The 461,373-nt window shown below is 63.9% G+C and carries 403 protein-coding genes, 1 tRNA gene, 1 rRNA gene, 13 pseudogenes and 1 riboswitch (1 of these 419 only partly in view); of the genes and pseudogenes, 233 read left to right on the top strand and 185 right to left on the bottom strand.

Going from position 1 to position 461,373, the window contains the following annotated elements:
• On the bottom strand, positions 1-715 hold the 5' portion of the coding sequence (locus HDG34_RS04360) for a YncE family protein (protein ID WP_260321023.1). 302 nt of this gene lie to the left of the window's left edge; the window shows 715 of its 1,017 coding nt (coding positions 1-715); its start codon is at positions 713-715; its stop codon lies off the left edge, out of view.
• 317 nt (positions 716-1,032) lie between these two features.
• Here HDG34_RS04360 and HDG34_RS04355 point away from each other — a divergent pair, with 317 nt between their 5' ends.
• Positions 1,033-2,343: an Nramp family divalent metal transporter gene (locus HDG34_RS04355; protein ID WP_184057990.1), complete on the top strand. Its 1,311-nt coding sequence runs from the start codon at positions 1,033-1,035 to the stop codon at positions 2,341-2,343.
• 377 nt (positions 2,344-2,720) lie between these two features.
• Here the strand turns inward: HDG34_RS04355 and HDG34_RS04350 are convergent.
• Positions 2,721-3,359, bottom strand: a pseudogene (locus HDG34_RS04350) (alkene reductase); the annotation flags it as partial.
• Positions 3,360-4,010: 651 nt separating this feature from the next.
• Between HDG34_RS04350 and HDG34_RS38885 the strand changes: the two are divergent.
• From HDG34_RS38885 to HDG34_RS04325, 5 genes are read left to right on the top strand one after another with little or no spacing between them, the layout of a single operon-like run.
• Complete coding sequence (locus HDG34_RS38885; protein ID WP_260321022.1) at positions 4,011-4,370, top strand: hypothetical protein; 360 nt, start codon at positions 4,011-4,013, stop codon at positions 4,368-4,370.
• Positions 4,370-4,873, top strand: a complete 504-nt coding sequence (locus HDG34_RS04340) for a DUF4123 domain-containing protein (RefSeq protein ID WP_184057988.1) — start codon at positions 4,370-4,372, stop codon at positions 4,871-4,873. The genes HDG34_RS38885 and HDG34_RS04340 overlap by 1 nt, the downstream gene beginning before the upstream one ends.
• Positions 4,860-5,204: a hypothetical protein gene (locus HDG34_RS04335; RefSeq protein WP_184057986.1), complete on the top strand. Its 345-nt coding sequence runs from the start codon at positions 4,860-4,862 to the stop codon at positions 5,202-5,204. Before HDG34_RS04340 ends, HDG34_RS04335 begins: the two co-directional genes overlap by 14 nt.
• Positions 5,204-5,824 (top strand): restriction endonuclease fold toxin 5 domain-containing protein, encoded by a 621-nt coding sequence (locus HDG34_RS04330; protein ID WP_184057984.1) that lies wholly within the window; start codon positions 5,204-5,206, stop codon positions 5,822-5,824. Before HDG34_RS04335 ends, HDG34_RS04330 begins: the two co-directional genes overlap by 1 nt.
• A gap of 9 nt (positions 5,825-5,833) precedes the next feature.
• Positions 5,834-6,568 (top strand): immunity 52 family protein, encoded by a 735-nt coding sequence (locus tag HDG34_RS04325; protein WP_184057983.1) that lies wholly within the window; start codon positions 5,834-5,836, stop codon positions 6,566-6,568.
• Positions 6,569-6,642: 74 nt separating this feature from the next.
• Here HDG34_RS04325 and HDG34_RS04320 read toward each other — a convergent pair whose 3' ends face one another.
• Both HDG34_RS04320 and HDG34_RS04315 read right to left on the bottom strand, forming a co-directional pair.
• The gene (locus tag HDG34_RS04320; protein WP_184057981.1) at positions 6,643-7,128 is read right to left on the bottom strand and encodes a hypothetical protein; all 486 of its coding nucleotides are present in this window, start codon (positions 7,126-7,128) and stop codon (positions 6,643-6,645) included.
• A 392-nt stretch (positions 7,129-7,520) separates the two neighbouring features.
• Positions 7,521-8,852, bottom strand: a complete 1,332-nt coding sequence (locus HDG34_RS04315) for a PLP-dependent aminotransferase family protein (RefSeq protein WP_184057979.1) — start codon at positions 8,850-8,852, stop codon at positions 7,521-7,523.
• A 90-nt stretch (positions 8,853-8,942) separates the two neighbouring features.
• Here HDG34_RS04315 and HDG34_RS04310 point away from each other — a divergent pair, with 90 nt between their 5' ends.
• Positions 8,943-9,539: a DJ-1/PfpI family protein gene (locus HDG34_RS04310; protein ID WP_090807823.1), complete on the top strand. Its 597-nt coding sequence runs from the start codon at positions 8,943-8,945 to the stop codon at positions 9,537-9,539.
• A gap of 57 nt (positions 9,540-9,596) precedes the next feature.
• Complete coding sequence (locus HDG34_RS04305) at positions 9,597-9,941, top strand: hypothetical protein (RefSeq protein WP_260321021.1); 345 nt, start codon at positions 9,597-9,599, stop codon at positions 9,939-9,941.
• Positions 9,942-10,010: 69 nt separating this feature from the next.
• Here HDG34_RS04305 and HDG34_RS39800 read toward each other — a convergent pair whose 3' ends face one another.
• Together HDG34_RS39800 and HDG34_RS04295 are read right to left on the bottom strand one after the other, a co-directional pair.
• Positions 10,011-12,062 carry an FUSC family protein gene (locus HDG34_RS39800; protein WP_184057977.1) on the bottom strand — a complete coding sequence of 684 codons (2,052 nt, stop codon included), beginning with the start codon at positions 12,060-12,062 and terminating at the stop codon, positions 10,011-10,013.
• A 370-nt stretch (positions 12,063-12,432) separates the two neighbouring features.
• Positions 12,433-13,338 carry a LysR substrate-binding domain-containing protein gene (locus HDG34_RS04295; protein ID WP_260321020.1) on the bottom strand — a complete coding sequence of 302 codons (906 nt, stop codon included), beginning with the start codon at positions 13,336-13,338 and terminating at the stop codon, positions 12,433-12,435.
• A gap of 142 nt (positions 13,339-13,480) precedes the next feature.
• Between HDG34_RS04295 and HDG34_RS04290 the strand changes: the two genes are divergently transcribed.
• Both HDG34_RS04290 and HDG34_RS04285 read left to right on the top strand, forming a co-directional pair.
• Complete coding sequence (locus HDG34_RS04290) at positions 13,481-14,323, top strand: class II aldolase/adducin family protein (RefSeq protein ID WP_090807829.1); 843 nt, start codon at positions 13,481-13,483, stop codon at positions 14,321-14,323.
• A gap of 93 nt (positions 14,324-14,416) precedes the next feature.
• The gene (locus HDG34_RS04285) at positions 14,417-15,730 is read left to right on the top strand and encodes an MFS transporter (protein WP_184057975.1); all 1,314 of its coding nucleotides are present in this window, start codon (positions 14,417-14,419) and stop codon (positions 15,728-15,730) included.
• Positions 15,731-15,778: 48 nt separating this feature from the next.
• Here the strand turns inward: HDG34_RS04285 and HDG34_RS04280 are convergent, their stop codons facing one another.
• Complete coding sequence (locus tag HDG34_RS04280; RefSeq protein ID WP_090807832.1) at positions 15,779-16,465, bottom strand: GntR family transcriptional regulator; 687 nt, start codon at positions 16,463-16,465, stop codon at positions 15,779-15,781.
• A gap of 227 nt (positions 16,466-16,692) precedes the next feature.
• Here HDG34_RS04280 and HDG34_RS04275 point away from each other — a divergent pair, with 227 nt between their 5' ends.
• The gene (locus tag HDG34_RS04275; RefSeq protein WP_090807834.1) at positions 16,693-18,234 is read left to right on the top strand and encodes a Rieske 2Fe-2S domain-containing protein; all 1,542 of its coding nucleotides are present in this window, start codon (positions 16,693-16,695) and stop codon (positions 18,232-18,234) included.
• An 81-nt stretch (positions 18,235-18,315) separates the two neighbouring features.
• Positions 18,316-19,311, top strand: coding sequence for a PDR/VanB family oxidoreductase (locus HDG34_RS04270; RefSeq protein WP_184057973.1), 996 nt, complete (start codon positions 18,316-18,318; stop codon positions 19,309-19,311).
• Between the two features lie 150 nt (positions 19,312-19,461).
• Here HDG34_RS04270 and HDG34_RS04265 read toward each other — a convergent pair whose 3' ends face one another.
• Entirely contained in the window at positions 19,462-20,088 is a 627-nt protein-coding gene (locus HDG34_RS04265; protein WP_184057971.1) for a bifunctional 2-polyprenyl-6-hydroxyphenol methylase/3-demethylubiquinol 3-O-methyltransferase UbiG, read from the bottom strand.
• Between the two features lie 149 nt (positions 20,089-20,237).
• Positions 20,238-20,825 carry a DUF4865 family protein gene (locus tag HDG34_RS04260; protein ID WP_184057969.1) on the bottom strand — a complete coding sequence of 196 codons (588 nt, stop codon included), beginning with the start codon at positions 20,823-20,825 and terminating at the stop codon, positions 20,238-20,240.
• A gap of 290 nt (positions 20,826-21,115) precedes the next feature.
• Between HDG34_RS04260 and HDG34_RS04255 the strand changes: the two genes are divergently transcribed.
• The gene (locus tag HDG34_RS04255; protein WP_090805057.1) at positions 21,116-21,862 is read left to right on the top strand and encodes an SDR family NAD(P)-dependent oxidoreductase; all 747 of its coding nucleotides are present in this window, start codon (positions 21,116-21,118) and stop codon (positions 21,860-21,862) included.
• A gap of 462 nt (positions 21,863-22,324) precedes the next feature.
• On the opposite strand, the gene HDG34_RS04250 is transcribed toward HDG34_RS04255, so the two are convergent.
• The 14 genes from HDG34_RS04250 to tssB form a co-directional block, all read right to left on the bottom strand.
• Entirely contained in the window at positions 22,325-22,465 is a 141-nt protein-coding gene (locus HDG34_RS04250; RefSeq protein ID WP_184057967.1) for a hypothetical protein, read from the bottom strand.
• A gap of 109 nt (positions 22,466-22,574) precedes the next feature.
• Positions 22,575-23,594, bottom strand: coding sequence for a zinc-ribbon domain-containing protein (locus HDG34_RS04245; RefSeq protein WP_184057965.1), 1,020 nt, complete (start codon positions 23,592-23,594; stop codon positions 22,575-22,577).
• Between the two features lie 62 nt (positions 23,595-23,656).
• The gene (gene tssJ, locus HDG34_RS04240; RefSeq protein ID WP_184057963.1) at positions 23,657-24,178 is read right to left on the bottom strand and encodes a type VI secretion system lipoprotein TssJ; all 522 of its coding nucleotides are present in this window, start codon (positions 24,176-24,178) and stop codon (positions 23,657-23,659) included.
• A gap of 13 nt (positions 24,179-24,191) precedes the next feature.
• Positions 24,192-25,289, bottom strand: coding sequence for a type VI secretion system baseplate subunit TssG (tssG, locus tag HDG34_RS04235; RefSeq protein ID WP_184057961.1), 1,098 nt, complete (start codon positions 25,287-25,289; stop codon positions 24,192-24,194).
• Positions 25,286-27,100, bottom strand: coding sequence for a type VI secretion system baseplate subunit TssF (gene tssF, locus HDG34_RS04230; RefSeq protein WP_184057959.1), 1,815 nt, complete (start codon positions 27,098-27,100; stop codon positions 25,286-25,288). The genes tssG and tssF overlap by 4 nt, the downstream gene beginning before the upstream one ends.
• 24 nt (positions 27,101-27,124) lie before the next feature.
• A complete protein-coding gene (gene tssA / locus HDG34_RS04225; protein ID WP_184057957.1) occupies positions 27,125-28,705 on the bottom strand; it encodes a type VI secretion system protein TssA in 1,581 nt (526 codons plus the stop codon).
• A complete protein-coding gene (locus HDG34_RS04220; protein ID WP_260331785.1) occupies positions 28,706-32,266 on the bottom strand; it encodes an ImcF-related family protein in 3,561 nt (1,186 codons plus the stop codon).
• Positions 32,263-33,459, bottom strand: coding sequence for a hypothetical protein (locus tag HDG34_RS04215; protein ID WP_184057953.1), 1,197 nt, complete (start codon positions 33,457-33,459; stop codon positions 32,263-32,265). The genes HDG34_RS04220 and HDG34_RS04215 overlap by 4 nt, the downstream gene beginning before the upstream one ends.
• A complete protein-coding gene (locus tag HDG34_RS04210; protein ID WP_184057951.1) occupies positions 33,459-33,716 on the bottom strand; it encodes a PAAR domain-containing protein in 258 nt (85 codons plus the stop codon). Before HDG34_RS04210 ends, HDG34_RS04215 begins: the two co-directional genes overlap by 1 nt.
• 8 nt (positions 33,717-33,724) lie before the next feature.
• Complete coding sequence (locus HDG34_RS04205) at positions 33,725-34,747, bottom strand: hypothetical protein (protein WP_184057949.1); 1,023 nt, start codon at positions 34,745-34,747, stop codon at positions 33,725-33,727.
• 24 nt (positions 34,748-34,771) lie between these two features.
• Complete coding sequence (locus tag HDG34_RS04200) at positions 34,772-37,249, bottom strand: glycoside hydrolase family 19 protein (protein ID WP_184057947.1); 2,478 nt, start codon at positions 37,247-37,249, stop codon at positions 34,772-34,774.
• Positions 37,250-37,261: 12 nt separating this feature from the next.
• Positions 37,262-39,601, bottom strand: coding sequence for a type VI secretion system Vgr family protein (locus tag HDG34_RS04195; protein ID WP_184057945.1), 2,340 nt, complete (start codon positions 39,599-39,601; stop codon positions 37,262-37,264).
• Positions 39,602-39,696: 95 nt separating this feature from the next.
• Entirely contained in the window at positions 39,697-41,247 is a 1,551-nt protein-coding gene (tssC, locus tag HDG34_RS04190; protein ID WP_184057943.1) for a type VI secretion system contractile sheath large subunit, read from the bottom strand.
• An 85-nt stretch (positions 41,248-41,332) separates the two neighbouring features.
• Positions 41,333-41,845, bottom strand: coding sequence for a type VI secretion system contractile sheath small subunit (gene tssB / locus HDG34_RS04185; RefSeq protein WP_090807869.1), 513 nt, complete (start codon positions 41,843-41,845; stop codon positions 41,333-41,335).
• 598 nt (positions 41,846-42,443) lie between these two features.
• Between tssB and tssK the strand changes: the two genes are divergently transcribed.
• The 15 genes from tssK (at position 42,444) to HDG34_RS04110 (ending at position 60,304) form a co-directional block, all read left to right on the top strand.
• Complete coding sequence (gene tssK / locus HDG34_RS04180; RefSeq protein WP_090807871.1) at positions 42,444-43,796, top strand: type VI secretion system baseplate subunit TssK; 1,353 nt, start codon at positions 42,444-42,446, stop codon at positions 43,794-43,796.
• Entirely contained in the window at positions 43,793-44,569 is a 777-nt protein-coding gene (locus HDG34_RS04175; protein ID WP_409259240.1) for a DotU family type IV/VI secretion system protein, read from the top strand. Before tssK ends, HDG34_RS04175 begins: the two co-directional genes overlap by 4 nt.
• 143 nt (positions 44,570-44,712) lie before the next feature.
• A complete protein-coding gene (locus tag HDG34_RS04170; RefSeq protein WP_409259242.1) occupies positions 44,713-46,416 on the top strand; it encodes an OmpA family protein in 1,704 nt (567 codons plus the stop codon).
• Positions 46,417-46,514: 98 nt separating this feature from the next.
• On the top strand, positions 46,515-47,000 hold the full coding sequence (locus HDG34_RS04165; RefSeq protein ID WP_090807873.1) for an Hcp family type VI secretion system effector: 486 nt from the start codon (positions 46,515-46,517) through the stop codon (positions 46,998-47,000).
• A 142-nt stretch (positions 47,001-47,142) separates the two neighbouring features.
• Positions 47,143-49,890 (top strand): type VI secretion system ATPase TssH, encoded by a 2,748-nt coding sequence (gene tssH, locus HDG34_RS04160; RefSeq protein ID WP_184057941.1) that lies wholly within the window; start codon positions 47,143-47,145, stop codon positions 49,888-49,890.
• An 11-nt stretch (positions 49,891-49,901) separates the two neighbouring features.
• Positions 49,902-50,324, top strand: coding sequence for a type VI secretion system baseplate subunit TssE (gene tssE / locus HDG34_RS04155; protein ID WP_184057939.1), 423 nt, complete (start codon positions 49,902-49,904; stop codon positions 50,322-50,324).
• Positions 50,325-50,694: 370 nt separating this feature from the next.
• Positions 50,695-53,079 (top strand): bifunctional salicylyl-CoA 5-hydroxylase/oxidoreductase, encoded by a 2,385-nt coding sequence (locus HDG34_RS04150; RefSeq protein ID WP_184057937.1) that lies wholly within the window; start codon positions 50,695-50,697, stop codon positions 53,077-53,079.
• A complete protein-coding gene (locus tag HDG34_RS04145; RefSeq protein ID WP_184057935.1) occupies positions 53,076-53,849 on the top strand; it encodes an SDR family NAD(P)-dependent oxidoreductase in 774 nt (257 codons plus the stop codon). The genes HDG34_RS04150 and HDG34_RS04145 overlap by 4 nt, the downstream gene beginning before the upstream one ends.
• Entirely contained in the window at positions 53,846-54,406 is a 561-nt protein-coding gene (locus HDG34_RS04140) for a MarR family winged helix-turn-helix transcriptional regulator (protein ID WP_184030378.1), read from the top strand. The genes HDG34_RS04145 and HDG34_RS04140 overlap by 4 nt, the downstream gene beginning before the upstream one ends.
• A 19-nt stretch (positions 54,407-54,425) precedes the next feature.
• Positions 54,426-55,277 (top strand): enoyl-CoA hydratase family protein, encoded by an 852-nt coding sequence (locus HDG34_RS04135; protein ID WP_184057933.1) that lies wholly within the window; start codon positions 54,426-54,428, stop codon positions 55,275-55,277.
• A gap of 1 nt (position 55,278) precedes the next feature.
• Positions 55,279-56,490, top strand: coding sequence for an acyl-CoA dehydrogenase family protein (locus tag HDG34_RS04130; protein ID WP_184057931.1), 1,212 nt, complete (start codon positions 55,279-55,281; stop codon positions 56,488-56,490).
• On the top strand, positions 56,487-56,930 hold the full coding sequence (locus HDG34_RS04125; protein WP_090807889.1) for a thioesterase family protein: 444 nt from the start codon (positions 56,487-56,489) through the stop codon (positions 56,928-56,930). Before HDG34_RS04130 ends, HDG34_RS04125 begins: the two co-directional genes overlap by 4 nt.
• On the top strand, positions 56,927-57,322 hold the full coding sequence (locus HDG34_RS04120) for a RidA family protein (RefSeq protein ID WP_018423881.1): 396 nt from the start codon (positions 56,927-56,929) through the stop codon (positions 57,320-57,322). Before HDG34_RS04125 ends, HDG34_RS04120 begins: the two co-directional genes overlap by 4 nt.
• Before the next feature lie 84 nt (positions 57,323-57,406).
• On the top strand, positions 57,407-59,047 hold the full coding sequence (locus HDG34_RS04115) for an AMP-binding protein (RefSeq protein ID WP_184057930.1): 1,641 nt from the start codon (positions 57,407-57,409) through the stop codon (positions 59,045-59,047).
• 33 nt (positions 59,048-59,080) lie between these two features.
• Positions 59,081-60,304: a dienelactone hydrolase family protein gene (locus HDG34_RS04110; RefSeq protein ID WP_184057928.1), complete on the top strand. Its 1,224-nt coding sequence runs from the start codon at positions 59,081-59,083 to the stop codon at positions 60,302-60,304.
• A gap of 88 nt (positions 60,305-60,392) precedes the next feature.
• Here the strand turns inward: HDG34_RS04110 and HDG34_RS04105 are convergent, their stop codons facing one another.
• Positions 60,393-60,770, bottom strand: a complete 378-nt coding sequence (locus tag HDG34_RS04105) for a hypothetical protein (RefSeq protein ID WP_184057926.1) — start codon at positions 60,768-60,770, stop codon at positions 60,393-60,395.
• Entirely contained in the window at positions 60,767-61,138 is a 372-nt protein-coding gene (locus HDG34_RS04100) for a DUF6402 family protein (RefSeq protein WP_184057924.1), read from the bottom strand. The genes HDG34_RS04105 and HDG34_RS04100 overlap by 4 nt, the downstream gene beginning before the upstream one ends.
• Positions 61,139-61,259: 121 nt before the next feature.
• Here HDG34_RS04100 and HDG34_RS04095 point away from each other — a divergent pair, with 121 nt between their 5' ends.
• Complete coding sequence (locus HDG34_RS04095) at positions 61,260-62,753, top strand: DHA2 family efflux MFS transporter permease subunit (protein ID WP_184030402.1); 1,494 nt, start codon at positions 61,260-61,262, stop codon at positions 62,751-62,753.
• 45 nt (positions 62,754-62,798) lie between these two features.
• The gene (locus tag HDG34_RS04090) at positions 62,799-63,632 is read left to right on the top strand and encodes an AraC family transcriptional regulator (RefSeq protein ID WP_184057922.1); all 834 of its coding nucleotides are present in this window, start codon (positions 62,799-62,801) and stop codon (positions 63,630-63,632) included.
• Between the two features lie 61 nt (positions 63,633-63,693).
• On the opposite strand, the gene HDG34_RS04085 is transcribed toward HDG34_RS04090, so the two are convergent.
• Positions 63,694-65,058: an MFS transporter gene (locus HDG34_RS04085; protein WP_184057920.1), complete on the bottom strand. Its 1,365-nt coding sequence runs from the start codon at positions 65,056-65,058 to the stop codon at positions 63,694-63,696.
• 373 nt (positions 65,059-65,431) lie between these two features.
• On the bottom strand, positions 65,432-66,304 hold the full coding sequence (locus tag HDG34_RS04080; RefSeq protein WP_184057918.1) for a GyrI-like domain-containing protein: 873 nt from the start codon (positions 66,302-66,304) through the stop codon (positions 65,432-65,434).
• 149 nt (positions 66,305-66,453) lie between these two features.
• Between HDG34_RS04080 and HDG34_RS04075 the strand changes: the two genes are divergently transcribed.
• The 3 genes from HDG34_RS04075 to HDG34_RS04065 all read left to right on the top strand — a co-directional run bounded on the left by HDG34_RS04075 (position 66,454) and on the right by HDG34_RS04065 (position 68,138).
• Positions 66,454-66,837 carry a hypothetical protein gene (locus tag HDG34_RS04075; protein WP_184057915.1) on the top strand — a complete coding sequence of 128 codons (384 nt, stop codon included), beginning with the start codon at positions 66,454-66,456 and terminating at the stop codon, positions 66,835-66,837.
• Between the two features lie 251 nt (positions 66,838-67,088).
• On the top strand, positions 67,089-67,502 hold the full coding sequence (locus HDG34_RS04070) for a PQQ-binding-like beta-propeller repeat protein (protein ID WP_184057913.1): 414 nt from the start codon (positions 67,089-67,091) through the stop codon (positions 67,500-67,502).
• A gap of 138 nt (positions 67,503-67,640) precedes the next feature.
• A complete protein-coding gene (locus tag HDG34_RS04065; RefSeq protein WP_184057911.1) occupies positions 67,641-68,138 on the top strand; it encodes a GNAT family N-acetyltransferase in 498 nt (165 codons plus the stop codon).
• A gap of 6 nt (positions 68,139-68,144) precedes the next feature.
• Here the strand turns inward: HDG34_RS04065 and HDG34_RS04060 are convergent, their stop codons facing one another.
• From HDG34_RS04060 to HDG34_RS04050, 3 genes are all read right to left on the bottom strand, one after another.
• The gene (locus HDG34_RS04060) at positions 68,145-68,537 is read right to left on the bottom strand and encodes a flavin reductase family protein (RefSeq protein ID WP_184057909.1); all 393 of its coding nucleotides are present in this window, start codon (positions 68,535-68,537) and stop codon (positions 68,145-68,147) included.
• A 183-nt stretch (positions 68,538-68,720) separates the two neighbouring features.
• Complete coding sequence (locus HDG34_RS04055; protein WP_090810299.1) at positions 68,721-69,053, bottom strand: hypothetical protein; 333 nt, start codon at positions 69,051-69,053, stop codon at positions 68,721-68,723.
• Between the two features lie 195 nt (positions 69,054-69,248).
• Entirely contained in the window at positions 69,249-70,841 is a 1,593-nt protein-coding gene (locus HDG34_RS04050) for a PLP-dependent aminotransferase family protein (protein ID WP_184057907.1), read from the bottom strand.
• A gap of 126 nt (positions 70,842-70,967) precedes the next feature.
• Here HDG34_RS04050 and HDG34_RS04045 point away from each other — a divergent pair, with 126 nt between their 5' ends.
• From HDG34_RS04045 to HDG34_RS04010, 8 genes are all read left to right on the top strand, one after another.
• Entirely contained in the window at positions 70,968-71,702 is a 735-nt protein-coding gene (locus HDG34_RS04045; RefSeq protein WP_184057905.1) for a GNAT family N-acetyltransferase, read from the top strand.
• A 312-nt stretch (positions 71,703-72,014) separates the two neighbouring features.
• On the top strand, positions 72,015-73,586 hold the full coding sequence (locus tag HDG34_RS04040) for an efflux transporter outer membrane subunit (protein WP_184057902.1): 1,572 nt from the start codon (positions 72,015-72,017) through the stop codon (positions 73,584-73,586).
• 53 nt (positions 73,587-73,639) lie between these two features.
• Positions 73,640-74,791, top strand: a complete 1,152-nt coding sequence (locus HDG34_RS04035; RefSeq protein ID WP_184057900.1) for an efflux RND transporter periplasmic adaptor subunit — start codon at positions 73,640-73,642, stop codon at positions 74,789-74,791.
• A 16-nt stretch (positions 74,792-74,807) separates the two neighbouring features.
• The gene (locus tag HDG34_RS04030) at positions 74,808-77,876 is read left to right on the top strand and encodes an efflux RND transporter permease subunit (RefSeq protein WP_221309023.1); all 3,069 of its coding nucleotides are present in this window, start codon (positions 74,808-74,810) and stop codon (positions 77,874-77,876) included.
• A 51-nt stretch (positions 77,877-77,927) separates the two neighbouring features.
• Positions 77,928-78,905, top strand: coding sequence for an IS5 family transposase (locus tag HDG34_RS04025; RefSeq protein ID WP_184057898.1), 978 nt, complete (start codon positions 77,928-77,930; stop codon positions 78,903-78,905).
• Between the two features lie 280 nt (positions 78,906-79,185).
• Positions 79,186-80,154: a zinc-binding alcohol dehydrogenase family protein gene (locus HDG34_RS04020; protein ID WP_184057896.1), complete on the top strand. Its 969-nt coding sequence runs from the start codon at positions 79,186-79,188 to the stop codon at positions 80,152-80,154.
• Between the two features lie 124 nt (positions 80,155-80,278).
• Positions 80,279-80,866, top strand: a complete 588-nt coding sequence (locus HDG34_RS04015; protein WP_184057894.1) for a DUF4337 domain-containing protein — start codon at positions 80,279-80,281, stop codon at positions 80,864-80,866.
• 52 nt (positions 80,867-80,918) lie between these two features.
• Positions 80,919-81,536 (top strand): LysE family translocator, encoded by a 618-nt coding sequence (locus tag HDG34_RS04010; RefSeq protein ID WP_184057892.1) that lies wholly within the window; start codon positions 80,919-80,921, stop codon positions 81,534-81,536.
• 39 nt (positions 81,537-81,575) lie between these two features.
• Here the strand turns inward: HDG34_RS04010 and HDG34_RS04005 are convergent, their stop codons facing one another.
• The 5 genes from HDG34_RS04005 to HDG34_RS03985 all read right to left on the bottom strand — a co-directional run bounded on the left by HDG34_RS04005 (position 81,576) and on the right by HDG34_RS03985 (position 85,910).
• Positions 81,576-82,850: an RNA polymerase sigma factor gene (locus HDG34_RS04005; protein WP_184057890.1), complete on the bottom strand. Its 1,275-nt coding sequence runs from the start codon at positions 82,848-82,850 to the stop codon at positions 81,576-81,578.
• An 80-nt stretch (positions 82,851-82,930) separates the two neighbouring features.
• On the bottom strand, positions 82,931-83,344 hold the full coding sequence (locus tag HDG34_RS04000) for a YciI family protein (RefSeq protein ID WP_184057888.1): 414 nt from the start codon (positions 83,342-83,344) through the stop codon (positions 82,931-82,933).
• A 179-nt stretch (positions 83,345-83,523) separates the two neighbouring features.
• The gene (locus HDG34_RS03995; protein WP_090807928.1) at positions 83,524-83,877 is read right to left on the bottom strand and encodes a YciI family protein; all 354 of its coding nucleotides are present in this window, start codon (positions 83,875-83,877) and stop codon (positions 83,524-83,526) included.
• Between the two features lie 401 nt (positions 83,878-84,278).
• Positions 84,279-84,752 carry a hypothetical protein gene (locus HDG34_RS03990; protein WP_184057886.1) on the bottom strand — a complete coding sequence of 158 codons (474 nt, stop codon included), beginning with the start codon at positions 84,750-84,752 and terminating at the stop codon, positions 84,279-84,281.
• An 885-nt stretch (positions 84,753-85,637) separates the two neighbouring features.
• Complete coding sequence (locus tag HDG34_RS03985; protein ID WP_090807933.1) at positions 85,638-85,910, bottom strand: DUF1488 domain-containing protein; 273 nt, start codon at positions 85,908-85,910, stop codon at positions 85,638-85,640.
• A 391-nt stretch (positions 85,911-86,301) separates the two neighbouring features.
• Here HDG34_RS03985 and HDG34_RS03980 point away from each other — a divergent pair, with 391 nt between their 5' ends.
• Together HDG34_RS03980 and HDG34_RS03975 are read left to right on the top strand one after the other, a co-directional pair.
• On the top strand, positions 86,302-86,805 hold the full coding sequence (locus tag HDG34_RS03980) for a GNAT family N-acetyltransferase (protein WP_184058029.1): 504 nt from the start codon (positions 86,302-86,304) through the stop codon (positions 86,803-86,805).
• Positions 86,806-86,835: 30 nt separating this feature from the next.
• Positions 86,836-87,186 (top strand): DOPA 4,5-dioxygenase family protein, encoded by a 351-nt coding sequence (locus HDG34_RS03975; protein ID WP_090810310.1) that lies wholly within the window; start codon positions 86,836-86,838, stop codon positions 87,184-87,186.
• Positions 87,187-87,214: 28 nt separating this feature from the next.
• Here HDG34_RS03975 and HDG34_RS03970 read toward each other — a convergent pair whose 3' ends face one another.
• The 5 genes from HDG34_RS03970 to HDG34_RS03950 form a co-directional block, all read right to left on the bottom strand.
• Positions 87,215-87,529 (bottom strand): high-potential iron-sulfur protein, encoded by a 315-nt coding sequence (locus HDG34_RS03970; protein WP_090807936.1) that lies wholly within the window; start codon positions 87,527-87,529, stop codon positions 87,215-87,217.
• Positions 87,530-87,565: 36 nt separating this feature from the next.
• A complete protein-coding gene (locus HDG34_RS03965) occupies positions 87,566-88,255 on the bottom strand; it encodes a nitroreductase (protein WP_184057884.1) in 690 nt (229 codons plus the stop codon).
• 110 nt (positions 88,256-88,365) lie between these two features.
• Positions 88,366-89,088 carry a PepSY-associated TM helix domain-containing protein gene (locus tag HDG34_RS03960; RefSeq protein ID WP_184057882.1) on the bottom strand — a complete coding sequence of 241 codons (723 nt, stop codon included), beginning with the start codon at positions 89,086-89,088 and terminating at the stop codon, positions 88,366-88,368.
• Positions 89,085-89,768, bottom strand: coding sequence for a Fe2+-dependent dioxygenase (locus HDG34_RS03955; protein ID WP_184030542.1), 684 nt, complete (start codon positions 89,766-89,768; stop codon positions 89,085-89,087). The genes HDG34_RS03960 and HDG34_RS03955 overlap by 4 nt, the downstream gene beginning before the upstream one ends.
• Before the next feature lie 80 nt (positions 89,769-89,848).
• The gene (locus HDG34_RS03950) at positions 89,849-92,029 is read right to left on the bottom strand and encodes a TonB-dependent siderophore receptor (RefSeq protein ID WP_184057880.1); all 2,181 of its coding nucleotides are present in this window, start codon (positions 92,027-92,029) and stop codon (positions 89,849-89,851) included.
• Positions 92,030-92,306: 277 nt separating this feature from the next.
• On the opposite strand from HDG34_RS03950, the gene HDG34_RS03945 reads away from it, so the two are divergent.
• On the top strand, positions 92,307-93,302 hold the full coding sequence (locus tag HDG34_RS03945) for an aldo/keto reductase (RefSeq protein ID WP_184057878.1): 996 nt from the start codon (positions 92,307-92,309) through the stop codon (positions 93,300-93,302).
• 47 nt (positions 93,303-93,349) lie between these two features.
• Here HDG34_RS03945 and HDG34_RS03940 read toward each other — a convergent pair whose 3' ends face one another.
• Positions 93,350-93,916, bottom strand: a complete 567-nt coding sequence (locus HDG34_RS03940; protein ID WP_184057876.1) for a YbhB/YbcL family Raf kinase inhibitor-like protein — start codon at positions 93,914-93,916, stop codon at positions 93,350-93,352.
• A 200-nt stretch (positions 93,917-94,116) separates the two neighbouring features.
• Here HDG34_RS03940 and HDG34_RS03935 point away from each other — a divergent pair, with 200 nt between their 5' ends.
• The 3 genes from HDG34_RS03935 (at position 94,117) to HDG34_RS03925 (ending at position 95,590) form a co-directional block, all read left to right on the top strand.
• Positions 94,117-94,503, top strand: coding sequence for a hypothetical protein (locus HDG34_RS03935; RefSeq protein WP_184057874.1), 387 nt, complete (start codon positions 94,117-94,119; stop codon positions 94,501-94,503).
• Between the two features lie 4 nt (positions 94,504-94,507).
• Positions 94,508-94,987 carry a hypothetical protein gene (locus HDG34_RS03930; protein WP_143037232.1) on the top strand — a complete coding sequence of 160 codons (480 nt, stop codon included), beginning with the start codon at positions 94,508-94,510 and terminating at the stop codon, positions 94,985-94,987.
• A gap of 192 nt (positions 94,988-95,179) precedes the next feature.
• Positions 95,180-95,590 carry a type VI secretion system amidase immunity protein Tai4 gene (locus tag HDG34_RS03925; RefSeq protein ID WP_184058027.1) on the top strand — a complete coding sequence of 137 codons (411 nt, stop codon included), beginning with the start codon at positions 95,180-95,182 and terminating at the stop codon, positions 95,588-95,590.
• A gap of 137 nt (positions 95,591-95,727) precedes the next feature.
• On the opposite strand, the gene HDG34_RS03920 is transcribed toward HDG34_RS03925, so the two are convergent.
• The 4 genes from HDG34_RS03920 to HDG34_RS03905 all read right to left on the bottom strand — a co-directional run bounded on the left by HDG34_RS03920 (position 95,728) and on the right by HDG34_RS03905 (position 103,177).
• Complete coding sequence (locus HDG34_RS03920; protein WP_184057872.1) at positions 95,728-96,552, bottom strand: ROK family protein; 825 nt, start codon at positions 96,550-96,552, stop codon at positions 95,728-95,730.
• A 63-nt stretch (positions 96,553-96,615) separates the two neighbouring features.
• Positions 96,616-98,235, bottom strand: a complete 1,620-nt coding sequence (gene zwf / locus HDG34_RS03915) for a glucose-6-phosphate dehydrogenase (RefSeq protein WP_184058025.1) — start codon at positions 98,233-98,235, stop codon at positions 96,616-96,618.
• Positions 98,236-98,345: 110 nt separating this feature from the next.
• A complete protein-coding gene (locus tag HDG34_RS03910; RefSeq protein ID WP_184057870.1) occupies positions 98,346-101,156 on the bottom strand; it encodes an MGH1-like glycoside hydrolase domain-containing protein in 2,811 nt (936 codons plus the stop codon).
• A gap of 50 nt (positions 101,157-101,206) precedes the next feature.
• Positions 101,207-103,177 (bottom strand): amylo-alpha-1,6-glucosidase, encoded by a 1,971-nt coding sequence (locus HDG34_RS03905; protein ID WP_184057868.1) that lies wholly within the window; start codon positions 103,175-103,177, stop codon positions 101,207-101,209.
• A 200-nt stretch (positions 103,178-103,377) separates the two neighbouring features.
• Here HDG34_RS03905 and HDG34_RS03900 point away from each other — a divergent pair, with 200 nt between their 5' ends.
• Both HDG34_RS03900 and HDG34_RS03895 read left to right on the top strand, forming a co-directional pair.
• On the top strand, positions 103,378-103,725 hold the full coding sequence (locus HDG34_RS03900; protein ID WP_184057866.1) for a hypothetical protein: 348 nt from the start codon (positions 103,378-103,380) through the stop codon (positions 103,723-103,725).
• A 99-nt stretch (positions 103,726-103,824) separates the two neighbouring features.
• Positions 103,825-105,981, top strand: a complete 2,157-nt coding sequence (locus HDG34_RS03895; protein ID WP_184057864.1) for a phosphocholine-specific phospholipase C — start codon at positions 103,825-103,827, stop codon at positions 105,979-105,981.
• Between the two features lie 109 nt (positions 105,982-106,090).
• Here HDG34_RS03895 and HDG34_RS03890 read toward each other — a convergent pair whose 3' ends face one another.
• The 3 genes from HDG34_RS03890 to HDG34_RS03880 all read right to left on the bottom strand — a co-directional run bounded on the left by HDG34_RS03890 (position 106,091) and on the right by HDG34_RS03880 (position 109,186).
• Positions 106,091-107,008, bottom strand: coding sequence for a dihydrodipicolinate synthase family protein (locus tag HDG34_RS03890; protein WP_184057862.1), 918 nt, complete (start codon positions 107,006-107,008; stop codon positions 106,091-106,093).
• Positions 107,009-107,265: 257 nt separating this feature from the next.
• Positions 107,266-108,381 (bottom strand): succinylglutamate desuccinylase/aspartoacylase family protein, encoded by a 1,116-nt coding sequence (locus HDG34_RS03885; RefSeq protein WP_184057860.1) that lies wholly within the window; start codon positions 108,379-108,381, stop codon positions 107,266-107,268.
• 37 nt (positions 108,382-108,418) lie between these two features.
• Positions 108,419-109,186 carry a transporter substrate-binding domain-containing protein gene (locus HDG34_RS03880; RefSeq protein WP_184057858.1) on the bottom strand — a complete coding sequence of 256 codons (768 nt, stop codon included), beginning with the start codon at positions 109,184-109,186 and terminating at the stop codon, positions 108,419-108,421.
• Positions 109,187-109,300: 114 nt separating this feature from the next.
• Here HDG34_RS03880 and HDG34_RS03875 point away from each other — a divergent pair, with 114 nt between their 5' ends.
• Positions 109,301-110,221 carry a LysR substrate-binding domain-containing protein gene (locus HDG34_RS03875; protein WP_184057856.1) on the top strand — a complete coding sequence of 307 codons (921 nt, stop codon included), beginning with the start codon at positions 109,301-109,303 and terminating at the stop codon, positions 110,219-110,221.
• Between the two features lie 50 nt (positions 110,222-110,271).
• Here HDG34_RS03875 and lysA read toward each other — a convergent pair whose 3' ends face one another.
• Entirely contained in the window at positions 110,272-111,528 is a 1,257-nt protein-coding gene (gene lysA / locus HDG34_RS03870) for a diaminopimelate decarboxylase (protein WP_260321016.1), read from the bottom strand.
• Between the two features lie 120 nt (positions 111,529-111,648).
• On the opposite strand from lysA, the gene HDG34_RS03865 reads away from it, so the two are divergent.
• Positions 111,649-112,587, top strand: coding sequence for a LysR family transcriptional regulator (locus HDG34_RS03865; RefSeq protein ID WP_184057852.1), 939 nt, complete (start codon positions 111,649-111,651; stop codon positions 112,585-112,587).
• Between the two features lie 132 nt (positions 112,588-112,719).
• Here HDG34_RS03865 and HDG34_RS03860 read toward each other — a convergent pair whose 3' ends face one another.
• The 6 genes from HDG34_RS03860 to HDG34_RS03835 all read right to left on the bottom strand — a co-directional run bounded on the left by HDG34_RS03860 (position 112,720) and on the right by HDG34_RS03835 (position 119,010).
• A complete protein-coding gene (locus tag HDG34_RS03860) occupies positions 112,720-113,010 on the bottom strand; it encodes an H-NS family nucleoid-associated regulatory protein (protein ID WP_184057850.1) in 291 nt (96 codons plus the stop codon).
• 131 nt (positions 113,011-113,141) lie between these two features.
• The gene (locus HDG34_RS03855; protein ID WP_184057848.1) at positions 113,142-113,435 is read right to left on the bottom strand and encodes a hypothetical protein; all 294 of its coding nucleotides are present in this window, start codon (positions 113,433-113,435) and stop codon (positions 113,142-113,144) included.
• Between the two features lie 62 nt (positions 113,436-113,497).
• Positions 113,498-113,854 (bottom strand): hypothetical protein, encoded by a 357-nt coding sequence (locus tag HDG34_RS03850; RefSeq protein WP_184057846.1) that lies wholly within the window; start codon positions 113,852-113,854, stop codon positions 113,498-113,500.
• 448 nt (positions 113,855-114,302) lie between these two features.
• A complete protein-coding gene (locus tag HDG34_RS03845) occupies positions 114,303-115,115 on the bottom strand; it encodes a peptidyl-prolyl cis-trans isomerase (protein WP_260321032.1) in 813 nt (270 codons plus the stop codon).
• Between the two features lie 89 nt (positions 115,116-115,204).
• A complete protein-coding gene (locus HDG34_RS03840; RefSeq protein ID WP_184058021.1) occupies positions 115,205-116,929 on the bottom strand; it encodes a ShlB/FhaC/HecB family hemolysin secretion/activation protein in 1,725 nt (574 codons plus the stop codon).
• Positions 116,930-117,042: 113 nt separating this feature from the next.
• On the bottom strand, positions 117,043-119,010 hold the full coding sequence (locus HDG34_RS03835; RefSeq protein WP_311734734.1) for a filamentous hemagglutinin N-terminal domain-containing protein: 1,968 nt from the start codon (positions 119,008-119,010) through the stop codon (positions 117,043-117,045).
• On the opposite strand from HDG34_RS03835, the gene HDG34_RS39795 reads away from it, so the two are divergent.
• Positions 118,910-119,446 carry a hypothetical protein gene (locus HDG34_RS39795; RefSeq protein WP_311734735.1) on the top strand — a complete coding sequence of 179 codons (537 nt, stop codon included), beginning with the start codon at positions 118,910-118,912 and terminating at the stop codon, positions 119,444-119,446. The two genes, HDG34_RS03835 and HDG34_RS39795, sit on opposite strands and share 101 nt — an antisense overlap.
• Before the next feature lie 11 nt (positions 119,447-119,457).
• Here HDG34_RS39795 and HDG34_RS03825 read toward each other — a convergent pair whose 3' ends face one another.
• The 4 genes from HDG34_RS03825 to HDG34_RS03810 form a co-directional block, all read right to left on the bottom strand.
• Complete coding sequence (locus HDG34_RS03825; protein WP_184057840.1) at positions 119,458-119,904, bottom strand: hypothetical protein; 447 nt, start codon at positions 119,902-119,904, stop codon at positions 119,458-119,460.
• Positions 119,905-119,964: 60 nt separating this feature from the next.
• A complete protein-coding gene (locus HDG34_RS03820) occupies positions 119,965-120,189 on the bottom strand; it encodes a hypothetical protein (RefSeq protein ID WP_184057838.1) in 225 nt (74 codons plus the stop codon).
• A 2-nt stretch (positions 120,190-120,191) separates the two neighbouring features.
• Positions 120,192-128,207, bottom strand: a complete 8,016-nt coding sequence (locus tag HDG34_RS03815; protein WP_260321014.1) for a filamentous hemagglutinin N-terminal domain-containing protein — start codon at positions 128,205-128,207, stop codon at positions 120,192-120,194.
• A 511-nt stretch (positions 128,208-128,718) separates the two neighbouring features.
• On the bottom strand, positions 128,719-129,150 hold the full coding sequence (locus tag HDG34_RS03810) for a hypothetical protein (protein ID WP_184057836.1): 432 nt from the start codon (positions 129,148-129,150) through the stop codon (positions 128,719-128,721).
• Here HDG34_RS03810 and HDG34_RS03805 point away from each other — a divergent pair.
• The 3 genes and pseudogenes from HDG34_RS03805 (at position 129,149) to HDG34_RS03795 (ending at position 132,163) form a co-directional block, all read left to right on the top strand.
• A pseudogene (locus HDG34_RS03805) lies at positions 129,149-130,397 on the top strand (ISL3 family transposase). The gene HDG34_RS03810 and the pseudogene HDG34_RS03805 sit on opposite strands and share 2 nt — an antisense overlap.
• A complete protein-coding gene (locus HDG34_RS03800; protein ID WP_260321013.1) occupies positions 130,348-131,079 on the top strand; it encodes a LysR family transcriptional regulator in 732 nt (243 codons plus the stop codon). Before HDG34_RS03805 ends, HDG34_RS03800 begins: the two are co-directional and overlap by 50 nt.
• A gap of 229 nt (positions 131,080-131,308) precedes the next feature.
• Positions 131,309-132,163 carry an oxidoreductase gene (locus tag HDG34_RS03795; protein WP_184057834.1) on the top strand — a complete coding sequence of 285 codons (855 nt, stop codon included), beginning with the start codon at positions 131,309-131,311 and terminating at the stop codon, positions 132,161-132,163.
• A 33-nt stretch (positions 132,164-132,196) separates the two neighbouring features.
• Here the strand turns inward: HDG34_RS03795 and HDG34_RS03790 are convergent, their stop codons facing one another.
• From HDG34_RS03790 to HDG34_RS03765, 6 genes are all read right to left on the bottom strand, one after another.
• A complete protein-coding gene (locus HDG34_RS03790; protein WP_184057832.1) occupies positions 132,197-132,631 on the bottom strand; it encodes a rubredoxin in 435 nt (144 codons plus the stop codon).
• Positions 132,632-132,703: 72 nt separating this feature from the next.
• Positions 132,704-132,829: a hypothetical protein gene (locus HDG34_RS38875; RefSeq protein ID WP_260321012.1), complete on the bottom strand. Its 126-nt coding sequence runs from the start codon at positions 132,827-132,829 to the stop codon at positions 132,704-132,706.
• Between the two features lie 225 nt (positions 132,830-133,054).
• Positions 133,055-134,245, bottom strand: a complete 1,191-nt coding sequence (locus HDG34_RS03780; RefSeq protein ID WP_184057830.1) for an aromatic ring-hydroxylating dioxygenase subunit alpha — start codon at positions 134,243-134,245, stop codon at positions 133,055-133,057.
• Positions 134,246-134,459: 214 nt separating this feature from the next.
• Positions 134,460-135,911: a glycosyltransferase family 2 protein gene (locus HDG34_RS03775; RefSeq protein ID WP_184057828.1), complete on the bottom strand. Its 1,452-nt coding sequence runs from the start codon at positions 135,909-135,911 to the stop codon at positions 134,460-134,462.
• Positions 135,912-136,004: 93 nt separating this feature from the next.
• On the bottom strand, positions 136,005-136,604 hold the full coding sequence (locus HDG34_RS03770; protein ID WP_184057826.1) for a cytochrome b: 600 nt from the start codon (positions 136,602-136,604) through the stop codon (positions 136,005-136,007).
• Positions 136,605-136,961: 357 nt separating this feature from the next.
• Positions 136,962-137,876: a LysR substrate-binding domain-containing protein gene (locus HDG34_RS03765; RefSeq protein ID WP_184057824.1), complete on the bottom strand. Its 915-nt coding sequence runs from the start codon at positions 137,874-137,876 to the stop codon at positions 136,962-136,964.
• Positions 137,877-137,976: 100 nt separating this feature from the next.
• On the opposite strand from HDG34_RS03765, the gene metC reads away from it, so the two are divergent.
• Genes metC through HDG34_RS03745 form a run of 4 tightly spaced genes read left to right on the top strand, consistent with a single transcriptional unit; the run spans position 137,977 to position 141,438 of the window.
• Positions 137,977-139,140 (top strand): cystathionine beta-lyase, encoded by a 1,164-nt coding sequence (gene metC, locus HDG34_RS03760; RefSeq protein ID WP_184057822.1) that lies wholly within the window; start codon positions 137,977-137,979, stop codon positions 139,138-139,140.
• Positions 139,141-139,178: 38 nt separating this feature from the next.
• On the top strand, positions 139,179-140,018 hold the full coding sequence (locus HDG34_RS03755) for an ABC transporter substrate-binding protein (RefSeq protein ID WP_260321011.1): 840 nt from the start codon (positions 139,179-139,181) through the stop codon (positions 140,016-140,018).
• Between the two features lie 2 nt (positions 140,019-140,020).
• A complete protein-coding gene (locus tag HDG34_RS03750) occupies positions 140,021-140,671 on the top strand; it encodes an amino acid ABC transporter permease (protein ID WP_184057818.1) in 651 nt (216 codons plus the stop codon).
• Positions 140,668-141,438 carry an amino acid ABC transporter ATP-binding protein gene (locus HDG34_RS03745; protein WP_184030627.1) on the top strand — a complete coding sequence of 257 codons (771 nt, stop codon included), beginning with the start codon at positions 140,668-140,670 and terminating at the stop codon, positions 141,436-141,438. The genes HDG34_RS03750 and HDG34_RS03745 overlap by 4 nt, the downstream gene beginning before the upstream one ends.
• A 131-nt stretch (positions 141,439-141,569) precedes the next feature.
• On the opposite strand, the gene HDG34_RS03740 is transcribed toward HDG34_RS03745, so the two are convergent.
• On the bottom strand, positions 141,570-142,454 hold the full coding sequence (locus tag HDG34_RS03740) for a LysR family transcriptional regulator (RefSeq protein ID WP_184057816.1): 885 nt from the start codon (positions 142,452-142,454) through the stop codon (positions 141,570-141,572).
• A 134-nt stretch (positions 142,455-142,588) separates the two neighbouring features.
• On the opposite strand from HDG34_RS03740, the gene HDG34_RS03735 reads away from it, so the two are divergent.
• The 3 genes from HDG34_RS03735 (at position 142,589) to HDG34_RS03725 (ending at position 145,776) form a co-directional block, all read left to right on the top strand.
• Positions 142,589-142,873 carry a hypothetical protein gene (locus HDG34_RS03735; RefSeq protein WP_184058042.1) on the top strand — a complete coding sequence of 95 codons (285 nt, stop codon included), beginning with the start codon at positions 142,589-142,591 and terminating at the stop codon, positions 142,871-142,873.
• Positions 142,874-143,060: 187 nt separating this feature from the next.
• Positions 143,061-144,323 (top strand): multidrug effflux MFS transporter, encoded by a 1,263-nt coding sequence (locus HDG34_RS03730; RefSeq protein ID WP_184057814.1) that lies wholly within the window; start codon positions 143,061-143,063, stop codon positions 144,321-144,323.
• Positions 144,324-144,378: 55 nt separating this feature from the next.
• Positions 144,379-145,776: a DHA2 family efflux MFS transporter permease subunit gene (locus HDG34_RS03725; protein ID WP_184057812.1), complete on the top strand. Its 1,398-nt coding sequence runs from the start codon at positions 144,379-144,381 to the stop codon at positions 145,774-145,776.
• A 23-nt stretch (positions 145,777-145,799) separates the two neighbouring features.
• Here HDG34_RS03725 and HDG34_RS03720 read toward each other — a convergent pair whose 3' ends face one another.
• Entirely contained in the window at positions 145,800-146,519 is a 720-nt protein-coding gene (locus HDG34_RS03720) for an SDR family oxidoreductase (RefSeq protein ID WP_184057810.1), read from the bottom strand.
• Positions 146,520-146,601: 82 nt separating this feature from the next.
• On the opposite strand from HDG34_RS03720, the gene HDG34_RS03715 reads away from it, so the two are divergent.
• Both HDG34_RS03715 and HDG34_RS03710 read left to right on the top strand, forming a co-directional pair.
• Entirely contained in the window at positions 146,602-147,552 is a 951-nt protein-coding gene (locus HDG34_RS03715; RefSeq protein WP_184057808.1) for a LysR family transcriptional regulator, read from the top strand.
• Between the two features lie 83 nt (positions 147,553-147,635).
• Complete coding sequence (locus HDG34_RS03710; protein ID WP_090808016.1) at positions 147,636-148,040, top strand: DUF3224 domain-containing protein; 405 nt, start codon at positions 147,636-147,638, stop codon at positions 148,038-148,040.
• Between the two features lie 88 nt (positions 148,041-148,128).
• On the opposite strand, the pseudogene HDG34_RS03705 reads toward HDG34_RS03710, so the two are convergent.
• The 4 genes and pseudogenes from HDG34_RS03705 to HDG34_RS03690 all read right to left on the bottom strand — a co-directional run.
• Positions 148,129-149,412: pseudogene (locus HDG34_RS03705) on the bottom strand (glycoside hydrolase family 3 C-terminal domain-containing protein); the annotation flags it as partial.
• 26 nt (positions 149,413-149,438) lie between these two features.
• The gene (locus HDG34_RS03700; RefSeq protein ID WP_184057806.1) at positions 149,439-149,993 is read right to left on the bottom strand and encodes a hypothetical protein; all 555 of its coding nucleotides are present in this window, start codon (positions 149,991-149,993) and stop codon (positions 149,439-149,441) included.
• Positions 149,994-150,489: 496 nt separating this feature from the next.
• Positions 150,490-151,815, bottom strand: coding sequence for an MFS transporter (locus tag HDG34_RS03695; protein ID WP_184057804.1), 1,326 nt, complete (start codon positions 151,813-151,815; stop codon positions 150,490-150,492).
• Between the two features lie 177 nt (positions 151,816-151,992).
• On the bottom strand, positions 151,993-153,087 hold the full coding sequence (locus tag HDG34_RS03690) for a tartrate dehydrogenase (RefSeq protein ID WP_184057802.1): 1,095 nt from the start codon (positions 153,085-153,087) through the stop codon (positions 151,993-151,995).
• A 124-nt stretch (positions 153,088-153,211) separates the two neighbouring features.
• On the opposite strand from HDG34_RS03690, the gene HDG34_RS03685 reads away from it, so the two are divergent.
• The 7 genes from HDG34_RS03685 (at position 153,212) to HDG34_RS03655 (ending at position 158,082) form a co-directional block, all read left to right on the top strand.
• Positions 153,212-154,138 (top strand): LysR substrate-binding domain-containing protein, encoded by a 927-nt coding sequence (locus HDG34_RS03685; protein ID WP_184057800.1) that lies wholly within the window; start codon positions 153,212-153,214, stop codon positions 154,136-154,138.
• Positions 154,139-154,343: 205 nt separating this feature from the next.
• A complete protein-coding gene (locus HDG34_RS03680) occupies positions 154,344-154,826 on the top strand; it encodes a DUF2778 domain-containing protein (protein ID WP_184057798.1) in 483 nt (160 codons plus the stop codon).
• Positions 154,823-155,101 (top strand): hypothetical protein, encoded by a 279-nt coding sequence (locus HDG34_RS03675; RefSeq protein ID WP_184057796.1) that lies wholly within the window; start codon positions 154,823-154,825, stop codon positions 155,099-155,101. The genes HDG34_RS03680 and HDG34_RS03675 overlap by 4 nt, the downstream gene beginning before the upstream one ends.
• A complete protein-coding gene (locus HDG34_RS03670; protein ID WP_184057793.1) occupies positions 155,091-155,561 on the top strand; it encodes a type VI secretion system tube protein Hcp in 471 nt (156 codons plus the stop codon). The genes HDG34_RS03675 and HDG34_RS03670 overlap by 11 nt, the downstream gene beginning before the upstream one ends.
• Before the next feature lie 179 nt (positions 155,562-155,740).
• Positions 155,741-157,039 carry a TAXI family TRAP transporter solute-binding subunit gene (locus HDG34_RS03665; protein WP_184057792.1) on the top strand — a complete coding sequence of 433 codons (1,299 nt, stop codon included), beginning with the start codon at positions 155,741-155,743 and terminating at the stop codon, positions 157,037-157,039.
• 235 nt (positions 157,040-157,274) lie between these two features.
• A complete protein-coding gene (locus HDG34_RS03660; protein WP_184030727.1) occupies positions 157,275-157,478 on the top strand; it encodes a DUF3562 domain-containing protein in 204 nt (67 codons plus the stop codon).
• Between the two features lie 142 nt (positions 157,479-157,620).
• Positions 157,621-158,082 carry a GNAT family N-acetyltransferase gene (locus HDG34_RS03655; RefSeq protein ID WP_184057790.1) on the top strand — a complete coding sequence of 154 codons (462 nt, stop codon included), beginning with the start codon at positions 157,621-157,623 and terminating at the stop codon, positions 158,080-158,082.
• 98 nt (positions 158,083-158,180) lie between these two features.
• Here HDG34_RS03655 and HDG34_RS03650 read toward each other — a convergent pair whose 3' ends face one another.
• The 14 genes from HDG34_RS03650 to HDG34_RS03585 are packed head-to-tail and all read right to left on the bottom strand — an operon-like array spanning position 158,181 to position 171,585.
• Positions 158,181-159,584 carry an MFS transporter gene (locus tag HDG34_RS03650; RefSeq protein WP_184057788.1) on the bottom strand — a complete coding sequence of 468 codons (1,404 nt, stop codon included), beginning with the start codon at positions 159,582-159,584 and terminating at the stop codon, positions 158,181-158,183.
• Positions 159,585-159,609: 25 nt separating this feature from the next.
• A complete protein-coding gene (locus HDG34_RS03645; RefSeq protein WP_184057786.1) occupies positions 159,610-160,875 on the bottom strand; it encodes an NAD(P)/FAD-dependent oxidoreductase in 1,266 nt (421 codons plus the stop codon).
• Positions 160,868-161,833, bottom strand: coding sequence for a VOC family protein (locus HDG34_RS03640; RefSeq protein ID WP_184057784.1), 966 nt, complete (start codon positions 161,831-161,833; stop codon positions 160,868-160,870). The genes HDG34_RS03645 and HDG34_RS03640 overlap by 8 nt, the downstream gene beginning before the upstream one ends.
• Positions 161,834-161,854: 21 nt before the next feature.
• Entirely contained in the window at positions 161,855-163,345 is a 1,491-nt protein-coding gene (locus tag HDG34_RS03635; RefSeq protein WP_184057782.1) for an aldehyde dehydrogenase, read from the bottom strand.
• A 42-nt stretch (positions 163,346-163,387) separates the two neighbouring features.
• Positions 163,388-164,218: an aspartate dehydrogenase gene (locus HDG34_RS03630; RefSeq protein WP_184057780.1), complete on the bottom strand. Its 831-nt coding sequence runs from the start codon at positions 164,216-164,218 to the stop codon at positions 163,388-163,390.
• The gene (locus HDG34_RS03625; protein ID WP_184057778.1) at positions 164,211-165,869 is read right to left on the bottom strand and encodes a thiamine pyrophosphate-binding protein; all 1,659 of its coding nucleotides are present in this window, start codon (positions 165,867-165,869) and stop codon (positions 164,211-164,213) included. Before HDG34_RS03625 ends, HDG34_RS03630 begins: the two co-directional genes overlap by 8 nt.
• Positions 165,862-166,671 carry an SDR family oxidoreductase gene (locus HDG34_RS03620; RefSeq protein ID WP_184057776.1) on the bottom strand — a complete coding sequence of 270 codons (810 nt, stop codon included), beginning with the start codon at positions 166,669-166,671 and terminating at the stop codon, positions 165,862-165,864. Before HDG34_RS03620 ends, HDG34_RS03625 begins: the two co-directional genes overlap by 8 nt.
• Positions 166,671-167,555, bottom strand: coding sequence for an IclR family transcriptional regulator (locus HDG34_RS03615; RefSeq protein ID WP_184057774.1), 885 nt, complete (start codon positions 167,553-167,555; stop codon positions 166,671-166,673). The genes HDG34_RS03620 and HDG34_RS03615 overlap by 1 nt, the downstream gene beginning before the upstream one ends.
• The gene (locus HDG34_RS03610; RefSeq protein ID WP_184057773.1) at positions 167,552-168,457 is read right to left on the bottom strand and encodes an alpha/beta fold hydrolase; all 906 of its coding nucleotides are present in this window, start codon (positions 168,455-168,457) and stop codon (positions 167,552-167,554) included. Before HDG34_RS03610 ends, HDG34_RS03615 begins: the two co-directional genes overlap by 4 nt.
• A 49-nt stretch (positions 168,458-168,506) precedes the next feature.
• Positions 168,507-169,037: a cupin domain-containing protein gene (locus HDG34_RS03605; protein ID WP_184057770.1), complete on the bottom strand. Its 531-nt coding sequence runs from the start codon at positions 169,035-169,037 to the stop codon at positions 168,507-168,509.
• A 26-nt stretch (positions 169,038-169,063) separates the two neighbouring features.
• A complete protein-coding gene (locus HDG34_RS03600; protein WP_184057768.1) occupies positions 169,064-169,831 on the bottom strand; it encodes an SDR family oxidoreductase in 768 nt (255 codons plus the stop codon).
• Positions 169,824-170,909, bottom strand: a complete 1,086-nt coding sequence (locus tag HDG34_RS03595) for an aromatic ring-hydroxylating dioxygenase subunit alpha (RefSeq protein WP_184057766.1) — start codon at positions 170,907-170,909, stop codon at positions 169,824-169,826. Before HDG34_RS03595 ends, HDG34_RS03600 begins: the two co-directional genes overlap by 8 nt.
• Before the next feature lie 48 nt (positions 170,910-170,957).
• Positions 170,958-171,269 (bottom strand): recombinase-like helix-turn-helix domain-containing protein, encoded by a 312-nt coding sequence (locus HDG34_RS03590; protein ID WP_184057764.1) that lies wholly within the window; start codon positions 171,267-171,269, stop codon positions 170,958-170,960.
• Position 171,270: 1 nt separating this feature from the next.
• A complete protein-coding gene (locus HDG34_RS03585; protein ID WP_090808057.1) occupies positions 171,271-171,585 on the bottom strand; it encodes a non-heme iron oxygenase ferredoxin subunit in 315 nt (104 codons plus the stop codon).
• A gap of 443 nt (positions 171,586-172,028) precedes the next feature.
• On the opposite strand from HDG34_RS03585, the gene HDG34_RS03580 reads away from it, so the two are divergent.
• Entirely contained in the window at positions 172,029-173,102 is a 1,074-nt protein-coding gene (locus HDG34_RS03580) for a porin (protein ID WP_184057762.1), read from the top strand.
• Between the two features lie 107 nt (positions 173,103-173,209).
• Here HDG34_RS03580 and HDG34_RS03575 read toward each other — a convergent pair whose 3' ends face one another.
• Entirely contained in the window at positions 173,210-174,184 is a 975-nt protein-coding gene (locus tag HDG34_RS03575) for an IclR family transcriptional regulator (RefSeq protein WP_184057760.1), read from the bottom strand.
• Between the two features lie 160 nt (positions 174,185-174,344).
• Here HDG34_RS03575 and HDG34_RS03570 point away from each other — a divergent pair, with 160 nt between their 5' ends.
• The 12 genes from HDG34_RS03570 to HDG34_RS03515 all read left to right on the top strand — a co-directional run bounded on the left by HDG34_RS03570 (position 174,345) and on the right by HDG34_RS03515 (position 184,700).
• The gene (locus HDG34_RS03570) at positions 174,345-174,641 is read left to right on the top strand and encodes a hypothetical protein (protein WP_184057758.1); all 297 of its coding nucleotides are present in this window, start codon (positions 174,345-174,347) and stop codon (positions 174,639-174,641) included.
• Positions 174,642-174,742: 101 nt separating this feature from the next.
• Positions 174,743-176,455, top strand: coding sequence for an acid phosphatase (locus HDG34_RS03565; protein ID WP_184057756.1), 1,713 nt, complete (start codon positions 174,743-174,745; stop codon positions 176,453-176,455).
• Positions 176,456-176,672: 217 nt separating this feature from the next.
• On the top strand, positions 176,673-177,032 hold the full coding sequence (locus HDG34_RS03560; RefSeq protein WP_129956126.1) for a DUF3564 domain-containing protein: 360 nt from the start codon (positions 176,673-176,675) through the stop codon (positions 177,030-177,032).
• A 321-nt stretch (positions 177,033-177,353) separates the two neighbouring features.
• Positions 177,354-178,103: a DNA/RNA non-specific endonuclease gene (locus HDG34_RS03555; protein ID WP_184057754.1), complete on the top strand. Its 750-nt coding sequence runs from the start codon at positions 177,354-177,356 to the stop codon at positions 178,101-178,103.
• The gene (locus HDG34_RS03550) at positions 178,096-178,356 is read left to right on the top strand and encodes a hypothetical protein (RefSeq protein WP_184057752.1); all 261 of its coding nucleotides are present in this window, start codon (positions 178,096-178,098) and stop codon (positions 178,354-178,356) included. Before HDG34_RS03555 ends, HDG34_RS03550 begins: the two co-directional genes overlap by 8 nt.
• Before the next feature lie 309 nt (positions 178,357-178,665).
• Complete coding sequence (locus tag HDG34_RS03545) at positions 178,666-179,781, top strand: SpoIIE family protein phosphatase (RefSeq protein WP_184057750.1); 1,116 nt, start codon at positions 178,666-178,668, stop codon at positions 179,779-179,781.
• A gap of 12 nt (positions 179,782-179,793) precedes the next feature.
• On the top strand, positions 179,794-180,357 hold the full coding sequence (locus HDG34_RS03540) for a SiaB family protein kinase (RefSeq protein ID WP_090808073.1): 564 nt from the start codon (positions 179,794-179,796) through the stop codon (positions 180,355-180,357).
• Positions 180,358-180,376: 19 nt separating this feature from the next.
• On the top strand, positions 180,377-180,772 hold the full coding sequence (locus tag HDG34_RS03535) for a DUF1987 domain-containing protein (RefSeq protein ID WP_184057748.1): 396 nt from the start codon (positions 180,377-180,379) through the stop codon (positions 180,770-180,772).
• A 1-nt stretch (position 180,773) separates the two neighbouring features.
• Positions 180,774-181,499, top strand: a complete 726-nt coding sequence (locus tag HDG34_RS03530; protein WP_184057746.1) for a GGDEF domain-containing protein — start codon at positions 180,774-180,776, stop codon at positions 181,497-181,499.
• Positions 181,426-183,630 (top strand): bifunctional diguanylate cyclase/phosphodiesterase, encoded by a 2,205-nt coding sequence (locus HDG34_RS03525; protein WP_260321007.1) that lies wholly within the window; start codon positions 181,426-181,428, stop codon positions 183,628-183,630. Before HDG34_RS03530 ends, HDG34_RS03525 begins: the two co-directional genes overlap by 74 nt.
• A gap of 148 nt (positions 183,631-183,778) precedes the next feature.
• On the top strand, positions 183,779-184,141 hold the full coding sequence (locus tag HDG34_RS03520; protein WP_184057745.1) for a hypothetical protein: 363 nt from the start codon (positions 183,779-183,781) through the stop codon (positions 184,139-184,141).
• Positions 184,142-184,382: 241 nt separating this feature from the next.
• The gene (locus tag HDG34_RS03515) at positions 184,383-184,700 is read left to right on the top strand and encodes a hypothetical protein (protein WP_184052781.1); all 318 of its coding nucleotides are present in this window, start codon (positions 184,383-184,385) and stop codon (positions 184,698-184,700) included.
• On the opposite strand, the gene HDG34_RS03510 is transcribed toward HDG34_RS03515, so the two are convergent.
• Entirely contained in the window at positions 184,697-185,404 is a 708-nt protein-coding gene (locus HDG34_RS03510; protein ID WP_184057743.1) for a Crp/Fnr family transcriptional regulator, read from the bottom strand. The two genes, HDG34_RS03515 and HDG34_RS03510, sit on opposite strands and share 4 nt — an antisense overlap.
• 100 nt (positions 185,405-185,504) lie before the next feature.
• Between HDG34_RS03510 and HDG34_RS03505 the strand changes: the two genes are divergently transcribed.
• Complete coding sequence (locus tag HDG34_RS03505) at positions 185,505-186,044, top strand: DUF962 domain-containing protein (RefSeq protein ID WP_184057742.1); 540 nt, start codon at positions 185,505-185,507, stop codon at positions 186,042-186,044.
• Positions 186,045-186,058: 14 nt separating this feature from the next.
• Here HDG34_RS03505 and rarD read toward each other — a convergent pair whose 3' ends face one another.
• Complete coding sequence (rarD, locus tag HDG34_RS03500; protein ID WP_184057740.1) at positions 186,059-186,955, bottom strand: EamA family transporter RarD; 897 nt, start codon at positions 186,953-186,955, stop codon at positions 186,059-186,061.
• Positions 186,956-187,515: 560 nt separating this feature from the next.
• On the opposite strand from rarD, the gene egtD reads away from it, so the two are divergent.
• Positions 187,516-188,499: an L-histidine N(alpha)-methyltransferase gene (gene egtD, locus HDG34_RS03495; protein ID WP_184057738.1), complete on the top strand. Its 984-nt coding sequence runs from the start codon at positions 187,516-187,518 to the stop codon at positions 188,497-188,499.
• A gap of 103 nt (positions 188,500-188,602) precedes the next feature.
• On the opposite strand, the gene HDG34_RS03490 is transcribed toward egtD, so the two are convergent.
• A complete protein-coding gene (locus HDG34_RS03490; RefSeq protein WP_184057736.1) occupies positions 188,603-188,896 on the bottom strand; it encodes an acylphosphatase in 294 nt (97 codons plus the stop codon).
• A gap of 138 nt (positions 188,897-189,034) precedes the next feature.
• Here HDG34_RS03490 and hpnA point away from each other — a divergent pair, with 138 nt between their 5' ends.
• Complete coding sequence (hpnA, locus tag HDG34_RS03485; protein ID WP_184057734.1) at positions 189,035-190,045, top strand: hopanoid-associated sugar epimerase; 1,011 nt, start codon at positions 189,035-189,037, stop codon at positions 190,043-190,045.
• Between the two features lie 134 nt (positions 190,046-190,179).
• Positions 190,180-190,746 carry a hypothetical protein gene (locus HDG34_RS03480; RefSeq protein WP_184057731.1) on the top strand — a complete coding sequence of 189 codons (567 nt, stop codon included), beginning with the start codon at positions 190,180-190,182 and terminating at the stop codon, positions 190,744-190,746.
• A gap of 90 nt (positions 190,747-190,836) precedes the next feature.
• On the opposite strand, the gene HDG34_RS03475 is transcribed toward HDG34_RS03480, so the two are convergent.
• Both HDG34_RS03475 and hpnC read right to left on the bottom strand, forming a co-directional pair.
• On the bottom strand, positions 190,837-192,009 hold the full coding sequence (locus HDG34_RS03475) for a glycosyltransferase (RefSeq protein ID WP_184057729.1): 1,173 nt from the start codon (positions 192,007-192,009) through the stop codon (positions 190,837-190,839).
• Positions 192,009-192,875 (bottom strand): squalene synthase HpnC, encoded by an 867-nt coding sequence (gene hpnC, locus HDG34_RS03470; RefSeq protein WP_184057727.1) that lies wholly within the window; start codon positions 192,873-192,875, stop codon positions 192,009-192,011. Before hpnC ends, HDG34_RS03475 begins: the two co-directional genes overlap by 1 nt.
• 376 nt (positions 192,876-193,251) lie before the next feature.
• Between hpnC and ispH the strand changes: the two genes are divergently transcribed.
• On the top strand, positions 193,252-194,196 hold the full coding sequence (gene ispH, locus HDG34_RS03465; RefSeq protein ID WP_090808097.1) for a 4-hydroxy-3-methylbut-2-enyl diphosphate reductase: 945 nt from the start codon (positions 193,252-193,254) through the stop codon (positions 194,194-194,196).
• Between the two features lie 10 nt (positions 194,197-194,206).
• Positions 194,207-195,361: an adenosyl-hopene transferase HpnH gene (gene hpnH, locus HDG34_RS03460; protein WP_018423996.1), complete on the top strand. Its 1,155-nt coding sequence runs from the start codon at positions 194,207-194,209 to the stop codon at positions 195,359-195,361.
• Between the two features lie 142 nt (positions 195,362-195,503).
• Here hpnH and HDG34_RS03455 read toward each other — a convergent pair whose 3' ends face one another.
• Complete coding sequence (locus HDG34_RS03455) at positions 195,504-196,106, bottom strand: phospholipid-binding protein MlaC (RefSeq protein WP_184057725.1); 603 nt, start codon at positions 196,104-196,106, stop codon at positions 195,504-195,506.
• Positions 196,107-196,317: 211 nt separating this feature from the next.
• On the opposite strand from HDG34_RS03455, the gene HDG34_RS03450 reads away from it, so the two are divergent.
• Positions 196,318-198,933 carry an MMPL family transporter gene (locus HDG34_RS03450; RefSeq protein ID WP_184057723.1) on the top strand — a complete coding sequence of 872 codons (2,616 nt, stop codon included), beginning with the start codon at positions 196,318-196,320 and terminating at the stop codon, positions 198,931-198,933.
• A 2-nt stretch (positions 198,934-198,935) separates the two neighbouring features.
• Positions 198,936-199,955: a VacJ family lipoprotein gene (locus tag HDG34_RS03445; protein WP_184057721.1), complete on the top strand. Its 1,020-nt coding sequence runs from the start codon at positions 198,936-198,938 to the stop codon at positions 199,953-199,955.
• 289 nt (positions 199,956-200,244) lie between these two features.
• Here the strand turns inward: HDG34_RS03445 and HDG34_RS03440 are convergent, their stop codons facing one another.
• The 8 genes from HDG34_RS03440 to HDG34_RS03405 all read right to left on the bottom strand — a co-directional run bounded on the left by HDG34_RS03440 (position 200,245) and on the right by HDG34_RS03405 (position 208,992).
• Positions 200,245-200,721, bottom strand: coding sequence for a DUF3828 domain-containing protein (locus HDG34_RS03440; RefSeq protein ID WP_184057719.1), 477 nt, complete (start codon positions 200,719-200,721; stop codon positions 200,245-200,247).
• A gap of 1,152 nt (positions 200,722-201,873) precedes the next feature.
• Complete coding sequence (locus tag HDG34_RS03435; protein WP_184057716.1) at positions 201,874-202,632, bottom strand: phosphorylase; 759 nt, start codon at positions 202,630-202,632, stop codon at positions 201,874-201,876.
• Positions 202,633-202,635: 3 nt separating this feature from the next.
• On the bottom strand, positions 202,636-204,714 hold the full coding sequence (shc, locus tag HDG34_RS03430; RefSeq protein ID WP_184057714.1) for a squalene--hopene cyclase: 2,079 nt from the start codon (positions 204,712-204,714) through the stop codon (positions 202,636-202,638).
• Positions 204,711-205,979, bottom strand: coding sequence for a hydroxysqualene dehydroxylase HpnE (gene hpnE / locus HDG34_RS03425; RefSeq protein ID WP_184057712.1), 1,269 nt, complete (start codon positions 205,977-205,979; stop codon positions 204,711-204,713). Before hpnE ends, shc begins: the two co-directional genes overlap by 4 nt.
• 4 nt (positions 205,980-205,983) lie before the next feature.
• Entirely contained in the window at positions 205,984-206,832 is an 849-nt protein-coding gene (hpnD, locus tag HDG34_RS03420) for a presqualene diphosphate synthase HpnD (RefSeq protein ID WP_184057710.1), read from the bottom strand.
• 231 nt (positions 206,833-207,063) lie between these two features.
• Complete coding sequence (locus tag HDG34_RS03415; RefSeq protein WP_184057708.1) at positions 207,064-208,014, bottom strand: diguanylate cyclase; 951 nt, start codon at positions 208,012-208,014, stop codon at positions 207,064-207,066.
• Complete coding sequence (locus HDG34_RS03410; protein ID WP_184031036.1) at positions 208,011-208,634, bottom strand: chemotaxis protein CheC; 624 nt, start codon at positions 208,632-208,634, stop codon at positions 208,011-208,013. The genes HDG34_RS03415 and HDG34_RS03410 overlap by 4 nt, the downstream gene beginning before the upstream one ends.
• The gene (locus HDG34_RS03405) at positions 208,627-208,992 is read right to left on the bottom strand and encodes a response regulator (RefSeq protein ID WP_184057706.1); all 366 of its coding nucleotides are present in this window, start codon (positions 208,990-208,992) and stop codon (positions 208,627-208,629) included. The genes HDG34_RS03410 and HDG34_RS03405 overlap by 8 nt, the downstream gene beginning before the upstream one ends.
• Before the next feature lie 605 nt (positions 208,993-209,597).
• Here HDG34_RS03405 and HDG34_RS03400 point away from each other — a divergent pair.
• Complete coding sequence (locus HDG34_RS03400; protein WP_184057704.1) at positions 209,598-211,892, top strand: hybrid sensor histidine kinase/response regulator; 2,295 nt, start codon at positions 209,598-209,600, stop codon at positions 211,890-211,892.
• 235 nt (positions 211,893-212,127) lie between these two features.
• Complete coding sequence (locus HDG34_RS03395) at positions 212,128-213,297, top strand: hypothetical protein (protein ID WP_184057702.1); 1,170 nt, start codon at positions 212,128-212,130, stop codon at positions 213,295-213,297.
• Positions 213,298-213,401: 104 nt separating this feature from the next.
• Here the strand turns inward: HDG34_RS03395 and HDG34_RS03390 are convergent, their stop codons facing one another.
• Positions 213,402-213,956 carry an NADPH-dependent FMN reductase gene (locus HDG34_RS03390; protein ID WP_090808128.1) on the bottom strand — a complete coding sequence of 185 codons (555 nt, stop codon included), beginning with the start codon at positions 213,954-213,956 and terminating at the stop codon, positions 213,402-213,404.
• A gap of 291 nt (positions 213,957-214,247) precedes the next feature.
• On the opposite strand from HDG34_RS03390, the gene HDG34_RS03385 reads away from it, so the two are divergent.
• On the top strand, positions 214,248-214,463 hold the full coding sequence (locus HDG34_RS03385) for a hypothetical protein (RefSeq protein ID WP_013092833.1): 216 nt from the start codon (positions 214,248-214,250) through the stop codon (positions 214,461-214,463).
• Positions 214,464-214,616: 153 nt separating this feature from the next.
• Here HDG34_RS03385 and HDG34_RS38870 read toward each other — a convergent pair whose 3' ends face one another.
• On the bottom strand, positions 214,617-214,751 hold the full coding sequence (locus tag HDG34_RS38870) for a hypothetical protein (RefSeq protein ID WP_260321005.1): 135 nt from the start codon (positions 214,749-214,751) through the stop codon (positions 214,617-214,619).
• Positions 214,752-215,216: 465 nt separating this feature from the next.
• On the opposite strand from HDG34_RS38870, the gene HDG34_RS03380 reads away from it, so the two are divergent.
• Both HDG34_RS03380 and HDG34_RS03375 read left to right on the top strand, forming a co-directional pair.
• Positions 215,217-215,825, top strand: a complete 609-nt coding sequence (locus HDG34_RS03380) for an RNA polymerase factor sigma-70 (RefSeq protein WP_184057700.1) — start codon at positions 215,217-215,219, stop codon at positions 215,823-215,825.
• Positions 215,806-216,018 (top strand): zf-HC2 domain-containing protein, encoded by a 213-nt coding sequence (locus tag HDG34_RS03375; RefSeq protein WP_184057698.1) that lies wholly within the window; start codon positions 215,806-215,808, stop codon positions 216,016-216,018. The genes HDG34_RS03380 and HDG34_RS03375 overlap by 20 nt, the downstream gene beginning before the upstream one ends.
• A 24-nt stretch (positions 216,019-216,042) precedes the next feature.
• Here the strand turns inward: HDG34_RS03375 and HDG34_RS40055 are convergent, their stop codons facing one another.
• Complete coding sequence (locus HDG34_RS40055; RefSeq protein WP_409259239.1) at positions 216,043-216,357, bottom strand: DUF1272 domain-containing protein; 315 nt, start codon at positions 216,355-216,357, stop codon at positions 216,043-216,045.
• 40 nt (positions 216,358-216,397) lie between these two features.
• The gene (locus HDG34_RS03365; RefSeq protein ID WP_184057696.1) at positions 216,398-217,774 is read right to left on the bottom strand and encodes a gluconate:H+ symporter; all 1,377 of its coding nucleotides are present in this window, start codon (positions 217,772-217,774) and stop codon (positions 216,398-216,400) included.
• Between the two features lie 247 nt (positions 217,775-218,021).
• On the opposite strand from HDG34_RS03365, the gene HDG34_RS03360 reads away from it, so the two are divergent.
• Positions 218,022-219,005 (top strand): sulfonate ABC transporter substrate-binding protein, encoded by a 984-nt coding sequence (locus HDG34_RS03360; RefSeq protein WP_184057694.1) that lies wholly within the window; start codon positions 218,022-218,024, stop codon positions 219,003-219,005.
• A 54-nt stretch (positions 219,006-219,059) separates the two neighbouring features.
• Here the strand turns inward: HDG34_RS03360 and arsC are convergent, their stop codons facing one another.
• Positions 219,060-219,419: an arsenate reductase (glutaredoxin) gene (gene arsC, locus HDG34_RS03355; protein ID WP_184057692.1), complete on the bottom strand. Its 360-nt coding sequence runs from the start codon at positions 219,417-219,419 to the stop codon at positions 219,060-219,062.
• Between the two features lie 719 nt (positions 219,420-220,138).
• On the opposite strand from arsC, the gene parA reads away from it, so the two are divergent.
• Positions 220,139-220,801, top strand: coding sequence for a ParA family partition ATPase (gene parA, locus HDG34_RS03350; protein ID WP_013092840.1), 663 nt, complete (start codon positions 220,139-220,141; stop codon positions 220,799-220,801).
• A gap of 24 nt (positions 220,802-220,825) precedes the next feature.
• Entirely contained in the window at positions 220,826-221,881 is a 1,056-nt protein-coding gene (locus HDG34_RS03345) for a ParB/RepB/Spo0J family partition protein (RefSeq protein WP_184057690.1), read from the top strand.
• Between the two features lie 58 nt (positions 221,882-221,939).
• On the opposite strand, the gene HDG34_RS03340 is transcribed toward HDG34_RS03345, so the two are convergent.
• On the bottom strand, positions 221,940-223,289 hold the full coding sequence (locus tag HDG34_RS03340) for a replication initiation protein (RefSeq protein WP_184057688.1): 1,350 nt from the start codon (positions 223,287-223,289) through the stop codon (positions 221,940-221,942).
• Between the two features lie 2,024 nt (positions 223,290-225,313).
• Between HDG34_RS03340 and HDG34_RS03335 the strand changes: the two genes are divergently transcribed.
• On the top strand, positions 225,314-226,543 hold the full coding sequence (locus HDG34_RS03335; RefSeq protein WP_184057686.1) for a DNA-binding protein: 1,230 nt from the start codon (positions 225,314-225,316) through the stop codon (positions 226,541-226,543).
• A 78-nt stretch (positions 226,544-226,621) separates the two neighbouring features.
• On the opposite strand, the gene HDG34_RS03330 is transcribed toward HDG34_RS03335, so the two are convergent.
• The 3 genes from HDG34_RS03330 to HDG34_RS03320 form a co-directional block, all read right to left on the bottom strand.
• Positions 226,622-227,704 carry a site-specific integrase gene (locus tag HDG34_RS03330; RefSeq protein WP_184031072.1) on the bottom strand — a complete coding sequence of 361 codons (1,083 nt, stop codon included), beginning with the start codon at positions 227,702-227,704 and terminating at the stop codon, positions 226,622-226,624.
• Between the two features lie 114 nt (positions 227,705-227,818).
• Positions 227,819-228,229 carry a DUF2471 family protein gene (locus tag HDG34_RS03325; protein ID WP_184057684.1) on the bottom strand — a complete coding sequence of 137 codons (411 nt, stop codon included), beginning with the start codon at positions 228,227-228,229 and terminating at the stop codon, positions 227,819-227,821.
• A gap of 67 nt (positions 228,230-228,296) precedes the next feature.
• On the bottom strand, positions 228,297-228,944 hold the full coding sequence (locus HDG34_RS03320) for a helix-turn-helix domain-containing protein (RefSeq protein ID WP_184057682.1): 648 nt from the start codon (positions 228,942-228,944) through the stop codon (positions 228,297-228,299).
• A gap of 137 nt (positions 228,945-229,081) precedes the next feature.
• On the opposite strand from HDG34_RS03320, the gene HDG34_RS03315 reads away from it, so the two are divergent.
• Both HDG34_RS03315 and tdh read left to right on the top strand, forming a co-directional pair.
• The gene (locus HDG34_RS03315; protein ID WP_184057680.1) at positions 229,082-230,287 is read left to right on the top strand and encodes a glycine C-acetyltransferase; all 1,206 of its coding nucleotides are present in this window, start codon (positions 229,082-229,084) and stop codon (positions 230,285-230,287) included.
• A 28-nt stretch (positions 230,288-230,315) separates the two neighbouring features.
• Positions 230,316-231,347: an L-threonine 3-dehydrogenase gene (gene tdh, locus HDG34_RS03310; RefSeq protein WP_090810329.1), complete on the top strand. Its 1,032-nt coding sequence runs from the start codon at positions 230,316-230,318 to the stop codon at positions 231,345-231,347.
• Between the two features lie 41 nt (positions 231,348-231,388).
• On the opposite strand, the gene HDG34_RS03305 is transcribed toward tdh, so the two are convergent.
• Positions 231,389-232,048, bottom strand: coding sequence for a YceI family protein (locus tag HDG34_RS03305; protein ID WP_184057678.1), 660 nt, complete (start codon positions 232,046-232,048; stop codon positions 231,389-231,391).
• 123 nt (positions 232,049-232,171) lie between these two features.
• On the opposite strand from HDG34_RS03305, the gene HDG34_RS03300 reads away from it, so the two are divergent.
• The 15 genes from HDG34_RS03300 (at position 232,172) to HDG34_RS03230 (ending at position 245,890) form a co-directional block, all read left to right on the top strand.
• Positions 232,172-232,837, top strand: a complete 666-nt coding sequence (locus HDG34_RS03300; protein ID WP_184057676.1) for a TetR/AcrR family transcriptional regulator — start codon at positions 232,172-232,174, stop codon at positions 232,835-232,837.
• Between the two features lie 13 nt (positions 232,838-232,850).
• The gene (locus HDG34_RS03295; protein ID WP_184057675.1) at positions 232,851-233,330 is read left to right on the top strand and encodes a nuclear transport factor 2 family protein; all 480 of its coding nucleotides are present in this window, start codon (positions 232,851-232,853) and stop codon (positions 233,328-233,330) included.
• 243 nt (positions 233,331-233,573) lie between these two features.
• Complete coding sequence (locus tag HDG34_RS03290) at positions 233,574-234,092, top strand: hypothetical protein (RefSeq protein WP_184057673.1); 519 nt, start codon at positions 233,574-233,576, stop codon at positions 234,090-234,092.
• Positions 234,093-234,228: 136 nt separating this feature from the next.
• Entirely contained in the window at positions 234,229-234,405 is a 177-nt protein-coding gene (locus HDG34_RS03285; protein ID WP_184057671.1) for a hypothetical protein, read from the top strand.
• A gap of 321 nt (positions 234,406-234,726) precedes the next feature.
• A complete protein-coding gene (locus HDG34_RS03280) occupies positions 234,727-236,082 on the top strand; it encodes an MFS transporter (RefSeq protein WP_184057669.1) in 1,356 nt (451 codons plus the stop codon).
• A 35-nt stretch (positions 236,083-236,117) separates the two neighbouring features.
• Positions 236,118-237,335, top strand: coding sequence for an acyl-CoA dehydrogenase family protein (locus HDG34_RS03275; protein ID WP_184057667.1), 1,218 nt, complete (start codon positions 236,118-236,120; stop codon positions 237,333-237,335).
• A 20-nt stretch (positions 237,336-237,355) separates the two neighbouring features.
• Positions 237,356-237,877: a 4-hydroxyphenylacetate 3-monooxygenase, reductase component gene (hpaC, locus tag HDG34_RS03270; protein WP_184057665.1), complete on the top strand. Its 522-nt coding sequence runs from the start codon at positions 237,356-237,358 to the stop codon at positions 237,875-237,877.
• Positions 237,878-237,879: 2 nt separating this feature from the next.
• A complete protein-coding gene (locus HDG34_RS03265) occupies positions 237,880-238,584 on the top strand; it encodes an EthD family reductase (protein ID WP_184058015.1) in 705 nt (234 codons plus the stop codon).
• A gap of 50 nt (positions 238,585-238,634) precedes the next feature.
• Positions 238,635-239,555, top strand: coding sequence for a LysR family transcriptional regulator (locus tag HDG34_RS03260; RefSeq protein WP_184057664.1), 921 nt, complete (start codon positions 238,635-238,637; stop codon positions 239,553-239,555).
• A 171-nt stretch (positions 239,556-239,726) separates the two neighbouring features.
• Positions 239,727-241,034 carry an MFS transporter gene (locus HDG34_RS03255; RefSeq protein ID WP_184057662.1) on the top strand — a complete coding sequence of 436 codons (1,308 nt, stop codon included), beginning with the start codon at positions 239,727-239,729 and terminating at the stop codon, positions 241,032-241,034.
• A 136-nt stretch (positions 241,035-241,170) separates the two neighbouring features.
• Positions 241,171-242,073 (top strand): LysR family transcriptional regulator, encoded by a 903-nt coding sequence (locus HDG34_RS03250; RefSeq protein WP_090808166.1) that lies wholly within the window; start codon positions 241,171-241,173, stop codon positions 242,071-242,073.
• Positions 242,074-242,278: 205 nt separating this feature from the next.
• Complete coding sequence (locus HDG34_RS03245; RefSeq protein ID WP_184057660.1) at positions 242,279-243,487, top strand: CaiB/BaiF CoA-transferase family protein; 1,209 nt, start codon at positions 242,279-242,281, stop codon at positions 243,485-243,487.
• On the top strand, positions 243,484-244,260 hold the full coding sequence (locus HDG34_RS03240; RefSeq protein WP_184004534.1) for an enoyl-CoA hydratase: 777 nt from the start codon (positions 243,484-243,486) through the stop codon (positions 244,258-244,260). The genes HDG34_RS03245 and HDG34_RS03240 overlap by 4 nt, the downstream gene beginning before the upstream one ends.
• Before the next feature lie 70 nt (positions 244,261-244,330).
• Positions 244,331-244,801 carry a hypothetical protein gene (locus HDG34_RS03235; RefSeq protein WP_260321002.1) on the top strand — a complete coding sequence of 157 codons (471 nt, stop codon included), beginning with the start codon at positions 244,331-244,333 and terminating at the stop codon, positions 244,799-244,801.
• Positions 244,802-244,921: 120 nt separating this feature from the next.
• Positions 244,922-245,890 carry a PDR/VanB family oxidoreductase gene (locus HDG34_RS03230; protein ID WP_184057658.1) on the top strand — a complete coding sequence of 323 codons (969 nt, stop codon included), beginning with the start codon at positions 244,922-244,924 and terminating at the stop codon, positions 245,888-245,890.
• Positions 245,891-245,905: 15 nt separating this feature from the next.
• Here the strand turns inward: HDG34_RS03230 and HDG34_RS03225 are convergent, their stop codons facing one another.
• Entirely contained in the window at positions 245,906-246,826 is a 921-nt protein-coding gene (locus tag HDG34_RS03225) for a LysR family transcriptional regulator (protein ID WP_184057656.1), read from the bottom strand.
• 174 nt (positions 246,827-247,000) lie between these two features.
• On the opposite strand from HDG34_RS03225, the gene HDG34_RS03220 reads away from it, so the two are divergent.
• Genes HDG34_RS03220 through HDG34_RS03195 form a run of 6 tightly spaced genes read left to right on the top strand, consistent with a single transcriptional unit; the run spans position 247,001 to position 251,639 of the window.
• Positions 247,001-248,284: a Rieske 2Fe-2S domain-containing protein gene (locus HDG34_RS03220; RefSeq protein WP_184058013.1), complete on the top strand. Its 1,284-nt coding sequence runs from the start codon at positions 247,001-247,003 to the stop codon at positions 248,282-248,284.
• The gene (locus HDG34_RS03215) at positions 248,281-248,781 is read left to right on the top strand and encodes an aromatic-ring-hydroxylating dioxygenase subunit beta (protein WP_026226450.1); all 501 of its coding nucleotides are present in this window, start codon (positions 248,281-248,283) and stop codon (positions 248,779-248,781) included. Before HDG34_RS03220 ends, HDG34_RS03215 begins: the two co-directional genes overlap by 4 nt.
• Positions 248,782-248,833: 52 nt before the next feature.
• A complete protein-coding gene (locus HDG34_RS03210) occupies positions 248,834-249,211 on the top strand; it encodes a hypothetical protein (RefSeq protein ID WP_184057654.1) in 378 nt (125 codons plus the stop codon).
• Positions 249,212-249,215: 4 nt separating this feature from the next.
• The gene (locus HDG34_RS03205) at positions 249,216-249,734 is read left to right on the top strand and encodes a nuclear transport factor 2 family protein (protein ID WP_184057652.1); all 519 of its coding nucleotides are present in this window, start codon (positions 249,216-249,218) and stop codon (positions 249,732-249,734) included.
• Positions 249,731-250,873: an amidase gene (locus HDG34_RS03200; protein WP_184057650.1), complete on the top strand. Its 1,143-nt coding sequence runs from the start codon at positions 249,731-249,733 to the stop codon at positions 250,871-250,873. Before HDG34_RS03205 ends, HDG34_RS03200 begins: the two co-directional genes overlap by 4 nt.
• 22 nt (positions 250,874-250,895) lie before the next feature.
• The gene (locus tag HDG34_RS03195; protein WP_184057648.1) at positions 250,896-251,639 is read left to right on the top strand and encodes an SDR family NAD(P)-dependent oxidoreductase; all 744 of its coding nucleotides are present in this window, start codon (positions 250,896-250,898) and stop codon (positions 251,637-251,639) included.
• 28 nt (positions 251,640-251,667) lie between these two features.
• Here HDG34_RS03195 and HDG34_RS03190 read toward each other — a convergent pair.
• Positions 251,668-252,000, bottom strand: a pseudogene (locus tag HDG34_RS03190) (response regulator transcription factor); the annotation flags it as partial.
• On the opposite strand from HDG34_RS03190, the pseudogene HDG34_RS38865 reads away from it, so the two are divergent.
• Positions 251,992-252,117: pseudogene (locus tag HDG34_RS38865) on the top strand (4-hydroxyphenylacetate 3-monooxygenase reductase subunit); the annotation flags it as partial. The pseudogenes HDG34_RS03190 and HDG34_RS38865 overlap by 9 nt on opposite strands.
• 119 nt (positions 252,118-252,236) lie before the next feature.
• On the opposite strand, the gene HDG34_RS03185 reads toward HDG34_RS38865, so the two are convergent.
• The 3 genes from HDG34_RS03185 to HDG34_RS03180 all read right to left on the bottom strand — a co-directional run bounded on the left by HDG34_RS03185 (position 252,237) and on the right by HDG34_RS03180 (position 255,165).
• Positions 252,237-253,883 (bottom strand): NRAMP family divalent metal transporter, encoded by a 1,647-nt coding sequence (locus HDG34_RS03185; RefSeq protein ID WP_184057646.1) that lies wholly within the window; start codon positions 253,881-253,883, stop codon positions 252,237-252,239.
• A 46-nt stretch (positions 253,884-253,929) separates the two neighbouring features.
• Entirely contained in the window at positions 253,930-254,064 is a 135-nt protein-coding gene (locus HDG34_RS38860) for a hypothetical protein (protein WP_018424053.1), read from the bottom strand.
• A gap of 720 nt (positions 254,065-254,784) precedes the next feature.
• Positions 254,785-255,165: a BON domain-containing protein gene (locus HDG34_RS03180; RefSeq protein WP_090808180.1), complete on the bottom strand. Its 381-nt coding sequence runs from the start codon at positions 255,163-255,165 to the stop codon at positions 254,785-254,787.
• A 353-nt stretch (positions 255,166-255,518) separates the two neighbouring features.
• Here HDG34_RS03180 and HDG34_RS03175 point away from each other — a divergent pair, with 353 nt between their 5' ends.
• Complete coding sequence (locus HDG34_RS03175; RefSeq protein ID WP_184057645.1) at positions 255,519-255,794, top strand: hypothetical protein; 276 nt, start codon at positions 255,519-255,521, stop codon at positions 255,792-255,794.
• A gap of 544 nt (positions 255,795-256,338) precedes the next feature.
• Here HDG34_RS03175 and HDG34_RS03170 read toward each other — a convergent pair.
• Together HDG34_RS03170 and HDG34_RS03165 are read right to left on the bottom strand one after the other, a co-directional pair.
• Positions 256,339-257,097: an SDR family oxidoreductase gene (locus HDG34_RS03170; RefSeq protein ID WP_184057643.1), complete on the bottom strand. Its 759-nt coding sequence runs from the start codon at positions 257,095-257,097 to the stop codon at positions 256,339-256,341.
• A 53-nt stretch (positions 257,098-257,150) separates the two neighbouring features.
• Positions 257,151-258,113: a GlxA family transcriptional regulator gene (locus HDG34_RS03165; protein WP_184057641.1), complete on the bottom strand. Its 963-nt coding sequence runs from the start codon at positions 258,111-258,113 to the stop codon at positions 257,151-257,153.
• A 263-nt stretch (positions 258,114-258,376) separates the two neighbouring features.
• Here HDG34_RS03165 and HDG34_RS03160 point away from each other — a divergent pair, with 263 nt between their 5' ends.
• From HDG34_RS03160 to HDG34_RS03140, 5 genes and pseudogenes are all read left to right on the top strand, one after another.
• Entirely contained in the window at positions 258,377-259,018 is a 642-nt protein-coding gene (locus HDG34_RS03160) for an HD domain-containing protein (RefSeq protein WP_184057639.1), read from the top strand.
• Positions 259,019-259,085: 67 nt separating this feature from the next.
• Positions 259,086-259,370, top strand: a complete 285-nt coding sequence (locus HDG34_RS03155) for a YlcI/YnfO family protein (protein ID WP_090808191.1) — start codon at positions 259,086-259,088, stop codon at positions 259,368-259,370.
• The gene (locus tag HDG34_RS03150) at positions 259,367-259,675 is read left to right on the top strand and encodes a type II toxin-antitoxin system RelE/ParE family toxin (RefSeq protein WP_184057637.1); all 309 of its coding nucleotides are present in this window, start codon (positions 259,367-259,369) and stop codon (positions 259,673-259,675) included. Before HDG34_RS03155 ends, HDG34_RS03150 begins: the two co-directional genes overlap by 4 nt.
• 21 nt (positions 259,676-259,696) lie before the next feature.
• Positions 259,697-260,620 (top strand): annotated as a pseudogene (locus tag HDG34_RS03145) (LysR family transcriptional regulator); the annotation flags it as partial.
• Positions 260,598-261,017, top strand: a pseudogene (locus HDG34_RS03140) (MFS transporter); the annotation flags it as partial. The pseudogenes HDG34_RS03145 and HDG34_RS03140, both read left to right, overlap by 23 nt.
• Positions 261,018-261,410: 393 nt before the next feature.
• Here HDG34_RS03140 and HDG34_RS03135 read toward each other — a convergent pair.
• Positions 261,411-262,142, bottom strand: coding sequence for a GntR family transcriptional regulator (locus tag HDG34_RS03135; RefSeq protein ID WP_184057635.1), 732 nt, complete (start codon positions 262,140-262,142; stop codon positions 261,411-261,413).
• A gap of 170 nt (positions 262,143-262,312) precedes the next feature.
• On the opposite strand from HDG34_RS03135, the gene HDG34_RS03130 reads away from it, so the two are divergent.
• From HDG34_RS03130 to HDG34_RS03115, 4 genes are all read left to right on the top strand, one after another.
• Positions 262,313-263,533 carry an alanine--glyoxylate aminotransferase family protein gene (locus HDG34_RS03130; RefSeq protein WP_184057634.1) on the top strand — a complete coding sequence of 407 codons (1,221 nt, stop codon included), beginning with the start codon at positions 262,313-262,315 and terminating at the stop codon, positions 263,531-263,533.
• A gap of 154 nt (positions 263,534-263,687) precedes the next feature.
• Complete coding sequence (locus tag HDG34_RS03125) at positions 263,688-264,974, top strand: MFS transporter (RefSeq protein WP_184057631.1); 1,287 nt, start codon at positions 263,688-263,690, stop codon at positions 264,972-264,974.
• Positions 264,975-264,977: 3 nt separating this feature from the next.
• Complete coding sequence (locus tag HDG34_RS03120) at positions 264,978-265,727, top strand: 2-keto-4-pentenoate hydratase (protein ID WP_184057629.1); 750 nt, start codon at positions 264,978-264,980, stop codon at positions 265,725-265,727.
• A 47-nt stretch (positions 265,728-265,774) separates the two neighbouring features.
• Positions 265,775-268,810, top strand: a complete 3,036-nt coding sequence (locus HDG34_RS03115) for an FAD-binding and (Fe-S)-binding domain-containing protein (protein ID WP_184057628.1) — start codon at positions 265,775-265,777, stop codon at positions 268,808-268,810.
• A gap of 39 nt (positions 268,811-268,849) precedes the next feature.
• Here HDG34_RS03115 and HDG34_RS03110 read toward each other — a convergent pair whose 3' ends face one another.
• Positions 268,850-269,725, bottom strand: coding sequence for a helix-turn-helix domain-containing protein (locus HDG34_RS03110; protein WP_184057626.1), 876 nt, complete (start codon positions 269,723-269,725; stop codon positions 268,850-268,852).
• A gap of 235 nt (positions 269,726-269,960) precedes the next feature.
• On the opposite strand from HDG34_RS03110, the gene HDG34_RS03105 reads away from it, so the two are divergent.
• From HDG34_RS03105 to HDG34_RS03095, 3 genes are all read left to right on the top strand, one after another.
• The gene (locus HDG34_RS03105) at positions 269,961-270,863 is read left to right on the top strand and encodes a DMT family transporter (protein WP_184057624.1); all 903 of its coding nucleotides are present in this window, start codon (positions 269,961-269,963) and stop codon (positions 270,861-270,863) included.
• A gap of 262 nt (positions 270,864-271,125) precedes the next feature.
• A complete protein-coding gene (locus HDG34_RS03100; RefSeq protein ID WP_184057622.1) occupies positions 271,126-273,309 on the top strand; it encodes a hypothetical protein in 2,184 nt (727 codons plus the stop codon).
• 94 nt (positions 273,310-273,403) lie between these two features.
• Positions 273,404-273,661, top strand: a complete 258-nt coding sequence (locus HDG34_RS03095; RefSeq protein WP_184057620.1) for a hypothetical protein — start codon at positions 273,404-273,406, stop codon at positions 273,659-273,661.
• A 108-nt stretch (positions 273,662-273,769) separates the two neighbouring features.
• Here the strand turns inward: HDG34_RS03095 and HDG34_RS03090 are convergent, their stop codons facing one another.
• The 4 genes from HDG34_RS03090 to HDG34_RS03075 form a co-directional block, all read right to left on the bottom strand.
• A complete protein-coding gene (locus tag HDG34_RS03090; RefSeq protein ID WP_184057618.1) occupies positions 273,770-275,500 on the bottom strand; it encodes a cyclic nucleotide-binding domain-containing thioredoxin-disulfide reductase in 1,731 nt (576 codons plus the stop codon).
• 118 nt (positions 275,501-275,618) lie between these two features.
• Positions 275,619-276,611 (bottom strand): DedA family protein/thiosulfate sulfurtransferase GlpE, encoded by a 993-nt coding sequence (locus HDG34_RS03085; RefSeq protein WP_184057616.1) that lies wholly within the window; start codon positions 276,609-276,611, stop codon positions 275,619-275,621.
• A gap of 398 nt (positions 276,612-277,009) precedes the next feature.
• Entirely contained in the window at positions 277,010-277,261 is a 252-nt protein-coding gene (locus HDG34_RS03080) for a hypothetical protein (RefSeq protein WP_008921056.1), read from the bottom strand.
• A 457-nt stretch (positions 277,262-277,718) separates the two neighbouring features.
• The gene (locus HDG34_RS03075) at positions 277,719-279,119 is read right to left on the bottom strand and encodes a GntP family permease (protein ID WP_018424071.1); all 1,401 of its coding nucleotides are present in this window, start codon (positions 279,117-279,119) and stop codon (positions 277,719-277,721) included.
• Positions 279,120-279,446: 327 nt separating this feature from the next.
• On the opposite strand from HDG34_RS03075, the gene HDG34_RS03070 reads away from it, so the two are divergent.
• The 7 genes from HDG34_RS03070 to HDG34_RS03040 all read left to right on the top strand — a co-directional run bounded on the left by HDG34_RS03070 (position 279,447) and on the right by HDG34_RS03040 (position 288,753).
• Positions 279,447-280,913: a sigma-54-dependent Fis family transcriptional regulator gene (locus HDG34_RS03070; RefSeq protein WP_184057614.1), complete on the top strand. Its 1,467-nt coding sequence runs from the start codon at positions 279,447-279,449 to the stop codon at positions 280,911-280,913.
• A 99-nt stretch (positions 280,914-281,012) separates the two neighbouring features.
• Complete coding sequence (locus HDG34_RS03065) at positions 281,013-281,276, top strand: hypothetical protein (RefSeq protein WP_184057612.1); 264 nt, start codon at positions 281,013-281,015, stop codon at positions 281,274-281,276.
• A gap of 539 nt (positions 281,277-281,815) precedes the next feature.
• Positions 281,816-282,019: a hypothetical protein gene (locus HDG34_RS03060; RefSeq protein WP_084754379.1), complete on the top strand. Its 204-nt coding sequence runs from the start codon at positions 281,816-281,818 to the stop codon at positions 282,017-282,019.
• A 144-nt stretch (positions 282,020-282,163) separates the two neighbouring features.
• Complete coding sequence (locus tag HDG34_RS03055) at positions 282,164-283,363, top strand: serine hydrolase (RefSeq protein WP_184057610.1); 1,200 nt, start codon at positions 282,164-282,166, stop codon at positions 283,361-283,363.
• A 125-nt stretch (positions 283,364-283,488) separates the two neighbouring features.
• Positions 283,489-283,791, top strand: coding sequence for an H-NS family nucleoid-associated regulatory protein (locus HDG34_RS03050; RefSeq protein ID WP_184057608.1), 303 nt, complete (start codon positions 283,489-283,491; stop codon positions 283,789-283,791).
• 753 nt (positions 283,792-284,544) lie between these two features.
• Positions 284,545-286,146, top strand: a complete 1,602-nt coding sequence (locus tag HDG34_RS03045; RefSeq protein ID WP_090808225.1) for a peptide chain release factor 3 — start codon at positions 284,545-284,547, stop codon at positions 286,144-286,146.
• Positions 286,147-286,317: 171 nt separating this feature from the next.
• Positions 286,318-288,753: a GNAT family N-acetyltransferase gene (locus tag HDG34_RS03040; protein ID WP_184057606.1), complete on the top strand. Its 2,436-nt coding sequence runs from the start codon at positions 286,318-286,320 to the stop codon at positions 288,751-288,753.
• Between the two features lie 42 nt (positions 288,754-288,795).
• Here the strand turns inward: HDG34_RS03040 and HDG34_RS03035 are convergent, their stop codons facing one another.
• Positions 288,796-289,341 carry a hypothetical protein gene (locus HDG34_RS03035; RefSeq protein WP_184057604.1) on the bottom strand — a complete coding sequence of 182 codons (546 nt, stop codon included), beginning with the start codon at positions 289,339-289,341 and terminating at the stop codon, positions 288,796-288,798.
• Between the two features lie 114 nt (positions 289,342-289,455).
• Positions 289,456-290,241 carry an IclR family transcriptional regulator gene (locus HDG34_RS03030; protein ID WP_090808230.1) on the bottom strand — a complete coding sequence of 262 codons (786 nt, stop codon included), beginning with the start codon at positions 290,239-290,241 and terminating at the stop codon, positions 289,456-289,458.
• A gap of 259 nt (positions 290,242-290,500) precedes the next feature.
• Between HDG34_RS03030 and HDG34_RS03025 the strand changes: the two genes are divergently transcribed.
• Genes HDG34_RS03025 through HDG34_RS03010 form a run of 4 tightly spaced genes read left to right on the top strand, consistent with a single transcriptional unit; the run spans position 290,501 to position 294,057 of the window.
• Positions 290,501-291,541, top strand: coding sequence for an aldo/keto reductase (locus tag HDG34_RS03025; protein WP_184057603.1), 1,041 nt, complete (start codon positions 290,501-290,503; stop codon positions 291,539-291,541).
• A 7-nt stretch (positions 291,542-291,548) separates the two neighbouring features.
• Positions 291,549-292,379, top strand: coding sequence for an amidohydrolase (locus tag HDG34_RS03020; protein ID WP_184057601.1), 831 nt, complete (start codon positions 291,549-291,551; stop codon positions 292,377-292,379).
• A gap of 33 nt (positions 292,380-292,412) precedes the next feature.
• Positions 292,413-293,156 (top strand): SDR family oxidoreductase, encoded by a 744-nt coding sequence (locus tag HDG34_RS03015; RefSeq protein WP_018424084.1) that lies wholly within the window; start codon positions 292,413-292,415, stop codon positions 293,154-293,156.
• A gap of 52 nt (positions 293,157-293,208) precedes the next feature.
• Positions 293,209-294,057: an ureidoglycolate lyase gene (locus HDG34_RS03010; protein WP_184057599.1), complete on the top strand. Its 849-nt coding sequence runs from the start codon at positions 293,209-293,211 to the stop codon at positions 294,055-294,057.
• A gap of 87 nt (positions 294,058-294,144) precedes the next feature.
• Here HDG34_RS03010 and HDG34_RS03005 read toward each other — a convergent pair whose 3' ends face one another.
• Entirely contained in the window at positions 294,145-294,579 is a 435-nt protein-coding gene (locus HDG34_RS03005; protein WP_184057596.1) for a PaaI family thioesterase, read from the bottom strand.
• A gap of 283 nt (positions 294,580-294,862) precedes the next feature.
• Between HDG34_RS03005 and HDG34_RS03000 the strand changes: the two genes are divergently transcribed.
• Positions 294,863-296,485: a methyl-accepting chemotaxis protein gene (locus HDG34_RS03000; protein WP_184057594.1), complete on the top strand. Its 1,623-nt coding sequence runs from the start codon at positions 294,863-294,865 to the stop codon at positions 296,483-296,485.
• 133 nt (positions 296,486-296,618) lie between these two features.
• On the opposite strand, the gene HDG34_RS02995 is transcribed toward HDG34_RS03000, so the two are convergent.
• Together HDG34_RS02995 and HDG34_RS02990 are read right to left on the bottom strand one after the other, a co-directional pair.
• Positions 296,619-296,822, bottom strand: coding sequence for a cold-shock protein (locus HDG34_RS02995; RefSeq protein WP_018424088.1), 204 nt, complete (start codon positions 296,820-296,822; stop codon positions 296,619-296,621).
• A gap of 303 nt (positions 296,823-297,125) precedes the next feature.
• On the bottom strand, positions 297,126-298,259 hold the full coding sequence (locus HDG34_RS02990; protein ID WP_184057592.1) for an AGE family epimerase/isomerase: 1,134 nt from the start codon (positions 298,257-298,259) through the stop codon (positions 297,126-297,128).
• A gap of 301 nt (positions 298,260-298,560) precedes the next feature.
• On the opposite strand from HDG34_RS02990, the pseudogene HDG34_RS38855 reads away from it, so the two are divergent.
• The 6 genes and pseudogenes from HDG34_RS38855 to HDG34_RS02960 all read left to right on the top strand — a co-directional run.
• Positions 298,561-298,671 (top strand): annotated as a pseudogene (locus HDG34_RS38855) (MgtC/SapB family protein); the annotation flags it as partial.
• 308 nt (positions 298,672-298,979) lie between these two features.
• On the top strand, positions 298,980-300,347 hold the full coding sequence (locus HDG34_RS02980) for a hypothetical protein (RefSeq protein ID WP_184057590.1): 1,368 nt from the start codon (positions 298,980-298,982) through the stop codon (positions 300,345-300,347).
• A 163-nt stretch (positions 300,348-300,510) separates the two neighbouring features.
• Positions 300,511-300,669: a hypothetical protein gene (locus HDG34_RS02975; RefSeq protein WP_018424094.1), complete on the top strand. Its 159-nt coding sequence runs from the start codon at positions 300,511-300,513 to the stop codon at positions 300,667-300,669.
• A gap of 497 nt (positions 300,670-301,166) precedes the next feature.
• Complete coding sequence (locus HDG34_RS02970; RefSeq protein ID WP_090808246.1) at positions 301,167-301,472, top strand: hypothetical protein; 306 nt, start codon at positions 301,167-301,169, stop codon at positions 301,470-301,472.
• Between the two features lie 213 nt (positions 301,473-301,685).
• Positions 301,686-302,561, top strand: coding sequence for a 3-hydroxyacyl-CoA dehydrogenase family protein (locus HDG34_RS02965; RefSeq protein WP_260321026.1), 876 nt, complete (start codon positions 301,686-301,688; stop codon positions 302,559-302,561).
• A 110-nt stretch (positions 302,562-302,671) separates the two neighbouring features.
• Positions 302,672-303,283: a flavin reductase family protein gene (locus tag HDG34_RS02960; RefSeq protein ID WP_184037964.1), complete on the top strand. Its 612-nt coding sequence runs from the start codon at positions 302,672-302,674 to the stop codon at positions 303,281-303,283.
• Positions 303,284-303,320: 37 nt separating this feature from the next.
• Here HDG34_RS02960 and HDG34_RS02955 read toward each other — a convergent pair whose 3' ends face one another.
• Positions 303,321-304,760: a polyhydroxyalkanoate depolymerase gene (locus HDG34_RS02955; protein WP_184057586.1), complete on the bottom strand. Its 1,440-nt coding sequence runs from the start codon at positions 304,758-304,760 to the stop codon at positions 303,321-303,323.
• Between the two features lie 228 nt (positions 304,761-304,988).
• Between HDG34_RS02955 and HDG34_RS02950 the strand changes: the two genes are divergently transcribed.
• Positions 304,989-305,642 (top strand): glutathione S-transferase family protein, encoded by a 654-nt coding sequence (locus HDG34_RS02950; RefSeq protein WP_184057584.1) that lies wholly within the window; start codon positions 304,989-304,991, stop codon positions 305,640-305,642.
• Positions 305,643-305,676: 34 nt separating this feature from the next.
• Here HDG34_RS02950 and HDG34_RS02945 read toward each other — a convergent pair whose 3' ends face one another.
• The 3 genes from HDG34_RS02945 to HDG34_RS02935 all read right to left on the bottom strand — a co-directional run bounded on the left by HDG34_RS02945 (position 305,677) and on the right by HDG34_RS02935 (position 311,224).
• The gene (locus HDG34_RS02945) at positions 305,677-307,650 is read right to left on the bottom strand and encodes a methyl-accepting chemotaxis protein (protein WP_184057582.1); all 1,974 of its coding nucleotides are present in this window, start codon (positions 307,648-307,650) and stop codon (positions 305,677-305,679) included.
• Between the two features lie 194 nt (positions 307,651-307,844).
• Positions 307,845-310,481 (bottom strand): heavy metal translocating P-type ATPase, encoded by a 2,637-nt coding sequence (locus tag HDG34_RS02940; RefSeq protein WP_184057580.1) that lies wholly within the window; start codon positions 310,479-310,481, stop codon positions 307,845-307,847.
• A 95-nt stretch (positions 310,482-310,576) separates the two neighbouring features.
• Complete coding sequence (locus tag HDG34_RS02935; RefSeq protein WP_090808258.1) at positions 310,577-311,224, bottom strand: FMN-binding negative transcriptional regulator; 648 nt, start codon at positions 311,222-311,224, stop codon at positions 310,577-310,579.
• Between the two features lie 323 nt (positions 311,225-311,547).
• Here HDG34_RS02935 and HDG34_RS02930 point away from each other — a divergent pair, with 323 nt between their 5' ends.
• On the top strand, positions 311,548-312,966 hold the full coding sequence (locus HDG34_RS02930) for a DUF1254 domain-containing protein (RefSeq protein WP_184057578.1): 1,419 nt from the start codon (positions 311,548-311,550) through the stop codon (positions 312,964-312,966).
• A gap of 213 nt (positions 312,967-313,179) precedes the next feature.
• Positions 313,180-316,950: a DUF748 domain-containing protein gene (locus HDG34_RS02925; RefSeq protein WP_184057576.1), complete on the top strand. Its 3,771-nt coding sequence runs from the start codon at positions 313,180-313,182 to the stop codon at positions 316,948-316,950.
• A 149-nt stretch (positions 316,951-317,099) separates the two neighbouring features.
• On the opposite strand, the gene acnA is transcribed toward HDG34_RS02925, so the two are convergent.
• The 6 genes from acnA to HDG34_RS02895 all read right to left on the bottom strand — a co-directional run bounded on the left by acnA (position 317,100) and on the right by HDG34_RS02895 (position 325,380).
• Positions 317,100-319,814 carry an aconitate hydratase AcnA gene (gene acnA, locus HDG34_RS02920; protein WP_184057573.1) on the bottom strand — a complete coding sequence of 905 codons (2,715 nt, stop codon included), beginning with the start codon at positions 319,812-319,814 and terminating at the stop codon, positions 317,100-317,102.
• Positions 319,815-319,856: 42 nt separating this feature from the next.
• Positions 319,857-321,308, bottom strand: coding sequence for a bifunctional 2-methylcitrate dehydratase/aconitate hydratase (locus HDG34_RS02915; RefSeq protein WP_184057571.1), 1,452 nt, complete (start codon positions 321,306-321,308; stop codon positions 319,857-319,859).
• Between the two features lie 24 nt (positions 321,309-321,332).
• Positions 321,333-321,845, bottom strand: coding sequence for a hypothetical protein (locus HDG34_RS02910; RefSeq protein ID WP_184057569.1), 513 nt, complete (start codon positions 321,843-321,845; stop codon positions 321,333-321,335).
• 101 nt (positions 321,846-321,946) lie between these two features.
• A complete protein-coding gene (gene prpC / locus HDG34_RS02905; protein ID WP_184057567.1) occupies positions 321,947-323,134 on the bottom strand; it encodes a 2-methylcitrate synthase in 1,188 nt (395 codons plus the stop codon).
• Between the two features lie 54 nt (positions 323,135-323,188).
• Positions 323,189-324,205, bottom strand: coding sequence for a CoA ester lyase (locus tag HDG34_RS02900; RefSeq protein WP_184057565.1), 1,017 nt, complete (start codon positions 324,203-324,205; stop codon positions 323,189-323,191).
• Positions 324,206-324,396: 191 nt separating this feature from the next.
• The gene (locus HDG34_RS02895; RefSeq protein WP_090808272.1) at positions 324,397-325,380 is read right to left on the bottom strand and encodes a malate dehydrogenase; all 984 of its coding nucleotides are present in this window, start codon (positions 325,378-325,380) and stop codon (positions 324,397-324,399) included.
• Positions 325,381-325,919: 539 nt separating this feature from the next.
• On the opposite strand from HDG34_RS02895, the gene HDG34_RS02890 reads away from it, so the two are divergent.
• The 24 genes from HDG34_RS02890 (at position 325,920) to HDG34_RS02775 (ending at position 351,783) form a co-directional block, all read left to right on the top strand.
• Positions 325,920-326,720, top strand: a complete 801-nt coding sequence (locus HDG34_RS02890; RefSeq protein WP_184057563.1) for a GntR family transcriptional regulator — start codon at positions 325,920-325,922, stop codon at positions 326,718-326,720.
• A gap of 157 nt (positions 326,721-326,877) precedes the next feature.
• Positions 326,878-327,294 carry a succinate dehydrogenase, cytochrome b556 subunit gene (gene sdhC / locus HDG34_RS02885; RefSeq protein ID WP_090808277.1) on the top strand — a complete coding sequence of 139 codons (417 nt, stop codon included), beginning with the start codon at positions 326,878-326,880 and terminating at the stop codon, positions 327,292-327,294.
• Between the two features lie 3 nt (positions 327,295-327,297).
• On the top strand, positions 327,298-327,666 hold the full coding sequence (sdhD, locus tag HDG34_RS02880) for a succinate dehydrogenase, hydrophobic membrane anchor protein (protein WP_184038008.1): 369 nt from the start codon (positions 327,298-327,300) through the stop codon (positions 327,664-327,666).
• A gap of 4 nt (positions 327,667-327,670) precedes the next feature.
• Entirely contained in the window at positions 327,671-329,446 is a 1,776-nt protein-coding gene (gene sdhA / locus HDG34_RS02875) for a succinate dehydrogenase flavoprotein subunit (RefSeq protein ID WP_184057561.1), read from the top strand.
• Between the two features lie 26 nt (positions 329,447-329,472).
• The gene (locus HDG34_RS02870; RefSeq protein ID WP_184057559.1) at positions 329,473-330,177 is read left to right on the top strand and encodes a succinate dehydrogenase iron-sulfur subunit; all 705 of its coding nucleotides are present in this window, start codon (positions 329,473-329,475) and stop codon (positions 330,175-330,177) included.
• Between the two features lie 84 nt (positions 330,178-330,261).
• Positions 330,262-330,534, top strand: coding sequence for a succinate dehydrogenase assembly factor 2 (locus HDG34_RS02865; RefSeq protein ID WP_018424116.1), 273 nt, complete (start codon positions 330,262-330,264; stop codon positions 330,532-330,534).
• Between the two features lie 72 nt (positions 330,535-330,606).
• The gene (gene gltA, locus HDG34_RS02860; protein WP_184057557.1) at positions 330,607-331,908 is read left to right on the top strand and encodes a citrate synthase; all 1,302 of its coding nucleotides are present in this window, start codon (positions 330,607-330,609) and stop codon (positions 331,906-331,908) included.
• A gap of 319 nt (positions 331,909-332,227) precedes the next feature.
• Entirely contained in the window at positions 332,228-333,637 is a 1,410-nt protein-coding gene (gene leuC, locus HDG34_RS02855; protein WP_090808290.1) for a 3-isopropylmalate dehydratase large subunit, read from the top strand.
• 5 nt (positions 333,638-333,642) lie between these two features.
• Complete coding sequence (locus HDG34_RS02850; protein ID WP_184057555.1) at positions 333,643-333,801, top strand: entericidin A/B family lipoprotein; 159 nt, start codon at positions 333,643-333,645, stop codon at positions 333,799-333,801.
• Positions 333,802-333,885: 84 nt separating this feature from the next.
• The gene (leuD, locus tag HDG34_RS02845; RefSeq protein WP_018424120.1) at positions 333,886-334,539 is read left to right on the top strand and encodes a 3-isopropylmalate dehydratase small subunit; all 654 of its coding nucleotides are present in this window, start codon (positions 333,886-333,888) and stop codon (positions 334,537-334,539) included.
• Positions 334,540-334,629: 90 nt separating this feature from the next.
• Entirely contained in the window at positions 334,630-335,697 is a 1,068-nt protein-coding gene (gene leuB, locus HDG34_RS02840) for a 3-isopropylmalate dehydrogenase (protein WP_018433950.1), read from the top strand.
• A 360-nt stretch (positions 335,698-336,057) separates the two neighbouring features.
• Positions 336,058-337,179 carry an aspartate-semialdehyde dehydrogenase gene (asd, locus tag HDG34_RS02835; protein WP_184057553.1) on the top strand — a complete coding sequence of 374 codons (1,122 nt, stop codon included), beginning with the start codon at positions 336,058-336,060 and terminating at the stop codon, positions 337,177-337,179.
• Positions 337,180-337,317: 138 nt separating this feature from the next.
• Positions 337,318-339,990, top strand: coding sequence for a FimV/HubP family polar landmark protein (locus tag HDG34_RS02830; protein ID WP_184057551.1), 2,673 nt, complete (start codon positions 337,318-337,320; stop codon positions 339,988-339,990).
• Positions 339,987-340,799, top strand: a complete 813-nt coding sequence (gene truA / locus HDG34_RS02825; protein WP_184057549.1) for a tRNA pseudouridine(38-40) synthase TruA — start codon at positions 339,987-339,989, stop codon at positions 340,797-340,799. Before HDG34_RS02830 ends, truA begins: the two co-directional genes overlap by 4 nt.
• Positions 340,796-341,506: a phosphoribosylanthranilate isomerase gene (locus tag HDG34_RS02820; protein ID WP_090808304.1), complete on the top strand. Its 711-nt coding sequence runs from the start codon at positions 340,796-340,798 to the stop codon at positions 341,504-341,506. The genes truA and HDG34_RS02820 overlap by 4 nt, the downstream gene beginning before the upstream one ends.
• A gap of 60 nt (positions 341,507-341,566) precedes the next feature.
• Complete coding sequence (gene trpB / locus HDG34_RS02815) at positions 341,567-342,760, top strand: tryptophan synthase subunit beta (protein WP_184036034.1); 1,194 nt, start codon at positions 341,567-341,569, stop codon at positions 342,758-342,760.
• A 9-nt stretch (positions 342,761-342,769) separates the two neighbouring features.
• Positions 342,770-343,684 carry a site-specific DNA-methyltransferase gene (locus tag HDG34_RS02810; RefSeq protein ID WP_184057547.1) on the top strand — a complete coding sequence of 305 codons (915 nt, stop codon included), beginning with the start codon at positions 342,770-342,772 and terminating at the stop codon, positions 343,682-343,684.
• A gap of 80 nt (positions 343,685-343,764) precedes the next feature.
• A complete protein-coding gene (trpA, locus tag HDG34_RS02805) occupies positions 343,765-344,577 on the top strand; it encodes a tryptophan synthase subunit alpha (protein ID WP_184036040.1) in 813 nt (270 codons plus the stop codon).
• Positions 344,578-344,656: 79 nt separating this feature from the next.
• A complete protein-coding gene (accD, locus tag HDG34_RS02800) occupies positions 344,657-345,529 on the top strand; it encodes an acetyl-CoA carboxylase, carboxyltransferase subunit beta (RefSeq protein ID WP_090808311.1) in 873 nt (290 codons plus the stop codon).
• Positions 345,530-345,850: 321 nt separating this feature from the next.
• Positions 345,851-347,161, top strand: a complete 1,311-nt coding sequence (folC, locus tag HDG34_RS02795; protein ID WP_184057545.1) for a bifunctional tetrahydrofolate synthase/dihydrofolate synthase — start codon at positions 345,851-345,853, stop codon at positions 347,159-347,161.
• A gap of 29 nt (positions 347,162-347,190) precedes the next feature.
• Positions 347,191-348,141, top strand: a complete 951-nt coding sequence (locus tag HDG34_RS02790) for an SPOR domain-containing protein (protein WP_184057543.1) — start codon at positions 347,191-347,193, stop codon at positions 348,139-348,141.
• Positions 348,142-348,148: 7 nt separating this feature from the next.
• The gene (locus HDG34_RS02785; protein ID WP_184057541.1) at positions 348,149-348,700 is read left to right on the top strand and encodes a CvpA family protein; all 552 of its coding nucleotides are present in this window, start codon (positions 348,149-348,151) and stop codon (positions 348,698-348,700) included.
• Between the two features lie 89 nt (positions 348,701-348,789).
• The gene (purF, locus tag HDG34_RS02780) at positions 348,790-350,340 is read left to right on the top strand and encodes an amidophosphoribosyltransferase (RefSeq protein WP_090810350.1); all 1,551 of its coding nucleotides are present in this window, start codon (positions 348,790-348,792) and stop codon (positions 350,338-350,340) included.
• A 246-nt stretch (positions 350,341-350,586) separates the two neighbouring features.
• Positions 350,587-351,783 (top strand): O-succinylhomoserine sulfhydrylase, encoded by a 1,197-nt coding sequence (locus HDG34_RS02775; protein WP_184057539.1) that lies wholly within the window; start codon positions 350,587-350,589, stop codon positions 351,781-351,783.
• Between the two features lie 84 nt (positions 351,784-351,867).
• On the opposite strand, the gene HDG34_RS02770 is transcribed toward HDG34_RS02775, so the two are convergent.
• Together HDG34_RS02770 and HDG34_RS02765 are read right to left on the bottom strand one after the other, a co-directional pair.
• Positions 351,868-352,656: a helix-turn-helix domain-containing protein gene (locus HDG34_RS02770; RefSeq protein WP_184057537.1), complete on the bottom strand. Its 789-nt coding sequence runs from the start codon at positions 352,654-352,656 to the stop codon at positions 351,868-351,870.
• Between the two features lie 19 nt (positions 352,657-352,675).
• Complete coding sequence (locus tag HDG34_RS02765; RefSeq protein ID WP_090808322.1) at positions 352,676-353,017, bottom strand: FKBP-type peptidyl-prolyl cis-trans isomerase; 342 nt, start codon at positions 353,015-353,017, stop codon at positions 352,676-352,678.
• Between the two features lie 195 nt (positions 353,018-353,212).
• Between HDG34_RS02765 and HDG34_RS02760 the strand changes: the two genes are divergently transcribed.
• Together HDG34_RS02760 and HDG34_RS02755 are read left to right on the top strand one after the other, a co-directional pair.
• Positions 353,213-354,034, top strand: a complete 822-nt coding sequence (locus HDG34_RS02760) for a sensor histidine kinase KdpD (protein WP_184057535.1) — start codon at positions 353,213-353,215, stop codon at positions 354,032-354,034.
• A 91-nt stretch (positions 354,035-354,125) separates the two neighbouring features.
• A complete protein-coding gene (locus HDG34_RS02755) occupies positions 354,126-355,469 on the top strand; it encodes a hemolysin family protein (RefSeq protein ID WP_184057533.1) in 1,344 nt (447 codons plus the stop codon).
• A 40-nt stretch (positions 355,470-355,509) separates the two neighbouring features.
• Here HDG34_RS02755 and treY read toward each other — a convergent pair whose 3' ends face one another.
• From treY to HDG34_RS02715, 8 genes are all read right to left on the bottom strand, one after another.
• On the bottom strand, positions 355,510-358,377 hold the full coding sequence (gene treY, locus HDG34_RS02750; RefSeq protein ID WP_184057531.1) for a malto-oligosyltrehalose synthase: 2,868 nt from the start codon (positions 358,375-358,377) through the stop codon (positions 355,510-355,512).
• A complete protein-coding gene (gene malQ, locus HDG34_RS02745; RefSeq protein WP_184057529.1) occupies positions 358,374-360,578 on the bottom strand; it encodes a 4-alpha-glucanotransferase in 2,205 nt (734 codons plus the stop codon). Before malQ ends, treY begins: the two co-directional genes overlap by 4 nt.
• Positions 360,575-362,479, bottom strand: coding sequence for a malto-oligosyltrehalose trehalohydrolase (gene treZ / locus HDG34_RS02740; RefSeq protein WP_184057527.1), 1,905 nt, complete (start codon positions 362,477-362,479; stop codon positions 360,575-360,577). Before treZ ends, malQ begins: the two co-directional genes overlap by 4 nt.
• Before the next feature lie 139 nt (positions 362,480-362,618).
• A complete protein-coding gene (gene glgX, locus HDG34_RS02735; RefSeq protein ID WP_184057525.1) occupies positions 362,619-364,832 on the bottom strand; it encodes a glycogen debranching protein GlgX in 2,214 nt (737 codons plus the stop codon).
• Between the two features lie 115 nt (positions 364,833-364,947).
• Complete coding sequence (gene glgB, locus HDG34_RS02730; protein ID WP_184057523.1) at positions 364,948-367,158, bottom strand: 1,4-alpha-glucan branching protein GlgB; 2,211 nt, start codon at positions 367,156-367,158, stop codon at positions 364,948-364,950.
• Entirely contained in the window at positions 367,151-370,618 is a 3,468-nt protein-coding gene (gene treS, locus HDG34_RS02725) for a maltose alpha-D-glucosyltransferase (protein WP_184057521.1), read from the bottom strand. The genes glgB and treS overlap by 8 nt, the downstream gene beginning before the upstream one ends.
• Positions 370,615-374,067 (bottom strand): maltotransferase domain-containing protein, encoded by a 3,453-nt coding sequence (locus tag HDG34_RS02720; protein WP_184057519.1) that lies wholly within the window; start codon positions 374,065-374,067, stop codon positions 370,615-370,617. The genes treS and HDG34_RS02720 overlap by 4 nt, the downstream gene beginning before the upstream one ends.
• A 529-nt stretch (positions 374,068-374,596) precedes the next feature.
• Complete coding sequence (locus HDG34_RS02715; RefSeq protein WP_184057517.1) at positions 374,597-375,259, bottom strand: DUF1345 domain-containing protein; 663 nt, start codon at positions 375,257-375,259, stop codon at positions 374,597-374,599.
• A gap of 336 nt (positions 375,260-375,595) precedes the next feature.
• Between HDG34_RS02715 and HDG34_RS02710 the strand changes: the two genes are divergently transcribed.
• The 4 genes from HDG34_RS02710 (at position 375,596) to HDG34_RS02695 (ending at position 380,310) form a co-directional block, all read left to right on the top strand.
• A complete protein-coding gene (locus HDG34_RS02710) occupies positions 375,596-376,222 on the top strand; it encodes a sugar dehydrogenase complex small subunit (protein ID WP_184057515.1) in 627 nt (208 codons plus the stop codon).
• A 109-nt stretch (positions 376,223-376,331) separates the two neighbouring features.
• A complete protein-coding gene (locus tag HDG34_RS02705; protein WP_184057513.1) occupies positions 376,332-377,933 on the top strand; it encodes a GMC family oxidoreductase in 1,602 nt (533 codons plus the stop codon).
• A gap of 20 nt (positions 377,934-377,953) precedes the next feature.
• On the top strand, positions 377,954-379,384 hold the full coding sequence (locus HDG34_RS02700; protein ID WP_184057511.1) for a cytochrome c: 1,431 nt from the start codon (positions 377,954-377,956) through the stop codon (positions 379,382-379,384).
• Between the two features lie 188 nt (positions 379,385-379,572).
• Entirely contained in the window at positions 379,573-380,310 is a 738-nt protein-coding gene (locus HDG34_RS02695; RefSeq protein WP_409259238.1) for a metallophosphoesterase, read from the top strand.
• A gap of 37 nt (positions 380,311-380,347) precedes the next feature.
• Here the strand turns inward: HDG34_RS02695 and HDG34_RS02690 are convergent, their stop codons facing one another.
• Together HDG34_RS02690 and HDG34_RS02685 are read right to left on the bottom strand one after the other, a co-directional pair.
• Complete coding sequence (locus tag HDG34_RS02690) at positions 380,348-381,049, bottom strand: RES family NAD+ phosphorylase (RefSeq protein WP_184057507.1); 702 nt, start codon at positions 381,047-381,049, stop codon at positions 380,348-380,350.
• Positions 381,046-381,408 carry an MbcA/ParS/Xre antitoxin family protein gene (locus HDG34_RS02685; protein ID WP_184058011.1) on the bottom strand — a complete coding sequence of 121 codons (363 nt, stop codon included), beginning with the start codon at positions 381,406-381,408 and terminating at the stop codon, positions 381,046-381,048. Before HDG34_RS02685 ends, HDG34_RS02690 begins: the two co-directional genes overlap by 4 nt.
• Before the next feature lie 187 nt (positions 381,409-381,595).
• Here HDG34_RS02685 and HDG34_RS02680 point away from each other — a divergent pair, with 187 nt between their 5' ends.
• On the top strand, positions 381,596-382,270 hold the full coding sequence (locus HDG34_RS02680) for a hypothetical protein (protein WP_184057505.1): 675 nt from the start codon (positions 381,596-381,598) through the stop codon (positions 382,268-382,270).
• 39 nt (positions 382,271-382,309) lie between these two features.
• Here HDG34_RS02680 and HDG34_RS02675 read toward each other — a convergent pair whose 3' ends face one another.
• Positions 382,310-383,161, bottom strand: a complete 852-nt coding sequence (locus tag HDG34_RS02675; RefSeq protein ID WP_184057502.1) for a LysR substrate-binding domain-containing protein — start codon at positions 383,159-383,161, stop codon at positions 382,310-382,312.
• Between the two features lie 99 nt (positions 383,162-383,260).
• Between HDG34_RS02675 and HDG34_RS02670 the strand changes: the two genes are divergently transcribed.
• The 6 genes and pseudogenes from HDG34_RS02670 (at position 383,261) to HDG34_RS02645 (ending at position 386,686) form a co-directional block, all read left to right on the top strand.
• Positions 383,261-383,653, top strand: a complete 393-nt coding sequence (locus HDG34_RS02670; protein ID WP_184057500.1) for a tautomerase family protein — start codon at positions 383,261-383,263, stop codon at positions 383,651-383,653.
• 91 nt (positions 383,654-383,744) lie between these two features.
• A complete protein-coding gene (locus HDG34_RS02665; RefSeq protein ID WP_184057498.1) occupies positions 383,745-384,077 on the top strand; it encodes a helix-turn-helix transcriptional regulator in 333 nt (110 codons plus the stop codon).
• Positions 384,074-384,544, top strand: a complete 471-nt coding sequence (locus HDG34_RS02660; RefSeq protein ID WP_184057496.1) for an ArsI/CadI family heavy metal resistance metalloenzyme — start codon at positions 384,074-384,076, stop codon at positions 384,542-384,544. Before HDG34_RS02665 ends, HDG34_RS02660 begins: the two co-directional genes overlap by 4 nt.
• Entirely contained in the window at positions 384,541-385,062 is a 522-nt protein-coding gene (locus HDG34_RS02655; RefSeq protein WP_184057494.1) for an arsenate reductase ArsC, read from the top strand. Before HDG34_RS02660 ends, HDG34_RS02655 begins: the two co-directional genes overlap by 4 nt.
• The gene (gene arsB / locus HDG34_RS02650) at positions 385,049-386,149 is read left to right on the top strand and encodes an ACR3 family arsenite efflux transporter (RefSeq protein ID WP_184057492.1); all 1,101 of its coding nucleotides are present in this window, start codon (positions 385,049-385,051) and stop codon (positions 386,147-386,149) included. Before HDG34_RS02655 ends, arsB begins: the two co-directional genes overlap by 14 nt.
• Positions 386,146-386,686 (top strand): annotated as a pseudogene (locus HDG34_RS02645) (NAD(P)H-dependent oxidoreductase). Before arsB ends, HDG34_RS02645 begins: the two are co-directional and overlap by 4 nt.
• Here the strand turns inward: HDG34_RS02645 and HDG34_RS02640 are convergent.
• A complete protein-coding gene (locus tag HDG34_RS02640; protein ID WP_184057490.1) occupies positions 386,569-386,829 on the bottom strand; it encodes a hypothetical protein in 261 nt (86 codons plus the stop codon). The pseudogene HDG34_RS02645 and the gene HDG34_RS02640 sit on opposite strands and share 118 nt — an antisense overlap.
• A gap of 144 nt (positions 386,830-386,973) precedes the next feature.
• Between HDG34_RS02640 and HDG34_RS02635 the strand changes: the two genes are divergently transcribed.
• Together HDG34_RS02635 and HDG34_RS02630 are read left to right on the top strand one after the other, a co-directional pair.
• A complete protein-coding gene (locus tag HDG34_RS02635; protein ID WP_184057488.1) occupies positions 386,974-387,678 on the top strand; it encodes an SDR family NAD(P)-dependent oxidoreductase in 705 nt (234 codons plus the stop codon).
• Positions 387,679-387,762: 84 nt separating this feature from the next.
• Positions 387,763-388,608 (top strand): TOBE domain-containing protein, encoded by an 846-nt coding sequence (locus HDG34_RS02630; RefSeq protein ID WP_184057486.1) that lies wholly within the window; start codon positions 387,763-387,765, stop codon positions 388,606-388,608.
• Positions 388,609-388,645: 37 nt separating this feature from the next.
• Here the strand turns inward: HDG34_RS02630 and HDG34_RS02625 are convergent, their stop codons facing one another.
• The 4 genes from HDG34_RS02625 to HDG34_RS02610 all read right to left on the bottom strand — a co-directional run bounded on the left by HDG34_RS02625 (position 388,646) and on the right by HDG34_RS02610 (position 391,720).
• Entirely contained in the window at positions 388,646-389,356 is a 711-nt protein-coding gene (locus tag HDG34_RS02625; RefSeq protein WP_184057485.1) for a sulfate/molybdate ABC transporter ATP-binding protein, read from the bottom strand.
• Position 389,357: 1 nt separating this feature from the next.
• Positions 389,358-390,032: a molybdate ABC transporter permease subunit gene (gene modB, locus HDG34_RS02620; protein ID WP_184036157.1), complete on the bottom strand. Its 675-nt coding sequence runs from the start codon at positions 390,030-390,032 to the stop codon at positions 389,358-389,360.
• A 22-nt stretch (positions 390,033-390,054) separates the two neighbouring features.
• Positions 390,055-390,828, bottom strand: a complete 774-nt coding sequence (gene modA, locus HDG34_RS02615; RefSeq protein ID WP_184057483.1) for a molybdate ABC transporter substrate-binding protein — start codon at positions 390,826-390,828, stop codon at positions 390,055-390,057.
• Positions 390,829-391,018: 190 nt separating this feature from the next.
• Positions 391,019-391,720 carry a phosphatase PAP2 family protein gene (locus HDG34_RS02610; RefSeq protein ID WP_184057481.1) on the bottom strand — a complete coding sequence of 234 codons (702 nt, stop codon included), beginning with the start codon at positions 391,718-391,720 and terminating at the stop codon, positions 391,019-391,021.
• A 358-nt stretch (positions 391,721-392,078) separates the two neighbouring features.
• Between HDG34_RS02610 and HDG34_RS02605 the strand changes: the two genes are divergently transcribed.
• Together HDG34_RS02605 and HDG34_RS02600 are read left to right on the top strand one after the other, a co-directional pair.
• Positions 392,079-393,257: a PHB depolymerase family esterase gene (locus tag HDG34_RS02605; protein ID WP_184057479.1), complete on the top strand. Its 1,179-nt coding sequence runs from the start codon at positions 392,079-392,081 to the stop codon at positions 393,255-393,257.
• A 109-nt stretch (positions 393,258-393,366) separates the two neighbouring features.
• Positions 393,367-393,546, top strand: coding sequence for a DUF3563 family protein (locus HDG34_RS02600; RefSeq protein WP_090808381.1), 180 nt, complete (start codon positions 393,367-393,369; stop codon positions 393,544-393,546).
• Positions 393,547-393,702: 156 nt separating this feature from the next.
• On the opposite strand, the gene HDG34_RS02595 is transcribed toward HDG34_RS02600, so the two are convergent.
• The 7 genes and pseudogenes from HDG34_RS02595 to HDG34_RS02565 all read right to left on the bottom strand — a co-directional run bounded on the left by HDG34_RS02595 (position 393,703) and on the right by HDG34_RS02565 (position 398,524).
• Positions 393,703-394,161 carry a TspO/MBR family protein gene (locus HDG34_RS02595; protein WP_090808383.1) on the bottom strand — a complete coding sequence of 153 codons (459 nt, stop codon included), beginning with the start codon at positions 394,159-394,161 and terminating at the stop codon, positions 393,703-393,705.
• Between the two features lie 57 nt (positions 394,162-394,218).
• Positions 394,219-394,694 (bottom strand): annotated as a pseudogene (locus HDG34_RS02590) (FAD-binding domain-containing protein); the annotation flags it as partial.
• Positions 394,695-394,902: 208 nt separating this feature from the next.
• The gene (locus HDG34_RS02585) at positions 394,903-395,322 is read right to left on the bottom strand and encodes an organic hydroperoxide resistance protein (RefSeq protein WP_184057477.1); all 420 of its coding nucleotides are present in this window, start codon (positions 395,320-395,322) and stop codon (positions 394,903-394,905) included.
• A gap of 171 nt (positions 395,323-395,493) precedes the next feature.
• Positions 395,494-395,946 carry a MarR family winged helix-turn-helix transcriptional regulator gene (locus HDG34_RS02580; protein WP_184057475.1) on the bottom strand — a complete coding sequence of 151 codons (453 nt, stop codon included), beginning with the start codon at positions 395,944-395,946 and terminating at the stop codon, positions 395,494-395,496.
• Between the two features lie 175 nt (positions 395,947-396,121).
• Positions 396,122-396,928 carry a BPSS1780 family membrane protein gene (locus HDG34_RS02575; protein WP_184057473.1) on the bottom strand — a complete coding sequence of 269 codons (807 nt, stop codon included), beginning with the start codon at positions 396,926-396,928 and terminating at the stop codon, positions 396,122-396,124.
• Positions 396,919-397,914 (bottom strand): homoserine kinase, encoded by a 996-nt coding sequence (locus tag HDG34_RS02570; protein ID WP_184057471.1) that lies wholly within the window; start codon positions 397,912-397,914, stop codon positions 396,919-396,921. Before HDG34_RS02570 ends, HDG34_RS02575 begins: the two co-directional genes overlap by 10 nt.
• A gap of 214 nt (positions 397,915-398,128) precedes the next feature.
• Positions 398,129-398,524, bottom strand: a complete 396-nt coding sequence (locus HDG34_RS02565; protein WP_090808396.1) for a hypothetical protein — start codon at positions 398,522-398,524, stop codon at positions 398,129-398,131.
• A 191-nt stretch (positions 398,525-398,715) separates the two neighbouring features.
• Here HDG34_RS02565 and HDG34_RS02560 point away from each other — a divergent pair, with 191 nt between their 5' ends.
• Positions 398,716-400,242 carry an AMP nucleosidase gene (locus HDG34_RS02560; protein ID WP_409259241.1) on the top strand — a complete coding sequence of 509 codons (1,527 nt, stop codon included), beginning with the start codon at positions 398,716-398,718 and terminating at the stop codon, positions 400,240-400,242.
• Between the two features lie 188 nt (positions 400,243-400,430).
• Here the strand turns inward: HDG34_RS02560 and HDG34_RS02555 are convergent, their stop codons facing one another.
• On the bottom strand, positions 400,431-401,174 hold the full coding sequence (locus HDG34_RS02555; RefSeq protein ID WP_035471771.1) for a TIGR00730 family Rossman fold protein: 744 nt from the start codon (positions 401,172-401,174) through the stop codon (positions 400,431-400,433).
• Between the two features lies 1 nt (position 401,175).
• Here HDG34_RS02555 and polA point away from each other — a divergent pair, with 1 nt between their 5' ends.
• From polA to HDG34_RS02540, 3 genes are all read left to right on the top strand, one after another.
• Positions 401,176-403,917, top strand: coding sequence for a DNA polymerase I (gene polA / locus HDG34_RS02550; RefSeq protein WP_184057469.1), 2,742 nt, complete (start codon positions 401,176-401,178; stop codon positions 403,915-403,917).
• 157 nt (positions 403,918-404,074) lie between these two features.
• A complete protein-coding gene (locus HDG34_RS02545; RefSeq protein WP_184057467.1) occupies positions 404,075-405,430 on the top strand; it encodes an NAD(P)/FAD-dependent oxidoreductase in 1,356 nt (451 codons plus the stop codon).
• Positions 405,431-405,520: 90 nt separating this feature from the next.
• Positions 405,521-406,393, top strand: coding sequence for a dienelactone hydrolase family protein (locus tag HDG34_RS02540; RefSeq protein ID WP_184057465.1), 873 nt, complete (start codon positions 405,521-405,523; stop codon positions 406,391-406,393).
• A 50-nt stretch (positions 406,394-406,443) separates the two neighbouring features.
• On the opposite strand, the gene HDG34_RS02535 is transcribed toward HDG34_RS02540, so the two are convergent.
• On the bottom strand, positions 406,444-407,313 hold the full coding sequence (locus HDG34_RS02535) for a sulfurtransferase (protein ID WP_090808405.1): 870 nt from the start codon (positions 407,311-407,313) through the stop codon (positions 406,444-406,446).
• Positions 407,314-407,462: 149 nt separating this feature from the next.
• The gene (locus tag HDG34_RS02530; RefSeq protein WP_184057463.1) at positions 407,463-408,569 is read right to left on the bottom strand and encodes an aromatic ring-hydroxylating dioxygenase subunit alpha; all 1,107 of its coding nucleotides are present in this window, start codon (positions 408,567-408,569) and stop codon (positions 407,463-407,465) included.
• A 320-nt stretch (positions 408,570-408,889) separates the two neighbouring features.
• Between HDG34_RS02530 and HDG34_RS02525 the strand changes: the two genes are divergently transcribed.
• The 4 genes from HDG34_RS02525 (at position 408,890) to folE2 (ending at position 413,123) form a co-directional block, all read left to right on the top strand.
• The gene (locus HDG34_RS02525; RefSeq protein WP_090808406.1) at positions 408,890-409,198 is read left to right on the top strand and encodes an exodeoxyribonuclease VII small subunit; all 309 of its coding nucleotides are present in this window, start codon (positions 408,890-408,892) and stop codon (positions 409,196-409,198) included.
• On the top strand, positions 409,195-410,076 hold the full coding sequence (locus HDG34_RS02520; protein WP_184057461.1) for a polyprenyl synthetase family protein: 882 nt from the start codon (positions 409,195-409,197) through the stop codon (positions 410,074-410,076). Before HDG34_RS02525 ends, HDG34_RS02520 begins: the two co-directional genes overlap by 4 nt.
• Before the next feature lie 87 nt (positions 410,077-410,163).
• Entirely contained in the window at positions 410,164-412,071 is a 1,908-nt protein-coding gene (gene dxs, locus HDG34_RS02515; RefSeq protein ID WP_184057459.1) for a 1-deoxy-D-xylulose-5-phosphate synthase, read from the top strand.
• 245 nt (positions 412,072-412,316) lie between these two features.
• On the top strand, positions 412,317-413,123 hold the full coding sequence (gene folE2 / locus HDG34_RS02510; protein ID WP_090808410.1) for a GTP cyclohydrolase FolE2: 807 nt from the start codon (positions 412,317-412,319) through the stop codon (positions 413,121-413,123).
• A gap of 94 nt (positions 413,124-413,217) precedes the next feature.
• Here folE2 and tsaD read toward each other — a convergent pair whose 3' ends face one another.
• Positions 413,218-414,246 carry a tRNA (adenosine(37)-N6)-threonylcarbamoyltransferase complex transferase subunit TsaD gene (gene tsaD, locus HDG34_RS02505; protein ID WP_184054832.1) on the bottom strand — a complete coding sequence of 343 codons (1,029 nt, stop codon included), beginning with the start codon at positions 414,244-414,246 and terminating at the stop codon, positions 413,218-413,220.
• A 145-nt stretch (positions 414,247-414,391) separates the two neighbouring features.
• Between tsaD and HDG34_RS02500 the strand changes: the two genes are divergently transcribed.
• The 7 genes from HDG34_RS02500 (at position 414,392) to HDG34_RS02470 (ending at position 423,540) form a co-directional block, all read left to right on the top strand.
• Complete coding sequence (locus tag HDG34_RS02500; RefSeq protein WP_184057457.1) at positions 414,392-415,609, top strand: NAD(P)/FAD-dependent oxidoreductase; 1,218 nt, start codon at positions 414,392-414,394, stop codon at positions 415,607-415,609.
• A gap of 68 nt (positions 415,610-415,677) precedes the next feature.
• The gene (rpsU, locus tag HDG34_RS02495) at positions 415,678-415,890 is read left to right on the top strand and encodes a 30S ribosomal protein S21 (protein WP_090808416.1); all 213 of its coding nucleotides are present in this window, start codon (positions 415,678-415,680) and stop codon (positions 415,888-415,890) included.
• 235 nt (positions 415,891-416,125) lie between these two features.
• A complete protein-coding gene (locus tag HDG34_RS02490) occupies positions 416,126-416,572 on the top strand; it encodes a GatB/YqeY domain-containing protein (RefSeq protein ID WP_184057455.1) in 447 nt (148 codons plus the stop codon).
• A 117-nt stretch (positions 416,573-416,689) separates the two neighbouring features.
• Entirely contained in the window at positions 416,690-418,570 is a 1,881-nt protein-coding gene (dnaG, locus tag HDG34_RS02485) for a DNA primase (protein WP_184057453.1), read from the top strand.
• Between the two features lie 91 nt (positions 418,571-418,661).
• Positions 418,662-421,052, top strand: coding sequence for an RNA polymerase sigma factor RpoD (rpoD, locus tag HDG34_RS02480; protein WP_184057451.1), 2,391 nt, complete (start codon positions 418,662-418,664; stop codon positions 421,050-421,052).
• A gap of 153 nt (positions 421,053-421,205) precedes the next feature.
• A tRNA-Ile gene (locus HDG34_RS02475) sits at positions 421,206-421,293 on the top strand.
• Positions 421,294-422,397: 1,104 nt separating this feature from the next.
• The gene (locus tag HDG34_RS02470; protein WP_184057449.1) at positions 422,398-423,540 is read left to right on the top strand and encodes a porin; all 1,143 of its coding nucleotides are present in this window, start codon (positions 422,398-422,400) and stop codon (positions 423,538-423,540) included.
• Between the two features lie 153 nt (positions 423,541-423,693).
• Here HDG34_RS02470 and HDG34_RS02465 read toward each other — a convergent pair.
• Positions 423,694-424,434, bottom strand: a pseudogene (locus HDG34_RS02465) (porin).
• A 55-nt stretch (positions 424,435-424,489) separates the two neighbouring features.
• On the opposite strand from HDG34_RS02465, the gene HDG34_RS02460 reads away from it, so the two are divergent.
• Entirely contained in the window at positions 424,490-424,756 is a 267-nt protein-coding gene (locus HDG34_RS02460) for a transposase (protein WP_184057447.1), read from the top strand.
• Between the two features lie 18 nt (positions 424,757-424,774).
• On the opposite strand, the pseudogene HDG34_RS02455 reads toward HDG34_RS02460, so the two are convergent.
• A pseudogene (locus tag HDG34_RS02455) lies at positions 424,775-425,449 on the bottom strand (Crp/Fnr family transcriptional regulator).
• A 115-nt stretch (positions 425,450-425,564) separates the two neighbouring features.
• On the opposite strand from HDG34_RS02455, the gene HDG34_RS02450 reads away from it, so the two are divergent.
• On the top strand, positions 425,565-427,199 hold the full coding sequence (locus HDG34_RS02450) for an acyl-CoA synthetase (protein WP_184057445.1): 1,635 nt from the start codon (positions 425,565-425,567) through the stop codon (positions 427,197-427,199).
• 81 nt (positions 427,200-427,280) lie between these two features.
• Here the strand turns inward: HDG34_RS02450 and HDG34_RS02445 are convergent, their stop codons facing one another.
• Positions 427,281-427,919, bottom strand: a complete 639-nt coding sequence (locus HDG34_RS02445) for a LysE family translocator (RefSeq protein ID WP_184057444.1) — start codon at positions 427,917-427,919, stop codon at positions 427,281-427,283.
• Positions 427,920-428,411: 492 nt separating this feature from the next.
• Here HDG34_RS02445 and HDG34_RS02440 point away from each other — a divergent pair, with 492 nt between their 5' ends.
• Positions 428,412-428,678, top strand: coding sequence for an H-NS histone family protein (locus HDG34_RS02440; protein ID WP_184057442.1), 267 nt, complete (start codon positions 428,412-428,414; stop codon positions 428,676-428,678).
• 96 nt (positions 428,679-428,774) lie between these two features.
• Here the strand turns inward: HDG34_RS02440 and pcaG are convergent, their stop codons facing one another.
• Complete coding sequence (gene pcaG / locus HDG34_RS02435; RefSeq protein ID WP_184036265.1) at positions 428,775-429,362, bottom strand: protocatechuate 3,4-dioxygenase subunit alpha; 588 nt, start codon at positions 429,360-429,362, stop codon at positions 428,775-428,777.
• Positions 429,363-429,365: 3 nt separating this feature from the next.
• Positions 429,366-430,070: a protocatechuate 3,4-dioxygenase subunit beta gene (gene pcaH / locus HDG34_RS02430; protein WP_184057440.1), complete on the bottom strand. Its 705-nt coding sequence runs from the start codon at positions 430,068-430,070 to the stop codon at positions 429,366-429,368.
• Between the two features lie 110 nt (positions 430,071-430,180).
• Between pcaH and pcaQ the strand changes: the two genes are divergently transcribed.
• Both pcaQ and HDG34_RS02420 read left to right on the top strand, forming a co-directional pair.
• Entirely contained in the window at positions 430,181-431,134 is a 954-nt protein-coding gene (gene pcaQ / locus HDG34_RS02425; RefSeq protein WP_184057438.1) for a pca operon transcription factor PcaQ, read from the top strand.
• Positions 431,135-431,296: 162 nt separating this feature from the next.
• On the top strand, positions 431,297-432,424 hold the full coding sequence (locus HDG34_RS02420; RefSeq protein WP_184057436.1) for a 4-hydroxyphenylpyruvate dioxygenase family protein: 1,128 nt from the start codon (positions 431,297-431,299) through the stop codon (positions 432,422-432,424).
• A gap of 57 nt (positions 432,425-432,481) precedes the next feature.
• Here the strand turns inward: HDG34_RS02420 and HDG34_RS02415 are convergent, their stop codons facing one another.
• The gene (locus tag HDG34_RS02415; RefSeq protein WP_184057434.1) at positions 432,482-433,414 is read right to left on the bottom strand and encodes a LysR substrate-binding domain-containing protein; all 933 of its coding nucleotides are present in this window, start codon (positions 433,412-433,414) and stop codon (positions 432,482-432,484) included.
• Positions 433,415-433,538: 124 nt separating this feature from the next.
• Here HDG34_RS02415 and HDG34_RS02410 point away from each other — a divergent pair, with 124 nt between their 5' ends.
• Together HDG34_RS02410 and HDG34_RS02405 are read left to right on the top strand one after the other, a co-directional pair.
• Complete coding sequence (locus HDG34_RS02410; RefSeq protein ID WP_184057432.1) at positions 433,539-434,576, top strand: DUF1338 domain-containing protein; 1,038 nt, start codon at positions 433,539-433,541, stop codon at positions 434,574-434,576.
• A 63-nt stretch (positions 434,577-434,639) separates the two neighbouring features.
• Positions 434,640-437,612, top strand: a complete 2,973-nt coding sequence (locus HDG34_RS02405) for an FAD-binding and (Fe-S)-binding domain-containing protein (protein WP_184058008.1) — start codon at positions 434,640-434,642, stop codon at positions 437,610-437,612.
• A 28-nt stretch (positions 437,613-437,640) separates the two neighbouring features.
• Here HDG34_RS02405 and HDG34_RS02400 read toward each other — a convergent pair whose 3' ends face one another.
• A complete protein-coding gene (locus tag HDG34_RS02400; RefSeq protein WP_090808454.1) occupies positions 437,641-438,276 on the bottom strand; it encodes a helix-turn-helix domain-containing protein in 636 nt (211 codons plus the stop codon).
• A gap of 196 nt (positions 438,277-438,472) precedes the next feature.
• Complete coding sequence (locus HDG34_RS02395) at positions 438,473-439,294, bottom strand: oxaloacetate decarboxylase (protein ID WP_184036292.1); 822 nt, start codon at positions 439,292-439,294, stop codon at positions 438,473-438,475.
• 261 nt (positions 439,295-439,555) lie between these two features.
• Between HDG34_RS02395 and HDG34_RS02390 the strand changes: the two genes are divergently transcribed.
• Positions 439,556-439,867, top strand: a complete 312-nt coding sequence (locus HDG34_RS02390; protein ID WP_184057430.1) for a hypothetical protein — start codon at positions 439,556-439,558, stop codon at positions 439,865-439,867.
• Positions 439,868-440,055: 188 nt separating this feature from the next.
• On the opposite strand, the gene HDG34_RS02385 is transcribed toward HDG34_RS02390, so the two are convergent.
• The 3 genes from HDG34_RS02385 to HDG34_RS02375 all read right to left on the bottom strand — a co-directional run bounded on the left by HDG34_RS02385 (position 440,056) and on the right by HDG34_RS02375 (position 442,905).
• Positions 440,056-440,364, bottom strand: a complete 309-nt coding sequence (locus HDG34_RS02385) for a DUF4148 domain-containing protein (protein ID WP_018424216.1) — start codon at positions 440,362-440,364, stop codon at positions 440,056-440,058.
• 192 nt (positions 440,365-440,556) lie between these two features.
• Positions 440,557-441,651 carry an aldose epimerase family protein gene (locus HDG34_RS02380; RefSeq protein WP_184057428.1) on the bottom strand — a complete coding sequence of 365 codons (1,095 nt, stop codon included), beginning with the start codon at positions 441,649-441,651 and terminating at the stop codon, positions 440,557-440,559.
• A gap of 33 nt (positions 441,652-441,684) precedes the next feature.
• Positions 441,685-442,905 carry a DNA-binding transcriptional regulator gene (locus tag HDG34_RS02375; RefSeq protein WP_090808461.1) on the bottom strand — a complete coding sequence of 407 codons (1,221 nt, stop codon included), beginning with the start codon at positions 442,903-442,905 and terminating at the stop codon, positions 441,685-441,687.
• A 270-nt stretch (positions 442,906-443,175) separates the two neighbouring features.
• On the opposite strand from HDG34_RS02375, the gene xylA reads away from it, so the two are divergent.
• From xylA to HDG34_RS02345, 6 genes are all read left to right on the top strand, one after another.
• Entirely contained in the window at positions 443,176-444,498 is a 1,323-nt protein-coding gene (xylA, locus tag HDG34_RS02370) for a xylose isomerase (protein ID WP_184057426.1), read from the top strand.
• Between the two features lie 132 nt (positions 444,499-444,630).
• Positions 444,631-445,659 (top strand): D-xylose ABC transporter substrate-binding protein, encoded by a 1,029-nt coding sequence (gene xylF / locus HDG34_RS02365; protein WP_184036310.1) that lies wholly within the window; start codon positions 444,631-444,633, stop codon positions 445,657-445,659.
• 93 nt (positions 445,660-445,752) lie between these two features.
• Positions 445,753-447,312: a D-xylose ABC transporter ATP-binding protein gene (gene xylG / locus HDG34_RS02360; RefSeq protein ID WP_184057424.1), complete on the top strand. Its 1,560-nt coding sequence runs from the start codon at positions 445,753-445,755 to the stop codon at positions 447,310-447,312.
• Positions 447,309-448,508: a sugar ABC transporter permease gene (locus tag HDG34_RS02355; RefSeq protein ID WP_184057422.1), complete on the top strand. Its 1,200-nt coding sequence runs from the start codon at positions 447,309-447,311 to the stop codon at positions 448,506-448,508. The genes xylG and HDG34_RS02355 overlap by 4 nt, the downstream gene beginning before the upstream one ends.
• Before the next feature lie 290 nt (positions 448,509-448,798).
• Entirely contained in the window at positions 448,799-451,069 is a 2,271-nt protein-coding gene (locus HDG34_RS02350) for a xanthine dehydrogenase family protein molybdopterin-binding subunit (protein WP_184057420.1), read from the top strand.
• A 55-nt stretch (positions 451,070-451,124) separates the two neighbouring features.
• Entirely contained in the window at positions 451,125-451,586 is a 462-nt protein-coding gene (locus HDG34_RS02345) for a (2Fe-2S)-binding protein (RefSeq protein ID WP_184036322.1), read from the top strand.
• Positions 451,587-451,801: 215 nt separating this feature from the next.
• Here HDG34_RS02345 and HDG34_RS02340 read toward each other — a convergent pair whose 3' ends face one another.
• The 6 genes and pseudogenes from HDG34_RS02340 to HDG34_RS02315 form a co-directional block, all read right to left on the bottom strand.
• Positions 451,802-453,406 (bottom strand): efflux transporter outer membrane subunit, encoded by a 1,605-nt coding sequence (locus tag HDG34_RS02340; protein WP_184057418.1) that lies wholly within the window; start codon positions 453,404-453,406, stop codon positions 451,802-451,804.
• Entirely contained in the window at positions 453,403-454,410 is a 1,008-nt protein-coding gene (locus HDG34_RS02335; RefSeq protein WP_184057416.1) for an HlyD family secretion protein, read from the bottom strand. The genes HDG34_RS02340 and HDG34_RS02335 overlap by 4 nt, the downstream gene beginning before the upstream one ends.
• Positions 454,407-454,616, bottom strand: coding sequence for a DUF1656 domain-containing protein (locus HDG34_RS02330; RefSeq protein ID WP_090808477.1), 210 nt, complete (start codon positions 454,614-454,616; stop codon positions 454,407-454,409). Before HDG34_RS02330 ends, HDG34_RS02335 begins: the two co-directional genes overlap by 4 nt.
• Before the next feature lie 69 nt (positions 454,617-454,685).
• Positions 454,686-456,788, bottom strand: coding sequence for an FUSC family protein (locus HDG34_RS02325; RefSeq protein ID WP_184057414.1), 2,103 nt, complete (start codon positions 456,786-456,788; stop codon positions 454,686-454,688).
• Between the two features lie 6 nt (positions 456,789-456,794).
• The gene (locus HDG34_RS02320) at positions 456,795-457,499 is read right to left on the bottom strand and encodes a MarR family winged helix-turn-helix transcriptional regulator (protein WP_090808481.1); all 705 of its coding nucleotides are present in this window, start codon (positions 457,497-457,499) and stop codon (positions 456,795-456,797) included.
• A 165-nt stretch (positions 457,500-457,664) separates the two neighbouring features.
• Positions 457,665-458,084, bottom strand: a pseudogene (locus tag HDG34_RS02315) (ATPase domain-containing protein); the annotation flags it as partial.
• A 197-nt stretch (positions 458,085-458,281) separates the two neighbouring features.
• Between HDG34_RS02315 and HDG34_RS02310 the strand changes: the two are divergent.
• Positions 458,282-458,722, top strand: a complete 441-nt coding sequence (locus HDG34_RS02310; protein WP_184057412.1) for a hypothetical protein — start codon at positions 458,282-458,284, stop codon at positions 458,720-458,722.
• Positions 458,723-458,735: 13 nt separating this feature from the next.
• Here the strand turns inward: HDG34_RS02310 and HDG34_RS02305 are convergent, their stop codons facing one another.
• A complete protein-coding gene (locus HDG34_RS02305; RefSeq protein ID WP_184057410.1) occupies positions 458,736-459,356 on the bottom strand; it encodes a histidine phosphatase family protein in 621 nt (206 codons plus the stop codon).
• Between the two features lie 128 nt (positions 459,357-459,484).
• Positions 459,485-459,558, top strand: a riboswitch (cobalamin riboswitch).
• A 64-nt stretch (positions 459,559-459,622) separates the two neighbouring features.
• Here HDG34_RS02305 and HDG34_RS02300 point away from each other — a divergent pair.
• The 3 genes from HDG34_RS02300 to HDG34_RS02290 all read left to right on the top strand — a co-directional run.
• On the top strand, positions 459,623-459,844 hold the full coding sequence (locus tag HDG34_RS02300; protein WP_184011521.1) for a CbtB-domain containing protein: 222 nt from the start codon (positions 459,623-459,625) through the stop codon (positions 459,842-459,844).
• A gap of 11 nt (positions 459,845-459,855) precedes the next feature.
• Positions 459,856-460,596 carry a CbtA family protein gene (locus HDG34_RS02295; RefSeq protein ID WP_184057409.1) on the top strand — a complete coding sequence of 247 codons (741 nt, stop codon included), beginning with the start codon at positions 459,856-459,858 and terminating at the stop codon, positions 460,594-460,596.
• A gap of 601 nt (positions 460,597-461,197) precedes the next feature.
• A 16S ribosomal RNA gene (locus HDG34_RS02290) occupies positions 461,198-461,373 on the top strand; the annotation flags it as partial.

The following is a 461,373-nucleotide window of genomic DNA, read 5'->3' as shown; positions in this document are numbered from 1 at the left end:
AGACATTGTGCGGGCCGACGCCGGTTTTCACCCGCCGCAGCACGTTACCCGTCACTGGATCGACTTCCGCCACATGGTCGCTGCCCATCACGCAGACCAGTACCTTGCCGTTGTGCCAGAGCACGCCGGCGGGGGTCGATCCGACGTTCGACTTCCAGCGGATCGTCAGGTTCGTCAGGTCGAATGAAACGAGCGTGCCGGACTCCTGCATCGAATTGAAGCTCCAGCGCGAGTCCGGCGAGAAGTCGAGGTGGCTCGGCATGCCGCCGGGCGAGAAGCGCTTGACGAGCGTCAGGTCGTCGGGGCGGTAGATGTCGACATAGTTGAGCCGCAGTGCATTGACGACGAGGTAGCGGAAATCCGGCGTGAAGCCAAGCTGGTACGGATCGGCGATCACCTTATGGCCAAGCGCCAAACCGGTGTGCGGGTCGACAATGAACAGTGCATTGCCGCTGGCGTCGGCAATATAGAGCTTGCTTCTGTCGCGCGAAAGCGCCCAGTGACTGGGTTCGCGCAACGTCGGCAATGTCCGGACGATCTTGTGCGACGCCATGTCGATGACCGAAACGCTGGCTTCGCCGGAATTCATTACGATAGCGAGATTGGGGGGCGCCGCGCTGGCGATACCTGAACGAAGGGCGAGGAAAGGCGACAGGCCGAGACTCAGGGGAATGGCCAGACTACGGCCAAGTACTTCGCGACGTGAAAGCTTCATGGAGGGCATGCATGAGAGAATTAACCACTCATTCTGCTGGATGGATTCACCGTCACGCAAGGACGAATTGCGAATGGCGCTGATATGGAGCGATGCTCAACCGCTTCCTGTCAGTAGCCTGACAAATTTCGGGCGAAGCTGACGATGCGCATGCGATTTCGCCGTATTTGACCGAGCTTCCCGCGGCCCCGGGCGCGCTTTGCGCAGCACCCGCCCCGATCATCCGCGGAGTTTGGCCGTTGTATATTGCCATCACGCGCTAAAGAACCTGGAGTAATAGCAGTGCCACGTTCGTCCAGAGAAGTCGGGAAGTGTCCATGAACAGCACTGCCGGCAAAAATACGCTCACAGATCGCACGACTGTTGCGATTCGCGATGTGCTGGCCGGCAAACGACGCGGCTTGCGCTCTGCGCTGCTGTTCGCCGGACCCGCGGTGATTGCCTCGATCGCCTACATGGACCCAGGCAATTTCGCGACCAACATCCAGGCCGGTTCCCAGTTTGGGTACACGCTGCTGTGGGTGGTACTGATGGCCAACGTGATCGCCATGCTGTTCCAGGCGCTCTCTGCCAAACTCGGCATCGTGACGGGCCGTAATCTGGCGGAAATGTGTCGCGAGCAACTGCCGCGCAAGGCCGTCTTAGTCATGTGGTGTGTCAGCGAAGTGGCTGCGATGGCAACCGACCTGGCCGAATTCCTCGGTGGCGCAATCGGCCTCGCGTTGCTGTTCAAAATGCCGTTGATGGCCGGCATGGCGGTGACCGCGGTGGTGACATACGGCATCCTCGTGTTTGAAAAAGGCGGCTACCGGCCAATGGAGATCATCATCGGCGCGCTCGTTGCTGTGATCGGTCTGTGTTACCTGATCGAATTGTTCATTGCGCCCGTCGCATGGGGACAGGCCGGATTGCACTCGATCTTGCCCTCAATGCCGAACCGGGAAGCGCTGACCGTTTCGGTCGGTATCGTGGGCGCCACCGTGATGCCACATGCGATCTATCTCCATTCCGGGCTGACTCAGGGCCGGACTCCGGCGAGCAACGCGAGCGAGCATCGCGCACTGCTGCGTTTTTCGAACCGGGAAGTCATCGTTGCGCTTTTCTTCGCAGGTCTCGTCAACATGGCCATGGTAATCATGGCCAGCGCGGCATTCCATGCCGGCCACCGCGACGTCGCGGAAATCGAAACTGCTTACCATACGCTCACGCCGTTGCTCGGTGCGGGCGCGGCGGCGGTTTTCCTGATTTCGCTCATCTGCTCGGGTATCTCCAGCTCCGTTGTCGGCACCATGGCTGGCCAGATGATCATGCAGGGCTTCGTCGGTTTCCGGATTCCCGTCTGGGTGCGACGTCTGGTGACCATGGTGCCGGCGTTCGTGGTGGTCGGCCTCGGCGTGAATGCCACCCAGGCGCTGGTGATCAGTCAGGTCGTTCTTTCGTTTGCGTTGCCGATCCCGATGGTGGCGCTGGTGCTCTTCACCCGCCGCAAAGACATCATGGGCGAGTTCGTCAATAGACGGCTAACGGACATTGCAGCGATTGCCGCGACGGTCGTCATCCTCGCGCTGAATGCGGTGCTATTGCTTCAGTCGTTCGGCGTCAGCATTCCGGGCATGCCTGCAAGCTGATGCAGCCCACCCGGACTCTTTGGGGATGGGCCGCACTCCCGGTGCGATGGACGGCGAAGTTTATTCGCCAGCCATCGACTGACCGCTGGGGGACCAGAGGTCCTGCTCCAAAAACGGCTTGTCGATTCGTTCGCTTTCGTCTGTGATGCCGGTGCATGCATAGGGACGATCGCTGCTTCCATGTTCGCCTTGAGTTGTGAAACATACGGTAAGAACGGCGTTGACCCATGGGCACCTGGCTGGCTATGCGGATGAGGTCCGAGGCGGCATCTCCTGGTGCAAGCGTACGTCGACCTGGCGGGCTTCTCCGTTGTCTGGGCTGATCGTCCCAAAGAAAGCCTCGCCGGTGCGAGGGCCGGGGGTGGCTATTTGTACGGTCAGGCAAGCGCCGGGTAATCCGTGTACCCTTCTGCCCCTGGGTGATAGAACATCTCGGGCCGCGGCTCATTGAGCGATGCGTCCAATCTAAGTCGGCGCGGCAGGTCCGGGTTGGCAATGAACATCTGCCCGAAAGCAACCGCGTCGGCGTCGCCGACCGCAAGCAAACGTTCGGCGGTGTGCTTGGTCATCTTTTCGTTGGCGATATAGATGCCACCGAATGCTGCCTTCAGTGCGGGTCCGAGCCGGTCGTCTCCCTGCGCTTCACGCGCGCAGATGAAGGCAATGCGGCGTTTGCCGAACTCGCCTGCGACATAGCCGAAGGTGGCCGCAGGGTCCGAATCGCCCATCGACTTCACGTCACCGCGCGCAGACAGATGCACGCCGACCCGGTTGGCGCCCCATATGGCGACGCACGCGTCCGTGACTTCGAGCAGCAGTCTCGCACGGTTCTCGATCGACCCACCATATGCGTCAGTGCGCTGATTGGTGGAGTCCTGCAGGAACTGGTCAAGCAGATAACCGTTGGCGCAGTGGACTTCCACGCCGTCGAACCCTGCCTTTCTGGCGTTTTCAGCGCCGTGCCGGTAGGCCGCAACCACGCCGGCGATCTCGTCGGTTTCCAGCGCGCGCGGGACCTCCCTATGTGTCCGGGCGATCTTTCACGATAACCGGGACCGCGCATGACCAAACCCACCAGGAAGCAGCAATCTCCCTCCCGTCCCCCTGTAGACGCTCTCCAGTATGAACGGCTCGCGCTGGCCGCCTTCCATCTTTGCGACCGGCAGGGGCAGCAACTCCGACATCTGATTACACTTGCGACCTCGATGTTCAGGAGTCCTGCTGTGACTGCCGAGGAAAGGCACGAACACCGGAACCTGCTGGAGGTGATGATCCAGGCTCGGCGAGGACTACCACGCCGCCAATCGCTGCGATCAGGAACTGTTCACGGTGCTTGCGCTCGACGCCAAGGGGCTTCCTAACCGCCAACTGACACCGGCGGACGCGGCAGCGATTCTAGCTGACGCTGCGCAGGGCGCGAACGGGAAACTGGCGGCTATGGACGCTTCGTGGACAAAGCACTAACCGGCGTCGATCACTTACGTGAAAAGCGGCTCAATGCCGCTTTTTTTGAATGGTGATATTGGAAAATTTATCTTAAATTGAGATAGGCAGAGCAATTGTGAATAGTTGTCAAAACGGTTTTATCTCGAATTAAAGTCATTGACCATATCGCGTTTTGGATGGTTAATTCGTCGGGTGTGTTCTGGAAAAACAGCAGAGGTCAGATGGAGCAACAGAAACAGGATGAAGCCATGGGCAAGGAAGAGTGCGACCTTTGCCGTATCACCTATTCAATCTACTCGAACTTCCCGCCAATGCCGTCGGCAATGGCGCTGAATGCCGAAACCGGCGAATGGTTTCCGTTCGACACGCTGAAGTCGTATGCAACTGGTTACGAGATGGCCGAAGCCCTGGGTTACGCGTGGGCGTGCGATTGTCGCGGACGCTCCCCTAATACCGTGCAGAAAAAAGGCCCGTTATCGCGCTACGGCGCAACGCCCTGGCCGGTGCTTCCGCAGTCGTCCATCTGTCTCGAATGCATGATTCACGCTGCCGGGCAAGGCGCGATGACCCTGGAGCGCTGATGATTCCCGCCTCTGTCAATGAACAGCTTCGACAGTATGGGGAACGGCACTACAGCGGCCACGTGCTGGCGCTAGTGGACGGTATCCAGTACCAGCAGCATACCGGCCAGCAACTCACGCCCGAAGACCACATGACGGTTTCGCTGTTCGCGGGCACGAACGACATGGCACTCGCACACGCGGGGCCGTGGCTGGTTGATCCGAAGACGGCGCGCGACCATCTTGCGGACCTGGGCGAACTCGAACAGGCCCGCCCTGGCGTGATCTGGCTGATTACCTCAGAAAGCCTGGAGAGGCAGGCCGCAAAGCTGCGCCCGCACCTGAATACCGGCATACCGAAAGGACGAGCCGCCCTGCTGCGCTTCTGGGACCCCAGGGTGCTGCATGCGCTCAATGCGGTATGCCACGGCAAGACCGAGCGCGAGCTTTTCAGGGCTGCCGACGCGTGGCACTACCTCAACGAACGACAACGGCTCACCATCAACGACAATGGAATTTACTGAAGGGCAATGGGCGCTTCTGAAAGCCTATGAAGACCGTAACTATGTGGACTTTATCCGTGGTCATATCGTGCGCGATTATCCCGCGCTGGCCAATGATCCGACTTTGCGCGACCGGCTTAATGCGGCCTTCGCGCGAACAAAGTTACTCCGCTTCACGCATGACGTGCCGATAGTCGATTTCCTGTATGTGGAAGCAACGACGCCGGAGTTTTACAGCGTTCCGGCGGTCATAGCATGGCTGTACAAATCAGGCGTTCCGGGTGAACAGCGATTCGAAATGTTGATGCAGGCAACGGGTAAAAGGCAACAGGAAATGAAGGAGAAACGGTGATGGGTATTCCATTCCCGGCGACGCTCGCACGCGCAGCAAACGCAATGACGCAGGCAATGCCTATGCCTGTTCCGGTCCCCACCGCCGCACCGTCTGCTGGTCCCGCAGGCAGCAGCGGCACTGGCGCGGGTGCAGACGGCGGATGGGACGAACTGCCGCGTGACCGGAGCCGCGAACGCGAAAGGCCGTGCAAGTGCCCCCCGGAGAAAGGCGCACTGGTGCGAAAGAACCACAGCATGAACCCTGAGCCGCGACGCTACCAGGCGCGCATTACCGGCTTCGAGTATGCGATAACAACGGACGGAAAAGGCCGTGAGACTGCCGAAGGCTGGAATATGGAATGGGACTGGCTTGACATAGACTTTGATGGGTTTCAGCATTCCCAATGTCTCTTGCAGGAAGCCAAGGGAAATTACGATCAATTTTTCAAAGAAAATAAGGAATTGAAATTTCCATTTAAAGGATTCACAAAAATGCAGGAGCAAATAGCAACTCAAGGAGAAGCTGTTCGCGCCAATCGGCCGAGCAGATTAATGTGGTACTTTGAGACACCGCAAACGCGAGCTTACATGATGAACACACTTCGCCAGTTTGGCGTGCCTTCGGTCCATCAACCGTGAGTGATTATCGTGAATTTACTTGAACAACATCGGGATCAAGCTGCCGGACCAAAAGGCGCATTCGAATTTCATCTTCAACGCATTAAAGCCATTGTCGACTTTATTGCAACCAAGGACGAAACCTTGGGTGGGAACTGGTATCTCGCAGGAGACACGCAACAAGATGCACTTCAATATGAGGTCTTCGCCAATGGAGCAGCGTCGAAGGCTGCTATAGATGTTTTGAAGGCAGAGTATGGACATGGGAAAAAAATTGATCGACCGAAAGTCATAGGCATATGGAACGGAAGACAAGCTGACGGCGCGACCGCCATCATGTCCTTAATGATCGACACGGGAGTTATTTCCAATAACATCGAATTGTCTCTGGATGAGAAAGCGAATGGTCTTTCGCGGCTAGGCAATTACAAATCCGTGGCCGAAGTTGTAGCCAAAGTGGCTGAGCTTTATCGCTCGCTGTATGTGACGTTCGGGCCGCGCGCTTATCAGGATCAACAGGTCTTTGATGACCGCTTAGGCGTAAGCTGGATGCTCTACCTACCGCACGCTCTCGCGCCGGCCCAGGTGCCGGAAGCGCGCGACTTAATCCCTGTCATGCGCGATGGCAAGCAGCAAGGCACGATCATCGTCAGCGTGACGGATGAAGTCTTTGATGTGAACAACCGGGAGCACGTCAAGGCGGCTAACGATATCGAAATCCGCCTCGCCGATCAGGACCTGTTGCCGCGTTTCGTTGATCTCTGAGTTCGGCTCGCTATCCCCGCTTCGGCGGGGCCTTTTTCTGCGAAGAGACCCGCTACTGCGCGGGCCTTTTGCCGTTACGCCTGATTCCAGCGATTGGGCCTCAGGGGCGATCCACCACGATGCCACTTGCGCCGTTCTGTTGCGATTTTCTCCAGCAACTGCAACACCTCTTCGCGGTTGCCGGCTTTATCCGCCTGTTCCATAGCGGCCCGGTATTCATCAGGCGTCGGCTCGACACCATCACAGCACCGGTTCACCACCACCGTAAGCGCATCCATCGGCGGGCCGACATACCGGGCACGCAACGATGACATCGCATCATGCGTGAGTTGGTTCAGATCGTCGGTCTGCAACACGGCGGCGCTGATTCTCAGCACGGGTTCCATCCACGCAAGCAATTCTGACGAATGCTGCTTTCGCACTTCGAGCGAACGAAGATTGTCGTAGCAGCGCTTCCTGTTGTTATGGTCGAACGTGGCGGGCGCGAAACGATACGTGAACTCGGTTCGCGTCCATCCGAGGTACTCACGCGCATAGGAGACATTTGCACCAGGCCTCATTTCCCTACCTCCAAAAGGCAAAAAAAAATCCGCACACGAAGGTGCGGGCACTACCACACACGTCGCAGTCCGGGGATGGGACCTCGACGCTTTACAACGCGATGCTATCCATCCAGGGTGGCTGCGGACGTGCGCGGGCGCTGCGCACCAGTCAGCACATTTCTCCCTTCCGTTTTGCACCGGTTTGTGCAGGAACGAAGCGGTCTTATGCTTGTGCTGGCAACTCGAAAGCGACGCATTCCATGTCGAGGGTCGTTTCGTGCGATGTCGTCGGGAAAGGGTTTGTCGCGGCGTGTTCTACGATTGCATCGCAACAGAAAGTACGTCGTAGTGAGACGACAGGTCCTGGCCGGACAATCCTGGTGGACAGACCGCGCCCTCGCGCTTGCCGGTCAGTAGGTCTGTTCGGTAATAACCCGGGCCACTGTTTCCAGCGACCGGCGCAGCGTGGCCAGATCGACGGACCCAATCGCGAGGCGGATGGCGTGAGGTACATGCGTCGATGTCGCGAACGGCAGGGCCGTCGACACTGAAATGCGCTCACGCATCAGCGCCATCGCAATCGCGTCGGCGCGGACTTCCTGCGTCAGGGGGATCCAGATGAAGTACGACGCTGGATGGCTCATCGTCTTAAGCTTGCCGAGCGCTTCGGCGGCAAGGATTTGGCGCGTCTTCGCATCCCGCCGCTTCTCGTCTTCGAGCCGGGCCACCGTGCCGTCGTTTATCCAGTTGCAGGCGATTGCCGTCATGGTTGCGGGAGTGTTCCACGTCGTGGCCCGGATTACCCGTTCAAGCCTGGGAATCCATTCGCGTGGTGCGCAGACGAAACCGACGCGCAGACCTGTCGCGACACTCTTCGACAAGCTCGAGACATAGATCGTCGTCTCCGGAGCAATCGATGCCAACGGCGGCGGAGCATCTTCTGCGAGGTATGCGTAGGCCCCGTCCTCGATGAGGATCAGTCCATGCTGTCGAGCGATACCGACAAGCTCGCGGCGCCGCCGCGCGCTCATTACCCAGCCAAGAGGGTTGTGCAGCGTCGGCATTGCGTAGACGGCGCGTACGCGTCGTCGCTTGCATAGGGCCGTCAACGCGTCCAGATCGGGGCCGCGCCCCGCGGCTGGGATCGGCACGAGTTCCAGTCGAACGGCCTCGGCGGCCAGCTTGAATCCCGGGTAAGTCAGCGCGTCCACGGCAACCACGTCGCCGGGTTCGAGCAGCGCCATAGCGGCCGTCGTCAGTCCGTGTTGCGCGCCGCTCACGAGCAACGTCGTTCCGGCTGTTGCTGCCAGACCTCGGTTCGCCAGGTGGCGTGCCGCAGTAGCGCGCTCGTGCTCGCGGCCACCGTGCGGCTGGTATCGAAGCAGCGACTCGAGGTCGCCGGCCGCCGCGAGCTGGCGCAGCGCTGCCCGTAGAAGGTCTGTCTGACCCGGTGCAGAGGGATAGTTGAAGCTCAGGTCGATCGTAATGGCGCTCCAGGCGTGCAAGTCAACGCCTTGGCCGCGAGGGAGTGGTTCCTTGACGAATGTGCCACGGCCAGCTTCGCCGCTCACCAGACCCATCGTATGAAGCTCGGCATAGACACGCGTCGCGGTGACCAGCGCCAGGCCCTCGCGAGCAGCCAGCTCGCGGTGCGTGGGCAGACGCGTCCCGGGGGGAAGGCGGCCGTCGCGGATGTCAGCCGCAAGGCGGTCAACCAATTGCTTGTAACGGGCCCCAGGCATGGCTCAATGTATCCATGACAATAATTTGATTGTATTGATTATCGGCCCTACCATGATCTTGCACAACCTCTCCATCTGCCCGAGGACGTCATGCACATCACCATTCTGACCTTTGAAGGCTTCAACGAACTGGACTCGCTAATCGCGCTGAATATCCTTAACCGGGTCAGAAAGCCGGGCTGGCAGGTATCGATTGCCAGCCCAGCGGCGAAGATCCGTTCGATGAACGGAGTGGTCCTGGAGGCGCAAGCGTCGCTGAAGGACGCTTGCGAGGCCGACGCGGTGCTGGTCGGCAGTGGAATACAGACACGTGGAGTGGCCGCCGATGCCGCGCTGATGTCGCAGTTGCGGCTCGATCCGACTCGCCAACTGCTGGGCGCGCAATGTTCGGGCACGCTGATACTCGCGAAACTGGGCCTGCTGGATGGCGTTCCGGCCTGCACGGATCTGACTACCAAACCGTGGGTCGAAGAGGCGGGCGTGCCGGTGCTCAATCAGCCGTTCGTGGCGAAGGGGAATGTCGCGACGGCAGGCGGGTGCCTGGCTTCGCAGTATCTGGCCGTGTGGGTGATCGCGCGTCTGGAGGGCGTCGAGGCTGCGCGCGCCGCGATGCAGCATGTCGCCCCAGTAGGCGAGAGGGAGATCTACGTGACGCGGGCGATGGCGAACATCGCGCCATTCATCTGACGCAAAACAGAGGCACTTCGCACGTCCTTCAAAGCCGACATTGCTGGAGTCCAGTCTGTGGTCATCGTTCTTGTTTTCAAGCTCCTCGTTACGCCGCTGTTGCTATTGACCGCAAGCCTTGCCGGTCGTCACTGGGGTGATGCGATCGGCGGTTTGCTGGTGGGAATGCCGCTCACGTCGGGGCCGATCTCAGTGTTTCCCGCACTGGAGCATGGACCCGCCTTTGCTGCGCAGGCGGCCTTTTGCATTGCCTATTGCAGGCTGGCGATCTTGGGATGGCCGACGGCTCTCGCGGGGGGCTTCGCGATATTTTCTGTCGTAGCGACCGTTCCGCAATGGAGTGCGCTGCCGCATACCGGCCTGTTTCTTTGTTGCTCATCGCAGGGCTCGTGGTCGGTGTGACGCTTTTTGCGGCTTATGTCGGGGCCAAAACGAGCGGAGTGTTAGCGTCGTTCCCCTTCATGGCGATCGTCACCGAGCGACAGAAACGGGTCGACGAACTACGGTTCCCACGTAACTATCAAATGCGCTCACGAGATGCTGGATCGCCTGTTCGAGGTCATCTGCCGGCGTTTCAAAAGACTGATTCAGTGGCATCGCTTCCCTCGACGTAAGGGCTTCCAGCAGTGTGGCGGTCATCTCATCGTAGCGATTGGCCCTTTCCCGGTCATGTGCGTCCGGTTCCCCGCTCCGAAGGACTTCGATCACCGCGGCGGCGCCGCAAACCACCCGCACCGCGACGGTCAGGTTCCGCAGTTGTTCGAGCCGCGCAGATCGCCGCTGGCCCTCCAGGAGCATACGTTCTCTCGCAACTTCAAGCCGTGAGCTGGCCAGACCGGCTTCGCGTTGGAGGCGATCGAGGGTGGCGGTCGATCCTCCAGCCATCCGAAGCGCGGCGGACGCGAATGCCATGTTGGCCGAAATCGCGGCTGAGATCACGGCATTCAGCGCGTTACTCTCCCTCGGCGGCCAGAGAAGAAAGCTCGCCGCCACGCCTACGCAGGCACCGACGAATTCATTGGTAAGACGAGCGACAATCAATCCCTCCGCCGGATGGATGAAATCCGACATCAGCATGAACATCGGCGTCAGGAAGACAACGAACAGACCGTAGTTGACCAACCTCAATGCGACGGTCACCGCGGCAAGCGGCAAGATTGCCAATGTCACCGCAACCGGACCGGACAGACTCGTCAGAAGAACAGCGGCGATCGTTGCGCCGATGAGGCTGCCGCATGCACGCTCCAGCACGCGCAACCATGTATTGGCGGAAACCGGTTGGGTCACGACGATTGCAGCGATCACGCCCCAGTATGCAAACGTGACACTCAGCGATGTGCCGATCATGAAAGCGAGCACCGATGCGACAGCCACCCTCAGCGCATGGTCCCAGACCAGCCTTTCAATCTTGACCGCGCGAGCGGCGGCAGGCGCGGGCGTCTCGGGGTCCATTGCGAGCGCATGTCGCCCGTCCGCGAGCCGAGCGATGGCCCTTGCCGCAAAGGCAACGGCGCTTGCCGTTTGGTCCGTCCGTTCAGCCGTCTGCCGCAACAATGCGTGTGCTTGCGCTACCAGCGTATCGGCAATGGGCAGTTCTTGCTGTGCCTGCGCGGCCACGCTTTGCAGCAACTGTCGCAGGCCCTGGAGCAATTGCCGCGATCCATCGTCGTCGGCAATCGCTGCGTTGCGTCGGGCATGACCGATTGCGATCAGCGTGGAAAACACCCTGCCCGCGGCATCGACGCCCGGCCCGAGATCAGGGCCGTTGCGAACATCATGCGCCGCCAATGCCCTGCCGCGCTCGATCGACATGCGCACCCCGCGGCGATAAACGGTATCGAACTCGGTCCAGCCCTGCACATCCATTCCAGGCCGCGAATCCAGCGACTCCAAAAAACCGGCCATGTCCTCGAGCCTGCCGAAGATCGTCGCGAGCGTGAAGCCCGCGGACTGTGGGAACGGGACGGGCCAGAGGAAGATGCAAAACAGCATGGTCCAGGCTGACCCGAGCAGAAAATAGCCACCATGAGCGAGTGCAACGGCAAGCGGCTCGGGCGACGCAATTCCGATCACGACCGCAAGCGAGGCAACCAACCCCGCCTGCGCCGGCATAGGCCCGAGCGAGGGCTTGTAGGACCGTGCCAGTCCACAAAGGAAGACCAGGACAAACAGGGTGACAATGCTGACGGCATAGCCCCAATGCGCGGCATAGGACGCCAGCGGCATGACGACAACGCCCATGGCCGTGAAGATGGCCATCGCCTTCAGGCGCTGTGACCTGGACCCTTGCGGATCGCAGAGACAGTTCCAGAACGCCGCGACGGCTCCGAAAGCGATATCCGAACGACCGAGAATCGCCGCGGCACAGAGCATCGGCGCCATCGCAAGCGCAGCGTGTATCCCTTCCGCAATCCCGATGCGCTCGGGCGTTATGGCGAAGACATGACCTTCAGCCCGCAAGGTCCGACGGCTTACCAGGGATACGAGCTTACCTATTATTGTCATCGCACCTTTGCTGCTCACGAACGTTGATTGCTGGAGGACAAGGCCCAGGAAATGGGCGCCCCCCGGATTCACGCTGCCAGCGCGCTGAGATAGCCGCCGACTCCGCGCTGTGAACGTCTGCTTTTCGCGTATGCGACCGGCGCCTCTGTTTCATTTGCAACACTCCCGCCGCTCATGCGACGTTCATTGTGTTGCATCGACCGGTTGAATCCGCCAATGCGGAGGAGACGTACACGCAATCAGCTTTGGGCGGCCGGGCGGCTAGCCCATTTAGAATCCACGCAGTCTTCCACTGCGGCGGGCTACGAGGATCGCCGCGCGTATGTTCATCGAATATGCGATCGCGGACCTCTCTAAAGAAGCCGGAGAAGGAGACTCGATCTCAGCATTAACCGATGCCCACAGCATCGAGTCCCACCTCCTCGCACAACCAGTCGCAGAAGCACTTCACCTTCTCCGTGTTGCGCTCGTTCACGCGATACGACAGAAAATGCGTCTCGCGGGAGACCGGCTCGAAGACATCCGCGCCCAGCTCAACCAGTTCGCCGCGCGACAACTCGCGCTCGGCGAGACGCGTGGTTTCGAGCGCGACGCCCATGCCATCGACAGCGGCGGAGATCGCGAGCGCCCCGCGATCGAACGAGGGCCGCGCCCGCGACGGGAACGGGAGTCCGTTGAGCGCGAACCAGTCGGACCACGTCACGCGGCTGAGCTGGGAATCGATCAGCGTCATTTCCCCGATCTGCTTCTCGATGGCAACGCCGCTTCGCACGAGCGCAGGCGAACACATCGGCACGATGCGTTCTGCGCCGAGCGCGCGTGTCACGATGCCCGCGCGCTCGTGTGCGACCGCGTATGAGATGGCGACATCGACTTCATGCACCCGGGTGAGGTCGATCGGCTCGGGACCGGACGACAGACGGATCGTCACGCCCGGATGCGCCTGCGTGAATTCAGGCAGGCGCGGACCGAGCCACTTGGCGGCGAAGCTCGGCGCGCTGTGCACCGCGAGCACTTGCGCATCGGGCGCGAGCGCGACCTCGCTGCATGCAGCCTCGATCACATCGAAAACGCGTCCGAGGCTCTCATAAAGGCGCCGTCCTTCCGATGTCGCTTCCACCCGCCGATTGCGCCGATGAAACAGCGGCCGGCCGAAATATTCTTCGAGCTCCTTGACCTGATGACTGATCGCGGACTGCGTCAGATGCAGCTCCTCGGCCGCCAGCGTGAAGCTCTCCAGCCGCGCGGCCGCTTCGAAGGCGCGCAGCAGCACGAAATTGGGAATTCGTCTCATGTCTTTCACCGAAACATGAATGTGGTTCATCTTTGTATGAACAGCCATCGTTTGTCAATGACGGCAGCGACCGCGACCATAGGACCCATCGAAGCAATCCGCTTCGACCGGTTCAAACCTCACTTCAAAAAGGAGTCGACCCATGGCAGCAGTGATGGAAACGCGGCCGCAGGCGCTGATCAAGGACGGCAAGGTTTCGATCTATCAGCCGGAACAGGAAGGACTCATCTTTCCGGAGCTTCCGTCATTTTCGAATCCCGCCGCGCAGCGGCAGCATGTGAAGGAACGGCTGGTCGGCGCCTGTCGCGCGTTCGCCCAGCAAGGATTCGACTACGGCTTCGCCGGACATCTGACCGTGCGCGATCCCGAGAATCCCGGCCTTTACTGGACCAATCCGATGGCCATCCACTTCTCGCAAGTGAAGGTCTCGAACCTGATCTGCGCGGACCATCAAGGGCACGTCGTCGAGGGGCGCCATGCAATCAACCGCGCTGGCTTCGTGCTGCATGCGGCCGTGCATGAGATGCACCAGGACATCGTCGCGATGTGCCATGCGCATACGGTCTACGGCACCGCGTTCGCGTCGCTCGGCAGGCAACTCGAGCCGATCACGCAGGACGCCGCGGCGTTCTACGAGGATCACGTCGTGATCGGCGACGAGGCAGGACAAGTAGCCGTCGAGGTGAAGGCGGGTCACAAGGTCGCGAACGCGTTCAGGGACGTGAAGGCCGCGATCCACCAGAATCACGGGCTTCTGACGGCAAGCCGGCACAGCATCGAATCGGCGGCGTTCTGGTTCATCGCGCTCGAACGGTGCTGCCAGCAGCAACTGCTGGTCGAGTCGACCGGCATCGCACCCAAGCTCGTCACCCCCGAGCGCGCGCGCTACAGCCGCGAGCACGTCGGCAGCGACTACATCGGCTGGCTGCACTTTCAGGCGATCTGGGACGACCTCGTCGCCACGCAGCCGGACATGTTCGACTGATTCCGTAGAAGCAGTCCGAGCACGGCGACAACGCGAGACGAGCGCTAAAAAACGCAACGTTGCGCCGCAACCTGAACACCAGGAGACACCACAATGAGTTCCCCCAGTCCGGTTGCGTATTACCAGGGCAGAGAGTCGTCCACCTATGCGAAGGTGACATGGCGGCTCTTGCCGTTTCTGTTCCTGTGCTATCTATGCGCGTATCTCGACCGAATCAACGTGAGCTTCGCGAAGCTGCAGATGCTGCAAGCGCTCAAGTTCAGCGACGCGGTCTATGGCGCGGGCGCCGGCGTCTTCTTCGTGGGCTATCTTCTCTTCGAAGTGCCCAGTAACCTGATCCTGCTGCGCGTCGGCGCGCGCCGCTGGATCGCCCGCATCATGATCACCTGGGGCATCGTCTCGGCGGGCATGATGTTCGTCAGAACGCCGATGAGCTTCTACATCATGCGCTTCCTGCTGGGCGTCGCCGAAGCGGGCTTTATCCCCGCGATCCTGCTCTATCTCACGTACTGGTTCCCGGCCTCGCGCCGCAGCAAGGTCACCGCGCTCTTCTTGACGGGCATTCCGATGTCGGGAGTCGTCGGCGGGCCGCTGTCAGGCTGGATCATGAATCATATGAATGCATCGCACGGGCTGGCGGGCTGGCAATGGCTGTTCCTGATAGAAGGCATTCCGACCGCGATCCTCGGGCTGGTCGCGTTCTTCTATCTCGACGACAAGCTCGCCGATGCGAAGTGGCTCACAGACTCGCAGAAAGCCATGCTCGAAGCCGGTCTGAAGGACGAAGAGCCGGCTCACGCGCTGCATTCGGTGAAGGACGGCCTGATGCACCCGAAGGTGCTGCTCCTGAGTGCGATCTACTTCTTCTTCACGATGGGCCTGTACGGCGTGAGCTTCTGGCTGCCCACGCTCGTCAAGGCGAGCGGCGTGGCCGATCCGCTCAATATCGGCCTGCTTTCCGCGATCCCTTACGCGGCGGCGGCCGTCTCCATGCTGCTCGTCGGTCAGAGCTCGGACGCCCGCGGCGAGCGGCGCTGGCATCTTGCGTTGCCCGGGGTGGTCGGAGCGGCCGGACTGTGCACGAGCGTCGCGTTCGCCCATTCGACGCCAATCGCGATGATCGCCCTCACGATCGGCACGATGGGCGTGATGACGACAATTTCGCAGTTCTGGGTGTTGCCGCCCGCTATCCTGGGCGGCGCCGCTGCGGCGGCGGGGCTTGCGCTGGCGAATTCGGTCGGCAGCGTATCGGGTGTCGTGAGCCCTTACGTGATCGGGCTGATTCAGACAGGCACGGGATCGACCGGCAACGGCGTACTTGGGCTGGCGGCGAGCCTGATCATCGGCAGCGTGCTCGTCTTCACCGTGCCGGCCGCACTCGTGAACGGCCGGCGCAAGCGGGCTTGAGCGAAGTCCCGCTCCACGCAAAGATCCCGCGATCGCGGGATCATCGCATCAGCTCACTTTTTCTTCCTGCCGATCGCTCAGCACCTGCCCGAGCCGCTCGACGAGATTCTGCCGCGCCCGAGTCGTATGAAGATCGGTCAGTTCCGTCGCGCGCTGCGGGTCGCCATCGGCGATGGCCGCGGCGATGGCTGCGTGCTCGTCCCAGATCGCCTGGCGCTGCCCCGACGACTGCAGCACCGCGCCCATCACCCGTCGCAGATGGACCCAGTGCATCTGCGCGGTCTCCACGATGAGCGGATTGCCCGACGCGGCATAGATCGCGGCGTGGAACGCCATGTCGGCATCGATCATCGCCTTCACGTCGTCGGCCTTCGACGCGCGGCGGCCGTTCGTGATCAATGCCTTGTCCAGCTTCGCGCCGCGACCGGCGGCAAGACGCGCGGCGAGCGAGTCGAGCGCGCCGCGGATTTCATAGAGATGGCTGATCCAGGCCGCGTCGAGCGGAGTCACGAGCAAACCCCGACCGGGCGCGTCCTGCACCAGTCCGTCCTTCTTGAGCAAGCGCAGCGCCTGCAACACCGGCGAGCGCGACACCGCAAGTTGCTCGGCGATTTCTTCCTGCGTGATGCGCGTCCCGGGCGCGAGCGTCCCAGAGCTAATGGCATCGAGCAGCACCTTGTAGACCTCGTCCACGTAGTCGGTGCGCGCCTGAAGCTTGAGCAGTTTCGTCGCCATGATCAAAGCTCGTTTATGGATACAGAATACGGCAAGGGTATAACCGCACCGCGGGAGCGTCAATGTCCGGCGCTGAAGCGAAAAGGTGAATCTCCGCGTTTACCCATAGAGACATCGCCGTATCACGCGACTAATCTTTGGATACAGAGTACGGTGTTCTGAATATCGAGTTCGGCGTTCAAAGTGCCGGCGACTGACAACTCCACCACCTCAAAATAGGATTTGCGATGACGATCAAGGAAGACAAGCTGGAAGGACAGAAGACGAGCGGCGGCAATGTCGTGTCGAAGAAGCTGATTCCGTACGGCGGTTACTACACAAGCAAGGTGCCGGGCCACGATCCCGAGCTCACCGAGACCGGCCCCGGCACACCGATGGGCGAGTTCATGCGCGCGTTCTGGCATCCCGTGTGCATGTCGATCGAACTGACGGACACACCGCGTTATCTCAAGATCCTCGGCGAGGAACTGGTGGCGTTTCGCGATGGCAGCGGGCGCGTGGGCGTGCTGCATGCGCATTGCGTGCACCGCGGCGCGTCGCTCGAATACGGCGCGATCCAGGAGCGCGGCATCCGGTGCTGCTATCACGGCATGGTGTTCGACGTGGACGGCACATGCCTGCATGTGCCGTTTCCGAAGGGCGAAGAGAAGGAAGCCGAGAAATTCGCGTGCTCGATCCAGCAGGGTGCGTACAAGGCGGTCGAGCGCAACGGCCTCGTGTTCGCGTACATGGGACCGCCCGATGCCGAGCCGCCCTTTCCCGAATGGGAAGGCGACTTCACGGTGTTGCCGGGCGACGAGCTTGTGCCGTACAGCAACTTCCAGCATTGCAATTGGCTGCAGGTGCAGGACAACGCCGCCGACAACTATCACCCCACCGCGCTGCATGCCGGCAAGAATGTCGTGAATGGGCAGTACCAGGGCACGACATTCGACGAGGTCGGCGCGGCATCGATGGAAGTCGCGCCCGACATGCACTTCGTGCCGGTGCAGCAGGGCCGCAGCCTCGCCTGCGCGGGCGCGCGTCGAGTCGATAAGGACCGGCTCTTCGTGCGCGTGCAACATCAGGTGCTGCCGAATCTGAGCCTGCATGCGTACACGTCGGAAGACGGATCGAAGAAGAAGCTGTTCAGCCGCTTTCACATCATCCGCTGGACCGTTCCCGTCGACGACGAGAACAGCAAGATGATCGGCTGGCGCGTGATGGGCCCGGGCATCGATACGCGCGGCGTCGGCAAGAAGGAACTCGTCGGCTATGAGTCGATCGACTTTCTCGAAGGACAGGTCGCGATGCGGCGCCCCGAGCGCTTCGGCGAATACAAGCTCGAGGATCTGCCGCCCATTCCGCCGAATCATCGCGAGCGCGAGAACTACAAGGCCGCGCAATACGCGCCCGGCGACTACGAAGCGATCATCAGCCAGCGACCGATCGCCGTGCACGCGCTCGAGAACCCGACGAAGTTCGACGCCGGCCTCTTCCTCTTTCGCAAGTTGCTACGCGATGCGCTGCGCGGCACGAATCCCGCGGCATCGGCGCAGAGCTTCGCCGAGTGGTTCCGTGCGAACGCGGGCGCACCCAACAGCTATTGCTCGGGCAACGTGTTCGAGATTCCCGAAGGCGACACGGTCGAAGAAGAAGTCGCGCGGCGCCGCAAGGTCACGAAGACGATCGTCTCGATCCTCAACGAGAGCGAGCGGCTAAAGGCGGATGAACGCGCAGTATTCGTGCGCGAGAAGTTCGAGGAACTCGAACAATCGATGAAGAACTGAAGCGCCACGACAAGCAAGGGGCGCGTCGCGCGCCTCGTGCGGCGAATCGGGATTCGGCAGCACATATGAGGGATCAGGAAAATGGCAAGCGAACAGACATCGAACTCCGACGGCAGCACGCTCCAGTTGCTCGTGCGACAGGTTCGTTTCGAAGGCAAAGGCATCAACTCTTACGAACTGGTCGATCCGTCCGGCGCCGAGTTGCCGGCCTTCACTGCCGGCGCTCATATCGACATCCATCTCGGCGACGGCCTCGTGCGCCAGTATTCGCTGTGCAACGCACCCAACGAGCGCCATCGCTATGTGATCGCCGTGCTGCGCGACGAGCGCGGCCGTGGCGGATCAAGAGCGCTGCACGAGCGCGTGCATGTGCAGGACATCGTGCGCGTGAGCCGTCCGCGCAACCAATTTCAGCTCGTCGACGATGCGCGCAGGGTGATCCTCATCGCGGGCGGCATCGGTGTGACGCCGCTCAAGTCGATGGCGCATTGGCTGGAAGACGCCGGCATCGAATACGAAATGCACTACTGCGCGAAAGATGCGGACTGTGCCGCGCTTTCCGGGGAACTCGAGCCGATGCGCGTGAACGGCCGCGTGCACTTTCACTTCGACGGCGGTGATCCGAAGGCGGGGCTCGACATCCGCCGCTTGCTGAGCGAGCCGTCGCACGGCGTGCACGTGTATTACTGCGGTCCAGCTGGTTTCATGCAGGCATGCGCGGATGCAAGCGCACACTGGCCCGCCGGCACCGTCCACTTCGAGCACTTCAAGGCGCCGGGGCGAAGCGAACCCGCGAGCGCGGCGAACGATGTGGCGGACACGTTCAGCGTGAAGATCGCGAGCACGGGACAGATGATCGAAGTCGCGAACGATCAGAGCATCGCGGACGCACTCGAACAAGCGGGCGTCACAATCGAAACATCGTGTCATGCGGGGTTGTGCGGGACATGCAAGGTGCGGTATCTGTCCGGGGAAGTTGAGCACAACGACTGCATTCTCAACGACGACGAGAAGGCCGAATTCCTGACGGCCTGCGTATCGCGCGCGAGAAGCAAGGTACTGGTGCTCGATCTTTAGCCGAGATGTTCGATTAGACTCGCGATGGAGCTGTAGCCTCTCGAGCGCAAGGGGCCGTTGTCGGATATGAAGCCGACCTTCGTATGTCTCTTCTCACGCACGGACGAAAGGCTGATGATGGCCGGACACCGCCGATGGAAGGGATCGAAGCTAATCTCGCCCACTACCTTTGACAAAGGCGAGCCGGCTCCAGGTCACACCCATCCGCTGATTTCCTCGTTGGGTGGATTCGGTCCGGACATTTAGCACAGTCCTGAAGCTATGGGCGCTTGCTAACCGAATGGTCTCTGCTGCCGAAACATCAAACATTCGGCGTCCTTCGGGGACTGGACCGTGACGTAAAGACATCACCACCATCGCACCTTCCCGCAGCAAGGAGCTGACCGTCGACATCGCCTGACAACGCTCGTCTTCGTCCAGATGCATCCAAACGGCGGAGAGCATCACCAAGTCGAATTCTCTTCGTCGCGAACGTACAGACATGAGATCCGGCAGACTGTCGTCCACCCATTCAATCCGGGAAGACGAATGCAGCCCAATTCCTGCGACGCGCAACGCGTCCACTGGTTCTACGGCCATCACTGTATGCCCCATAGCTCCTAACGCAGCTGCATCGGTTCCGATACCGGCGCCAACGTCAAGAATGTGGGCCGGGGGCATCGGCAAGAGATGCATGACGGGCCTGTGGCTGTTCTCAAATGAGATGTCCTGCCATTGCTCGATGAGCGATTGAGCGTTCTCAGCGTAGCCTTCCGTCCCGCTTACGTTGATGGACACCACCGACTCCACATGTCGCGTTCTCGCAAAGTTGCCCGATTGTCGCCAATCTAGCCCGCGACGTCCAACGTCCGTTCGTGGCCGACGACTGCCTGACGGCAATTGAATGCGGTCGCCGACTGGACGAAACGTTAGGCTGCTGGCGCTATCTATTCTGTTGACGGCGCCAGTTCATCGAAGCCTGGGCGCGACAAGTGCAGCACTTCGTAGCGTTCGCCTGGGACAACTGCTTCTGGTGTGTCGGCCCAAAGCGTGAAGGTGACACGCTCCCAGGAGCGCGGATCAATCGCACAGGCGCTGGCGATCACACTACTATGCCTTGCGATACGCTCGACTTCAGCGACCGCATCTCGCGCGGCCTGCGCGAGATCGGCTTCGCGAGGAACGACCACTCGCTCCCGCGTCGCCGCGCAAGGCAATACGCCGGACGCCGGTCCGCGCTGGCACAGGAGGCCCGACCATGTCAGCACGACGGGCCGTCCGAACGATTCGACGATGCCTTGGAAACCGCCTCCTTCCCACAGGAAACGGTTCATACCAACGGTGTCATTCCACAAGTAGAACGGCGAATACTGGTTGAGCGTCGCACCTGCCTTGTCGCGCTCGCGGATCAGGTAAGCCTTGAGACCAAGGCCAGCGAACGTGTCGGTCATGTGCCCGCGGTCCGCGACGCGATTTCGGATGATCTGCATATCGTAGTCGGCGGGCAAGGTGATTTCATAATGCATCGCATACATGATCGGGCTCCAGATTTTGCTACAACCAGGCGAGCGACATCCATTGCGAGGGTGCCGCCGCCCGCGATTGTCGCTGACCCTGAGCTGCCGTTCGGCCCAGTCTAGCTGCAACGGCTTCTTTGAAGCCAGAACGGCCGAAAGATCGATGAAAGCAGCAGGGCGACTTTCCGGCGAAGACGCTTTGGAGGGGGCAAACCAGGATGCTTTCCGGCAACGCCTCGCTCAACGACACCACGCCTCGCAGACGAGGCCACAACCGGTTCTGCCCCCCGCAACCGAGGAGTTCCACGATGCCAGCTCATTCGCTCAACTTAAACGATCGTGTCGCCTTGGTGACCGGCGGCTCGCGCGGAATCGGACGCGCCATTTCGATCGCGCTTGCCTCAGCCGGCGCAGCAGTCGCGGTCAACTATCGGCAACGCGAGAACGACGCGGCCGACGTCGTCGCGGAAATCGAACGCGCCGGAGGCCGCGCGATCGCGGTATGCGCCGACGTATCGGTCGGAGACGACGTCGAAGCGATGATCGCCGAGGTGGAAAACCGCCTCGGCCTGATCGACGTGCTCGTGAACAACGCGGGCACCGCGACGATCGTCGACATAGACGATCTCGTGGAAGCGGAGTTCGATCGAACGCTCGCCGTCAATCTGAAATCGGCGTTTCTCTGCACGCAGGCAGTGCTGCCCGGCATGCGCGCGAGGCGCTGGGGCCGCATCGTCAACGTCTCGTCGGCCGCCGCCCGCGGCCCCGGCTTGGTTGGCGTTCACTACAACGCATCGAAAGCCGGGCTCGAAGGCTTGACGCGCGGCTATGCGGCACGGCTCGCCCGCGAAGGGATCACCGTCAACGCCGTTGCACCGGGACCGATCGACACCGAAATGGCTGGACCGCTCAAGGCGTCCAACGTCGCAGAAAGGCTGCCCGTCGGGCGCTTGGGCGAAGCGAGCGAGGTCGCGGAGGTCGTGCTGATGGTCGTCGGCAACGCATTCATCACGGGCCAAACGATCCCCGTCAACGGAGGCGCAAGCTTCATATAGATCCTTGGCCGCATCGCGCGCGGGCAAGATCCGATGCGCGAGAGGCGTCCCGGTTAGGCGCGAGTAGGTCCGCTCGCACGCGCGGCACCGGAAAAACGGTAATGCATGATGGCGATTCGGCCGGTTCTGCACCCGCGTGTTGCCACTCTTGCAGGCCGGGCACGGTGGCACGGGCGTCGTCTCTCGCGAGTACAACTCGTCCCAGATTCCGGTTACGAACGTTGTCAACAACGGATCGTCCTCGTCGCTGTACGCGCGGCCCGCAGCATGCGTGACCGGTAGCGTCGCGTCGAACTCGGGGATCAACGTTTGCGTTGGACTGCACGCGGTCGAGCCGCGGTGGTCCTTGTGCTCCGTGTGCTTACGTTTATGCGTGCGCGTCATGTTCGCTGTTCAACGCAGCCGTTGGTGGCCGCGAAAGCTGAGGGTATCCGTATGTTGTTTCGTCTTCTCTGAGTCAGTCTAAAAGCGGGTGCCGGCGTGGCATCCGCCAAAGGCGCCGCCACTGGTTGCCGAGCCGTCGCAGCCCAACAGGGAACAGCCGCCGAGTAGCGACGACGCGGCGACAACCAGCGCGGCGACGATGAGTTTTCGTCGTTGCATGATTGCAATCAATGGTGAAGCGGATTGGTCGCGAAAATCAGCTTGAGCGCAACATGCAGAAATCCCCACGCGAACAGGATCGCGGCCAGCGTATCGTCCGCATGGCGCGTCATACCATGATCGGCACGGACCCCTTGCTCCGCCGGCGGTTACGCGCCAGACGGCGGCTTTCCCAGGCGCATTCCGGGCACCAGCTACCTCGCCAGACACTGTTGACCGAGGCGCGCCACAGGTGACCCTTGGCGCACTCCCAGTCGATCTTGCCGTGTGGTCCCGGGTAGACCGTCGACAGGCAGCGTCCGCCACGCGAATTCGCCACTTCCTGCATCTGTTCGATCGTGCGCGTTCTGGCCTTCACCGCGCAGCGGTGGCACCACTGGCCTTTCTTCACCCTGAACCACCGTGCTTTCCAGATGTGACCTTCGGCGCACTGCCACTCCAGCGGCGTTTCCTTGTCGACATATGCTGACAGGCACCGTCCACCCCGCTCGGCCGCAGCCCGTTCAAGAGCTTCCTGCGGGGGTTTGATACTCTGGTGATGGCAGCTCTGGCACCAGTCACCCGCCAGCACGCCCTCCAGGCTGGCGAGCCATGTATGACCGGCCGCGCAGCGCCACCGTAGTTTTTCCCTGGTGCTCTCGTATTGGGTCGACAGGCACTGGCCACCCTTTGCCGCCGCGAGCGCACGCGCCTCCTCGAGCGAGTGAATCGTCGCGCGCTCATAGGCGCAAGCCTGGCACCAGCTCCCCATGCGCAGCATGTGCATCAGCATCGGGAACCGGTGTCCCGCTGCGCACTCGAACTCGAGCGGCACCTTGTAGCCCTCGTACGCGGCCGACATGCATTGCCCACCCCACGCACGCGCGAGTTTGCGGATCGCGGCGAAGGCCCGCTCACGATAGTCGGGCGCGCTGCTTCCGCCCGGTCCGGGCAGGCCGTCCCGTGCACGTTGTACGCGCTGTCTCGTGCCTGCGGGTACCCGCTCTGACCATACCGCCGTCGCGATCGGTCGGGTCCGCCGGGCTGTCGACTTCGCCGGACCTCCCGATCCGGTTTCGTGTTCACGGGCGAGCCGGATGTCAACATCCAGCTGCTCGAGTTCCTGCTGCAGTTCGCGAAGCGTCTTCATCGGGCCGCCCCGTCATGCAAACACGTTGGGCACAGACACTTCCGGACGTCGTGTCATTCCGGCTAGTCCTTCTGGCGATCACCGGATGCGACCAGTTCCTGATCCATCAGCGTGAGCTTCAGCGGGGCATCGGCAGACAGCTTCTTCTTTATGATCACGTATTTCCAGCCATCGCCATTGCCGGGATTGCGATAGAACGCGACGATCGCCACGTACTTCGTGTCTGCCTGCATGGGCTGAGACAGGCTGACCGACGCGCCAGGATTGACGACGGCTGCCATACTGGCCTGAAGGTCCTGCGCGAGTACGGTCCTGTCGTTCTTCAGCAGATCGTCGTAGGACACGCCGTCAAACAGCTTTCGATCCTTGAGCTGATAGACGCGGACCGCGAGTGACGTCGAACGGCCCGCGTCATCCGGGTTCAGCTCGGCACGCGCGGTCAGGTCGACGTCAAGCACCTTGACCTGCCTGAAAAACACCGAGTGATACGCGCTGGAAGTCGTATCAGATACGGACTGCCAGGCGCCGCATGCGGAAAGCAGCAGACCTGACGCGAGGGCGGCCACGGTTAAACGTAAAGGCATGATTTCTCCAGATTCAGGCGGCACGTGGAACCAGATGCGGGTTCGGTCCGGGCGTGGGAAAGACTTCGTAGACGCCGAGCGCAATGGTGATGATGCGTTCCTCATCAGACGGCAACACGACGGTCCATCCCAGCCGCGGTGCCGGGCCGGTCGCAGCCGTGCCGACCGACGGCGCGGGCGCGAGACGCGACGACACCTCCATGCGCAGGTGTACGTCGGCCTTCGTGCCCACATACAGGCGGATGAACGCTATCAGCTCGCGATGCAGCCATGCGCCGGGCAGCAGGTCGTGCGCCTGCTGTCCGTCCGAAGGGCGCAGCGTCACCCGCACGGCGCGGCTGCGATATTCGAGGCGGTTGCCGAGCACGTAGCCCCCGCCAAGTCCGCGGCGCTTGCTGTCTTCCTGAGCGCCGGCGAGCCTGCCTGACGACGTGAGGGGCTGCGGCTGTCCGGCACGCTTGACCGTCGGCCAGAACTCGTCGACACGCACCTCGACACCGGGCACCGCCAGCGCCACCACACCAGCGAGTCCCTCGGGCGTGCGCGTGCGCTGGACCAGCAGACCCAGCAGCGCGAGCACGCGTGAATCCGGCAGACCCGACCGGGCCGGCTTCTCGCCCCACCCGAAGCCGGCGAGGCACAGGAGGTTGCGCGACTGCGCATCGGTGCCGCCCGCCTGGAAACTCTCCGGGTAGCGGTACTTCTTCCAGGCGCGGTACAGCAGCGCCACGTAGCGGTGGTTGAACTGGTCGAGAAACGCTTCGACGGCTTCATGTCCTTCCTCGCGCAGGACGATCTCATCGATCATGTGCGATGGCACCGCGGCGTCGACGCCATACAGGCCCAGGAAGGTCGTGCGCACGGTCGGCGGCGCATCGGGACGCTCGTCACTAAGTTCCACCGCGGCGATCTCACCGGCCGGGAACCCCAGCCGCGGCCTCGGCCGGAACCTCACCGGCTCGTGCTCCGGCGTGTCTCGCGTGCCGAAGCCGGGTTGATCGGGTACGCGCACTTCGAGCAGCCTGCATAGCTGCATGAAATTCATCTTCGGCGCGCGCGCAAGCAACGACGCCACGAGCGGTTCAAGATTCGGCAACTCGCGTGGTTTCATAGGGGAGCGCGCTGCGCCTTGCTGCGCGGCCAGTCGGTACGGGTTTGCGAAGGCAGGCTCACGATGGCGAGCTTCGTGAACAGGTTGATCTCCGCATACAGCCCGAAGAAACGGTGCAGCAGTTCGCCGAACAGCATCACGTCGCCCTCGCCCGCGAACGCGTGCGAATCGAGCGTGACTTCGATCAGTACGCCCCGCTCGACCGAGCCGCCCGACACCTCCTCGAGCAGTTCCTCCGACACATGCAGGATGCCGGCGAGGCGTCGGCGGTTCAGCTCGTCGTTGGTCCAGTCGTAGAGCGCCAGTGCGCCCCGCAGCACTTCCGCGTCCATCATCGACAGGAAGTTCGGCGCGAGGTGCGACAGGACTCTCCACTGGAAGCGGTCGCCGGTCGGCGGATAGAGCGGCAACGTCGGCGCCACGAGGTTGCGTACACCCGCGACATTGGGCGTGCTTGCGGCCAGTTCGTCAATGCTGGCCTCGCGCAGACCCTTGCGCGGCAGCATGCCGTTCGTGCCGGTTACGCGCAGCGATACGCTCTCCTCGGGCAGATCCTCCATCGTCTCCCACGCGTGGCCGCCGAGGATCACCCACGTTTCGTGCAGACCGGTCACGCCCGGCCGCACGCGGGTGTGGAAATACCGTTCGGGCGCTTCATGGCGCAGCATGCCGCCGCGATGCCGGAAGGTGGCGAACGGCACATACTCGTAACGCTCAGCCGTCACATGGTCGAACGATTCGATCGCGTCGACCGAATAGGTTTCGACATGTTCGCCCTGGTGCCCGGCCGGGACGACCCGGTATTCGGTCTCGTGGTGATCGATCACGATCGGCGCGGCATCAAGCTCGAACAGGTTAATGACCGGCGTGCAGAAGAGCCGCACGTTCTCCGCGCTGAAACGCTGGTCGGACGGATACGCCCGCTTGAGCACGATCTCCAGGTCGAAGCGCGTTGTGCTCGCCGGCAGCTTCGTAACATCGAGTCCGCACAGGTCGACAAAGAGGAATTTCTCGCGGAACGCGAAATATTCGAGGAGCATCTGGTAGCCGGAAAACGACGCCTCGGCTTTTGGCCATAACCGCTCTTCGGTTGAGAAGCCCGCCGGTTCGATCGTGACGCCAGCCAGCGGCAGCACCTCGCCATCACGCACTTCGGGGATCCGCCATGCAACCGAATCAACCTGGCGGGTCAGCGCAAGATGCATCGCGAATGCGGTCGGCAGATCGGCGTTCAGATAAAGGCGCACACGGGACAGGTCCGTCGCTTCGCGTCGCGCAGACTGGTCCAGATAGAATCCGAGGCGGATCACCGAGCGGCCGTCATGTCGCACGGTAGGGCCCGCATGCGTGAGGCGCAGCGGCTGCAACGTCACCTCCTGCGTGGTCCGGTAGAGGCACTGCACAGTCCTGGGCGTGGTGCCCTCGGCGCCCGCTGCCGGCGGCACGGCGATGGATGCGGAACGCACCGGCACGCCGGCAGGCACGTTTTCCGTCTTCTGCAGTGTCTCGGCGAGCGGGATCAGCTCGACGACCGACAGCGACGGCATCATGCGCAGGTAGTGTGGCCACAGCAGGCTCACGAGACCTTCCGTCAGTTCGGGCAGTTCGTCGTCGAGCTTCTCCTGCAGGCGCCCCGTCAGGAACGCGAAGCCTTCGTGCAGGCGCTCGACATAAGGATCGCGCTCGCCCACGCGATCGAGGTTGAGCATGCGCGCCCGGTCGGGATGCGCTTTCGCGAACTCCTTGCCGGACTCGCGCAGATAGCGCATCTCGGCTTCGTAGTAGCGCAGGATCGGATCTTCGTTTTCCATGGTGTTTCTCTTATTTTCGTTCTCTTATGACAGCGTCAGCGCACGGGACGGGTCGAGCACAGTCAGCTCGTCGCGCAACTGACCGATGCGGTGCGCGAGCGCCGGCTTGTCCGCGTCCTTGCGGCTGCTTGCCGCTTTCAGCGCACGCATCAACTGGTGCTTGACCTCGAAGATGAGCGCCGGCTCCCAGCGCATCAGCGGCAACGAGCGGGCAGCAGCATCGAGTTCGGTCAGCAGCGCCATCGCCGTCTCCGCACGGCCCGCGTGATCGGCGAGTCGCGCCATCACGAGCCGCTGCAGGTAGCGCTGGCGTTCCGTCCGGATGCCGGGCAGTGCGTCGAGCCATGCGAAGGCTGCCTCGATACCGTCGCCGGCCACCATGTCGCGTGCCTGCGCTTCGATCTCGGGCCAGTCACCGGCGGCGCCGTCGTCGCTGTCTGCCGAAACAGGCAGTGGCGCAACGCTCTCTCCCGCTTCGAGGTCGCGCACGACCGCGTGGCGGGCGATCCATTCGAGCGTCGCGTCGTCGGCGAACGGCGTGCCGTCGTTGAACGCGAGCCGCTCGATACCGGGCAACCTTTCGAGGAACAGCGCGAAGTCGGCGCGCAGCAGTTCCCGCCACGTGCTGTAGGGCGCACCGACGTGGTCGAGCGCGACGTGCTGGAAGTACTGCAGGTCGAACCAGAGGTGGTTCACGCCCTCCATGTACGCCCCTTCGACGCGTTCCAGCAGTTCGTGCCACTGCTTCTGCAGCACGAGCCGTTTCATCTGCTGGCGAAGCTCGCCGCGCGGCGGCACGAGGCGTGTACGTGCGCTCGCATCCGCTGGCGGCACCTCGTGCAGCGTGTCCCAGCGGATGCTGCGCACGAGCCGCACGGACGGCAGGTAGCCATTTTCCTGATCACGCAGCCACGTCGCCATCGTGCGCGCCTGGTCAAGCAGATCGCGTGTGGAGCCGATCGCGCTGGATGTTGAAGTGGAACCTGCCACAGCGGAGGGCGCGGTCGAGTCGGGTTCCGCGCTGCGTGCCGGATCGTCGCTGCGCTCGAAACGGGACACGAGGGGGCGCAGGTTCGGACGGGCCGCTTCCGGCCACACCCCGGTGCGGGTCACAAGCAGATCGAGCGCGGCGATCGCACGTTCGAGATCGGCCGGCGCGAACTCGCCGCGGCTCTCAAGCAGATCGATCATTCGGGTGGTGGCCAGCATATCGAGCGCGCCCTTCTTCGCCTCGGCGCGTGCGGGCAGCAGCGCCTCGCCGAACCGCTCCACCAGCGCGGCCGCAAGCTCCAGACCGTCCGCGAAGCCAGCCGTCCCATCCTGGCGCAGTCGCGCGAACGCGTAATGCCCCACCACCCGCAGATCCTTGCCGGTTTCCTTCGTGAGCTGCTCGCAGGAGCGCACGATCAGGCCGTCGTCAATGCCGGAGAGCCTGTTCGCCTCGTCCTTCAGTTCGAAGAACGCATCCTCGTAGCCCGGATCGCGGCCCACACCGTGGTCGCCTGGTAACGGGTGTAGCCAGGCGTCCCACGCATCGAGACGCGCGCGCACCAGTTGCTCCGCATCACGCGAAGGGAACAGGGTTTTGAGCAGACCGGAGAGCATTTATTCGACCTCCGGCATCGCGCCATGCGGCAGCGGCATCGCAGCGTGTTTCGCTGCTGCGATTGCCGACGGCGGCAGGGGCGGCGGATTGACGGCCGAGAGCTTCGGTCCGCCTTTCCCTGCGCTGGTCACGAAAATCCGCGGCGGCAGCGTGAAGTGGCGCAATTCGAGCACGTCGAGCGGCCCCGCTCCAGCCTCGCTGCGAAGCTGTACACGCAGCGGAATGCCCTGGCTCTGGTCCGGCGTCCATGTCAACAGATAGCGCGCGCTGTCCTGCGGCGACACCTTCGCGTGCTCAAGCAGCCGGATCAGCCCGAACCTGCCCTGAGCGTCGAGCCCCGAGCGCAACCCGCCCTGCTCGGTCTGCCACTCGATATGCGAGAGATTCTCCAGCGAGTCGCCGGGCCAGATAAACGGCGTCCACTCTTCCTTCTGGTTGAAGTAGTGCAGCTCGCGGCCCGACAGCACGAACTTCATGTCAGTCACGCCTGGTGTCGGCACCGCGCGTAGCTCATAGCGCACATGCGCGTCGCCCGATGGAAACAGCACGGTCGCCACGCGGGTGAGCCTGTTCAGGTCCGTGAGGAAGTCCGGATCGAGTGTGAGCGCGCCGTGGCTCGTGCCATGATCAGCCCCCTGGGCGGCGACCCATCGGTCGCCCTGACGCTCGACGATACCGGCCAGTTGCGTCGTGACGAACCCGGTGATGACGCCGCTGTCCGGGCGCATGAAGCGCGCCATCTCGGGCAGGGAAGCATCGTTATCCGAATCGGCGAACGGATAGCGGCCGCCGAACGTCCGGTTCCAGTCCGCGACAATCGCCGTGCGCCAGATGTCGTTCAGGCTCGCTGCGGCCGGCTGCACCACGACCTGCCAGGTCTGGTCGAGCGGTGCCTGAAAGAGATCGCCGAAGCCTGCCCATTGCTCGCCGAGGCTCGCAGCCAGACGGCCCGCGTAATCCCGGCTGTCGGCGATATCAGACGTCTTGCCCTGCAGCACGGATTGTGCGGCCGAGCGGGCCATCGCGTCCGTGTCGGCACTGTCGACCATCTGCTGCGCCTTCAGCCGCATCGCGCTCACCCGTTCGAGATAACGCGCGAGGCTCAGGTCGCCCGTGGCCGCCAGCCGGGTGGCGGCCTTCGTGTCTGCGGGCGCGCCCGAAGCCAGGGAAGCCAGGTCGCTGCCCGTCAGGCGCAGGACCGGTCCGAAGGCCGCGGCCAGCGGTGCCAGTTGCGGCTGGGTCTGCTTCGACGGATCTTTCTCGTCGGCGCCGACAAGTTGCTGCGCCTTGCTGATCAGCGTATCGGACAGCGATTGCGTCGCGGTGCCCGCGCCTGCCTGATAAACCACTGCGTTCATCAGGGCAACAAGCGGCGAGCGCTGCGGATCGCTAAGCAGCGTCAGCTGGTCAACCGTGCCTGACAACGTCGGGGCGGGTTGCCAGCGCAGGCTGTTGAGAAACAGCTCCCAGGCCCGCGCGTAGTCGTCAAAATAGCGCTGACGCAGTTCGGCTTTCAGCGAGCCGGTCGACGGCGCGCTCGCGTGGACGTCTGAGAGCACCCAGTCGCCGGTCACGTTGCGCTGCTCGCTCGCGTCGTCGATGGCTTTCGAGATCCGCTCGTCCCACGCAGTGCGCGTGAACACGCCCGGTACGGTCACCGCGGTATTGAAAAGCCCCTTGCTGCTCGTATCGCCGAGCAGCGTCGCGAGCGACACAGGCGGATATTTCGGCTTCGCGTCGTCGAGGATCTGCTGGTAGATCGCGTCAGTCGAGTTCTGGATGCCGCGCACGCCGATAATGGTCTGACGCGCCGTGGCCACCAGTGCGCCATCCGGAACGATCGCGAGCGACGAGTCCCCGGCGGATCCACGGCGCCCCAGGTGACTCGCAAAGAACGCGATTGCATGCTGGCGCAGGTCTTCCCACGTGCCGGGTGTCAGCGGGGAACTGGCCGGGCGCGCTGGCACGGCCGTGGCAATCAGCTGCGGCGTCAGGAATGAGGCAACCGCCCGATCCGGCCTCGCGAGCATCAGGTAGGTCTTGAGTGTGTCGTACGCGGCCTGGACCTGCGCGTTGCCGCCGCTGGCGATTTCCGCATCCGAGAGCGAGGCGAGCTGGTGCAGGCGCTCCTCCAGTTTCAGACGGATCGGTGCGACGAGGGTGCGGCTGACGGCGTTTTCGTAGCCGGGCCAGGCGGCGGTCAACAGTTCACCGTCGCGGTTCAGGCCGAAGCGTGTAGTCCAAGGTGCGCCATCGTGCTGACGGACTTCAAGCGTATCGAGCTGTTTGTCCAGGCTGTCGAGTGCGAGCGCCGCCTGCGCGTGGTCCTGTACGGTCGACAATTTTGTTATCGTGCCAGCCGCTGTCTGGATCGTCGACCGGTTGGTGAAGCCCGACAGCATCGTGCCAGCGATCCAGCATCCGATGAGCGCCGTCGTTACCCATGCCGCCATGGTCGACAGCGAGAAGCCGACGCGACGGCCGTGGATCTTGCGGCTATGGTCGGCGACCGTTTGCCAGATCGTGCGTTGCTGCGGAGGTAGTGGTTCGCCGTCTTCGGAGTCTGGAGCGGGGGCGGTCAGTTCCCGCTCCTTGAACAGTGGCGCAAACAGCAGGCCGTGGACCGCATTGCGCCACAGACGTGAGTGGCCGGTCTGCACGACCAGGTCCGACAATGCTGTGCGGAGTTCCGAAATGTGTCGCGACAGCTCGGCCGGGTACCGGTCGTTCGGATCCCGGCTCAGGCGCACGACGCCAGCATCGGCGAGATTGCCGGAGAGCCCCTCCAGTGAGGCGTCGATCTCGTCGGGACGGATGCGCCCGTTCGACCAGGTGAAGCCGATCGCTTCGTCGGGGCCAAACGGTTCGTTGCCAAAGTCGGTGACGTTCAGCAGATACGCGGGCGCCGCCCAGCGTAGCGCGCGCGCGTGACGTGCGAGCCGCTGTGCGGTGCCCTCCGCGTCGAACGGCGTGTTGGCTGAGCTCCGGTTGCGCGTCACGGCTACGATCGCGTCGGCAGGGCGTCGCCGGCGCAGACGGCGGATCTGGTCGAGCCATTCGGCATCGAGCTTGTCGGTGGTCTGCTTCGCGTACAGCAGCACGGTATCGCCGGTGATCGCGTAGCCGGTGTCCGCGAGCCCGGGCACAAGACGCCTGACGAGCGGTTCGTCGCCTGCGACGAGCAACCAGCGGTCGCGATAACGCCAGCACCAACCGTGACGTTCCCGAAGAAAGTCGCGAAGTTGCAAAACGGAGAATGCAAAGGAGTGTTGCCCGTCTGCGGGTCTGGCGGTTTGCTGTTTTTTCTGGCGGCTCTGCTCGAACGCCCGTGCGACGCGCGAATCCGCTGCCCACTGGCGAATGCCGCGCTCGTAGAGTGCGGCCATGAGCATGCACGCGAACCATCCGGCGACGAGCGTAACGCCTACAACGCTCCGGTTGTCGGCAAGCCAGCCTCGCTGCGGGCCTTCATTCAATAACCACAACCAGACGCCAGCAAACAGCGCTGCCAGCGCACATCCCAGATAGATCAGCACCCTTGCGGAAGCCTTTTCGTTCAAGTCTTCTTTCGACATATCATTGCGACTAATTCGCCGCCCTGTTGATCCAGAATCAGTTGTGGGCTCACGCTTTCCTGCGCGTTTGCAGCGGCAAGTGCCAGTGCAAGCCACGGGGTGGCAACACCCGCATCGCCGATGGTTCGAACCAGCTCTACGGCCGGCGCTTCATTCACGGAACCATCGAGACTCCTCAATGCGGCCGCGAGCGGCTCAACCAATCCCGGATTCCAGACGGTATCGATACCGCCTTCAGCGCAATGTCCCCAGCGCAATGCATTCGCAACCACTTCATCGAGTGATCCGGCAGTGCCCCTGGAGGGCCGGTGTACGCGGACTGGTACCCCCGAATCCGGTGATTCGGCCGACGTGCCGGTCAGCAGAACTGCCGCGCCGGCTTCCGCCTGTCCAGCCTGAATGCCGCCACTAATGGCGCCTCTCAGTTGCACCGCGATCGCAAGATGACGCGCATTGCGCGCTCCCATGTCGAACCAGGCATCAAGCGAATAAAGCGACATCGGCTCCAGCAACTGGACTTTCTCTGCGTACCTCAGCCCGAGCGTTGCCCACGCTCGGGTAATGACCGTCTTTGCAACATCCGCGGTCAGATCCGAATCGAGACACAACCAGACGGTGAGGCCGTGAGCGGCCTTCAGCGGGGCCATCAGCGGCCTGATCAGTTCAACGAGCAGCCATTCAAGCACGACTGCGTGCCGACGCAATTCGTCGGCCTCGTTGCCCCGGAAAAACGCTCGACCGGGAATGACAAGCCCGCCCGAGCCAGCCGGATTTTCTGTGGACTCGCGGGTCTTCATCGCGTCTTCGAGTCTGTTTTGGCCAGCGTCGCCCGAAAAGCGCCAGGACTGCGCCATGACCGCGAACGGCACGCTCGCATCGCCGTGCAGGCGCGCTTCCTTGCGATCAATGGCTGCATTGTCAGCCAAAGCATTGCGCAAGCGGTGAGCCCCCAGAAATCCCCAGCCGAAATACAGCCCCAACCAAACAAGCAGTGGCAGTCCGAACATGCGAATCCAGAACCACGGAGTCTGCGTAGGTCGTCCCGCCGGCCATGTCGCACTACTGGTTGCAGCCCCGGCCGCGACAATGATGACCACCGCGATCAGCCAGGGTACGACTGCCTGTCTCCCATCTGGAATGGCCCCCCGTGCTGGAAGTGCATCGAAGTCAACAGGCATCAGCGAATCCTCGCCGCCCCAGACGACGCGATCAGGACGCATCCGCACCGCGCGAGATGCCCGTCCAGGGCAAGCGGAACATCTCCATCTTTGATTCGATCACTGCCTTCGATGATTTCGTTGTCGCCATGCAGGGGGCACGACACGAGGTCGCCTTTTCGGGCCGCACGGCGACCACGAATCCGGATGCGGTCCGAGCCAGAGATGACCTTACCGCCGTGGCTGGTCGAATCACCTTCGAGTATCAAATTTGACATGATCTATTCTATTTTCTTGGTATGAGGTACGGTTCGATCATTTCAGGCTGGCATTTTTGGCTAGATACAATCGTTCCTTTTCTTTCAACAATGACACCAGTCGAGCTCGTGTCCCCGCCATTTCCAAATTTGACGGTGTATTTGTATCCACCGTTCTCAAACGATTCGGCCTCTTTGTTGGCAACATAGTTGCTATCTATCTGCTTGGACAAAGACAGTTCAATTTTCCGATTGGAGCCGGCACGATACTCAAGAACTGCAGCGCCGTTCATATTTCCGGAACAGACAGAGATGACCCTTTTGTCAAGTTTGCAGACAAACACATCGAACTGATCGTCGCCGCACAGACTAACGCTTTTCCCCAAGAACTTTCGACGTATCAGGTTCGCGATCGACGAATTGACTTCATTGCTTAGTTGGCTTGTATAGCTATGAGAAAATAGAGAATCCTGTTTGCGAATCTCGTTCATCAGATCGGGAATGGCGAAAAATATCATCGCGTTGTCAAGAGCTTGATTTCCATCTGAGCCAATGAAACCTGATCTATTTTTTGAGACTGATTGGATTAAATCCGCCATTTCAGTTTCACTGGATTTATTAATCCATTTCGGTGAAAACCGGTTTATCTCAATATATTTTCCGTTATCCAAATCAGACTCGACCCCGCCGATAGTTGTTAGGCCTTCGTCACCAGGATAAAGAAATGTCACATTATACGAGCCATTCATGCCGCCATTTTTCTCGGAAATTGCCAATAATCCGAATGCAATTTTTTTTATGACCGGTGGGGCCTGAACCGGAAATGTATATACTTCTGGAGTCGTCGTCTTTCCGGCCTTGTAGGTCACCGTTGCGAGTCCCCAAATCCCATCAGGACTAGAGGGCTTAGTAGCGCTACTTAATTCCAGAGTAAAATTGCCTCCGGACATGGTTTGCCCAATAAGCTCAGCGGATAGCGCGGGCAGGGACAGAAATGCAACCTGAGTAAAAATTAATATATAAAAGTAGCTGCGAAGATTGAATTTTAACATGCGACATCACTCATTAGTGGGTATCTATAGACCTGCTAAAGCACCTTCGACTTCTGTCGCCTTGGATATATGATTGTTGTACCAATTTGAGGTACCTACGGCGCTCTCAGCGAATACGAAGTGTTTAAGCTTGACATTCACCGCCTTACGGCACTCATCTAGCTTGAGGAGCGGAGCTAGCTTCAGAAGAAGCGAGTTTCTTTCAAACACGTGTCTATATCCTCCGTTAACTGCGATCGTTACATTTAGAAAATCGCTTCGTTCGGCCATTGGATTGATATCCCCCCAAGCGCTGCCCTTTCTCCAGTACCAGCATGCCGATTCCACGGTATGCGCTACTTGCTGGCTTACGATATCAGGATCTGTCGCAATCGAAGGATTGCCAACCGCGCTTCCGTATTTGGTGTAGTTATCGTCATGGGTTAGCTGAATCAACCCTCTGCCATGGAAGTTTGATCCGCCACGGTAATTACTCCATCCCGCAGGGGTGGATCCATCTCCATTTCGGTATTCTTCGTTTGTTCGTAGCTGATCGCATTCATGGGCAAATTGAGCAAGAAAATGGACCTTATGGATGCAATTCACGATCCCGTGCTTTTGAATATTTTCATTCAAAAGAGAGAGAAAGTTCTCAATGGAATAATTGCGAACGCCAGCAAAATTGGCTTTATAAAATAGCCCATGCTGAAGGACGTCGCTCGGCAATATGGCTCGGAGTTGTTCCATGGTTATGGCTTTTCCGCACGAGCACGCTCCAGATAAAAAATTCCCAACAAGTGAGATTGGGTGGACATGATAAACGTCCGAACTCGACGGAAACGGCCCCTTTACTGCATTCTTAACATCGTCCCACCAAACAAGTTTTTTAACGCGCTCGATCTCTGCGTCGTGATACGGTTCTTTCGCTACCCGTTTCAGTACCTTGTCGAAGAAGGTCTCGTATTCGCTTTGGCTGGCCCATTCGCTACGATGTTTCGGGATCAGACGCGACGCACGGAAGCGTAACCATTTGTCGTCCTTGTGCGCGCGCAACTCATCCGCTGCCTGCTGCTCGTTGCGCATCGGTGACAGTTCCCGATACACGCTGGACGCCACTGGCTTGAGCCTTGAGGCATCACCGGTCGCGGGCTTGTCCTCACGGAGCATATGATCCAGCCACGCATCGACCGTGCTGAACATCGTCGGATTGCCGGCGTCGGAACCTGTGACTGTCTCGAAGTCTTTCCATCCATGCGGTGATTCGCGCGTGACACCACCATTGGGTGGCATCTGACGATTGCGCACCCAGCCGCTGATATCAGCATGACGACTGTCGGCGCTTGTCACTTTCCACCACGGTTCGCCGTCTCCATACGCATCGTCCTTGGGTCCCTTGCTCTCGGCTGGCAGCGCATCGAGTGCGGCCTGACTGTAGATCTGGAGCACGGACGTTTCGGGGGCATCTGCGCCTTCTTCATTGATCGAATGACCCGCAAAGAGCTTCACACCCTTGCCGATCCGCAGCAGGGGAAGCCTGTCGAAATCGGTGATCTTCTTTGCGGCCTTGCGACTTCCCGACAGGAAGCTGCTTAGTTCGTCGCCGCAGAACACCTCAATGTGGACCATCCTGTTGTCCCGTGCCGGATCGTCCGGCAGCCAGTACTGCCCGAGGTGGCCGATCAGATCGCCAGCGTTGACGGGGATCGGTTTCCCCGGTATCACCACCTGGTCGCACTGCGCGTCCGACACGATCTCGGCAAGCAGCACATGCCCACGCTCCTTGCTGAGGTAAAGCCAGCCCTTATCGGCACCTGGCTGCACAACACTGGCCACGCGCGGCGGTATCGGCGTGCCTGATTCGATCGCTTCGATTCTTCCCCATTTGCCGGTACGGTCGCGCTCACCGATACGAACCCGCGCCCCTCGGGGCAGGATCCCAAGGATTGTGCGGCTTCCCGCCTCGGCATGAATATTCAGCCCCACCTGCCCAGTCGGGGCTGGGCCCAGGTGCGGGTCAGTTTTGGGTCTGTCCGAGGCGTACTGCGTCACCTCGCAGGACCGTGCCCAGTAGGCCGGTGCCGGCATCGAGTTCTGCTGATAGTCGGCCAGGCTTTGCAGATGCATGTACAGGCTGAAGAAAGTCAGCCGGTTGTTCGCGGGATATTCGAGCGTATGCCGCACCAGCGTGAAAGCCGAGCTGTAGTGGCCGGTCTGGGCAGGCTTGCCGTTGCCGGCCGCAATCTGGCTGGCCAGCGCAATGCGATTCATCCGATAGGCCACCACTTCGCCGACCGCAATGCACCGCGCACCGTGCCTGAGGTCGATCTGTTTCCCGGCGCCGTCCGCCGATACATGAATTCCGCCGTGCCACATGCCAGAACCGGTGATCGCGAAACTGCCACTTCCCTCGCTGGCAAGCCAGTCGTAGAACACGTGTTCGTCAACGATCTCCTTTCCCTTCGCGTCGCGGAACGGAAAGGAGAAGCTGATTATCGGGGGTTCAGGATTTGATTGTGTCGTCATGTCAGTTTCCAGTTAGCCTGAAAATCCCGGTTTGATATGTTGCTGGACATCTTTGAGCGGCGCATCAGACCACTGAGGAAATGCAAAACTGCTACCGTCTGGACCATTGATAGTCAGATTGCCCCTCAACTCGATTTCACCCGCCGGACTGCCAAGGGTGATCTTGCCGCCTGCCAGCTTGATATAGGCCCCCGATCCATCGCCGAGCGTCACTCCCTTGCGCCCGGTGATCATGACTTCTCCGTCGGAGGAGCTCACCACCATGTCCTTGAGCGACATCAACTCCATTGCATCCCCCTGGGCCTGAAACTGCACCTTGCCTTTTACCGAGAACAGCCGAATGCCGAGTTTTGCCGCAAAGAACGAAATCGCGTCGCCGGCCGCAACCGTGATGCGCTTGAGCACGCCAATGTCGAGTCCTGCCCCGGCCGTGACGAACATCTGCTTTGCGGCTGCCAGCTGCATGTGCTGACCGCTCGCCAGTCCAATACCCTCAGGAGCGCTCGCGACGATCACCGGCTTCTGGAGTTTCGCGAGCTTCTGTTCGACAAGCGTACGTTGCTGTTCGACCTCAGCCAGCCACGCATTCGCGGCGCTCGCTGATTCATTGAGCGAGCGCAGTATGTCCTCGCCCTGCTGGAAGGTGGTATCCGCGTTGGGCATTGCGAGCTGCTGGCCCGATGCACCAGGCTGCGCTTCGGCACTGAGCAGCATGCCTTTGGCCGTCCTGGCCGCCAGATGTCCGTCAGTGGTGAGTTCTGCGCCCTGTCCCCGTTCCTTGCCGTCGGTATCGACCATGTGCCCGAGGTTCAGCTGGCTGGACTGGAACGGCGTCATCACGTGGATGTGCTCTATCCCTTCCTTGTCCTCCATCCGCTGCGTATTGCCCGCGGCGGTCACGATGAGGTTCCGGGTGTTGTTGAGGTTATTGACGAGGTCGGGATGGAGACTGTCGTGCATCGAACCAATGATGACGGGCCGATTTGGATCGCCCGCCGTATGGATGATGGCTACCTCCACCCCATCGATCAGCGGAAAATGGTGGCCGTAATTGTCGCCGCTGTATGGCTTCGCGAGGCGCACCGGCCGGCTTGTGCCACCTGGGCTCCAATCGTCGAGATCAAACGGCAGCTTGATCACGTACCAGCCTTGCTCGGTCAGGTACGCGTATTTGTAGTTCCCCGGCGACGTAATACGCGCCGGCAGGATACCGTCGATCACCGGTCTTTTGATCGTATCGAGCGACGTGCGCCACACCCGGTCGGCCGGGATCGCCGTGAGCGTATTGGTGTAGGACTGGCTGCGGCCACCGCTGGATTCCACCGACGTGATAAAAAGCCCATGCGGCGCATCGACCGGATTCTGGTCGAGCCGTACGACCTCGCCAGCCTCGATGGCGAATGCGTTACCCGTTGCCTTGTAGGTGACCTGTGTTGCGAGATAGGCTTCGTGCCGCAGCCGTGCAATGCGCCGCCCTTCTTCAGGCGTCTCGTAATGTTCGCCCCAGCGATAGTCAACCGCGTTGGTCGTCTTGTCGCCGCGTGCGGCGTTTTCCTCGACGAGCAACGACACGTCGGCCTGCCGGTGGTTATAGTCGTGCAGGCGGACAGCTTCCGGGACACGCTGCGTATATCGCTCAAGTGTCTTGATCGCATCTACGCCGACGCTTTCGAGTCCCGAGTGTAGCCGGAACGGCACAACGCGCTGATTGCGGGCATACGCGTCCAGATCGTCGCCGAAGACAATCACGGCGTGATCGCGCTTCTGCTCGAAGCGGAACCAGATGCCTTCCTCCGCGCAGATCCGCTGGATGAAGGCAAACGTCGTTTCCTCGCACTGTGTGATGTACTCGTGCCGCTTGTATTTCGCACGCAGCTTGAACTCGAAATCGACGCCCGCGCGGAAACCATAGTGGCGCAGCGTATCGGTAATGATTTCTTCGACCGACTGCTTCTGGAACAGCCGGCTCGTGACACCGCGATCGAGGTCGGCGAGCTTCGGCTCCATCACGACCTTGTAGCGCGTCTCGTCAGCCGAAGTCCCGAGTTCATCGAACTTCGTGATAATGCCGTGGACTGTGTGTGCAGGCGGCATCTTGCTGAACTGCCCAGCGTTCTCGCCGAACATCTTGCGCAGATAGTCCATGTTTGGGTCGATCGGGTCGATGATGAACTTCGCGGGGCGCCCCAGCACCTGATCCATCGGAATTCCGGCCATCGGGCTCGTGAATTCGATCTCGTACCGGTAAAGCTCGCTGAGCGCGTCGCGCCCGCTGAACTTCAGGATCGAGAACGGCGCCGGGTGCGGCGCCAGTTTCAACTCATAGGCCTGGGAAGGCAAAACCATCGACATTTTCTAAAGACCCCTTGAACACACGTCATATCGCAAAGGACAACGCCGGGGCGCATGTTTCAGCGCCCCGGCGGGGTTACATCAGATAATGCGGATCAGCTCTTGGCTTTCGGCATCTGCGATACCAGCGACAGGCCGATGTCCATGCCTTCCACCTGGAAGTGCGGAATGATGAAGAGCTTGATGCGGAAGAAGCCCGGGTTGTCCTCGATGTCCTCGACCGTGACCTTCGCCTCACGCAGCGGGTGCGACGACTGCAACTCGTCACCCGGATCCTTCATCTCGGTCACGAGGCCCTTGATCCAGCTGTTCAGCTCAAGTTCGAGCAGACGCCGGTCCTTGGTCGTGCCGATGTTCTCGCGCTGGATCAGCTTCAGGTAGTGCGCAATGCGCGAGAGCAGGAAGATGTACGGCAGGCGCGCATTGATACGGCTGTTCGCGGTCGCCTCCTTAGTCTCGTACAGCGCCGGTTTCTGCGCCGAGCTGGCCGAGAAGAAGCACGCGAAGTCGTGGTTCTTGTAGAACGAGAGCGGAATGAAGCCGAGGTTGGCGAACTCGAATTCGCGGGTTTCGGGAATCAGCACTTCGGTCGGAATTTTCGGCTGCGCGCCGGTGCCCAGGTCGTACAGATGAACCGGCAGGTCCTCGACCTTGCCGCCCGCCTGCGGGCCGCGGATCTGCACGCACCAGCCGTTGTTGACAAAGCTGCGCGTCATGTTGGCCGCGAAGGCGAACGACGCGTTGACCCACAGGTATTTGTCGTGGTCCGGACCCTTGACCGCTTCCTCATAGTTGAACGAACGCACCGGCGTCGTATCCTTGCCGTACGGCAGGCGACCGAGCACACGCGGCATTGTCAGGCCCACGTAGCGGGCGTCATCGGTGTCACGGAAGCTCTTCCACTTGATGTACTCGGCGCGATCAAAGTAGTTGCCGATATCCTGGATCGCGGCCACTTCTTCCATCGATTGCTTGCCGAAGAACGCGGCGCCAACTGAGCCGACGAACGGCATGTGCGCGGCTGCGGCCACCTTGGAGACGTTACGCAGCAGCGCCACGTCCTGCGGCGAGTTGGTGAACTCGTAGTCGCTGATCATCGCGCTGATCGGCTGACCACCCGGCGTATCGTATTCCTCGATATAGGTCAGACGGTACAGGCCGCTCTGGATGATCTCGGGCGTATCCTCGAAATCGCGCTGCAGCGCTTCCTTCGACACGTCGAGCACTTCGACGCGCGCGTTCCGACGGAAGTCCGTCCGGCTCACGAGCATCTTGAGGCCACGCCAGCGGCCTTCGAGCGCCTGGAATTCCGGTGTATGCATCACTGCGTCGAGCTGCCGGCTGATCTGGCGGTCGATCTGGCCGATATGGAAATCGAGCAGCGACTTGTCGAGCCGGTCGACCGGCTTGCTGCCCTTGCTGATCAGATCGAGAAACGCACCCATGCCGCGCGCGATACGCTCGTCGGCTGAGGCCTCGGACAGCATGTCGCTGTCGCGGAAGGCGACCAGCGGCCGTGCCTCGGCGACGGGCTTCAGGTTGATCTTGCTGCACAGCGACGCATAGACGCTGTCATTGCCCCCCTGGGGGGCGTCCAGCACGACGGTTTCGGTCGTGCCGCCTTGCTGCGATTCAGTGGGATTCATTTCGTGTCCTGTCTGCGATACTATCGCTACCTGCATATCTGTCCGGTTATGGAACGCGGTGAAGGCCGTCCTGGGCCGACGCCGTTCAGGCATGGCCTTCAGGCTGGGTGGCCGCCGTCGCGATCTGTGCGAGTTCGCCGCGCAGCTTGTCAGAGAGCGGCTTATCCTTCAGAATCTTCTCGAACTCACGGCGGAACGTGCCGTTATCGAGCAGATTCGATTTCAGGTCACGCAGCAGATTGCGCACCGCCAGCAGCGCCTGCATCTCCGGGATCTGACGTGCCACCTGTTCCGGCTCGAAGTCTTTCAGCGAGCGAAACGAGAGGTTCACCGGCAGTTCCGAGCCGTCGCCAGCCAGGGTGTTTTCCGCAGCGACCTTGAGGTCCGGCGCGTAGTCAGCGAGAACAGAATCAAAATTATTCTTGTTGATGTCCGTTTTCTTGCGCTCGGCGAGCGGCGCCTGTTCCTTGCCCGCGCTGAAGTCACCGGCGACGAGCAGCTTCAACGGCAGCTCGACCTTCTTCTGGGCACCGCCCGTATGCAAATCTAACGTGATCGAAACCCGACTTTTCGGAATTTCGCGCTGGAAGCTGTCCATTTGTATTCCTTATTGAACGACGTTCAGGATCCCCGCAGAACTCGCCCGGTGCGATGCGGTGACCTCTTTCAATCGGGCGCACACGCATATGCGTGTTTCGCTCGCGAAGGACTCCTTGTGGTACCCCATAGCGCGGCCTCCATTCATGCGATCATTATTGCCACGCGCTATTAAACAGGTTTACCCGCGCCGAGTCAAAGTACGTCGGCGTTGTGAAAACGATACGGATTATAAAGACGTCGTAAATAATTGTTAATTATCGTCAATTCAATACGCATTCAGACTCGTCAATATGAATAATTTGATAAACGAGGTATGCGAATGCGTGACAATTTTCACGAAACCGTTGCTGGCATGGGCTCACAAGGGCGTGACATTCTCTGACAATCTTTCAATGATGAAGACGGTACGATGGCAACATCGCGCTAACCATGCATCGAGAATATTGCCTATTCTGGCACGGACAATATCTCAAAAATAACCATCCTCTATTTCATGTAGTTCGCATGCTTAACTATTCGCAACTGTATACGGATCACAAGTCACGCGTATAGAATCGCCACTCACCATAATCCAAGATAACGGCACAACCACACCCATGCGGATCGATAAACCGCTCTTTCACGAAGGGCTGATCCTGACCCAACAGCACTTCCAGCAGCTGGGCCGAAACGTCGACTTCACGTTGAACCAGATCGCTGCCGCCTGCGTCGCCGAGCCGTGGGGCACGCAGGGCATCGATATCGACGAGGAAGTGCTTGCAGCTGGGCGTCTGAAGCTCACCCGACTGAAGCTGCGTTTTCCGGACGGCACACTGATCGACTCCACGGTGACCGATGCGTTACCGCCTGCACGTGATCTGACGCAGGGACTGCCAGCCGATGTGCAGAGCGTGGTCGTGCTGGCCGCCCTGCCGCTGTTCAATGCCACGGGCAGCAACTGCCGGTTCGACGAAGCGACGCTGGCGCGGCCGCGGCGCTCATACCGGGAGTTCGTCAAGGTCATCGACCTCAACGGTACCGGCGAGGCCGAGATTGCCGCCGAACGCCATGCGGTGCGACTGCTGTTCGACTTCGAGTCGCATGCCGACGACACGGTGTGTGCGATTGCCCGGTTGACGCGTACCACGAGCGGGCAATTTCAGGTCGACCACCGATACGTGCCACCGTGCCTGACGCTTGGCAGTCATGCGCTGCACGTCGAACGGATCAATCGTCTTGCCGACATCCTACAGGCGAAGAGCACGGCGCTGGGTTCGCGCAGAAGCGAACGGATCGAGCAGGTTGCCGAATACGGCGTGGCCGACGTGCAGCTGTTCTGGTTGCTCCACTGCATCCATACGGTCTGGCCGCAACTGCGGTTCTTCTCGACGCATCCGGGCCAGCCTCCCGAGCGGCTGTACTCGACGCTTGCCCAGCTGGCGAGCGTCCTCATGACGTTCTCGACCGGCTCGCAGCTCGGCGACATTCCGGCGTATGACCACGTACGTGCCGATGAAGTATTCGCCAGGCTCGAGACGCAGATCCGTGATCTGCTCGACGCGATCATTCCGTCGCGTGTGGTGTCGATTGGGCTCACGCACAGGAATCCGACGACATGGGCGGGCCAGTTCCTCGACGAGCGCATCGTGGCGAGTTCCGCCGACTGGTACCTGTCGGTCCACGCCGCGTCGCCTGCATTCGAACTCGTCGAGCAGTTCCCGAGGCTCTGCAAGATAGGTGCGCCGGACGATATCGAGCACATCGTCAATTCGGCGCTCCCAGGCATTCCACTCAAGGCCGTGCAGCGTGTGCCGGCCGCCATCCCGGTGCGGCTGGACAACCAGTACTTCGCGCTCGACGCGAGCGATCCCGCGCACGCGCGGATGCTGGCCGCCCGCGCCTGCCAGATCTACCTGCCGACGTCGGTTCCCGACGCGTCGCTTGAACTTTACGCGGTGTTGCGCTCATGAGCACGCTGACGAACACGCTCACCCCTGCCCGCGGCGAAACCGCCCTGATGGGTGGATCGGCCTCTGCGAACCGTACTTCCGCCGGTGGTATCCGGGACCTGTTGCGCGACACGGCCCTGCTCGTGACGCGATTGTCTGAGGGGGGCCACACGGACGACCCTGCTACCCTGCGTCAACGTTGCAAGCAGCTGATGGCGGCTTTCTCAACCGCGCTCAATCAGCGCGGTTTTGCCGCGGACGTCCGCGAAGACGCGGAGGTTGCCCAATGCGGCCTGCTCGACGAGGCCGTACTGCGCAACCTGAGTGCGGAGAACAAGCCGGTCTGGGATGCGCAGCCGTTGCAGGTCGAGCGGTTTGGCAAGCATGACGCGGGCGAACGCGTGTTCGAACGGCTCGAGCAGCGGATGCGTGAAGCGTCGCCGCACATTGCCCTACTCGAATGCTACGCGGCGGTCCTCGGGATGGGGTTCATGGGCCGCTACGCCCGTGAAGGCGAAGCGAAGCGTTCCGTGCTGATCGCCTCACTCAGTACGCAACTCGAAAAACTACGCCCCGAAGGAAGTCCCCTTGGGGGGCGCCCGGTCGCTGCCCGCCCTTTCTTTGCCGATCGTACCGGCAGGCGCTTCTCGGACTGGTTCTACCGCCTCTCGCCCTGGGCGATTGCCGGCCTCGCGTGCGTGGCGGCCGCGGTGATCTGGCTGATATGGGCACAGGTGCTCGATGCGCAGCTCGCCCACCTCGTACCAGCTGTACCGACGGCGCCGCGGCCGTGAAGTCCGATCTGCACGAACCGTCCGGACCGGCGCTCGGGGACACGAGCCGCACACTGGACCCCGGGTCGGGTCAGATGCGGGGCCAGGCGCAGAGCCGCGCGCTGGAGGGCCTGGGTTACCCGTTCCGCGCCATCGTGACACTGATGGCCGCGCTCGCGCTCGCCGTTATCTGGCTGGTGTTGCCTGTCCCCCAGGGCGGCTTCCTTCGACCAACGGAAGTCCCTGTGGGACGGGGCGCCGGACAGGGTCTCGCATGGACGCTCACTGTCCCCATCGTCCTGTCCTGGCTGGTACTGATCTGGCTGCGCACCCGTCAGCTCTCACGCGCGCGCAAACAGAACGTACACGTACTGACTGCACTCGGCGCCGCTACGTCGAATATCCCGGTCAACCTGCGCACCCGCATGCCGCTCGTGCTCGTGACCGGCGACGCCCTGGGGAACCTGTTCGACCGGATTGCCGGAGAGCGGCGTCTCGCACACGTTGGCGACGGCGCAATATGGCTACGGGCCGACCGGCTGCAGGATCTGCCCCGCCTTGCGGTGGCCGTGAAGCAGTGGCGCGATGGGCGCGCACCCGATGGTGTCGTGCTGTCGGTTGCGCCGGCATTGCACGCGGGTGAAGACGTCCTGACGCAGAATCTGCGCGTCGTGCGGCAGTCCGTCGCTGACGCCTCGCGCATGCTCGGCGTGCGCCTGCCAGGCTTTGTTGCCGTCTACCAGCGGCTCACCAATGCGCCGGCCACACTCGCGATGCCACAGTGGTATGGCGTGTCATCGGCTACGCGCCTGGCTGACGCAAGCCGTTTTGAAGCCGTGGTCCAGGCGGCCGAAACTGAAGTTGAGCGGGCTGGAGGCGACCGTGCCGTGGCGGCACGCGCGGCGAGCCTGGCTTCGATCGTCGGATGGACCCAGCGCGTTGTGATCGGCGTGCTAAGCGACCGCCGGCAGCCGGCCACGCCGTGGGCACTGTTCGGCGCGGGCTGGATCGATTGCGGGCCGGCGAGTGGTCCGGGCAGGCCCTGGGAGCGCGACGTCGAAATGCAGACCCGGGTCGTACCGCCTGCACTGCCGGCGTCCCCGCTGCCGTGGCCGCTGCCCCAGCCGTTGATCGAGGCCATGCCGCGGCGGTCGTGGATGTCGCCGCGCCTGGCGGCTCTCGCCCACGCCGTTGCTCTGGTTGCCTGCGCGATCGCGGTGGCGTTTTGGGGCGCCGCCAGGAACAATCAGGCGCTGATCACCCGTATCGGCGCGGATCTCGGAAGATATTCGATGATTCCTGCTGCACACGACGCCGCGAAGCGCAATGCGCTGCAGGCTCTCGTGGCCGATCGCGACCAGCTCGACCGCTATTCACGCACAGGGGTGCCGCTCGGACTTTCCTTCGGCATGTACCGCGGTGCGCAGTTGATGCCGGCGCTCAACCAGGCGATCGCAACCTACCAGCCGCCGCCGCCTCCACCTGCGGTGGTCACGCTTGACAGCATGTCGCTGTTCGACAGCGGCCGCGCGCAACTGAAGCCCGGCTCGACGCGCGCGATGGTCGGCGCACTCGAGATGATCAAGGCGCATCCGGACAAACGGATTCTCGTGGCCGGTTATACCGACAACGTTGGCAGTCCGGACAGCAACCTGACGCTGTCGGTCGCACGCGCGGGCGCGGTGCGCGACTGGCTCATCGAGGTGTCGGGCATTGCCGCCACGCAGTTCGCGATCCAGGGCTACGGCGATACGCGGCCGATCGCGAGCAACGATACGCAGGAGGGGCGAGCCAGGAACCGGCGCGTCGAAATCACGCTGGTGCCGGACGCCCCCAAAGAAATCCCGTTGGGGGATTCGACCAGATAGCAGGACCATTTTTAGCCCTCGAAGCGAACGCTTCGGGTTTCAGAGGCTCGGGGGCTGGCTCCGGGCGATTGTCGTAGTACCAGAAAAGGGAGTGAAAGATGGCAATTCCGGCTTACATGTGGGTCAAGGACGACGGTGGTGCGGACATCAAGGGTTCGGTGACGGTCCAGGGTCGCGAAGGCAGCGTCGAGCTCGTCGCGTTCGACCATGGCGTGAACATCCCGACCGACGGCAACACGGGCAAGCTGACCGGTACGCGCGTGCACAAGCCGATCAAGCTGACCAAGGAAACCGATGCGTCGACGCCGTACCTGTACAAGGCGGTGACGAGCGGTCAGACGCTGAAGTCGGTCGAGATCAAGTGGTACAAGATCGACGACGCGGGCAAGGAGAAAGAGTACTTCAACACCAGGCTCGACAATGTGAAGATCGTGGCCGTCAACCCGAAGATGCTCGATATCAAGAATCCGGACTACGAGAAGCACAACCACATCGAAGAGGTCGAGTTGCGCTACGAGACGATCACGTGGTCGTACAAGGACGGCAACATCATCCACAAGGATACCTGGAACGAGCGTTCCTGATCCTGGCCACAAGCCATGTTGTGCCGGAACCGGTACTGCACCCCGCAGCCGGTTCCTTTTTTGCCAGCCCCGTACGTGGGCTGGCACTTTTTTGATACGGGTAGAGCGGCGTTTCTGCCCCGTTCCGTGATACGGCATTGATATGACACTGCGCGACTCTACCCACCTGCTTCGCCGGCTCAACCCGCACTGCGCGAGAGCGCTCGAGGCGGCTGCGAGCCTCTGCCAGACGCGCCTCGCGGACGAGATCACCGTCGAGCACTGGCTGCTCAAGCTTATCGAGGCAGACGACGGCGACATTCCTGCGATCCTGTGCCACTACGGAATCGACATCAATGCCGTCTGGGACGCGCTGATCGCGGCGATCGATCACCTGCCCCGCAACCTGCGCGGCAAACCCGCCCTTTCCCTGCAGCTGGCGACCGTGCTGCAGGATGCCTGGAACTGGGCATCATCGCAGGAGGCTGACCAGCCCATCCGTTCCGGTCATCTGTTGCAGGCGATTGTTGACGCGCCGCACGTGCTGCGTGCGCAAAACGCGTGGCCGCTGCTGTCGGTCAGTAGCGCGCAGATCCAGCGCCTGATCCCGCGACTCGGCCACCAGTCCTGCGAAAACCAGCCCGACGAAGCAGAGCCGGCGATAGCGCCAGCATCCGGAGTCGAAGCAACCCAACCGCCGGCGGCCACCAGTGCCCCTACGAAACATGCGCCGCAACGCCCGATCGAGGGCGAGGCACTTGCCCGGTTCGCCATCGACCTAACCGACAAGGCCCGTCGCGGCGAGATTGACCCCGTGTTCGGGCGCGAACGCGAAATCCAGCAGATGGTCGACGTGCTCGCGCGGCGACGCAAGAACAATCCGATCCTCGTCGGCGAGCCGGGTGTTGGCAAGACCGCGCTGGTCGAAGGCCTCGCGCTACGCGTCGCTGAAGGCAGCGTGCCCAATGTGATCCGCGACGTACGCATTCTGACGCTCGACCTGGGCCTGCTGCAGGCAGGCGCCGGTGTGAAGGGCGAATTCGAGCAGCGCCTGAAGAACGTGATCGATGAGGTGCAGGCTTCGCCCGTGCCAATCCTGCTCTTCATCGACGAAGCCCACACGCTGATCGGCGCGGGCAACGCCGCCGGCGGCGCCGACGCGGCAAACCTGCTGAAACCCGCGCTCGCGCGTGGTGAACTGCGCACGATCGCGGCCACCACCTGGTCGGAATACAAGGAATATTTTGAGCGCGACGCGGCACTCGAGCGACGCTTCCAGATCGTCAAGGTCGACGAGCCCGATGACGAAGCAGCGTGCCTGATGCTGCGGGGGCTCGCGAGCCGCTACGCGAAACACCATAACGTGCACATCCGCGACGAAGCGCTCGTCGCGGCCGTGAAACTCTCGCGCCGCTATATCCCGGCCCGGCAGTTGCCCGACAAGGCGGTCGACCTGATCGACACGGCCGCGGCGCGCGTGCGCATGGGGCTGGAATCGCCGCCGTCCGAGCTGCAGCGTGCCCGCGCAGCAGTCGCCGCGATCGAAATTGAACGCTCGACGCTCGACGCGGACGAACGGGCCGGCGCTAGCAATGTCACTGCGGACGTCACGCCGCGACGTGATGCGCTCATTGCTGCTCTTGCTGATGCGAACAGTGAACTGATGGCTTTGCAGGCGCGCTACGAGCATGAGTTGGGGCTTGTCCAGGCGTTGCATGTACAGCGGGACACGAAAGATTCAAAACCGGATGCCGGAGCGCTTGCGAGCGCGAAGCGGACACTGGCCGATGCACAGGGCAGGACAGCGCTGGTTTTTGCGGACGTTGATGCGCAGGCGATCGCACGCGTAGTCGCTGAGTGGACCGGCGTGCCGGTCGGCGATCTTGTCGAGGACGAACTCAGGAGCCTGCTGACGATCGAGGACAGTCTCGCGAAGCGGGTCGTCGCACAGGACGATGCGCTGGCCGCGCTCGCGGAGAGCCTGCGCACCGCCAAGGCGGGGCTGAAGAGCGAGCGCACGCCGCTCGGCGTGTTCCTGCTGGCTGGTCCCTCGGGTGTCGGCAAGACCGAGACAGCGCTTACGCTTGCCGATGTGCTATTCGGCGGTGAGGCGGCGCTCACGACCATCAACATGTCGGAGTACCAGGAAGCGCACACGGTGTCGCAACTGAAAGGCTCGCCGCCTGGCTACGTCGGCTATGGCCGCGGCGGCATCCTGACCGAAGCGGTGCGGCAACGCCCGTACAGCGTCGTGCTGCTCGATGAGATCGAGAAGGCTCATCGCGATGTGCTCGACATCTTCTATCAGGTGTTCGATCGCGGCATGATGCGCGACGGCGAAGGCCGCGAAATCGACTTCCGCAACTGCGTGATCCTGATGACCTCCAACCTCGGCAGCGCGCAGATCGACGAGGCGACAGCGGAGAACCCGGCCATCTCGCAGGCCGAACTGCTCGAGGCGATCCATCCGCAGCTCGTTGCGCACTTCCAGCCCGCGCTGCTCGCGCGCTTCCAGACGCTGGCGTATCGCCCTCTGGACGCAGGTGCGCTCGCTTCGATCGTGCGGCACAAGCTCGCGAAAATCGCCGACCGTCTGCGCAGGCAGCACGACGTTGCATTGACCGCCGATGACGCCCTGACCGATTCACTCGCGCAGCTTTGCCTCGCGCGTGAATCGGGTGCGCGCAACGTCGATGCGTTCCTCAATCAGCGGATCCTGCCCGCCGTGTCTCGCGAACTGCTCACGCGGATGGCGAACGGCGCGGCGCCGGCGGAAATCCGGCTGTCGAGTTCGCCTGACGGGAATCTCACGATCGACTTTGTTGAGCACGATGATGTGCCGGCAGCCGGGGCGAACGCACCAGCAGTGGAACAAACGGGCGAACGTGTGCCGGTCGACGCCGGCATCTAGGAGAGCGCACGATGCCAGCAGGCCCGTCCCTTTACGACATGCTGCTCGGCCAGATCGGCGGGGAGCCACTCGATGCCTACGACGACAGAACGCTCGAAATCATGAGCGTGCAGCAGAATGTGCGGCGCATCCTCAACACGCGCGCGGGCGCGCTCAAGCACCTGCCCGATTATGGCCTGCCGGACCTCACGAACATCTACAAGGCACTGCCCGCTTCGTCCCACCTGCTCAGGCAGCAGATGGAGGCAACGCTTTTGAAGTACGAACCCCGGATTCGCGCAATCGACGTCGAGATCATCGACAATCAGGACCCCGGCGTGCTCGTGAGCTTCGAGATGACGTGCCACATGAAGAAGGCCGGCCTGGTGCGGTTCGGCACGTACTTCGAGCCACCGGGACGGATGCGACTTGAGCGGAAGACTGAAGCCAAGTAGCCCTTCGATGAGTGAAGAACCCGATAGCCAGAAACCTTTGCGGTGCGCAAAAAAAGTCCGTCGCGGATTTTTGCTGCAAGTCGAATGCGCTTTTCTCCGGGCGTAGCCCAAGCCCTGCTAGTTCTCGCCTGCTTCGATGCAGGCTTTGTTGCGCGTCCCCGAAGGGGCTCCCGCCCTGCTTTCGCATACTGAAACGTCAGTCCGATATTCCGCATTGTGAGAGACGCGTGACACTCTTTATTTTTCACTGACGCTTTTTATTTCCAGGATCAAGAACACGACTCGATACCCGTCCCCGAAATTTACTTGACATCTAAATTATCAAAACCTAAATTAATCTCACCGCAGAGTTCATTTTGGGGAACCCAGCATGCGCATAGTCTGTATCGGCGGCGGTCCGGCCGGTTTGTACTTCGGTCTGTTGATGAAACAACGTAACCCCGGCCATGAAGTCATGGTAATCGAGCGCAACCGCCCCTACGACACCTTCGGCTGGGGCGTCGTGTTCTCCGACCAGACGCTCGGCAATCTGCGCGCCGCCGACGCCCCGAGCGCCGAGGCGATTCTCGACGCGTTCAATCACTGGGACGACATCGAGATTCATTTTCGCGGCCGCAGCGTGCGCTCATCGGGCCACGGTTTTTGCGGCATCGGTCGCAAACGTCTGCTGAATATCCTGCAAGCGCGCTGCGAAGAACTCGGCGTGAAGCTCGTGTTCGAAACCCAGGTCGTGGACGACAGCGCGTACGACGCGGACCTGATCATCGCGAGCGACGGCCTGAACAGCCTCGTGCGCCAGAAATACGCGGACACCTACCAGCCGGACATCGACATGCGCGACTGCCGCTTCGTGTGGCTCGGTACGAAGAAGCTGTTCGACGCGTTCACGTTCGCGTTCGAGCAAACCGAATTCGGCTGGTTCCAGGCGCACGCCTACCGCTTCGACGATCAAACCTCGACGTTCATCGTCGAAACACCGGAACGCGTGTGGCGCGCCGCCGGTCTCGACGAAATGAGCAAGGAAGACAGCATCGCGTTCTGCGAGAAGCTGTTCGCGAAGTACCTCGACGGCAACGCGCTGATGTCGAACGCGGCGCATCTGCGCGGCTCGTCGCAATGGATCCGTTTTCCGCGCGTCGTCAACAAGGAATGGGTGCATTGGCGCAGCAACGCAAACGGCACACGAACGCCGATCGTGCTGATGGGCGACGCCGCGCACACCGCGCACTTCTCGATCGGCTCGGGCACCAAGCTCGCGCTCGAAGACGCGATCGAACTCGCGAACAGCATCAGCGCGCACCCGGGTTCGCACCTGGACGATCTGGCCGCCGCATTGAAGCACTACACCGAAGTACGCAGCGTCGACGTGCTGCGCATCCAGAACGCCGCGCGCAATTCGACCGAATGGTTCGAGCACGTCGATCGTTATACGTCGTTCGAGCCGGAACAGTTCGCGTATTCGTTGCTCACGCGCTCGCAGCGCATCTCGCACGAGAACCTGCGCGAGCGCGATGCGCAGTATCTGTCCGGTTTCGAGGACTGGCTCGCGAAGCGCGCGGGTGTGGAGCGCGCCGCTGACAGGCATTCGATTCCGCCGATGTTCACCCCCTTGAAGGTGCGCGGCGTCACGCTGAAAAATCGCGTGATGGTGTCGCCGATGGCGCAGTACTCGGCGGTAAACGGCGTGGCCGGCGACTATCACCTGATGCATCTCGGCGCGCGCGCGATGGGCGGCGCCGCGCTCGTGATGACCGAGATGACCTGCGTGTCGCCCGAAGCGCGCATCACGCCCGGATGCCCGGGCATGTACGCGCCCGAGCATCTGGTCGCGTGGAAACGCATCGTCGATCTGGTCCATCTGCAATCGGATGCGAAGATCGGCATCCAGCTCGGCCACTCGGGCGCGAAAGGTTCGACGCGCGTCGCGTGGGAAGGCATCGATCAGCCGCTCGACGAAGGCAACTGGCCACTCGTTTCGGCGTCGCCGCAGCAGTATTTGCGCGGCATCAGCCAGCATTCGCGCGAAGCCACACACGAGGAGCTGCGCGCCATCGAGCAGCAGTTCGTCGAGGCGACGCGCATGTCGATCGAAGCGGGTTTCGACTGGCTCGAACTGCACTGCGCGCATGGCTATTTCCTGTCGAGCTTCCTGTCGCCGCTCACGAATCACCGTACCGACACATACGGCGGTCCGCTCGAAAACCGTCTGCGTTATCCGCTGCAGGTATTCAGCGCGATCCGCGCGGTGTGGCCGCAAGACAAGCCGATCTCGGTGCGGATTTCGGCGCACGACTGGGTCGAGGGCGGCAACACGCCCGACGACGCCGTGAAGATCGCTCAAGCGTTCAAGGCGGCCGGCGCGGACATGATCGACGTGTCGTCGGGCCAGGTCAGCAAGGAAGAAAAGCCCGTGTTTGGCCGCATGTTCCAGACGCCGTTCGCCGATCGCGTGCGCAACGAAGCCGGCATCGCGACGATCGCGGTCGGCGCGATTTCGGAAGCCGACCACGTGAACAGCATCATCGCGGCGGGTCGCGCCGATCTGTGCGCGATCGCGCGGCCGCATCTCGCGAATCCGTCGTGGACGTTGAACGAAGCGGCAAAGATCGGCTATCTCGACGTCGCGTGGCCGAAACCCTATACCGCCGCGAAAATGCAGCTCGAACGCAACCTCGAACGCGAGCGTGCGCAGGCCATCGCCAATGTCGGCCTCACGGCGCAACAACGCGCGCAACGCGCCGAAGGAACCGTGTGAACACCTCAGACACTCCTCTCGCCGGACAACACGCGGTCGTCACCGGCGGCGGCAGCGGCATCGGCGCGGCCATCGCGCAGGCGCTGCTGCGCGCCGGCGCGCGCGTCACGCTGATGGGCCGCAACGCGCAACGCCTCGACACGCAGCGCGAGCAATGCGCGGCGCTCGGCGACGTCGCGTGTATCAGCGTGGACGTCACGCAAGAAGATTCGGTGGTGCGCGCATTCGAGCAGGCGGGCACCGTCGATATCCTCGTGAACAACGCGGGCCAGGCGCAGGCCGCGCCGTTCACGCACACCGATATCGCGCTGTGGCAACGCATGCTCGACGTGAATCTGACCGGCGTGTTTCTCGGCACGCGCGCCGTCCTGCCCGGCATGCTCGAGCGTGGCTATGGCCGCATCGTCAACGTCGCGAGCACCGCGGGGCAGATCGGCTATGCGTACGTCGCCGCGTATTGCGCCGCGAAGCACGGCGTGATCGGTCTCACGCGCTCGCTCGCGCTCGAAACCGCGACGCGCGGCATCACGGTCAATGCAGTGTGCCCCGGCTACACCGAAACCGAACTGCTGCATGCCTCGCTCGAACAGATCACGAGCAAGACCTCGCGCACCGAAGCACAGGCGCGCGAAACGCTGCTGCGCTCGAATCCGCAGCGCCGCTTCGTGAATCCGGAGCAGGTCGCGAACGCGGTGTTGTGGCTGTGCCGCCCCGGCTCGGATGCGATCACGGGGCAATCCATTTCCATTTCGGGTGGAGAAGTGATGTGAGCAAATCAACCCAAGCAAAAAAGTCGGCGGCGGCATCGGATGCGAAGCTGTCGCGCAAAGGCGTGGCTCAACCCGCGGAGAACGTCGTGGACCTCGAAATGAGCACCGGTGCGGACAGCCACATGGGCCTGCGTTTGTGGCTGCGCATGCTGACCACCACCAACCTCGTCCAGGCCGAATTGCGCAAACGTCTGCGCACCGAATTCGACACCACGCTGCCGCGATTCGATCTGATGGCGCAGCTCGAACGACATCCCGATGGCCTGAAGATGACCGAGCTATCGCGCCGTTTGATGGTGACGGGCGGCAACGTCACTGGCATCACCGATCAGCTCGAAAAAGAAGGGCTCGTCACGCGCGACACCGATCCCAACGACCGCCGCTCGATCAGCGTGTGCCTGACGCCCGCTGGCCGCAAGGCGTTCGACAAAATGGCCGTCGCGCACGAGCAATGGGTCGTCGAACTGTTCGGTGGTCTGAGCCTCGACGAAAAGATGAAGACGCATCAGGACCTCGGCAAGCTCAAGCAGCATCTGCTCGACAGCCTGAGAGGCTGACTTCGCACTGGAGGAATACATGACACGATCCAACGCCGACGCACTGTTGTCCGGCAACCGCCTGACCCTGGCAGGCCACGAGGCGAAGCATGTCGGCTGGTCGGTGACCGACAAGGTCGCGACGATCACGCTGAACCGTCCCGAGCGCAAGAACCCGCTGACCTTCGAATCGTATGCGGAGCTGCGCAACCTGTTCCGCGATCTCGCGTACGCGACCGACGTGAAAGCCGTCGTGCTGCACGGCGCGGGCGAAAACTTCTGCTCGGGCGGCGACGTGCACGACATCATCGCCCCGCTGATCGATCTGCCGATGCCCGAGTTGTTGATGTTCACGCGCATGACCGGCGACCTCGTCAAGGCAATGCGCCATTGCCCGCAGCCGATCATCGCAGCCGTCGACGGCGTCTGCGCGGGTGCCGGCGCGATCCTCGCGATGGCTTCCGATCTGCGCCTCGGCACCGCGCGCAGCAAGCTCGCGTTCCTGTTTACGCGCGTCGGCCTCGCCGGCTGCGACATGGGCGCGTGCGCGATGCTGCCGCGCATCATCGGCCAGGGACGCGCCGCCGAACTGCTGTTCACCGGCCGCTCGGCAAGCGGCGACGAAGCTCACGCCTGGGGCTTCTACAACCGCCTGTGCGACCCGGCCGCGCTCATCGAAGAAACACAGAAGCTCGCCGCCGATCTCGCGGCCGGCCCAAGCTTCGCGCACGGCATGACGAAGAAGATGCTGCACCAGGAATGGAGTATGAGCATCGACGAAGCGATCGAATCCGAAGCGCAGGCGCAGGCGATCTGCATGGGCACGCGCGATTTCGAGCGCGCATACAACGCGTTCGCGGCGAAGACGCGTCCGGTGTTCGAAGGAGACTGAGTTGAGCGCCGATCATCAGAACATCCCGATCGATTTGCACAGCCCGCTCGCGTGGCCGTTTTTCGAGCCGCGTCATCGCGAACTCGCGGCAGGCATCGACGCATGGTGCCGCGCGCATCTCACGCATGACGAGCATGGCGACACCGATGCGACCTGCCGTGTGCTGGTGCGCGAACTCGGCCATGCCGGCTGGCTGAAATACGGCGTCGGCGGCGTCGCCTATGGCGGCCACGGCGACACGATCGATACGCGCGCCGTATGCCTGCTGCGCGAAACGCTCGCGCGCTATTCGGGCCTCGCCGATTTCGCACTGGCGATGCAAGGCCTCGGCTCGGGCGCGATCTCGCTCGCGGGCACGCATGAGCAGAAATCGCGTTATCTGCCGCGCGTCGCGAGCGGCACGGCGATCGCCGCGTTCGCGCTGTCGGAGCCGCAAGCGGGCTCGGACGTCGCCGCGATGGCGCTCGCGGCTCGCGAAGAGGGTGAGCACTACGTGCTCGACGGCGAAAAGACGTGGATTTCGAACGGCGGCATCGCGGACTTCTACGTGGTGTTCGCGCGCACCGGCGAAGCGCCGGGCGCGCGCGGCATCAGCGCGTTCATCGTGGATGCGCAGACACCGGGCCTCGACATCGCCGAGCGCATCGACGTAATCGCGCCGCATCCGCTCGCGCGCCTGCGCTTCACGAACGCGCGCGTGCCGAAGAGCCAGATGCTAGGTGCGCCCGGCGAAGGTTTCAAGATCGCCATGCGCACGCTCGATATTTTCCGCACGTCGGTGGCGGCCGCATCGCTTGGCTTTGCCCGTCATGCGATGGCCGAGGGCCTCGCGCGCGCGGCGTCGCGCAAGATGTTCGGCCAGACGCTCGGCGACTTCCAGTTGACCCAGGCGAAGCTCGCGCAGATGGCGTTGACGATCGACAGCAGCGCGCTGCTCGTCTATCGCGCCGCGTGGCTGCGCGACCAGGGCGAAAGCGTCACGCGCGAAGCCGCGATGGCGAAGTGGCACGCGAGCGAAGGCGCGCAGCAGGTGATCGACGCGGCAGTGCAGCTTTACGGCGGCATGGGTGTGCAAAGCGGCAGCGCGGTCGAGATGCTGTACCGCGAGATCCGCGCGCTGCGCATCTACGAAGGCGCGACCGAGGTGCAGCAGCTGATCGTCGGCCGCGATCTGTTGAAGGCGCATGCCGCCGCGAACGGGAATGCGCAATGAGCACTTCGTTCGAGCGGCCCATACGCATCCGCTTTTCGCACTGCGATCCCGCGGGCATCGTGTTCTTTCCGCAGTACCTCGTGATGACCAACGTGCTCGTCGAAGACTGGTTCAACGAGGGCTTGCGCATCGACTACGCGCACATGATCGCGCGGCGCCGCATCGGCCTGCCGATCGTCAAGCTCGACTGCGAGTTCTCGCGGCCGAGCCAGATGGGCGAAACGATCCTGCTCACGCTCAAGGTCCGAACCATCGGCCGCAGTTCGATCGGCATCGAGATTCACGGCCATTGCAACGGCGAGACGCGTTTCCGCTCTAAACAGGTGCTCGTGTTCATATCGTTCGACAGCGGCAAATCCATCGATATTCCCGGCGATGTCGCGAGCGCGCTCGCGGCGTACGCTCCATCGGCCCCCTCCATCGAGGCGCATCGCTCATGAAACAGGCTCTCCTTCCCGCCGGCTGGGTCAAGCCGCGCGGCTATGCGAACGGCGTCGCTGCGAGCGGCACGCAGGTGTTCATCGCCGGCCAGATCGGCTGGGACGAACAGGCGCAGTTCCAGTCCGATGACTTCGCGCAGCAGTCCGAGCAGGCGCTGAAGAATCTGCTCGCCGTGCTGCGCGAAGCGGGCGGCAAGCCCGAACACCTCGTGCGCCTCACGTGGTACGTGACCGACAAGCGCGAGTATCTCGCATCGCTGAAGGACATCGGCCGGGCGTTTCGCGAGCTGATCGGCGACTACGACATCGCGATGAGCGCGGTGCAGGTCGTCGCGCTGATGGAAGACCGCGCGAAGGTCGAGATCGAAGCCACCGCGGTGATTCCGCACTGAACGTCGTACAGGTACCGAACGCACAGGCAAGCCCTTCACACCGAACGAAGCGCATTTTCCGGCTCAACGCCTCGGGAGACCATGATGGAACCGTCAGCACACGTCGATACTTTCGCGCGCGACAATCTTCCGCCGCAGGATCAATGGCCCGTCTTGCTGCTCGACAATCCGGACGTCGCCTATCCGCCGAGGCTGAACTGCGCGACCGAACTGCTGGAGCGGACCATCGAGGCGGGGCGTCGCGACCGGCCGGCGATCTGGTCCGACGTGGACGGCAAGCCGCAAGCCACCACGTACGGCGAACTGCTCGCGATGGTCAACCGCAGCGCGCATGTGCTCGTCGATGAAATGGGCTTGCGCCCCGGCAACCGCGTGCTGCTGCGCGGACCGAACACATTGCAGATGGCCGTCGCCACACTCGCGGCGCTGAAGGCCGGGCTCGTCGTCGTGCCGACCATGCCGCTGCTGCGCGCGAAGGAGCTCAAGCAGATCATCGAGAAGGCGCAGGTCAGCGCCGCGCTTTGCGACGCGCGCCTGAGCGCGGAACTCGAGCGCTGCACGAATCCGCGGGACGAGTTCTACTGCGCGGTGCTGAAACAGACCCGCCGCTTTCACGACGACTCCGCCGATTCGCTCGACACGCTCGCCGTCAACAAGCCCGAATACTTCACCGCCACCGACACCGCCGCGGACGACATCTGCCTGATCGCGTTCACGAGCGGCACGACCGGTGCGCCGAAAGGCTGCATGCATTTCCATCGCGACATGATCGCGATGTGCGACCTGTTCCCGCGTCATGTGCTGAAGCCTTGCGCGAACGACATCTTCTGCGGCACACCGCCGCTCGCGTTCACGTTCGGGCTCGGCGGGCTGCTGTGCTTTCCGCTGCGCGTCGGTGCCTCGACGGTGTTGGTCGAAAAGCTGACGCCGCAGACCTTGCTCGAGGTGGTCGAACGATTTCATGCGACCGTGATGTTCACCGCGCCGACGTTCTATCGGCAGATGGCGCCGCTCGTCGCGCAACATGACCTTTCGTCGCTGCAGAAGACCGTGTCGGCCGGCGAGGCGCTGCCCGATTCGACGCGGCGCCTGTGGCGCGAGGCGACCGGCATCGACATGATCGACGGTATCGGCGGCACCGAGCTGATCCACATCTTCGTTTCGTCGCAAGGCGCGGAGATCCGGCCGAACGCGATCGGCCGCGCGGTGCCGGGCTACGTCGTGCAAGCCGTCGACGACGACATGCAACCCGTGCCGCCCGGCACGATCGGCAAACTCGCGGTGCGCGGCCCCACCGGCTGCCGCTATCTGGCCGACGAACGGCAGTCGCGCTTCGTGCGCGACGGCTGGAACCTGCCGGGCGATTCGGTCTATCTCGACGCGGACGGCTACGTGTTCTACCAGGCGCGCGCCGACGACATGATCGTGTCGGCCGGCTACAACATCTCCGGTCCTGAGGTGGAAAGCGTGCTGATGCAGCACGAGGCGGTGGCCGAATGCGGCGTGATCGGCGTGCCCGACGAAACGCGTGGGCAAATCGTGCGAGCCTTCGTCGTGGTGAACCCGGGCTACACCGCCGACGATAAACTGGTCGCGCAGCTGCAGGATTTCGTTAAGAATAACGTCGCGCCGTATAAATATCCCCGCGTCATCACGTTCGTCGGCGCGCTGCCGCGCACCGAAACCGGCAAGCTCAAACGTTTCGAGTTGCGCATGATGACGTAACCCCTATCTTTCGTGAGACTGGAGGCAGACTGCATGGCCGGCTCTTTCATCGAAGTCGTCGCCCACGATGGCGGCCGTTTCAACGCATACGTCGCGCGGCCCGCGCAGGGCTCGGGCCCAGGGCTCGTGCTGCTGCAGGAAATCTTCGGCGTCAACGACACGATGAAAGCGAGCGCCGATCGCTACGCCGAAGAAGGCTACGTCGTGCTCGTGCCCGATCTGTTCTGGCGCATCAAGCCGAGCATTGCGCTTGGCTACGGCGACGCCGACATGAAAGAGGCGCTCGGCTATCTGGGTCAGTTCGACGCCGACGTCGCGGTCAAGGACATCGCCGCCACCGTCGCCGCGTTGCGCGAACTGCCCGAGCAGGCCGGCAAGGTGGGCGTGGTCGGCTACTGCCTCGGCGGCAAGCTCGCGTTTCTGAGCGCGGCGCGCACCGACGTCGATTGCGCCGTCAGCTATTACGGCGTGGGCCTCGAAGCGCATCTCGACGAAGTATCGGCAATCAACTGCCCGATGGTGTTCCACTTCCCTGAAAACGACGCGCACTGCCCACCCGAAACGCGCGAGCGCATCAGCGCCGCGCTGCGCACGCGAGCGCAAATCGAGCAATACGTGTATCCCGGCTGCGATCACGCGTTCGCCGCGCAGCAGCGCAAACAGTACGACAAGCCCGCCGCGATGATGGCGTACTCGCGCACGCTCGCGCTGCTGCGCAAGGTGCTCGGTCCGGTCTACGATCTGAACGCGCTGTGGGAAGCGCATTGCTATCACGAGTTCGCGACACGCGACGTCGACGCAGTGATGCCGACGATGGTCGCGCAACCCTACGTCAATCACGTGCCGACGATGACTGGCGGCGTCGGCCATGACAATCTGAAGCGCTTTTACACGCATCACTTCGTCAACTCGAATCCGCCCGACACGAAGCTGATTCCGATTTCGCGCACGATCGGCTCGGATCGCGTCGTCGATGAATTCATTTTCAGCTGCACGCATAGCTGCGAAATCGACTGGCTGCTGCCGGGCGTCGCGCCGACCGGCAAGTACTTCGAGGTGCCGATGCTCGCCGTCGTGTGCTTCCGCGGTGACAAGCTTTATAACGAGCATATCTATTGGGATCAGGCTTCGGTGCTCGTGCAGGTCGGGCTGCTCGATCCGGAGGGCTTGCCGGCGGCGGGGATTGAAAGTGCGAGGAAGTTGCTCGATGAGACGTTGCCGTCGAATGGGTTGATGGGGGGTAAGTCGAAGGTTTAAGGAAGTGGTGCTGCCGTCGCTGTGCATCATCCGAATGACTCGCGCCGGCAGCGCGTATTAATCGCGGCGCGCAAGACCGAAAAACTCATCATCCAATCGACGAAAATCTGGCGATCATGCGGTCATAGAATGACGGCGGCAGCTTTATAAACGACGCGTCGTCGCCGCCGCGGGAAAATGAAACGCCTTCGTCGTCCACCCAAATCAATTCAGGAACCGGTGTGCTGAAGGTTCTGCGCACTAGCAGTTTGCCTGACGCGGCGTCGTAGACCTGACCGAGATAAGCCGGGTCGTTGCCGCCTCTCCATTGGAGCAGGCACCGCTCTGCAGTGTAGCGGCCGTTTTTTGACGTGCTTTTGATGCATTCGCTCGCATTCCTGTGATCGGTGTGCGTCGCGACGAGAAGCACGGCAAACGCGACTGTGAGCACTACAGCGCCCCATCCGATCGATCGCCCCGGTTTCATAAATACACCTTGATCGGTGGGTCAATTCGAACAAGCTTTCGATCCGAATAGATCACGAAGTCACCTCCTCGCTGGTGTTTTATTGCCCACTCTCTAAAGTCCTTATTGTGAACCGGGTAGTACACGTTGCCCCTGACCTTCGGATTCCCCAGTGCAACGGGATAGGAAAAATACAATCGCGGTTCGTTCAGATATGACATCGCGCCGTTGTACGCCAGAACGATCACCCCGTTTTTGCTCCAATGGCCAAGATATTGCGACGCCTCGCCAAGCTTGTCGGTGAAGTCGTAACTATCCTTAATATAAACGTAGATACCTGAGATTTCTGCAACCCTGGTACGGCCTTCCTTCCCGTTCGAAGCCGCCACCGCGCGCGGCTTCGCGCAACGCCGCCGCCCAGGATTTCGTAGTTGGACGCTAAATGTGCGGGTGCTAGACTCGAAAACCCATCGTCGGTGATCGACCGAATCCGCGTAAAGGGGCGTCCGCATGACCCATTCCCTCCACGGCAAGCAACGCTGGCTCGCGCTAATCGTGCTCTGCCTCGGCGTACTGATGATCGTGCTCGACACGACCATCGTGAACGTCGCGCTGCCGTCCATCGCAGCCGATCTCGGCTTTAGCGAAACTTCGCTCGTGTGGGTCGTCAACGCCTACATGCTGACGTTCGGCGGCTGTCTGCTGCTCGGCGGACGGCTTGGCGATCTGTACGGACACCGCAAGCTGTTTCTCAGCGGCATTACCCTCTTCACGCTCGCTTCGCTCGCCTGCGGCCTCGCGAATTCGCAGGTGCTGCTGGTCGCCGCGCGCGCCGTGCAGGGCCTGGGCGGTGCGATCGTCTCGGCGGTATCGTTGTCGCTGATCATGAATCTGTTCACCGAAGCCGGCGAACGCGCGAAGGCGATGGGCGTGTATGGCTTTGTCTGCGCGGGCGGCGGCAGCATCGGCGTGCTGCTCGGCGGACTGCTCACCAACCTGCTGAGCTGGCACTGGATCTTCCTGGTCAATCTGCCGATCGGCATTGCGGTGTACGCGCTGTGCCTCGCGCTACTGCCCGCCGCGCGCGGCCACGCGCACGGCGAACGGCTCGACGTGGCCGGGGCGCTCAGCGTGACCGCATCGCTGATGCTGGCGGTCTATGCGATCGTCAACGGCAACGAAGCGGGCTGGACTTCGGCGCAAACGCTCGGCCTGCTGTTCGTCGGGCTCGCGCTGCTTGCCGTGTTCCTCGCAATCGAGGCGAGAATCGAACACCCGTTGATGCCGCTCGCTCTGCTGCGTTTGCGCAATGTCGCGACCGCAAACCTGGTCGGCGTGTTGTGGGCGGCGGCGATGTTCGCGTGGTTCTTTATTTCGGCGCTGTATCTGCAGCGCGTGCTCGGCTATCGGCCATTGCAGGTGGGACTCGCGTTTCTGCCCGCGAACCTGATCATGGGACTCTTTTCGCTGGGATTGTCGGCGCGCGTGGTGATGCGCTTCGGGCTGCGTCGTCCGCTCGCGGCCGGCCTGCTGATCGCGGCATGCGGGCTTGCGCTGTTCGCGCGCGCGCCCGTCGACGGCAGCTTCGTACCCGACGTGTTGCCCGGCATGTTGCTGCTCGGCTTTGGCGCGGGCATCGCCTTCAATCCGCTGCTGCTCGCCGCGATGAGCGACGTCGATCCCGCCGATTCGGGCCTCGCGTCGGGCATCGTCAATACATCGTTCATGATGGGCGGGGCGCTCGGGCTTGCGGTGCTCGCGAGTCTTGCCGCCGCGCGTAGCGAGGCGATGCAGGCGTCGTCGAGTGCGGCGGCTGCGCTGAACAGCGGGTATCACGTCGCGTTTCTGTTTGGGGCGGTTTTTGCGGCGGCGGCCGGCGTGCTGGGTGGGCTGTTGCTGAGGCCGGGGCAGGCGGGTGGCGCCGCGGGCGTGCATGGTGACGCGGCGGAATCGTCTCGGCCCTCCGCCGCGACCGCAAAACCGCAAGCGCGATCAAATGCGTGAGTTCGCCGCTGACTATGCTGGCTTCATGCTGACATGAGAGCCGAGATGAACCCGGTTGGAAAAGCGCTTTGGTATATCGAAAGCCACTTCGCCGGCGAGTTGACGCTCGACGACATCGCCCGCTGTGGCTGCGTATCGCGCTTTCACCTCGCGCGCGCGTTCGAAGCGGCCACCGGGATGCCGGTGATGCGCTACGTTCGCGCACGGCGTTTGAGCGAGGCCGCACGACGTCTGGCCGATGGTGCGCCCGACATCCTCGCGGTCGCTCTCGACGCCGGCTACGGCTCTCACGAAGCATTCACGCGCGCGTTTCGCGAACAGTTCGGGCTCACGCCCGACGCGCTGCGCGCGCGGGGTCATCTCGACAACCTGACCATCGTGGAGCCGATCAAAATGGACGAAACCCTGCTCACCCATCTGGACCCGCCGCGCTTCGAAGACGCGCGAGCGTTTCTCGTCGCTGGACTGAGCGAGCGCTATACGTGCGACAGCAGCAAGGCGATCCCCTCCCAATGGCATCGCTTTGGCGCCTGGTACGGCAGGGTGCCGGGACAGGTCGGCAAGGTGGCTTATGGCGTGGGCTATAACGCCGATGAACTGGGTAACTTCGACTACATGTGCGGCGTCGAAGTCAGCGATTTTTCCGCATTGCCGCCAGAGTTAAGTCGTGTGCGCATCGCCGCGCAACGGTATGCGGTGTTCGCTCATCGCGAGCACATCTCAGGCATTCGTCGCACGATGAATACGATCTGGAATCAGTGGTTGCCCGCGTCAGGGCACGTGCCTGCCGATGCGCCGCATTTCGAACGGTATGGCGAGCAGTTCGACCCGGTGACGGGGATGGGTGGAGTCGAAGTCTGGTTGCCGCTGAAAAGTTGATGGTCGATTTGGCGGATGGCCGTTGTGGATGGCCGTTGTGGCCGGCCATCCGCCTGATCGTTCACGGAGTGGCATGTCTGCTGTCATGCAATGCATGCACGTCGTCGTATTCCCGCGAAATGTCCTTATTCGTGTAATCGCCCAATCGCATGGCGGCGGCCACGCTAATCACCGCGCACGCGAAGACATACCACGCCACCGCAAATCCCGAATGGAAGTAAGCATAAAGCGCCGTCGCAATCAACGGAGCCGGACCGCCAGCGATGACGGAAGCCAACTGATAGCCCATCGACGCACCGCTGTAGCGCAAGCGCCCCGTGAACGATTCGGCGATCAACGCGGCTTGGGGACCATACATCATCGCATGCGGCACCAGCGAAAGTACGATGGCCGCGAAGATCCATATCGGGTTATGGGTTCCAACCATGAAAAAGTACAGGAAGCCGAATAGCCCGACAGCAGCGGCACCGATCACATACATGCGTCGACGTCCGATCAGATCAGACACGTGACCAAACAGCGGAATCGTGAAGAATTCCAGCACCGAAGCGGCCAGCACTGCCGTGAGCAACAGATCGCGTGTGACGCCCAGACTCATCACACCATAGGTGAATATAAAGGCCGTGAAAATATAGAATGGCGCCTGTTCCGCCATACGCGCAAGAGCCGACAGAAGAATGTCTTTCGGCTGCCGGCGCAATACTTCACGCATCGGCGCCTTTTCGATTCTGCGCTCAGCGAGCAGCTTCGCGAAGATAGGCGTCTCGAGGATACTCAAGCGGATATAAAGGCCGATCGCGACCAGCACGATACTGAGGAAAAACGGCACCCGCCAGCCCCAGGTGAGAAATGCGCTGCCGGAGATCTGACTGATGGCAAGCACCACCAGATTCGCGACGAACAATCCCGCCGGTACGCCGAACTGCGGCCAGGACGCGATGAAACCGCGATGCTTGTTGGTACGTGCCCACTCCATCGACATCAACACCGAACCGCCCCACTCGCCTCCAACGCCCACACCTTGAATGAAGCGCAGCGCCGTGAGCAGGATTGCCCCCCAGATACCGATCGTCGCATAGGTTGGAACAAAGCCCACGGCAAACGTCGCGAGGCCCATCAGCAATAGCGTCACGATTAACGTGGCTTTACGTCCGATACGATCGCCATAGTGGCCGAAAATCGCCGCGCCCACCGGCCGCGCGATAAAGCCGACAGCGTAAATCAGAAAAGCCTGGAGTGTGCCGACGAGCGGGTCCGACTGAGGAAAAAACAGTTTCGCGAATACAAGACCCGTGACAATGCTGTACAGGAAGAAGTCATACCATTCGATTGTGGTACCAATCGTGCTGGCGATGACAGCACGGCGCAACTGGCGCCGAGCCTCCTCCTCCGAGAGGGGCACCGCCCCTGATTGCGTGGCAGCCATTTGATATCTCCCCAAAATGGAAGGGTGACATCTTTGACATTTGAGGTATTGCGTGGTTCCCGTGAGGACGCGAGGTACGTGCAGCGAAAACCGGCTTTGCGGCTATTGTTGTGGCTGGGCGGCCGGGTCGAGAAAAACCGGCTCCGAACCACTATTCGCAGAGACCGGGGCTTTATTCCAGAGAGACATTTCGAAATTGCATTTTTTGCCGAATTAGCAATCGGCAATGCTCGCTGAATGCAATTGATACCGATGCCGAAATCGAATTGAAATTCGAGCGAACCGCGGCTTCGGACATGAGCATTCGCGAAGAATTGGGAGCGACTTGCTTCGCACTAGCAGGCATCTCACATGCTCATCACACCCATCCCAATCACACCAACGGAATGTAGATATCCGTCTGCCACTGATCCAGCGGCGTCTCAGGATAGACGCTGAGGTAGTGGAAAAACAGCGGATGGTCCCGCAACTCTTCCCCACTCGAAGGCAACCAGTCGCGATAGACCGGGTAGATCGTCTCGCCGATGTGGTCGGTCGATCCCGTGTGCCGAACCACCGCGCACCGTCCACCCTGCATCACGATCTCGCGCACGCCATAGAGATTCGGCGCGACCGGCTCGTCGATCTCTCCGCAGATATCGAAACGGAATTCATCCGCTGGCGCCGTGTCTGGATTGCCGTGCGGGACGCCGAAGGTCCGGCTCGACGCTACCGGTGATTGTCCGCTTTGAATACGCCAATCGATGAACTTGCGCGCACTTTCATTGACGAGTCCGGGCGAACCACAATGTTCGAGCGCGGCAACGCGGGTCTCCGAAAAATCGACGATTTTCACTTGCATGGTCAGTTTCCTCGAAACATAGGGAACAACAAAACTCGCACTCCAGAATTGCCATGTTGGATGTCGTCTAAACGCGCTCGGCGCCAAGCCGAACGCACGCTTGAACGCACGGCTGAAGGCTTCGGGACTGTCGAAGCCGGCGTCGAGCGCGGCATCGAGAACCGGGCACGACGCCTGCGACGCGAGGCGGCGGCCCGCGCGACGCAAGCGCATCAACTGCACGTAGCGTGCGACGGGCACACCGACATACGCGACAAACTGTCGATGAAAATGGAACATCGAGAAGTTTGCGATGCGGCTTAGCGCGTCGACCGACAGATCGCCCTCGAGGTTTGCATCGATATAGGCGAGAACGGCTTCGAAGCGCTTCGTGTAGGCAGCGGTGGCGTCTGTGTGAGCTAACATGGTCTGGATCGTGCGAGTTCCGATATGGTCGCCGAGGTTGGACACATCTTACCTAGCCGGACTTGCTCGATCTTCAATTGGCTTGCTGCCGAGCCTGGAGAATTTACGTAAACTTATCGTTCACCCGCGCTTCCTGAGATTGTCCGCCGATGCCCTCTTCGATCAGCAATTCGCTCCTGTGGATCTTCGACGCGTTCGAACGCGATCCGACGTATATGCGTCGGCGGATGTTTGGTAGCGACGCTGCGTATATCGATGGGCTGTTGTGCCTGGTTGCCGCCGATCGCGATAAGCCGTGGAATGGGCTGCTCGTCTGTACGTCGCGGGAACGCCATGCTGCTCTGATTACCGATATGCCTGCGTTGCAGCCTCACCCGGTGCTTGGGAAATGGCTTTACGTGCCGCAGGAGGATCCTGCGTTTGAAGACACTGTCGAGCAGTTGACGGCACTCGTGCTGGAGCGGGACCCGCGAGTGGGTGTCGAGCCTAAGCCGAAAAAGCGGCGCGATAAGTCGGTGTTGCCGGAGAGTTGAAGCGCGGCAGTGCCGTTTCGGTCTCTCTTCCTGTCCGAACGCGCGCTCAAGCCGGGCAATCATCCAATCAGCCGCGAATCGCACCACCCCGTCATACTCTCACCGACGAACCCGGCGGGGATGTAGAAGGGCATTCGATTGAAGGGGAGTTGCCGCGCTTTCATTGGTGACTACGCAAATTGCGGTCGGGCTTAAAGACCGCAAATAAGATTCGGCTTTGGCACACGCAAGTCGATTCAACCACCTATTCAATGGTCACGCAGTCTGCCGTCATCGCGAACGGTACGGCTTTCGTAGGAACCACATCGAACGAAGAACTGATGGCCGCCTATGTCCCTCCGCCTGCCAGGCAGTGGAGTTTCCGCGGCAGCGTCGTCGCACTCGATGTCGCGACCGGCGCAGTGAAGTGGACCACGCCGGACCCGCTCGGAAGCCGCGCGCAGGCAGCCGTCAGTGTCGCCAATGGCGTGGTCTTCGGATGCAATCTCGACTACACGAATGGCACGATGTACGCGCTCGATTCTTCCAATGGAAAAGTCCTGTGGTCATTCAATAGCGGGGGTGCATGCAATGCCGGGCCGGCCATTGCGGACGGCGTGGTGTTCTGGGGCTCTGGCTCGACGAGTGGACCGGGGCCGCTGAAATTGTTCGCCTTCGGTCTGTAGGAAACGCCCGAGGCCCCGTCCGTTCGCGGCGGGGCCTTTGGCTCTTTGCTACGATGTGAGTCTGTTCCGAAGCCGGCGCATTTGGCGCCTAGCGCCCGCCGGCCGGCAGTCATCACCGAACTCACCGAGCACTAGACCTTGACGATCCACATCCGCCCCGCCACCGCTTCCGACGCCCCCCTGATCCTGCGCTTCATCGCCGAACTCGCGATCTACGAAAAAGCCGAGCACGAAGTCGTCGCCGGCGTCGAAGACATCGAGAAGAGCCTGTTTTCCGAGGGCGCGCCCGCGAAAGCACTGATCTGCGAAATGAACGGCGAGCCAGTCGGTTTTTGCGTGTACTTCTTTTCGTATTCGACGTGGCTCGGCAAACAGGGGCTTTATCTGGAAGACCTGTACGTATCGCCCGCATCGCGTGGCAGCGGCGCGGGCAAACAGATGCTGCGCCATCTCGCGCAAATCGCCTGCGAAACGGGCTGCGGCCGATTCGAATGGAGCGTGCTCGACTGGAACGAGCCGGCCATCGGCTTCTACAAGTCGATCGGCGCGAATCCGCAAAGCGAATGGGTACGTTATCGTCTCGCCGGCGACGCGCTCAAAGCATTCGCCGAAGGCGAAACCGAACGGAGCACCTAAGCCCGGTCACTGCGCGGACGCCGCGACGGGCACCAACTCGAATGCATCGCCCGTCGCGAAGAAGGTACCGCCGGCCACGTAATGGCATGTGCGCAGGTCGGGATCGTCGTTGTCGAGTTCGACGCTCGCGTGCGTGCCGACCGCGAGCGTTTGCGCGGCGAAACCGCGGCTCGGCAACTGCAGCCCGAACACGCCGCTCGCTTCGATCAGGCGACGCGTCAGCGTGCGGCTATCCACGACCACCACCACCTTCGGCGGATTGAAGTCGAGCGGCATCGCCCATGACGCGGCCATCACGTTCGATCGACCATCGTGTGCGCTCGTGATCAGCGTGACGGGTCCGTGATTGAGCAGTTGAGTCGCGCGCGACAATTCCACGGTTTCTCGGGTGGCGTTCATAGCATCGTGATGGCGTCGAAAGGATGACGCTGATTGTAGCGGGCGGGACAAATGCGGTGCGGCGCAGGGCCGAGCGATACGAGAGCGATTCGAACCACGCGCGGATGGCGGCCGAATCGAGTTGCCGGGCGGCGGCCCACAAGCCGCCACCCGACCGGACTTCAAACGAATTTCAAGGGACCCTCAATGCGGCGCCTTGCCGTTCGGCACCGCATTGAGCGGCTTGTGCTGCTCTTCGCCGAGTCCCGGGAAGAACGCGTTCCAGGCGGCGCGCACGCCTTGCGCCGCGGTGGCTTCGGCGCCGACCGACTCGGCCGCGCCGTCCGCGGCTTTCGAGGGATCGGCGCACAGGCCGCGCCAGTGCGTGAATACGAGCAACGGCTTTTCGGTCCACACGCCGTCGCCAAATTTCGCAAACGCCGTGTCCCCGCTCGCCAACTGCACTTCGTACCAGCCTTCGCGTACGGGCGTATGGATGGCAAGGTCAAACCACGGGGTCGGTTCGATTTCCTTCATGTCGTCTCCGGTCGGATAGATCGTCATCGATAACCACACTGAACGCATTGTTCGTGCCCATCGCCGGCGCCACACCCGCCGCGCGACGGGACGGGCAACCGCGGCACATGCGGGCAAACCAGCACGTCGGAACTGCGAAGTCGCCGCGCATACGACACGATAGCGCGACATGGGCCAGGCGGACAAACGTAAAACTTACATGCCCGGAGTGGCGGGCGGGCGGCGTGGCGGGGTGGGTTTTTTGCGGGACCGGACGACGGTTTTTCCGCCCCGTTTTGACGCGCGCTTCGCAGCCGGTCGCGCCTCGCCCTCCATCTCCCGCACCACCTCCGCCAGCGCTTTCACCGCGGGTCCCAAGCGCTCCGCCTCGGTATTGCCATACCCGATCACGAGCCCGTTCGTCTGCTCCGACGCCCCGATCGAAAACCCCGACAGCGCGCGCGGACTCAACCCCAACGCCTGCGCCCGCGCCGTGAGCGCGCGATCGTCGAGCGACGCCGGCAGCCGCAGCGTCAGATGCATGCCGCAATCGCCGCCAAGAATCGTCGCCGCCGGAAAATGCTCGGCCAGCGCGTCGCGCAGCGCCTGCTGCCGCTCGCGGTACAGCCGCCGCATCCGCCCGAGATGCCGCCCGAATTCGCCGCTTTCGATGAAATGCGCGAGCGCCAGCTGCTCCAGCCGATGCCCGCCGCGCAGCATCTCTTGCAGCGCAACAGCGGCGTGCGCGGCGATCGCGCGAGGCAGCACGACGAAGCCGATGCGCAGCGCCGGAAACATCGTCTTGCTGAACGAGCCGACGTACAGCACGGGCGCCGCGTCGACGAGCCCCTGCATGCTCGCGATCGGCTCGCCGGTGTGACGCACCTCGCCGTCGTAATCGTCCTCGATCAGCCATGCGCCGCAGCGCCGCGCCTCGGCAATCAGCGCAAGCCGCCGCGCCACCGACAGCACCGCGCCGGTCGGATACTGATGCGCGGGAGACGTGTAGATCAGTTTCGGCGGATGCGTGTGCCACGCGTCGGCCGGCACGGCCATGCCTTCGGCGTCGACGGGAATCGGCAGCATGCGCAAGTCGCCCGCGTTGAAAGCGGCCTTCGCGCCGCGATAGCCGGGGTCCTCGATCCATGCGATATCGCCGGGATTGGTCAGCAGTCGCACGCACAGGTTCAGCGCCTCCTGCGCGCCCTCGGTGATCACGACCTGCGAGCCATCGCAGCGCACGCCGCGCGCCATCCGCAGATGCGCGGCGATCGCGTCGCGCAGCGCGGGCTCGCCGGCCGGCGTGCCGTAGCCGAGCGCGCGTGGTAGTGCGCGCTCCATCGCACGTTCGAGCGCGCGCCGCCACGCGGCAAGCGGGAAACGGTCGAGCGCGGGCGTGCCGGGGGTCAGCGCGTACCCGTTGTCGGCGTGATTGTGCGACGCCGCGAACTGCTCGACGCGCGCCGCATATACGACCTCCGGCGCGGCCGACGCCGCCGCCCGCTCGCCGCGCGCGGCGGGGCTCGACAGCGGGCTCACGCGCGTGCCCTGGCGATCGGCGATGACGTAGCCGACCGCGGCGAGATGCTCGTAAGCGATCACGACCGTGTTACGCGACACGCCCATTTCGGCGGCGAGCAGCCGCGACGACGGTAGCAGCGACCCGGCCGGCAGACGACCGGCGAGAATCGCCTGCTGCAGACGTTCGATCAGTTGCTTTTGCAGCGGCGCGGGCCGCTTGGCCCCGCTGGCGCCGCGCGCGGCGAACGCGTCGTCCGCATGGACGAGCGGTCCGATGATTTCGATCATGGTGGCTGGATCTATCGAATAAGTATGTCGTGGATCTTTTGAACATACCACGTTTGCCGTATCGTTCCTGCATCGACACGCATCGGCATCCTCCGGCATCGCTCATTCATCGACGGGAGAACAGACATGGAACCCACACGTAACGCCTACGGCCAGCCAATCGGCGCACCCCTGCCCGGCTGGCACGGCGCGCAGCCGCCGGGCCGCGAGCCGCTGAGCGGCCGCTATTGCCGGCTCGAAGCAGTCGACGTCGAGCGCCACGCGGCCGACCTCTTCGACGCGTACGGCTCGGCCACCGACGGCCGCGACTGGACCTATCTGGCGGTCGGCCCGTTCGACAGTCTCGCGGCCTATCGTGAGCGTCTGACGCAGATGGCGGCATCGAAAGATCCGCTGCACTACGCGGTCATCGACCTGGCGACGGGCAAGCCGGTCGGCACGCTCTCGCTGATGCGGATCGATCCGGCCAACGGCGTGATCGAAGTCGGCCACGTCACGTATTCGCCGCGGCTCAAGCGCACGCGCATCGCGACCGATGCGATGTACCTGCTGCTAGGCGAAGTGTTCGACAAGCTCGGTTATCGGCGCTTCGAATGGAAATGCGATTCGCTGAACGAGCCGTCGCGCAAGGCCGCGTTGCGCTATGGATTTACGTTCGAGGGGATCTTCCGGCAGGCGATCGTCTATCGCGAGCGCAATCGCGACACGGCGTGGTTTTCGATCATCGACAGCGAGTGGCCGGCATTGCGCTCGTGCTATGAGCGCTGGCTCGACGCCGGCAATTTCGATGCGCAAGGGCAGCAGGTCGAGCGGCTCGCCGATCTGATCGCGCAGCGCCGAGCGGCGGACGAGGCCCGGTAAAACCAGACGATCGATAACCAGGCAACAGCTCGACCAGTTCGCCAAGCGCGATGCCGAGCCAACCGCGTGCCCGAATCCGTGAAATTGTCGTGAATACCGCTCCGGGCGTGGCAGACAGCGGCAGCACCGCCTGCCATCACCGCCCTCCTACGTGATCTCGTATCCACCTTCGTCCGCCAGCGAACGCGAGGCCAAGCGCGGTTCGCGCCGTGCATGGTAAATTCCAGCGTCGGCAAGACAACTCCAAGAACGTTCGGGTGCCCTGAACATCTTCGTCCGGTCCACCCGCCATTGGCGATACAAGGTAGATCGATGATCGACTTGAGTCAGCGTATTGTCTGGCGGCGCCTCTACGTTGCGCTGTGCAGCTGCGTCGCGCTGGCCGGCTGCATGGTCGGCCCCGACTACCACGCGCCGCCCGCGCCGGCCACCGACACCTTCACCACCACGCCGCTGCCCGACCAGACCGCCTCCGCGCCCGGCCCCGCAGGCCTGCCGCAGCGTTTCGCGCCGGCCCAGGACATTCCCGCCGCGTGGTGGACGCTGTTTCATTGCGAGCCGCTCGACGCGCTGATCCGCGAGGCGATCGCCAACAGTCCGAACATGGCCGCCGCGCAGGCGGCGTTGCGACAGGCTCGCGAGAATTACACGGCGCAAGCCGGCGGCACCTTGCTGCCGAGCGTCGACGCGCAACTGAGCGCCACGCGCGAAAAGATCAACGGCATCGCGTTCGGCGAGCCCGGCCTCGTCGAGGAATTCAATCTCTACAACGCGTCGGTCAACGTCTCGTACAAGCTGGACGTGTTCGGCGGCGCGCGGCGCGAACTCGAAGCGCTGCATGCGCAGATCGACTATCAGCGCTTCCAGCTGCAGGCCGCCTATCTCACGATATCGGCCAACATCGTGACCGCGGCGGTCAAGGAAGCGTCGGTGCGCGCGCAGATCGACGCGACCGAGCGGATCGCTACCGAGGAAGAGCAGCAGCTGAACGTGCTCGACCAGCAATTCTCACTCGGCGGCGTGAGCCGCACGGCCGTGCTCGCGCAGGAAACGCTGCTCGCGCAGACCCGCGCGACGCTGCCGCCGCTGCAACAGCAGCTCGATCAGGCGCGCCATCAGCTTGCGGTACTCGCCGGCAAGCTGCCGAGCGATACCTCGGTGCCCGACTTCACGCTCGACATGTTCTCGCTGCCCGACACGCTGCCCGTGAGCCTGCCGTCGTCGCTGGTGCACCAGCGCCCCGACATCCTTGCCGCCGACGCCACGCTGCATCAGGCGAGCGCGCAGGTCGGCGTCGCGACCGCGGCGATGTATCCGCAGATCACGCTGTCCGCGAGCTACGGCGCCGAAGCGTTGACGCCCGCGCAGGTGCTCAGGGCCGGCAGCACGATCTGGAGCATCGGCGCGGGCTTGCTGCAACCGGTCTTTCACGGCGGCCAGCTGAGCGCGCAGAAGCGCGCGGCCGAGGCCGCCTACGAGCAGGCCGGCGCGCAATACCGCGAGACGGTGCTGCTCGCGTTCCAGAACGTTGCGGACACGCTGCGCGCGCTCGAACACGACGCAACCGGCCTCAAGGCGCAGACCGACGCGTCGCGCGCCGCGAGCGATTCGCTCGAACTGACGCGCGGACAGTATCACGTCGGCGGTGTCAGCTACCTCGCGCTGCTCGACGCGCAACGCCAGTATCAGCAAACGGTCGTGAGTCTCGCGCAGGCACAGGCCGCGCGTTACGCCGATACGGCGGCGCTGTTCCAGGCGCTCGGCGGCGGCTGGTGGAATGCCGCCGCGCCCGAGTCCGCGGCTGCGCCGGCCGCCGCGTCGGCGAGCGCGTCGAACACGTCGTCGCCATCAGCAACGACGGCAACCGCCACAACGCCACATTGACCGTGCCCTGACGCAACCCCAGCCCTCGCCCCAAGCCGAGCAAGGACATCACGATGGCCGAAAGAAAACCGATGACAAAGCGGATGGTGATCATGTTGATCAGCGTCGGCCTGCTGCTCGCCGCGCTGGTCGGCTTCAACCTGTTCCGCGCGCACATGTTCGCGAAGTTCATGACGGCCAACACCGCGCCGCCCGCCACGGTCTCGGCGGTGGTGGTCCACTATCAGTCGTGGCAGCCGCAGCTCGCGGCGGTCGGCAGCCTGCGCGCGGTGCGCGGCGTAGACGTGACGACCGAAGTCGCCGGCCTCGTGCGCGAGGTCGCGTTCGTGTCGGGACAGGAAGCGAAAGCCGGACAGATCCTCGTGCGACTCAACGCCGACAGCGACGTCGCACTGCTGCAATCGCTGCAGGCCGCGGCCCAACTCGCGCAGACGGTCTACGAGCGCGACCGCGCGCAGTACGACATCAAGGCGATCGCGAAGGCGCAGCTCGACGCCGATGCGGCCGACCTCAAGGGCAAGAAGGCGCAGGTCGCGCAACAGCAGGCGCTCGTCGACAAGAAGACGATTCGCGCGCCGTTCGCGGGGCGCCTCGGCATCACGACGATCAATCCGGGGCAATACCTGAATCCCGGCGACGCGATCGTCACGCTGCAAGCCATCGATCCGATCTACGCCGACTTCTCGGTACCGCAACAACAGCTCGGCCAGCTCGCGATCGGCGCGACCGTCAGCGTCGACACCAACGCGTACAGCGGGAAAACCTTCACCGGCAAGATCCAGTCGGTGAACCCGAAAATCGACAGCGCGACGCGCAACGTACAGATCGAGGCGAGCGTCGACAATCGCGAGCGCAAGCTGCTGCCCGGCATGTACGCGAACGTGAAGATCGACTCGGGCGCCGAACAGCGCTACCTGACCCTGCCGCAAACGGCGATCACCTACAACCCGTACGGCGCGACCGTGTTCGTCGTGAAGCCCGGCACGCAGCCCAACGCGCAGGGCAAGACGCTGCCCGTCGCGCAGCAGGTGTTCGTAACGCCGGGGCCGACGCGCGGCGACCAGGTGGCGATTCTGAAGGGCATCGACGACGGCACGCAGGTCGTGACGAGCGGCCAGATCAAGCTCAAGAACGGCACGCCGCTGATCATCGACAACCGCGTGAAGCCGTCGGACAGTCCGAATCCGACGCCGCAGGAACAATAAGCGAGGCCGCCCGATCATGTTCACGGACATCTTCATTCGCCGGCCGGTACTCGCCTCGGTCGTGAGCCTGCTGATCCTCGTGCTCGGGTTGCGCGCGCTCGCGGTGCTGAAGGTCAGCCAGTATCCGCAGACCGAGAACGCGGTCGTCACGATCACGACGGCCTACTATGGCGCGAACTCGGACACCATCGCCGGCTTCATCACGCAGCCGCTCGAAGCGGCGATCGCGCAGGCACAGGGCATCGACTACATGTCGTCGACGAGCATCACGGGCGTGTCGACGATCATCGCGACGCTACGTCTGAACTACGATGCGAACCGCGCGCTGACCGAGATCAACACGCAGATCGGCTCGGTGCGCAACCAGTTGCCGCCGCAGGCGCAGCAGCCGGTGCTGACGGTGCAGACCGGGCAGACCACCGACGCGATGTACATGGGCTTCTACAGCAGCGTGCTGCCGAGCAACAACGTCACCGATTACCTGCTGCGCGTGGTCAAGCCCAAGCTCGATTCGATCCAGGGCGTGCAGACCGCGGAAGTGCTGGGCGGCCGGCAGTTCGCGATGCGCGCGTGGCTCGACTCGGCGCGGCTCGCCGCGCACGGCGTGAGCGCGAGCGACGTGTACACCGCGCTCGGCAACAACAACTATCTCGCCACGCTCGGCACGACGAAGGGGCAAATGGTCAGCGTCGACCTGGAAGCGGGCACGGACCTGCATACCGTCGACGACTTCAAGCAGCTCGTCGTCAAGCAGAAGAACGGCTCGATCGTGCGTCTCGAGGATGTCGCGAACGTCGTGCTCGGCGCCGACAGCTACGACTTCAACGTCGCGTTCAGCGGCAAGCGGTCGGTGTTCATCGGCATCAAGGTCGCGCCGGACGCGAACATTCTCGACGTAGCCAAGCGCGTGAAAACCGTGTTTCCCGATCTGCAGAAGCAGTTTCCGACCGGCATGACGGGCGACATCGTTTATGACGCGACCGACTTCGTCAACACCGCGATCAGGGAAGTGATCAAAACGCTCGTCGAAGCGCTCGTGATCGTGACCGTCGTGATCTTCCTGTTTCTCGGCAGCTTCCGCGCGGTGATCGTGCCGTTGATCGCGATGCCGTTGTCGCTGATCGGCACGTTCTTCGTGATGCAGGTGCTCGGCTATTCGATCAATCTGCTCACGCTGCTGGCACTCGTGCTCGCGATCGGGCTCGTCGTGGACGACGCGATCATCGTCGTCGAGAACGTCGATCGGCACATGAAGCACGAAGGCAGGACACCGTTCGACGCCGCGCTGATCGCCGCTCGCGAACTGGGCGGCCCGATCGTCGCGATGACCGTCGTGCTGATCGCCGTGTACGCGCCGATCGGCTTCCAGGGCGGGCTGACGGGCGCGCTCTTCACCGAATTCGCGTTCACGCTCGCGGGCGCGGTGACGGTATCGGGCGTAATCGCACTCACGCTGTCGCCGATGATGTGCTCGCGCTTCTTCCGCGCCGCGCAGGAGTCGGGCCGCTTCGCGCGTTTCGTCGACCGCCAGTTCGAGCGCGTGCATCGCGGCTACGGCCGCCTGTTGCATGCGACGCTCGATACCTGGCCCGTGTTCGTGATCATGGGCGCGCTACTGCTGTGCGGCACGGTGTATCTGTTCATGACCTCGAAGTCGGAACTCGCGCCGCAGGAAGACCAGGGCATCGTGCTCTCGCAGATCATCGGGCCGCCCAACGCGACGATCCAGCAGATGCAGACCTACGCGGACCAGGTGTTCGATGCTTCGAAGACACTGCCCGAATATTCGCAGATGTTCCAGCTCACGGGCTCGCCGACTGTCAACCGGGGCATCGGCGGCGTGCTGTTCAAGACCTGGGATCAGCGCGGCAAGAACGCGACCGTGCTGCAGCAGGAGTTGCAGCAGAAGTGGAATCAGATCGCGGGCGCGCGCGTCGCGGCGTTCCAGTTTCCGCCGCTGCCGGGCGCGCAGGGCTTGCCGGTGCAGTTCGTGATCAGCACGACCGAGCCGTTCGAAAACCTCAACGAGGTGTCGCAAGCAGTGCTGGAAAAAGCGCGCGAGAGCGGCATGTTCTTCTTCGTCGATAGCGACCTGAAAATCGACAAGCCGGAAGTGACGCTCGTCGTCGATCGCGACAAGGTGGCCTCGCTCGGGCTGTCGCAAAGCGACGTCGGACAGGCGCTCGGGTCGGCGCTGGGCGGCGGCTACGTCAACTACTTCTCGATTGCGGGACGCTCGTACAAGGTGATTCCGCAGGTGTTGCAGATCGACCGGCTCAATCCGTCGCAAGTGCTCGACTACTATCTGCGTACGCCGGACGGCAACGTGATTCCGGCGTCGACGATCGCGCATCTGCGGCACAGCGTCGTGCCCGAATCGATCAACCACTTCCAGCAGTTGAACTCGGCGACGATCTCCGGCGTGATCGTGCCGGGCGTATCGCAAGGCCAGGTGCTCGATTTTCTGCGCAAGGCGACCGCGCAGGTCGCGCCGGCCGGCTATTCAGCCGATTACTCGGGAGAGTCGCGCCAGTTCGTGCAGGAGTCGGGCGGCTTCGTCATCACACTGCTGCTCGCGACGATCATCGTGTTCCTCGCGCTCGCGGCGCAATTTGAAAGTTTCCGTGATCCGATCGTGATCCTGATCTCGGTGCCGATGGCGCTGTTCGGCGCGCTGATCTTCATCAACATCGGCCTGACGACGCTGAACATCTACACGCAGGTCGGCCTCGTCACGCTGATGGGGCTCGTCAGCAAGCACGGCATTCTGATCGTGCAGTTCGCGAACGAATTGCAGCGCGCGGGCCGCGCGAAGCGCGAAGCGGTCGAGGAAGCGGCGGGCGTGCGGCTGCGCCCGATCCTGATGACGACCGCGGCGATGGTGCTCGGTGTGGTGCCGCTCGTGATCGCGTCGGGCGCGGGCGCGGCGGGCCGCAACGCAATGGGGCTCGTGATCTTCACCGGGATGTCGATCGGCACGCTGTTCACGTTGTTCGTCGTGCCGGCGATGTACATGTTTCTGGCCGCCGAACACCAGCGGCATGCTCAGGCGCCGAAGGCCGACGAGGCGGGTCAGGCGGGTTAGGGCTACGCTGAAAAAGGTCAACGCCGTTGGGCGGTAAGACGTTAAATGCGGATGAAACAACAGACCCTTGCGATGGCGGCCGATCAAGGCGCCGGATTCGAACAGTACCGTCGGCCAACCAAACGTGATGTGTTCCTTGAGACGATGGAGCAGATCGTACCGTGGACGCAGTTGTGCGAGGTTGTCGAGCCGCACTATCCGAAGGGGCAAGGCGGGCGCCCGCCAGTTGGGCTGGAGCGCATGCTGCGCATGCACTTTGTGCAGCACTGGTTCAACCTGGCGGATGAAGCCTGCGAGGAAGCGCTGCTGGACAGCACCGCATTGCGGCGATTCGTTGGGATTGACCTGGGGCGCGAGCGCGTTCCCGATGGCACGACGCTGTTGAAGTTTCGCCGGCTGCTGGAGCGCAACAAGCTCGGCGAGCAGTTGTTCGCCGAGGTCGGCGAGGTACTGCAAGGGCACGGCCTGAAGGTTGGCACCGGCACCATCGTGGATGCCACCATCATCGGTGCGCCCAGTTCCACGAAGAACGCGGACAAGGCGCGAGACCCCGAAATGCATCAGACGAGGAAGGGCCAGCAGTGGTACTTCGGCATGAAGCTGCACATCGGCGTGGATAGTCAGACGGGGCTGGCACACAGCGCGGTAGTGACGGCTGCGAACGTGCATGACAAGCATCCGCTGCCGGCTCTGCTGCATGGCGCCGAGCGGCGTGTGTACGGTGACAGCGCGTATGCGAGCCAGAAGGAACTCATCGCCAGCAAGGCACCGCAAGCGAAGGACTTTACCAACCAGCGTGTGCGCAGGCGAAGTGGTGAGGTCGATGACACCAGACGCTCGAAGAACCGCAACAAGTCGAAGATACGTGCGCGGGTCGAGCACGTCTTTGCGGTGGTCAAGCGGCTGTGGGGTTTCGTCAAGGTGCGCTATCGCGGCCTGGCGAAGAACGCCACGCGCGCCTTCACCGCACTGGCGTTGAGCAACATCTACATGAGCCGCGAGCGGCTCATGGCACAGGTGCGTCCATGATGGGCCAAAGTGGGTCGAGAGACCCGCTTGCAAGGCCCTTCAGGGCAAGAAAATCGAACCAATCGCGTCGCTGATCTCGCATTCCGACATTCAGCAGCAAACCGTCGCCGAAAACGGCGGCTTCTTCAGCGTAGCCTTAGAGCCTGGGTGATCGCGTACCCGGCGCGCGGGTTGTTGTCCGAAATCTGAAAGCCGTCGTCCTGATGCCTTTACTCGCATCACTTAGACTACGGTGCATTCGCTGCGCAACGCGGCGCAAGACCAACCGGAGCCACGCACGATGAAAGCGATCCAGTTCAAATCTTTTGGCAACCCCGAAGTGCTCGAATACGTCGATCTGCCGACGCCGCAGGCCGACGCGGAGCGTGCGGTCGTGCGGGTCATGGCGGCCTCGGTCAATCCGAGCGACGTGAAGAACGTGTCCGGCCATTTCGAACATACGGTGCTGCCGCGCACGCCGGGGCGCGACTTCAGCGGCGTGGTGGTGGACGGCCCGGCCGCGTGGCTCGACGCCGAGGTGTGGGGGACCGGCGGCGACATCGGCTTCACGCGCGACGGCACGCACGCCGAGTACCTCAGCATTCCGGTCGCGGCGCTGTCGCGCAAGCCCGTGGCGTTGAGCCACGTCGAGGCGGCGGCCATCGGCGTGAACTTCGTGGTCGCATGGCTCGGCAGCGTCGAATACGCAAAGTTGCAGGCCGGCGAGACCGTTGCCGTGCTTGGCGCGAGCGGCGGTGTCGGTGGCGCGGTCGTGCAGATCGCGAAAGCGCGAGGCGCGCGCGTGATCGCCGTCGACCGCCGCCCGCTCGATCCCGCCACGCCCGCGGGCCGCCTGATCGACGCCTACGTGGCGTTCGACGAACACGCGGCCGCACGCGTGCGCGAGCTGACCGGCGGCGCGGGCGCGGAAGTCGTGTACGACACGGTAGGCGGTGTCGCGTTCGAGACCGCGCTGAGTCTCGCGAAGCGGCGCGGCCGCGTGCTCGAAATCAGCGGGACCGGCAAGCGCCGCGTCGAGTTCGATCTGATCGACTTCTATCACAACGAGACGCAATTGCTCGGCGTCGACAGCGCGAAGCTCGGCGTCGCGGAATCGGCGCCGCTGATGACGGCGCTCGTCGAGGGCTTCGACAACGGCAAGCTGAGCGGCCCGGCGATCGCGCAGGAATTCCCGCTCGCCCGCGCGCGCGAAGCCTACGAGGCGGTCGCTGCCGGCACGCGCGGGCGCGTCGTGATTCGCATGCAATAACCGTCCCTCTGGCACAGTGCATTGAAGCTGCGGCCTCCGGGCGTCCGCGACACGCTAAGATTGAGGCCGCCGGGCGCCCGCGCCGTCCGGGGAGAACGACAAAAGCATTGCCTCGGAGAATCTGATGTCTGAAGAATATGAAGTGCACGGTCCGCACGACCATGCCGTCGAACACGCCGGCCACGCCGCGCATCACGACGCCGATCCGTTCGCGAGCCGCATGGCCGTGATGACCGCGATCCTCGCGACGATCGGCGCGCTGTGCGCGTACCAGAGCGGCAACGCCGAAAACCTCGCGCTGTTCTTCAAGAACGAAGCCGCGATCAAGAAGACCGAAGCGTCGAACCAGTGGAGCTACTACCAGGCGAAGGGCGAAAAGGAAAACCTCGCGGAACTCGGCGCGGCGCTGTCGGCGCCCAATAGCGACGCGCACGCGAAGTTCGTCGCCGACGTCGAGAAATACAAGCAGCAGAAGGAGCCGATCCGCGCGAACGCAGAAGCGATCGAAAAACAGGTCGTCGCCGCCGATACGCGCAGCGAAACGCTGTTGCACGGCCATCATCGCTGGGCTCAGGCGACGCTGCTGATTCAGGTCGCGATTGCGCTGTGCGCGATCACGCTGCTCACGCGCAAGAACTGGCTGCGCAATCTGTCGTACCTCGTCGCGGGAGTGGGCGTCTTGACCGCGGGCACGGCGTTTTTCGGGCTATGAGCGGGATGCTCGCGTTACTTTTCACCCAGAGCTTTGCAATCGGGAGCGTGTCGTGATCGATGGGTCCGCCGTGGTCGGCGTGTTTTCCGTGTATGTCGCGGGCGTGGTGAGTCCAGGCCCGAACTTCGTCGCGGTCGCGCACAAGGCGGCTTCGGCGACGCGCATCGAAGCGCTCGCGATGGTCGCCGGCATCGTGCTCGTCAATCTGTTCTGGGCCAGCTGCGCGATTCTTGGCGTCGGCATCGTGTTCGCCGCGTTCCCGTGGCTCGCGCTCGTGGTCAGGATCGTGGGCGCGTGTTACCTGCTGTGGTTCGGCGGGCGGCTGATCTTCAATGCCTCGGCGGCGCGGCAAGCGGTGCTCGTCAAGGCACCGGCGGGCGGCTTCAGGCAGGCGTTCGCGCAGGGCTTCGCGACCAACATCGCGAATCCGAAGTCGATGGCGTTTTTTGCCGCGGTGTTTTCGTCGGCGGCGCCAGCGCATGTGAGCACCGGCACGTTCGCCGCGATGCTCGGCATGGTGTTCGTCGTCGCGAGCAGCTGGTATGGGTTCGTCGCGCTGGCGCTGTCGCATCAGCGCATCGCGTCGGCTTATCGGCGCGGCAAGATGTGGGTGGATCGTGTGTGCGGCGGCTTGATCGTTGCTTTGGGGGTGCGGCAACTGATTCGTTGAGGCGGCCCTGACGTGTGCGTGAGCACCAATGTGCCAGCCTCAATCCGCGAGCCCGCGCGCACGCTCCAGCAACAACTCGCGCTCGCGCGTATTGCGCGTCATCGCCGCGGCGCGCTCGAACTCCACGCGGGCTTCATCGGCGCGTCCAAGCTTGACCAGCAGATCGCCGCGCACGCTCGGCAGCCAGTGATAATTCGCGAGCGCCGAACCGGCAGCAAGCGCATCGACGATCTCGAGTCCGGCCGCCGGCCCGAACGCCATCCCCACCGCGACCGCGCGATTCAACTCCGCTACCGGCGACGGCGCGACCTGCGCCAGCGCATCGTAGAGCGCGACGATCTGCGCCCAGTCGGTGTCCTCGGCGCGGCGCGCTCGCGCATGGCACGCGGCGAGCGCCGCCTGCAACGCATACGGCCCGCTCTCGCCGCCGAGCGCATGCGCGTTGTCCAGCGCCGCGAGGCCGCGGCGAATCAGCAGCGGGTCCCAGCGGCTGCGATCCTGATCGAGCAGCAGTACCGGACGCCCCTGGGCGTCGGTGCGCGCGTGCGTACGCGACGCCTGAATCTCCATCAGCGCGACGAGACCTTGGACCTCGCTCTCGTCGGCGACGAGTCCGCTCAACACGCGCCCAAGCCGCAACGCCTCCTCACATAGCGTCGGGCGCATCCAGTCGTCGCCGGCCGTGGCCGAATAACCTTCGTTGAAAATCAGGTAGATCACCTGCAGCACCGACGCGAGCCGCGCCGCGCGCGCGTCCGCCTGCGGCACCTCGAACGGCACGCGCGCCGCCGACAGCGTGCGTTTCGCGCGCACGATCCGCTGCGCGATGGTCGGCTCCGGCACGAGAAACGCGCGCGCGATTTCGTCGGTGGTGAGGCCGCCGAGCAGGCGCAGCGTCAGCGCGACGCGCGCATCGGTCGACAGCACCGGATGGCACGCGGTGAAGATGAGCCGCAGCAGATCGTCGCCGATGTCGTCGGCGCGCGCGGCGTCGAGCGCATCGACGAAATCGGGCACCACGTGCGCTTCGATCGCGTCGAGATCGTGGCCGAGCTCCTCGCGCTTGCGCGCATGCAGCGCTTCCTGGCGCAGGCGATCGAGCGCGCGGTTCTTCGCGGCGGTCATCAGCCACGCTCCGGGGTTGTCGGGCACGCCCGCGTCCGGCCAATGCTCGAGCGCGGCCACCAGCGCGTCCTGCGCGAGTTCCTCGGCGAGTCCCACGTCGCGCACGATCCGCGCGACGTGAGCGATGACCTTCGCGGATTCGATCCGCCAGACAGCGTCGATCGCACGATGGGTGGCCTGTATCGTCACGGCGTCAGCCTTCACCTGCTGCCGGCGGTTGCGCGGTCAGGAACATGTACGCGGGCTCCCAGACATAGTCCATCAAAAAATCAGCGGCGATCTTCTTCGAGCTTGTGAAAGCGCTCGACTTCCGGCCCCGCCTCGAAGTCGTCGAGTTCGAACAGCTGCCGCACTTCGATTTCGCCATCGGCGTGCTCACCGAACGGCGCCGGAAAACGCCGCGCCCATTCCATCGCCTCGTCGCGCGAGCGCACCTGGATCAACGTGTAGCCCGCGATCAGCTCCTTGGTCTCCACGAACGGCCCGTCCACGATGCTCCGTTTGCCGCCGCTATAGCGCACGCGCCAGCCTTTCGAGCTCGGCTGCAGGCCCGTCGCGTCGAGCAGCACGCCGGCCTTTGCGAGTTCTTCGTGGTAGGCGCCCATGGCGGCGATCAGCGACGGTTCGGGCATCTCGCCGGCTTCGCTCGCGGCCGTGGCTTTGACGATGATCATGAATCGCATGTCGTTGCTCCTTGTTGTTAGTGGTTGGTCGTGAGTGGATTCTTGTGAATCGCCTGGCGGAGCCACGCCGGCTCGCCCCTTACTCACACGACGCGCGATGCACGGTCCGATCGACACGCGCGGCGGTCCCGACATCCCAGGGAAAACACCGAAGCTGGTGAAGTGGGAGTCACGCGTGCCTAGATGAAGCACGGTCCGAGCTTGCGCACCTCGACCGTGCACCACGACGCCGCCGGGCAGGTTTGCGCGATCGCCACGGCCTCTTCACGGCTGTCGCAGTTCAACAGAAAGAAGCCGCCGATCATCTCCTTCGCCTCGGCGAACGGCCCGTCGACGAGCTTCGATTGGCCATGGCGGACCTGCACGCGCACGGCGTCCTTCTGCGAAGTCAGTGACTCGACCGCGAGCAGCTTGCCGCGCGCTTTCAGGTTCTCGGAGAAACGCACCATCTGGTCGTAGAGGTCGCGGCCCGCGGCTTCGGCGCGCTCCTCGCGTTGGTCCGTTGGTTCGACGATCAGCAGCATGTAGGACATGATGTCTCCGATAGGGCTCGGTTGTATGCGCGCGTCGGCATCGCAACGACGCCAGCGACGCCTGGCCTCGGCGGTATGCAGGAGGTACGCAAGCAGTTGGCGGCAAGCAGGCGCAGCCAGTCTAGCAAGCGGGAATCGCAGCGGCAAACGCGCCCGGCGGGACTTCTACGGACACTCGTAACAAGCCGCGCCACGCGCATCAGCCGGCCTCGCGCGACACGTCGATGCCGCTTTCAATGTGTCCGGAATCCATTTACGTCCGCGCTGAAACGGTCGTATCAGCCGTTCGACGAAACGCAGCGCAGCGGGCAGCCACTCGCTCGGGCTCGCCGATAGCGCATTGAGCGCAGCGCCGGTGACCCGCGACGCTTTCGAAATGCCCGCCGCTAGATGCGTGCCGCTCAAACCGCCGCTTCCGCCAGCGCCCGCAGTCGCGCGGAACGCATCAAACCTTCGATCATTTTCGCTTCCGCGCTCGCCAGCTCGCTTAGCGACGCCGCCGACAACTGTCCGTCGAAAATCGCTAGCGCCGCGCACAGACGTGCGTAGTCGTCGTCTTCGAGCGACCAGCGGCCAGACTGGCGCTCGCGCACATCGAGCCGCACCATCGCCGCATGCGCGCTTTCGATGTCGGCGCGCGCGTCGGCGCCCCGTCCGGCATGCACAAGTTCCTGCGACACCAGCAAATGCCGGCTCAGCGTCGTGTGCAGAATGCGCGCGCCGTGGCCGCGGCGGAATGCATCGAGCGCGGCGTAGGCCTGCAACAGCATGGTCTGCGTGACCGGCGCGTGCGCGGTGCGGCTCTGGGTCAGAGAACGCAATAACGGGGACATGGCCGTGCGGCCGGGCTTGTGAACTCGCGACTTGCTGGGCATCGATTCAACCTCCTTCTTTCGGCAGCGCGCCCGGACTTCGGCACGCGACGGCGGCAAACGCCGCGCTCAAACGTCCGACGTATTTCGCGCCCGACAGTTCACCCCATGCGCACGCCATGCGACGCGCCCGTGCTTCGAACGTATCGAAGAACGCAATGTCCGCATATCGGTTCGACGCCGCCAGAAACAAGAAGCCCGCTTCGTTGCGACGAAAAAAAAGCCCTGTTCCGCTAGGAACAGGGCTGACAGGATGGAACGGCCGAGCAGGCGCGTGGATGCCTGCCAACCTATAACCACCTAACCTGCAAAGCTATTGCTTACGTGTACTGCACCGGCAATTACTACCGCTCGACAGCAAGCTTCAACTGCCGATTCAAACCACCACTTCAATTGCGACTGCATGTGGGCCGGTCCTCGCTATCTGCTACTTCTGGCCGCTACCCCTGTTGCTTCGCGCTCGTGCTCGATGCATTGCGCGCTTGTATTGCGTCAACTGCGGACTGCAAACCTGCCAGATACGCACTGCGAACTGCGAACTGCAGACTTCATCAACGGTACGGTTCAAATCCGACACGAGGGGAAGATCGCATCGATGGAGGGCGGTGATTCCTCGCTCCATGGAAAAGAGTGTATGCGCGCACGCGCGAAAGCAATTCAGCGAACCGAAGCGCTTTGGTGGGTTAATTTGGCGAATCGATGTAACAGCGGCCCCACGGAGCGCTCGATGTGAAATCAGCGATTGCACCGAAACGGTGCTGCGAAAGCCTGAGAGAAAAAACGCGAAGTGCGAAGCCGGCCGCATTCACGCCGAGCGGAGCCGGTGCCGTCGCGCCGGCGTCATCGCGTGTGCAGCTTCGAGCGATGACGCGCGCCACGCCACGCACGTCAACCGCGTGTGGAGAAATCGTCGATCGTCAGCAAGACCTTCTCACCGGGACGCGCGAGCATTTTTCGTTCGGCGATCGCCGTAATACGTTTACGCCCATCCGCGAACGTCTTCAGAACGCGCGCCTCACCCGCGCCGCGTTGCAGCCAGAAGTGCTGCTCGAGCGCCTCGCGCGTGACCGCGCATTCAAGGTCTCGTCCCTGCGACGAAAGCTGGAAAATCACCGCGCGTCCATCTGCCGAGACGCTGGGTACCACCTCGATCATCGTCATAGCCCACCTCGCAACGTTGATTACGACGTTCGCCGCATCACGCGAACCTCCCTGGATAACCATCTGGACGCTCGCCGCATCGGATGACGCGGCAAGCGGACGTTCGCGCGCCAATCGTCGGAGGCCTCGTCTTGTCGGTTCGTACGGTGGTGCGGATAGCGCGGCCGCGATGGGTCGACGACCGTGCCCGCGAATAGCGAATCAACCTTTAGCAATGCGCATGCCACACAACGCAGCAGGCGGCGCCTCGCCGCATCGAGCGTTCGCCTTGCATCGCAAAGTGAGAAGACTGCAACATAGCCGCGTGGTAAAAAAGCGCAGCCGGCGCGACAATCGACGACAATTCTTACTCGCGCTTCGCACGATCATCGCGCGCCGCTACCTTGCCGACATGTCCGCCCAACTGCCCGACCAACGATCCGGGTTGACCTTGCGCCCCGCGCAACCCGACGACGAAGCCTTCCTGCTCGAACTGCGCAAGACGACGATGACCGAACACCTGGCGCGCGCCGGCGAGTCGACCGACGACGACGCCCATCGCGCGCGCCTGTTGCATCGCTACGACGCGGCGCAGGTGGTCTGCATCGACGGCGCGCCAGCGGGCTTGTTGAAGGCGCATCGCAACGACGTCGAATGGTTCGTCGTGCAGTTGCAGATCGCGCCGGCGCTGCAGGGTCGCGGCATCGGCGAGCAAGCGCTGCGCACGATCCTGCGCGCCGCCGCGGCCGAAGCGTTGCCGGTCAGCTTGCAGGTGCTCAAGGGCAATCCCGCCAAACGGCTGTACGATCGTCTTGGCTTCGAGATCGTCGGCGAGGATCAGACACAGTTTCACATGCGCCTTGCAGCGCGCGCGCCAGCGGAAAGCGAAGCAGAACGAATGTCGGATAAAGACTGATACGGAACGAGCCTGGCAATGAACTCTGATATGACTTTTCGCGCTGCTTCAGCGATACAAAGCTGGCACGCGCACATCTACTTCGACCCGGCGAGCCGCGATGCCGCCTGGGCGTTTCGCGAGCAGATCGACGCGCATTGGGGCGACAAACTGCAGATCGGGCGCTTCCACGAACGGCCGGTCGGGCCGCATCCGATGTGGTCGTATCAGCTCGCCTTTGCGCACACGCAGTTCGCCGACGTGGTCGGCTGGCTCACGCTCAATCACGGCGCGCTCGATGTCTTTCTGCATCCGAACACCGGCGACGCGCTGCGCGATCATCGCGACGCCGCCGTGTGGATCGGGCACTCGCACGAACTCGTGCTGAAGGCGCTGCTATAGCACCGCTGCGAACGCTACGGCGGCGTGCTCACATATTCGTATACGCGCTGCACCAGCCGCGCGACGCGACCTGTTTAGTGCCGAACAGCGTGCAGCCGCCGTATGCGTCCGATGCCTTGCCCTGGAACAGCGAGCAGTTCGCGCACGATTGCCCGGCCGCGAAGTTCGGAAATCTGGCCTTGTCGACCTTCGACGCATCTTCGGTATAGCCGACCGCCTGCGCCTGCGGATCGCTCTCGCTGAGCGCATTGGGAACGGTCGCGGCGAACGCGACCCGAGACAGCGCGAGCGACGAGCCGACGCCCGCGCTGACCAACAGGAAATGGCGCCGCGATGTTTTCATTGTCGTTTGCCTCTGGGTGGGGACTGAGGGATGCGTTCAATCGAGAAAGCGCGCGAAGCGCTCGACCGGTTCGCGCTCGGGGCGCAGCGTATTGACCGGCGCGTTGGGGTCGCCGAAACCGAGCGACATGCCGCACACAAATTGCTCGTTTTTGGGCAGCCCGAGATGTCCGGCAATCAGTCGATGAAACTGCATGAACGCGGCCTGTGGACAGGTGTCGAGGCCGCGCCCGCGCGCGGCCGTCATGATCGCCTGCAGGAACATGCCGTAGTCGAGCCAGCTGCCGCGCTCGAGGCTGCGATCGATCGTGAACAGCAGGCCGACGGGTGCGTCGAAAAAACGGAAGTTGCGCGAGTGCTGTTCGTGCATGCGCGCCTTGTCGCCCTTCTCGATGCCGAGCAGGCTATACATGTCCCAGCCGATCTTGCGACGCCGGTCGATGAACGGCGACTGCCACTGGCGCGGATAGTACGCGTACTCCTCCTGGTACAGCTCGTCGCGCTGCGGATCGTCGTAGGCGGCGAGCAGATCGCGCGACAGACGCGCGAGCGATTCGCCCGTCAGCACGTACACCTTCCACGGCTGCGTGTTGGTGCCCGACGGTGCGTGGCTGGCGGCTTCGAGAATCGCTTCGATGTCGGCGCGCTGCACCGGTGTCGGCAGAAAGGCGCGCACCGAGCGCCGCGTGGTCAGCGCGGTGTCGACGGGGTTCGCGGGAGAGGTCATCGGCGGATGGCGGCAGAGCCTGCGGAGTAGGTCTGCGACGATTCTAGCGCGGACCGCTCAAAGCCTGCCCGCCAGCGCGCAGGCGTCGCCCGAAGCGTTGCGCTGCGCCCTTACATCGTCCCCAACACCACCGCCGCCGCAATCGATCCGACCACGAGCGCGAGCGCCACCGTCTTGCGCTTGTTCAACTCGGTCCACAACAGCACGCCCGTCAACGACAGCAGGATCAGGCTGCCCGCGAGCGTATCGATCAGCAGCACCCAACCGACGCTCAAGCCCACACCCTTGTGCATGTTCGTCAGCATCGCGAGAAAGGTGTTCGCGCTGCGCTTGACCGTGACGGTGTGGTTGCCGACCCAGTATTCGGCCGACGTGTTTTCCTTCGGCGACCCGAAACTCAGTTGCCAGTGCTCGGGCTGCACGACGCTGCGATCGCCCCACGCCACCGGATGCTCGGTTTCCTTCTGCACGCGCCCCGGATTGCCGGCGATCTTCAGCTCCTGCTTGAGCCACTTCGCGAGCTCGCGCGGCGTTTGCGGCGCCGGTTGCGGCAGCGGCACCTGCATCACCGACACCTGCGGCTCGCCGGTCGAGACGCGCAGCGGGCCGCCGCGATGATTCAGAAAGAAGCCCGTCGTGCCGAACAGCAGACCGAGCGCCGCGCCCCACAATCCGACCCAGCCATGCACCTTGCGCAGCCACTTGATGAAGGTCGCGCGACGCGAGCGCTGCTGGCGCGATTTCAGTTCATGGTCATCGAGCCGACGCGGCTCCTGCGCGTCATGTTCGCCGGCCGCGGGCGGTTGAATGTCGAGGGTGTCCGATACGCTCACGTTTCACTCCAGGTGCGCAGCAGATTGTGATAACAACCGACGAGGCTGCGTCGCGCAGCTTCGTCGGCATGGGTGGCATTGAGCCGTTGAATCGCGGTGTCCATGTCGAACAGCAGCGCGCGATGCGTGTCGCTGCGCACGAGGCTCTGCACCCAGAAGAAGCTCGCCACCCGCGCGCCGCGCGTGACTGGCGTCACCTGGTGCAGACTCGTCGCCGGATAGACGATCATGTCGCCGGCCGGCAGTTTCACCTGCTGCACGCCGTAGGTGTCCTCGATCACGAGTTCGCCGCCGTCGTATTCGTCGGGCGCGCTGAGAAACAGCGTCACCGACACGTCGGTGCGCAGCTTCACGCCGTTCGGCAGCACGCGCACCGCGCCGTCGACGTGGCTGCCGAACTGCATGCCGCCCTCGTAGCGGTTGAAGAGCGGCGGATAGACCTGGTTGGGCAGCACCGCGCTGATGAACAGCGGATTGCGTTCGATCGCCGCGAGAATCACATCGCCGAGTTCGCGCGCGAGCGTCGAGTGCTCGGCGATCTGCTGATTGCGCTTGACCGGCGCGCCCTGATAGCCCGCGGTCGCGCGGCCATCGACCCACGCGTCGCCGGCTCGATCGAGCCGCTCGCGCATGAAGCGCAACTGCCCGGCGTCCAGTACCTTCGGAATGTGCAGCAACATAGTGTGTCCTTCGCGTCGGCTTGCCGTTTGCAACAGCGGCAAGCCGGACGCATGCGCTCAGTGCGCATCAAAAGCGCGTATCAAAAGCGGTAGTTGAACGTCGCGAGCAGCGTGCGGCCGATGCCCGGCACCGAACGTCCGCCGTCCGACGGAATCAACGCGTCGTAGTAGTACTTGTTGGTGAGGTTCAGCAGGTTCAGGCGCACGTCGTACTTCTTCGCGTGATAGGCCGCGGTCGCGTCCCAACGCGTGTAGCCCGGCACCTTCACGTAGTTCGTATTCGACGCATAACGCGGCGACATGTAGATCGGACCGCCGCCGATTTCCCAATGCGGCGTGATTGCATACGTGGTCCAGAACGTCAGCGTGTTGCGCGGCGTGTTGGCCGGCGTGTGACCTTGCGTGCCGTCGGCCGCTTTCAGGATCGTCGCGTCCATGTACGTGTAGCCGCCGAAAATCTGCCACTTGTCGGTGATGTGCCCCGTCACGCCCGCCTGGAAGCCGTCGACGCGAATGTTGCCGGCCAGCTGGTACTCGGTCGGTGACACCTGCGTGCGCGCGTTGTCCTTTTCCTCGCGGAAGATCGCCGAGGTCACCGACATGTTGCCGCCGAACAGATCCCACTTGCCGCCGATTTCATACGACTTCGTCGATTCCGGCGCGAGGTTCTGAGTGAGGTTCGTGACCGTCAGGTTTTCGAGCGACGGGTTGAACGACGTGCCGTACGACACGTAGTACGACTGCCAGTCGGTCGGCTGGTAGATGACGCCCGCGCGCACGCTCGTGAAGTAGTTGGTCTGGCTCGCATAAGCCGGCGCGCTAATCGTATTGCGGATTCCCGCCGAGAAACGATCCCAGCGCACACCGCCGATCAGCTTCCAGTGCGGCGTCAGCGTGATCGTGTCGTTCAGGTAAGCGGCAATTTCGTTCGCGCTCGAATCGGCGTAGTTGCCGACCGTCGTCGTCACGTTCGACGGCGTGCCCATGATCGGCGGATTGAGCATCGGCACGATCGGCAGGTTGTTGCGCGTGTACGCCTGGTTCGAATAGCTGTCGTGGCCCACTTCGACACCGGCGATCAGGTCGTGCCTGATCGGTCCGGTGTCGAATTTGTATTCGAGCATCGTGTCGTTGTAGATCGCATGATTCTGGATCACGCGGTCATGACTCTGCAGCTTGATGAACAGCTGCGACGGCGACAGCGTCGTGAAGTTGCCGTTGGTCAACGCTGTGCTGGACGACAGCGGTCCGGTCAGCACCGCTTGCGGCGCGGTTTCGCGCGCGTCGGTCATGGAGTGCGAGATCTGCGTCTGGTTCGTCAGCGTCAGGGCGTCGGAGAACTTGTGCTTGATCGCCGCGGTGAAGATCTGCACGTCCTGGATCGTGCGGTCGCTGGTCAAACCGTAGAACGTGTTCTTCGGTACCGGCGACGGGCGGCCGTTCAGCGCCTGGATGCCGTAGTCGGGCATGTCGTGGTTGTGCTGGATCAGCGCGGACAGCGTGATCTCGGTCGGCGTGCCGATGCCGAAGCGCAGTTCCGGCGCGACGCCGAAGTCCTCGTTCTTCATCACGTCGCGCGTCGAGCCGAGGCTCTGGCCGAATGCATTTAGGCGGATCGCCGAGGTGTCGGTGAGCTTGTGGTTCACGTCGACGGTGGAGCGGTAGCGGTCGTCGGTGCCGATCATGCCGGAGACTTCCGCCGAGTCCGTCAGGTTCGCCTTCTTGCTGACCTGGTTGATCACGCCGCCGGTCGAGCCGCGGCCGAACAGCATCGACGACGGACCGTACAGCACTTCGAGCGATTCAAGATTGAACGTGTCGCGGTAGTACTGGTTGCGGTCCCGAAAGCCGTCCAGATAGATGTCGTTCTGCGCGGTGAAGCCGCGCAGGTTGATGTTGTTGCCGATCTGGCCGCCTTCGGCCGCGCCGATCGTCACGCCGGGCGCGTTGCGCAGCGCGTCCGCAAACGACGTCGCGCCCTGCGAGGCGAGCAGGTCGCGATTGATCACGGTGACGGTCTGCGGAATGTCGCGCAGCGCGGTCGGCGTCTTCGCGCCGACGGTCGCCCGGTCGGCCTGGAAGTCCTGCTGAACGGCCTGAGCCTGCACGCCGATGGTCGGCAGCGTCTGCGCGGCGGCGGGTGTGTCGTTCTGTGCATTGGTTTGTACGTTCTGCGGCGCGCTTTGCGCGAGCGCCGGGGTCGTCAAAGGAATGGCAAAAGCGAGCGCTAGCGCTGTCGCGAGCGGCGTGTGATTGAGCATGGAAATCCCGTCAGAAATGCGTTTGTCAGATTCGCATCACTGACGTCGAATTCATGACAAAGCCGCAAATGGCTGGCTGCCGCTCTCCGTAGTGTGAGATGGAGATGACGGGATGGCTGGCTAGGTTTAAATGAGAATCGATATCATTTCACATCTACTGGATGTCAGCAATCCCGGCGTGCGTCAGGCACATCGAATCGCGACTCGGTTTATCCTTTTTACAACAATGTAGTTTCATCGCTTCGGCAGCGCTTTCCTTCCCTCTGGAGTCGACTTTATGCAATATCGCCAATTCGGCCGCACCGGCCTGACCGTTTCTCGCCTGTGTCTCGGCACCATGACCTTCGGGCTGCAAACCGAAGAAGCCGCATCGCACCGCATCCTCGACACGGCCGCGGACGCCGGTGTCAATTTCATCGATACCGCGAACGTCTATCCGCTCGGCGGCGACGAAAATCTGGCCGGACGCACCGAGGAAATCGTCGGACGCTGGCTGAAGGGCAAACGCGAGCGCTTCATCGTCGCGACCAAGGCGGTCGGCAAGATGGGGCCCGCCGCGTGGGACCAGGGCGCGTCGCGCAAGCACCTGCTCGATGCGATCGACGCGTCCTTGCAGCGCCTCGGCACCGACTACGTCGACCTGTACCAGCTCCATTCCGACGACGCGAAGACCCCGCTCGACGAGACGCTCGAAGCGCTCGATGCGATCGTGCGCTCGGGCAAGGCGCGCTATATCGGCGTGTCGAACTTTCTCGCCTACCGGCTCGCGCGCGCACTGGGGCGCGCGGACGTGCTCCGTGTCGCGCGCTTCGTGTCGGTCCAGCCGCGCTACAACCTGCTGTTTCGCCAGATCGAGCGCGAGCTGCTGCCGCTGGCCGCCGAGGAGCAGCTGGCCGTGATGCCGTATAACCCGCTCGCGGGCGGACTGCTGAGCGGCAAGCACCGGCTCGACGCGACGCCCGCCGAAGGGCGCTTCACCGAAAGCGTCGGCAAGGCTGGCGCGATGTATCAGGAGCGCTACTGGCATGAGCGCGAGTTCGACACGATCGAAAGGCTGAAGGCGATCGTCGCGCCGACCGGCGAATCGCTGGCGAAGGTGTCGCTTGCGTGGGTGCTCGCGAATCCGCTGATTACGTCGGCGATCATTGGTGCGAGCCGCGCGGAGCAGTTGAGCGATACGCTCGCGGCGGCCGGGCTCACGCTCGACGCCGCGATCAAGACCCAGCTCGATGAAGCGAGCGTGCAGTATCGCTGGGGGGACGCGGCGCGCTAGCCGCCCGCCGGCAGATCAGGCGCGGCCCGGCGTTCGGCCGCGCGTCTTCATCGTCCGTAGCGCAGCACGGTGCTCGTCGCGGCGAGCACGTGATCCTTGATCGCGGCGTGGAACGCGTCGCGCGTCAAGCCGGCCGGCAATGCGTCGGGCGGCAGATCGAGCGCATAGACCTGCGCCACGTAGTGATGCGGTACCTCGCCGACGGGCGGACACGGGCCGTAATAGCCGGGGCCGCCGGTGCGATTCGTGCCGGCGACGCTGCCCGCCGGCGCGGCTTCGCCTTCGGCGAGTCCGGTCGTGGTAGGCGCGATGCCATAGACGATCCAGTGCACGAGGCCGAGGCCTTTCGCGCCGTCGGGATCGAAGATCGTCACCGCGAAACTTTTCGTCCCGGCCGGCGCGTTATGCCATTGCAGCGCCGGCGACACGTTGCCGCCGCCGCAATTGTTCGCGCTCGCCGCGTGGCTTGCGTTGAGCGTGCCGCCATCGGCCAGTCCCGGCGACGACACCGCGAAGGCCTGTGCCGCATACGCATGCGCGCTCGCGTAAGCGAGCAGCGCGCACGCGCCGACGGAGAGGAGGCGCCGCGCGAGGGTCAGGTGGATGCGAGTCATTGGGAGTCTCCGGGGTTGGACGTGCCGTTGAGAGCTTTGCAGTTCAGAGAGCAACTATAACGAGAATGTTGTTTTGAGATGGAAGAGGCGGCATATTGCGCATGGGGCTACGCGAATCAAACAGATAGCGATCCTACGTGATCGATTGATTAATTCGTTCTCGCCCTTTGTCGTACAAAGAAAGAAATGGAGTTGCCTGAATGTCTACAAAACACGCCCACTCGCATCGCCCGACGAAAACTGCGCCGCCGCAATGGAAAGAGAAGCCGGCAAGCATTGTGCCGCTCACGGTTCAGAATGCGCTGAAAGACGCCATGCGCACCGAGCGCATTCCAGACACGGATTTCAGCGATCTGCTATGGATCATGGCTCAGGAATCCGCCGGTGTCGTCGATGCGCGCAACGGGACTTCAACAGCACGTGGCCTGTTTCAACTGCTGCGCGCGCAATACAGCTTGAACCCGCGCGGAGAGGCATCATTCGGTAATGCGAAGGAGGAGTGCCAAGGCGGCATCCGTTACATTTATGGCCGCTACCATTCCGCAAATATGGCCAGAGGATTCTGGCAACAACACCACTGGTATTAAAACGATGCGTCTTTCGTCCTGGCTTATTGCCACATTGATGTTCGGCGCAGTATCCGGTTTGGCCCTTGCGGAATCGGTCCTCAGGTTTGAGGATTGTCCCGCCACTGTCGAGTCCAGGCACGCTGCGATGCCACGCATGATATTCACGGACGCGACGGCACGTCATTACCGCAGCATTCTTCGTGAAGCCGCAAAGGAGCCGATTAACTTCGCGGGCCACTACGTTCTCGCTACGTGGGGATGCGGTGCTGGCTGCGTGATGGCGGCGGCAATCGATACGAACTCGGGCCGCGTCACTTCGCTCCCGTTCACGGTTTCCGATTGGCCGCTGGACATCACGGATCCGCTTGCGTATCGCGCAGACAGTTGCCTGCTGATCGCTCACGGTAGCCGCAATGAAAACGCCGAGCACGGAACCTACTACTACGCGTTCGACGGCAAAACATTTACCTTGCGCGCGAGTACGACAAACGTCGGGCGTTAGACAAACCGCGGAAGCAGTGAACGAGACCGTCACCCCGTGATGGACAACTGGATTGCGCGAAAACTACTGTTACGACCACTGCTATTTCAACGAACCTGAGGCGAAGTATCGCACTGACCGCGCGAACTTCTGGAGTTTGCCGTGAAGAAGGTCGGGGTTGGCATCCTAACTGGTTTTGCCCTCATCTTCGGCATGTCTGCTTGCTATGCAAAAGGCGATCAACGTGCGACTCCACAAGCTGGAGCACGTACTTATGCACAGAATTACAAAGACATGGTTCTGGCTACTTGCATAGCGACCGCCTACAGGAACGACAAAGATGCTGCTATGGATGCGGGAAGCAGCGTCAGTGCATTGCGAGACTGGACTTACTTTGACTTGGAGAAGGCTCCAGACGCGATCAAAACCTTGGTGGACAATTATTTGGCGCGAAATTATCAAAACCCGCTGGTTGAATCGGAAACTGAAGGTGTCCGTTTCGATTTCCTGAAGTGTCTGGACCTGTATCACAGTAAGGAATTGGACGCACAGGTCAAGCGTTTGGTCATTAACCCCAGGCGCACTTACCGGCAAGATAATCCGTTGCCAGCAAAGCCGAAGTAGTTATGAGCACGTCCAGCGTCGAAGCGCTGACCAGTGCTCGGGCACGGATCGCCTTGGCAATCGTTGAGGGGTTGATATGAACCGTTGGACGTCGAGCCGCGGCACTGGATACGTGATGGCGGCGGCAATCCACCGCCTCACTTCGGCTTGAACCGCCCCGTCTTCTGCGTCGCCTCCGGATACTGTCGCGTCTCGCGCACCGACAGCGGATGCCACAATTTCGCGCCGCCCTCGATCCCCGCGTCGTTCGATACGGTCGCCACGTTCGCCGGCAGCGAAAACTTGATGCGCGCCGCGTTGCCGCCGCCGATCCACAGCTTGTCGTAATTGACCAGTGACTCGAGAATGCCGATCACCTTCTCGACACGCCGGCTCCAACGCTTGTTGCCGATCTGCTCGCGCGCGGCCTCGCCGATGTATTCGTCGTACGCCACGCCCTTCTTGCTGACCGGATGATGCGCGAGCTCCAGATGCGGCATCAGTTCGCCATCGCGAAACATCGCGGTGCCGGCGCCGGTGCCGAGCGTCAGCACGAATTCGAGGCCGTGGCCTTCGATCGCCGCGAAGCCTTGCATTTCGGCGTCGTTGATCATCCGCACCGGCAGTCCGCCCAGGCGCTGCGCGAGCGAATCCGCGAGCGCAATGTCGTGCCATCCTTCGATGCCGAAGTGCGGCGCGGTCAGAATGCGGTTGTTGCGCACGACACCCGGAAACCCGATCGAGATACGGACGGGCCGCACCTGCTCGATGAGCGGAGCCACGAGTTGCGCGAGCGCGTCCACCAGTTGATCCGGCGTGCACGGATGCGGCGTCGCAACGCGCACGCGTTCGGTTTTCATCTGCCCGTCGGCGTCGATGATCGCGGCCTTCAGGCCGGTGCCGCCGACATCGATCGCGAGGATGTGCTCGCTGCCGCTTGTCGGCGCATTCCGTTTCACTGCGTTCTTGTTGCGTGTTGCCACGATGTCTCCCGATTGTGTTGAGGCGGTTGTGATGCGGGTCTGCGGGTTGGTTCAAAGGTGCCGCTACGACTTGCCACCGGGCGCTTTCTGCTGCAACGGGCGCCACGCGTGGCCATCGCGCGCGAGCAGCGCGTCGGCCTCGGCCGGCCCGTCGCTGCCGGCCGCATAGCCGCGCACGGCAACCGCGCCGCCACTCCTCGGATGCAGCACGTCGTCGACCGCGCACCAGCTCGTCTCGATGCTGTCGGCGCGCTGAAACAACGTCGCGTCGCCAAACATGCAGTCGTACAGCAGCGTCTCGTAGCCGACGTTCGCGCTTTCCGCAAAGAAGTCGCCATAGTTGAACGACGACTGTACCGGACCGACCTGCATCACCGGCCCCGGCACCTTCACATTGAAATCGAAGCTCGAGCCGTGCTCGGGATCGATGCGAATGGTCAGCACGTTCGGCGTCAATGCGTTGACCGGCGTATCGCGGAACAGGCGGAACGGCACCGGCTTCAGCTGCACCGAAACCTCGGTGCGGCGCACCGCGAGCCGCTTGCCGGTACGCAGATAGAACGGCACGCCGGCCCAGCGCCAGTTCTCGACGAACACGCGCGCCGCCGCGTAGGTTTCCGTCGTGCTGCCGGGCGCGACGTCGGGCTCCTCGCAATAGCCGACTCCGGCTGGCCCTTTTTCGTACTGGCCGAAGACGACGTCGGCGGACGTCAGCGGCTGGATTGCGTCGAACAGCTCGGCCTTCTTGTTTCGCACGGCTTCGGCCTCGAACGAATTCGGCGGCTCCATCGCGACGATGCCGAGCAGCTGGAACAGGTGGTTCGGCACCATGTCGCGAAACGCGCCGGTCTGCTCGTAGAACCTGCCGCGCCCCTCGACGCCGATCGTTTCCGCCGCCGTGATCTGCACGCAATCGATGTACTCGCGCCGCCAGATCGGCTCGAACATCGCATTCGCGAAGCGCACCGCGAGGATGCTCTGCACGGTGTCCTTGCCGAGAAAATGATCGATGCGGTACACCTGCGACTCCCGCGCATACGACAGGATGTGCGCGTTCAGATCGCGCGCCGACGCGAGATCGGTGCCGAACGGCTTCTCGATCACGAGACGCCGAAAGCCGCCGTTCGCGCCGTCGCCTTCCTTCAGCAGGCCGGCTTTGCCGAGCCGGTCGGTGATCGGTTTGAAAAAACGCGCGCCGACAGCGAGGTAGAAGATCGCGTTACCGCCTTTCGACTGATCGAGCTTCTGCTTCAGCTTCGCGAACGTATCGTCGGATTCGAACTCGCCCGCCATGTATTCGAGGCGCTGCGCGACCCAGTTCCACGCGTTGTCGTCGAGCTTGCCGGCGTGAAAGGTGCTGGCCTTGTCGGCGGCGAACTTCTGCAGCGAGGTATGCAGTTCGTCGCACCATTCGCGCGTTTCGCGCTCGCCGTGATTGACGCCGATGATCTTCATGCTGTCGTCGAGCAGGCCATCGACCGCGAGGTTGTAGAGCGCCGGCATCAACAGACGTTTGGTCAGATCGCCGCCCGCGCCGAAGATCACGAGCGTGCATGGCGGCGCGGACTTCTTGCCGGCCGGCGACGACAGGGCGTCGTACCGGTTCGCGCTGAGCTTGCAGCTCAGCGCGGGCGTTGCGTTGGGTTGATCGGGAGAAGCGGAAGGGTTCGGTGTGCTCGACATGGGATTCACTTGGACCTCGGTAAGCCGATAGAACGAACGCGGCGATACATGAAAGACCACGGGCGCTGCCGCACAGTTCAATCGCGTTCGCGCGTGAGCGCGCGGCGTGCTTACTTCGTCGTCGTGGCCGCGAGCGACGGTACCGGTTCTTTCGCCACCGCCGGCGTTACCGCGGATGCAGAAGCCGCCGGCACCGGAATCGGCGCGGGCGCCAGCGCCGGTTCCCCCGCCAGCGGCACGTTGCCCGATGCCGCCATGGCGCGCGGCTGCAACAGCAACGCGACGAGCCCGGTCCAGCCGGTCTGATGCGAAGCCCCGACGCCACGACCGTTATCGCCATGAAAATACTCATGGAACAGGATCAGATCCTGCGAACGCGGGTCCGCCTGCAGCAGCGGATACGCACCCATCACCGGCCGCTCGCCGTTTTTGTCCTTCAGGAACAGCGTGGTCGCGCGGCGCGCGAGTTCGTCGGCGATTTCGCTCAACGAGAACTTCTGGCCCGACCCGGTCGGATACTCGACGCGGAAATCATCGCCGTAATAGCGATGAAACTCGTACAGCGATTCGATCAGCAGATAGTTGACCGGCATCCACACCGGCCCGCGCCAGTTCGAATTGCCGCCGAACACACGGGTATCGGATTCGGCCGGCAGATACTTGACGCAGAAGCTGTTGCCGTTGTGCTGGTACACGAACGGATGATCGCGATGGCAACGCGACAACGCCCGCACGCCGTGATCGGAAAGAAATTCACTTTCGTCGAGCGCGCGCCGTAACAACGCCTTCATCCGATGCCCGCGCAGCAGCGACAGCAAAAGCGCGTTGCCCTTGCCGGGCTCGTTCCAGCGCGACACCAGCTTCGCGAGATCGGGCCGATGCTCGAGAAACCACACGAGGCGCTCGCGCAAGCCCGGCAAGCCGCCGTGCAGACGCTCCTCGAGCACGTGCACGGCGAACAGCGGTATCAGTCCGACGATCGAGCGAACGCGCATCGGCATGCTGCTGCCGTCGGGCAGGCGCAGCTTGTCGTAGAAGAATTCGTCCTCGCTATCCCACAGGCCCGTGTCGCAGCCGTCGTCGCAACTGACCGCTTCCGCGATGTACAGGAAGTGCTCGAAGAACTTCACACCAATATCGACGAACACATGGTTCGCGTAGGCGAGTTCGAGCGCGATACGCATCAGGTCGAGCGCATACGCGGCCATCCACGCGGTGCCGTCGGCCTGGTCGATGTGGCCGCCGGTGGGCAGCGGCGAGGAGCGGTCGAAGATGCCGACGTTGTCGAGTCCGAGAAAACCGCCCTGAAAAATATTGTGGCCGTCGGCGTCCTTGCGATTCACCCACCACGAGAAATTCAGCAGCAGCTTGTGAAACATGAGCTCCAGAAAATCGCGGTCCGCCTTGCCGGTCAGCGCGCGGTCGATCTCGTACACGCGCCACGCGGCCCATGCATGGACCGGCGGGTTCGCGTCGCTCAAGGCCCATTCGTAAGCGGGCAACTGGCCGTTCGGGTGCTGATAGCGGTCCTTCACGAGCAGCAGCAACTGCTTCTTGGCGAACGCCGGATCGATCAGCGCGAACGCGGCCGCATGAAACGCGAGGTCCCACGACGCGTACCACGGGTACTCCCACTTGTCCGGCATCGACACGATGTCCGCGTTGCACAGATGCCGCCAGTCGGTGTTGCGGCCGTGCTTGCGCGCGGCGGGCGGGCTCGGTTGCAGCGGATCGCCGTCGAGCCAGCGCTGCACGTCGTACTGGTAGTACTGCTTCGACCACAGCATGCCGGCGAGCGCCTGACGTTGCACGAGACGCGCATCGGGGTCGGTGATCTCGTGTTGCAACGCGCCATAGAATTCGTCGGCTTCGGCGCGGCGGCGCGCGATCAACGCGTCGGCATCGAATGGCGCTTCATCGGTCGCCGATTGCGGGTGCCAGCGCAGATACACGACCGCGCGTCCGTGCGGCCCGAACTCGAGCGCCGCATGCGCGGCGGCCCGGGTGCCCGCGTCGTGACGGATCGCGTTCGCGTCGCCGTGCACGAGGTAGTCGTTGAAGCCGTCCTTGAACGGGCCCGCGCCGTCCATGCCGAACAGCCGCTTCACGTTGGTCTCGTTCTCGCAGAACAGCCATGCGAGTTGCGGCGCGTCCTTCGACCACGCGGTCACGACGATCGGTTCGTGCACATGGTGATGGCCAAGCAGACGTACCGCGCCGTCATGACCGGTACCGGCGACGAGCTTCGGCTTGTCCTTGTTCTCTTTCCACGACCACGAGTTGCGCGCCCAGATCTGCGGCAGCACATCGAGCGACGCCGCTTCGTCCGCGCGATTTTCGATCGTCACACGCATCACGATGTCGTCGGGCGTGTGCTTCGCGTATTCGATCTGGACGTCGAAATAGCGCTGATCGTCGAACACGCCGGTATCGAGTACTTCGTACTCTGGCATATCGCCGCCGCGGCGCGCGTTTTCGTCGATCAGGTCCTGGTAGGGATAGGCCGCATGCGGGTACTTGTACAGCATGCGCATGTAGGAATGCGTGGGCGTGCCGTCGAGATAGAAGTACAGCTCCTTGACGTCCTCGCCGTGATTGCCCTGCGAGTTGGTCAGGCCGAACAGGCGCTCCTTGATGATCGGGTCCTTGCGGTTCCACAGCGCGAGCGACACGCACCAGCTGAGCCGGTCGTCGCCGAAACCGGCGATGCCGTCTTCGCCCCAGCGGTAGGCGCGGCTGCGCGCATGGTCGTGCGGAAACGAGTCCCAGGCGGTGCCGTTCGCGCTGTAGTCCTCGCGCACCGTGCCCCACTGGCGCTCGCTCAGATACGGCCCCCAGCGCTGCCAGTGGCCGCATTCGGGCGAATGCAGCCGGGAACCTTCGATCGTGGCGAGCAGATTGGCAGCGCGCAGCGGTGGCATGAAACGTCCTTGCAACAGGCCTGGCGGTGGGACCCACATCGTAGCGCGGTTTACGCGCCGTCGTGCTCGAGTCGGGCAAGCAGACTTTCGACGCGCAGCAATTCGCCGAGCGACCAGGCCTGGAACGGCGTGCCGGCGGGCGCGTGCGGCACGTCGCCGGCGGCGATCTCGGACAGGTGATCGAGGCCCGCGCGATCGAGATGCGCGTACAGCGGGGCGAGAAAGCGCGCCCTCGCCTGCGCGAGATTATCGGCACTCGCGCCATTCACTCGCAGCCATGCTTCGACGAACGGGCCGATCAGCCACAACCACGCGGTGCCCTGATGATAGGCGCCGTCGCGTTCGCGCGGCGCGCCGCCGTAGCGGCCGCGATAGGCGGGATCGGACGGCGCGAGCGTGCGCAGGCCGAGCGGCGTCAGCAATTGCGCTTCGACCTGACCCACCACCGCGCGCGCCGCCGCGCCTTCGAGCAGCGGAAACGGCAGGCCACCGACCGCGAAGATCTGATTCGGCCGGATCGAGCGGTCGACCGTGCCCGGCACATGATCGACGTCGACGTTATCGAACAGCGCCTGGGTGGCCGGATCGACGAAGCGCCGGCGAAACGCGAGCGTTGCACGCTCGGCAGCTTGCCGCCACTGCGGGTTCCATGCTGACGCGATTCGCAGCGCGTTGATCCACAGCGCCTGCACTTCGACCGGCTTGCCGATGCGCGGTGTGACGACCCAGTCGCCGACTTTCGCATCCATCCACGTCAGTTGCACGCCGGGGATGCCGGCGCGCAGCAGGCCGTCGTCCGCGCACACGCCGATGTTGAAGCGCGTGCCGTTCGTGTAGCCGGTCAGGATCGTTTCGGCGGCCTGCTGCAGATGCGCGCGCGTTTGCGCGCCCGCATGCGGCGTCGCCAGATAGTCGTGAACCGCGACGATGAACCATAGCGACGCGTCGACCGAGTTGTATTCGGGCGCGTCGCCGTAGTCTGGGAAGCGGTTCGGCAGCATGCCTTCGGACAGCGTGCCCGACCATTCGAGCAGGATCGCTTCGGCATCGTCGAGACGGTTCGACTCGATCAGCAGGCCGCGCATCGCGATGAACGTGTCGCGGCCCCAGTCGGTGAACCACGGAAAGCCCGCGAGGATCGTGCGGCCTTCGTTGCGCGTGACGACGTAGGCGTCGGCCGAACGTTGCAGGCGCGAGCCGAGTGCGGCGCGGCGTTGTTGTTCGGTGTGGGCGAGTTGGGCGGCGTGGGCGGTGGTTTGGGCTTTGTCGTTCGCGCATTCGGTGGCGGACGTGCTCGACGCGCTCAGAATCATCACCGCGTCGCCCTCCGCGAGATCGAAGCTGAACACGCCGGGCGTCGCGAGATCTTCGCTGCAATCGAGACCGCGCTCCTGCTCGCGCACGTAGCAGAAGTTGCGATACCAGTCGGGTGCATGCGTATAGGCGCCGTTCGTCGCCGCTCGCACGACCGGCAGTCCGCCATACGGTTGCCAGCTCGCGCACGATTGATCGGCGCTGACTTGCGCGCCGAAGTTGAAGGCCGGATTCTCGTGATGCAGCGCATGATAGTCACGGCCCGACAGCAAGAGTCTGATCTTCAGCACGGGCGCATCGAGTTCGCCGCCTTCGAGCCGCCAGCGCAATACCGTTTCGCACGTCGCTTTGCTGAGGAACACGTCGGCGATCATCGCCGCGTGCGCACCGAGTTGAATGCGCCACGTCGGCCACGGCGCGGTGTCGAAGCTGGCAAGGCGGCCGCGCAGATCCGGATAGATCACGTCAGGCTCATAGCGCTGCATGGTCAACGCGAAGCGCTCGCCGCCCGCTTCGACCCACGCCTCGATGCCGTTGACGAGCACCATGCGCCCGCCCGGCGCGCGCGTCGCGGCCAGCAGCAGCGCATGGTAGCGGCGCGTGCGCAACATACCGAGCGTGCCCGAAGCAAAGCCGCCGAAGCCGTCGGCTTCGAGCCATTCGTTTTCGAGTTGCGAGATGTCGATGGGTGAATCGATGCGAGTCATTGAATCGTGCCCATGCGCGAACGATAAAGCAGCAAACATAGCGCAGATGGCAGTGCCATGAACATTGACCTTCCCGATACTTTCCATTTTCTTTCGATCAACCGACGATTTATCGAAAGTTATGCCGGGCGCAAACGTTTCACAATTATTTCTTGAAAGGAATGGAGACTGCACCCGCTTTCATCGAACCGGATGCAGACATGAGAAAAATCAGTTGCATCGCGAGCGCCGCATTGCTGGCGCTTGCCACGATAGCGTTGAACGGTTGCGGCGCGGACGACTCCTCTTCCACGAGCAACGCGACGACCACGAGCCTTGCGCCGAACGACGCGGCGCAACGACCCGCAATGGCGGCAGCGGCAGTGGCGACTCCCAACGCCTCAGCGCCATTCGCGAACAACACGGCGAACAACGCGGCAAGCAACGCGGCAAGTGGCGCAGCCGCCACCGACGCGATCACGCAAAACATGCAGGCCAGTCTCGCGGCCGACAGCCAGCAGGTCGCGCCGGTCATGCGCTACGCGCCCGGCGACAGCGCGAACAAGTAGTTCGCAACTGATCAGCAAGAGCAACGCGTAACCGACAACGAAACACCCCCAGGCACGCTCACGCGCGCCATTCTTCCCCTACGCAGAAGGTGATATTCGATGACATCAACTAGCCGTCGCCGTTTCCTGCAAACCGTGGCTTCATCCGCGGGCGCCGCCGCCGCGATGACCGCATTGCCCGAGTCGATCCGCAACGCGCTCGCCGTGCCTGCGTTTTCGCGCACGGGCACGATTCGCGATGTCGAGCACATCGTCGTGTTCATGCAGGAGAACCGCTCGTTCGACCACTACTTCGGCCATCTGCGCGGCGTGCGCGGCTATAACGACCGCTTCCCGATTCCGCTGCCGAGCGGCCTGCCGGTGTGGAATCAGCCGTCGAAGGAAGACCCGACCAAGCCGGTGCTGCCGTTCCATCTGGACACCGCGACGACGAGCGCGCAATGCGTCGGCGATCTCGATCACTCGTGGTACAAGACCCAGTACGCGATCGACGGCGGCCGCTACGACCAGTGGCCCGCCAACAAGACCGACATGACGATGGGCTACCATCTGCGTAGCGACATCCCGTTCCACTACGCGCTCGCCGACGCCTTCACGATCTGCGATGCGTACTTCTGCTCGCTGCCGGGACCGACGCACCCGAACCGCGCGTATCTGATGACCGGCATGGTCGACCCGACCGGCACGATGGGCGGCCCGCTGCTCGACAACAACGACTGGGTCGACGGCGATGGTCCGCCGAACTATCAGCTGCTGTCGTGGACCACGTACCCGGAGCGTCTGCAGGCCGCGGGCATTTCGTGGCAGATCTATCAGCAGGGCACGTCGGGCGCCGATCCGCTGAATGGTAATTACGGCACCAACATCCTGCAGAACTTCACGAACTTCATCAACGCGCAGCCGGGTTCGCCGCTCTACGAGCGCGCGCAAACCGTGCGCACGATCGACGACCTGAAAGCCGACGTGCTCGCGAACCAGCTGCCGCAGGTGTCGTGGCTGTGCCCGCCGGCCGCCTACTCGGAGCATCCGAGCTACACGCCCGCGTACGGCGCCGAATACACGTCGCAGATTCTCGACGCGCTGACGTCGAACCCCGAGGTGTGGAGCAAGACCGTGCTCTTCATCATGTACGACGAGAACGACGGCTTCTTCGATCACCTCGTGCCGCCGCAGCCGCCGACGACCTCCACCCAGGGCAAGTCGACGGTCACGACCGACGGCGAGATCCACAATGTCGTCAATCCGCTGCGCGGCGGCAGCTACACCGCCGACGGCTATCCGTACGGCCTCGGCCCGCGCGTGCCGATGACGATCGTGTCGCCGTGGACCAAGGGTGGCTTCGTGTGCTCGCAGGTGTTCGATCACACGTCGGTGATCCGCTTCATCGAAACGCGCTTCGGCGTGCATGAGCCGAACATCACGGCATGGCGTCGCGCGGTGTGCGGCGACCTGACCACCGCGTTCGACTTCCGCACGCCGGATGCGAAGATGCCGTCGCTGCCGGACACCAGCAACTACATCAGCATGGCCGACAACCAGTGCAAGACGCAACCGAAGCCGACCGTGCCGACGACTCCGACTCCGGTCGATGCGCAGGAAGCGGGCATCCGTTTCGCGCGTGCGTTGCCGTACGAACTGCATGTGAACGGCGCGGCGAACGCGGGCAACGACACGTTCGAAATCACGATCGGCAACACCGGCGACCAGGGCGCGCACTTCTACGTGTACGCGACGAATCGCACCGACGGTCCGTGGCGCTACACGGTCGAAGCGGGCAAGTCGCTCAGCGACACGTTCGACCTGAGCACGACGAACGGCGTGTATGCATTCGACGTGTTCGGCCCGAACGGCTTCGTGCGCAAGTTCGCGGGCAACACCCAGGCGAGCAAGCAAAGCACGCAGAATGGCCATGGCAACGGTCATGCCGACAACCAGCCGGCTCAGCCTGAAGTGACCGCGCAATACGACGTCGCGAATGGCAACGTGTTCCTGAAGTTCACCAACAGCGGCGGCGGCATCGCGCATCTGACGGTGATCGACAACGCGTACGGCGCGCGCCCGCGCACCGTGGTCGTGCCGGCCAATGCGCGTATCGACGAAGGCTGGGTGCTTGCGTCGAGCCATCACTGGTACGACCTGACGGTGACGAGCAGTGACGACGCGAGCTTCTCGCGCCGCTTTGCCGGTCACGTCGAGAACGGCCGGCCGAGTATCAGCGATCCGGCTGCGGTTGCGCCGGTGCTGAGCGCGAGTTGAGGCAACCACCGCCAGCCCCGCTTACTTGCGGCCTGATTCGGCTTCCTGTCCCGCCTACGTGGCGGACAGGGTGCCGATGTTTTTTAAGGCTCGTATTGAAACGCGGTGCTTAGAGACCGACGTCCGGCAGCGCCGGACGCGTGGCGAGCGCCTTGGCGACGATGTCTTTGACTTCGGCGAGCGCGTCGCCTTGCAGCGCGAGGCGCGGCGGACGCGTGACGGCGCTGCCGCGGCCGAGCAGTTCCTCGCACAGCTTGATGCATTGCACGAGGTCGGGGCGCGCGTCGAGGTGCAACAGCGGCATGAACCAGCGGTACAGCGACAGCGCTTCATCGAAACGCTTCTGCGTGGCGAGGCGGAACAGCGTCTCGCCCTCCTTCGGGAGCGCGTTCGACATGCCCGACACCCACCCTTCTGCACCGACCGCGATGCTTTCGACGACGACGTCGTCGAGGCCGGCGAACAGCACGAAGCGGTCGCCCACCGCGTTGCGCAGATCGATGAAGCGTCGCGTATCGCCCGACGAATCCTTGAAGCAGACGATGTTCTCGCAGTCCTGCAGTGCGATCAGCACGTCCGGCGTGACGTCGTTCTTGTAGATGGGCGGGTTGTTGTAGATCATCACCGGCAGATCGGTGCTGGTCGCGACCGAGCGGAAATGCGCGGCAGTTTCGTGCGGCTTCGCGGAATAGACGAGCGCCGGCATGACCATCACGCCGTCGACGCCGACACGCGCGGCTTCACGCACCGTCTGCCGCGCGAACTCGGTCGTGAACTCGGCGACACCCGCGACGACCGGCACCTTGCCGCCAGCCGCGTCGCGCGCCGCCTCGATCACCTGCAGTTTTTCCGACGTGCTCAGCGAGGTGTTTTCGCCAACCGTGCCGCAGACCACCAGACCCGACACCCCGTCCTTGACGAGATTGCTGACCACGCGGTGCGTCGCGTCGATGTCGAGCGAAAAATCCGGCTTGAACTGGGTGCTGACGGCGGGAAACACCCCGCTCCATTGGATAGCCTTGCTCACTTTGTCCGTCTCCTTCAAAAAGCCGGCCGCGCCGACACACGTTGAGTATGACGACGAGTATCGGCCTTTATCCGGAGGCGGGCTTGGGCTTTTTCGTGGCTGAAAGAGATTAAATCCGCACAACAGGCGAGGCGCCGGATCGCCGGCCGGGCGGCGCCGGCTACTTCGCAGCAAGGCGGCTGAGGCGCACGTCGGCACCGTCGCGTGAGGCGCCGAGACGGCCCCTGGATGCCGAGTCCGGCATAGCCGCTACGCGCTCAGGCGCCCAGCAACACGCCCGTTCGGATCGGCCGCGTGCCGGTCACGCGACCGAGCGGCGCACCGGCCGTCACGAAACGGATCGCGCGCCGCATGTACAGCACCCCTTCGGTCTGGCTCGCGATCGTGGTCGTCTCGTCGGTCAGCGGATCGACGATATCGAACAGCGGTTGGCCGACGCGGATCTTGTCGCCGATCTTCGCGCGGTGCACGAGAATGCCGCTCACCGGCGCATAGAACTGCTCGCTGCCCGCGAGCGGCGTCGCCGGCGACAGCAGCGGCGGCAACGGCTTGGCCTCGCCCCGAATCGCGCCGCGCCACACCAGATAGTCGACGAGCGCGTCGGCATCCTGCTGCGCGACTTCATACGACACGTCGCGCTGGCCGCGGCATTCGACCGTCACCGCGATCGAGCCGGTCGGCACCGGCTTGCTCGCCGGCATCTGCTGCTGCAACGTCCACCACAGCAGGCTGTGGGTTTCGTCGAATGCGCCGCCGCCCGAATCGGTCGCGAGCAACGACGCCTCTGCACCGAGATAGCGCGACAGCGGCTCGAACTCGGCCCAAGCGGATTCGCTCGTGTACACATGCATCGCCGCTTCGAGCGAGCAATGCAGATCGATCACGACGTCCGCGTCGCACGACAACTTCAAGAGCGCCAGTTGCAGCGACTCGAATTCGGTCAGCGGCTTCTGTTGCGCGAGTTCGACCGCGAGCAGCTCGCGCACGATGCGGCGGTTCTCGTTCGCGTCGGCGCCGAGCGCCTCTTTCGCATTCGCGACGAGCTTTGCGAACTGCACGAAATGCCGGTTGAAGTTCTTGCCACTGCCGAGATCGAAGCGGCCGATGAACTGCCCGAGCACGTATTGACTGAGCCCGACCGGATTCGACACCGGCACGAGCACGATTTGAGCGCTCAGCGCGCCGGCTTCCTCGAGCTCACGCAGACGCCGCTTCAGCAGCACCGTGGTCAGCATCGCGGGCGTTTCGTCGGCATGCAGCGACGCCTGGATGTAGATCTTCTGCCCGCTATTGGCCGGGCCGAAATGAAACGACACCAGTTCGCGGTGCGTGCCGATGGCTGGCGACACAAGCGGAATCGATTGCCTGTTCATGAATGGAAAGCCGTGAAGATAATGTTGGAAATCTGCATCAATTGCCGTACGGATCGAAGTCGAAGTACTTCTTCGCGATCTGCGCATAGGTGCCGTCTTTGCGCATCGACGCGATCGCCGCGTTGATCGATGCCTGCACCGCGGTTTCGTCCTTGCGCAAGCCGATGCCGACGCCGCGATCTCCCATCGAAAGCGGCTCGCCGACAAACGCGAAGCCCTTGCCCGCGGGCGTGCGCAGGAAGCCGTAATCGGCCTCGACGGTGCCGAGCAACGCGCCGTCGAGCCGGCCGTTCTGCAGATCGGCGAACACCTCGTCCTGGCTCTTGTAGGCGACCACGTTCGCGCCGAGCGGCGTCCAGTTCTTCAGCGCGTAGCTCTCGAACTGGGTGCCCGACTGCACGCCGATCTGCTTGCCGGCAAGTCCGCTCGCCGTAGGCGCGAGCGACGAGCCTTGCCGCGCGATCAGCCGCGACTTGAACTGGAACAGCTTCGACGAAAACAGAATCTGCTGCTCGCGCTTCTCGGTGATCGCCATCGACGACAGCACCGCGTCGATCTTGCGCGCCTGCAGCGCCGGAATCATGCCCGAAAACTCGAGTTCGACCCACTGACAATGCGCGTGGATGCGCCGGCAAATCTCGTTGCCGAGATCGACGTCGAATCCCTTCAGGCTGCCATCGGGCGCCTTCGAGTCCATCGGCGGATAGGTCGGATCGATGCCGAGGCGCAACGTGGTGGCGTCAGCGGCGAACGCGCCGCTGCTGAAAGCCAGCGCGGCGCAGAGAGTCATCAGTGGAGTTTTCATGGAAGGCGACGATGAGCGGATCAGGACAGCGTGATCGTAAGCCGCTGTGGCGCCTCAAAGAAGTCCCGTTCGGACTATCATGATCACTTTTACCGATCATCAAACCCTGACGCCATGGCATTGACGATTTCCCAGCTGCGCGCGTTCACGGCAGTCGCCGAGCATGGCAGCATCCGCGCGGCCTCGCGCGCGCTCGGCATCGCGCAAAGCGGCATCACGCAGCAGTTGCAGAACCTCGAATCGATGCTCGGCGCGACGCTGTTCACGCGCACGAATCGCGGCATTGCGCTGACCGCGCTGGGCCAGCGGCTGCTGCAGCGGGCCGGCGCGATCCTCGGTGAATGCGAGCGTGCCGAGGAGGACGTGCGGCAACTGCGCGGCGACTACGTGGGCGAGGTCACGTTCGGCATGACGACAGAGCCGCTCGTCGACGCGTTCGCGCCCGTGCTGATGGAATTTCGTGCGCGCTTCGAGCGCGTCGCCGTGCATCTGCGCACGGGCACGTCGCGCATGATGATTTCGTGGATCCGCGAAGGCACGCTGGATTTCGCTGTCGCGCTCGTATCGAAGCAGACCGACACCGCCGATCTGTCGGTCACGCCGCTCTATCCGTCCGACCCGGTGATCGTGTGCCGGCGCGGTCATCCGAAGGCGCGCGCGAAGTCGCTCGCCGAACTCGTCGATTGCACGTGGGTGACGACGCGCTCGCCGAATCTGACCGAGGAGCCGCACGTCAACCGGTTGAGCCATCTGTTCGATAGCTACGGCTTGCCGCCGCCGAAGATCGTCGCGACCGTCGAGGGCTTGTACGAGACGCTGCACCTGGTAGCCGCGACTGATTGCCTGTCGCTCGAATCATCGGTCATCGCGAAGCGCGGGCCGTTCGCGGACGTGCTGACGACGATCCCCGTGCGCGAGCGCGCGTTGCAGCAGAACGTCTGTCTGCTGCAACGCGCCGCGATTCCGCTGACCCCAGCCGCGCAGGAGTTCGCGACGATGATCGCGTCGTACACGCGCGCGGTGCGGGCGCATTGAGCGTTGAGCATTGAGCGTTGAGTGTTGAGTGTTGAGCTCCAATGCGCCGCTCAAGCCGCCGTTGCTTCGAGCGCTATCAATTCTTCGATGCGCTGCCTGCGCCGGATCAGCCGCGCGTTGCCGCGCTCGATCAGCACCTCGGGCGCGAGCGGCCGGCTGTTGTAGTTCGATGACATCGACGCGCCGTACGCGCCTGTGTCATGGAACACGAGCAGGTCGCCCACTCGAGGCGCGGGCATCGACCGGCTCGTGACGACACCGCCTTGCGCCTGCGTGAACACGTCGCCGGCTTCGCACAGTGGCCCCGCCACGCTGAACGAGCCGGCCGGCGCATCGCTCGGCGTGCCGTTGCGCCGAAGCACGCTGATCTCGTGATAACTGCCGTAGTACGACGGCCGCACCAGGTCGTTGAAGCCCGCATCGAGCAACGCGAATTGCCGCGACGGCCGCCGGTTCAGCGCGTGCACTTCGGCGACGAGTATACCTGCCTGCGCGACCAGAAAGCGCCCCGGTTCGATTTCGAGTCGCACGCGATGCCCGACGCGTGCTTCGATGCGGCGCCGCGCGTCGTCCCACAGCCGGAAATAATGCGCGGTATCGACACTCAGCTCACCATCGCGATACGGCACCGACAAACCACCACCCGCGGAAATCGCCTCGATATCCTGATCGAGTTGCGACACCGCATCGACCATCGCATCGCACACTTTCGCGAGATGCGCGTAATCGACACCCGAGCCGATATGCATATGCAGCCCGACGAGCTTCAGCCGATAGCGCCGCACCAGTTCGAGCGCGCGTGGCAGGTCATCGCGCCAGATGCCGTGCTTGCTGTGCTCGCCGCCTGTGTTGGTCTTGCTGCTGTGGCCGTGACCGAAGCCGGGATTGATCCGCAGCCACACGCGATGGCCTTCGCTCGCGTGTCTCCCGAGCCGTTCGAGCATATCGGGCGAGCCGGCGTTGACCGTGATTCGCTCGTCGAGCACGGTGGCCAGCGTCGCGTGGTCGAGCACGTCGGCGGTGAAGACGACGCCTTCGGGCCCACCGGTCGATGCGGGTTGAGCCGCATAACCCGCGGCAAAACTGCGCGCGAGTTCACCCAAGGAGACCGCATCGACCATCACGCCTTCGTCGCGCATCAGCTTCAGGATGTGCACGTTCGAACAGGCCTTCTGCGCGTAGCGGATCGTGTCGAAACTGCGCAACTGCGCGATGCGCTGGCGGATCGTGTCGGCGTCATAGACCCATAGCGGCGTGCCGTGCTGGCGCGCGAGGTCGGCGAGTTGACGGGAGTCGAATGGCGTCATGGTCGGTTGCATGTCGAAGCTTTGCGAAAGCGATAGCCGACATGATGATCCGTGGCGATCATTCAGTAAAATAGCAATCTATTGCTCGCCTATTCACTTTTGATATAGCACGGACCCACCATGGCGCTCACGCACCGGCACATCGAAATCTTCCGCGCGCTGATGACGGCCGGCAGCGTGACCAGGGCAGCCGAGATGCTGTTCACGTCGCAGCCCACCGTAAGCCGCGAACTTGCGCGCATGGAACAGAGCATCGGCTTCGCGTTGTTCGAGCGAGTGCAGGGCCGGCTGCGTCCCGCGCAATCCGCGCTGACGCTGTTCGACGAGATCAAGCGCGCGTATGTCGGGCTCGAACGCGTCGCGTCGACGGCGGCCGCGCTGCGCGAATTCAAGGGCGGCCAGCTGTCCGTGATGGCGCTGCCGGTGTTTTCGCATTCGATCCTGCCGGGCGCCGTCAAACGCTATCACGATGTGCAGCCGGGCGTCAGCGTATCGATCGCGACGCAGGAGTCGCCGTTTCTCGAAGAATGGCTGAGCGCGCAGCGCTACGACCTCGGCCTCACCGAGCACGACGCGCCGCCGCCCGGCACGCGGCTCACGCCGCTCATCGCCGTCGATGAAGTGTGTGTGCTGCCCGACGCTCACCCGCTGCTCGCGAAACGCGTGATCGCATTGAAAGATTTCGCCGATCAGGCGTTCATCAGCCTGTCCGCGAACGATCCATACCGGCTGCAAATCGACGAAGCGTTCGCGCGAGCCGGCATCGCGCGCCGCCTGCTGATCGAAACGCCGACCGCGGTGTCCGTGTGCAGCTTCGTGCGGCAAGGGCTCGGCATTGCGATCGTCAATCCGCTGACCGCGCTCGATTTCGCGGGCCACAATCTGCATATCCGGGCGCTCGCGTCGTCGCTGCCGTTTCGCGTCAGCGTGATCCGTCCCGAGCACCGGCCCGCGCATCCGCTCGCGGACGCGTTCGTCGGCGCGCTGCAAAGCGAAGCCGCCGCGCTGCGGCTACAATTGAAGCGCCACACCAGCCCCAAGCGGTCATCGCATTCATAGCAGTCACGGCGGCGTCCCCGCTTCATCGCCGGGCGAATCCGCGCAGCGCCACGCGCGTTCGCGCGGGGCCACCGCCGCCCGGTGGAGGCTCGGCAGGGGGCCACTGCGCCGCCGTGAGAATGGGGCTGGCGTTCAGCCTTTGATCTCGAAGCGCTCCCGCGTCTTCCCCCTGATCCACGCCGGCGGCCTGCCGCGGCCCGACCAGGTGGCACCGGTCTGCGGATCGCGGTATTTCGGAGGCCGAGGTTGATGTTTTCGCGGCCGGCCGCGGTGAGCGGGGAAGATGTCCTTCTCCGTGATGCCGTACTCGGCCACCATCGCCCGGATTTCATTCACGACACTCAGGAATTCCGTCGCGCGCACGGCGTTGGCCTGGTCTGTGAGTGCAGCAATCTGCTTCTTGAGTTCGCGATATGTTGTCATGATGTGCCCTCATCTAGCGTAATACGAGTCGCGGCCGCGCCGGGAGATCCCGTAGATGAACACGGCTATCAGGATCGACTCGACACTCCAATTCAGCCAGCCGCTGGCGATGAACGTATTCTCGTATGGCATCAACGGCCAGTCTTCTCCCTCGTGGCCGCCTGCGGCGATGCTGTCCAGCACCGGCCACACAACGCGCCGACCACCAGATAGAACGCCGCACCGATGAAGAAATAGTCCTTCAGCCACCACAGGGCACCGCCGACCACGACAGCCAGCCCGATCAGCCCAAAGGCGGACTTCATCACCGAGGCCAGACTGGCACCGGAAATCTGCGCGATCCAGAAGCAGAAACCAAGAAACGCGGCGGCACCTGCCAGCATCGGGACTTCAATTCCGATCGACGGCGAACGGTGAGACGACATATTTTGGTTTCCTCCTCTGGTTGGCATCCGGTTCTGCATCGGTGCTGGTCAGCAACGCGGTCTCAGGCGTCCGCCTCATCCGGACGGACCGGAGCCTTCTGCATCGGCCCGATCACAGACCGGATGGTCTGACCCGCCGGGCGCGGCGGCCGCGTCGCCATGCAGAGATCCTGAAACCGGCGCATCGTCGCCTCGTATCCTTGGAGGGTCGCCTGCGGCGACGCATACCGCTTCGCGTCCGGCTGTTCGTTCTGGATTTCCTCTTCCGTGGGAACCCAGTAGACGGCGCGCTTGCCGGACATCGCTTTCCTGAGTACTCCTCGCGCGACGCAATCTGCCAGTGCTGCCTGGACATTGGGAATACTGCCGTCGACGCGCTTCGTGATCTGGTGCCGCGCGTAGCGCGTGCCGGGCACCATGCTCCCGATTACGGCGGCCCGGCTCACTGCGGTTGGGCGACGTGCGTTTGTCATTTCATCTACCGTCTGGGCTGGCGATTCACGGCAAAAGCCGCAATCGGGTCGGACGAGGCTGATCGTGGCTGATGATTCGACCGCCCTGCCGCACTGACGGCGGTCGATCTGGACCGGCCCTGCACACCATGATTGGGCACCCGCGCGGCAGACCGCGCGTGGACTGCCGCCGCGTCGGTCTGAGCCAGTTGGCGTGCGTTCAGCCATTCTTCCCGGTAGACGGCGAGCGCAGCGGTGCCCGGGTCCAGCAGGACAATTGCGCCACAGATTGCCGGCAGGGTTCGTCGTATCAGCATGTTGTTCCAACGTTTCCTGAACGTTGATCGCGCTGCAGCGACGTGGAGGGAATTGTTCCCTCCCGACGCTGCATGACGCTTCTGGCGCTTACCGGACTTCACTGCTGGATCGTCGCGTTCTTCATCAGGCTACCGGTAAACTGCGCAGCGGCCTTTTCCAGCGCCAGCGCCTGCAGTTGCTGCCGGATCGTCTCTTTCGCCTGATCGAACGCGGGCACCTGGGTGGGCCGCTTCGCCTCAAGCTTCACGATCACACGCGCATTGCCTGCCGGGATCGCTGCCGGTGTGACGCCGCCCGCAGGCAACTGCGTGATCGCCTGCGCGACCGGCAGCGGCAGCCCCTGCGTGTTGCCCTCGGTCAGGGGTGTCTTGAAGCTGACCCACGGCAGCTCGCCGCCTGCCGCCTTGCTCGGTGCCACGCTGTACTGGCGCGCCAATGCGTCGAACGCTGTGCCGGACTTCAGCGCCGCCAGCACGGTTTTCGCGGTCGCGTCGTCCGCCACCGCGATGAGGCGCGGCTTGTATTCTTCCTTGCCGAGCGACGCGACGATCGCGTCATAGCGCGCTTTCACTTGCGCATCCGTGACGGGCTCGGGGTGAATGTTGTCCCTCAGATAAAGCTGCGTTTCCGCGTTGAGCTTCGCGGCACTCATCGCCTGCAGGACTTCCGGCTTCGTGTCGTAATGACCCTTCTCCGCGCCCTGGCGGAACAGTTCGCGCGTGACCAGTTGCGCCTTGAGCGCCTGCCGCAGTTGCAGCGTGTCCGGCTGCTTCGTGGCCTGCGTCGCCACGCGTACCGCGTCGTCGAGTTGCGCCTGCGGGATCGCCACGCCGTTGACGATCGCCACCGTGCCGGCGGGCAGGCTGCCCGTCGATGCGCTGGCGGCCTCGCCGGCAGCATGAGCGAGCATCGGGGTTGCCGCGTTCAGCGTCACGGAGGCGAAGGCGGTCACGCACAATGTGCGAACCGTGGTGGACATGTTGAACATACGGATTTTCATCAAAGATTCCAGTTGAATGTGGCTAGAACAAGGGTGGCTTTGGGCCCGAGAAACGCCGGTTGCGTCAGTGCGCGGCCGACCAGCACTTCGCCCGAAAATATTTGACTGCGCCATTGCCACTGGGCACGCAGCCCCGCGCCCGCGCCGGCCAGCGTCGGGAAACCCGGCACGGTAATCAGGCTTGCCTTGCCGGCGTCGAAAAACACATACGGCTCAATCCTGCCGTCGTGCCATACGGGCACATTGATCCAGGCAAGTTCGTTGCGGCTGTAGAGACCCCGGTCGCCCACCAGTTCGCCCGAGCGGAAGCCGCGCACCGTGTCCATGCCGCCGAGGTAAAGCTGTTCGGAGCCGAACAGCGCCACGTTCGTGAACTGGCCGCCGAGCGCGCCGCGGTAGGCGAGTGCAGCAGAGCCAATCTTCGGCAGCGGCACGGTGAAGGTCGCGGTGGCATCGAGCTTGGTGAACTGGCTATGTGCATCGTCCTGGCTGATGTCGTGCGCATCGTGATCCGCCTGAAGCCACGGTAGCCACGGCAGGCCCTCTGACAGGCCGGCGTTCAGGGTGACGTTGCCTGCCGCGTCGTTCAGCGCGAACCTGCGCAGCCAGGTGCCGCCCACGCGCAGCACCGCGATGCGCTGCGGATCCAGCCCGATGTCGTTGACCTCGCGGTCGGTACGTCGCCACGACAGCGTGGTATCGAGGCCCGCGCTGCCGGCGCTGGTATTCGCGAGCGCGTAGTTCCAGCCGAGGATATGGCTGAGCGTGCGGCCGTACACCAGCGCGCTCGTGCCTATCACTTCCTGATATTCGGAGTCCGACAGCGTGTAGCTGAACGTGTGGCGGCCATACGGCACGGCCATCGACCCGACCAGCGCATTGCTTTCGAGGCTGCCGACGTAGTTCAGGCTGATCGCCTCCTGCAGCCCGATCAGGTTGTCGGCTTCGACCCCAGCCCGGTAGCGCGTCACGCCGGTGACCGAACTGCCGTAGTTGTCGACCCCGAGGTTGTAGTACAGCCGGTCGCCGGGCTGGTTGCTGATCGCCACGATCGAGTCGCCCGGCCCCTGGCCCGGCAGGATCTGCACGGTGGCCTGGTTGCGCCGCAGCCGGTTGATCTGCGTCACACCCTGATTCAGGTCGTCGAACCGCAGCGGATCGCCGGGCGTGCCTGGAAAGGCGTTTTCGTAACCCGCGTCGGTCAGCCACCCGCCGCCGGCCGGGCGCTCATCCTTCCCGAGCCGCCGGATCGGCTGGCCGTTGACGGTGAAGCCCTCGACGTGCCCGACCTGGACCGTGATGGTGAGCCTGCCCGTGCCGAGATTCTGCTGACCGAGGAAGGCCCGTGTCGTCACGTATCCCGCCGACACGAACGCGTCGGTGAGCCGTTGCAGAAGCACATTCAGGCGCCGTGTGCCCACCTCATGATTCACGAACGGCGCGGTGATCGCGTCGATGCGTGAGGACGGCAACACCGTGTTGCCCGTGACCTTGATCTCGCGCACCCTGAAGGTCGGGCCGGTTTCGGTGATCTGGTCGACCGGCGTATCAGGCGGAATGTTCAGCGTGCTTTCCGGACCGGGAGAGGGCACGGCGATGGTGGCCGGCGGCTGGTTCAGTTGCCGCTGCTGGGCCTGCCGCTTCTGCTGGTCAATGAGTTGCTGGGCTGGGTCCTGCACGGGACGCGAGGCGGATAGCGCGCCTGAAGGAGGCATCGGAGGCATCGGCGGCGTCTGCGCGTGTGCGGGACTGTTCAGCAAGAAGAGGCCGCCGATGGCCGCCAGGGCCAGCAGACACGTCCACCATCCCTCCTTCAGGAATTCGTTCAACGCCCGCATCAATAGCCTACCCATGTGGTGAGGCCCAGATGCTCGCCAATCTGCACCAGCGTGGTCACCGGTGCGCGCAGCGTTGTGAAGCCGCCGGTCGTCGACACGCCCTTCGCGCCGCTGATAAAGCCACCGTCGATGATGGCGTCGCCCGTCAGCGTGACCGAGCCGTCCGCCGTGAACCCGCCGCCCACGTCGGTGGCGAGGATCTGTGCCCACGAGCTGCCGAAGAATGCCTTGAACCCGCGATCCTGGTTGATCGCCGAGTAATCGGTCACGCCGCGCGCGTACGTCACTGGCGCCGTCACGTGGATATCGCCTGCGGCGTAGACGTTGCCGCCGATGTTGCTGGCGCTCGTACCTGCCGTGATCGCGATGTTGCCGCCCGACTGGATCGTGCCGCCGTATGGCGTGACGTTGCTCGATGCGCTCGCGTGACAGACGATCCAGCAGCCGCGCGAATAGCTGGCCTGCCCGTCAAACACCGCCTCGTTGGTGAACGCGTCCTGCGCGGTGATCGAAATATCCGCGTCGTTTGACTGGATCAGGCCACCGCTATTGATGACGTTGCGTCCCGAGATGGTCACCGGGCCACCGGTCGACGCGATATACGCCAGCTGGCCGGGCTGACTCACCGCGCCGTAATCCACGTCGAAGCCGATGGTCGTGTGCGTGAAGAACAGGAAGCTGCCGCCGGTGGATGAGTAAGCAACCGGTGCACCGCCATTCGTGCCGCCGCCATGGTCGATGATGTTCTGCACGTCGCCCTGGGCCGCAAGGGTCACCGCGCCATTGGCGAGGATGCGTGCGTTCTCGTTGGTGATATCGCCCCGCGCGGTGAGTGTGGTCGAGCCGTTCGCCGCGAAGATAATGCCGAGGTTCGCGGGCTTTGAGCGGTTCGTGATACTGCCGGCCGCAGTCAGCGTTACGTCGCCGCCGCTGGGCGTTGTCCCGTCGGACGACACCGAGCCGGCCTGGATCAGGCTGCCGGTGTTCGACAGGTCGCCGCTGCTCGTGAGGTTCACCGAGCCGGTCTGCGCGGTGAGGACCGATGGGCCGGTTGCGTCGTCGGTCTGCGCGATGCCACTGGCGTTCACCGTCACGTCGTTGGCCGCCGTGATCTGCGCGCCCTGAAGCGACACCGCGCCGGGCGTCGTGATCTGCACGTCATGCGCCGCAGTCATCGTTCCGCCCGCGCTCCTGATATCGCCGTTTGCCGATACCACGACGTCGCCGGCGCTCGCATAAAGCGCGCCGAGGTTGCGCACGCCCGCGCCCCGGTCATTGACGATCAGCTGGATGCGGCCAGCGGTGAGGCTGCCCAGCGGCGAGAGATCCACGGCAAGGGCATTGCTCACGGTGCCGGACGAAATGGAACTGGCGAGCCAGTCGTGCGAGTTATCCGAAGGTGAAAAGCTGGTGTCCCAGGTAGTTGTGCTGTCGCCCGCAATCGCCCGGATGCCGCTGGTCGAACTGGTGAAGCTGTTCGTGACCGGCCCGTTGATCGCGAGCTGCTTGGCCACCAGATCGAGATTGATCAGCGTGCCGGTGAGACCGCCAGGGCCGATCGTGATCGTGCCCTGGCTGGTGGTCAGCACGACGTTGCGCTGGGTGTCGCCGGGCGCAAGCAGGATGTCGCTGAAGCTTACCTGTCCCGTCGAGAGCACGACATGGCCAGCGTTCACGAAGCTGCCGCCATCGACGGTGATGCCATTCGGGTTCGCAAGGATCACGTTCGCGCGCGGGCCAAGCACGTTGATTGCCCCCTGGATCACCGACGGGTTCGTGCTGGTGACCTGGTTGACGATCGTGCGGGCGTTGACGCCGGCGTTGTTCAGGTCCGCGCCCGCTGCCGAAACGTTGAACGAGCGGTACGTGTTGTTCGATACGCCGCCCACTGCCGGCGCGATGGCGACAGTCTGGTGGCCGTTCGCCGCCGTCGAGACGCCTGTTGTGGTTCCGCCGTCAGGAACAATGCCGGCAGCAAATACATTCCCACAAAAAACCGATAGAAACACTGTAACAATGCTCGTCGGTTTCCACGATATGGGTACTGCCGTTCTCACGGTTGCTTCTTTTAACATATGGACTACGAATTATAGAGGGAGGAGACCATTCTTCACGTTCGACGCGTTATGTCGTTATGTCGTGTTCCAGCCCAAGCCCCTGAGTGCCGAAATGTACGCTGGCGGCACCCAGCGAGAAACTGGTGAGTGCAGCACCGAATGCCAACCAGAAGTACGTGTTGACGTCGAACATCAGGAACGCATGCCGCAAGCTGAAAATGCCAAATGCAAAAAATACGTTGCCTGCATTAATCAACAAAACAGATATCGTTCGTCTATTCATATTTTTGGGCTGAAATACTTGTCTACTTATATCCCACATGCACGTGCGCACTGGATTCAGTAGTTGCGCATGGATCATGCGGGCAATGCGCGGGCAACTGCCCCGCCGTGATCCCGGTTCAATCCATCTGGCTGTGCAGGTGCCGCAACGAATACAAACTGGCACATCAGACAAAGCACGAAACCAAGCAATTGGGCCGTCCGCTTCGTAGAAAAAAAAGCGCTCTTTCCACGAACGCGTTGGGAATACTCCCCGACCCTTGCGATGTAGGTCGTGCCCCATACCGTACCCGGAACAGGCTCATTCATCGCTTCCCTGCTTCCCAAAATGAATCGCGCTAACAAGCCGGCTCCAAGAAATGCCGCCGCGACGTGCAGACCAATAACCAGATCTGGTTGCAAGACACCGTCATTATTTCTATAAATGACAAAATTAACGTAGGTGGACATTGCTGCTGCAACGAAACAGCATAGGACAGTAACTGCCCATGATTTTTTACTTTTTGTCATGAATTTATTCACATCCCCGCTCCAACACCCACATGAATAAGCCGGCTATCCCGCGCTGTTTGTGGCAACAAATCATCGCAATTTTAGTTCTGCATCACCTTTTCCAGCCAAGACTTTAGTGACGCAGCGCATCCAATCCTTCCAAACTGCCGGATCAGCTGTTTCACCATCGGCTAGATAGCTCATGCTGCCCAACAGCGAACCTAGCTCGTCTGACTTTGTCCGCTGATACAGCTCTACTAAAAACTCGTACATCGCTAGATACGCAAGTTCAGGCGTTAAATTTTCAGTGTTCATTGCTATTTCCCTTTCGACAATCCGGTAGCTGGGCTGAAGCTCCGTGGAGTTGTATTCAATCCGCCATTTTGCAGAACCCCGTTTCGTACACTTCCCCAAAGCTGGGTACCGTTTGGCTGCGTTTGAGCAAACCATTGATTACCAAACTGGTCCGTGCCCAAGCTATTCGCGGAGTTGTTGACCAGATTAACCAACGCTTGCTGATTCTGGGGAGTATCCGTCAGGTGTCCGGCGTCGTCACGGAAGATGTGAGACAGCTGAGATGCGTTGGTAGGCAAACTATTGTTTGTGGCTCCAGCCACCGCTCCAGCCACCGCTCCAGCCACCGTTCCCTTGCCAGCCACGGGCGCTTCCCCGGCCTGTTCTTCGTCGATCGCGCCACCGCTCGGAGGAACGATGGACAGCACATCCTTTTCGCCTTCATTCTGCGTGCCCGGTTTTGTGCCGCCAGCATCCGCGCCCGGGATATGGTGCAGCGTGTTATTCAGCGCCTCGTTTTCGGCCCACGTCGCCGCTGCCGTTGCATTCTGCCCCAGCAGCCCGGCGACGCTGCCGCCCGCGATCGATGCAAGCGCCGTGACTGCCGCCATCTGTCCGATATCCGGTGGCATGCCTGACGGATCCAATGCGCTCGCCACCGGTGGGCTGATCAGGGCGCTCATTGCCGCGCCGATGGCTCCCGATGCACAGCCGGTTCCCGTGGCCGCACTCGCCGCACAGCCGAGCACCGCATGACTTGCCACGCTCGCGGCCAGATCCGGATCGCTGCCCGTGACACCGAACTCATTGCCGATCGCATAGGCTCCAGCCGCCGCGACATCGGCGACGGCGCTGTTCCTCAGATTCGTCAGGAAGCTGCCGCCTTCGACCGCCGTCAGAACACCCGCCTTGATGGTCGCGTCCATGCCAAGCGCCAGCGCGGTACCACCCAGACTGCCGGCCGTCGAGCCCACCGCCTGCGGCACGATCGTGCCGCCCACGGTCTGCACGCCCGCGAGCGAGGCGAGGCTGGCCGGATTGTTCACCGCACCGTCGAGCCCCTGGAATCCGACATTGCCGTCGGCATAGGTAATGCCATTGGTCAGCCCGGCGGTGATTGCACCAACCAGCGCGCCGTCGAATGCCGACTGGAGACTGAACTGGCCGGTGCTGGCCTGTGACATGGCGCTGCCCGCGAATCCTGCCACGCCGGCCGAGATCATCGAGCCGCCTACCGTACCGGCCACGGCGGTGCCCGCCATCAGGGCCGTCGCCGCGCCCGCCGTCATGAACGACGTGATCGCCACCACGGCAAACATGCCAATCTGCTGGAACACACCCTCACTCTCGGCCAGCGACGTGAAGGTCGTCGTCAGGTTGTCCGAGACGCTGGTCTGCGTGAAGCTGCCGCCCAGTTGCGCCTTCAGCGCCGCCAGTTCCTGCTGGGTGCCGGCCGTGTCGACCGAGCCGTCGGCGTTGAGTATCTGCAACGCCCCGCCGATCTGGTTCAGGGCATCGACATTCATCTGGTAGCTGCCCGCCGACATGAAGCCGCCCGGCTGGACGAGCGTGCCGGTCGTCGTGAGCAGCCCCGCGATGTCCGACAGGAAGGTGTACTGCGTGCCGATATCCGTTGAGCGCTGTTCGTTGGTCAGCGACCCCGCGTTCACCGTCAGCGAATCCGTTGCCGTGATCGAACCGGTATTGAGAATCGAGCCGCCGTTCGTCGCAGTCAGCGATACGTCCTGTCCGCTGATCGTGCCGTCGTGCTGGACTACCGCATAGTTCTGCGGCAGATACACCTGCGGCATCAGCGCCGTTACTGTCGGGCACACGGCGTTGCCCGTTGCCGTGCAGCCTGGCTGGGGCACCGTTTCCTCGACGTACCACAGCATCGGCGCATCGAGCGCGGCGATCTGCGCGGGACTCAATGCGGTGCCCAGCGCGATGTTGTTCGCCTCCGCGTACTGGAGCGCATTGCCGTACAGGATCTGCTTTTCCTGATTCGCGACCGACGTCTGGTTCTGGTTGTCGAACGCCAGCCCGCTCACGAAACTCGCCTGACCGGTCTGCTGAAGCGCCGCCTGCTGCAGCAGCTGGTTTTCGGTGAACGGGTCGTAGTAGAACTGGGTGGTGTCGGGCTGGAGGCTGGCAGGCAGCGCGGCCAGCAACTGCTGCGGGCCGATATCGCCCATCACCAGCGAAGCCGGATTGTTGACCAGATAGGTCGGCGTCGAGGTCTGCCCGGCGATCGTGTGGACGCTGGCGCCCGATGGCGAGCCGGCCTGGCCCGCCGTGGGCGCTACGCTCTGCGAGCCGACCGGTGACCCCGCGCCGACTGTGGCGGTACCCGACACGCCAGCGGACTGCCCCTGCTGGCCGGTCACCTGTTGCGCGTTACCGAGCGCGCCGTTCGCGCCGGCCGGTATGCCCACCGGTCCGAGTGAGATCACCTGCTGCGAGCCCGTCGCCCGCGGCGTGTAGACCGCGGGTGACGTCAGGCCATTGACGATCGTCGCCCCGGTGAGCGCCACCTGCTGGCCCAGCACGTTACCCGAGTTCTGCAACTGACCGCCGGCGGTCACCGACAACGACGGCGCCTGGATCGTACCGGGCAGGCTCGCATAGGGCGTGGGCGGCTGGATGCCGTCGCCCGGGTTGTACGCGCTGCCAAAGAGCGCCGCGCAGTTCGCCGCGGTGCCGCAGCCGAAGTTACCCGGCGGCACCGACGAACCGATCACGCCGCCCCAGCGCGCATCGTGCCAGTAAGCGTTAAGTGTCTGGTCCTGGTTCGTGATCGTCGAGGCGGCCACGACCGACGCCTGGCTGCCGGCGGTGATCAGGCTACCGGTATTGACCACCGTCCCGGCATCGACCGACAGATTACGGTTCGCCGTAATGGTCGACGCATCGCCCGACTGGACGTCGACGAACGCGTCGCAGTAGTGCACGAATGCGCCGCTACAGCCGAACTGCGCGGTCTGACCGTAGTTCTGGTACACCTGCGCTGGCGCGGACAGCGTATTGGTGAGCGCGGCCGTGCTGATCGCGATGTCGCGCCCCGCCTGGATGTTGCCCGACGTGTTCGTGAGCGCAGATGACTGCGTGAGGTTCGTCTGCGGGTTCGCCGGATCGGTGTTATCGCGCGTGGTGCCCGCACCGCCGATCACGACGTCGCGCCCCGCGAGCAGGTTGCCGAAGGTGTTGTTCACGACTGGCGCGGCGATCACCAGATCCCGGCCCGCGAAGGCGGTGTTGTCCGTCTGGGTGTAGCTGTAGGTCTGCGTGCTGGTCTGGTCGCCGAAGATGTTCGCCGTGTCGTTGGTCGGGCCGAAGGTCGGCGTGTAGTAGCTGACGAGATACGCGGCCACCGCCGTGTTGGTCATCGCGTTCGTGAAATCCTGGCCCGGACGGTCGTACATGATCCCGTTGGGCCCCACATTGGTCCCGAAATAGCCGCACTGGGATGCCGTCACGCCGGCAGCGCAGCCGGTGGACGAGGTCAGGATGTCGGCGTGATAGCCCTGGTTGGTAAAGCTGCTGGCGGTGATGAGCAGATCCTGCCCGGCGTACAGGTTGCCGGCGTTCGTCAGACTTGCGCCGCTACCGGTGAGCGAGAGGTTGTTGCCCGCGACGATCTGCCCGGCGTTCTGGCTGGTGTAGGTCGTGAGCGTCGAGATCTGCAGTGTGGGCGCCGCGGTCGACGTGATGATGTTGGCCTGCCCGATGAACGGCGCGCCATAGCTGTTGCCAAGCGCATCGACGACATCGAGCCCCGCCACCAGCGTGCCTGCTGCATACGCCGCCTTCAGCTGCGTGAGGAAGCTCGCATACGAAGCGGCATCGATGCTGTCGGTGATCGTCGTGACAGTGGGGTCCCCGCCGTTATCGAGCGATGCGACGTTCAGCGTGACGTTGTTGCCCGCCGAAATCGTGCTGCCATGATTGTTCAACGCGCCCGTGGTGATCGACAGGTCGTGGCCGGCCGCGATGACGCCGGCCGCGCCCGTGGTGCTGACCGTCGTGGCGGTCTCGGTGACGGTGGGCAGCGCGATGCCGTTGAACGTGCCGCCGCTGAGATCCGCCGCGGGCTGGTCCGTCGCGCTGGTACTCGCGTCCAGCAGGTCCCCGACGCGGGCCGTGATGTTCGTCGTGAATGTCTGGGAGCCCGTGACACTACCGTCCGCGTACGATAACTCGGTCGTACTGAGGGTAAGCGCACCGATCGGCGCGGACAGCAGCGCGGACTCGAGACCGGCGGCGGCGATCATGGTGGTCGAGGTCGACGTGGTGGTGGTGTTCGCACCGGCCTGGCTGTTGTCGACATTGGCCGCGACGATCGCGATGTCGTTCTGCGCGGTGATCGTGCCGCCGACGTTGGTCAGATCGCCGGCGAGGTTCGCATTGAGGTCGCGGCCCGCCGCGGTCGTCGCCCCGCTGTTGTCGTAAGCCGTGCCATTCAGGTTCACGTCACGCACCGCGCTGACCGTACCGGCATTGGTCGTCACGCCGGTGAGGTTGACGTCCTCGTTGGCCTGGATGACACCGCCCGCCTGGTTGACGATGGTCCCGGACAGGTTGACGTCGTTGCCGGCAGAGATCGTGCCGCTATTAGTCAGCGTGCCGGTGCTCGACAGCGTGATGTCGCCCGTCTTGCTGATCGTGCCGCTGTTGCTGAAGCCCTGGGTCGTGCTGATCGACACGCTGTTGCCCGGCATGGCCCACACGCCGGTATTGGTCAGCTGCAACGCATTGATCGTCAGCGCATTGCCCAGATTGAGCGTACCGCTGGAGGCCGCCGACGGATCGAACGCCAGGTTGGGCAGGTTCAGCGTCAGGTCATGCTGCGCGAGGATCTGGCCGTTCGTGTTATCGAAACTGCCGTTGCCCCCGGAGACGTTCAGCGTGACGTCGCCCACAAGCGCGGCGGGATTGTTCACGTCGCCCGCAAAGACCAGTCCGTTGCCGTTGCTGAACGCGCCGGCGGTGAGCGTGAGCGCATCGGTGGCGAACAGGCCGCCCGAATTCGTCACGCTGTTCGCGACGTTCACGCTGTTCGTGACGCCGTAGATCGTGCCAGTGTTCGCCAGGTTCGCCGCGTTGAGGCCCATTGCCTGCAGCGACGAAAGGGCGCCCTGGTTCGTCACGTCCGACCCCGAGACCGTGAGATTGCCGGCCGCCATCTGCGTGCCAACGTTGGTCACCGTGCCGCCGGCGAGCGTCGCATCGCCCTGGTAGGCGGCGGTGCCGCCCGTGGTGAGGCTGTTGGTCCCGGTCGCGCGGTAGGCGCCGCCGACGTACGCGTTGGCGGTCGTGACGTTCGCCCCGCTCAGGGTCGCGTTGCCACCGACGCTGAACGCCGGTGCGCTCGCGCTGAACGCGGCATTAAGCTGTCCCGCCGACGTGTCGAGGTTATTCGTTGCGCTGGCGACCAGATTGCCGCCGACCGCGAGACCCTGAGTGGTGATGTTCGCCGCGGTGAGCGTCGCATCCTGCGACACGGTCGTCTGACCGTTCAGCACCATCGTCTCGCCCGCGTTCAGCGTTGCGCTGCCCGCTGTCGAAAGGGGCCCATTCGCAGTGAGGTTGCCGCCCTGGGCATTCAGGCCCAGCGCGTTCGAACCCAGCCCCAAGGCGGTCACGCTACCGAGGGTCGCGACATCCGTGCCGGCGGTGACCTGCAGGTTGCCGCCGGTGAGCACGTCGGACGCGAGCGTCGCGCTGCCGCCGGTTGCCGTCAGGGTGGCGTTGCCCACGGCCGTGATCGCGCCGGTGGACAGGTTGCCGGCCGCGCTCGCGGCCAGATCGTTACCGGTCAGGATCGCGCCGGCGATCGCCAGATCGCGACCGGCCGTCAGCGACGCGTCGTTCGCCACGCTGATCGTGGTCCCCGACGCGCCATTGCCGGTCAGATCACGCCCCGCGCTGATCGTCGCATTGCCGGTACCGTCGACCTGGACGCCGCCGTCCAGCGTCACGTCGCGGGCGGCGGCGATCGCCGTGCTCTGGCCACTGTGCACGGTTCCGGAGACGATGGCGTCCTGGGCGGACACGATGGTGAGCGCACCCGGCGTCGAGAGGGTGCCGGCCACGGTCACGCTGCCCGCGCCAGAGCTGATCTGCGCATTGCCCTGGCTATATACCGAACCGCCCGAGCTCTCGCCAAGACTGACGCCCTGCAGGCCATTTGCGGTCAAGGTGCCCAGCGTCACGACATCGCCGGCGGTGGACAGCGTGCCGTCCGTGGCCGACAGGCTCATGTCGCCGATCGATGCGATGGTTCCCTGAATGGCGGCGTTGCCACCAGCGGTCATGGTGAGCGTTGAGCCGCCCGTGACGCTTCCGCCGATCGTGGCATCCTGCCCCGCCAGAATACTGATGGCGCCCGGTGCGGTGACGGCGCCGTCCAGCGTTGCGTTCTGAGCCGCGGCAATCGTGAGCGCGCCATTCGAGAGCACGTCGCCACCGACGGCAGCCGTGCCGCTGCCGGCGATCAGCGCGATATCGCCCACGCCCGACACAGCTCCGTTGACGGTCGCATTGCGTCCACCCGCCAGGACGACGGTGCTGCCTCCCTGTACGGCACCGTTGACCGTCAGGTCACGGCCCGCAGAGGCCCGGATCGTACCCGGCGCGGTGAGGGACGAACCGATGGTCAGATCGCCGCTGATGGCCTGCAGGGCAGCGCTCTGCGCGGACAGCGATCCGAGCGTCATCGAGCCGCCCGCGATCAGGTTCGCGCTGCCGTTGGCCGCGACCGACGCGGCCGACAGGTTACCGCCCGCAGTCAGTGCGACATCCTGGCCCGCCGACACCGGACCACTCGCATCGATGTCGCCGTTCGCGTTGATCGTGAAGTTCTGGTTAGCCAGACCGGTGCCGTAAACGGTCGTGGTTCCCGCGCTAGTGAGCGTGACGTTCTGGTTCGCGAACGTGTTGCCGGCGGTGATATCGCCATTGGCGGTTACGACCACATCGCCAGCAGTAGCAGCCAGCGGCCCGAGGCTCCTCACGCCGAGCCCGGCCGGCGTAGCCACAAAATAGATCTGCCCCGCAGTGACCGGCGCGAAGCTGGCCGCGTCGATCGCATACCCGTTGGGGGTAGCAATCGCGGCAATGGTGTTCGGCGTACCGTTCGCGCTGGTGGCCCACGTGGTGCCGCCTGCGTCGGCGGCAGTGGGCGTGACCAGCTGGTTGCCGGCGATGGCATTGACGCGCTGGCTCGCATAGATAGGAGCATTGATCGCAATGACCTGTGCGATCACGTCCAGGTTACCAACGGTGCCCTCGATACCTGCGCCCGGTGTGCCGTTGTTGCCCGGTGGCCCGTTGATCTGGATGTCCCCCGAGGACACGGAAAACGCCACGGCGCCGGCATTGGCGAAACTGGTCGCGGTGCCGCCGACGCCGGTGAGGAACTGTGGCGTACCGGTGGTGAGCGTCAGATTGGTGACATTGGTCACGCTGAGCCCGTTCACGGTCACCCCGTTGGGATTGCTCAGGATGAATTGTGCGGGACTCCCGAAAATTTCCAGCGGGCCGGCGAGCGTACTTCGGTACGCCGCGCCGATTGAGGTCACCTGCGCGAGGATCACCGAGGCGGCGCGGCCCGCGAGGTTAGGATTCGCACCGAGCGTGCCGCCGAGCAGGGGCGTGCCGGCAACAAGGCTGTTGTTGAACACGAGGCCTGAGGCGGGCACGTCCAGCGACTGGAAGCTGTTCACGCTCAGACCGCTAGAATTCGGTGCCGCCACGTTCACTGCCTGGATTCCAGTGCTGGTCTGCGTCACGGTCGGCTGGAACTGGATCGGCGCGTGCGGGTCGACGATGAGCGCGGCATTGGCCGTCGCGTCGGCAAGAAACACCGCTGGCGCGATGTACATCACCATCGCCATCAGCACCGCCGTCGCGCGCATCCAGAAGGGCCGCGCAAGTCGATCGGTCAGGGACGAACTCAAAAAGCGGCGTTGATCAGGTGCGGGCAGCCGCGCCGCATCGCGCTGGGCAGCCTCGACCCAGATTTTGTTTCCCGTGCGCATGGTCGTTGGTACGTTCTTGTGTGGGACCACCGGGCTCCAGCTTCATTTGGAGCACATCACTATCTTTCGGAGGCTCAAAGTATCACCGATGGGACAGCAAATTCCGTCACTTGATAATTGTTGACAAAAATTGTTGTGATCCGGCGACGTCAGGCAAACAATTCGCTGTGTCTGATTGATATCGCCGAGCCATTCATGCCTGACGATACGTTTCATGGTCACATTTTTTCTCGCGTCTAAAACATGTAGTCCTTATCAATCTGAATGAAGATGTCGAATGAATCTGCACTGCGATTCCGCCCCTAGTGGATGGCGTCAGTGAAAGGCGCGTCTGTGCAAGCAGACGTGCGGGTTCTACGGTTTCAGGCTCTCGATATACAGAGAAAATTGACGGTGTGGCGGGCGGGCTGACGTCCGAAAATTTATACAGTTCTGTCGAACAACATTAAACCGGAGTTCTCTTCTTTTTTGAGATCGTCGGCGGAATCTGTGGGTGAATTAGTGTGCGCGGCTAGCCAAGTGAAGCCCGATTCAGATACTGATAGAGCTTGCGACACGTTGCATCAAAGGAATTTTGTGCGGGCTCGGAGATCGCTGGCCAGATGAGGGGGCCGCCGTCTTCCTCGATGAGTTTGTCCAGGAGGGTTGCCACGGGGAGAGTAAGGAGATTGGGATCTTCATGGCAGCGTCGGATTATTTCGCCGCCGAGCATCCAAATGTGATCGCGGTGCCGAAGCAATGTGTTGCGTGCGTATCCCAAGGTTAGGAGATGCTCAAGGAAAGGTGTGAGTATTGCCACGATTGCCTGTCCAGTCGGAATATCTTCGTCGTCGACTCGCCACGACGCAGGCCAGTTATGCAGATCAGGGACGAACTGCGCAAGCGCTTGCTGTTCGGGGACAATGGCGGCTTTGTCCTTGCCGGTTCTGGACTTGCTAACCATGTTGCTGACCCGTCTGCTTAACGCCTGTCATCATTTTCCCGGCTTTGTATATGAAGGGGCGCGGCTGTGCGAGGCAACTCAATCCATCGAGATCGACGTTCGGCCGCGCAAGGGTTCGAAGCCAATTTGCTCATGCTGCAACCAGCCTGCGCGGGGTTACGACTCGCTCACACAGCGCCGCTTCGAGTTTATCCCCGTCTGGGGCTTTGCCGTGTTTCTGCTCTATACCATGCGACGCGTCGATTGTCGTGCCTGTGGCGTGAAGGTCGAAGCGCTGCCGTGGGCCAACGGCAAGCACACGCTCACCCGCGCTTACATGATCTTCCTTGGCGCAATGGGCGCGTAAGCTGTCCTGGAAAGAAACAGCACTGAACTTCCGAACCAGTTGGGAGAAGGTCTTCAACGCAGTGGAATGGGTCGTCGACTGGGGGCTGAGCCATCGCGAGCTCGGCACGATCCGCGCTTTCGGCGTGGACGAGATCCAGTATGGCTGCGGACACCAATACCTCACGCTCGTCTACCAGATCGAGGCCGGCTATACGCGACTGCTGTGGGTCGGACAAGAGCGCACGAAAGAGAGTTTCGCGAAGTTCTTTGCCATGATCGGAAAGCCGCTATGTGAGAAGGTTGAATTCGTGTGCTCGGACATGGGGCAACCCTACCTGGAGATGATCGCGCGTCATTGCCCGAACGCCCTGAATATCCTCGACCGCTTTCATATCGTCGCCAAGATGAACAAGGCCATCGACGAAGTTCGTGCCGACAAGGCCCGGCGCATGACTCGCGACGGCTATGAGCCGGTGCTCAAGAAATCCCGCTGGTGCCTGCTCAAGCGGCGCGAGAATCTCACCGGCAAGCAACGCGTTCGCCTGCGTGATTTGCTTCGGTACAACCTGCGCAGCGTGCGCGCCTATCTGCTCAAAGAAGAGTTCCAGCAACTCTGGGATTACATCTCGCCCGTGTGGGCCGGCAAATTCCTCGACCAGTGGTGCACTCAGGTAATTCGCTCACGTATCGAGCCGATGAAGAAGTTCGCTCGGACGGTGCGTACACACCGAGAGCTGATCCTCAACTACTTCCGTGCACGAAAACAGTTCTCCAGCGGTGTCATCGAGGGGCTGAACAACAAAGCCAAAGTCACCATGAGAAAAGCGTACGGCTTCCGAACCTTCAGAGCCACGGAAATCGCGCTCTATCATGCACTTGGCAAGCTCCCCGAGCCTCCATCCACCCACACTTTTTACTGACCAACCCGAATTCAAGGGTGGCCAACTGTCCGTGATCGCGCTGCCGGTGTTTTCGCATTCGATCCTGCCGGGCGCCGTCAAACGCTATCACGATGTGCAGCCGGGCGTCAGCGTATCGATCGCGACGCAGGAGTCGCCGTTTCTCGAAGAATGGCTGAGCGCGCAGCGCTACGACCTCGGCCTCACCGAGCACGACGCGCCGCCGCCCGGCACGCGGCTCACGCCGCTCATCGCCGTCGATGAAGTGTGTGTGCTGCCCGACGCTCACCCGCTGCTCGCGAAACGCGTGATCGCATTGAAAGATTTCGCCGATCAGGCGTTCATCAGCCTGTCCGCGAACGATCCATACCGGCTGCAAATCGACGAAGCGTTCGCGCGAGCCGGCATCGCGCGCCGCCTGCTGATCGAAACGCCGACCGCGGTGTCCGTGTGCAGCTTCGTGCGGCAAGGGCTCGGCATTGCGATCGTCAATCCGCTGACCGCGCTCGATTTCGCGGGCCACAATCTGCATATCCGGGCGCTCGCGTCGTCGCTGCCGTTTCGCGTCAGCGTGATCCGTCCCGAGCACCGGCCCGCGCATCCGCTCGCGGACGCGTTCGTCGGCGCGCTGCAAAGCGAAGCCGCCGCGCTGCGGCTACAATTGAAGCGCCACACCAGCCCCAAGCGGTCATCGCATTCATAGCAGTCACGGCGGCGTCCCCGCTTCATCGCCGGGCGAATCCGCGCAGCGCCACGCGCGTTCGCGCGGGGCCACCGCCCGAACCGTTCGCCGCGCGAACCGGGCACGCTTCGAGCTGACATCACCCGCATACCGATTACCGACGCGCCGCGCGTCTGCGCCGCATCGGGGCGCCGTTGTTAGCGCCGTTTTCCAGTCTTCACGTCATAGACCCTCAACAGGAGTGTTCCAAATGATGAATCGAGACAATCCCGTCTGGCTGATCACAGGCTGTTCCACCGGCTTCGGCCGCGAGCTCGCGAAGCTCGTGCTCGAACGCGGCTGGCGCGCGGTCGTCACCGCGCGCGATGCATCGAAAGTGAAGGACATCGCAGAGGGGCACGGCGAGCGCGCGCTGGTGCTGCCGCTCGACGTGACCAATCGCGCGCAGATAGAAACCGTGGTCGCGCAGGCGAAGCGCCATTTCGGCCGCGTCGACGCGCTCGTCAACAACGCGGGCTACGGTTATCTGGCCGCGATCGAGGAAGGCGAGGACAGCGAAGTCCGCGCGATGTTCGAGACCAACGTGTTCGGCCTCGTCGACATCACGAAGGCCGTGCTGCCGATCATGCGTGAGCAGCGCAGCGGTTTGATCGTCAACGTGTCGTCGATTGGCGGGATTGCGAGTTTCGCGGCGACCGGCTACTACCATGCGACGAAGTACGCAGTGGAAGGGCTGTCGGAATCGCTCGCGCTGGAAGTGAAACCACTCGGCATCGGCGTGCTGATCGTCGAGCCTGGGCCGTTTCGCACCAACTGGGCGGGTCCGTCGATCAAGCAGTCGGCAACGTTGATCGACGACTATGCGTCGACCGCCGGCGAGCGCCGCAAACAGACCGAAGCGCGCAGCGGCAAGCAGGCCGGCGACCCGGTGCGAGCCGCGCAGGCGATCATCAATGCGGCGTTGTCGGACGCGCCGCCGCTGCGTCTGCTGCTCGGCAAGACCGCGCTCGATCTCGCGTACAGGAAGCTCGACTTTCTGCGCGGCGATTTCGACACCTGGCGAGCGACGAGCGAAGGGGCGGATTATCCGGAAGGGACGGTGTAGAGCGGGTTTATCAGGCGAGCCTCGGCCCGCCGCTTAAAACTCCACCAGCGCAAAATCTTCCTTGCCCACATCGCACAGCGGGCAGCGCCAGTCGGCCGGCACATCGGCCCAGCGCGTGCCCGGCGCGATGCCCTCTTCCGGCACGCCGGCGGCTTCGTCGTAGACCCAGCCGCAGATCACGCAGACCCATTGCTTGAAGTCGTCGGCTGTGGCGACGTTCGCGGCCGACCGCGCATCGGGCGTACCGGTCGCAGCGGCATCCGCCGCGCACGTGCGCGCCGTCGCATCGAGGCTCACGACGAGCGGCGCGACCGTGCCGCTACCGGTTCCCGCGAGCCGCGCCTTCAGGCTGTCGAGCAGGCGCTGCGCTTCGTCGCGGGTCAGATCGATCCAGTACGGATCGCCGGCGCCGTCGTTGAGCCGCTCGGGGGAAAACTGGATTTCTACGGCTACGCCCTTCTTGTACATGGCAATCAAAAATCTCGAGAAAGCCGGCGACGCGCGCCGGCACAAGGCCGCCCGCGCGACGCGGGCGCTGCTTCAGTGCGCGTGGACCAGCAGATTCAGCGCGATCGAGGCGATCAGGCCAGCGGCGCCGATCAGGCCAAGCAACTGCAGCAGAGTGAGGGATTTACGCGAATTGGTGGGGGTTTGTTGCGAGGTCACGAGCGAGTCTTGAAGTTCGGAAAAAGCGCAATGGTACACGGGTGCGGACGCGACGAATGTCGATTGGCGCAAACTCGCGCGCAATCAAAGTACCGGGCGATATTATCGCCGCTCGCGCGCCGCGCATTGTCTACCGTGGGGAGATGGATTAATTCCAGGCGAGGGGGAAAGCCGTGGCGGGACGGGGTGCGCGGCGCCGGTGAACACACCCGCGCCGCGCCGCGCTCAGGTCTTGGCGAGCGGATCGCCGTGACGCGAATCCCAGAAACGGATCACCGCCGTATCGCCGGTGCCCGCGCCGACCACCTGGTCCGGCGCGCCGCACTCGCGCAGCAGCGCGCGCAAGTCGTTGATGACCGGGAACACCTCGTGATTCCAGTCCGCTCCCTGCGAATCGTGGGCGCGCTGCTCCGCCTCGACGATCTCGCGATCCTCCTTGAAAATGCGCTCGGTGAACCACACCAGCAGCGGCCATGCGAGATTCATCACACCCGGAATGCCGGGCTTGCGGATCGACAGCAGCCCGAACGTTCGGTTGGTGCGCTGCTCGCGGTCGAGCGGCACATAGACGATCCACAGGTCCATCACCAGCGTCTGCTCGTCGTTGCGGATTTGCAGCGTCTGGAACGGGTATTCGGTGCGGATCGTCATGACGTCTTTGTCGCCGGAGCCACCGGTCTTGCGCCTCTCGCCGAACACCATCGCCTCGCCTAGCGGCTGCTGCCCCTCCATGCGCGCAAACGTGTAGTCGACCTCGACCCAGCCCTCACCGCGCCGCCGCCCGAGCGAACGCGCGCGCATGCGCCCCATCTGGCGGCGATGCAGGAACTGATGATTCATGTCCATCAGGTTCTCGTGCATGAACGAATAATGACACTTGACCGGACGGCCGAAACGACGCGTCTTGTACTTCGGGTCGGACACCGAGCGAAAGCCCGGCAACGGCCGCTCCTCCGCGAGCGCGGCGTCGCCGGGAAACACGAAGATCAGTCCCTCCACTTCCTGACACGGATACGAGCGCACACCGTTCGGTAGACGCTCGCGGCCGAGGTACGGCACGTCGATGCACTTGCCCGAGCAGTCGTAGGTCCAGCCGTGATAGCCGCAGCGAATCGATTCGCCGTCGACCACGCCCTGATGCAGCGGCACCTGCCGATGCGCGCAGCGATCTTCCAGCGCGAACACTTTGCCGCTCCCGGTGCGCGCGAGCACGATCGGATCGCCGGCGAAGGTCACGCCGAGCGTCTTGCCGCGCTTCACTTCATGCGACCACGCGAGTGGGTACCAGTAATCCGGATGAATGGCGACGCGGCGCAGATCGCGCACCGGCGCCTCGTGAGTGGCTTGAGCAGGCGCGGCAGCCAGCGTTGCGCCTGCGGATTCCTGGTCCTGTTCGAGCGGGGGAACTGCATGCATAGGTCAAGCCTCCGTGCACCAGCGGATGGAAGGTTGCCGCGCTGCATGGCAGTGCGGCATCTTCATCAGTCTACTTGATGCAGCCGTCGCATGGCACTTTCGCCGGCATGCGCGATGCATCGCAGCACACATTGCGCGGCAGCGCGCATCAGGATGAACGAGCTACCTTTACCACACCCGCCCTACAGAAACATTGACCTGCACTTCGAGCTGCTCAATCCTCGTCGACCGCGACGAGCCCGGAGCGCCGTTGCACGCCCCACGCGCGGCCGCCGCGCAGAAAATGCAGCCAGCCGAGCGCGGCGCCCAGATGACGCGCGAGCTGGAACGAGAACGGCTCCGCAACGGCCGCGAGCATCGCCATGCCGAGACTGTTGCCACTGCGCTCGCCGGTCCAGCGCCGGTAGAGATGGATGCTCCACAGGTAAAACGCCAGATCGATCGCCGTTTTCAGGCCGATCACGCTGAAGATCGACACGACGATCGCCCCGTGTCCGCCGAACAGAAAACCGAGTAGCAATGCGAATGCCGTGAGGCCGTAGATCGGCTGCATCGTGTCGACCGCCTTGACCGGCAGCATCAGCATGCCGAGCGTGCCGTAGCGCGGATTGCCGGTCATGTCGCGGTTCCAGTACTGCGTCTGCAGGAAGCCCGCGAACCAGCGGCGGCGCTGGCGCAGAAAGCTTGCGAGGGTGTCGGGCGCATCGGTGCGCGCATGCGCTTCGCCGACCACGCGCACGTCCCAGCCGAGCTCGTGATCCACCGAATAGCGGCGCAGCCGGTGAATCAGTTCGTAATCCTCGACCAGACACTGCGGATCGAAGCCGCCGACCGCGACGAGCGCATCGCGCCGGAACGACGCGAATGCGCCCGAGATCAGCAGCAGGCTGTCCGCGCGCATCCACGCGAAACGCGCGATGAAGTTGCGCATGTACTCGTAGGTCTGGAACCACTGGAACACGCGGCCCGACAGCGACTTGCCACAGACCGGCACGAGAATGCCCGCTGCCGCGACGAGCGACGGCTCGCTCGCGAACGCGGCGCGCATCGCGTAGGTGGCGTCGTCGTCGAGCAGCGTGTCGGCGTCGACGGTCATCACGGTGTCGGTCGTCATCACGGTGATCGCGGCGTTCAGCGCGCGGGCCTTGCCGCCGTGCGGCACGCGCAGCCAGAACAGGTTCGGATGCAGCGAGCTCGGCGCGCTCAGCACGCCATCGGCCGCGGGCGTGAGGCCGAAGCGTTGCGTGAGCAGCTCGGCGGTGGCGTCGGTGGAGCCGTCGTCGGCGATCACGATCTGCGCGGGGCCGTGCGTTTGCCGCAGCAGCGCGGCGAGCGTGACCGGCAACACGGCCGCCTCGTTACGCGACGCGACGATGACACCCATGCCCGGCAACTCGCGCCGTTCGTGGTCGGCTTCGAGCGGCGCCGCGCGGCGCGTGAGCGGCAACGACTTCCACGTGACGAACGCGAGCAGCAACGTGTCGTATGCGACATACGCAATACCGGTCGACCACGCGAGCGCGCCACGCAGAAAGAATGCTCGCGCGAACAGCAGTGCCCACAGCACGACGACGCTGGAATGGATCAGCGTGCTCGATAGCGTCGCGCGACGCGGCAGAATGCGCGGCGACGCGACAGCGAGTGCCTGTTCTAGGGTCTTCTTCAAGGTGAGTGTTTCAGGGTGAGTGTTTCAGGTTCAGCTGGGTTGCGGTTAGTTGGCGAAGCTGTGTTCGCGCGCCATCAAAAACACGCCGCGACTTCACGGCGTCATGCGCTTCAATACCGATTTGCGATCGAGCCACTCATGCTTGAGCGCGGCGCCGATGTGCATCGCCAGCAACGCATAGAGCGCATAACCGAGCCACGCATGCAGCGCGCCGAAGCGATCGTGCAACGTCTCTTTCAGTGTCGGGTCGAGATGCATCACATAGCCGAAGCGCGGCCATTGGAACAGGCCGAACCACTGCATCGGATGCGTGGCCGCGTCTTTCCACGCGGAATCGTGCAGCCAGCCGGACAGCGGCAACGCAATCATCAGCAAATACAGCGCGAAGTGCGCGAGGTGCGCGGCAATCTTTTCCCACGACGGAAACTCGCGCGGCAACGGCGGCGGCTTGTGCGACACGCGCCACAGGATGCGCAGCAGCGCGAGCCCGAGCACCGTGATGCCGATCGATTTGTGCGTGTCGATCACCGGACGCACCCAGTCGTCGGGCAGCGAATCGGCGGACAGAGCGAGCACGACATTGACGCACATCAGCAACGCGATCAGCCAGTGCAGCGTCATCGCGGTGCGCGTATAGCGCGGCGGGCGAGAGGCATCGGTCGAATCGGTCAGGGAATTCACTTGGGTGTTCATGGGGGTTCCGTTCGCGAGGGCGATGAATGCCGCGAAAGCTGTTTGAAAATCGACGCTACCGGTATCAGGCAAACGCCCAAGTGTGCCGTTTTATTCCGCAAAGCGCTTAACCTGCGTGTTTCAGTTTGTTTCGGGCTTCGGATGCACGACCCGCGCGCAAATCGCACTCGCATGGCTGCTTTTTAGCTGGTGTTTTGGCCCATGTTCTGGCTGGCGTCCCGCAGATCAGCGCGGGACTCGCGGCAGCATCGAGTTCACCTTGCGCTTGCGCGCGTTCGAGCCGTCGCTCGAACGCGGTGTCGAACGTGACCAGGCCAGGCGCGATGTAGCGATCAAGCGTGTCCGATTTCTATCCGATCAATTCGCCAGCGCCCTTTTGAGCGCCTTCTGGTCACGTTCGAGCTGCATTCTCATGTGCCGCATGAACTGCCTCGCGGTTTCCGTGAGTGGGGTACCAGGGCGAAACACCAGCACTCCTGTGAACATTACCTCGATGTCGATCGGCTTCACGACGAGTCCCCGCTCTGCGAAGTCCAACGTCACGAGCGGATGAGCGATTCCTATACCGACTCCCGCGAGCGCCAGTTCGCAGATCGTGTGCGAATACGGCGTCTCGACGACCGGTTTGAGACGGATTTCGCGTGCCGTGAGTTGCGTTTCCAGGCGTAGCCTGGTGCTGTCTTCGGGATTCAGCGCGATGAAAGGAAATTCAGGCAGGTCCGCAACAGCAATGACAGGACGCGTGGCCAAAGGATGATGCGAATTCATCACTGCGACAGCCCGCATACGCGCGAACACCGAGTGTTCGAGGCCGGCCATCGACATCTCGTCGGACATCAGGCCGAAATCCACCTGTCCAGCCGAGACCTTCTCATGCACTTCGCGCGAACTCATCACCTGCAGCGAAATTTGCACGTTTCTGGACGGGGCATCGAACGCCGCAATGACACGTGGCAGAAAGCCGGTGCCCAGTGCCGGCAGAGAGGCGATCGCCATGCGGCCCAATCCGTAGGACCGCAAACTACGGATTCGATGCTCGATGACCTCGAATCCGCGAAAGTACTGGTCAACCTCACGCATCAGGGCGACGGCTTCCTGGGTGGGAACGAGCCGGCTGCGTATCCGCTCGAACAGGCTGAAGTCCGCCATGGTTTCCAGACGCCTGATGGCCTGACTGACAGCCGGTTGCGAAATGCCGAGCAGGGCCGCCGCCTTGCTCGTGCTTCCTGCGTTCATGACCGCCCTGAACACTTCGATATCCCTGATCCGCATAACCTACACTTATTGAGCTAATTATTTCCGATGTTGATGCAATCCCGGGTAAAAGTAAACTTCGATCATCAATCCACCTTGAGGCATCGCCGGGAGCAAGATGACAAGCAATCCCCAGAAAGCGCCGCAGCCGTTCCGCAGCCTGTCCCCATCCGTCATGCGGGCATCGACAGTTGTATTCGATTCTCTGGCCGAGTTTTCGCGCCGCAAGGAGCGGCAACCGGACGGTTACAGCTATGGCATCACCGGAACGCCAACGGCTCGTGAACTGGAACACCGCATCGCCGAGCTCGAAGGTGGCGCGCATTGCGTGGTGACGCCTTCCGGTCAATCCGCGCTGATGACGACCGTGATGGGCTTCGTGCGCGGCGGCGATCATCTGCTGGTGTCCGCTGCCTGCTACGGCGCGCTCAAGACATTCGCGCATAAGTGGCTGGCGCACTTCGACGTCGAGGTCGAACTGTATCCGCCGGCAATCGGGGCTGCGATTCAAAAGTACATCAAGCCCAACACCCGCATGATCTGCATGGAGTCGCCGGGGACGGTGACGATGGAGATGCCCGACATTCCAGCGATCGTCGAAGTCGCGAAACGTCACGGCGTATTGACGATGATGGACAACACCTGGGCAAGCCCGCTCGCTTTCAAACCGCTCGAACATGGTGTGGATTTCAGCGTCGAAGCCGCGACGAAATTTTTTGGTGGTCATTCGGATCTACTGGCGGGCTGCATCAGCATGAACGACGCGGATTACTACGCGACCTTGCGCGAGACGCAGAGCGTTCTCGGCCAGCAGACCAGCCCTGATGACTGCTTCCTCGTCATGCGCGGCCTGCAAACCCTGAAGGTCCGCTTCGCTGCCCAGAGCGCCTCAACGCTGCAGATTGCGAGGGAACTCGAACGTCACCCGGAAGTGAGCAAGGTGCTGTTCCCGGCACTGCCGTCCGATGCCGGTCATGCCATCTGGAAGCGGGATTTTGCGAGCAGCGGGTGTCTCTTCTCCCTGATCCTCCAGCCCGCGGCGGAGGACGCGTTCAACGCATTCTTCGATACGCTCCAGTATTTCCCCATCGGGGCGAGCTGGGGAGGCGTGCATAGCCTCGCTGCCTACTACCCGGCCTCGTTGCAGGCCGAGCGTGCGTTCCCGCTTACCGACCAGCCTATCGTGCGCCTTTCGATCGGGTTGGAGGACCCGGCGATGCTGCTTGCGGATCTGAATGCCGGTCTTGACGCATTCGGACGCGCCCGGGCAACCGCTGCGTAGATTTTTTAATTCAACTTACCTGGATGAGTGAGTACGAGATGAAATCAATCAAGAGATGGAGACGCTTTGTCACGGTAGCGAGTTTCATGACGCTTTCCGCGGCATTCAGTTCACCCGCTACTGTGCAGGCAGCGGATCTTCTCGCGCAGGTGAAGGCGAATGGCACATTGCGCGTGGCCAACACCCAGAGTAGTCCCCCATGGAGCATGCTTGACGAAAACAATCAACCTGTCGGCTACGACGTTGCAATTGCAAAGGAAGTCGGCAAGCGCATTGGCGTGCCGAACGTAGTATTCGTCGCCGATTCGTTCAAGAACTTCGTGGAAGGGTTGAAGACGGGCAAGTACGACCTCGTGATGAACGATCTCACACCTACACCTGAACGGCAACAACAGGTTGATTTCGGCGATCCATACGGCGTGGAGGATTTCCGCATTTTCGTACCCGCCGGCAATACAGACATCAAGGGCAAGGAAACCCTTAAAGGCAAGCGAGTGGGAGTGGTCACTGGCTCGAGCAATGAAACATGGGCACGAGCACACCTGCATGACTCCGACATTCGTGCGTACGATAACGGGGGACTCGTCTTCAGCGATCTGGGCAATGGACGTATCGACGCGGTCATCATCTCGCACTTCGGCGGCATGAAGTACGCCAACGTCAACCATTTACCGGTCAAGGAAGTGGGCGAACCCTTGATCTACCAGCTATCAGCGCCGGCTTTGCAGAAAGGCCAACCGGCCCTGCTCGCAGCGGTCGATAAGGCGATTGCAGACATGATGGCTGACGGGACGATCGAGGCCATTGCCAGGAAGTGGGTCGGGCGGGATTACGATATGCCCGGCACGATCACCAAAGCGAAGGCACACAAGGAGTAGTCATGCTCGAGCTTTTCATGCGCTCGCTTCCGCTGTTAAAGAGTGCGGTGCTGATGACACTCTTTCTCGGTTTGTTGTCGTTTGTGCTCGGTTCGACGCTAGGGTTGCTGGTCGCCTTGGCTCGTATCTCCAGCATAGGTGCGCTACGCGCCTTCGCATTCGCATATGTATCCATCTTCCGTGGCACGCCGCTGCTCGTGCAGATACTGCTGATCTATTTCGGTTTGCCCCGGTACGGTCTGACACTTGACCCGGTTCCCGCCGCGCTCCTCGCGCTCACGCTGTTTTCGGCCGCGTATCTGAGCGAGAACTTCCGTTCCGGCATCAACGCGGTGGACAAGGGCCAGTGGGAAGCTGCGATGTCGCTGGGCATGGGTTACTGGAAAGCCATGTCGCGGGTTATTCTTCCCCAAGGACTACGCATCGCCATTCCGCCTGTCGGCAGCCGCATGATTGCACTCATCAAAGATACATCCCTCGCTTCGACAATTACGGTGGTAGAACTGACCCGCGTCGCCGACCAGGTCGGCGCCTCCACCTTCCGCTACATGGAAATGTTCCTGATGGTCGGCCTGATCTACTGGGGCATCAACCAGATTCTCACGATAGTCCAGACCGTCCTCGAGAATCGCATTTCGAGGCGTTTTGTATGAATACTGATATCAGGACGATTGAAGTCCGTGGACTTTCGAAGGCATTTGGCGACAACCAGGTCTTGCGCGGCGTCGATTTCAGCGTATCGAAAGGCGAGGTTGTCGTTGTAATGGGTCCCTCCGGGTCGGGCAAGACCACGCTGCTGCGCTCGCTGAACTTCCTCGAGGTACCGGATGCCGGCAGCGTGACAGTATGCGGCATTGATGTCGAATGCAACGGTTTGTCAAAACCGTCACGCCAGAATCAGAAGAAGATCCGCGCGATCCGCCAGCGCACCGCGATGGTGTTCCAGTCGTTCAACCTCTTTCCGCACAGGACAGCACTGGAAAATGTGATGGAAGGTCCGGTCAGCGTCAAGGGTGTCCCTCGTGCGCAAGCGTCGGAGCGCGCAATTCACCTGCTGACACAGGTTGGCCTGGCCGCAAAAGCCAACGAATATCCGGCACGGCTGTCCGGCGGTCAGAAGCAGCGCGTAGCGATCGCGCGGGCGCTCGCGATGGATCCAGAGGTCATCTTCTTCGACGAGCCCACGTCTGCTCTCGATCCAGCGCTGCGGGAGGATGTCCTGACCGTCATGCGCGACGTTGCCAAAGCGGGCATGACGATGCTGATCGTCACGCACGAAGTGCGGTTTGCGCGAGATGTAGCGGATCGGGTTGTTTTTATGGACGGCGGCGTGGTTGCCGAAGACACGACACCGCAAGCCTTCTTTGGTGAAGGCAGCAGTCCACGGGTAAGGCAGTTTCTGCATCTGATCGAGACCTGAGTATTGAGCACGCCGCGACACCGCCTTGAATCACGCGTAGGGCTTCCGTTGCAAAAGCGTTGGCGGAAGAGCTCGTGCTTTATCGCGAGGAGCAGGAGAGGCGGAAAGCGTCGGCGACGTAACACAGCCCGCTAGCTGAACCGCAAACTCCGCAATACGTCGAGCACATACTGAGTCGGACGCTCCACGGTACCCGCGCGAAAGGCCAGGCCCAGCTGTCGCCATAACGCAGGGCGCAGCGCACGTGTGACGATGCGCGCGTCGGCCGACGAGCGGCTCGGTTCCTGCGGCAGCAGCGCGGCGCCGTATCCCGCTGCGACGAGACTCTTGATCGCATCCGAGTAGTTGAGCTGGATGCGCGGCGTGGGGTGCTGCCCCGCCGCGCTGAACCATTCCGTCGTCAAACGCGAAAGCCGCGTGGTCGCGTCGTTCAGAATCAGCGGCTTCGCGGCGATCCATTGCGGCGTGATGCGAGCTGGACACGTCCACCCCGCCGGCATGAACGCGACCACCGGATCGCGGCGCCATGTTTCGATCGATAGCCCTCGTAGCGGCGCTTGCGGCAGCGCCACGATGCCCACGTCGAGCGACTCCTGGGCGAGTCGCGTCAGCGTTTCCTGCGAAGTCAGCACGGCGATTTGCACATCGATGCCGGGATGCCCGGCGGCCAGTCGTTCCAACGCCTGCGGCAGCAGATTCGCGATGGCCGCGGTGGAAGCGGCGAGCCGAACCCGTCCGCCGAGCCCTTCCACCTGTCGCCGCACGTCCTCCAGTGCCTGCTCGGCATTGGCCAGCATCTGACGCGCATAGGCCACCAGCGTCTCGCCGATCGCCGAGGCCCGCACCTGACCGCGTTTGCGCGACAACAGCGGCGCGCCGACGCGGCTTTCGAGATCCGCGATATGCAGACTGACCGTGGGCGGTGCGAGATGCAGAACGCGAGCGGCCTCGGCGAAAGAGCCGAGGTCGGCGACGACGACAAGGGTGCGCAGGCGGTCGAGACTGATTTCTCTCATCGGAATGGGAATCGGAATGGCATTGGTCAGAAAAGCTGAATCACGCGGTCAGTAAACTCAACTTTTCCAATCTTACGTGCAGATGGAAGATGGTGGCGCTGGTTTTTTCAACGCTCACCATCGGGGCCATTGGCATGAACTCACCTTCAACCAGAAGTTGCGAGCCGCAGGAGGCTTCGCATCGGCTAGACGCAATATCGGACGACGCCAGGTCGTTACTGCTCGGGCTCGTCTTTACAGGCGTCGTGCTGGCTTTCGCCGTGATGGCGATGATCTGGACGGCGTCTCGCCCCCCGCTCAAAGGCAAGGACTGCTCCGGCCGCCTCGCAAACGACGAGCATGCGAGCTTCGTCGCGTTCTTCCAGGACCCGGCAGACCAGGGCGCGTTGCTGCGGTCGATCGAGGACTGCGCGAAATGAGCCTCGTTGCGGCGGGATAGCGCGCCCGTCGACCGCGCCATCCCACACCCCCGCCAGGGACTATCCCACTTCCTGCCATACCACGGGCACAATACCCGGCGATAATGCCGGGGGCATTCGCGCCTTTTCCGTTCGATATCCGAACGCATCGATGCCCGCGCCGCCAGTGTTCCCTTTCGATGCACCCATGAGCCACGCCACCGCCGACCACCCCGCTTCCGCCGACTCCGCCCCGAACTCGCCGCGCTTCCTGCTATTCCTGATCTGCCTGTTCGCGTCCGCCGGACAGCTCGCCATCGACATCTACGTGCCCGCGCTGCCCGCGATGGCGCGCTACTTCGGCACCTCGCCGCAAGCGATCCAGATCAGCGTCACCGGCTACATGGTCGCCTACGCGTTCGGTCAGCTGATCTTCGGTCCGATCGCCGACGCGTATGGCCGCAAGCGCGTGCTCGCGTTCGGTCTGACGGTCTACACGGTCGGCTGCCTGCTGTCGCTCGCGGCGCCCAATCTCGAGACGTTCATCCTCGCCCGCGCACTGCAGGGCTTCGGCATCGCGAGCACGAACCTGCTGGCAAAAGCGATCATCACCGATTCGTTCGCGGGTCAGGCCTTGCTGCATGCATTCACGTACATGTCGATCGCGTGGGGGCTCGCGCCGATCGTCGCGCCGGTGATCGGCGCGCATCTGCAGACCGCGTTCGGCTGGCGCGCGTGCCTCGTGTTTTTGCTGATCTATTCGCTGGTGATGTGGGCGCTGCTGTGGCGTTATCGCGAGACCTTGCCGAAGCCCGTCCATCTCGAACCGCGCACGCTGACCGCGAACGCGCGCAAAGTGCTCGCGAGCCCCGTGTTCCAGAGCTGCTTCCTCGCGCAGGGCCTGTGCTACAGCATCCTGCTGGTGTTCAACATCGTCGGGCCGTTCATGGTGCAGACCACGCTGCACAAGCCGCCGACCTTCTTCGGCTACCTCGCGCTCGGCATCGGCATGATGTACTTCCTTGGCGGTCTGTCGAATCGCCTGCACGGTCCGGGCCTGCCGAGCGCCGAGCAGCGGCTGCGCATCGGCGCACGGCTGATGGCGGCCGCGTCGCTTGCGATGCTGCTGCTCGCGCTGACGGTCGGTCTGCGCGTGTGGACGCTCGCGACGCCTGTGCTCGTGATGGGCTTCTGCGCCGGCGCGATGTATCCGACGCTGATGGCGAAGGGCAACTCGCTGTTCCCGCACATCGCGGGTCTGACGAGCGCGATTCTCGGCTGCGCGCTGCTGCTGGTTTCATCGGCGATGATGGGGTTGGCCGGCTTCGTGTCGGTACAAGTGCTCACACCGCTCGCGCTGTTCTTCGTGGTCCTCGCGTTCGTCGTCGTCGTGATGGTGACGAAGCTGCTGCGCCATCTCGAGCAGGTACAGCCTGCGGCCGCGGCGAGCGCGAGCGGCAAGGCAGCGTGAGCCGGCACATGAACTCGACCGAACGCCAGACCTTCATCTGTACACGCGCGGACCGATGAGCGGCATGCGCGAGCGCGCCTGCGCATCCGCTTCCACGCGGATCGATCCGACCGTGTGGAAAGTCGCGGCGGTCGTGTCGATCGGCTCGTTCATGTCGCAGATGGACTCGACGCTGGTCAACGTGTCGCTGTCGGCGATCGGCCATACGCTCGATGCGTCGATCGCTACCGCGCAGTGGATCGTCAGCGGCTACCTGCTCGCGATGGCGTTGATGTTGCCGCTCAACGGCTGGCTGGTCGACCGCATCGGCGCGAAGCGGCTGTACCTGTTCTGCTTTTCGACGTTCACGATAGCGTCGATGCTGTGCGGCGCGGCGCAGACGATCGGCGCGCGCATTTTCCAGGGCCTCGTTGCCGGTGTGCTCGGGCCGATGGCACAAATGATGATCGGACGCGTGGCCGGCAAGAACCTCGAGCGGGTGATGGGCTACACCGCGCTACCCATTCTGCTCGGTCCGATCCTCGGCCCGGTGCTGGCCGGCCTCGTGCTCGCGCACGCGAGCTGGCCCTGGCTGTTCTTCGTCAATGTTCCGGTGGGCGCTTTCGGCGTCGCGATGGCGGTGTTGCTGCTGCCGCGCGATGCCGCCGAGTCGCAGAAGCGACCGTTCGATTTCACCGGCTTTGCGTTGATCTCCCCTGGGCTCGTCGCACTTGTCTATGGACTTCAGGACGCGTCGCGAGCGGTGGGCCTGGCGTGTCTGCTCGCGGGCGTCGCGTTTCTCGGCGGCTTCGTGCTGTACGCGGCGCGCAAAGGCCATACCGCGCTGATCGACGTGCGCATGTTTGCGACACGTACGTTCTCGGTCGCCGCACTCGCCCAGTTCTTCGCGAACGCGATCATGTATGGACGGCAGCTCGCCGTGCCGCTTTTTCTGATCGCGGGCTGCGGTTTGTCGGCCGCGCACGCGGGCGGCCTGCTCGCGGCAACCGGCGTCGGCATGATGTGCTCGTTTCCGCTGCTCGGATGGTTGACCGAGCGGCTCGGCTGCCGCGCGCTCGCGGCGGGCGGCGCACTGCTGGCGTTTCTGAGCACGCTCGTGTTTCTGTGGCTGAGCGTTGATTCGTTCTCCGCCGGATGGGCCGCGGTCGGTCTGTTCTTTGCGGGCGTCGGTCAGGGGACGATCAGCGTGCCGTCGATCTCGGCCGCGTATTCGTCGATCGGGAGAGAAAGGCTCGCGGTTGCGAATACTGCGTTGAACATCGCGCAGAGAGTGGGCGGTCCGTTCGCGACGACGCTGCTTTCGATGGTGATAGCGTCGACGTTGCACGGTGTTTCGGGTGCACAGCCCGGCCGCTTTCTGCCGACGTTCGTGCTGCTGGCCGGGCTGCATTTGTTGTGCTTCGCGGCGGCGATGTTTCTGCCGGTTCGCGTTCAGCGGGCGAAGAACGCCTGACCACGCATTCCCGCGCCCGTACTTCACAGTAGCCGCAAGCCGCCATCACACTCGATCACCGCCCCCGTCATAAACGTGTTCTCCAGCAGAAACTGCAGCGCGTGCGCGACATCGTCGGCCTGCCCGACGCGCCGCACCGGTAGCGTTTCGCTCTGCTGCCGAAACAGCTCACTCTTCACGCTCGCGGGAAATCTGTCCCACCAGGGCGTATCGATCACACCCGGCGACACCGCGTTCACGCGCAGCGGCGCAAGCTCGCGCGCCAGCGTGCCGATCATGCTTTCGAGCGCGCCGTTGATCGCACCCAGACCCGCCGTGCCCGGATTCGCGATGCGCGCCGAAATCGCGGTCAGAAACGTCAGGCTGCCGTCGCGACGCAGCGTGGGTAGCGCGGTCTGCGCGGCTTCGAGCTGCGGCCAGAACTTGGCCTCGAAGCCACGCCGCAGCGCGGCCAGATCCAGTTCGGCAAACGGCCCCGCGCCTTCGCCGCCCGACAGCGTCATGACCAGATGATCGATCCGGCCGAGGCCGCCGAAGAAGTGTCCGAGCGCCGCGCGATCGGCGCAATCGAGCGCCTCGCTCGTCACCTGTCCGCCGATGCCAAGCAGCGCATCGTCCAGTTTGGCGCGGTCGCGCCCCACCGCGACGACGCTCGCGCCAGCCGTCACGAGCCGCTTCACCAGCGCGAGCCCAATGCCCGACGAGCCACCTAGCACCACGACCTTCTGATTTTGCCAGTCCATGTCATTGCTCCTGAGTGTGAACGGAAGACCCCGTGGCAGTAGAATGCGCGGTGCGAGCCCATCACTCAAATCGTTTAATGTCATGGCCAACATCATTGAAAATGATTTTCGGCGCTTCGACCTGAACCTGCTGCTGACCTTCCGCGCGCTGCTGGAAGAGCGCAGCGTCACGCGTGCCGCGCAGCGGCTGTTTCTTGGGCAACCGGCCGTCAGCGGCGCGCTCAAGCGCTTGCGCGAAACGTTCGGCGACGAGTTGTTCGTGCGCACGCCGCAAGGCATGACGCCGACGCCGCGCGCGCTCGAACTCGCGCGGCAGATCGAGCCGTTCCTGCAATCGCTGCATCAGGCGCTCACGCAGCCGCCCGTCTTCGATCCGGCCCGCGCGCAGCGGGTGTTCCGCATCGGCCTCAGCGATTCGCTCGAACTGCTGCTGATGCCGGAGATCATCGCGCGCCTCGCCGACACCGCACCCGGCGTGAAGCTGATCGCGCGCTCCACAGATTCGACGCGCGCCGCCGCGATGCTCGACGATGGCGCGATCGAACTCGCGGTCGGCGTATTCCGCGAATGCGTGCCGTGGCAGCGACTCACGCCGCTGTTTTCATGGCGCTTCGTGAGCGTCTACAACCCCCGGCTCGTCAGAACGCGCCGCAAACAATTGTCGATGGACGAGTTTCTGCGCCACCGCCATGTGCTGACTTCGTTCAGCGCCGAGCTGCGCGGCTTCATCGATGAACGACTCGAGATGCAGGGACTGAAGCGCGACGTCGTGTTTTCGAGCTCGAACTTCGCGACCAGTCCGTTCATCGTGCAACGCACGGCGGCGATCGCGACGGTGCCGGAGTTCATCGGCCGCGTCTGGCGCGATACGCTCGGTCTCGCGCTGAGTCCGCTGCCATTCGAGGTGCCGGGCTACGAGGTTTCGCTGATGTGGGCCGCGGCGCACGACCAGGACCCGGCGCTCGCGTGGTTGAAGCGCGAGTTCGCGGACGCGTTCGGCACGAGCGACGGCACTGCGCGTGCAGCGCCCTGACAGCGACGTGTGCTACGGTTCGGAAGCGTCACGGTTCGTTTCGCCGCTTCGCCGTCGCCCGTTCAAGCTCGGAGGAAATCCCGATGACTCACCACGTCGCAAAAGGCACCTTCATCGTCTCCCTTCAACCGATGCCGTTTGAAAACGCGGAGGCCGAATCGAAGCTCGGCCGCATGTCGATCGACAAGCAGATCTCCGGCGATCTCGCCGCGACCACCCAAGGGCAAATGCTGAGCGCGATGACGAACGTCAAAGGCTCGGCCGGCTATGTCGCGCTCGAACAGGTCACTGGCACGCTGGCGGGCAAGCAGGGCACGTTCGTGCTGCAGCATATCGGCGTGATGAATCGCGGCGCAGCGGCGCTGGCGGTGACGGTCGTGCCGGATTCAGGCACGGGCGAGCTGAGCGGCATTGAAGGCGAGTTCAGGATCGACATCGTCGACGGCGCGCATTCGTACGAGTTCGCTTATCGTCTGCCCGGCGACTGACATGCCGAACGCGTGCCGGCGGGATACGGCGCTCGACCCCGTACCCCGCTACCCGGCTACCCGGCTTTCCAGTTCAAAACCTCAGCGCTCAATGCCCCGCGATCGTCACCGACGCCGTCAACGCATTCGGATCGCGCGAAGAAGCCCCCGCGATCATCTGATAGACGCCGCCGTTGAGCTTCCAAACGTGGTTGGTCGCGTCCCACGTCGACAGCAGCTTCGGCGCAATCGATACGCTGACCTGCTGCGACTGCCCCGCCTGCAGCGCGACCTTTTGCCAGCCGACCAGACGCTTCGGCGGTTCGCCCAGACCGCTCGGCAACGCGGCATAAACTTCGGCGATTTCCGCGCCTGCGCGCGAGCCCGTATTCTTGACGGTAAAGGTCACCTTCACGTTGCCACTCGCATCCACTTGCGCGTTGAGGCCCGAGTAGCTGTAGCTCGTGTAGGACAGCCCATAACCGAACGGGAACAGCGGCGCGATCTGCTTGCCGTCATACCAGCGATAACCCATGAAGAGTCCTTCGCTGTAGGAAACGGTGGTATCGGTGGCCGAGATCGTCGGTTGCGGAAGATCCGCGTCCTGCATCGGGAACGTGATCGGCAATTTGCCGGACGGGTTCACGGCGCCGAACAGCAGATCGGCAATCGCCTGACCGCCCTGCACGCCCGGATACCACGCTTCGAGCACGCCGTGCACGTTGGATAGCCACGGCATCAGGACCGGGCTGCCGTTCTCGAGCACGACGATCACGCGCTTCGCTTGCGCGGCGACCGCGCTGATCAGCGCGTTCTGATCGTAGCTCTGGTTATAGCTGTCAGTCGTATTGCTCGGCAGGCTCAGGCTCGGCAGATCCGCGCCCTCGCTTTCCCATTGCGTCGCGAACACGATCGCCACGTCCGCCTTCGCGGCGGCGGTCGCCGCTGCCGCCGCGTTCGTGCCGTCGACGAAGGTCACGCTCGCGCTCGGCGCCTTCGCCTGGATCGCGGCCAGCGGTGCCGACTTGTACCACGTCGCGCAGGTGCTCAACAGCGGCGACGGCGACACGCAACCGGACACCGCGTTGCCCGCGGCCGCCGGCACCGCGCCCGAGCCGCCGCCCGACAGCACGCCCGCATCCGCGTGAGCGCCGATCACCACGATCGACGACAGCCCCGCCGCGTTCAGTGGCAGCACCGGTTGCGAATCGCCGCTCGCCACCGCGTTCTTCAGCAAGACCGACGATTGCTGCGCGACCTGCAGCGCGAGCGCATTGCCCGCGGTTTGATCGACGCTGCCGCCGGTGGTGGGCGGCGAATCGAAGACGCCGTAGCGGATCATCGTTCGAAGCTTGCGCTGGAGCCTCCTTCTGCACGTGTCTGCCGACACCGAGTGAGACGTCACGCCCCTCCCGCAGACTAATGACGGAAGCCGAAGGCCTCTACCTTGCGCCCCTCAAGGCTGACCTGCACTGCTTCGCTACAAGAAGTCGTAGTACAGTTCACGGCATCGACGGTCGGGCCGACTGACGGCACCGTCTCGCTGATGATGATGGCCTTGATCAATCTGGCATCATCGGTCACAACTATTTCAAGGCCTAGCACCACCCCGCTGTCGTATTTGATAGTCATCGTTCCGGTGCAATCGGGGTTCACGGTGTAGGCGCCACTCTGGGCCCCGGTGAAACTGGTCACTCCGTTCTTCGGCGCACCATTGATCGTGCCGACGTCAATTCGCGTGAAATGTTTGGAACCGTCGAACGTCACCAGGGAGACATTGTTAAGCGCCAATTGGGTCACAAATTGATGCACCCCCGCTGAGTCGATCAGTCCGATGACCTGCCCCACGGCACTGAAACCGTATGCGCCGTTCAGCAGAGAGGCTGAACATGCGCTGCCGGCGTGAGCCGCACCATTGAGCGAAAGAAGGGCAATAGCCGTTGCCGACAACATGCTTAAACGCTGGCTATTCATGTTCGTCTCCTTGTAATCAAATGAGGTGCGCAGGTACGCACCGTCTTTCGACATCCTAAGTTAAGAGAAAACATCATTTACAGCGATCTGACAGATACAGGCATGCGTAAGCCATGCGTAGCCATTCCTGCTCATGCAACGAGCGGAGGACGGACGATAGGCCGGTTAGGACCAATCGTCCTTCGAAAAGGTGGCGGGCTGGCGTCGGTGTTCGATCAGCGCGCGGAGGTGGCACGCCGGAGACCGACATTCGCATTGAGAGTTGCTGCACCGGGCTGGATTTGCAGCGAGGTGTCGGCGGACACGCGCAAAGCGTTCGCGCGGAAATCCGCACAGAGGTGACTTTGTGAGTCAGCAGCGCGAATGGTGCGCCGCACGGTTCAGTATAGGCCGGGAGACCGGTAATGTCGGACAAAGGCGCGGCGGATTATCGCTAGCGTGTATTAGACCTCGAGCGTCGGCCCCATTACCTGCTGGACCTGACGCGCAAGCTCTGCTATCTGCGCGCGTTCGAATGCCCGTGCCGTTCGCCCACCGCGGCAGGTGCAGACTTCGTCTGCCGGCTCAACATCAGCGTCACGACCGCCGACACCGCCAACGTCGCCCCGACCACATAAAGCCCTGCCGTATAGCCGCCCGTCACGTGCTTGAGCCAGCCGATCGCAAACGGCCCGACGAAGCCGCCGAGATTGCCGATCGAGTTGATCATGGCAATGCCCGCCGCCGCTCCGGCGCCCGACAGGAACATGCTCGGCATCGCCCACAGCGGCGCCTTCGCGGCGCTGATTCCGACGTTCACGACGACGAGCGCAAGCACGATCATCAATGCGGTGGTCGCATTACCGGCGAACACGAAGCCGACGCACGCAAGCGCACACGGAATCACGACGTGCCACGTCCGCTCGTCGGTGCGATCCGAGTGCTTCGCCCATAGCACCATCGCGATCACTGCGAGCACGCTCGGCACGCCGGCGAGCAGCCCGGTTTCGAACGTGCCGAAACCGTATTGGCGGATGATCAGCGGGGCCCACAAGCCGAGCGTATAAAGTCCCGCCGAGGTGCCGAAGTAGATCAGCGCGAGCGCGAGCACGCGCGGATCGCGCAACGCGCTGAGCGCGCCGGCCGTGTGGCCCGCATGCGCGTGCCGCGCGTCGGCTTCGAGCTTCAGCCTCGCGATCAGCCAGTCGCGCTCTTCGGGCTGCAGCCACTCGGCTTGCGCGGGCTTGTCGGTCAGATACCTGAGCACGCAGAAGCCGAGGATGATCGCGGGCAATGCTTCGAGTATGTAGAGCATTTGCCAGTCGACGAGTCCGGCGATCGGCGGCAGTTTCATGATCGCGCCGGAAATCGGCGAGCCGATCGCAGTCGAGATCGGCGCGGCGGCCATGAACCATGCCGCCGCGACCGCACGCTGCCGCGCCGGAAACCACAGGCTCAGATACAGGATGATGCCGGGAAAGAAGCCCGCTTCCGCGACGCCGAGAATGAAGCGCAGCGCGTAGAAACTGGTCGGCCCGACGACGAACGCCGACGCGAGCGACACGAGCCCCCACGACACCATCACGCGAGCAATCCAGCGCCGCGCGCCGACCTTGTGCAGGATCAGGTTCGACGGCACTTCGAACAGAAAATAGCCGATGAAAAAGAGCCCGCCGCCGAGGCCGAACGCGGTCGGCGAAAGACCGATCGCCTTGTTCATCGACAACGCGGCAAAACCCACATTCACGCGATCGAGAAAGCTCACGAAGTACAACATCATGACGAACGGGATGATCCGCAGCATCAGCTTGCGGGACACCCGGCTTTCGAGTTCCGAAGTCATTGTCTCCTCCTGCGGCGCGCGGCTATTGACCGCGCGCGAACCTCGCGCCGGCCGACGTTGGGCCGAGCTAATCGAGTCAAGGTTGTGTGCCGGCCACGTCGTGGCCGGGGCGCAGACCGCGCGCCTGATTTGCGCGCGGTTCCGCTCAGTCCGGTTCAGTTCGCGCGAAGCCGGCGCTCAAGCCGCGTTCGCCGCGGGCGTCGCCGCCTGCTCGATGAACGCGCACACGGCCGCCGTCACCTGCGCGGTCGTGGCCGTGCCGCCGAGGTCGCGTGTATGCAACGCGTTGTTCGCGGTCACCGCTTCGACGGCCTGCATCACGCGCCTGGCCGCGTCGAATTCGCCGAGATGTTCGAGCAGCATCACGACCGACCAGAACGTGCCGACCGGATTCGCGAGCCCCTTGCCCATGATGTCGAACGCGGAGCCGTGGATCGGCTCGAACATCGACGGATAGCGGCGTTCCGGATCGATGTTGCCGGTCGGCGCGATGCCGAGGCTGCCGGCGAGCGCGGCCGCGAGGTCGCTGAGAATATCGGCGTGCAGATTGGTGGCGACGATCGTGTCGAGCGTCGCGGGACGGTTGACCATGCGCGCTGTCGCCGCGTCGACGAGTTCCTTGTCCCACGTGACGTCCGGAAACTCCTTCGAGATTTCGAGCGCGATCTCGTCCCACATCACCATCGCATGACGCTGCGCGTTGCTCTTCGTGATCACGGTCAACAGCTTGCGCGGACGCGACTGCGCGAGGCGGAACGCGAAGCGCATGATGCGCTCGACGCCGGCGCGCGTCATGATCGACACGTCGGTCGCGGCTTCGATCGGATGGCCCTGATGCACGCGGCCGCCGACGCCCGAATATTCACCCTCCGAATTTTCGCGGACGATCACCCAGTTCAGATCCTCGGGCTTGCAGTACTTCAGCGGTGCGTCGATGCCGGGCAGAATGCGCGTCGGGCGCACGTTCGCGTATTGGTCGAAGCCCTGGCAGATTTTCAGTCGCAGACCCCACAGCGTGATGTGATCGGGAATGTCCTTGTCGCCCGCCGAGCCGAACAGGATCGCATCTTTGTTGCGGATCGCGTCGAGCCCATTGGCCGGCATCATCACGCCGTGCTGGCGGTAGTAGTCGCCGCCCCAGTCGAAGTTCTCGAACTCGAACGTGAAGGCGCGCGTGGTCTTCGCGAGCGCCTCGAGCACCTGCGCGCCGGCCGGCACGACCTCCTTGCCGATGCCGTCGCCGGGGATGGTTGCGATGCGATAGGTCTTCATGTCTGCGTCCTGTGCTTGGTGAATGGCGTGAGTGGACTCTAGCGCGATCCCACGGGTAAAAACCGGTGCTAAACTCAAAGCATCTTTAACTTGCATTCACAAATGCGAAGGCGCGGAAAAGACGATGCGCGACACCGTCCAGCCAGCCGATCTGGGCTTTTTCTCGACGCTCGCCGCGAGCGGCAGCCTCAGCGCGGCCGCACGCGAACTGGGGCTGACCGCGGCGGCCGTCAGCAAGCGCCTCACGCAGATGGAGCAGCGCGCGGGCGTCGCGCTCGTGAACCGCACGACGCGCCGCATGATGCTGACGCCCGAAGGCGAGCTATACCTCGACCGCGCGCGGCGGATTCTCGACGAGATCGACGAACTGGCCGAACTGCTCGGCTCGGCGAAGAAGACACCGAAGGGCTTGCTGCGCGTGAACGCGACGCTCGGCTTCGGGCGCAGCCATGTCGGGCCGGCGATCTCGCGCTTCGTCGCGCGGTATCCGCAGGTGTCCGTTCAACTGCAGTTGTCGGTCACGCCCCCGCCGCTTACCGACGACAGCTTCGACGTCTGCATCCGCTTCGGCGAGCCGCCCGATACGCGCGTGGTCGCGCGCCGGCTTGCGCCGAACCGGCGTCTGCTGTGCGCGGCGCCGTCGTATCTCGCGGCGCACGGCATGCCGCTCACGGCGCACGATCTGACGCGCCACAACTGCATCGGCATTCGTCAGGGCGACGAAGCGTACGGCGTGTGGCGGCTGACCTCGGGACGCGGCGCCGCGCGCAAGACCGAGGCGGTGCGGATCAAGGGCACGCTGACCACCAACGACGGCGAGATCGCCGTCAAATGGGCGCTCGAAGGACACGGCATCCTGATGCGCGCGGAATGGGACATCCGGCAGTATCTGACGGAAGGATCGCTCGTCCAGTTGCTACCCGATCACGACACACCGAATGCGGATATCTTCGCGGTGTATTCGCCGCGGCATCAGATGTCGAATCGTATTCGCGCGTTTGTCGAGTTTATTGCGCGGGAGTTGGGGGGTGAGGTGGGGGCGGGGGCGTAGTGCAGCACAGCGATCGTGCGCATTCGTGATGTCATCAAAAGAGCGAGCAGCACATCGGCCCAATTTTGCCTCGCTTTCCGAGTCGTCTGATTGAGCATGGTTCCGTCTTCGCCGAAGCTGACGGTGTCACGAACGTTACCTTGAGCCACCCGTCTTCTCGCTTCCGTGGCCACCACGGAGTGAACGCCTTTTCGATATGTAAACCATGCCCGCAGAGTGCTATTTCACGCTTAACCGTCGACTCATCTCTGTATTGACCTGCAAAGGCTTTGGCAACATGTCTGCTTTTTCGGGCAAACCAGCCCATGTCAACAACCCCGCAGATACAGCGGTCGCCGAAAGCGGTCCGCTTCCGCAAGGCCTGTACTACATCGTAGACCGACAGAGTGGCGGTCATCTGGGATGGCTGTATGACCTTGTCAAGGACGCATGGTCCGATGTCGATCATTCGACCTGGTTCGCGCTTTATCGAAACGACGGCGTGATTGACGATTGGACATTTATCAATGGCGTGAAGCGAGGCAACTTCCGCCTGCATCCGACTGGTCGCTGGGGAGAAAGTGAGGGATGCATCACGGTCACGGACCAGTCCCAGTTCGATCGCTTACGCTCGTTCTTGCTGTCGCACCCAACCCGGAAGATACCCGGCACCACACTGCAGTACTACGGTACGGTACTTGTGCAATGAAAACTGCCCTGCGGATTTTTACGGCCTTCGTGCTGACTGTCCCAGTCTGCATTGCGTTGTCGACGATCGACCCGCTTGCGCGCTGGGTGGGCAGCGAATCCACGTTAGAAATGCTTCGCCCCCTCTTCAAGCTCGTTGGCGCCGTCGGTGTGGAGGGCGAAGAGGACGTGGTGGTTACGCTGCTGCTCGCAGTCAGTTTCCTACTATGCTGGGGGCTCTCGTGGGGCGGGTCCGTGCTTTTTGTTAGAAAGAGGTGTCGCCTTGATGTCAAATGACGTTTTCATAAAAATCGACGGGATTACGGGCGAGTCGCAGGACGCGACACACCCGGACGAAATCGAGGTGATCAACTGGACATGGAAGATGGCACAGCGGCTCTCCATGATGTCCGGACCAGGAAGCGGCGTCAGCAAAGCCTCGGTCGACGACCTCGTGTTCTTCCACAACGTGGACCGGGCGAGTCCGAGCCTGATGTCCTATTGCCTGACCGGCACCCACGTTTCGAAAGCGGTTCTTACCATGCGCAGGGCGGGTGGCAGCCCCCTCGATTTCCTCAGGCTCACAATGAACGATGTATTCATCACGGGCGTAGAGATGACCGCACAACACGAACAGGTTCGCCTCTCTTTTGCCAGGGTCAAGCAGGAATACATCGTTCAAAATGCCCAAGGCGGCAGCAACGGCGTAGTTACCGGAATCTTCGACATCAGGGCCAACCGACCTGTGCCCCGATGACAGTGTCAGCCAGACCTTTTCAATGCACATCACTGACTATCCAATAAAACCCCCTGATATCGTAAAGTTGAGGAAATAGAGACCGCCTCCATCCCATTAGTCACCAAGGCCGGACCTGACCAAACCGGGTAACGATGCCGAGACCAGACCCCGCGCTGTACCGCAGCCCGAGAACCCCGATGACGCGGCGGCGCCGGCGTCTTCTGATCGTCGGCGCGATCGTGCTCATCGCCGCATTCGGCTGGATGCTCGCGCTCGTGCTCGAGCCCGCGTTCCAGCGCACGATCGTCATCACCACCGGTGCGGACGGCGGCATCTATCGCGGCTTCGCCGATCGCTACGCGCCGCTGCTCAAGCGCGAAGGCGTCAAGCTCGACATCCGTAGCTCGTCAGGCTCGGTCGAAAACTACCAGCGGCTCGCGGACCCGAACAGCGCCTATCAGGTCGGCTTCATCCAGTCGGGCACGACCAGTCCGAATGACACCGACAATCTGGAAACCATCGCCGCCGTGTCGTACGAGCCGATCTGGGTGTTCTATCGCGGCGATGCGACGATCGACCGGCTGTCGCAACTGCGCGGCAAGCGCATTTCGATGGGCGTGCCAGGCAGCGGGTTGCTCAACGTCTCGCAGGTGCTGCTCGGCTATAGCGGCGTCACGAGTCAGAACTCGACGCTGCTGCAGATGGACGCGAACGCCGCATACCAGGGGCTCGAAAGCGGTCAGGTCGACGCGGCGTTCTTCATTGGCCGGCCCGACGCCGACATGCAGCACACGCTGCTCACCAGCAACCTGAAGCTGATGAGCTTCGCGCAGGCCGATGCACTGGCGCAAAAATTCCCGTCGCTGTCGAAGATCATCTTGCCGCGTGCCTCGACGAGCGTCGCCGACGATCTGCCGCGCCGCGACGTCACGCTGCTCGCGGCGACGGCGCTGCTCGTGTCGAAGGACACGCTGCATCCGGCGCTCGTCTATCTGCTGCTCGACGCGGCGCGCACGGTGCACGGCGGCGAGGACTACTTCACGCCGCTCGGCACGTTCCCCAACCTGAACACCGAAGAATTCCCGATCTCCGACGAAAGCGTGCGGTACTTCAAATCGGGCCGGCCGTTTCTGTATCGCTACCTGCCGTTCTGGCTCGCGAGTCTGATCGAACGGCGGCTGCTGATTCTGGTGCCGTTCCTCGCGCTGCTGATCGGCCTCGCGCAGGCGCTGCCGCGCATGCTCGAAGCGCGTATGAAGAAACGCCTGATCGTGTGGTACCGCGCGATCAAGGCGCTCGAGGACGAAGTGTGGAAGAACGCCGAGCCGTCTCGCGCGCAGATCGCGCAATGGAGTGAGGAGATTGAAAGCATCGACGCGAACGCTAGTCAGATCCGAATTCCGTACCGCTACTTTCAGGACGTTTACGCGCTGAAGCAGGCGATCGGCGTCGTGCGCGACCGGATCGCGCATGTAGCGCAGAAAGTGCAGAGGTAGAGACGGCGGTCGCTTAGCCCTGTGCGTTTGCCGGGTATTCACCACCGCGCAGCCGGTTGATTTTCCGCACGGCCTCACCGCGTGGGTGCTTGCCGCAGCGCAAGAAAAAAATCTCTGTGAAATCAGTCGAACGATAGGTCGATTCAATTGGCGCGCTCGCGATTCGCATCCTGTAATGGACTCCTGCCGTCCGCGTACCGTCCATCCAGCCTGCCGTCCTACCCGGAGAGAGACCATGTCCCAGCCTGAGCCGAATGTAGACGAAGTGGTCCGAAGCATCGCCGAGGAAACCGACACGCCGGCAGAAACGGTGTCGCGCATGTACGCCGATACGCTCGCCGAATTCCGGAACGAGGCGCGCGTGTTCGACTACGTGCCGCTGTTCGCCGCGAAGAAGGTCCGCAACGAGCTGCGTCACAAGCAACATCGCGAGCACTGACTCGCGGCATGCGGTGATGCATCGGCTCATCGCGCTGTCGCACGCGTCGTGGCTCCAGATTTTGCGAGCATGGTGGAGCTAACAATCGCGTCGCAAATTTTTTATGCTGGCGGTTCCACAGCTTTCCGAAGGAACCGTCCACATGTCCGCCCCGCTGCAGATTCGCGCCGTCACCCGTGACGATTTCGATGCATGGCTCCCGCTATGGGACGCCTACAACGCGTTTTATGGCCGCTCGGGCGAGACCGCGTTGCCGCGCGAGATCACGCAAATCACGTGGAATCGCTTTTTCGATGGCTACGAGCCGATGTATGCATTCGTCGCGGAACGCGCCGGGCAATTGCAGGGCATCGTGCATTTTCTCTATCACCGTCATACGACGATGGCGGGGCCGATCTGCTATCTGCAGGACCTGTACACGCTCGATAGCGAGCGCGGCAAGGGTGTCGGCCGAGCGCTGATCGAGGCCGTCTATGCGCGCGCAAAAGCCGACGGTGCGCAACGCGTCTACTGGCAGACGCATGAGACGAATCACACCGCGATGCAGCTCTATGACAAGGTCGCGGATAAGGGCGGCTTCGTGGTTTATCGCAAAGCGCTCTAACGCACAGCGCTTCATCAGAGAGGCCTATCAACGGCGAAAGGCGCACCACCCGGTGCGCCTTTCGTTTTACTGCTCAAGCGGTCATCACGCAGTCCCGGTCAAGCCTCGAGCTGCTCCAGCACCTTGCCCTTGGTTTCGATACCGAGGAAGTGCACCGCGACCGCCGCGATGAACGGCACGGCGGCGAGGATATAGAACGCCACTTCCAGGTTGCCGCCGATCATCGTCTTCGACACGATCGCCGGCGCGAAGATCGCCGCCACTTTCAGCCACGCGCCGCCGACACCGCAGCCCATCGCGCGGATACTGGTCGGGTACAGCTCCGGCGTGTACACATAGGCCGTGATGAAGCCGCTGGCGAGAAAGCCGAGCGCGAGCGCGCAGCAGGTTGCGACCACATACACCGACGAGCCGTGAAACACGCCCGCCATGGCCAGCGACAACGCGCACAGCACGAACGAGATGCTGATGATCGGCTTGCGTCCCACCTTGTCGACCAGCAACGCGCAGGCCAGCGATCCGAGCACGCCGAGCACCGACGCCGCGACCGCCAGGTTCAGCGCGAGTTGCAGCGGCGCGTGATAGATCGTGCGGTAGATTGTCGGCAGCCAGGTCGACAGACCATACTGGATGAAGCCGCAGGTGACCCACAGCATCGCCACGGCGAGCGTGCGCTTCAGATAGGCCGGGCCGAACAGGTCCGCGACGCGGCGCTTCGGATGGCGATTGATCATCTCGTCGAACTCCGACGCCTGCGCGACCGGCGGCAGCGGCACCTTGGCGGTACGTTCGAACGCGAGCACGGCGGAATCGGCTTCGGCCATCCGGTCGCGCACGGCGAGCCAGCGCGGCGATTCCGGCACGAGCTTGCGCAGCACGAAGAACAGGATCAACGGCATGCCGCCGATGAAGTACATCGCCTGCCAGCCGAAGCGCGGCACGATCCAGGCACCGAGCGCGCTCGACGCGAGCAGCCCGATCGGGAACACGATTTCGTACAGCAGAACGAAGCGTCCGCGGCCGTGCGCGCGGCTGATCTCGTTGATATAGGTCGCAGCCACCGGCAACTCACCGCCGAGGCCCAGGCCCTGGACGATACGCAGCGCGACGAACACCGCGAAGGTCGGCGCAAAGCCGCACGCGATACTGGTGATGCCGATAATGCCCGAGCTCAGCGCGATCGCCTTCACGCGTCCGCCGCGTTCCGCGTACCACGGAAACAGGAACGCGCCGATCAGTTGTCCCACGGAGCCCGAGCCAAGCAGGAAGCCGACGTCCCACGGCGTCAGATTCCATTTCGCGATCAGCAAGGGCAGCGTCGCCGCGATCGCGATGACGTCGAAGCCGTCGAAGAACGTCGCGAGACCGATCAGTATGCGCGCACGCACCTGCATCCGGTTCCTCGGCAAGCGCTCCAGACGCGCGATGATCGATCCTTGCGTCACAGCGCCTGAAACACCGGCGCTGCTGCGGTCTCCTGTTGTGTTTTCGATGGTTCTCATGCCGAGGTGCCGTCCGTAGAAATGATTAGGCAAGCGCCGTGGAGGCGTCAGTCAGGGTGACAAGGTCGATGGTCCGGCCCTGGTTCATCCACTTGCGCGAAAGCTTCAGCTCACGCGGGGTGTTGATCGCGATCACGCCACGAATCGTGTTGTCTTCCAGATAGAACAGCGTTGCGCGTTTGCCGGGCAAATCACCGCGCACCGCGAGTTCCGCGTTGGCCGGAATGTCGCCGAGAATCTGCAGGTTCACGTCGTACTGATCGGACCAGAACCACGGAATATCCGCGTACGGCTCGAACGTGCCGAGCAAGGCCTTCGCCGTGGAGATCGCCTGGTTCTGCGCGTTGGCCCACGATTCGAGCCGCACGCGGCGCTTCAGCCACGCGCTCGGATGATTCGCGACGTCGCCGCACGCGAAGATGCGCGGGTCGTCGGTGGCGCCGAAGTGATCGACGACGATGCCATCCTCGACCTTCACGCCCGCCGCTTGTGCAATCGCCGTATGCGGTGCGAGACCGATGCCGGCCACCGCGAAATCGGCGTCGAGCGTCGAGCCGTCCTTAAATGTCGCGCGCAGCCGGTTCGCGTCGTTCGGATGATCTTCGAGCTTGACCAACGCCGCGTTCAGACGCACGTCCACGCCGTTCGCGCGATGCAGCTCCAGCAGGAAATCGGACACCAGCGGCGGCAGCGAGCGCACGCACAGACGCGGCGCGCCTTCCACCACGCACGCCTCGACGCCTAGCTTGCGCGCGGTCGCCGCGACTTCGAGACCGATCCAGCCGCCGCCGATCACGAGCACGCGCTTGCTTGAGCGCAGCCGTTCGCCGAGCGCGACCGCTTCGTCGAGCGTGCGCAGATAGGCGATATGCGAGGTCTTCACGAGCGCGTCGGGCAGACGGCGAGCCGCGCCGCCGGTCGAGATCACGAGGCGGTCGTACCGCACTTCGCGGCCCGACTTCGTGCGTACGATGCGCTGCTCGCGATCGATCGACGTCGCGCGATCCGGTTGCCATGCCTCGACGTTCAAGGCGTCGAAATCGTCGGGCTTCACGAGCCGCACCGTGTCGATGTCCGCGTCGCCGGCCAGCACGGCCTTCGACAGCGGCGGACGCTCGTACGGCAGATGCACTTCGTCGGCGATCATCACGAGGCGGCCGTCGAAGCCTTCCCGGCGCAATGTCTTCACGACCCAGCCGGCCGCCTGGCCGCCGCCGATCACGACGATCGTGCGCGGCGCCTCGAGCCCCGCATGCGCGGTCTGGGCCTTTTCGGCGGCAACGTCAGTCATTCTTGCGCTCCGTCATGAACTTGCCTTCCGGCGCCTTCGCGTCTTTCTGGCGCCGCGTGTTGCCGTCGATGCCGCCGTCGATCGCCCATTCGGCGAACACGGTCGGGCCCGGCTCGAAATCGCGTGGCTGCCAATCGGGCGTCAGTTGATCTTCGTCGGCGTAGTACTCGATCAGGCCGCCGGCCGGATTCTTGAAGTACCAGAAGTACGCCGACGACACCGGATGACGTCCCGGGCCGAGTTGCGTTTCCCAACCGCAGCGGCTGATGTGCATGCCGCCGCCGAACACTTCGTGGATGTCGCGCACGGTGAACGCGACGTGGTTCAGGCCGCGTTTGCCGTTCGGCAGGGCCAGCAGGAACAGGTCGTGATGGCCGCCGTGCGGCGCGCAGCGCATGAACGCGCCGCGGCCCGGATAACGGTCCGAGGTCTCGAAGCCGAGCAGCTCGTGATAAAACTTTTCCTGCTCGGCGAGCCTGTTCGTGAAGAACACGACGTGGCCCACTTCGACCGGCTCCGCGCGCTCATAGACCGGCGACGGCTGATCGACGCGCAGCGTCTGGCCCCACACGTTCGACGGCGAACCGTGCACGTCGACCGCCCACTTACGCGTGACTTCGACGCGCACCGCCAGGCCGTTCGGGTCGATGCAGCCAACCGCCTCGTCGTTTTCGAAGTGGCCCGGCTGGCCGGCGAAGCGGCCACGCAGCGCGTCGAGCTCCGCCTTCGTCGCGACGCCCCACGTCACTTCGCGCAAGGTCGGGCCTTCTTCGAACGCGGGCGGCAGCGACGCATCGTTCGCCTCGACGACGAGCACCGTGCAGCCGTTCAGCGTTTCGAAGCGCGCGTGGGTTTCGTCGTGGGCGGTCTCTTTCATGCCCCAGTCCGCGAAAAATTGCCGACAGGTGGCGAGATCCGTCACGCCGTAAATAATCTGTTCAATGCCGAGAATCGTCATAACGTGCCTCTTCGTCCCGCTTCAGTTCGCCCACGCCAACGGCGCGTCGTTCAAGCCCCAGTAGAGGCTCTTCTGTTGCATGTATTCGCGAATGCCGACACGGCCTTTTTCGCGTCCCATGCCGCTCTCCTTCCAGCCGCTGAACGGCGTCGAGATCGAGAACAGCTTGTAGGTGTTGATCCAGATGGTGCCGGCTTCGAGCCCGCGCGCGATCCGGTAGGCACGCTTGTAGTCGCGCGTCCAGATGCCGGCGGCGAGGCCGAACACGCTGTCGTTCGCTTCCTTCAGCAGCGACGCTTCGTCGTCGAACGGCATCGCGACGAGCACCGGGCCGAAGATTTCTTCCTGGCAGATGCGCGCGTCGTTGGTCAGGCCTTCGAGAATGGTCGGCTGGAAGTAGGTGCCGGCTTCACGGTTATCGCCGACCGGACGTTCGCCGCCGCACAGCAGACACCCACCCTCTTCTAGACCGAGCGCGACATAGCGTTCGATCGTCTCGCGATGCGCCTGCGTGATCAGCGGACCCATCTGCGTGTTCTCGCGCGACGGATCGCCGACGCGCAGCTTGCGCGCGCCTTCGACCAGACGCTGCATGAACGTGTCGTAGATCGAGCGCTGCACGAACAGGCGCGAACCCGCGATGCACGCTTCGCCCGACGAGCTGAAAATGCCGTACAGCACGCCGTTCACCGCATGATCGAGATCGGCGTCGTCGAACACGATGGTCGGCGACTTGCCGCCGAGTTCGAGCGACACCGGCATCAGCTTGTCCGCCGCGATGCGCGCGATGCCGCGGCCCACTTCGGTGCCGCCCGTAAACGACACCTTCTTCACGAGCGGATGGCGCACCAGCACGTCGCCGATCACCGAGCCCTTGCCCGGCAGCACGCTGACCACACCCTTCGGCACGCCCGCTTCCTCGCAGATGCGCGCGAGCGCGAGCGACACCAGCGGCGTGACTTCGGCGGGCTTCAGCACCACCGCATTGCCGCCCGCGAGCGCCGGCGCGAGCTTCTGCGCGTCGGACGCGATCGGCGAATTCCACGGCGTGATCGCCGCGACCACACCGATCGGCTCGTAGATGCTCATCGTCAGATAGTCGCCGCGTGACGGCGTGACGTCTTCATCGAGCGTTTCGAGGCAGGCCGCGAAATAGCGGAACGTGTTCGCCGCGCTCGCGACCAGCACGCGCGTCTCGCCGATCGGCTTGCCGTTGTCGCGGCGCTGCAGATTCGCGAGCGCTTCGTGGCGCGCCATGATCAGATCGGCGATGCGATACAGGATCAATGCGCGTTGATGCGGCTTCAGACCCGACCAGTTGGACTTGCGCCACGCCGCGTCGGCGGCTTCGATGGCTTCGCGCGCGTCGTCGGCGCTGGCCGTCGAGATTTCCATGTTGACCGACTGATCCGCCGGATACAGGCTTTTGTACGGGTTGCCGCGCCCCTGCCGCCATTCGCCGCCGATGAAAATATCGCCGTTGGGCACGAGGCTGGTATCGAAGTGAGTCATGTCGGTCGTTCCGGTTCTTTCAAGCCAGGGGCTTAACGGGTCTTAGATCACGCAGCGCGCCGCGCGATTGCGCAGTGCGCGGATCGCGCTATAGGCGGTCAGCGCGGACGTCTTCGGGTTGTCCGGCAGCGGCTTGCCGCTCATTTCGAGCGCCATCTCGCCGAACGCGCCCCGCGCGACGATGCGATGCACGTTGCGCGTCACGTTCGGATCGGCGATCAATCGCACTGCCGTGTTGTCGAGGCCGAGGCCCGCGAGCGCGATCGTCGCGGCGACGTTCGCGTTCTTCGGATAGAGCCGCGCGGCTTCGCGCGCGCTGCCCTCGAAAATCACTTTCTCTTCGGCGAGCGTGGCCAGATCGCAAACCGCTTCGGCCGGCGTGCCGAGCCAGCCGACCGGCGGCTTGCGGCCCGTGTACAGCACTTCGTCGAGACCGCCGAAGCGCGCCGCCGAGATCGCGTCGACACCGCCGATCGCGCCCGACAGCAGCGTGACCGTCGCGTCGCCTTGATCGGCCGCGGCCGCGAGCGCATCGAGCAGCCCGACATCGGACAGCGCGCCGATCGACGCGACCGCACAATCGGTGCCCGCCTTCAGCAACGGCACGACGTGAGCGACGAGCGCGCTGTGGCCCGCGCATTCGAGCGCGAACTGCGGCTTCGTGCTCAGCGCCGCCACCGACGACACCACGTCGACGCTCGCGCCCACCACTTCACGCACCGACGCCACATGACTTTCAGGCACGATCACATGCGACACGCGCACCGCCGGATCGGCGGCGACCGAGCGGTACACCGCCTGGCCGATCGCGCCGAAGCCGATCATCGCGATGTCGATGGGCGCGTGATGTCCCGCGTAGCCGGCCTCATGCATGTTGCGGCTCCTCTTTCTTGACCGGCGGGCCCGCGAACGCGGTCGCGAACGATCCGACCGACAGCATGTCCACTTCGACCAGCACCGGCCCCGTCTTCGCCATGCCTTCGCGGATGATCGCGGCGGCGTCGTCGAGCGACTTGATGCGGTAGTGCGTGAGCTTCAGGCTTTCGCAGAACTGCGCGAAATCCGGCTGATGCAGTTGCACGTAGCAGCGGCGGCCGCCGTACTGCGCGTCCTGAATGTTGCGGATCACGCCGTAGCACTGGTCGTTCATCAGCACGATCATCACGTTGGCGTTTTCCTGCACGGCCGTCGCGAGTTCGCCGACGTTGACCATCAGGCCACCGTCGCCGCACAGGGCCACAGTTTTCGCAGCGTTGCCCGCGAGCGCCGCGCCGATACCCATTTGCATACCCTGGCCGATGCCGCCGCCGAGCGCGTGCACGCCAGCGCGCGGCGTGAAGATCTTCAGCAGGCGGTTGCCCCACGTGCTGTTCGAGATCGTGACGTCGCGCACCCAGTTGTAGTCGCGGCCCACGGCTTCCTGCAGCGCGTCGACGAGACGCTTGTAGGGCCCAAGACCCTTGCTGACGTCGGCGACCGCGCTTTCGCGCGCGGCGGCCAGGTCTTGCGCGAACGCCGGATCGATCTTCAGCTTGCCTTCGAGCAGCGTCGCGAGTTCGTCGAGCACCGCGGCGGCGTCGCCGTGGATGAACATGTCGTTGCGATAGCCGCGGTTGTCGGCGAGCGCGTCGGCGTCGATGCGATACAGCGGCTGCGGCAGCGCGAGCTTGTACTTCAGCGTTTCATTGCCACGCAGACGCGAGCCGACCACGACGAGCGCGTCGCAGGTCTTGTAGAAGCTTTCGACTGCCGGGTGCACGTTGAACGCGCCGAGCGTGGCCGGGTGATCTTCGGGCAGCACGCCGCGACCCTGCACGCTGGTCACGACGCCAAAGCCGAGCGCGACCAGACGTTCGACCGCCGCGCGCGCGTGGCGCGTGCCGCCGCCCAGCCACAACAGCGGGCGCTTCGCCTTCGTCAGGTGCTGCGCGAGTTGCGCGACGCGGTCCTTGCAATGCGTGAGCGTACTCACGTGCGGGGCGCCGAGATCGCTCGGCCATTCGACTTCGGCGGCCTGGATGTCGATCGGAATCTCGACGCTGACCGGGCCGCTCGGCGCGGCTTGCGCGACGCGCACGGCTTCGCGGATCGTCGGCAACGCGGTTTCGACCGAGCGCACGCGGAACGCGGCCTTCGAGATCGATTGCAGCATCGACAGCTGATCCGGTGCCTCGTGGATGTACGCGAGGTCCTGATCGAGATAATCGGTTTCGATCTGGCCGGTCACGTGCAGCAGTGCCGTGCCCGCCGTCAGCGCTTCGACCATCGCTCCCGCCGCGTTGCCCGCGGCGGTGCCGGTGCTCGTAAAAGCGACGCCGAGGCCGCCGGAGACGCGGGCGAGGCCGTCAGCCATGTTCACCGCGCCGGCTTCGCCACGCGCGCCGACATAACGGATCTTGCCGCGCGTGTTGATTGCGTCGAGGATCGGCATGTTGTGGATCGAGATCACGCCGAAGGCGGTTTTAACGCCGCATTGCTCGAGAAAGGCGGCGATCAGTTCGCCAACGGTGGTTTTGTTAGACATGTCGTGCAACGCCTCCAGAAACATCGATGTGACTGCCAGTCGTGTACGACGACAGCGGGGTAGCCAGATAAAAGAGCGCCTGTGCGGCTTCTTCGGGACGGCCGAAGCGGCCGAGCGGGATGTTTTTCTTGCGCGCGAGTTCGCCGGTCCAGTCTTCCCAGCTCTGTCCGAGCTCGGCCTGGGTGGCATAACGGCGGCGCCATTGACCCGATTCGACGATGCCGATCAGGATCGAATTGACGCGCACGCGCTGCGGCGCCAGTTCGACCGCGAGCGACTTCGTCAGGCTCAGCAGGCCCGCGCGCGCCGACGACGTCGCCACCATATGCGGCTCCGGCTGTAGCGCGAGCAGCGAGTTCACGTTGACGATCGCCGCGTTGCGGCCGGCGCCGGCCGTGTCGCGCAGCATCGGCAGGAACGCGCGGGTCGGGCGGATCACGCCGAAGTACTTGAGGTCGAGTTCCTCGCGCCAGGCCTCGTCGGTCGTATCGGCGAAGGTCGACACGCGGCCCTGGCCCGCGTTGTTCATCAGCATGTCGGTGCGGCCGAAGCGCTGCTGCACCGCCTGCGCGAACGCGTTGACTTCGTCGGCGTCGAGCACGTCGCAGCGCTGCGCGAGCAGTTGCGCGCCGGAATACTTCTTCGTGAGCGCGGCTTGCGCCTGGGCGAGCCGCTCGCTGTCACGGCCGCAGATCGCGACGGAAGCGCCGGCGCGCAAAAACAGTTCGGCGGTTGCGAGGCCGATGCCGGACGAACCGCCCGTCACCACCGCTACCTGTCCGGTCAAATCGATTTGGATCATCAGAGCCCCAGTGCCTTCATGTACTTGTTGCCGCTATTCGGCCCAGACTTCGGCCGGTAATTGAGCCGCTGCGACAGCTCGTCGGCCGCGCGGCGCACCTTGTCGACGAGACCGCCGTCGAGCAGCGATGCATCGATCTCGCGGCGCGGAATCGTCGTCGTGATCACCGCGACGATGCGGCGCGAGTCGTTACGCACCGGCGCGCTGACCACCGAAATGCCACGCTCGAACGAAGACTCGCTGATCGCGAAGCCGCGCCGCGCGTCGTCGCGAATCCGTTCGTACAGGTCGTCGACCGTGGCCGGCGTCTGCGTCGTGAAGCGCTCGAGTTCCGGCTCCGGATAGAGCTTCTTCAGTTCCTCGAACGTCAGATCGCCCATCAGCACCTGGCCATGGGTCGTCGCATGCGCGGGCAGGCGCGTGCCGACGTTGACCTTCACCGAACTGAAAATCGGCGCATGGCTTTGCGCCTTCGCGACGAACACGACGTCGCGTGCATCGCGAATCACGATGTGGCTCGTGAGGCCGGTCTCGTCGCGCAGCTTTTCGATGATCGGCAGACCGAGATCGGTCAGTTCGAGCGAGCTCAGATATTCGAAACCGAGCCGCAGCACCGCGACGCCGAGGCGATAGTTGCGGTCCTTGTCGGCGCGTTCGAGAAAGCCGAGGAATTCGAGCGTCTGCAGCAGACGGAACACCGTCGTGCGTGGAATGCTCAGGCGCCGCGACAGCTCCGGTGCGCCGAGCACCGGCTCGCGCGGCGAGAACTCCATCAGGATCTTCAAGCCGCGTTCGAGACCGGGCACACGGTAGCCCGAATCGCTGCTCGTTTCGTTGCCGTCGGCGGCGAGGTCGCGGTCGGCGTCAAGAGTGTCGGGCGTCATTGATTGGCTCCGCTTTGGCTCAATGGGCTGTCGCTTGCGCGGCAGAACGTATCGATGATCGTGGTGTACGCGGCGGGTGCTTCGATATAGCCGGCGTGGCCCGCGCGCGGCACGGTCTGCAGGCGGGTCCGCGCGGCCAGAGCGATCTTTTCGCAGGCCTCGGGCGTCGTGATCGTGTCTTCGGCGCCGACCGCGACGTTCACGCGACCGTCGTAGCGCGCGAGGTCGGCCGCGAGATCCGCGTTGGCGAGCAGATGCGTGGCCTGCGCGTAGCCATGCGGCATCACTCGTGACATGTTCCAGCGGACCCATGCGCGTGCGTCGTCGCTCGCGTGGACGGACAGCATGTTTGCGCTGCGCGTGTTGGCGAGACCCTGGGGCCCCAGTTCGTTCAGCATCGCGAGCCGTTGATCGCGTTTGGCGTCGCGCACCTCGGGCGCGGCCGCACCGTAGCCGCCCGCGGGCGACAGCAGCAACAGACCCGCCAGATAGCGGGGATGCGCGGCGGCAAACGCGCCGGCGACGATCGCGCCGAGCGAGTGCCCGACCAGCACGCAGCGTTCGATGCCGAGCGCGTCGAGCCATTCCTTCAGTACGACTGCGTAATCCTGCGCAACTGGCGAAGCTGCCGCGACCGGCGAGGAAGCGCCATACCCCGGCGCGTCCCAGGCCAGCACACGGCGCGTCGCGCCGAGCGCGTCGAACTGCTCCACCCACGAAGCCGCGCCCGAACCGATGCCGTGCAGCAACACGAGCGGCAGCGCGTCGTGGCCAGCGCGATCGACTTCGCGATAGCTGAGCACGCGTTGCACGGCGAGGCTGCCTTGCTGCGCCGGATAGCGTGTGAGACGCGCTTCGAGCGCGGCAAGCTGTTCGGCGTTGACGGACGGGACTGCGGACATGATTTCCTTCGCGGGTGAAGTGGAACGACGTGGACGGCGTGGCAGCGCGTTAGCCGCGCTTGATCTTCGCGAGCGGCGAATCCGGCGGATACGTCGGCGCGATCGGCTTCGGCGAACCGAGCATCACGCACATCAGCGCGTCTTCCTCGCCGATGTTGACTTCCGTGCGGTACACGCCGGGTGGCACCGAGATCAGGTCACGCTCGCCGAGCACCGCTTCCCACGTCTCGCCGTCACGCTCGCAGATCACTTTCATCTTGCCGCGCAGCACGAAAAATATTTCTTCGACATCCGTATGAATATGGCTCGGGCCGATGTTGCCGGCCGGGATCACCATCGTCGAGAACGTGAAGTTGCCTGCGGGCACCGTGTTCATGTCCTTCGCGACGCCGGTACCGCCGGTACCGACATAGCGCATCTGCGCACGGCGATACTTCGGGTCGTAGTCGGCCTGGAACTTCAGCGCGTCCCAGTCGTAGCGACGCGTCTCCAGGCGTGCGACGCGGCTGTCCAGCCATTGCTGGAAGCTTGCGTCCGCGGGTTGGTCCCAGGATTTGCGTTCGTTGTCGGCGTCCGCCATCTCTTTCTCCTTTCGATTCGACAAGATCAATTCATCACGAAGCCGCCGTTGACCGGCAGCAGCTGGCCGGTCACAAAGCGAGCGGCATCGGACAACAGAAACAGCACCGGCCCGGTCACATCGTCGGGCACTTGTGCGCGCGCGAGCGCGCGGCCTTGCAGGTAATACTGATGACGCTCGGCGGGCACGTACGCGGTTGCCTCCACTTCGGTCAAGCCCGGCGCGATCGCGTTGACGGTCACGCCGTACGCGCCGAATTCGCGCGCGAGCGAGCGGGTCATCGAGATCACGGCGCCCTTGCTCGCCACATACGCGAGCAGCTTCGGCGCGCCCCACATCGCCGTGTCCGACGCGATGTTGACGACGGCGCCGCGGCCCGATTCGCGCAGATACGGCAGCGCGGCGGTGCTCATCAGCCAGGTGCCGCGTACGTTGACGTTCATCACGGCGTCCCACGTTTGAACGGACAGCTCGTCCGCGAACTTGCCGCCGGAGTTCGTGATCGCCGCGTTGTTGATCAGCGCGTCGAGACCGCCGAGCTGGGCCGCGCCCTCTTGCGCGAACTGCTTGACGCTGGCCGGATCGGCGAGGTCGAGCGGCAGATAAGTTGCCGCGTGGCCCTGCTCGCGCAGCGATGCCGCGAGCGCGCGGCCTTCGTCGTGCAGCACGTCTCCGAACACGACCTGTGCACCAGCTTCGACGAGCGCACGGACGAACGCCGCGCCGAGACCGCGCGCGCCGCCCGTCACGAGGACGCGCCGGCCCTTGAGCGCTGCGAGTGCGTCGTTATGCATGGCTGTGACCGGCTTCGTTGGCGGCGGGCGTCGCGTTGGCCGCGCGATGCGCTTCGAGCGCGGCGAGATCCTGCTGCGCGCGTTGACGCAGCATGCGGCGCACACGCGTCATGCCGACGTCATGCTGATAGAGGAACTCGTGATCGCGCGCGTTCGGGGCGAGGCTTTCGAGGACGTAGCGGTCCTGCTCGAGCACGTCCCAGTGCAGACCTTCGAGGCGGTTGCGATACAGGAAGCGCCATGCGTCGCGCTGCCAGCCCTGCACCTTGCGGGTGCGCCAGAAGTAAACCTGGCAGTTGTCGCCATCGACCGGAACCGCGAAGCCGATGATGCCGAAGTTGCCGCCCGGTCCGAACTTCTTCTTGTACGGAATCGCGAGACGCATCCACAGCGCGCCGGTGTCACCGAGTTCGACCCAGTCGAAGTTCACGTCGCGCTGGCCGATCTTCTCGAAGATCAGACCGGTTTCGGTCTTGCGCACGCGCATCTCGGCCTGCTTGTCGCCTTCGGCCATCGAGTGCGACGTCGCGTGCAGATAGGCGCCGTGCATCGGGTCCATCACGTTGTCGATCGCGTACTGGTAATTGCACTTCCAGTTCGACATGCACAGGAAACTTGCGTATTCCTCGCCAACGAGTTCGTCAGGCAGCACTAGCGGCGCCGGTTCTTGGTGCGCGTCGTCCCCGAACCACAGGAAGATCGCGCCGGCGTGTTCTTCGGCCGGGTACGACTTCACGCAGGTCTTGCCTTCGAGCGGACAGCTCGACACGGCCGGCACGTTGATGACGGTGCCGCTGCCGTTTACTTCGACGCCGTGATACCAGCACGCGACGCGATCGCCGAGGTTCCAGCCGAGCGACAGACGCGCGCCGCGGTGCGGGCAGCGGTCTTCGAGTGCGTGGACTTTGCCCTCGCTATCGCGCCACAGCACGATCTGGTCGCCGAGACGCGTGACGCCGATCGGCGCGTTGCCGACCTGCCAGCTCGGCGCGACGGGATACCAGTAGTTGCGCAGGCCGCGGTCCAGATACGACTTGACCGGATCAGCCGTGCCTTCAGTTGTAGTGGGGGACGTCATGAGGAGACTCCAGTACGAATGCGATGAAACCTGTTCGGAAAAGCGCGCCTAGTCGGCGAGCTGACGGAATTCGGCGGCCAGGCGCTCGGCGTTCCACTGAGTGCCCTCCGGGGTGCGGAAACCGTCGCGGTTCAAGCCGTCGGCGACCTCCTGCAGTTCCGTCGCGCCGGCTTCGAAAACGCGCTCGAGCGCATCGCCAAAGTCGTTTTCGTACTGGGTCGGCTCGGCCTTGCGGTTCTGCCAGACCATGTTGCTGCTCTCGCCCGGCTTCTCGATCACGCCCTTGCCTGCGACGTTGTTCGGTTGCGGCGCGAGCCACGGCTTCAGGAAGGGATTGAAATTCACGGCTATCTCTCGCATGTCATTCCACCTTGATCTGGATTTCTTCGCCTGCGAGACGTACCGAGTACATCTTCAGGTCGCGGCCGCCCGGCTCTTTCAGGCACTTGCCGGTCGGGATATGGAACACGGCTTCGTGCAGCGGACATTCGACGGTGTCGCCGTCGACGAAGCCCTGCGTCAGCAACGCGTACGCGTGGGGGCAGACGTTTTCCATCGCGTAGATCTCGTCGCCCACCTTGTAGATGCCGATCTCCGTGCCGTCGAGCTTGAACTCGAGCGGGGAGTCTTCGGACAGGTCACCGGCATGTCCGGCACAGCGCCATGGTTCGGTCATTTCTCACGTTCTCCTTGGACCTTTATGTTCCATATAAGGAACAGCAGTTCGTGTATGGTCGATTATAGGAGTCGGTCTACGCCGAGAAAATAAAAAAATGAGCTCTTAGGGGAAAACACCGACTGTCGTTTTTGGCACACATCGGCATGCCATGCCGCGCGCACAGCCCCAATCCACGCGGGCCTTCGTCAAGCATGGCCTAGCCGGAATCCCAGACGGGGGACGATCGGCAACCACGGGTTTGTACCGATCTCAAAATCTATTTTGGATGATCTCAGCTTCACTATACTTTCCATAGGCGATACGTATGTCCATAGGTGGAACGAATAACGTAGGACCGATGTGGTTCTGGCGCAGAAACCAGAACGGAATTAACCCCAGAGAACAGATCAAGGACGGCGCATTCGGCGAGTGTCTACGTCGTTTGATCAGGAGGACCAACGGTGAAGCAAATCATTGCGGCCGGTTTGACGGCAGCTTGCATGACCACGGGCGCGTGGGCGCAGAGCAGCGTGACGCTATATGGCAGCCTCGATGCCGGTGTCGCGTACATCAGCAACGTGGGCGGCAGTTCGAAGTGGATTCAGGAACAGGGCAACATGCAGCCTGACCGTTGGGGCCTGAAGGGCGTCGAAGATCTGGGTAATGGCCTGAAGGCGGTGTTCCAGCTCGAAAACGGCTTCTATACGAACACGGGCGCGATGGCGAAAGCGGGCGTGCTGTTCAACCGTCAGGCTTACGTCGGTCTCGCTTCCGACCGGATCGGTACGCTGAGCTTCGGTCATCAGACGCCGTTCAGCTTCGACGTGCTCGGCCCGTTCAGCACCGGCTACCAGGCGGCGAGCTGGTACGCGTTCCACCCGGGCAACATCGACGCGCTCGCCAACACCGCGGTCGTGCCCTACGACAACTCGGCGAAATTCCGTTCGGCATCGTTCGACGGCTTCACCTTCGGCGCGATGATGGGCCTCGGCAATCAGACCAACTTCGCGATCGGCCGCTCGTATGGCTTTGCGGCGACGTACGCCAACGGCGGCTTCAAGGCAGGCGCAAGCTATTCGAACGAGAACAACCGCACGCCGTCTATCGTGACGACCGGCATCACGACCTTCCAGGGTCAGCCCGCCGCGACCTACACGGCCGACAACCTGCAGAACATGGGCCTGGGCCTGTCGTACCAGTTCGGCAGTGTGCTCGTACACGGCCTGTACACCCGCGTGAAGCTCGAAAGCGCCGGTCACTCGGACACCTATCAGAGCTACGACGCTGGCGCAAACTGGCAGGTCACGCCGTTCAACACGATCGCAGGCGGCGCCGCGACGACGACGCTGGCCGGCCATCGCTGGACGCAGTTCATGATCGGCAACATCTATGCGCTGTCGAAGTCGACGCAGGTGTATATCAACGCGCTGTATCAGCGCGCGGGTTCGAACACCGACGCGGCGTTCTTCACCGCGGGCGTATCGAGCGGCCGTAATCAGGCGATCGTCCTGAGCGGCATCCATCACTCGTTCTGATGATTTGACGACGTGACACGGCGAGTCCGGATGTGCAATGCAGCAGGACTCGCCGACAGATATGAAATAAGTATTGGAAGTAGTAGCACCGTGAAATCAGCGCGCACTCAATGCGCGGCAACCGATCTGCGGCGCGCCTGCATCGCGGTCGGATCGTCCGGCCTCGGGCGATAGCTCAGGCGCTCGGACAACTCCAGCGCCGCCTGGCATACGGCGATGATCAGCGGCTCGCGCTCGGCGGTCTCGCCAATATCCGAACGTGGGATCGTCACCGTCAACGCGGCAGCGATCTTACCGCTCTGGTCACGCACCGGCGCGCTCACCACCGAAATCCCCCGCTCGAACGACGCCTCGCTGACCGCATAGCCAAGCGCCGCGCTCTCGCGCACCCGTCCATACAGTTCTTCGACGGTCGCCGGCGTGCGCTCGGTGAAGCGTTCGAGCTGCGGCTCCGGATACAGCTGGCGCAACTCCTCGAAGCTCAGATCGCCCATCAGCACCTGGCCATGCACCGTTGCATGCGCGGGCAGGCGCGTGCCGACGTGCACCTTGACCGAGCTGTACATCGGCTCGTGCGTCTGCGCCTTCGCGACAAATACGACGTCGCGCTGATCGCGGATCAGCAGATGCGTGCTGAGCCCGGTCGCGTCGCGCAGGCGTTCGAGAATCGGCGTGCCGACGTCGGTCAGCTCGAGCGAACTCAGATACTCGAAGCCGAGCCGCAGCACCGCGACGCTGAGCCGGAAATAGCGGTCCCCGTTGACGCGTTCGAGGAAGCCGAGCGCTTCGAGCGTTTGTAGTAAACGAAACGTGGTGGTGCGCGGGATGCCGATCCGCTTCGATAACTCCGGCGCGCCGAGCACCGGCTCGCGCGCGCTGAATTCGGCGAGGATGCGCAGGCCGCGTTCGAGGCCCGGCACCAGATATGTGGAGCCGCCGGCGCTGTCGTCGTCGGCGGCGGAAGCGGGCATGTCCGCGCTTTGCGCGTGCGACTGCGCCGGTTCGTGTTGTGCCGCGGAGGCTGCCGCCGCACGCGGTTTGGCCTGCCTGCGTCCCACTCCTGTCTGCTCTTCTTTTGCCATCTTGGCTGCCGTCTCTATGCGGTTCATCGGGTTCAATTCAGGATGATAGCGCGAAGCATGCGGCGAATCGGCCATGCGCGGTGCTATGCTTTGATCCGGTCCGGCGGCGCGGTGTATTCCAGCCGCTCGCTCGCGCCGCCCAAGCGTAGGAGGCCACGTCATGTCCAGCGCGGTCCAGATTCAAGTTGCCGACTCGCATCTTTATCCGGGCTGCGCGGTGCGCATCGCGAATCTTCCCGAGCCGGCCTGCGCGTCAAACGTCGCCGAGGCGCGCGTCGAATTCGCGGACGGTTCCGGTGCGCACGCCACCTGCCATCGGCGCGCACATGACGAACTCGAATTGACCGTCGACCGTTATGCGACGCAAAAACGTCATCCGATCGACGCACGGCACTGGCTACTATTGGCCGTCGATGCCACGCATCACAGTTGGCGCGTCAAGCGTCGGCTGCCGTAAAGCCGCGAGGCCTGCCGCCCTCGGCGGACCCGTAACCGGTGTCGCGCGCGCCGCTTCGAGCGGCGCCGATGCGACCGTCACGTTTCCTTCGGAACTCACCGATGACCGACCACGATCCTCACCTGCCGCCGAAACTGGACAACCCCGATTCAATCGATCACACCAACGACGCCCCCGACGATCCCGAACGCCGGCGCGTACTGACCGGTCTCGCGGCGGTCGGCCTCGGCCTTGCGCTGACCGGCTGCAAAACAGGCGAGGGACTCGTGGGCAACGGGCCGCCGCGCAGCGCCGCCGACTTGCGGCTCGACGCTGCGCTGCACGATCAGGTGAAGAACATCGTGGTGATCTACGCGGAGAATCGCAGCTTCGCGAACCTGTACGGCAACTACCCGGGCGTCCAGCATCCGCTCGACGCGGTCACCGCCGAGCAATACGTCCAGCTCGACCGCGATGGCAAGACGCCGCTGCCGCGGCTGCCGGCGATCTGGGGCGGGCTCGTGCCGCAGGCGCAGGAAGTGGACGGCAAGCGCTACATGATCGGCGAAAAGGATCTCGATCATCTGCGCAACCGGCCATTCCGCATCGTCGATGCGCACGGCGCGCCGCTGCCGACCGGCGTGATCACGCGCGACCTCATCCATCGCTTCTATCAGAACCAGATGCAGATCAACGCGGGGCGCAACAACCAGTTCGCCGCGTGGGGCGATTCCGGCGGCCTTGTGATGGGGCACTACCGCAATTCCGCCGACACGCTGCGTCTGTGGAATCTCGCGCAGCAGTACACGCTGTGCGACAACTTCTTCATGGCCGCCTTCGGCGGCTCGTGGCTGAACCATATCTTCCTGATCTCGGCGCAGGCGCCCTACTATCCGGACATCCACAACAGTCCGGCGAAGAAGATGGTGTCGGTCGTGGAAGGCGACGATCCGACCGGCACCCGTTTGAAGCTCGCGCCCAATTCGCCTGCGTCGGCGCTCGACGGTCCGCCGAAGTTCGTCAATGACGGCGCTTTCACCGCCGACGGCTACGCAGTCAACACGATGGCGCCGCCGTATCAGCCGAGCAGCGTGCGTCCGGCCGAAGGCGGCGACCCGGCTTTCGCGGATCCGTCGAACCCGCGGGTGATGCCGCCGCAGAATTACGCGACGATCGGCGACCGGCTGACCGGCAAGGGCATCGACTGGGCGTGGTACAGCGGCGCGTGGCAATTCGCGCTCGATCATCGCGATACGGGGTCGATGCCCGACTTCCAGTACCACCATCAGCCGTTTAACTACTTCGCCAATTACGCGCCGGGCACCGCCGCGCGCCGCCGCTATCTGCGCGACGGCGGCTTGGGTAACGACGCGTCGACCAATCGCCTGATTGCCGACATCGACGCGGGACGTTTGCCGACCGTGACGTTCTATAAACCGCAGGGCGACCTGAACATGCACGCGGGCTATGCGGACGTCGCCTCGGGCGACCGTCACATCGCGACGCTGATCGAGCACATCCAGCGCGGCCCGCAATGGCAGAACACGGTCGTGATCGTCACCGTCGACGAGAACGGCGGTTGGTGGGACCACGTCGCGCCGCCGATCGGCGATCGCTGGGGTCCGGGTTCGCGCGTTCCCGCGCTCGTGATCTCGCCGCTGGCGAAGAAGGCTTATGTCGATCACACGGTGTACGACACGAACTCGATTCTGCGTTTCATTAACCGTGTGCATGGACTCGCGCCACTCGATGGCGTGGTCGCGCGCGACAAGGCATTCGCAAGCAACGGACTCGCGCCGCTCGGCGATCTGACCGCTTCGCTCGATCTCGCTTGAGCGCCTCTCGGCTGCGTTGATTTGTCGCGGCTCGCGGTCTGCATGTGGTCGTTACTGCATGCATATCGCGTGCGCCGCGGCGCAGTAAGGATTCACCGTACCTCGCCACACCTTTTGGCGACTTGATTTTCCATTCGAACATCATGCCTTTGTCTTGCATAAAGCGCCGCGCCGCCTAGACTGATAAGGCGCTTCGCAATTTATGAACGGAACTGATATGCGACTGACCATCCTGATTAACGGTTCCGATCCCACCGTAAGCCATGATTACGCTGTGCTCTGGCTCGATACCGATGAACATCGGTGGTCGAGAGAAGCGCATCAAGGGATCGACCTGCCCCCATGGGGTGAACTGCGCGACGAAAACGGCGTGACCACGTTGTGCGCACCGAGCGCCGACGCGCCGCTTTGTACGTTGCGCGGTCTGCACGTGGATCGCAAGGAGCGAGTGAGCGCCGCGCAAGGCGCCGCTGCATGGACCGCGCTGCAAACACGCAAGGCGACTAGCGGCTTCTGGCGTTTGCAGGCGGTGGATCGTCAAAAAGTGCACGCTGAAAACAGCGTGTTCGGTAATTAAGTTCTGGCGCGATTCGTCGCGCTTCTCTTTTCCGGTCGAAACTTCCGGCTCACTACGCCAGCACTGTTCGTACGCGTAAATCTGTTCGTGCGCAATCGAACATAACGTGCCGCGATATCGCAAAGCCTTAAGACATTCTTAAGATTGCGTGCGTAGATTCGGAAGTCCACGCATTCGGGTCGCTGCAAAGCGGCCCACTTTTTTGTCCGGCGCACGCCGCCTCTGCCGTTTCCAATTCCCTTCCTTCGATTCGCATTGTGCAGTCGCTCGATGCGGGCCACGACGCTATACTTGCGTCCCCGTTCATCGAACCACCGACCCATGAAGAAGTGGCTTGCCTGTCTGTTACTCGCCGTCGCCGCTCATGCGAGCGCGGCGCCTTCCTGCACCGGATTCACGCCGAATGCGCAATGGCCCGTCCTCACCAATCAGAAGATGGCGCCGAAAACGCGCCTGCTTTGTTATAGCGATTTCGCGGTGCTGCATTCGGGTATCACGCACGGTCCGCTGTGGTCTGCCGAGCATCTGACGCGTGAGCACATCGAAGAAGCGAAGGACATGGTGCGCACCAACAAGTTCTTCGAAGACGCGCGTCTGCCCGAAGGCGAAGGCGCGACACTCGCCGACTACAAACGCAGCGGCTTCGATCGCGGTCATATGAGTCCGGCGGGTAATCGGTGGAACGACGAGGCAATGGCGCAATCGTTCTCGCTCGCGAACATCGTGCCGCAAAATCGTCAGAACAACCAACGATTGTGGGCACGCATCGAAACTGCCGTGCGCAAGATCGCGCTCGCCTACGACAACACGTACGTCGTCACCGGGCCGCTGTTCACCGGCCAGCAATTGCAGACGATCGGACCGACGCGCGTGTTCGTGCCCACCCAGTTGTACAAGGTCGTCTACGTGCCGTCGCGTCAACTGGCCTTCGCAGTCGTGGTTGATAATGTAGCGACCAACCGCTACGACATCCGCACGATTCACGAACTCGAAGCGATGTCGGGCATCCGCTTTCCGGGCATTCCGGACAACCTCAAGGACCAGCGGCCAGGAGGACTGAAAGGTGTTTAAGCCCTATTCGAACGATGACGACGTGCTCAACATTCAAGGCGATGCGCTCACGCTCAGCAATGGCACGACGCGTGTCGTGCTGAACGGCACGCTCGAATTGACGCGCGATCAACGCGGACTGAAGGCGGCGCTCGCGCTGAAGGAAGCGCTCGATGCGATCGTCGCGAGCCTGCAGGCGCAGAAGGATTTACCGGCAAAGGTGCAGGACGAGCCGGATGCTAAACCGGGTATCGTGCAGAACCCGTTTCAATAACGGATTCGACGGCGTTGCATTTGCGCAACTTCGCAGACCGTAAGTTTTACTGATTTCGGTCACGCAAACCTTTGCGTGACCGCTAGTTTTCTAATCTCGCGCCAATAGAGCGGATCGCCTCCCCTCTGTCACATAATGTACATAGAGAAACCTTAGCGTGCGAGGTTTCTTCACACATCGACTGGCGTCGCCATGCATGCTGCGTTCTCGAGATTTCGCCGTTCTTCCGCACAGGGTAATCCGCGCACTGCCGGAGACTTGTGCCAGGAAGTTCCATCCGTAGACGTTGAAGATCCCAACTCCGTGGTCATGGAGATCTTCTCGGCGCGCCGCGACATGCAGAGTCTCGCTGTCATCGACGACCACCGTCCCATCGGCCTGATCAACCGCGATATCTTCATGTCGCAAATGAGCAAGCCGTTCCATCGAGAGCTTTACGACAAGAAGAGTTGCATCGCGTTCATGGACAAGGAACCGCTCATCGTCGACGCCGACGTGAGCATCGAAGCGCTGACGTTCAGGACCGTCGAGGCGGGAGAAAAAGCGCTGGTCGATGGTTTCATCGTGACACGTGACGGACTCTTCTCGGGTCTCGGCAGTGGTCTGCAGCTTATCAGTGCGGTCGCGGAAATGCAGGCGGAGAAGAACCGCCAGATCATGCAGAGTATCGAGTACGCCAGCGTGATACAGCGCGCCATGTTGCGTGCTTCCAGCGAGACCCTGTCGATAAAGCTGCGCGACGCGGCGATGGTCTGGGAACCTCGCGACGTCGTCGGCGGCGACTTCTATCATTTCGCGGCCTTTCCGAACGGCTGGTTTGGCGCTGTTGCCGATTGCACCGGACATGGCGTACCGGGCGCCTTCATGACCTTGCTTGCTTCGGCGTCGCTGTCGAAAGCGCTCGAACAGATCGGTCCGCGCGACCCCGCCGCGCTACTGGCGGCCGTCAATCAAAACGTCAAGGGCTTGCTTGGGCAAGTGAACAGTGCCGACGAAGGAACCCAATCCAACGACGGTCTGGATACCGCACTCTTCTGGTTCGACGCCACGGAGAGCGTGCTGCATTTTGCCGGCGCGAGGATCGCTCTGCACATCCTGTCACCCGATGCCGCGGAGTTCGAAACGATCGGCGCCGACCGCATGGGTGTCGGTTATGTGGACAGTCGCGCCGACTATGCGTGGAGCTTGCGCTCGATTCCGGTCACGGCGGGCAGCCTGCTGTTCATCTATACCGACGGCCTCGCCGATCAGATCGGCGGCCCGCGCAACATTTCTTTCGGCCGGCGCCGCGCGCTCGACCAGATTCTCGAAAACCGCGCCGAAACTCCGGCGACGATTTGCGAGCGCGTCCGGCTCGCGCTCGCGGAGTGGCAAGGCAAGCAACCACGCCGTGACGACGTCACGCTTTTCTGTGCCCGCATTTAGCGAATTCCCAGAATGTCCCAACTACTAGAACAAGACAGCGCCTTTTTCGAACTCGCGCAGCGGCGCAACGTGCTCTTCTATCACAAGGGCTACTTCTCCCATAACATCGTCGCGTCGATGGGCGAAGTCGTGAAACTGCAGCTCGAAGTCGCCGGCGTCAGCGGTCCTACTCGCCGCAAACTCTTCTCGTCCTTTATCGAGCTGGCACAGAACATCGTTCATTACTCGTCGAACGCGCTGGAGCCCGGTGGCGAACGGGCAGGCGAGATACGCGAGGGCGCGGTGTGCATCTCCAGGCACGGCGAACATCACGTAATGTTGTGCGTCAATCCCATTGCGACCGCCGAAGTCGAGGACCTGCGAAGCAGGTTGGAGCCTCTGCGTAATATGTCACTCGAAGAAATCAAGCAAGCGTACAAGGTTTCATTGCGCACCGATGCTCCGAAAGACAGCAAGGGCGCCGGGCTCGGCTTCCTGACGATGGCGCGCGATGCGAGCGCGCCGCTTGAATTCGCTTTTCATCCGCGTGCCGACGAACCGGGCACCACGCTGTTTTGCCTCATGGCCATCATCTGAGCAGGAAGGCACACGAACAATGGAAAACCTACACATCCCGGCGACGACGACGTCGCCCGAAGTCGATTTTCGCTTCGACCAACACGCGTTGTCGATCAGGGGAGAGTCTTACCCCGAAAACGCAGCCGCCTTTTACGCGCCGATCATCGAGCAGATGCGCAAATACCTCGCCGCGAACGCCGGGGCCGAGATCACCATCGACGTCGCGCTGACGTACTTCAATAGCTCGAGTACCAAAATGCTGTTCAGCATCTTCGACGCGCTCGATCAGGCGGCGGAATCGGGAAGCCGCGTGTCGATGAACTGGTATCGCGACGAGGAAGACGAGACCATTGCCGAATTCGGCGAAGAACTGAAAGCCGATTTCGGCGCGATCGAGTTCACCGATCGTCCCATTGCGCAGCAGGGAAAGTAAAGTGCGTTCGACCTCTTCCCTTGACGTGTCCTCGGGTGGCGCACCCGATCTGTTCCAGGACGAAAGCACCGCGCTGGCAAAGGCTCGGGCCATGCATTCGATCATCGATGCGGACCCCGCGGAGTATCGCCAGTCGTTGGGCGAACTGATCGAGCACTTCCAGCGCCTGATGCGCGAGACACGGCGCCTGATCGGCCGCAGCGACCGGGCCGAACGCGAGATGCAGGCGCTCGCCCAGCAGTTGGCGTATCGCGCATCGCACGACGCGTTGACGGGCGTACTGAACCGCAGTGCCGTGATCGAACGGACCACCAAGGTGTTGCGCATCAGCAGCGCGGTGATGATCATCCTCGACATCGACGAATTCAAGCGGATCAACGACGACTACGGCCACCCCACCGGAGACGCGGTCATTTCGGGGGTCGTCGATTGTCTGCGCAGAATCGTCGGGGAACAAGGCTTCATCGGGCGAGTGGGCGGTGAGGAGTTCACCGTCTTGCTGCCCGGTCATGAACCGGCCAGCGGTGCCATTCTTGCCGAGCGCATGCGAGAAGCCATCGGTGACTCGCTGGTCGTTCCACCCGTCGAGCGCCGCATCACGGCCAGCTTTGGCGTCAGCATCAACGAGGTCGGAACCTGTTTCGACACCGCATATGGCCTCGCCGATGCGGCTCTGTACCGCGCCAAGCGAAGCGGGCGCAACCGCGTGGAATTTGCCGATCGATAGGCGGATAAGCAGACCCATCGCGCGCCGTTACAGGCAGATCCGGAGCGCCCTAAGGCAAGTCATGCAGCCACCTAAACATTCACTATCCGGGCGGGTCGGTGTTCGCCCGCGCCGGGTTGACGGAAAGGGAAGGGCCTTGGGACAGGAAGCAACGCGCAAAGCCGGTACTGTCATAGCCGTACTTGCCATTCTCGCTGTCATTGCGACGAGTACCTTCCTCGCAATCCGCCAGAGCAGCGAGCAGGACAGTTCGCTTCGGACGATCCAGGCTTCCGGGCGGCTGCGCCACGACCTCGACCAGGTTCAGCAAGTCATGCTCGATGAGCATGCGACGCTCTACACCTCGATCGCAACGGTGCCGCTTTACAACCGCGCCGCTTATAGCTTTCCGATGCTGGAACTGCTCGCGTTGACGCGCGACGCGCGCGAGAGCTGCAGCGAGAATCAGGAATGCATATCGAGGCTGTCGGATCTGGACGACATGGTCGGCAGACTTAGCGAGCTGAGCTTTGGTCTTGCGCGCAAGATCGCGGAACATCCCGGCAGTGTGGCAGTGGGCGACCCCAGACTCGAACAAATCGACGCCTATTTCTATAGCGTTCTCGAGCGGGTCGTCGACGTACGACTCGCGGCCGACGCCAAGGTCGCTTCAGTCGTCAGCAAATCCTCATTGGATGGGAAGTGGTTTACGCGCATGCTGTTGAGCTGCGGCGTCGCTTCGGCCTTGTTGCTGCTTTCGCTGATTCACTGGAACGGGCGCATTGGAGCGCATCTTCGTCGTTCGCTCACAAGACTCGAGCATCAAGCCAGATACGACGCACTGACCGATCTGCCGAACCGGGTGCTGCTCGGCGAACATCTTTCAGAGTCGCTCGTCCGCGCGGCAGCGACAGGTCAGAACGTTTCCGTCCTGTTCCTCGATCTCGATCGTTTCAAGGACGTCAACGATTCGCTCGGACACCGCATTGGCGATTTGCTGCTACAGGCCGTGGCGCGAAGGCTTCAGCGTCTGCTGCGCGCGACGGATTTCGTCGCGCGTTACGGGGGCGATGAATTCGTCATCGTCGCGGAACGGGCCGACGCGAAGCAACTCACCGAAATGCTGGACACGCTGATTCACGAGATGAGCGAGCCGTATCGCATCGGCGAGCACGAGCTTTATCTCGAAGCAAGCATCGGCGTCAGTACTTTTCCACAAGACGGCGCCCAGCCGGAACTGCTCGCGCGAAATGCCGATGCCGCGTTGTACGTGGCTAAATCGCGCGGGAGAAACGGCTATCAATTCTACGAACCGGAGCTGAGCCGGGCGGCCGCCGAGAAGTTGCGGCTCACGACGCGACTGCGGCGCGCGGCGAAAGCCAATGAGTTGTATCTGGCGTATCAGCCGCAAATCGACATGAAAACCGGATGCATCGTCGGTGCCGAGGCACTTTTGCGGTGGCACGACGACGAACTCGGTGAAGTCTCGCCGGCCGTCTTCATCCCGCTTGCCGAAGAAACCGGTCTGATCCAGAACATCGGCACGTGGGTATTGCGGCAGGCGTGTCTGCAGGCGAGCGCATGGGTACGCTCGGGGCTTCCGCCCGTGCGCATATCGGTCAATGTTTCGCCACTTCAACTCGAACGGGCGGACCTTCCAGGCGTAGTGCACTCGGCACTCGACGATGCCCATTGGCCCGCCGAACTGCTGGAGCTCGAAGTCACCGAGGGCACGTTGATGCGCAACGCTGAAGAAGCGCAACGGGCTTTTCGCGAACTGCGCGAACTCGGTGTGTCCATCGCTATCGACGACTTCGGCACCGGTTATTCGAGCCTCAGCTATCTGAAACGCTTTAGCGTCGACCGCATCAAGATCGATCGCGCCTTCGTTTGCGAAATCGGCAGAGACAAGGAACTCGAAGCTCTGTCGCTTGCCATCATCGCGATTGCTGAAACGCTGAGCTTCGATGTCGTCGCTGAAGGGGTCGAGCTCAATGTCCAGCGCGAGTTTCTGGTCCGTCACGGATGCACGGTGGCCCAGGGTTTCCTGTTTAGCCCAGCGGTCTCGCCGGAGGCTTTAGCGCAATTGCTCGGCAAGACCGCGGTCGCGTCTTCATTGAGCGTGGCGCCTTTCCGGGGATTCGCTTTGTGAGTCGCAACATGTATCCGCGCTGACGCACTACTTACGTTTTGTCACCAGCGCGGCGTCAACTCCTGTATTCCGCCCTACGTTAAACCGGCAGCGCTGAAATGATTCAGCCGCGACAAACGAATCCACCGATTCAACCTGGAGTCACATCATGAAGACGCTGTTCGCCGCTGTTGCTTCCGCACTGCTCGTGTCGACCGCCTTTGCTCAAACGGCCGCACCGTCTGCCGCACAACCCGCGCAACCCACGCAGTTGCCAGCCACCGGCCAGGCGAATCTGAAGGCAAGCACCGCGGTACAAGCCGGCGCGACCGCAACGAAAGCGCCTGCCGAAGCCGCTACGCAAAAGCACGTGAAAAAGACTTCCGCCCATACGAAGAAGGCCCACAAGTCCACGGCCAAAAATGCCGTCGAAACGAGTGCCGCGAAGACTAAAACGGAGAGTGCGAAAGAGGCCAGCACTGCCCCGGCGAAAGCCGACGGCGCACAAGCCGACACGACCAAAACGCAATAACACGTGATCGGTTTCGGCGCTGACCGGCCATGCAGGTGCTGTTCAAATAGAAGTTGATCGAAGCCGGACTGTGCCGTTCAGGGAGGGCGAGTCTTATGACTCGCCTTTTTTTATGCCGCGTGTCATTCCCCGTCGTATCTTTTTGCCGACAAACGCGCGAATTTTTGCACCGTCTTTACTCGCGGACGACTACTCTCGAATTGTTCCAATTCACCATCGCGTCGCACCAACGCCGCATCACATGGCTCTTACCCAATCGCTCGACAAGCTCTCGCCGCAACCTGCCAGCAAGCAGGTTCAACACAGCAACGTCATTGCGTTTCCGTCGGCGCGCGCGGCTCTACTCGTGACGCTGCCGCACGCTCACTTGCGCGCACTGCTTCATTCACCGCTCGGCGTCTATGTAATCAACACGGAAACCGTGCGCGAAGAAGACCGCGTGCAACTCGACATCGCGCGCGAAGATCTCCACTTCACGTTGCACATGCTGCTCACCACGTTGCCCGCCGCGACGATCGGTCCATTGAAACGTCGCGTCAGCCACCCGAGCGCGCGTTAAATGCGCTCGACGAGAGACTGTTCACGCAGCTTGTCGGCATCGACGATTTCGATTTCCGCATAGCGCAGCTTCAACGCGCCCTGCGTCTCGAAGTGCTTGAGCACCTGATTGATCGTCTGCCGCGACAACGCGAGCATCATCGCCAGGTCTTCCTGCGGGACCTTCAGCACGTTGCGCAATGCGCCGGGTTCGCCATAGCCGCCCGCCATCAGCAACAGGCGCCGCGCGACACGCGGTGCGGCCGGCAATAGCGCGGCTTCCTCGATCGCCTCGAACGCCAGACGCAACTTGTGCGCGAGCAGCAGACCGAACGCATGCCAGTAAGCCGGCGTGCGCTCGAGCAACGCGGCGAGCGCCGCGCGCGGCACATGAAACAGCGCGGTATCGCGTTCGGCATAGGCGTCGTGGGTGCGCGATCGATCGTCGAACAGCGCGATCTCGCCAAACCAGTTCACCGGCTCGATCACCGCGAGCAACGCTTCCTTGCCGGTCGAACTCGCCGCGCCGATTCTGACGAGGCCGTCGAGCACGCAGTACAGGCCGTCGTCGGCAGCGCCGCGCGTGAAAAGCCGCTGACCTGCCGCGAGAGATTCGACGCGCCCCGCGTCGAGCAATTGCACCCGCAGCTCGGCTGGCGCGGCGCGAAACCACGCGCTGCGCTCGAGCAGCCCGGCAAGCTCCTTCGATGAAAAACGCGCTGTCATGGACGGTATCCGTGGACGGTCGTTGCTGATTGTCGGCTACCCGATGGTTTGAAAATTCGCTGCCCGCGATTATGCTGACTTTGACACAGGAGCGGCCCTGATGAGAACGCTGACGCAGCAACTGACGCAATACGCGGCCTACCATCGCGACCGGCGCAATATCGCCACGCACTTCGTCGGCATTCCGATGATCGTGCTCGCGCTCGCGGTGTTGCTGAGCCGCCCGTCGTTTGGCGCCGGGATGTTCCCGGTCACGTTGTCGCCGGCGTGGCTGCTGTTCGTGGCGGCGACCGTCTACTACCTCGCGCTCGACGTGCCGCTCGGCGTGCTGATGGCCTGCGTCTCGGCGCTCTGCGTCGGGTTCGGCGAGTGGATCGCCGCGCAAACGACGCTCGTGTGGCTCGCGACCGGCATTGGGCTGTTCGTGGTCGGCTGGGTGTTCCAGTTCGTCGGCCACGTGGCCTACGAACATCGCAAGCCGGCATTCGTCGACGACGTGATCGGCCTGTTGATCGGCCCGCTATTCGTGCTCGCCGAAGCGCTGTTCGGTGTCGGCTGGCGTCCCGAGCTGCGCGATGCGATCGAGGCTGAGGTAGGCCCGACGCGCATCGATCCGCAGCGGACCGACGCGCATCGCTGAGCGAGCGCCGTAGTTCAGTTCGACGCGAACCGAACGAAGCGCACGCTGTGCAGCGCGGTCAGCGCGACGGCGATCCAGATCGGCACATAGGTCGCGAGTTGCGCGACGCTCAGCGTTTCGCGCAGCAGCGTGATCGACACGAACACGAGCAGCACCGGCTCGACGTAGCCGAGAATGCCGAACAACGCGACCGGCAACAGTCGGCTCGCCTTCAGATACGAAGCGAGCGCGAGCGTGCTCAACGCACCGAGGCCCGGCAATAGCAGACACCACATTTCGGCGCGGCCGGCGATCGCTTGCAGCGAGCCGCCGCCGAGAATGCACACGGCAGCCACCGGCAGCAGCAACGCCATCTCGACGGTGAACATCGCAAGTGAATCCTGATTGATCTGACGACGCACCACGAAATAAGGCGGATAACCGAGCGCGACGACGAGCGTCGGCCACGAGAACGCACCCGTCACCCACAGTTCGTGAGCGACGCCAACCGCCGCGCACGCGACCGCGAGCCACTGCAACGCGTCGAGCCGCTCGCGATAGTGGAAGCGCCCGACCAGCACCATCACGAGCGGCAGCAGGAAATAGCCGAGCGACACTTCGAGCATGCGCCCATGCAGCGGCGCCCACAGAAACAGCCACAGCTGTACGCCGAGCAGGCCCGCAGCCACGGCCATCGCGGCACCGAGCTTCGGCTGCGTCATCATTTGGACAACGAGCGCGCGCAGAATCGGCAGGCGCTTGCGCACCGCGACGAGCAGCAGCGCGCCAGGCACGGTCCACACGATGCGCCACGCGAAGATGTCGAGGCCCGACAGCGGTTTGAGCAGCGTCGCGTAAGCGGACAATAATGCGAACATCGCCGACGCGCCGACCGACAATGCGATCCCGCGCCTGAAGTCGTTGTGATTCATTGCGCGGTCGGGGATCGATGTGACGCGTGGGCTTGCGGCGCGCGACGCAGGCTCGCGGCGTTCGTTGTCGTCATGAATATGATGTCTCGTGAGCAGACGGCCACGCGGGCAAAGCGGCAGACGCTGCGTTGTCGTTCTGAAGCGGCGGTGCAAAACCGTAGGAAAACGGGCATTCTAGACGGGTTATTCGCCAACGGGCTTGCGCTTTTTCGTCAGTCGGCTGCAATTAGTCGTGCGCGTCGCGCGTCGATGCACTAGAACATAACTTCGTGCGCCGCGGCCGGCGAAGCCATTTCCGGTTCGTCCTCGCCTCGCGCGAATCTTGCTACCCAAGTTTTGCACGCTGTGGCCGGACCACTCGCGACAACGACGTCCACAGCGGCACGCAACGAGCAGCACCCACGAGCCGGGTCGGCGAATGCAGCCTCGAGCGCAGTCTGTCAGGCCGCCACGAATCACCGCCCGCGCATCTCGCCCACGGCATGCCTCAACTGCGTTTCGTCGCGCATGCCACCGCCCGGCAGCAATCCCGCTCATCGAATGTGACTACTGGAGCCAGCATGACCCAGCCAGCCCTATCGCTCAGCAACTCGCCTTCCGAACTGCGTCGCGCCTTCGCCGCCGACGTGTACGCCGGCCTCACCCATACGCCGCAGAAAGAGCTGCCGTCGAAGTATCTGTACGACGAGGTCGGTTCCGCACTTTTTGAAGTGATTACCGTATTACCCGAATATGGCGTCACGCGCGCCGAAGAACGTCTGCTCGCGAAGCACGCGGCCGACATCGTCGAGCATTTGCCGCATGACGTCACGGTCGCCGAACTCGGCAGCGGCAGCGGCCGTAAAACGCGGCGCATTCTCGAGGCGCTGTGTAAAAAACGCCCTACTTCCTACTGCCCGATTGAAATTTCGCGCAGTGCGTTGCAGTTGTGCCGGCGCGAACTCGGTGACATCGAGCGGATTTCGATCGTCGGTTATGAGCGCGACTATCTGGCCGGTCTCGCCGAAGTGAGCCGGCAGCGCGCGCCCAGCGACCGCTTGCTCGTGCTGTTTCTCGGCAGCACGATCGGCAACTTCGGCAGGCTCGCGGCGACGCGTTTTCTGCGCGAGATCCGCAACATGCTCGCGCCCGGCGACGCGCTGCTGCTCGGCACCGATCTGATCAAACCGACGCCGGTGCTGGTCGCAGCCTACGACGACGCGATCGGCGTGACCGCGTCGTTCAATCTGAACCTGCTCGCGCGCGTCAACCGCGAACTCGACGGCGACTTTCCGCTCGATGAGTTCGAGCACGTCGCGCGCTTCAATCCGGACGCGCGCAGCATCGAGATGCATCTGCGCGCGAAGCGCGATATCACCGCTCACGTGCGCGCCGCAAAGCTGACGGTGTCGCTGAAGGAAGGCGAGACGATCTGGACCGAAAGCAGCCACAAGTATCGCGCGGAAGAATTGCCCGCGATCGCCGATGACGCCGGCTTCGTGTGCAGCCATCAATGGATCGAGGATGAGTGGGGATTCGCGGAGAGTTTGTTGGTGGCCCGGTAAGCGCTGACCACGCGGCAAATAACGGCCGACAAAGGCATAAACGAAAAAGCGGCGCGCCCTCCTCTGGACGGCGCGCCGCTTTTTTAACTCGCGCAGCTCGAGCTCAATGCTGCTCGAAGCGCTCGTAACGCCTGTCCGTCACGCGCTCCTCGCCGCTCACTTCGGTCACGCGCGCCGCCGGCGGTCCGTGACGCAGCCACGACAACATCCGGTCGATCTGATTGGCCGGTCCCTGCAACATCGCCTCGACCGAACCGTCGTCGAGATTCGCGACCCATCCCTTGATGCCGAGTGCGTGCGCCTGGCGCACCGTCGCAAGGCGAAAGCCAACGCCCTGCACGGTGCCGCGCACCCGCGCGTAATACGTTTCGATCCGCTCGTCCAGATCCGGGACCATGCCGCTACCTCCTTTTCATGCCAGACAGTCTTTCAAGCCGGCATTCTAGTCGCGTCGCGGCGAGCGCGCTCGGCAACGCCCATCCTTTGCGCGCGCCACGTACAATCCGTCGACCGTTACGCCGGAAATGGAAACAGAATGACCGAACAGAATCGCGATCTCGTGCTCGTGACCGGCGCGTCCGGCTTCGTCGGCTCGTCGGTGGCGCGCATCGCGCAGAGCAAGGGCTTTCGCGTACGCGTGCTGGTGCGCGCGACGAGTCCGCGCAAGAACGTCGAATCGCTCGACGCGGAAATCGTCGTCGGCGACATGCGCGACGAAGCATCGATGCGCAACGCGCTGCGCGGCGTGCGCTATCTGCTGCACGTGGCCGCCGATTATCGGCTGTGGGCGCCGGACCCCGGCGAGATCGAGCGCGCGAATCTCGAAGGCACCGAGGCGACGATGCGCGCGGCGTTGAAGGAAGGCGTGGAACGCATCGTATATACGAGCAGCGTCGCCACGCTGAAGGTGACGAGCTCCGGCCAGTCCGCCGACGAAACCTCGCCGCTTCGCGCCGACCAGGCGATCGGCGTCTACAAGCGCAGCAAGGTGCTCGCCGAGCGCGCGGTCGAGCGCATGATCGCCGAGGACGGTCTGCCCGCGGTGATCGTCAATCCATCGACGCCGATCGGCCCGCGCGACGTGAAACCGACGCCCACCGGGCGCATCATTCTGGAGGCGGCGCTCGGCAAGATTCCCGCATTCGTCGATACGGGGCTGAACCTCGTGCACGTCGACGACGTCGCCGCCGGTCATTTCCTTGCGCTCGAACGCGGCAAGATCGGCGAGCGCTATATTCTGGGCGGCGAAAATCTGCCGTTGCAGCAGATGCTCGCCGATATCGCGGCATTGACCGGCCGCAAGGCACCGACACTGAGCCTGCCGCGCTGGCCGTTGTATCCGCTCGCGATGGGCGCGGAAGCGGTCGCCAAATTCACGAAGCGCGAACCTTTCGTCACCGTCGACGGACTGAAGATGTCGAAGAACAAGATGTATTTCACGTCGGCGAAGGCGGAACGCGAGCTGGGGTATCGGGCGCGGCCTTATCGCGAGGGGCTCGCCGATGCGCTCGAATGGTTCCGGCAGGCGGGGTATCTGAAGCGGTGATCAAGGGATAAGTGAACGGTTAAGTGAAGGGCTGAACAGCGGCCGTAAGCATTTTGTTACAAGTCCCGCGCCGGCGACGGGTCCAAGCCCGCTCGCAGCGGGTAAAATCGCGGGTCCTACCTGAGAAACCTCGCATGAATCTTCACGAACAGCTCGGCGCGCTGGAAATGGGCGTCGACCAGCTCATTCAGGCTGTCGTGGCCACGCAGGCCGAGAACACTCCCGAGACAAGCGCTGACGCTGCGGCATCGCCCGCGGCGGTGGAGCATGCCGCGCACGAAGCAGCGGCGCAAGCAGCAGCGGAACAGCCCGCGAGCACCGAAGCAAACGCAGAAACGCACGCCGAAGCGATCGATAAGCCGGCCGCCCCGCAGTTCCAGCCGACGCTCGAAATCAACCGCCCCGCGCGCGACGAAATCACGATGACGATCGGCGACCAGACCGTCGCGCTACGCCCGGATCAGATCGGCCGGCTGATCGAGGAACTGTCGAACGCACGGGCCTCGATGACGCCGGAGCAGCCGCAAGGCATCCCGCCGGGCTGGCAATTTGTCTCGACGAAGAATCCGATGATGGCCGTGCAAAAGCAGTCGAACGGCGACCGCTTGCTCGTGATGCGCCACACCGGCCACGGCTGGGTGCCGTTCACGTTCTCGCCGGACATCGTGATCCAGATGTACATGATGCTGACGAACGCGTGATGAAACGCACTACGTAGAAAAAGCGGCCTGGAGCCGCTTTTTTTACGTCTGCCTTCTGCATCCGACGAGCGCATCGGCCATCGACAGACTTCAGCGCTCCTGCACTGGTGCCTGCACGCGCGCCTTCCACTGCCCACCCTTGCCACGCCAGTAGCGCACCGCCGATGCGAACGTTGCGCCGACATAGAACAGCGCCACGAGCGGCAGAAACGGCGCCCACAGCGGTGAGCGCCGGTAGTAGACGAGCATCGGCGCATAGGCGCAGCACATTGCCGCCCACGCGATCCAGGCCGGCCAGCCGAGCGGCCCGAGGATCAACGCCGCGACCGGCGGCAACAGATAGATGATCGCCATGCCGACGAGCGTGCCCGCGAGCAGCAGCGGCGAGTAGCGCAGCTGCGTGAACGCGGTGCGCGCGATCATGTTCCAGATGTCGCGCCAGCTATCGTAGGGACGCAGCGACACGCTCTTCGCCGCCAGATCGAGCCGGATCGGATGACGGCCGGTGCCACGATGCTTGATGCGCGCGGCAAGGCTGCAATCGTCGATCAGCTCGGCGCGAATCGACTCGATGCCGCCCGCTTCCTCGAGCGCCGCGCGGCGCACCAGCATGCAGCCGCCCGCCGCGGCCGCGGTGCGGTTGCGTGGATTGTTGACCCACGCGAACGGATACAGCTTCGCGAAGAAGAACACGAAGGCCGGAATCAGCGCCTTTTCCCAGAACGAATCGCAGCGCAGCCGGACCATCAGCGAGACGAGGTCGCGCTTTTCGGCATCCGCGCGCGCGACGAGCTGCGTCAACGCCTCGGCGGGGTGGCCGATGTCGGCATCGGTCAGCAACAGGAATTCGGCCGGCAGATCGAGCGTGCGCACCGCCTCGATGCCCTGCGACTGCGCCCACACCTTGCCGGACCAGCCCGGGGGCAACGGCTTCGCGCTCAGCACGGTGAGGCGCTCCGGACATTGCAGCCGCAGCGCTGCGGCACGCGCGGCGTCGGCGGTGCCGTCGGTGCTGTGATCGTCGACGACGATCACGTGGAACGCGCCTGCGTAGTCCTGCTCGAGCAGCGACGTGACCGCCTCGGCGATCACGTCGACTTCATTGCGCGCCGGTACGACGGCCGCGACGGCCGGCCATGCGTCGCGCGCCGCGATGGCCAGCGGCGCGGCGGGGCGCGCGCGCCAGAAGCCGCCACGCGCGAACAGCAGCACGCACCAGATCAGCAGGGAAACACACGAAAGAACGAACAGGACCGCCGCCATTAAGCATTACCCTCGATTGAGCGCGCCGCCATGCCGACGCGTCTGGATAGTCGCATTTTCAGGGTGCGCGCCGCCACCACGCACCAGTCGAACAGATTGAGGACCGGGCGCGCGCGGAACACATCGTAATCCGCGCGCTCGATGCGCTCGAGAAACCGAAAGCCTGCATGCACCGCGCCGCACAGCTCGATGCCGAGCCGCCCCGGCATGCGCAGCGCGAGCGGTGCGCCGCGGACCAGCGTGGCGCGCACGAACGCGATTTCATACGCCATCAGCGCGCGCCACGCATCGTCGACGACACCATCGGCAATCTGCGCCTCGGTCACGCCGAAGCGGCGCAAATCGGCTTGCGGCAGGTACACGTGCTGTCGTTGCCAGTCGGCGGCGACGTCGAGCCAGAAGCTGATCAGTTGCGACGCCGTGCAGATCGCGTCGGCATCGGCAAGATTGTGCGGCGTCGCCGCGCCAACCAGATGCAGTAGCAGATGCCCGACCGGATGCGCCGAGCGGCGGCAATAGTCAACGAGCGCGGCGCGATCCGCATAGCGATTCGTATCGATGCCCTGCGCGCAGCCCTCGAGCAGATCGTAGAACGGTTCGAGCGGCAGCTCGTATTGCGCGACCACGCCAGCGAGCTTGCCGAACAACAGCGCATGCACGGGCGCGGCGCGCCGTTGCGCGATCGCGTCAAGCCCGGCGCGGAAATCGGCCAGCCGGGCATGCCGCTCGGCGGCGCTCCACTGGCCTTCGGCGGAGATATCGGCCGCAGTGCGCACGACCTGATAGATAATACCGACAGGCGCGCGTAGGGCCTTAGGCAGCAACACGCTCGCGATCGGAAAGTTTTCGTGCTGATCGACGTCCATCCAGCGAGCCTCGAAACCATTCTGTAATACGGCGCGATGTCCGCGCGGCAAGGATCGGTAGTTTAAGGGTTCCGCCGTGACGGTGCAGTGTGCGGTCATGGTCGGGCGCGTTAAGAGGCAATCCCGCGCTGACTCCTTACATCTTTGTAACGCTCGCCGCCCCGGTCCTCCGCACGGCCCAGCGGGTGCGGCAAGCGGCCAACACACGGGCCGCAGCAAAAAGCAAAGTGGCCCCGATAGCGTTAGAATGCGCGTTTGGTTTTGCTGTACCGGCCGGTCGCCGGGGCTCAAGACGTCAACTAATCAAGATGGGCGCGGCGATAAAGTCAGTTTCACGACTTCTTCGAAACCCGCGTTAGTCGGAGTTCGCCAACTTATGCGAGTCATCCTTGCTCAGCCCCGCGGCTTTTGTGCGGGCGTTGTCCGCGCAATCGAAATCGTCGATCGTGCGTTACAGCAACACGGCGCGCCCGTGTATGTCCGGCACGAGATTGTCCATAACCGTCACGTGGTCGACAATCTGCGCCAGAAAGGCGCGCGTTTCGTCGAGGAACTCGATGAAGTGCCGCAAGGTGCCGTCGCGATATTCAGCGCGCATGGTGTTGCGCAAACCGTCGAACGTGATGCCGAAGCGCGCGGCCTCGACGTGCTCGACGCAACCTGCCCGCTCGTGACCAAGGTGCACGTACAAGGTCGTCAGTACGTGGCCGCCGGCCGCACGCTGATCCTGATCGGCCACGCCGGCCATCCCGAAGTGGAAGGCACGATCGGCCAGATCCCCGGCACGGTGCTGCTCGTGCAGAGCGAGGCAGAAGTCGCGAAACTCGAGTTGCCGGTCGATGCGCCGCTCGCCTACGTGACGCAAACCACGCTGTCGGTCGACGACACGCGCGGCATCATCGACGCGCTGCTGCGCCGCTTTACCGACATGGTGGGTCCCGACACGCGCGACATCTGCTATGCAACGCAGAACCGCCAGGCGGCGGTGCGCGAATTGAGCAAAGAGGTCGATGTACTGCTGGTGGTCGGCGCGACCAACAGCTCGAACTCGAACCGGCTGCGCGAAATCGGCAGCGAGAGCGGCGTGGCGAGCTACCTCGTCGCCGACGGCTCTGAAGTGAAGCCGGAATGGTTCGCCAACGTGCACACGGTCGGCATCACGGCCGGCGCGTCGGCGCCCGAAGAAATGGTCGAAAACGTAATCGATGCGCTACGCGCATTGGGGCCCGTCGATGTCACGACGATGGCGGGCCGTGAAGAAAAAGTCGAATTCAAGTTGCCATCGAAACTGATGCAACCACTCGCTGCACGCGAAGTTTAAGGAGGACGCCTTGTCTATTCCGCTGCTACAGAAAGTCCGCGTCGGCGCATACATCATGCGCCAGCATCTCTCCGGCAACAAACGCTATCCGCTCGCCCTGATGCTGGAGCCGCTGTTTCGCTGCAATCTCGCCTGCAATGGCTGCGGCAAGATCGACTATCCGGATCCGATTCTGAACCAGCGTCTGTCGCTGGAAGAATGCCTGCAGGCCGTCGACGAATGCGGTGCGCCGGTCGTGTCGATCGCGGGTGGCGAGCCGCTGCTGCACAAGGAAATGCCGCAGATCGTCAAGGGCATCATGGCGCGCAAGAAGTTCGTGTACCTGTGCACGAACGCGCTGCTGATGGAAAAGAAGATGGACGACTACGAGCCGAATCCGTACTTCGTGTGGTCGGTTCATCTTGACGGCGACAAGGAAGCGCACGATCACTCGGTGTCGCAGGAAGGCGTGTACGAGAAGGCCGTGGCCGCGATCCGCGAAGCGAAGCGCCGCGGCTTCCGCGTCAACATCAACTGCACGCTGTTCAACGACGCGCAGCCGGAACGCGTGGCGAAGTTCTTCGACACGTTGGGCCCGATGGGCGTCGACGGCATCACGGTATCGCCGGGTTATGCGTATGAGCGCGCGCCGGATCAGCAGCACTTCCTGAACCGCGACAAGACCAAGCAGCTGTTCCGCGAAATCTTCAAGCGCGGCAACAACGGCAAGAACTGGTCGTTCAGCCAGTCGGCGATGTTCCTCGACTTCCTCGCGGGCAACCAGACCTACGAATGCACGCCGTGGGGCAACCCGGCGCGTACCGTGTTCGGCTGGCAAAAACCGTGCTATCTGGTCGGCGAAGGCTACGTGAAGACCTTCAAGGAACTGATGGAAACCACGGACTGGGACAAGTACGGCACCGGCAACTACGAGAAGTGCGCGGACTGCATGGTCCACTGCGGTTTCGAAGCGACGGCCGTGATGGACACGGTTGCGCATCCGCTGAAGGCGCTGAAGGTCAGCATGCGCGGCCCGAAAACCACGGGCGCGTTCGCGCAGGACATTCCGCTCGACAAGCAGCGTCCCGCCGAGTACGTGTTCTCGCGTCACGTCGAGATCAAGCTCGAAGAAATCACGCGCGCCGGCAAGGGCAAGAAGGTGGAGACCGCGACGGCCGCGCACTGAGGCGTTCGACAGGAGAGCGGCCGCGCGCCGCCCCTGTATTGCGCCTGATCGTTAGCGCAAGCAACTCGAAAAAAAGCGCGGTGGCCAATCAAGGCCACCGCGCTTTGCTTTTACCGATTGAAACTTCTGTCGACCGACCCGCTTACGCGCCGCGCGCATTATGCGCGGTCAGGAATTTGATCAGCCCGTCGATGCCGCCTTTGGCAATCTGGTCGGCGAACTGCGTCTGATACACCTGGATCAGCCACGCGCCCATCATGTTGATGTCATAAATCTTCCAGCCCGACGGCCCCTTGGTGAGCCGGTAGTCGATCGCGTCATCGCCGCCGTTGCTGATCACGTGCGATTGCACGACGATGTCGGTCGCGCCGCCTTGCACGCTGACCGGCGCAAACTGGAACTTCACGTCCTGGTCGCGCAGTTGCGACAGCGATGCGGCATAGGTACGCGTGAGCAGCAGCGTAAACTGCTCGTACAGTTGCTTCTGCTGCTCCGGCGTCGCGGTCGCCCACGGCTTGCCTACCGCGATACGTGTGGTGCGCTGAAAGTCGGTGGCGGGCAGGAAGTGCGTCTGGACGACCTGGGTGATCTGCGCCATGTCGCCGCCGCGCGCCTGCGGGTCAGCCTTCATTGCAGCCACCGTGCCCTGGACTGCACTTTTTACCACCGCGTCGGGTGCGCTCTGCGCAAACGCCGCCGTGGATACCACGGCCGCAGCCACAAAAGCAGTCAGATATCGTTTCATACGCTTGTCATGACTCGAAAGAAGTAGCGCCGACGGGCCGCAGCCCCGCGGCTAAAGAGGGGTACACCAGTATAGCGGGGATTACGTTCCCATCCGGACGAAGCCGTCAGGAGCCGTACTTGCTACCGAAGTCGGGCTTGCTTGCCCGGGCTCTGTATACTTATGCACCTTCGTCAAAAACAACACCCGTGATAAGGCCACGTCCGCCTACATGCTGAAGTCATCTATCGTCCGTCTCGTCGCGTATTCGGTGCGTCATCCGCTGAGGATCATCGCGGTGTCGATCGTGCTCGCTGTCCTGAGCGGCATATACGTCGCGCATAACTTCAAGATCAACACGGACATCAGCCGTCTCATCGAGACCGACAAGCAATGGGCGGCAGTCCAGAACGCGCTCGACGCCGCCTTCCCCGACCGTGGCGACACCGTGCTGGTGGTGGTCGAGGCGCGCGCGCCCGAATTCGCCGACGCCGCCGCCAACGCGCTGACCGCCGCGCTCAGAGCCGATCCGAAGGAGTTCACGTCGGTCTCGCAGCCCGCCGGCGGCCCGTTCTTCGAACACAACGGCCTGCTGTTTCTGTCCACCGACGAGGTGATGTCCACCACCTCGCAACTCGTGCAGTCGCGCCCGCTCGTCAATCAACTTGCGCATGATCCGAGCCTGACCGGTCTCGCCGGCACGCTGACTACGACCCTGCTGCTGCCGCTGCAACTCGGCCAGGTCAAACTCCCTGACATGAGCCGGCTGCTTGCGCAAAGCGCGAACACGCTCGATCGCGTGCTGGCCGGCCAGCCCGCCGCGTTCTCGTGGCGCGCTCTCGTCGATAAAAGCGCCGCCACCAATCCGGCGCGTTCGTTTGTCGTCGTGCATCCGGTCGTCAACTACGACGCGCTGGAGCCGGGCGCGAGCGCGTCGAGGGCGATTCGCGCAACCGCGGTCTCGCTGCATCTCCAGCAGCGCTACGGTGCGACGATCCGCCTGACCGGCGAGCAGCCACTCGCCGACGAGGAGTTCGCGTCAGTGCAGGACGGTGCGGTGCTGAACGGCATCGGCACTTTCATCGTCGTCCTGATCATTCTGTGGCTCGCGCTGCGCTCGGGCCGCATGATCGCGGCCGTGTTCATCACGCTGTTCGTCGGCCTCGCGATCACGGCCGCGCTCGGCCTGTTGATGGTCGGCGCGCTCAACATGATTTCGGTCGCGTTCATGGTGCTGTTCGTCGGGCTCGGCGTCGATTTCGGCGTGCAGTTCGGCGTCAAGTATCGCGAGGAGCGCAACCGCGACGACCGGCTGTCGGCCGCGCTGATGCACACCGCGCACAGCATCGGCGTGCCGCTCACGCTCGCGGCCGTGGCAGTCGCGCTGAGCTTCTTCTCGTTCCTGCCGACCGCTTATCGCGGCGTGTCGGAGCTTGGCCAGATCGCGGGCGTCGGCATGTTCGTCGCGTACTTCACCAACATGACCTTGCTGCCAGCGCTGCTGAAGCTCTTCAATCCGCCGGGCGAAGTCGCCTCGCCCGGTTTCAAGCAGCTCGAGCCCGTCGACGACTTCCTCGACCGCCATCGCAAGCCGGTGTTGATCGGCACGCTGCTCGTCGTGATCGGCGCGACACCGCTGCTCACGCACCTGCGTTTCGACTTCAATCCGCTGCATCTGAAGGACCCGCATACCGAGTCGATGGCAACGTTGCTGTCGCTGAAGGATTCGCCCGAAGCCGCGGTGAACAACGTGCAGGCGCTGGCGCCGTCGCTTGCCGACGCCGACGCGATGGCCGAGCGACTGCGCAAGCTGCCGGAAGTGGGCCGCGTCAACACGCTGAGCACCTTCGTGCCGGCCGACCAGCAGCAGAAGATGATGCTGATCGCGAGCGCCGCGCAACAGCTGCTGCCGGCGCTGCAACAGCAGCCCGCGCCGCAAGCCACCGACGAGTTGCGCGTCGCCGCATTGAAGCGCGCGGCGAATCAGTTGTCGCTCGCGGCCGAGGACCATCCGGGCCCGGGCGCGGCGGATGCGCAGCACCTGTCCGCGACCTTGCAAAAGCTCGCCGCCGCCGACGCCGCCACGCGCGACCGCGCCGAAGTCGCGATGTCCGACACGCTGCGCATCGCCTTGAAGCAGCTTGAGAACCTTCTGCAGCCGACCGAAATAACCCAGCAGACCCTGCCGCCAGGCATCATCGCGATGTGGATCGGCAAGGGCGGTCATGCGCTCGTCGATATCGCGCCGAAGGTGCCGCCCGGCGTCGATCCAAACGACGACCAGATGCTCGCGCGCTTCGCGCATGCGGTGAAGAAGGCGGAGCCGGGCGCGATCGGCGGACCGATCTCGATCCTGCATTCGGCCAACACGATCATCAAGGCGTTCCTGGAGGCGGCCGTCTATGCGCTGCTGTCGATCGCCGTGCTGCTGTGGATCGCGCTGCGCCGTGTCGGCGACGTGCTGCGCACGCTGGTGCCGCTGCTGGTGTCCGCGATCGTCACGCTCGAACTGTGCGTGGTATTCGGCATGCCGCTGAACTTCGCGAACATCATCGCGCTGCCGCTGATGCTCGGCGTCGGCGTCGCGTTCAAGATCTACTTCGTGATGGCGTGGCGCCACGGCCAGACCGGCCTGTTGCAGTCGAGCCTCACGCATGCGGTGCTGTTCAGCGCCGCCACAACGGCCACCGCGTTTGGTAGCCTGTGGCTGTCGCACCATCCGGGCACGTCCAGCATGGGGAGGCTGCTCGTGCTTTCGCTGTTCTGCACGCTGATCGGAGCGGTGGTTTTCCAGCCGGTGCTGATGGGCAAGCCGCGTCAACGTCGCGGGAAGCAAAAAGGAATATAAGCATGAAGCTGCGTAACACCGCGCTGGCGCTCACCGCCGCGGGTCTCATTTCCGGCTGCGCGACCGCTCCGGATCGCAAGCCGGGCGATCCGTTCGAGCCGGTGAACCGGGTGATCTTCAATTTCAATGACGGCGTCGATCGCTATATCGCGGTGCCGGTCGCGAAGGGCTACCAGAAAGTGACGCCGCAGCCGCTGCGCACCGCCGTCAGCAATTTCTTCTCGAACCTCGGCGACCTCACCAACGCCGCAAACGCGCTGCTGCAACTGAAGATCACCGATGCGACCGAAGACATCATGCGCTTCGCGTTCAACTCGGTGTTTGGGATTGGCGGCCTGCTCGACTGGGCGACGCCGGCGGGTCTGCCCAAGCATCATCAGGACTTCGGTCTGACGCTCGGGCATTGGGGCATTCCGTCGGGTCCGTATCTGGTGCTGCCGCTGTTCGGGCCGAGCACGGTGCGCGACAGCATGGGGCTCGTCGTCGATGTGAAGTTCAATCCGCTGAACTATATCGAACCCGCGACCCGCAATCCGCTGTACGTGCTGCAGTTCGTGAGCACACGTGCGGATCTGCTCGGCGCGACCAGCCTTCTGGAGCAGGCTGCGCTCGACAAGTACTCGTTCGTGCGTGATGCCTATGTGCAGCAGCGCCTCGCGCGTCTGCGCGGCACGAGCAATAACCCTCCGCCGCTGCCGAACTACGACGATAACGGCAATACGAGCCCGGCTGCTGCCCCTGCGGCAGGCGCGCCGGCGGGCGGCCTGCCGAATTACTCCGATCCGGGCGATGTGGGCGAGACGCCCAATGGCGCTTCGGGAGCGGGCGGCGCGGCCAAGGGCGCGCCCGGCGCGCTGCCGAATTACAACGATCCGGGTGAGTCCTCGCCGGCGCCCAATGGGGCTTCCGGTGGAGCGACCAACGCGCCCGGCGGGGATCTGCCGAACTACACCGATCCGGGTGACAGTGGCGCGGGCGCTACGCCAGCCGTGCCTGCTGAGCCGGCGTCGGCCCCGCAATAGCGCTCCAGGGGATCTGGGAACCGGCCGCCGGGCCGGCCGCCGTGCCCTGGCGCTTCAGTCCAGCGCTACAAGGCACAGCGGGGCGCCCTGGATGGGCGCCCCACGCTGAAGTACAGCCAGACGTCACCCTTCCTCGACGGCCCTGACGGGTGCCGTTTGCGGTACCGGCTTGGAGTTCGCGCGATAGTGAGCGAACTGCTCGTCCGCGGAACGGATACTCGTGCGGCCATGCAGCGCCGACGGAAAAAAGCCCGCTCGACAGCGGGCGGGCAGGTTGGGAACGTATTCCCTAATCCATCGGGTCATACTGGTGGAATCCCTGATAGCCGGTTGTGTCCTCTACCTTTGTTATCCGCCAATGCCCGTTTTCCTTTGCGACGAACACGACGAGATTCTGTTTTTCCGTTAACCCGAACGTGACTGGAATTACCGCCGTCCCGCCGAGCGCGATTGCCGGATGCAAAGTCATCGTTGTGAGCCATATTTGCGGATCGAGGTCTTGCACCCGCGTGAAGTAGTCCGCTCCGCCCGGCAAGCGTTTGTGGCGATAGTCGTCCCGCAGATTATCGACCGTCGGTTTTGCCACATAGTTGTAAATGTGGCTATCCGTCAGTTGATAAACGCCGCCCTCCTGCTGCAAATACCAAGTGTAAAACGCCTTCACTGCGGCTTCTGGTGTATCCGGAGTCGCTGCGGTGGTTACACCCGGCTCGAGTACCAACGCAAGAGCCAGTGAGGCAAAAACGCGCAAAAGAAATTTACTCATTGTCAGTCGTGCCGGAATATTTTGTATGTAGGTTTCATGGTTCGATAGGCCTGACCCGGATAAAACCCATGCAATTGTCGAAAATCCGATATCCATATCTGGCCGTCAAATATCGCCATGTGGCCGTATGGATGACCCGTAATGGCCTGAATAACTACCACGTCGCCGCGCTGCGGAGTGCCATCCACCTCGTGAAACCCCGCTCCCACGAGCGACGAGCCGTAATCTTTCGCCTACGCCGTATGCGTAATCCGCAGTCCTCCCGCTTCAATCGCACGCCTGGTGTACTCCGCGCATCGGCTCTGGCTCGATAGCCTAGCGTTAGCTTGCAGGTATCGTACCGCGCCGGTTTTGTCCCATGCCATTTTTATCAGGCTCCTTAAGAAGAGGAGCCTGATAATTGCCGCCACTCGATGGGCGAGTCAATTATTAATATGGAATTTGACCAGAATTTACAATTAGATTCACCATTTTTATTACGGAGGATGCTATCCCAAAATAAAAACGGGCATTCATCGGCTAGAATTTTCTCTTTTTAACCGGTGAACATTGTGAGCAATAACCGGTATTCATTCGGCCGCCTGGTGCTACCCGAGGACAGGCTGCCGTGATTGACACCAATATCTGGGACCGCCGTGCAGGCGGACCTGGTGCCGCTGACCCTACGCATGCGGGCAGAAGACGTGCGACTCGGAACATGGGACACCAAAGCCATTGAATCAACGAACGCGCCGCCTCACTGCAATTGATCGCCTCGGATTGGTCGTTCCACAGACCATGCTGGCATTCATCCATCGCCATCCGGAAGTGCTGACAAACAGGCCAGCGCGCCGGCACTACGCCTGTCTGGCGCTCCATCGAGCGGAATTGGTATGAATTGGATCGTCGATAAAGTGGCGCTTCTGCTCGCCGCTATCGCCTGTGCGGCGATCGCATGGGCGCTGATTCGCTACAGCGGCCAGTGGTTTCCGCTGCTACTGTTCATACTGGCATTTGCGGGGCTTTACGCAGATAACCAGCGGCTGCGCAACCGCCTAAGGGACCTCCTGGGCGAAGACTCGAGTCGCCGCTCCAGGGGTAGGTCACGCCCACGCTAGCGACTTGCTGCCGGCCCCAGACGCAGTCGGGATGGCTAACCGCCATCCCCGTCGCTCAACTGCTGACGCCCGCGATCCGTAGCGCGCCGCCCTTTCCCAAGGCCTCCCGCGCCTCGACCAGCGTAGTCCGCGCGGCACGCGCATCGCCGGCGAGTCGCAGCAGCGCGCCGAGTTGCGACGGCTGCCGCAGCAATTCGCGCAGAATTGGCCCGAGGGCGGTGCTGCCGTCGTCGCGCAAACCAGCGGTCGCGGCCGGCGGCAGCGTGCGCCAGGCCGGATCGACGACCGCGCGACACACGGCGAACGGCAGACCGTGAGCGGCAGCGGTCGCGCCAGCGATGTGCGATTCCATATCCACCGCGAGCGCGCCGGTCGATTCGTGCAGCGCGCGTTTGTCTTCGGCGGTGATCAGCGGCGCGGCGACCGCCGCCATTGCGCCACGGCGCAGACGTCCCGCGAGCCCTTCGGCCGTCCTGACGTTGGTCACGGCGGCGGCAATCCGCTCCGCCCATTGCCGATCCGTGTCGATCCGCCCGAACGGCCCATGCACGGCATCCGCGACGATCAGCGCGCCCGGCTGCAGATCCGGCGCGAGCCCACCCGCCGTGCCGAAACTGACGATCCCCGCCGCGCCGCGAGCGACCGCGGCGTTCAGCGCGCGCTCGAGCAGATCGGCGCGCGCCGCGTACACGACTTCGACGCGCTCGCTGCCGTCGCCGCGCGCGATGCGCGCCTCGAACGCCATGCCCGTCACGACGATCACCGGCAAGCCGCTATCGCCCGTTCCCACGGACGGCGTCATCGACACGGACATCCGTCACATCCCGACCGTGACGCGCGTGAGCCCATTGCGCTTCAGATGACGGAAGCGCGCGAGCGCCCACAGCGGGAAGAACTTGCGATAGCCGTGGTAGCGCAGATAGAACACGCGCGGAAAGCCGGTCGCGGTAAACCGGGTTTCGTCCCACAGCCCATGCTCGCGCTGCTCACGCTGCAGATAGTCAATACCGCGCGCCACCGCCTCGTGATGGACCTCCCCCGCCGCCATCAGTCCGAGCAGCGCCCAGGCTGTCTGCGACGCGGTGCTCGGCGCACGCTCGTAGCCGCGATAGTCGAGCTTGTAGCTCTCGCCGCCCTCGCCCCAACCGCCGTCGTCGTTCTGGATCGACACGAGCCATTGCACCGCGCGCCGCATGCGCGGGTCGTCGTGTGGCATGCCGGCCGCGTTCAGCGAGCACAGCGCGGTCCATGTGCCGTAGATGTAGTTCAGGCCCCAGCGGCCGTACCAGCTGCCGTCCGACTCCTGCTCCTGCAGCATGTAGTCGAACGCGCGGCGCGCCGGCTCGCTGCTTTGCGGCAGCTCGCCGATCTGCGCGAACATCGACAGACAGCGGCCCGACACGTCCGCGGTCGGCGGATCGAGCAGCGCGCCGTGGTCCGAGAACGGAATGTTGTTCAGGTAGTACTGCGTGTTTTCCGGCTCGAACGCGCCCCAGCCGCCGTCGCTGCTCTGCATGCCGACCACCCATTCGCGCGCGCGGGCAATTGCTTCGCGATCGACATCGGATTGCGTGAGCGCCGCCGAGCGGTGCATCGCCATCGCGACCACCGCGGTATCGTCGACATCCGGGAAATGCGCGTTGTTGTACTGGAACGCCCAGCCGCCCGGCCGCACGTTGGGGCGGCGCGAAATCCAGTCGCCGCGCACGTCGAGAATCTGCAGCGGACGCAGCCACGCGAGCCCGCGTTCGGCCGCCTGTTCGGCGCGCGCTTCGCCGGTTTCGAGCAAAGCGTGCGCGGCGAGCGACGTATCCCACACCGGCGACAGACACGGCTGGCAATACGCTTCGTCGTCCTTGATGACGAGCAGCTTGTCGAGAGATTTGCGAGCGATCGCGCGATGCGGATGATCGGCCGGATAGCCGAGCACGTCGTACATCATCACCGAGTTGGCCATCGCCGGGAAAATCGCGCCGAGGCCGTCCTCGCCGTTCAGTCGTTCGTCGACGAACGCGACCGCCGCGCGGATCGCGCGCTCGCGGGTCGCCTTCGGCAACAGGCCATCGACCGCGCGCAGCACCGAATCGACACAACGGAACAGGCCGAACCAGCCCGCGTGCTGATGCGGTGCGCGCTCGTTCATGCCGGTGTTCACCGGCGCGCCGCGGAACAGCTCGTCGATGCGCACCTTGCGCGGATTACGCGCGAGCGGCCGCTTCGCGTTGAGCACCAGCAGCGGCACGATCACCGTGCGCGCCCAGTACGACACCTTCGACAGATGGAACGGGAACCACACCGGCAGCAGCATGATCTCGACCGGCATCATCGGCACCGCGCGCCACGACACCACGCCAAAGAGGGCGAGCAGGATTCGCGTGAACACGTTCGCGTGTTCCGCGCCGCCGTGCGCGAGGATCGCGTCGCGCGCGCGCACCATGTGCTCGGCATCGACCGGGTCGCCGATCATCTTCAGCGCGAAGTACGCCTTCACGCTCGCGCTAATGTCGAGCGCGCCGTCGGTGAAGAGCGGCCAGCCGCCGCTCGGCAACTGGATGCGGCGCAGATAACGCGCGATCTTCTGTTCGAGTTCGAGGTTCGGCGTTTCGCCGAGATAGTGGACCAGCAACACGTATTCGGCCGGAATCGTCGCGTCGGCTTCGAGTTCGTAGACCCAATGGCCGTCCGGCTGCTGCGCGGCCAGGATCGCATCGGTCGCGCGAGTGATCGATGCGTCGAGCGCGTTCGCGCCCTGCACGGGCGCCGGCGTTGCGGTTGCCAATGCGTCCGCCACGGCGGGCGCGTTGGCAACCACGGCAGCTTCGGCCAGGTCCGGCGCCGCATCGGCGGCTTCGGGCAGCGCCGCGTCGAGCGGCTGGGTGTGAGATAAGTCGTTCATCTGCGTTCCATCGGTTGATTCAGCAGCGTATCCGCGGCCTTCCGGCCGGAGCGGACCGCGCCTTCGAGCATCGCGGGCAGGCCGGTGGCCGTCCAGTCGCCCGCGAGCACCAAATTGTTCCAGCGAGTGCGCGTGCCCGCCCGCAATGTCTCCTGCGCGGGCAGCGCGGCAAACGTCGCGCGCGGTTCCATCACCACCTGCCAGCGCGGCAGCGGCGCGGCCGGCAGATCGACCGCCTGCGCGACCTCGGCCCAGACGGTCGCCGCCAGCACGTCATGCGGCGTGTCGACGAGCCGCTCGGCGCCGTTGAGCGTCACCGACAGACGGTCGTCGAACGCAAACAGCCATTCGGCCGTTCCGTTCAGCAGCGCGGTGATCTGCGGCAGGCCGAACGGCGGCTCGACCGCGAAATGCACGTTGAGCGCGGCCGCGAAACGCGTCGGCGCGCGCAGGCCCGGCACGAGAGCCACCGCGGCTTCGGGCGGCAGCGCGAGAATCACCGCCTCGTTCGCGCCGAGCGCGATGCTCTCATCGTCGAAATGCAGCGCCTGCACACGGGCCGGGTCGGCCGCGAACGTGATGTCGCGCAGACGCGAACCGAGCCGGATCGTCGCGCCGCCATGTTGCAGCAGACGCAGCGCCGGATCGACGAACGCGCTGCCAAGACCATTACGCGCGACCAGCGGCCGGCACGCGAGCCCGCCCGCGAGCAGCGTTTCGCGCACGAGCGCGCCGGTCAGTTCGGCTGAGGCGTCGCGCGGCTCCAGATTCAGCAGCACATGCAGCAGCGGCCGCAGCAGCCGTTCCCACAGCGGACCGTGACAGCGCATCGTCTGCGCGACGCTGCGGCCCGGTTTCGCAAACAGCAGCGGCACGAGCGACAGGTAATCGGTCGGGCCCGTGTTCGGCACGCGCGCGTGCGCATCGAAAATCCACCACGGCAAACTCCCCGGCGACAGACGCACGCTCCAGCGCGAACGCGTGGCCAGATCGACGAACGGATACTCGGGCTGCGCGGGGCCGACCAGTTCGTCGGCGGCGCCGATCGCGCGCACGTAGTTGAGCGTCGCGGCATTGGCCGACAGCACGATGTGATTGCCGCTGTCGAGCGTCGCACCAAGCTTCGCGTCGTAGTACGAACGGCAGCGGCCGCCCGCGTGATCCTGCGCTTCGTGCAGCACGACCCGCGCGCCGCGCCGCTGCAGTTGCACGGCGGCGGCGAGCCCGGCCACGCCCGCGCCGACCACGTGGACGAGCTTCGGCATCAGCTCAGAAAAGCGCGTAACGCGCGACGATCCACAGCAGGCGCAGCTTCGGCTTGCGGACCTTCGTGCGCGGAACGTCGAAGCCGCGCTCCAGCGCGCGCTCGAGCAGCACGCGATAGACGCCCGACATGATGCGCGGCGCGCGCACCTGAGCGCGCGGCTCGCGATCCATGATCGCGTCGGACTCGGCGAAGTGCTGCTTCGCGCGCTCGGCGAGCGTCGCGCAGACGCGCGGCAGCGTCGGATCGTCAGCGATCTGCCGCGGGTCCGTGGCCGCGATGCCTTCGCGCGCGAGCAGCTCGCGCGGTAGATAGCAGCGGTTGATGACGGCGTCTTCGTCGATATCGCGCAGGATGTTGGTGAGTTGCAGCGCGCGGCCGAGATGGTGCGCGAGCAGCCGGCCCGGCTCGTCACGCATCCCGAATATCCTCACCGACAGACGGCCGGCCGCGCTCGCGACCCGGTCGCAATAGAGGTCGAGCGTGGCGTCGTCGGGCGCGCAGATGTCGGCGGCGGCATCCATCGCCATGCCGTCGATCATTGCGTGAAAATCCTCGCGTTGCAGATGAAACGTGTGAATGTGCCGCGTCAGCGCGCGCAGCGACGCGCGCGGCTGGCCGGCGTAGCAAGCGTCGATCTCGGCGCGCCATTGCTCGAGCCCGGCCGCGCGCTCGGCGCGCGGCCGGTCGCTGTCGGCGATGTCGTCGACGGCGCGGCAGAAGGCGTAGACCTGGTACATCGCATCGCGCTGCGCCGCCGGCAAGATGCGCATCGCAAGATAAAACGAGCTGCCGGACGTGGCGGCAGCGGCGTCGGTTTCAGTATCGTCCACGACAAGATTGGAAACAGCCAAGACGATCTCCGCTGGAGGCGCCCGCTGAAAGGCGTTCAAAGAGGTTTTTATGCCGACCCGCAGGGCAGTGGGCCCGCGCGCGCGGACACGCGCGAAAATCCGGCTGGGCGGCCGGAAACGGCGAAAAGTATAGCAATCTTTGCCGGTGACCGCAGTTTCGCAGGTCAATAGGGGGACGGGAAGGAAGGCCGCCGGCGCGGCGGCCTCGACCGCGCCGCCTCCGCTAGCGAATCAGGCTCCCGCGAGCCGGAACGCGACCGCGCAGTTGCGGCCCTGACGCTTTGCGCTATAGAGCGCCGCGTCGGCCTCGTTGATCAGCACGTCGTAGGCGGGCACGCCGGCGCGCGCCGTCGCGCCGCCGAGGCTCGCCGTGACCGGCACGCTGGTGCCGATCAGCTCCACCGGCGTTTCCTCGATCACGCGACGGATCTTCTCCGCCACCAGCATCGCGTCGTCGAGCGGCGTGCACGGCAGCAGCAGCGCGAACTCTTCGCCGCCGAAGCGCCCGAACGTGTCCTGTGCGCGCACCACGCCGGCGACACGCTGCGCCATCACACGCAGCACCGTATCGCCGACGCCATGACCGAACTGGTCGTTGATCTTCTTGAAGTGATCGAGGTCGAACAGCAACATCGACATCTCGCCGCCGTAGCGCTGCCAGCGCGTGAACTCGTCGCGCAGCCGCGTTTCGAAAAAGCGCCGGTTCGCGATGCCGGTCAGTCCGTCGCGATTCGCGTACTCCTGCAGCTTCGCAACTGCCTCCTCGCGTTCGCGCTGCACGATGCTCACGTGCGTCACGTCGGAGATCGTCACGCACACGGCCACCACCTCGCGACCGCGCATCAGCGGCATGAACGTGCAGTCCTGCTGCATGAAGTCGACCCCACCGGTGATCGGCCGGTCGTGATCGAACTTGAACAGATACGGGCGCTGCTCCCACGAGCTGAACGCAAAGCTGCCGAGCTGAAACACGCTCTCGATCTTGCGCGACAGCCACACGCGCGGCAGCTCCGGAAAGTTCTGGTAGATCGAGTGGCCGACCACCTGCTCCGCCGACAGGCCGCTATGGTCCTGCATGAAGCGATTCCACATCAGCACCTTCAGTTCACGGTCGAGCACGAAGATGCCAAAACCGACCCGCTCGACCACGAGGTCGCTCAACGATTCCACGGAGACGTTCATATACTGGACAGCAGCGCATCGAGCGCTTCGTTCATGTGACGGATTGATTCTTCGGCCATCAGCATCACCAGATGCGCGCGAAAACTCTGATGTTCGAGCGCGAAATTCACTTCGACGAGCAGCGCCACCTGCCATTGCAGCACGCCGGGCTGGAACACTTCGTCGAGCGTCAGCGTGTCGCCGAGCATGCCCGGCGCAGAAAACACCGGCGTGCGGCCGAGCTGGTCGAGTATCGACGACACGCACGCGCCGGACAGCAGGTTCGCGACGTCGAGCATCAGTTCGCGCTCGCCGACCTCCTCGTAGCTCGAACGCGCGTACGGGTCGCGGACGAGCGAACACAGCTGCGCGATGCTGTCGCTGCGACAGATCACCAGCACCTCGCCCTTGATGTCCGAGCGAAAGCCCTGACGCACCGCGCTGACCGTGTCGTCGATATGGGTCATCTCGCGCAGCGTGCGCGCCGCGTCGCTCACCGCGACCATCCGCACGCGCGGCACCGACAGTTCGATGAACGAATCGAGCAGGCCCGCTAGCCGCGTCGCGGCCCGGCCCATCGCGAGATTCGCGATTTCCTGTAGCGCGTCGCGCTGGTCTTCGGTGAAGGCGGGCTCAGACATACAAGCCGTACTCCTTGAGGATGGGCAGGACCGCCTCCGGCGTCACCGGCTTGGCGATGAACGCGATCGCGCCGAGCTCGCGCACGCGCTGCTGGGCGAGCGGCTGCACGTCGGCGGAAACGACGATCACGAAGGTGTTGAGGTCCTCGTGCTGCAACGCTTCGAGGACCTGGTAGCCGGTCATGTCCGGCATCGTCAGGTCGAGGAACATCACCGATGCCCTGCCCTCGCGATACAGCGTGAGCGCCTCGTGCCCGTTCGTCGCGTAGGACACGTCGACTGCCCAGTCGGGCGGCAGTGCCTTCGTGAGCAACTTGCGGGCGAGCAGCGAATCGTCGGCGATCACAATGGGGAGCATGGCAACGGCGGGTCGGGCGGTTTGGGCGGGTCGGATAAAGGAATCGGCTGGTTCGTCTGCGCGCTTTCCGCGCCTGGTTGTGTGCGTATTTCGTTCGTCGCGACAGCGGAGGGTGGCACACCTTCGCGTGATGCCGACCGATGCGCGACCAGGTACAGTGGCGCCTGTCGAATTGCAATTGCCTTTGGCGAGAGGGGGTGCGAATGCAGCAGGACGCGTTTGGCGAACCTTGACGATCCGGCGCACGGAGGTGGCAACGGCCCTTTTATCGTGACGAGGATTGTCGAAGTAAAGTCGCGCAAAAGCAACTCGCCAGAATCGCTGACGGTAACGATCTGTTTCTCTGCTAGGCGAATTTCAGAAATAGATCTATCGTCGGGGCGGACATTCTTTTATCTTTATCCTTTTGTGTACGTTTGCGCTTCCCGATTCGTCGCTGTTTTAAAGCCGCTCTTAAAGAACGGCCGGCACGGCGGACGCCCATCTCCAACGCGTTGCGGCAAATTATTCCGTGCTGCGTCTATGCTTGTTCTGAAGGCGGCATGGTGCCGGCAACGGCCCGATACGGGGCTGCCACATCCGAACGACTTTTCGCGTCAACGACAATGACATCAGACCGGGTCGACTCCGCGCGCGCGGGCCGTCTTTCGCGTCGTCCTGCCCGCGAGCAGGACGACGCGTCGTTTCCCAGCGTGCCGGAACAGAATTTCCAGGTGCGTCGCATCACGCTGATCGCGCTGCTGGTCGCGGCGATCGTGCTGCCGTTCGTCTACGTCGCGGCGATGGCATTCGCCGATCTGCGCTCGCGCGAGGCCGACGCCACCGATCTGGCGCTGCGCACGGTGCGGGTCGCCGAAGAACATGCGTTGAAGGTGTTCGACATGAACGAGACGCTGAACTCGCGCATCGTCGAACTGACCGACGGCCTCGACGACGACGGCATTCGCGCGCGCGAACACACGATTCACGACAAGTTGCGCACGATGGGCGGCGGCTATCCGCAGGTAGCCTCGGTGTCGATCTTCGGCCAGCAGGGCGCGCTGCTCGTGAGCAGCCGCCTGTATCCGTCGCCGGAAAATTCGGTCGGCCAGCGCGACGATTTCGTCGGCATCCGCGACGGCAACGTGCTGGAACGCGTGTCGAAAGTGATGACGGGACATGTGAGCGGCGAGCAGGTGTTCAACATGGGCGTCGAGCGCCAGGCGCCCAATGGCTCGTTCGCGGGCGTCGTGTCGATCGCGCTGCGGCCCAGCTATTTCGACGCGTTCTATCGCGAGTTGCTCGGCAGCAGCGACTCTACGCCGATCATCATGAGCCTCGTGCGCACCGACGGCGCGGTGCTCGCGCATTACCCGCGCGGCCCACGCGAGCCGACCGCGCTCGCGTCAGATTCGCCGTTCGCCGAAGCGGTCAGGCAGGGGCAGCGCTCCGGCGTCGTGCGGATGCGCTCGAGCTTCGCCGGCGGCAACCTGATCGTCGCCTTCCGGCACGTCGGCTCGTATCCGGTCTACGTGCTGTGCGGCTATCGCACGTCGGCGATCTGGGCCGCCTGGTACAAGCACCTGAGCGTGCTGGTCCTGTCGATGTTCACGCCGTCGATCGCGCTGTGGTGCGTGATCTGGCTGTCGCTGCGCCGCCTCGGCGCCGAAGAGGAAGCGTGGCAGCGTTGGCAGGCCGAGGCATCGATGCGCCGCTCGATCGAATCCGCGTACCGCCAGTCGCGCAAGATGGAAGCGCTCGGCAGGCTGGTCGGCAGCGTCGCGCACGACTTCAACAACCTGCTGATGATCCTGTCGGCCAACGTGCAGATCGTGCGACGGCGCGGCGTCGGCGAACTGGAGCGCGAACTGTCGGCGATGGAGCGCGCGCTGAAGAGCGGCCAGTCGCTGACGCGGCAGCTGCTCGGCGTCGCGCGCAAGCAGCCGCTGCGCACCGAGACGCTGTCGCTCGAACGCTGGCTGCCGTCGTGCCGCGAACTGCTGCGCGCGTCGCTCGGCGCGAAGGTGTCGCTCGTGATCAATAGCGGCGTCGATACCTGGCCGGTGCGCGTCGACGTCGCCGAGCTCGAGCTCGCGCTGATCAACGTCGCCGTCAATGCCCGCGATGCGATGGCCAACGGCGGGCGCTTCACGGTGCGCGCGAGCAATGTCGTGTTCCGTCACGAGGACGGCTTTCCGCTGACCGGCGAGTTCGTGCAACTGTCGCTCGAGGACACCGGCGGCGGCATGGCGCCTGACGTGCTCGCGCGCGCGTTCGAGCCGCTTTTCACGACCAAGCCCAAAGGCATGGGCACGGGACTCGGGTTGCCGCAGGTCTTCGCGTTCTGCGAGGGCTCGGGCGGGCTCGCGGCAATCGACAGCGCGATCGGCGCGGGCACCTCGGTGCGGCTCTATCTGCCGCGCGCGTCGACCGAGCCGCACACGGCCGGGCCTGCAGAAGCGCTAGCGACCGAAAGCGGCGTGCCACAGGGCCTGCGCGTGCTGCTCGTCGAGGACAACGAAGAAGTCGCGGCCGGCACCGAGGCGCTGCTGCAGATGATGGGTCATCAGGTCACCTGCGTGTTCAACGCCGACACGGGCCTGCGTGTACTCGACGACGCCCGCGCGAAGCGCGCGAGCACCGGCGAGCCGCTGCCGTTCGATCTGGTGCTGTCGGACATCCACATGCCCGGCAAGATGAACGGCATCGATCTGGCCGAAGCGGTGCTCAGGTTCGACCCACAGCTGCCGGTCATCCTCGTCACCGGCTACGCGGAAGAGCTCGACCGCGCGCGGCACGCGAACGTGCGCGTGCTGTCCAAGCCGTTCGATATCGGACTGCTGGAGCAACTGCTCGAAACGATCCAGCACGACGCCGTGCAAACGAGCAACGATGCCGCCACGCATCCGGCCGATACCTGATGTCCGCGCCGTGCCGGCGTCATTTACCGGGCCTTGTAAAAAGCGCGGCGCTGACACGCCGCGCTTTTTTCATCGTGAGCCCGCGTCATGCGTAGCACGCCGGGCAGCGCGGCTGGGCATGGGACGCGGCGGCGCCGCGCGGCGGTGCGGGGCATGAAGGTTGCTTGCCTGCACACGGCAAGGGGACGACGCCGCGAGCGCCGCCCGTTCCAGCAGAACATGTCGGGAGACAACCATGCAACATACCGTGATTGGTTTATTCGACACTTACATGCAGGCCGAAACCGCCCGCGACACGCTCGTGCAAACCGGCTTTGCGCGCGAGAAGATCGAGTTGCAGGCGAACGCCGAACCTTCGGTTGGCTCGGCCACCAGCGAAGTCGCCAACGCGGGCGTGCTCGCGAATATCGAGCGCTTTCTCGCCAGCCTGTTCTCGACCGGGCCGCGCCCATCGGACACCGCGCGTTATGCCGAGGCGATGCGGCGCGGCGCTGTGCTCGTGTGCGTCCACGCGGCAAGCGAGTCGCATGCGGAGCTGGCGCGCAATACGCTCGTGCGGCTCGGCGCGACGGATATCGGCGACCGCCCGCCCGAGGCGGACACGCCGGCCGCCACCGACCGCGACCACTCGATACTCGATGAGCTGGGCATCGGCGCGGTGATGCCGGGAACGCCGCGCACGTCGAGCGTAACGACCGAGGCGGTTGCGACGCCCGGGATGCGCGACACCACTGCGACACCGGGAGCGGCGGGCGTGAGTTCGAGCAGCGGCGCAGCGGGTGCGGCGGCCATGACCGAATCGACCGGAATCGCCGGCGCGACGGGCGCCACTTCGGCGACCGGTACGACCGCACCCGACACCATGCCCCCTCCCGCCACCCCGCGCCCTGATCCGCTGACCGCCATGCCGCCGGCGGACATCGGCGCCGCCGACAAGCCGTTCGCGCCGCCGCCGATCAGCGAACGGCCGATGAGCGATCCGGTCAACGAACCCATCGTCGATCCGCTCGCCGGCGATGCGGGACGCCGCGCGATCGCCGCCGGCTCGGTACCGGGTTCGGGCGCGGTGATGCAGCCGTCCGACATCGTCCCCGAAGGCGGGCAGCCGGGCACCGGTCCCGGCGCGCAGATGCCGAACGAATATCTGGAGTACGAAGAAGATTTCCGCGCGCACTACGACGAGCAGTACGCCGCCGCGAACGCGCGCTACGAAGACTATGTGCCGGCCTATCGCTACGGCGCGGAGATCGCTCGCGACGCGCGATTCCGCAATCGTCCGTGGGATGAGATCGAGCCCCAGGCACGCCGCCATTGGGAAACCACGTCGCCGGACAGCACGTGGGAGCGCTTCAAGCTCGCGGTGCGTCACGGCTGGGAGCGGGCGACCGGCCATCACCACGTGTAGGCGATGCGCCGAGCGACACGAGCGCGGCCGCCTTACGCGGCGCGCGCTGTGTCGCGTTGCTTCGGCGGATGGTCAGGACGCGGTCAGCGGGCGCTGAGGCTCGGCTACACCGCCCCGTGCCGCTTGATCCACGTGACGTAGCGGTCCATGAACGTCTGCAGGAACTTGCGCGTGCCGTCGTTGACGATCTCGCCCTTTTCGTTGATCACCGCTGGATCGTGCTTGATGAACACCTCGGGCTGCCCCATCGCCGCGACGTCGAGATAGGCGAGCACGTTGCGCAGATGCTGCTGAGCGAGCGCGCTACCGGTCGCACCGACCGAGGTGCCGATCACCGCGGCGGGCTTGTTGGCCCACGAGTTGGTGCCCCACGGCCGCGAGCCCCAGTCGAGCGCGTTTTTCAGCACGCCCGGTATCGAGCGGTTGTATTCGGGCGTCACGAACAGCAGACCGTCCGCGGCTTGCACGCGCTCCTTGAGCTTCTTGCCGGCTTCGGGATAGTCGGCGTCGTAGTCCTGGGAGTACAGCGGCAAGGAGCCGATATCGATGTATTCGAAGGTGAAATCGGCAGGAGCGAGGGAAATCACCGCCTGAGCCAGCTGACGATTGAACGAATCCCGCCGCAGGCTGCCGACGACCACTGCAATGTGATAGGCCATGTTCGCTTCCTCAGGTAAGGCGCTCGACGCGCAGAGAGTACGAACTGTCCATCATAGGCAAAAGCCGCGCGAAACGCCCAGGCCCTGGCGGATGTGGCCAGCTCATAGCGGATCGGGAAGGATTCTTGCGGCACCTGACGGTGGATAACCTCGCGGCTCGAAAAGTTATCCACAGATTCGCTGAATAACCTTGTGGATAAGTGGAACTTTTGCCTTGCCAATCAAGCATGCCTTCGGGCCAGGGCGATCTGAGGCAAATGGGACACCATCGACATTCTGGAGGACCGGATCATGAGTCTCGACTACGCAGGAAAATCCCATGACGAAGCGGTCGCCGCGCGCAAGAAAGCGCGGCAGCGCGCGCAGGAGCCGGCGGGCGGCGAGATGGCCGTCGACGGCGTCGAAGCCGATGCCACGCATAGCTGCGGCGAGTTGTCGGAACAAGGCAAACAGGTGTGGCGCACGGGCGCCGGACTCGATGGCGGAGGGAAGGCGCCGAGCCGCTAGGACTCGCGGGTTGTCCGTCGGCCGTGGCTAGAAGGGGCCGCTTGACGCCGCCGTGTCCCCATGCAGGCCGAACGCTGAATACTGGAATACGAAAGGGCGCCGTTGCCGGCGCCCTTTTCTCATGCTTCCTTGCTGCGTATTTCGACGTGCCGGTCAGTTGCCAAAAAATACGTTGCAGTACGACGCCGGGCCGTTGCAGGTCGAAGCCGGAGCGTCGGCGTGAGCGACACCCGAAGCCGCTGCGAACAGCGCGGCCGAAGTGATCAGGGCGGAGAAAATGCGTTTCATGGTGTGCGTCCTCGTTTGTGTGTGGGTTGCGCGATCTGATGCGATCGATGGCGTGAAGAATAGCGAGCGAGCCCGCGTCCACAAACAGCGAAGATGAGAAGACATTATTTTATAAATTGAAATAATCACTATTGTGCGATTGCGTTGAATTGGTGGTCGACTGCGACGCGTTGATCGGCCCGTATGGCGATCCAACAGCCCTGTCGCGCGCAGACTCGAAATATCATTTCTTGCAACAATTAATTTCCGGTGTCATAAGCGGCCGCGCCGCGCGACGAAGCTCCTCGGGCATCGATTGCCAAGGGGCATATGTTCAATACCGATTCGCTAGGGCAGGAACGTGAGGGAGAATGGCGCACGCATCCGCAAACCGTGCGAGGACGACCATCCGCTCATGAATCACGACGTTTCAGGACGACACGCGCAGCGCAGCGCGCGGCCGACAGCGCAGCGACGGAGCATGCCGTGACGCAGCCAGGCGCTCCCTCGCTGGACGATCCCATCTATCTCGCGCAATTGCGGCGTGACCTCGTGCGCTTCGCCCGTCTGCAATTGCGCGACGCCGCGGCCGCCGAGGACGCCGTGCAGGAAGCGCTGACCGCCGCGTGGACTCAGGCCACGCGTTTCGCCGCGCAGTCGGAGCACAAGACCTGGGTGTTCGGCATCCTGCGCCATAAGCTCGTCGACACGCTGCGCGCGCGCCAGCGCACGGTCAATCTGTCGGCGCTCGAAGCCGAACTCGACGGCGAGGCGCTGCTTGATCGCGAGCTCTTCAAGGACAACGGCCACTGGTCGCGCGAGACCAAACCGCGTCCGTGGCCGACACCCGAAACTGCATTGCGCCAGCAGCAATTCTGGACGCTGTTCGAGATGTGCCTCGAGCATTTGCCCGAGCACATTGGACGCGTGTTCATGATGCGGGAGTTTCTCGACCTCGACATCGCGGCGATCTGCGCGGAACTGCAGATCACCGCGAATCATTGCAGCGTGCTGATCTATCGCGCGCGGCTGCGGCTGCGCACGTGCCTGAGCGAAAAAGGCCTATCCAGCGAGGATGCGAATGGGGAAATGTAAGGACATCACGCGGCTGCTATCCGATGCGCTCGACCGCTCCCTGTCGACTGGCGAATGGCTCGCGATCCGCCTGCATCTGCCGACCTGCAGCGGGTGCCGGAACTATCGCAAACAGATCCGCCTGCTGCGGGTCGCCGCGCATGTGGCGAACGGAGCGGCGAACGTGGACGGAGCGGTGAGCGGCGACGAGTGATTTGCCGCTTTGCCACACCGCAGTTCAGCGCTCGCCGATCGGCACGTCGCGATAGCGTTCGAAAAAGCGAGCATGCGATGCTTCATCGATGCCGACAGGATGCGCATCGGCACGCGCCGGATGTTGGGCGAGTTGCGCGCGGGTGCGAATCGGCCGATGCGCGAAATTGCCGCCGCAATTCGGACACACGTTGCACAGCCTCGTCAACGCGCAGACCTCGCAGAGCGTGCATTCGCAATTCGAGCATGACAGTGGCCCTGTTGTTGATGACGCGAGGCGCGGCTCGCTGCCTGGCGTCGCGTGAGGTTCTGCGCGCGTGTTCCGCTGTGCGCGCGTCAATACGCTGCCCAAATGGGTGAGGCTGTCGCGCGCGCCGTGCTCACGTCAACGCGCTCCACAGCACGAGCGTCAACGCGAGACCGACGACCGATACGATCGTCTGCAAGACCGACCACACCAGCACAGTCTGTTTAAGCTGGAGTCCGAAATATTCGCGGACCATCCAGAAGCCGGCGTCGTTCACATGGCAGAAGAACACCGAGCCGGCGCCGATCGCGAGCGCCATCAGCGAATTGTGCGTCGCGCCGAGGCCCGCGACGACCGGCGCGACGATGCCGGCCGTCGTCGTCGTGGCGACCGTCGCCGAGCCGGTGGCCTGACGCAGCGCGACGGCGATCAACCAGGCGAGCAAGATCAGCGGCATATGCGCCCCGACCGCGATCTTGCCGATCGTCGCGCTGATGCCCGCTGCGACGAGCGCCTGCTTCAGGCCGCCGCCCGCGCCGATCGTCAGCAACAGCGCGGCGATCGGCGGCAGGCTTTTGCGCAGAATGCCCCCGACGCGCTCGCGCGCCATGCCGCGCGACCAGCCGAGCGCGACCACCGCGAACAGCACGGTGAGGCCCAGCGCGATCAGCGGCTCGCCAAGAAAATTCAGTGTCTCGAAGAGCAACGTTTCGGGCTCGAGCAGCAGCTTCGCGACCGTGCGGCCGAGCATCAGAATGACGGGCAGCAGGATCGTGATCAGAGAGATTGCGAAGCCCGGCGGCTCGAAGCCGTTCTGCTCGGCGGTGAACAGCTTGCCCATTTCTTCAGGCTCGACGACGTGCATGCGTTTCGACAGCCAGATGCCATACAGCGGACCGGCCAGGACCACCGCGGGAAGCGCCACGATCAGGCCGAGGCCCAATGTCAAACCGAGATCGGCGTGCAACGCGCTCACCGCGATCAGCGGACCCGGATGCGGCGGCAGCAGCGCATGCAGCGTCGTCATACCGGCGAGCGCGGGAATCGCGATGCGCAGAATCGGCTGCTGCGCGCGACGCGCCATGACGAAGATGATCGGCACCATCATCACGAGGCCGACTTCGAAGAACAGCGGCAGGCCGATGAGCAGCGCGACGACGGCCATCATCCACGGCAGCGTGCGCGGGGTCGAGTGCGCGAGGATCGTCGACACGAGCCGGTCGGCGGCGCCCGATTCGGCCATCAACGCACCGAGCATCGCGCCCAGCGCAATGATGATGCCGACGTCGCCGAGCAACGCGCCGGCGCCTTTGCTGAACGCGCTCGCGACTGCTTCGAGCGGCAGGCCGGCCGTGAAGCCCGCCGCGAAGGTGCCGACCAGGATCGACAGGAACGGCGCGAGCTTGAGCACGCCGATGAAGATGATGATCAGTGCTAGTCCAAGCGCGCACGACAGGATCAGTTGGGTGTCGTGGGCGGCCCACGATGTCAGTGTTGTCGTTACAGGCACAGCGGCTTTTTTCCTCTCTTCGTTTGCAGTCGATCGATGCAGCCGCGAGCTGGTGGTCGCGGGCGCTTGTTTTGCCGGTCGATTGTAGCGGGAGGGGATAGGTTGGGCTTTGGGCAATGCTTCGCGACTGCCGCATGATTTGCTTATGCGAATTTATCGGTTCGTCCAGGCTCGCAGACGAATTATCGTCGGAGTCAATCGGACCATCTTTTGGCGTCCGTTAAATTCTTTTTCGACGAGTATTCTCATGTCCCGTGATCCGCTGCTGACGCGCCGTACGTTTCTGGCCGGCGTAGGCGCGACGCTGGCCGCCGCCGCGTTGCCGGGCTTCTCCACCTCCGCATTTGCCGCCGTTGAACATGCAAAAGAACTTCGCATCGGATATCAGAAAGCCGCAAGCACCCTGGTATTGCTGAAGGCGCACGGCACGCTCGAAAAGCGGCTCGCGCCACTTGGCATCACGGTCGAATGGACCGAGTTTCCGGCTGGGCCGCAATTGCTGGAAGGGCTGAACGTCGGCGCGATCGATTTCGGCTATGTGGGCGAAGCGCCGCCCGTGTTCGCGCAGGCCGCGGGTGCCAATTTCGTCTACACGGCGTATGAAATTCCGACGCCGCACGCCGAAGGCATCCTCGTGCATCCGGACGCGCCAATCAAAACCTTGGCCGATTTGAAGGGAAAGAGGATTGCGCTGAACAAGGGCTCGGATGTGCACTGGTTTCTCGTCGCCGCGTTGCAGAAGAACGGCGTGAAGTTCGGCGAGATCCAACCCGTGTATCTGCCGCCCGCCGATGCACGCGCGGCCTTCGAGCGCGGTGCGGTCGATGCGTGGGCGATCTGGGATCCGTTCCTCGAAGCCGCCAGGCGGCAAACGAACGCGCGGCAGCTCGCCGATGCCGAGGGTATCGTGAGTCACCACCAGTTCTTTCTGAGCGCGCGGCCCTTCGCTCAACAGAACGGCGACGTCCTTACGATCGTGATCGATGAAGTCGGCAAGGAAGGGAAGTGGGTGCGCGGCCATTACAGCGAGGCCGCCGCCCAACTCGCGCCGATTCAAGGGCTCGACGCGAGCGTGATCGAATCAGGCTTGCGGCACTACGCGCATATCTACAAGCCCGTCGACGCGAACGTGCTTGCGGAACAACAGCGCATCGCGGATACGTTCACCGAACTGCATCTGATTCCGACGAAGATCGTGACCAAGGATGCCGCGCTGTCCGGCAAAGCCTAGCGCAGCAGTTCGAGTCCGCATTGCCCACATCGTTTTACTTCGACGGTCGCGCGATCAGGCGAAAAGCGCGGCGACATTTTCCGGCGGGCGGCCGATGACAGCCCGTCCGTTTCTGACGACGATCGGTCGTTGCAACAGAATCGGATGCTTCGCCAATGCGTCATAGAGCTGGGCGTTCGTCAGCGACGTGTCGGCAAGATTGAGCTCTTTATATTCGACCTCGGTGTCGCGGATCATTTCGCGGACGGGACAGCCGAGTTGAGCATTGAGCTTCTCAAGCTCTGCGACGGTGAGTGGCTTCTTCAGATATTCGACGATTTCCGTCGCTTCGTTTGCGGAGTTGTAGGTGTTCGCGACGAGTTCGCAGGTGGTGCGAGATTTGGAGCAGCGCGGGTTGTGGTAGATGGTGATCATGGCTGGATTCGGGGCTTACGCCGTTGAAGGCTGTGACGGTTAGAAGGGTTCGGGAATTTTAGCGGGTGACTTGATGACGTGGCGCGGGATGACTGCGCGGCATCCGCGTTGTTTGAACCATCGGCGAGTGGGTCGGTTTATGCGCATAAACCGACGCTGCCTTCGAGGCGAGTGGGAACCGTTTAATGCTGGCACCCTGAGTTCTAGTCGCACCTGAGATTTGCTCGCGCGGGCGCGATTCAAACGACAACCTGTATCCCCCGCTGATGAGGCGCCGGATGCACGTTACTTGCCGCCATGTCTGGGGAGAATCGGCATCGGACGAATTCATGACGAACGGTCCCTCCGGGCCAATTGGCACGCGAACTTTATGCGCATAAAGTCTGGCACCTCTCACCCCTTTGGTCGCTCAGATGCATGCGCTCCTTTTCTCTGCACATCAGCCCGAGAATCGCGAACAGTCACCGACGACTGTGCACGCAGTGCGCGAGCACTCGTTACTTTCCCTTTGCCGCCGCCGGACAGCGATCAGCAACGCTTAAGCCCCAGTCCACGCTTGCTCTGATATCCCGCAAGACCCCGGGCACACGTCCGATGCCTCTTTATGCGCATAAACCCTTTGCCGAATGGCCAATTTCCGAACTGCGCTTACGCAAATCATTTGAAATCGCAATTCAACCAGGTAAAATCCATTTGCGTCTAAAAAGAGGAGGTGAAATTTGGCGGCAGAAATCATCGCGGTAACACAGCAGAAAGGCGGGGTCGGGAAGAGCACCATCGCGATGCATCTCGGCGCTGCATTTCACGAGAAAGGCAAACGCGTTCTCGTCGTCGACGCGGATGGCCAAAACACTCTGATTCACTGGGCCAGTGCTGCCTCCGACGGCGACATCGGTATTCCATTCGCCGTCGTCAACCTGTCCGAAGCAGGCAGCCAGATCCATCGCGAGATCAAGAAGTTCGTGGCTGACTACGACATCATCGTCGTCGACTGCCCGCCCTCGATCACCGAAAAAGTCTCGGGCGTCGTTCTGCTCGCGGCGAGCGTCGCGGTAATCCCAACTTCCTCGTCCCCTGCCGATTACTGGTCGAGCATCGGCCTCGTCAAGCTGGTCCAGCAAGCGCAGGTCATGAACGAAGACCTGCGAGCCGTGTTCCTGCTCAACAAGACTGAAGAGAAACGGATGCTGACGCGCGAACTGAAGCGCGCGCTCGAAGAACTCGGCTTCCCTCTCCTCAAGACCCAGATTCCCACGCGCGAAGCCTACAAGCAGGCAATGGCGTTAGGGCAAACGGTGCTTCAGATGAACGACCGCGGCGCGAAGCTCGCCGCGCTCGAAGTACGGGCGTGCGCCAACGAGATCGCCGCCTTGCTCCCATGAATATATGCGCATAAAGGACCCTGAATGAAACCGTCCCAGTTCGCCAAAGGCTTTCAAGCACGTCCTGACACGACCAGCAGCGAAAAGCGCACCGCGCTCGACCGGCTGAATGCGATCGACGGCCTGGTCAGCAACGAGGCGAAAACTCCCACGATCGCCGGGCGTCCGATTCCGGCCGTCTTGCCGTCGCGTCTGCAGGACGCGGAGATTCCTGATCCGGACAACGAATCGGCGGCCTACCGCGCCTGGAGGCTCGAGCACGGCTATCGTCCCGGCCAGATCATCGAACTGGCGCTCAAGACGATCAAGCCGAGCCCGTTCAATCCACGGTACTTCTATGTGAAGTCGTCGATTGCGGAGCTTGCCGTCAATCTGGCGAAGCAGGGGCAGCAGCAGGCGATTCACGTCATTCCCGACTATGACAACCCTGGCACCTACTTCGTCAGTGACGGCGGCAGACGGGTGCGTGCGCTGAAAGAAGCGAACAAGGAGTCGGTGAAAGCGATCGTCATCGATCTGCCGGTCGGCATCCAGAGCTACAAGCTCGGTTACGACCTCAACGTGCAGCGCGACTCGCAGACGGTGTTCGACAACGCGGTCGTGTGGCGACGCTTTCTCGACGAGCGGCATTTCCAGAGCCAGAAGGAACTGGCCGAACATCTCGGCCTCGACGAATCGACGGTCGCAGTCGCGCTGTCCATCGCCAAACTCCCGGAAACCGTGATGCAGGAGATGGTCGCGCGCCCTGACCGCTTCGGCTCGAACATGGCGTATCAGGTGGGCCGCTACCACACGGCTCGCGGCGCGGAGGCGACACTGCGACTGATCAACCGGATCCTTTCCGACGATCTGAGCACACGCCAGGTCGCCGACATCGTCAAAGGCCGAGCGACCTCGCAGGAAAGCGCCAAACCGGCGGGCCGGCAGCGCTACGCGCAACGTCTGGAAATCAAGCTTGGTGGTGTGTCGGTCGGCGATCTGAAGTCGTATGGGGACGACCGGCTCGAGTTGCGCCTGAAAGGCCTCGCGCGTGAAAAGCGCGACGACATCCTGCGGCAGATCGAGAAGATGCTGAAGTAAGACGTGAGGGCGGTGCGCATGCACCGCCGCCTGGATTTCAAAGGCAGTTATCGACCCATCACGCCGCGCGCGACTGGCTCAGCGTAAAGGCGAGCAGGTCGCCGTCGGTCGGTTCGCCCCAGGTCCTGCGCGCGAGCCAGTCGAAGAACGCCGTTTCGACGATCTTCGAATCGAGCCCGCGACGCCGCCAGTCGTCGCGCATGTGCGTGCCGAGCCCCGGCAATTCATCTTCCTCGAACGACTGTCGCGCGATATCGCGCTCCGACTCGCCCTGTTCGTTGTACAACTCGTAGGCCTGCTTGCGACGGTAAGCCGAGTATTCACCGAGCAGACGCGCCTTCAGATCGTCGGCCGGCGACGCCGCGGCCTTGCTGGTGCCGCCACCCGCGGGCAGCGCCTCGACCGGCGGCGCATAGCCTTTCTTCAACGCATCCTTGAACAGCGCCGGCGCACTGCGCACCGGCGGCAGTGACGTGCTGCGCATACGCTGCTCGGTCATCTGCAGCGCCGCTCGGATCCGGTTCTCCTCGCTGTCCGCATAAAGCGTCTGCGCCTCCTTGAGCGGAATGCCGATCTTCACCATCCGGTCGACCAGCGTGCTGTCGAACACGTTCGGATGTTCGTCGAGCGCGAGCATCGGCTGCTTGCGCTCGGTCACGCGGAACTGGATTTCAGCGACGCGCCGACCCTCGCGATGCTCGATCAGCTCGACAAAAATGTTCGTGACCGCGTTGACCTCGGCGATGGCCGGGCGCAGGTAGTCGCGCTTGAAATACTTGTACTCGCGCTTCGCCTCATCGCCGGCTTCAGTGTCCGGCGTGCCCGACAGAATCGGCCGCCACCATTCCCAGGTCTCGCGCATCGTCAGGTGGCTGGGGTTGGTCAGGTAGCGTACGCAGATCTCGTAGAGTGCGAGGCCCGCGCTACTGCGCAGCTGGCTCTGGAACTGCAGACTCAGCCGCGCATACTGAACCGGATCGAGCAGTTTCTTCTTGATCTTCGGCGCAAACGAAAACTCGACCCAGACGCGACGCGTGGTCGGATCTTCGAGAATTTCCGCGTCCGCGATCAGCGTCGAAATACCCCATTTGCGGCCAGGCTTCTGACTCGACGTGCCGGTGCTCCACTCGACTTGCACCGACACCATGCGGCGCAGATGCTCCTTGACGAGCGCGGTGTCATTGGAATCGAACGCGGAATTGGCGACGATGTCGGACAGCAGCGCCCGATAGGTGTCGCCCGATTCATCCGCTTGCTGGGCCACCGCGAGTAACACGTTAAATAGCTTGCGCGTGAGCAGCGTGATCTTGCCGCTCTTGGGCTGGATCGCGATCGCCTCGACGGCTTTGCGCAGCTCAGCCGAGCTCGGGCTGACAACATCGGTCTTTTTCGCGCGCTTCGTGGCCATGCGTCGGGGTGAGGAGGGGATTTCGCGAGAGCATACCGGCTGTGGTGATACGCGTCTATAGCGCCCATCTCACCATTGCCGGTGAAGCGAGTTTACGAAGCGCAACTCACCTCGACCAACTCCCGAAAACCCTCACCTCGTGTGCGTGCCGCCAGGATCGGGCTCTCCTTGCCGGTCGCGGCGTTTGCGAATCGGGCCCGTTTCGCCGCGTGCGGCAACGGGGAGCACGTGATCCCGAATCCTCTCACCTCAAAAATTTTCGCGGATTTTTTCGAGAACCTCGTGTAAACGGATGGCGTCTGGGGCGGCTGATGACTTCGTCGTGCGGCCTCGCGATCGTTTCGTCGATCGTCGCGTGCTGCCGGCCGATGCACAGTCCCGGTTCGATAGATGGAATGCCCGCACGGTATTGGGCCCGCAACGCGGCGTGGGCCAGCGACGGGCGCCCCGTCAGCCCTGTTGTCGGTGCATCAAGCTTCCTATGGCCGGGCGCGCCATTCGACTGCTTGGTACCTTCCGCTGACGATTCAGCCCTCACTACCGAGAACCTGCCGGAGTTAACCACCTGTTTCGACTTCGAGCCTCGTCTGAAGCCGCCGAAAAAGGGGAGATCCAACCAAGGCAAATCCTCACCGCTCCGATGCTCCCGAAAAACCTCACCGTAGCACCGCAGAACGGCACAACACGACACGCGCTCATGCCGCGCCAGTACCGCATTTCCCCAATGCAACCTCCTGAAAAGCGTCACCTTTGACCTTTATGGAGGCCCCCGCGCCCCCTTCCAAAGAACTCCTGAAAACTCTCACCTTTGCTGGAGGACAGGAAAAACATCAATGATTTCCGTGACTTGCGATAATCCCATCTAGCGCTCGAACCATCGGTGTTCCCGTAAAATCTCACCTTAAGCCAGTTTTTCGCACCGCAGCACTTTTCATTGCGTCCCCGCGGACCTCCCGAAAAGACTCACCTTTGCAATCAGAGACCAGGTATACCGACGCTCGCAAATTGCCATCCGCCGGGCATCTCCGGCCGATAGCCCGCGTTTCAGTCCCGAATCTCCTCACCTTAACGCGCAAAACCCTATCCAGACCTTCCCGAAAAGCCTCACCTTTGACGGAATCGCCGGCTAAATCGGCTCGCGGATCTAGCTGATCAGCCAGTTCCCCGAATCCCCTCACCTTTCCAATCGCCAGCGGTTCCCGCCGACCAGTCTTTCGGGCAGTCGATGCGTCGAATTCCATCCTGGCTCCCGTAAAACCTCACCTCAGCAGTATGGATGCTCAAAAAGAAAGCAAAACTGGACCCCGCGCCCCGAAAAATCTCACCTTCGTTTTCCGTTTTCTCCCGCTACCGCTCACCAAAGCGGTTAACCACCCCAAAAAACCGGCAAAAAACCATTCTCGCGAGCCTCCCGAAAGCCCTCACCTTGCTCAGACCAAACCGAACAGACACTGTCGAGGGGTGTCGGGCGCTTCGCGGCTGCGAAGTCCCGCAAAACCTCACCTTTGCCCAAACCCCACGTATACGGCGTTTCCTGAACCCGCTCACGTTCCGTCCCGCAGCCGCTCACCGAGCTTCCCGAACCCCATCACTCGAGTTTCCCGCAGACCCTCACCAAGTCTCCCGCAAAGCTTCACCTTGCTGTCCTGAAAGCCGCGCCAGATAAGGGTTTGCCGAGTCGTTAACGTCTTTAACAAGGGTTCAAAGGTGTTTATTTTTATTACTCTCAAGCCTTACACCCGCGAGCCCCGTGAAACACAGGCTCAACACCCCGCAGCCATTGCCGATCAATCGTGAAACAGTGCGCGACCATGCGGAAATCAAACAAAATTCTTCTAATACAATGGCTTATTAGCTATTCTTCGTTTTGTTTCACGGAGAAAAACGGCAGGCGCGCGTTTACCATCGCAATCTGCACGCAAAAGCCCGTCGGTATACGCCAATCCGTTCGCCACCGATCAATCGGTAGCAAACACTACGTAAATTGTTATGATCCATCCAATTCGAGCCACATCGAGGTAAACATGAATCTGGATCAGGAGCGGCAAGCCATTCGCGACGAGCTTGAATCGATGCGTGCGCAGGGCGTGCGCCGCCAGGATCTGTCGCTGCATGCATGTAAACGGCTTTTTTTCGATCTCGGCATCCGGCCATCGATGGCGGCCGTGCGCGATCTCACGCAAACCGGCAGCGCGAGCGACATCCCGAAGGACATCGATCATTTCTGGGAGCGCATCCGCAGCGTGTCGCGGGTCAAGGTCGGAGCGGGCGCGATACCAAAGGCACTGGAAGATCGCGCCGGCGAACTGCTCGGCGCGCTATTCGAAGAAGCGGTCGTGCAGGCCAAAGCGTCGCTCGATGGCGAACGTGAAGAGATCCGCGCGCAGATCAGCGCCGCCGATCTACGCGTACGCGAGGCGGAAATTCGTCGGGATGCGGCCGACGACGCCATCAGGCGCAGCGAAGCGCGCGCCGAAGCCGCATGGGAGCGGGTTCGCGCACTTGAAACCCAGTTATCCAGCGCGACTACGCACGGCAGCGTTCACCTCGAAGGCATGCAGGCAACCACGCGCCGGCTCGACCAGGAGAACGAGGCGCTGCGGCAACGGCTCGAAAACGAACAGACTGCCAATGCTGCGTTGCGGGACCGGATCGACGCGTTGCACGTCGAATTGCGGCAAAGCACGGAGCACTATGCACAGCAGATCAAGGATGCGGTGGCCGAAGCCGAGCGGCGCGTCAAGCCGATGCTGGTCGAACTCGACTCGCTGCGTAGCATGGCCGCGACGTATCAGTCCGGCGTGCGTGATGCGAGCCGCAAGGAATTCGAGTTCATTCAGCAGATTGCCGCCGCCAAGGCGCGCGCCGATCGGCTCGACGCGCAACTGCGCGAGCAGTCGGACGAAGTCGACGCGCTGACGAAAGAAGTCGCCACCCTGCGTGGCCAGCAGGGCATCGATCCAGCCATCGCCGTACTGCTGTGCTCGCTGGTTACTGACGGGCGGCTCACGAGCAAAGAGTTGAGCATGATCGGCACCGCGGCTGACGGCCACGTGACGCTGCCCGCGAGATGCCCGAAATGCGAGGAAGGTGAGCCGGAGCTGTCGCAGGTCGATCACCGTTTCGAACTGTTCTGCCCGGAATGCGAGCACTCTTCCGGCCTCGGCGAATCGAGGCTCGCGGCGGTGAACCAGTTTCTGTCGAACGATGGCGCCACCGCGCCGTCGTCCCGCTCCGTCCACGCGATACGTTAACCAGAGGCGCAGAGGCGGCCAATCCAACGGGAAAAACGTCAAAGGTGAGGAAATTCGGGACCGCAACGGTGAGGTTCTTCAGGGTTCGCCGGCTCCCGTTTTCCTCGTCAAACGCCCGTCACGGCGGGGCTCGGCCAACGGTGCCGCAGCTGGATCCGGCTCCTCTGTCGCGGGCGAATCCTGCTGATCAATCCACGTTTGCCACGCGCGATATAGCCGGTTCGCGGACACCGCCTGCACGAAGCCGAGCCATTGACCGACCTGTTCGGCCTCTACCCCGCTTTCGAAAAGGTCCGCCGCAAACGTGTTGCGCAAGGTCTGCGGACTCGCGCGCGATTGGCGCGACGTGGCAATCCCCGCTGCATCGACGAGCGCATCCACTGCGCGCAGCATCGTGGCCTTATGCATCGGCCTGCCCGACGGCGATGCGGGAAACACAAGCTTGCCGGCTAGCTGCGTCAGCCGGCGTTCGGCTAGCCAGGCGTCGAGAATCGCCGTTGCGAACGGCGCGAGTCGCGTGCGCCGCGTCAGCACTGGATTCGCGGACTCGATCGTGACCCACGGCGAGCCCTCTCTCACGCAACTAACCGTAAGCGCTCCCGCTTCGCCCGTCTTCAGTCCTGCGCCCAGAAACACCGCGATCAACGCGCGATCGCGTCGCTCTCTCCAGCGCTGCGCGGTCGACAACGCCGGCAACGGCGCGAACAGCCGCGCGATCAACGCAGTGCGTTCCGCATGCGTGAGAAACCCGGTCGGCTCATTGTCGCGCGCATTGCGCCACGCGGCTTCCCCGTCCTGAGCGATGAAACGAGCCGGGTTGGTCGACGCCGATTCGATCTCGCGCACGTGATCGAGCACGCGCTCGATAAGCCGCAAATAGCGGATCCGCTGCGTTCTGCGAATCTCGAGGCTGGCGACGAATTCGGCGATCGCGGGCGTGTCGACCGTTGCGAGGCTTTGTTGCCGCGCGCCGAGCCAATCGAGAAACTGCCCCCACTGCGCCTGATAGACCAACGCCGAAGAGCGACGGAAGTGCTGCTTCGCGAGCCACGCATCGAACGCGACCTGCGGGTCGCGACGCCAGTCTTCGCGTTGCTGATCGAACAAATCGGTGGAGGGCGCGGGACGGGGAACGGGGTCGGACAGATGAGGAGGTGACATGGGCAATCCTTCCGTTAGTTGCACCGTTTGGTCCGCGTATTGTAGGCGCTGACCGCCGCAAGGCCGACCGCGAGGAAGGGAAGAGGATCCGGCCATCCCGACGTGGTGCCGCCATTAGCCGCCCCACGCCCGGGCGCGCTTTAAGGGCGCATCGGCCGGCCGTGGCAGCGCCGCCCGGCGCGCCGCTTGCCGCGCCGCTTCTTCGTACGCATTGACGGCAAACGCAAAAACGGCTGGCAATGCGTTGGAGGTGCCGAAATCCACGCCGTCATCGGTTTCTGGATAAGGCAGGTCGGACGGGCGCTGGAACAGCCCGAGCATCAGCGCGTCGTGCCGGCTGGCAAAACCGAGATCGGCCAGCGCCTCGGCTTCGATGGCATGGAGCAGACGCCATGTGAGCGGCACCTGCCTGACGATGTAGCGCGCGGCGATGCTGTGCACGATATGTTCGAGATCGCGCGCGGCGGTCTGGAAGCGCAGCGCGGCGAGAGTTTGATCGGTAGGGTCGGTTTTCAGGTTGTTCATTCTCGGCTCCAATCGACACCCGATACTGTACAAACATACAGTACCAGGCGCAACCTGGCCGAACGGCCTAACCGTGAATCACGACCAGCAGCGCTTTCGCCTCGCTCTTGCCGACGTTGCGGATCGCGTGCGGAACATCCGCGACGTAGCGCGCGGTGTCCGCGACCTTGAGCCGCTTCGTCGCGCCGGCCGCCTCGATTTCGATCGAGCCGTGCAGCACGGTCAGATGCTCGCGCGTGCCTGGCTCGTGCGCGTTCGACACGAGAGCCCCGCCTGGCTGCAGCGTCAACTCGTACCACTCGAACTTGCCGGCCAGCTCGATCGGTCCCCACACACGCAACTGGTATTTCGCTTCGTGACCGCTTAGCGTAGGAATATCGCGCGGTCCGGAAACGGCGATTGCCTCAGGCGACTTCGGCGGCGCAAACAGCGAATCGAGACTTACGCCGAGCGCATTGGTCAGCCGCCATGCAACCGCGATCGTCGGATTGGCCTTGTCGCGCTCGATTTCCGAGAGCATCGATTTCGACACGCCGGCCGCGCGCGACAGATCATCGAGCGTCATGCGCCGCTCGGCGCGCAGCCGTTGAATCTGTTCGCCGACGCGCGGCGGCGCCGCAATCGCCGCACTCGGCGGTAATGCCGCGCTGGCGGAGGTGGGCGCCGCATTGGACGCGGTGCGGCGTGTACCCGAACTTGCCATTTCCAGACCCATCGTTTAGAGTTGTTCGATATACCGGATTTTAGTTCGGAAAAACGAAAATATCCGATAAAGCTGACAACCGACTATAACAGGCCGCCCTTCCCGCGCGCATGCGAATGCGGGCGCCATCACTCTCAGGAGTCCCGTTCATGCGTGACCAATATCTTGCCCATTTGCGCGGCACCCTCGACCAGATCCGCGCCGACGGCTTCTACAAGAGCGAGCGCGTGATCGCGAGTCCGCAGTCGGCTGACGTGCGTCTTGCCGACGGCAGCGACGTGCTGAACTTCTGCGCAAACAACTATCTCGGTCTCGCCGACGACACGCGGCTGATCGAAGCCGCCAAGCAAGGCCTCGACAGCGACGGCTTCGGGATGGCGTCGGTGCGCTTCATCTGCGGCACGCAAACCGTGCACAAGCAACTCGAAGCGGCGCTCGCCGCGTTCCTGCAAACCGACGACTGCATTCTCTACTCGAGCTGCTTCGACGCGAACGGCGGCCTGTTCGAAACGCTGCTCGACGAAAACGACGCGATCATCAGCGACGAGCTGAATCACGCGAGCATCATCGACGGCGTGCGGCTGTCCAAGGCGAAGCGCTTTCGCTACAGGAACAACGACCTCGGCGATCTCGAAGCGCGCCTGCAGGAAGCCGATGCGGCGGGCGCGCGCTTCAAACTGATCGCGACCGACGGCGTGTTCTCGATGGACGGCATCATCGCGAACCTCGCCGGCATCTGCGATCTGGCCGACAGGTACGGCGCATTGGTGATGGTCGACGACTCGCACGCGGTCGGCTTCATCGGTGAACACGGTCGCGGCACGCCCGAGCATTGCGCAGTGATGGCGCGCGTCGACATCATTACCGGCACGCTCGGCAAGGCGCTCGGCGGCGCGTCGGGCGGCTACGTCGCGGCGCGCAAGGAAGTCGTCGAACTGTTGCGGCAGCGCTCCCGCCCGTATCTGTTCTCGAACACGCTCACGCCGAGCATCGCGGCGGCGTCGCTGAAGGTACTCGAATTGCTCGCCAGCGATGAAGGGGCGCTGCTGCGCGCCCGCGTGCGCGAAAACGGCGCGCATTTCCGCCGCGCGATGAGCGCGCTCGGCTTCACGCTCGTGCCGGGCGAACATCCGATCATTCCGGTCATGCTCGGCGACGCGCAACTCGCGGGAAAGATGGCCGATGCGCTGCTGAAGCAAGGCGTCTACGTGATCGGTTTTTCGTTCCCGGTGGTGCCGCGTGGCCGCGCGCGCATCCGCACGCAGATGAGCGCCGCGCACACGCCGGAGCAGATCGACCGTGCCGTCGAGGCGTTCGCGTGCGTCGGCCGCGAGCTCGGCGTCATCACCACGTGATCGCCGCGTGATTCGAATGGAGAAGCAGATGAAAGCATTGGCAAAACTCGAACGCGGACCGGGCCTCACGCTGACCGACGTGAAGAAGCCCGAAGTCGGTCATAACGACGTGATGATCCGCATCACGCGCACCGCGATTTGCGGCACCGACATTCATATCTGGAAGTGGGACGACTGGGCGCAGAAGACGATTCCGGTGCCGATGCACGTCGGCCATGAATACGTCGGCGAAATCGTCGAGATGGGGCAGGAAGTGCGCGGCTTTGCGATCGGCGATCGGGTGTCGGGCGAAGGACACATCACCTGCGGCTTCTGCCGCAACTGTCGCGCGGGCCGCCGGCATCTGTGCCGCAACACGATCGGCGTCGGCGTGAATCGCGAGGGCGCGTTCGCCGAATACCTGGTGATTCCGGCCTTCAATGCGTTCAAGATCCCCCCTGAAATCTCCGACGATCTCGCCGCGATCTTCGATCCGTTCGGCAACGCGACGCATACGGCGCTGTCGTTCAACCTCGTCGGCGAAGACGTGCTGATTACCGGCGCTGGGCCGATCGGCATCATGGCGGTCGCGATCGCCAGGCACGTCGGCGCGCGCAACGTCGTGATCACCGACGTCAACGACTATCGCCTCGAACTCGCGCGCAAGATGGGCGCGACGCGCGCGGTGAACGTGTCGCGCGAATCGTTGCGCGACGTGATGCACGATCTGCACATGACCGAGGGCTTCGACGTCGGACTCGAAATGTCGGGCGTGCCGAGTGCGTTTACGGGCATGCTCGAAGCGATGAACCACGGCGGCAAGATCGCGCTGCTCGGCATTCCACCCGCGCAAACCGCGATCGACTGGACCCAGGTGATCTTCAAAGGCCTTGAAATCAAGGGCATTTATGGGCGCGAGATGTTCGAGACCTGGTACAAGATGGTCGCGATGCTGCAAAGCGGCCTCGATCTGTCGCCGATCCTCACCCACCATTTCAAGGTCGACGACTATCAGGAAGCCTTCGCGACGATGCTCTCCGGCGAAAGCGGCAAGGTGATTCTCGACTGGACCTCTGCCTGAGTCGGTGCTTCACCGTCTGAACGCTGACGCCCGCAGCGCGCTTACGCGCCTGCGGGCGTTTTCACGAACTCGGCCTGGACGCGCACGTGAATATCGTCGCCGACGGCCGGATACCAGGTAGACAGACCGAACTTCGCGCGGCTGAAATGACCGTCCGCGGAAAAGCCAAGCGTGTCCTTTTTCGTTAGCGGATCGGGCGCGAAGCCGTTGAACGTGACGTCGAGCGTGACCGGCTGCGTGACGCCGCGGATCGTCAGATCGCCGCTCAGCGTGCCGCGCGCTTCGCCGGTGCGCTCGAAACGCGTGCTCGCGAAGCGGATCTGCGGATAGCGCGCGACGTCGAGCATGCTGTCGCTTTTCACCATCTTGTCGAGCAGCGGCACGTTCGTGTCGATGCTCGCGGCGTCGATCGCGACCGACGCCGTGCTGCGCTCGAGGCCGCCGTCGTTCCAGTCGAGCTCCCCCTGCTTGCGATCGAAACGCATCGTAAAGCGCGTGTATTTGAAGTGATCGATATCGAACGTGATGCTCGTATGGTCCTGATCGATGTCGTAGCGTCCGGGCGGCACGCGCGCCTCGTTCTGACTGACCGAATGCGTGAGCACCTGGATCGGCGTGCAGGCCACCGCGCCCAGCAGCGTTGCGCCGAGCAGCGCGAGCAGCGCGCGCATCCACGCGGTGCGAACGGAGGATGGTTTCATCGAAGCGATTCCGGTTGAGCGGTGATCAAGCGATCTCCATCACGATAGCAGCAAGCGCACCCACAGCGCCGAAGCTCGAAGAAAAACTTGACGATGGAGAATGATCGTTCTACCTTTTCGTCCATGACACACGAAACGATTCCGACCGATCCAAACGACGCGGCCCAGCCCGGCACGGCGCGCGAGCGGCTGCTCGATGCCGCCGAGGCGCTCATCTACGCCGGCGGCATCCATGCAACCGGCGTCGATGCGATCGTGCGGCAGTCCGGCACCGCGCGCAAAAGCTTTTACACGCATTTCGAGTCGAAAGATGCGCTAATCGCGGCCGCGCTCGAACGGCGCGACGAGCGCTGGATGAACTGGTTTATCGCCGGCACGCAACGGCGCGGCAAGGGCGCGCGCAGACGCCTGCTCGGCATGTTCGACGTGCTGCGCGAGTGGTTCGCATCGGCGGATTTTCATGGCTGCGCGTTTCTGAACGCGGCCGGCGAAATCGAATCCGCCGACGATCCGATCCGCGTCGTCGCGCGCAAACACAAGGCACGGCTGCTCGGTTTCGTGCGTGCCGAATGCGTCGCGTTCGTCGTGGAAGCCGAAATCGATGCGCGTCGCGCGGCGCCGCTCGCGCGGCAATGGCTCGTGCTGCTCGACGGCGCGATCGCGGTGGCGCTCGTGAGCGGCGAAGCCGATGCGGCGCTCGACGCGCAGGCGGTTGGCAAGACCTTGCTCGATGCGGCAGCGAAACCCGCCGCAATCAAACGGCCGCCATCGCGGCGCACCGCCACCTGACGGAGGAACCATCATGACCGATACGATCGAAGCCCGCCCGCCGCTGCCGCCATTCACTCGCGATACCGCGATCCAGAAAGTGCGCGCCGCGGAAGATGCGTGGAACACCCGCGAACCCGAGCGCGTATCGCTCGCGTACACGACGGATAGCGTGTGGCGCAACCGCGCCGAATTCGTGCATGGCCGCGCGGAGATCGTCGGCTTTCTGCGCCGCAAGTGGGCGAAGGAGCTCGACTATCGGCTGATCAAGGAGCTGTGGGCGTTCACCGACAACCGCATCGCGGTGCGCTTCGCGTACGAATGGCACGACGATTCGAACAACTGGTTCCGCTCGTATGGCAACGAGAACTGGGAGTTCAACGAGCATGGTCTGATGGCGCATCGTCACGCAAGCATCAATGACCTGCCGATCCGCGAAGCCGACCGCTTGTATCGCTGGCCGCTCGGCCGGCGGCCCGACGATCACCCCAGCCTGTCCGATCTCGGTCTGTAGACGTCCCCACCACATTCATCGCCGGCGGCGCACCCGATGCGCGCCGCGAACTTCTTCACCGCTTGTTCATCACGGCGCCATCGGTTCTCCGTTATCGTGGCGGCTGCGGGGGCACGTCGCGTGCCCGGCCGGCCGAGCGAGTCCTCGACATCGACCGCACGGCTTCAGGTACAGTGCGCGACGGGCGGCACGCGGATCGCCAGAACACCATGACACCGGCGCTCGACCGGTGACGGAGAAGAAATGCACTTCAGGCAGATGAACAAGAATATCCGGCGCGCCGCGGTGACGCTTTTCGCCAGCTTCGCGGCGCTCTCCGCGGCGCACGCGGGCAACTGGTGTGACGGCGGTGTATGGGTCGACGCGATGCTCGGCTCGTATCACATCAACCCCGATCCCGATACGCACTTCGAGCAGTTCAATCCCGGGCTTGGCGTCGAATGCTGGCTGAACAACCAGTGGGCGCTGACGGCCGGCGGCTTTCGCAACTCGCTGCGTCGGCCGTCCTACTACGGCGGCGGCGTGTGGGCGCCGGAGTTCGCGCATTGGGGAATCGTGCGGATCGCGGCGATCGGCGGGATCATCTCCGGCTATAACTATGGCAACTGGGGGCTTGGCAGCAATCACACGATCGGCCCGGTGGTCGCGCCGATCGTGATGCTCGAATACAAGCGCGTCGGCGCGAACTTCATCGTCATTCCGCCGATCCCATCGGACAATCTGCCCTTTACGATTGGTTTTCAGCTGAAGGTAAAGTTCTGACGGAGCCGTAAGCAACGTGAGCGATCGCCCCAGGTGAGGTTTTTCGGGAGCCAAAGGCTTCCGTTCTACCCGGATTGAGCAATTGCCGCGAGCGCGAGGTCTCGAATGCGGGGCCGACCTCCTGGAACTCCTCACCATGGCGCACAAAGCGTCGTTCTCCCGACTCCTGGAAATCCTCACCATCCTGGAATACCTCACCTCAACAGGCTCGCTTCAACTTTTAGGCCTGCATTCCAGCGTGTTTTTCGCGCACTGGACACCGACGCGCTCCGCGCTCGCTGGTCCGAAACGCAATCGTTCACCACAACGCTGAAGCCAGCGAAGCACGTGGTGCGCGCTTCGACGCACCTCATCCCAATCGCCGTTCCGACGCACACCGCGTGAGCCGTCGCGCATCCCGCCCACCGCTCCCGTAAACCCTCACCGTAGCGCCACCTCCTGGAACTCCTCACCATTCGCGCGTCGCCCGACCCGGGCCTCGCCCATGCACGCCATTCATATCGACCATTTTTGGCCCGAATTTGACCGCGTTTATCGCCGCTCATATCGTGCAGCCATGTCGTCCGGATGTGATTCGCCCCGCTGCGTAGAGCCATCGTCATGCGGGAACCTCAATCTTCGTTCTCCCTGAGCCATGAACTCTGACGCCGTGAATTCCGATCTGAGCGCCCCGCTCGCATCACGCCGATCCGCCGCCGCGACGAGCGGCGTACGACGCGCGGTCACGACCGCCGTGCTGGGTCAAATCCTCGAATGGTATGACTTCTTCCTGTATGGAACGGCCGCCGCGCTGGTGTTCGGCAAGCTGTTCTTCCCCGTCGGCAGCGATCCGCTCACCGGCACCATCGCCGCGTTCGGCGGCTTCACGGTCGGCTTCATCGCGCGGCCGATCGGCGGTGTGCTGTGCGGACATCTCGGTGACCGCTACGGGCGCAAGCTCGTGACGATGCTGACGCTGTTCGCGATGGGCACGGCGACTATGTTGATGGGCGTGCTGCCCACCTACCAGCAGATCGGCCTCGCCGCGCCGGCGCTGCTCGTGTGTCTGCGCATCGTGCAGGGGCTCGCCGCGGGCGGCGAATGGAGCGGCAGCATCCTGCTGATCCATGAGAACGCGCCGCAATCGAAGCGCGGCGCGCTCGCCGCATGGAGTCCGTGCGGCGCGGCGCTCGGCTTCGTGCTGTCGACCGGTGCGTTCCTGCTGGTGCAGAACCTGTCGTCTGCCGATTTCCTGAGCTGGGGCTGGCGCATTCCGTTCCTCTGCAGCGCCGCACTCGTCGCACTGGGCTTGTGGATGCGCCGCTCGGTCGGCGAAAGCGCCGCGTTCGCTCGAGCGAAGGCAACGCGTCGCGACACCCGAATGCCGGTGATCGAAGTGTTGCGCCAATGTCCTCGCGAAGTGCTGACGATCTTCGGTTTGCGCTTCGGCGAAGGCGGTGCGTCGTACATCTTCTTCGCGTTCTCGATCGCGTATGGCCAGTTCCTCGGCATCAAGTCGAGCTGGATGCTCGGCGGCCTGACTCTTTCGATGCTGCTGATGATTCCGTTCTCGCTGTTCTTCGGCTACCTGACCGACAAGGTCGGACGCAAGCCCGTGTATCTCGCCGGCGCGATCGCGATGGTGCTCGTCGCATGGCCGTACTTTGCGCTGCTCGCCTCCGGCGAATACTGGAAAGTGATCACGGCCCTCGTGCTGGCGAACAGCCTCACCCTCGGCATCCTCGAAGGCGCGCAGCCCGCGTTCATCAGCGAACTGTTGCCGGTACATCTGCGCTTCTCGGGGCTTGGCATCGGGCGCGAAATCTCCTCGGTGCTCGGCGGCGGCCTGTCGCCGATGATCGCCACGGCGCTGCTCGCGCACTATCGCAGCGCGACGCCGGTCGCTCTGTATCTCGGCGTGCTCGGTCTGATCACCGTCATCGCGACGCTGCTCGCCCGGGAGACCTATCCGAAAGCGATGCGCATCGAAGCGCATCAGGAAACCGAATGACATCGTTCACATCACTGAATCAAGAGGTAACGCGCATGCACGCCGTTCATACCGCCAGCGCCCGCGCTTGCACCGCCGACGCACCCATCATCGACACGCAGGAGGACTACCCCGAATACACGGGCCCGCTGTCGCTCGATGACCTGATCACCGAAGTCGAGCGTCGCCGCGACGAGTTCGATGCGGTTTCACACGTCCCGCGCGACATGATCCTGAAGATGAAGCGCGCGGGCATCTTCCGCGCGAGCACGCCGAAATGCTTCGGCGGCGACGCGCTGCCGCCGCCACAGTTTCTGGCGATGCTCGAACGCATCGCGATCGCCGATGGTTCGACCGCATGGGTCGCGGCCTTTGGCTCCGCGAACACGTATCTTGCGTCGCTGCCGGTCGAGACTCAGGCCCGCATCTACGCGTCCGGTCCGGACCAGGTTTTCGCGGGCGGCCTGTATCCCCTGCAACCGGCCGAGCGTGCGCCCGGCGGCTACGTCGTGTCGGGTCAATGGCGTTTCGCGAGCGGCTGCAAGGGCGCGGACTGGCTCGGCGTCGGCATCGGTGGCGCGCCGGGCAAGGTCGGCGACACGAACGCGGGCAAGCCGTTCACGGCCGTGTTTCCGGCGAGCGAAGTCGAGATCGTCGACAACTGGAACGTGGTCGGCATGCAAGGCACCGGGAGCCACGATCTGCGCCTGAAAAACAAGTTCGTCGACGAGCAATGGACCTTCGTGCGCGGCGGTGCGCCGCTGATCGACGAGCCGCTCTACCGCTACCCCGCCGTCGCATATCAGGCACAGGTGCATGCGGCTGTGAACCTCGGGCTCGCGCGCGCGGCGCTCGACCTGCTAGCCGGTATGTCCGGCGTAACCAGAACGACGACCGGCGCGCCGCGTCTTGCCGACCGCGCGTACTATCGCTCGGGTCTCGCGCAGGCGGAAGCGAATCTGCGCAGCGCGCGCGCGTTCTTCTTCGAGTCGGCGCAAACTTCGTGGCGCACGGTCATGGCGGGCGACCCCGTGTCGCCCAGCGAGGCCAATCTGCTGCGGCTCTCCGCGACGCATGCCGCGCATACGTGCGCCGAGGTGGTCATGCAGGCGTACAAGATGGCTGGCATCGGCGCGATCTATCGCGAGAGCCGCATGCAGCGGATGGTGCGCGATTCGATCGTCGTTACGCAGCACGCGTTTCTCGGCGAAGGCACCTACGACGCGTCGGGCGCGCTGTTCGTCGGCATACCGCCGGTCACGCCCTATCCCTGAGCGACGTAGGAGCGACTGTCATGACGCACGACGAAACGCGCACGCACTTCCGCAACGCGATGGCTTGCCTCGGCGCGGCCGTCAACATCATCACGACCGATGGTCCGCGCGGGCGCTGCGGCATCACCGCGAGCGCGGTCTGTTCGGTGACCGATACGCCACCGACCATGCTGGTGTGCATCAATCAATCGAGCTATGTGCATGACGTGATGCACGAAAACGCGAACCTGTGCATCAACATCCTTGGCGCGCACTGCCAGGACCTGGCGCGCGTGTTCGCGGGCATGACGGGTTGCCCGATGGACGCGCGTTTCGATCAATGCGCGTGGCAGCCGGGAGCGCTCGGCGCTCCGGTGCTTGGCGACGCGCTCGCGAGCCTCGAAGGACAGATCGTCGACAGCAAGACGGTGGGCTCGCACTCGGTGATGTTCGTGCGGATCGAGCGGATCGCCACGCGCGATGACGGCGATGGCCTCGTCTACTTCGGCAGGCAGTTCCACCGGCTTGCGCGTGCCGGTGTCGCGGCTTGCGAGGCGGCATGACGATGCAGGTCTGTCTCTTTCTGATCGGCACGCGCGACGCGCGGCAATCGCTCACGGACCCGCCCGCGCTGCTGCGGGCCGCCACGCAAGTCGCGGGGCTGCGCAAGCTGATCGTGCACGAGCCGATCGCGGGACAGGTCGATGCGCGTATCGCGCCGGCGGCCGATGCGCCGTCGTGCGTGCTGCAGTGGTACTTCGACGAACTCGAGCCGCTCGAAGCCGCGCTCGAACCTGACGGCGCGATCGCGCACGCGTTGCATTCGGCCATGTGCGCCGAATTCAGCCCGCAAAGCTTCTCGCAGCAGGTGATGGCCGTGCGCATCTTCGCGCCACCGCAGGCTGCGTCGGTCGAAGACAACGCGCAACGCTGCACCTATCTGGTCGCATACGAGGGCGTCGCGCAAGACTTCAACGCGTGGCTTACGCACTATCTGGCGCATCATCCGCCGTTGATGCTGCAATTGCCGGCGCTGCGCGAAATGGAGATCTACACGCGCATCGACAGCCGCAGCGGTTTGCCGTTTGCGCGCGCGAGCGCGATGCAAAGCAACAAGGTCGTGTTCGACGATGCGAGCGCGCTCACCGATGCGCTCGCGTCGCCGGTGCGCGAGGCGATGCGCCGCGACTTCCAGGCGCTGCCGCCGTACAGCGGGGCGACGCCGCATTTTGCAATGCGCAGCATCTACGGTAACCTCGCCGCATATTGACCGGCGCGTCGCGCGGCCCAGCGACGTGCCTTAGTTTGCGAGAGCTGCGCATGAACAAGCTGAATCCCGGCATCGCCGATCTGAATCTTCTGCGCGTGTTCCTCGCGATCTGGGACCTGCGCAGTCTGACGGCGGCCGGCGATCGGCTCGGTCTCACGCAACCGGCGGTCAGTCATGCGCTGCGCCGTCTGCGCACGCTGTTCGAAGACCCGCTGTTTTCGCGCACGCCCAATGGCATGGTCCCCACCGATGCCGCGTACCGCCTCTATCCGCCGCTCGCGCAAGCGTTCGCGATCATCAACGAAGCCGTGCAGCAGCTGGCGAAGTTCGAGCCGTCGACCGCGCGACGGGTGTTTCGCGTGTCGATGTCGGACATGTCGGAGTTCTACTTCTTGCCCCCGCTCGCCGCGCTGCTCGATCGCGAAGCGCGCGGCATCCGCATCGAGGTTGCCAATGTGCCGGTCGAGTCGGTCAGCGCGGCGATGCGCGCCGGCGAAGTCGATCTCGCGCTCGGCTATGTGCCGGGTCTCGACGCGGGCTGCGTGAGCCGGACGCTGTTCGTCGACGAGCACGTGTGCGTGGTGCGCGCCGGTCATCCGCTGCGCAAGACGAGGCCGAGCCGCGAAGATCTGAGCGCGCTACGCTACGTGTACGCGAGCACCAATGCGACCGGGCATCGGATGGTCGAGCAATGGCTCGACGAGCTGAACCTGAAGCGCGAGGTCGTGCTGCGGCTGCCGCATTTCGTCGTTGCGCCCGAGATCGTGATGAATACCGATCTTGCCGTGATCTTTCCGAAAAGCATCGCGAAGCGCTTCAACCGCGGCAAGGCGTTCCGGATTCTGCCGCTGCCGTTTCCGCTGCCGCCGATCGAAATTCAGGTGCACTCCCACTCGCAGTTCGCGGCGGACCCCGGCATCGCGTGGCTGCGCGAGACTATCCATACGATGTTTCATCAGCCGGCACGCTGAGCGCCCGTGAGCTTGCCCGCGGGTGCCCGGGCACGCCGGGCATATTAGCTGCACTGATACCCGCCCTGCTTTTCGGCTAATTTGACGCCACTATCTGTCGCCTCGACACTGCGTATCGTGCGAAGCCTTTTCTGAAAGGCCGCCATCCCCCCAATTCAGATGCGAGCAGACATGTCCTCCGTTCAATCCCCGATCGCGGCCGGGCGCGCCACAGCAGAGTCGGATCGCGCACTCAGGAAAATCATCATTGCGTCGGTGGCCGGCAACGCGATGGAGTGGTACGACTTTTTCGTGTACGGCACCGCGGCTGCGCTCGTGCTCGGGCAACTGTTCTTTCCCGCGCACGCGGACCCGTTGATCGGCACGATCGGGGCGTTTGCCGCGTTTGCGATCGGCTTTGTCGCGCGTCCGCTGGGCGGCATCGTGTTCGGGCATATCGGCGACCGCTATGGACGCCGCGCGTCGCTCGTCTGGACGCTGCTGATCATGGGCTTTGCGACCTTCGGCATCGGGCTGTTGCCGACCTATGAGCACGTCGGTCTGGCCGCCCCCGCGGCGCTCGCGGGCTTGCGCTTGCTGCAAGGCATCGCATCAGGTGGCGAATGGGGCGGCGGCGTGCTGATGATCAGCGAGAACGCTCCGCCCGAAAAACGCGGCTATTTCGCGGCGTGGAGTCAGCTCGGCGTGGGCGGCGGTTTCGTGCTGTCGGCGGGCGCGTTCCTCGCGGTGCAAGCGCTGCCGCACGATCAGTTCATGTCATGGGGATGGCGTCTGCCGTTTCTCGCGAGCATCGTGATTTTCGCGCTCGGCGTGTACATCCGTCACAACCTGCCGGAGAGCCGCGACTTCGAGAACGCGGAGAAAGCCGGCAAGACCGCGCATATGCCGGTGCTCGAAGCGATCAAGCGTCACCCGAAAGAGATCCTGATGGCGATGGGTCTGCGGGTCGCGGAAAACGGCGGCGCCTATATCTTTCTCGCGTTCTCGCTCGTGTACGGCAAGTTCGTCGGCATTTCGAATTCGGTGATGCTGACCGGCGTGATGCTCGCGATGGTGGTCGAAATGGGCGCGATGCTCGCGTGGGGCAAGCTGTCGGACCGCATCGGGCGCAAGCCGGTGTATATGATCGGCGCGGTGTCGCTCGTGGTGATGGCGTTTCCGTTCTTCTGGCTGCTCAACACGCAGTCCACGCCGCTGATCTGGCTCGCGCTTTTGCTCGGCACGGCGGTCTGCCACGGCGCGATGATCGGCACGCTGCCCGCCCTCGTCGGCGAACTGTTCAGCACCGAAGTCCGCTATTCCGGCGTGGCGCTCGGTCACGAAGTCGCGTCGATCTTCGCGGGCGGCCTGTCGCCGCTGATCGCGACCGCGCTGCTCGCGCACTACCAGGCCTACTGGCCGGTTGCCGTGTTCCTGATCTTCCTCGGTCTCGTTACCGTCGTCACGCTGAAGTTCACGCACGAAACGCGTCAGCCGTAATGCTTCGCCTGCCTGGCGTGCAAGCCTTCGCGCGGTGACGTGTATCGCGCGAAGGCTTCGCTTTGGCCCGCGCAGTATGAGGTAAAGGAGTGCGGTAACATGGCACTCCCCCAAGACCCGGTCCTCATGTCAGCGCATGAAAGTCGACACCACCACCGTTCGTCTCGTCGTCGCGATGGTCGAAGAGGGCAGCATCTCGCGGGCGGCCAACCGGCTGGGGCTCGCGGTGGCGGCGGCGTCGCGGCGCGTGTCGGATCTCGAGGAGCAACTCGGCACGAAGCTCTTCAGGCGCGTACCGCACGGCGTGGAAATGACCGAGTCGGGTGGCAAGCTGCTCGGCTATCTGCAGCAGGTCGACACGCTGGTGGACCGGCTCGCGAGCGAGGCGCAGGCACTCGTGAGCGGGTTCGACGGACGCATCGTGATCGGCGCGCCGAAAGCCGTGATCATCGAGTTTCTCGCCGCGGATATCGCCGCGATCCGGAATGCCTATCCGGGCATCTCGCTGAAGATCGTCGAAGAGAACAGCCGCATCGTGCAGCAGATGTTGCGCGACAAGATGATCGACATCGGCATCTACGAAAAGAAGAGCGGCTTTCTCGATCTGCCGCAAATGCGCTATCGCGAGGACCGGCTGGTGCTCGTTTATAGCCGCGCACATTTCCATCTTGATCCGCAGCCGATCACGCTCGACGCCTTGCTCGAGCTTCCGCTCGTCAGCCTCGGCAAGGGCTCGGCAATCCTTGCCGCCGTGCAGCGCGCGTTCCACAGCCGCGGCCGCCGCTTCGATTGCGACTATCTGGTCAATGGTTTCGACACGATGCTCGCCGTCGTGCGGCACGGGCTCGGCGTGGGTCTGATGCCGCCCGACGTGCTGCGCAGCTTCCATCCCGAGGACGGCCTCGGCGTCGTCGAGCTCGCGGGTGACTGGCATCAACGTAGCTACGTACTGTCTTGTGTGGAAGGACATGCGCAGGCGCAGACGCTGCGCAACGTCGAAGCCGCGCTCACGGCCGGACGGCGCGTGGCCGGCCGCTGAAGCGCAGGCGCAGCAGTTCCTGCGCTCGACGCCCTCGACTGCAAAGCACCCCTTCGTCTTTTGCGAAACCAGGTATGACCGTCGCATTCTTGCGGCGGCACCCTCGCGTGCGCGACAGTTGACGCACGCCAACACGGTGCTGCAACGGCCGGCCGCGCGACGCGCTTCGCGCGACAGCGGCCCGGCAGGAAAAACAGGGGACGACATGACGCAAAACCACGCACAAACACCATCCAGCGACGACGCGGATACGGACAACCGGCCGTTGCCGCTGCAGGGCATCCGTGTGCTCGACGTCAGCCAGGTGATGGCCGGCCCGTTCGCCTGCATGATGCTCGCCGATCTCGGCGCGGACGTCATCAAGGTCGAACCCCTCGAAGGCGACCAGACGCGCGGCGCCATGGGCTTCAAGATGAAAGGCCCGGACAGCATGGGCTTTCTGAACATGAACCGCAACAAGCGCTCGGTCGCGCTGGACCTGAAGACCGACGAAGGGCGCGAGTTTTTCTACAAGCTGGCCAGGACCGCCGACGTGATCGTCGAGAATTATCGGCCCGGCGTGGTTCAGCGGCTGCGGATCGATTACGAGACGATCCGTGAAATCAACCCGAAGATCGTCTACGCGAGCATCTCGGGCTTCGGTCAGAGCGGCCCGTGGTCGCAGCGCCCCGGCTTCGACCTGATGGCGCAGGCCATGTCCGGCGTCATGAGCGTGACGGGCTACAAAGGCGGCAAGCCCGTGAAGGCCGGCGTGCCGGTGGCGGACATCGGCTGTGCGCTGTTCGCCGTGTACGGCGTGCTTTCCGCTTATATCGGCGCGCAGAAGACCGGGCAGGGGCAACACATCGACGCGTCTCTGTTCGATTCGGCGATGGCCTTCTCGATCTGGGACATGTCGGATTACTGGGGAACGGGTGTCGAGCCGACGCCGCTTGGCACCAGCAACAAGATGAGCGCGCCGTATCAGGCCGTGAAGGCGCGCGACGGTTACTTCGTGATGGGCGCAACCAACCAGAAGCTGTGGTCGCGTCTTTGCGAACTGCTGGAGCGGACCGATCTGCTGACGAATCCCGAGTTCGAGACCGTTTCCCTGCGCCTGAAGAACCGCGAAGCGTTGATCGAATCGCTCGAGAAGTCGTTCGGCCAGCGCGACTGCGAGGCATGGATCGAGACGATGCTGGCCGCGGGCATTCCCGCCGGACCGATCCTGTCGTATCCGCAAGCCTTCAGCAGCGAACATGCGCAGTATCGCCGCATGTGCATGGAGATCGACCATCCGGTTGAAGGCAAGGTCAAGAACATCGGCTTTCCGGTCAAGATGCTCGGCACGCCGCAGCGCGTGCGACGCCATCCGCCGCGGCTGGGCGAGCACAACGACGAGCTTTACGCAGAGATCAACGGGGCCGCGAAATGAGCGAAGCGACGAGTGAGAAAGTCAGGCTCGAACGTCTGACGGAGTCGGTCGCGCAGATCGTGATCGACCGCCCCGAGCGGCACAACGCGATGTCGATTCCGATGTACGAGACCTTGCTGGCATTGATCGACCAATGCCGCGCGGACGAAACCGTAGGTTGCATCGTTCTACGCGGCGCGGGCGGCAAGTCCTTTATCTCGGGCACCGACATCGACTACTTCCGCGACTTTACGGCAGGCTCGCAGGGCGTCGAATACGAAGCGCTCGTCGAACAGGTGATCGACGCGGTCGAACGCATTGCGGTGCCCACCGTCGCCGCGATCGACGGTTGGGCCGTGGGTGGCGGACTCGCCATCGCTACCGCGTGTGACTTCCGCATCTGTGCGGAGGGCTCGCGCTTCGGCGCGCCGATCGCAAAGACGTTATCGAACACGCTGTCGTCACGCAATCTCGCGAGGCTCGTGGCGGCATTCGGCGTGCCGCGCGTGAAGAAGATGCTGCTGCTCTCCGATTTCCTGAGCGCCGCCGAAGCGCACGCGTGCGGCTATGTGTATGACGTCACGGCGAAGGAACAGGTCGGCAACGCGGCGTGCGCGCTCGCCGAGCGGCTCGTTGCGCTATCGCCCGTGACGCAGCACGCGGTCAAGGAGAGCTTGCGGCGCATCGTGATCGATCAAAGCCTCGCAGACGAGGATCTCGTCGAGCAGGTGTACGGCAGCCAGCGGTTCCGCGACGCCGTCGCGGCCTTCGGCTCGGGAACGCCGAAAGGCTGAGCGTCCCGGATCGCACGCGCTAGTCGCGTGGCTTCACCACAAAAAATAAACCGCATCTGGAGGACGACACATGAAACGCCTGTCGCTGAAGGCCACCACCACCGCGCTGGTGATGTTGTGCCTGATGTATTTCATCACTTATGTGGATCGCGTCAACATCAGTACGGCAGCGGGGCAGTTCAAGAGCGAGCTCGGCCTCAGCAATACGCTGATCTTCCTTGCCGCGGCGATGTTCTTCAACGAAATGAACGTCGGCCCGATGTGGGCGATTCCGATGGACGTCGCCTACGACCGCTCCGGCACGGCCAGCGGCATCATGAGCGGCACCGGCTTTACTGCGGCGATCGCGAGCCCAGTCATCGCCGGGTTGGTCGCCGACCGGTTGCACAGCTGGGATCTGACGTTCGTACTGTCGATCGGCGTGATGCTCTTCGGCATCGTGCTGAGCTTCTTCATGAAGCCGAACATACCGTTTTCGAATGACGCGACGCAGCCGCGCAGCGAATCGCAACGCAAGGAGGACGCGCTATCGGGCGCTTGACACTTCAGCATAAAATAAATCGCATTGATGCAAGCACGGTTTTTTAATCTATTTTGCTTATTCGATGCGGGGCGCTAATCTCGGCATATCGTCCCCCCAGGAATACATCGGAAGGCAATCATGCAAGCGCAAACCCTGAAGGTTCGGGTCGATGCCTTGTGCGAAGAAGCGCACGGCGTCCGCTCGTTCAGCATTTCGCGGCTCGATGGGCTGCCGTTCGAGCGCTACGAACCCGGCGCACATATCGACGTCACGAGTCCTTCGGGCGTCACGCGGCAATACTCGTTGTGCGGCGACCCGGAGTGTATCGAGTCGCAGATTTTCGCGGTGAAGAAGGAGGAGCAATCGCGCGGCGGCTCGCGCTCGCTTCATGAAGAGGTGAGCGTCGGCACCGAACTGTCGGTCGGCGCGCCGCGCAACCTTTTTCGTCTCGAAGAAAGCGCGGACGAGCACATCCTGATCGGCGCGGGCATCGGCATTACGCCGTTGCTGTCGATGGCTTATCGGCTCGCCGCGCGGCACGCGCGCTTCACGCTGCACTATTTCGCCCGCAGCGAGGCGCACGCGGCCTTCATGACGCTGCTGACGCGCGAGCCGTTCGCACGGCACGTGAAGCTGCATTTCGGCGTGCAGCCCGAGGATCTGAAACCCGCGCTCGATGCGTGCCTGCTCGATGCAGGCGCGAACGCGCATGTCTACACGTGCGGTCCCTCGCCGTTCATGGATTTTGTCGTAGCGAGCGCTCAGCAACGCTTGCCCCCGGAAGCGATTCATCTCGAACGCTTCAAGGCGGAGCCGGCTCCCGTGGCCGAAGCGTCGCTCGATAGCTTCGACGTGCAGCTCGCGAGCAGCGGTCAGACGGTGCGAGTCGATGCGAACACGTCGATCGTCGACGCGCTCGCGTCGATCGGTATCGAAGTGGACACGTCATGCGGCGAAGGCGTGTGCGGTACCTGCATGGTCGATGTGGTCAGCGGCGAGCCCGAGCATCGCGATCACTGCCTGAGCAAGGCCGAGCGCGCGAGCAATAGCGTGATCTGCTGCTGTGTGTCGCGCTCGCGCACTCCCGTGCTCGTGCTCGACCTCTGATTCACCTGCGCGCAATCACATCTTCTCGAAGCCCGCGAGGATCTCGGTGATGAGGCCGCGCATCCACGCGATGCCTTCGTCTTCGTGGAAGTGCTCGTGCCAGTGCATCGTCACGGCGGCCTTCGGCAGCGGCACGGGCAGTGCATAGATCCGGAACGCGTCGCCGCGATTGAGGATATGCGCGAGCCGTTCGGGCAGCGTCGCGAACAGATCCGTCGCGGCCAGCACGCCAGGCACCGCGACGAAGTGCGGCAACGCGAACGCGATATTGCGGCCGACGCGTTGCGCGCGCAGCGCGTCGTCGAGCGCATGGTGGCTATGTTCGAGCGAGCGCACCTGGATGTGCGACGCGGCCAGAAACCGGTCGAGCTTCAGCGTGTCACCGCTCGGCAGGTCGCGGCGCTTGCGCGTCATGCACACATACGATTCCTCGAACAGAAGGCTATGCCGCGTGCGCGGCAGCAGCGACGGCAGATTGCCGATCGCGAAGTCCAACCGGCTCGAGCGCAGCGCCTCCTCGATCTCCTCCACCGGCAACGGCTCGACGACCAGCTTCACGCGCGGCGCGGACTTCTGCAGCGCCGCGCACAGGGCGGGCAGATAGGCCATTTCGCCCGCATCCGATAGCGACAGACGAAACGTGCGCGTGCTCGTCGCCGGATCGAAACGTTCCGCGTAACGCAGCGCCTGACGCACGGTGTCGAGCGCGTGGCCGACGATTTCCGCGAGCTCGAGCGCGACGGGGGTCGGCTGCATACCCGCGCGCGTGCGGATAAAGAGCGGATCGTCGAACATCGTGCGCAGACGGCCGAGCGAGTAGCTGACCGCGGGCTGCGACAGCGCGAGGCGTTCGCCCGCTTTCGTCAGGCTGCGCTCCTCGACGATCGCCTGAAACACTCTCAGCAGATTGAGATCGACGTGGTCGATGGAGGTCATGGCGTCTCTTGTGATATCAGCCGAACTTATTCGGCAACCTGTTTTTAATCGATTTGACGCATGATCGTCGCAAAGCGAGACTGATGTCAACGAGAGGATGCGCTGATGTGTTGCACGCGACTCGTCGCGTCGATGTGCGTCTTCATTCCAACCACGCAACTGCCCCCGCATACGATGAGTACGCCGATCTATCAAACCATCGACACCAGCGCTTTAGCCAGGCGCGCCGAGGCCGATCGCATCGCGCCTTCCCTCTACTACGATCCCGAGCTGTTCGAAGTCGAACTGGAGCGCATTTTCTACAAGACGTGGATCTGGGTCGCGCATGACAGCGAGCTGCCGAAGCCCGGCGATTTCATCACGACGACGATCGGCCGGCAGCCGGTGATCGTCGTGCGCGACAAGAGCGGCGCGGTCAACGTGCTGCAAAACCGCTGCCGGCATCGCGGCGCGACCGTGTGCGAAGCGCACAAGGGCAATGCGAAGGGCTTCACGTGCCCGTATCACAGCTGGTCTTATGCGCTCGACGGCACGCTGCGCGCTCTGCCGTACGGCGACGGTTACGAAGGCGTATGCGAAAAGGGCGAGCTGCCGCTGAAAAAGCTGCGCGTGGGCGTCTATCAGGGCCTCATTTTCGCGAGCTTCAACGAAACGATCGAACCGCTCGAAGACTTCCTCGGCGGCGCGAAGCCGTGGATCGACCTGTTCATGAAGCAGGGCGCGGGCTATCCGATCAAGGCCAACGGCGAGCACAAGTTCAAGTTCAAGGGCAACTGGAAGATCCAGCTCGAGAACACGACGGACCTGTACCACTTCCCGGTCGTGCACAAGTCATGGATGAAGTCCATCGACGACGAAACCGCCGCCGCGATCACCAGCTTCATGACGAGCGACCAGGCGTTCTGCCGCTCGCTCGGCAACGGTCACAGCCTCGCGGTGCTGATGCCCGAGATCGTCGATCTGGACCGCGACGATGGCGCGCCGCTGCCCGAGCGCTTCAGCGAACTCGTCGCGCAACTCGCGCAAAAGCACCCGCCGGAAGAAGTGCGCCGCATCGTGCGCTCGTTGATGGGCGTCGGCTTCAACCTGAACCTGTTCCCGAATCTCGCGCTGTCGATGGCGTTCTTCCGCGTGCTGCGGCCGATTTCCGCCGAGGAAACGGAGATTCGCCACGTCGCGCTCGCGATGGACGGCGGTCCTGAAGAAGCGAACCGCGTGCGCCTGCGCATTCACGAGCACTTCCAGGGCCCGTTCGGCTTCGGCAGTCCCGACGACGCCGAAGCGTGGGAGCGCGTGCAGCGCGGCTCGCATGCGGGACCGGACGTACCGATCCTCGTCAATCGCGGTCTGAATCGCGAAACGACCGCCGCGAACGGCGAGAAAACCGCCCACGCAACCGATGAAACCGGCATGCGCGAAGCCTACAAGCAATGGCGCGCAATGATGGAGCAGGCATGATGGACGACAGAAACGCACTCTTTTCCCACCAGACCTTTGCGCGCGCGATCGAGTTCATCTGGCGCGAAGCCGAATTGCTCGATCGACGCGACTATCGCGAGTGGCTCGAGTTGTGGGACCCGGCGGGCCACTACGTGGTGCCGATCGATCCGAACACGACCGATTACGCGGCAACGCTGAACTACGCGTACGACGATCAGCACATGCGCGAGCTGCGCGTGCAGCGCATGACGTCGGGCTATTCGGCATCCGCGTCGGATGCCGCGCGCACGGTGCGCACGGTGTCGCGCTTCACGCTCGCGAGCGATAGCGCCGACGTGGTCGAAGTGAAGTCGTCGCAGATCATCATCGCGTACAAGCGCGGCACGTCGACGATCTTCGCGGCCGATCTGACGCACAAGATCAGCATGGCGAGCGGCGAGCCGCGTCTCGTCGAGAAAGTGATCCGCCTGATCGATTCCACCGATGCGCTGAGCGCGATCGGCTTCCTGCTCTGACGGTCATCATGCCGACACTCGAAGGCTATCAACCGAACCAAGGAACGTTCCCATGAGCGACAACCGAGACCTGCCTTTGCGTGTGCTGTTCTGCTGCGGCGTCTCGCAGAACTTCTTCGACTTGCCGCGCGAGCAGATCGGCGAAGTGTGGCAAGCGTACGGCAAGATGCTGAACGCGATCGAAACGATGGAAAACGTGCGCGTGCTGGGCGTGATGGACGACGATCGGCTCGTGGTCGGCAACGCCGATGGCGCGCCGTGGACGTTCTACATCATGGCCGACGTCGCCGACTTCGATACCGCGGTGGCCGTGTGCAATCTGTATCGGACGACGCCGGTCGGCGACTACAACCTGTGGCGCTACGGCAAGATCGAGGCGCGCGTGGGCCGTGCGCTGACGGTGCCGCCAGCGGTCGCCAACCATGCGTGACGCGATGACCGATCCGGCTATCGACGCGCTGCTCGCGCGCGTCAAAGCGCTAGAAGCACAGAACGCGGTGCGTAAGACGATCGCGCGCTACATGGCGCTGTGCGATGTGCCCACGCGCGCGCTCGAGGGCGAGGCGCTCGCCGCGCTGTTCGCCGAAGACGCGATCTGGGAAGGCATCGGCCCGCAGTACGCGAACAAGTTTGGGCGTCTCGAAGGGCCGGCGCAGATCGTCGCGATGCTGCAGCGTTATCTGCCGCCCACGCCGCACTTCGCGAGCAATGTGCACTTTCTGACTGCGGAGCATATCGAGGTGAACGGCGACACGGCGAAGGGTCGCTGGATCATGTTGCAGGCTTCGGGTTATGTCGATGCGAAAGCGGAACTGATCGCGGCGCGCCTCGAAGTCGACTTCGTGGCCGCCACTCATGATGCGGGCGCGACATGGCTGATCCGCCATTTCCGTACCGAGCGTCTTTTCGATGCACCGTGGCAAGTCAACCCGGCCCAGGGAGTTTCGGCATGAGCGCATTTCTGCAGACATTCGATCTGAGCGCGACGGACAACGCCAACGCGCCGACGATCGCGATCAAGGACAGCATCGACGTCGCCGGCTACGCGACGACAGCGGCAAGCCGCGCGCTTGCCGACGCACCGCTTGCATCGGAGCACGCCGAAGTCGTGCGGCGTTTGCTCGACGCCGGCTGGCGCGTCACGGGCAAGACCAACATGCACGAACTCGCGTTCGGCATGACCGGCATCAACGACTTTTCCGGCACGCCGGTCAATCCGCAGGACGCGGCACGCATTCCGGGCGGATCGTCGAGCGGGTCCGCGTCGGCGGTCGGGCAGAAGTTCGTGGACGCCGCGCTCGGTACCGACACCGGTGGCTCGGTCCGCGGCCCGGCCGCATGCTGCGGCGTTATCGGCCTGAAGCCGACGTTCGGCCGCGTGTCGCGGCACGGCGTGGCGCCGCGCGTCACGACACTCGACTGCGTTGGACCATTCACGCGCGAGACGGACACGCTGATTCGCGTGATGACGGCGATCGATCCTTCGTTTCGCGCTGACGATGCGCGTCGTGACGTTTCGCAGTTGCGCATTGGCATGGTCGCAGTCGACGCGGATGACGACATCGCCAAAGCAATCGCCGACGCGGTCGGAAAGTCCGAACTCGCCACGCAAGCGATCGAACTCGCGTCGCTGAAGGACGCATTCACGGCCGGCCTCGCGGTGATCAACGCGGAGACATCGCGCGCATTCGGCCATCTGGTGGCAAGCGGCAAGCTCGGCGCCGATATCGAAGCGCGCCTGCGCGCGGCCGCGGCCACGAGCGCCGCCGATCTCGACGCGGCGGAACGCGTGCGCCGCACCTTCACCGACGAAGTGGACCGCGCGCTCGACCGGGTCGACGTACTCGTGCTGCCGACGCTGCCCTCATTGCCGATCACGCTCGAAGCGGCACGCGCCGGCACGTCGGTGATCGGCATGTCGTCGTTGATCCGGCCGTTCAACCTGAGCGGGCATCCGGCGCTGAGCCTGCCCGTTCCGATCGAACGCTCGACGCTGAAGGCGGGCCTGCAAATCATCGGTCGCAAGAACGACGACGAAACGGTGTGCGCGGTCGCCGCGCACCTCGAAGCGCGCCTCGCGCAATCCGTCTGAACGCAATCCAGGAGTCAGCAACATGTCGAACAGAGTCGCGCTCGTGACGGGCGCCGCGCGCGGACTTGGCGCCGTTGTCGCGCGTCGTTTTCACGAGGCAGGCTACAGGGTCGCGCTGGCCGATATCGCGATCGAACCCGCGCAAGCGCTCGCGCGTGAACTCAGCAGCGACGGCTCGAGCGCCTGCGCAATCCGGCTCGACGTCACGCGCAAGGCGGACTTCGAAGCGGCGCGCGACGCGTTGCTCGAACGTTGGGGCGGCGTGGACGCGCTCGTCAACAATGCGGGCGCCTCGAAGGTCGTGCCCGTGATGGACATTACCGCCGAGCAGTTCGATCAGGTCATCAACGTGAATCTGCGCAGCGTGCTGTTCGGCTGCCAGGTATTCGGGCAGTACTTCGCGCAGCGCGGCGTGGGCCGCATCGTCAATATCGCGTCGCTGGCGGGGCAGAATGGCGGCTCGGCAACGGGCGCGCACTATGCGGCCGCGAAGGGCGGCGTGCTGACGCTGACCAAGGTCTTCGCGCGCGATCTCGCCGCGTGCGGTGTGACAGTCAACGCGATCTCGCCGGGGCCGCTCGATTTGCCGATCGTTCACGAGAGCGTGGCGGCGGACAAGCTGGCAAAAGTGATCGAAGCGATACCGGTCGGCAAGCTCGGGGCCGCGTCGTATGTTGCCGATGTCGCGGTGATGCTCGCTTCCGGTGACGCTTATTTCGCCAATGGCGCGTGCTGGGACGTCAACGGAGGCCTGTACATGCGCTGATGCGTCTGCAAGGGCCGAGGCGGCCGGGTCATTCCGGCCGCTCGTCCGACGGGCCCCATACTTCGGGCACGCGGCGCACGAGGGTCGGAGTAGACGAAGCGCCGAGCTTTTCCCTGATGCTCGCGCGATGCACGTCCACGGTTTTCACACTGATCGACAGGTCCGCCGCAATGACCTTGCTCGGCTTCCCCTCGATCAAACCGTGCAGCACTTCCTTCTCGCGCGACGTGAGCGAGTTGATCCGCTCACGCAGTTCGAGTTGGCGCATGTGTTTCGCGTGACGCTGGGACGCGAGTTTCATCGCGCGTTGAATGCGCTCGAGCATCTGCTGCGAGTTGTACGGCTTCTCGACGAAGTCGACTCGCACTCGGTCATGTTCGTGGAGGCCACGCAGATTCGCGTGCGCGCCGACCGCGACAGTCTGATTTACTTCGACCGGAATTTTCTCCGGGTGCCGCGCGCGTGGAAGGGGCAATGAGTCATTTGAAGCGCTGCCGGCCAGCTCGGGCTCCGGCAGCGCTTACGTTGTCGCTCCGGACATGGCTCCCGTAAAACCTCACCATTGCCCGGACCTCCTGGAACTCCTCACCATTCGCACTACTTCAGCAACGCCATCTGCACGACCTTGACGATCACGAGCGCGATCGCGAGCAGCAGATAGCCGCGCAGCACGCCCATCCATACGCGTTTGGCGAGCGTCAGACGCGGCGGCGGCAGTTCGTCGAGCGGCGGCATGCGCCACGTGTTGCGCGCGTCCTTCGCATAGACCGGAGCCGGCTCGGCCGCGGACTCGCCGCGCAGCTTGCGCATCCCGAAGCTCGCCACATACCCGACGACCGCGAGCAACGTGCCGCCCGCCAGGACTTCGATGATCGTTTCCGCCGCGATGTCCGGATAGATCACCGACGCGGTCAGGACGATCGACAGCATCACGAGCACCCAGATCACCGCGCCGGTAAACAGATTGAGCTTCTTCGAATTGGCCCACGGACCGAGCACCGCGCGATCGTTGCACAGCAGCAGCAGGAACACGGTCGCGCTCGGCAGCAGTACCCCGGCGAGCGTCTGCACCGCTTCGGTCAACAGACCGAGCGGGCTGCCTGGAATCAGCACCAATGCCGCGGCGGCCGCGACGATCGCGAAGTACACGACGTAGAAGCCCTTCGCATCCGACACGCTACGGTGCAGCGAATGGCGGATCTTGAACACGTCGCCGATCGCATAGGCGGTCGATAGCGACACAGCCGCCGCGCCGATCACGCACGCGTCGAACAGCGCGATCGCGAACAGCACGGCCGAGGTACGCCCCGCGTATCTCTCGAGACCAGCGATCACACCGCCCGCGTCCGTGAAGTTGCCGAACCCGGGCCGTCCGTCGAACAACGCCGCGCTGAACGAGATCATCGCGACCGCGCCGATCAGTACGAACACGATGCCGATCCACAGGTCGGCTTTTTCGTAGTTCATGAAGCGCGGCGTGATGCGCTTGTCGACCACATAGCTCTGCTGGAAGAACAACTGCCACGGAGCAACCGTCGTGCCGACGATGCCGATTACGAGCAGCATCACGTCGGACAGCTTCGAGTGCGCGGGCCAGTTCGGAATGAAGAAGTCGCGCGCGATCTGGCCGACCGGCGGATGAATCGACACGAGCACCGGCACGAGCAGCAGGCTCAACACGCACAGCGCGACCGCGAAACGCTCGAAGCGGCGGAAGTCGCCGGTGCTGACGGCGGCCATCGTCAGCGCCGCGGCGATACACACGCCCGCGATCTTCGAGACGCCGAAGAAGTCGAGCACGAACGTGATGCCGATGAATTCCGTCACGATGGTTAGCGCGTTCAGCAGGAGCAGATCGACGACGCTGAACGCGCCCCAGAACTTGCCGAAGCGCTCGAAAATAAGCCGCGCGTGGCCCACGCCCGTGACCGCACCGAGCCGCAACACCATCTCCTGATTGACGAACAGCACCGGCACCAGCAACAGCATGGTCCACAGCAACGTAGTGCCGTAGTTCTGGCCGGCCTGCGTGTAGATGCCGAATGCGCCCGCGTCGTTGTCGCCGACCATCACGATCAGACCGGGGCCGAGGATCGCGAGCAGCGTGCGCAGGCGTGCCCACCAGCTCGTGCGTGGCGCGATGTCATGGTGAGCGATCGTGCCGAGCGCGCCCTTGATATCGCCGACGTGTGCCGAATCGAGCACGGCGCTGCGCGCGGAGGAAATGTTCGTCGGAGTAGACATGTCGTTCTCTCCTGGTTGTATTTGTCGAAGGTCGGATCGCGAAACGCTATGCCACGCGCGACATCACGCGACGGCAGAAGGCGATGAACGGATGCGGTGCGTGTAGCACGAGCATGCCGTCGTAATGGGCGCGCGATTCCTGCACACGCGGGAACTGCGAAAGAAGGAGGCCGAATTGCATGAGGGATCTCCGTGCGCCGGTTTCGACGCGCTGGTGGAAAGCCAGCAGACACGGAGGCCGCGTATGTCCGGGCGCGGCGGTGGAGGTCTACTCGCTTTCCTCAGTTGATAGAACGGGGAAGCGGCATAAGGGATAACTGTCACTGTCGGGCATGGCGGCTCCTTGTCGGTGTGTAGCGGGGACTGCGTTCGAGCGTCTGAAGCGTTCGCTACACACGTTCGCTACGCGTGTGTTTATCCACGCGTTCGCGCGCATTGCGTTGAACTGTTTGCGTTGACTGACAACGCGCGCGCAAACGCGACCGCAAGCGCAAGGCTCGCGATGCGACGCCGTATCGGCGCGGGAACGCGCGTGAACGCGGCGTTCCTGTCATGCGGATACGACGTTACTTTAGGTGCACGGGAAGAAACTGCGGCGCGCACCGTCTGCCAACTGGCAAGACGGCGGCTGATGAAGAGAGCGCGGACGTCCTGCCGGTCAGGCAGCGAATCTGTTCGAAAGTCGGCTACTGCAGGTGTCCAAGGCACGAGCCCCATCGGTGATGATTTTTGAATTCTAGGGTTCGCCTTCCGCCGAGGTCAACCTGTTTCTTAAGCAGAGCAGAAAAAATGTGCGGCGCACGACGGTGGGCACTTTGAATGACATGCGGGTCGAGGCCGATTTAGGGGGGAGGTCGAACAGGCGGCACCGATCCGTCCGGCCGATGCCACCACGCCGTGCTCACTGATTGGCGCGCCGTCGCTCGGTCAGCCGGTTATGCACGCTTCTGACGCCGCGAACCGATCGCGCGGCGTTGCCGGCTCGCGCGATTTGCGATTGCCGCGGCACGGTGCCGGTCAGCGTAACGATGCCGTGACGCGCTTCGACACGGATGTTCGCCGAATTGAGGTTCGTGGTGCGCGTGAAAGCGCGGCGGACGTCGCGGACGATTGCGCTGTCGGACCGGTTGTTGTTCCGGTTTGAAGCCGCTGGGACCGACTGGCTTTGCATCGACGCATCGTTCGGCATCTCGCGCGTCTGTGCGTTTGCATAGGTCGCGCAAGTCGCGATGGCCACCGCGAACAGTGCACCGAGGATTCTGCTCGCGCCGTTTGTTTTCATTCTTCCTCCTTTGCCGGTTTGTCAGGAACTGCCGTTCGAGCCGCGTGCTGCCAGCGGGGAAGAGGCGGCGCAACGCACTACCGCCTCGCGACGAGTCATCGACCGTCGGCCCCGATTATATTCTGCGGCGCACGCGCCGATACTGATAGGTGAGACGATTCGGGAGCCGCCGAGGTGAGAATATGCGCACCTGTACGCGCACTTCAAAATTGAAGGTGAGGGAATTCGGGAGTCGCCCGGACGGCGCTACAAATTGCGAATGCTTTCCTGAGAAAACTAATATCGCATTCCCAACCTTGCTTCCTTTTCGTCAGGTTCGCCCATGTCGATGCAACGTTTCCGTCAGAGGCGTCATGCGGTCAGGCCGTCTGGCCGGAAGCCGGCGAAGGCGGCGCGCACAAGAGACAAAGGCGCTGCTCGAACCCGAGACGGTCGACGAAGACCGTCGCAATCATCTGATCGCGTTAAGCGATGCCGCAAAGGCGCTCGTCCCCGAACTCGCGCAATTGGACGATCAGAACGACGACGAATTTTGCGGCCATCTGCCCGTGCAGGTTAGAACGGCGGTCGTCGACGCGATGAAGAACGTCGTAGCGGTGCGTGAGCTGAAGAACGTGCCGATCGAATGAACGTGGCGCGTGCATCGCGTCAAAGGTGAGGACTTTCGGGAGTCGCGCGCGGGCGGTTCTTTTGCAACTAACCGGCCGGGCCAGGAACGGCACAAACCGCGCGGCAAGAGGCTCGCGGGAATGCGCGCATTTATGCCGGTCAGCCATAGGTGAGGATATTCGGGAGCCGTCGATGCTGTATCGGGCGACGGCCCGTCGTGCCGACGTACAAAACGCGCTTCATGCAGTCGCCAATCATGGCATCCGTCGCGGTGACCGTGCGCCGGCTGTGTAACGTAAGTCGTTGAATGTCCAGGCGATCTGCCGCGTACGCGGCCGGCATCGGCGAAGCGATCCGGCTGCGTTCGATCAAAGGTGAGGGATTTCGGGAGCGGTGTGTGAGCGCCGCAATGCGCTCGCTGAAATGCCTCCTCGAGTCCTCTTTTCACCTCAAAGGTGAGGCTTTTCGGGACAAACGACGACGGTAGCTGACGCCGATCCGCCACTGCTCCGTGCTTGAGGTGAGGATTTTCGGGAGCGCAAATACCCGGCAGCAATAGCCCGTTCAGGCCGATTTCGCGATCTCGCGAATGTCCGCGACCGGCGTCTGCCCGAACGCATCGCTGAGCGCATAGTCGATCAGCTGCGCCGCGCATTGCTCGGGCGTCGACAGTTGGCCGTTGCGCTTTAGCTCGTCGAAGCGCTGGCGCATCGGGAACTGCTCTTCGCCGCTACCGCGAATTTGCGCCTGCATGTCCGTATCGATCACACCCGGCGCGAGGCTGCAGATGCGCAGCGCGCGATTCGCGTCGAGCGCGACGGCGCGCGCGTGATGATCGAGCGCGGCCTTGGTTGCGCAGTAGATGCTCCAGCCCGGATACGCGTTGCGCGCCGCGCCGCTCGAAATATGCACGATGCGGCGGTCGGTTGCGTCGACGGCCGCGGCGGCGAGCGCGCTCGCGAGCATCAGCGGCGTCGCGACGTTCAGGCTCACCGCGTCCGCGACGCTCGCGGCGTCCTGTCCTTCGATGGGACCGATCGGCTGCATCATGCCCGCGTTGTTGATCAGCAGCACCGTCTGCGCGCCGCGCACGAAGTTGCTCAGTGCGTCGGTGGCGATCCATTGCGCGACGCGTGCGGGCTCGGCCAGCGGCAGCTCGATCTCTTCGAGCCGCGCGGCAAAGCGCGCCTTCAGCGCGCCATGCCGCGAGCGCGACAGACCCAGCACCGTGACGTTGCGCGCGAGCAGTTGTTCGGCGAGCGCCGCGCCCAGGCCGCGCGTATGGCCGGTGACGATCGCGCGAATCGGAGAAGAGGAGGTCATGTCGTTCCTGGTGATCGTTGACGTGCAGAGTCGACGATTTTCTCACGCCGTATTCACACCGGGCGAAAGCGTTCGCGATACCGCATCGGCGTCACGCCAAGCCGCTTCGTAAACACGATGCGCATGCGGTCGGCGGTGCCGAAGCCGCAATCGTAGGCGATCGTCTTCAGCGCCGCGGCGCTGCTTTCGAGCAGCTTGCGTGCGGCATCCACGCGCGCGCGTTCGACGAATTCATGCGGCGTCACGCCGGTTTCGTGCACGAACACGCGCGCGAAGTTACGCGCGCTCATGCCCGCGACGTCGGCGAGCTGCTTGACGGTGAAGCTGTCATGGATACGCGCCATCACGTGCGCCTGCACTTTTGCGGCGGGCGAGGTGTCGTCGGCGGGCGCGGTCAGATAGGGGCTGAATTGCGACTGACCGCCTTGCCGCTGCGCGAACACGACGAGCCGCTTGGCGACCGCGAGCGCGGTATGCGGACCGTGATCCTCGGCCACCAGCGCGAGCGACAGATCGATGCCGGCCGTCACGCCCGCAGAGGTGACCAGCGGCCCGTCGCGCAGATAGATGCGATCGAAGTCGACCCGCGCGCGCGGAAACTGCGCGGCGAGTTGCGCGGCGTGCTGCCAGTGCGTCGTCACGTGGCGCCCATCGAGCAGGCCCGCGTGACCGAGCGCGAAAGCGCCGGTGCAGATCGAGCCGTAGCGGGCGCAACGTGTCGCGACGTTGGCGAGCCAGTCGAGCAGGCGCGCGTCCGGCACTTCGTTGCGCGGTAGCGCGGGGCCGCCGGCGACGAGCGCGAGATCGAACGGTTCGCGCGACTGCTCGAAGGTCGCGTCCGCCACCAGCGTCATCCCGTTCGATGCGCGCAGCGGCGCCGGGTCCGCGGCCAGCAGCTTGACCTCGTAGTGCCGCGTGGGCGCGACGAAGCGGTTTGCTTCGGAGAACACGTCGACGGGACCGGCGACGTCGAGTGCCTGCACTCCTGGGAAGATCGCGATCGCGACGGTGGGCATCGGATGACTTCCTCTGACGGGGAACGTGAAGGGCACGCCGCGGCAGTCAACGCTGTGCGTTTGGCAGTGTTCAACGGCTCGCGACAATTGTTCGCGGCGCCGCGCTGGCCAATACTGGATCGGTCGGACGCGCGGTCTCACAGGCAGGCGACAGGCATTGACATCACGGCGCGGACCAGCATACCAAAACGCGCTCTGAAGCCGCGGCGCGCGTCCGGTGGATTACTTTCACATTCACGTTCGCATATGAAGGAGTACGCCGCATGACTACGACGATCGCAGGTATCCAGATTCCCGACAGCATGATGGCGCGTGAAGCCACCGAGCTCGTGCGCGACACCGAAACGGAGTTGCTGTATCACCACTCGCGGCGCGTGTTTCTGTTCGGCGCGCTGGCCGGGCAACGCAAGCAGCTGAAGTTCGACCCCGAACTGCTGTACATCGGCGCGATGTTTCACGACATGGGCCTCGTCGCGCCATACAGCAGCGAGCAGGAGCGCTTCGAAGTCGACGGCGCGAATGCCGCGCGTGAATTTCTGCGGCGGCATCGAATCGGCGAGGACCAGATCGAGCAGGTGTGGACCGCGATCGCGCTGCACACGACACCAGGCATTCCGCAGCATATGAAGCCGGTGATCGCGCTCGTCACGGCGGGTGTCGAAATGGACGTGCTCGGCCTCGCCTACGACGAATTCAGCGAACAGCAACGGGAGGAAGTCACCCATGCGCATCCGCGCGGCGCGCACTTCAAGGAAGGTATCATCGATGCGTTCGCGCACGGCACGATACACAAGCCGCACACGACGTTCGGCAACGTGAAGGCCGACGTGCTCGCGCTGAAAGACCCGCATTATCATCGCGAGAATTTCTGCACGATGATTCTGGGTTCGGCGTGGAAGTCGTGAAGGGCTGCTTGCGGCAGAAATGAGGTAGCGCGATAATGCATCGCTAATGCGATGCATGGAGAGAACGATGAAAAGCGCTACTTTCCCGTCGGTTCGGGTCAAGCCCGAGCTGCGGGCCGCGGCCGAGGACGTGCTGCAGGACGGCGAAAGCCTGTCCAGTTTCGTCGAGCAGGCGATCCGCGACAACATCGCGCGGCGCCTGAATGTGCGTGAATTCGTCGTGCGAGGGCTCGAGTCGCGTGCTGAAGCGAAGCAAAGCGGCGACTACGTATCGGCCGACGACGTGCTCGCCGGTCTCGAAACGCGGCTCCGCGAAGCAAAAACGAAGGCCCGCGCGAAGAAGCACCGATGACGTATCAGGTTCGTTTCACACGCGCAGCGGCGGCGGACCTGCAGAGACTGTACGATTTCATCCTCGAGCGGGACGACGGGGATTTCCCGCTCGCCGAACGCGCGTTGCAAGCCATCCGCGATGGTATCGCCACGCTGCGCACATCGCCGTTCACTTGCCGAAAGGTTCAGCGCGATACGCCGTTTTTGCGCGAGCTGCTGATCCCATTCGGTCGCGCGGGCTACGTCGCGCTGTTCGAGATCGACGACAACCAAACCGTGACCGTGCTGGCGGTGCGCCATCAGCTAGAGGATGATTATCACTGACCGAACTTTCGTCGCCGCGCCATGGTCATCAAAAACCTTCTCCGTAAGCTCGACCTCACCACGCTGCAGCTCTTTCTCGCCGTCTTCGAAGAAGGTACGCTCACGCGTGCCGCCGAGCGCGAGGCGATCGCCGTGTCGGCCGCCAGCAAGCGGCTGGTCGAACTCGAACAGGCGGTCGGCGCGTCGCTATTCCAGCGCAACGCGCGCGGCATGACACTGACGCCGGCCGGCGAAACGCTGTTGCATCACGCGCGCCGGGTGCTGCGCGACATCGAGAGCATCGGCATCGAACTGGCCGGTCATGCTAGCGGCGTGCTCGGCTATGTGCGGATGATGGCGACCCTGTCGGCGATCGCCGAATTTCTGCCTGAAGATCTGCGCGCGTTCCAGTCGTTGCACGAGCGCGTGAAGGTCGATCTCGAGGAGCGGCCGAGCGGCGGCGTCGTCAAAGCCATCGACGAAAGCCTCGCCGATCTCGGCATCTGTTCCGGCGACGCCGATACGCGCGAGCTGCACGTCGAGCACTACCGACGCGATTCGCTCGTGATCGTGATGCGCGACGATCATCCGCTCGCGGCACGCACGAGCATCGCGTTCGCCGAAACGCTCGATGGCGATCACGTCGGCCTGCATTCGGCGAGCTCGATCAACGCGCGCACCCACCTCGCGGCGCGCCAGGCCGGCAAGCCGCTGCGCCTGCGCATCCACGTGCCGGGCTTCGATGCGGTGTGCCGGATGGTTCAGGCTGGCATGGGCGTCGGCGTGCTGCCGCAAAAGGTGTATCAACTGATGGGCCGCCCGCTCGGCCTCGTCGGCATGCCGCTCGACGACGATTGGGCCGAGCGCAGCCTCGTGCTCGTCGCGCGCGACGTCGATGCGTTATCGCCGGTGAGCCGGCTGCTGTTCGATCATCTGCGTTCGGTGCATGGTGGTGGTCGGGCGCCTGTCGGACGCCAGCAGCGAGCGGCGCAAGTTCGTGTTCGGGCTGCTGTTGATGTCGGCGCTCGGCTTCTTCGCCGCGGGATTCTTCGACAAGCAGACCACCTTGCTGGTGGTCGCGCTTGCCGTGATGGGCGCGGGCGTGGTCGCGTCCATCCCGGCATTCTGGGCGCTGCCGCCAAAGCGGCTGACGGGCGCGGGCGCCGCGGGCGGTATCGCGTTGATCAACACGCTCGGGCAACTCGGCGGGATCGTGAGCCCGGTGATGGTCGGACGTGTGAAGGATCTGACCGGCAGCACGACGCCCGCGCTGTATGTGATCGGCGCGATGAGCGTGGTGCGCGCGCTGATCGTGCTGTATGGGTTGCCGGAGTCGTTGCGCAGTCGTGAAACGACGCAGTGAAATCGAGGGTGGAGGGCGCGGCCGTTGGTTTGCATCGCGTGAGGTGCCGCGCCGCTGCCCGCTCCCGCATCCGCGCACGATAGGCCTGCCGTATCAAACACTTGGCTGGCCTGTGCGCAGGTTGTCCACAAGCTTGTTCCCAAATTATGTGGACAACTGGACTTCGAGGTCGGCGCGAGTGAAACGGCATCCTTGCGAAGCCCACTCGCCAGTATCACGGACTCCATAGCGACGCTCACTGCCTACGCGTGCACCGCGCGCGGATAGTTCTCATGCTTCAAGCACTTAAGCTCGCTGTGCGAAGGTTGTCCACAGGCTTGCCAACAATTTAGGTGGACAAGTTTTGTTGCCGACGGAGTGGCGAGGAGCGGGATTCGGCATCAGTTGTCCGCATCACGCCTTCAACCCGGAGGCCGAAGCGACCACCTCCTCCTGCAACTGCACCTGCAAAACCGCATCCCGCTTATCGAGCAGATGCTGCCGCAAAATCGCGCTGAGCTTCTTGCCGTCGCGAGCCTCGAGCGCCTTCAGCATTTCATCGTGATCGTGAATCGCGCGGTCCCACTTCGGCGTCTGATAGTTCGAGCGAAAGCGCAGCGCCTGCAGCCGCCGGTTGACCGACACATACGTCTGCCGCAGCGCCGAATTTCTCGCCGCTTCGTTGATCTTGTCGTGGATCGCCTGGTTGCGACTGTAGTAGCCCGGCAGATCGTTCTGCGCACGGCACGCCAGCATCGCGTAATGCAGCGCCTTGATCTCTGCGAGTTCGGCCGCGGTGATGCGCTCGGCCGCGAGTTCGCCGGAAAACGCTTCGAGGCCGCTCATTAGCTCGAAGGTCTCACGCACCTCCGCTTCCGACATCTTCGATACCGACGCGCCCCGGTTCGGCGAAATCTCGATCAGACCTTCGGCAGCCAGCACCTTCAGCGCCTCGCGCAGCGGCGTGCGCGAAATGCCGAGCGTTTCGCACAACTCCCGCTCGTTCAGCTTCTTGCCGGGCTCCAGCGCTCCCTCGACGATAAAGCGGCGGATGTGCTCCACCACCGTGTCGTGCAGGCGCTGACGCTCGACCTTCGGCATCAGCGGGGCAGCGGTCAGACCCGCGTCGAAATCCGAATTTTGCATACAAAAATCCTCAGCTTCACATGAACTGGATTTTATCGGAACCATATCAATTAGTTAATCCATGCGCACACGCGGGTAAACACGGGCCTTAAAGGCCAATTTTCGTCTTGGGAGCATCACGGTTCGTCTGATATAGTTTTTTGCATGCAAAATTCAATTGGAGGACTCTGATGCTGAAGCTAGATTTTCATCCCGCTGGCCGTCACTTCCTGCAGATTCCGGGGCCGAGTCCGGTGCCGGATCGCATCCTTCGCGCGATGAGCTATCCGACCATCGACCATCGCGGACCCGAATTCGGCGAGCTGGGTCTCAAGGTGCTCGACGGCATCAAGAAGATTTTCAAGACGCAGCAGCCGGTCGTCATCTATCCGGCGTCCGGCACGGGCGCATGGGAAGCCGCATTGTCGAATACGCTGAGCCCCGGCGATCACGTGCTGATGTTCGAGACCGGCCACTTCGCGACGTTGTGGAAAAAAATGGCCGAGCAGCTCGGCCTGAAGCCCGAATTCCTGGGGCTGCCAGGCATCGAAGGCTGGCGGCGCGGCGTGCAGCCGCAGATGATCGAAGAGCGTCTGCGCGCCGACACGCAGCATGCGATCAAGGCGGTCTGCGTGGTGCACAACGAAACCTCGACCGGCGTCACGTCCGACATCGCCGCCGTGCGTCGCGCGATCGACGCCGCGGGCCATCCGGCGCTGCTGCTCGTCGACACGATCTCCGGTCTCGCGTGCGCTGATTTTCGTCATGACGAATGGGGTGTCGACGTGACCGTGTCGGGCTCGCAAAAGGGCTTGATGCTGCCGCCGGGCATCAGCTTCAATGCGATCTCGCCGAAGGCGATGGCCGCCGGCCAGCACGCGAAGCTGCCGCGCAGCTTCTGGGACTGGACGGAAATCGTCGAGATGAACAAATCCGGCTACTGGCCGTACACGCCGAACACGAACCTGCTGTACGGGCTGCATGAAGCGATCGAAATGATTCTCGGCGAAGGGCTGGACAACGTGTTCGCACGCCACGAGCGGCTTGCCGAAGCGACGCGCCGCGCGGTGCGCGCGTGGGGGCTCGAAATCCAGTGTGCCGATCCCGCCGTCTATAGCCCGGTGCTGACGGGCGTGATGATGCCCGACGGCGTCGATGCCGATGCGGTGCGCAAGCTGATCTACGAACGCTTCGACATGTCGCTTGGTACGGGCCTCGGCAAAATGAAAGGCCGCATGTTCCGCATCGGCCATCTTGGCGATTGCAACGATCTGATGCTGCTCGCGACACTGGCTGGCTGCGAAATGGGTCTGCGGCTTGCTGGCGTGCCGCTCAAGGAAAGCGGCATGCCGGCTGCGATGGAGTGGCTGAGCCAGGCACCGAAGACGTCGGGATTGAAGGCCGCGGCTTGATTGTCGGGCGCAGGGAGCGCTTCCCTCATCGAGCCGCGCGCAGAACGCGGCCAGAACAACATGCAATGCGTCCATAGCGGCTCTCGCGGCCGACGGGCGACGACGCAGCGCTCCACTTCAGGCGCGCCGTCGACACATGCCATGGAGAGAGACGATGAAGCGGTTTCGTTTGACCAGTGCGACCAGTATCGTTCTAGTGATGCTCTGCATCATGTACTTCATCACGTACCTCGATCGCGTAAACGTCAGCACCGCGGCGGCGGGTTTCGGCAAGGAATTCAATCTCACGCATACGCAGGTCGGGCTCGTGTTCTCGGCCTTCGCGTATCCGTATCTGCTGTTTCAGGTGATGGGCGGCTGGGTCAGCGATCGCTTCGGCGCGCGACGCACGCTGCTGTTCTGCGGCGCCATCTGGGGTCTCGCGACGGTGTTCACGGGCTTCGCGGGCGGGCTCGCTTCGTTGCTTGCCGCGCGGCTCGTGCTCGGTTTCGGTGAAGGCGCGACGTTCCCGGCCGCAACGTCGGCGATGTCGCGCTGGGTCGCGAAAGAAAAGCGCGGCTTCGCGCAGGGCATCACGCACGCGGCGTCGCGAGTCGGCAACGCGGTCGCGCCGGCGCTCATCGTGATCGTGATGACCAACTGGGGCTGGCGCGAATCGTTCTTTATCTGCGGCGCGCTGAGTCTGGTGTGGGTGGTCACGTGGGCGCTCACGTTCACCGAGCATCCGAAAGATCATCCGCGCATTACGTCCGAGGAACTCGCGGTGCTGCCCACGCCGAAGCCGAAAGTCTCCGGCCTGCCGTGGGGCAAGCTGTTTCGCCGCATGGCGCCGGTCACGATCGTCTACTTCTGCTACGGCTGGACGCTGTGGCTGTTCCTGAGCTGGATTCCGCTGTACTTCCTGCATAACCACAATCTGCAATTGAAGAAGTCGGCGATCTTCGCGTCGGTCGTGTTCTTCGCGGGCGTGATCGGCGACACGCTCGGCGGCATCGTCACCGATGCGATCTTCAAGCGCACCGGCAGCCTCAAACGCGCGCGCAGCTGGATGGTGTCGGTGTGCATGCTGTTCTGCCTGCTGTCGCTGATTCCTCTGATGTTCACGCATGACCTGACGTTGTCGATTGCCTGTCTCGCGTCGGGCTTCTTCTTCGCCGAGATGACGATCGGCCCGATGTGGGCGATCCCGATGGATATCGCGCCGGACTTCGCCGGCACCGCGAGCGGCATGATGAACACGGGCTCGGCGCTCGCCGCGATCATCTCGCCGGTGATGGGCGGCTTTCTGATCGACCGCTTTGGCAACTGGGATCTGCCGTTCGTGGGCAGCATGTTGCTGATGGGCATCGGCGTCGTGCTCGCGTTCCGCATGCAGCCCGAGAGCCGCTTCGAAGTTGGCGCGTCGGAGAAGGCGCACGTTTCCACCCGGATGGGCGTGTAAAACATGACTTCATCATTGAGTCAGCTGCTTGCCGATGCGCGTCGCAGTCGTACGGTGCTCGATACGTTGCCGCCGGAGCTGCTTCCTTCCGATGCCGACGCGGCCTACGCAATCCAGCACGAAATCTTGAGCGCATGCGGCGCGCGAATCGGCGGCTGGAAGATCGGCGCGAAATCGGCGAGCGGACCGATTCAGGGCGCGCCATTGCCCGACACCGATCTGCACGCCGACGGCGCGCGTCTGTCGCGCGAAGGCTTCGCGCCGCTCGGGCTCGAACTCGAAGTCGCGTTCCGTTTCGGCCGGCGTTTCGAGCCGTCCACGAAACCGTACCGCGAGGACGAAGTGCTCGCGGGCATCGGCTCGATCGGCGCGACCATCGAGATCGTCGCGAGCCGCCATGCCGCGTGGCCCGCCATCGACAAACTCGCGCAGCTTGCGGACCTGCAAAATCACGGCGCGCTGATCGTCGGTGAATTCACACGGTATCGCGAGGATTTTCCGTTCGTCGCGCCGTCGCTGCGCTTCGCGTTCAACGGAGGCAATGTCGTCGAAACGACGCCCGCGAATCCGGCCGGCGATCCGCGGCGGCTGTTGACGTGGCTCGTCAATCACGCGAGTTCGCGCGGCATTGCGGTGACGCCGGAAATGGTGATCACCGCCGGTTCGTACACCGGCATGTTCTTTCCGCGCGAGGCGGGCGAGGTGAGCGGGCATATCGAAGGACTCGCGCCCGTGCATCTGACGCTGTACTAGGTAATTCGAGCTGCGTGGTTCAGGCGCGCTCCTCACAGGCCGACGAAATGACGAATCCCACTGCGGGCTTGCTCGTCAAGCCGATCCATCTGGTCCCCTCCGCCGCGCGCGCAACGAGTCCGCTCGCGCAGCATCTGCGCAAAGCGCTGCGCGGCGACGTGCTGTTCGATCTTGCCAGCCGCGGCCGCTACGCGACCGATGCGTCGATCTATCAGATCACGCCGGTCGGCGTCGTGGTGCCGCGCGATCAGGACGATCTGCGCATCGCGCTCGAGATCGCGCGCAGCGAGAAAGTACCGCTGCTCGCGCGCGGCGCGGGCACGAGCCAGTGTGGGCAGACGGTCGGCGAAGCGCTGGTGGTCGATACGAGCAAGTGGCTCAACAACATCGTCGCGTTCGATGCCGACGCGCGCACCGTGACGGTCGAGCCCGGCGTCGTGCTCGATCATCTGAACGCGTGGCTGAAGCCGCATGGACTGTGGTTCCCGGTCGATGTATCGACGGCTGCCCAGTGCACGATCGGCGGCATGGCCGGCAACAACTCGTGCGGCTCGCGCTCGATCGAGTACGGCAACATGGTGCACAACGTCGACGCGATCGACGCGATTCTCGCCGACGGCAGCGAAGCGCGCTTCGCGTCGCTGCGCGAGCCGCCGCTGCAAGGTGAGCGCTTGCAGCAGATCGTTGCGGGCGTCACGCGGATCGCGCAGCGCGAGCGTGACGAAATCATCGCGCGCGTGCCGAAGGTGCTGCGCCGCGTCGCGGGCTACAACATCGATCTGTTCGATTGCCAGAATCCGCGCGCCTATACCGATGACGGCAGCGCGAACCTCGCGCATCTGCTGGTCGGCTCGGAAGGCACGCTCGCATTCAGCCGGCAGATCACGTTGAAGCTCGCGCCGCTGCCCGCGCACAAGGCGCTTGGCGTGGTCAACTTTCCGACCTTCCGGCAGTCGATGGCGCTCACGCAGCACATCGTCAAGCTGAAGCCGGTCGCTGTCGAACTCGTCGATCGCACGATGATCGATCTCGCGTTGAGCAACCCCGCGTTTCGTCCGGTGATCGAGAAGGCGCTGGTCGGCGAGCCGCAGGCGATTCTGCTCGTCGAGTTCGCGGGCGAGGATCGCGACGCGCAGCTCGCGTCGCTGAAGCAGCTCACGGAGTTGATGGGCGAGTTGGGCCTGCCCGATGCGGTCGTCGAGATGCCGGACGCAAATGCGCAAAAAGCGCTGTGGGAAGTGCGCAAGGCTGGTCTCAACATCATGATGAGCATGAAGGGCGACGGCAAGCCGGTGTCTTTCATCGAAGATTGCGCGGTGCCGCTCGAACATCTGGCCGACTACACGAGCCGGCTGACCGACGTGTTTCATCGCCACGGCACCGAAGGCACGTGGTACGCGCATGCGAGCGTCGGCACGCTGCACGTGCGGCCGATTCTCGACATGCGCCGCGACGGCGCGACGAAGATGCGCGCGATCGCCGAGGAAGCGGCCGCGCTCGTGCGTGAGTACAAGGGCGCGTATTCCGGCGAGCATGGCGATGGGCTATGCCGTGGTGAATGGGTCGCATGGCAATACGGGCCGCGGCTCAACCAGGCGTTCAGCGAGATCAAGGCGTTGTTCGATCCGGACAACCGCTTCAATCCCGACAGGATCGTGCGTCCGCCGAAGATGGACGACGCGCGCAATTTCCGCTTTGCGCCGGGCTATCGCGAACAGCGCATCGAAACGGCGCTCGACTGGTCGACGTGGAACGTGAAGCGTGACCCGCTGACGGGAGAAGAAAGCGCGCCCGGCAGCGGCGACGATCTGAGCGGCGGCCTCGCGAAAGCGGTAGAGATGTGCAACAACAACGGCCACTGTCGCAAGTTCGACGCGGGCACGATGTGCCCGAGCTATCGCGTGACGAAGGACGAGCAACATTTGACGCGCGGGCGGGCCAACACGTTGCGGCTCGCGATTTCGGGGCAACTCGGCGAAAGCGGGCTCGCGAGCGATGACGTGAAGGAAACGCTCGACCTGTGCGTATCGTGCAAGGGCTGCAAGCGCGATTGCCCGACCGGCATCGATATGGCGAAGTTCAAGATCGAGGCGCGGGCGGCGCGTGTCAAGACGCATGGGGTGCGGCTGCGCGACAGGCTCGTCGCGTTCATGCCGCGCTATGCGGGCGCGGCGAGCCGCATGCCGAGGCTGCTGGCGCTCGCGGACAACGTGCCGGTGCTGTCGACGTGGTTCAAGCGCTCGGTCGGCTTCGCGACCGAGCGGAGTTTGCCGCGGTTCAAGAAGGCGTTTCTGGCCGATGCGGTGTCCGCGAAGCCTGCACGCAACGCTGCGCAGGCGTGCGCGCTGAAAGAAGTCCTGCTGTTCGTCGATACCTTCAACAACCACCTCGAGCCCGACAACGCGCGCGCCGCGCAACAGGTGCTCGAAGCGGCGGGCTACACGGTCCACTTCAATGCACGCCCGGGAGAGCGTCCCGTGTGTTGCGGCCGCACGTTTCTCGCGGCGGGTCTCGTCGACGAAGCGAAAGAGGAAGCGCGGCGCATGCTCGAGCTGTTCAGGCCGTTCGTCGAACGTGGCGTGCCGGTGGTGGGGTTGGAGCCATCGTGTCTGCTGTCGTTGCGCGATGAATTCCTGCAGTACGGCTTCGGCGAAGAGGCGCAGCGCCTCGCGCAGCACGCGTTTCTATTCGAGGAATTCCTCGTGCGCGAAGAAAAGGCCGGACGATTGCAGCTCGAATTGAAGCCGCTGCCGATGCAGCAGGCACTCGTGCACGGCCACTGCCATCAGAAGGCGTTCGACGCATTCACGCCGGTGCAGACCGTGCTGGAGTGGATTCCCGAATTGAAGGTATCGACGGTCGAATCGTCGTGCTGCGGCATGGCCGGCAGCTTCGGCTATGAAGCGGAGCACTACGCGAGCTCGCAGGCGATGGCCGAGCTGTCGCTGCTACCCGCGGTGCGCAAGCTGGACGCGGCCACGGTGATGGTCGCCGACGGCACTAGCTGCCGGCATCAGATTCACGACGGCGCGGGCGTCGACGCGATCCACGTCGCGCGCGTGCTGGCGATGGCGCTGCGATGACACGGAGCTAACCGCAAAAGCGAAACTCAAACGCGAATCTCAAACACCGATAGCCTGCCGGAACCCAATCGGCGTCACCCCGACAGCCTCGCGAAACCGGTGACTAAAGTGACTCGCGTTTGCATAGCCACACTGCCCGGCGATCTGCGTGAGCGGCAACGTCGTCGTGCGCAGCAGCGTGCGCGCGCGATCGAGCCGCTGCCGCGCGATCCAGGCGGCGGGCGGCAACCCGAACGACTCGCGAAACATCCGCGCAAGATGAAACTCCGACAGCGCCGCGACACCCGACAGCTCCCCAAGCGTCAACGGCTGCGCAAGATGAATGTCGATATAGTCGCGCAGGCGGCGCCGCGTCGCGGCCGACAGCCCGCCTTTCAGCGCCACGTTCGCGCGCCGTACGCCCTGGCCGCGCAATAGCAGGCTCAGCACTTCGTGCGCGGTCTCGTTGGTGCGCAGCAGACCGTCGGGACTTTTCCACTCCTCGTTGACGAGCGACTGACACAGACTCGCAATGCGCGGGTCCTCGAAATAGGTGCGATCGGCGAGCGTCAGTTCGCGCGGTTCGCGGTCGAGCTCCTGCACCGCGCGTCGCGTGAAGTGCTCGGGCAGGAAGTACAGATGCATGAAGTGCATGTGGCCGCGCACCCACCAGCGCGATTCGTGATCGCCGGGCAGTGCGCACAGCCGCGACGGCGCGCCGTAGTGGCCCGGCATTTTCTGGCGCTCGGTGCGATAGCCGCCGTCCAGATAGCACGACAGCGTGTGATGGCCGGGCCGTTCGTAGACGGTCTCGTCCTCCTTCGTGTCGCGAGTCCATAGCGCGATCGCGAGTCCGTCGCCGAGCCACGCGAAGCGGTCCAGATGCGCGTTCGCACTGGCGAGCGTGTGACAGACCGACTGCAGGCCAAAAGGCATGCCGGCGGTGGATATCACGGGGACGGACGGGGTGGGGTTCACGGCGGCGCGCGGAGGTTTTCCGGTGTACGGTGGTGGTTGAGCGGCCAGTATACGGCGCGTCCCGTCAGCCTGCGCATCGGCGCGAAAAAGTGCGCAATTTTGGACAATTGCGGGCGGCGGCGCGGTTCCATAGTCGGGCTTTCTTCCATGCTGCGCGTCATCGCAGTCCGTCATTGCAGTCTGAGGCCCGACCATGAATCTCCTCCTTTATGCCATCACCGTGCTGATCTGGGGCACCACGTGGATCGCAATCAAATGGCAACTCGGCGCGGTGCCGCCACCGGTATCGATTGCGTGGCGTTTCTGGATTGCCGCGCTGCTGATGTTCGCACTGGCGCGCATCATGCGCCGCCCGATCTGGCCGCCGCGCGACGCCTGGCGCTACCTCGGTGCGCAGGGTCTCGCGCTGTTCTGCCTGAATTTCCTGTGCTTCTACTACGCCGAACAGCTCGTGCCGAGCGGGCTCGTCGCGGTGGTGTTCTCGACCGCGCCGCTGCTGAACTCGATCAACGGGCGGCTGTTCATGGGCCGGCCTCTGCAGCCGAGCGCGATTGCGGGTGCGTTGCTCGGGCTCGTCGGCATCGTCTGTCTGTTCGTGCAGCAGATGGCCGGGCATCTCGGCGACCACACCGCATGGCTCGGGCTCGGCGTCGCGTTTCTCGGCACGCTGTGCTTCTCGGCCGGCAACCTGCTGTCGAGCCGCATGCAGTCGATGGGCCTGCATCCGTTCGCGACCAACAGCTGGGCGATGCTGATCGGTGCTGCCGTCCTGACGCTCGGTAGTCTGTTCGCCGGCTATTCGTTCGCGGTGGAACCGTCGGCGCGCTATCTCGGTGCGCTCGCGTATCTCGTGGTGTTCGGCTCGGTGATCGGCTTTACGGCGTACTTGATGCTCGTCGGCCGTATGGGCCCGGAGCGGGCCGCCTATTGCACGGTGCTGTTTCCGATCGTCGCGCTCGCGGCATCGACGCTGTTCGAGGGCTATCGGTGGTCAGCGCTCGCGGTGGTCGGTCTCATGCTCGTGGTGGCCGGCAATCTGGTGGCGTTCGATCTGACGCGGCGGCTTTTCGAGCGTCGCCGGGCGGCGCGGACATGATGAGCGTCTCGCTCAAGGTGAGGATTTACAGGAGCAGAAAAAGCAACTGAATCGCTGATCGGTGAGTCTTTACGGGAACCGGTTTTTACCGGTTTCGTGAAGGAAAGATTGTGTCGGAAACATGGTTCGATGCAAATCGAATGAATTGGATGAATCGGCATTCAATAATCATTTTTTCATCAATAAATTTACTATTTTTATATGAGAGAATAAAACGCTAAATCTGATGTGCGCGTCTCGCGCCTAGCAAGGACCGACTGCCGTGAAGCCTTTTTCCCGCCTTGGCTTGGCCGTGGTGTTAATCCACAGCCTGATCTCGCCGAATGTTTCCGCGCAATCCCAATTGAATTACACGACCTCATGGATCGGTAATAGTTTCGGATTTGGCGACGGCAAATGGATGCAGCAGGATATTCAGGCCATTAGCGTCGGCGCCAATGGCACCGTTTATACCAATGCGCCGTGGGACGAAAGCGGCAGTGAAATCGCCGCCTATCGCGCGGGCGACAAGCTCGCGGTGGCCGGTTCGACGCATGGCTGGGGCGCGGCCGGAGGCGACGCGGTGGCCGTCAACCAGACGTACCTCTATGCGGCGATGTCGATCGGCAACGAGAACAATGCGCTGGTCGGCGCCGACTATCCGCCGGCCAATCAGACCTGGTACGGCGTCACGCGACGCACGCTTGCGAATCTCGCGACCGGCGCGCCGTTTTCCGGCGGCATCGGCAATAGCGCGAACGCGACGAAGAACAGTTTCGTCGCGGTCGATACGGTGAAGACTGGCACCGACGCGAGCATTCGCGGCCTCGCCGCAACCGACAGCGAGCTCTACGTGGCCGACACGTACGGCAACCGGATCGCGGTGTACGACGCGCAGTCCATGCAGCCGCTGCGTTCGTGGAGCATCGCGTCGCCGGCCCGCATCGCGATCGACACCGACTCGACGCTGTGGATCATCAGCGGCTTCGGCACAGGCAATCTGAGCATCCTGCACTACCGCGCCGACGGCACCGCGCTCGCCGGTCCATTGACGCTGCCCGCCGGCACCGTGCCGAGCGACCTCACAGTGACGCCATCCGGCCAACTGCTGGTCGCCGACAACGGCGTTTCGCAGCAGATCCTCGTGTTCAACAAGGGCGCTGGCGGCCAGATGCAGGCGGGCACGTCGATCGGCACGCGCAACGGCATTTTCCACCCGGTGCGCGGCGTGCCCGGCGATACGCGTTTCAACGGCATCACCGGCATCGGCGTCGACGCGGCCGGCAATCTGTACGTCGCGCAAAACGGCGAGGGACCGCGCGCGCTCGGCTCGGCATCCGTAGGGCAGGGCGCAGTGCTGGAGAGCTACGTGTACGGCACGCGCGTGCTCAACTGGCGGCTCTACGGTCTGAGCTTCGTCGATAGCGGCGCGTTCGACCCGGCAACACCCGCTTCCATCTACACGGGCTCGAAGCGCTTCACGCTCGATTACAGGCAGCCGGTCGGCCACGAATGGTCATATGCGGCGTTCACGCTCGATCGCTTCGATTACCCCGACGATCCCGCCTTTCACGAGCCGCGCGGCGTGCGTGGCGAACCGATGGTGCGCAGATTCGATGGCCAGCGCTTTCTCTATACGCTCGATCCGGGCGCGCACTATCTGAACGTCTATCGCTTCGATGCCGCGCATGGCGAGATCGCGATACCGTCGGGGATGCTCGCGCAGAATCCGCTGCCCGGCGCATGGCCCGCCGCGCAACCGACGTACGGCGAATGGCTGTGGCGCGACAGCAATGGCAATGGCGCCGTCGACGCGAGCGAGATCAGCGGCAATCCGTCGACCGGCAGCACGGTCGGCGACGGCTTCTGGTGGGTCGACGAACCCGGCAACGTGTGGCTTGCCACGCCATTGAGCGGCGTGCGCGAGATGCCGCTGCAAGGTCTCGACTCCGCCGGCAATCCGATCTACACGTACGCGAGTGCGAAGATGTTCGCGATGCCCGCGCCATTCACGCGGCTCGCGCGGCTCGTCTACGTCGCAGCGACCGACACGATGTATCTGTCCGGTTTCACGAGTGCGATTCCGTGGGACCCGACGCACTGGAAGGAAGCGGGTCCGGTGCTGGCCCGCTACGACAACTGGAGCAGCGGCAACCCGACGCTGACATACACGGTCTCGCTGCCGTGGAACACGCAAAGCGATCCGCAGACCACCACGGTCGGCGTCGCGGTGGCGGGCAACTATATCTTCGTTGCCGAGCTGTACACCGATCGCATCGACGTCTACGACGCGCGCAACGGCACGGCGGTCGGTTACATGACGCCGGGCGCGAGCGTCGGCGGCACGAGCGGCTGGGTCGACGTGTATCTCGGCATCAGCGCGGTGCAGCGCGATAACGGCGAGTACGTGGTGCTGGTCGAAGACGACGCGCGCGCGAAGCTGCTGATGTATCGCTGGACGCCTTGACGTGGATCGCTGTCGCGCCGAACACGAATAGACGGCGGCGCACGATCGGTATATAACAACTTTACCGATGCACTCAATGGAGCGATGTTCGATCATGACGCAAGACGTTTCTCCCAAGCCGCCCTCCGACGATCGTCCCGAGATCGAGCAGCTCGACGCGGCGCTCAGTCACGTCGATCAACAGGTGTCGTCAGGCGGCATTGCATCGGGCGCCGCGAAAGGCATTGTGTACAGTCTGATCGAAACGCTCGGCGCGCTGGTCGGCGATCCCGATCTGCCGGAGCACGCACGTTCGGGTTACGAGGGACTGCTGGAGGCCGCGCGCGAGTTGCGCGCGAAGTTGGAGCGCTGAGTGGACCGCTGAACGCGCGGGTCCGCGCCGGCGCAGCCATCGTGCCGTCTGTTATACAAAAGCGCACTGTGTAACTCACCGTGTGCTTTTTTTCATGCTCTCTGAGGCTCACGCCCCGAGCGCCACCTCTTCACCGCTCGTCTGCGCCAGCAACTGGTGAATCTGCGCGACCACGGCCGCGCCTTCGCCGACCGCCGCGGCCACGCGTTTCGTCGACCCGGCACGCGCATCGCCGATCGCATAGACTCCTTCGACCGTGGTCCCGAGGTCGCACGCGGTGGCCGAGCCATCCGCGCTGATGCCGGTCAGCACGAAGCCTTTCGCGTCGAGCTGCACGCCGCAGGTACGCAGCCATTCAGTGTTCGGGTCCGCGCCGGTGAACAGAAACAGATGCCGGGTGTCGAAGTGATCGACGCCGCCGGGCAGCGGCCGCTTCAGCGCGACCGACACGAGCCCGTCCTCATCGCCTTCGAGCCGGCCGACTTCCGAATTCGGATGCACGAACACGTTCGGCAGCGAGCGGATGCGGTCGATCAGATAGCGCGACATGGTCGCCTCGAAACCGCTGCGGCGGATCAGTACGTGAACCTTGGCCGCGTGCGTCGCCAGATAGACGATCGCCTGGCCGGCCGAATTGCCGCCGCCAACCAGCACGACCTCCTGGCGCTTGCACAGCTTCGCCTCGACCGGCGACGCCCAGTAGTAGACGCCGCGTCCGTCGAAGCGCTCGAGCCCGTCGAGCGCCGGGCGCCGGTACACGGCGCCGCTCGCGATCACGATCGCCTGCGCGCTGATGTGGCCGCCGCATTTCAGCTCGAGCCGATACGGCGACTGCCCGCAATGCAGCGCTTTCACGTTGACTGGGATCGCAACGTGCGCGCCGAACTTCTGCGCCTGCACGAACGCGCGGCCGGCGAGCGCCTGGCCCGAGATGCCGGTCGGAAAGCCGAGGTAGTTTTCGATGCGTGAGCTCGCGCCCGCCTGGCCGCCCGGCGCGCGGCTGTCGAGCACGATCACCGAAAGTCCTTCGGAGGCCGCGTACACCGCGGCGGCAAGTCCCGCCGGCCCCGCGCCGACGATCGCGACGTCGTACACGTACGTGTCGTCGAGATCGGGCAGCATACCTAAGCGAGTGGCAAGCTCGGGCATGCTCGGATGACGCAGCACCGAGCCGTCCGGGCAGATCACGAGCGGCAGGTCCTCGCGCTGCGCGGCGAACTGCTCGATCAGACGCAGCGCGTCTTCGTCGCGTTCGTCGAGTACCGAATGAGGATGGCCGTTGCGCGACAGGAAGCCTTGCAGCATCACGAGCCGCGCGTCGCTGCTATCGCCGACGAGGATCGGCCCGCCCGCGCCCTTTTCGATCAGCGACACGCGCCGCAGAATCAGCGCGCGCATGATGCGCTCGCCGAGTTCCGCTTCGGCGACGAGCAGCGCGCGCAGGCGGTCGGGCGGAATCAGCAGCGCTTCGACGGCGCCGATCGCGAGGCCGTTCACGAGCGCGGGCTTGCCCGACAGTTGCCCGACCTCGGCCAGAAAATGTCCGGCGCCATGCTCGCCGATCAAGACTTCGCGGCCGATGCCGTCACGCTGATAGACCTTCACGCGTCCTTCGAGCAGAACGAACATGCCGGGCCCGGTGCGCCCGGTCTCGAACAGCAGTTCGCCGGACTTCCAGTGACCGACCTCGCCGAAGCGGCGCAGCCGGTCGATCTCCGCGCAGCTGAGCGCGGGAAACATCTGGTGCATGCGCGTCGACAGCGACGAAAACGGCGCGTCGGCGACGACCCCCTGCTGTCCTTCCACCTCTTGAGTCGAAACGTCCTGAGTCGAAAGCATTGAACCGCTCCTTCGATATTCATTGCACGATTGAACGCGAGGCAACGCGATGCGCGCTCGCACGCCGGGACGAGCCGTGCCGCGCGCGTCAGGCGGACGATGCCGCCGCTGATTACGGCTAAACGGCTTTGGGCGCGATGTCGTCGACCGCGACTTCCGGCGGCGGCATCGCGGGCAGCGCGTCGACCGGCTTGCCCGAATCGCGCCAGGCTTCCATGCCGCCGCGCAGCGGCAGCACGTCGGAGAAGCCGGCTTCGTTGAGCTGCTTGGCCATCCATGCCGCGGAAATCTCGTTCGGGCAGGAGCAGTAGATCACGAGCTTCTGATCGTGCGCGTAGGTGGCGACGATGTCGTCGAGTTGCCGTTCATCGGCGAATTGCGCGCCGGGGATCACGAACGGATCGAGCTTGCGCTTCTCCTCCGAACGGATGTCGAACACGACCGGCGCCCGGTCAGCCGCGAACAGCTTCTCGAGTTCGTCGACCTCGATGCGCGCGGACGCGAGCTTCGCGATCAACTGACGGCGCCGGATCCACCGGTACACCGCGTACAGCACCAGCAACGCAACGACGACGAGCGCCGCCGTGCGCCCGAGCCGCCCGGCAATCGCGAACAGCATGTCGATCTGCCGCGCGAACAGCGCGCCGATGATCAGCCCGGTGCCGGACCACAGCGCGGCGCCGACGCCGTCATAGGTGAGGAAGATGCGGTAGCGCGTGCCCATCGCGCCGGCCATCGGGATCGACACGATCGACAGCCCCGGCACGAACTTCGCGACCGCGAGCACGCGCACGCCCCAGCGGCCGAAGAAGCGCTCGGTCTTTTTCACGCAGGTGTCACGCGACAGCGACAGCCGGCAGATCGTCTTCAGCGTATTGCCGCCGTAGATGCGGCCCGCGACGTACCACGCGCTGTCGCCGATCAGCGTCGCGAAGATCGACAGCACGAGGACCGGCAGCAGTTGCGTGCCGACCGAGCCGGGGTGCATCGCGGCCATCGCTCCGAACAGCACGAGCGACGGCATGGCCGGCACCGGCAGCCCGAGCGCGGCAGCCAGCACATTGAGGAAGACGAGCGCCGGTCCATATTGCGCGACGAGGTCATGTAGCATCGGTTTAACATCCGCGGCCCTTGCGGGCGCAGCGCGGTAAGGAATGCAAAGGGGAATGCAAGGATTATGGACGTATTTTCGAGACGTGCAACCGGCCCGGAAATTGGCCCGTCTTCTGGCTGCGATCAGGTCGCCCTATGTGGCCGCATGCCTCGATACACAAGCGTGGCAACCGCTCGTGACAAGTTGCTGAAGGCCGGGTAAGCGCGCTCGACGAGACGCGAAGACGCTTGCAAAAACCCGTAGGAAAGCGGGGATTGGCGGCGTGAACGGAACAAACGGAAGCACGGCGACGCGCGCCCAATGCGAATAATCCCGCGCTGACGCGTCGAAGCGCGACGCAACCGGCGCGAGAGGCTGACGAGTCGCGCGACGGTCACACCCGCCGCGCGCCTGTTTCACTGACGATGATTGTGCTGCTCGCCCGGCAACTCGGCGCCATGCGCGCGGATCGCGGCGATCAGCTCCGCGGGCGTGATTTCGTAGCGCACTTCGCGATGTATGCCCGGCTTGCGCTCATCGACCTCGATCAGCAGGATGCCTTTGCCGTCTTCGGTCGATTCGAGGCGCAGCGAGCGAAGTTCGCGCGCCGTTGCGTCGTCGTATTCGGTGAGCAGGGCCATTGACCCGGAGGACCCGGTGATGCGCATCGAAGTTGTCCTTGTTGCGTTGGTGATGGAACCATTGTACGGGGCGGACGGCGTGCCGTCTGCCGCGTCGTCGTGCCGTGTCGCGTCTGCCTCTGTCTCGCCGGGGTTTTAGTCGGGTGTGACGCTGCCGCTAGCGGATTCGCGGTTGCGGAGCGAGCAACCAGTTTAACGCGACTCCTCGTCGCGACGGACGCATTTTTCATGCCCCGCGGTGGCGCGACGTGCGTTCGGGTTTTGTCATGCGGGTGACGCGGGGGCGGGCTAGGAAGCGTTGGGCGCGCGCAAAAAAATAGCCCGTCCGGACAGGGACGGGCCGTTAAACGCCGTTGTTACTCGGGTCAGCCTGCCCTTGCAACATTGGGCGCTGACGACTCCATCCTCGTGCTTCGTTGGCCGGCTGTCGAGGTGGGGGTAATGCGGATCTATCAGATCAAAGTACTGTTTTCCGGTTCGGCGTTCACACGAGGCCGGTCGCGTAATACACCGCGATCACGAAGAACACCGCGAGCGTCTTGATCACGGTGACCGCGAAGATGTCGCGATACGACTGCCGGTGCGTGAGACCCGTCACGGCGAGCAGCGTAATCACCGCGCCGTTGTGCGGTAGCGTATCCATGCCGCCGCTCGCCATCGCGACCACGCGATGCAGTACTTCGAGCGGAATATGCGCGGCTTCCGCACCCTTGATGAACGTATCCGACATCGCGGCGAGCGCAATGCTCATACCGCCGGATGCCGAACCCGTGATGCCCGCCAGCGTGCTGACCGACACCGCGGCGTTGACGAGCGGATTCGGAATGCTTTTCAGCGCGTTGCTGACGACGAGAAAGCCCGGCAGCGCCGCGATCACACCGCCGAAGCCATATTCCGACGCGGTGTTGAGCGACGCCAGCAGCGCGCCCGCCACTGCCGCCTTGGTGCCCACCGCGAAGCGCTGGCTGACGCGACTGAACGCCGTCACGACAACCATCACGATGCCAAGCAGCAGCGCGCCCAGCACGGCCCAAATCCCCACGAGAGCCTTGACGCTCGTTTCGACTGGTGCATGCAGCCCCGGCAGGATGTCCGGGGTGACCGTGAAGGACGGACCGTACCAGGTCGGAATCCAGCGCGTCAGCAGGAAGTTCGCGACGCCGACCATGACGAGCGGCGCGACCGCCAGCAGCGGATGCGGCAGCTGCTTCGACTCGACGCGCTCCGGCTCGTTGACGAGGTCGGTGCCGTAACCCTCGCCGGTCGCCATCGCGGCGCGGCGTCGCCATTCCAGATACGACAGACCGACCACGATGATGAACAGCGAGCCGAGCACGCCGAGCGTCGGCGCGGCCCACGAGGTGGTCTTGAAGAACGTCGTCGGGATGATGTTCTGGATCTGCGGCGTGCCGGGCAGCGAGTCCATCGTGAACGAGAACGCGCCGAGCGCGATCGCGCCGGGCATCAGCCGCTTCGGAATGTTGCTCTGGCGATACAGCTCGGCCGCGAACGGATAGACCGCGAACACGACGACGAACAGCGACACGCCGCCGTAGGTGAGCAGCGCGCACACCGCGACGATCACCGCGTTAGCGCGCGAGCGGCCGATATAGCGGATCGCGGCCGCGACGATGGACTCCGAGAAGCCCGACAGCTCGATCACCTTGCCGAATACGGCGCCGAGCAGAAACACCGGGAAGTACAGCTTCACGAAGCCGACCATCTTGTCCATGAAGATGCTCGTGAAGACCGGCGCGACGGCGGCGGGCTCGGTGAGCAGGACGGCGGCGAGCGCCGCGATCGGCGCGAACAGGATCACGCTGTAGCCGCGATACGCAGCGAACATCAGAAACGCCAGCGCGGCGATAACGATGAGAAAGGTCATTGAGTCTCCATAGCCCGGTTGTTCTACATGTTTGCCGTCCCGATCGAGCGACGGCGCGGCGCGCTCGGAACGCAGGTTCCATGCCATGCCTGCCGTTTTGCTGCTGGCCCGCCGTGGCGCATGGCGCGGCCGCGCAGCGGCGGGCCGAGGCATCGTTGGCGGATTGTACCCAAGCGTCTCCGAAACGGGACTTCCATCCGCTGAAGAACACCTGAAACCAGGGTAACTCATGATGCATAAGGCCTATCGGGTGTCTCAATTTGGAGATAAATTCATCCACCGATTGAGATTGATGCAATCAAAACGATAAGCGGAGACAGCGACAGCATGTTGACCGACTGGACGGGCTTGCCCGCCACCTATGACGACGTGCTTCGTCGGGCGATGGATTCGCTGTTTCGCACGTTCGAAAACTTCAGCGAAGGCACCTTCATCGTCGATGGACAGGCGCGCGTTGTCTGGATCAACAAGCGGTATGCGGCGCGCTTCGGCTTTGCTGACCCGCAGCAGGCGATCGGCCGGGATTGCGAAGCGGTGATTCCAAACAGTCTGATGCGCGAGGTCGTCAACACCGGCAAGCCGATCCTGCTCGACATCATGGAGACCGATCGCGAGCCGCTCGTCGTCACGCGCCTGCCGCTCAAGGACGATGCCGGCGTGACGATCGGCGCGGTCGGCTTCGCGCTGTTCGACGAGTTGAAAGCGCTGTCGCCCCTCTTTTCGCAGTACTCGCGGTTGCAGCAGGAGTTGATCGCGACGCGTCAGTCGCTTGCGCAGGCGCGCCGCGCGCGCTATACGTTCGGCAGCTTCGTCGGCACCAGCGCGGCGTCGCTCGAAGTGAAGCGCCAGGCGCGGCGTGCGGCGCAACTCGAAGCGCCGGTGCTGCTGCTGGGTGAAACCGGCACCGGCAAGGAGTTGCTCGCGCATGCGATTCACGGCGGCTCGGCGCGCGCGCACAAGCCGCTCGTCAGCGTCAACGTCGCGGCGATTCCCGACACGCTGCTCGAAGTCGAGTTCTTCGGCGCCGCACCCGGCGCGTACACCGGCGCGGATCGCAGGGGGCGGGTCGGCAAGTTCGAGCTCGCCAACGGCGGCACGCTGTTTCTCGACGAGATCGGCGACATGCCGCTGCCGTTGCAGGGCAAGCTGCTGCGCGTGCTGCAGGACAAGGAATTCGAGCCGCTCGGCTCGAATCGGATCGTGCGCGCGGATGTGCGGATCATCGCGGCGACATCGGCCGATTTGCCGGCGCTCGTCGCGGCCGGGCGTTTTCGCGCGGACCTGTTCTACCGGCTCAACGTGCTGACGATCCATGCGCCGGCGCTGCGCGAGCGTCCGTCCGACATCGAGGCGCTTGCCTACGCGATGCTCGAGGAGCTGGCCGCGCAGGCAGGCGGCGGCAGCCACTTCGAATTGCACGACGACGCGTTGCGCGTGCTGTGCGCGTACGACTGGCCCGGCAACGTGCGCGAACTGCGCAACACATTGGAGCGCGCCGTGATGCTGTCCGACAGCGAGCGCATCGATGCGCGTGTGCTCGCGCCGTTCATCGGCTCGGGGCACGGCGGTGCGATGGCACCGGCGCGGACCCCGACTGTCGCGGCCGCCAGCGTGGACGTGGCCGCCAGCGCCGAACCCACCTCGTGGAGCGACGCGATGGCCGCGTTCGAAAAGCGCTTTCTCTGCGACGCGTTGCGCGCGAACGGCGGCCGCGTCATTGACACTGCGAAACAGATCGGCATGGGCCGCGCGACGCTGTACAAGAAGATCGCCGCGCACGGCATCGACGTTTGACTCGCCGCGCCCGGCCAGCCGCACCACGCCAACTGACGCAGCACGAGAGCAGCGTGGCACAATCGCGAGATCGAAAAACAAGACGTGACCGGGGTCTCCATGAAATGCCATTCCTTCTTCGCGCGCCGCTCGCGCGGCATACTGGCCGTCGCCGCGATCGTCGCGCTTGGCGGTTGCAGCAGCAGCGCGCCGCTGTTCCTGCCGGACGGCCGTGCGACCACGCTCGTGCAATGCCCGGTCGGTTCCGACTCGTGCTCGCAACAGGCGGCCGCCAGTTGCAATGGCGCGTTCGACGTCGTGCGCCAGTCGAGCGAGGGCGGTACGTTGAGCCTGATCTATGCCTGCCGCGCGACCGCCAAGTAAGCTCCTGACGCCGTGCCGGTGCAATGCCGGCGCGCGCGGCTGGCCGATCCGTTGGCGGCCTTCGGTTTTTTTCACCTGTTCGCAGTTATTCCCTGCCAGTTCCCGATACGCTCGCTGACCACGCTCGTGCCATTCCTGCTACCACATGGCCGTCATAAATTCATGCGCCTAATGTGTGCCCGATAAGCGGTTTGCATGCGAATTGGGATAAGTAAGCCGCATGCGGCATTTTTACAACGTTGAGTCACCGCGCACCGATTATCCTTTGCGCCCCGACGATGATTTATCTTTACCCTCGGGGCGTCGAACGCAGTCAGTGCGGCAGGCAACGGAACGTGAAATTTGACGGCAGTATTCTTTTTTAAACCGTTGGGATTTAACCCGGCGAGCAGAAATTGCCGGTTTTTTCCGACGCAGAAGAAGTTCAGGAAGGTTTTTCCGCTGCTCGCGGGCATTACTTTGGGCCGCGCGGGCCAACGCGGCTCCATGCTTTCGATTTTTTTGCTTCAACACTAATTCAATAAAATCCGGGGAAAGCAATGAATCATCAGCAACTCGAAAAAGACATCGAGCATCTCGAGCACATAATTTCCCATATTTCCGCAGAAGACCGTATTCCTTTGTCTTACTGGCGTAACCGCCTTCAGCACGTTTCCGGCGCGGTTCTCGTGCCGGCGCAGGCAACCCGCGTCAAACGCCTCGATGCCGCGCTTTGCGCATTGGAAAAACGGCAGAAAGCCTGAATGTCGTCATTGTGTCCGCCGCTCGGGATCGGCAATTAGGAAAGCCGTCGTGTGCGCTTTCGCCGGACAGGTTTTATCTTTCGGTTTGATCGCCCAAAGCGACCTGGGCGCGCGCACGTTTTCTTTTACCGACACAGGATGTACATGCAGATAGCAGGACTTGCCGCGACCCGCCTCGCGACGCTGACCAACGCGATGCAGGGCTATGTGGAGCGGGGCGAAGTGGCGGGGGTGGTGTCGCTCGTATGGCGGCGCGGCGAAATCGGCTACTTCGAACCGGCAGGCCTACGCGACGAAGCCGCGCAATTGCCGATGGAGCGCGACACGCTGTTTCGCATCGCGTCGATGACGAAGCCGGTGACGAGCGCCGCGATCATGATGCTGATCGAGGAAGACCGCCTCGCGCTCGATGCGCCCATCTCGCAGTGGCTGCCCGAGCTTGCCGCGCCGCGCGTGCTGCGTGACCCGACCGGCCCGCTCGACCAGACCGATCCGTTACGCGCGCCGATTACGGTGCTCGACCTGCTCACGCATCGCGCGGGCTTCGCGTATGACTTCACGGCAACGGGGCCGCTCGCCGAAGCCTACGCAGCCGCGTTCAACGGCTTCGAGGCGAGCGGCGGCAACAGCGCGTGCCTTGCGCGCATCGCCGCGTTGCCGCTGATGTTCCAGCCCGGCTCGCGCTGGCACTACGGCGTGGCGACCGACGTGCTCGGCGTGCTGATAGAACGCGTGAGCAGCATGACTCTTGGGGAATTTTTCCGCATGCGCATTTTCGCGCCTCTCGGCATGCGCGACACCGCGTTCTGGGTGCCCGACGCACAGCTTGCGCGCCTCGCCACCGCATACAACATCGATCCCGGCACGCGGCGACGTGTGGTCGAGGATCATGCGGCGGCGAGCCGCTGGGCCAATCCGCGACGCTTCCAGAGCGGCGGCGGCGGGTTGGTCTCGACCGCCGAGGATTATCTGCGATTCGCGCAACTGCTGCTCGGGCGCGGCCGCGTCGGCGACACGCGGCTGCTGTCGCATCGCTCGGTCGACCTGATGCGCAGCAATTTCCTGAGCCGCGACCAGCGCCGCCTGCCTGCCTTCGGTCACGTGATCTGGGCGGGTCAAGGCTTCGGCCTCGGCCTGTCGATCGTCGATGATCCGGCGCAGCAATTGCCGCTCGGCTACCGCTCGCTCGGCTCGTTCGGTTGGCCCGGCGCGTACGGCACGAGCTGGTTCGCCGATCCGGTCGAGAACATGATCGGCCTGATGCTGATCCAGCGCCGCTCGATCGACCCCTTCCCGATGGCCATCGACTTCGAACGCCGCGTCTACGATGCGATCGACGATTGAGCGGGGCCGCCGCGCATGCGCTCGGCCGCGCGATTCACTATCCTGTGATTTATTCGTCTGATAGTGTCCGCCAACCATTCATCGCGATTCATCGCAGTGCGTCCAACCGAGGGGGGAACACCGGCATGGCCTCTTACAAACAGCTGACTGCGCAACTCGAAAAACTCCACAAGGAAGTCGCAGCCGCGCGCGAAAAAGAAGTCTCGCAAGCTATCGCCGATATCAAGCAGAAGATTGCCGAATACGACCTGACCGCCGAAGAACTCGGCTTGACGAGCGCCTCGCCGAAGCCGCGCCGCAAGTCGTCGACGACGACGTCCGTCGCCAAGTACCGCAATCCGAAGACCGGCGAAACCTGGAGCGGCCGTGGGCGCTCGCCGGCCTGGCTCGTCGGCAAAAATCGCGAGCGGTTTCTGATCGAAGGTTGAGCTTCGTCGTGGGTGCCGATGCGTCCGTGTTCTCTGAAGTGATGCGTGGTTTGATCCGTGCCGCACCGTTGCAAAGGTCCCGAAAACGCTCACCTTTGCGTGACGCCTGAACGTATACGGCGATATTTACCGATGCATTCGAACCTCGCGGGATGCTTCGGTGAGCCAGGCTTTGTCGCGCGACGCACCTCCGCGGGTGCGAATCGCCATCGTGCCGCCCCGCCGCGCGCCGCTCGCCGAAAACCCGCGACAGCCTTTGCTGGCGGGCGTTTCCAGGCGTCGAGCCGGAACCTGTTCATAGCGGCGCGAAGCTTTATCGCCGTTTTCCCGCGCATCGCGTTGGTGGCGCCCGCGACCTGGCAGGTGCGTGCACGCGTTTCGCGATCCTCACCTTTGACCGCAAATCGATATTCGCCGCCGTAAGTCCCGAAAACGCTCACCTTTGCCAGAAGCATGCGCGGCGCGCCGACGCTCGCGCCGTCGCCCCGTCCGGCGCCGGGGCCCTTTCCGCCAGCCGTCGCGCCAGACGTGTATCATTCGCACCTTGCGCCGTTTTTGCGCCAGCGATTCCCGCATTGTCGAACGCTGGGTCGTGACCCGTTCGCCACCCGTTTTCGGACGCGGCGCGAGCGCCGGCCGATCCGGGCCCGCGCCCGATTCTCGCAGCCCGACGCCGCCGCGCCACGCGCGGCATACCGGCCGCCCACGGCCGCCGGGAACCGCCTGAACCCCTTTCCGTGACCGCCAGACCCGATGTCAGTCTCCGAACTCAAACGCCGCCGCACGTTCGCGGTCATTTCCCACCCGGACGCGGGTAAAACCACGCTCACCGAAAAACTGCTGCTGTTCTCGGGCGCGATCCAGATCGCCGGTACCGTGAAGGGCCGCAAGAGCAACCGCTACGCGACGTCCGACTGGATGGAAATCGAAAAGCAACGCGGCATTTCGGTCGCGAGCTCGGTGATGCAGTTCGAGTACGGCGATTGCGTGATCAACCTGCTCGACACGCCGGGCCACGAAGACTTCTCCGAGGACACCTACCGTGTGCTGACCGCGGTCGACGCCGCCGTGATGGTGATCGACGGCGCGAACGGCGTCGAAGCGCAGACGCTGAAGCTGCTGGAAGTCTGCCGCAGCCGCAAGACGCCGATCGTCACGTTCATCAACAAGCTCGACCGCGAAGTGCGCGAGCCGCTCGAACTGCTCGATGAGATCGAGCAGCACCTCGGCGTGGCGGCGGTGCCTTTCACATGGCCGATCGGCATGGGCAAGGATTTCCAGGGCGTCTACGACGTCCAGCGCGATCAGGTGCGCGTGTTCCGCGCCGGTCAGGACACGGCCGGCGGCGCGGTCGAAACGCTGCAGGCACTGAGCAACGAGGAAGGCGAGCGCCGTTTCGGCCACGCGTGGGTGCGTGCGAAGGAAGAAATCGATCTGATCAGCGGCGCGACGCCCGAGTTCGACCGTGAGCAGTTCCTCGCCGGCCAGCAGTCGCCGGTGCTGTTCGGTTCGGCGATCAACAACTTCGGCGTGAAGGAGATTCTCGACGCGCTGGTCGACCTCGCGCCGCCGCCGTCGATGCGCATGACCGTACAGCGTCCGGTGCAGCCGGAAGAGTCGAAGTTCACCGGCGTCGTGTTCAAGGTGCAGGCGAACATGGACCTCGCGCACCGCGACCGCGTCGCGTTCATCCGCGTGTGTTCGGGACGTTTCGAGCGCGGCATGGCGGTGAAGGTCACGCGCTCGAACAAGACGTTCCGCGCAAACAACGTGGTCACGTTCCTGTCGCAGCGTCGCGAGACGGTGAGCGAGGCGTATCCGGGCGACATCATCGGTATTCCGAACCACGGCACGCTGAGTCTCGGCGATACGCTGACCGAAGGCGAGCAGCTGCAGTTCGTCGGCCTGCCGTTCTTCGCGCCGGAAATTTTTCAGACCGTCGAAGTGGTCGATCCGATGCGCGCGAAGCAGCTCGGTGAAGCGCTGAAGCAGCTCGGCGAGGAAGGCGCGATCCAGGTGTTCCGTCCCGAAGCCGGCGGTCTGATGATTCTCGGCGCGGTCGGGCAACTGCAGTTCGAAGTGGTGTCGCACCGTCTGTCGACGGAATACAAGGTCGTCGTGCGCATGGCGCCGGCGCGTTACCGGCTCTCGCGCTGGGTGACCTGCGACGATGCGGCCGAACTGCGCCGCTTCACCGACTCGTACTCGGCGCGAATCGCGCTCGATGCGTCCGATGCGCCGACCTATCTGGCCTCGCACGTATCGGAGATCGAAGTCGCACAGAAGGCGTGGCCGAAGATCGTGTTCAACGAGTTGCGCGAGCACTCGGGGGCGCCGTTCAGAAAGGCAATGTAAAACCGCGAGTCCGCTGGTTTCGAAGCAAAAAAGCCGCGTCGTTCGACGCGGCTTTTTACTTTTCCGCCGCAACAACGTCCCGCGCCAGCGCGCGACTTCGCCTATGCTGACGGAACCACCCGCCTCGCCGCGAAGCCGGCTCCAATTCCTGTCCAACCGCATGGAGCGCCCGTGACCGTTCGCAACCTCGACGCCTTGTTTCGCCCGAAATCCGTCGCCGTGATCGGCGCGTCCGAGCGGCCGGGCAGCACCGGCGCGATGGTCTGGGCGCGTGTGCTGGAAGGCGGCTTCGACGGCCCGCTGTGGCCGGTCAATCCGAAACACGCGACGCTCGGCGTCCATCCGGTGATTGCCGACGTCGGCGATCTGCCGCAGGCGCCCACCGTCGCGGTGATCTGCACGCCGCCCGCGACGTGGCCCTCGCTGATCCATAAGCTCGGTGGCATGGGCACGCGCGCCGTAATCATCGTCGGCGAGGTGCGCAGCGATGAAGACCGGCTCGAACTGCGGCACGCGCTGTCGGCGGCGCGGCCGCATCTGTTGCGCATCGTCGGACCCGGCAGTCTCGGCGTGGTGTCGCCGGCGCTCGGCGCGCATCTGGGCGCGCCGTCGTGCACGGTCAAGGCGGGCGGCGTCGCGTGGGTGTCGCAGTCGAATGCGCTGACCAACGCAGTGCTCGGCTGGGCACGAGCGCGCGGGCTCGGTTTTTCGCACGCGGTGGCGCTCGGAGCGGAGGCCGACGTCGATGCCGGCGACGTGCTCGATTACCTCGCGAGCGACCCCGGCACCCGCGCGATCCTGCTCGAACTCGACAGCGTGCGGGCGGCGCGCAAGTTCATGTCGGCCGCGCGCGCGGCGGCGCGCAACAAGCCGGTGCTCGCGCTGCGCTCCGGCCGCGACGATCCCGCCGACGGTCTCTACACAGCGGCGTTCCGGCGCGCGGGCCTCGTGCGCGTCGACGCGCTCGACGATCTGCTCGACGAAATCGAAACGCTCGGCGTCGGCCGCGTGGCGGCGGGCGCCACCGCCACGCTGATCACTAGCGACCGCGGTCTCGCGACGCTCGCGCGCGACGCGTTCACCGCCGCCGGCGGCCTGCTCGCGCCGTGGCCGGCCGCGGCGTCGGACGCGCTGCGCGAGGCGCTGCCGCTCGCGGTCGGCGGCAATCCGCTGCTGCTCGGCGACGGCGCGCGTCCTGAGCACTTCGGCACCGCGCTGAAGCTGCTCGGCGAGTATCGCGAGACCGGCACCGCCGTCGTGGTGCACGCATCGACGCATGGCGCGCCCGTCGACGAAGTCGCGCAGGCGCTGATCGAGCATCAGCGCTTTGCGTATCGCGGGCTGCTCGCGTGCTTTTTCGGCGGTGTCGATGCGACGAGGCGCGACGCGCTGCATGCGCAGGGCATCCCGGTGCACACGACGCCGCAGCGGCTCGCGCGCGCCTTCGCCCGTCTGGTCGATTACCGGCTGGGCCGCGAACTGCTGATGCAAACGCCGGAAGGCCTGCCTGCGCAGATTCCCGAGTCGATCGACGCCGCCCAGGCGCAGGCTCGCGAAGCGGTGGCGGCGGGCGCGAGCGAGCTGGCCGGGGCGGCGGCGGCGCGGTTTCTGTCGCGGTTCGGGTTGCGGGTGGAGGGTGCGCAAGGAGGGGGCGCCCACGCGTCGGGCGCCGATGCCGACGGCGCCGCAAAACCCATCGTCGACGTCGCCGTCGAACTGCACGACGACGACAACTTCGGCCCCGTGTTCCGCTTCGCCGCACCGCCGATCGACGGCGTTTCCAGCGGGTTGCACGTGTACGGCCTGCCGCCGCTCAATCCGATGCTCGCGCGCGATATCGTCACGCGTTCGCACTACGCGAGGCTGGTCGCGCCGGAGCCGACGCTCGCGGCGTTGACGGCGGTGTCGCAGGCGGTTTGCGACGTGCGCGAGATCGTCGGCCTGTCGTTGAAGCTCAGGGTCTACCGGGACCGCGTGACGGTGGTCGAGCCCGTGTTGCGGCTCGGCGCGCAGCGCAGCCGTCTCGCGATCGTGCCGTATCCGCGCCGCTTCGAGGAAACGATCGACTGGCAGGGGATGCGTGTAACGGTGCGGCCGATTCGCCCCGAAGACGAAAATGCGCATCGCGAGTTCGTGCAGGCGATGACGCCGGAAGATTTGCGGCTGCGTTTTTTCGCTTCAGTCGGCGCGTTCGACCACTCGCAACTCGCGCGCATGACGCAGATCGACTACGACCGGGAAATGGCGCTGATCGCGACGGTCGACAACCAAGACGGCGTCGCGCAGACGCTCGGCGTGGTGCGTGCGGTGGCCGATCCCGACAACGAGACGGCCGAATTCGCGGTGACCGTGCGCTCGGATCAGAAAGGGCGGCGCCTCGGCCAGTTGCTGATGCAGCGGATCATCGCGTACGCGCGGGCGCGCGACACGCACTGGCTGATCGGTGAAGCGTTGCGCGAGAACACCGCGATGATCGCGCTCGCGAAGGCCAGCGGCTTCACGATCACGCGGACCGATGACCCCGGTGTGGTCGGCTTGCGGATGGCGCTCGACGAAACGGCGGGGGCGGACCCGAAGTCCGCCGCGCAGAACCAGCCGGCGCGTTGAGCGGCTGACGTCGCGAGCCGCTCAACGCATGGCTTCACCGCCTCACGCCGCCAGCTTCTGTGCCGCCTCATCGACCTGCGCGCGCGTGACCGACAGCTCGTCGAGCCATGCCTGCGCATACACGGCGCCGGTTTCGCGTTCGAGCCGCGCGATCGTCGCGGCGCAGCGGTTCGCGTCCTTCAGCGTCGAAATGAACGCTTTCACCGACTCACCGCCCGTGAACGCGTCGAACAGCGGCACGCGAATTTCGTCGGGCAGCGCACGGGTGGTCCATTGGTACGGCTTGCCGTTGAACGTCAGCGACGGCGGCAGCACGCGCTCCTTGCGCACGGCCGGAATCAGGCCGTAGGTGCGCGCCGCTTCGCCGATCTGCTCGGGCGAAAACAGCTCGTCGGGCGTGATGTGGAACTGCTGGATGAAGGTCTCGATGCTTTGCATCGCGGCGGCGCGGTCGTCGCGGCGCTTCTGCGCGTGGGCGACGATGTCGCGCAGTTCGTCGGCTTCTTCGGCGGTGATCGTGAAGCTCGACTGCTTCTGCTGGAGTTCGGAAAAACGCTGGAATTCGGAATCGGTCAGAAGTTTGGCCATTGCTCAATCGATGCGCGCGCATGAGCCCGTCATGCGGCGTTATTTTGGAAGGGCCGCCATTCTAAACCATGTGTGCGTGCGCGCCGCTGCGCAACTTACCGCGCAACTTACCGATCACGCCGCCTGCTCGCGGAACATCGACAGCGCCTGCACCGTGTCGCGCAGCAGCGTGGTGGCGGCTTCGAGCGTCGGCGCGACGTATTCGTCGATCCGCCGCAGATACGGGCAGGTCAGCACCGCGCTCGCCTGTCCCGACGGCGCGAGTATCGGGAACGTCACGTCGGTGACGCCGAAGGTCTGCTGGCTGTCCTTCTGCCAGAAGCCCGCCGCGCGGATGCGCTCGCAGGCCTCCTCCAGCGCGTCGAGATCGAGCGTCACTTCGCCCTTCACCTTCGTGTGCTCCGCCAGCATCTGCTGGCGCTGCTCGACGCTCTGGAACGCGAGCATCACGCGCCCCGAACCGGTGTCGATCAGGCCGACCCGCGAACCGAGCCGCACTGACATGCCCCATGTGCCCGGTCCGTCGACTTGCGCAATCACTAGCAGGTTGCCGCGGTCGTAGACGACGAGGTGGCAAGACTGCTCGGCCGCGTCGGCGAAACGCTGCATCAGCGGCAGCGCTTCTGCGATCAGCCGGTTCATTGGCGGATGACGGTGCGCGAGCGCGAACAGCTTCAGGCTCAGCGAGTAGCGGTCACCAGCCGCCGAGCGCACCACGTACTGGCGCGCGACGAGGCGTTCGAGCATCCGGTACATCTCGCTCGCGTTGCGGCCCAACTGCCGCGTGATTTCGGCGCGCGTGAGTCCTTCCTTCTGCTCGGACAGTAGCTCGAGAATGTCGAGGCCTTTATCCAGCGCGGGGGCGCGATAGCGGTCGTCGTCCTTGTCTTCGGCGTCCATCGTGAGGGTCCGGGAATTCCGTGTGGAGTTTTGATTATCTGGTGTGCGCGGGCGAGTGCGTAGCATTTCGCGAACTGGATGGCCTATGTCCAGGGAAAACCCAGGCATCCGCGCCGCGTAGTTTTCTTGACTTGGAAAAATTCGAATATGAATAATACGTTCATTGGTGAATGAATGCACTTCCCAAGCGGTGCGCGGAGTGTGACCGCCGCACTTCGCCGCCGCATGGTAAAAAGGCCAAAAATCTGGAGACACGCTCATGTCGGCATCGATCGTATCGAAAATCGGGCAGCGGCGCCGTATCGGCCGCGGCTCGTTGCAGGTGAGCGGACTGGGGCTCGGCACGGCGCCGCTCGGCGGCCTGTACCGCGACCTGTCCGACGAGGAGGCCCAAGCGACGATCGCCGCCGCCTGGGACGCGGGTGTGCGCTACTTCGACACCGCGCCGCATTACGGCAACACCAAGGCCGAGCATCGGCTCGGCGCCGCGCTGCGCCACTATCCGCGCGGCGAGTATGTGCTGTCGACCAAGGTCGGCCGCCGCTTCGTGCCGCGCACGTCACCGTTCGACGACCGCGAAGGCTGGCAGAATCCGCTGCCGTTCGAAGCGATCTACGACTACACGCACGACGGCATTCTGCGTTCGTTCGAGGACAGCCAGCAGCGCCTCGGCATCATCGATATCGACGTCCTGCTCGTGCATGACATCGGTCGCGTCACGCACGGCGACCAGCATCCGCACTACTGGCGGCAACTGACCGAAGGGGGCGGCTTCCGTGCGCTCGAGCGCCTGCGCTCGACGGGCGCAATCAAGGCGCTCGGCCTCGGCGTCAACGAGGGCGCGGTGATCCTCGACGCGATGGCCGAGTGCGATATCGATTGCGCGTTGCTCGCGGGCCGTTATACGCTGCTCGAGCAAACCACCCTCGAGGACCTGCTGCCCGCCTGCGAGGCGCGCGGCGTCAGCATCCTGCTCGGCGGCGCGTTCAATTCGGGCATTCTGGCGCGGGGCGTCGAAGGCGATCTGAAGTTCAATTACGGCGCCGCGCCGCCCGAGGTGATCGAGCGCGTCGCGCGTCTGGAGGCGGTATGCCGCGCGCATGACGTGCCGCTCGCCGCCGCCGCGTTGCAGTTTCCGTATGCGCACCCGACGGTCGCCACCGTGCTGACCGGCGCGCGTAGCGCCGACGAATTGCGCGAGAACGTCGCGTCGTTCGAGCTGCCGATCCCCGCGGCCTTGTGGTCCGCATTGCGCGACGCGGGCCTGCTCGACCCCCGTGCGCCCGCGCCCGAGGACTGATCCGACCATGCCGATCGACGCTCACCAGCACTACTGGGACCCCGCGCGGGGTGACTACGAGTGGCTGACGCCGGAACTGAAAATCCTCTACCGGCCGTTCGGGCCTGATGATCTGAAGCCGTTGCGCGAACAGGCCGGCATCGAGCGGACCGTGGTGGTGCAGGCCGCGCCGACGCTCGACGAAACCCGCTACCTGCTCGACATCGCGCGGCACGAGCCGTCGATCGCGGGCGTGGTCGGCTGGGTGCCGCTGTTGTTGGCGAACGCGCCCGATCTGATCGAGGTGCTCGCGCGCGAGCCGAAGTTCAAGGGCGTGCGGCCGATGCTTCAGGATCTGCCCGACGACGGCTGGATCGCCAACCCCGATCTCGCGCCGGCGATCGAGGCGCTGATCGCGCACGATCTCGCGTTCGATGCGCTGATCTACGCGCGTCACGTGCAATACGTCGAGATCTTCGCGCAGCGTTTTCCGGCGCTGCGCATGGTGGTCGATCATGGCGCGAAGCCGCCGATCCGCTACGGCCAGGCGGGCTACCCGGTATGGCGCGACGCGATCACGCGGCTCGCCGCGCTGCCGCAGGTGCACTGCAAGCTGTCGGGTCTCGCGACCGAGGCCTCGCCCGGCTGGACCGAGGACACGCTGCGGCCCTACGTCGAGCATCTGCTGAACACTTTCGGTCCCGCGCGGCTGATGTGGGGGAGCGACTGGCCGGTGCTCGAACTGAACGGCGACTATTTGCTCTGGCATTCGGTGGCGACCACGCTCGTCGCGTCGTTGAGCGACGCCGAGCGCGACGCCGTGTTCGGCGAGAACGCCGCCGCGTTTTATCGGCTTTGATTTCGTTAGCAGCCCATTCAACTGGAGTCGTAGATGACACAAAGACTGGCCGGCAAAACGGCCCTGATCACCGCAGCGGGACAAGGTATCGGTCTCGCCACCGCCGAACTGTTCGCGCGCGAAGGCGCGCGCGTGATCGCCACCGATATCCGCATCGACGGACTCGCCGGCAAGCCGGTCGAGGCGCGCAAGCTCGACGTGCTCGATGGCGCGGCGATCAAGGCGCTCGCCGCGGAAGTCGGCACGATCGACGTGCTGTTCAACTGCGCGGGCTTCGTACACTCGGGCAATATCCTCGAATGCAGCGAAGAGGACTGGGATTTCGCCTTCGACCTCAACGCGAAGGCCATGTACCGTATGATTCGCGCGTTCTTGCCGGCCATGCTGGAGAAAGGCGGCGGCTCGATCATCAACATGTCGTCGGCGGCGTCGAGCGTGAAGGGCGTGCCGAATCGCTTCGCGTACGGCGCGTCGAAGGCCGCGGTGGTCGGGCTGACGAAGTCCGTCGCTGCGGATTTCGTCACGCGTGGTGTACGCTGTAACGCGATTTGCCCGGGCACGGTGTCCTCGCCGTCGCTCGAACAGCGAATCGCCGCGCAGGCTCAGGCGCAGGGCGCGTCGCTCGATGCGGTGCAGGCCGCCTTCGTCGCGCGTCAGCCGATGGGCCGCATCGGCAAGCCGGAGGAGATCGCCGCGCTCGCGCTGTATCTCGCGTCCGACGAGTCGTCGTTCACGACGGGCCAACTCCATGTAATCGACGGCGGATGGTCGAACTGATTCTGATTGACTGACGAACCGAACACTACTGAACGTAAAGGGAAGTGCAACGATGAAACTGCTTCGTTATGGGCCGAAAGGCCAGGAAAAGCCGGGCCTGCTCGACGCGCAAGGCAAGATTCGCGATTTGTCGAAGGTGGTGGGCGATATCGACGGCGCTGGGCTCGGCGATGAAAGTCTCGCGAAACTGCGCGCGCTCGATCCGGCAACGCTCCCGGTCGTCGAAGGTAATCCGCGCGTTGGACCGTGCGTCGGCAAGATCGGCAAGTTCATCTGCATCGGCCTGAACTATGCGGATCACGCGGCGGAATCGAATCTGCCGGTACCGGCGGAACCGGTCATCTTCAACAAGTGGACGAGCGCGATCAGCGGCCCGAACGACGACATCGAAATCCCGCGCGGTTCGAAGAAGACCGACTGGGAAGTGGAACTCGGCGTCGTGATCGGCAAGGCGGCGAAGTATGTCGACGAAGCAAACGCGCTCGAGCACGTGGCCGGCTACTGCGTCGTCAACGACGTGTCGGAGCGCGAATGGCAGATCGAGCGCGGCGGCACGTGGGACAAGGGCAAGGGCTTCGACACGTTCGGCCCGATCGGCCCGTGGGTCGTCACGCGCGACGAAGTCGCCGATCCCCAGAACCTGAGCCTGTGGCTCGAAGTGGACGGCCATCGCTACCAGAACGGCAGCACGAAGACGATGATCTTCAGTGTCGCGAAGCTGGTGTCGTATGTGTCGCAGTGCATGAGCCTGCAGCCGGGCGACGTTATCTCGACCGGCACGCCGCCCGGCGTGGGCATGGGTGTGAAGCCGAACCCGGTGTTTCTGAAGGCGGGGCAGACGGTGCGTCTGGGTATCGAAGGGCTGGGCGAGCAGACGCAGAAGACTTACGCGGCGGAGTAACGCGCTTTCTCTTTCCGTCATATCGCTGTGAAATGAAAGGCCGTTCCTGTTTTGCGCAGGAGCGGCTTTTTTCATGGCGTCCCGGCTTTAAGCCCCCGCCTCTTGCTCCCCGTCCTCTCCAATCCGATTCACGGTCCCCTGCGCAACCGCCACTAGCTTCTCGCGATTCCCCTCCATCACGAACACGCTGCACCGGCAGGTCGCCTGATGCCTGCCCGCATAGACCACACTGGCGCGCGCGATCAGCGTGCCCTTCACTGCCGGGCGCAGATAATTGATCTTGTACTCACCGGTCACGACTCTCGGACCCAGCGACAGCGCGCCAGCGAACGTCAACGCATTGTCGGCGAGATAGCTGATGACGCCGCCATGTACGAAGCCATGCTGCTGCCGCAGTTCATCCCGAATCGGCAGACATAGGGTGAGCTCGTCGCTGCCGGCGTGCATCAGCTCCGCGCCTAGCAGCATGCTGAACGGCTGGGCGTGCAGTGCGCCGCGCGCCCGGTCGAGTAGGTCGGTCATCGTGGTTCCTTCGTGCAGGGGTCTGGGTAGTGCATCGGTGCAACAAAACATCCGCGCGGCGCGTGCCATGCGGTCCCTACCCACTCTAGGAAGTGCCGCTGCGCTGCGCAAGGTGATTCCTCGCGATGAGCGGCGCATTGTTGCGCAAAACAACCGCAATCGCGACGATCGACGGTGAAACCTGCACGTAGAGCGCTTTTTGCCGGAATTGGCCTCAAGCCGCCAATCGGCCTGCCGTTAACCCTGGTGTACCTCCGTTATCCTTTGTTCCCAGGTGTCCACGATGTTCAGCAAGATCAAGGTCGCATCCGGCCTGCTATGTGTTCTGGCCGCGTTCTGCGTCTTCCAGCTCGTCACGGTAGGGTTGGGCTTCTGGTCGCTGACACGCACGCACGACGACGTCGGCGATCTGTCGAACATCGCGCTGAAGCAGGTCGACGCGGTCAATCAGACGACGCAGCGCCTGATGGACGCGCGCATCAACCTGTCGCGTGCCGGCACGCGCATGGTGCGCGGGGGCACCGAGCCCACGGACATCGTGCAGCACGCTCGCGAACAGCTCGCCGCCGCCGATCAGTCTTTCGCGGCCTTCATGAGCGCGCAGAAGACCAGCGACGAAAACAGCGCGCGCGCCGCCGCGCTTGCCGAACGCTACAAGACGCTGCATGGCGCGCTCGCGGAGCTCGCGCAGTATCTCGACTCGAACAACATCCAGGCCTTCCTCGATCAGCCGACGCAGTCGTTTCAGGACGCCTATCTGGCGGAAGTGCACAACTTTGGGCAATTCGGCGACGCCGCGAGCCGCGCGTCGCTCGATTCGATCGATGCGCGCGTGGCGGCGTTTCGCATCGTCAGCGTGGCGATTTTGCTCGTGCTCGTCGCCGGCACGCTCGCCGTCTATACGGCGCTGCGCCGCGGCGTCGTGGCACCGCTCGAGGAAGCGGGCCGCCACTTCGAGCGCATCGCCCAAGGCCGTCTCGATCAACCGATCGCCGCACGCGGCAGCAACGAAATCGGCCGTCTGTTCTCGGGCCTCGCGACGATGCAGGCAAGCGTCGCACGCACCGTCAAGAGCGTGCGCGAGTCGGCCGACTCGATCCATCTTGGCGCCAACGAAATCGCGACCGGCAACGCCGATCTGTCGGCGCGCACCGAAAACCAGGCGGCATCGCTCGAGGAAACGGCATCGAGCATGGAGGAACTCACAGCGACCGTGCGCCAGAACGCCGATCATGCGCGCGAAGCCAATGCGCTCGCCGAGACCGCGCTTGACGCGACGTCGCGCGGCAGTGAAGTCGTCAATCAGGTGGTCGACAAGATGCGCGGCATCGCGCAGAGCTCGGACAAGATCGCCGAGATCATCTCGGTGATCGACGGCATCGCATTCCAAACCAACATCCTCGCGCTGAATGCCGCTGTCGAGGCGGCGCGCGCGGGCGAGCAGGGCCGCGGCTTCGCGGTCGTAGCCGGCGAAGTGCGCGGCCTCGCGCAACGCAGCGCGCAGTCGGCGAAGGAAATCAAGACGCTGATCAGCGAATCGGTCGCGGAGATTCAGGGCGGCTCGACGCTCGTCGAGCGCGCCGGCGAAGCGATGAGTCATGTGTCGGCGTCGATCTCGCGCGTCACGCAGATGATGGCCGAAATCAGCGCGTCGTCGCTCGAGCAGAGCACCGGCATCGAGCAGGTGAATCAGGCGGTCGTGCAGATGGACGAGATGACGCAGCAGAACGCGGCGCTCGTCGAGCAGGCCGCGGCGGCGGCGGCTTCGCTACATCAGCAAACCGAGCAATTGAAACAGGCGGTTTCCGTGTTCGAAATTTCTGAAAGTGTGTTGCGTACGCAACAGCGCGGAGCAATGTCCGTCGCAAACGCAGAATTCGCATTAACCGGAATGCATGCGCTTTAAAGCGGCGACGCTTGAAAACGGACGCAGAAATAGAAAATGGCCCGCGTAAAGCGAGCCATTTTGCATTAGACGCAAGCGCCTGTAGAGGCGCCTATCGTGACGTCCAAGTCTGTCTCAAAGTACCCGAAGGAACTTAGACCGGCTGGATGTTTGCAGCCTGCTTGCCCTTCGGGCCTTGCTTGACTTCGAACGACACTTTCTGGTTTTCCTGCAAGGACTTGAAGCCCGAAGACTGGATTTCCGAGAAGTGTGCAAACAGGTCTTCGCCGCCGTCGTCCGGGGTGATGAAGCCAAAGCCCTTTGCATCGTTAAACCACTTAACAGTACCTGTTGCCATTTTTGATCCAAATAAATGTTGTGTATTGCATCGCGACCGCAATCGCTCCAATGCGAGAGCGAGCGCGAGGGGAGAGTTGTATCACGTCTTTATGACAGACGCCAATCAACCTGCGTTCGGGTATTCCCCGGTTTTGATGTTTTTTCGCACTTTGAGAACGTCTGACGAGAACTTTTTTTGCGCCAGGGTTTACCACCAACATCAAATTTCTCTCGCGACCCGGCGGCGGACATTCGTCCGTGCGTGCCGCACTTTATTGAGGCGATCAAGCGTGGAACTTCATCTATCACTGGCCAAATTCGGCTAAGTTCCCGCTCGAAATTCGACGTCCACAGGCAGCGCCGCGTAGGCGGTGGCCAGATGATAAGGCGTCGTTGACGGCATGTCCGTACGTGCAATTTCGCCGCTCGATGTCTTGCATTCGAACCAGCCGTGTTCATGCAAAAAGCATCGCTGAAAACGTGCGATGTGTTGCGGCAGCGCCGCGCGCACGGCCGGATCGTCGTGACTGGCGAGCGCGCGCAGATATTCCGTCTGCGCCCAGATCCGCTGGGTCGCGTCGCTGACCTTGCCAGCCTCGTCGAGCGATGCGCACACGCCGCCGTTGTCCGGGTTCACGCCATGCTGCTGCGCGAAGGTGAAGGCGCGCGCCAGCGCGTCGGTTAGCCCCGTGCCGTCGAACAGCGCGCCTGCCTGCCTGACCAGCCAGTACCACTCGAACTGATGTCCCGGCTCCAGACGATTGCCGCTCGCGCCGATCGGCAATTCGGCGATACAGCCGCTCGGCGCATGCACGAAGTGTCGCGCGATCGCGCCAGCGAGGCGGCGCAACGCGGCGCCGAAGACGTTGTCGCGCGTCGCCTCGCAGGCGGCGAGCCACGCTTCGGTCAGGTGCATCAGCGGATTCTGCAACGGCGTGGCGGTGACCTTCGAAAAGTCGACGTTGAGCGCGGCGTTGAACAGATCGCCGTCGGCCGCGAAGTTCGACTGGATCAGCGCGGTCGTGTTGTGCACGAGCTTGAGCGCATCGAGGTTGTCGGAGCGCCGCGCGTATTCCGCGCACGCGAACACGACGAACGCGTGCGTGTAGAGGTCCTTGGTGGTGTCGAGCGGCAGGCCGAGCGCGTCGACGCTGTAGAACCATCCGCCGTGATCGGCGTCGCGAAAGGTGCGGGTCAGCGAATCGAACAGCACGCGCGCGTGTTCCATGTCGCCCGCTTGTGCAAACGTGAACAGCTGCCGCGCGCATGCCATCGCCCGATAGCGTTGCGCGGGCAGCGGCTCGCCTCCGGTGGCGTCGAGCGCTTCGTAGGGCAGCTGCAACGCGTGATTGAAGCCGGGACCGCGCCACATCGGCAGCACCACGTTCGCGAAGTGCTCGCGCAGCGCGGTCGCGGCGGTGGTCGTCGAAGCAGGGGGAGGGGGCGTGCTTGGCATCGTCGGTTGGTTCGGGCGCGCAACGTGCGCAGTGTGTCGAGGCAGCGTTCAGGGCGGCGGTTCAGGATTCGGCTCGCCGAGACTGCTGCGGTGTGCGGCCTAGCATAAAGCAAACGCCTCGCGCTGACAGCTTGGGTCAAGCATCCGAAATGCTCGACGCCGACGCGGCGCGACAGATGCACGAGCCGCATGGGATGGGCAACGCGAGGCGCACTGAGCTGCCGCCGCCGCTCATTTCGGATAAGGAGGAACAACGAGGCCCGGTAATCTCGAACTCATCTCCCGTCTCGTGCTGGCCGCGATGCTCGGCAGCGTGATCGGCTACGAGCGGGAGCGGTTGTCGTGGGCGGCGGGCTTGCGCACGCACATGTTGGTCTGCGTGGGCTCGGCGCTCATGATGATCGTGTCCGCGTAATTCGTGATGCAGCAAAGCGACGATGTGAACGAGTGCGACGAAGTGATCATCACGCTGCATCGCGTGTCGAATGCGGAATGCGAGTCGACCTGCGCTCGGCTTCGGCAATGGCGGGGCGTGCGGGAATTCCAGGGCGACGACGCGAGGTCGTGAAAGGCGCGAGGCGCGGGAAAGGGCGCAAAAACGTCGGGGAATGGCTTCGGCACGGGCGGAGCGCCATGCGACAATGCTGGCTCTAAATATTCCAATGGCAATGACAAGCGGCATCCGGCGCCCCGTTCCTGGCGACGACCGCTTTTTCCTCTATGGCAGATTCCGCAGCATCCCCGCAGTCCATGCCCCCGCGCGTCGCTTCGAAGAAGCAGCGCCAGGGCGCCGTCTCCACCGAAACCGAAAACAAGCTGGCGCGCGCGGCGCGCTCGGCGCAACGCCTCGCGCAACTGAGCGGCGTCGCGCGCGACGACAGCACGCTCGACCTGTTCCCCGACGATCCGACCCGCGCGACGCTCGAGGCGATGAACATCGACGTCCGCCAAGGCACGCTGCACGGCTTCGAACTGCCGGACGTGGTGCTGCAGGCGGTCGGCGTATTCGATGAACACGGGTCGCTCGACAAAACTGCGCGCCGCGCACCGCGTGCGGCGAAGCTGGATGCGCCGCCGGTGAACGGGCAGTTGAGCGGGTTTGACGTCGAGCCGGTGATGGCGGTTGCGGATGCGTCTGCAAACAAGCCCGCAAACGAGCCCGCGAACGGCGCCCCCGACGGCTCAGCGCCGAACGCCGCAGCAAACACCGACGACAAGCCCGCGGCAACGTCGCGTGAGCCATCCGCGCCGCCCAGCTCGGCGATGGCCGCCGCGACCGTCGCGCGCAGCGTGACCGCGTTGCGCCAGGCGGCCGAAGCGGAGTTGGCTGCGACGGCGGGCGCGGGCAAGCCACAGCAGCGTTTCGCCGCGATGTTCGCGAAAGCCGCGACGGCATCGCGCGATGCCGCAGTTGCTACCGCCCCGGCTTCGCTTGCAACGTCCGCTGCGACCGACGGCAGTAGCATGAGCCAGTCCGCCGACGAGCCCGCGACGCGTACGCAATCCGCCTCGCCAGAGGCCTTGACCACGAAACAGGACGACAAGCTCTCCGCCACCGCGCAGTTGACGACACCCCGGTCCTCGTCCGCAGACAACCACGCCGGATTCGCCACTTCCTCGCGTGACGCGCGCCGCACCGACGCGGCCGCCGCCGCGCTACGCTCGGAGCCGGAACTCGACCGCGCGCGCGCCACCGCGTTCGCCGATACGGTCGATGCGCTCTATGGCGTGATCGCCGATCAACGCCGCGCCGCGACCGATCATTCGCGGCGCGTGAAATGGATGCTGTCGATCGTGGTCGGTGCGCTGCTGGTGACGGTGGCGATCGGCATCGCGCAGACGCTGCTGCTAATGCGCCTCACGCGCGAGACGACGGCGCAGCAACACCGCATCGAACAGATGATGCAGAACCAGCAAGCGGCGATGGTGAGCCTGCTCGACGCGCATGCGGCGACAGCGAACGCCGCGTCGGCGCCCGCCGCCACGACCGCCACCGCAGCGCCCCCTGCCGCGCCCCTACAGCCCAGCGCGACGCCGACGCGCGCGAGGCACGCTCGCGCTTCGCACCGGCGGCCGCCGAGTCACTAAATCGGGGACGTTGTCGCGATGCAACGCTTCCCGGCCCAATGACATCGCGGCAACCCGCCGCAGCGAAAATTTGCTGCAGTGCACTAGCTTTTCCCTAGGGAAAACCCCTATAATCACAACTAAGGGAAAACCCTAGCAACGCAGTCACTAACCGGGAGTCGCCATGAGCTACATCTTTGCACTGTTCCAAAAGGTCAGCGACCTCTTTGCGTCGCCCCATCTGCCGCTGGATTCGGACTACTCGTATGCAGCGCGTGCCCGTGAAGCAGAGCGTCTGCGCCGCGCGCAGGCCACGCTGTTCGGCATCAAGCTGACCGACTAAAAACCAGCCGAACCTCCCGAGCGCGCGACAACGCGCCGGGGCGCGCACCTCGAGTGCGCTTCTCATTGAGCCACTATTCGCGAAATGCGGATCGTGGCTTTTTGTTTTTTGGGCTCTCTTGTCGCGATGCACCATTGCGCGACGAGACAGACGTATCAGCGCCAGGCCTCCAGTGTCTGTCCGACTCCTTGCGAAATATTTCGGGGCCGAAATGAATGTAACCAGCTTTCACGCTGATTCAGCGAGTCGAATGAAAGCATTGCCCGTAAACCTTCGTTGAATGAAGCGCGAAAGCGGCACCGCGCTTCCATCAACAGACCCCATCTATGAAATGCTCGCTTACAAGTGCTAACGTCTTCACGCGATTCGGGCCGCTAAAGTGAGTCTCAAGCGTACGGCGTCTGGTTCGGCTCACCAAGCGAAGCGAACGAAGCGAATCGCACGATCCGAGCAAACACGGACGCTGGCCTGGAATAAAACTTTGACGGGAGGTCATTATGAAAAACTTTGGCAAGGCATCGCGCTCGCTGATCGCAACGCTGCTCGCGGGCGGCGCACTCGTCGCGGCTGGTAGCGCATTCGCGCAAGACCGCGTGATCGTCGAACACGGTCCGGCACCAGTCGTGTACGGCCAACCGCATATGATGCCGGTGGGCGTGTCGATCAACATCGGCTGGCACGGCGATCGTTACTGGGACGGCCACCGCTACTGGGAGCACGACGAGTGGATGCGCCATCATCCGCACGACTACGATCCGCACCACCGCGGCGACGATCACCGCACCCCGCCCCCGCGCTACTAAAGCGCGCCTGATCGCGTCGCAACAGGCGGCGTGAGTCCACGAAGCCGGTCTTCCCTCGAGGGAAAGGCCGGCTTCGTCGCATTTGGGCGTGCGAGTCCGACCGTGGTATTGCGCGTGCTGCGCTATGCTTCGGGGCTTTCATCGACGGCAGCGGGAGCGCGTGTGGACAAGACGACACAGGATGTAGCGATAGGGGTGGTGGGCACGGGACTGATGGGCGTCGGCATTGCGACGCAGGCCGCGTTGCATGGATACCGGACGATCGTTCACGACGTTGATCCGGCGCGACTCGCGAGCGTCGCGCCGAAAGCGCAAGCCGTGCTCGACGAACTGATCGACGCGGGCCGTATCGACGATGCTGCCAAACAGGCGGCGCTCGCGCGCATCGAAACCAATGCGCAACTCGATGCGATCGGGCAAGCGCGCTTCGTGATCGAGGCGATTCCCGAAGTGCTCGAACTCAAACACCGCCTCTACGCGACGCTGACCAGCCTGCTCGCCGATGATGCGATCCTCGCGAGCAACACCAGCGGCTTCCCGCCCGACCAGCTTGCCATCCCGCTGCGCGCGAAAGAACGCTTCGTGATCGCGCATTTCTGGAACCCGCCGCACATGATTCCGCTCGTCGAGGTCGTGCCGGGCACCGAGACCGCGCCCGAAGTCGTGCGGCAAACCGCCGGACTGATGAGCGCGATCGGCATGGAGCCGGTCGTGCTCACGAAGGCGATTCCGGGCTTCGTCGGTAATCGGCTGCAGTTCGCGGTACTGCGCGAGGCGTTGCACATCGTGCGTTCGGGGGCAGCGACGCCCGAGGTCGTCGATCGCGTGATGAAAGCTTCGCTGGGACGTCGCTGGGGCATCGTCGGACCATTCGAGGGCGCGGACATGGGCGGACTCGACACGTTCGTCGACATCGCGTCGCATCTGATGCCGCAACTCGCGAAAGACGAGGACGTGATCGATCTGCTGCGCGCGCAGGTCGACGCGGGGCGTGTCGGCGTGCGCAGCGGCGCGGGGTTTCATGACTGGGATGAAGCGCGCATCGCGCGGGTAAAGGAAGGGCGCAAGCGCGTGATCGGGCGCGGCTAGTGCAGTATAAATAGCCGTTCCGTGCCTGGTACTCCGCCGCTTTTCGCGCTTACTGCCACACGCGTCGCAAGCGAACCTAAATCAACTCCAAGCCAACCCCAAGCCACTTCATGTCTCACTACTTCTACGACCCCGCCGCCGGTCACGGCCTGCCGCACGATCCTTTCAAGGCGATCGTCGCGCCGCGGCTGATCGGCTGGATTTCGTCGCGCGATGCCGAAGGCACGCTCAATCTCGCGCCATACAGCTTTTTCGGCGCGTTCGCGACCTTTCCGCCGATCATCGGTTTTAGCAGCGAGGGCCGCAAGGACAGCCTCGCCAACATCGAGGCGACCGGCGAATTCGTTTGGAATCTCGCCACCCGGCCGCTCGCGGAGCAGATGAACCGCTCGTCGGCGCCGGTCGCGCCGCACGTCGACGAGTTCGCATTGGCCGGGCTCACGCCGGCGCCGGGCCGCAACGTGGCGGTGCCACACGTAGCCGAATCGCCGGCGGCGCTCGAATGCAAGCTGCTGCAGATCGTGCGTCTGCATGACGTCGACGGCAAGCCGATGGACAACTATCTGTCGCTCGGCCAGGTGGTCGGCGTGCATATCGACGACGCGTATCTGAAGGACGGCCTGTTCGACACGCACGCCGCGCAGCCGATCATGCGCGCGGGTTATCGCGCCGACTATGCGCAGATCGGCGAGATGTTCCAGATGATCCGGCCAACGGCCTGAACTCGCCCTCAGCAGCTTCCGCTGATTAGCGGATCGCTCAGGGTGTCACCGGCGGCGGCTTGCGTGGGGACTGCGCGGACGTTTTTGCCGCGGAGTCACTGTTGCCGCTCCCGCTCCCGCCCACGGGCGCATCCACTTCAACCTCGACGACCGCAGCCGCGACCGGCGCGGCCGCCGTGACTTCCGCCGCAATCGCCGCGGGCACCGGCTGGATCGGGCGCGCACGCGAGCTGACGAGCACCGCGCGCGGTTCATTGTCGTAAATCACGGCTCGCACGCGCGGATAAATCTCCCGCTCCCAGCGACGTCCGCTGAACACGCCGTAGTGGCCGACGCCCGTTTGCACGTGATGCGTCTTCAGATACGGCCGCAGACGATCGCACATGTCCTGCGCGGCGAGCGTCTGACCGACCGCGCAGATATCGTCCTTTTCACCTTCCACGGTCAGCAATGCGGTGCGGCGAATCTTCGACGGCTCCACCAGCCGCCCCTCGACTTCGAGCGCGCGTAACGGCAGCGCATGCTGCTGGAACACGGTGTCGACGGTCTCCAGATAGAAGTCGGCGGTCAGATCCATCGTCGCGAAGTACTCTTCGTAGAACGTGCGAATCGTGTCGGCTTTCTGCGGATCGCCCTTGCCGCGCTCGTAGTACATCGTTTCGAACGAGTCGGCGTGGCGGTCCAGATTCATCGCCATGAACGCGGCCAGCTGCACGAAACCCGGATACACGCGACGCTGCGCGCCGGCAAACCCGAACGGCACCGCGCTGATCAGATTACGCTCGAACCACTCGATCGGCCGGCTCCTGGCCAGTTCGTTGACGCGCGTCGGATTGATGCGCGTGTCGATCGGGCCGGCCATCAGCGTCATGCTGGCCGGCTGCGCGGGATGGTCCTCGGCGGCCATCAGCGCGACGGCGGCGAGCGCCGCGACGGTCGGTTGACAGACCGCGAGCAGATGCGTGCCGGACCCGATCGTCGCGGTGAAGTCGATCACGTGGCGCACGAATTCGTCGAAGCCGAAGCGGCCTTCGCCGAGCGGCACGTCGCGCGGGTTGTGCCAGTCGGTGATATAGACGTCGTGCTCGGTCAGCATCGTGCGCACGGTTGCGCGCAGCAGCGTCGCGAAGTGGCCCGACATTGGCGCGATCATCAGCACGCGCGGCTGCGGCGTTGAAAGCACGGCGTCCTTGCGAAAATGCAGCAGCGAGCAGAACGGCGTGCGCGCGACGACTTCCTCGACCACCGCGACCGGCTCGCCTTCGGTGACGACGCTATCGATGCCGAACGGCGGCCGCTTCGGCGTGAGTCCGCCGAGCATCAGAAGTTCGCACGTCGCGCGCAGCGAGCGTCCGTGCGGCGTAGCGGCGAATGCGGACCACGCATCGAGCGAACGGTTCGCCAGCGCCGCGCCGTGCCGCAGCGGTAGCAGCAGGTCGGCGCAGGCCTGATAGGCAGGATAGGCGAACAGATTCATACTTTCACTCGAATGCGCCAGAAAGATAGGAACTCGAATAAAAGCAAGTGGTGCGCCAGGCGCTGGCGCGCGTTGCCCCTGTGTCGCGTCATATCTGCGTGGGTCGGCATATCACTTGCGTGCATAGGCGAAATGGGCCGGCCTTGCCGCGCTTTGGTGCGCGCGCGCACCGCGGCGTGCATGGGTGCAGGCACGCGCGGCGCGATGCCCGATCTGGAGGACACACGTATGGGAAATACTACGCTCACGATAAGCAGCAGGAATTATTCGTCGTGGTCGCTGCGCGGCTGGCTGCTGACAAAGTTCAGCGGCTTGCCGTTCGAAGAAATCGTGGTGCCGATCGACGACCCCGCGACGCGCGCCGAACTACTGCTGCTGTCGCCGTCGATTCTGGTGCCATGCCTCATGCACGACGGCGTCAAGGTCTGGGACACGCTGGCGATCGCCGAATACCTGCACGAGCTGAAGCCGCAAGCCGCGCTGTTGCCGCATGAGATCCGCGCCCGCGCGCATTGCCGCGCTATCTGCGGCGAGATGCATTCGGGGTTTGCGTCGTTGCGCTCGGCGCTGCCGATGAACCTGAAGGCGCATTTCCCGGGCTTCAAGGTATGGGCGCGCGCGCAATCGGATATCGAGCGGATCGTGACGATCTGGCGTGAATGTCTGAAGGAGTACGGCGGCCCGTTCCTGTTCGGCGAGCGGACCGCCGCGGACGCGATGTACGCACCGGTGGTTACGCGTTTCGTGACCTATGACGTGCAACTCGATCCGGATATGGTCGAATACGGGCAGCGCATCATGGCGCTGCCCGAAATGCGCGAGTGGATCGCGCTCGCGCGTCAGGAGGTCGAGGAGATCGATGAACTGGACGTCGAGTTCTGAGCGCGGCGGCCGCCGTCCACATTAAGCAGATCCGTCAGCCGCGCTCGCCTTCGAGCTTGAACACGCTGACCAGCTGCGCGAGCCGCGCAGCCTGCTCGCGCAACTCGGCCGCCGCGGCTTCCGCATCGACGACGATCGTCGCATTCTGCTGCGTCGCCTCGCCGATCTGCGTGACCGCCAGGTTGACCTGCTCGATGCCGCCCGACTGTTCGCGCGACGCGACATTGATCTCGCTCATGATCGCGCGGACCTGACCGACCTGAGTGACGATTCCCTGCATCGTCGCGCTCGCTTCTTCGGCGATGCGAAAACCGCTGTCGACGTTCGCGCTCGACGCCGCGATCACGCCCTCGATCTCCTTCACCGCCGCCGCGCTGCGCTGCGCGAGCGCGCGCACTTCCGACGCGACGACCGCGAAGCCCTTGCCGTGCTCGCCCGCGCGCGCCGCCTCGACGGCCGCGTTCAACGCGAGGATGTTGGTCTGGAAGGCGATGCCCTCGATCACCGTCGTGATCTCGGCGATCTTCTGCGACGAGCGGCCGATCTCGCCCATCGTCGACACCACGCGCTCGACCGCGCGGCCGCCTTCGAGCGCGGCGTCGGCGGCGTGGGTGACGAGGGTGTTCGCTTCGGTCGCGTGATCGGCATTCTGCTGCACGGTCGACGTGATCTGCTCCATGCTCGCCGCGGTCTCTTCGAGGCTGCTCGCCTGGGTCGCGATGCGCATCGCGATGTTGCCGCTACCGGTGGCGATTTTCTCGGTGCCCGCCGACATGTCGGCCGACGCGTTGCGCACCTGCGCGACGATGCGCGCGAGGCCTTCGCCGATGCCGTCGATCGCCAGCATCAGGCGGCCGATCTCGTCGGCGCGCGCGCGGCCGTGCTGCGCGACGCGCACGCTCAGGTCGCCCGCGGCGAGACGCTCCGACGCACGCGCGGCTTCGTCGAGCGGACGGCTGACGAGCCGCCGCACCGCGACAAGGAACACGATCGCGAACAGGCCGACCAGCGCGAGGCCGAGCAGCAGGAAGGCGTTGCGGGTGCGCACGACCTCGGCCATCACTTCGTCGCGCGGCGCGACGCCGCCCACGAGCCACTGCCACTCCGGCACCGTGACGAACGACACGAACTTGTCGCGCGCGTCGCTCTCGCCGAGCGTCGCGTCGGCCGAGCGGTAGTCGAGCTCGCCCTGCTTCATGTCGAGCATGCGCTGATACGGCGCGTTGGCGTCGTCGGCTTTCTGGCCCGCGGCGGCCGGATGCACGAGCAGCTTGCCGCGCTCCGCGCCGCTCGACGCGTCGAGCACGAAGTAATAGCCGCTCGCGCCGATCTTCAGCGCGTGGATGCCGTCCTGGACCGACTGGATCTCCTTGTCCACGTCGACGCCGACGAACAGCGCGCCGATCACGCGGCCGCTCGCGTCGGCGATCGGCCGGTACTGCGTGATCATGCGCTTGCCGAACAGCATGGCGAGGCCGGTGTACGAGCGGTTCGCGAGCAGCGGCGCATACGCCGGCCCCTTGCGGTCGAGCAGCGTGCCGACCGCTCGGGTGCCGTCCTGCTTCTTCAGCGAGGTGGTCACGCGCACGAAGTCGTCGCCGCTGCGCGCAAACACGGTCGCGACCGCGCCGCTGCGTTCGAGGAACTGGTCGGGAATCGTGAAGTCGAGATTCAGCACCTTGCCGCCGGCCTTGAAAGTCGGCGTCGCGGTGTTCCCGATGTCGACTTTCTGCGTGTCGTCGAGCGAGAAGTCGGTGGGCAGGAAGCTCGCGAACAGCGCCATCGACCGATCGACTTCGGCCGACAGCGCCTTGTCGAACAGCTCGATCATCGCGGCGATCGAGCGGTCTTTTTCGGCGATGCGGGCGAGCACCTGGTCGCGCACCTGGTCGCCGGCGGCGCGCGCGAGCGCCCACGCGAACGTGCTGAAAATCAACGCGACCAGCACGCACGAGAGCACGGCAAGCCGCGCGCCGACGCTGGCGCGGCGCAAGAAGAGAGAGTTCATGGGCAGGCGCGAAAAGGGGACAGGCGACGCGCGCGTCGGGCATGGCCGCGAACGGCATCGATTTACTGGTTTACGGCTCGGGAGACGGCGGCTTTAGGGCGACTGAAAGCCGCCCGTAATAGGCTGAAAGGGGCCACAAAAAACCGGCCCCGAAAAAGGGACGAGGCGGAATGCCGAAGGTGTTGCTGCGTTGCTCAGCGCACCGGATCGATGGTTCGGCCGGGCGCGCTTCGCCACGTCCGCAACAACAACGCATTGGTGACGACGCTGACGCTCGAAAACGCCATCGCCGCGCCCGCGAGCATCGGATTCAGCAAGCCGAACGCGGCCAGCGGAATGCCGATCAGGTTGTAGACGAATGCCCAGAACAGGTTCTGCTGGATCTTGCGCCAGGTTCTGCGGGAGATGTCGATCGCGTCGGCGACGAGCGCCGGGTCGCCGCGCATCAGCGTGATGCCGGCGGCGTGCATGGCGACGTCGGTGCCGCTCGCCATCGCGATGCCGATGTCGGCGGCGGCGAGCGCGGGCGCGTCGTTGATGCCGTCGCCCGCCATCGCGACGATGCCGGCGTGGCGCATCTTCAGGTCGCGGATCACGCGGGCCTTGTCGTCGGGCAGCACCTCGGGGTGGAATTCGTCGATGCCGAGCGCCCGCGCGACGCTCGCCGCACTGCCGCGATTGTCGCCAGTCACGAGCACGCTGCGGATGCCCATCTGCGCGAGCCGCGCGACGGCCGCGCGCGCGGTCGGCTTCACCGTGTCGCCGAACGCGATCAGCGCGAGCGCTTCGGGGGCGTGAGGCGCGCGCGTCATCAGCCACGACACCGTGTTGCCCGCCGCTTCGAGTTCCTGCGCGCGCGCGGCAAGCGCGCTCGGCAGCGCGATGTCGAGCTCGCGCAGCCAGCGCGTGCTGCCGAGGGCGAGCGTGCGGCCGTCGACGTGGGCTTCGACGCCCCGGCCGGCGACGGCGCGAGCGGCGGTGGCGCTTGGCCCGCGCTCGTGTTCGCCGGCCATTTGCCCGAGTTGAGCCTCGTGCGCGCGCATCACCGCTCGCGCGAGCGGATGATCGCTATGCCGCTGCACCGCCGCCGCGAGCGCGAGCGCTTGGTCGCGGCTCAAGCCGCCAACCGGCTCGAACGCCGTTACCGATGGTTGGCCGAGCGTCAGCGTGCCGGTTTTGTCGAACGCGACGATCGACACGCGATGCGCGATTTCCAGCGCTTCCGCGTCCTTGATCAGCACGCCGTGGCGCGCGGCGACGCCGGTGCCGGCCATGATCGCGGCGGGCGTCGCGAGGCCGAGCGCGCACGGGCAGGCGATCACCAACACCGCGACCGCGTTCAGGATCGCGGTTTCCGCGCCCGCGGCGGCGAGCAGCCAGCCGATCAGCGTCAGCGCGGCGAGCGCGAGAATCGTCGGCACGAAGACTTCGCTGACGCGGTCGACGAGCCGCTGGATCGGCGCCTTCTCGGCCTGCGCGCTTTCGACGAGCCGGATGATGCGCGCCAGTGTCGTCTCCGCGCCGATCGCGGTGGTCGTCACCACGAGCGCGCCTTCGCCGTTGATCGAGCCGGCCGTGACGGCGTCGCCGGTCTGTTTCGGCACCGGCAGGCTTTCGCCGGTGATCAGCGCTTCGTCGATATGCGTGCGGCCTTCGAGCACCGCGCCGTCGACCGGTACGCGCTCGCCCGGCAGCACGATCACGACGGTGCCGACCCGCACCTGCGCGAGCGGCACCTCGCGTTCGCCGGCGCCGTCGCGGATGCGCGCGCGCTCGGGGCGCAGCGCGTTGAGCGCGCGGATCGCGTCGGTGGTCTGGCGCTTGGCGCGCGCCTCGAGCCACTTGCCGAAGCGCACCAGCGTGATCACGACCGCCGATGCCTCGAAGTACAGATGCATCGTGTCGCCCGGATGCATCGCGAGTTCGTAGACGCTGATGCCGTACGCCGCCGATGTGCCGAGCGCGACCAGCAGGTCCATGTTGCCCGCGCCGGCGCGCACCGCGCGCCAGGCTGCGCGATAGAAGCGCGCGCCGAAGACGAACTGCACGATCGACGCGAGCACGAATTGCAGCCAGGCTGGCAGCATCGCGTGGAGGCCGAACCATTCGCCGAACATCGGTGCGACGAGCGGCAGCGTCAGCAGCGCGGACGCAACGACGCTCGCGAGGTCGCGGCGGGTTTGAATCCGCTTGCGGTCGACGACGGGGGCGTGGGTCGTGTCGAGGATGTCGCTTTCGTCGCCGGACGCGGCGATAGTGGCCGTTGTCTCGGCTGGAGCGGCAGCAGCGGGCGGCGCGCTCAGCGTCGCTTCGTAGCCAGCTTTCCTGACAGCGGCGATCAGCGCGCCGGTATCGGCGGATGCGGTGCCTTGCGGATGAGCGGTGGCGGTTTCGGTCGCCAGATTGACCGACGCGCGCGCGACCCCAGGCACCTTCGCGAGCGCTTTTTCGACGCGCAACGCGCAGGCTGCGCAGCTCATGCCGCCAATCTCCAGTTCAATGGTTCCCGGCGTCGCGGCGGCTGTCGCGGTTTGCGTCGCGCTTGGCGCGGCAAGCTCGGCGTTCGCGACCGGCGTCGCTTCGTATCCGGCCTTGCGCACGGCATCGGCCAGTTGCTGAGGCCCGAGCGTCGCGTCGCTTTCCACGCGGGCGCGCTCGGTCGCGAGATTCACCGACGCGCGCGCCACTCCCGGCAGCCTGGTCAGTGCTTTTTCGACGCGGCTCGCGCACGACGCGCAAGTCATCCCGCCGATATCGAGTTCGACGACGCGCGTGGGCGAAGAAGAAGCGGCAGCGTCGGCGGGGCGCTGCGGGTTGGCAAGTGCGGTCATGGCAGGCTAGGCTCGTGGCGGCATTGGGCCGCATCGTGAATCCAGTATCGACCTTCCCATGACGGGAAGGTCAAGGCCGGATTATGCGGCCGCCGTCAGAACGCCGGCGGCGCATCGAGCATCGCCTGTCCCACCGCCTTCTGTTGATCGCCGTCGCGCGCGAGCAGCGTTTGCGCGGCGCCGCGCCGGTCTTCGGCCGCCTTGTTCTGCCCGAGCTTCCATTTGCCGACGAGCCGCGTTACCTCGATCTCCATACCGACGATCGCGCCGAGCATCTGCGCGATGTAGTCGGCGGGCGCGTCGCCCATCTTCCATGGCACCGGCTCGCCGGCTTCCATCTCGCGCGTGAGTCGCGCGACGAGACCGCGCACGAACGATTCATCGTCATGCACCACGATCCTGCCATGTGCATGCACGACCATATAGTTGTAGGTCGGCACCTGCTTGTGCGTTTCGTGTTTGCTCGGATACCAGCTCGGGGAAATATAGGCGGTCGGCCCCTGGAAGATCACCAGCGCTTCGGGATGGGTCGCGGCTTCCTGCCAGACGGGGTTCGCCCGCGCGACGTGCGCGCGCAGCACCAGACGTGACGAATCCGCCGCATCCGCCTGCGCCTCGAACGGCAGATGATTCGCATCGAGCCCGTTGGGGCCGTGCGTAATCAGCGCGCCGAACGGGTGCTCGGCGATCAGGCGATGAAGAACCCCTGGACGGTTCTCTTCGAAATGGGCGGGCATGTACATTGAAGTATTCCGAATGCAGGACGACGAACGAGTGGAGGCGAACGGCCAAGCTGGCGGATCGACGAATGCGCGAATCCAAAAAGCATGGCGCGGGAACATAATGTGACAGCGACGCCGATTGTCACATCGGTGACGCGCCTGCGCGCTGTCAGCCAAAATTCCCTGCTTTGTGCTTGCCTGGCTAGCAAGGATACGATACAACGCGATGTTGTCGGAATCGCAATCCGCGGACTCGCTGCGCAGTGTTTCGGGAGAACCGCGCATGCACCAGGCGCTGCACACCGGCATCCCCCATAGGACTGCACGTTCCGCACTCTGAACGAATGATAAAAAATCTCCGAGATCTGTTTTTGCTTCGACGAACCTGCGCGTCGCTCGCGGGTCTGGCACTGCTGGCCAGCTGTGCGTCGAGCCCCACCGCGACGCAACAACCCACCGGCTGGATCAAGGACGAAGTCGCCGACTCCTACGTATTCGGCTATCCGCTCGTGCTGATGAGCGCCGCGCGCGATGCGGCGGTCGGCACCGAGCCGGGTCAGGCGCCTTTCAACACGCTGCGTCACGCGCAGGCGCTGCCGCCGATCGGCGCGACCAATCCGCCGCAGCCGAGCCTCGACACGCTCGACTCGACCGGCTGGCTCGACCTTGCCGCCGAGCCGGTGATCCTGGCGCTACCTGATTCGCATGGCCGTTACGTCGATGCGCGCGTGCTCGACATGTGGACCAACGTCGCGTGGTCGACCGGGCCGCAGTTCGCCGCGGGCACGGGCACCGCGAAGGGCTTGCGCGCGCAGACGATCGCGTTCGTCGCACCGGGCTGGAAGGGCGAGCTGCCGAACGGCGCAAAGCGCGTCGACGTGCCGACGCGCAACGCATGGATCAGCGTGCGCATCCAGTCGAACGGCGCGCGCGATCTGAACGCGGTGCGCAAGCTGCAGCACGCGATCCGTCTGGAGCCGCTGAGCGTGTTCGTCGGCGACGCGGAGCCGGCGGTGCCGCCGCGCGGTTACGCAAGCGGCGTCGCGGGCCCGAGCGGCACGCCGGCGCAGCAGGTCGCCGCGCTCGACGCGAGCGGCTTCTTCGGCCGTCTCGCCGACGCGTTGCCTGACAATCCGCCGACACCGGCCGATCCGCACGCGCTCAAATTTCTCGCCGATCTCGGCGTGACGCCGGGCGATCCTGTGAAGCTGCCGAACTCATCCGATGCGCTCGCGGCCGGTCTCGCCGACGGTCGCGATCGCGTCGCGACGCCGCCGTCGAATCTGCTGAGCGCGAACGGCTGGAGCTGGTTCGGCGATGCCGTCGGCAACTACGGTCCCGACTATGGGTTGCGCGCGTATGCGGCGAGCACACAGTTGGGCCTCGGTACGAAGGACGACGAAGTACGCGCGTTCGTCACGCAGGACAGCGACGGCAACACGCTGAACGGCGCGAATCGCTATGTGATCCACTTCGCGGCGAACCAGCTGCCGCCGGTGCGCGGTTTCTGGACGATCACCGCGTATACGAAGGATGGCGCGCTGAGCGAGAACGCGCCGGCGCGGCTCGCGGTTGGCGATCGCAATGGCGCGCGCCGCAATCGCGATGGTTCGCTCGACGTGGTCGTGTCGTCGACGCGCAGCCGGACCGGTAACTGGCTGCCCGCACCGCGCGCGGACATGCAACTGGTGCTACGCCTGTATGCGCCGAAGCCGCAAGCCACCGACGGCAGCTGGCAGCCGCCGCCGGTCGTGCGGCAATGATGTGAACGGCGCGCGGGCAAACCGCGCGCCGTCCGGTTTCGTTATCTGACGCTCGCGAAAATCTCGTTCGCGGGAAAGCCACTCAGTCAGCAGCACGAATCGTCAAGGCGGGCCTGACATTCCTGTCTAACCATTGATTCACGCCTTATACTGCCGCTTGCGGGATCTCTGTTTTTCGCGGCGGGCTTGCCGCCGCATTCCTCCACATCGAGCATGGCAAGCCTCAATAAAGCATCGTTAGCCTCCTCCATACAGACCGTGCGCGCAGTCGCGCAGTCGCGCCGTACGCGACGGATTCTCGTCGGTCTGCTGATCTTCGTCGTCGTGTTCGGCCTGCTCGGTTTTTTCGCGGCGCCGCCGCTGATTCGCCACATCGCCAGCCAGCAACTGAGCAAGCAGCTCGACCGGCCGGCGTCGATCGGCCGCATCGCGCTCAATCCGTACACACTGCGTTTCGAGGCCGACAACGTGCATATCGGCGAGCGCGGCGGCGCGGGCGACTTCGTCGATATTTCGCGGCTCATCGTGAAGCCGTCGTGGAGTTCGCTGTTTCGCGGCGCGCCCATCGTCGACGAAGTGCAGGTCGATTCGCCGCGCTTTCATATCGTTCGCCTCGATGCGCAGCACTTCAATTTCAGCGACCTGATCGAGAAATTCGCGAATCAGCCGGCAAAACCGAACAGCAAGCCGACGCAGTTCTCCGTTTCCAACATTCGTGTCGAAAACGGCCAGATCAGGTTCGACGACCGGCTGCTCGGCACGAGCCACGTGATCGATCAATGGAAGCTCGGCATTCCGTTCATCGCGACGCTGCCGTCGAAGACCGATATCTTCGTCGAGCCGCTGCTGCGCGCGCGCATCGACGGCGACAGTCAGCTCGCGATCGACGGCAGGACCAAGCCGTTCGCGGCGTCGCGCGAGTCGGAAGTGTCGCTGCGCTTCGACGAGCTCGACGTGCCGAAGCTGGTGTCTTACGCGCCGTCGAAGCTGCCGGTGATCGTGCAGTCGGGCAAGCTGTCCACCGACCTGAAGCTGAACTTCGAGATGTCGAACGACACGCCGTCGCTGCGCGTCGCCGGCACCGTCGATCTGAACGACGTCAACGTGCAGGATCAGGGCAAGGCGCCGTTTTTCGCGGCGCGCGCCGTGCATGTGGCGGCGGCATCGCTCGAACCGTTGAAGAGCATCTATCACTTCGACGATATCCGCATCGACGCGCCGAGCGCGAGCCTCGCGCGCGACAAGGACGGCGTATTGAGCGTCGAGCATATGTTCGCGCCCGCGCCGGAAAAAACCACCGCAAAGGAAACCGCGGACGCGAATGCCAACGCCAAAACCGCCGCCGCCGAAAAGGCGGCCCCGCCGTTCGACGTCGCGATCAAACGTTTCACACTCAACGACGGCACCGTGAACGTACACGACGAAGCCGTGTCGCATCCGGTAGAAGCCGGGCTGCAAAACCTCGCGGTTACGCTGACCGATTTCTCGACGCTCGCGTCGGCGCCAGCGCACTACACGCTGAACACGAACCTGAAGAACATTGGCGGTTCGCTCGCCGCCGATGGCACGATCGGCCTCGCGGCGAAGACGGCGAGCGCGAAGCTCGTTCTGAAGTCGCTGAAGCTGCCGCCGTTGCAGCCGTATCTGGATACCGCGACGTCCGCGCAGGTGCTCGACGGCGCGTTGTCCGCGACGACGAATATCGACGCGAACTGGTCGAAGTCGCCGATGGCGCTGACGGTCGCGGACACGCAGCTGGACATGCAGGCGGTGAAGCTCGCGGCGCGCGGCGGCAAGACGCCGGTGATCTCGCTCGCGCAGGGCAACGTGGTAGTCAAACAGGTCGACGTCGCGGCGCGCACGGCCGACGTGACGAGCGTAGACGTAACCGGTCTCGCGGTCGACGCGCAGCGCCTGAAGGACGGCACCATCAATCTGGACGCGCTCGCGAGGGCGCATCAACAGGCGACGGAGCGCACGGCGATCCACGCGGCGAAACAAGCGCAGGCCGAAGGTCCCGCATGGCGCTACAAGATCGCCGAATTGACGCTCAAAGACGCGACCGCCGATTTCACCGACAACACGACGCCGCAGCCGGTCAAGCTGAGCTTTACGCCGGTGCAGCTGAAGGTGCGGCAGATCAGCGACGACTTGGGCCGTCCACTGCTGGTCGACCTGCAGGCGACGTTGAACAAGAAGGGCACGCTCGCTGTGAAGGGCGACGTGACCGCGACGCCGCTAAAGCTGGCCGTCAAGATCAACGCGAACCAGCTCGACGCGGCCGCGTTCGAGCCGTACTTCGGCAGCAGCCTGAACGCGACGCTCGCAAGCGCGCTGCTGAACGCGAACGGCGATCTCGCGGTCACCCAGGCTAAGTCGCTGAAAGCGAACTTTCGCGGCGACATGGCGCTCGTCGCCGTGCGCATGCTCGACAAGGTGACGTCGGACCCGTTCGCGGGCTGGGGCTCGCTCGCGCTGTCGAACCTGAAGGCCGATTACGACGAGCACGGCACCGTCGTCGACGCGGGCCGCGTGACGTTCTCGAAGTTCTATGGCCGTGTACTGCTCGACGCGCAAGGCAAGCTGAATCTGAAAGATGTGGTCGCGCACGAGGGCGGTACGACGCAGTCGCTGACGCGCGACAAGAGCGGCTCGCACCCGATTCCGCTGACGCCCGAGGCGGTGTCTGAGGCAGTCGCGGCGTCGGCGCCGGTCGCGGCATCTGCTGCAACGCCCGGCAAGCCTGCCGCCACGGCCGTCGCCAGCGCCACGGCCGCGACGCCGCCAGCAAACCCGGTCAAGATGCACGTCGGGCAACTGGTGTTGCAGCAGGGCCGCGTGACCTATACCGACAACTTCGTCAAGCCGAACTACACGGCGAACCTTGTCGCCATTCAGGGCACGATCGGCGCGTTCGGTACGGAATCGACGACGCCCGCGCCGGTCGACGTGGCAGCGAAGCTCGCGGCCAACGGTCCGCTGACGATCCGCGGCACCATCAATCCGCTGATCGCGAAACCGGCGCTCGATCTGACCGCGAGCGCGCACGACATCGAGCTGACCAACCTGACGCCGTATTCGGCGAAATACGCGGGCTATCCGATCACGAAGGGCAAGCTCAACGTCGATTTGCATTACAAGCTCGAGAACGACCAACTGAACGCGAACAACCACCTGTTCATCGATCAACTGACGTTCGGCGATCACATCGACAACGACACCGCGACCAAACTGCCGGTGCGTTTCGCGATCTCGCTGCTGAAGAACTCGCGCGGCGAGATCGACGTGAACCTGCCAGTGTCGGGCTCATTGTCGAACCCCGAGTTCAGCATCGGCGGGCTGATCTGGCATGCGGTGCTCAATCTGCTCGAAAAGGCGGTGACCGCGCCGTTCTCGCTGATCGCGCACGCGTTCGGCGGCAATGGTGAGGACCTCGGTTACGTCGAATTCGAGGCCGGCTCGGCGACGCTCACCGATGCCGACAAGCAGAAACTCGACACGATCGTGAAGGCACTCACCGACAAGCCGTCGATCCGCATGGACCTGATCGGACGCGTCGATCCGAAGGTCGACGAGCCGGCGCTGCGCACGCAGTACGTCGATCAGATGGTCAAGCGGCAGAAGATCAAGGACACGGTGGGTAATGGTGAGAGCGTCGATCCGTCGACGGTCACGGTCGATCAGAAAGAGTACGACAAATATCTGACCAAGGCCTACAAGTCCTCCGACTTCAAGAAGCCGCACAACTTCATCGGCATGACGAAGACGCTGCCCGACGACGACATGAAGAGCGCGCTCGCGGCCAACGCGCCGATCGACGACGCGAGCTTGCGGCAACTCGCGCAGCGGCGCGCGCAGAGTGTGCAGCAGTACCTGCAAGGCAAGATCGACAGCAGCCGCGTGTTTATCGTCGCGCCGAAGATGAATGCCGACGACATCAAGGACAAGGGTGCGACGACGCGGGTCGATTTCGGCTTGAAGTGATGGAGGAGTCGCGGCGCGGCGCGCGAGCCGTGGCGTTCGGCGAGCCGATAAAAAAAAGCCCGACCTGAGGTCGGGCTTCAAAGTCGGCTGCGCCCTCCACAGGACGCAGCCCCTGCAAAACAGCGAGGCTGTATGCGTTGCCGCGCGGCTTAAGCAGCCAGCAGCGAGCGCAGCACGAACGGCAGAATCCCGCCGTGCTTGTAGTAGTCGACTTCGATCGGCGTGTCGATACGCAGCAGCACCGGAACGCGCTTGTCGCCGTCCTTGCCGTGGATCACGAGCGTGACTTCCTGTTGCGGCTTGAAGTCGTCGCCGAGGTCTTCGATGTCGTAGGTTTCTTCGCCGGTGATGCCGAGCGACTGCACGCTATCCGAGCCCTTGAACTGCAGCGGCAGAACGCCCATGCCGACCAGGTTCGAACGATGGATCCGCTCGAAGCTGCGTGCGACCACAGCCTTCACGCCCAGCAGTTGCGTGCCCTTGGCCGCCCAGTCGCGCGACGAGCCCGTGCCGTACTCTTCGCCCGCGAACACGACGGTCGGCGTATCGGCGGCGATGTACTTCATCGCTGCGTCATAGATGGACAGCTGTTCGCCGCTCGGCTGGTGAATCGTCAGGCCGCCTTCGATGCGCGAGCCATCCGCCTTCGCCGGGATCATCAGGTTCTTGATACGGACGTTCGCGAACGTGCCGCGCATCATCACGTCGTGGTTACCGCGCCGCGAGCCGTAGCTGTTGAAGTCGGCCTTTTGCACGCCGTTTTCCTTCAACCAGCGGCCTGCCGGCGAGTCTTCCTTGATCGAGCCTGCCGGGCTGATGTGGTCGGTCGTGACCGAGTCACCGAAGATGCCCAACGCGCGTGCGCCCTTGACCGGCGCGATGCTGGAAGCCGGCGTCATCGAGAAGTCCTTGCCGAAGAACGGCGGCTCGGCGATGTAGGTCGACTTCGGCCAGTCGTAGACCTGACCTTCTTCGCCCTCGATCTTGCTCCACAGATCGCCCTTCTTCGTGAGCTGCGAGTAGTTCTTGCGGAACGCGTCGGCATCCATCGCGTACTTCAGCAGCGCGTTGACTTCTTCGCTGGTCGGCCAGATGTCGCCGAGGTAGACGTCCTTGCCGCCCTTGCCCTTGCCGACCGGCTCGGTCATCAGGTCGCGCGTGATGTTGCCGGCGATCGCGTATGCCACGACGAGCGGCGGCGACGCGAGGAAGTTCGCGCGGATGTTCGGGTGGATACGCGCTTCGAAGTTACGGTTGCCCGACAGCACCGCTGCCGCGACGATGTCGTGCTTCGTGATCGCGTCGTTCAGTTCCGGCGTCAGGTCGCCCGCGTTACCGATACAGGTCGTGCAGCCGTAAGCGGCCAGCGTGAAGCCGAGCTTGTCGAGGTACTTCAGCAGGTCGGTCTTCGTCAGGTACTCGGTGACGATACGCGATCCCGGAGCCAGCGACGTCTTGATGTGCGGAGCGACCGTCAGGCCAGCTTCGACAGCCTTCTTCGCAAGCAGACCGGCGGCCAGCAGTACGCTCGGGTTCGACGTGTTCGTGCACGACGTGATCGCGGCGATCAGCACGTCGCCGTTCTTGACGTCGACGCCGTTGCTCGTCGTGTATTGCGCGTCGAGATCGGCGGCCTTCTTCGCAAAGCCGTTTTCGGCGACCGGCTTCGAGAACAGGTCGGTGAAGGTCGACTTCACGTGGCCGATCTCGATGCGGTCCTGGGGACGCTTCGGGCCTGCCAGCGACGGCGCGACCGTCGCGAGATCCAGCGTGACGACCTTCGTGTAATCGATATCGCCTTCGCCCGGAATGCCGAACAGCTCCTGCGCCTTGAAGTAGTTTTCGAACGCGGAGATCTCCGCGTCCGTGCGGCCCGTGCCGTGGAAGAAGTCGATGGTCTTCTCGTCGACCGGGAAGAAGCCCATCGTTGCGCCGTATTCCGGCGCCATGTTGCCGATCGTCGCACGGTCCGGCACCGACAGCGAGCGCGTGCCTTCGCCGAAGAACTCGACGAACTTGCCGACGACCTTCTCCTTACGCAGCAGTTCGGTGATCGTCAGCACGAGGTCGGTCGCAGTCACGCCTTCGATCAGCTTGCCCTTCAGGTGCACACCGACGACGTCCGGCGTCAGGAAGTACACCGGCTGGCCGAGCATGCCTGCTTCGGCTTCGATACCGCCCACGCCCCAGCCGACCACGCCGATGCCGTTGATCATCGTCGTGTGGCTGTCCGTGCCGACCAGTGAATCCGGGTAGTACACGGTGTCCGCGCCGTCGGCCTTCTTGTGCACGCCCCGCGCGAGGTACTCGAGGTTCACCTGGTGAACGATGCCGACGCCCGGCGGCACGACCTTGAACGTGTCGAACGCCTGCATGCCCCACTTCATGAACTGATAGCGCTCGTTGTTGCGCTGGAATTCCAGCTTCATGTTCAGGTCGAGCGCGTTCTTCTCGCGGAAGTGGTCGATCTGCACCGAGTGGTCGACGACCAGATCGACCGGCACCAGCGGCTCGATCGACTTCGGGTTCTTGCCGATGGCCTTCGCGACGCCGCGCATCGCGGCGATGTCGGCGAGCAGCGGCACGCCGGTGAAGTCCTGCAGCACGACGCGCGACACGACGAACGGAATTTCGTCGACGCGCGCCGCGGTCGGCTTCCAGTTCGCGAGTTGCGTGACATGTTCTTCGGCGACTTTCTTGCCGTCGTAGTTGCGCAGCACCGATTCCAGCACGATACGGATCGAGACCGGCAGGCGGTCGATCTTGAGGTTCAGAGCCTTGCCGAGTTGCGGCAGGGAGTAGAACTTGCCTTTGCCGGAACCGCTGTCGAATTCCTTGAGCGTTTTGTGGAGGTTGTGGGCCATGGTGTTTTCCTTGGTTTGGATCGCGGAACTACAGTACTCAACCTAGATGACGTACAGATCGACGTATTCATTGACCGGCGTCGCTTCGAGCTTGGCCTGGTCGAGCGATACGTCGAGAATCGCCAGTTGTTGCTTGACCGGAAAGCGCCGCGCGAGGTTGGTCTTGAACTTCTCGACCAGCAACGGAATACCGTCTTCACGACGGCGCTGATGACCGATCGGGTATTCGACTACGACTTCACCGAACTTCGACCCGTCGTTGAATTCGATCGTCAGTGCGTTGGCGATCGACCGCTTCTCCGGGTCGTGATAGTCCTTCGTGAACTGTGGGTCTTCGACGCATTCCATCTTCGCGCGCAATGCATCGATACGCGAGTCCTGCGCGACTGAATCTTCGTAATCGGCAGCCGTCAGACGGCCGAAAATCAACGGCACCGCGATCATGTACTGGATGCAATGATCACGGTCAGCCGGATTGTTCAGCGGACCCTTTTTATCGATGATGCGAATCGCCGCTTCGTGGGTGCGGATCGTGATGCGGCGAATGTCTTCGACGCGCCGGCCCTGCGCGGCGAGCTGCACATGCAGCGCGAGCGCGGCTTCCACGGCGGTTTGCGCGTGGAACTCGGCCGGAAACGAGATTTTGAACAGCACGTTTTCCATCACGTACGAGCCGTACGGACGCTGGAACTGGAACGCGTTGCCGTTGAACAGCACGTCGTAGAAGCCCCACGTTTTCGCGCTGAGCACCGACGGATAGCCCATCTCGCCGGTCTTCGAGATCAGCGCGAGGCGCACGGCGCGCGAGGTCGCGTCGCCGGCGGCCCACGATTTGCGCGAACCGGTGTTCGGCGCATGACGGTAGGTGCGCAGCGCCTGCCCATCGACGAGCGCCTGCGATACCGCGTTGATCAGCTCGTCGCGCGTAAGGCCGATCAGCTGGCCGACCACCGCGGTCGACGCGAGCTTGACGAGCAGCACATGATCGAGCCCGACCTTGTTGAACGAGTTCTCGAGCGCGATGCAGCCTTGAATTTCGTGCGCCTTGATCATGGCGATCAGGACGTCTTTCATCGTCAGCGGCGCTTTGCCGGCTGCGATGGCGGTGCGCGAGAGCCAGTCGGCCGTCGCGAGAATGCCACCGAGGTTATCGGACGGATGGCCCCATTCGGCGGCGAGCCAGGTGTCGTTGAAATCGAGCCAGCGGATCATCGCGCCGATGTTGAAGGCGGCCTGAACCGGGTCCAGCTGGAACGACGTGCCCGGCACCTTCGCGCCGTTGGGGACGATCGTGCCTGCCACGATCGGTCCCATCAGCTTGGTGCAGGCTGGGTAGGTAAGCGCCTCGAGTCCGCAACCGAGCGTGTCGATCAGGCAATGACGCGCGGTTTCCAGCGCGAGCGCGCTGTCGATCCGGTAATCCAGCACGTAGTCGACGATCTCGGCCAGGACGGCGTCCGGGGCGGGTCGTACGTTGGAGATCGGGGCGGACATCGGGGGCTTCCCTGGCGGCGAAAATCAGTTGCCGGTCTTGTTGATCGCGTTCGATTGCGTTGCAGCCGGCGCGCCCTGTTCCATGGCGACCGTCTTGCACTCGTCGGCGAGACGCGAGCTGTCCTTGTCCTGGAACAGCATGGCCTTCGTCGGGATCACGACGAGGTCCATACCGGATGCTGCATCGTGGAAGCGGTCGGCGCCCGTCGTGGTCGCTTCGCGCGGCAGGTTGTAGTTCTTGTTCGCCCAGTGAACCGTGACAATCTGGTCACGCTTCATGTCGCCTTTCATTTCGAAAGCAAGGCCGTCCTTGCACGCCCACTTTTCAGCGCCTTCCGGGATCGGATCGACCTTCGCTTCCTTCGCCGGACTCGGCTTGCGCTTGATCAGGCGGCGCGGCTCCGGGCGCTTCGCGACGGCCTTGGTGGCCGGCTTCTTCGTGGTGGTGGCCGTGTCCGCAGCGGTGGCGTCAGTCGCGACGGTCAGCATCGTCGTGGACAGGGCGCCAATCATGGCGGCGATCATCAGCTTTTTCATGGAGAAAACCTTTCTATCAAAATCAGTTAAACAGTGCGCGGACGACCGGTCCGGCGGCCGCGCGGGTTGAACTGCACGCGCTGTGGAGCGCGCAGCGATCGCTATTTTCTCCTATTTAGCGGCACGTACTTTAAATTCTCGGGTCCGGTGTAATTCGCGCTTGGCCGGATGATCTTGTTGTCGACGCGCTGCTCGATGATGTGCGCGCTCCATCCTGCCGTACGCGAGATCACGAACAGCGGCGTGAACATCGCGGTCGGCACGCCCATCATGTGGTACGACACCGCGCTGAACCAGTCGAGGTTCGGGAACATCTTCTTCGCGTCCCACATCACCGATTCGAGCCGTTCGGCGATCGAGAACAGCTTCGTGTTGCCCGCTTCCTTCGACAGCTTCTTCGCGACTTCCTTGATGATCTTGCTGCGCGGGTCCGAGATCGTGTAGACCGGATGGCCAAAGCCGATCACGACTTCCTTGTTCTCGACGCGGCGGCGGATGTCGGCTTCGGCTTCGTCAGGCGTCTGGTAGCGCGACTGGATTTCGAACGCGGCTTCATTGGCGCCGCCGTGTTTCGGGCCGCGCAGCGCGCCGATCGCGCCGGTGACCGCCGAGTACATGTCCGAGCCCGTGCCCGCGATCACGCGGCCGGTGAACGTCGACGCGTTGAACTCGTGCTCCGCGTACAGGTTCAGCGACACGTGCATCGCATCGACCCACGCCTTCGACGGCTCGACGCCATGCAGCAGATGCAGGAGATGACCGCCGATCGAATCGTCGTCGGTTTCGACCTCGATGCGCTTGCCGTTGTGCGAGTAGTGATACCAGTACAGCAGCATCGAGCCGAGCGAGGCCATCAGCTTGTCGGCGATATCGCGCGCGCCGGGCAGGTTGTGATCGTCTTTCTCGGGCAGCACGGTGCCGAGCACCGACACGCCGGTGCGCATCACGTCCATCGGATGCGCGGCGGCCGGAATCCATTCGAGCGCGGCTTTTACGTTGGCCGGCAGGCCGCGCATCGACTTCAGCCTGGTCTTGTACGCGGTCAGTTCGGCCTGGGTCGGCAGCTTGCCGTGGACCAGCAGATACGCGATCTCCTCGAATTCGCAGGCCTCGGCGATGTCGAGAATGTCATAGCCGCGATAGTGCAGATCGTTGCCGGTCTTGCCGACCGTGCACAGCGCGGTATTACCCGCGGTCACGCCCGACAGCGCGACGGATTTTTTCGGTTTGAAGCCGCTTTGCGTTTCGTTGCCGCCTGTTGCGCCAGCGGCTTGCGTCGTCTCGCTCATGTTCCGCCATCTCCTGTGTGCCGGCTCATCGCTGCCGTTTGAAAAACGCGTCGCTTATGTCACCGACTGTCCGTTGGCGCCCACTTGCGCGAAAAGCGGCGCCGCTTCTTGTGGAACAGCGCGGCCGGTGGTTTGCGCGCGGCGCAGCACCGACCAGTAATAGCGGTAGCTCGCACGGTCGTGCAGCGTATCGCCATGACGCGTCGGGCCCCAATGCGCGGACTGCGCGGCCAGCAGGATTTCGGCGGCCGTCGCGATTTCTTCGTTGCGCGGCGCGAACGCGGCGACGATCGCCTCGATCTGCGCGGGGTGGATGCTCCACATGCGCGTGTAGCCGAACTCGTTGCGGGCGCGCTGTGCGTCGTTCGCGACCACGCTCATGTCGCGCACTTCGGTGCTGACATTGTGCGACGGCACCTTGCCGAACGCATGGCAGGCCGCCGAAATCTCGAGCTTCGCGCGCCGCACGAGCGGATGATCGAATTGGCCCGGCGAGCGCATCGCGGTATCGGGGATCGCGCCGTCGTGCGCGGAGACGAAGTCCATCAGGCCGAAGCTCAGCGCCTCGACGCCCGGCAGCGCGGCGAGTTCGAACACACGCGTAAGCGCGCCGTGGGTTTCGACCAGCAACTGCACCGGCACCGGCTGCGCGAGGCCGAGCTCGCGCCGCGTCGCCTCGATGAACGCGATCATTTCGGCGGCATCGTGAACGTTGCGGATTTTCGGCAGCGTGATGTAAGCGGGTGCTCGCTTTGCGGCGCGCAGAATGAGGCGTACGTCGTCGCGCCAGTGCGCGTGAGCGAAGTCGTGGATGCGCACGCCGACGCGGCCGAAGCGGTCATGCTCGGTGCCCAGTAGCGATGCGACCAGTTCCGCGTGCTCGGCCTCGCGGCCGACCTGCGCGCCGTCTTCGCAATCGAGCGTGATATCGAACACCGGGCCGAGTTGCTGCTGTAACGCGAGCGACTTCAGCATCAGCTTTTCGCTGCCCGCGTAGTGATCGCAGGCAGGCAGCACAGCGGGCGGCGCTTCGCCCTCAAACAGCACTTCGGCGGGTGTGAGAACGCGCATCTTCGGCGTGTGGGGCGTGGTGAAAATTAAGGATGTCGGATTCGGGCGTGCTCTGCGCGAGTGCCGTCGGGCAACGGCAAAGCACGTTCGAATCAGAGGCGAATGGCGATGATCGCACGGCCATTCACACGAAAAAAACCGAAACCCGCCGCGCTGACGCTTCGGAGTTCCGGTTCATCGGCATCAGATGCTTAGCCGAGCAGGTGCTGAACGCCGTCGCGCTCTTCCAGCAGCTCCTGCAGCGTGCCGTCCATCTTTTCGCGCGAGAACGCGTCGATTGCCAGACCTTCGACGCGCTTGTACTCGCCGTTTTCGCAGGTCACGGGCACGCCGTAGATGATGTCTTCAGGGATGCCGTACGAGCCGTCCGACGGGATGCCCATCGTGACCCACTTGCCGTTCGTGCCGAGCACCCAGTCACGCACGTGGTCGATCGCAGCGTTAGCCGCCGATGCCGCCGACGACAGGCCGCGCGCTTCAATGATCGCCGCGCCGCGCTTGCCGACGGTCGGGATGAACGTGTTGCGGTTCCATTCTTCGTCGTTGATCAGCTTGGTCAGGTCCTGACCTTCAGCCGTTGCAACGCGGAAGTCGGGGTACATGGTCGGCGAGTGGTTGCCCCACACTGCGAGCTTTTCGATCGACGCGACCGGCTTGCCCGACTTGGCGGCCAGTTGCGACAGCGCGCGGTTGTGGTCCAGACGGAGCATCGCGGTGAAGTTCTTCTTCGGCAGATCCGGCGCCGACTTCATGGCGATGTATGCGTTCGTGTTGGCCGGGTTGCCGACCACCAGAACCTTCACGTCGCGGCTGGCGACGTCGTTCAGCGCCTTGCCCTGAACCGTGAAGATTTCGGCGTTGGCCGACAGCAGATCCTTGCGCTCCATACCCTTCGAACGCGGACGCGCGCCGACCAGCAGTGCAATGTCGGCGTCCTTGAACGCGACCTTCGGGTCGTCCGTGATCACGACGCCCGACAGCAGCGGGAATGCGCAATCATCCAGTTCCATCACGACGCCTTTGACGGCGGCTTGCGCTTGCGGCAGATCGAGCAGTTGCAGGATCACCGGCTGGTCCTTGCCGAGCAGGTCGCCATTGGCGATGCGGAATAGCAGGGAGTAAGCGATTTGACCTGCGGCGCCGGTGACGGCAACGCGCTTTGCGGGCTTAGCCATTGAGAAATCTCCAGGACGATGCGTTAGACGCTAGGGAAAACGCCATTCTATATGCGCGTTCAGCGAAGCGTGATGAAACACGGCGGAATTCACTGTTCGCGTGCGGGCTCGGAATTGGCGAGACCGGGCGGCGCGTTACGGCAAGACCGCCGTGCCGGAAAGCTGTACTGCGGAGCGGGACGGGATGGCCCAGGGCTTACGCCGGGCCGGGGCCGCAACTGCACGGTGCGGGCTCCTGCAAACAGCGCGTTTCGGCAAGCGTCGGGCCAGCGGGTGCAACACGGAGACAGCGCGCGAATGCAACGGATGGCGGCGAATCGAAACCTGGACTGCGTAGGGGACGGCATGGTGCAGAGTGGCTGCCGGAGCGTCGCGGCGGTGCATCAAACAGCCGCCGCAAAATCCCGCAAACCCTTGCTCGACAAGGAGTGTAGGAGTCGAAACAGACAAAGTCAACAGTATCTTATGTCTTATATAAGACACATCTATCGCGGGGAAAACCCTAGACGTGTCCCAGCCCTTTATGATGAAATGCGCGCATGAATTCGAACCCGGCGAATCCTGTGAACCCGAATGGCCAAGGGGCCGCCGGCGAAGGCGTATCCACTGTTTCCGCTGCCGCGTCGCCTACCTTCAGCCCCTTATATCAGCAGATCAAGGGCTTGATTACGCAGAGCCTCGAAAGCGGCGAATGGAAGCCGGGCGAGATCATTCCTAGTGAAGTCGAACTGGCCGCGCGTTTCAAGGTGAGTCAGGGTACGGTGCGCAAGGCGATCGACGAACTCGCCGCCGACAACCTGCTGGTGCGCCGCCAGGGCAAGGGCACATTCGTTGCAACGCACAACGAAGAGCGCGCGCAGTTCCGTTTCCTGAGATTGCTTGCCGACGACGGCGCCGAGCATCCGCACGTGAGCCGTCTGCTCGAATGCCGGCGGCTGCGCGCATCGGCGGAAATCGCGCGGCAGCTCGATCTGAAGCCGGCCGATCCGGTCGTGCTGATCAAGCGCTTGCTGCAGTTCGACGGCGAAGTCACCGTGCTCGACGAAATCTGGCTGCCCGGCGTCGTGTTCCGCGGGCTCACGCTCGAGCGGCTGTCGGAGTACAAGGGTCCCCTCTACGCGATGTTCGAGACGGAATTCGGGACCCGCATGATTCGCGCGACGGAAAAAATCCGCGCGGTCGCGGCGGAGCCTTCCGTGGCGGACCTGCTGCATGTGCCGGCGGGTTTTCCGTTGCTGTCGGTCGAGCGCGTGTCCTTTACCTATGGGGACCGGCCGGTCGAAGTCCGGCGAGGTTGGTATGTCACAACCGGGTATTACTATCAGAACGATCTGAGCTGAATCGGGCTGAAACGAGGCGCGGCGTCCCACACGCGTGCCAATCGGAAGGCGCTTTTAATGCGCGCGCCGCAAAGGACCCAGCGTGGTTTTCGCTGCAGCGCGATATAAAAAGGCGCTAAAATTGCGGATTAGTGTGACTACATAGTAGGGGTCTAGCATGGCAGAAGCCGTAAAAAAACCGAGGCCGGAATTCCGGAACATCGGTATTGGGCAAATACTGACGGCATACCGTCTCCCGCTGGCGGGGCGCGTGTCGATTCTGCATCGCGTGAGCGGTGCCTTGTTGTTTCTCTTCCTTCCGTTCCTGCTGTTCCTCTTCGATCAGAGCCTGACTTCCGAACTGAGCTTCGAAGTATTCAAAGGCTTCCTCTCCAACATCATCGTCAAGCTGATCACGCTGGTTCTCGCGTGGGCCTTCCTGTTCCACTTCTGCGCCGGCATCCGTCACCTCGTGATGGATACGAATCATGATGCCGTGTCGAAAGAGAAGGGCAAATCGACCTCCATCGTGGTGATCGTCGTGTCGTCGCTGCTTACCATCGCATTCGCGGCAAAACTGTTCGGAGCATTCTAAAAAATGTCAGCCAATAACCGAATCGGTTCGAAGCGTCTCGTCGTCGGCGCGCATTACGGTCTGCGCGACTGGCTCGCGCAACGCGTCACCGCCTGCGTGATGGCGGTGTACACGGTGATTCTGCTCGCGTGGTTCTTCCTCGCGCGCGACTTTTCGTACGACGGCTGGGCGTCGATCTTCGCGACGCAGTGGATGAAGCTCGCCACGTTCGTCACGCTTCTCTCGCTGTTCTACCACGCGTGGGTTGGTATCCGTGACATCTGGATGGATTACGTGAAGCCCGTTGGCACGCGTCTCGTCCTCCAGGTGCTGACGATCCTCTGGCTGCTCGCATGTGCGGGCTACGCTGCGCAGATTCTCTGGAGAGTATAAAAGCATGGTTGCAATCAAGAATTCTCTGCCGCGTCGCCGCTTCGACGTCGTCATCGTCGGCGCGGGCGGCTCGGGGATGCGCGCGTCGCTGCAACTCGCGCGTGCCGGTCTGTCGGTCTGCGTGCTGTCCAAGGTGTTCCCGACGCGTTCGCACACGGTCGCGGCCCAGGGCGGCATCGGCGCTTCGCTCGGCAACATGAGCGAAGACAACTGGCACTACCACTTCTACGACACGATCAAGGGCTCCGACTGGCTCGGCGACCAGGACGCGATCGAGTTCATGTGCCGTGAAGCACCGAACGCCGTCTACGAACTCGAACACTTCGGCATGCCGTTCGACCGTAACGCGGACGGCACGATCTATCAGCGCCCGTTCGGCGGCCACACCGCGAATTACGGCGAAAAGCCGGTGCAACGCGCCTGCGCGGCGGCTGACCGTACCGGTCACGCGCTGCTGCACACGCTGTACCAGCAGAACGTTGCTGCCAAGACGCAATTCTTCGTCGAATGGATGGCGCTGGACCTGATCCGCGACGCCGACGGCGACGTGCTCGGCGTGACCGCACTGGAAATGGAAACCGGCGACGTCTACATCCTCGAAGGCAAGACCACGCTGTTCGCCACGGGCGGCGCGGGCCGGATCTTCGCGGCATCGACCAACGCGTTCATCAACACCGGTGACGGCCTCGGCATGGCGGCCCGTTCGGGCATCGCGCTGCAGGACATGGAATTCTGGCAATTCCACCCGACCGGCGTGGCCGGCGCGGGCGTGCTGATCACCGAAGGCGTGCGCGGCGAAGGCGGTATTCTGCGTAACTCGAACGGCGAGCGTTTCATGGAACGCTACGCGCCGACGCTGAAGGACCTGGCGCCGCGCGACTTCGTCTCGCGTTCGATGGACCAGGAAATCAAGGAAGGCCGCGGCGTGGGTCCGAACAAGGATCACGTGCTGCTCGACCTGTCGCACATCGGCGCCGAGACGATCATGAAGCGTCTGCCGTCGATCCGCGAAATCGCGCTGAAGTTCGCGAACGTCGACTGCATTAAAGAGCCGATTCCGGTCGTGCCGACCATCCACTACCAGATGGGCGGTATCCCGACGAACATCAACGGTCAGGTGGTCGGGACGCCGCGCGGCCCCGAAGAAGTCGTCAACGGTTTCTACGCAGTGGGCGAATGCTCGTGCGTGTCGGTGCACGGCGCGAACCGTCTCGGCACGAACTCGCTGCTCGACCTCGTGGTGTTCGGCCGCGCTGCCGGCAACCACATCGTCAAGCACGTGAAGGAACTGAAGGAACACAAGCCGCTGCCGGCCGATGCAGCCGACTTCGCGCTGTCGCGTCTGGCGAAGCTGGACAACTCGTCGTCGGGCGAGTACGCACAGTCGGTCGCGAACGACATCCGCGGCACGATGCAGAAGCACGCTGGTGTGTTCCGTACCTCGGCTCTGCTGTCCGAAGGCGTCGAGGCCATCCGTGAAGTGGCGGCACGCGTCGACAACATCCATCTGAAGGACAAGTCGAAGGTGTTCAACACGGCTCGCATCGAAGCGCTCGAAGTGGCGAACCTGATCGAAGTGGCACGCGCCACGATGGTCTCCGCCGAAGCGCGCAAGGAAAGCCGTGGCGCGCACGCGCAGAACGACTTCGAACATCGCGACGACGAAAACTGGCTGCGCCATACGTTGTGGTTCAGCGAAGGCGATCGCCTCGACTACAAGCCGGTTCACATGAAGCCGCTGACCGTCGAATCGGTTCCGCCGAAAGCGCGTACCTTCTAAGGCACAAGTCAAAGGAATTCAGAGAAATGGCCAAGCGTACATTTGAAATTTACCGCTACGATCCGGACAAGGACGCCGCTCCGCGCATGCAGACGTACGAGATCGAAATCGACTCGCACGAACGCATGCTGCTCGACGCGCTCATCAAGCTGAAGGCGCTCGACGAAACCCTGTCGTTCCGTCGCTCGTGCCGCGAAGGCGTGTGCGGTTCGGACGCAATGAACATCAACGGCAAGAACGGCCTCGCGTGCCTGACGAACCTGAACGACCTGCCGCAGAAGATCGTGCTGCGTCCGCTGCCGGGCCTGCCCGTCGTGCGTGACCTGATCTGCGACTTCACGCAGTTCTTCAACCAGTATCACTCGATCAAGCCGTACCTGATCAACGATACGCCGCCGCCGGAAAAGGAACGTCTGCAGTCGCCGGAAGAACGCGACGAGCTCGACGGCCTGTACGAATGTATCCTGTGCGCGAGCTGCTCGACGTCGTGCCCGAGCTTCTGGTGGAATCCGGACAAGTTCGTCGGCCCGGCTGGTCTGCTGCAAGCCTACCGCTTCATCGCGGATAGCCGCGACGAGGCAACCGGCGAGCGCCTCGACAACCTGGAAGATCCGTATCGTCTGTTCCGTTGCCACTCCATCATGAACTGCGTCGACGTTTGTCCGAAGGGCCTTAACCCGACCAAGGCAATCGGCAAGATCAAGGAATTGATGGTTCGCCGCGCTGTCTAGTATCAATGAGCTCCGCGCTCCCTGGCGCGCGCTGCCCCCGAGAGGGCGGTCAGTGCGCCCGGGCGCGGCGCGGGGTGTACCGACATGACCGAAACATCGCATCAGTCCGACCCTCTCCGCCGCGCGCGTCTTCGCTGGCGCGCACGGCGGGGCCTGCTGGAAAACGACCTGATTTTCGAGCGTTTTTTCAGCCGATATGAGCATGACCTCAGCGATGCCGACGTGGGCGCACTCACGCGCCTGCTCGAGCTGAGCGATAACGACCTGATGGACTTGCTGCTCGCGCGCAAGGAACCAGAAGGCGATCTGGCCGACCCGGACGTGGTCCGGGTTCTGGAGTTGCTGCGCAACGCTTGAGCGCCGCCAGTCCGTTGTTCCAGGCGTGCAATTATCGAAACCCTGTATCCATACTTCGATTGAGGATGTGCTATGACCCCGTCAGATGTTAAAGCCACGCTATCGTTCAGCGACAATTCGCCGAGCGTCGAAATGCCGATTTACAAGGGCACGATTGGCCCGGATGTGATCGACATTCGCAAGCTGTACGGCCAGACCGGCAAATTCACGTACGACCCGGGCTTCATGTCGACGGCGGCGTGCAATTCGGCGATTACCTACATCGACGGCGACAAGGGCGAACTGCTCTACCGCGGCTACCCGATCGACAACCTCGCGCAAAACGCCGACTTCCTCGAAACCTGCTACCTGCTGCTGAACGGCGAGCTGCCGAACCAGAAGCAGAAGGTCGAATTCGTCGGCACCGTCACGAAGCACACGATGGTGCACGAGCAGATGCAGTTCTTCTTCCGCGGCTTCCGCCGCGACGCGCACCCGATGGCAATTCTGGTCGCCGCGGTCGGCGCGCTGTCGGCGTTCTATCACGACTCGCTCGACATCAATAACCCGCGTCACCGCGAAGTGTCGGCGATCCGTATGATCGCGAAGCTGCCCACGCTGGTCGCGATGGCGTACAAGTACAGCATCGGCCAGCCGTTCGTGTATCCGAAGAACGACCTGTCGTACAGCGCGAACTTCATGCGCATGATGTTCTCGAACCCGTGCGAAGAGTATGAGGTCAACGACGTGCTGGTGCGCGCGCTCGACCGTATCCTGATCCTGCACGCTGACCACGAGCAGAACGCATCGACGTCGACCGTGCGGCTCGCCGGTTCGTCGGGCGCGAATCCGTTCGCGTGTATTGCGGCGGGTATCGCGTGTCTGTGGGGCCCGGCGCACGGCGGCGCGAACGAAGCCGCGCTGACCATGCTGGAAGAAATCGGCTCGGTCGACAACATTCCTGAGTTCATCAAGCAGGTGAAGGACAAGAACTCGGGCGTGAAGCTGATGGGCTTCGGCCACCGCGTGTACAAGAACTACGACCCGCGCGCGAAGCTGATGCGCGAGACCTGCTACGAAGTGCTCGAAGAGCTGGGCCTGCACGACGATCCGCTGTTCAAGCTCGCGATGGAACTCGAAAAGATCGCGCTCGAAGACGAATACTTCGTGTCGCGCAAGCTGTACCCGAACGTCGACTTCTACTCGGGTATCGTGCAGCGCGCGCTGGGCATTCCGACGTCGATGTTCACGTGTATCTTCGCGATGGCACGCACGGTCGGCTGGATCGCGCAGTGGAACGAAATGATCGCCGATCCTGAGCAGAAGATCGGCCGTCCGCGCCAGCTGTTCATCGGCGAGACGCTGCGTGAAGCGAAGCCGATCGCACAGCGCTGATCGCTGATCGACCTCGATACGCGCGCTTCGCAGCGGCATTCGTGCCGTGCACAAGCGCGAAATTGGGGTGAATGAAACGCCTCAACGGGTCTACCGTTGGGGCGTTTTCCGTTTCGGCGGCAGCTAGGCGTCGCGCATGCGGCGCATTGGCGTCGCTGGGGCCAACACTTGCAGGGTAACGACGATACAGGTATTGCCACTACCAGCCAACTCCATGTTTTTTATCGGTTTTTTCGTCGGCTGAGCAGCCCACCGCGGTGCGCAGCGTGGCATAATCAATCGACACAGTCAGCCCGCAGTCACTACTACTCCGCATACCATGGCACAGACTCTCTACGACAAATTGTGGAACACGCACGTGGTCCACACGGAAGACGACGGCACCACGATTCTCTACATCGACCGTCACCTGCTGCATGAAGTGACCAGCCCGCAGGCGTTCGAAGGCCTGAAAATCGCCCAGCGTCCGGTGTGGCGCATCAGCGCGAACCTGGCCGTGTCCGACCACAACGTGCCGACCACGGACCGCAGCCACGGCATCGCCGATCCGGTGTCGAAGCTGCAGGTCGACACGCTCGACGCCAACTGCGACGCCTTCGGCATCACACAGTTCAAGATGAACGACCTGCGTCAGGGCATCGTTCACATCATCGGGCCGGAACAGGGCGCCACGCTGCCGGGTATGACGATCGTCTGCGGCGACTCGCACACGTCCACGCACGGCGCGTTCGGCGCGCTCGCGCACGGCATCGGCACGTCGGAAGTCGAGCACGTGCTGGCCACGCAAACGCTGCTGCAGAAGAAGAGCAAGAACATGCTCGTGAAGGTCGAGGGCCAATTGCCGCGCGGCTGTACCGCGAAGGACATCGTGCTCGCGATCATCGGCAAGATCGGCACCGCGGGCGGCACCGGCTACGCGATCGAATTCGGCGGCTCGACGATCCGTTCGCTGACGATGGAAGGCCGCATGACGGTCTGCAACATGGCGATCGAAGCGGGCGCGCGCGCCGGCATGGTCGCCGTCGACGACACCACGGTCGAATACCTGAAAGGCCGTCCGTTCTCGCCGCAGGGCGTCGAGTGGGATCACGCGGTCGAGTACTGGAAGCAGTTCAAGTCGGACGACGGAGCGCATTTCGATCGCGTGGTCGAGTTGAACGCCGCCGAAATCGTGCCGCAGGTCACCTGGGGCACGTCGCCGGAAATGGTCACGCCGATCGACGGCCGCGTGCCGGATCCGGAGCGCGAAAAGGACCCGGTCAAGCGCGACGCGATGGAGCGCGCGCTCAAGTACATGGCGCTCGAGCCGAACGCGCCGATCGAGTCGATCAAGCCGGATAAAATCTTCATCGGGTCGTGCACCAACGCGCGCATCGAAGACATTCGCGCCGCGGCTTACGTCGTGAAGAAGCTCGGCCGTCGCGTCGCGCCGAACATCCGTCTGGCGATGGTCGTGCCGGGTTCGGGTCTCGTGAAGGCGCAGGCGGAGCGTGAAGGCCTCGACAAGGTCTTTACCGAGGCCGGTTTCGAATGGCGCGAGCCGGGCTGCTCGATGTGTCTGGCAATGAACGCCGACCGGCTCGAGCCGGGCGAGCGTTGCGCGTCCACGTCGAACCGCAATTTCGAAGGTCGTCAGGGCGCTGGTGGCCGCACGCACCTGGTGAGCCCCGCAATGGCCGCGGCTGCGGCCATCGAAGGGCATTTCGTCGACATTCGCAAGCTCGGATAAATCGCATGATGAAGAACATGGATCGCATCACTCTATTGCGCCGCTTCGCACTCGGCACGTTCGCCGGGCTCCTGCTCGGTCTTGCCGGCTGCAACACGGTGCACGGATTCGGCCAGGACATGTCGCACCTCGGCAATTCGATCAGCAATCACGCTGAGAAATAAGCGGTTTTTGATTTTTGCCGGCGATACGGCGCGGGGGTTCCAGCCGCCAGTCGCATCGCCCGGTCCTGAACAGGCGCAAGCGTCATGGATAAATTCATCGTACACACCGGCGTCGTGGCGCCGCTCGATCGCGAGAACGTCGACACGGACGCGATCATTCCGAAGCAGTTCCTGAAGTCGATCAAGCGCACGGGTTTCGGTCCGAATGCGTTCGACGAATGGCGCTACCTCGACCACGGCGAACCGGGTCAAGACAACTCGAAGCGTCCGCTGAACCCGGATTTCGTGCTGAATCAGCCGCGCTACCAGGGCGCCTCGGTGCTGCTCGCGCGCAAGAATTTTGGCTGCGGCAGCTCGCGCGAACACGCGCCCTGGGCGTTGCAGCAATACGGCTTTCGCGCGCTGATCGCGCCGAGCTTCGCGGACATCTTCTACAACAACTGCTTCAAGAACGGCGTGCTGCCGATCGTGCTGACCGAACAGCAGGTCGATCATCTGTTCAACGAGACGTATGCGTTCAACGGCTTCGAGCTGACGATCGACCTCGAAGCGCAAGTCGTGCGCACGGCCGACGGCGGCACCGAATATCCGTTCGAAGTCGCGGCGTTCCGCAAGTATTGTCTGCTGAACGGTTTCGACGACATCGGCCTCACGCTGCGTCACGCGGACAAGATCCGCCAATTCGAAGCGGAGCGTCTCGCGAAGCAACCGTGGCTGAACAATCGCCTCGTCCGCTAAGCGAAACCGTGAGGGCGTCAGGGGCGTGAAGTTCGCGCGCCAATGTCGGTTTGCGCCAGAAAGATCCGAAAAAATCATCAAGGAATTCGCATGAAGATCGCAGTGTTGCCGGGCGACGGCATCGGTCCCGAAATCGTCAAGGAGGCCGTCAAGGTCCTGAACGTGCTCGGCGAGAAGTTCGAACTCGAAGAAGCGCCGGTCGGCGGCGCGGGCTACGAAGCGAAGGGCCACCCGCTGCCGGACTCGACGCTCGCGCTCGCGAAGGAAGCCGACGCGATCCTGTTCGGCGCGGTCGGCGACTGGAAGTACGACAAGCTCGAACGCGCGCTGCGCCCTGAGCAGGCGATTCTCGGTCTGCGCAAGCACCTGGAACTTTTCGCGAACTTCCGTCCGGCGATCTGCTACCCGCAACTGACGGGCGCGTCGTCGCTGAAGGAAGAGATCGTTTCGGGTCTCGACATCCTGATCGTGCGCGAACTGAACGGCGACATCTACTTCGGCGCGCCGCGCGGCGTGCGTACGTCGCCGGACGGCCTGTTCGCCGGCGCGAAGGAAGGCTTTGACACGATGCGCTATTCGGAACCCGAAGTGCGCCGCATCGCGCACGTCGCGTTCCAGGCGGCGCAAAAACGCGGCAAGAAGCTCACCTCGGTCGATAAAGCCAACGTGCTCGAAACGTCGCAGTTCTGGAAGGACGTGATGATCGACGTGTCGAAGGAATACGCGGACGTCGAACTGTCGCACATGTACGTCGACAACGCCGCGATGCAGCTCGTGAAGGCGCCGAAGTCGTTCGACGTGATCGTGACCGGCAACATGTTCGGCGACATCCTGTCCGACGAGGCGGCCATGCTGACCGGCTCGATCGGCATGCTGCCGTCGGCATCGCTCGACAAGAACAACAAGGGCTTGTACGAGCCGTCGCATGGCTCTGCGCCGGATATCGCCGGCAAGGGCGTTGCCAATCCGCTCGCCACGATCCTGTCGGCCGCGATGATGCTGCGCTATTCGCTGAACAAGGCGGAGCAGGCCGATCGCATCGAAACCGCGGTGAAGAAGGTGCTCGAACAGGGCTATCGCACCGGCGACATCCTCACGCCGGGTTGCAAGCAGGTCGGCACCGCCGCGATGGGCGATGCCGTCGTGGCCGCGCTGTAAAACGCGTGCACCGCATGCGCTCGCAGAGCGAGGGCATGCGGTGGTCAGGTCAACGATACTGGCCTTTTAAAAACGCGAATCGGGCCTTGAAACAGGCCGATTTGCGCGTCATACGGCGAAGAACGCCGCCAGTTTTCCGTTTTCGTGTATATTCTTGTGATGGCTCAGATCTCCCAAATCTCCTCGATTTCCAAAACGCACGGCACAACGTCCCGTGCGATCGAGTTCGCCATTACCATCAAAACCATTACCCCGAAAACGATCACGAAGCGCTGATCGTCCGTCGTGCCCGCCCATCTTCCCCGCGCGGTCACTGCGGGCAAAGACGCGGGGAAGTTTCCATTCGAAGGGTATGAAGTCATGAACGTAGGTCTCGTAGGTTGGCGCGGCATGGTCGGCAGCGTCCTGATGCAACGTATGCAGCAGGAAGGCGATTTCGACTTGATCGAACCGGTGTTTTTCAGCACCAGCAACGCGGGCGGCAACGCGCCTTCGTTCGCCAAAAACGAGACCAGGCTCAAAGATGCGACAAGCATCGACGACCTGAAGAAGTGCGACGCGATCATTTCCTGCCAGGGCGGTGACTACACGAACGAAGTGTTCCCGAAGCTGCGCGCGGCGGGCTGGAACGGCTACTGGATCGACGCGGCATCGTCGCTGCGCATGAAGGACGACGCGGTCATCATTCTCGATCCGGTCAACCTCGACGTGATCAAGAACGCGCTCGTCAAAGGCCAGAAGAATTTCATCGGCGGTAACTGCACGGTCAGCCTGATGCTGATGGCATTGGGCGGCCTGTTCCGCGAAAACCTCGTCGACTGGATGACGGCCATGACTTACCAGGCCGCATCCGGCGCGGGCGCGCAGAACATGCGCGAATTGCTGTCGCAAATGGGCACGCTCCACGGCGCGGTGAAGAACGAACTGGCAGACCCGGCTTCGGCGATTCTCGACATCGACCGCCGCGTGCTCGAAGCGATGAACAGCGACAGCATGCCGACCGACCACTTCGGCGTACCGCTCGCGGGCTCGCTGATTCCGTGGATCGACAAGGATCTCGGCAACGGCATGTCGAAGGAAGAGTGGAAGGGCGGCGCGGAAACCAACAAGATCCTCGGCAGGCCGGCCATGGGCACGCCGGGTTCGATTCCCGTCGATGGTCTGTGCGTGCGGATCGGCGCAATGCGCTGCCATTCGCAAGCGCTCACGATCAAGCTGAACAAGGACGTGCCGCTCGACGAAGTGAACAGCATCCTCGCGTCGGGCAACGACTGGGTCAAGGTTGTGCCGAACGAACGCGAAGCGTCGATGCGCGATCTGTCCCCGGCGGTTGTCACCGGTACGCTGACGGTGCCGGTCGGCCGCGTGCGCAAGCTCGCGATGGGCGGCGAGTATCTGTCGGCCTTCACGGTCGGCGATCAGCTGCTGTGGGGCGCGGCTGAACCGCTGCGTCGTATGCTTCGCATTGTGCTCGACAAGTAAAGTAAACTACGCGCTCACGACGCGTAGACAACTCAAGAAGCGTCGCGCTTGCGCGGCGCTTTTTCATTGTGTGCTCCGATCATCTTGTCTCTTTCCACTCGCAAAAAAGGCTGCGCGCTGACGCGCCCAGGAGTCCCGATGAACTTTCGACGCTCCGCTCTTCGGGCTATGTCCATTCGTCACGAGAAGGTGCGATTCAGCAGCCGTCCGGCGGCGATGGCCGCTTGTGCCACTTTCGCCCTTGCGCTGCTCGGCGGTGGCGCGGGCAATGCGCTTGCCGCGCCGGCTAGTGCCACGAGCGCGCCGGATGCCGCTTCCGCTGTCAGTTCCACTACCGCTGTCGTTGCTGTCGCTGCGGGCTCTCAGTACACCGTACACGCAGGGCAGTCGCTGAACGATGTCGCGATCGCTATTACGCAGTCGCATGACCGGGCGGTACTCGCGCGCGCTACGCACGCATTGTTCGACACGAATCCGGCCGCGTTCATGAATCACGATCCGAGCCGGATGCGTGTAGGAGCGGTGTTGATCGTGCCGGCGCTCGATGCGTCGGGGGCCTTGGCGGTTTCGTCGACTGGGGCCGCGGCAGGGGCGTCGGAGTCCACGGCGGCCGCGCCCGCTTCCGCGCCGACTGCCGCGCCGGCCGCGGCGGCTGCCGCCAGCACGGCGAGTGCAGTCGCGCAGGTCAACGCCGCCGCCGCGAGTGCGGCCAGCGCGGCGGCTCAAGCGACGACGCCAGCCGCATCCACGGTTTCCGGCGCGGCCAGCGCGGCGGTATCGACCGGCGCGGCGGCGGGCGGTGCGGTTTCGTCCGCGCCAGTGGCCGGTTCGGCGCCGGTGGCGACGAGTGGCACGCGGGAATGGGCCGGATCGATTCAACCGGCGGCGAGCGCGCCCGCGGGACAAGCGCCGTCGGCCGCGACCGCGCAGGCGGCTTCGCAGCCGCATCCGCAGGTGTCGAGTCTGCAGCAATTGCTCGCGCTGAAAAACCGCGTGCTGATGGAGTTGCAGAAGCACGGTATCGGCGGGGCGCCCGTCGCTTCAGGCCTCACACCGACGAGCGCTGCGCAGCCGGCACCGGCAGGTTCCGCGGCGACCGTGGCCGTGGCGCCGGAGCACGCGAATGTGACGACGTCGCCGTCGAATGAGGGCGGCATCTCTCAGCGCGATTTGAGCATCGCGGCGGCCGTGGGCGCGGCACTGATCGTTCTGCTCGCTGCTCTGCGCATGGGTCGCCGCAAGCGCGATAAAGAGGCCGCGGCACGGGCTGCCCAGGCAACTGATGCAGAAATGGCGAGATCCGCGCGTGAGGCCGATTCGCGCAATGGCAGCGCGACGGCGGGGCAGGCGGCGGTCACGGAAGGATCGGACGCGCAAGATCAAGAGGTTGCACGGCAGGCCGCAGCAGCAGAGCATGCGGCTGCGGAACGTGCGGCAGCCGAACAGGCAGCGGCAGAAAGCGCGGCTGCGGAGCGGGTAGCAGCGGAGCGCGCGGTGGCCGCGGAGGCGGCGGCCAAGCGCGCCGCAGCGGAACGTGCGGCTGCGGAACGTGCAGCAGCCGAGCAAGCAGCAGCGGAAGGTGCAGCAGCCGAACAGACGGCAGCGGAGCGAGCCGCAGCGGAGCGAGCCGCAGCAGAGCGAGCAGCGGCCGGAGAACACGCCGCGGCGGAACGCGCAGCAGCGGAACGCGCGGCAGCCGAACAAGCCGCAGCCGAACAAGCAGCAGCACGCGTCGCCGCCGAACATGCGGAAGCGGAACGCATCGCAGCAGAACGCAGCGCATCCGAGCGCGCCGCAGAAGAACAGGCGGCACAGCAAGCAGACACGCCCGAACCTACTGCACTAACGGCGCCACTCGCCAGCATCCCGCTACCCAGCCAAAGCGAACTGTCCAGCGAACCACCGGCGGTCGCACCCGCCCATGACGAGACGCTGCGCTCCGCCGCGACGGCCGCCAATCTCGCCGCCGCGGCAGAACTCGGCGCCGACGCGTTGCCGCTGGGACCGCTCGAACCGGTTGGCGCCGCGACGCAGGACGAGAACGCGCATCGCCTGCAATGGGACGAGGAACCCACAGAAAGTCCGACCGCAGAGAAAACGACAGGCACGACGACAACCCCGAGCCCAAGCGCCGCGGAACCGCCCTCGGCAGCGTCGCACACCGCGACGGCCGAACCGCAGTCCCCCTTGAACGTTCCACCCCCAGTGATCGATTTCACGCAACATCAGATCGAACCGCGCGCCACTACGTCGTTCGGTCAGCCGTTCAGCGACATCCCCGTGCCGACGGAACCCGCGCTGTCCGCACCGACCGAGTTCCCGCGCGAGGCCGTCGACGCGTTCGGCAGCCTCAACATGCCGCTGCCACCGCGCATCGACGTGCCCACCGTCGGCGAAGCGGAGCCTTCCACGTCGCTTTCGACGCAACCGGTCGCATCGCCCGACACGACCGCGCAGCAGGCCTTCGGCGTCCATGGCGCGGACGACGACGCCCCGCACATCGCCGACCAGATCGCCGCCGGCACAGCCGGCCACGGCGCTGTCGCGGGCCTCGGCGCGGCCGGCTTCGGCGCGCTGAAGCTCGACTTCGACCTCGAGTTGCCGCCGAGCCCGGCTCAGCCATTGTCGGCCTTCACACCGGCCGATCTCGGCCGCATCGCGCGCAACAAGCTGGAGTTGGCCTCCGAGTACATCGAGCTCGGCGATCTGGCGGGCGCCCGCGCGCTCATCAACGAAGTGATCGAAGCAAACGATCCAGCCACGCGCACCGAAGCCCGCGCGTTGCTTTCGACTCTCGCACCGCTGTCGTGAAGCGCATCGCATTAGGCGTGCAATACGACGGCGCCGCGTTCACTGGATGGCAGTCGCAGCCGCATGGCAACACGGTACAGGACGAGCTCGAACGGGCGCTGCGCGAATTCATGCGCACGCCCGTGCAGACGGTGGTCGCCGGCCGCACCGACCGCGGTGTGCATGGCTTGGGTCAGGTCGTGCATTTCGACACCGACCTCGATCGTCTCGAGATCTCCTGGGTGCGCGGCCCGAACGCGTTTCTGCCGAAGACGATCGGCGTGCAATGGGCCAAGCCGATGCCCGACGATTTTCACGCGCGGTTTTCGGCATTCGAGCGGACCTATTACTACGTGCTGTACGTAAGTCCGGTTCGCTCGCCGATGCTCACGACGCGCGCCGGCTGGGTGCACACGCCACTCGACGTCGACGCGATGCGCTCGGCCGCCGAGCACCTGATCGGCGAGCATGACTTTTCGGCGTTTCGTTCGTCGCAATGCCAGTCGAAGACGCCGTTCAAGCACCTGTACCAGATCGACGTCAAACGACAGGGTAACTTCGTGCATTTCCGCCTCCGCGCGAACGCGTTCCTGCATCACATGGTGCGCAACGTGATGGGCTGTCTGATCGAAATCGGCAGCGGCCGCCGCCCGGCCGCGTGGATGGCCGACGTGCTCGCGAGCCGTAGCCGCGATTGCGCGGCGCCGACCTTCATGCCCGACGGCTTGTACCTCGCGCAAGTGGGCTATCCTGAGCAATTCGGCGTGCCCGATCCGGCGACGGGCAGCGTGCCGTGGAGCAGCGTATGGACCGAACAACCGGAAACATGAAAGCAGCAGAGAACCCCGCCATTCAGACCGACGCCACCGCCTTGCAAGGCGTGCCACATCGCACGCGCATCAAGCTGTGCGGACTGTCGAAACCCGTCGACATTGCACACGCGATCGACCTCGGCGCCGACGCGATCGGCCTCGTGTTCTATCCGCCGAGCCCGCGCTCGGTGAGCGTCGCGCAAGCGGTCGAACTCGTGCATGAGGTCCCGCCGTTCGTGTCGGTCGTCGGTCTGTTCGTCAACGCGACGCCGGAATGGGTTCACGAAGTCGCGAGCAACGTGAACCTGACGCTGTTGCAGTTCCACGGCGACGAGACGCCTGAGCAGTGCGAGGCGCTCGCCGGCGTTGCGGGTTTGCCTTGGTTGCGCGCGTTGCGAGTTGCGGCGGATACTCGAGCGGCCGATTTGGTAAAATCGGCATTCAACTATTCAGCAGCCAGTGGTCTTCTGTTCGACACCCATGTCGAAGGCTACGGCGGCGGTGGGAAGGTTTTCGATTGGTCACTTATTCCAGCAGAGCTCGCGCGTCGGGCCGTTTTGAGTGGTGGGTTGAACGCGCAAAACGTCAGTGATGCGATCCATCGCGTGCGCCCGTACGCGGTCGATGTCTCGAGCGGCATCGAAGTAGCGGGCGCCCGGGGCGTGAAGGATCACGCCCGGATGGCGGCGTTCGTACGCGCGGTGCGCGCTGCGGACGCTGAATGATTCAGGCTCGCGGGCGCTTTCCGATGAAAGCCGCGAGCCATCCTGAGAAAAGTGATCACCATGTACAACTTGCCTGACGAAAGAGGCCACTTCGGCCAATTTGGTGGTGTGTTCGTCGCCGAAACGCTGTTTTCCGCACTCAACGAGTTGCGTGAAGCGTACGAGAAATATCAGAAAGACCCGGAATTCGTCGCCGAGTACGAGCGCGAATTGAAGTATTTCGTGGGTCGCCCGTCCCCGATTTATCACGCCCAGCGCTGGAGCGAACTGCTCGGCGGCGCGCAGGTTTATCTGAAGCGTGAAGACCTGAATCACACGGGGGCGCACAAGATCAACAACGTGATCGGCCAGGCTCTGCTCGCCAAGCGCATGGGCAAGCCGCGCGTGATCGCGGAAACCGGCGCCGGTCAGCACGGCGTGGCCACGGCGACAATCTGCGCGCGCTTCGGTATGGAGTGCGTGGTGTACATGGGCGCCGAGGACGTGCGCCGCCAGGCCGCGAACGTTTATCGCATGAAACTGCTCGGTGCGACGGTCGTGCCGGTCGAATCGGGGTCGCGCACGCTGAAGGACGCGCTGAACGAAGCGATGCGCGACTGGGTCACCAACGTCGAAAACACGTTCTACATCATCGGCACGGTTGCGGGTCCGCATCCGTACCCGATGATGGTGCGCGACTTCCAGCGAGTGATCGGCGACGAATGCCGCGTGCAGATGCCAGAACTCGCTGGCCGCCAGCCAGACGCCGTCATCGCGTGTGTTGGCGGCGGTTCGAATGCGATGGGGATCTTTTACCCGTATATCGACGATAGTTCCGTGCAGTTGATCGGCGTCGAAGCGGCCGGCGACGGCCTCGAAACGGGTCGTCACGCGGCATCGCTGATCGGCGGTAGTCCCGGCGTGTTGCACGGTAACCGCACGTATCTGCTGCAAGACGAAGACGGCCAGATCATCGAGACGCATTCGGTGTCGGCAGGCCTCGACTACCCGGGCGTCGGCCCCGAGCATGCGTGGCTAAAAGAGAGCAATCGCGCTCAGTACGTAGGCATCACCGACGAAGAAGCCCTGAAGGCGTTCCACGATTGCTGCCGCATCGAGGGCATTATTCCTGCGCTGGAGTCGAGCCACGCGCTCGCTTACGCTACGAAACTCGCGCCGACCTTGTCGAAAGACAAGATTCTGCTGGTCAACCTGTCGGGCCGCGGCGACAAGGACATGCACACGGTCGCTGAGCGATCGGGTATCCAGTTCTGAGCCGCGACGATGCGCGACGAGTTCGACGAGCCGCAGCCGGCGATTGAATCCACGAATCCGGCGGCCGAAGTCCCGGCGGCCGCGGCATCCGCACCGCTGCTGGCGCAGGTGCCGGCCGGCGTTCAGCTGTTGAACCGCGATTTTCTAACCGATGTAGCGAACATTCCCGATGAGTCGATCGACCTGATCGTCTGTGATCCGCCTTATGGGTTGGGGAAGGACTATGGCAACGACTCGGACATGCGCACGGGCGAGGAATTTCTTGTCTGGACGCGCGGCTGGCTCGAGCTCGCTGTACCGAAGCTCAAGCCAACAGGGTCGCTCTATATCTTCTGCACCTGGCAATACGCGCCGGAAATCTTCAGTTTCCTGAAGACGAAACTCACGATGGTCAACGAAATCATCTGGGACCGGCGCGTGCCAAGTATGGGCGGCACCACGCGCCGCTTCACGTCAGTGCATGACAACATCGGTTTTTTCGCGGTGTCGAAGGACTACTTCTTCGATCTCGATCCTGTCCGCATCCCGTACGATCCAGTCACGAAGAAGGCGCGTTCGCGAAAGTTGTTCGAAGGAAGCAAGTGGTTGGAGCTTGGCTATAATCCGAAGGATGTCTGGTCGGTATCGCGTCTGCATCGGCAGCATGCCGAGCGCGTTGCGCATCCAACCCAGAAACCTCTGGAAATCGTCGAGCGGATGGTACTGTCCAGCTGCCCGAAGGGCGGCCGCGTGCTCGACCCATTCATGGGCAGCGGCACCACCGCAGTCGCTTGCGTCCGTCATCAGCGCGAATTCGTCGGCTATGAGATCAACGAGAGCTATTGTGCGATAGCGCGCGAGCGCGTCAGCGCCGCCGCTACGCCTGCTGCGCCCCGTCGGACCCGAGCCAGGCCAAAAGTGCAGCCGTCGACCGAAGTGCAGTGAAAAGCGCGAGATGCGCCGCTAAGTTCGCTGAAAAGCGCGCGGCAATGGGCGCGCAATAGCCCTAATTCGAGAGTACTTCCATGTCCCGTATCAAGAACACGTTTGCCGCGCTGTCCGCCCAAGGTAAGAAAGGCCTGATCCCGTTCATGACCGCTGGCGACCCGGACCCGGCTCGCACGGTCGAGTTCATGCACGCCCTCGCCGCCGGCGGCGCGGATGTGATCGAACTAGGCGTGCCGTTTTCCGACCCAATGGCAGACGGTCCTGTCATTCAGCAGTCGTCTGAACGCGCGCTCGCGAAGGGCGTGTCGCTACGCCATGTGCTGGCCGACGTCAAACGCTTCCGCGAAGCCGACGACAAAACCCCGGTCGTGCTGATGGGCTATGCGAATCCGATCGAGCGAATGGGCGCCGAGGCCTTCGCGAAAGCCGCGAAGGAAGCCGGTGTCGATGGCGTGCTGGTGGTCGACTATCCGCCTGAAGAGTGCGCAAACTTCGCGGAACAGATGCAATCTGCCGGGATCGATCCGATCTTTTTGCTCGCGCCGACTTCAACCGACGAACGTATCGCCGAAGTCGGCCGCATCGCCAGCGGCTACGTCTACTATGTGTCGCTGAAAGGGGTCACCGGCGCCGCAAATCTGGACGTTTCCAGCATCGCGAGTAAAATCCCGGCCATCAAGTCGCGCGTCCCCCTGCCGGTGGGCGTCGGTTTCGGCATTCGCGACGCGCAAACGGCGCGTGCGGTGGGCGAGGTGGCCGATGCCGTCGTGATCGGCAGCCGTATCGTTCAATTGCTCGAACAGGCAGCGCCCGACGCCGCTGCCGAGACGCTCACGCGTTTCGTTGCCGAGGTGCGCGAGGCGCTCGATAGCGTTGCAACTGCCCGATAACAGTTATTTTTTGTCGCGGTAACGTGAGCGGCGGGCTCGTCCCGCCGTTCGCGCGACTGCTGACCCAGAAGGATTCCCTATGAGCTGGCTCGATAAGCTGCTGCCGCCGAAAATCAAACAAACCGACCCGAAAAACCGCAAGGGAATTCCGGAAGGCCTGTGGATCAAGTGCCCGTCGTGCGAAGCCGTGCTGTATCGCAACGACGTCGAGGCCAATCTGCATGTTTGCCCCAAGTGCGACCATCACATGCGCATCGGCGCACGTGAGCGGCTCGACAGCCTGCTCGATCCGGAAGGCCGCTACGAAATCGGCCAGGAAATCGTTCCGGTCGACGCGCTGAAGTTCAAAGATAGCCGCAAGTACCCTGAGCGCATTAAAGAGGCGATGGACGAAACCGACGAGACCGACGCAATGGTCGTGATGGGCGGCGCGATTCACACGCTGCCGGTCGTCGTGGCGAACTTCGAGTTCTCGTTTATGGGCGGCTCGATGGGTTCGGTGGTCGGCGAGCGTTTCGCGCGCGGCGCGCAGAACGCGCTCGAACAGAAAGTGCCGTTCATCTGCTTCACCGCTTCGGGCGGCGCGCGGATGCAGGAAAGCTTGCTGTCGTTGATGCAGATGGCAAAGACCACCGCGATGCTCACGAAGCTGGCGGAAGCCAGGCTGCCATTCATCTCGGTGCTGACCGACCCGACGATGGGCGGCGTGTCAGCGAGTTTCGCATTCCTCGGCGACGTCGTGATCGCCGAACCGAAGGCGCTGATCGGCTTTGCTGGTCCGCGCGTGATCGAACAGACCGTGCGCGAGAAACTGCCGGAAGGCTTCCAACGCGCCGAGTTTCTGCTACAAAAGGGCGCGATCGACATGATCGTCGATCGTCGCAAGCTGCGCGAAGAGATCGCGCAATTGCTGGCGCTGTTGAGCCATCAGCCGGCGGACGCGGTCGCGTAAAAGCCGGGCAGCACCGCATTTGCCGCTCTTTCGCCGCGCTGTCGAAGACGCGGGGGAGCCAGAGAAGCAATCAAAAAAATAGCGCGCCGCGTGAGCAATCAAGCGGCGCGCTGTCATTTCCAGGATAATTACCGTCGCCTGCGATGCGGCAGCGGTCGAAGCCGAAGCTGGCGCGGCTCAAGGCGCGGGTTTGTGCGCATAAACCGCGCAACGGCCTACGCCCATGACCGGCGACCCTCGACCCTCGACCGCAACCGCCTGACCAGCACCCTTCGCAGCACTGCAGAACCGAACTACCGCGACTCACTGAAGATTCACCCGATGACGACATTCCCCACTCTCGACGCGTGGCTCACGCACCTTGAATCCGCGCATCCGGTCGGCATCGACATGGGTTTGGGCCGCGTCTCCCAGGTGCGTGATGCGATGCAGCTATCGTTTGCGTGCCCGATCATCACGGTCGGCGGCACGAACGGCAAAGGCTCGACCTGCGCGATTCTCGAAGCGATCCTGCTGCGCGCGGGCTATACGGTCGGCTGCCACACGTCGCCGCATCTGCTGTCGTTCAACGAGCGCGCGCGCATCAATGGGGCAATGGCAAGCGACGCAGATCTGCTGCCGCACTTCGAAGCCGTCGAGGCCGCGCGCCTGAGCCTCGCCAAACCGGTCACGCTGACCTACTTCGAATTCACGACGCTCGCGATCATGAGCCTGTTCGCGTCGCGAGGCCTCGACGCGGTGATTCTCGAAGTTGGCCTCGGTGGCCGTCTCGACGCGGTCAATATCCTCGACACCGACTGCGCGATCATCACGAGCATCGATATTGACCACACCGACTATCTCGGCGACACGCGCGAAAAAATCGCGTTCGAAAAAGCCGGTATCTTCCGTCCCGGCAAGCCCGCGATTTGCGCGGACCCGGTGCCGCCGCAATCGTTGATCGATCACGCGGAAAAGATCGGGGCGCAATTGTGGTCGTTCGGCCGCGATTTCCGTTACGAAGGCCAGGCCGGCAGCGAGCGACAGCAGTGGAGCTATGTCGGCCCGACGCTGCGGCGCTCGGCGCTCGCGTATCCATCGCTGCGCGGCGCGAATCAGCTGATCAACACATCGGCGGCGCTGGCCGGGCTCGAAGCTTTGCGCGACCGTCTGCCGGTGTCCGCGCAGGACATCCGGCTCGGCATCGCCAACGTGGATCTTCCGGGCCGTTTCCAGGTACTGCCGGGCAAGCCGTCCATCGTGCTCGACGTCGGCCACAATCCGCATGCCGCCGCGGTGCTCGGGCAGAACCTCGGCAACATGGGCTTTTTCCCGTACACGTACGCGGTGTTCGGCGCGATGCGCGACAAGGACATCGCCGGCGTGCTAAGTCATCTGAAAGGCGAGATCGATCACTGGTGCGTGACCGATCTGCCGACCCCACGCGCCGCGTCCGCGCAAGAGCTGGAAACCGTGTTGCGCGAGCTGGGCGTGGAAGACGGCGCCGACAGCAGCGTCATGCGTTATGCAACGCCGGCGCAGGCTTTCCAGGACGCGCTAAAACGTGCGTCAGAGAATGATAGAATCGTCGTTTTCGGCAGTTTCTATACGGTAGCGGGTGTGATGGCCTACCGGAAATCGCAGCAACACTGAGCGGGCACCAGGCTCGAACCAAGCGATTCATGGGAATTTTCTCGTTCGGCAAGAAAGACGACGCGCCCAGCCGGCGCGGCGCAAACACCAGTTCCAATCGGGCCACCCGGGGTGAACGCGTCGAGCGGCGCACCCGCCGCACCGAGCGCACCGTCGATGCAGATGCAATGCTGCTCGACCCCACGCTGCCGGAAAAGCAGCGCGCGCGCCGCCGGCTCGTCGGCGCAATCGCACTGGTTGTCGCGGCGGTGATCATCCTGCCGATGGTGTTGGACTCGCACCCCAAGCCCGTCACCGACGACATCTCGATCGACATTCCGAACCGGCCCGCGCCGAAGCTCTCCAGATCCACCGCCAACGAAGACGTGCAGGCCGGCGTCGCGCCGGACAGTCCGCCGGCCGCCGACACGGGCGTGGCTGCGTCCGGCCTCGCGCCGGCAACGAGCGCGGCGACCACGGCGGCCGCCTCGGCCTCCGCCGCCAAATCGACGCAATCGACCGCAGCGAAACAAGGCGCGACCCCCTCCGCCGCAACTGGCGCTGTTACCGCCGCGACGCCAAAGCCCGCCGCGAAGCCGCAAACGCAATCGCTCGCAGCCAACACCGCGCCTGCTGTCCCCGCCAAACAGACGAAGGCACCCGCCACCACACCGTCGGCGTCGACCGACGACGAAGCGAACACGGCCACCGCCAGCGCCAGCGCCGACGCGAACTCCGGCACGCCGGCCTCGCCGCCGGGCAACCGTTTCGCGGTGCAGCTCGGCGCCTTCTCGAACGAAGCGAACGCGCGCAATTGGGCCGCGAAGTTGAAAGCAGCAGGCGTGCCCACATATACGGAACATAGGAAGCAAGCCGACGGCTCGACGCTGACATTGCTGCGTGCAGGCCCGTTCGCCGACCGCGCCGCGGCCACCGCCGCTGTCGCGAAGGTCCGCGAGGCGGGCCTCGTGTCGGGCTCGACCGGCGGCAGAGCACAGTAAGCGAGCGATGTTCACTGCCTTCGACTACGCTGTAATGGCGGTGATTGGTTTGTCGGCGCTGCGAGGCGCCTGGCGCGGTTTGCTGTCGGAAGTGTTTGGTTTGATCGGCTGGGTCGCGGCGTTTTTCATCGCTTGCGAGTTCGTGGGCTACGTGGTCCCGTATATCCCGTCTACCTGGCCGGGCGGCGCGTTGACGCAGTGGCTGCTGGCTTTTTCGCTCGTGGTGATCGGCGTAGTGCTGGTCACGAGCGTGGTGAGCGCGCTGCTCAGCCGCCTCGTGCAGGTCACGGGACTGGGTGGTGCGGACCGCTCGCTCGGTTTGATGTTCGGCCTCGTGCGTGGGGTCGTTCTGGTGCTGATTCTGGTCGCCCTCGCAGGCTTGACTAAACTGCCCAAAGAGGAATTCTGGCGCAACGCGCTGCTTCGTCCGTATGCGGTTGCGGGCGTACGCGCAATGAAACCGCTGCTCCCCGAGGCGCTCGCCGCTTACGTCCATGTGGACGATTCGGGCGCCCCGAGCAATGCGCAACAGGACTCCGGCGCATACCGGCTGCCTTGACGTCGTAGCGCGTGCCGTCGCATGAAAGCGCGGGCGCGGTCGCAGGCACCGGTCGCCATCACGAATTTCGTACCTTTGAAGGACATGCCATGTGCGGCATCGTAGGCGTAGTTTCCCATTCCCCGGTCAACCAGCTGATCTATGACAGCCTGCTGCTTCTGCAGCATCGCGGTCAGGACGCCGCCGGCATCGCAACGGCGAACGGCAGCAATTTCCACATGCACAAGGCCAACGGCATGGTGCGCGACGTGTTCCGCACGCGCAACATGCGCAGCCTGCCGGGCACGACGGGCATCGGCCAGGTCCGTTACCCGACCGCCGGTTCGGCGTCGAGCGAAGAAGAAGCGCAGCCGTTCTACGTGAACGCGCCGTTCGGCATCATCCTCGCGCATAACGGCAACCTCACCAACTGGCAGCAGCTGAAAGATGAGATGTTCCGCATCGATCGCCGCCACGTGAACACCAATTCCGATACCGAAGTGCTGCTCAACGTGCTTGCGCACGAGTTGCAACTGTCGAGCTCGGGTCTGCAGCTCGATCCGGCCGCGCTGTTCAAGGCGGTGTCGGGTGTGCATCGGCGGGTGCGCGGCTCGTATGCGATCGTCGCGTTGATCGCTGGCTACGGCCTGCTTGGTCTCCGCGACCCGTTCGGCATCCGTCCGCTGTGCCTCGGCAAACGGGAAACGGCTGACGGCGTCGAGTGGATGCTGGCGTCGGAATCGGTGGCGATCGAAGGCGTCGGTTTCGAATTCGTGCGCGACGTGCAGCCGGGCGAGGCGATTTTCATCGACGCCGAAGGCCAGCTGCATTCGCAGCAATGCGCGACGACCACGAGCCTGAACCCCTGCATCTTCGAACTCGTGTATCTGGCGCGTCCGGATTCGGTGCTCGACGGCGTGCCGGTCTACAACGTGCGTCTGCGCATGGGCGACTACCTCGCCGAGAAGATCAGGCGCGAGCTGCCCGACGTCGCAATCGACGTGGTGATGCCGATTCCCGATTCGTCGCGCCCGGCCGCGATGCAGGTCGCGAAGAAGCTCGGCGTCGAGTATCGCGAGGGCTTCTTCAAGAACCGCTATGTAGGCCGTACCTTCATCATGCCGGGGCAGGCGGTGCGCAAGAAGTCGGTGCGCCAGAAGCTGAACGCGATGAACATCGAGTTCAAGGGCAAGAACGTGCTGATCGTCGACGACTCGATCGTGCGCGGCACGACGTCGCATGAAATCGTGCAGATGGCGCGCGATGCGGGCGCGAACAAGGTGATTTTCGCGTCGGCGGCGCCGCCGGTGAAATTCCCGAACGTCTACGGCATCGATATGCCGACGCGCGGCGAACTGGTCGCGCACGGCCGCTCGGACGAGGAAGTTGCGCGCATGATCGGCGCGGATCACCTCGTGTATCAGGACGTCGATGCGCTGAAGCAGGCGGTGCGCGATATCAATCCGGCGCTGAAGGAGTTCGAGGCTTCGTGCTTCGACGGCAACTACGTGACCGGCGACATCACGACCGAATACCTCGACCGCATCGAAAGCGCGCGTCTCGCGCCGTCGTCGCAATCGGATCGCGATGCCGCGAGCGAAGCGATCGACGGTGGCGGCCCGGCGCGTTCGCAGCTGCATCTGCAACTGTCGGTGGGTTGAGCGTACACACCGCGCCCCGAGCGCATTAACATGTTGGCTTGCGTCGATTTGATCTCAGCTTGCGGACGCGGGGCAACCCGAAACAGCTAAAGCGAAGGGCGGAACGCCACGGTCGTCCGCCCTGGCTCCAGCCCCTCCCCGCACATGAAGCCCGCTTATGCCGACGCAAAAGCGGGCTTTTTCTTTTTTGTTGCTGCCTCATTTAGGCACGGAAGCAGCCACGGAAACCTGGAGACCAGAACCAACATGGACGACTTCCACGACTTTGACTTCGACACGCTGGCCGTTCGCTCGGGCACCATGCGCAGCGATTTCAACGAGCACTCGGAAGCGATCTTCCTGACCTCGAGCTTCGTGTTCGCGAGCGCCGCGGACGCCGCCGAACGCTTCAGAAACTCCGAGGACTATTTCACGTACTCGCGCTTCTCGAACCCGACCGTGTCGATGTTCCAGGACCGTCTGGCCGCGCTCGAAGGCGGCGAGGCCTGCATCGCGACGGCTTCGGGCATGGCCGCGATCATGTCGGTCGTGATGTCGACGTTGCAGGCGGGCGATCGCCTCGTCAGCTCGCGGGCGCTGTTCGGCTCGACGCTCGGCATGTTCTCGCAGATCTTCAGCAAGTTCGGCATTACGACTACATTCGTCGATCCGACTGATTTGAAGGCGTGGAACGAAGCGGTGCGTCCCGAAACGAAGATGTTCTTCCTCGAAACGCCTTCCAACCCGCTGACGGAAGTGTCGGATATCGAAGCGATCGGCAAGATCGCGAAGGCCGCGAACGCGCTGTTCGTCGTCGATAACTGCTTCTGCAGCCCGGCGTTGCAGCAGCCGCTGAAGCTCGGCGCGGACGTCGTCATGCATTCGGCGACCAAGTTCCTCGACGGCCAGGGCCGTGTGCTCGGCGGCGCGCTGGTCGGTTCGAAGAAAATCATCATGGAAAAGGTGTTTCCGTTCGTACGCAGCGCCGGGCCGACGCTGTCCGCGTTCAACGCGTGGGTACTGTTGAAAGGCATGGAAACGTTGTCGCTACGCGTCGAGAAGCAGTCGGCGAATGCGCTCGAAATCGCGCGCTGGCTCGACTCGCATCCGGCCGTCAATCGCGTGTTCTATCCGGGGCTCGAATCGCATCCTCAGCACGCGCTCGCGATGCGTCAGCAGAAGTTGGGCGGCGCGATCGTGTCGTTCGAATTGAAGGGCGACACGCCCGAGCAGATGCGTACGAACGCATGGCGCGTGATCGACGGCACGAAAGTCTGCTCGATCACCGGCAACCTGGGCGACACGCGTACGACGATCACGCATCCGGCGACGACCACGCACGGCCGCATTACGCCCGAAGCGCGCGCGGCGGTGGGCATCAGCGAAGGTCTGATCCGGCTTGCGGTGGGGCTTGAAAACGCGGGCGATATCCGTGCGGATCTGCAATGTGGGCTCGAAAGCTGACAGGCAGGGCAAAACCTGTGCGCGGCATACAGGCTTCAAATGGCCTCAAGGGTCTCAAAGCCCTCCGCGCCACCTCCGCCACGCTCAGTGCCGCAACGCGCGCCACTGCCCGGGCGCCAGCCCGAAACGCCGCGTGAACGCGTGCGTGTAAGCGCTCTGATCGCCGAAGCCGATCTCGAGCGCGATATCGGTCAACGAAAGACGCGCGTCCGCAAGCAGCGTGATCGACGTGTCGAGCCGCAGCCGCTGCAAATAGCGATGCGGCGTCTCGCCGAACGCATCGATAAACAGTTGATGAAAACGCCGCATGCCGAAGCCGCAGTGCGCGGCGAGGTCCGCGGTCTTCAGCGGCTCGGACAGATGCGCGCGCAGCCAGCGGTCGATGCGCGCGAAATCGAGGCGAACGCCTTCGCTCTGCACACCGGCTAGTGCCCCGGAATCGGCGACAAGCGCGGCGCCCAGGCGTGCCGCAGCATCCCAATGAAAGCGACGGTGACCGAAGGCATTATCTTGCGCTTCGCCCACGCCGCCCGCAGCATGCGCGGCAATCGCGTGCACGAGCTGTGCGAGCGACGGATCAACGGCCACGGCGCGCGCGCGCTCGAACAACCGCTCGGGCACCGCCAGCGACGCCGCAGGCAAATCGAGCACGAGCTGCCGGTTCGTGCCGACACCCGCATAATCGTGCCGCGCGCCGGCCGGGATCAGCCATGCGGAGCCGGCGTCGATCTGCTCGGCGACGCCGTCTACCGCCATCACCATTGCGCCGTCGAGCCCCAGCACGACCTGGTGGAAGTCGTGCACGTCCGACGCTTCGATCGCGCCATAGCAGCGCAGCGAAACGTTGGGGGCGGTGACGGCGGCGTGGCTCACGACAATACTCAGACGTGACTCAGACTTCGAGCAGTTCGACTTCGAACACGAGCGTCGCGTTCGGCGGAATCACCCCGCCCGCGCCGCGCACGCCGTAGCCGAGTTGCGGCGGAATGGTCAGCTTGCGCTTGCCGCCGACCTTCATGCCTTGCACGCCTTCGTCCCAGCCCTTGATGACCATGCCGCCGTCCAGCACGAACGCGAACGGGTCATTGCGGTCCTTGCTCGAATCGAACTTCTGGCCGTCGGTCAGCCAGCCCGTGTAATGCACGGTCACGGTCTTGCCGGCCACGGCTTCGGCGCCGGTGCCTTCCACGAGATCTTCGTACTTCAGGCCGGATTCGGTCGTCACAGTCGACATGCGTTGCTCCTCAGATCAAAACGTAAAACCGACATTGTAGGCGCGTTGACGTCGATCGCCGAGTCTGGTCCGGTTCCGCGCATGGCATGCGGATTGCGTCCCGCGTCGCGATTCGGCCTCGACTGGTCGGTCCGAACGGGATGCCTATAATGAGGCTTCCCCCCATCATCCAGCATTGCCTGAGAGGACTCGATCGTGACTACGTCACCCAACGGGACTGCTGGCGCCCAGCCGGCGTCGGCCGGCTTTGTCATCACCGAACGCAGCGCGCTGCTGCGCGCGGAAACCGCGTTGTTCATGCGCGATCACGTGCTGTCGCTGGTGTCGCACGACCTGCGCGGTCCGTTGAATGCGATTCATAGCTGGGCGTACGTGCTCGAGCGCAAGCTCGACGCGAACGATCCCAATTCGCAGCGCGCGATCACCGGCATTCGCAGCGGCGTCGATCAGCAGGTGAAGCTGCTCGAGACGATCGTCGATGCGACGCGCGCCGAAACGAAATCGCTCGCGCTCACGTATGAACCCTTTCCGCTGCATCCGCTGCTCGACGAAACCGTCGAGGAAGTCCGCGCCGGCCTCGCCCGCGCGCGCGGCGTCGAAGTGCGGCTCGACTCGCAGATCGCCACCGAGCAACTGAACGGCGACCGCGCTCGGCTCGCCGCCGCGGCGTGGCTGATGCTGACGTTCGCCGTCGAAGCGAGCGCGCGGGGCACCGAGGTCGCACTGGCCGCGCGCGCGGACAACGGCACATGGCATGCGAGCGTCACGTACGAGCCGAACGAGGCCGCGTTGAACGACGCCGCGCTGCCGCATGTGCTCGAAGCGTTCGCGCGCAAGCAGGCGGGCGAACCGCGCGAGGCGAAGCGCATCGCGTGGGTGTTCGCGTTGTGCAAACGCGTCGCGGAGGCGCACGGCGGAAGCTTCGAGCAAAGCGATACGACGGAAGCGGACGGCGTCACCGCGACCCCCGCCACGCTCGTGCTGCGCGTGCCGTTCAGCGCGGCGGCGCCGAAATGAGCGTCGCGCGCGAATGCGTTGGCGCACAATCAAGAATTCATCGAGCTTTCAGCGCCTATACTGACAACTTTTGTTGCCGGAGCCCGTCGCTTTGATCCAGGTTGTCGCTCTTATCGGTGCAATGTTTCTGGTTGCACTCAACGGCTTTTTCGTCGCCGCCGAATTCGGTCTGGTCAAACTGCGGCAGACCCGCGTGCAAAGCCTTGCCACCCAGCATGGCATGCGCGGACGTCTGCTCGCGAAGGTGCACGGACAGCTCGACGCGTATCTGTCGGCGTGTCAGCTCGGCATCACGCTCGCGTCGCTCGGCCTCGGCTGGATCGGCGAACCAGCGTTCGCGCAACTGCTGATGCCGCTTTTCACCGTGATCGGCGTCGAGTCCGAGAAGCTGATGCATGGCATTTCACTGTTCTTCGCGTTTTCGTGTATTTCGTTCCTGCATATCGTGGTCGGCGAACTCGCGCCGAAGTCGCTCGCGATTCGCGAGGCGGAGAAAATTTCGCTGTGGACCGCGACGCCGCTGTACGGTTTCTACTGGGCCATGTACCCGGCCATCTGGCTGCTCAACACGAGCGCGAACGCGGTGCTGAAGGCCGCGGGGCTCGATACCGACCAGGGTCACGACTCGCATTACTCGACCGAGGAACTCAAGCTGATCCTGCGCGGCCGCCGCGCGAACGTCGCGAGCGAACTCGGTGCGTCGACCGGCGCCTACAGCCAGGACGAATGGAACACGATCGCGCACTCGCTCGACTTCTCGCGAATGACCGTATCGGACCTGATGCGGCCGTCGCATGAAATGGTGTGCCTGCGGCGCGATCTACCGTTGCGCGACAACATGCAGGTGGTCGCGCGGCACCGCTTCAGCCGCTATCCGCTGTTCGAGGATGCATCGGGCGAACGCGTGGCCGGCATGATCCATCTGAAGGACCTGCTGCTCGCGCGCCAGGCGGGCAGCACGCTCGACGACCTGTCGCGCTACGTCCGCCCCGTGCAGTACGTGAAGCCGGACATGCCGGCTCTCGATCTGTTCCGGCGCTTTCGCAAGGGCGCGCCGCACTTCGCGCTGGTCGGCCACAAGAACGCGAAACCGATCGGCTTCCTGACGCTCGACAACCTGCTCGGCGCGCTGGTCGGGCAGATCCACGATGAATTCCGCCAGGGCGACGCCGACTGGACCCGCATGGACGACGGCACGCTGATGGGCAAGGGCAGCTTGCCGGTGGTGTCGCTCGAACGTGCTCTGGGTATCGACATCGATGAAGGCAAGGCCGAATCGGTGGGCGGGCTCGTGATCCAGGCGCTCAACGATCTGCCGAGCGAAGGGCAGCGCGTCGAGTTCGAAGACTTCGACGTCGTGGTCAAGAAGATGAAGGGACCGCGCATCGTGCTCGTGCGCGTATATCCGAAGCTGTTCGACGACGAGGGCGGTTGAGGGCCGAGCCAACCCGAAGCCTCAACCCTTTTTAGCCGCCTCAGCTTCGAGGCACCCCATCCTCCACCAACACCGCGACCGGCATCGCGGCGAGCGCGTCGCGCAGATACAGCAGCCCATGATCGTCGACTTTCGGCGCGGCGGGGCTCAGCCAATCGAACAGCGCACGCGCCGACAGATCGGGCGGCATTTCGATGGCCGTATCCGCCCATTGCGCCGGCTCGACGAGCGGCAGAGCAGCATCATCGCCAAGCAGTCGCGCGGCCAACCGGCTGGCAATCACCACGGCCCACGCATTGCCATGCCGCCGCGCGAACGCGATCACACTCGACGCATGCGCGCCGCGCACCGTGAGCGGCAGATACGCGCCCTGACTCAGTAGCTCCGGCAGATGCGCGCGCAACGCCAGCACGCGCTGGATCACCGCGAGCTTTACGCGCCCGTCGCGCCAGTCCGCCAGAAATTCCGACGGCGGCGTTTGCGTCTGCGGCAGCCACGCCTCGCGTTTCGCGAAATCGACGGGCCGCCGATTGTCCGGATCGACGAGGCTGAAGTCCCACAGCTCGGTGCCTTGATAAAGATCAGGGATCCCAGGCGACGCCACGCGCAACACCGTCTGCTGCAGGCTGTTGAGCGCGCCCGCGCGACCAATGCGCTCGACGAACGCTGACAGCTCCTTCAGAAAGGCGTCGCGCCGCTGCGGCGCAAGGATGCCGAACAGGAATTCGCGGCAGCCGGCTTCGTAGGCTTCGTCGGGCGCAAGCCAGCTGGTTTGCAGCTTCGCCTCGCGCAGCGCCTTCAACTGCCATTGCGCGACCCGCTCGGCCAGCTCCTTGACGCCGGCTTCGTCGTCGGCGCGCAGCGGCGGCGGCCAGCAGCCCACCAGCGTTTGATACAGCATCGCCTCGGCGGCGGGGCCGGGAGCCCATGCGTCGCTCTTGTCCTGGCTCACGCTGTTGATCGGCGTGCCGTCGAGCGCTCGACGCTGCGGCGCGTTCAACGTCGACCATGCACGCAACGTCGCGCCCCATTCGTCGGCGATCTCGCTGAGCACCGCGAGCCGCGCGCGCACATCTTCACCGCGCTTGTGATCGTGCGTGGCGGTCGCAAGCATCGCATGAGGAAAACGTTGCGCGCGCTCGAGATTGCCCGCATGAAACTGCTCCACCGACAGCGCGAACTCGCCCGGGTCCGAGCCGACTTCGTTGCGCGACAGCAGACGGCCGTAGCGATAGCACGCGGTGTCCTCGATCGCCTTGGCGGCGAGCGGCGCGGTCAGCTGCGAAAACAGCGTTTGCGCGCTGCGCCGGGACGAGCCCGCATGCGGCGACGCTCCGCCGCCTTGCGCCTGCTGCTGCGACTGCGCGCCGGGCCGCGCGGGCGGGGCCTCTTCGGCGCTGCCGCCGAGCCACGCATTCACGCGCTCGAGCGCCGCATGGTCCGAGCGCGGCAGCGAAGCGCGCGCGCCCGCGAGCGCCTCCTCGAAATAGACGTTGTCGGCGGCGCTGCGCAGTCCGCCCAGCGGATACATGCGGTACACGGGGAAATGCACGACCAGTTCGGTCAGCACGCGGCGCAGCGCCGGGTACGTGAAGTCGCGCGTGCTCAGCGAATCGCGTGCGATCCGATGCAGCGCGCGCGCCGCGCGGTCCAGTTCGGCGGAGAAGTTTTCCGCGAGAATCTTGCGCCGCGCCGCGTGCGCTTCATCGGCGAAGCGCGCGCTGCGGCCGGTGAGCTCGGCCCACGTACCGGCGAGCGGGTCCGCGCCGGCCGGATCGTGCAGCAGCGCGCCGACGTCGTTCATGAAGTCGTAGCCCGTCGTGCCGTCGACGGGCCAGTCGTCGCGCAACGGCTCGCCACGGCCGAGAATCTTCTCCACCACCACATACGGCGCGGTGTCGCGCAACTCGCTGAGCCGTTGGCGCAAACGCTGGCAGTATTCGCGCGGCTCGGCGAGCCCGTCGATGTGATCGATCCGCAAGCCGTCGACGAGCCCTTCGCGATAGAGGCGAAAGATCAGCGCGTGCACCGCCTCGAACACCTCGGGCCGCTCGACGCGCACGCCGGCGAGCGTCGAGATGTCGAAGAAGCGCCGCCAGTTCACTTCGTCGGAGGCGGTGCGCCACCACGCGAGCCGGAAATGCTGCCGCTCGATCAGCCGATGCAGCCGGTCGCGCGTGACCGGATCCTCAGGCGCGTAAGTCTCCAGCACGAACTCGATCGCCGACTCGCCTTCGCGCGCGACGAACTCGCGCAGCGCGTCGCGCGCCTCGGCGGCGCGTGGTTGGTCGGCGGGCTGCGTGGTGAGCCCCTGAAAGCGATTCGCGAGCGCGCTCAGATCGGCGCGGTCGGCGCCTTGCAGGATGGCCGCGTAATCGACCGGGCAGATCGGGAACACGTGCGGACCGTAGCCGATATGAAAGCGTCCGCTGTCGGCCGCGAAATGCAGCCCGATGCGGCCCGCCGCCAGTTCTTCGCCGTACGACGCGCCGAGCGTCGGCAGCAGCACCTTGCCGCGCAGCGCGGGATCGGGCGAATGCCAGTCGACGTCGAAATGACGCGCATACGCGCTGTGGCGGCCCCATTCGAGGATGTCGAGCCACCACGCGTTGCTCGATCCGCCGACGCCCATATGATTCGGCACCATGTCGACGATGAGCCCCATGTCGTGCGCGCGCAGCTCGTCGACGAGGTGCTTCAGGCCCGACTCGCCGCCGTATTCGGCACTGACCTCGGTGTAGTCGACGGTGTCGTAGCCGTGCATCGAGCCGGGCTCGGCCGTCGTGATCGGCGACGCGTACAGGTGGCTGATGCCGAGCGCGGCGAAGTAGTCGATGTGCCGCGCGGCGTCGTCGAACGTGAAGCCTCGATGGAACTGGAGGCGCAGTGTGGAGCGTGGAACGGTCATGGCGTGTCAGGCTCCGCGGAAGTGTTGGATGAACGCGCGGCGGCGCGGCGCGCGCCGTCGACGGCCAGCAGGCGGTCGGTGAACACGGGGTCGTCGAACATCGCGTCGACGGGCAGCGTCATGCGGCGGCGCCAGTTCGGATGTTCGTCGATCGAGCCCGGCAGGTTCGGCTGCTCGTCGAGCGCGAGCAGGTCTTCGAGCGGAAACGTGACGAGCGGCCCGGGTGTCGCGGCGACGAATGCGAGCGCTTCGTCGACCGGCGCGTTGTCGGTGTCCGGCGGCGCGACCTCGGGCGCGGCCACGCCCGCTTGCTGGAACGCGCGCCACAAGTCGGCGCGCTGCTGCGCGCGCTCTTCGAGCGCCGCTTCCTCGGGATCGCGCCCGTCGGCGCGCGCCATCGTCTGGCCGATGCGGTTGCGCCACATGATGTCGCTGCCGCGCCACCAGCCGGCGACGGTCGGCAGATCGTGCGTGGTCGTCGTGCCGACCGCGTAGCGGTCCCAATCGGCCGGCGCCTTGAAGCCGTTGCAGTCGGCGGCGCCTTCGAACCACAGCACGCGAATCCCCTCGATGCCGTGCTCGTCGAGCCGCTCCCGAAACCCGGACGGCACGGTGCCGAGGTCCTCGCCGATCACGATCGCGCGATGCCGCCACGATTCGAGCGCGATCAGCCGCAGCAGGTCTTCGAACGGATAGCGCAGATACGCGCCATTGCGCGCGCTTTCGCCTTCGGGCACGAGCCACAGACGCCGCAAGCCGAGGATGTGATCGATGCGGATGCCGCCGGCATGCGCGAACGCCGCGCGCAGCATGTCGATGAACGCGGCGAAGCCTTGTGTGCGCATCGCGCGCGGCGAAAAGGTCGTGAGTCCCCACGACTGGCCGGCCTGGTTGAAGAGATCGGGCGGCGCGCCGACCGACACGCCCTGCAGCATGTCGTCGGGATAGGACCATGCATGACTGCCGGCGCTGTCGCAACCCACCGCGAGATCGGCGATCAGGCCGACCGCCATGCCGGCTTCGCGCGCGGTGTGCTGAGCGTGCAACAGTCCGCGCGATGCCAGCCACTGCAGGAACAGATGAAAGTCGACCTCGTCGCGATGCGCGGCGGCGAACGCCTCGACTTCGGGGCTGCGTGGGTCGCGCAACGCATCGGGCCAGTTGCGCCAATGGCCGTCGCCGCCTTGCGCGAGCTGCGCGGCCTGCAGCGCTTCGAAGCGCGCATGATCTTCGAGCGCGCGCCCCGCGCGTTCGCAGAAGCCGTGAAATTCGAGCGCGCGCGGCGAGTGCTGCGGGCGCTCGTTGGCGCTGAACTGCTCGTACAGCGCGCGCAAAACCGTGAGCTTCAGCGGGGTCGCGTGCGGCCAATCGATCAGCGGCAGCTCTTCATATTTGGACCACGCGTTGCCGGCCTGCGCCGATGCGGACGCGGACGCATCCGTGCCGAACACCGCGGCCGGATCGATATGCGTGACGTTGAGCCATAAACGCGACGACGGCGCGTACGGGCTGAAGCGCTCGGGCTGCGCGCTGAACATCGCGTGGGTCGGACTGACGGCGAGCGCGTGCGCGCCGCGCTGCGCGCCGTGCCGCGCAAGCTGCGCGAGCGCCGTGTAGTCGCCGATGCCGCCGTCGCCGGTGCGGCGCAAGCCATACAGTTGCGCGGCGATGCCCCACAGCGGCGGCGCGGGCGGCGCGGCTTCGCGTTCGCCTTCTCCGTCGCCGCCGTGCAGCGTGCGCCACGCGTCGGCGACGGTGTAGCAGCGCGGCGGCGCGACCGCGAGCGTCATGCGCTGGTCGTTGATCACGAGCGTGTGATAGCCGGTTTCGTCGATCGGCGCGAGCAGCGCTTCCTCGCCTTTCGGCGCGGTAAAGCGGCCGTCGATGATCGAGCCGCTCTCCAGCTCGATCCGGTAATGGCTGCCCGACCTGACCGCGGCCGCGGGCAGCGCGATGCCACGCCCGATCACCGCGGTCATCAGCGGCGGCAGCCTACGGCCCGATAGTTCGGCCTCCAGAGCAGCGGCGCTGTGGCGGATATCCGTGGCGTTGCCGCACGGCAGACCCATGCGTTCGAGCAGCGTGCCAAGAGTCTTCTCCGGCACGTGCTGCGTATGATGGTGCGCGTCCTGCCACTCCACCTCGAAGCCTGCGCGGGTGGCGAGCGCGGCAAGCCTGTCGTTGGGGCGTCGGGTCGTCACGCGCGCTGCTCCTCGTGCGATGCGATGCGCGCATCGTGGCGGCTCGCGAATTCGTTGATGTCGCCGGTCAGCCACGCGATGCACGCATGCGCGGGCAACACCCGCGCGTCGGCCTGTTCGCGCGCGCGCGGCGGTGTTTCGAAAATGATCTTGCCGTCGGGGATGGCGTCGAACGCGACGTTCTGCTGCGACAGATTCAGCGCGATCGACAGCGTTTCGCCATCGCCGAGTTTCCAGCGCGCGATCAGCGCGTTCGCGTCGCCGCCGCCGGCATCGCGCAGCACGGTCGCGCCGCACGCCTTCGTATGTTTCAGGCGCGGCGTGATCAGCTTCGCGCGCACCGCGAGCGCGGACTTGTAGTAATGCATCCAGTCGAGCCGATCCGGCGTCGGCTGTACATCGGGCGCGGGTGGCGACGAGGCGGCGAAGGTCTGGGCATCGTTCGGATCGGGGATCTGCGCGCGGCGTTTCTCATCGCTGAACGCGGCAAAGCGCGCGAATTCACGGCGTCGCCCTTCGCGCACGGCGTCGGCGAGATCGCCGGTGTAATCGGTGAAAAACAGGAACGGTTGCGTCGAACCATGCTCCTCGTCCATGAACAGCAGCGGAATTTGCGGCGACAGCAACAGCAACGCGGTCGCGGCGCGCAGCGCGTCATCCGAGGTCAGCTTACGCAGACGTTCGCCGAACGCACGGTTGCCGATCTGATCGTGGTTCTGCAAAAACATCACGAACGACGTCGGCGGCAGATGCGCGCTCGCTTCGCCACGCGGCGCACCATCGTGCAGCGGCGACGGCTCGCCCTGATACGCGAAGCCTTCGGCCAGCACTCGCGCGAGCCGGCGAATCGGTTCGTTGGCATACGCGTGGTAATAGCCTTCGGTTTCGCCGGTCAGCAGCACGTGCAGCGTGTTGTGCGCGTCGTCGTTCCATTGCGCGTCGAAATGCGCGCCGAGCAGGCTCGCGCTGTTGTGCTCGTTTTCGACCACCAGATGCACGTGACGGCCCTGCTGCACGCGCGCGCGGATATGGTCCGACAGCTCGCGCAGCCACCCGGGATTGTCGATCGCATGCACCGCATCGAAGCGCAGTCCGTCGAAGCGGTACTCGTTGATCCAGTAGACGGCGTTGTCGGTGAAGAAGTCGCTGACTTCGCTGCGCTCGAAGTCGATCGCGGGGCCCCACGGCGTGTTCACGCCTGCGCGGAAAAACGGCTCCGCGTAACTATGCAGATAGTTGCCGTCCGGTCCGAAGTGGTTGTAGACGACGTCGAGAAACACCATCAGGCCCACACCATGCGCGGCGTCGATCAGCGCCTTCAGTTCGTCGGGGCGGCCGTATGCGGAGTCGGGCGCGTACGGCAACACGCCGTCGTAACCCCAGTTGCGACGACCGGAAAAGTCGTTCAACGGCATCAGTTCGATGGCGGTGACGCCGAGCGCGGCGAGCTCGGGCAGGCGCTTTTGCACGCCCGCATACCCGCCCATCGCACCGACGTGCAATTCGTACAGCACCGTTTCTTCCCAGGGCCGGCCGTGCCATTCGGTGTGTTCCCAATGGTAGGCGCGCGGATCGATGACCTCGCTCGGGCCGTGCACGTCCCGCGGCTGGAACCGCGAGGCCGGATCGGGCACCGCCTGCCCGTCGTCGAGCTGGAACCGGTACAGCGTGCCCGCGCCGCTCTCCACGGTGGTCTCGAACCAGCCGTTGCCGGTCGGAGCCATGTCGTGCGTGCCTTGCGCGGGGCCGTTTTCGACCACCACCTGCACGCTGCTGCACGACGGTGCCCAAAAACGGAACCGCGTGCGCGGTCGCGTGCCGCTCGCGCCGATCAACTGCGCGCTGAACGGCAGGCAGTGCGCGTAATGATGCGTGTGAGGATCAATCGGACTTTCAGACATGTCTTCACCATTCGAATCTGCTAACGAGCCTGGACGGCAATGCGACGCAACGCAAGCAGGCATTGCGTCGCAACATTCTTGCCACCCCGGCTGCGGCGCGATTTGTCCATGCTCGAACCAGGTCGCCGCAGTGCATCGTTCATTGCGAACCAACATCGTTTGCGGTCTGCGCGCCCGGATCGGGCGGCAGCGCGGTCAACAGCCGCGGCCCGTGCTGCGCGCCAGCCACCCAGCCGGCTTGCCAATCCGCTTCACCGGTCGGTTGCGCGGCGAGTATCACGAGGCCGTGCGCGGCGACCTCGAGTTCGGCCGTCGCGAGCCGCTGCGGCGCGCGTTCCGGATCGGCCGTGTCTAACAGCACATGCCATTCCAGGTGCGGCGCGGGAGGCGCGAACTGCAGCGGTTCCTCGTGAGCGTTGAGCATCAGTAACAATACTTCGGTTTCGCCATTCAGGCCCGGACCCGCGCGACGCAACGTGAACGCGCGTCCCTCCGGGTCCTGCCACGCTTCGATCGTCAGCGGATCGCCGTGTTCGTCGAACCAGCCGACGTCGAACAGGCCGGGCAGCACTTCGCGGTCGCCGAACAGAAAGCGCGTTTCACGCAGCAGCGGATGGCGCTTGCGCAATCCGATCACGCGCGCGACGAACTCGGTCATGCGCTGACCTTCCGGCGAATCCGCGAGGTCCCAGTCGATCCAGGATAGGTCGTTATCCTGACAGTACGCATTGTTGTTGCCGCGCTGCGTGCGCAGCGCTTCGTCGCCGGCCAGCAGCATCGGCGTGCCGAGCGTGATCATCAGTGTCGCGATCAGCGAGCGCGACACGCGACGGCGGGTCGCGAGGATCGCGGGGTCGTCGGTCGCGCCTTCGAGACCCCAATTGCGGCTGCAATTCTCGTTGTGGCCGTCGTTGTTGTCTTCCAGGTTGGCTTCGTTGTGCTTCTGCTCGTACGCGGTGACATCGGCCAAGGTGAAGCCGTCATGCGACGTGACGAAGTTGATCGACGCCCACGGCTTGCGATGCCGCCGGTTGAACAGATCGGCCGAACCGGTCAGGCGCGCGGCGAGGTCGGGCCGCAGGCCGGCATCGCCACGCCAGAAACGTCGCACCGTGTCACGGAAACGGTCGTTCCATTCGCTGAATCCCGGCGGATGATTGCCTAGCTGATAGCCGCCAGGGCCGAGATCCCATGGCTCGGAAATCAGCTTGCGTTGCGATAGCACCGGGTCCTGGCGCAACGCGTCGAACAGGCCCGAGCCCGGATCGAAGCCGTGGCTTTCGCGCCCGAGCGTCACGCCGAGATCGAAACGGAAGCCGTCGATATTGAACGCGGTCGACCAGTAGCGCAGTGAATCCATCACCATCTGCAGCACGCGCGGATGCGGCAGATTGACCGTGTTGCCGCAGCCCGTGTCGTTGATATGGTGACGCTCGTCGCCGGGAATCAGCCGGTAATAGCTGGCATTGTCGAGGCCGCGCCATGAAATGGTCGGGCCCATCTCATTGCTTTCGCAAGTGTGGTTGTAGACCACGTCGAGAATCACCTCGATGCCGGCCGCGTGCAGCTGGCGCACGGCGATGCGCATTTCGTCGAGCCGGTGCGTGCTCAGATAGGTCGGCTCCGGCGCGAAGAACGCTGCCGTGTTGTAGCCCCAGTAATTGCGCAGGCCGCGCTCCACGAGGAAGCGGTCGTTCAGAAACGCGTGCACGGGCAGCAGCTCGACCGCGGTCACGCCGAGCTTCAGCAAATGCTCGATGAACTCCGGCGACGCGAGCGCCGCGAACGTGCCGCGTTCATGCTGGCGCAGATCAGAGCGCAGCATCGACGCGCCGCGCAAGTGCGTTTCGTAGATCACGGTCTCGCCCCACGGCACGTCGGGCCGCCTGTCGTGCGACGAGTCGAACGCCTCGTCGATCACGACGCACTTGGGCATCGCGGGCGCGGAATCGCGCCGGTCGATCGAAAGGTCCGCGCGATTCGAATGCACGCGATAGCCGAACAGCGCGTCGGACCAGCGAAACTGCCCGACGAGCTTGCGCGCATACGGGTCGAGCAGCAGCTTGTGCGGATTGAAACGATGCCCGAAATGCGGCTGATACGGCCCATGCGCGCGAAAGCCGTACGCGGTGCCCGGATGCGCGTTCGGCAGATAGCCGTGCCAGATCTCGTCGGTGCATTCGGGCATGGTGAAGCGGCGAATCTCCTTGCGGCCGGTTGAGTCGAACAGGCATAGCTCGATTTTCTGCGCATTGGCCGAGAACACCGCGAAGTTGACACCCAGCCCATCCCAGTTCGCGCCGAGCGGATACGGCGAGCCGGGCAGCAACCGCTCGGGCAACGCATGCGACATGATTTCCCTTTCCTGTTCTGATTGTCGAGCTAGAGCTCGGGTCTGCCTGGGTCTTCATGCAACGGGCGCGCGGCGGCTGCCTGTGCGCCGCGCGCCCGGGTTACGGCACGTTTTCTCAGTCCGCGCGCAATACGATCGTCGCGAGCGGGGGCAAGGTCAGCGCGGCGGAATGTGGCCTGCCGTGGCTCGATACATGGTCAGAATGAATCAGCCCGCCGTTGCCCATGTTCGAGCCGCCGTACACGCCTGCATCGGTATTCAGCACTTCCACCCAGCGTCCGCCGCGCGGCATGCCGAGCCGATAGCCGAGCCGCGGCACCGGCGTCATGTTGCACACCACGACGAACTCCTGGCCCGCGCCGTCGGTGCGCCGATAGGCGAACACGCTGTTGCCGCTGTCGTCGCCGATCAACCATTCGAAGCCGCCCGGTTCGCTGTCGAGCAGATGCAGCGCGGGCTCGTTGCGATACAGATGGTTCAGGTCGCGCACCAGTAATTGCACGCCGTGGTGGTTCGAATCGTCGAGAAGATGCCAATGCGGCGAGCCGTCATGGTCGAACTCCGCCATCTGGCCGAATTCGCCGCCCATGAACAGCAGCTTCTTGCCTGGGTGCGTCCACATGAAACCCAAGTACGCGCGCAGATTAGCGAAACGCTGCCAGCGGTCGCCGGGCATCTTGCCGAGCAGCGAGCCCTTGCCGTGCACCACCTCGTCGTGCGAAAGCGGCAGCACGAAGTGCTCGGAATATGCGTACACCATGCCGAACGTCATGTTGTGGTGGTGATACTGGCGATACATCGGGTCTTCGTGCATGTAGTGCAGGGTGTCGTGCATCCAGCCCATGTTCCACTTGAAGTCGAAGCCGAGGCCGCCGTCCGCGAGGCGCGCGGTCACGCCCGGCCATGCGGTCGATTCCTCGGCGACCGTGATCGCGCCGGGCGCGCCCGGCACATAGCGGACCTCGTGATTCAAGCGCTTCAGGAACGCGATCGATTCGAGATTCTCGCGGCCGCCATAGATGTTCGGCACCCACTCGCCGGCCGCACGGGAGTAGTCGCGATACAGCATCGACGCGACCGCATCGACGCGCAGGCCGTCGACGTGATAGCGCTTCAACCACGCGAGCCCCGACGCGATCAGGAACGCGCTGACCTCGTTGCGGCCGAGGTTGTAGATCATCGTGTTCCAGTCCTGGTGATAGCCTTCGCGCGGATCGGCATGCTCGTAGAGCGGCGTGCCGTCGAAATCGATCAGGCCATGCGCGTCGTTCGGGAAATGCGCGGGCACCCAGTCGAGAATCACGCCGAGGCCTGCTTCGTGCGCGCGATCGACGAAACGCGCGAACTGCTCGGGCTTGCCGAAGCGCGCGGACGGCGCGAACTGCCCGAGCGGCTGATAGCCCCACGAACCGCCGAACGGATGCTCGGCGATCGGCAGAAATTCGATGTGCGTGAAGCCCATGCTCTTCGCATAGGGGATCAGCCGCTCGGCGAGCTCTTCCCAGACGAGACCACGCTGGCCTTCCTCGGCGACGCGCAGCCACGACTCCGCGTGCACTTCGTAGATCGTGATCGGCGTGCGCGCGGTCTGCTTGTCGGCGCGCGACTGGATCCACTCGTGATCGCTCCATGGAAACTGCTCGATCTCGTCGACGTGTGCGACGATTGATGCGGTGCCCGGCGGCTTTTCCGTCTGCATCGCGCACGGGTCGGCCTTCAGCGGCAGCGGATGGCCGTCGCGCGACAGCAGCTCGTACTTGTAGCGCGTGCCGGCGCCGACACGCGGCACGAACAGCTCCCACACGCCCGCCTGGTGACGCAGCCGCATCGGATGGCGGCGGCCGTCCCACGCATTGAAGTCGCCGACCACTGACACGCGCCGCGCATTCGGCGCCCACACCGCAAAGCGCACGCCCGGCACACCGTCGACGTCGACCGGCCGCGCGCCCAGACATTCGAGCACCGCGTACGGATCACCGCGCGCGAGACGTTCGAGCGGTTCGTCGCCGAGCACCGGAGCAAACGAATAGGTATCCTCCACTTCCTGCACCACACCGTGCCAGTCGATGCGCAAGCGATACGGCATCGCCGACGTGATGCGGCCCGCGAACAGGCCAGGGCGCAGTTGTTCGAGTTCGCCGAGCGTCGCGCCATCAGCGCGCGAAATCACGGTGACGTGCGCGGCGTTCGGCAGCAGCGCGCGCACGATCGGCCCCGCGTCCGTCTGATGCAGCCCGAGCTGCGAAAACGGATCGGGGTGACGCGCTTCGACGAGCGCGTCGATATCGACGGGTTGAAGGCCTGCGGCCGGATCATGCTCACTCATAGTCGCCCTCGGCCGGGTTAGGCGGCGTGGCCGCGCCAGGCGCCTGGGTTGACGGAACGCTGTGCGGCGGCGCACCGGTGTCGCCGAGCAGCCGGCTCACGAGCGCCGCGAGGCCGCGCACCGGCAAGCCGAGCCACGCCGGTCGGTTGGCCGCTTCGTAGCGGATTTCGTAGGCGGCCTTCTCGATCAGGAACAGATCGAGCAGCGCTTCCTCGGATTCGGGCGCGACGAGCGGTGTCGGCGACTGCGCGGCGGCCGCGCGATATTCCGCGAGGAACGCGCTGGTCGCGTGCGCGCGGAAGCGTTCGAACAGCGCGCGCTTGCGATCGGCGGTCTGTTGCGGCGCGCCTTCGGTGGTCGATTGCGCGGCTGCGCTCGCATACGAGAACGAGCGCATCAGACCGGCCACGTCACGCAACGGGCTCGATTTCTGGCGACGCTCGTCGAGCGAACGCGCGGGCTCGCCCTCGAAGTCGATCAGGTACGCGTCGCCGTGCGCGACCAGTACCTGGCCGAGATGGAAGTCGCCATGGATGCGGATGCGCAACGCGCCCGCGTCGCCCGGCACCAGCTTGTCGACGGCCTCGACGAGCGCGGCGCGGCGATCGATCAGACTTTGCGCAAGCCCCTTCGTGTCCGCGTCGCTCATGTCCGCGATGCGCGGCGCGAGCAGATCGAGCGCGGCCGCGAGCATCGTCTTCGCCGCCTCGACCCATGCCTTCACCTGTTTGGCGTTGGCCGGTTCCGGCGCGAACGCGGGGTCGTCGCTCGGCGTGGCGAGCGCGACGTGCAACTCGCCGAGCCGGCGGCCGATGATGCCCGCGAGTTCGCCGTAACCGTCCAGCAGAATCGACTCGTTCGTGCGATCGGGTACGGTCTGCGTTTCGGTGTCGATCGCGATCGCGAGTTCGTCGACCGAGCGGCGCAGATAGTCGAGCGACCAGTTCCACGCATCGCCCTGATTGTCGATAAAGCCCTGCAGGATCGCGAGCGTATGCGGCACGCCCTCGGGATCGACGCGCACCACTTCGCCATACAGCGGCGCGGTGTTCGCATAGCCGAGCTGCGTCAGATAGCGGCTGATTTCCGCTTCCGGATGGATGCCGCTGACGAGCCGCCGCACCAGCTTCAGCACCGCGGCATCGGCGACGATCAGCGAGCTGTTGCTTTGTTCGGCCGCGAGCCAGCGAATCTCGGGCCGCTCGCCGAGAGCGTCGAGTTCGGCGAAGCGCTCGGTCGGCAGGAACTTGATCTCGCTCTTCTGCACGGTCGGCACGACCGCGCGCTCGCGCAGCTTGCGCAGCACGTTGTGCGCGAAGATCGGCAGCGAGAACGCGTCGGTCAGATGGCCGACGGTGCGGCCCCGCCGCACGCGCGCAAGCGCCAATTGCAGGAACAGCGGCGTGGTGGTTTCGCCGCCCCATGTGAGCGCGATCGGTACCACGTAGCGTTCGGTGTGGTTGCCGACGTCCACTTCGATTTCGGTGAACGCGAAGCCGCCGTTCGGGATCGTGGTCAGCGCGGCGAGCCGCACCGCGTGCATCTTCTGATCTTTCGACGCGAACCAGCGGCGCCGGCTCAGCCACGACGGCAGCACCTCGGATTCCAGCAGCCGCACGTTTTCGGGTGTCGGCCCGGATTGCCCTTCGCGGATCACGATCGTGACGAACTCGGGCAGCGGCACGGAATGCGCCTGCGCCCATGTCGGCCGCCCGCCGCCTTCGCACAGCATGAACCACAGGAAGCCGTAGGGCGGGAACGTCAGCAGATAGGTCAGCTGGCCGATCGCGGGGAACACCGAATCGGCGGTCATCTCGATCGGCACGAAGCCGTTGAATTCTGACAGTTCGAGCTCGACCGCCTGCGGCGCACGCGACAGATTCGCGACGCACAGGATCGGCGCCGCGCCGGGCATCTCGCGCAGATACGCGAGAATCTTGCGGTTTTCAGGCTTCAAAAAGCGGATCGTGCCGCGTCCGAAGGTCTGCTTCGCGCGCCGCGTCGCAAGCATGCGGCGGGTCCAGTTCAGCAGCGAATGCGGGTCGCGGCTCTGCGCTTCGACGTTGACCGCGTCGAAGCCGTACAGCGTACCCATCACGGGCGGCAGCACCAGTTGCTCAGGGTCGGCGCGCGAGAAGCCGCCGTTGCGATCCGACGACCACTGCATCGGCGTGCGCACGCCGTCGCGGTCGCCGAGGTGGATGTTGTCGCCCATGCCGAGTTCGTCGCCGTAGTAGATGACCGGCGTGCCGGGCATCGACAGCAGCAGCGAGTTGATCAGCTCGATGCGGCGGCGGTCGCGCTCCATCAGCGGCGCGAGACGGCGGCGAATGCCGAGATTCAAACGTGCGCGGCGATCGCTCGCATAGGTGTTCCACAAATAGTCACGCTCGGAATCAGTGACCATTTCGAGCGTCAGCTCGTCGTGATTGCGCAGGAAGATCGCCCACTGGTTCGATTCGGGGAGTTCCGGTGTCTGCTTCATGATGTCGGTGATCGGGAAGCGGTCTTCGCTCGCGATCGACATGTAGATGCGCGGCATCAGCGGGAAGTGGAACGCCATATGGCATTCGTCTTCGTTGCCGAAATACTCCTTCACGTCCTCGGGCCACTGGTTCGCCTCGGCGAGCAGCATCCGGTTCGGGTACTCGGCGTCGATGGTCGCGCGAATCCGCTTCAGGACCTCGTGCGTCTCAGGCAGGTTCTCGTTGTTGGTGCCTTCACGTTCGACGAGGTATGGCACCGCATCGAGCCGCAGCCCGTCGATGCCCATGTCGAGCCAGAAACGCATCACCTGCAGCACCTCTTTCAACACCGCCGGATTGTCGAAGTTCAGATCGGGCTGGTGCGAGTAGAAGCGGTGCCAGTAGTACGCGCCCGCAACCGGATCGTGCGTCCAGTTCGACGGCTCCGAGTCGATGAAGATGATGCGAGTCTCCGCGTACTTCTGATCGGTATCGGACCACACGTAGTAGTTGCGATAGTTCGAGCCGGGCTTCGCGCGCCGCGCGCGCTGGAACCACGGGTGCTGATCCGACGTGTGGTTGATGACGAGCTCGGTGATCACGCGGATGCCGCGCGCGTGCGCTTCCTGGATGAAGCGCCGCACGTCCGCGAGCTGACCGTAGTCGGGATGCACGTTGCGGTAGTCGGCGATGTCGTAGCCGTCGTCGCGGCGTGGCGACGGATAGAACGGCAGCAGCCAGATCGCGTTGACGCCGAGCTCGGCGATGTAGTCGAGCTTGGCCATCAGACCGGGGAAATCGCCGACGCCGTCGTTGTTCCCATCGAAGAACGACTTGATGTGCACCTGATAGATGATCGCGTCCTTGTACCACAGCGGATCGTCGCTGAGGGCCGCGGGTTTGCCGCGGCGGCGCGTGCGTACCTTCGCCGCGGTGCCGACGGCCACGGCCGTTTGCGCCTCGTGCGCGGTTTGGGCTGGATCGTCGCGCTTCATGTTCCACCTTCCATCCAGGTTGGGTTGACAGCGTCTGCGTGAGGAGCGCTGTCGGGATCGTGGTCGCTGTCCTCGGGGCGATCGGCGGGCAGGCCGCCTAGCGGCGCGATGCGCCAGATCGAGAACGGTTGGCCCGAGCCGAGCCGCACGTGTTGCCAGCGTCCGTGCCATTCGAAGCGTGCGCCGGTCATCTGGTCGATCACTTCGAGCGTGGCGTGATCGTGTAGATGCCAGCGCTGGAACGTGTCCCACGACAACTCGATGTCCGCGCCCTGTTCGTTGAACGGATCGAGATTGATCGCGACGACGATCACGTTGTCGCGCGATTCGGTCGCTTTCTCGAAGCACAGGATGTGGTCGTTGTGCGCGGCGAGGAACGTGAGACCGAGATGCGTTTGCAGCGCCGGATTCGCGCGACGGATGCGGTTCAGTGCGGTGATCTCGCCGACGATATTGCCGGGCCGGTGCCAGTCCCACGCCCGCAACTGATACTTTTCGGAGTCCAGATACTCTTCGCTGTTCGGCAGCGCGGTGGCCTCGCACAGTTCGAAGCCGCTATACACGCCCCACAGGCCGGCCAGTGTCGCGGCCAGCGCCGCGCGGATCAGAAAGCCCGTGCGTCCCTGCGATTGCAGATGGCGCGGGTTGATGTCCGGCGTATTGACGAAGAAGTTCGGCCGATAGAAATCGCGCGCGCCGGTCTGCGTGAGTTCGCCCATGTACTCGGTGAAATCGCGCTTCGACTCGCGCCACGTGAAGTACGTGTACGACTGCGAGAAGCCGATCTTGCCGAGCCGGTTCATCATGCGCGGCCGCGTGAAGGCTTCGGCGAGAAAGATCGTGTCGGGGTGGCGCGCACGCACGTCGGCGATCATCCATTCCCAGAACGGCAGCGGCTTGGTGTGCGGATTGTCGACGCGGAAGATGCGCACGCCCGCGTCGACCCAGAACAGGATCACGTCGCGCAATGCGAGCCACAGGCCGGGCTTGGCGTCGTGCGCGTAGAAGTCCGGGTTGACGATGTCCTGATACTTCTTCGGCGGATTTTCGGCGTAGCGCAGCGTGCCGTCGGGGCGCCACGCGAACCACGTCGGATGCTCCTTCAGCCACGGGTGATCGGGCGAGCACTGGATCGCGAAGTCGAGCGCGATCTCGAGGCCATGCGCATGCGCGGCGGCGAGCATCGCCTTGAAATCGTCGAGCGTGCCGAGTTGCGGATGCACGGCGGTGTGACCGCCCACGGCGGCGCCGATCGCATAGGGACTGCCCACATCGCCCGGCTGCGTGGTCAGCGTGTTGTTGCGGCCCTTGCGGTTCGCGAGGCCGATCGGGTGGATCGGCGGGAAGTACAGCACGTCGAAGCCCATGTCGCGGATGCGCGGCAGCTTCGCGCTCACGTCCGCGAACGTGCCGTGGCGCGACTCGTCGTCGCTCATCGAGCGCGGGAAGATCTCGTACCAGCTCGCGAAATAGGCGGCCGTGCGTTCCGCGTCGATCTTGTAGATCACGGGGTCGCGGCTCAGAAACGGGCGATGGCGCGCAGCGGTCATTGCCTTCGCTGTGGCGGGCGCGAGAATCACTGCGAGCTTCTGTTCGGCGTCGGCCTTCTGGAAGTCGCGCACGATGTGTTCGAGCGGCTCCTTGTCGGCGCCTTCGGTCGTCTCGACTTCGGCGAGCACGAGCGCGAACAGATGCGCGGCTTCGTCGAGTTCTATCTCGACGGTCTGGTTCGCCTTCAGCTTCTTCTGGATGTGCTCGACGAGCGACGCGAAGTCGTCGCGCCACGCGATCACGGTGAACTCGTAGCGGCCGATCCGCTCGAGCGGAATGCGCGCGCTCCACAAGTCGAGCCCGGCCGGCGGCGCGGGCGACATCAGTCCTTCGTGCCACGCGGTTTCGTCGGCCGCGCGCCACAGCACGGCGGCCGCGATCTTGTCGTGACCTTCGGCGAAGATCGCCGCGCGAATTTCCGCGCGCTCGCCGACGCTGCGCTTGGCCGCGAAGCGACCGTTCTCCACCGACGGCGACACGCTCTCGATCGCGACGCGCGGCGCTTCGATCGCGTCGAGCACTGTCTTGCGGCCGCTGCGCTTGCTGTTCGCCTTGTCGATCGGCGGCGCGAGGCAGATCGGCTGCTCCGCGAACGCGCGCAGCAGCCGCACCGCACCGGGCGCGAGCGCGAACGGCACGAGTGCCGCGGGTTCGGTTCGGCCGCGCGCGTCGAGCGGCGCGAAGCGCGTAAAGCTGCCCGGCACGCCCGCGAGGAAGCGCGCGGGATCGACACGCACTGGCGCACCGAGCTCGGGATTCACGACGATCAGAACGGCTTCGCCGGCGTCGCGCAGATCGGCTGCGTCGCCGCGCAGCAGAACCGCGGCCGATGCGCCGGGGCCGCTCAATGGGCGCAATTCACCGTTCGCGTGCAGTGTTGGCGTGTTGCGCGCGAAGTCGTTGGCCTGGGTGACGGCGGCGCTCAGATCGAAGCGGCGCGACTGCGCGGCGCGGGCGAACTGCGCGGCGTCGCCGCGCGTTTGCGACATCGGTTCGGCGATGCCGTATTCGAAGCCCATCGGCATCATCCAGCCGCTGCCCAATGCAACCGACGTGAACAGCGCGCGTCGATACGCCCGCTCGACGATCGCAGCATCATGCACGTCGCTCAGCTCGGCGGCGAGGCGCGTACCGTACGGCGCTTCGGGAAAGGCGATCGGCGCACCAACGCGCGCGAGCGCCGCATGCTCCTCGGCCATCCAGCTCGAACGGAAATCCCACCAGCGCACCGACGAAAACGCGCTGTCGAAGCCGGCTGCTTCGAGACCGGGCAGATCGCCGCGCGACAGGCCCGGCGTTGCCGCGAGAAAGCGCACGCGCGGATGCTTCGCTCGCACTTCATCGCCGAGGTGCCGCCATGCGGCAGCCGGCACGCGATGCGGCGAATCGAAACGGAAGCCGCCGACACCCGCCTCGGCGAGCGCGAGCAGTTGCTGGGTCCACCAGACGCTCAGCGAGGCACTCGTCGCGGGGTCGTCGAAATTCGCGTAGGCAACGTTGTCTTCGCGATGCACGTGGCGCGGATCGAGCCGTGCGAGCTCGGACTCACGCGCGTGAAACCAGTCCGAATGCTCGCTGTACAGCACGCCGTCGGCGGCCATGCGGTCGATCACGAGATCGACCAGCAGTGTCAGGTTGTTGCGGCGCGCGGCATCGGCGAGCATGCGCACGGCGTCGTGCACCGAATGCTGCGCCTCGAACACCGGATGCAGCCGAGCGTGATTGCCGACCACCTGGCCATGGCCGGCCTGGCCGGGCTCGAACAGCCCGCCGATCAACGCATGATCGAAGCCGAGCCCGGCCGCATGAGCGAACTGCGCGGGCCAGGCATCGAGGGGCCCGACGAGAAGAGAATGAAAAAAGTAAATCCGCGGCGCGTACCCGTTTGGAGATTCCATCGGTCGTTTCCAGAGTTGTCCTGCTGCGGTGTGGATGCACTTGGCATGCGATCACAGCGCTCATTGGGCTTCCCGAGCCGGATACCGCGCGATGCGTCAGCGGGGGCACGTACTGGTCAATGTAGTGCAAAGATCGTCGCGCCGCTGGCCAGTCGCGGGTGCTTTGACGCCAGACGCCGGTCTCGCGGGACTGGTCGTCACTCGTCGCGGAAAGGAGCAAACCGTGTGCCAACGCGGGCAGCCGGGCACCGCGCTAGCGCGGAAACGGCGAGGTTACGGTGAGATGGCGGGTGCCGAAGGTGCGCGCGCGCACGGAGCGCGCGCAATAATGCGGGCATTGTTACGCACGCCGCGGGTGGCCGGCATGTAAAACGGGGTGGTGTGGGGCCGGTTTTACACGGGCGGCCCCGCGTTGCACGGAATGCGGTTCAAGCGGACGCGTGAAGCCTGGGTGCCGCTCGCGTGGCAGCCATGTGGCACGCGCGTGGCATTCGCATGAAATTCATCCGAACGCCGCGCAGCGGCCGTGTCACGAACCCAGCAGACCCGCCGCGATGTTCACGCACAGGCCGAGCACCGCGACGTTGAAGTAGAACGACAGGACCGATTGGGCGAGCGTCGCGCGACGAATTTCGCGTGAGCGCAACACGACATCGGAAGTCTGCGACGCGACCGCGATCGTGAACGAGTAGTACAGGAAGTCCCAGTAGTTCGGCAGCAAATGGTGATCGGGAAACTTCAACGCGGTCTCTTGCGCGTCCGTGTCGAAGTAGAGGCGCGCGTAGTGCAGCGTGAAGATCGTCGGAATCAGAAACCATGCGCCGATCAGCGTCAGACCGGTCAGCAGGTAGTGCCAGACGGTCGTTGCGCCGCCCGCGCCCTTGGCCGACGCGAGTTCGAGCACGATCGCGGCGACGCTCGCGATCGTCGCGACGCAGATGACGACCAGCACGACGCCCGCGTTTTCGTCGTCGCGCATCGCGTATTCGCGCACGCGGTGCTCGTCGGCAAGAGCCATATGCGCCCAGATCATCAGCAGGTAGCTCCAGATGGCCGCGTCCCAGCCGATCAGTGTGCGGGCGATCGGACTCGTATGACCGGGCACGAGGAACGCGACGACGATCCCGATCACGAGGCCGATCACCGTGCGGGGCCGATTGCGAAGAAGCTGGGGATAGTAGTTGATGGACATGGACTCGATGAACGACGAAGTGTAGGGCAGTCGGTGTCGCGGATTCTACGCGTGCAACGCGGACCGATTGTCGAATGGTGGGTCACAGGCTATAGTCTTTCGCGGCGGCCTTGCGCGCCGCTTTCACTTGAAAGGCGATTGGTAGATAACGGCAGCAATCGTTGCAATCATGCATGCAACACCGCACATGCGGCGCGCGTGAATCACGCGCACGGATACGAGACCGCTGAAGCGGCGTAAGACCAGGTTTGGGGAAGAGCAAACGAAGCGGCAGGCGAACGGCATCATGCCCTCGCCGCGCTGCTCGTCGAGAACGACTCATCATCTGGAGCCCCCATGACAGATGTTCCTGAGGATAACGATGCGCATCCCCACGTGACGCATCGGCAAGGAGCGAAGTCTTATCGCAATGCCACACGTTTCACCGGCTTGCCGCCGTCGTTTTCCGCTTCGCGCAGGGCCTGGGTGCTCGGCTCGTGCGCGACGGCCGCGGCGCTCGCGTTCGCCGGCGCGAGCCGTTCGCTGTCGTGGATCGCGCCCGCCTTCGCCGATACGCGGCCAGCCGGGGGCGGACTCGATGCCTTCCTCGCGCTTTCGCAACACCTCACCGGTCGTAGCAGTTTCGATACCGTGCTTGGCCAACGTGTCTACGATGCGCTGTCGCGTGCCGATAACCAGTTCGCGCAGAACGTCGCGGCGCTCAACACGTGGCTGCAAGGCCACGGCGGCGTGCCGTCCGATACGGTCACACAGGCGCTGCAGACCGACCAGCCCGCGCTCGCGAAAACGGTCGGCGCAATCATGCGCGCGTGGTACCTGGGCCTCGTCGGCGACATGCCGCACGTCCAGGTGATCGCGTTTGAAAAGGCGCTGATGTTCGAGCCCGTGCAAGACGTGCTCACGATTCCCTCCTATTGCCGCGACGTGCCGTTCTACTGGACGCAGAAGCCGACGCCCGCGTGAGCCGCGCGAGCCCGCGTGCGGGCCACGCCAGCAGCGCAACCAGCACGCCGGACCCGCAAGCGTCGCACGAACAAAGCCCGCAACAGGCAGGGCATCGAAGAGAGAAACGATGGCAAACACACAATCCGCCGATATCGTCGTGGTCGGCTCCGGCGTCGCCGGCAGTCTGGTTGCGCATCAGCTGGCGCTGGCGGGCGCGTCGGTGATCCTGCTCGAAGCGGGGCCGCGCATTCCGCGCTGGCAGATCGTCGAGAACTTCCGCAACTCGCCGGCGAAGTCCGACTTCGCGACGCCGTATCCGTCGACGCCTTACGCGCCGCATCCCGAGTACGCGCCCGCGAATAACTACCTGATCCAGAAGGGCGATTATCCGTACAACTCACAATACGTGCGGCTGGTCGGCGGCACGACCTGGCACTGGGCGGCCGCCGCGTGGCGGCTGCTGCCGTCGGACTTCCAGTTGCGCAAGCTGTATGGCGTCGGGCGCGACTGGCCGTATCCGTACGAAACGCTCGAGCCGTGGTACGTTGCCGCCGAAGTGCAGCTCGGCGTGTCCGGTCCCGATAGTTCGATCGATCTCGGTTCGCCGCGCTCGAAGCCCTATCCGATGCAGCAGCTGCCACTTTCGTACATGGATCAGCGGTTCAGCCACGTGCTCAATGCGCAGGGCTTCAAGGTCGTGCCCGAACCGGTCGCGCGCAACAGCCGACCGTACGATGCGCGGCCCACCTGCTGCGGCAATAACAACTGCATGCCGATCTGCCCGATCGCCGCGATGTACAACGGCGTGATTCACGCGGAGAAGGCCGAGCAGGCCGGCGCGAAACTGATTCCCGAAGCGGTCGTGTATCGCATCGAAGCGGACGACAAAGGGCTCATCACCGCGGTCCACTACAAGGACCCGAACGGCAATGGCACACGCGTCACCGGCAAGCTGTTCGTGCTCGCGGCGAACGGCATCGAAACGCCGAAGCTGATGTTGATGTCGACCTCCGACAAATTCCCGCACGGCGTCGGCAACAGCTCCGATCAGGTGGGCCGCAACCTGATGGACCATCCGGGCACCGGCGTCACGTTTCTCGCCAACGAACCGCTGTGGCCCGGCCGTGGCCCGATGGAGATGACCTCGATCGTCAACTTCCGCGACGGCGCATTCCGCTCCGATCACGCGGCGAAGAAGCTGCATTTGTCGAATGGCGTGCCGACGATGGGGGTCACCGCCGACCTGCTGAAAAAAGGCCTGACCGGCGCCGAGCTCGACCGGCAGATTCGCGACCGCGCGGCGCGCACGCTGAACATCAACAGCTTTCACGAACATCTGCCGGAGCCGCAGAACCGCATCGTGCCGTCGGCAGATCACAAGGACGCGCTCGGGAATCCTCAGCCCGAGATCTACTACTCGATCAACGACTACGTGAAGAAGAGCGCCGCCAATACGCACGAACTGTATGCGCAGATCGCGACGCTATTCGGCGGCACCGAGGTCTCGTTCGATGACAGCTTCGCGCCCAACAATCACATCATGGGCACGACGATCATGGGCAGCGATGCGGCGAGTTCGGTCGTCGACGCGGACTGCCGCACGCACGATCATTCGAACCTGTTCATCGCGAGTAGCGGCGTGATGCCCACCGCCGCGTCGGTGAACTGCACGCTGACGATCGCTGCACTGTCGCTGAAACTGGGCGACAAGCTGAAGCGCGAAATCTGAGCGCCGACCGGAGAGCCACAATGACGAAGAAAACCTGTCGCGCGCAGCCGGACCCTGTGCTGATGCACGTCAACCAGCGCCGCCGCTTCGGCGGCGCGGCGCTCGCGGCCGCGTTTTCGCTGCTTGCGCTGTCGATAGCGTGGCACGAGTCGCACGGCCCCGACGCAGACTCGACCGACGAAATGCCGATCACCCAGGCGCGCGCCGACGACGCGGCGCAGGCTGCGGTCGGCGGCCCGGCCATGCTCGCCGGCAAGGCCGCCAATGGCGAACTCGTGAAGCGCGGCCAATACCTGACCCGTGCTGCCGATTGCGCGGCCTGCCATACGGCGGACAAGTCGCGCCCATTCGCGGGCGGCCTGCCGATCAGCACACCGTTCGGCACGATCGTGACGCCGAACATCACGCCCGATCCCGACACCGGCATCGGCCAATGGAGCGACGCCGATTTCATGCGCGCGATGCACGAAGGCATCGGCAAAGGCGGCGAGCGGCTCTATCCGGCGTTCCCGTACACCGCCTACACACGCGTGACCGAACAGGACGTGCTCGCGATTCGCGCGTATCTGAACACGCTCGCGCCGATTCACTACACGCCGCCCTCGAACAGCCTCAAGTTCCCGTTCAATCAGCGCTGGCTAATGGTGTTCTGGAACCTGTTCAACTTCACCGAGGGGCGCTTCGTGCCGGACCCGAAACAGAGCCCCGAATGGAACCGAGGCGCGTATCTGGTCGAAGGGCTCGCGCATTGCGAGGAATGCCATACACCGCGCAATTTCATGCAGGGGCTGAAGTCGAGCGCGCGTTTCTCCGGTGCGGTGCAGGCCGGCTGGCATGCGTTCAATATCACGCCGGACAAGCTGAGCGGCGTCGGCGACTGGCGCGACGACGAACTCACGTCGTATCTGTCGACCGGCGCGGCGCCGAGCCGCGCAAACGCGGCCGGCCCGATGGGCGAAGTGGTCGCGAACAGCACGCAGTTCCTGACGCCGGTGGATCTGCGCTCGATCGTCGTGTTCTTGCGCTCGGTGCCGGCCGTGAGCGGCGGCGACGCGCGTCCCCGTCATCAATGGGGCAAGCCGGCCAGCGACGTCACCGCCATGCGCGGCACCGCGATCACCGGCGTGAACGGCGCGCAGCTGTTCGTCGCCAATTGCGCGACCTGTCATGGCTGGACCGGGCAGGGCGTGGGCGCGAGCGCGCCGGGCGCGTATCCGTCGCTGATCCACAACTCGACGGTCGGCGCGAACGACGCGAACAATCTCGCGTTGGTCATTCTGCACGGCGTGAATCGCACGACCGCGCACGCGGACGTGCTGATGCCCGGGTTCAGCGGCCATCTCGACGACGAGCAGATCGCGGCGATCACCAACTACGTGACGAAACAGTTCGGCAATCCGCAGGCGACGATCGCGGCCGACCAGGTGGCGAAGCTGCGCACGCTGCAATAGCGCGCGGGACGACTCGGGCGCGCGCCAGGAGTGACTCGCGCAAACGTGCATTTCCGGTAACGCATACCGCAAATGTGGCGTTTCAGCGTCATTTTTGCGTCGTTCGATGTCTTTCTTGCTCGATGAAGCGCGCGGATACGATAGGCACCCCGCATACGCGTGCGCGTCGGCCGCATTATCATGGTGGGATGAATTCCACCCCCGCCAACTTCGTTCAGCATCACGACGCCAACGAGGCCGGCCGCGATTTCGTGGTCGGCGATCTGCACGGCTGCGTCGACGCTTTGCGCTACCTGCTGCGTCAGATCGCGTTCGATCCGACGTGCGACCGGCTGTTTTCGGTCGGCGATCTGGTCGATCGGGGCGAGCACTCGGAGCAGGCGCTCGCGCTGCTCGAGAAGCCGTGGTTCCATGCGGTGCTCGGCAATCACGAGGACGCGCTGTGTGCGGTCGCCGACGGCCGCTTGCGGCGGCAGTGGTGGTACGGCATCGGCGGCGCGTGGGCGGCCGACGTGCCCGACGAGCGTCTGCGCTATTACGCCGAGCATCTGCGCACGCTGCCGCTCGTGCGCGTGATCGGCAGCGGCAAGGCGCGCTTCAACGTTCTGCACGCCGAATTTTTCGGCTCCGACGCCGAGCTCGACGCGGGCAATTATTCGGCCGAAACGCGCCAGCAATTGCTGTGGGGTCGCGAGCTCGCGCTGGGCAACGGCGATCCGCTGCGGCAGCGTGGGCTGTCGCTGACTTATTGCGGCCATACGCCGGTGCGCGACATCACGCAGATCGGCTCGCAAGTGTTCATCGATACGGGCGCGTTCGGGCCGGACGGCACGTTGACGATCGTGCAGCCGCAGGCGTTGCGTCGTTGGTCGATCTCGGTCGAGGCCGCGCGCGCGGAAGGGGCGGCGGAATTGGCCTTGCCTTGAACGGCTGAAGTCCCCGCGCTGCTTCGCCGCTCTTCTGTCACCCGACCTGATTCAACTCGAACACCATATCGACGCTCCTGCCGTTCCAGTTGTATTCGAGGTATGCCGCGTGATGGCAGTCGCGCAGCAGCATCGTGCGGAACGCCGCGAGGCATTCGCCAGCGCTGTCGCGCACCGACGGATACACGATGCCCGGCGCGCCCGCCGCGCGTACCGCGCGCCCGAGCGCCTGTCCGGGAAGGTAGTCGTCGGGCGACAGCACGGCGGGATCGAACTCGGGGTCGCGACGCAAGTCGACCACGCTGCCTTGTGCGACTACCGTGTAGAGACGCATCTGTTGACGCATCGGCGGCTCGGCGCTCGCCTGGAGAAACTGACCCGTGTGATAGCGTGTTTCGGCGATCGCAGTCGCGCGTGAACGCGCGCAATAGAACACGCCGTAGGTGCCGTCGGAAAAGCGGCTGCCGAGCGGATTCAGATGCGTGAGCGCGGCCATGATCGGCCCGTAGCCGGGCCCGAAACGGCGCTCCTCGCGCGGCACCAGATCGAGTTCGCCGATTTCGGTGCGCAGACGGTCGTTGGTCATCGCTTCGAGCGCGTACAGCGCGTCGAAATCCTCCGGCGATGCGACCCGATCGAACAGGTTGATGGCCGGAAAGCGCGTCGGAATCACGCGATACGCGGGCGACCAATCGAGCGCTGCGCTGGTCCAGCGGTCCTGCCATTGCGGTTGTGTCACGCCCAGCCGCCTCGCATTGCGTCGAGATACTGGCGCACGGCCACGAGATCGCTGATGTTGCCCGCCAGCATGCGGTCCAGCGCGCGTTTGCCGCCGAACGGCGGCGCGCTGTTGGGACGTTTGACCCAGGTGTCGGCGGCGCTCGGCTGCGGCAGCAGAATCTGCAGCGCCTTGTAGATGCCGAGCAGCAGCGACAGTCGCTCCAGCGTGTCGTGGCTGAGGCGCGCGGTCTCGGGCGTCGCCCTCCACTTGAAGAACGTCGAGCGGCCCGGCTTGCCGAGCAGCACGATCTGCTCGTCGGCGCTCAGGTTCCAGTCGCGCGCGATGTTGAAGAACGCACGCAGACCGGCCGCGGACATCTGCGTCAGCGTGGGTTCCGAAAGCGATCGTCGCGGCGATGCCTCGGGCGAGGAAATTCGGGCAGCGTGAGTCATTGCGGGTAAGTCCCTATGTGTACTTTTTAATGATATTAGTCCAAAAGTGGATTTTTGCAAGAGAATATAATCCCGGCTCGTTTTGGCAGTCGTCGATCAGGAGAAGCAGCAGATGCGGGTTCGAGCAGTAGCAGCGGCGCTGGCCGTGTGGTGTGTGTCGGAGGTGGCGTTGGCTGCCGGTTATGCGGAAGTGTGGAATCCACCGGAGGCGAGCGGGCATATCGCGAGCGGACACGTTACCCGGCAGGCGCACGCGCGAAAAAAACCCGAGGCGGTGAAAGTGAAGGCGGGCGCCAAGGGCGGAATCAAGACCAAAACTGGTGCGCATGCGCGGCAGACGGCGAGCGCCCGGCACGCGGCAACCCATGTCGCGTCGGCCGGCGCGGCCCACGGCGGCAAACTCGCGGCGCATGGGAACGGCGAGAAACATCTCGTGGCGGGCGGGAACGTGAAAGGCGGTACGAAAGTCGCGGCGTCGGGGCCGAACCGGTCGCACCCGACCGTGACCGCGCAGACCACGAAGCACGCGCAGCCACATGTGCAACTGGCGCACGCGAAGCCGGCTCGGGGCAAGGTCGTGCACGCCGATTTCGCGGCGGCTCACACCGCGCGTCCGCATGTGGATAAGGTCGCGGCGAAGCCCGCGATTTCCCGTGCGAATCTGATCAAACCGCCCGTGCGGACTTCGTCGGACGCGTCCGCAAACGTTAGCGACATCGCGCCGATGGGCTCCGTGCCCAATCCGGCGACCGCCAGCAGCGGTTCGCTGCCGCCGATCATCCACTAAGGCTGCTTCGAGCGGCGGGGTGTGGCATCGGTCGTGGCGTCACGCCGTGGCGAGGCCGTTTGCAAGCAGCCGCAGCGTTTCCGCCGAGCGGGCCTCGCGCACGCGCGAATGCAGCGTCACACGCGATTCCGGCAGCGCCGGCAGGCTGAGCCGCGCGCCGACGTCGATCAGACCGCGCGGCGCAACCCGACGCGCGAGCGGCGACACGGCGAGCCCAGCGGCCACAGCCGCGCCCACTGCCGCCACGCCACCACCCACAAACACCTCCTGCCAGGCGAACCCCGCCACCGTCAGCGTGCGCAACGCGACCTCACGCACGTTGCACGGCGGGCTCAATAGCGCGAGCGCTAGCGGCTCACCGACTCGCGGCAGCCATGTCGGCGTCGCGAGCCAACCGAGCGGTTCGCTGAACAGCGTCTGCGCGTCTTCGCGCGGCGGTTCGTCGGCGCCGTAGCGGACGATCGCCGCATCGAGCCGGCGTTCGTCGAACTGCGCGAGCAACGCCGCCGACGTGCCCATATGCAACTCGACCAAGAGGCCCGGATCGTGCGCGTTGAGCCGGCCGAGCAGGTGCGGCAGATCGGAGCCCGCAACGTGCTCGCTGAGCCCGAGCACGAGCCGCCGCCGCTCCACCGACAGCGCGCCGAGCGCGCGCTCGTGCGCGTTCAGCAACTCGCGCGCGGCGCCGAGAAACGCGTGGCCGTCGGCGGACAGACGCACGATGCGCGGCGTGCGCTCCAGCAACTGCTTGCCCAGGTGCGCCTCCAGTCGCTTCAGCTTCAGGCTGACGGCCGATTGCGTGGTGTCGAGCGCGTCCGCGGCGCGCGTGAAGCTGCGCAGATCGGCGACCAGCACGAAGGCGCGCACCGCATCGAGATCGAGGACTTTCATTTCGGATGGAAATGGATGAAATAGACAAAGATATCTGTTTATTATGATTGAGCGCGCCTAAGCTGTGTTCAACCCAACACCGCAAACAAGGAGCCCATCATGCCGCTCACCCGGATCTCACTGCGCGCCGGCAAGCCGGCCGATTACCGCCAGGCGCTGAGCGCCGGCATCCAGCGCTCGCTGGTGGACACGTTCAACGTGCCGAAGGACGACATGTTCATGCTGATCACCGAGCACACGCCCGATAACATGATCTATGACCGGCAGTACCAGAATATCGAGCGCGGCGACGATCTCGTCGTGATCCAGCTGACCGTTAGCAACACGCGTTCGGTCGAGCAGAAGAAGGCGCTCTACCGGCGCATCGTCGATGAACTCGGGAAGTCGCCGGGCGTGCGGCCCGAGGATGTGTTCATCAATCTCGTCGAGGTCGAGAAGGAGAACTGGTCGTTTGGGAATGGGATTGCGCAGTACGCAAGCCGTCCCGACTAGCGCCATGCGTCAACAAAGAGCGAACCACCGACCAAATTGCGACATTTCAACAAATATTAAAATATAACGGTGAGGCGGATATAGTGTCGTTATGGACACGATCAATGCCGTACGCGCGCTCGGCGCGCTCGCTCACGAATCCCGTCTCGCGATCTTTCGCCGGCTCGTCGTTGCCGGTCCCGAAGGCATGGCGGCTGGCGAAATAGCGCAGCAGTTAGGCATTTCGCCTTCCGGCCTTTCATTCCACCTGAAAGACCTGACACACGTCGGACTGGTGAGTCCGCGACAGGAAGGGCGCTTCGTCATCTACACCGCAAACTTCGACGCGATGACGTCGCTGATCGGCTTCCTCACAGAGAACTGCTGCTCCGGTGCATCGTGCGCCGCGAGCGACCTTTCCAACTGCTGCCGAGACGAAACATGAAACGCATGCACATTCACGTGGCTGTGGACAATCTTGCCGACAGCATCCGCTTCTACAGCGCGATGTTTGGCAACGTCGAGCCGACGGTCATCAAGAGCGATTACTGCAAGTGGGAGTTGAGCGACCCCGTCGTGAACTTCGCGATCTCGCAACGCGGGGCGAAACCTGGCGTCGATCACATTGGCATCCAGGTCGAAACCGATGAAGAACTGGCAGAGATGAACGCGCGCTTCGCCGCCGCTGAAGTTCCCGTGCAGCATCAGAGCGGCACGACATGCTGTTACGCGAAGTCGGACAAGGCGTGGACCGTCGATCCGCAAGGCGTGGCCTGGGAAACCTTTCTGACCCTCGAATCGGCTCCCATCTATGGGCAATCTCATACCCAGGAGGCATTGGCAGCAAACGAATCCGCGGCAGCCTGCTGCGCTCCGTCCCAGACAAGCATTTCATTTCGGAGCCGCACGTGAGCGGCAAACCGTATTCCGTACTGATTCTCTGCACCGGCAACAGCGCACGCAGCATCATGGCCGAAGCGCTGTTCAATGTGCTCGGCAAAGGACAGTTTCGCGCGTACAGCGCGGGCAGCCATCCATCCGGCGCAGTCAATGCGTTCGCGATCGAGAAATGCGCGGCACTGGGCTACGACACCGCGAAGATGCGCAGTAAGAGCTGGGACGAGTTCGCAACGCCCGACGCGCCGCAGATGGACTTCGTCATTACCGTATGCGATCAGGCCGCGGGCGAGGTCTGCCCGATCTGGCCCGGCAAGCCGATCAGCGCGCACTGGGGCTTTGAAGATCCCGCAGCCTGCCAGGGAACCGACGACGAGAAGCGCGAAGTTTTCGACAAGGTCTATCGACAGATCATGAATCGCGTGAGCCAGTTCGTGAACCTGCCGCTGCACGCGCTCAACCACGACGCAATCCGGCGCGAAATGCGTGCCATTGGCGAGCGTCCGGCAGAGGAAACCAATGAGTCGCGCTGAGGCTCGTGCAGCAGCGCGCCCGGCTATCGGCTTCTTCGAGCGCTATCTGACGGTGTGGGTCGCGCTGTGCATCGTGGCAGGCGTGATACTCGGCCAGTTGTTGCCGGGCGCATTTCAGGCGCTCGGGCGCATGGAACTCGCGCACGTCAATCTGCCCGTCGGCGTGCTGATCTGGGTGATGATCATCCCGATGCTCATCAAGATCGACTTCTCGGCGATGAAGCAGGTCGGCAGCCAATGGCGCGGCATCGGCGTGACGCTCGCGGTCAACTGGCTCGTCAAACCGTTCTCGATGGCCTTGTTGGGCTGGGTGTTCATTCGTCACGTGTTCAGGCCGTGGCTGCCCGTCGAGCAACTCGACAGCTACCTCGCAGGTCTCATCCTGCTCGCCGCCGCGCCGTGCACGGCAATGGTCTTCGTGTGGTCGCAGCTGTGCAAGGGCGACCCGTATTTCACCCTGTCGCAGGTCGCGCTGAACGACTCGATCATGGTCGTGGCGTTCGCGCCACTCGTCGCGTTGTTGCTCGGGCTGTCCGCGATTACAGTGCCTTGGGACACACTGATCGCTTCGGTTGGCCTTTACATAGTGATCCCGGTCATCCTCGCGCAACTGCTGCGCCAACGCTTTCTTCGAAAGGGCGAAGAGCATTTCCGTAGCGTCGTTGCCCGTCTCGGTCCCTGGTCCATCTGCGCCTTGCTCGTGACGCTGGTCCTGCTGTTTGCGTTTCAGGGTCAGCAGATCGTTGAGCAGCCGCTGGTGATCGCGATGCTCGCCGTGCCAATCCTCATTCAGGTGTTTCTGAACTCGGGACTGGCCTACCTGCTCAACCGCCAGTTAGGCGTCGCACATTGCGTCGCTGGCCCGTCGAGTCTGATTGGCGCAAGCAACTTCTTCGAACTCGCCGTGGCCACCGCAATCAGCCTGTTCGGTTTTCATTCGGGTGCCGCCCTGGCGACGGTGGTTGGGGTTCTGATCGAGGTCCCCGTGATGCTGCTCGTCGTGGGGGTCGTGAACCGTTCGCAAGCATGGTACGAATCAGGGCAGCGGAACGCCGCGCCCAACTTGGGGAGAAACGGATCGCGATGAGTGATCTGCCGAACGTCAGCCCTATTCACCTCGATATACCGGACGTGGACAAGCTGGCACCCGTGACCACTTCAACGCATCCGCCACGCATCCTGCTGCTTTACGGGTCGCTGCGAGCAACGTCGTATAGCCGGCTGCTGACGCTCGAAGCCGAGCGCATCCTCCGGCATTTCGGAGCGCAAACGCGGGTATTCGACCCGCACGGCCTGCCGCTCGCCGATAGCGTCCCGGCAGATCATCCGAAGGTCGTCGAACTGCGCAAGCTGTCCGAGTGGTCGGAGGGGCAGGTTTGGTGCAGCCCGGAACGCCACGGCAATCTCACGGCCGTATTCAAGAATCAGATCGACTGACTATGATCGCGTGGTCGACGTGATGGAAGAGTTGTTCAAGTTCACGCTGCTCGTGCGGGACCGTTCGGACTATCTGACCGATCGATACAGCGAGCGCAAGGAGGCCGCGCCCCTGCAATTCAGCCAGCACACGACCACGAGAGCCACGGTTAATAGGGCGACCAGCAAGGCGAACGTGAGCGGATGACCCGCGGGTTGAAACCGGAAAACGACCACCCCGAGCGACACGAAATACGCGAGCAGCGTCACCCATCCTTGCCAGCGCACGGGAAGGCCCCAACCCCAGCCATAGCGTTTGGCTGGGAACCAGTATTCACGAGAGGGTGACATCGCGCGGTCTCCTGGTTCGGGCGCTTGCTCATTGTCGGCGATTCACGGTCGGTAAGTGCAAGCATTGCATCTTCCGCGCTGTATCACGCGGGACTATATTTCCTGGACCGGCTTCAACCCGAGTCCATCGACAGGAAACGTTCCATGCAACCCGCAAACCAGCAAAAAACCGTGCTTCTGATCGGCGCCTCGCGCGGCCTCGGCTTCGCGATGGTCGAGGAGTATCTGAAGCGCGGCTGGCGAGTCATCGCGACCGGCAGGCAAAATTCCACGACCAGGCTCCTTCAGCTTGCGACGGCGTCACATGACGCACTCGAAGTCGAAACGGTCGACATCACGATGCCCGAACAGGTCGCCGCGTTGCGGGGCCGCCTCGAAGGACGTCCGATCGACCTGCTGTTCGTCAACGCCGGCGTCAAGAACGACGATAGTGAAACGATCGCGGATGTATCGACCAACGAATTCGTGCGCGTAATGGTGACGAACGCGTTGAGTCCGATGCGGGTCGTCGAGGCCTTGCAGGATCTCGTTCGGCCGACTGGCACGATCGGCGTGATGTCGTCGGGGCAGGGCAGCGTCGCCAACAACGAGAATGGTAACTACGAGGTCTATCGCGGCAGCAAGGCCGCGCTCAACATGTTCATGCGAAGCTTTGCCGCGCGTCATCGAAGCGATACCAGAACCCTGCTGCTGATGGCGCCCGGCTGGGTGCGAACCGACATGGGCGGGCCGGACGCGCGTCTGAGCATCGACGAAAGCATCCCGAACCTGGTCAGCACGATCGACGCTTACGAGGGCCGTGCCGGTTTGCATTACCTCGACTACCTCGGCAGAGTCGTGCCTTGGTGAACGGCAAGCGTAGGGGCCAGCGGTAGAAGAGCGCGTCGCTATAATGATTCGCCGCCCTACACGTACCCTCAATCACTCTCTGCCATGACCATCGACCGCCCCGATCCTCCCCGCGATGCCCTCGAACTCGGCGGCTCCGTCTGGTTTCAGGCGGGCACGCAGACGCTCGGCGGCGCGGCCCGCATCGCGCTGCTTGCGGCGATTGGCGAGACCGGCTCGATCACGAGCGCGGCGAAGGCGGTCGGCATCAGCTACAAAGGCGCGTGGGATGCCATCGACACGATGAACAACCTCGCCGGCGAGCCGCTCGTCGTGCGTCTGACCGGCGGCAAGGGCGGCGGCGGCACGACGCTGACGCCGCGCGCGATGAAGCTGATCGAGACGTTTCGCGCGGTCGAGCGCGAGCATCGGCGCTTTCTCGAACGCGCGGGCGCGGCGATTGGCGAGGGCTTCGCGACGGACTGGGACCTGATCGGCCGCATCGGCGTGAAGACGAGCGCGCGCAATCAGTTCTACGGCACGGTGTCGGCGATCGAGCGCGGCACCGTCAACGACGAAGTGTCGCTCGCGCTGCCCGGCGGCCACACGATCGTCGCCGTGCTCACGCACGAGAGCACCGAAGCCCTCGGGCTCGCGGTCGGCGTGGCGGCGTTTGCGCTGATCAAGGCGTCGTGGGTCGTTTTGCTCGTACCGGGTGATGGCGATCGCGATGCGCCGTTGAACCTGTCGGCGCGCAATCAGTTGCGTGGCACCGTGCACGGCGTGAAGCGCGGCGCGGTGAACGCGGAAGTGTCGCTCGGGCTCGAAGGCGGCGCGGTGGTCACGGCGGTCGTCACCAATGGCAGCGTCGACATGCTCGGTTTGCAGGAAGGCGCGAGCGCGGTCGCGGTGTTCAAGGCGTCGAGCGTGATACTTGGCGTGAAGGATTGAGGTTGCCGGGGCGTAACGGAAGCGCAATGCCACCCGCTCAACGAGGCGACGCCTCGCTGCGCGCATATCCTGCGAACGGATGATCCTCGCGCACGCGGCCGTCGCTGACCTGCACGACCTGATCGCCGAATGCGGCGACGTCGTCCGGATCGTGCGTGATCAGCACCATCGGAATATCGAGCCGCGTTTGCAGGTCCGATAGCTCGCGTCGCATGCGCTGGCGCAACTCACTATCCAGTGCGGAAAACGGCTCGTCGAGCAACAGCAGGCGCGGCTGCGAAACCAGCGCGCGCGCGAGCGCCACACGCTGCTTCTGCCCGCCCGACAGCTGCGCCGGGTGATTGCCCGCCAAGCCCCTCAATTCGAGCGCATCGAGCCAGTAATCGACCTGCGCATGCGCGCCGCGCGCACGCGGATTGAGCCAGCCCCGCTGCAGCCCGAAGCCGATGTTCTGCCGCACATTCAGATGCGGAAACAGCGCGTAGTCCTGAAACAGATACGCGATCTTGCGCGCCTGCGGCTTCTGATCGATGCCGACCGCGCTATCGAACAAGGTGGTGCCGTGCAGCGTGATGGTCCCTTCATCGGGACGCAGCAAGCCGGCGATCGCCTGCAAGGTCAGGCTCTTGCCCGCGCCCGACGGCCCGAACAGCACGAGCCGCTGCGTGCTCGCGCTGAACGCGACGTCGAGCGTGAAGCGCCGCTCGGCGGTCTCGAAGGTCTTGCGGATGGCGACGTTGAGCGGCATGTCAGCGGGCTCTCAGAAGCGTGTGCTGCGGCACGAGACGCCCCGCGAGCAGCAGGATCGTCACGCACGCGACCGATGTCACGAGCACGAGGAAGTTGGCGGTGCTGTCGTCGCCGGCCTGCACCGCCGAATAGACCGCGACCGACAGTGTCTGCGTGCGGCCTGGCAGATTGCCCGCGATCATCAGCGTCGCGCCGAATTCGCCGAGCGCGCGCGCGAACGCGAGCAGGCCGCCCGCGAGGATCCCGCGCGCGGCGAGCGGCAGCGTCACGCGGAAAAACACCGCGGCTTCGCTGACGCCGAGCGTGCGCGCCGCGCGCTCCAACTGCGGATCGACGCCCTCAAAGGCGGCGCGCGCGGACTTCAGCACGAGCGGAAACGCGACCACCGTCGACGCGATCACCGCGCCCTGCCACGTGAAGACGAGCTGGATGTCGAAGCGGTCGAGCCACGCGCCGATCACGCCGCGTCGGCCGAGCAGCACGAGCAGGTAATAGCCGAGCACGGTGGGCGGCAGCACGAGCGGCAGCATCAGCAGCGAATCGATCACGTCGCGCGCGCCGGAGCGCCAGCGCGACAGGCCGAACGCGGCCGCGACGCCGAGCACGAGAGTGAGCGCGGTGGCCCAGCCTGCGACCTTCAGCGATAGCAGCAGCGGAACCCAGGCCTGTTGCATGAGCGTGTGCTCTCCCCGTGAATCAATGCGCCGGCTTGAAGCCGTACTTCGCGAGCACCGACTGGCCGGCCGGCGACAGCACGAAGTCGATGAAGGCTTGCGCGTCGGCCGCGTGATGGCTGCCTTCGACCTGCGCGATCGGATAGCTGATCGGCGTTTGCGTCGGCAGGTTCAGCGCGACCTTGACCTTGTCGGGCATGATCGCGGCATCGGTGCCGAACACGAAGCCGGCGTCGACTTCGCCGCGCGCGACGTAATCAAGGCTCTGACGCACGTTCGACGCGAGCACCGCCTTCGCGCTGACCGCGTCCCACACGCCGGCGGCCTGAAGCGCGCCTTGCGTGTAGCGGCCAACCGGCACCGAGGCCGGATCGCCGAACGCGACGCGCTTGACGTTCGCGGTCGTCAGCGCGTTGAGGTTGGCGGGCGCGAAATGACTGTCGGCTGGCACGATCAGCACCAGCGAGTTGGCGGCGAAGTCGCGCCGCGTCGACGGCACGATCACCTTTTCGGCGGCGGCCTTGTCCATTGCCTTCTGATCCGCGGACGCGAATACGTCGGCGGGCGCGCCTTTGACGATCTGTTGCATCAGCACGTCGGACGCGCCGAAGTTCAACAGAACCTTGGTGCCGGGATGCTGTTGCTCGAACGCGTCGCCGACCGCCTTGAACGCATTGGTCAGGCTGGCGGCGGCCGAGACCACCAGTTCATCGGCGTGGGCCTTGACGCTGCCCACGACCGCGACGGCGGCTGCGACGCACAGCGCGTACTGCTTCAGATGGCAAGAGAGTGTCATGAAGGACCTGGAGTCTGACGTGAACGGGAAGCAGTGGCTTAAAAACGCTATCGTAATATATGCGCGGTTATAGCGGTGGGCGAAACGGTCGATTCGGCGCAGCGCTTCACGTATGGCGTGAAGCGAGGGAAGTGCTACGAAACTGTAAAAGGAAGCTTGAAAACGCGGCGGAAGGGCCGGCGCAGCGTGCTCAGATGTCCGACGCGCGCATCGGCTGGAGCGTATTGCGCGTTTGCGACAGCGGCGCGGCCGACGGTCGAATGTCGCGTGGGGACAGCCATTTCGCGCGAATGAACGGCCGGTCGTGGCCGGACACCTTCAATGCGATATGCGTGACCCAGCGCTGCGTGGGCACGTGCACGCCGTGCATCAGGATTGCCAGCACCATCAGGCTGACGGTGACCGGGAGCGCCGACAGCCGGCCCGGCTCCGCATTCCACGCGATGCGCACGAACACGAGCGCGGCGAGCGCGCCGACGAGGCAGCCAGTCACGGCTTCGGACGGCGAATGCGCGCTCAGCACGACGCGCGACAAGCCCACCGCCAGGCCGGCGGCAAGCCCCCCGAGCACGCCGAGCAGCCGGACGGCGCGGCGCGCGGGCAATAGCATCAAAAACAGCGCGACCGGATAGACGGCCGTGGACAGCATGGAGTGACCGCTGACGCCGGTGAAATCGAGCTCGCGCACGCCGACGCCCCAGCCGAGGAAGGCGAGCTTGGTCACGGTCACGACGCCGATCGCCGTACCGAGCAGCGCGAGCCAGCAGGCCGCGAGCCGCCACGAGTAGCCGACCGCCAACCACAGCGCGATGGCGAGCGCGAGCGGCAGCGTCAAGCCGGCGCCGCCGAGGCTGGTGATCGAATACCACAGGTGGATCGGTAAATCGGGCATGGCGGGAGCGCGACGCGGGTCGCGTGACATCGGGTTGGTGGAAATCGGCGCGCGGCCGGCACGAAACGCCGATGCGGCCCGGATCGACAGGTCGGGAGATCAACCGCCAGTATAGTCGGGTGTCGCGCGACGGTCTTGCGGCGCACAGCGCTTTTGCACGCCGAATGTGGGCTGCCGAACGGCTATCGACGTGGTTTGACGACAGGGCCCCGGCAAGGTTCGCGACGATCGAAATGGGGCACGAAGAGCGGCGCTGTGTTCAGCACCGCAGGAAAAATGATGTTATTGTGCATTGCACAACTTCATCTGATCCGCAGTTTTGGGGTCCGCATTTGTCTCTTTTGCGAGGTTATCGCCGATGGCAAAAAGCCTATCGAAAATCTGGCTGCGTGGTTTCAAGCGCCTGCTCGCGATCCAAACCGAACACGCGCAAAAAACCGCCAAGCGAGCGCAGGCGCGACCGGTTCGCGCCGCCACCACCAAACCGTCGAGCAAGGCTCATCCACTGAAGCCGGCTGCCGCGCTACGCACGCCGATGAAACGCGAAGCGCCGCGCGAGTCGCGCGTGCGTCCACGCGCGGCAGCGTGGGCGAGCGGCGCGTGGACGCGCTCGTTCCATTCCGCGCCGGCCGCGCCGGGCCGGCTGGTCAATCACCTGCAGTACGGGCTCTATATCCCGTCCGGGCACGCGCATGAGGCGATGCCGCTGGTCGTGATGCTGCATGGCTGCACGCAGTCGATCGACGAATTCGCCGAGGGTACGCGCATGAACCTGCTCGCCGACCGCCACGGCTTCGCGGTCGTGTATCCGGAGCAATCGAAGCACGCGCACTCGCACCGCTGCTGGCATTGGTACGATGCCGGCGATAACGCGGGCGGCGCGGAAGCGCGCGCGGTCGTGTCGCTGGTGGATTCGCTGGTCGAGCAGCACGGCTTTGACCGCGCGCGTGTCTACGTGGCGGGGATTTCGGCGGGCGCGGGGCTGACTGCGCTATTGGCCGTCAAGTACCCCGGGCATTTCGCCGCGGTCGCGCTGCATTCCGGCCCCGCTTTCGGCGAGGCGCGCTCCGGCATTACCGCGATGGACGTGATGCGGCGCGGCGCGCGTCGCGAGCCGGCGGAACTCGTCGACGAAACCACGAATGTCGCGCAATACCCGGGCATGCCGGCATTGATCGTCCACGGCGATGCCGACCATGTGGTGGCGCCGGTCAACGCGGACCAGTTGGCGACACAGTTCCTGCGTCTGAACCGCCTCATTGACGCAAACGGCGCGCGCAAAGCCGGCGAGACGCGCGAGGACCGCAAAAATGGCGTCGTGATGCGCGATTATCTGCGCGGCGGGCGGCGCGTGGTACGGCTTTGTCGTGTGCAGGGGCTGGGTCACGCATGGGCCGGCGGCGACGATGCGCTGCCCTTCCATTCATCCAAGGGCCCGGACGCGAGCGCCATGCTGTGGGAGTTTTTCCGGCATCAGCGTCGCACGGACGCGGGCCGCATCGCGGAAGGGTTGGCGGCATCGTCGGTCGGGCGGTGACGTCCGAGCAACACCTCGAAAATGAGCAGTGGCATGTAATCAGGGTTTTCCCTATAATACGGGTTATCCCTTAGGCGTAACCGCCTAGCTATCATTGCCGAGGTAAACCATGTATCTGATCAGCCGCCTGTTCCTGTTTCTGACCAAATCGCCGGACCAGCTCGCGAAGGAGCGCGCTGACGCCTATCTCGCTGAAGCGACCGATCTCTACGATCTCGAATTCCGCATGCGCAAGCTCGATCAAGAGACGAACGCGCGTCCGTCGTGGATGAGCCAGCACTACGGCTAAGCCGACTGCCTGTAATCGGCATCAGGCCGTCAGCAATCGGAACATCGGCGCGTGGTGAGGCGCTGGTGTTTGGGGTTGGCCATCAAGGCTAGTACTCGTAACGCGCATTCCCCTTTACTCATCGCGCGGCCTTCGTGCCCGCTTGGCAGACCCCACTCAAGCAGCCGGATTCAACTGCCACAACGCGTAGTTCAAAAGCGCGGCGTACGCGACCCACACGACATACGGCACGAGCAGAATGCCCGCGAGGCGATCGCGCCGCCAGAACACATACGTCAGCATCACGATCAGTAGCAGCAGAATCAGGATGTCGATCAGCGCCGTCTCCGGCCGATGCAGGCCGAAAAACAGCCACATCCACGCGGCGTTGAACACCAGTTGCACGACCCACAGTACGATCGCCGCGGTCAGGCCGTCGCGCTTCCACACGCGCCACGCGGAAAACGCCATCAGCACGTAAAGTACGGTCCAGACCGGTGGGAAAACCCAGTTCGGCGGATTGAACACAGGCTTTTGCAGGCCCGTGTACCACGCGTCCGGCAGAGACAGACTCGCGGCCCAGCCGGCCGCCAGCGTCAGGATCAAAAACACGAGCAGCGACGGTAGACGGCGCATCTTCGCCCCCTTCAGACCTTCTTATTCAGTAATGTGAGCAGGCACTCACTTTCCGTATCAGGCCAGTGTGCGCTCGCGGGCCTGTGCCTGGTCGACGATCCGTTCGGGATAATTCCCGCCCCGTACCATGCACCGAATTCCGCGAGCCGCTCCGCGCCGGCCAGCCACCGCGCGTGAATCCATTTTGCCGGCAAGTTCGCGAGCTGCGGTAGATATCGTTTGATAAAGCGCCCGTCGGGATCGAATTTTTCGGATCGCGTGAGCGGATTGAAAATACGGGAGTAAGGTTGCGCGCCGTAGCCGGTCGAGGCGGCCCACTGCCAGCCGCCCTTGTTCGCCGAGAAATCGAAGTCGTTCAGCAAATCGGCGAAGTATCGCTCGCCGAGCCGCCAGTCGATGCCGAGATCCTTCGCGAGGAAGCTTGCCGCGACCATCCGCAGACGGTTGTGCATATAGCCGGTCTGGTTCAACTGCAGCATCGCGGCATCGACGAGCGGATAGCCGGTGCGGCCGTCGCACCAGGCGGCGAACGCTGCAGGCGGCGGGCGCGTGTCATCGGGAGAGGCAGTCGGGCTGAAGGTGGTCGAGGACCGGCTACGCAGGATGCGTGCCGTGCGCGCGAAAACAATCAGCGCCCGGCCCTTTGTGCAGGGTGCGGGCGCTGCTCGCGACGGCGCAGGGTAATGCGCCGTGAGCGGTTCTTCTTGAGCATTGCTGATCGGCGCAACGGCCGACCTGACCTCAAGCGACGTGCAGACGAACCGCGACGTTGTTACGCGTAGCGTTCGAGTACGGGCAGACCTGGTGCGCTGCATCCACCAGTTCCCTGGCAGCGTCCGCAGCCAGACCCGGCAGAGTGATACGCAGGTCGATGTCGAGCGCGAAGCCGCCCTTGTCGTTCGGACCGATGCCGACGTCGGCGGAAACCTGCGCGTCGGCCGGCAGGGCCTGTTTGCGCTGGCCGGCGACAAACTTCATGGCGCTCAGGAAACAGGCCGAGTAGCCGGCTGCAAACAGCTGTTCGGGATTCGTGCCTGCTGCGCCATTTCCGCCGAGTTCACGCGGTGCCGCCAGCTTCACGTCCAATGCATCGTCCGACGATACGGCGCGGCCGTCGCGGCCGCCGGTGCTCGTTGCGCTTGCCTTGTAGAGGATGTTCATGGTGCGGTTCCTAGTCTGGGGTGTCAGGGTTGGCTTGTTTGCCGCTGGCTGCCGGTTCGCCGGTCTGGCGAAGCGCTAGCGAAGCGGCAGGTGACCAAGATAGTACACAAATCATTTGTGTGCAAATGAATTTTTCGATGGAACCGGAACTAGTCCTTTTCAGTTATCGCCCTACTGGTCCATGAAGTCGTTGAGCGTCGTGCGCAGGCGTGTGAGGTCGTCGCGCAGACGCAGCAGGAAGTCCGCCGTCTGCTGCGTCGCGCAGAAGATTTCGCCGGGCACGTCGCGCGCCTGACGCTTGAGCGCCTTGCCCGCGCCCATCAGGCGAATGTAGACGAGGCGCTCATCGTCGGTGCCGCGCGCGCGCTCGATGAGTCCCTGCGCTTCGAGGCGCTTGAGCAGCGGCGTGACCGTCGCCGGATCGAGATTCAGGCGCGCGGCCATGTCCTTGACGGTGACGTCGTCGGTTTCCCACAGCACGAGCATCGCCAGATACTGTGGATACGTGAGTCCGAGCTTTTCGAGCAGCGGCTTGTACGCTTTCGTCATCGCGAGCGAGGTCGAGTAGAGCGCAAAGCACAGTTGCTCGTCGAGCGTGAAGGGGAGAGCGGGGCGCTGGGTCATGATTCATCTCGGCAAAAAGAGCGTGCAAATGGATTGCACGCAAACCATTGTGCCGCAAGTCGATTCAGGATGCCGAGCGTCGGGATCAGGTGTGTCGACAGAGACGTCGGGAAGGTGTGCGCGGAACACGCGGCGCGCGCGGGCGCCAGAACGGCTCCCGCGCGGGAACGACGGATCAGGCCGCCGGCGTGGTCGGCAGATCCGGCGTTTGCGGCGTCTGCACGCCGAAGCAGCCGCGATAGGTCGCGTAGAACGAGCAGTACAGCATGGTCGTGACGATCATCGTCGCGGGCATCAGGATCGCGAACGCGAAGTCGGCCGCGCCGAGCGCCTGCATCAGCACCGACAGCCCGATCGACACGACCGTTGCGACTGCGAACCACAGCGCCGCGAATACGACGAAAGCGCCGCGATTGCGCCAGCAACTGACGACGCTGAAGAACATGGCCTTGACGGGCGGCACGTCGTGCCAGGCGGCGAGGATGGGCGAGAACCAGAACAGCATCGCGACCGGTATGTAGAACGCGAGCGCGGTGATCACCGCGAGCGGGATATTGCTGTTGGCGATCGTGTTCTCGTCCATCGACGCGTTGCCGAGCATCACCTTCAGCAGCATGCCGCCGTCGGCGAGCGCCGAGCCGGCCAGCACGAGCGCCATGGCGATGACATACAGCGCGCCGAGCACGAGCAGCCGCCGCGCGACCACCGGGCCGTACGAATGAAAGCCGTCGACAAGGATGGTCGGAAACACCGGTTTGCCCGCGATCGTGTTGCGGCATGCGGCCATGAAGCCGACCGCGACACCGGGAATGAACAATAGCGGCAACACGCCGCCGACCACCGGAATCTGCGACACGAGCGTCATCACCAGCAAATAGGTGAAGAACAGCGTCAGAAAGGCGAGCGGATTCTTGCGGAACAGCCAGATACCCTGGCGGAACCACACATAGCCGGTTTTCGCGGGGACTTCGATCAGTTGCATGAGGTATGGATGCCTGGATTCGCGACGCCGTGCAGGCGCTCGCGCAGAATGCGTTCGAAATGACCGGGGTCGTGCGGCTTCAGCAGTTCGGCCGCGCGCGGCAAATGAAAATCATACAGGCGCGAGACCCAGAAACGGTATGCGCCCGCACGCAGCATGTCGCCCCAGTGATGGTTTTCCTCGACGGTGAACGGCCGCACCGTCTGATACGCGCGCAACAGCGCCTCGGTGCGCTCGGCGTCGAGCTTGCCGGTCGCGAGGTCGACGCACCAGTCGTTGACCGTCACCGCGACGTCGAACAGCCACTTGTCGCAGCCGGCGAAATAGAAATCGAAGAAGCCACCGAGCCGCACTTCGTGGCCGGTGTCGGGCGCCGCGTGAGCGAACATCGCGTTGTCGCGGAACAGGTCGGCGTGGCACGGGCCCGCGGGCATTGCCGCGTAATCGGCGGAGGCGAAGAACGCTTCCTGATGCGCAAGCTCGGACGCCAGCAGATCGCGCTGCTCGCCTTCCAGATACGGCAGGATCGTCGGCACGGTTTCGCGCCACCAAGGCAGGCTGCGCAGGTTCGGCTGATAGCGCGGATAGTCGCGGCCCGCGAGGTGCAGGCGCGCAAGCATCTGGCCGACCTCGACGCAATGCTCGACGCCCGGCGAGAGTTCGGGCGCGCCTTCGAGCTTCGTCACGATGGTCGCGGGTTTGCCGAGCAGCATGCCGAACAGCGCGCCGTCGAGACGCGGCATCGGATCCGGTACCGGCACGCGATGCGCGGCAAGATGCCGCATCAGGTTCAGATAGAACGGCAGTTGTTCAGCTGTCAGCTTTTCGAAAATCGTCAGCACGTATTCGTCGCGCGTCGTCGTCAGAAAGAAGTTGCTGTTTTCAATGCCGGACGAAATGCCGCGAAACTCGACGACATCGCCGAGATCGTAGTGACTCATCCATTCTGCGAGTTGGGATTCGTTGACAGCGGTGAAGACGGCCATGCGGAAACGTCGGATCAGGTTGTTCGGGCTGGCGCGGTGCGGCCAGTGCGAGGTGAGACAAACGAATGTGGCGGAGCGGGCGACGAAAGCGGAACGGCGAAGTGCAAGCGTTGCCGCATTCAGCGCGGGTTCATCGCGCAGCGGCCGCGATCGGGTTGAGCGGGGGCGCGGTCGCGCCGCGGCCGCCGTTGCCGGCGTGCCGCTTTCGTAAAGATCAATAGTGGAGATTCACCGATGGCAAGCGCGTACTGGGCTTGCCGCTGTCGTGGACGGTGGGCGACGTGTCGGGCGACGCGCTCATCTGGTAGCGGGTGCCGAAATTCGAATGCACGTCGATTTCGACCGGCTTGCCCTTGTCGCGGAATTCGGTGATTTCGGTGCCGTTCGGGCTGACTTCGTGAAAGCTCGGCGTGCGCGGAACGTTGATGTCGACCTTCGAGCTGACCTCTGCGGCCGGACGATTGATCTTGTCCAGGTCCGGCAGACCGGCCCGTTCATTGCCGGACTGGGGCACGCCGGCGGCCGGCGGTTCGTCGACGGGCTGGGCAGCCATCGCGGCGTTGCCGAAGGCCAGAGCCAGCGCAACAGCGATGGGAAGGAGCAGCTTCATGGTGATTCTCCGATTGGGTGCCCGGATTCTAGCAAATCCGGCCTGACGCACGGGCGCCAAGCCTTATTTTGCGCCGCTTTCGCGCAACCTGCGCGCGTTCTCGCGGGCGCTGTTGCAAGCGTCGCCGCCGACATTTGGCAACAGCGGGTTCCGTGGTAATGTCGTCTCATCAAAAAGGGTGAACGATGATGATCAACAACGATATCAATCAGCGCACGGTGCAGACTCCCGCCAACAGCTTCCCAACCGAAGGCTTCGACGACGCGGCCGAGGCCGTCACCCGCCTCGCCGCGATCTACGAGGCGAACACGTCGTTCCTGCGCGATGCGTTCGCGCGCTATCGCCGCAACGAGCAGTTCGACCATCGCGTGCGCGCCTGCTATCCGTTCGTGCGCGTGCGTACCGAGGTCAACACGCACGTCGATTCACGTCGCTCGTACGGTTTCGTCGCGGGGCCGGGCGTGTTCGAGACGACCGTCACGCGGCCAGACCTGTTCGGCAACTACTATCGCGAGCAACTGCGGCTGCTGGCGAAGAATCATCACGTGCAGATCGAGGTCGGTGTGTCGGACCAGCCGATTCCGATTCATTTCGCGTTCGCCGAGGGCATCCACCTCGAAGGCGATCTGGACCGCGAGCGCCTGTTCCTGATGCGCGACATCTTCGATATACCGGACCTCGCGCTGCTCGACGACCGCATCGTCAACGGCACGTACGAGCCGCTGCCGGGCGAGCCGCATCCGCTCGCGTTGTTCACGGCGGCGCGCGTCGATTTTTCACTGCATCGGCTGAAGCACTACACGGCGACCTCGCCGACGCATGTGCAGAACTACGTGCTGTACACCAACTACCAGTTCTATATCGACGAATTCGTCAAGCTCGGCCGGGGCATGATGGCCCGTACCGACGACGAGGAATTGCGCGCCTATCGCAGCGAATACACGTCGTTCGTCGAGCCCGGCGACGTCATCACCTACAACGAGAATCTCGGCGAGCAGGCGCAGGAGGGCACGCTGCCGCCACGTCTGCCGCAGATGCCGGCCTATCACCTGAAACGCGCGGACGGCAGCGGCATCACGATGATCAACATTGGGGTCGGGCCGTCGAATGCGAAGACCATCACCGATCACATCGCGGTGCTGCGTCCGCATGCGTGGATCATGCTCGGCCACTGCGCGGGACTGCGCAACACGCAGCGTCTCGGCGACTACGTGCTCGCGCACGGCTATGTGCGCGAAGATCATGTGCTCGATGCCGATCTGCCGCTGTGGGTGCCGATTCCGGCGCTCGCCGAAGTGCAGGTCGCGCTCGAGCGCGCGGTCGCGCAGGTCACGCAGCTCGACGGCGTCGAGCTGAAGCGCGTGATGCGCACGGGCACGGTGGCGAGCGTCGACAATCGCAACTGGGAGCTGCGCGATCATCGCGAGCCGGTGCAGCGGCTGTCGCAAAGCCGTGCAATCGCGCTCGATATGGAAAGCGCGACGATCGCCGCGAACGGCTTCCGCTTCCGCGTGCCTTACGGCACGTTGCTGTGCGTGTCGGACAAGCCGCTGCACGGCGAGCTGAAGCTGCCGGGCATGGCCGATCAGTTCTATCGCGCGCAGGTCGATCAGCATCTGCAGATCGGCGTGAAGGCGATGGAACTGCTGCGGATGAATGGGCTGCATCGATTGCATAGCCGCAAGCTGCGCAGTTTCGCGGAAGTCGCGTTTCAGTAACTCAGGCCGAGGCACTGATAAACAGCCCGCTGGCAAGCGTGCAAACGATTTGTTCGCCAATCCGGTTGACAGTCAGCGCGCCGCAAACTGGCCTGCTAAACGAAAGCGGGCAGCCCGAAGGCTGCCCGCCATGTGCGCGACGATAGGCATCGTGCTACGCGCAATGCGAGGCGCGCAGCCTCTTGCCATCACAGGTAGAACATCCGGTCTTCTTCCGACTTGACCGGATGAACTTCGCCTTCCTCGCGGTCTTCGTAGAACTTGAGCACCGCTTCGAGCACCTGGTCCGGATTGTCGATCACCTGCATCAGATCGATGTCGGTCGGATTGATCAAACCCATCGGAATCAGAGCGCTCTTGAACCACGCGAGCAGACCTTCCCAGAACTCGGCGCCGACCAGAATGATCGGCACATGGCGCGACTTCTTGGTCTGGATCAGCGTGAGCACTTCGGCCAGTTCGTCGAGCGTGCCGAAGCCGCCGGGCATCACGATCACCGCGTCCGAGTTCTTCACGAACGTGACCTTGCGCGTGAAGAAATGGCGAAAGCGCAGCGAGATGTCCTGCCACTGGTTGCCCGACTGCTCGTGCGGCAACTCGATGTTCAGACCGACCGAAGGCGCCTTGCCCGCATGCGCGCCCTTGTTGGCCGCTTCCATGATGCCGGGGCCGCCGCCGGAGATCACCGCGAAGCCAGCATCCGACAATTTGCGCGCGATCTGCGTGGCGAGTTTGTAGTACGGCGAGTTCGGTTTCAGGCGCGCCGAACCGTAGATGCTGACCGCCGGGCGAATCTCCGACAGGTACTCGGTCGCCTCGATAAACTCTGCCATAATCGTGAACATCTGCCACGATGCGCGGGCTTTCTTGGCCGTTGCGCGCTCTTGATCTGCGAGCGATCGCAGACTCGGAATCACTTTTCTCTTAGTCATAATGCCTGAAGAACGAAGCCTTGAAGGTAAGACCCTGCTGTTGGTCGACGGTTCGAGTTATCTGTACCGGGCCTACCATGCGATGCCTGATCTGCGCGGTCCCGAGGGTGGCCCGACGGGTGCGCTCTACGGGATGATCAACATGCTGCGGCGCATGCGCAAGGAAGTCACAGCAGAGTATAGCGCGTGCGTGTTCGACGCCAAGGGCAAAACGTTTCGCGACGACTGGTATCCGGAATACAAGGCGAACCGTCCGTCGATGCCGGAAGATCTTGCCCGTCAGATCGAGCCGATTCACGTCGCGGTGCGTGCGCTCGGCTGGCCGCTGCTGATGATCGATCGCGTCGAAGCGGATGACGTGATCGGCACGCTGTGCACCGAAGCGGAAAAGCTCGGCATGAACGTGGTCGTGTCGACCGGCGACAAGGACCTCGCGCAGCTCGTGTCGAACCGCGTGACGCTCGTCAATACGATGACCAACGAAACGCTCGACCGCGACGGCGTGGTCGCGAAGTTCGGTGTGCCGCCGGAGCGCATCATCGATTATCTGTCGCTGATCGGCGATACCGTCGACAACGTGCCGGGCGTCGAGAAGTGCGGTCCGAAAACCGCGGTCAAATGGCTGACGCAATATGAGTCGCTAGATGGCATCGTCGGGCATGCGAGCGAGATCAAGGGCGCGGTCGGCGAGAATCTGCGCCGCGCGCTGGACTTTTTGCCGATGGCGCGCAAGCTCGTCACAGTCGAGCGTCATTGCGATCTGACCGGGCACATCGTGTCGATCGAGGAGAGTTTGCCGAGCCTTCCCGAATCGCGCGAAGAGTTGCGCGAGGTGTTCACGCGCCACGGCTTCAAGACATGGCTGCGCGAAGTCGAAATCGCCGATGCGGTCGAAGGTCCGGAAACCGACGTGCCCCCCGCGTTGTCCGTCGATCACGAGCGCCACTACGAGACCGTGCAAACATGGGAGCAGCTCGACGCGTGGCTCGACAGGATCAATGCGGCCGAGCTGACCTCGTTCGATACCGAGACCACGTCGCTCGATCCGATGATCGCGCAGATCGTCGGCTTGTCGCTGTCGGTCGAAGCGGGCCGCGCCGCGTATGTGCCGCTCGCGCATCGCGGCCCCGACGCGCCGGTGCAGCTGCCGCGAGACGAAGTGCTCGCGAAGCTCAAGCCGTGGCTCGAAAGCGCAGGCCACAAGAAGGTCGGCCAGCATCTGAAGTACGACGAACAGGTGCTCGCGAATTACGGCATCGAAATGCGCGGCGTCGAGCATGACACGCTGCTCGAGTCGTACGTGCTCGAATCGCATCGCACGCACGACATGGACAGCCTCGCGCTGCGTCATCTCGGCGTGAAGACGATCAAGTACGAAGAGGTCGCGGGCAAGGGCGCGCAGCAGATCGGCTTCGACGAAGTCGCGCTCGACAAAGCCGCCGAATATGCGGCCGAAGACGCAGACATCACGCTGCGTTTGCATCAGGCCTTGTATCCGCAGATCGCCGCGGAGAAGTCGCTCGACCACGTGTATCGCGAGATCGAAGTGCCGACTTCGCGCGTACTGCGCAAGATGGAGCGGACCGGCGTGCTGATCGACGCGGAGAAGCTGCGTCAGCAGAGCAGCGAGATCGCCACGCGTCTGATCGAACTCGAAGGCAAGGCGTACGAACTGGCCGGCGGCGAATTCAACCTCGGCTCGCCAAAGCAGATTGGTCAGATTTTCTTCGAGAAGCTCGAACTGCCGGTCATCAAGAAGACGCCGAGCGGTGCGCCTTCCACCGACGAAGAGGTGTTGCAGAAGCTCGCCGAAGACTATCCGCTGCCGAAGATTCTGCTCGAACATCGCGGCCTGTCGAAACTGAAGTCGACCTATACCGACAAGCTGCCGCGCATGGTCAATCCGCACACCGGCCGCGTGCATACGAACTACGCGCAGGCCGTCGCGGTGACGGGGCGGCTCGCATCGAACGATCCAAACCTGCAGAACATTCCGGTGCGTACCGGCGAAGGTCGGCGCATCCGCGAGGCGTTCATCGCGCCGCCCGGGCACAAGCTCGTCTCCGCCGATTATTCGCAGATCGAATTGCGCATCATGGCCCACATCTCGGGCGACGAATCGTTGTTGCGCGCGTTTTCGCGGGGCGAGGACATTCACCGCGCCACCGCGTCGGAAATCTTCAGCGTGACGCCGCTCGAAGTGTCGAGCGATCAGCGACGCGTCGCGAAGGTCATCAACTTTGGGCTCATCTACGGCATGAGCGCGTTCGGACTCGCGTCGAACCTCGGCATCACGCGCGATGCGGCGAAGATTTATATCGACCGCTACTTCGCGCGCTATCCCGGCGTCGCGCGCTATATGGACGAGACGCGTTTGAGCGCGAAGGCGAAGGGCTACGTCGAAACGGTGTTCGGCCGTCGTCTGTGGCTGCCCGAGATCAACGGCGGCAACGGTCCGCGCCGCCAGGCCGCGGAGCGGGCCGCGATCAACGCGCCGATGCAGGGCACCGCCGCCGACCTGATCAAGCTTTCGATGATCGCCGTGCAGAACTGGATCGAAGACTCGAAGATCGGCACGCGGATGATCATGCAGGTGCATGACGAACTGATTCTCGAAGTGCCCGACGCTGAGTTGTCCGAAGTCCGCATGCGCCTGCCAGAACTGATGTGCGGCGTCGCCGCGCTGAAGGTGCCGCTCGTCGCCGAGGTCGGTGCGGGCCTGAACTGGGAGGAAGCGCATTGACATGCCCGTGACATGCGCACGATAACGTCGTGCGCATGTCACACATGGGTTTTGGCGACTTGTGACTTCCCAGGCGGGTCGAGGACAATCGGTTCAGGACGGCGCATTCATGCGCAGCGTCGCGACAGATAATTCATCGGCTACACGGAGAAGTGCAATGCATCGATTTATCGTCGTTGGCGGAGGTGCGGGAGGATTGGAACTGGCCACGCGTCTTGGCGATCGCTATCGGGCCGACAAGAAGGGGCGCAGCGCGCAGGCCCAGGTCACGCTGGTCGACCGCTATCCGACGCATATCTGGAAGCCGCTGCTGCACGAGGTGGCGGCGGGCAGCATGGACCCGTTCACGCAGGAGCTCCCGTACGCGGCGCAGGCGCGCTGGCATGGCTTCGCATTCCAGCAAGGCGACCTGAGCGCACTCGACCGCACGAACCGACGCATTACGCTCGGCACCGTGCTGGACGACGACGGCGCTGAACTGCTGCCCGAACGCGAGCTCGAGTACGACACGCTGATCATCGCGATTGGCAGTACCACGGCCTTCTTCGGCGTCAAGGGAGCGGCCGAATTCTCCTTCGCACTGGATACGGTTAGCGAGGCAGAGCGTTTCCGCAAGCGCCTGATAGCGGCGTGCGTGCGCGCCGAGCATCAGGCGCACGAACCCGTCGAGTCGAGACCGGGACCCGGCACGTGGACGTCCAGCGAGCCGCGCATTCAGGTGGCGATCGTCGGCGGCGGCGCGACGGGGGTCGAGTTGTCGGCGGAGTTGCGCAATACCGCGCAGGTGTTGTCCGCGTATGGCTTGCACAAGCTCGATCCGCGGCATGACGTCGGCATCGTGCTGATCGAGGCGGGGCCGCGCATTCTGCCCGCGTTGCAGGAGCGCGTTTCCACGGCCACCGCCGAATTGCTGACCAAGCTCGGCGTGAAGCTGATGATTGGCGAGACGGTGGCCGAGGTCGCGCCGGGCTACATCCGCACCGCGAGCGGTCACACCGTGCGGGCCGATCTGACCGTGTGGGCGGCGGGCATCAAGGCGCCGGCGGTGCTCGGTCAGCTCGACGGCTTGCCGGTCAACCGGCTCGGCCAGCTGGTCGTGCGCCGTACGCTGCAAACCGGGATCGACGACAACATCTTCGCGCTCGGCGACTGCGCGGCGTGCGAGTGGCCGGGCAACGAGCGCAACGTGCCGCCGCGCGCGCAGGCCGCGCATCAGCAGGCGAGCTTTCTGATGAAAGGACTGGCGGCGCGCCTCGACAACAGGCCACAACCGGAATTCACGTATCGCGACTTCGGCTCGCTGGTCTCGCTCGGCCACTTCAGCGCGGTTGGCAATCTGATGGGCGGGGTGATTGGCGGCAATATGCTGATCGAAGGGCTGTTCGCGCGCTTCATGTACATGTCGCTGTACCGGCTGCATATCGCGGCGCTGCACGGCTATCCGCGCATGGTGCTCGACACCTTCGCGCATTGGTTGCGCCGTACCACGCTGCCGCGCGTCAAGCTGCACTGACGCGCGCGGACGATCTCCTCAGTTGAATGTGCAACGGGATGCGCGCAAGGCGTATCCTGTTGCCTCTAACAATTCTTCGAGGAGCGCCCCGTGCTGAAGCCTGAGGTCGACTGCCTGGTCCCGCACGTTCCCTTCGATCGGCGCACCTTCATCAAGGCGGCGCTGGGCACCGGTTTCGCGGCGGCGGTGCTGCCAGTCTCGGCGCAAACCATTCATACCGACAGCGACGGCCTCGAAGCAGGGGAGGTGGCGTTTCATTCGCTCGGTACGCTGATACCGGCCTACCGCGCGCAGCCGAAGGGCAAGACGCATCTGCCGGTGATCCTTGTCGTGCATGAGGCTTTCGGCGTGCACGAGCATATCGCGGACGTCTGCCGGCGCTTCGCGAAGCTGGGCTATCTGGCAATCGCGCCCAACCTGTTCGAGCGCGAGGGCGATCCGACCGTCTACACGAGCATCCAGCAACTGAGCGAGCAACTGCTCAGCAAGGTACCCGACGAGCAGGTGCTGGCCGACCTCGACGCAGCCGTCGCGTGGGCCGGCGAAAACGGCGGCGACCTGAACCGGCTCGGCGTGAACGGCTTCTGCTGGGGTGGGCGCATCTCGTGGCTCTATGCCGAACACAATCCGCGCGTGAAGGCGGGGGTCGCCTGGTACGGTCGCGTGACCGGCGCGAAGAATGCGATGACGCCGGCCAATCCGATCGATCTCGTCGCTGACCTTCATGCGCCGGTGCTCGGCCTGTACGGGCGCCAGGATCAAAGCAATCCGCAGGACACGCTCGAGCAGATGAAGCAGGCGATCGCGCAAGGGCCGCAAGCAGGACGCGGCTCACAGTTCGTCGTTTATGACGACGCGGGTCACGCGTTTTTCGCCGATTACCGTCCGAGCTACAGGAAGGCCGATGCCGAGGATGGCTGGCGTCGTACGCTCGTGTGGTTCAAGCAGCACGGCGTGGCTTGAAGCGCTGCTCGAATTCCTCGCGTCTGGTTACGACTTGCGGCGGCTCGCGCTCAAGGTTTCGCCCCCGTCGCCACCGGCCGTTTCGGATCGGAACTCCATTCGCTCCAGGAGCCCGCGTACAACGCTGAACCATGCAGGCCGGCAACCTCCATCGCAAGCGAATTGATGCAGGCGGTCACGCCCGAGCCGCATTGCAGCACCACGTGTTCGGGCGGCGTGTCGCCGAGCAGCGCGTGGAATTCCTCACGCAGTGTGTGCGCCGGCTTGAAGCGGCCGTCGGGGGTCAGGTTGTCCTTGAAGAAGCGGTTCAGCGCGCCCGGGATATGGCCGCCGACGCGGTCGAGCGTCTCGTTTTCGCCGCGATAGCGATCGGCCGCGCGCGCATCGACGACGATTCGCTCCTTCGAACCGAGGTTGCGCTCGACCGCCTGGGTATCGATGGTCACGGCGAGCGGCGCGGCCGCCTTGAAGTCGCCGGTGTTCTGCGCGGGCACGTCCTGCGTCAGCGGTTGGCCAGCCGCTTCCCATGCCTGCAGTCCGCCGTCGAGCAGCGCGACCGCGTCGTGACCGAGCCAGCGCAACAGCCACCAGACGCGCGCCGCGTACATGCCGCCTTGTGCGTCATATGCGACGACCTGTTGACCTTGCTTCAGTCCCCGCGACTCCAGCGTTTCGACGAGCCGCGCGCGATCGGGCAGCGGATGCCGGCCGTTCGAGCCGTTCTTCGGCCCGGACAGATCGCGATCGAGATGCAGATAGTGCGCGCCCGGCAGATGGCCGGCCAGCCAGGCTTTCTCGCCCGCGTCGGTATCGGCGAGGTCGAACCGGCAGTCGATCACGAACACGCTGCCCGGCGCGGCCGTGAGCCGCTCGGCAAGATTGGTCGCGGAGATCAGGGTGGTGTAATGAGTGTGGGGCATGAGCGTCTCCTCGATACGGGCGATGGCGGCTGCGGGCCGCGTCGTTCACGCGGCTGGCGCATGGCCGGTCTATATCGGTAGTCTAAACAAAAAAAGACGGGTCGAAGCCCGTCTTTCCTTGAGTCGATCGATGCGCCACGCGGCGCGGATCAGATCGTGCCGAGTTCGCGCCGCAGAAACTCGTGGAAGTGCTGCATACCGTCTTCCATCGGGCTCTGATACGGTCCGACCTGTGATTCGCCGCGCTCCATCAACGCGAGGCGGCCGGCGTCCATGCGCTCGGCGATCTCGTCGTCTTCGCGGGCTGTCTCCATATAGGCGGCGCGCTCGGCTTCGACGAAGTCGCGCTCGAACAGCGCGATTTCCTCGGGGTAATAGAACTCCACAACGTTGGTGGTCTTCTGCGGACCGCGCGGAATCAGCCACGACACGACCAGCACGTGCGGATACCACTCGATCATGATGCCCGGGTAGTACACCATCCAGATCGCGCCGAACTCGGGCGGATTGCCGTCGCGAAAGCGCAGCACTTCGTCGTGCCACTTGCGATACGTCGGGCTGCCCGGTTGCTCGAGCGCCTTGTGCACGCCGACCGTCTGCACGCTGTACCAGTCGCCGAACTCCCACGTCAGATCGTCGCAATTGACGAAGCTGCCGAGGCCCGGATGGAACGGTGCGACGTGATAGTCCTCCAGATAGACCTCGATGAAGGTCTTCCAGTTGTAGTTGCACTCATGGACTTCGATGTGATCGAACATGAAGCCCGCGAAATCGAAATGACGCTTGGTGCCGAGGCGTGCGAGATCTTTCGCGACGTCCCGACCTTGGGCCTCGAACAGCAGACCCTGCCAGTTCTGCAGTGGCGTGGCGCCGAGATTCAGGCACGGGTTGTCGGCGAAATGTGGCGCGCCGAGCAGCGCGCCCTTCAGGTCGTACGTCCAGCGATGCAGCGGACAGACGATGTTCTGCGTCTGTCCGCGGCCGTTGAGCATGATGGCTTGCCGGTGGCGGCACACGTTCGACAGCAACTCGACTTGCGACTGCTGGTTACGGACGAGTACCCGCCCCTCGCGTTCGCTGGGCAAGGCAAAATAATCCCCCGCTTCGGGCACCATGAGATCGTGGCCGATGTAGCGAGGACCTTTCTTGAAAAGGGTGTCGATTTCGCGCGTAAGAAGCGCTTCGTCAAAGTAAGCCGTGACTGGCAGCTGGCTATGAACAGACCGCAACTGCAATGCATTGCTCAGATTGGACATTCCCACTCCCGATGAAGACGTGAAAGCAGTGAACAACCCAACCATCGAAGATTCGATTTAGGGAGCCCGCAATTATACCCGTTTCCCTGTGACAGGGGCACTTAAGTCCCTGATTTGGGTTAAAAATGTCAAGAAAGTTCGGCATTTTCGCCGCAGACCTCGAGCTTTTTTTCTGCGAGACTTCAGGGTCGAAGCGGGGCAAGGGTGGGCATCGGACAGGCTCGAAGCGAGACAGCACGGCGGGGCGCAGGCCGGCGGGCGGATCGAAAATGTCGCTTTTGCCGTAGAATGTCCGACTTGTTTTAATTTTGCGACTATTCATGGCGAAGACCGCATCGAACGATTCCGCCGCCGCACCAGCCGAAAGCGGCGATAGCGCGCCGCTGCCGGAGAACTACGAGGCCGCGCAGACCGAACTGGAAGAGCTCGTCGCGCGCATGGAAGGCGGCAGTCTGAGCCTCGAGGAATCGCTGGCCGCTTACCGTCGCGGGGCGGCACTTGTCGCATTCTGTCAACAGCAGCTCGAAAAGGTCGAGCAGCAGGTGCGGGTCCTCGATGGCGAGACCCTCAAGCCGCTGCCCATGAATACCGCAGGAACAGCCGCGACTGAGAGCGGGGACGACCTATGACATTCGAACAATGGACGCGCTCGGTGCTCGAACGCGTCGAAACGGCTCTGGAACACTATCTGCCGGCCGAGACGACCGAACCCGCCAGGCTGCACGAGGCGATGCGCTATGCGGTGCTCGGCGGCGGCAAGCGGGTGCGGCCGCTCCTGTGCCACGCGGCCGGCGAGCTGACCGGCGCGCGTGCCGAATGCCTCGATGCGGCGGCGGCGGCGCTGGAAATGATTCACGTGTACTCGCTCGTGCACGACGACATGCCCTGCATGGACGACGACGAACTGCGCCGCGGCAAGCCGACGGTCCACGTCAAGTATGACGAAGCGACCGCGCTGCTGGTCGGCGACGCGCTGCAGTCGCAAGCATTCATCGTGCTCACGTCCGACGTACTCGGCCGGCCGCAGCAGGCCTCGCTCGTACGCGAACTCGCGCTCGCAAGCGGCTCGATCGGCATGTGCGGCGGCCAGGCCATCGATCTGGCGAGCGTCGGCCACACGCTGACCCGCCCGCAGCTCGAGACCATGCATCGCATGAAGACCGGCGCGCTGCTGCGCGCGGCCGTGCGCATGGGCGCATTGGCCGGCGAGACGCCGGACGCGCAGGGTCTGGCGTCGCTCGACGCCTACGCCGCCGCGGTCGGTCTTGCGTTTCAGGTCGTCGACGACATTCTCGACGTCACGACCGACTCCGCAACGCTCGGCAAGACCGCCGGCAAGGACGCGAAGGACGGCAAGCCGACCTACGTGTCGATTATTGGGCTCGACGCGTCGCGCGCGCTCGCGGCGCAACTGCGCAGCGACGCGCACGCCGCGCTCGCGCCGTTCGGCGCGCGCGCGCAGCGTCTTGCCGAACTGGCCGACCTGGTGGTGAACCGGGTCAGCTGAACGCGAAAGCCCGCCGCCGCGCACCCTCCATCCCCGGGGTGCATGTATGAAGTGCGGGCGCGTAAGTTTTCCTACAATGGAACGACGATGTACGACTTGCTGAAAACCATCGACGACCCGGCAGCCCTGCGCCGCCTCGATCGCCGCCAATTGCACCCGCTTGCCGACGAGTTGCGTGCCTTCGTGCTCGACAGCGTATCGCAGACGGGCGGCCATCTCTCGTCCAACCTCGGCACGGTCGAGTTGACCATCGCGCTGCACTACGTCTTCGATACGCCGCACGACCGGATCGTCTGGGACGTGGGCCATCAGACCTATCCGCACAAGATCCTGACCGGTCGTCGCGACCAGATGCACACGCTGCGTCAGTTGGGCGGCATCTCGGGCTTCCCGAAGCGCGACGAATCGGAATACGACACCTTCGGCACCGCGCACTCGAGCACGTCGATTTCGGCCGCGCTCGGCATGGCGATCGCGAGCAAGCTGCAAGGCGACAACCGCATGGGCATCGCCGTGATCGGCGACGGCGCGATGACGGCCGGCATGGCCTTCGAGGCAATGAACAACGCGGGCGTCGAAGACGACGTGCCGCTGCTCGTGATCCTCAACGACAACGACATGTCGATCTCGCCGCCGGTCGGCGCGCTGAATCGCCATCTCGCGCGTCTGATGTCCGGGCGCTTCTATGCGGCTGCGCGCGCGGGCGTCGAGCGCGTGCTGCGCGTCGCGCCGCCGGTGCTCGATCTCGCGCGCAAGCTCGAGGAGCACGCGAAGGGCATGATCGTGCCGGCGACGCTGTTCGAAGAGTTCGGCTTCAACTACATCGGACCAATCGACGGTCACGATCTCGATTCGCTGATTCCGACGCTGCAAAACATCAAGGAACTGCGCGGGCCGCAATTCCTGCACGTGGTCACGAAGAAAGGCCAAGGCTACAAGCTGGCCGAGGCTGATCCGGTGCTGTACCACGGCCCGGGCAAGTTCAATCCGGCCGAGGGTATCAAACCGGCCGCGACGCCGTCGAAAAAGACCTACACGCAGGTGTTCGGCGAGTGGCTGTGCGACGCGGCCGAGCTCGACTCGCGCGTGATCGGCATTACGCCGGCAATGCGTGAAGGCTCGGGCATGGTCGAGTTCGAAAAGCGCTTCCCGGACCGTTACTTCGACGTCGGCATCGCCGAGCAGCACGCGGTGACGTTCGCGGGCGGCCTTGCCGCGGACGGCATGAAGCCTGTCGTCGCGATCTATTCGACCTTTCTGCAACGCGCGTATGACCAGCTGATTCACGACGTCGCGCTGCAAAACCTGCCGGTGGTGTTCGCAATCGATCGTGCGGGTCTCGTTGGTGCGGACGGCGCGACGCATGCGGGCGCGTACGACCTCGCGTTCATGCGTTGTATTCCGAACATGACCGTGATGGCGCCGTCTGACGAAAACGAGTGCCGCCAGATGCTGTACACCGCGTTGCAGCAGTCGCATCCGACCGCTGTGCGCTACCCGCGCGGCGCGGGTACCGGGGTCGCAACGGTCAAGCAGATGGCCGCGTTGCCGCTCGGCAAGGGCGAAGTGCGTCGCGAGACGTCAGCGCCGGCCGGCAAGCGCATCGCGATTCTCGCGTTCGGCACGATGGTCGCGCCGTCGCTCGCGGCCGCCGAGCAACTCGACGCCACCGTCGCGAACATGCGCTTCGTGAAGCCGCTCGACACCGAACTCGTGCGCAAGCTGGCCGAGACGCACGACGCGATCGTCACCGTCGAGGAAGGCTCCATCATGGGTGGCGCGGGTTCGGCGTGCGTCGAAGCCCTGCTCGCAAGTGGGGTTATGCGTCCCGTACTACAATTGGGGCTCCCCGATCGGTTCATCGATCACGGGGACCCGGCCAAGCTGCTCGCCGCGTGCGGTCTCGACGCCGCGGGTATCGCCCGGTCGATCCGCGAACGCTTCCTTGCGAGCGGCGCGGTCGGCGGTCAGTCGTCCGTGAAGCGCGTCGCGTAAAGCGCTGTCGGCTGTCGTGCCGTCGTAGGTTCGACTCATGCCGCCGTCATGCGACGGCGGCTTCGGCAATCTCTAGTTTGAACCGACGGGTGTTGTGGGCCGTCACCCAACGCCGGCGCGAGCCGGCGTTCGCCGTTGCGCGCACTGATCCGCATGGCCGTTGGGTGCCTCGCACTCGCTGCGCGATAGTCGCCGATGCAGCGAAACCTTGGTGCAGCCCGGCGCTTTCCAGAAAGGACAAAAGAATGAATCAGATGAATCCCGCTTTCGTGATGCCCGACGTGCAAAGCACCCCCGACATGCGCCAGATTCCGATCCAGCGGGTCGGCGTGAGGGGCGTGCGTCATCCATTGACGATTCGCACGCAAGGTGGCGAAGTGCAGCCGTCGGTCGGCACGTGGAATCTCGACGTGCATCTGCCGGCCGAGCAGAAGGGCACCCACATGTCGCGCTTCGTCGCGTTGCTCGAAGAGAACAAGGCGCCGCTCGAACCGGCCACCTTCCGCACGATGCTCGCGGCTATGCTCGAAAAACTCGAGGCCGAGGCGGGCCGCATCGAAGTGTCGTTCCCGTACTTCGTGAACAAGACCGCGCCGGTGTCGGGCGTGCAGAGCTTGCTCGATTATGAAGTCACGCTGACCGGTGAGACCCGCCATGGCGCGACGCGGGTGTTCCTGAAGGTGCTGGTGCCGGTCACGAGCCTGTGCCCGTGCTCGAAGAAGATCTCGCAGTACGGCGCGCACAATCAGCGTTCGCACGTGACGATCGATGCCGAGTTGAACGGCGACGTCGCTGTCGAAGAGTTGATCCGTATCGCCGAGGAAGAAGCGTCGTGTGAACTGTGGGGCCTGCTCAAGCGCCCGGACGAGAAGTTCGTCACCGAGCGCGCGTATGAAAATCCGAAGTTCGTCGAAGACCTCGTGCGCGACGTTGCCCAGCGTCTGAATGCCGACGAGCGCATCGTCGCGTATGTGCTCGAAGCGGAGAACTTCGAGTCGATTCACAATCACAGCGCGTATGCGGTGATCGAGCGGGACAAGCGCCTCGCCTGATACGTTCCTGATCGCTCCACGCCGTTTCGTTTCGAAGGCATTGAAGCAAAAAAGCCGCTTGTAAAGCGGCTTTTTGTCCTCTTGGGGCGGCGGTTCAGTGCGCGAGCGACGTCAGATCCCAACGCGGCTTCACGGTGAACGCGTAGTCGTGGCCGGCCTGTTCGGGCCAGCGTTGCAAACGCAGCGCGCCGGCCAGCGCGATCATCGCCCCGTTGTCCGTGCATAGCGACAGGTCCGGGTAGTGGACGTAGAAATTGCGCTTCTGCGCGGCGGCCGACAGCGCTTCGCGCAATTGCCGGTTCGCGCCGACGCCGCCCGCCACCACCAGCCGGTTCAGCTTCGTGCGCTTGAGCGCCGCTAGAGATTTCGCGGCCAGCACGTCGACGGCGGCATCGACGAAACCGCGCGCGAGGTCGGCCTTGGCCTGCTCGCAGATGTTCGCGCCGCCCAGCCGGTTCGCGTGCGTGAGCACGGCGGTCTTCAGGCCGCTGAAGCTGAAATCGAGGTCGCCGGAATGCAGCATCGGGCGCGGCAGCACGACTGCGCCGGGTGTACCGAACTCGGCCATGCGCGAGACTTCGGGGCCGCCCGGATAGCCGAGGCCCAGCAGCTTGGCGGTTTTGTCGAAGGCTTCGCCGGCGGCGTCGTCGAGCGTCTCGCCGAGCGTCTCGTAGAAGCCGACGTCCGTCACACGCATCAACTGCGTGTGGCCGCCCGAGACCAGCAGCGCGACGAACGGGAACGGCGGCGGCTCGTCGACGAGCAGCGGCGACAGCAGATGCCCTTCGAGATGGTGAATGCCCACGGTCGGCTTGTTCCACGCCATCGCCAGCGAATTCGCGACGCTCGCGCCGACCAGCAGCGCGCCCGCGAGCCCAGGCCCTTGCGTGTAAGCGATCGCGTCGATGTCGCCGCGCGCGACGCCGGCGCGCTCCATCACCTCTTCGAGCAGCGGCAGCGCGCGGCGGATATGGTCGCGCGATGCAAGCTCCGGCACGACGCCGCCGTACTCCCGATGCATCGCAATCTGCGAATGCAGCGCGTGCGCGAGCAGGCCGCGCTCCGTGTCGTAGAGCGCGAGACCGGTTTCGTCGCAGGAGCTTTCGATGCCGAGAACGAGCATGATGAATCGCTTGAGACGGGCGCGCGCGACGCGCGTCCGGAAGTGAAAGGTAAGCCTGAAAGTATACCAGCGCGGACAGGCGGCCGCAGGCGGCCCGCTGAGCACGGGCATGGACGCGTGGGCCCGGCAGGTACAATGCGGCCCCATGGAATCCTTCGATATCGCAGTGATCGGCGCGGGCGCGGCCGGCATGATGTGCGCGGCCGTGGCCGGTCAACTCGGCCGGCGTGTGGCGCTGATCGACCACTCGCAGCGTCTCGCGGAAAAAATCCGCATTTCCGGCGGTGGCCGGTGCAACTTCACGAATCTGTATGCGGGGCCGGCCAATTATCTGTCGGCGAATCCGCATTTTTGCCGCTCGGCGCTCGCGCGCTATACGCCGCGCGATTTCATGGCGCTGCTGAAGCAGCATCGCGTGACATGGCACGAGAAGCACAAGGGCCAGCTGTTCTGCGATCAGTCGAGCGACGCGGTCATCGACATGCTGAAGAACGAATGCGACGCCGGTGGGGTTGCATGGCGCACGCCGCTGTCGGTCGAAGAGGTGCGCCAGGACGCCGAAGGACAGTTCCTGCTCGGCACGACGGCGGGCACGATCGCCGCCCGTGCGCTCGTGATCGCGACGGGCGGTCTGTCGATCCCGAAGATCGGCGCGACCGATTTCGCGTACCGGATCGCCAGGCAGTTCGGCCACAAGTTGATCGACACGCGTCCCGCGCTGGTTCCGCTGACCTTCGCTCCGGCCGACTGGGAGCCGTTCGCGGCGCTATCGGGCGTGTCGCTTGAAGTAGAGCTGTCGACTGGCAATACGAAGACCGGCGCCGAATTCACCGAAGATCTGCTGCTCACGCACCGCGGCCTGTCGGGCCCAGGCGTGCTGCAGATCTCGAGCTACTGGCAGCCCGGCGAGCCGATTCACATCAATCTGCTGCCGGAGCGCGACGCCGCGACTGCGCTCATCGACGCGAAAAGCGGCACGAAGCGGCAGATCGCCAATCTGCTATCGGAATGGGTGCCGCAGCGGCTCGCGCATGTGTGGCTCGACACTCACCGGATGGCCGCCGAGGCCCGCGTCGCCGATCTGCCGGACAAGGCGCTGCGCGGCATCGGTGAGGCGCTGTCGCGCTGGACCCTCACGCCGAACGGCACCGAGGGTTATCGCAAGGCCGAAGTGACGCGCGGCGGGGTCGATACACGCGGTTTGTCATCGACCACGATGATGAGCGCGCGGGTGCCGGGCCTCTACTTCATCGGCGAGGCGGTCGACGTGACCGGTTGGCTCGGCGGCTACAACTTCCAGTGGGCGTGGGCGTCGGGTGTCGCGGCGGGCGAGGCGGCGGCCGAATATGCCCGGGGGGCTTGACGGCGCAATGGCTTTGTGAGAAAGCTCTGCTATACTCCTGAACCTTTACAAAGTTCCGTTATTGAAAAATGACGACCGTCCGCGTAAAAGACAATGAGCCGTTCGAAGTCGCCATGCGCCGTTTCAAGCGCACCATGGAGAAAAACGGCTTACTGACGGAACTTCGCGCTCGCGAGTTTTACGAGAAACCCACAGCCGAACGCAAGCGCAAGAAAGCGGCGGCGGTGAAGCGTCATTTCAAGCGTCTGCGTGGCCAGATGCTGCCAAGGAAGCTCTACTGATTCTGGCGTTGCCCCGCTGTACACGGCGCGGCAGCATCCAAGCCGATGGCGGCACGACAGGTGTCATCATGGCAAACCCGGCCCATCGGGCCATCCGGCAGGGTCGCATCCACTACGCAAAATTGCGCCAACCCGCTTGAGGAAGACGTCCCAAGCGGGTTTTTGTGCTGATGCGGCAGTATCGCCGCCGTCGACCGGCCGGTTTTTCAACTTTTCAACGCAATTCAGGTGAGTGATGAGTCTCAAGGACCGGATCAACGACGATATGAAAGCTGCCATGCGGGCGCGCGAGACCGAACGTCTCGGGACGATCCGCCTGCTGCTCGCCGCGATCAAGCAGCGTGAAGTCGATGAGCGGGTCACGCTCGACGATGCCGCCATAACCTCCGTCATCGACAAGATGATCAAGCAGCGCAAGGATTCGATCAGCCAGTTCGAGGCCGCAGGACGTACGGATCTTGCGGACAAGGAAAAGGCCGAGTTGGCTATTCTTTCCGCGTACATGCCTGAGCAGATGTCCGAAGCGGAAATCGTTGCCGAGGTGCAGGCGGCGGTCGCGCAAACCGGCGCTGCCGGCCCGCAGGACATGGGCAAGGTGATGGGCGTGCTGAAGCCGAAGCTGGCCGGCCGCGCCGACATGACCGCCGTCTCCGCACAGGTCAAGGCCGCGCTCGCTAAGTAACTCTGTCGATTTGTCCGGGTCGCGCGCCTCCAGAAGGCGAGGCGCGGGACCCGGGCGCGGTGTCGAGCCCGGGCTCCGGGCTTGGATTTTGAAGCTTTCCAGGCAGCGTCATTTACTGTGATCCCACCGTCATTCCTGCAGGACCTGCTCAACCGCGTCGATATCGTCGACGTGGTCGGCCGGTATGTGCAGCTGAAAAAGGGCGGCGCGAACTTCATGGGGCTGTGTCCGTTTCACAACGAGAAGAGCCCCTCGTTTACGGTTAGTCCGACTAAACAGTTTTATCACTGCTTCGGCTGCGGTGCGCATGGTACGGCCATCGGTTTCCTGATGGAACACGTGGGCGCGTCGTTTCCCGAAGCGGTCAACGAGCTCGCGCAATCGGTGGGTCTCACCGTACCGCACGAGGCTTCTCCCGGATATGGCGGCGGCGGTGGAGGCGGAGCTGGCGGCGGCTACGCGCCGGCGGCATCGAAGGCCGTGACAACCGCGCTGTCCGATCTCATGCAGACCGCCTGCGACTACTACCGTAAGCAACTGCGCGGTGCGCCGGGCGCGATCCAATATTTGAAGAAGCGCGGCCTGACCGGCGAAGTCGCCGCGCGCTTCGGTCTCGGCTATGCGCCGGACGGGTGGCAAAACCTCGAGGCGGCGTTCCCGAACTATCGCGACGACGCCCTGGTCGAAGCGGGTCTCGTGATCGTCAGCGAAAAGTCGGACGCGCAGGGTCAGAACCGCCGCTACGACCGCTTTCGCGAGCGGATCATGTTCCCGATCCGCAATGTCAAAGGACAGGTGATCGGCTTCGGCGGCCGCGTGCTCGACGGCGGCGAGCCAAAGTATTTGAATTCACCGGAAACGCCGCTATTTAACAAGGGCAGCGAGCTGTACGGGCTGTTCGAGGCGCGTCTTGCGATTCGAGAGCAACATTACGTGCTGGTCGTCGAAGGTTATATGGACGTGGTCGCGCTGGCCCAATTGGGCTTCCAGAACGCCGTCGCGACCCTCGGCACCGCTTGCACGCCGATTCATGTGCAGAAACTGATGCGCCAGACCGATACGGTCATCTTCAGTTTCGACGGCGACGCGGCCGGCCGGCGCGCCGCGCGTCGCGCGCTCGATGCGTGCCTGCCGCACGCCGCCGACAACCGGACGATCCGTTTCCTGTTCCTGCCCAGCGAGCATGATCCCGACAGCTACGTGCGCGAGTTCGGCACCGAGGCTTTCGCCGAACAGGTCGAACGGGCGATGCCGTTGTCGCAGTTCATGCTCAACGAGGTGTTGACCGGCAAGGAGCTCGATCAGCCCGAAGGCAAGGCCCGCGCGCTGTTCGACGCGAAACCGCTGCTGCAGGCGTTGCCGGCCAATGCGCTGCGCGCGCAGATCATGCATATGTTCGCAGACCGGCTCGATGTGCCATTCAGCGAAGTCGCGGCGCTTTGCGAGGTCGACGCGCGGATCGCGGCCGCGTCGCGCAAGGCGCCGGCCCGCAAGGACCGGCGCAGCGTGACCGGCATCGAGGAAAAGACGCTGCGCAATCTGGTGATGTATCCGCGCACGGTCGCGATGCTCGACGAAGCGGCCGAAGAGGCGCTGCTCACCGTGACCCGGCACGGCGAACTGTTCGCGGAAGTGACGACGCACGCGCGAGCCCTCGGCGATTCGGCAGCGTTCCAGTTGTTGTCCGATCTCTTGCGAAATGGCGCGAACGCCCCAACTTTCGAGGAAATCTTTCGCAAAATTCTAGACTATGATGAAAACGTCCGGGATTTGCTGCTGAAAGACCCGCAGGACGCGGCCGTCATCGAGGAACGGCGCGAGCAGGAACGAATTGTCGGCGAGGAGCTGAAAGCCGCGATTTTGAAGATGCGATACGACGCTTATTGCGATCGTCTCGAACAGCTTTCGCGACAGTCGCGGCATACGCCGGAAGAGTTTGCCGAGTTTTCGGAGCTCAACCGGAAGCGGGCCGACATGAAGCGTCAACTCGGGCTGTAGCGGCGAGGCCGAAACCTCGGATGGTATAATCAAAAGTTTCTAGCGGTTTGTTTTTTCAAGGGTTTTCCTAGCAAAGGCGAAAGGCGATGCGATGGCAAAGACGACAGGCGGAAATCATGCAACGGGCTCACGCGCTAAAGAGCGCACCGGAAAAGTTACCGAAGCCAAGCTGACTGCATCCGCCAGAAGAACGTCTGCTGTCAGCGTTGCACCGGCTGCCGGGAAGAAGTCGTCGACCACTGCGGCCGCGCAGGCCGCACCGGTTCGGGCGGCGAAAGCTGTAGCACCGCCGGCTGCCAAGCGGGCGGGTGTCAGAAGCGCAAGGGAAGCGGCTGCCGTTCAGGACGATGCGGTAGCGCGCGTGACTTCAGTATCCACGGTTCAACCGGCTGTTGTCCAACAGCCGGGGATCGAGACTACAGCCGGTACGGCGAACTCCATGACGAAAAAGCTGAATGAAGTACCCGTCGATGACGATGCAACCCAGACCGAAGAAACCGCTGCCGCCGCACCGGGCAAGCCGGAGAAGGTCAAGGCTCGCGACCGTCGTGCAAAGGAAAAAGCGCTGCTGAAGGATGCGTTCGCGTCGTCGCAGCCTGGCACGGTGGAGGAACTCGAGGAGCGTCGCTCCAAGCTGCGCGCCCTGATCAAGCTCGGCAAGGAGCGCGGCTTCCTCACGTACGCTGAAATCAACGATCACCTGCCGGACAACTTCACCGAGACCGAGGCGATCGAAGGCATCATCAGCACGTTCAACGACATGGGCGTCGCGGTCTACGAACAGGCCCCGGACGCTGAAACGCTGCTGCTCAACGACAACGCGCCCGCGGCTTCGTCAGACGACGAAGTCGAAGAGGAAGCTGAAGTCGCGCTGTCCACCGTCGACTCCGAATTTGGCCGCACCACCGATCCCGTGCGTATGTACATGCGCGAAATGGGCACGGTCGAGCTGCTTACGCGTGAAGGCGAAATCGAAATCGCGAAGCGCATCGAAGACGGCCTGAAGCACATGGTGATGGCCATCTCCGCGTGCCCGACCACGATCGCCGACATTCTCGCGATGGCCGAGCGCGTCGCCAACGATGAAGCGCGCATCGACGAACTCGTCGACGGTCTGATCGACGCCGACGCGGCAGACGCCGACGGCTTCTCCGCGCAGGAGGCGGAAGCGATCGAGAATGAAGACGAGGAAGCCGAGGAAGAGGACGAAGAGGACGAGGAAGAAGACGATGGCGCGGCGCAAGCCACCGCCAACGCCGCGCAGCTCGAAGCGCTGCGGCGCGCGTCGCTCGAAAAATTCGCGTCGATCAGCGAATGGTTCGACAAGATGCGTCGCGCGTTCGAGAAGGAAGGCTACAAGTCCAAGTCGTATCTGAAGGCGCAGGAAACCATCCAGAACGAGCTAATGACGATTCGCTTCACCGCGCGTACCGTCGAGCGTCTGTGCGACACGCTGCGCGCGCAGGTGGATGAAGTGCGCCAGGTCGAGCGTCAGATCCTGCATACGGTCGTCGACAAGTGCGGCATGCCGCGTGCGGAATTCATCGCGCGTTTCCCGGGCAGCGAGACGGACCTCGAATGGGCCGACAAGATCGTCGCCGAAGGTCACGGGTATAGCGCGATCCTCACGCGCAACATTCCGGCGATCCGCGAACAGCAGCAACGTCTGCTCGATCTGCAGGCGCGCGTGGTGCTGCCGCTGAAGGACCTGAAGGAAACCAACCGTCAGATGGCGGCCGGCGAGCTTAAGGCGCGCCAGGCGAAGCGCGAAATGACCGAGGCCAACCTGCGTCTCGTGATCTCGATCGCGAAGAAGTACACGAACCGCGGTCTGCAGTTCCTCGACCTGATTCAGGAAGGCAACATCGGCCTGATGAAGGCGGTGGACAAGTTCGAATACCGTCGTGGCTACAAGTTCTCCACGTATGCGACGTGGTGGATCCGCCAGGCCATTACGCGTTCGATCGCCGACCAGGCGCGCACGATCCGGATTCCGGTTCACATGATCGAAACGATCAACAAGATGAACCGCATCTCGCGTCAGATCCTGCAGGAAACCGGTCTCGAGCCGGATCCGGCGACGCTGGCCGAGAAGATGGAAATGCCGGAAGACAAGATCCGCAAGATCATGAAGATCGCGAAGGAGCCGATCTCGATGGAAACGCCGATCGGTGACGACGACGATTCTCATCTGGGCGACTTCATCGAAGATACGAACACGGTCGCCCCGGCGGATGCGGCGTTGCACGCGAGTATGCGCGACGTCGTGAAGGACGTGCTCGATTCGCTGACGCCGCGCGAAGCGAAGGTGTTGCGCATGCGTTTCGGTATCGAGATGAGCACGGATCACACGCTCGAAGAAGTCGGTAAGCAGTTCGACGTGACGCGTGAGCGAATTCGTCAGATCGAGGCGAAGGCGCTGCGCAAGCTACGTCATCCGAGCCGTTCGGACAAGCTGAAGTCATTCCTCGAAGGGAATTGACGGCGACGGCCGCGGTTGGCCGCAAATGATGCGATCAAAGGGGCCTCCCGGTCGTTTCGCCGAAGCGAAGCGGTTGCGGAGGCTCCTTTTTCGTGTAGTATGTCGGCCAATCGACGAAACGGGCCCGGCCTTCACGACCGGGTCTTTTTTCTTGGGCTGGACGCCGTGTTGGTTGCAGGCAGTGGACTCATAATCCACCTCCGAAAGGACATCGTGGGTTCGAATCCCACCCGGCCCACCAAAGTATCGAAAAAAGGGTTCCGAATTCCGGAACCCTTTTTTGTTTTTTGGGCGGCCTTCGGCTGCCTCAGCTGGACGACCCAGTGCCAGCCTCAACCCCGGCGAGCGGCGTCCGTTGCCCCACACACCGCCCGACACCGACCCGCTCGCGCCAGGCTCCTCGCCCGCGGACGAGGAGGCGCTTAAGCGCACTCCGCGCCAGCCATAAGCGGTGATCACGCGTAATCAGGGAAACTCCGTGTAAAAGCGGGCGCAACCCCGCCGTTAGTTGAATGCGGAAGGCTTGTTGATGCATGCCGTCCGCCTTCAGCGCGGGTCTTGTCACGCGGTGGCCGGCGTCGCAATTCACCTCCGGGCAACGTCCGTGCTGAAGGCTTTTTCGAATCGCGCGCGCATCTTATAGAGACGTGACAGAGGGTGCTCACTAAAGCGAGAAATCAGAAGACCGCCGCAATGGCAGTGTCTCAATAGTGAATGCTGATTCGACGCGGTGGGCTCGGACCGTTGCGCCGCCCGGGGGCGGCAGCCATTGCTTGCGTCGGTCAATAAAGATTAGGTGAATAAGCCGTCTTGGTGATTCGACGAGTTAATCGCCCCGCCGGAAACCATTAATTGGCGGGTACGCGAGCAAGACTGCATTTGACTCTATTAAGTTCCGGCGCTCCAAAAATAAATCTCAAACGACGCGGAAAACCGTCACTTCAACCATTTGATTACAAAAAATATCGGCCGGTCTTTTCGTCAATTTGCTCCGACCCGATTACGTCACGCGTATTAAAGCACTGTTGCAAACGCGCAACTTAGAATATTGACGCGTTGCAAATTCGTTTTGGGTGGAGCTGGCGATCCGGCACCTGGATCTTGCAATAAACGGTGGAAAAACAAGAAGTTACCCCCATCGGCTCCAACATTGTTGCGAATTTCGAAAAATCCTGTTGCGTGAATTGCCTGCGTCGGTACCAGGGTGTCCCCCTACACTCACGCTTCGCTTCAAGGGTGCCCGGTCGATCCCCACGGTTCGGCCAAGCGGGCGGCGGCAAATGCGATGCATCGGCTGCTGAAGCAGGTCCTGCTCCCCGTATAAATTTTTCGAATTGGAGTTCCCATGAAAAAGAGTCTCATCGTCGTTGCGGCTGCCGCATCGTTCGCTTCGGTCGCTCACGCACAAAGCAGCGTGACCCTGTACGGTCTGCTCGACGCAGGTCTGACGTACACCAGCAACGTTGCCCACAACTCCAAGTGGGCAGCAGGTAGCGGCGGCATCAACCAGAGCATGTTCGGCCTGCGTGGTTCGGAAGATCTGGGCGGCGGTCTGAAGGCAATCTTCACGTTGGAAAGCGGCTTCAACATCAACAACGGCAAGTACGCTAACAACAACGGCATGTTCAACCGTCAGGCCTTCGTCGGTCTGTCGAGCTCGCAATTCGGTACGGTCACGCTGGGTCGCCAGTACGACGCAGCGCAGGACTACCTCGCACCGCTGACCGCAACGGGCAGCTGGGGCGGCACGTACTTCGCGCACCCGTTCAACAACGACAACCTGAACACCAACGGTGGTCTGTCGGTCAACAACTCGGTCAAGTACTCGAGCGCTAACTACGCTGGCTTCACGTTCGGCGGCACGTACGGCTTCTCGAACCAGGCTGGTGGCTTCGCAAACAACCGTCAGTACAGCTTGGGCGCCGCATACCAGTGGCAAGGCCTGCACCTCGGTGCTGCCTACGCTCAGCAAAACAACCCGGCTGCTAACGCAAGCGGCGCATCGGACGGCGTTCTGGCGAACACCGCGGGCGTGCTGCAAGGCGACTTCCGTCAGCGTCAGTTCGGCGCAGGCGCTTCGTACGGCTTCGGCCCGGCGCTGGTTGGCGTGGCATGGACGCAATCGCGCGTCGACAACCTGGTTGGCGCAGCTCCTGGTCAGCGTCAAGGCCACACCAACAACTACGAAATCAACGGCAAGTACAACGTGACTCCGGCTATGGCTCTCGGCGTCGCGTACACGTTCACCGACGCGCGCGGCTACGGCATCAACGCCGACGGTAACGACATGAAGACCCGTTACCACCAGATCGGCCTGCAGGCTGACTACTCGCTGTCGCGTCGCACCGACGTCTACGCTCAGGCTGTGTACCAGCACGCAATGGGTGACGGCGGCGTGGCTTCGATCTACAGCGGCGACAACACGGTTCCGACCTCGTCGTCGAAGAACCAGACGGCTGCTACGGTCGGTCTGCGTCACCGCTTCTAAGCTTCAGCAGAAGCTGCCTGTAGTACAGAAAGGTGCCGTTCGCGGCACCTTTTTTTATGCGCGCGGCAGACCGGTGAGCCGGTTTCCGTATGCGAGGCGAAAAAAACGGGCGTCCCTGGGGACGCCCGTTTTGCCATGACGACGTGAAACGATTCAGAAAACTGTCCGCAAACCGAGCGCAACGCCGGTCTGGTTGTCGCGGCCCGGCAGTTCGACCGTCGCCGCGCCCGACACCTTGTCGAAATCGACGGTGCCGTACACCTCGGTGCGCTTCGACAGCGCGTACTCGGCCAGTGCGACGAACGTGTAGCGATAGCCACTGCCGAGCTGACCAGCGCCGATCGCCGCGTTCGACATGTCCGACAGCGGACCCGCCACGTACGACAGCGTGAAGCCGTACATGTTGCCCGCGCCGAGATGGCCTGGCACCTGGCCCGAGAAGCCGCCGTCGCCGGTCGATTCCGAGTTCGTGCCGAATGAGTACATCGCGGCCACCGTCAGGCCTTTGAACGTGCCCGTGTACCTGATCGCGTTATCGGCGTAAAGCCCCGCGCCGAGCGCGCCAGGCAGCCACGAGTTCTCGTTGTAGTTGCCGACCGTGAGCGGGTCGTAGGTGTCGCCGAGCAGGTCGAACAGCGGCGTCTTCTGGCGACCGAGCGTCAGCGTGCCGTACGGACTGCTGACGCCGACATACGCGTTGCGGTTGAAAATGAGCCGGCTATCCGAGGCCGAGCCGTCCTGCAGGTTGATGCCGCTTTCCAGATCGAAGATCGCCTTGAGACCGCCGCCGAGGTCTTCCGAGCCGCGCAGACCCTAGCGGCTGTTGGTGATCGCGCTTTGTGCCGAAGCTTGTTCGGACGTCACGGCAACGGCGCCGCCGCCGGGCGCGCCGATGATAGATCACCGTCCGTGCCGCGCCGTCGCCGCTCTCGCGCGATGACCTATTGCCATGTTTGACAATTATGATGACGGCCCGCGCCGTGGTCGTCCGCCGATCGAAATTCGCCACGTGCTCAATAGCGTGATGTGGGTGCTGCACACGCGCGCGCCGTGGAGCGCAATGCCCGAGCACTACGTCCCGTACCAGACCGCGCATCGCTACTATCTGCGCTGGAAAAAAACGGGCGTGTTGAGCGCGATCATGCTCGCGCTGTTCAAGACCGACGACGCTCTCGAAACGCGCGCGACGCGCAAGGGCGGCGTGCGCGCCGGATAGCGAGCGCCAGTCGCGTCGCTAGATCTGTTCCCGCCCGTACGCAGCCAGCCGCTCGAGATCGAGCACCTCGATCCGGTTATACGACAGTCGCAAAATCCGCAGCTTCTCGAGGTTCTGCAGCGCCTGATTGATGCGCTGCCGCGACACTCCCGCGAGCAGACCGACTTCTTCCTGTGAAATCGCCAGCGTGCGACCCGTGTCCGGATACAGATCCGGATTGAACAGTTGCGCGAGCGATTGCGCGACGCGTGCGTCCACGTCGAGCAGCCGGGTGTTCTGGATCGACGCGATGAATTCCCCCATCCGGTTGTTCAATTGCCGGATCACGAAGCCCGTGAACGGCAGACTCGATTCGAGCAACACATGGAAGGTCGCGGACGGCACGAACATCACGAGCGACGGCTGGATCGCGGCCACGTCGTATTTGCGCAATTCGCGCTTGATCACGCTGCCTTCGCCGAACCAGCCGCCCGGCGGCACGCCCGACAGCGTGCAGCTGCGGCCCCACGCGTTCTAGATAGCGAGCTTGACGAGCCCCGAGTGCACGCCGATCCAATAGTCGGACGGTTGCTGGCGGCGGGCGATCCACGCACCGCCTTCAAAGTGCTCGGCGTGTGCGCTGGCGAGCACCATCGCCTGATGATCGGCGGCGAGCGCGCGAAACCACGCGCACGCGACGAACAGTCGCGCCACTCTGTCATTTGAATGACAGACAGTTCATGACGACAATTGCTAGGCTTGACCCTGGTTCATTCATAGAACACGGTCAACAATCGGCGGCGCGGCTCGCGCCTCAGGAGACGAAGCAATGACACAGCACATGTTCGACGAAGGCCTCGGGCGGCGCGAGGCCAATTATGTCCCGTTGACGCCGATCGATTTCCTCGTGCGCGCCGCGCAAGTGTATGGCGAGCGGCTCGCGATCGTCCATGGGGAGATCCGCCGCAACTGGCGCGAGACCTATGAGCGTGCGCGGCGGCTCGCGAGCGCGCTGCACGAGGCCGGCATCTGCCGCGGCGACACGGTCGCCGCGCTGCTGCCGAACATCCCGCCGATGGTCGAGGCGCACTTCGGCGTGCCGATGGCCGGCGCCGTGCTGAATACACTGAACACGCGGCTCGACGTCGCGACGCTGCTGTTCATGCTGCGCCACGGTGAGGCGAAGGCGCTGATCGTCGACACCGAATACGGCGAGCTCGCGCATCGCGCGGCGCTAGAATTCCCGGAGCTCCGCGTGATCAGCGTGGCCGACGCGCAGCCCGCCGACGCCGCGCAGTTCATTCGCGCGACGGACTACGAGCAGTTCCTGCAAACCGGCGACCCTTCCTTCGAGTGGACTCCGCCCGCCGACGAATGGGACGCGATCGCGCTGAACTACACATCGGGCACGACCGGTGACCCGAAGGGCGTCGTCTACCATCACCGTGGCGCGTATCTGAACGCGCTGAGCAACATCCTCGAATGGGACATGCCGAAGCACGCGGTCTATCTGTGGACGCTGCCGCTGTTCCACTGCAACGGCTGGTGCTTTCCGTGGACGGTGGCCGCCCGCGCGGGCGTCAACGTCTGTCTGCGCAAGTTCGACGCGAAGATCGTGTTCGAGTTGATTCGCCGCGAACACATCACGCATTACTGCGGAGCGCCGATCGTACAGAGTTCGCTCGTGAATGCGCCGGCCGAATGGCGCGGGGGCATCACGCATCGCGTGTCGACGATGGTCGCGGGCGCCGCGCCACCGCCCGCGGTGATCGCGAAGATGAAGCAGATCGGCTTCGATCTGACACACGTGTACGGGCTCACCGAAACCTACGGGCCGGCGGCTGTCTGCGCAAAGCAGGACGAATGGGACGTGCTCGACGATCAAATCCGCGCCGACCTGACCGCGCGCCAGGGCGTGCGTTATCACCTGCAGGCGGCGGTCGCGGTGCTCGATGCGGACACGCTCGCGCCGGTGCCGGACGACGGCGAAACGATCGGCGAGATCATGTTTCGCGGCAACATCTGCATGAAGGGCTATCTGAAGAACGAGCGCGCGACCGAAGCGGCTTTCGAAGGCGGCTGGTTCCATACCGGCGATCTCGGCGTGCGCACGGCCGACGGCTATATCCGCATCCGCGACCGCAGCAAGGACATCATCATTTCGGGCGGTGAGAACATTTCGAGCATCGAGGTCGAGGACACGCTGTACCGGCATCCCGCGGTGTCGGTGGCGGCGGTGGTCGCGATGGCCGATCCGAAGTGGGGCGAGGTGCCGTGCGCGTTCATCGAGTTGAAGGAAGGCGCGCAGGTGACCGAGGAGGAAATCATCGCGCACTGCCGGCTGTTTCTGGCCGGCTACAAGTTGCCGAAGGCGGTGCGCTTTGGCGAGTTGCCCAAGACGTCGACGGGGAAGATCCAGAAGTTCGAGTTGCGCGCGCGGATCAAGGCGGAGGGGAAAGGGTAACGCACCGCGATCACCGCTGATTCAGGGCGGCGCGAGTGGCGCGCATCGAGTCACGACGGTGCGCGCCGCTTCGGGTTGCCGTCAAATTCCCACCTTGTGCGCGTTAAAAATCAGCCGCAGGCCCAGCGCGGTCACCGCGCTCGCGGCGATGCGATCGATCCACCCCTTCCAGCGCAGATAGATTTCGCGCGGCCGTTGGCTCGAAAAGCACAGTGCGACGATCGTGTACCAGCCCGCCTCGATCGCGAAGATCGCCGGCGGCAGCGCGAAATAGCACCACACCGGCGGATGTTGCGGCAGCAGCGCAGCGAAGATACTGCCGTAATAGACAGCCGTTTTCGGATTGCTGAGCTGCGTGCTCAAGCCGATCCAGAACGACTTGCGCGGATTGCCGCCGCTGCCGGTTCGCGTTTCGCTGAACGCGAGCGGCTTCGCGGCGCCGCGCCAGATTTTCGACGCCAGATAGACCAGGTAGACGCCGCCGGCCACTTTCAGCCCGACGTAGAGCCATTCGACCGTCGCGAGCAGCGTATAGAGCCCGAGCAGCGCGATGCCGCTAAAAAACACACCGCCGATACCCATGCCGAGCGCTGTCGCGAGACCGTCGCCGCGCGACAGACCGATCGCGTTGCGTGCGACGATGACGAAGCTGGGCCCTGGACTCATCGCGCCCAATAGCAGCGCGGCGAGGATCGTGAGGATGGCGGTCGAGGCGGGCATGGTCGTGTCTCCTGATGTCGGGCCGATGCCAGATGTTCTGGCGAATACAGAGTCTCGCATTGTCCGCCAATCGCGCGGTGGAAGCCACGAATACCGAAAACTCGGAAGTCGCGCAAGCAGTGCAATTAGAAAAAGTTCTTTGCTGCGGCCAAAATACATCGAATGCTAGAATGACTCTCCATACGCGGAAGCTCCCTCGTCACGACGAGGCGCCGCACGACGCGAAACACGGGCGCAATTCGAGCCACGCCGATTTTTCGAGTAGCCGATTCGCCTGATCCCAGCGCTTCAACTCAGGCGCTTTACTTCAGGCGCTTTAATTCAGGATCTGACAGGCATCACTTGCAAATGCGGGTTTTCACGCATTTGCATGGATCGCGTGAATTCGTCGAATTGCTTCCATTCAAATTGAATTACGCACGACGAGCCTCGCGTTGCTATGCGAGTTGCCCGTTTGTCTAATGCCAGCAAGAGCTGCGACACCAATACGTTATGAAACAACGAGAAGGACAACAACGACTGTTCGAACGCCACGAGAACCTGCGCGAGCGCATGATCGCGTGGATCCGCCGACGCATGGACGACCACGGCATCACATTCGAAGCGCTGGCCGAATCGCTCGAAGCCGATGCGAACGCCGTGGCCGCGGTGCTGTATCGCGACGCGTTCGGTAACACGTGGGACGGTCGCGGCGATAAACCGGCGTGGCTCGCGCGCGCGATTCACGCCGGACAAAGCATCGATCATTTCCGCTGCTGAGCGCGCGCAGGCGCACCGCAAAACGCCCGCGCGAAAAAAAGCCCGCGCAAGGCGGGCTCGATCTTTACTGCTCGGAGTCTCGCGACGAATCGCGCATCACAGGTCGAAAAACACGGTTTCCTGATCGCCCTGCATGTGGATGTCGAAGCGATACACGTTGGCCGTACCGGCAACGCGGCGCGCGATCAGCGTATTACGGCGCTCGGCCGGCACCGACGCCAGCACGGTGTCCTGCTCGTTCGCCTGCGCTTCGTCCTCGAAATAGATGCGCGTGAACGTGTGCAGCAGCATGCCGCGCATCGTCAGGATTACGTCGATGTGCGGCGCTTCGTCGGGATTCGCGCGGCCCGGCTTCACCGTCTCGACGATGAAGCGCTTGTGCGGATCCGTGCCCGTACCGACGCGCGCAAAGCCGTGAAAGCCGGTCTTCAAAATTTCTTCGCGCGATTCCGGATAGTGGCCGTTCGAGTCGACTTGCGACATCTCGATCATCGCGTCGCCGATCACCTTGCCGTCGCCGTCGAACACCTGACCGACGATCGTGATGTGCTCGCCGGCCGCTTCCATGTCGGCCAGAACGTTCGTGAACAGGCTCTTGAAGTCGAAATCGTATTGCTGCGGGCAAAGACCGTAGGCGAAGTACGGACCAACGGTTTGCGAAGGCGTTTGCTTGAGAGTCGTCATGGCTTAGCGCTCCATCGGGGTTTCGTTCGGGCCGCGCAGCACGATGTCGAAATCGTAGCCGAGCGCGTAGGCCTCTTGCGTGGTGTCGAGCGAGAACTTCGAGACCATGCGCTCACGGGCGTGCTCGGGCGTGCCCTGGTAGATCGGGTCGAATGCGAGCAGCGGATCGCCGGGAAAGTACATCTGCGTGACGAGACGCGAGCCGAAGTGGTCGCCGAACAGCGAGAAATGGATGTGCTGCGGACGCCAGGCATTCGGATGGTTGCCCCACGGATACGCGCCCGGCTTGATGGTCATGAAGCGGTAACGGCCTTCGTTGTCGGTGATGCAGCGGCCCGCGCCGAGGAAGTTCGGGTCGAGCGGCGCGTCGTGCTGGTCGGCCTTGTGCACATAGCGGCCGGCGGCGTTCGCTTGCCAGACTTCCACCAGCGTGTTGCGCACCGGGCGGCCGCCTTCGTCGAGCACACGGCCCGTCACGATGATGCGCTCGCCGAGCGGTTCGCCATTGCGCACCGCGTTGCGGGTCAGGTCGCTGTCGAGCGGGCCGAGGTCGTCGGTGCCGTAGACCGGTACGCGCTGGTCGCGCAGCCGTTCCTTCAGCGGAATCAGCGGACGCGACGGACCGCGTTTGACCGACGAACCGTACGGCGGATAGATGTACTCGGGATGGGACGCGAAATCTCGCGGCGAGAGAATTGAATCTTCCATGAGGTGTCTCCGTTGGAGGAATCGGGGATGCGACGTTATGACTCGCACTTTATACAAAGCGTGCGGTTATGAAAAATGACGTTTTTGCCCGTTTCGTATAACCTTCCGTTATGCAACGCAGTCTCGCGGATAGCCGCGTCAAATTCCGTCATCTCCAGTGCTTTCTGGCCGTCGCGCAGTTCGGCAGCGTCCAGCGGGCGGCGGACAGTTTGTCCATCACGCAGCCGGCGGTATCGAAGACGGTCGCCGAGCTGGAGACCATTCTCGGCGTGAAGCTGTTCGAGCGCGGCCGTCACGGCGCGGTGCCGACGCGCGAGGGGCAGCTTTTCATGCCGCACGCGAGCGCCTGCGTGAGCGCGCTGCGCCAGGGCGTCGATCTGCTTGCGCGGGCCGAGGGCGCGGCCGCCGCGACGCTCGAAGTCGGTGTGCTGCCCACTGTCGCCGCGGTGCTGGTACCGCCCGTGCTGAGACAGTTCGCGACGCAGTGGCCGCGCGTGATCGTGCGCCTCGCGACCGGCGCAAATCCGGAATTGCTCGAACGCCTGAAAGCGGGGTCGATCGAATTCGCGATCGGCCGCCTCGCGGACCCGGAGCGGATGGTCGGCCTGAGTTTCGAGCAACTGTTTACCGAGCCGCTGATCGCGGTCGTGCGCGCCGGGCATCCGCTGGCGCAAGGGAAGGCCTTGCCCGCCACGTCGCTGGAGGAATTTCCGATCGTGCTGCCGCCGTTCGGCACGCTGATTCGCCAATCGGCCGAGAGCCTGCTCGGCGCGTGGGGCGTGCCGCCGTTGTCGGCGTTCGTCGAGGTGTTGTCGGTATCCACGGGGCGCGCGCTGACGCTCGAAAACGGCGCGGTGTGGTTCGTGCCGCAAAGCGCGGTCGAATACGAACTCACGCACGGCATGCTGGTGCGCTTGCCGCTGCCGTTTGCGGGCACCGGCGAACCGGTGGGGCTGATTCGTCGCTCGGATACGCAGCCGTCGACGGTGGGACGCGCGTTCATCGAGGCGGTGCGCGAGGTCGCGCGGGGCAGACGGTTGCGAACGCCCCGCGACCCGGTGTAAAAACACGGTGCGAAAGCCGCCGCAGACCGTTGTTCCTGCGGCACGCCGCGTGCGCGCCACGAGCGAGCACGCACCACGCAGCCCCTCGCGAACGACCGGAACACTTCGCGCCGAACCCGGAAAGACCGGCCCCGCGTCGAAAGACCGTACAAGGAGATTGCCATGCCCAGCGACTTGCCCACTCCAGAGGCCGCGCAGTGCGCCGTATTGGCGCCGCAGCACAATCCGCTCGGCACGGCCGGCCTCGAGTTCGTCGAGTTCGCCGCGCGCGATCCGCAGGCGCTCGGCGAGACCTTCACGCGGCTCGGCTTCAAGGCGATCGCGCGTCATATCAGCAAGGATGTGACGCTGTATCGCCAGGGCGAGATGAATTTCCTGATCAACGCGGAGCCCGATTCGTTCGCAGCGCGCTACGCGGAAGAATACGGGGTCGGCATCTGCGCGATCGGGATTCGCGTCGCCGACGCACAGCGCGCGTTCGAACGCGCGGTGGAACTCGGCGCGTGGGCGTTCGAAGGCGAACGCCTCGGTGCCGGCGAACTGCTGATTCCGGCCATTCAAGGCATCGGCGATTCGCACATCTATTTCGTCGATCGTTGGCGCGGGCGAGGCGGTCAGCGCGGCGGCCTCGGCGATATCTCGATCTTCGACATCGACTTCCGGCCCATCGAGATCGACACGGCCGCAGCCGATCTGAATCACGCGGGCAGCGGCCTGATCGCGGTCGACCATCTGACGCAAACCGTTGGCGAAGGCCGCATGCAGGAGTGGATCGACTTCTATCGCGACCTGCTGAATTTCCGCGAGATCCACGAGCTGCACGCCAACTGGCATGTGTCGGCGGAATCGCGCGTGATGGTGTCGCCGTGCGGCGCGATCCGCGTGCCGCTGTACGAGGAAGGCACGGGCCGGACCAACCTGATGCACGAGTATTTGCCCGATCATCCGGGCGAAGGCGTGCAGCACATCGCGCTCGCCAGCGACGACATCTTCACGTGCGTCGAGCGTCTGCTCGCGAACGGCGTCGAATTCGTCGAGCCGCCGCCGCGCTACTACGAGCAGCTCGATGCACGTTTGCCGGGCCACGGGCTCGATGTCGAGCGACTGCGGCGCACGCATGTGCTCGTAGATGGCGAGATCGGCGCGGACGGCGTGCCGCTGCTGTTTTTCCAGACCTTCGTGCGCCGCCGCGCCGGCGAGATTTTCTTCGAGATCGTGCAACGCCAGGGACATCATGGCTTCGGCGAAGGCAATCTCGCCGCATTGGCCCAGGCGCGCACCGGCAGCTGAACACTGCGCGTAGTCGCATGCGTGATTGGATCGCTCACGCATGCGGCTTTCGTCGCGTCACGCCCCCTCGGGCCGCTCCACCAACTCCGGATAAATCGCGCCGTATGCGGCGGCCTCGCGCAGCAGCCACTCGCGGAAACTCGCGAGCGGCTTGCCGTGACTCAACTCGGTCGGATAGACAAGGTAGTACGCGGCCGCGGCGAGCGCGGGTGTGTCGAACGGAATCACGAGACCGAACTGCCGCAACTGCGTGTCGACGAAAAAGCGCGGCACCAGCGCGATGCCGAGTCCGGCCGCGGCAGCGCTGATCAGCATCGTGTGCAGTTCGTAGCGCACGCCCTGCATCGTGCGGTTGTCGTCGATGCCGAGATTCGCGAACCAGCTCGCCCAGCCGTCGGGTCGCGTCGTCGAATGCAGCAGCGGATAGTTGAGTAGTTCGGCGACGTTGCGGACCGGCCGCTTCAGCAGACTCGCCGCGCAGATCGGCACCACTTCCTCGCAGAACAGAAAATCGGCCGACGTACCCGGCCAAGTCGGCTTGCCGTAGTGAATTGCCGCTTCGAAATGCGTCTCGGCGAACGGGAACGTCGCGGTACGCACGCCCATGTTCACGCGCACGTCTGGGTATTGTTCATTGAATGTTGCCATGCGCGGAATTAACCACTGCGATGCGAACGTCGGCAATACCGCGAGCTCCAGATAGCCGCCGCCGCTGCCGTGCGCGATGATCGACAGCGTGTCGCGATCGAGGTGTTCGAGCGAGCGTCGCACCTGGGCGCTGTAGACCTTGCCCGCGCGCGTCAGCACCACGCGTTGCTTGACGCGCACGAACAGCCGCACGCCGAGATTGCTTTCGAGCGTATTGATCTGTCGCGACACCGCGCTTTCGGTGAGGAACAGTTCGCGCGCCGCATGCGTGAAGCTCTGGTGCCGCGCGGCGGCTTCGAACGCGAGCAGCGCGCCCATGTTGGGAATCTTGAACTTTCGCACCTTAATTCCAAAAACGCATCAAGTGGCGAGTTTATCTCGCTTTACGGGGCGCAGCGCATTTTGAATAATCTCGCCCGTTATGAGGCGCGCGTGCAGCGCTCAACGTATAGCGTGGAGAAGCCGGATGCGAAACCTGAAGAATGCGAACGTCGAACAACTGCTGGTGAAGCTGCTGGGCGCGCAGAAAGCCGCGCGCCTGTTTGCGACGCTGAATCATCCGCGTGTGTTGAACGAGTGGGAAAGCGGCAGCGTCACGCGCGCCGAACTCGCACAGGCGATGAACATGGCGCTGTTCGACGATCTGCTCGCGCGCTCGGAAAACGGCCGCCGCTATACGGAGGAAACCGTCGCCGGCGGCGGCAGCGTGTACTTCGATCATGGCGCGCTGCGCACCGTGCGCTGGCCGCACAGCGGCGCGCTGCCGCCCGGCGAGGCCGCGTTCGCGCGCATCCTGCGGCCGCTCGGCTTTCGGATCAACGGCCGTTACCCGCTCGATCGTCTCGGCATGACCGGCCGCGCGTGGGCGCATGAGGACGCCGCCGACGAGATCGCGCAGTTCTTCGTCAGCGAACTGCACCCGGAGCGTTTTTCCGCGACGTTCCAGCAGGCGGTGACGAACGTGATCGGTGCCTCGCGCGATCCGTTGACGCCGCGCGCCCATGGCCTCTTGTGGGAACTCGAACGCGATGGCGTGCTGCCGCTCGATGCGGCGCAGGAGTTGCTACCGGTGATCGTCGGTGCGTTCGCGCGTCAGCACGAGATGCCACGCGAAGCCGATTACGAAGTATTGTTGAAGGAATCGGCGGAGATGGCGTGGATCGCGACCGAAGGTAACGCGTTCAATCACGCGACCGATCGCGTCGCGGACGTCTTCAAGCTGTCGGACGAACAGAAGGCGAAGGTTCGGCCGATGAAGCCCGAAGTCGAACATTCGCGTTCCGGGCGCGTGTTCCAGACCGCGTATCGCGCGGATGTCGTGCAGCGTGAATTTCGCGCGGCCGACGGCAGCGTCGTCACGCGCGACGTGCCGGGCTCGTTCTACGAATTCATTACGCGCAAGCGCAGTTTCGATCAGGACGCGCGCCGCTGGGAAACGGACCTGCGTTTCGACGCGGGCAACGCACAGGGCATCTTCCGGATGACCGCGAGCCAGGCGGCCTGAGCGCTGACGGCGGCGCGAGCGCCGGCATCGCAGACGAGGTGCGCAGTGGGGACGTCATTGTCATTGGATGAAGAGCGGCGGGTTGGCGCGCAGCGGGGCGCTTTGCATGAACCGCGTGTCGCCACGCCTTTCTCGGCCAGCGCCGAGCTATTGCAGGCGCTCGAAAGCGACCTGCGCCAGCACGTGCGCGGCGAGGTGCGATTCGATCAGGGTTCCAAAGCATTGTACGCATCGGATGCGTCGAACTATCGGCAAGTCCCGCTCGGTGTCGTGGTGCCGGCCGATATCGACGATCTGCTCGCAACGCTCGCCGCATGCCGTCGCAACGACGTGCCGTTTCTCGCGCGCGGTGGCGGCACGTCGCAGAACGGCCAATGCGTGAACGTCGCGGTCGTGGCCGACGCGAGCAAGTATCTGAACCGCGTCGTCTCGATCGATCCGCTTGCGGGCGTCGCGGTCGTCGAGCCGGGCGTCGTGTGCGACTCCTTGCGCGATGCCGCCGAACAGCACGGCCTCACGTTCGCGCCCGATCCCGCCACGCATAGCCGCTGCACGCTCGGCGGCATGATCGCGAACAACTCGTGCGGCGCGCATTCGGTGATGGCCGGTAAGACCGTCGAGAACATCGAAGCGCTCGAAATCGCGACCTTCGACGGCGCGCGTTTCTGGGTCGGCCCGACCTCCGGGGAAGAACTCGAACGCATCATCGCGGCGGGTGGCCGACAAGGCGAAATCTACGCGGCGCTCAAGCAACTGCGCGACACGTACGCCGAACGGATTCGCGCGAAATTCCCGCAGATCAAGCGGCGCGTGTCGGGCTTCAATCTAGATCAACTGCTGCCGGAAAACGGCTTCAACGTCGCGCGGGCGCTCGTCGGTAGCGAAGGCACGTGCGCGGTCACGTTGCAGGCGAAAGTGAGGCTCGTGAAGAGTCCGGCCAGGCGCGTGATCGTCGTGGTCGGCTTTACCGACATCTATACGGCGGCGGACGCGGTGCCGCATTTCATGCGCTGCGGGCCGATCGCAGTCGAGGGACTCGACCGCGCGATCATTCGCGGCTTGCAGGCGTGCGGCCTGAAGAAGGACGAGATCGCACTGCTGCCCGAAGGCGATGCGTGGGTCGTGCTCGAATTCGGCGCGGATACGCAGGACGAGGTGCTGCAACAGGCACGCGACGCCGCCGCGTATTTCCAATCGGGCGCGGCCGGGCCGCAAGTCTCGACGATGCTCGTCGAAGATCGCGCCTTGCAGGCGAAGGTGTGGTCGATTCGCGAGACGGGGGCGTCGGCGGTCGCGTTGTCAGTGGATCGCGACAAGCCCGATCCGGTGGTCGGCTGGGAAGACGCGGCGGTCGATCCGCTGCGGCTCGGCGATTATCTGCGCGCGTTTCAGGCGCTCGTCGATCGCCATGGCTACGAGACGAGCCTGTACGGCCATTTCGGCGACGGCTGCGTGCACGCGCGCATCACGTTCGATCTGCGCAGCGCGGAAGGTATCGCGAGGTGGCGCGGGTTCTTGCGCGAAGCGGCGGAACTGGTGGTCCAATTCGGCGGCTCGCTGTCGGGCGAACACGGCGATGGCCAGGCGAAGGCCGAGTTTCTGCCGATCATGTACGGCCCCGAGCTGATGCAGGCGATGGAGCAGTTCAAGGCGATCTGGGACCCGGCGAATCGTCTGAATCCGGGCAAGGTCGTGCATGCATATCGCGCCGACGAAAACCTGCGCATGGGCCCTGCATACAAGCCGGTGACGCTGCATACGAAGCTCGCGTTCGCGAGCCAGGAAGGCGACGGCTTTCAGCGTGCGATCGAACGCTGCATTGGCATGGGCAAATGCCGCTCGCTCGAAGGCGGCACGATGTGTCCGAGCTATCGCGGCACGCGCGAGGAACAGTACTCGACGCGCGGGCGCGCGCATCTGTTCTGGGAAATGCTGCAAGGCGACGTGATCGCCGACGGCTGGAACAGCCGCGAAGTGAAAGAAGCGCTCGATACCTGCCTCGCATGCAAGGGCTGCAAGTCCGATTGCCCGACGCATACGGACATGGCGTCGTACAAGGCGGAGTTCCTTTCTCACTACTATGAGAACAATCGTCGGCCGCGTCAGGCGCTGTTCATGGGGCGGATCGGCGAATGGGCACCGTGGGCCGCGCGTTTTCCGCGCGCGACGAACTTTCTGACGACGGCGCCCGGTTTGTCCGCGCTCGGCAAATGGATCGCGGGCGTGGCGCAGACGCGTGCGTTGCCGCGGTTCGCCGCTGCAACTTATAGACGGAGTGCGTCGTCGCAAGTATCCGCGATTCATGCGCTCGGCGGCGACGCAAAGAAGGTGATCCTGTGGGTCGATACATTCAACGACCACTTCACGCCCGAGATCGCGCAGGCCGCCGCTGAGGTGCTCACGCAACTCGGCTGGCACGTCGTATTGCCGAAGAAACGTTTGTGTTGCGGGCGTCCGCTGTACGACTTCGGCCTGCTCGAACGCGCGCGCGAGCTGCTCACGCATATCGTCGACGACCTCGCGGACGACATCGCCGCCGGCGTGCCGCTGGTCGGTCTGGAACCTGGCTGTCTATCGGTGTTCAAGGACGAGTTGCTGAAGCAACTCCCCGATCATGCGTTGGCGAAGAAGCTGTCCGCGCAAACATATCTGTTTGCCGAATTCGTCGCGCGTCAGCCGTTCGAGTGGCCGACGCTCGCGGCCGATGTGATCGTGCATGGCCATTGTCATCAGAAGGCGCTATTCGGCATGCAGGGCGACACGGCGTTGCTGAACAAGCTCGGCGTCAGATGGAAGCTGCTCGATACCGGCTGCTGCGGGATGGCGGGATCGTTCGGCTTCAACATCGAGCATCACGCGTTGTCGGAAAAGATCGGCAAGGACATGTTTGAGGCCGTGCTTGACGCTATGGCGGCGAATGCGGAAACGATCGTGCTGACCAACGGCTTCAGTTGTCGCGAGCAGATCGAGCACGGCACAGGGCGACACGCACTGCATATCGCGCAACTCGCGCAACGGGCGCTGGCGACGCGCTGAGTGCGCGCTGAGTGCAGGGCGCGCTATTTTATTTCTTCGCTGACTCGTTCGCGGCAGGCGGTGTATGCGGAAGGTCCGCATTGGTCGCCATCCACAAGACTTCGGCGTCTTCCTCGCTGGTCGACACCGCCGCGTGACCCGTGCGGCTGTCGAAGTAGAGGCTGTCGCCCGTGTTCAGATGTGTCGGCGCGTACAGCTCCGAATAGAGGCACACGCTGCCGCTGATCACGTAGAGAAACTCCTCGCCTTCGTGGCGGCCCCAGTCGTCGAATGCATCGAGCGTGTGCGCCGAGATGCGGATGCGAAACGGCAGCATCGCCTTGTGTGCCAGGTCGGTGGCGAGCAACTCCATCTGATAGCCGCGATAAGCGTGGCGCTGGCCTTCGTTCTTGCGCGTCAGCGCGCGCCGGCCGCTCGCGCTGACTTTCGGCGTCGAGCCGAACAGTTCGCCAATTTCGATCTTCAGGCCCAGCACGATTTTTTGCAGCACGTCGAACGTGGGGGACATCAGGCCGTTTTCGACTTTCGACAGCGTCGAGCGCGAGACACCGCACAGGCGGCTCGCGGTTTCGAGCGTCAGATCCTGCGCTTGACGGGCGGCGCGCACGCGCCGGCCGAGATCGGTGGAGGACGTGTCGGCGGATTTGGTGAGGTGGGTGTCCATGAGGCTTGCTGCTGGTCGGGTATGCGCTTGATCGGGCGAATAATGTTTCCGATCATAACATTTGGCGTGGCCGGGGCCTTTGTGCGCCGATTCAGGCGTTCGTGTGCTTTTCTCATCGGAAACGTCGCGGCTTTTCCAATGAGTTCGACGCAGCGTGGCGATCTCACGTTGATGAGGCGTCCTTTGCGCGGCGTTTTCACGCGCTGCGATTGAAAAGCTCATTGAGCTGGGTGCCCGCCGTCGCGCCGGTGAAGTCGAAGCGGCCATCGGCCAGCGCCTGAGCGGCGTGCATGAAGCCACCCCACGCCGCGCGCGCGAGCCCGCCGCCGACGCTGATCCGCCGCACGCCGAGCGCGGCCACGTCCTGCAACGTCAGGGTCGATGTCGAGCCGATCAGCAGATTGACGGGCTTCGGCGCGACGGCCGCGACCACCGCTTCGATCTGCTCGCGCGTCTGGATGCCGGGCGCATACAGGCAGTCGGCGCCCGCCGCCGCATAGGCCTTCAGACGGGCAATGGCATCGTCGAGATCGGGCTTGCCGGCGAAGAAATTCTCCGCGCGGCCGACGAGTAGCGTGTCGCCGCCGTTCTGATCGATCGCACGTCGCGCCGCGCTGAGCCGCTGCACGGCGACGTCGACCGGAAACAGCGGCGCGGCGGGGTTGCCGGTCGAGTCCTCGATCGACAGACCCGCGACGCCCGTTTCCACCGCGAGCGTCACGCTCTCGGCGACTTCTTCCGGGTCGCGGCCGAAGCCGTTCTCGAAGTCGGCGTTGACCGGCAGATCGGTCGCGTCGACGATTGCGCGCAGGTGCGCGAGGATCGTTTCGCGCGGTAACGTGTTGTCCGCATGTCCGGTCGACCACGCAAAACCGGAACTCGTTGTCGCGAGCGCCTTGAAGCCGAGTGTATGCAGATAACGGGCGCTGCCCGCGTCCCACGGATTGGGCAGCACGAAACAGCCAGACGAGTGCAGCGCGCGGAAAGCAGCGCGTTTTTCAGCGGCGGTGCGGGGCATCGCATGTCTCCTTGGTGTGAGGGAGCGGCTCCCTCGTTGAGGGGAAAACGCCGCGCCAACTGTTGCGCAGGCGAATCGGCATTCACCAGGGGAAAGTCTATGTCCGTATCGCAACCGTGGTTGATGAAATGGGTGGCGACTTTCACAGACGTTTCCAATAATTCAAAATGACGACAGGCGAAGAAGCCGGTTCAGAGATGCGAAGGGCCGCGTGGGAAGACGGCATTCGCGACGAGGTCATTTCCCCAAAGGAGGCACAACATGAACATCGCGACCCGGATGCGGTCGATCTCAGCCGTGTTGGTGCTCACGCTCGTTGGCTGCGCCGCGGGCGGCGGGAATGGCGGCGCGCAAACGCATCTGAGTGCAACGCAATGCCGCGATCTGACCGACCTCAGGAACAAGGCACCGGCCACGCACCAGCGGAGCATGAGCGAACTGACAGCGCTGCAGCAAGCGGGCTACCACCCTGAACGACGCTTTGATCCTGACTATCCGGCGAGTCTCGAGCGCGCGCAGAGGCAGGTGGACATCTGGTATCAGGCGGAATGCCCGCAGGCACGGGCTGGGTGAATCTGCCGCGGCGTCAGAATTGGCGGTACGTTGTTAGTGCCGCATAAACGTAAAGAGCTGGCGCATGCCTTGAAAACATGCGCCCGCTTCATATCGGTTCGAAACGGCGAAAACCGCAAAGAGGGGAAAGGGCCGTTAACTCGAGAATCTTTCCTCGCTACGGACATTCGCTATACGTTCGGGACTCGTCACTGACCGTCCGGATTGACCCACATCGGATGATGGCCCGCTTGCGATGATCCGCCCATCGACGACCCATAGCCAGACGTGTCGCCTTGGCCCTTCGCGTTCATCGCGGAGACGCGTGCCTCGGCCGCCTGGATGTCCGCGGGATACTGGGCATCGAGCACGATGGCCGGGTTATAGCCAATCTGTTCGAGTTGCTGCACCTGTGCCTTGACCTCGGCCCGCGTGATCGGCTGTTCCGATTGCGCGAACGACGCGACCGGCGCAGCGATCAGGGCCGTAAGCGCAACTGCCTGGATAAGCGATTTCATGATGTTTCCCTCCGTAGTTGTCTATCCGGCACCGCAGCGATACCGGTGCCATAAGCGCAGTCTAGAGGGGGGTGAACTTGGGGAAAACCACTAGCCGACTAATTCAGTATTGCAAAGAACGGGTAGTCGGCGAGCTGTAATCTCGCCGTCGCGGGTTCTCGTAAAACAGCGCAAAAGCGGCCGTAAATCTGGTCACACACCTTTGCGCACATCGACGCGATAACTCGTGATTTGCCGATAAGTATCTCCGGGTCGCACGATCACTTCGTTGTGCCCGGTCATATTGACCTCGTTCGGGAAACCGCCCGCCTCGAGGCACAAGCCGGCGTGCCGTTGATAGCGGACACCGCCGCGTCCCGGGTTGCCGTTCAACGCGTTGCCCGTGTAAAACTGCAAGCCCCGCTGATCGGTCGCGACGGTCAGTTCGCGTCCGCTGCCCGGATCGTATGCCCAGGCGACTTCGCGCAGCGGCGGCGCGTGGCCGTCGTTGCCCTGCATCGCGTTTGCCGGCGCCTCGCGCAGCACGTAGCAATGATCGAAGCCGCCGGCGCGCGCGAGTTGCGCGTGCGGCCAGTCGAGCCGGCCGCCGATCGGCGCGCTCTGCCGGAAGTCGAATGCGTTGCCCGCGACGTCGGCGAGCTTGCACGGAATCATCGTCGCGTCGACTTCGAAAAAGCGCTCGGCGTCGATCGACAGCACGTGGCCGCGAATGTCGGTGCCCGCGCGCCCGGTCAGGTTGAAGTAGGGATGGCTCGTCAGATTGAGCGGCGTCGGCGCGTCGGTGATCGCTTCGTAGCCGATCGTCAGCGTGCCGTCGTCGTCGAGCGAATAGCGTACTTGCACCGTCACGTTGCCCGGAAAACCGGCATCGCCTTCGGGCGACTCGAGCCGCATCAGCAACGCGCCGTCGTCCTCGGCGACCTCCCACAACGCCCGATGAAAACCGACCGTGCCGCCGTGCAGCAGATTCGGACCTTCGTTGCGATCGAGCGTGTACTCGATGCCGTCGAGCGAAAAGCGCGCGCCCGCAATGCGATTCGCCCAGCGGCCGATCAGTCCGCCCATGTAGGTCGAGGCCGCCACGTATTCGGCGGGCGTGTCGTGACCGAGCAGAATATCGCCGAGACGTCCGGCGCGATCCGGTGCGTGCCACGAAACCAGCGTCGCGCCGAGGTCGCTGATGGCGACTTTCATGCCGTGCGCGTTGCGCAACGTGTAAAGCCGTACGCGATCGCCGCCCTGCAGCGTGCCCCACGGCTCGGAAGAGAGTTGTGCGATGCTGATCATGTGGTCAGTGCGAAGAAAAAATAGAAAGCATGCTCAGCCAGCGGTTTTGGTCTTCGGGCCCACGCGCTCCTGGTATTCGCGCGGCGTGCAGCCGAGTTCGCGGCGAAATACCGCGTACATGTATTGCAGCGACGTGAAGCCGCAACGGATCGCGACTTCCGCGCTCGACGCATCGCGTTTCGCGAGCAGCGACTTCGCGACGTCGAGCTTGTGGCGCAGGATCTCCTGATGCACGGTGCACTGACGCTCGCGCCGGAAATACTCTTCGAGCGACGAACGCGACACGCCCACATAGTCGGCCACCTGCTCGGTGCGGATGCCCTGGCACGCGTACTGGCGAATGAAATGGCGGGCGCGCATCACGTAAGGACTCGCGAGCGGCTGATGCCGCGTCGATTCGAGCACGTTGATGCCGACCGGCGGCACCAGAATGCGGCGCCCCGGAAAGCGCGCGCCGTGCAGCATCTGATGCAGGATATGCGCGGCGGTACGGCCCATTTCCTCGGTGCCCTGGATCACCGACGACAGCGGAATGCGCGTCAGCGTACGCGTGAGCGGATCGTTGTCGATGCCGATGATCGCGACTTCCTCGGGCACCGGAATGCCGGCGATCAGACATGCCTGCAGCAAATGCCGCGCACGCGCGTCGGTCACCGCGATGATGCCGACCGGCTTCGGCAGTTGCCGCAGCCAGGTGGTCAGCTGTTCGATGGCCTGGTTCCAGGACGGCGCGCTCGTCGACAGACCGCGATAGATCTCGCTATCGATCTGCGCCGCGCTGCGTCCGTCCGCGCTGCGCAGATGCGCGAAGGCGAGTTCGCGCTGTTGCGCCCAACGGTTTTCCTGCGCCTGCGGCAGGCTGTACAGCGCGAAGTTTTCGAGGCCCGCGCCGATCAGGTGCGTGTACGCGAGCGACACGAGCTTGCTGTTGTCGGTCGCGATATAGGGTAAATCCGGGGGGTACTGCGTCGGATCCTCGTACGACGAACCGACCGCGACCACCGGCAGTGGACAGTCGCGCAGGGCTTCGTCGACGGCGGGATCGTCGAAGTCCGCGATGATGCCGTCGCCGTCGAAGCGCTGGATACCCGCGAGCCGGCAGCGGAAGTCTTCTTCGAGGAAGAGATCCCATGCGACGCGCGTCGACAGCAGGTAGTTGCCGATGCCGGTGATGATCTCGCGATCGTAGACCTTGTTCGCGTTGAACAGCAGCGCGATGCGATGGGTTGTCTGAGGTGCTTGTGGACGGGTCATGGCGGTGAGCGGCGGGTGGCTCGATGGACCACGCGCCTTTGTCTCCATTGTGTCGGGTGCCTGGGAGCAACCCCGTTTTTAAGCGTCTGGTTATTCTAGGCGCCGAATCGCGCGACGGCAGTAAACAAACGCGCGGGCGGTAAGAAACATCAAGCGCGCTGCGCAATTTCGCAATTGCCGGCACATCGTGCAAGCGGCAGCATGGCGTCACTTTGTCGGCCTGCGCGGCTTCTCGCGTGGGTTGCAACGCAGCATACATTGGAGACGCCGATGTCCTACTTCGAACACATTCCAGAGATCCGTTACGAAGGCCCGCAATCGGACAAGCCGCTCGCGTACCGTCACTACGACAAAACGAGGAAGGTACTCGGCAAGACGCTCGAGGAACATCTGCGTATCGCCGTCTGCTACTGGCATACCTTCGTATGGCCCGGCGTCGATATCTTCGGTCAGGGCGCGTTCCGGCGGCCGTGGCAGCAACCCGGCGACGCAATGGAGCGGGCGCTGCAGAAGGCCGACGCCGCGTTCGAATTCTTCTCGAAGCTCGGCACGCCGTACTACACGTTCCACGATACCGACGTCGCGCCCGAAGGCGCGAGCGTGAAGGAATACAGCGAGAACTTCCTGCGCGTGTCCGACTACCTCGCGCGCAAGCAGCAGGATACCGGTGTCAAATTGCTGTGGGGCACCGCGAATCTGTTTTCGCATCCGCGTTACGCGGCCGGCGCCGCGACCAATCCGAATCCGGAGGTTTTCGCCTTTGCGGCGACCCAGGTGCGTCATGCGCTCGACGCGACGCTGCGCCTCGGCGGTGAAAACTACGTGTTGTGGGGCGGCCGTGAAGGCTACGACACGCTGCTGAACACCGACCTCGTGCGCGAGCGCGAGCAGTTCGCGCGCTTCCTGCACATGGTGGTCGAACACAAGCACCGGATCGGTTTCAAGGGCGCACTGCTGATCGAACCGAAGCCGCAGGAGCCGACCAAGCATCAATATGACTACGACGTCGCGACCGTGCACGGCTTCCTGCTGCAGCACGGCCTCGACAAGGAGATTCGCGTCAACATCGAGGCGAATCACGCGACGCTCGCGGGGCATTCGTTCCATCACGAGATTGCGACCGCATTTGCGCTCGGCATCTTCGGTAGCGTCGATGCGAATCGCGGCGATCCGCAAAATGGCTGGGACACCGACCAATTTCCCAACAGCGTCGAGGAACTCACGCTGGCCTTATACGAAATCCTGCGCCACGGCGGTTTCACGAGCGGCGGCATGAACTTCGATGCGAAAGTGCGGCGCCAGAGTGTCGATGCGGAAGACCTGTTTTATGGCCACGTCGGCGCGATCGACAACCTCGCGCTCGGCCTCGAACGCGCCGCGGTGCTGGTCGAAAACGAGCGCCTCGAGCAGTTCAAGCGGCAACGCTACGCGGGCTGGGATGGCGAGTTCGGCCGCAAGATCCTGTCCGGCGACTACTCGCTGTCGACACTTGCGGCGGACACGCTGGCGCGCGATCTGAATCCGCGGCATGTGAGCGGGCAACAGGAACACATGGAAAACATCGTAAATCAGGCGATTTATAGCGGACGTTGAATAAAGATCGCGCGGCCACGTCGACCGCGCGCACCAGCAAGCTGTGGGTTGTCGCTTGTCCGAGTCTGCGGCTCGCAGCGCAGACCGATATGTCCGGTATTCCGGCTATCACTACACAAAAAGGAGACATCAATGAAATTCGCAATGCGTCGTAACGTCCTGAGTTCGCTGTTGTGCGGCGCGGTACTCGCCAGCCTGTCGCTCGCCGCGCCGCTCGCGCACGCCAGCAAGGCTCATCCGGAAATCGGCTTCTGTATCGACGATCTGCGCGTCGAGCGCTGGTCGCGCGATCGCGACTATTTCGTCGCCGCGGCGGAAAAGCTCGGCGCGAAGGTGTCGGTGCAATCGGCCGATGCGAGCGAAGAGCGTCAGATCTCGCAGATCGAAAACCTGATCTCGCGCGGCGTCGACGTGATTGTGATCGTGCCGTTCAACTCGAAGACGCTCGGCAACGTCGTGGCCGAAGCACGCAAAGCGGGTATCAAGGTCGTGTCGTATGACCGCCTGATTCTCGACGCCGATATCGACGCCTATATCTCGTTCGACAACGAGAAGGTCGGCGAGATGCAGGCGCAGGGCGTCTATGACGTGCGTCCGAAGGGCAACTACTTCCTGCTCGGCGGCGCGCCGACCGACAACAACGCGAAGATGCTGCGCAAGGGCCAGTTGAAGGTGCTGCAACCGGCGATCGACAAGGGTGACATCAAGGTGGTCGGCCAGCAGTGGGTGCCGGAGTGGAGCGCATCGACCGCGCTGCGCATCATGGAAGACGCGCTGACCGCGAACAACAACAAGATCGACGCAGTCGTCGCGTCGAATGACGGCACTGCGGGCGGCGCGATCCAGGCGCTCGCCGCGCAAGGCCTCGCCGGCAAGGTACCGATCTCGGGTCAGGATGCCGACCTCGCAGCCGTGAAGCGCGTGGCGGCCGGCACGCAGACGATGACGGTCTACAAGCCGCTGAAGCTGATCGCGAGCGAAGCGGCGAAGCTGTCGGTCGCGCTTGCCAAGGGTGACAAGCCGGCGTTCAACGCGCAATACGACAACGGCAAGAAGAAGGTCGATACGGTGCTGCTGCAGCCGACCAAGCTGACCAAGGCGAACCTCGACACCGTCGTGAAGGACGGCTTCTACACGCAAGAGCAACTCGCGAGCAAATAACACAGAGACGGGCTATGTGAACGCCACGCTCCCGGGTCATCGCGCCCGGGAGCGTGATCGAACATCGGCCCAACTTGCAGCGAGGCATAGCGAATGACGCAACCTGTTCTGACGATGCGCGGCATCGTCAAAGCTTTTTCCGGCGTGAAGGCGCTCGACGGCATCGATCTGACCGTATCGCCGGGCGAATGCGTGGGCCTGTGCGGTGAAAACGGCGCGGGCAAATCGACGCTGATGAAGGTGCTGTCCGGCGTGTATCCGCACGGTACGTGGGATGGCGAAATCACCTGGGAAGGCCAGCCGCTGAAGGCCGCGAGCGTACGCGACACCGAACGCGCGGGCATCATCATCATCCACCAGGAACTGATGCTCGTGCCGGAGTTGTCGGTCGCGGAAAACATCTTTCTCGGCAACGAAATCACGCTGCCCGGCGGCCGCATGAACTACGCGGCGATGTATCAGCGTGCCGACGAACTGTTGCGCGAACTCGGCATCAGCGGCATCAACGCCGCGCAGCCCGTGATGAACTACGGGGGCGGCCATCAGCAGCTGATCGAAATCGCGAAGGCGCTGAACAAGCGCGCAAAGCTGCTGATCCTCGACGAACCGTCGTCGTCGCTGACCGCCTCCGAAATCGCGATTCTGCTCGATATCGTGCGCGATCTGAAACGGCGCGGCATTGCCTGCGTGTACATTTCGCACAAGCTCGACGAAGTCGCGGCCGTCTGCGACACGATCAGCGTGATTCGCGACGGCCGCCATGTCGCGACCGAGCCGATGCACGCCCTGACGACCGAGCGGATCATCTCGCTGATGGTCGGCCGAGAGATCAAGAACCTGTTTCCGCGCGAGCCGCATCCGATCGGCGACGTGATCTTCGAAGCGCGCAACGTGACCTGTTTCGACGTGACGAATCCGCGCCGCAAGCGCGTGGACGACGTGTCGTTCTCGTTGCGGCGCGGCGAAATTCTCGGTGTCGCCGGGCTCGTCGGCGCGGGCCGCACTGAACTGATGCAGGCGATTTTCGGCGCGTATGCAGGCATCAGCGAGGCGCACGTCGTGCTCGACGGCAAGCCGCTGAAAATTCGCGCGCCGATCGACGCGATTCGCGCCGGCATCGCGATGGTGCCCGAGGATCGCAAACGCCACGGCATCGTGCCCGGCATGAGCGTCGGTCATAACATCACGCTTGCGGTGCTGCAGCGTTTCGCGTCGGGCGGACGTATCGATTCCGCGGCCGAACTCGACACGATTCAGACGGAAATGAAGCGGCTTTCGGTGCGCGCCGCGAATCCGATGTTATCGATTGCAAGTCTGTCGGGCGGCAATCAGCAGAAGGCCGTGCTCACGCGCATGCTGCTGACCAACCCGACCGTGCTGATTCTCGACGAACCGACACGCGGCGTCGACGTCGGCGCCAAATACGAGATCTACAAGCTGATCTTCCAGCTGGCGCAGCGCGGCATGTCGATCGTGATGGTGTCGTCCGAATTGCCGGAAGTGCTTGGCATCAGCGACCGAGTGCTCGTGATCGGCGAAGGCGAGTTGCGCGGCGACTTCATCAACGACGGTCTCACGCAGGAAGACATTCTCGGCGCCGCGATCCGCCCCGTGCATCTATCTTCGAACCCAACCGCAGCGAGTGCCGCATGACTCCCGAAGTAACTTCCCAACGCACCGACAACGCCGCGCCGCGAGGCGCATTCGGCGGCACGCAACGGATCCAGCAACTGTTCGCGCGCTACAAGATTCTCGCGCTGCTGATCGCCGTCGCCGTGATCTGGATTTTCTTTTCGGCGCTCACGCACGGCGCGTTCGTCACGCCGCGCAATCTGTCGAATCTACTGCGGCAGATGTCGATTACCGGCATGCTCGCGTGCGGCATGGTGTTCGTGATCATCGCCGGTGAAATCGATCTGTCGGTCGGTTCGCTGCTCGGTTTGCTCGGCGGCGTTGCGGCGATTCTCGACGTGAACCGGCACTGGCCGATCGGCGTGACGATTCCGGTCGTGTTGCTGCTCGGCATCGGGGTCGGCATGTTCAACGGCTGGTGGTCGACGTATCGGCGCGTGCCGTCGTTTATCGTCGGGCTCGGCGGCATGCTCGCGTATCGCGGCATTCTGCTCGGCATTACCGGAGGGTCGACGATCGCGCCGGTGTCGGACAGCTTCGTGTTCGTCGGCCAGGGCTATCTGCCGCGGCTCGCCGGCGACACGCTCGCCGTCGTGCTGTTCCTGCTGCTGGCATTCCTGACGATCCGCCAGCGCGCGAATCGGCAGCGTTATCAGTTGCGCGTCGTGCCGTTCTGGCAGGACGTCGCGAAGGTGATCGGCGCAGGCGCGATTCTCGCCGGCTTCATCGCGATGCTCGACACTTACGGCGGCATTCCGGTGCCGGTGTTGCTGCTGCTCGCGCTGCTCGGCGTCTTCACGTGGATCTCGACGCAGACCGTGTTCGGACGCCGCATCTACGCGGTCGGCTCGAACCTCGAAGCGACGCGGCTGTCGGGTGTCAACACCGACCGCGTGAAGCTCGCGATCTTCGCGCTGATGGGGCTGATGTGCGCGTTTGCCGGCATCGTCAACACGGCGCGGCTCGCGGCCGGTTCGCCGTCGGCGGGCTCGATGGGCGAACTCGACGCGATCGCCGCGTGCTTTATCGGCGGCACCTCGATGCGCGGCGGCTCCGGCACCGTGTATGGCGCGCTGATCGGCGCGCTCGTCATGGCGAGCCTCGACAACGGCATGTCCATGCTCGACGTCGACGCGTTCTGGCAGATGATCGTGAAGGGCGGCATCCTCGTGCTGGCCGTGTGGATCGACGTGGTGTCGGGTTCGAACCGCCGTTGATCCGGTCGCATGATCGCCTGATTGAATCAAGCGCAAGGTTCGCGGTGTGCCGGCGGTGACGTACGCCGGCACACCGCCGCCTCTGCGCGGACGCAGTTAATGAAACACCCCACGACTTTCCCCCGCCGCTTTCAGTCCCCGCCTTCCCACGCCGCACGGCCGCTCGAGGTTCACGCGCGCATTTAAGTCTCACGCTCGCCGATTCGTCTTATTACTATTCGCAGACAAAGACGGGTGCATCGGCGCTGTCGCCGCTTTCCTACCATCGAGCCAGCCGAGCGAGCCATGCCATGTTGACGCGCAGAACCTTTCTGCTTGGCGGCGCCAGTGCGTTGGGCGGGCTGCTGGTCGGCTGGGCCGTGGTGCCGCCGCGCCAGCGCCTGATGACGTCGACGCCGCTGCCGACGCAAGGCACTCAGGTTGGGCTAAACGGCTGGGTCAAGATCGACGCCGACAACCGCGTGACGATCATGGTGCCGAAGGCCGAAATGGGGCAGGGCATCCATACGGGGCTTGCGATGCTGCTCGCCGAGGAGCTCGACGCCGACTGGCCGCAGGTGAAAGTCGAAGAGGCGCCGATCGACCGGATCTACAACGCGGTGCAGAGCATCGTCGACGATCTGCCGTTTCGCCCCGACGACGACAGCTACATCCGGCGCGGCACCGTGTGGATCACGAGCAAGGCAGTGCGTGAGATCGGCACGATGATGACGGGCGGCTCCTCGAGCATGAACGATCTCTGGACGCCGATGCGCGAGGCCGGCGCGTCGGCGCGTGTGATGCTGATCGAGGCGGCGGCCGAGCGCTGGGACGTGCCGGTCCGCGAATGCCGCGCGGAAAAGGGCTACGTGCTGCACCCGTGGGGGCACAAGGCGACGTTCGGCGAATTATCGTCTTTGGCCGCGCGCCAGCCGCTGCCGCGCAGCGTCGTCCTGAAGCAGCCGGCCGACTTCAGGCTGATCGGCCAGCCCGTGCGGCGCATCGAAGCCGCGTCGAAAATCGACGGTGCGGCGCGCTTCGGCATCGACGTGTTGCCCGACGGTTTGGTCTATGCAAGCGTCGTGATGTGTCCGACGCTCGGCGGCACGGTCGCGCATTTCGACGCGACGCCCGCGCAAAAGATACGGGGCTTCATCAAGGCGTTCGCCGTGCCGCCGTACGCGGGCGGCACCGGCGGCGTGGCAGTGATCGCGGACAACGCGTTTCGCGCGATGAGCGCGGTCGAGGCGATCAACGTGACCTGGCATGACGGCGCGGCCGCGAAGGTGTCGAGCGCGGCGGTGGACCGCCGCCTCGTCGAGGCGCTCGACCATACGGACGGCCACGTGTATTACCACGTCGGCAACGTCGACAACGCGATGAGTCGCGCGGCGCGCACGATCGAAGCGGTCTATCACGCACCGTATCTCGCGCATGGCGCGGTCGAGCCGCTGAACTGCACGGTGCAGGTCGCGGACGGCGCAGCGACCGTCTGGGTGTCGACGCAGATGCCGCGGCTCGCGCGGCATCATGCGGCGAAAGTGCTCGGCCTCGACGTCGATCTCGTCGATGTACAGACGCAGTTGTTGGGCGGCGCGTTCGGCCGGCGCCTCGAACTCGATTTCGTCGCGCAGGCCGCGGCGATCGCGCGCGAGGCCGAGGGCCGTCCGGTGCAAACCATCTGGTCGCGCGCGCAGGACTTCACGCACGACTTCTACCGGCCCGCATGCGCGGCATGGCTTCAGGCCGGCTTCGACGAGCACGGCACGCTGGTCGCCTGGCACGCGAAGTCGGCGGGTCAGGCGATCGTGCCGGATGCGCTCGCGCGTTACTACGGCGTGCCGCACATCCCGATCGACAAGACCACCTGCGAAGGCGCGTTCGATCAGCCCTACGAGTGGCCGGCCGCGCGCGTGTCGCACAAGATAGTCGAATTGCCGGTGCCGATCGGCTTCTGGCGCTCGGTCGGCCACTCGCATCAGGCCTTCTTCACCGAGAGCTTCACCGACGAAGCCGCCGCCGCGGCCGGGCAGGACCCGATTGCGTTTCGCACGATGCTGCTCGCGCAGCATCCGCGTCATCTGGCGGTCCTGAAGCGTGTCGAGAAGTTGTCCGACTGGGGGCGTCCGCTAAAACCCGCCGCCGATGGCGCGCGTTGCGCTCATGGCGTCGCGTTGCACGAGGCGTTCGGCAGCGTGGTCGCGCAGGTCGCGGAGGTGTCGATCGGCGCGAACCGGCAGATTCGCGTGCATCGGGTGGTGTGCGTGATCGATTGCGGCTTGCCGGTGAATCCGAACCTGATCCGTCAGCAGATGGAAGGCGGCATCGTGTTCGGGTTGTCGAGCGCGTTGCAGAACGAGATCACGATCGTCAACGGCCAGGTGCAGCAGAAGAATTTCGTGGACTTTCCGGTCGTGCGGATGAACGGGTGCCCTGCGATCGAGGTCGACATCATGCCGAGCCAGCTGCACCCGCAAGGTGTCGGCGAGCCGGGCGTGCCGCCGATCGCGCCGGCGGTGGGCAATGCGGTGTTCGCATTGACGGGGCAGCGTTTGCGGACGCTGCCGTTGCGCCTTGCATGACGGACGGTGGATGAGCAAAAGCTTGCGGTGTAGCGCGGCGACTCAGGAGGCAAGCATGGCGGTACTGAATATCAACGGACGCAAGGTGAAGGTCGATGCCGATCCGGACATGCCGCTGCTATGGGTGCTGCGCTGCGATCTCGGCATGACCGGCACCAAGTTCGGCTGCGGCGTGGGCATCTGCGGCGCGTGCACGATCAATCTCGACGATGCCGCGTGCTTCGCTTGCCAGACGTTGATGTCGAGCCTGCATACGCAGAAGATCACGACCATCGAGGGTTTGCAGGGACGCGAGGCGCAGGCGCTGAAGGCCGCGTGGATCGAACTCGATGTGGTGCAGTGCGGTTATTGCCAGAGCGCGCAATTGATGGCGGCTTGCGCGTTGCTGAAGCACAAGCCCGATCCGACCGATGCCGACATCGACGAGGCGATGACGCCGGTGGTGTGCCGTTGCGGCACGTATCCGCGGGTACGGGCGGCGATACATCAGGCGGCGGCGAAGGTGCGGAAGAGCTGAGCCGCTCTTGCGCGCCGCCGCCCGCCCAGCTCAATTCGCCAACATTTCGACCACCGCGACCACCGCGGTGAAGATACCAATGCATCCGCCCAACGTGACTGCACCCTGCATGAATGGCGACATACGAGACCTCGTAGCGTGAAGTGGTGTCACGTATTTAACCGAAAGTGAAAGCAAAAAGAAAGATTGTCAAAAATAAATCGTAAGACGGCCGATCAAGGCGCTTTCGCAGTTGCGGCCGCCGACGCTCCCGACTTCGCGGACGGCTTGGCCGCGACAGGTGTTGCCTTCAGCTGCGGCCGCGTTTCACCCGGCGTGCTTTGCCCGCCAACTTCCCACCCGCCGCCCAGCGACAGGAACAGATTGACCTGATCGATCGCCACCTGGCCCTCCGCCGCCGCGAGCTGCGATTTCGCGGCCGTCAGCGTGCGCGTCGCGTCGAGATCGGAGATGAACGACTCGCGCCCGGCGCGATACAGCCGATGCGTTTCATCCGCCGATTGCGTCGCCGACTTCAGCGCCGCGCGCAGCGATTCGGCGCGCGCGTAATCGGACGCGTAGGTCGCGAGGTTGGTCTCGGTTTCGCGCAGCGCAGTCAGCACCACGCCGTCGAACTTCGCGAGCGCGACCTGGCTCGACGCCTCGGCTTCGTGGACCCGTTGGCGCGCGCCATTGGCCGGGAAGGTCCAGCTGATCAGCGGACCGAAGGCCCAACGCGCCGTCGGCGAGGTGGGAATGTCTTCCAGAATGCCGGTGAAGCCCGCCGACGCGCCAATGCTGATGCTCGGATAAAGCGCTCCGGTCGCGACGCCGATGCGCGCCGTCGACGCCGCGAGCTGACGCTCGGCTTCGTGCACGTCCGGGCGTCGCCGCAGCAGCCCGGCGCCGTCGCCGATCGGAATCGGCTGGTGGATTTGCGGCAGCCGGTCGCAGGCGAGCACGGCCGGCGGCAATTGCGACGGTGCCTGGGCGAGCAGCATCGCGAGCCGGTATTGTGCGATCTTGCGGCGCGCGGTGTAGCGCGGAATGTCGGCCGTCAGAGTCTCGACCTGAGTCTGGCCGCTCGTGACCGCGGTCTGGTTTCCGCGTCCCGCGTCGCGCAGACGGCGCGACACGTCCACGCGCTCCTTCTGTAGCGCGAGCGATTGCTGCGCGATGCGCAGCTCCTCGGCCGCCGAGCATTGTTCGACGTACGAGCGCACCACGTCCGCGACGACAGTGATGCGCGCGAGGTCGCCCGCGGCTTCCACGGCCTCGGTGTCCGCCGCCGCCGCTTCGACGCCGCGGCGCAGCTTGCCGAACAGGTCGATTTCGTACGAGACGTTGATGCCCATGTCACCCAGGTTGGCGACCGGCAGTTTCTCGAAGAGCAGGTATTGCTCGGCCGATTCCTGCGCGCGCTGGATCGCCACCGACGCGTTGCCCGAAAAACCGCCCTGCGCTTGCGCTATGCCCAGCGCCTCGCGCGAGCGCGCGAGATTCGCGGTCGCGACGCGCAGGTCGGTATTCGATTTCAACGCCTGGTCGACCAGACCGTTCAGCACCGGATCGTCGTAGAGCTTCCACCAGACGGTCGGCAGATTGAGGGTTGACGTCAGGTTGGGATCGGCGCCCTCGATCGCTCCGTTCGCGAGCGGGGCATTGACGAGCGCCTGTTTCGGCAGCGTGTAGTTCGGCCCGACGTTGATGCAGCCGTTCAGCGCGACGGTGAGCGGCAATAACGGCAGCAGCGGCAGCAGCGGCAGCAGCGGCAGCAGCGGCAGCAGCGGCAGCAGCGGCAAGCGCGGCGCCAGCGAGGACAAGGTACGCACGAACTTCATTGCGACGCGCCCGACGGTGCGGTGCCCGACCCAGCGGACCCGGACGCCACCGACGAACCCGGTGCCACCGGCGCAGCCGAAGCGGCGACCGTGCCAGATGCGCCACCCGTGCCCGACACGGCTCGTCTCCTGAGCGGCGACAGGTCACGCACCGACACCGTCGCGGTACGCCCCGCGATCAGGCGGAAATCAGCGGGCACTTCATCGAGCGCGACCCGCACCGGAATGCGCTGCGCGAGCCGCACCCAGCTGAACGCCGGGTTCACGTTCGGCAGCAGATTGGCGCTTTGCGTGCGGTCGCGGTCTTCGATACCGGCGACGATGCTCTGCACGTGCCCGCGCAGTGGCTTCGGCTCGCCCATCACGATGATGTCGACCGGCTGGCCGATGTCGATGCCGCGCAGCTTGGTTTCCTCGAAGTAGCCGTCGACGCGGAACGAATGCATGTCGACCACCGCGACCACCGCGCGGCCGGCCGCGACGAATTCGCCGGCGCGCGGCGCGCGGTCGTTCAGATAGCCGTCTACCGGGCTTTTGATCGTCGAGCGCTCGAGGTTCAGCTTCGCGGTGTCGATCGCGACGTTCGCGTCGGCGAGCGCGGCTTCGCCCGCCTCGACGCGCGAGCGGCTTTCTTCGAGTACTTCGGCGGCGACGAGGTTGCCGAGCTGACGATTGCGCGCGTATTCGCGGCGGGCCTGATCGAGCGTCGCGCGGCGCTGCTGCGCCGTTGCCTCGGCCTGACGCAATGCGAGCGTGTAGCGCGCCTGATCGATCCTGAACAGCACCTGGCCCTGCTCGACCTGCTGGTTGTCCATGACCTCGACCGACGAAATCAGTCCCGACACGTCGGGCGCGACCTGGATCACGTCGGCGCGTACGCGCCCGTCGCGGGTCCACGGCGCGAACATGTAGTAGTTGACGAGTTTCCACAGCACCAATGCTGCGACCACTACGACGATCAGGGTCAGCAGGATCTGACCGACGGAGAACCAGGTTTTTTTCACGTTATTAGTCTGTGCGAAACGACGACGACAAGGCCCAGCACCAGCACATAGACGCCGAGATCGAAGATGGAGCGATGCCAGACGAAGCGGTAAAAGCCGGTGTAATCGAGCGCGGTGCGAATGCCGAGGTTGATCAGATACGCGATCAACATCAGCACCAGCACGGACGGTACGAACACGCCGAAGATATCGATTTCACCGATCATCGCGGGAACTGGGAAAAGGGAGGGCGGGGTGCGCAAGCGGGCGCAAGCAGGGGCGCAAGAATGGGTGCATCACGCGGCGGCCTCCGGTTCGGTCGGCGTTGGTTTCGTGAGGGTCGCCGGAAACAGCGAAAGACGCAAGCCGACCAGCGCGTGCAGCGCATCGCGCAACTGACGCGCCGAGGTCTGCGAGGTCTCGGTCGGCGCCGCGGCATTGGCGAGCCCCTGCGCGGTGACGCGCGCGACGGCCACGTCGATCAACGACATCAGTCTGTCCGGCACCGGCTCGCGGTGGCGTCGATCGATGCAGCTCTCGTAGTATGTACGCACTCCATCGAGAACATGGTCGATCGCGCCGGCCGCTTCGCCGCCGAGCTTGCGTGTGAGGCGGCGCAGGTCCAGCGCATTGAACCCGATGCGCAGATCGCGGAAGCTCTCGATCGACGGATGGCGGTAGTCGTCGGTGGCCGCGAGGCGCGGGATCAATTGCATCAGCCGGTCGAGCATGCGCGCGGCGAGATTGCGCGGGTCTTCGATCGGCCGCGTCGACGCGCTCAGCGCGACGTCGGCCCAGCTCGAGCGCAACAGGCGCGCCGCGGCCAGCTCGGCGCCGAATGGGCGCGTTGCACGGGTCCACAAGTATGCATAGAGCAGGCCGGAGAGGCCCGCGAGGTTGGCGTTCAGGAACGTCAGGAAGTTCGCGTCGTACGCGTCCTGAATGCTGATGAAGGTGGCCGTGTTCACCGCGACCAGCACCGTCACCATGTTGAACTGCGGGCGCGGAATCAGCGTGCCGACCAGAATGAACGGCGCGGCGAACAGGATCACCAGCATCGGGAAGTCGTGCACCTGCGGCAGCACGACGAACAGATAGAGGCCCGCGGCCACCACGGCGACGCCAGTCGCGAGGAAGAAGCGGAACACGAACGGCGCGGGCTCGTCGAGCGCGGCGAAGAAGCAGCAGGCGACCGCCGCGAGCGTGACCGCGCTCGCGCCGTCGTTCCAGCCCGAGCCGATCCACAGCGCGCACGCGAGCACCACAGCCGCGGCCGCCGACACGGTCGCGAACAGCATCATGCCGCGATCGTAGAAGCGCTCGGTGCCGCCGAGTCGCCAGTGACGGAAATGCGGCCGCCACGAACCTTCCTCGCGCGTGATGATGATGCGCAGCGAGCGGCAGTCTTGCCACACGTCGATCACTTGCGCGAGGCGCCATAGTGCATTCGACAGCAGCGCGCTGTCCCAATGCGTGAGCGCGGCGGCGGGCGGGTGCATCGCGGCGATGCGCGCGCGCAGCGCGTTGGCGATCTCGTCCGCGTGATAGCCCTCGCTCGGCGCGGGCAGCGGTTGGTTGAACCACTTGATGACGTCGTCGATCAGCGTCTGAAGTCCTTCGGGCCAGTGTTGCGGGCCGTTGTTGTAGAGCGCGAGCAGCGGATCGGCGAGCGACGACATGATCGGCAGCAGCAGTTGCATGCGGCCACGTAGTTCATGCGCGCGCGCGAGGACGTCGGGCCGCGTGTGATCGTAGGCGAGCTGGCTCAGCAGCAGTTCGAGACCGTTGATCGTGCTCGCGAGGCGTTGCCGAGCACCGGAAATCGCCGAGCTTGCGATACGGCCCGACAGCGTTTCGGTCGCGTAGAACGCGGCGTCGCGAAACCATGCGTCGGTGCGCTCGATGATCGTCGGCGCGAGCCGGCTCGGGAACACCGCGCTGCCGACGATGCTCGCGCACACGATGCCGAGAATGATCTCTTCGGTCCGGCTCACGGCGAGATCGAAGACGCCGGTCGGATTCGTCACCGACGGCAGCGCGATGATCGGCATCGTATAGGCCGCCAGCATGAACACGTAGCTGCGCGCGGTGCGGTCGGACACCGCGAGGTAGAGCATCGTGCCGGTCCACGCCGCGACGATCACGCTGAACAGGTACGGCGATTCGACGAACGGCGGCACCAGCAGCACCGCGCCCGACGCGCCGAGCGCAGTGCCCAGCGCACGATAGATCGCCTTCGAGCGGGTCGCGCCGACGAACGGGTTCGACACGATGTAGACGGTCGCCATCGCCCAGTACGGCCGCGGCAGTTGGAACGCGAGGCCGATGTAAAGCGCGAGCATGGCCGCGGCGAACGTTTTGACGGAAAACAGCCAGTCGCGGAGAGTGGGATAGACCATGAACCGTTACGCGGAATCGGCGTTGTGCGGCGCGGTGGCTCGCGCGCCGCTCTTGGTGGACTTGCGCGCCTTGGCGGTGCCGCGTGATTTGCCGGCCGTTTTGGCAGCGCTTTTGCCGCTCGTCCGTTTGACCTTGCTGGCAAGCGCCTCGCCTTTGGCGGGCTCGCGCTTCGCCGACGAGGTGCGCTTCGTCGCCTCGTGCCTGACCGATTCCGGGCGCACCGGCTGCGCGCGTTCGTGACGCGTGTCGCGCTCGACGCTTCCCGGTTCGGCACGTCCGGCGGCATCGGCCGTGAATGCGCCGAGCACGCGCAGGGCGGCTTCGAGATCGTCGCGCGATACGCCTTTGAGCGCCTGCGCGCGCAACGTGACCAGCTCCTCTTCCATCTTCGCGGTGACGGCGCGGCCTTCGTCGGTCAGTACGACGGTCTTCGCGCGGCGGTCTTCGGGATCTTCGTCGCGGCGCATCAGGCCGGCCGCGCACAACTGGTCGAGCAGCCGCACGAGGGACGGCCCCTCGATGCCGATGTGATCGGCGAGCGTGACCTGACGCACCGCCGAGCCGAGCCGGCTCGCGGTCAGCAGCGGCGTCGCGCACGCTTCGGATACGTTGAAGGCCGCGAGCACACCATGACTCGTGCGCCGCCACTTTCTGGCGGCGACGACCAGCGTGCTGCTGACGGTGCGGCGCAGGGCATCGAGATTCGACATGGCCGGTATTGTATTTCCAAAATATTCGTTAGCAAACTATTGAATTGGAAATCGTGGCCGAACCGGAGGAGTCTGCGGCGCGAATGCGACAGGGGCATTAAATCGGTGGCCAGGAACTGGGCTTACAGAATCGTTGGGTGTGCGGTGCGCCGCGATTCAATGGGCGGACAGGCTGTCCAGGACGACGCGCGCCGGCTTCAGTTCGTCGACGTGCTCGATCACGTTGCGCACGCTTTCGCCGAGTTCGACTTCGGCCGGGTGCAGCACGGTCTGTTCGTATTGCGGTTCGAGCCCAACTTCGGGCAGTTGCTCCAGTATCGTGAAACGGCTCAGATCCCAGCCATGGCTCGCGCCGATCGCGAGCAGTTCAGCACGGGTTTCGGACAGCGCGATATAAAGGCCGGTCTGCCCTTCGCGCAGGCCCTTGAGTAAGAATTGCAACGCGAGGGTGGTCTTACCCGTGCCTGGCACGCCCTCCACGAGGTACATGCGGTTCGGCGTAAGACCACCGCCGAGAATGTCGTCGATGCCTTCGATGCCCGACGATATGCGGGCGGGGGTAGGGGCGGCGGTAGTGGTCGACATGATGGTTGAAATGACGTCGGCAGTGGCTTTGATCGAAACGGGCGCGATGTCGCGGCCGGTATGGCGCTATGCAATTTGTGTGCCGTCGTGCATTGCCTGCGTGCTCGGGCCTCACGCGCATGGGCATGAAGCGTGCTGTTAAAGGTGGCTCGCTGCGAGTTTTTCTTCAGCAGCACTTTGGAAGCTTCACGCACACCATGAAAACCTATCGACTTTCCGCTATCGCGCTTACCGCGGCATCGCTCGTTGCGCTGCTGCCGGTCAGTGCATCCGCCGACGATAGCCCCAGTCCTTGCGGTGCGCTCAAACGGATCGTGGCCGCGGCGCCGGACGGCTTCGCCTCGCTGACACCCGACGACGGCAAAGGCGTAGCGCAACCTTATGGCGATGACGCGCAATGTTCGGCCGCGCATCGAAGTTTCCAGTGCACGTGGACGCCGCATCAGGCGGCGGGCTCGAACGCGGATGCATTGGAAGCGGTCGCGGCCGACGTCGCGTCGTGCCTGCCCGATGCAACGCACGATCAGAATTCGCCGGGACGTCAGCACTTTTATCTCGGCGCGAAGGATCGACGCACCGAAATCACCCTGACGCCCGAGGGGTCCAACCGGTTGCGGCTCGTGGTGTCGGGCAGGTAAGCGGCGGTGCCGTTCAGGCGCTGGCGGCCGGCCACCACGACCAGCCGCGTCGCGAGTGGCGTAATTCGACGACCGACAGCGGCGCGATCTCGATGCGACAGAACACGGTTGGCGATGCGCCGAGGGCGTGCACGATTGCCGCTCGCAGCAGAGTCGCGTGGGTGACTGCGACGATGGTTCGACCTTGCGCAGAGGCCGCGAAGCTTGCTTCGTTGACGGCATTGCATGAACGCAGGTCTGCCTGCTGCGCGTCGAGCCACTCTCCAACCCGCTGCACGAGTTGACCGAACGATTCGCCGCCGGGCGGCGCGGCGTCGGGCTCGCGTGTCCAGGCGGCGAGTTCGCGGGGCGTTGCGTCGGCAATGTCCGCGAGGCGCTGGCCGCGCCATTTGCCATAGTCGGTATCCGCCAATGCGTCGGCAGGCGTGGCGCTCAGACCGAGCGCGACGGCCGTTTCACGCGCGCTGGCGGCGGGGCTGGTGAACACGGCGCCGTCGGCGGGAAGCGCGAGACGCGGTCGCGCCGCTTCGGCTTCGACGCGACCGCGCGCGTCGAGCGGATCATCGGCAGGGAAGCGGCCCGCGCGCTGCGCGGCCGTTGCCGCGTGGCTCACCAGTAATAGTCGCGTATCCATTCTTTGCCTCGGCGCCTCATTCGTACTTGCCTGCGTGGTTTCATCGGCTCGCGGCGCGCGTTGCGAGGTAGCCCTCGCCGTCACGGAAGCCGCAGTTTAGCGGGTAGAATACCGACACTGCGAAGCACGGAAGCCGGTGAGAGCCCGGCGCGGTCGCGCCACTGTAATCGGCATTGCAATCCACAAGAGCCGAAAGCCAGACCCGAGCTTCGCACCATTCCTCTGCAATCGACTTTCGGGGCGCGTCACCCCAGGAGATGTCCATCATGACCGAAGCTGTTCTCGATCGCGCCGCGCAACCGGCGGCCCAGCCCACTCCCATTCCTTTGCGCGAACTGCTGCCATGGGTCGTGTTCGGCGGCTTGCTGCTGTTGCTCGCGCTTTACTTCGTTGGTGCGGAACAGGGCGCGACGTCGCTCGTGCCCGGCATGTACGTGCATGAGTTCGTGCACGACGGCCGCCATCTGCTCGGCTTTCCCTGCCACTAACGGAGTTCGACATGGTAGGTAAATTGTTGGTGCGCGGGATGCTCGCGGGCATCGTCGCGGGCTTGCTCACGTTCGCGTTCGCGCGAATCGTCGGCGAACCACAGGTCGATCAGGCCATTTCATTCGAAGAAAAAGCGGCCGCCGCGCGCGGCGATGCGCCCGAGCCCGAAATCGTGAGCCGTCAGACGCAGGCTGGCCTCGGCCTGCTGACTGGCGTGGTCACGTATGGCGCGGCATTTGGCGGTCTGTTCTCGCTGGTGTTTGCGTATGCGTATGGACGCGCGGGTACGTTGAGCGTGCGCGCGCTGTCCGCGTGGCTCGCGCTTGGCGCGTTCATCACGCTCGTGATCGTGCCGAATATCAAGTATCCGGCCAATCCGCCGTCGGTCGGTGATCCGGAGACGATCGGCACGCGCACGGGCCTGTTCTTTCTGATGATCGCGATTTCGCTCGCGACGATGGTGTTTTCGCTGAAGGTGCGGCGTCGCGCGGCGGCGAAGCTGGGTGCGTGGAACGGTTCGATCGTCGCGGGGCTCTTGTTCGTCGTGATCATCGCGGCCGTGCAACTGTCGATGCCGGTCATCAATGAAGTGCCGGCCGCGTTCCCGGCTGTGCTGCTGTGGAAGTTCCGCGTCGCGGCGATCGGCATGCAGGTGGTCATGTGGACGACGATCGGGCTGCTGTTTGGCGCGATGGTCGAGCGCAGCGCTTTTATGCGTACGAATGCGCGGGTGACGATGAAGTCCGCCTGATTGTGACGGTGACACGCGGCCGCGCAAGCGGCCATTCTCGCGCGCAACGCGCGAGAATGGTTTTGGATCAAGTACTTGGCGCGGTTGTGGAGTGGTTATCCACAGCCTTGCGAACATTTTCTGTGGAAAAGCCTGCTTAACGGCTTTTCGCAACTGCACTCATCTCTCCCTTTCGCCGCGGCGCTCCGGAGAATTCAATTGGAAGCCTAACTAATTCAGGTTGCACGCGGCGCTGCTCAATTTTTAAGCTCTTCAGCTTTTTAAAATAAATTGTGAGAAGGGTATTGACGTGTTGTCGACCGCTCTCCATAATCTCGCTTCTCTGCTGCAGACGCAGCGACGCAAACGAAGCAGTGCCGGGTAGTGGTGGTTCAGGCGCGGCGGGTTTGGCGGACCGATCTTTAAAAACTAACAGTCGATAAGTGTGGGCGCTTGATGCGGAATGCGGCGGCGGATTCTCCGGAATCTGCTGTCAGGCAGAAGTATCAGAAGCCTCACACAGTATTAGAGGAAGGTTTGTCTGTCGAAAGACGGATCAATCATCGTCAGTACGTTGAGTGAGCGACCGGGTTCGAGAGAGCCCGAACACAGTAACAGGTTTGAACTGAAGAGTTTGATCCTGGCTCAGATTGAACGCTGGCGGCATGCCTTACACATGCAAGTCGAACGGCAGCACGGACTTCGGTCTGGTGGCGAGTGGCGAACGGGTGAGTAATACATCGGAACGTGTCCTGGAGTGGGGGATAGCCCGGCGAAAGCCGGATTAATACCGCATAC

This window comes from Paraburkholderia sp. HC6.4b (assembly GCF_014200875.1).
GTDB lineage: Bacteria > Pseudomonadota > Gammaproteobacteria > Burkholderiales > Burkholderiaceae > Paraburkholderia > Paraburkholderia tuberum.
The sequence above is the reverse complement of the archived record's forward strand: the minus strand, read 5'-3'. Positions and strand labels throughout refer to the sequence as shown.

Bases quoted from the DNA above. Each gene is read 5' to 3' on its own strand.
- HDG34_RS04355 (WP_184057990.1), top strand. From the start codon at position 1,033: ATGAACAGCACTGCCGGCAAAAATACGCTCACAGATCGCACGACTGTT.
- HDG34_RS38885 (WP_260321022.1), top strand. From the start codon at position 4,011: ATGGAGCAACAGAAACAGGATGAAGCCATGGGCAAGGAAGAGTGCGAC.
- HDG34_RS04340 (WP_184057988.1), top strand. From the start codon at position 4,370: ATGATTCCCGCCTCTGTCAATGAACAGCTTCGACAGTATGGGGAACGG.
- HDG34_RS04335 (WP_184057986.1), top strand. From the start codon at position 4,860: ATGGAATTTACTGAAGGGCAATGGGCGCTTCTGAAAGCCTATGAAGAC.
- HDG34_RS04330 (WP_184057984.1), top strand. From the start codon at position 5,204: ATGGGTATTCCATTCCCGGCGACGCTCGCACGCGCAGCAAACGCAATG.
- HDG34_RS04320 (WP_184057981.1), bottom strand. From the start codon at position 7,128: ATGAGGCCTGGTGCAAATGTCTCCTATGCGCGTGAGTACCTCGGATGG.
- HDG34_RS04315 (WP_184057979.1), bottom strand. From the start codon at position 8,852: ATGCCTGGGGCCCGTTACAAGCAATTGGTTGACCGCCTTGCGGCTGAC.
- HDG34_RS04310 (WP_090807823.1), top strand. From the start codon at position 8,943: ATGCACATCACCATTCTGACCTTTGAAGGCTTCAACGAACTGGACTCG.
- HDG34_RS04295 (WP_260321020.1), bottom strand. From the start codon at position 13,338: ATGAGACGAATTCCCAATTTCGTGCTGCTGCGCGCCTTCGAAGCGGCC.
- HDG34_RS04290 (WP_090807829.1), top strand. From the start codon at position 13,481: ATGGCAGCAGTGATGGAAACGCGGCCGCAGGCGCTGATCAAGGACGGC.
- HDG34_RS04285 (WP_184057975.1), top strand. From the start codon at position 14,417: ATGAGTTCCCCCAGTCCGGTTGCGTATTACCAGGGCAGAGAGTCGTCC.
- HDG34_RS04280 (WP_090807832.1), bottom strand. From the start codon at position 16,465: ATGGCGACGAAACTGCTCAAGCTTCAGGCGCGCACCGACTACGTGGAC.
- HDG34_RS04275 (WP_090807834.1), top strand. From the start codon at position 16,693: ATGACGATCAAGGAAGACAAGCTGGAAGGACAGAAGACGAGCGGCGGC.
- HDG34_RS04270 (WP_184057973.1), top strand. From the start codon at position 18,316: ATGGCAAGCGAACAGACATCGAACTCCGACGGCAGCACGCTCCAGTTG.
- HDG34_RS04260 (WP_184057969.1), bottom strand. From the start codon at position 20,825: ATGTATGCGATGCATTATGAAATCACCTTGCCCGCCGACTACGATATG.
- HDG34_RS04255 (WP_090805057.1), top strand. From the start codon at position 21,116: ATGCCAGCTCATTCGCTCAACTTAAACGATCGTGTCGCCTTGGTGACC.
- HDG34_RS04250 (WP_184057967.1), bottom strand. From the start codon at position 22,465: ATGCAACGACGAAAACTCATCGTCGCCGCGCTGGTTGTCGCCGCGTCG.
- HDG34_RS04245 (WP_184057965.1), bottom strand. From the start codon at position 23,594: ATGAAGACGCTTCGCGAACTGCAGCAGGAACTCGAGCAGCTGGATGTT.
- tssJ (WP_184057963.1), bottom strand. From the start codon at position 24,178: ATGCCTTTACGTTTAACCGTGGCCGCCCTCGCGTCAGGTCTGCTGCTT.
- tssG (WP_184057961.1), bottom strand. From the start codon at position 25,289: ATGAAACCACGCGAGTTGCCGAATCTTGAACCGCTCGTGGCGTCGTTG.
- tssF (WP_184057959.1), bottom strand. From the start codon at position 27,100: ATGGAAAACGAAGATCCGATCCTGCGCTACTACGAAGCCGAGATGCGC.
- tssA (WP_184057957.1), bottom strand. From the start codon at position 28,705: ATGCTCTCCGGTCTGCTCAAAACCCTGTTCCCTTCGCGTGATGCGGAG.
- HDG34_RS04215 (WP_184057953.1), bottom strand. From the start codon at position 33,459: ATGCCTGTTGACTTCGATGCACTTCCAGCACGGGGGGCCATTCCAGAT.
- HDG34_RS04210 (WP_184057951.1), bottom strand. From the start codon at position 33,716: ATGTCAAATTTGATACTCGAAGGTGATTCGACCAGCCACGGCGGTAAG.
- HDG34_RS04205 (WP_184057949.1), bottom strand. From the start codon at position 34,747: ATGTTAAAATTCAATCTTCGCAGCTACTTTTATATATTAATTTTTACT.
- HDG34_RS04200 (WP_184057947.1), bottom strand. From the start codon at position 37,249: ATGACGACACAATCAAATCCTGAACCCCCGATAATCAGCTTCTCCTTT.
- HDG34_RS04195 (WP_184057945.1), bottom strand. From the start codon at position 39,601: ATGTCGATGGTTTTGCCTTCCCAGGCCTATGAGTTGAAACTGGCGCCG.
- tssC (WP_184057943.1), bottom strand. From the start codon at position 41,247: ATGAATCCCACTGAATCGCAGCAAGGCGGCACGACCGAAACCGTCGTG.
- tssB (WP_090807869.1), bottom strand. From the start codon at position 41,845: ATGGACAGCTTCCAGCGCGAAATTCCGAAAAGTCGGGTTTCGATCACG.
- tssK (WP_090807871.1), top strand. From the start codon at position 42,444: ATGCGGATCGATAAACCGCTCTTTCACGAAGGGCTGATCCTGACCCAA.
- HDG34_RS04175 (WP_409259240.1), top strand. From the start codon at position 43,793: ATGAGCACGCTGACGAACACGCTCACCCCTGCCCGCGGCGAAACCGCC.
- HDG34_RS04170 (WP_409259242.1), top strand. From the start codon at position 44,713: ATGGCCGCGCTCGCGCTCGCCGTTATCTGGCTGGTGTTGCCTGTCCCC.
- HDG34_RS04165 (WP_090807873.1), top strand. From the start codon at position 46,515: ATGGCAATTCCGGCTTACATGTGGGTCAAGGACGACGGTGGTGCGGAC.
- tssH (WP_184057941.1), top strand. From the start codon at position 47,143: ATGACACTGCGCGACTCTACCCACCTGCTTCGCCGGCTCAACCCGCAC.
- tssE (WP_184057939.1), top strand. From the start codon at position 49,902: ATGCCAGCAGGCCCGTCCCTTTACGACATGCTGCTCGGCCAGATCGGC.
- HDG34_RS04150 (WP_184057937.1), top strand. From the start codon at position 50,695: ATGCGCATAGTCTGTATCGGCGGCGGTCCGGCCGGTTTGTACTTCGGT.
- HDG34_RS04135 (WP_184057933.1), top strand. From the start codon at position 54,426: ATGACACGATCCAACGCCGACGCACTGTTGTCCGGCAACCGCCTGACC.
- HDG34_RS04125 (WP_090807889.1), top strand. From the start codon at position 56,487: ATGAGCACTTCGTTCGAGCGGCCCATACGCATCCGCTTTTCGCACTGC.
- HDG34_RS04120 (WP_018423881.1), top strand. From the start codon at position 56,927: ATGAAACAGGCTCTCCTTCCCGCCGGCTGGGTCAAGCCGCGCGGCTAT.
- HDG34_RS04115 (WP_184057930.1), top strand. From the start codon at position 57,407: ATGGAACCGTCAGCACACGTCGATACTTTCGCGCGCGACAATCTTCCG.
- HDG34_RS04110 (WP_184057928.1), top strand. From the start codon at position 59,081: ATGGCCGGCTCTTTCATCGAAGTCGTCGCCCACGATGGCGGCCGTTTC.
- HDG34_RS04105 (WP_184057926.1), bottom strand. From the start codon at position 60,770: ATGAAACCGGGGCGATCGATCGGATGGGGCGCTGTAGTGCTCACAGTC.
- HDG34_RS04095 (WP_184030402.1), top strand. From the start codon at position 61,260: ATGACCCATTCCCTCCACGGCAAGCAACGCTGGCTCGCGCTAATCGTG.
- HDG34_RS04090 (WP_184057922.1), top strand. From the start codon at position 62,799: ATGAACCCGGTTGGAAAAGCGCTTTGGTATATCGAAAGCCACTTCGCC.
- HDG34_RS04085 (WP_184057920.1), bottom strand. From the start codon at position 65,058: ATGGCTGCCACGCAATCAGGGGCGGTGCCCCTCTCGGAGGAGGAGGCT.
- HDG34_RS04080 (WP_184057918.1), bottom strand. From the start codon at position 66,304: ATGTTAGCTCACACAGACGCCACCGCTGCCTACACGAAGCGCTTCGAA.
- HDG34_RS04075 (WP_184057915.1), top strand. From the start codon at position 66,454: ATGCCCTCTTCGATCAGCAATTCGCTCCTGTGGATCTTCGACGCGTTC.
- HDG34_RS04070 (WP_184057913.1), top strand. From the start codon at position 67,089: ATGGTCACGCAGTCTGCCGTCATCGCGAACGGTACGGCTTTCGTAGGA.
- HDG34_RS04060 (WP_184057909.1), bottom strand. From the start codon at position 68,537: ATGAACGCCACCCGAGAAACCGTGGAATTGTCGCGCGCGACTCAACTG.
- HDG34_RS04055 (WP_090810299.1), bottom strand. From the start codon at position 69,053: ATGAAGGAAATCGAACCGACCCCGTGGTTTGACCTTGCCATCCATACG.
- HDG34_RS04050 (WP_184057907.1), bottom strand. From the start codon at position 70,841: ATGATCGAAATCATCGGACCGCTCGTCCATGCGGACGACGCGTTCGCC.
- HDG34_RS04045 (WP_184057905.1), top strand. From the start codon at position 70,968: ATGGAACCCACACGTAACGCCTACGGCCAGCCAATCGGCGCACCCCTG.
- HDG34_RS04040 (WP_184057902.1), top strand. From the start codon at position 72,015: ATGATCGACTTGAGTCAGCGTATTGTCTGGCGGCGCCTCTACGTTGCG.
- HDG34_RS04035 (WP_184057900.1), top strand. From the start codon at position 73,640: ATGGCCGAAAGAAAACCGATGACAAAGCGGATGGTGATCATGTTGATC.
- HDG34_RS04030 (WP_221309023.1), top strand. From the start codon at position 74,808: ATGTTCACGGACATCTTCATTCGCCGGCCGGTACTCGCCTCGGTCGTG.
- HDG34_RS04025 (WP_184057898.1), top strand. From the start codon at position 77,928: ATGAAACAACAGACCCTTGCGATGGCGGCCGATCAAGGCGCCGGATTC.
- HDG34_RS04020 (WP_184057896.1), top strand. From the start codon at position 79,186: ATGAAAGCGATCCAGTTCAAATCTTTTGGCAACCCCGAAGTGCTCGAA.
- HDG34_RS04015 (WP_184057894.1), top strand. From the start codon at position 80,279: ATGTCTGAAGAATATGAAGTGCACGGTCCGCACGACCATGCCGTCGAA.
- HDG34_RS04000 (WP_184057888.1), bottom strand. From the start codon at position 83,344: ATGCGATTCATGATCATCGTCAAAGCCACGGCCGCGAGCGAAGCCGGC.
- HDG34_RS03995 (WP_090807928.1), bottom strand. From the start codon at position 83,877: ATGTCCTACATGCTGCTGATCGTCGAACCAACGGACCAACGCGAGGAG.
- HDG34_RS03990 (WP_184057886.1), bottom strand. From the start codon at position 84,752: ATGCCCAGCAAGTCGCGAGTTCACAAGCCCGGCCGCACGGCCATGTCC.
- HDG34_RS03985 (WP_090807933.1), bottom strand. From the start codon at position 85,910: ATGACGATGATCGAGGTGGTACCCAGCGTCTCGGCAGATGGACGCGCG.
- HDG34_RS03980 (WP_184058029.1), top strand. From the start codon at position 86,302: ATGTCCGCCCAACTGCCCGACCAACGATCCGGGTTGACCTTGCGCCCC.
- HDG34_RS03975 (WP_090810310.1), top strand. From the start codon at position 86,836: ATGACTTTTCGCGCTGCTTCAGCGATACAAAGCTGGCACGCGCACATC.
- HDG34_RS03970 (WP_090807936.1), bottom strand. From the start codon at position 87,529: ATGAAAACATCGCGGCGCCATTTCCTGTTGGTCAGCGCGGGCGTCGGC.
- HDG34_RS03965 (WP_184057884.1), bottom strand. From the start codon at position 88,255: ATGACCTCTCCCGCGAACCCCGTCGACACCGCGCTGACCACGCGGCGC.
- HDG34_RS03955 (WP_184030542.1), bottom strand. From the start codon at position 89,768: ATGTTGCTGCACATTCCGAAGGTACTGGACGCCGGGCAGTTGCGCTTC.
- HDG34_RS03950 (WP_184057880.1), bottom strand. From the start codon at position 92,029: ATGCTCAATCACACGCCGCTCGCGACAGCGCTAGCGCTCGCTTTTGCC.
- HDG34_RS03945 (WP_184057878.1), top strand. From the start codon at position 92,307: ATGCAATATCGCCAATTCGGCCGCACCGGCCTGACCGTTTCTCGCCTG.
- HDG34_RS03940 (WP_184057876.1), bottom strand. From the start codon at position 93,916: ATGACTCGCATCCACCTGACCCTCGCGCGGCGCCTCCTCTCCGTCGGC.
- HDG34_RS03935 (WP_184057874.1), top strand. From the start codon at position 94,117: ATGTCTACAAAACACGCCCACTCGCATCGCCCGACGAAAACTGCGCCG.
- HDG34_RS03930 (WP_143037232.1), top strand. From the start codon at position 94,508: ATGCGTCTTTCGTCCTGGCTTATTGCCACATTGATGTTCGGCGCAGTA.
- HDG34_RS03925 (WP_184058027.1), top strand. From the start codon at position 95,180: ATGTCTGCTTGCTATGCAAAAGGCGATCAACGTGCGACTCCACAAGCT.
- zwf (WP_184058025.1), bottom strand. From the start codon at position 98,235: ATGTCGAGCACACCGAACCCTTCCGCTTCTCCCGATCAACCCAACGCA.
- HDG34_RS03910 (WP_184057870.1), bottom strand. From the start codon at position 101,156: ATGCCACCGCTGCGCGCTGCCAATCTGCTCGCCACGATCGAAGGTTCC.
- HDG34_RS03905 (WP_184057868.1), bottom strand. From the start codon at position 103,177: ATGACTCGCATCGATTCACCCATCGACATCTCGCAACTCGAAAACGAA.
- HDG34_RS03900 (WP_184057866.1), top strand. From the start codon at position 103,378: ATGAGAAAAATCAGTTGCATCGCGAGCGCCGCATTGCTGGCGCTTGCC.
- HDG34_RS03895 (WP_184057864.1), top strand. From the start codon at position 103,825: ATGACATCAACTAGCCGTCGCCGTTTCCTGCAAACCGTGGCTTCATCC.
- HDG34_RS03885 (WP_184057860.1), bottom strand. From the start codon at position 108,381: ATGAACAGGCAATCGATTCCGCTTGTGTCGCCAGCCATCGGCACGCAC.
- HDG34_RS03880 (WP_184057858.1), bottom strand. From the start codon at position 109,186: ATGAAAACTCCACTGATGACTCTCTGCGCCGCGCTGGCTTTCAGCAGC.
- HDG34_RS03875 (WP_184057856.1), top strand. From the start codon at position 109,301: ATGGCATTGACGATTTCCCAGCTGCGCGCGTTCACGGCAGTCGCCGAG.
- lysA (WP_260321016.1), bottom strand. From the start codon at position 111,528: ATGACGCCATTCGACTCCCGTCAACTCGCCGACCTCGCGCGCCAGCAC.
- HDG34_RS03865 (WP_184057852.1), top strand. From the start codon at position 111,649: ATGGCGCTCACGCACCGGCACATCGAAATCTTCCGCGCGCTGATGACG.
- HDG34_RS03860 (WP_184057850.1), bottom strand. From the start codon at position 113,010: ATGACAACATATCGCGAACTCAAGAAGCAGATTGCTGCACTCACAGAC.
- HDG34_RS03855 (WP_184057848.1), bottom strand. From the start codon at position 113,435: ATGTCGTCTCACCGTTCGCCGTCGATCGGAATTGAAGTCCCGATGCTG.
- HDG34_RS03850 (WP_184057846.1), bottom strand. From the start codon at position 113,854: ATGGTGCCCGGCACGCGCTACGCGCGGCACCAGATCACGAAGCGCGTC.
- HDG34_RS03845 (WP_260321032.1), bottom strand. From the start codon at position 115,115: ATGCTCGCTCATGCTGCCGGCGAGGCCGCCAGCGCATCGACGGGCAGC.
- HDG34_RS03840 (WP_184058021.1), bottom strand. From the start codon at position 116,929: ATGCCTCCGATGCCTCCTTCAGGCGCGCTATCCGCCTCGCGTCCCGTG.
- HDG34_RS03820 (WP_184057838.1), bottom strand. From the start codon at position 120,189: ATGAACACTGAAAATTTAACGCCTGAACTTGCGTATCTAGCGATGTAC.
- HDG34_RS03815 (WP_260321014.1), bottom strand. From the start codon at position 128,207: ATGCGCACGGGAAACAAAATCTGGGTCGAGGCTGCCCAGCGCGATGCG.
- HDG34_RS03810 (WP_184057836.1), bottom strand. From the start codon at position 129,150: ATGGTTAGCAAGTCCAGAACCGGCAAGGACAAAGCCGCCATTGTCCCC.
- HDG34_RS03800 (WP_260321013.1), top strand. From the start codon at position 130,348: ATGCACTTGGCAAGCTCCCCGAGCCTCCATCCACCCACACTTTTTACT.
- HDG34_RS03795 (WP_184057834.1), top strand. From the start codon at position 131,309: ATGATGAATCGAGACAATCCCGTCTGGCTGATCACAGGCTGTTCCACC.
- HDG34_RS03790 (WP_184057832.1), bottom strand. From the start codon at position 132,631: ATGTACAAGAAGGGCGTAGCCGTAGAAATCCAGTTTTCCCCCGAGCGG.
- HDG34_RS03780 (WP_184057830.1), bottom strand. From the start codon at position 134,245: ATGCATGCAGTTCCCCCGCTCGAACAGGACCAGGAATCCGCAGGCGCA.
- HDG34_RS03770 (WP_184057826.1), bottom strand. From the start codon at position 136,604: ATGAACACCCAAGTGAATTCCCTGACCGATTCGACCGATGCCTCTCGC.
- HDG34_RS03765 (WP_184057824.1), bottom strand. From the start codon at position 137,876: ATGCGGATCAGGGATATCGAAGTGTTCAGGGCGGTCATGAACGCAGGA.
- metC (WP_184057822.1), top strand. From the start codon at position 137,977: ATGACAAGCAATCCCCAGAAAGCGCCGCAGCCGTTCCGCAGCCTGTCC.
- HDG34_RS03755 (WP_260321011.1), top strand. From the start codon at position 139,179: ATGAAATCAATCAAGAGATGGAGACGCTTTGTCACGGTAGCGAGTTTC.
- HDG34_RS03750 (WP_184057818.1), top strand. From the start codon at position 140,021: ATGCTCGAGCTTTTCATGCGCTCGCTTCCGCTGTTAAAGAGTGCGGTG.
- HDG34_RS03745 (WP_184030627.1), top strand. From the start codon at position 140,668: ATGAATACTGATATCAGGACGATTGAAGTCCGTGGACTTTCGAAGGCA.
- HDG34_RS03740 (WP_184057816.1), bottom strand. From the start codon at position 142,454: ATGAGAGAAATCAGTCTCGACCGCCTGCGCACCCTTGTCGTCGTCGCC.
- HDG34_RS03735 (WP_184058042.1), top strand. From the start codon at position 142,589: ATGAACTCACCTTCAACCAGAAGTTGCGAGCCGCAGGAGGCTTCGCAT.
- HDG34_RS03730 (WP_184057814.1), top strand. From the start codon at position 143,061: ATGAGCCACGCCACCGCCGACCACCCCGCTTCCGCCGACTCCGCCCCG.
- HDG34_RS03725 (WP_184057812.1), top strand. From the start codon at position 144,379: ATGAGCGGCATGCGCGAGCGCGCCTGCGCATCCGCTTCCACGCGGATC.
- HDG34_RS03720 (WP_184057810.1), bottom strand. From the start codon at position 146,519: ATGGACTGGCAAAATCAGAAGGTCGTGGTGCTAGGTGGCTCGTCGGGC.
- HDG34_RS03715 (WP_184057808.1), top strand. From the start codon at position 146,602: ATGGCCAACATCATTGAAAATGATTTTCGGCGCTTCGACCTGAACCTG.
- HDG34_RS03710 (WP_090808016.1), top strand. From the start codon at position 147,636: ATGACTCACCACGTCGCAAAAGGCACCTTCATCGTCTCCCTTCAACCG.
- HDG34_RS03700 (WP_184057806.1), bottom strand. From the start codon at position 149,993: ATGAATAGCCAGCGTTTAAGCATGTTGTCGGCAACGGCTATTGCCCTT.
- HDG34_RS03695 (WP_184057804.1), bottom strand. From the start codon at position 151,815: ATGACTTCGGAACTCGAAAGCCGGGTGTCCCGCAAGCTGATGCTGCGG.
- HDG34_RS03690 (WP_184057802.1), bottom strand. From the start codon at position 153,087: ATGAAGACCTATCGCATCGCAACCATCCCCGGCGACGGCATCGGCAAG.
- HDG34_RS03685 (WP_184057800.1), top strand. From the start codon at position 153,212: ATGCGCGACACCGTCCAGCCAGCCGATCTGGGCTTTTTCTCGACGCTC.
- HDG34_RS03680 (WP_184057798.1), top strand. From the start codon at position 154,344: ATGCCCGCAGAGTGCTATTTCACGCTTAACCGTCGACTCATCTCTGTA.
- HDG34_RS03675 (WP_184057796.1), top strand. From the start codon at position 154,823: ATGAAAACTGCCCTGCGGATTTTTACGGCCTTCGTGCTGACTGTCCCA.
- HDG34_RS03670 (WP_184057793.1), top strand. From the start codon at position 155,091: ATGTCAAATGACGTTTTCATAAAAATCGACGGGATTACGGGCGAGTCG.
- HDG34_RS03665 (WP_184057792.1), top strand. From the start codon at position 155,741: ATGACGCGGCGGCGCCGGCGTCTTCTGATCGTCGGCGCGATCGTGCTC.
- HDG34_RS03660 (WP_184030727.1), top strand. From the start codon at position 157,275: ATGTCCCAGCCTGAGCCGAATGTAGACGAAGTGGTCCGAAGCATCGCC.
- HDG34_RS03655 (WP_184057790.1), top strand. From the start codon at position 157,621: ATGTCCGCCCCGCTGCAGATTCGCGCCGTCACCCGTGACGATTTCGAT.
- HDG34_RS03650 (WP_184057788.1), bottom strand. From the start codon at position 159,584: ATGAGAACCATCGAAAACACAACAGGAGACCGCAGCAGCGCCGGTGTT.
- HDG34_RS03645 (WP_184057786.1), bottom strand. From the start codon at position 160,875: ATGACTGACGTTGCCGCCGAAAAGGCCCAGACCGCGCATGCGGGGCTC.
- HDG34_RS03640 (WP_184057784.1), bottom strand. From the start codon at position 161,833: ATGACGATTCTCGGCATTGAACAGATTATTTACGGCGTGACGGATCTC.
- HDG34_RS03635 (WP_184057782.1), bottom strand. From the start codon at position 163,345: ATGACTCACTTCGATACCAGCCTCGTGCCCAACGGCGATATTTTCATC.
- HDG34_RS03630 (WP_184057780.1), bottom strand. From the start codon at position 164,218: ATGCATGAGGCCGGCTACGCGGGACATCACGCGCCCATCGACATCGCG.
- HDG34_RS03625 (WP_184057778.1), bottom strand. From the start codon at position 165,869: ATGTCTAACAAAACCACCGTTGGCGAACTGATCGCCGCCTTTCTCGAG.
- HDG34_RS03620 (WP_184057776.1), bottom strand. From the start codon at position 166,671: ATGATCCAAATCGATTTGACCGGACAGGTAGCGGTGGTGACGGGCGGT.
- HDG34_RS03615 (WP_184057774.1), bottom strand. From the start codon at position 167,555: ATGACGCCCGACACTCTTGACGCCGACCGCGACCTCGCCGCCGACGGC.
- HDG34_RS03610 (WP_184057773.1), bottom strand. From the start codon at position 168,457: ATGTCCGCAGTCCCGTCCGTCAACGCCGAACAGCTTGCCGCGCTCGAA.
- HDG34_RS03605 (WP_184057770.1), bottom strand. From the start codon at position 169,037: ATGGCGGACGCCGACAACGAACGCAAATCCTGGGACCAACCCGCGGAC.
- HDG34_RS03600 (WP_184057768.1), bottom strand. From the start codon at position 169,831: ATGCATAACGACGCACTCGCAGCGCTCAAGGGCCGGCGCGTCCTCGTG.
- HDG34_RS03595 (WP_184057766.1), bottom strand. From the start codon at position 170,909: ATGACGTCCCCCACTACAACTGAAGGCACGGCTGATCCGGTCAAGTCG.
- HDG34_RS03590 (WP_184057764.1), bottom strand. From the start codon at position 171,269: ATGCGAGAGATAGCCGTGAATTTCAATCCCTTCCTGAAGCCGTGGCTC.
- HDG34_RS03585 (WP_090808057.1), bottom strand. From the start codon at position 171,585: ATGACCGAACCATGGCGCTGTGCCGGACATGCCGGTGACCTGTCCGAA.
- HDG34_RS03575 (WP_184057760.1), bottom strand. From the start codon at position 174,184: ATGGCAAAAGAAGAGCAGACAGGAGTGGGACGCAGGCAGGCCAAACCG.
- HDG34_RS03570 (WP_184057758.1), top strand. From the start codon at position 174,345: ATGTCCAGCGCGGTCCAGATTCAAGTTGCCGACTCGCATCTTTATCCG.
- HDG34_RS03565 (WP_184057756.1), top strand. From the start codon at position 174,743: ATGACCGACCACGATCCTCACCTGCCGCCGAAACTGGACAACCCCGAT.
- HDG34_RS03560 (WP_129956126.1), top strand. From the start codon at position 176,673: ATGCGACTGACCATCCTGATTAACGGTTCCGATCCCACCGTAAGCCAT.
- HDG34_RS03555 (WP_184057754.1), top strand. From the start codon at position 177,354: ATGAAGAAGTGGCTTGCCTGTCTGTTACTCGCCGTCGCCGCTCATGCG.
- HDG34_RS03545 (WP_184057750.1), top strand. From the start codon at position 178,666: ATGGAGATCTTCTCGGCGCGCCGCGACATGCAGAGTCTCGCTGTCATC.
- HDG34_RS03540 (WP_090808073.1), top strand. From the start codon at position 179,794: ATGTCCCAACTACTAGAACAAGACAGCGCCTTTTTCGAACTCGCGCAG.
- HDG34_RS03535 (WP_184057748.1), top strand. From the start codon at position 180,377: ATGGAAAACCTACACATCCCGGCGACGACGACGTCGCCCGAAGTCGAT.
- HDG34_RS03525 (WP_260321007.1), top strand. From the start codon at position 181,426: ATGGCCTCGCCGATGCGGCTCTGTACCGCGCCAAGCGAAGCGGGCGCA.
- HDG34_RS03520 (WP_184057745.1), top strand. From the start codon at position 183,779: ATGAAGACGCTGTTCGCCGCTGTTGCTTCCGCACTGCTCGTGTCGACC.
- HDG34_RS03515 (WP_184052781.1), top strand. From the start codon at position 184,383: ATGGCTCTTACCCAATCGCTCGACAAGCTCTCGCCGCAACCTGCCAGC.
- HDG34_RS03510 (WP_184057743.1), bottom strand. From the start codon at position 185,404: ATGACAGCGCGTTTTTCATCGAAGGAGCTTGCCGGGCTGCTCGAGCGC.
- HDG34_RS03505 (WP_184057742.1), top strand. From the start codon at position 185,505: ATGAGAACGCTGACGCAGCAACTGACGCAATACGCGGCCTACCATCGC.
- rarD (WP_184057740.1), bottom strand. From the start codon at position 186,955: ATGAATCACAACGACTTCAGGCGCGGGATCGCATTGTCGGTCGGCGCG.
- egtD (WP_184057738.1), top strand. From the start codon at position 187,516: ATGACCCAGCCAGCCCTATCGCTCAGCAACTCGCCTTCCGAACTGCGT.
- HDG34_RS03490 (WP_184057736.1), bottom strand. From the start codon at position 188,896: ATGGTCCCGGATCTGGACGAGCGGATCGAAACGTATTACGCGCGGGTG.
- hpnA (WP_184057734.1), top strand. From the start codon at position 189,035: ATGACCGAACAGAATCGCGATCTCGTGCTCGTGACCGGCGCGTCCGGC.
- HDG34_RS03480 (WP_184057731.1), top strand. From the start codon at position 190,180: ATGAATCTTCACGAACAGCTCGGCGCGCTGGAAATGGGCGTCGACCAG.
- HDG34_RS03475 (WP_184057729.1), bottom strand. From the start codon at position 192,009: ATGGCGGCGGTCCTGTTCGTTCTTTCGTGTGTTTCCCTGCTGATCTGG.
- hpnC (WP_184057727.1), bottom strand. From the start codon at position 192,875: ATGGACGTCGATCAGCACGAAAACTTTCCGATCGCGAGCGTGTTGCTG.
- ispH (WP_090808097.1), top strand. From the start codon at position 193,252: ATGCGAGTCATCCTTGCTCAGCCCCGCGGCTTTTGTGCGGGCGTTGTC.
- HDG34_RS03455 (WP_184057725.1), bottom strand. From the start codon at position 196,106: ATGAAACGATATCTGACTGCTTTTGTGGCTGCGGCCGTGGTATCCACG.
- HDG34_RS03450 (WP_184057723.1), top strand. From the start codon at position 196,318: ATGCTGAAGTCATCTATCGTCCGTCTCGTCGCGTATTCGGTGCGTCAT.
- HDG34_RS03445 (WP_184057721.1), top strand. From the start codon at position 198,936: ATGAAGCTGCGTAACACCGCGCTGGCGCTCACCGCCGCGGGTCTCATT.
- HDG34_RS03440 (WP_184057719.1), bottom strand. From the start codon at position 200,721: ATGAGTAAATTTCTTTTGCGCGTTTTTGCCTCACTGGCTCTTGCGTTG.
- HDG34_RS03435 (WP_184057716.1), bottom strand. From the start codon at position 202,632: ATGTCCGTGTCGATGACGCCGTCCGTGGGAACGGGCGATAGCGGCTTG.
- shc (WP_184057714.1), bottom strand. From the start codon at position 204,714: ATGAACGACTTATCTCACACCCAGCCGCTCGACGCGGCGCTGCCCGAA.
- hpnE (WP_184057712.1), bottom strand. From the start codon at position 205,979: ATGCCGAAGCTCGTCCACGTGGTCGGCGCGGGCGTGGCCGGGCTCGCC.
- HDG34_RS03415 (WP_184057708.1), bottom strand. From the start codon at position 208,014: ATGAACGTCTCCGTGGAATCGTTGAGCGACCTCGTGGTCGAGCGGGTC.
- HDG34_RS03410 (WP_184031036.1), bottom strand. From the start codon at position 208,634: ATGTCTGAGCCCGCCTTCACCGAAGACCAGCGCGACGCGCTACAGGAA.
- HDG34_RS03405 (WP_184057706.1), bottom strand. From the start codon at position 208,992: ATGCTCCCCATTGTGATCGCCGACGATTCGCTGCTCGCCCGCAAGTTG.
- HDG34_RS03400 (WP_184057704.1), top strand. From the start codon at position 209,598: ATGACATCAGACCGGGTCGACTCCGCGCGCGCGGGCCGTCTTTCGCGT.
- HDG34_RS03395 (WP_184057702.1), top strand. From the start codon at position 212,128: ATGCAACATACCGTGATTGGTTTATTCGACACTTACATGCAGGCCGAA.
- HDG34_RS03390 (WP_090808128.1), bottom strand. From the start codon at position 213,956: ATGGCCTATCACATTGCAGTGGTCGTCGGCAGCCTGCGGCGGGATTCG.
- HDG34_RS03385 (WP_013092833.1), top strand. From the start codon at position 214,248: ATGAGTCTCGACTACGCAGGAAAATCCCATGACGAAGCGGTCGCCGCG.
- HDG34_RS38870 (WP_260321005.1), bottom strand. From the start codon at position 214,751: ATGAAACGCATTTTCTCCGCCCTGATCACTTCGGCCGCGCTGTTCGCA.
- HDG34_RS03375 (WP_184057698.1), top strand. From the start codon at position 215,806: ATGCGAATGGGGAAATGTAAGGACATCACGCGGCTGCTATCCGATGCG.
- HDG34_RS03360 (WP_184057694.1), top strand. From the start codon at position 218,022: ATGTCCCGTGATCCGCTGCTGACGCGCCGTACGTTTCTGGCCGGCGTA.
- arsC (WP_184057692.1), bottom strand. From the start codon at position 219,419: ATGATCACCATCTACCACAACCCGCGCTGCTCCAAATCTCGCACCACC.
- HDG34_RS03345 (WP_184057690.1), top strand. From the start codon at position 220,826: ATGAAACCGTCCCAGTTCGCCAAAGGCTTTCAAGCACGTCCTGACACG.
- HDG34_RS03340 (WP_184057688.1), bottom strand. From the start codon at position 223,289: ATGGCCACGAAGCGCGCGAAAAAGACCGATGTTGTCAGCCCGAGCTCG.
- HDG34_RS03335 (WP_184057686.1), top strand. From the start codon at position 225,314: ATGAATCTGGATCAGGAGCGGCAAGCCATTCGCGACGAGCTTGAATCG.
- HDG34_RS03330 (WP_184031072.1), bottom strand. From the start codon at position 227,704: ATGTCACCTCCTCATCTGTCCGACCCCGTTCCCCGTCCCGCGCCCTCC.
- HDG34_RS03325 (WP_184057684.1), bottom strand. From the start codon at position 228,229: ATGAACAACCTGAAAACCGACCCTACCGATCAAACTCTCGCCGCGCTG.
- HDG34_RS03320 (WP_184057682.1), bottom strand. From the start codon at position 228,944: ATGGGTCTGGAAATGGCAAGTTCGGGTACACGCCGCACCGCGTCCAAT.
- HDG34_RS03315 (WP_184057680.1), top strand. From the start codon at position 229,082: ATGCGTGACCAATATCTTGCCCATTTGCGCGGCACCCTCGACCAGATC.
- tdh (WP_090810329.1), top strand. From the start codon at position 230,316: ATGAAAGCATTGGCAAAACTCGAACGCGGACCGGGCCTCACGCTGACC.
- HDG34_RS03305 (WP_184057678.1), bottom strand. From the start codon at position 232,048: ATGAAACCATCCTCCGTTCGCACCGCGTGGATGCGCGCGCTGCTCGCG.
- HDG34_RS03300 (WP_184057676.1), top strand. From the start codon at position 232,172: ATGACACACGAAACGATTCCGACCGATCCAAACGACGCGGCCCAGCCC.
- HDG34_RS03295 (WP_184057675.1), top strand. From the start codon at position 232,851: ATGACCGATACGATCGAAGCCCGCCCGCCGCTGCCGCCATTCACTCGC.
- HDG34_RS03290 (WP_184057673.1), top strand. From the start codon at position 233,574: ATGCACTTCAGGCAGATGAACAAGAATATCCGGCGCGCCGCGGTGACG.
- HDG34_RS03285 (WP_184057671.1), top strand. From the start codon at position 234,229: ATGGCGCACAAAGCGTCGTTCTCCCGACTCCTGGAAATCCTCACCATC.
- HDG34_RS03280 (WP_184057669.1), top strand. From the start codon at position 234,727: ATGAACTCTGACGCCGTGAATTCCGATCTGAGCGCCCCGCTCGCATCA.
- HDG34_RS03275 (WP_184057667.1), top strand. From the start codon at position 236,118: ATGCACGCCGTTCATACCGCCAGCGCCCGCGCTTGCACCGCCGACGCA.
- hpaC (WP_184057665.1), top strand. From the start codon at position 237,356: ATGACGCACGACGAAACGCGCACGCACTTCCGCAACGCGATGGCTTGC.
- HDG34_RS03265 (WP_184058015.1), top strand. From the start codon at position 237,880: ATGCAGGTCTGTCTCTTTCTGATCGGCACGCGCGACGCGCGGCAATCG.
- HDG34_RS03260 (WP_184057664.1), top strand. From the start codon at position 238,635: ATGAACAAGCTGAATCCCGGCATCGCCGATCTGAATCTTCTGCGCGTG.
- HDG34_RS03255 (WP_184057662.1), top strand. From the start codon at position 239,727: ATGTCCTCCGTTCAATCCCCGATCGCGGCCGGGCGCGCCACAGCAGAG.
- HDG34_RS03250 (WP_090808166.1), top strand. From the start codon at position 241,171: ATGAAAGTCGACACCACCACCGTTCGTCTCGTCGTCGCGATGGTCGAA.
- HDG34_RS03245 (WP_184057660.1), top strand. From the start codon at position 242,279: ATGACGCAAAACCACGCACAAACACCATCCAGCGACGACGCGGATACG.
- HDG34_RS03240 (WP_184004534.1), top strand. From the start codon at position 243,484: ATGAGCGAAGCGACGAGTGAGAAAGTCAGGCTCGAACGTCTGACGGAG.
- HDG34_RS03235 (WP_260321002.1), top strand. From the start codon at position 244,331: ATGAAACGCCTGTCGCTGAAGGCCACCACCACCGCGCTGGTGATGTTG.
- HDG34_RS03230 (WP_184057658.1), top strand. From the start codon at position 244,922: ATGCAAGCGCAAACCCTGAAGGTTCGGGTCGATGCCTTGTGCGAAGAA.
- HDG34_RS03225 (WP_184057656.1), bottom strand. From the start codon at position 246,826: ATGACCTCCATCGACCACGTCGATCTCAATCTGCTGAGAGTGTTTCAG.
- HDG34_RS03220 (WP_184058013.1), top strand. From the start codon at position 247,001: ATGAGTACGCCGATCTATCAAACCATCGACACCAGCGCTTTAGCCAGG.
- HDG34_RS03215 (WP_026226450.1), top strand. From the start codon at position 248,281: ATGATGGACGACAGAAACGCACTCTTTTCCCACCAGACCTTTGCGCGC.
- HDG34_RS03210 (WP_184057654.1), top strand. From the start codon at position 248,834: ATGAGCGACAACCGAGACCTGCCTTTGCGTGTGCTGTTCTGCTGCGGC.
- HDG34_RS03205 (WP_184057652.1), top strand. From the start codon at position 249,216: ATGACCGATCCGGCTATCGACGCGCTGCTCGCGCGCGTCAAAGCGCTA.
- HDG34_RS03200 (WP_184057650.1), top strand. From the start codon at position 249,731: ATGAGCGCATTTCTGCAGACATTCGATCTGAGCGCGACGGACAACGCC.
- HDG34_RS03195 (WP_184057648.1), top strand. From the start codon at position 250,896: ATGTCGAACAGAGTCGCGCTCGTGACGGGCGCCGCGCGCGGACTTGGC.
- HDG34_RS03185 (WP_184057646.1), bottom strand. From the start codon at position 253,883: ATGTCTACTCCGACGAACATTTCCTCCGCGCGCAGCGCCGTGCTCGAT.
- HDG34_RS38860 (WP_018424053.1), bottom strand. From the start codon at position 254,064: ATGCAATTCGGCCTCCTTCTTTCGCAGTTCCCGCGTGTGCAGGAATCG.
- HDG34_RS03180 (WP_090808180.1), bottom strand. From the start codon at position 255,165: ATGAAAACAAACGGCGCGAGCAGAATCCTCGGTGCACTGTTCGCGGTG.
- HDG34_RS03175 (WP_184057645.1), top strand. From the start codon at position 255,519: ATGCGGTCAGGCCGTCTGGCCGGAAGCCGGCGAAGGCGGCGCGCACAA.
- HDG34_RS03170 (WP_184057643.1), bottom strand. From the start codon at position 257,097: ATGACCTCCTCTTCTCCGATTCGCGCGATCGTCACCGGCCATACGCGC.
- HDG34_RS03165 (WP_184057641.1), bottom strand. From the start codon at position 258,113: ATGCCCACCGTCGCGATCGCGATCTTCCCAGGAGTGCAGGCACTCGAC.
- HDG34_RS03160 (WP_184057639.1), top strand. From the start codon at position 258,377: ATGACTACGACGATCGCAGGTATCCAGATTCCCGACAGCATGATGGCG.
- HDG34_RS03155 (WP_090808191.1), top strand. From the start codon at position 259,086: ATGAAAAGCGCTACTTTCCCGTCGGTTCGGGTCAAGCCCGAGCTGCGG.
- HDG34_RS03150 (WP_184057637.1), top strand. From the start codon at position 259,367: ATGACGTATCAGGTTCGTTTCACACGCGCAGCGGCGGCGGACCTGCAG.
- HDG34_RS03135 (WP_184057635.1), bottom strand. From the start codon at position 262,142: ATGCAAAATTCGGATTTCGACGCGGGTCTGACCGCTGCCCCGCTGATG.
- HDG34_RS03130 (WP_184057634.1), top strand. From the start codon at position 262,313: ATGCTGAAGCTAGATTTTCATCCCGCTGGCCGTCACTTCCTGCAGATT.
- HDG34_RS03125 (WP_184057631.1), top strand. From the start codon at position 263,688: ATGAAGCGGTTTCGTTTGACCAGTGCGACCAGTATCGTTCTAGTGATG.
- HDG34_RS03120 (WP_184057629.1), top strand. From the start codon at position 264,978: ATGACTTCATCATTGAGTCAGCTGCTTGCCGATGCGCGTCGCAGTCGT.
- HDG34_RS03115 (WP_184057628.1), top strand. From the start codon at position 265,775: ATGACGAATCCCACTGCGGGCTTGCTCGTCAAGCCGATCCATCTGGTC.
- HDG34_RS03110 (WP_184057626.1), bottom strand. From the start codon at position 269,725: ATGCCTTTTGGCCTGCAGTCGGTCTGTCACACGCTCGCCAGTGCGAAC.
- HDG34_RS03105 (WP_184057624.1), top strand. From the start codon at position 269,961: ATGAATCTCCTCCTTTATGCCATCACCGTGCTGATCTGGGGCACCACG.
- HDG34_RS03095 (WP_184057620.1), top strand. From the start codon at position 273,404: ATGACGCAAGACGTTTCTCCCAAGCCGCCCTCCGACGATCGTCCCGAG.
- HDG34_RS03090 (WP_184057618.1), bottom strand. From the start codon at position 275,500: ATGCTTTCGACTCAGGACGTTTCGACTCAAGAGGTGGAAGGACAGCAG.
- HDG34_RS03085 (WP_184057616.1), bottom strand. From the start codon at position 276,611: ATGCTACATGACCTCGTCGCGCAATATGGACCGGCGCTCGTCTTCCTC.
- HDG34_RS03080 (WP_008921056.1), bottom strand. From the start codon at position 277,261: ATGCGCATCACCGGGTCCTCCGGGTCAATGGCCCTGCTCACCGAATAC.
- HDG34_RS03075 (WP_018424071.1), bottom strand. From the start codon at position 279,119: ATGACCTTTCTCATCGTTATCGCCGCGCTGGCGTTTCTGATGTTCGCT.
- HDG34_RS03070 (WP_184057614.1), top strand. From the start codon at position 279,447: ATGTTGACCGACTGGACGGGCTTGCCCGCCACCTATGACGACGTGCTT.
- HDG34_RS03065 (WP_184057612.1), top strand. From the start codon at position 281,013: ATGAAATGCCATTCCTTCTTCGCGCGCCGCTCGCGCGGCATACTGGCC.
- HDG34_RS03060 (WP_084754379.1), top strand. From the start codon at position 281,816: ATGAATCATCAGCAACTCGAAAAAGACATCGAGCATCTCGAGCACATA.
- HDG34_RS03055 (WP_184057610.1), top strand. From the start codon at position 282,164: ATGCAGATAGCAGGACTTGCCGCGACCCGCCTCGCGACGCTGACCAAC.
- HDG34_RS03050 (WP_184057608.1), top strand. From the start codon at position 283,489: ATGGCCTCTTACAAACAGCTGACTGCGCAACTCGAAAAACTCCACAAG.
- HDG34_RS03045 (WP_090808225.1), top strand. From the start codon at position 284,545: ATGTCAGTCTCCGAACTCAAACGCCGCCGCACGTTCGCGGTCATTTCC.
- HDG34_RS03035 (WP_184057604.1), bottom strand. From the start codon at position 289,341: ATGGCCAAACTTCTGACCGATTCCGAATTCCAGCGTTTTTCCGAACTC.
- HDG34_RS03030 (WP_090808230.1), bottom strand. From the start codon at position 290,241: ATGGACGCCGAAGACAAGGACGACGACCGCTATCGCGCCCCCGCGCTG.
- HDG34_RS03025 (WP_184057603.1), top strand. From the start codon at position 290,501: ATGTCGGCATCGATCGTATCGAAAATCGGGCAGCGGCGCCGTATCGGC.
- HDG34_RS03020 (WP_184057601.1), top strand. From the start codon at position 291,549: ATGCCGATCGACGCTCACCAGCACTACTGGGACCCCGCGCGGGGTGAC.
- HDG34_RS03015 (WP_018424084.1), top strand. From the start codon at position 292,413: ATGACACAAAGACTGGCCGGCAAAACGGCCCTGATCACCGCAGCGGGA.
- HDG34_RS03010 (WP_184057599.1), top strand. From the start codon at position 293,209: ATGAAACTGCTTCGTTATGGGCCGAAAGGCCAGGAAAAGCCGGGCCTG.
- HDG34_RS03005 (WP_184057596.1), bottom strand. From the start codon at position 294,579: ATGACCGACCTACTCGACCGGGCGCGCGGCGCACTGCACGCCCAGCCG.
- HDG34_RS03000 (WP_184057594.1), top strand. From the start codon at position 294,863: ATGTTCAGCAAGATCAAGGTCGCATCCGGCCTGCTATGTGTTCTGGCC.
- HDG34_RS02995 (WP_018424088.1), bottom strand. From the start codon at position 296,822: ATGGCAACAGGTACTGTTAAGTGGTTTAACGATGCAAAGGGCTTTGGC.
- HDG34_RS02990 (WP_184057592.1), bottom strand. From the start codon at position 298,259: ATGCCAAGCACGCCCCCTCCCCCTGCTTCGACGACCACCGCCGCGACC.
- HDG34_RS02980 (WP_184057590.1), top strand. From the start codon at position 298,980: ATGGCAGATTCCGCAGCATCCCCGCAGTCCATGCCCCCGCGCGTCGCT.
- HDG34_RS02975 (WP_018424094.1), top strand. From the start codon at position 300,511: ATGAGCTACATCTTTGCACTGTTCCAAAAGGTCAGCGACCTCTTTGCG.
- HDG34_RS02970 (WP_090808246.1), top strand. From the start codon at position 301,167: ATGAAAAACTTTGGCAAGGCATCGCGCTCGCTGATCGCAACGCTGCTC.
- HDG34_RS02965 (WP_260321026.1), top strand. From the start codon at position 301,686: ATGGGCGTCGGCATTGCGACGCAGGCCGCGTTGCATGGATACCGGACG.
- HDG34_RS02960 (WP_184037964.1), top strand. From the start codon at position 302,672: ATGTCTCACTACTTCTACGACCCCGCCGCCGGTCACGGCCTGCCGCAC.
- HDG34_RS02955 (WP_184057586.1), bottom strand. From the start codon at position 304,760: ATGAATCTGTTCGCCTATCCTGCCTATCAGGCCTGCGCCGACCTGCTG.
- HDG34_RS02950 (WP_184057584.1), top strand. From the start codon at position 304,989: ATGGGAAATACTACGCTCACGATAAGCAGCAGGAATTATTCGTCGTGG.
- HDG34_RS02945 (WP_184057582.1), bottom strand. From the start codon at position 307,650: ATGAACTCTCTCTTCTTGCGCCGCGCCAGCGTCGGCGCGCGGCTTGCC.
- HDG34_RS02940 (WP_184057580.1), bottom strand. From the start codon at position 310,481: ATGACCGCACTTGCCAACCCGCAGCGCCCCGCCGACGCTGCCGCTTCT.
- HDG34_RS02935 (WP_090808258.1), bottom strand. From the start codon at position 311,224: ATGTACATGCCCGCCCATTTCGAAGAGAACCGTCCAGGGGTTCTTCAT.
- HDG34_RS02930 (WP_184057578.1), top strand. From the start codon at position 311,548: ATGATAAAAAATCTCCGAGATCTGTTTTTGCTTCGACGAACCTGCGCG.
- HDG34_RS02925 (WP_184057576.1), top strand. From the start codon at position 313,180: ATGGCAAGCCTCAATAAAGCATCGTTAGCCTCCTCCATACAGACCGTG.
- acnA (WP_184057573.1), bottom strand. From the start codon at position 319,814: ATGGCCCACAACCTCCACAAAACGCTCAAGGAATTCGACAGCGGTTCC.
- HDG34_RS02915 (WP_184057571.1), bottom strand. From the start codon at position 321,308: ATGTCCGCCCCGATCTCCAACGTACGACCCGCCCCGGACGCCGTCCTG.
- HDG34_RS02910 (WP_184057569.1), bottom strand. From the start codon at position 321,845: ATGAAAAAGCTGATGATCGCCGCCATGATTGGCGCCCTGTCCACGACG.
- prpC (WP_184057567.1), bottom strand. From the start codon at position 323,134: ATGAGCGAGACGACGCAAGCCGCTGGCGCAACAGGCGGCAACGAAACG.
- HDG34_RS02900 (WP_184057565.1), bottom strand. From the start codon at position 324,205: ATGCGCGTTCTCACACCCGCCGAAGTGCTGTTTGAGGGCGAAGCGCCG.
- HDG34_RS02895 (WP_090808272.1), bottom strand. From the start codon at position 325,380: ATGGCTAAGCCCGCAAAGCGCGTTGCCGTCACCGGCGCCGCAGGTCAA.
- HDG34_RS02890 (WP_184057563.1), top strand. From the start codon at position 325,920: ATGAATTCGAACCCGGCGAATCCTGTGAACCCGAATGGCCAAGGGGCC.
- sdhC (WP_090808277.1), top strand. From the start codon at position 326,878: ATGGCAGAAGCCGTAAAAAAACCGAGGCCGGAATTCCGGAACATCGGT.
- sdhD (WP_184038008.1), top strand. From the start codon at position 327,298: ATGTCAGCCAATAACCGAATCGGTTCGAAGCGTCTCGTCGTCGGCGCG.
- sdhA (WP_184057561.1), top strand. From the start codon at position 327,671: ATGGTTGCAATCAAGAATTCTCTGCCGCGTCGCCGCTTCGACGTCGTC.
- HDG34_RS02870 (WP_184057559.1), top strand. From the start codon at position 329,473: ATGGCCAAGCGTACATTTGAAATTTACCGCTACGATCCGGACAAGGAC.
- HDG34_RS02865 (WP_018424116.1), top strand. From the start codon at position 330,262: ATGACCGAAACATCGCATCAGTCCGACCCTCTCCGCCGCGCGCGTCTT.
- gltA (WP_184057557.1), top strand. From the start codon at position 330,607: ATGACCCCGTCAGATGTTAAAGCCACGCTATCGTTCAGCGACAATTCG.
- leuC (WP_090808290.1), top strand. From the start codon at position 332,228: ATGGCACAGACTCTCTACGACAAATTGTGGAACACGCACGTGGTCCAC.
- HDG34_RS02850 (WP_184057555.1), top strand. From the start codon at position 333,643: ATGATGAAGAACATGGATCGCATCACTCTATTGCGCCGCTTCGCACTC.
- leuD (WP_018424120.1), top strand. From the start codon at position 333,886: ATGGATAAATTCATCGTACACACCGGCGTCGTGGCGCCGCTCGATCGC.
- leuB (WP_018433950.1), top strand. From the start codon at position 334,630: ATGAAGATCGCAGTGTTGCCGGGCGACGGCATCGGTCCCGAAATCGTC.
- asd (WP_184057553.1), top strand. From the start codon at position 336,058: ATGAACGTAGGTCTCGTAGGTTGGCGCGGCATGGTCGGCAGCGTCCTG.
- HDG34_RS02830 (WP_184057551.1), top strand. From the start codon at position 337,318: ATGAACTTTCGACGCTCCGCTCTTCGGGCTATGTCCATTCGTCACGAG.
- HDG34_RS02820 (WP_090808304.1), top strand. From the start codon at position 340,796: ATGAAAGCAGCAGAGAACCCCGCCATTCAGACCGACGCCACCGCCTTG.
- trpB (WP_184036034.1), top strand. From the start codon at position 341,567: ATGTACAACTTGCCTGACGAAAGAGGCCACTTCGGCCAATTTGGTGGT.
- HDG34_RS02810 (WP_184057547.1), top strand. From the start codon at position 342,770: ATGCGCGACGAGTTCGACGAGCCGCAGCCGGCGATTGAATCCACGAAT.
- trpA (WP_184036040.1), top strand. From the start codon at position 343,765: ATGTCCCGTATCAAGAACACGTTTGCCGCGCTGTCCGCCCAAGGTAAG.
- accD (WP_090808311.1), top strand. From the start codon at position 344,657: ATGAGCTGGCTCGATAAGCTGCTGCCGCCGAAAATCAAACAAACCGAC.
- folC (WP_184057545.1), top strand. From the start codon at position 345,851: ATGACGACATTCCCCACTCTCGACGCGTGGCTCACGCACCTTGAATCC.
- HDG34_RS02790 (WP_184057543.1), top strand. From the start codon at position 347,191: ATGGGAATTTTCTCGTTCGGCAAGAAAGACGACGCGCCCAGCCGGCGC.
- HDG34_RS02785 (WP_184057541.1), top strand. From the start codon at position 348,149: ATGTTCACTGCCTTCGACTACGCTGTAATGGCGGTGATTGGTTTGTCG.
- purF (WP_090810350.1), top strand. From the start codon at position 348,790: ATGTGCGGCATCGTAGGCGTAGTTTCCCATTCCCCGGTCAACCAGCTG.
- HDG34_RS02775 (WP_184057539.1), top strand. From the start codon at position 350,587: ATGGACGACTTCCACGACTTTGACTTCGACACGCTGGCCGTTCGCTCG.
- HDG34_RS02765 (WP_090808322.1), bottom strand. From the start codon at position 353,017: ATGTCGACTGTGACGACCGAATCCGGCCTGAAGTACGAAGATCTCGTG.
- treY (WP_184057531.1), bottom strand. From the start codon at position 358,377: ATGACCGTTCCACGCTCCACACTGCGCCTCCAGTTCCATCGAGGCTTC.
- treZ (WP_184057527.1), bottom strand. From the start codon at position 362,479: ATGTCTGAAAGTCCGATTGATCCTCACACGCATCATTACGCGCACTGC.
- glgX (WP_184057525.1), bottom strand. From the start codon at position 364,832: ATGTCGCATGCGTTGCCCGAGCGGTTGCTGCCCGGCTCGCCGTATCCG.
- glgB (WP_184057523.1), bottom strand. From the start codon at position 367,158: ATGAGTGAGCATGATCCGGCCGCAGGCCTTCAACCCGTCGATATCGAC.
- treS (WP_184057521.1), bottom strand. From the start codon at position 370,618: ATGAAGCGCGACGATCCAGCCCAAACCGCGCACGAGGCGCAAACGGCC.
- HDG34_RS02720 (WP_184057519.1), bottom strand. From the start codon at position 374,067: ATGGAATCTCCAAACGGGTACGCGCCGCGGATTTACTTTTTTCATTCT.
- HDG34_RS02715 (WP_184057517.1), bottom strand. From the start codon at position 375,259: ATGTCCATCAACTACTATCCCCAGCTTCTTCGCAATCGGCCCCGCACG.
- HDG34_RS02710 (WP_184057515.1), top strand. From the start codon at position 375,596: ATGACAGATGTTCCTGAGGATAACGATGCGCATCCCCACGTGACGCAT.
- HDG34_RS02705 (WP_184057513.1), top strand. From the start codon at position 376,332: ATGGCAAACACACAATCCGCCGATATCGTCGTGGTCGGCTCCGGCGTC.
- HDG34_RS02700 (WP_184057511.1), top strand. From the start codon at position 377,954: ATGACGAAGAAAACCTGTCGCGCGCAGCCGGACCCTGTGCTGATGCAC.
- HDG34_RS02695 (WP_409259238.1), top strand. From the start codon at position 379,573: ATGAATTCCACCCCCGCCAACTTCGTTCAGCATCACGACGCCAACGAG.
- HDG34_RS02685 (WP_184058011.1), bottom strand. From the start codon at position 381,408: ATGTCCGCGGCCGGTCTGCGTGCGTTCTTCAACATCGCGCGCGACTGG.
- HDG34_RS02680 (WP_184057505.1), top strand. From the start codon at position 381,596: ATGCGGGTTCGAGCAGTAGCAGCGGCGCTGGCCGTGTGGTGTGTGTCG.
- HDG34_RS02675 (WP_184057502.1), bottom strand. From the start codon at position 383,161: ATGAAAGTCCTCGATCTCGATGCGGTGCGCGCCTTCGTGCTGGTCGCC.
- HDG34_RS02670 (WP_184057500.1), top strand. From the start codon at position 383,261: ATGCCGCTCACCCGGATCTCACTGCGCGCCGGCAAGCCGGCCGATTAC.
- HDG34_RS02665 (WP_184057498.1), top strand. From the start codon at position 383,745: ATGGACACGATCAATGCCGTACGCGCGCTCGGCGCGCTCGCTCACGAA.
- HDG34_RS02660 (WP_184057496.1), top strand. From the start codon at position 384,074: ATGAAACGCATGCACATTCACGTGGCTGTGGACAATCTTGCCGACAGC.
- arsB (WP_184057492.1), top strand. From the start codon at position 385,049: ATGAGTCGCGCTGAGGCTCGTGCAGCAGCGCGCCCGGCTATCGGCTTC.
- HDG34_RS02640 (WP_184057490.1), bottom strand. From the start codon at position 386,829: ATGTCACCCTCTCGTGAATACTGGTTCCCAGCCAAACGCTATGGCTGG.
- HDG34_RS02635 (WP_184057488.1), top strand. From the start codon at position 386,974: ATGCAACCCGCAAACCAGCAAAAAACCGTGCTTCTGATCGGCGCCTCG.
- HDG34_RS02630 (WP_184057486.1), top strand. From the start codon at position 387,763: ATGACCATCGACCGCCCCGATCCTCCCCGCGATGCCCTCGAACTCGGC.
- HDG34_RS02625 (WP_184057485.1), bottom strand. From the start codon at position 389,356: ATGCCGCTCAACGTCGCCATCCGCAAGACCTTCGAGACCGCCGAGCGG.
- modB (WP_184036157.1), bottom strand. From the start codon at position 390,032: ATGCAACAGGCCTGGGTTCCGCTGCTGCTATCGCTGAAGGTCGCAGGC.
- modA (WP_184057483.1), bottom strand. From the start codon at position 390,828: ATGACACTCTCTTGCCATCTGAAGCAGTACGCGCTGTGCGTCGCAGCC.
- HDG34_RS02610 (WP_184057481.1), bottom strand. From the start codon at position 391,720: ATGCCCGATTTACCGATCCACCTGTGGTATTCGATCACCAGCCTCGGC.
- HDG34_RS02605 (WP_184057479.1), top strand. From the start codon at position 392,079: ATGGCAAAAAGCCTATCGAAAATCTGGCTGCGTGGTTTCAAGCGCCTG.
- HDG34_RS02600 (WP_090808381.1), top strand. From the start codon at position 393,367: ATGTATCTGATCAGCCGCCTGTTCCTGTTTCTGACCAAATCGCCGGAC.
- HDG34_RS02595 (WP_090808383.1), bottom strand. From the start codon at position 394,161: ATGCGCCGTCTACCGTCGCTGCTCGTGTTTTTGATCCTGACGCTGGCG.
- HDG34_RS02585 (WP_184057477.1), bottom strand. From the start codon at position 395,322: ATGAACATCCTCTACAAGGCAAGCGCAACGAGCACCGGCGGCCGCGAC.
- HDG34_RS02580 (WP_184057475.1), bottom strand. From the start codon at position 395,946: ATGACCCAGCGCCCCGCTCTCCCCTTCACGCTCGACGAGCAACTGTGC.
- HDG34_RS02575 (WP_184057473.1), bottom strand. From the start codon at position 396,928: ATGCAACTGATCGAAGTCCCCGCGAAAACCGGCTATGTGTGGTTCCGC.
- HDG34_RS02570 (WP_184057471.1), bottom strand. From the start codon at position 397,914: ATGGCCGTCTTCACCGCTGTCAACGAATCCCAACTCGCAGAATGGATG.
- HDG34_RS02565 (WP_090808396.1), bottom strand. From the start codon at position 398,524: ATGAAGCTGCTCCTTCCCATCGCTGTTGCGCTGGCTCTGGCCTTCGGC.
- HDG34_RS02555 (WP_035471771.1), bottom strand. From the start codon at position 401,174: ATGACTAAGAGAAAAGTGATTCCGAGTCTGCGATCGCTCGCAGATCAA.
- polA (WP_184057469.1), top strand. From the start codon at position 401,176: ATGCCTGAAGAACGAAGCCTTGAAGGTAAGACCCTGCTGTTGGTCGAC.
- HDG34_RS02545 (WP_184057467.1), top strand. From the start codon at position 404,075: ATGCATCGATTTATCGTCGTTGGCGGAGGTGCGGGAGGATTGGAACTG.
- HDG34_RS02535 (WP_090808405.1), bottom strand. From the start codon at position 407,313: ATGCCCCACACTCATTACACCACCCTGATCTCCGCGACCAATCTTGCC.
- HDG34_RS02530 (WP_184057463.1), bottom strand. From the start codon at position 408,569: ATGTCCAATCTGAGCAATGCATTGCAGTTGCGGTCTGTTCATAGCCAG.
- HDG34_RS02525 (WP_090808406.1), top strand. From the start codon at position 408,890: ATGGCGAAGACCGCATCGAACGATTCCGCCGCCGCACCAGCCGAAAGC.
- HDG34_RS02520 (WP_184057461.1), top strand. From the start codon at position 409,195: ATGACATTCGAACAATGGACGCGCTCGGTGCTCGAACGCGTCGAAACG.
- dxs (WP_184057459.1), top strand. From the start codon at position 410,164: ATGTACGACTTGCTGAAAACCATCGACGACCCGGCAGCCCTGCGCCGC.
- folE2 (WP_090808410.1), top strand. From the start codon at position 412,317: ATGAATCAGATGAATCCCGCTTTCGTGATGCCCGACGTGCAAAGCACC.
- tsaD (WP_184054832.1), bottom strand. From the start codon at position 414,246: ATGCTCGTTCTCGGCATCGAAAGCTCCTGCGACGAAACCGGTCTCGCG.
- HDG34_RS02500 (WP_184057457.1), top strand. From the start codon at position 414,392: ATGGAATCCTTCGATATCGCAGTGATCGGCGCGGGCGCGGCCGGCATG.
- rpsU (WP_090808416.1), top strand. From the start codon at position 415,678: ATGACGACCGTCCGCGTAAAAGACAATGAGCCGTTCGAAGTCGCCATG.
- HDG34_RS02490 (WP_184057455.1), top strand. From the start codon at position 416,126: ATGAGTCTCAAGGACCGGATCAACGACGATATGAAAGCTGCCATGCGG.
- rpoD (WP_184057451.1), top strand. From the start codon at position 418,662: ATGGCAAAGACGACAGGCGGAAATCATGCAACGGGCTCACGCGCTAAA.
- HDG34_RS02470 (WP_184057449.1), top strand. From the start codon at position 422,398: ATGAAAAAGAGTCTCATCGTCGTTGCGGCTGCCGCATCGTTCGCTTCG.
- HDG34_RS02460 (WP_184057447.1), top strand. From the start codon at position 424,490: ATGTTTGACAATTATGATGACGGCCCGCGCCGTGGTCGTCCGCCGATC.
- HDG34_RS02450 (WP_184057445.1), top strand. From the start codon at position 425,565: ATGACACAGCACATGTTCGACGAAGGCCTCGGGCGGCGCGAGGCCAAT.
- HDG34_RS02445 (WP_184057444.1), bottom strand. From the start codon at position 427,919: ATGCCCGCCTCGACCGCCATCCTCACGATCCTCGCCGCGCTGCTATTG.
- HDG34_RS02440 (WP_184057442.1), top strand. From the start codon at position 428,412: ATGAAACAACGAGAAGGACAACAACGACTGTTCGAACGCCACGAGAAC.
- pcaG (WP_184036265.1), bottom strand. From the start codon at position 429,362: ATGACGACTCTCAAGCAAACGCCTTCGCAAACCGTTGGTCCGTACTTC.
- pcaH (WP_184057440.1), bottom strand. From the start codon at position 430,070: ATGGAAGATTCAATTCTCTCGCCGCGAGATTTCGCGTCCCATCCCGAG.
- pcaQ (WP_184057438.1), top strand. From the start codon at position 430,181: ATGCAACGCAGTCTCGCGGATAGCCGCGTCAAATTCCGTCATCTCCAG.
- HDG34_RS02420 (WP_184057436.1), top strand. From the start codon at position 431,297: ATGCCCAGCGACTTGCCCACTCCAGAGGCCGCGCAGTGCGCCGTATTG.
- HDG34_RS02410 (WP_184057432.1), top strand. From the start codon at position 433,539: ATGCGAAACCTGAAGAATGCGAACGTCGAACAACTGCTGGTGAAGCTG.
- HDG34_RS02400 (WP_090808454.1), bottom strand. From the start codon at position 438,276: ATGGACACCCACCTCACCAAATCCGCCGACACGTCCTCCACCGATCTC.
- HDG34_RS02395 (WP_184036292.1), bottom strand. From the start codon at position 439,294: ATGCCCCGCACCGCCGCTGAAAAACGCGCTGCTTTCCGCGCGCTGCAC.
- HDG34_RS02390 (WP_184057430.1), top strand. From the start codon at position 439,556: ATGAACATCGCGACCCGGATGCGGTCGATCTCAGCCGTGTTGGTGCTC.
- HDG34_RS02385 (WP_018424216.1), bottom strand. From the start codon at position 440,364: ATGAAATCGCTTATCCAGGCAGTTGCGCTTACGGCCCTGATCGCTGCG.
- HDG34_RS02380 (WP_184057428.1), bottom strand. From the start codon at position 441,651: ATGATCAGCATCGCACAACTCTCTTCCGAGCCGTGGGGCACGCTGCAG.
- HDG34_RS02375 (WP_090808461.1), bottom strand. From the start codon at position 442,905: ATGACCCGTCCACAAGCACCTCAGACAACCCATCGCATCGCGCTGCTG.
- xylA (WP_184057426.1), top strand. From the start codon at position 443,176: ATGTCCTACTTCGAACACATTCCAGAGATCCGTTACGAAGGCCCGCAA.
- xylF (WP_184036310.1), top strand. From the start codon at position 444,631: ATGAAATTCGCAATGCGTCGTAACGTCCTGAGTTCGCTGTTGTGCGGC.
- xylG (WP_184057424.1), top strand. From the start codon at position 445,753: ATGACGCAACCTGTTCTGACGATGCGCGGCATCGTCAAAGCTTTTTCC.
- HDG34_RS02355 (WP_184057422.1), top strand. From the start codon at position 447,309: ATGACTCCCGAAGTAACTTCCCAACGCACCGACAACGCCGCGCCGCGA.
- HDG34_RS02350 (WP_184057420.1), top strand. From the start codon at position 448,799: ATGTTGACGCGCAGAACCTTTCTGCTTGGCGGCGCCAGTGCGTTGGGC.
- HDG34_RS02345 (WP_184036322.1), top strand. From the start codon at position 451,125: ATGGCGGTACTGAATATCAACGGACGCAAGGTGAAGGTCGATGCCGAT.
- HDG34_RS02340 (WP_184057418.1), bottom strand. From the start codon at position 453,406: ATGAAGTTCGTGCGTACCTTGTCCTCGCTGGCGCCGCGCTTGCCGCTG.
- HDG34_RS02330 (WP_090808477.1), bottom strand. From the start codon at position 454,616: ATGATCGGTGAAATCGATATCTTCGGCGTGTTCGTACCGTCCGTGCTG.
- HDG34_RS02325 (WP_184057414.1), bottom strand. From the start codon at position 456,788: ATGGTCTATCCCACTCTCCGCGACTGGCTGTTTTCCGTCAAAACGTTC.
- HDG34_RS02320 (WP_090808481.1), bottom strand. From the start codon at position 457,499: ATGTCGAATCTCGATGCCCTGCGCCGCACCGTCAGCAGCACGCTGGTC.
- HDG34_RS02310 (WP_184057412.1), top strand. From the start codon at position 458,282: ATGAAAACCTATCGACTTTCCGCTATCGCGCTTACCGCGGCATCGCTC.
- HDG34_RS02305 (WP_184057410.1), bottom strand. From the start codon at position 459,356: ATGGATACGCGACTATTACTGGTGAGCCACGCGGCAACGGCCGCGCAG.
- HDG34_RS02300 (WP_184011521.1), top strand. From the start codon at position 459,623: ATGACCGAAGCTGTTCTCGATCGCGCCGCGCAACCGGCGGCCCAGCCC.
- HDG34_RS02295 (WP_184057409.1), top strand. From the start codon at position 459,856: ATGGTAGGTAAATTGTTGGTGCGCGGGATGCTCGCGGGCATCGTCGCG.